The following is a 323,390-nucleotide window of genomic DNA, read 5'->3' as shown; positions in this document are numbered from 1 at the left end:
GGGGGGGGGGGGGGGGGGGGGGGGGGGGGGGGGGGGGGGGGGGGGGGGGGGGGGGGGGGGGGGGGGGGGGGATGCGGGGCCGGGGGCTCGTGCCCCCGCGCTCACGGGTTCCACGGTAGGAAAGCGGCGGCGCCGGAGCCACGGTATTCGCGGAGGCACAGCATTGTGTCCCTGTGTGAGCAAACGTCCGGCTCGCACCCAGGTTGCGCCAAGGCGGGTTCGCGGCCCGGCCCGGTGCCCCGCATCCCCGCCTCCGCGGGCCCGCCCGGGTGCCGCGGGCGGAGCGTCCGATGCCGGGCAGGGGCGGCGGGTCAGGAGGCGAGGAGCGCCCCGTAGAGCTCCTCGAAGCGGGCCCGGACGGCGCGGTAGTGCTCCGCGCGCCCGGGCTCCGGCTCGTGCTCGGGCCCGTAGGGCGGGCGGGCCCGTTCGACGTCCGGGGCCAGCGTCTCGAGGGCGAGCAGGGCCGTGCCGCGCAGCGTCGCGCGCTTGAACTCGGCCCGCGCCACGGGCTTGCCCAGGGTGTCGGCCAGGATCTGCATCAGCCCGGGCACGTCCTGGGAGGCGCTGCCCGAGGCCACCACGCGCTCCACGCCGCCGGCGACGTCCTCGAGCTGGTCGGCCACGCGCGCGTAGGAGGCCGCCACGCCCTCCAGCACGCCCCGCGCCAGGTCCGCCCCGGTGGAGGAGGCGGTCACGTCGGCCAGCACCGCCCGGGCCCCGCCCGCCCACCCGGTCGAGCGCTCACCGGTGAAGAAGGGCAGCACCACGGGGGTGCCCTCGGCGGCCTCGGCCTCGGCGACGTCCTGCAGCGTGGTGCCCTCCGGCAGGGCGACCGTGTCCTCGAGCCAGCTGATCGCCCGTCCCACGTCGTTGAGGGCCCCGCCCAGCAGGCACCGTTGCGCGTCGACGCGGTAGCACCACAGCCCGCTCGGCACCCGCTCCGGGATCTCGTGCAGCAGCACGCGCGCGGCCCCGGAGGTCGCGGCCGAGACCACCAGCGTCGAGGCGTCGGCGCCGCCGGAGCCCAGGTTGGCGCTCAGCCCGTCGGCCACGGGCGCGAACCAGTGCGCCCCCTCGAGGGCGGGCCACCGCTCGGCCACGGAGGCCGCGACGTCCGGGACGGGCTCGTGCGGGTCGAGGACGGGGCTGAGCTGCTCGGCGTCCATGCCGCAGGCGAGTAGCAGCGGCTCGTCCCACCGGCCCGTGCGCCGGTCCAGCATGCCGGTCCACGCGGCCGTGGCGGTCCCGGCGCACGCGGTGCCGAGCAGGCGCAGGTGCACGTACTCGCCCAGGGACATCCACCGCCGGGCCCGCTCCCACGTCTGCGGGTCCGTCTCCCGGATCCAGCGCAGCCGCGGGGCCAGGTACGAGGTGTGCAGGCGGGCTCCGGTGCGCTGGAGGGCGGCGGGCTCGTCGAGCTCGGCGCGCAGCCCGGCCAGCTGCTCGGCGCACCGGGAGTCCGCGTAGGTGAAGCAGGGGGTCACGGCCTCGTCGTCGGCCCCGACGCCCACGAGCGAGGACGCGAAGGTGTCCAGGGCGACGCCCGCCACCCGGCCGGCCAGCGCGGGGTCGGCCAGGACCAGGTCGAGGATCCCGGCCAGCTCCTCGGTGACCTGGTCGGGGTCGATCACGGAGGTGCCGTCGGCCGCCGTGCGGAACTCGTGCTCGATCTTGTGCCGGTAGCCGAGCACCGGGGTCCCCGTGGCGTCGTGCAGCCCGCCGCGGCTGCCCGTCGAGCCGACGTCGAGGGCCATCACCAGCGGGTCGGCGGCGTCCTGCAGGCCCACGCTGAAGTCGGCGCCGTCGTCCGGACGAGGGGGCGTCGAGGGGTGGCTCATGGTCGGCTCCTCCTGAGGGCTGCGCGGCTGACCCCAGTGTAGGAGCCGGTGCGCCTCGCCCGGCCACATCGTGAGACGGGGGTCCGTCCATCAGGACGTTGCGGCCCAGAAGCGTATTCTGGACGGCGGACCGCCGGCGGTTGCCCCGGTGCTCCGCCCCCACGGGCCGCCCGCCCGGCCGCCGGACAACCACCGGACATCCTCGACCAAGGAGACGCAGCTCCGCCATGCCCCACCTCCGCTCCCGCACCTCGACCCACGGCCGCAACATGGCCGGTGCCCGCGCCCTGTGGCGCGCCACCGGCATGGGCGACGACGACTTCGGGAAGCCGATCGTCGCGATCGCGAACTCCTACACGCAGTTCGTGCCCGGCCACGTGCACCTCAAGGACATGGGCGACCTCGTGGCCTCGGCGATCCGGGAGGCCGGTGGAGTGGCGAAGGAGTTCAACACCATCGCGGTCGACGACGGCATCGCGATGGGCCACGACGGCATGCTCTACTCGCTGCCCTCCCGGGACATCATCGCGGACTCCGTGGAGTACATGGTCAACGCCCACCGGGCCGACGCCCTGGTCTGCATCTCCAACTGCGACAAGATCACCCCGGGCATGCTGCTGGCCGCGCTGCGGCTCAACATCCCGGTGGTCTTCGTCTCCGGCGGGCCCATGGAGTCCGGCGAGGCCGTCGAGGGCGTCGTGGAGCACCGCCTGGACCTCGTGGACGCGATGTCCATGGCCGTCGACGAGTCCGTCACCGACGAGCAGCTGGGCCAGATCGAGCGCAACGCCTGCCCCACCTGCGGATCCTGCTCGGGCATGTTCACCGCCAACTCCATGAACTGCCTCACCGAGGCCCTCGGCCTGTCCCTGCCCGGCAACGGCACCACGCTGGCCACCCAGGTGGCCCGCAAGGAGCTCTTCCTCGAGGCCGGCCGCCGGGTGGTGGACCTGTGCTGCCGGTACTACGAGCAGGACGACGAGTCCGTGCTCCCGCGCAACATCGCCACGAAGGCGGCGTTCGAGAACGCCATGGCCCTCGACATCGCCATGGGCGGGTCCACCAACACGATCCTGCACATCCTCGCCGCCGCCCAGGAGGGCGAGGTCGACTTCACCCTCCCGGACATCGACGACCTGTCCCGCCGGGTGCCCTGCCTGTGCAAGGTCGCGCCCAACTCCACGCGGTTCCACATCGAGCACGTGCACCGTGCGGGCGGGATCCCCGCGATCCTCGGCGAGCTGCGCCGGGCCGGGCTGCTCAACGAGGACGTGCACACGGTGCACGCCCCGGACCTGGCCACCTGGCTGGACGAGTGGGACGTCCGCGGCGGCCGGTCCTCGGAGCGCGCCCGGCGGCTCTTCCACGCCGCGCCCGGCGGCGTGCGCACCACGCAGGCGTTCTCCACGGCCAACACGTTCGAGTCCCTCGACCTCGACGGCGAGGACGGCTGCATCCGCTCCGTGGCGCACGCCTACACCCAGGACGGCGGGCTGGCGATCCTCTACGGCAACATCGCCGAGGACGGAGCGGTGATCAAGACCGCCGGCATCGACGAGGAGCTGTTCCACTTCGTCGGCAAGGCCTTCGTGGTCGAGTCCCAGGACGAGGCCGTGTTCGAGATCCTGTCCAAGAACGTGCAGCCCGGCGACATCGTGGTCATCACCCACGAGGGCCCCAAGGGCGGCCCGGGCATGCAGGAGATGCTCTACCCGACCTCCTACCTCAAGGGCCTCGGCCTGGGCCGGGAGTGCGCGCTCATCACCGACGGCCGCTTCTCCGGCGGCACCTCCGGCCTCTCCATCGGGCACATCTCCCCGGAGGCCGCCGCCGGCGGCGCCGTGGGGCTCGTCGAGACCGGCGACGAGATCGAGATCGACGTCGCCCGGCGCGTGCTGCGCGTGAACGTGGACGACGCCACGCTCGCCGCCCGCCGGCAGGCCCGTGGCCCCGCGCCCTGGTACCCCACGAAGCCGCGCGAGCGCCAGGTCTCCAAGGCGCTGCGGGCCTACGCCTCGATGGTCACCTCCGCGGACAAGGGCGCCGTGCGCGTGATCTGATCCCTTCCCCTCCCGCGAGGTCGCGGCTGCCGGCGACCGGGCGCGGTTCGGTCGCCGACAGCCGCGACCTCGGCGCACACCGCGGGGGACGAGACGCCGGTCACGTCCACTAGAGTTCCGTCGGGGCGCGCGACCGCTGCGCCCGGTCGTTCACGCGGACCCCCGCAGACCCCACGCCGGGGGACCGCGTCGTCACAGTTCGGAGCTGCAATGGAACTCGTCACCGATCTCGTCGGCACCCTCGGCGGCTGGGTGTGGAACGTGGTCTTCGCCATCCTCATCGGGGTGGGCCTCTACCTGACCGTCCGCACCGGCGTGGTGCAGCTGCGGCTGGTCCCGGAGATGTTCCGGGTGCTGGGAGACAAGCCCGGCCTGGCCGAGGACGGCAAGAAGGGCATCTCCGCGTTCCGGGCCTTCACCGTCTCCGCCGCGTCCCGCGTGGGCACCGGCAACATCGCCGGCGTCGCGATCGCCATCAGCCTGGGCGGACCGGGCGCCGTGTTCTGGATGTGGGTGATCGCCGGAATCGGCGCCGCGAGCGCGTTCACGGAGTCCCTGCTGGGCCAGCTCTACAAGATCAAGGCGCCCACCGGGTACGTGGGCGGACCCGCCTACTACATGGAGCGCGGCATCGGCGCGCGCTGGATGGGGCTGCTGTTCGCGGTCGTCATCACCCTGACCTACGGCTTCGTCTTCAACTCCGTGCAGTCCAACTCGATCGTGGACGCCCTCGGCGGGTCCTTCGGCGTCGACATGGCCGCGGCCGAGACCCTGTGGTTCCGGATCCTGGTCGGCGCGGTGCTCGTGGGCCTGACCGCCGCGATCATCTTCGGCGGCATCCGCCGCATCTCCGCGGTCTCGGAGATCGTCGTGCCGATCATGGCGGTGCTCTACATCGTCCTCGGGCTGCTCGTGGTCGTGCTGAACATCGGCGAGGTCCCCGCGGTGCTCGGCCAGATCCTGGAGGGGGCCTTCGGCATCCGCGAGTTCGTCACCGGCGGCCTGATCGGGGTCATCATCCAGGGCATGAAGCGCGGCCTGTTCTCCAACGAGGCCGGCATGGGCTCGGCCCCCAACGCCGGCGCCACGGCCTCCGTCTCCCACCCCGCCAAGCAGGGCTTCCTCCAGGCCCTGGGCGTGTACTTCGACACCTGGCTGATCTGCTCGATCACCGCGTTCATCGTGCTGCTGTCGAACCCCGAGCTCGGCGGGCGGGAGGGCGCGTCCCTCACCCAGTCCGCGCTCGCCCTGCAGCTGGGCGAGTGGGCCGTCCACTTCCTGACGGTCGCGATCTTCCTCTTCGCCTTCACCTCGGTGATCGGCAACTACTACTACGGCGAGTCCAACATCCGCTTCCTCACGGGCTCGGCCGCGGCGATGACCGCCTACCGCGTGCTCGTGCTGGTGTTCGTCTTCGCCGGCGCCGTGCTGGCCCTGGACCTCGTCTGGTCCCTGGCCGACCTGTTCATGGCGGTCATGGCCACCATCAACCTGGTGGCCCTGGTCCTGCTCTCCGGCGTGGCCGTCCGGGTGCTCAGGAACTACGAGGCCCAGCGCAAGCAGGGGGTCGAGCCGATCTTCCACAGCGGCGACGTCCCGGGCCTGTCCGGGCTGGGCGCGTGGGACGGCACGGACGTGGTGACCACCCGCGCCTACTGGGAGGACCGCGTGGCCGAGCGCGCCCGCTGAGCGTACCGGTGCGGACGCCCCGCGTGGATCCGTCCGCGCCGGACGCTCTACAGTGACAGCATGGAATCTCGAACCCAGATGACCGCCACGGAGCTCCGACAGCTCCAGGCTCCCCTCAAGGACCGCTACCGGGAGGACCCCGGGGCGGCGCGCACGCCCCTGCACTCCCACGGCGACTTCCGGGACCCCGGACTGACCTGCACGGTCGACACCTGGGCGGGCCCCGTGCGGGGCGGGCCGCACGCCGCCACCGGCGGCGACGGCAGCGACGCCTGCTCCGGGGACATGCTCCTCGACGCCCTCCTGGCCTGCGCCGGGGTGACCCTGCGCAGCGTGGCCACCGCCATGGGCGTGGAGGTGCGCTCGGCCGAGCTCACCGCCGACGGCATGTTCGACGCCCGCGGCACGCTGGGCGTCGACCGGACCGTGCCCGTCGGGGTCCAGGACGTCGTGGTGACCGCCCGGGTGGACGCGGAGCTCGACGACAGCGCCCTGGAGCGCCTCGCGCGGGCCACGGAGCGCTACTGCGTGGTCAGCCAGAGCCTGAAGGCGGACGTGCGGTTCGTCCTCGAGCGCGCGTAGCGGCCTGCCGCTCGCGGCGCGGAACGGTCCCGGAAGCCCCAGGCCTCCGGGACCGTTGCGCGTCTCAGGCCAGGACCTGCCGCCTCGCCGAGATGACCCCGGTGTTGAAGCCGGCCAGGTGGAGCCCGCCGTGGAAGCGGGCGTGCTCGATCTTCACGCAGCGGTCCATGACCACCGTGAGCCCGCCCTCCTCGGCGATCCGCGCGGCCTCCTCGTGCCAGGAGCCCAGCTGCAGCCACAGCGTCCTGGCCCCGACGGCCACCGCGTCGCGGGCCACGTCCGGGAGGTCGTCGTGGCGCCGGAACGCGTCCACCACGTCGGGGACCTCCGGCAGGTCCGCCAGCGACGGGTAGACCGGCCGGCCCATGATCTCCCGCAGCACCGGGTTGACGAAGTACACCCGGTACGGCGAGGAGGACAGCAGGTAGGTCGAGACGAAGTAGGAGGCGCGGGAGGGCTTGTCGGAGGCGCCCACGATGGCGATCGACTCGGTGCCGTGCAGGATGTTCAGCCGCTCGGGCGCGCTCGGCCCCGTCCAGGTGCGGGTCTCGGCGGTCATCGGAGCACTCCTTCGGCGGTCGGGGCGGACTCCCGGGCGAGCCCGGTCGCCGCGGAGAGGGCCTGGTCCAGGTCCCAGAGGATGTCCTCGACGTCCTCGAGGCCCACCGACAGGCGGATGAGGTCCTCCCGCACCCCGGCCCGCAGCAGCTGCTCGGCGCTCAGCTGCTGGTGGGTGGTCGAGGCCGGGTGCAGGACGAGGGTGCGGGCGTCGCCGATGTTGGCGAGGTGGCTGGCCAGCTGCAGGTTCTCGATGAAGCGGGCGCCGACCTCCCGTCCGCCGAGCCGGTCCGTGGGGGAGACCCCGAACGCGAACACGGCGCCCGGGCCGAGGGGCAGGTACTTCTGCGCCCGGTCGTGGTGCGGATGGCTCGGCAGCCCCGCCCAGTTGACGTAGGAGACGCGCGGGTCCTCCTCCAGCCAGCGTGCGACGACGTGCGCGTTGGCCAGGTGCGCGTCCATGCGCTGCGGCAGCGTCTCGACGCCCTGGAGCAGGTTCCACGCGGACTGGGGCGCCAGAGCGGGGCCGATGTCCCGCAGCTGCTCGGTGCGCAGCCTGGTCAGGAACCCGTACTCCCCGAAGTTCCCCCACCAGGTGACGTCGTTGTACGTCGGCACCGGCTCGGTCATGGACGGGAAGTTGCCGTTCGCCCAGTCGAAGCGGCCGGACTCGACGACGACGCCGCCCAGCGTGGTGCCGTGGCCGCCCAGGAACTTGGTCGCCGAGTGGATGACGATGTCCGCCCCGTGCTCGAACGGGCGGATCAGGTAGGGCGGGGTCATCGTCGAGTCGACGACGAGCGGGACGCCGGCCTCGTGCGCGACCGCGGCGAGGCCCTCCAGGTCGGCGATCTCCCCGGACGGGTTGGCCACGACCTCCGTGTAGACGGCCTTCGTCCCCGGGCGCACGGCGGCCCGGTAGTCGGCGGGGTCCGTGCCCGGGACGAACGTGGTCTCGATGCCGAAGCGGCGCAGGGTGACGTCCAGCTGGGTGACCGTCCCCCCGTAGAGCTGGGCGGAGGCCACGATGTGGTCCCCGGCCCGGGCGAGCGCGGCGAACACGAGGAACTCGGCGGACATCCCGGAGGCGGTGGCCACGGCGCCGATGCCGCCCTCGAGGGAGGCGATGCGCTCCTCGAAGGCCGCGACGGTCGGGTTGCCGATGCGGGAGTAGATGTTGCCGTACTTCTGCAGGGCGAACAGGTTGGCGGCGTCGTCGGCGTCCTTGAAGACGAACGAGCTGGTCTGGTAGATCGGGACCGCGCGGGCGCCGTGCTCGGCGTCGGGGGTGCCCCCGGCGTGCAGGGCCCGGGTGCGGAACCCGAACTGGTGGTCGGCCATGGGGAGAACTCCTCGTGCAAGTGGTGCCGCTGGACGGTCCCGGGCGGAGACGGACCCGGGCGAGCGGGCCGGGGGTGCGCTGCTCCATCGGTTCTGGCGGTAGCACCGTGCGGTCTGCGACGTCGACCACGGTTGCTGCGGCGTCGTCGATCCAGGTCTCTCGGCCGCTCGGGATGGCTGCGTCCCATTGTGCTGCCCCGGGCCGCCCCGCGCCAACCGGGCGCACGCTCCGCCGCCGCGGCGTCCGGCCGGCCCCGCGGCGGCGGCCGGCCGGACGTGCACGAGGACCGGTCAGATCACCAGGCCCAGCGCGAACGGGCCGATCAGTACCGTGAAGAGGGTGATCAGGATGACGCCCACGATGTTGAGCACGATGCCGCCGCGGACCATCTCGGTGATCTTGACCTGGCCCGTGGCGTAGACGATGGCGTTGGGCGGGGTGCCCACCGGGAGCATGAACGCACACGTCGCGGCCAGCGCGGCCGGGATCAGCAGGGTCATGGGGTCCACCCCGATGCCCACGGCGACCCCGCCCAGGATCGGGATGAAGGTGGCCGCGGTGGCGGTGTTGGACGTGATCTCGGTCAGCAGCAGCACGATCGTGACCACCGCCGCCAGCAGCAGCACGATCGGCAGCGCGCCCAGCCCGGTGACCTGCGCGCCGAACCAGGCGTCCAGTCCGGTGCCGGCCACGGCCGCGGCCAGCGACAGACCGCCGCCGAAGAGCAGCAGCACGCCCCAGGGCAGGCCTTCCTCGGCGTCCTTCCACTCCAGGGTCATGTTGCCCTGCCGGTCGCCGGGCAGCAGGAAGAGCACCACACCGGCGCCGATGGCCACCACCGTGTCGTCGAACAGGCCCAGCCAGGGCAGCTGCTCGCCGATGTCGCCGATCCCGGAGAGCAGCCCCGGGACGATCCAGAGAAACGCCGCGGCCACGAACACGCCCAGCACGATCTTCTCGCCCTGGCTCATCGGGCCCAGGGCGGCGATCTCCTCGTTGATCAGCTCCTTGCCCCCGGGGACCTCCTCGAGGTGGAAGCGGAACAGGACCCGGGTGAGGAGCAGCCAGGCCAGCCCGATGAACACCACCACGATCGGCACCCCGAGCATCATCCACTGGGCGAAGCCCACCGTCTGGCCCAGCTCCTCGCTGATGTAGCCGGCGACGATCGCGTTGGGCGGGGAGCCCAGCAGCGTGCCCAGGCCGCCGATGGTGGCCGCCCAGGCGATCGACAGGACGAGGGCCACCCCGAAGATCCGCACGTCGCGGTCGTCGATCACGTCGCTGATGGCCCTGCCCGAGCGGATCTGCTCGGTCATGTCCTCGGTCTCGGCACGGGTCCCGGCCTGCTTGCTGTTCTCGACCACCAGGGTCAGCACGGACAGCCCGATGGGCAGCATCATCAGGGTGGTCGCGGTGTTGGACACCCACATCGACAGGAACGCGGTGGCGATCATCATGCCGAGTATGATCTGGCGCGGATGGGTCCCGACCCGGCGCAGGGTCAGCAGCGCGATCCGGCGGTGCAGGTTCCACTTCTGCATCGCGATCGCGATCAGGAACCCGCCGAGGAACAGGAACACGATCGGGTTCGCGTAGGGCGCCGTGACCTCCGAGACCTCCAGGGCCGTGAGCACCGGGAACAGCACGATCGGCAGGAGCGAGGTCACCGACAGCGGCATGGACTCCGTCATCCACCACACCGCCATCAGCGTGGCGACCCCCGCCACCACGCGGGCATCGGCCGAGATGTCCGCTCCGCCCAGCAGGAACCACACGAGCAGGGCCAGCACCAGCCCCAGACCCCGGTAGAGCCACGTCCTGCCGGGGGCACGGGCGGGTTCGCGGTCCTCCGGTTCGTAGTCGAACTCCCCTTGTTCGGGGACGATGTTGCCGGGGCGCTCGCTCATGTGATCCACCTCACGGGTCTCGAAGACGTGCCCGAAAAGTAGCAGTCACCTCCCCGCGCGGCAAGACACGCCGCGCGGGGTCACCGTGGACCCTGCGCGTCCCCGCCCCGGCGCGGGAAGCGGTTGCGCAGGTACTCCTGCGCCACCGCGGAGAGGTTCTCGACCGGCAGCCCGGCCGGGCAGACCTCCACGCAGTCGCCCAGCAGGGAGCAGGGGCCGAACTGCTCCTCCGCCGCGTCGATCACCTTGGCCGAACGCTCCCGGCGCTCGGCGTCGTCCTTGGCCAGCGGCGGCAGCTCCTTGAGCATCGTGCCCACGAAGAGCTGGCCGGAGCCGTTGGGGCAGGACGCCACGCACGCCCCGCAGCTGATGCAGCCGCCGTTGGCCAGTGCCTTCATCGCCACCGGGAACTTCCCGGCCTTCGCCACCAGGCGCAGCGCCTTCTTGTCCACGGAGAGGTCCTGCTTGACCGGGAAGGAGGACGCCCGGAGCGGCTCGAGGCGCACCCGGTCCCCGTCCCGGTAGGCGCCCAGGTGCTGCATGCAGCTCGCGGTGTTGCGCTCGGGCCCGTGCGCCACGCCGTCGACCGTCACCCCGCACTTGCCGCAGATTCCCTCGCGGCAGCCGTCGTCGAAGACCACCGGGTCCTCGCCGGCGGCCTCCAGCTGCGCGTTGATCCGGTCGAGCAGCTCGAGCACGGTCATCTCCGGGCTCGCGTCCGGGACGTCGTAGGCCGTGAAGTCCCCGGGCTCCTCCGGGGAGGGCTGGCGCCACACGTCCACGGTCAGGGAGAAGGTGCTCACTCGCTCGGGTCCTTGTCGTCTCGTCGGAGGTCGTCTCGTGCTCGTTCGCCGGAAGGTGCCCGGTCCCGCGGCGAGTCGTTCCGCAGGAGGTCGACCCGCCGGCGGGGGAGGGCGGCCACGGGGCTCAGCGCACCGCGCGCGTCAGCACGGCCACGGGGATCGTGGTGTTGCCGGCGGCCACCGCGGCGCCGAAGGCGTTGGCGGCGATCCGCAGCCGCCGCTGGAACCGCTGGTCCCCGGTCACGCCGACGTCGTTGGCGATCTCCGGGATGCCGTGCACCAGGTGGGCGGCCAGCGCCGCCATGGACACCGCGTACGCCGCGGCCACAGGCGGGCGGGACAGGCTGGCCACGAGGTTGGCGTAGGCGCTGCCGTGCGCGAAGCCCCGGGCCGCGGCGGGCCGGGCGCCCAGGGTCAGGTCGAGGACGTGGAAGGCCGTGAACAGCCCCAGCACGCCGCCCGTGCTGCGCATCGAGCGCTTCGCCACCGCCCAGGGGGAGCGCCGGCGCCCCCGCGGGCGCCGGCGCGCGCGCGGCAGCAGCGTCCCGTTCGCCGCCCAGGACCGCGCGGTGAGCACCGCGGCGGCGCCGACGTGGACGAGCAGACCGGTGGCCAGCACGCCGCGTGCCGCCCAGAGCACGGTGCCGCGCGGCAGCACGGGGGCGCCGGCCGTGCGGAGGAACGCGGCGTAGGCGTTGAACTTCTCCTCGCCCTGGTAGACCTTCAGGTTCCCGAGCAGGTGCACCAGGACGTAGGCCGAGAACAGGGCGCCGGAGCCGGCCATGGCGAGCTTGAGCTCGGTGTTCGGCAGCCCGGGCAGCAGCCCGGCCGGCGCGGGGCGGCCGGTTCCTGCGGGGCGGGGGGTGTCGTTCACGGCATTCATCCTAGGGGCGGTGCGGACTGGGACGTCACATGTCTCAACGTCCTTGCGGAGCGCGTCACGGGCCGTCACCCGGCGTCGCCGAGGTCCTGCCGCCGTGCGGCCAGGACCTCGGCGATGTGCTCCAGCGCCTCCTCGTTCTGCAGGGAGGACCGGTCGCCCAGCGGCGCCCCCTCCCACAGCTGCGCGAGCAGGCGCCGGGTGATCTTCCCGGAGCGGGTCTTCGGCAGGTCCGGGACGGCCACGACCGCCCTGGGCTTGGCGATGGGGCCGATCTCGTGCGCCACGTGCTCCCGCAGCGCGGCGGTCAGCTCCTCGGCCGGCCGGCCCTGCGCGTCGGGGGTCAGCACCACGTAGGCGAGCACCGCGTGGCCGGTCAGCTCGTCGCGCACCGGCGCGGCACCGGCCTCGACCACCCACGGGTGGGTGACGAGCGCCGACTCGATCTCGATGGTGGACAGCCGGTGCCCGGAGACGTTGATGACGTCGTCGACCCGCCCCAGGATGTAGATGTCCCCCTCCTCGTCGCAGCGGGCGCCGTCCCCGGCCAGGAACCAGCCCTGCTCGGCGTAGGCCCGCCAGTAGGAGGAGAGGTAGCGCTGCGGGTCGCCCCACACGGTGCGGGCCATCGAGGGGCCGGTCCGGTCCACCACCACGAAGCCCTGCACCCCGGGCGGGACCGGCTCCCCGGCCTCGTCCACCACGCGGGTGGAGATCCCCGGGACCGCCCGGGTGGCGCAGCCCGGCTTCAGGGCGGTGTGCGGCGCTCCGTCGTCGAACGTCCCCGGGGGCGCGAACTGCGGGTCGTGCGGGCGGGGGGACATCACGGCGGCACCGGTCTCGGACTGCCACCACGTGTCCACGAACGGCACCTCGTCCCGGCCCAGCTGGGCGCGCAGCCAGCGCCACGCCTCCGGGTTGATCGACTCGCCCACGGAGCCGAGCAGCCGGATCGAGTTCAGGTTGTAGAGCGGCGGCACACCCTTCGGGAACGCCCCCATCAGGGAGCGGATCAGCGTGGGCGCCGTGTAGTAGGCGGTGACCCCGTAGCGCTCGATCACCTCGAAGTGCCGGCCCCAGTGCGGGGTGTTCGGGGTGCCCTCGTAGATCACCTCCGAGACGCCGTTGACCAGGGGCCCGTAGATCTCGTAGGTGTGCGCGGTGACCCAGGCGAGGTCGGCGGTGCACCAGTGGACGGTCGAGTCGACCTTCGCGGGGTCGTTGACGGTGGCCAGCTCGTCCGGGCGCAGCTCGCCGTCCTCGTCCTCGACGTCGGGCAGCAGGTCGAAGAGCAGGGCGTGGGTGTAGGCGGCCTGCACGAGGTAGCCGCCCATCGTGTGCACCAGGCCCTTGGGCCTGCCGGTGGTCCCGGAGGTGTAGATGATGAACAGCGGCGTCTCGGCGTCGAACGCCTGGGGCACGTGCACGTCGGACTGCTCGGCGACCAGCTCGTGCCACCACACGTCCCGTCCGCGCGTCCACGGGACGGCGTCCTCGTCCTTGGAGTGCGTCCCCCGGGTGCCCCGGGGCAGGTCCGTGCGCCCGGGCCGGGAGGTGCGGCGGACGACGACGACGTGCTCGATCGCGTTGTCGCCGCCGCAGGCCTCGTCCGCGACGGCCTTCACGGGCACCACGGCCCCGCGCCGGTGCTGCCCGTCCGTGGTCACGAGGACCTTGGCGCCGGTGTCCTCGACGCGGAACCGCAGCGCCTCGGCGGAGAAGCCGCCGAAGACCAGCGAGTGCACCGCCCCGATGCGGGCGCAGGCCAGCGTGATGATGACGGTCTCCGGGATGACCGGGAGGTAGATCACCACCCGGTCGCCCTGCTCCACGCCGAGGGCGAGCAGGGCGTTGGCGGCGCGTGAGACCTCCCGCTGCAAATCGGCGTAGGTGTAGACCAGCCGGTCCCCGGGCTCGCCCTCGAAGTACAGGGCCACGTGGGCGCCGCGGCCGGCCTCGACGTGGCGGTCCACGCAGTTGTGGGCCACGTTGAGCTTCCCGCCCTCGAACCACGCGATCTCGGGGACCGACCACGTGGGGCTGCCCTGCTCGTCCTCGCCGATCCGCCGCGGCGCCTCGAAACGGTGGGCCGTCCGCCACGGCTCGGCCCAGTCGAGCCGGGAGGCCTGGCCCTCCCAGAAGGCGATCCGGGCCTCGTCGGAGACGAGCGCGGGATTGGGGGTGGGGGAGGAGGGGTTGCTCCAGCTGAAGCTCACGGTGCTGCGGTCCTTTCCTGGCTGCACGGACGACGGTTCCACGGTGCCGGGCGCACGGGTCAGGCCCATCTCCGCACGGCCCACTTCTCGAACACGCCCAGCAGCGCGTCCGAGAGCTTGCCGAGCACCGCGAGCAGGACGATCGCCAGCAGCAGGCGGTCGGTGCGCCCGTTGTTCTGCGAGTCGGTGAGCAGCCAGCCCAGGCCCATGGAGGCGCCCAGCAGCTCGGCGGCCACGAGGAACAGCCAGGCCTGGGCCAGCGCCAGGCGCAGCCCCGAGATGACCGAGGGCATGACGGCCGGCAGCTGCACCGTGGTGAGCAGGCGCAGACCGTGGAGCCCGAAGGCCCGCGCCGCCTCGATGAGGTTGCGGTCAACGTGCTGCAGGGCCGCGGAGACGGTGGTGTAGACGGGGAAGAACGCGCCGATGGCCACCAGCGTGACCTTCGAGTCCTCGCCGAGGCCGATCCACAGCAGCAGCAGCGGCACCCACGCCAGGGACGGCACCGCCCGGAACGCCCCGATGGTGGGACCCACCAGCGTGGAGCCCCACCGGGAGAGGCCGATGAAGGACCCGGCCACGAGGCCGAGCCCGGCCCCGAGCAGGAACCCGATCAGCACCCGCTGGCTCGAGATGCCCACGTGGGTCCAGAGGTCCCCGCCGGCCAGCAGGCCGATCCCGGCCTCGAGCACCGCGAGCGGAGCCGGCAGCTGCACGGCGCTGAACACCCCGGCGGCGGACAGCACGTGCCACAGGACCAGCAGCGCCGCGGGCAGCAGCAGGCCCAGCGCGGCGCGCAGCAGCGGCCGCCGCCGGGTGGCCGTCGCGGCCGCGGGTGCGTCCTCGGGGCGCTCCGTCTCCTGGGCGGGCGTCAGCGGCTGCGTCATTCCTGGCCCTCGATCAGCTCGGCCGCGCGGGAGGCGTCGGCGTCCTCGGCGTAGGAGCTCTCCACGAGGCTCGCGAGCGCCTCGTCGATCTGCTCCTGGTCGGCGACGTCGTCGGAGTCGACGAAGATCGGCCCGACCTTCTCGAGGACCGCCAGCTGCTCGTCGCCGGGCACGTGGTCGATGTCCAGGTTGGTGCGCTCGAGCACCGCCTCCGCCACGGACAGCTCGATCCCGGCCGCCTCGGACAGCAGCTGCGCGGTCTCCGCGGAGTTCTCCTGCGCCCACTCCCGGGCGTAGGCGTAGACGTCCACCACGGTCTGGGCGGCCTCGGGCCGCTCCTCGAGGAAGTTCTCGTGGGCGTTCAGGAAGCCGTAGGTGTTGAAGTCGACGTTGCGGTAGAACAGCTCCGCGCCGTTCTCCTCCGCGGCGGCCATGATCGGGTCGAGCCCCGCCCAGGCGTCCACCTGGCCGGTCTCCAGGGCGGCGCGCCCGTCGGCGTGCTGCAGGTTCTGGACCGTGACGTCCTCGGCGGCCACGCCGGCCTCGTCGAGGGCCTGGAGCAGGAAGAAGTACGGGTCGGTGCCCTTGGTCGCGGCCACGGTGCGGCCCTCGAGGTCCGTGACCTCCTGCACCCCGGTGCCGGGGGCGGTGACCAGGGCGGACCACTCCGGCTGCGAGTAGAGGTCGATCACCTGCATCGGGGTGCCGTTGCTGCGGGCCAGCAGCGCCGCGGAGCCCGCGGTGGAGCCGATGTCCACGGCCTCCGCGCGCAGCGCCTCGTTGGCCTTGTTCGACCCGGCGGACTGCACCCACTCCACCTCGGTGCCCTCCTCGGCGAACGCGGCCTCGAGCCAGCCCTTCTCCTTGATCACCACAGAGAGCGGGTTGTAGGTGGCCCAGTCCACGCGGACGGTGCCGCCCCCGGCGGCCTGCGCAGGGGCCTCGCCGGAGCCCTCGCCCGCCATGCACCCGGTCAGGCCGAGGGCCAGGACGGCGGCGAGCGCGGGGACGGTGCGGACGGAACGGTGGGGGAGGGGCACGGCGGGGCCTTTCGTGGTGGGCGGACCGGGCGGTCGGCGCGGGCGGGCGCCGCCGCCGGTCCTGCGAGCAGAGCAGGAGCAGAGCGAGAGCGGGCCGCGTCAGCGGGCCGCGGGGTGGTGGGCGTCGACGCCCAGGTGGCCGAGGAGCTGCACGCGCAGCCCGGCGAGGACCTCGGAGGCCCGGTCCCGGGGTCGCTCGCCGGGGACCGTGAGGACCGTGCTGATCGAGGCGGGAGCCGTGGGTCCGGTCCGGCCCAGGACCACGATCCGGTCCGCGAGCTGCAGCGCCTCGTCGACGTCGTGGGTGACGAGCAGGACGGTGGTGGGCTGGGCCGCGTGGATCGTGAGCAGCAGGTCCTGCATCTGCAGGCGGGTCAGGGCGTCGAGCGCGCCGAAGGGCTCGTCGAGCAGCAGGACCCCGGGGTTGCGCGCCAGGGCCCGGGCCAGGGACGCGCGCTGGGCCATGCCGCCGGAGATCGCGCGGGGACGGTGGCCCGCGTGCGCGGTGAGCCCGACCAGGCGCAGCAGGTCGTCGATCACGGTGTCCCCCTCGTCCCGGGGGAGCCCGCGGGGCAGGCCCAGGCGGACGTTCTCGCGCACGGAGCGCCACGGCAGCAGGCGGGGCTCCTGGAAGGCGACCGCGCAGCGCGGGTCGATCCCGGACACGGGGGTGCCGTCGATGAGCACCCGGCCCGCCGAGGCGGTGTCGAGGCCCGCGGCGGCCCGCAGCAGGGTGGACTTGCCGCAGCCCGAGGGACCCAGGACCGCCAGGACCTCGCCGGGCCGGACCGTGACGTCGACGTCCTGCAGGACGTGGTGCGTCTCGCGGCCGGCCGGGAACGCCTTGCCGACGTGCTCGAACGCCACGGAGAAGGCGCGCTTCGACGGGTTCGGGGCGGCGGGCGGCGCAGGGCTCAGCAGAGAAGTGCTCATGATCAACTCCATCGGTCCTGGCATTAGCACCTCGCACGGGGGATCAGGCGGATCCGTGCCGGTTGCTGCGACGTCGACGAGCCAGGTCTCTCAGCCGCTCCGGATGGTTACGGGCCCATTGAACGTCCTCGGTGTGTCCCCTGGCAAATCCGTCGCATCCGCGGTCGTCGCGACACATCGCTGGCACGAGGGTCCTCCGTGCCCCACCATGGACCCATGACGAGCCGCAGAACCCCGGTCCGGGCGGATCTGGTGCGCGACGCCTTCGCGGCGTTCGGCGCGGTCCTCGACGGGCTCGGCGACGACGACTCCTGGGCCGCCACGGGGTGCACGGGCTGGTCGGTCCGGGACCTGGTCCAGCACTGCACGACGGACGCGCTGCAGGGGCTGGTCGCCCTGCACACGCCCACGACCGCCCGTCCGGACCGGGACGCCGCGACCTACTGGACGGACTGGGGCGGCGACCCCGCGGCGGCCGCCGAGCAACGGCGCCGCGCCCGCGTGGCCGCGTCCATGGTGCTGGACTGGGACCCGGTGCGGGAGCTCCACCGCGAGACCACCCGGGCGCTCGTGCACGCGGCGGAGCACTGCGGCGGCGGCGCGGTCCGCACGGAGGGCCACGTGCTGCGCGTCGAGGACCTGCTGAGCACCCTCGCGGTGGAGGCCACGGTGCACCACCTGGACCTGATCCGGCACCTGGACGGCTCCCCGGGCCCCGCCGCGGACGGGCTCGCCGAGGTCCGCCGGGTGCTCACCGACCTGTGGGAGCGGGAACCGCTCGAGCACTGGAGCGACGAGCACTTCGCCCGAGTGGGCACCGGCCGGGCCGAGCTGACCGCCCAGGAGCACGCGGAGCTGGGCGCGCACGCGGACCGCCTGCCCCTCTTCTCCTGACCCCTCCCCCTCCCTCCTGCGCGAGGTTGCACCTGTCGGCGACCGACGCGCCGTCGGTCGCCGACAGGTGCACTCTCGCGCGGCGGTCCTGGCTCCACAGCCCGGCGTCCACGTGGTCCGCCGCCCTCGGCGGGCTGTTGAGTCGTGCCATGCCCGCACCGCGACCCGTTCCCGCCCCGCTCCTGCCCGGTCCGTTCACGGCCGCCGAGGCCGACGCCCTGGGCGTCACCGACTCCCAGCGTCGCGGTCTGCGCTACCGCACCCTCTCGCGCGGCGTGCACGAGGTCGTCCGGCACGGACCCGGGGCCGACGACGAGGGCGCGGCGCGCAGCGCGGTTCTCGCCGGGGCCCGCCCCGTGCTCGCGCTGACCCCGGGCGGTGCGCTCAGCCATGCGAGCGCCGGGATCGTCTGGAACCTCCGGCTGCCGCGGCGGCTGCGGGGCGTCACGCCGATCCACGTCACCCGCGCCGACGACGGGGTGCCGCCCAGACGCCGTGGGGTGGCCGGGCACCACGCGGACCTCGCCCCGTGGGAGACCGTGCGCGTGTCAGGCGTCGAGGTGACGGTCCCGGTGCGGACGCTGCTGGACCTGGCCGCGGTGCTGGACCCGGACGAGCTGGTGGTCTGCGTCGACGGCGCCGTCTGCGAGCACCGCCACGGCCTGCGGAGCGGCGTCCCTCCTCTGCTGCCGAGAGCCGAGCTGATGCGGCTGCTCGGCCGGTACGCGGGGCGGCGGGGCGTGCGCAGGCTCCGGGTCGCCGCGGAGCTGTCCGCGCCGGGCGCGGATTCGGCCCCGGAGACCCGGCTCCGCCTGCTGCTGCGGGAGCACGGGATCAGGGAGGTGGAGACCGACCGCCGGATCGTCGCCCCCGACGGCACGGAAGTCCTTCCGGACCTCGCGGTCGAGTCCGCCCGGGTCAGCATCCAGTACGAGGGCGCCCACCACGACCGCGCCGGTCAGCGCGAGATCGACATCCGGCGTCAGCGCCGCACGGAGGCCGCGGGCTGGAGAGAGGTCCGCATCACCCACCGCGACCTCGTGGAGGACGTGGTGACGCCGTGCGGCACCGTGCCGCGCGCGGTGGCTCTCGTGCGGGCGGCGATCCGCGGCCGTCCCGTGCCCTGACACCGCGCGAGCCCCCTGGCAGAGCCCCCCGCTAGAGCACCCCGCTGGAGCACCCCGCTGGAGCACCCCGCGCGAGGTTGCTGGTGTCGGCGACCGGACACGCCGCGGTCGCCGACACCGGCAACCTCGCGGGGCAGTAGGGAAGCGGAAGAGCGGGAGAGCGGGAGAGCGGGGAAGCAGGAGAGCGGGAAGCAGGGCAGCGGGAAGCAGGGCAGCGGGAAGCAGGAGAGCGGGGGAGCGGGGAAGCAGGAGAGCGGGACAGTGAAGCAGCGGGGGGCAGGGGGTCGTGCGGGGGAGGGTGCCGTGCCAGGCTGGTGGCATGACCCGAAACGACCCCGCCGTCATCGACCGCCTCATGACCCGGCCCGGTCGGTGGGCCGTGGTGGGGCTGACCGGCAACACGGCCCGTCCGGCGCACTCGGTCGCGAAGCAGATCCGGGACGACCTCGGCATGACGATCGTCCCGGTGAACCCGAAGGGCGAGCCGGTGCACGGCGAGCCCGGTTTCCGCACCCTCGCCGAGGTCCCGGAGCCGATCGACGTGGTGGACTGCTTCGTCAACTCCCGCCGCGTCGGCGCGGTCGTGGACCAGGCCATCGCCGCGGGCGCCGCGGCGGTGTGGCTGCAGCTCGGCGTCGTCGACGAGGACGCGGCCGCCCGGGCGGAGCAGGCCGGCCTCGACGTGGTCATGGACACCTGCCCCCTGATCGAGCTCCGCGTCCGGCTCCGGCGGGGCTGGACCCTGGACCCGGGCCGGACTCCACCGCTCGCCCCGCCCGCCTGAGCCGTCCGGCTGATCCGTCGGACCGACCCGTCGGACGGATCTGTCGGACCGGCCCGGCCGACCGAACCGTCGGACCGGTCCGGCCGACCGAACCGTCCGGCTGAACCGTCCCCCGGCCTGCGCCGTGGTGCGCGGTCGGGCTTGCGCCGGGTGCCGGGCGACCCGCTAAGCTGTTCCCCGACGACGATGACGAGTCCCGACGCGAAGCTCTGGCTGGTCGGGCGGCAACCCTCTCCCGTAGCGGGGTGCCCCAGATGAACATCGGGCCGTGGTGCACACGCTCCGCGGCAAGTACGGCGCCCAGCAGTGCGTCGGACCCGCGAGCAGGTCTCCACGACGCACGGGCGCGGGTCGGCATCGACCCGGGAGGAACACCCATGAGCAAGCGCATCGCCCTCAACGCCTTCGACATGACCTGCGTGGGCCACCAGGCCCCCGGCCTGTGGAAGCACCCCCGGTCCCGGGCGGACGAGTACAACACGATCGAGTACTGGACGGACGTCGCCCAGCTCCTGGAGAAGGGGCTCTTCGACGCGCTCTTCCTCGCGGACGTCGTCGGGTACTACGACGTCTACCAGAACTCCGCGGCCCCGGTGATCCGGGACGCCACGCAGATCCCCGTCAACGACCCCTTCATGCAGATCTCCGCGATGGCGGCCGTGACGAAACACCTCGGCTTCGGGGTGACCAGCGCGATCACCTACGAGCAGCCGTATCCGCTGGCCCGGAAGTTCGCGACCCTGGACCACCTGACGAAGGGCCGGATGGGCTTCAACGTGGTGACGTCCTACCTGAAGTCCGCCGCGGAGAACCACGGGCTCACGGAGCAGATCTCCCACGACGAGCGCTACGAGATCGCCGAGGAGTTCATGGAGGTCTGCTACAAGCTCTGGGAGGGCTCCTGGGAGGACGGGGCGGTCAAGCGGGACCGGGTCAACGGGGTCTTCGCCGACCCGGCGCTCGTCCACCCCATCCAGCACCACGGCAAGTACTTCGACGTCCCGGGGATCGGGCTGACCGAGCCGTCCCCGCAGCGCACGCCGCTGATCTTCCAGGCCGGAGCCTCGTCCCGCGGGCGCGCGTTCGCCGGCCGGCACGCCGAGGCGGTGTTCGTGGGCGGCATCCGCCCGGACCTGACCCGCGTGGTCACCGACAAGCTGCGCGACGAGGCGGAGGCCAACGGCCGGGACCGGGACGACCTCAAGATCTTCGCCATGCTGCACGTGATCGTCGACGAGACCGACGCGAAGGCCGAGCAGAAGCGCCGCGACTACGAGCGGTACGCGGACACCGACGGCGCGCTGGGCCTCGTGGGCGGCTGGTCCGGGGTGGACCTGGGCCGCTACGACGAGAACGACGTCCTGGAGTACATCAAGACCGAGTCCATCCAGTCCTTCCTCACGCCGTTCACCACCGCGGACCCGCACAAGAAGTGGACGGTCAAGGAGGTCGCCAAGCACATCTCGATGGGCGGCATGGGCGTGCCGATCGTCGGCTCCCCGCAGACCGTGGCCGACGAGCTCGAGCGGTGGATCGACGACGGCGGGCTGGACGGCATCAACCTCGCCTACCACGTGTCCCCGGGCTCGTTCGAGGACTTCGTGGAGTGGGTGGTGCCGGAGCTGCAGAAGCGCGGCCGCTACCGGACCGGGTACGAGGGCACCACGCTGCGCGAGAACCTCTACGGCACCGGGCAGGCCAAGGTGCTCGGCACCCACCCGGCCGCCGCGCACCGCGGCGCCTACGCGGGCAGGCCCTCCGCCGCGGACACTCCCGCCCGCGAGCTGATCTCCTGACCCCGGGGCGCTGACCCCTGCGCCCGGGCCCCGGCCCGGGATTTCCGCCGGGGCCGCGCTCCCCGGCCCGGGGCGCGGAGCGGACGAGGGCCCCCGCACCGAGAACTGCTCCCCGGGAGCCGGCTGAGGAACTCAGGTCCGGCTTCCGGGGAGCAGTGTCGTGGAGGCACGAAGCTCGTCGTCCCAGGATCAGCGCGCCGGTGCGGAGCCCCAGCGCAGCAGGGCCGCCACGTCCGTGCCGTCGGGCAGCGCCCCCGGCGGCACGAAGACGGGGCGGCCGTCGGTCAGCACCGCGGCGCGCACCAGCGCGGCGTCGGCGGAGACCCGGCCGAGCACGCGGGCGCCCACGGCCTCCGACTCCTGGACGGCGATCCACGGCTCGGCGTCCAGGGCGATGAGCTCCTGCTCCGTGTCCAGGTGGGTGTCGTCGATGAGCAGCGTCTCCGCCTGCGCCTGCTGCAGGGCCGAGACGACGGGATCCATCCCCGAGACGGCGGTGGGGTCGGGCCGCCCCTGCTGCTCGGCGAGCCGCTCGAGCAGCTCCTGCTGGCGGTGGGCCACGACCTCCGCCACGCGCTCCTCGACCTGGTGGTCGAAGTCGGCGGACTTGCTGCCCTCCGCGCGGGTGTTGGCGTCGACGACGCTCAGCATCGCCCGGCTCGCCTTGGACAGCTGCTCCTCGACCAGCCCCCGGGCCCGCATGTCCCCCGCCAGGACCACGAGCTGCGCCCCGCTCTCGGCGACGACCTTGTCGATCTGCTCGGCCACCTGCTCGGTGTTGCGCCGCCACACGTCCTCGGTGTGCCGCTGCCAGCGTCCCTGCGACCAGCCGCCCCCGGGGAACTTCTTCAGGTGCTCGGTCTCGCCCTCGATCTGCTGCTCGTCCGTGCTCCGGACGCGGCTCGCGTACTGCAGGCGAATCTCGCCGCCGTCGCGCCCCACCTCGGCGACCACGTAGGGGAAGTCGTCCGGGCGGTGCCGGAACAGGGGAGTGAGGTCGGGCACCTCCTCCACCTGGATGACACCGCGGCCGGCCCGGGGGCCGGGGAGCACCTCGTCGATCTCCACGGTGCCGTCACGCACCAGCAGGTACCGGCAGACCGGGTCCGGCACGCCCTCGGCCGGCCGCACGGCGGCCTCCACGGCGGCGAGATCGGCCTTGCTCGCGCCCTGGCGCTCCAGCTCTCGGCAGATGTTCTCGGGAAGGACGTCGATGGCGTGCAGCGAGTCGACGGTGCCGGTGCTGATGTCCGTGTAGACGGTGCACCAGGGGCCCTTGCTCTTGAACAGTTCGGCGTAGCGGTGGAATCGGCTCGTCATGATGGACAACTCCTGCTGTTGAGCGGTGCTTCCTGTGGTTCAGACCACGTTATCCGACCGTCAGGGGGCTGGGAACAGAGGGCAGGACGAGTATGGTCGGACGCACACGACCGGTCGCGCGACCGGTGGTCCCGTTGGCCCCACGACGCAGGAGGCATCCATGAGCGACGTACCCGAGTACGACGAGGCCGACCGGCTCGAGCAGTCGATCGACGCCGAGCGGCCGGAGCTGGACGACCAGGACGACGAGGCGCCGGCGCACGAGCCCGACCGCTCCGAGGCGTCCTCCCTCGAGGCGAACCCCGACGACCTCGTGGAGCAGGACCAGGAGGTCGAGCTCGAGGAGCCCGAGGAGACCTCCTCGCTCGAGGAGGAGTGAGCCGGGGCCCGCGCGGGGGCGTGCACCCTCGCGCGGGCCTCACACGGCGGACCAGCCGCCGTCCGAGAACATGTCCACGCCGTCGACGTTCGAGGCGCCGTCGCTCGCGAGGAGGACGATCACGGCGGCCACCTGCTCCGCCGCGGCCGTGTAGGGGATGTTCTGCATGAACGCCGCCATCCTGCCGGGGAACAGGTCCGAGCCCATGGGCGCCTCGATCGCCGTGGCCGTGGCCCCGGGGGCGACCGCGTTGGTGCGGATGCCGTCCGCCGCGTGCATCGGGGCCGTGCTCTTCGTCAGCCCGGCCACCGCGTGCTCGGAGGCGGTGTAGGCCGCTCCCGCGGCGGAGCCGCGCAGCGACGCCTCGGACGCCACGTCCACGATCGCTCCTCTGCCGGAGACCCGCAGCAGCGGGACCGCCGCGCGGGTCAGCCGCATCACGGAGCCGAGGTCGACGGCGAGGACCCGCTCCCACGTGGCGTCGTCGACCTCGGCCACGGACTCGAAACGGTCCATGATCCCGGCGTTGTCGACCAGCACGTCGAGCCGGCCCCGGAAGAACTTCCCGAAAAAAATGTGACCTGCTGCATCCGCGGAGGGGTCCACGCCGGTAGTACGGGTGCAAGGTCGATTCCGCTTCCGCCAGGGAGCCCGTTCAAGGAGCAGTTACCATGCGCAAGACCCTTTCCGCCGCAGCAGTCCTCGGCCTCGGTGCCGGTGCCCTCAGCATGAGCCCGGCGTTCGCCGCCGAGCACGCGGAGCTGTCCGTGCTCCACGGCGTCCCCGACACCGTCGTGGACGTGTACGTCAACGGCGAGCTGACCCTCGACGACTTCGAGCCGGGCACCCTGGCCGGTCCGCTGGAGCTGCCCGCCGGCAGCTACGACCTGGCCATCACGGCCCCCGACGCCGCCGACGCCTCGGAGCCGATCATCGGCCCCGTGACCGCGGACCTGCAGACCGGCATGAGCTACACGGCCGCGGCCCACCTGGACGCGGAGGGCAGCCCCACGGCCGCCCTGTTCACCAACGACATGTCCGAGATCGAGGCCGGGAAGTCGCACCTCACCGTGCGGCACGTGGCCGCGGCCCCGGCCGTGGACGTCCTCGCGGGTGGCCAGCCGATCATCACCGGGCTCGAGAACCCGAACGAGGAGACCCTGCCGGTCGACGCGGGCACGGTCTCGGCGTCCGTGGCCGCCGCGGGCACCACCGAGCCGGTCATCGGCCCGGCCGACCTCGAGCTGGCCGAGGGCACCCACAACATCGTGTACGCGTGGGGCTCCCTCGAGGCCGGGAACCTGGACCTCGCCGTCCAGACCCTGGAGGGCATGGAGCAGGCGCCCGAGGCCGTGCCGGGCGGCCAGTCCGGTCTCGCGGCCCAGGAGCAGCGCACGATGCTGACCGCCGGCCTCGCGGCCGCCGGCGCGCTCGGGCTGATCGGCGCGGCGTACGGCGCCCGCCGGGTGCTCGCGGGCAACCGCCGGTAGTGAGCGGTCCCGACAGGCTCGGTCCGGGGGCGCGGCAGGCTGCGGCCCACCGCGCCCCCGGACCGGCAGTTCCCGGCACCCGTCGTCGTCGTCTGGCGGCGGCGGGTGCCGGGGCGGTCGCCTCGGTGTCCCTGCTCGCGGCAGCGGCCGTCACCGCTCTCCCCGAGAACGGGGGGTCGCCGGCCGCGTACTCCCTGGCCGCGGGGCCGTACCCGGGCGAGGACGCGGTGCCGGCGCTCGCCGGCCCCGATCGTCCGGTCCCCGCGGAGGGCGCGGCGCAGTCCACCGCAGCCCCCGCGGAGATCCCCGTGGCCCCCGCCACGCAGGCGCCCGCCGAGAAGATCCCCGCCCCCGTGCGCGTGGTCGTGGACGGGTCGCCGATCGACATGCCGGTGGTCCCGGTGGGGGTCGAGGACAACGGGGCCATGACCATCCCGGACAACCACGTGGAGCTGGGCTGGTACCGGCACGGTCCGTCCCCCGGGGCGGACGAGGGCGCCGCGGTCGTCGCCGGCCACGTCGACACCCTCACCGAGGTCACGCCGATGGCGCAGCTGAAGGACGTGCCGGTCGGGGCGGAGGTCCGGGTGGAGCGCGCGGACGGCAGCGTCCAGCGCTACCGCACCGAGTCCGTCCAGCACGTCCACAAGAAGTCCCTCGCGGACGCGGACCTGTTCCGGCGGACCGGGGAGCCGGTGCTCCACCTCGTGACGTGCGGCGGGGAGTGGCTGGAGGAGATCGGGGACTACGAGGACAACGTGGTGCTGCGGGCGGTCCCGGTGCCCTGAGCGGCGGAGGAGGCGAGAGGCGCATGACCGCATGGCCGGTGTCCACTAGGCTGGGCACGACGCGGACGACCGTACCTCGCCCGACCGCTCGCCACCACGACCTCCGGCCCACGAGGAGCCTCCCCACGATGCCGACGCCGCCCCCGGAATGGGGACCCGAGCTCGACACCGCGTTCGCCGCGGGCGACGAGCAGGCGCTGAGTGCCGCGTACCGGCACTGCGCCGGGGTCATCCGGGGATTCGCCGTCCGGGCCCTGCGCGACGACGCCGGCGCCGACGACGTGGTGCAGGAGGTCTTCATCCGGGCGTGGAAGTACCGCTCCGGCTACCGCCCCGAGCACTCCTCGGCCCCCGCCTGGCTCATCGGCATCGCCCGCAACTGCATCGCCGACGCCGCGAGGACGGCCGGCCGCGACGCGGAGCGGCGCCGGTCGGACGCCGTGCGCACCGACCGGGAGCCGCGGCACGAGGAGTCGGACCTGCTGGTGGACCGGCTCGTGGTGCGTGCGGAGGTCGAGCGGCTGGGGCCTCCCCGGTCGACGATCATGGCGCTGGCCTTCTACGAGGAGCTCACGCACCAGCAGATCGCGCAACACCTGGACCTGCCCCTCGGCACGGTCAAGAGCCACCTGAGGCGCGGCCTCACGAACCTACGAACACGATTGGGAGACGGTCATGGCACACCTGAGTGAGGAGACGCTGACGCTCCTGGCTCTGGGTGAGACCGAGGACGCCCAGGACCAGCAGCATGTCGCCTCCTGCCCGGACTGCGCCGCCGAGCTCGCGTCCCTGGAGCGCGTCGTGCGCGCCGGCCGCGCGGAGCCGCCCGTCCTGACGGATCCCGGGCCCGGGGTCTGGGCCGCCATCCACGCCGAGCTGGGCCTCTCCGCCGAGGTCGCGGCGGATCCGCTCGCCGGCGCCCGGGGCGGCGCCCGCGGGGACGTCCCGGACGACGCCTCCGACGACGCGGCGGACGAGGCCCCCGACGACGCCACGAGCCACCGGACCGGCACGCCCGCCGACGACGGCGCAGGGCACGGCGGGGCGACCGTCGTCGACCTCGACGCCCGCCGGAGCCGGCCCCGGCGCGGAGTGCCGTACCCGCTGGCCGCGGCCGCCGCGGCGGCGGCGCTGTTCGTGGGCGGCATCTCGGTCTGGGGCGCGCAGCGGGTGGGCCTGGAGCCGGATCCCACGGTGCTGGCCACCGCCGAGCTGGAGCCCCTGGCCGGCTACACCGCCCGCGGCTCGGCCGAGGTGGACGAGCGGCCGGACGGGACCCGTCAGCTGGTGGTGCGGACCGATCCCGCCGACGTGGACGGGTTCAAGGAGGTCTGGCTGCTCGCCCCCGATGCGCAGCGGATGGTGAGCCTCGGGGTGATGGCCGGGGACGAGGCCGTGTTCGTGCTGCCCGAGAACCTGGACGTCGGGGAGTTCCCCGTCGTGGACGTCTCGAACGAGCCGATCGACGGCGACCCGACGCACTCGGGGGACTCGATCGTGCGCGGCGTCCTGGACGCCTGAGCACGGGGCGGCCGGATCAGAGCAGGGCCGAGGTCAGCCGGGCCACGTTGTCGGCGTACTTGTGCCACAGCGGCCGCCGATTCCACTCGTCGAAGTCCAGCAGGGTGCTGGCCTGGTGGAACTCGGCGACCACGGCGTCCATCCGCCGCCGGAACTCCCGGTCCGCGATGTACACCGAGACCTCGAGGTCGAGGGCGAACGAGCGCTCGTCCATGTTGGAGGAGCCGATCACGGAGGCGTAGTCGTCCACGAGCACGAACTTGGCGTGCAGGACGGTGGGGGAGCGGTACCGGTAGATCTTCACGCCGGCCTCCACGAGCTCCTGGTAGTAGGAGTTCTGGGCGTGGTAGGCGAGGAAGTGGTCCGAGGTCTCGCCCACGAACAGCTGCACGTCCACCCCGGACTGCGCCTCGGTGGTCAGCGCGTGCATCAGCGACTCGTCCGGGACGAAGTACGGGCTGGCGATGATGATCTGTTCGTTGGCGTTGTAGATCAGGTGGTTGAACAGGCGGAGGTTGTTCTCCGTCTCGAACCCCGGCCCGGAGGGCACGACCTGCGCGAAGACCGGTCCCTGCACGTCCGGGAGGTCGCGGGTGGCCTCGTCGAGCAGGAGGTCGCCCGTCTCGGAGTACCAGTCGCTCGTGAAGAGGGCGTTGAGCTCGGCGACCACCGGGCCGGTGCACTCGAGCATCAGGTCCTTCCACTCGAGCCCCTTCCGGAGGTTCCGGCGCTTGTTGTAGGAGCGGTGGATGATGTTCTGCGAGCCGGTGAAGGCGAGGGTCCCGTCGACCACGAGGATCTTGCGGTGGTTGCGCAGGTCGGGCCGCTGCCACTCGCCCTTCCACGGGCGCACGGGCAGCATGCGCTGCCACGGCAGCCCGGCCTCGTCGAAGCGCTTGATCATCTGCCGGTACCCCGGGTAGCCCACGGAGCCGAGGTGGTCGATGAGCACCCGCACCCGCACGCCCCGCCGGTGGGCCCGCACCAGGGCCTCCAGCAGGGGGCGCGAGGCGTCGTCGATGGCCACGATGTAGAACTCGAAGTGCACGTAGTCCCGGGCCCGGTCCACCGCCTCCGCCATGACCCGCATCGCCTCGTGGTTGTCGGTGAGGATCTCGAAGGAGTTGCCGCCGACCATGGGCAGGGCGCCGAGCTTGTAGTTCAGCGCCGCGGTGGAGCTGACCCACTCGGGCAGCTCCTCGTCCGTGTTGCCCATGATGTGGGAGTCGGGGGTGTTCTCGCGGATCACGTCGTTCATCTTCGCCTGCATGGCCATCCGCTTCTTCGGCAGCTTCGCGGAGCCGATGGCCAGGAACAGCAGGACCCCCACGTACGGCAGCAGGAAGATCGCGAGCAGCCAGGCCAGGGCCACGGAGGGCCGCCGGTTGTGCGGGATCCAGCCCAGGGCCACCACGTTGATGAGCAGGCCGAGCACCAGGACCACGAGCGTCGCGGGCTCCGGGAGGAGGTTCGCGACGCTGTTGAACGGGTACACGGCCGGGGTCACCTCGTCGGTCGGGGGGTCGCCGCCGCGCGCGGCGGCGCGGTCTACGCGGGGCGGGGCAGGAAGTAGTCGGTCTCCGGGCCCGGGGTCTCCCGGTGCACGAAGCCCGCGGCGACGAGCACCTGTTCGGCCGGGGCGTTGTCGCCGGGCACGCTGGCGCGCACCCCCGTGACGGAGGGGTCCCCGAAGGCGACGCCGAGCAGCGCGGTGACGCCCTCCTGCGCGTAGCCGCGGTTGCGGTGGCCGGCGGCGAGGGAGCCCACGATCTCGAGCTCGTCGTCGATCGGAGGGCCGACGAAGCCGGCCGTGCCGATGACCTCCCCGGTCGACTTCTCCACGACGGCCATCCGTGCGTACACGGACTCCGTGAAGAAGTAGCCCCCGGCCATCAGGGACTCGCGGGCGAAGTCCATGTCCTCGGCGGTCGGGAAGCCGTGGGCGAAGTGGGGCGCCTGCTCGCCGGCGGCCACGGCGTCGAGCTCCTCGGCGGTGAAGGGGCGGAGCAGGAGTCGTGCCGTCTCCAAAACGGGTGCGGGGCGCAGGGCCTCGAGGTCCTCAGTCATGCTGGTGCTGCTTTCTGCGTGCGCGGATGGCGCGGGTGCCGGCGGTGGACGGACGGGGTCCGGTGGAGCGGGGTGCCGGGGGCGGCTGCGTGCCGCCCCCGGCGGATCAGCCGAAGTGCTTCGGCAGCGTGCCCTCGTGGGCCGCGCGGAGCTCGTCCAGGCCGATGCCGAACTCGCTCTGCACGTCCAGCGCGCGGTTCTCGGTGTCCACCACGCCGATCCGCGTGTGCGGATAGGCGCGCATGGTGCACATGTCCTTGAACCGTACTTCCTCGCTGCGCGGCACGGCCACCACGGCCCGTCCCTGGGTCTCGGAGAAGAGCATGGTGAACAGGTCCACGCCGTCCCGCTCGCAGACCTCGCCCAGTCCGATGCGCGCACCGGTGTCGAAGCGCAGGGCCATCTCGGCGAGGGTCGCGGCGAGGCCGCCCTCCGCGACGTCGTGCGCGGCGTCGATCATGCCGTCGCGGGACATGTTGATCAGCAGGTCCCCGAGCAGCTTCTCCTGGGCGAGGTCCACGGCCGGGGGGAGCCCGCCGAGGTGCCCGCGCAGGTTCGCCCACTCGGAGCCGTCCAGCTCGTCCCGGGTGGTCCCGAGCAGGTAGATCGCCTGGCCGTCCTCGCGCCAGCCCGACGGCGTGCGGCGCCGGACGTCGTCGAGCACGCCGAGCATCGCCACCACGGGCGTCGGGTGGATGGCCACGCCGCCGGTCTGGTTGTAGAGGGACACGTTCCCGCCCGTCACGGGCACCCCCAGCTCCCGGCAGCCGTCGGCGAGCCCGCGCACGGCCTCGGCGAACTGCCACATGGTCTCCGGGTCCTCGGGGGAGCCGAAGTTCAGGCAGTCGGAGACGGCCGCGGGCCGGGCGCCGGAGGTGGCCACGTTGCGGTAGGCCTCGGCCAGGGCCAGCTGCGCGCCGGCGTACGGGTCGAGGTAGGCGTAGCGGCCGTTGCAGTCGGTGGACAGGGCCACGCCCAGGCCGGTCTCCTCGTCCACGCGGACCACCCCGGCGTCGTCGGGCATGGCCATCGCGGTGTTGCCCTGCACGTAGCGGTCGTACTGGTCGGTCACCCAGTCCTTGGCGCACAGGTTCGGGGAGGCCATGAGCTCGAGCACGGCGTTGCGCAGCTCCGCCCCGGAGGGCCGCCCGGCGTCGGCCGGGGAGCCGGCGAAGCGGTCGGCCTGGAGCCGGTCCTGGTCCGCGGGGCGGTGGTAGGGGCGGTCGTAGACGGGGCCCTCGTGGGCGACGGTGCGGGGGTCGACGTCGACGATGACCTCGTCGTCCCACTCGATCACGAGCCGGCCGGTGCCGGTGACCTCCCCGATCCACGAGAACTCGACGTCCCACTTGTCCATCACGGCCTCGAAGGCGGCGACCTTCTCGGGGGTCACGACCGCCATCATGCGCTCCTGCGACTCCGACATGAGGATCTCGCCCGGGGTCAGGGTCGGGTCCCGCAGGAGCACCTGGGTGAGGTCCACGTGCATGCCGCCCTCGCCGTTGGAGGCCAGCTCCGAGGTGGCGCACGAGATGCCCGCCGCCCCCAGGTCCTGGATGCCCTCCACGAGGGAGCCCTTGAACAGCTCGAGACAGCACTCGATGAGCACCTTCTCCGCGAACGGGTCGCCCACCTGCACGGCCGGCCGCTTGGACGGTTTGGCGTCGTCGAAGGACTCCGAGGCGAGCACGGAGGCGCCGCCGATGCCGTCGCCGCCGGTGCGGGCGCCGAACAGCACCACCTTGTTGCCCACGCCGGAGGCGTTGGCCAGGCGGATGTCCTCGTGGCGCATCACGCCCACGGCGAGCGCGTTGACGAGCGGGTTGCCCTGGTAGCAGGAGTCGAAGACGACCTCCCCGCCCACGTTGGGCAGGCCCAGGGAGTTGCCGTAGCCGCCCACGCCCGCCACCACGCCGTGGACCACGCGGGCGGTGTCCGGGTGGTCGATCGCCCCGAAGCGCAGCGGGTCCATGACGGCCACGGGCCGGGCGCCCATCGAGATGATGTCCCGCACGATCCCGCCCACGCCGGTGGCGGCGCCCTGGTAGGGCTCCACGTAGGACGGGTGGTTGTGGGACTCGATCTTGAAGGTCACGGCCCAGCCGTCCCCGAGGTCGGTGACGCCGGCGTTCTCGCCGATGCCGACCAGCAGGTCCTTCTTCATCTCCTCGGTGACCTTCTCGCCGAACTGGCGCAGGTGGACCTTGGAGGACTTGTAGGAGCAGTGCTCGGACCACATGACCGAGTACATCGCCAGCTCCGCGGCGGTGGGCCGGCGGCCGAGGATCTTCTTGATCTCCTCGAACTCGTTGTCCTTGAGGCCCAGCTCGGCCCAGGGCAGCTCGGTGTCGGGGGTGGCCGTCGCGTGCTCGACGGTGTCCAGGTTGAAGTGCTTCTCGCTCATGAAGTGTCCGGTGTCCCTTACTTGACCAGTGCCTTGAGGGCGGAGACGAACAGGCCCAGCCCGTCCGTGCCGTCGCGCATGCCGACCTCGCCGGAGGTCGAGGAGTCCGCGCCGAAGCCGGGCTCCACCGCGTGCTCCGGGTGCGGCATGAGGCCCACCACGTTGCCGCGCCCGTTGCAGATCCCGGCGATGTCCCGGCGGGAGCCGTTGGGGTTGTCCCCGACGTAGCGGAACACCACGCGGCCCTCGGCCTCGAGCGCGTCGAGGGTCGTCTCGTCCGCCACGTACTGTCCGTCCTGGTTCTTGAGCGGGACCACGATCTCCTGGCCCTGCTCGAACTCGGTGGTCCACACGGTCGCGTTGTTCTCCACGCGCAGGCGCTGGTCCCGGCAGAGGAACTTCAGGCCCTCGTTCTTGATCATCGACCCCGGGAGCAGGTGGGACTCGGTGAGCACCTGGAAGCCGTTGCAGATCCCGAGCACCGGCAGGGGTGCGGACCCGGAGGTGCCCGCGGCGTTCGCGCCCCCGATGATCCGGTCCATGAGCGGGGCGAACCGGGCGATGGCCCCGGCGCGCAGGTAGTCGCCGTAGGAGAAGCCGCCGGGCAGGATCACGGCGTCGACGTCCTGCAGGTCCTCGTCGGCGTACCAGAGGGACACCGGGGTGCCGCCGGCCAGGGTCACGGCGCGCGCCGCGTCGCGGTCGTCGAGGGTGCCGGGGAAGGTCACCACGCCGACGCGGGCGCCGGCGAGCGCGGCGTCCGGCGCGGGGCCGGAGAGGTCCGCGATCAGGGGGGTCTCGAGGTCGGGCATGCTCAGGCCTCCTCGGTCTCGTCCAGGACGGCCACGCGCACGACGTCCTCGATGACGGGGTTGGAGAGCAGCTTCTCGGCGGCCTCGCGGGCCTGGGCCAGTGCGTCCTCGGTGACCTCGCCGTCGACGGTCAGCTCGAAGCGCTTGCCCTGCCGGACACCGGCGAAGCCGTCCAGGCCGATGCGGGGCAGTTCGTTGGCGATCGCCTTGCCCTGCGGGTCAAGGATCTCGGGCTTGGGCATGACGTCGACAACAATGCGGGCCATCGGGGAACTCCTGAGGGTCGAGCAGCGGGCCGGGATCCGGCGAACGTCAGCCATTCTATCGGTTCGGGCACGCCGGTCCCGCCGCACCGGGGCGGGCGGCCCCCGGTGTGGTAGGGGTCACCGCCGCCCGTCCGCGGCGGCCCGGGGCGAGGGCCCGGGCGGCGGTCTCCCGGAGATCTCCAAGGCGGGTCCGGTAGACCCTGGTGCCATGAGCACCGCACCGGAGGCCGCGGCGGCCGGCGCCGACGACGCACGGCTCGTGCCCGTCTACCGCCGGGTCCTGACGCTGCTGGGGATCGGCACGGTCCTCGGCGCGCTGACCGAGCTGGCGATGCTGCGGCACTGGCAGGGGCCCGCGCAGCTGGTCCCGTGGGCGGTCCTGGCCGTGCTGCTGCTCGGGGCCGCGGCGTGGCTGGTGCGGCGCAGCGCCGGGACGGCCCGCACCGTGCGGATCGCCGCGGTCGTCTCCGTGCTCGGCAGCGCCTACGGCGTCTACGAGCACGTCCTGGCGAACCTGCGGGCCGGGCCGGCGGACCCGCGCTACGCCGGGGTCTGGGAGTCGATGTCGGGCGCCGCCCAGCTGTGGGCGGCGACCAGCGGGGCGGTCGGGCCGTCCCCCGTGCTGGTGCCCGGGACGATGGGCCTGGCCGGGGTGCTGCTCTGGCTGGCCGTCCTCCGCTGGCGGGACGGGGCCGGCTGAGCCCGGCCCGCCCCGGCGGTGCCGGCGGCCGGAGGGAGGCGCGACAGAACCGGCGCGGCCGCCTACAGTGAACAGCGTGCTGATCATCGGAGGTGCCCGGTGAGCGGTGCGCGCACCGTCCGGGCGCCCCAGACCACGGAAGGACCACGCCATGAGCCAGCCAGAACAGCAGCAGGAGGTCCCCGGCGTCCAGGCCGCGATGACCCCCGTCCCGGACTGCGGCGAGCACAGCTACCGCGGCTCCGACAAGCTCGAGGGCAGGGCCGCGATCGTCACCGGCGGGGACAGCGGCATCGGCCGCGCCGCCGCGATCGCCTACGCCCGGGAGGGCGCCGACGTCCTGATCGCCTACCTCGAGGAGGACGACGACGCGCAGGACACCGCCCGCTGGATCGAGGAGGCCGGTCGCCGGGCCGTCCTGGTCCGCGGCGACCTCTCGGACCCGGCCCACTGCCGGGCCGTCGTCGAGAAGGCCGTGCAGGAGTTCGGCCGGATCGACGTGCTCGTCTCCAACGCCGCCTACCAGATGAGCCACGACAGCCTCGACGAGATCAGCGACGAGGAGTGGGACTACACGTTCCGGCTCAACGTCGGCGCCATGTTCCACCTCACCAAGGCCGCGGTGCCGCACATGGCCCCGGGGTCGGCGATCATCGGAAGCTCCTCGGTGCAGTCCGACCAGCCGTCCCCGCAGCTGGCGCCCTACGCCGCCACGAAGGCCGCGGTCGCGAACTTCTCCGCCGGGCTCGCGCAGATGCTGGGGGAGAAGGGCATCCGGGTCAACAGCGTGGCGCCGGGACCCATCTGGACGCCGCTGATCCCGGCCACCATGCCCGCGGAGAAGGTGGGGTCCTTCGGCGACGACGTCCCGCTGGGCCGCGCCGGTCAGCCGGCCGAGCTCGCGCCCGTCTACGTGCTGCTGGCCTCCGACGACGGCAGCTACATCTCCGGCTCGCGGGTCGCCGTCACCGGCGGCAAGCCGATCCTGTGACGACCCGTCCACGGCCCGTCGTGCCCCTGGACGCCCTGGCGCCCCGCCAGGACGGCTACGTGGAACTGCGCTCCTACGCGGCCATCGGCGACGGTCGCACGGTGGCGATGGTGGCCCACGACGGGTCCGTGGACTGGTACCCGGTGCCGGACCTCGACTCCGCGCCCACCTTCGCGCGGCTGCTCGACGCCGACGACGGCGGGTGCGTGGAGCTGTCCCCTGCCGTCCCGTTCGAGGTCGGCCGCGGCTACGTGCCGGGGAGCAACATCCTGTGCACGACCTACACGACCGCCGGCGGTGTCGTGCGGGTCACCGACTCCCTGAACGTGGGCTCGACAGGTCAGCTGCCGTGGAACGAGCTGGCCCGCTCGGTCGAGGGCGTCTCCGGGGAGGTGCCGATGACCTGGCGGGTCACCCCGGGGACCATGTTCAACAGGGTCTCGCCCTGGATCCAGGACACCGAGCAGGGACCCGTGCTGCGCGCGGACGACGTCTCGCTCGGTGTGCGCACGGAGGCGCTCGGCGAGTGCCGGTTGAGCACGGACGAGATCTCCGGGCGCTTCAGCACAGCCCCGGGCTCGGAGCACCTGCTCGCGGTCGTCTCGACGCACAGCGAGCCGCTCCGGCTCCCCTCACCGGAGCGGATCCGCCAGAACGTGGAGCTCACGCTGGGCATGTGGCGGCGGTGGATCGACCTGTTGGACTACTCGGGCCCGTACCGCGCCGACGTCGAGCGCAGCGCCCTGACGCTCAAGATGCTCAGCCACGCCCCCTCCGGGTCCATAGCCGCCGCCGCGACCACGTCACTGCCCGAGAACCGGGCGGGCACCAAGAACTACGACTACCGCTTCGCGTGGGTCCGCGACGCCGCCTACACCCTGCGCACGCTCATCCGGCTGGGTGAGCAGGAGGACGTGCACGCGGCCGTGTCCTGGCTGCTGCGCCTGGCCCGTGACCAGTCCCCGGAGCTGCACGTGCTCAACCGCCTCGACGGCGAGGTGCCCGGCGACGCGATGACCGTCTACGAAGCGCCCGGCTGGCGGGGGATCGGCCCGGTGGTCTCGGGGAACGCGGCGGCGGACCAGCTGCAGCTGGGGGTGTTCGGCGACCTGTTCGACATGGTCGACCTCTACGTGGGCGGCGGCAACGTGCTGGACGCGGCGACGGGGCGGATGCTGGCTGACGTCGCCGACGAGATCTGCGACCTGTGGCGCCGTACCGACGCCGGGATGTGGGAGCTGCCCGAGCACCGGCACTACACCAGCTCCAAGATGGGCTGCTGGCACGGACTGGATCGCGCCGTGCACCTGGCCGACGCCGGGCAGATCCCGGGCAGCGCGGACCGGTGGCGCGCCGAGCGGGACCGGATCGCGGAGTGGATCGAGGAGCACTGCTGGAACGCGGAGCGCGGTGCCTACGTCCTGCACCCCGGCACGGACGCACTGGACACGTCGGTGCTGCTGCACGCCATCAGCGGCTTCGACCGAGGCCCCCGGATGCGCTCCACCGTCGACGCGCTGCGCGGGGAACTGGGCCGGGGACCTCTGCTCCACCGCTACAGCGGGATGGAGCACGAGGAAGGCGCGTTCGTCGCGTGCTCCTTCTGGGCGGTGGCGGCCCTCGCGCTCGTGGACCAGCGGGAGGAGGCCGTCGAGCTCATGGAGGAGATGCTCGCACTGGGCAATGACGTGGGTCTCTACACCGAGATGATCGACCCCGAGGACGAATCGTTCCTCGGCAACTTCCCGCAGGCCCTGAGCCATCTCGCGCTGCTGACCGCCGCGCTCGTCCTGGAGGACACGGGTGGGCCGTGACAGGTGGCCGGCCGCGCCCGGCACGGATCTCAGTACTTGTCGAACGAGATGAGCTCCACGAGCTCGCCCACGCGGTCCTCGGGCATGCTCCGGGCGATGTCGGCCTGGCTGACCATCCCGACGAGGTCGTGCCCGTCGATCACGGGCAGGCGGCGCACCTGGTGGTCGGTCATCGTCCGGACGGCCTCCTCCACGCTGTCGTCCGCGCCGACGGTGACGGGCTTGCCCTCGGCGAGCTGGCCCGCCTTGACCTGCCGGGGGTCGGTGCCGATCGCCAGGCATCGCACGACGATGTCGCGGTCGGTGAGCACGCCCATCAGCCGCTCGTGCTCCCCGCAGATCGGCAGGGCGCCCACGTCGAGGTCCTTCATCTTCCGGGCCGCGTCCTCGAGCGTCTCGTTCTCGCCGACGCACTCCGCGCCCGGGGTCATGATCTCTCGCACCGTGGTCATCTCGGTCCTCCTGTCCGCCGGACGTGGTCCGTCAGTTCACTGATCGTTCCGGTCCCTCCAGGGTAGGAGCCGCACCGCCCGTTGTCTGCCCCCCCTGCCCGGGTCCCTCCTGCCCGGCGTCCGTCCGGCGGTGGAGGGGCCTCGATGGCGGAGGAGGGGCCTCGATAGGGTGGCCGGACGGCACGGCAGCGACCGACAGCACGGAGGAGAGCCATGGCCACCATCCCGTTCGACAGCACCGTCGCACTCCTGCGGGAGGGCTACCCGTTCATCTCGTCCCGCTGCGAGGCACTGGGCGCGGACCTCTTCACGAGCCGGCTCGCCCTGCGCCCGGTCACCTTCCTGCGCGGCGCCGATGCCGCCGAGCTCTTCTACGGCGGGGACCGGTTCACGCGGGCGGGCGCCGTGCCGCCGTCCGCGAAGCACCTGCTGCAGGACGAGGGATCCGTCCAGACGCTCGACGGGCCGGTGCACCGGCACCGCAAGCACGCCTTCCTGGAGCTCGTGGGCCCGGACGCGAGACAGCGCCTCGGCGACCTGTTCGAGCGGTCGTGGCAGGAGGCCGCCCGGACCTGGCCCGGCCGGGGGCGCTTCGTCCTGCACGACGAGGTCAGCGGGATCCTCGCCCGGACCGCGTGCGCCTGGGCCGGGGTGCCGCTGCCCGCGCACGAGGCCGCCCGGCGCACCCGCGAGCTGCGGCTGATGATCGACAACGCCGGCCGCTTCGGTCCGCCGAACTGGTACGCCCGGGCCCGCCGCCTGGGCACGGAGCGGTGGGCCGCCGGTCTGGTCGAGCGCGTGCGCGCCGGCGACCTGGCGGCGGCACCGCGCACCGCCCTCAGGGTCTTCGCGGACCTCCGCGGGCCGGACGGAGCCCCGCTGCCGGCGAGCACCGCCGCGGTGGAGCTGATCAACGTGCTGCGGCCCACCGTGGCGGTGGCGAGGTTCGTCGTCTTCGCCGCGACGGCCCTGCACGAGCACCCCGGGTGGCGGGGCGCCCTCGCCGCGGGCGACGAGGCGGCCCTGGAGGCCTTCGCCCAGGAGGTCCGCCGCCACTACCCGTTCTTCCCGGCCGTCCCCGGCCGGGTGCGGGAGCCCTTCGAGTGGCGCGGGCACCGCTTCGCCGCGGGGGACCGGGTGGTGCTCGACCTCTACGGGACCTGCCACGACCCGCGGCTGTGGGAGGACCCGGACAGCTTCCGCCCGGAGCGGTTCCGCGGCAGGCGCTGGGAGGAGTCCCCGCGCGACCTCATCGCCCAGGGGGCCGGCCGTCACGACGAGGGCCACCGCTGTCCCGGCGAGTGGAGCACCGTGGAGCTGCTCAAGCGCGCCGTGCGGCTCCTGGCGGCGTCCGGGCTCGAGGTGCCGCCGCAGGACCTGTCCATCCGGCTGAACCGGTTCCCGGCTCTTCCCCGCAGCGGCTTCGTGGTCGAGGAACGCTGCGCACCGCCGGGTCCCGGCGGTGCTGGGACAATGGGCCCATGACCCAGCACCCTCCGACCACCACCCCCGGGCTCAGCGGCCGGGAGGCCGAGCGCCTGGCGGAAGCCCTCGAGTCCCGGGACGTGACGGTCTTCGTGGACGGCACCTCCCTGCGCCTGCCGGAGGGCGCGCGCGACGCCGTCGTGGATCTCCTGGCCCGGCTGACCCGCGGGGAGGCCGTCACCGTCACGTCCGCCGCGGTGACCTCCGCCGCCGGGCCGCCGAGCGGCGCCGAGGAGCTGCTGACCACCTCGCAGGCGGCCGCGCTCGCCGGGATCTCGGCCACCTACCTGCGCAACCTCACCTCCGAGGGCGTCCTGCCGGTGCAGTACCGGGGCAGCCACCGCCGGATCCGGCGCACGGACGTCCAGGCGTGGCTCGCGCGCCAGGGCGAGGACTCCGCCGGCTCCCCGGAGGACCTGCTGACCACCTCGCAGGCGGCCGCGCTCGCCGGGATCTCGGCCACCCATCTGCGCAACCTCACCTCCGAGGGCGTCCTGCCGGTGCAGTACCGGGGCAGCCACCGCCGGATCCGGCGCGCCGACGTCGAGGCCTGGCGCGCGGGGCGGCGGCGCGACGACGACGGGGCCGCCGCGGCCGGCTGATCGCGGCTCAGTGGAAGCGGGCCACGACCCAGCCGTCGACCACGTCGACCTCCGCCGCCGGGAGGTCCTTGGCGGGATCCGGCGGTGCCTCCCGGCCGGCGGCGAGGGCCAGCCGGGACCCCACGAAGCGCCCGTCCGGGGCGAACACCCAGAAGTGGTTGGGGCACTCGAACGTCCCGGCGCGCCCGGCGGCCTCCCGGCACACGGTGGCCTGCTGGTGCGTGCAGGTGTTGCGCAGCACGTGCAGGACGCCCCCGGCGTCACGGGTGACGAGCACCTGCCCCGTGCTGGAGGGCGCCGTCACGAAGTCGAGCGGCGCCGGCACGGCGGAGGCCGCCACGATCCGCTCCCAGCCCCCGGCGGGCTCCCCGGAGGCGCTCACGCCGCGGCGCCCTCGGTGGCGCGGGCCGGGTCGAGGACCTCGAGCGCCGCGCCGAGCCGCCGGCGCAGCGGCTCCGCGCGGCGGGCGAACTCCCGCTGCCGGCGCACGTACTCGGCCTTGCCCTCCGGGGTCTCGATCCGCACGGGCTCGTAGCCCCAGCCGGCGAGGTCGTAGGGCGCGGCCGCCATGTCCGTGGCCCGCACATCCCAGGCCAGCTCGAAGCAGTCCATCAGCAGCTCGGACGGGATCGCCGGGACCAGCTTGTACGCCCACTTGTAGAGGTCCATGGTGGCGTGCAGGCAGCCCGGCTGCTCCATCCGTCGCTGGGACTCCCGGGTGGGGCGCAGCTCGTTGAGGGGCACGGCCTGGGGCTGGAAGAACCGGAACGCGTCGAAGTGGGTGCACCGGATCCTGGCGGACTCCACCACGGCGTCCGTGCCCGCGGCTCCGAGCCGCAGCTCCAGCTGCTCGTGCCGGATGTCGTTGTCCGCCGAGCGGTACGCCATCGCCCACTCGTGGAGGCCGAAGCAGCCGAAGAAGCCCGCATTGGCCGCGTGCGCGCCCAGCACCGACCGGGCGAAGTCGACCGCGGGGGCCCGCCGGTCGCGGAAGGCGTCGTCGTCGACGGCCACGGCCCCGTCCCCGGGGGAGAGCCCGAGGCCCGCGAGCTCGGGCCCGGTGAGCGGGCGGTAGAACTTCTCCCCGGCCCGCTCGGCGGCGTCCAGCAGCACGGTGCCCGCCCCGGGGTGCCAGCGCTTCAGCTGCGCGGGCTTGAGCGTGTAGTAGGTGAACAGGAAGTCCTCGACCGGGTGCTTCTGCCCGCGGTGGCGGCGGGCCACGAAGGGATCGGCGTAGCGCGCCGCGCGCTGCTCGTGCGCGTGCGCCCGCGGCTCCCACTCCTCGCGGGGCAGGACGACGACGGGGCGGGTCACCGGACCCGCCCCGTCGTCGACGGGCCGGTGGAGCGGGGCACGCGGATCAGCGACCGGTTCCCGCGTAGACCGTGGCCTCCTCGTCGGTGTCCAGGCCGAAGGCGCTGTGCACCACGCGCACGGCCTCGTCGAGCCGGTCGGCGGCCGTGACCACCGAGATCCGCACCTCGGAGGTGGAGATCATGTCGATGTTGATGTCCGCGGCCGCGAGCGCCTCGAAGAACGTGAACGTCACCCCGGGGTTCGACTTCATGCCGGCGCCCACGAGGGACAGCTTGCCGACCTGGTCGTCGTACTCCAGGCCCGCGTAGCCGATCTTCTCCTCGGCGGCGCGCAGCAGGCTCATGGCGAGGTCGCCCTGGGACTCGTCCACCGTGAAGGAGAGGTCCGTCAAAGGGTTGTCGCCGGTGGAGATGTTCTGCACGATCATGTCCACGTTGACCTTGGCCTCGGCGAGCAGCCGGAAGATCCGGGCGGCGATGCCGGGCTTGTCCGGCACTCCGACGACGGTGACCTTCGCCTGGCTGCGGTCGTGGGCGATGCCGGCGATGAGCGGCTGTTCCAACGGGATCTCCTTCGGGGAGGTGGCGGCGTCTTCGGGGCCCGGGATGACCCAGGTGCCCTCGTTCTGGGTGAAGGACGAGCGGACGTGCAGCTTCACGCCGAAGCGGCGGGCGTACTCGACGCAGCGCAGGTGCAGGATCTTCGCGCCGTTGGCGGCGAGCTCGAGCATCTCCTCGCTGCTGACCACGTCCAGCTTGCGCGCCCGGGGCGCGATGCGCGGGTCGGCGGTGAACACGCCGTCGACGTCGGAGTAGATCTCGCAGACGTCGGCGTCGAGGGCGGCGGCCAGCGCCACGGCGGTGGTGTCCGAGCCGCCGCGGCCCAGGGTGGTGATGTCCTTGGTCGAGCGGTGCACGCCCTGGAACCCGGCGATGATCGCGATGTTGCCCTGGTCGAGGGACTCGCGCACGCGCTGCGGGTTCACCTCCACGAGCAGGGCCGCGCCGTGGGCGCCGTCCGTGACCATCCCGGCCTGGGAACCGGTGAAGGACTGGGCGGGAGCGCCCATCCCGGAGACCGCCATGGCCAGCAGCGCCATCGAGATGCGCTCGCCGGCGGTGAGCAGCATGTCGAGCTCACGGGCCGGGGGCTTGCGGGTGACCTCGTGGGCGAGGTCGAGGAGCTCGTCCGTGGTGTCGCCCATCGCGGAGACGACGACGACGACGTCGTGGCCCCGGTTGCGCGTCTCCACGATCCGCCGTGCAACGCGGCGGATGCCGTCGGCGTCCGCGACGGAGGATCCACCGAACTTCTGCACGATCAGGCTCATGGGTTCAACTCCTGTGGTCGAGAGTGGCCGGGCACCGGCGGTCGGCCCCGGTCCGTGCACCCGCTCCCCGCGGCAGGGCACCAGGACATCGTAGCGCGGCGGGTCAGGCGACGACCGTCCGGCCCTCGAACGCCCGGCCCAGGGTCACCTCGTCGGCGTACTCGAGGTCGCCGCCCACGGGCAGCCCGGAGGCCAGGCGGGTCACGCGGATCCCCAGGGTCTTCAGCATGCGGGAGAGGTAGGTGGCGGTCGCCTCGCCCTCCAGGTTCGGGTCGGTCGCGAGCACGACCTCCTGCACGGTGTCGCCGGAGAGCCGGGTCATGAGCTCCCGGATGCGCAGCTGGTCGGGGCCGATGCCCTGGATGGGGCTGATGGCCCCGCCGAGGACGTGGTAGCGCCCGCGGAAGCTGCGGGTGCGCTCGATGGCCATGACGTCCTTGGACTCCTCGACCACGCAGATCACGCTGTCGTCCCGGCGGGCGTCACGGCAGATGGCGCACTCGTCGAGCTCGGAGACGTTGCCGCAGATCCGGCAGAACTTCACCTTGTCCTTGACCGCCGTCATGGCGTCCGCCAGCCGGCGGACCTCCTCCTTGTCGGCGTCGAGGAGGTGGAACGCGATCCGCTGCGCGGACTTCGGTCCGACGCCGGGCAGCCGGCCCAGCTCGTCGATCAGTTCCTGAACGGCGCCTTCGTACACGTTTCCCTCGATTTCCGGGCCGGTGCGCGGCCCTCCTGCTCGTCCTCGGCCACGGCGTCACCGGGGTGCCGGTGCGTGGCCGCCCCGGCTCGCTCCCCAGCTCACTCCCCGGCGTGGAGGTCCCGCTCCTCGATCAGCATGCCCCCGAGGATCCGCTCGATCGCGGCGCGGCCGTAGAGGGTGGAGTCCTCGAGCGCCTCGTCGTCCGAGCTGGGCACGAAGGAGTCGTCCCATTCTACGCCGCCGTCCTGCGGCGCCGCGGCGGTCCCGGGCGCCTGCCGTCCGGCGGCGATGGCGGCGGCGTGGCGCTCCCGGAAGCTCAGCCGCGCGCTCCGGTCGGCGCCGTCCGGAGCGGGCGCCGGAGGAGCCTGCCGCGGGGCGGCGGGAGCGGCGGCCGGGGCCGCACCCGCCGCCGGAACCGAGGGCGCGGCGCCCGGTGCGTTCCGGGGCTCGTCCGGCTGCGCCGGCGGGCGGGCGGCAGGAGCTGTGGCGGTGCTCCCGGACGCGTTGCCGGGCCCGTTCCCGGACCGGCCACCGGGGCCGCGTCCGGCGTCCGGGCTCCGCGGTGCGGGGGCCGCGGGCCGCCACTGCTCGGGGGGCGCCGCGTCCGGGTCGTCGGGATAAGGGGGCTCGTCGGGATAGGGAGGCTCCTCCGGATGGGGTGGCTCCTCCGGCGGCGGGACGTCGTCGTCGGCCGGGGGGACGTCCCGGTCCCGCGCCCCCGGGGTCCCGGTCCGGACCGGAGGGGCCGCACGGGCGGCGGACCGAGCGGGGCTCCCGGCCGACTCGGGGCCGGCAGCCCGGGCCGGCGCCGGCTGCGGCCCGGCCTGCTGCGCCGGTGGGCCGGCCGGCTGCTCCGGTGCCGGCTCCCGGGGCCGGTCGGCGGGCTGCGCCGGCGCGCGGGAGGCGGGGCCGGCAGGGTCCTCGGGCGCGGCACCCCCCTGAGGAATGGCGGCCACGGACCAGCTGTGCACGGGCTCCTGCGCCCAGGCGGGGTCGGTCCACTCCGGGGGAGCATCCGTGGCGGGCACCCCGTGCGCGTCCCACGGGTCCTGCCCGCCGCCGGCCCCGTCCCGGGGCGCTGCGTCCGCTGCCGCTTCCGGCGCGGTCGCGGGCGCGCCGGCCGGTGGCGTGCCCGGAGCCCGGGACGGAACCGGCCGCTCCGCCCGGCCCCGCGGGCTCTCGGACCGGTCCTGGCCGCGTGGGCCCTCGGGCCGGTCCTGGCCGTGCTGGCCCTCGGGCCGCCCCTGGCCGTGCGGACGGCCCGGCCGGTCCTGCCCGGCGGGGCGCCCTTCCGGGCCGCCCGGGGTCCCGGGCCCGGCCGCGCGCTGCGCGGGGTGCGGTCCTCCGGCCCCGGCCCGGGGCTCGTCCCGGTGCCCGGACGGGCGCGTCGACGGCTCGGGGCCGCGCGGGGTCCCCCCGCCGCCGCCCCGGCCGTGCCCGCCGCCGCCCGGGGGAACGGCCTCCGCGCGGCAGTCGATGCCGAGGATCTGCTGCACCGCCTGGCGCAGGTCGTCCTCGAACCGGGGGAAGTTCATGAGGTCGCCCTCGGCGTCGAACATGATGCGCAGCACCTTGCCGTCGAAGGACTGCGGCGTGCCCCGCTGGACCGTGAACCAGGCGACCCGGCGGATGTCCGCGAGCGCGTTGACGATCTCCGGCCAGGAGGCGCGCAGCAGGTCGATCTCGTTGCCGCCGGGCTCGCCCGCCCGGGGCGTGTCCTGGCCGGACGGCTGCTCGGCGGCCGGGGGCTGCTGCCGTTCGGCGGGCCGGTCCCGTCCGGTGGACGGATCCTGCTCCCCGGGCCGGTCCTGCCCGTGGTCCTCCCGGACGGACGGGCGCTCGCCGGGCGCCCGGGCCGGCCCGGTGTCCGGCGCGACCGGCTCCCGCCGGTCCGCCTCCTGCGGGGGCGTCTGCTGCGCTTCCGCGCCGGGCGCCGCCGGACCCGGCCGCTGCGGTGCGGGGGCGGGCCCGGGGCCCGGGGCGGTCCGGTCCTCGGCCGGGGCGGCAGGAGCGGTCGCCGCCGCAGGGGTCTCGGGGGTCCGTGCCGGAGCGGCGGGCTCCTCCTGACCGGTGGCCGGAGCGGCGCCCCGGCCGATGCTCAGGCGCCGCTCCAGCCGGTCCACGCGGGCCGTGACCCCGCGCGTGGTGTCCTCCGAGGAGGGCAGGAGGATGCGCGCGCACAGCAGCTCGAGGTGCAGCTGGGGCGAGGTGGCCCCCGTCATCTCGGTGAGGGCCGTGTTCGTGATGTCCGCGGCGCGGGAGAGCTCCGCCGCTCCGAGCTGGGACGCCTGGTTGCGCAGCCGGGCGATCTGGTCCTGGGGCATGCCGTGCAGGATGTTGCCCGCCGACTCGGGGACCGCGTTGACGATGATCAGGTCCCGGAACCGCTCGAGGAGGTCCTCCACGAAGCGGCGCGGGTCCTGGCCCGTCTGGACCACGCGGTCCACCGCGCGGAAGACCGTGGCGCCGTCCCCGGACGCGAAGGCGTCGACCACGTCGTCGAGCAGGGCGCCGTGCGTGTAGCCCAGCAGGGCCACGGCGAGGTCGTAGCCGATGCCGCGCTCGTCGGAGCCGGCCATCAGCTGGTCGAGCACGGAGAGGGTGTCGCGGACGGAGCCGGCGCCGGCGCGGACCACCAGGGAGAGCACGCCCGGGGCCACCTGCACGTGCTCCTCCGCGCAGAGCTGCTCGAGGTAGTGCATGAGCGGCTCGGTGGGGACCAGGCGGAAGGGGTAGTGGTGGGTGCGGGACCGGATGGTCGTGAGCACCTTGCTCGGCTCGGTGGTCGCGAAGATGAACTTGATGTGCTCCGGCGGCTCCTCGACGATCTTGAGCAGGGCGTTGAAGCCCTCGCGCGTGACCATGTGCGCCTCGTCGATGATGAAGATCTTGTACCGGTCCCGGACGGGGGCGAACGTGGCGCGCTCGCGCAGGTCACGGGCGTGGTCCACGCCGCCGTGGCTGGCCGCGTCCATCTCGATCACGTCGAGGGACCCGGCGCCGTCCCGGGCCAGGTCGCGGCAGCTGTCGCAGCGGCCGCAGGGGGTCGCGGTGGGGCCCTCCGCGCAGTTGAGGCAGCGGGCCAGGATGCGGGCGGAGGTGGTCTTGCCGCAGCCGCGCGGGCCGGAGAAGAGGTAGGCGTGGCTGACCCTGTCCTTGCGCAGCGCCGTCATCAGCGGCTCGGTCACGTGCTCCTGGCCGATGACGTCCTCGAAGGTCTCCGGGCGGTAGCGGCGGTACAGGGCGGTAGTCACAGATGACACCTTAGCGACGGAATCCGACAGGCGGGCCGGGCGGATCGGCGCTGGGGACGCGGGCCGCCGCGGGGACGAGAAGACCCCTCGCGCACCCGCCAGAGCCCATTTACCCTTGCTACCTTCCGGTCCTGGGGGAGTTCAACAGGATGACGCCACGCGAGGGGCTGTCAGAGAGTCTAGCGGATGCGGCGGGGCGGGTCGAAACCCGGCGGGCGGAGCCGTGGATTCGGCATTGCCCCGAGCTTCGGTTATGCTGGACCCCGCATGTTCCGGCGCCGTCAGGCCGCCGCGACGTGCGTGCCTGGAGGATTCGCCTAGCGGCCTATGGCGCACGCCTGGAACGCGTGTTGGGTTCACGCCCTCGGGGGTTCAAATCCCCCATCCTCCGCAGCGACCAGAGCCGCTCCCGCCGGTGCAATCACCGGCGGGAGCGGCTCTTTTCGGTCCTTCCGAAGCCGCCGGCGGCTCCGGCCGGCTCAACAGGCCTTCCGTGCCGGCACGGAGACGCTCCCGACGCCGAACCGCTCGCCCGCCGTGCCTGCTCCGGCCGCTCGGCCACGGCACGGTACATTTTCCGGACCTTCGCCGGCAGCACGTCCTGGTCCACGGGTGCCGGAGATGTGGTGGTCGTGCCGGTCGCCTCCTCAGACGACGTCGAGCGTGGTCTCCACGGGCACGGCGTTGGCCAGGGAATCACGCACGGGCGAGGTGTCCTGGACGTACTGGCAGAGCTCCTCGAGCTGCTGCCGGGTGGCGTTCGGCGAGGAGACCCGCCCGGTGGCGCGGATCCTGGTGAAGCCGGGACGCCCGCCGTCGAGGCCGAGGAAGGCGCGCACGTCGAGGTCTCCCTCGATCTCGTACTCCATGCGCTCGATCTCGATCCCCCGGGCCGCGGCATTGGCCACGAAGCCGACGGCGTAGCAGAACGCGAGGCCCTGCAGGAGCAGCTCCACGGCGTTGGGCCCCTTGTTGCTGCCCAGCAGCACGGGGGGCTCGTCCCCGTGCAGCACGAACGCGGCCGCGCGGCTCTGGTCCTCCTGCCCGGCGTGGGTGAACGTCCCGATCTCGCCCACGTTGCAGGTGCCGTCCTGCCAGGTGCTCCGGGCGCGGAAGATGAAGGTTCCCGCGGCGGGGTCGGCCTGGACAGCGTCGATCGTCTCGGTCAGCGCCCTCACGTCGATCCCATTGGTCCTGGTCGTGCTGGTGTCGGTCACGACAGTCGCCTCCTCCGGTGGTGTGTGCTCGGCGGTCCCGGACGGACCGCCTGCCACCAGCCTAGGAACGCGGTGGGGGCCCCGGATCGGTGTCCTCACCCATCTTTGCGTCGAGCTCCACCCACGTCACGGAGGCGCCGCTGCCCGGGTCCTCGCGAGCCATGAGACGCGCGACCGCCGCGGTGCGCGTGGACACGTCGAGCTTGGTCAGGACATCGGCCACGTGGTGCTCCACCGTGCGTCGCGAGATGTGCAGGGCGGAGGCGATCTCCGGGTTGCTCAGACCCTCCGCGACGAGGCCCAGGACCTCCGCCTGACGGCCCGTGAGCTGGTCGGGATGGGCACGGGTCGAGGCGTGGGGGCCTCGGGGAACCGGCATCCCCAGCGTTCGCATCCGATCGCCGGCCCGCTTCTCCAGCGGTGCGGCGCCCAGGCTCCGGGCGAGGCCGACGGCCTCGGCCAGGGTGCTCTCCTCGCTGGTGAGCGAGAGCAGCAGCGCACGGTCGTAGGACCAGCCCACCGCGCCGAACGCGTCGGCCGCGGCCACCCAGTCGCCGGCCGCCATCGCCGCATGCGGGGCCGAAGCCGGCTCCGGTGCTCGTGGGGACAGCCCGCACACGGTGGCCCAGGCGGCGGCCCGTCCGCGGCCCCAGCCGGTCCCGAGCGGGGTTCGGCCGACGATGCGGGCGACCTCCTCGATCCGCTCCACCGGCAGCGGCTCGCCGTGGAGCAGGGCACGCTCCACCTGGAGCTCGAGCACCGGCTGCATCCGCTTGAGCTCGCCGGTGCGGTCGGCATCCACGGCGAGGGAGGCGAGCAGCTCGTCGGCGTCGGCGTCACCGCGCCGGAGGGCGAGCTCGGTCAGCACGGTGCGGGCCTGGAGCCCCGTCACCGTGCCGGCCGCGGACGGGGCGCTCCGCAGACTGGCACCGGCCAGGTGTGCCGCTCTCGTCCACTCGCCCCGTCGCAGGAGCAGCCATGCCTCGACGGCGTCGAGGTAGGCGGCCATGGCTTCCACCTCGTGGGTCCGCGCGTAGTCCCGGCCTCCTTCGCAGTGGGCCATTGCGTCTTCCGGCCTGACCCACTGGAAGCTGACGTAGGCCAGCGCGGTGTAGGCGAGCATGGCGCTGTGGTGCTGACCCGACCGCTGGGCGAGACGCAGGGCCGCGAGCAGGGGCGCGGTGTCGTCGGCGTCCAGCTGCATGCGCATGGCGCCCATGCTGGTGAGGGCGCGCGTGCGGACCTCGGCGTCCTCACCGGCGAGGTCCGCCGCCTGCTGCCCCCACAGCCGGCTGTCCGCCGCGTGCCCGGCCAGCATGGCCAGCTCGGCGGACTGCACGTAGGCCCGGGCACGGGCAGCCGGGGAGGCGCGGAGGCCGAGCCCTGTGCGCGCTGCCTCCGCGTCCTCCCGGGCGGCCTTCCCGGCACCCCTGAACCAGTGCAGGTGCGCCCGGAAGGTCAGGCAGCGGACCACCGCCTCCTGATGTCCCAGCCCGGTGCGCAGCTCGACGGCACGGGTGACGGCGGTGAGCGCGTCCTCTGTCCGGCCCACCAGGTAGGCGCTGCGCGCCAGCTCCTCCCAGATCTGTGCCCGGTCCTCCGGGGGAGCCGGTCGGCGAAGTCCGAGGCCCGGCGGAAGTGCGAGAAGGCTTCCCGGTGGGACTCGGCCACGCGCGCCAGCCGTGCGGCGACCGGCGACTGCTCCGCGACGACGTCCGTGTCTCCGGCCGCCTCGGCGTGGTGGACGAGTTCAGCAGGGTCCGCCCGCACCTCCTGGAGCGCCTGCAGGATCGTGCCGTGCAGGACCCGGCGTCGTCCCGGCAGCACGCTGGAACGGACGGCGGCCTGGGTCAAGGCGTGCCGGAAGCGCACGTGCCGCGGGTCGCTGGTGAGCAGCTGCCGCCGCTCGAGCTGCTCGACGGCCAGCGACCAACCGGGTTCGGCGATGTCCAGCACGTCCGTGGCCATCCGGCCGGGGACCATGGAGATCAGCTCGAGCAGCTCCCGGGAGGCGTCCTCCAGCTGGGCGACTCGTCCCATGACGGCGTCCGCCAGGGAAGGCGGAGGCGAATCCCCCCGTCCGGCGATCAGCTCGGTGACGAAGAACGGATTGCCGCCGGAGAGGGCGAACACCCGTTCGGCGTCCGGACCGGCCAGCCGGGCCACGGCGGCGGACGAGAGGGGAGCGAGCTCCAGGTGCGCCGAGGTGGTGCCCCGCACGGCGGCGATCGCGGCACGCAGGGGCTGACCCGGGTCCACCTCGCCCGGGCGATAGGTCAGCAGGAGCACGGCGGGCAGGTCTGCCATCCGGCGGCCGAGGACGACGACGGCGTCGACGGTGGCCTGGTCCGCCCAGTGGACGTCCTCGAGCACGAGGACGCTGGGGCCGTCGACGGACCGAAGGTGCTCCAGGAGCATGGAGGGGAACGACGCCGGGACGGACGGTTGCCGGAGCGCGTCGGCGAGCGGCTGCGGAAGCTCCTCCGAGAAGTCGCGGAAGACGCCCAGCGGCCGCGGTGTCGCCAGGTCGTCGCAGAAGCCCCGCAACCAGCGGGCTCGGCCCGCGACCTCGGCACCGAAACGCTCCACGACCGCGGATTTCCCGATGCCCGGCTCGCCGGTCACGAGCACCACGGAGCCGCGGGCATGTGCGGCGTCGCGCAGAGCCGCGTGCAGCGCACGGAACTCCTGATCACGCTCCAGCAGGTCCACCATCGTCACCTCCGCGTGCGGTGTGACCGAGTTGTGCCCTTGCAGTGCAGGTCGAGAATTCTACCACGACACCTTGTCCGAGCCCTCGGACGACGGGAGCGGTCAGCTCTCGCCGGGGTGCCTCACGCTCCGACGGTGGAGGACGGCGGCGGCCGCGGCGCCCACCACCAAGAGCCCCACGACCCACCCGGTGGCGGCGGAGCCGGCGGGCGCGTCCTGGGCGGGGACCCGGGTCACGGTCCCCAGCGAGATGCGCGTGAGCGTCCCGGGGCTCACCTGCTGCTGTCCGGGCAGCATCTGCCCCCGGGCTGCGGGGGCGTGCCGGAGCAGGGCTCCGGAGCCGGGACGGTGGGCCGCGGCGGCACCGGGTCCCACGAGGGAGGCCTGCTCCATGGCGGGGGGATCCACCGCGTGCGCGCTCCGGTCCGCCGGGGTCCCGGCGTCCGCCTCCGCCGTGACCTCCTCGGCGCCGAGCTCCCCGGTGCGGTCCTGGCCGGCCGGACCTTTCCCGGCGGGGTCCGCGCCGTTCCCCGGCGCCGTGGGCCCCTCGGCGGCGGGGGAGGGGCGGTCGTCCGCCGGTGTGCCGCCGGCCTCGGGCGCCGGAGCGTCCTCGGGTGCGGAGGCGGGGGTCTCGGCCGGGCCGGGGTCCGGCAGGGGGTCGGCCGCACCGCCCGGCCCCTCGTCCGGCGCAGGCTCGGGCGCGGGCTCCTCGGCGGGGGACCCGGCGGCCGGTGCGGGAGACGGCGGGGTCTCGACGGCGTGGGCCGCCCCCGGTGCGGGGGCGAAGATCAGGAGGGCGGCCAGCGCCAGGGGGCGAAGGGTCATGGGGGGTCTCTCCGGGGGGGGGTGACGACGGATCAGGACCACATCGTAACGTTGCGTCGCTCCACCACCTGTGTTCGCTAATGCAATACCCTGCTGATGTGACGGAACGGGCTGTTCCGCCGCACCAGCAGCTGCCCCCCCGGCTGTTCTCCCCCCGTCCTCTATCCCCCCAAGAGGTCCTCCTTGAAGCTGCCTTCGTTCCCCATGCCCTCGACCGCCCTGCCCGCCGCTCTCCTGGCCGGCGCGATGCTCGCCGGCACGATGGTCGGGGCGACCGCCCCGGCCCACGCCTCGACGACCAGCACGGTCCACACCGCCGCCGGCGTCTCCTCGCAGTACCACCTCTACGACGCCGGCGTCGACCGGTCCAAGGCCGTCGGCGTGGTCTTCTACTTCGACGGCGACGGGCAGTACTACGCCCAGCGCCCCACCGCCTCGATGCTCAGGACCATGGCCGCCCGGGCCGCTGCCAAGAACATGATCCTCGTGGTGCCGGTCGCCCCCGCCAACCGGTCCTGGACCTCGAACAGCGAGGCGGTCGGTGACTGGTTCCGCGCCCTGGCGGCCAGGGTCGTCTCCGAGCAGCGTGTCGACACGACCCGCATCCACCTGGCCGGGTACTCCGGCGGCGCGGAGTTCATCTCCACCGAGGTGCTCTCCGACCGCGCCGGCTGGATCCGGGGCGGCGGGTCGACCCTGATCGGCGGCGGCGGCGTCTACAACGGCCGGCTCGAGAGCACCCCCGACGCCGCGCTCCGGGCCACGGACCCGACCTGGTACGTCGGCTCCCTCGACAGCTACGGCGCCACCCAGCCGTCCAACTGGTCCGCGCTGGAGGCGGCCGGCAAGGGTGCGGCCGCCTACCGGAACGCCGGCTTCGCGAAGGCCGACCGCGTGGTGATGGCCGGGCTGCACCACACCAACTACGACCTGGCCGACCTGGTCGGCGACGACGTCGACCGTCTCTACTCCGGCACCGGCGCGGCCCCGGCGCCCGGGACCGTCTCGCCCACCGGCAACGACGTCGTCAACGGCTACCAGCTCACCGGGGCGATCGGGCGCACGTGGGCGGCGCTGGGCGGCACCGCGTGGGCCACGCCGGTCAGCGCGGAGTACGCCTCCGGGCACGGCTCCGTCTACCAGCGCTTCGCGGGCGCCGACGGCCGGGACAAGGCCCTCTACTGGTCCAAGGCCACCGGGACCCGGATGGTCGACTACGGCGGGTCGATCGGCCGGAAGTTCGCTGCCGACGGCTACGCGGGCAGCTACGGCCCGCCGCGGACCGACGAGAAGCGGACCGCCGACGGCGGGGCCTACCAGGTCTTCGACGCGTCCGGGAAGCGGACCAAGATCATGTGGTCCTCGCGCACCGGCTCGAACGCGATCAAGGAGTACGGGGCCATCGGCCGGAAGTGGGCGGCTTTGGGCCACGAGCGGGGCCTGGGCTACCCGACCACCGACGAGTTCAGCACCTCGAGCGGCATGGCCCAGAACTACACCGGCGGCCGGATCGAGTGGAACGCCACCACCCGGGCCGTCACCGTGACCCGGAGCTGACTCCGGAGCCGACCCCCGGGGGTGCGCGGCGGTCCCTGCGGATCCCCCGCCGGAACCGCCGGCGCCCCCGGCGGCACGTGCGCCGCCGGGGCCGGGGGTGCACGGGCCACCGGCAGCGCGCCGGGCGGTGGCTCCCCGTGCGCCGCGGGGCCCGCCCCTAGGATGAACGCATGATCTTCAAGGCCGTGGGCGACTCCCGTCCGTACCCGGACCACGGTCTGGTCACGCCGACGGACTGGTCCGGCGTCCCGCCGCGCCGGGTCCGCCTGGACCAGTTGGTCACCACGAAGACCACCCTCGACCTGGCCACCCTGCTGGACGCGGACTCCACGTTCTACGGCGACCTCTTCCCGCACGTGGTGCGGTGGGACGGCCACCTCTACCTGGAGGACGGGCTGCACCGGGCGCTGCGCACCGCGCTGCACCACCGCACGGTGATGCACGCGCGCGTGCTGGAGCTCGGCCCCGCACCGGGTGCGCGTGCGGAGCGGGGCGCGGTCAGGACGCGGCGCTGAGCGGAGGCCGTTCGGGGGCGAGCGGCACGGGGTGGCCCTCGGCGTCGAACTGCGCCCCCAGGCCCTGCTGGATGAAGCGGACGGTGGAGCGGATGTGCTGCTCCCGCGCCGCCCGGTCCTGGTCGGAGTTCTGCCCGCGGTCCGCCGCGGCGGTCAGGGAGCCGTGGACCAGGGCGGCGAGCTCCGAGATGTCGCCCGGCGGCAGATAGGACTGGCCGATCGCGTCCCGCAGGATCGCGGCGAGCAGGCCCTGCAGCTCGCCCACGTGCTCGCCCAGCTTCTGGTAGTCCTCCGGGGAGAGGACGGTGCGCATGGTGGGACCCGGGGGCAGGTGGCGCCGCGTGAGGTCCTCGATCTGGGCACGGATGTAGACGGCGAGCCGGTCGACCGGGTTGGCGACGCCCTCGAGGTCGCGGCGCAGATCGGTCATGAACCGCTCGGTCTCGTCCAGGGCGTAGGCCACGAGCAGCTCGCCCATGTCCGCGAAGTAGTTGTAGACCGCGGTGCGGCCCACGCCGGCGTTCTTGGCCACGTGCGTCATGGTCAGCCCGGTGAGGCCCTGCTGGTAGAGCAGCTGGCCGAAGGAGTCGAGGATCGCTCGTTTGGTGTTCTCCCGCTGCGCGGCATTGGTGGCCGCAGAAATACGAGGCATGATGACACCTTATCTGTGCGTGTCACCAAATTATGCACACTGTGCTGAGCCTTGGTGACGGTATGTCTGACTATGACACCACCGTTTCCGGGAATTCGGCTCCTCCGCACAGAAGGTCTGGGGAAACGTCCAGGAAACCCTCAGCAGAACAGGGCTCCACGGCCTCGCGGGCCGGACGCCCGCCGGACCGGCCGGCGGGCGTCCGGGCCCTCACCCGCTCACCGCTCGGCGGCCGAGCCGCCCTGCCAGAGGGAGTCGAACGGGGCGCGCGAGCTGAGCCGGCGCCGGATGCCCGCGGAGACGAAGGCCTTCGCGGCGCGGGCCGCGTCGAGGGGCTCGGCCCCCTTCGCCAGCTCCGCGGCGACCGCGGCCGCGAGCGTGCAGCCCGCCCCGGCCACGGGGACCTCGCCGACCTTGGGCTCCGAGAGCACCTCGAGGGTGGTCCCGTCGTAGAAGACGTCGACGGCGTCGGGGCCGGCGAGACGGACCCCGCCCTTGGCGAGGACCACGGCACCGGACGTCTCGTGGATCCGCCGCGCGGCCTCCACGAGGTGCTCGACGGTGCTGATCTCGTCCATGCCGGACAGGGAGAGGGACTCGAAGTGGTTCGGGGTCACGAAGGTGGCCAGCGGCAGGACCTTCGCCTTCAGCGCCTCGTCCGTGTCCAGGGCCGCGCCCGGCTCCTGGCCCTTGCAGATGAGCACCGGGTCGAGGACCAGGTGGCGCGGCGCCAGTGCGGTGAGGACCTCGGCCGTGGTGGCGATGGTCTCGGGGCTGCCCAGCATGCCGATCTTGACGGCGTCGAGCTCGTGGGCGGCCGTGATCGCCTCGAGCTGCTCGCGCAGCACGTCCTGCGGCACGGGGAACAGGCGGTGCCCCCAGTCCTCGGCCGGGTCGAAGGAGACGATGCAGGTGAGGGCGAGGGAGCCGAAGACCCCGAGCTCCTGGAAGGTCTTGAGGTCCGCCTGGGCGCCGGCGCCGCCGGTGGCCTCGGAGCCGGCGATCGTCAGGGCCACGGGCGGCTGGGCGGCGCGGTCCGCGGCGGCGGGCGTGGGAACGGTGCTGGTGTCGGTCATGGGAGCCATTGTGCGCCCCCGTCCGGGGCCGGGGCCAACCGCCGGGGCTAGACTGTCGGACGGTCTCCGGCCGGTCCGCGGGTCCCCGCCCGGGACCCGCGGCGGCGGGGAAGGGGCTCCCGGGTGGCAGGCGGGGCCCCGCGTCCGTCCAGCACACCGCACAGATCGAACCACGGCGTCCGCCCGCACGGGCCGGCGCCGCGTCAAGACAGATTGGTGACCGACCGTGTCCTCCTCCTCCGGCCCGGCCCCCGCCGGGTTCGCCCGCCGCCCCCGCACGCACTTCGACCTCGTCGTGGCGGCGTACTGCGTGATCCTGGTGCTCTCCAACGTCGCCGCGACCAAGGGGGTCGCCTTCGGCCCCGTCATCACCGACGGGGGGTTCTTCCTCTTCCCCCTCGCCTACGTCCTCGGCGACGTCGTGGCGGAGGTCTACGGCTTCCGCTCCGCCCGCCGGGCCATCGTCACCTCGTTCGCCGCGGGGCTGTTCTCCTCGGTCGTGTTCTGGCTCGTCATCGCCCTGCCGCCGGCGGAGTTCTACGACGGCCAGGCCGCCTTCGAGGCCGTCCTCGGCCCGGTCCCGCTCATCGTGGCGGGATCCCTGCTGGGCTACCTCGCGGGGCAGCTGCTCAACGCCTTCGTGATGGTCCGGATCAAGGCCCGCACCCGGGAGAAGCACCTGTGGGCGCGGCTCATCGGCTCGACCCTGGTGGGCGAGCTCGTGGACACCGTGGTCTTCTGCACCGTGGCGGCCCCGGTCATCGGCATCACCACGGCGGGGGACTTCCTCAACTACGTGGTGGTGGGCTACGTGTACAAGGTCCTGGTCGAGGTGCTCGTCATGCCGGTGACCTACGCCGTGATCGGCTGGCTCAAGCGCCGGGAGCCGACCTACGGCGAGGCCGGCGCCGCGGGGGAGGCCCTCGCGCCCCTGCGCTGACCGGCCGGGCCGGGGCTGCGGCCCCGCCCGGGTCCGCGGACGAGGATCAGAAGCCGAGGTAGGCCAGCTGCGCGCCCACCGAGCTGCGGGCGGCGGGCAGCACGTGCGCCGGGACGTCGGCGTAGATCCTGGCCGTGATGGCCTCGAGGGTCGCCGCGCGGCCCAGGCTCCGCAGGGCCTCCCGCACCTCCGCGAGACGCTCCATGCGGTGCTCGAGGAGCTCCTCGCACACCGCCTCGACGTCCTCCCGCACGTCCGCGTGCGCCGGCAGCACCAGGGCGTCGCCCAGCACCGCCAGGCGCTGCAGCGAGCGCAGGTAGTCGCCCAGGCTCCCGTCCGGGTGGTCGAGCATCGTGGTCCCCCGGCCCAGGACCGTGTCGCCGGTGAGCACAGAGCCCGTGGCGCGCGCCGCGGCCTCGGCGTCCCCGCCCGGGGCCGGCGTGTCGTCGGGCAGGTGGAAGCTCACGGAGTCGGAGGTGTGCCCAGGGGTGTGCAGCACCCGGATCCGGCACCCGGCGGCCTCGATCGTCTCGTGGTCCGCCAGCGGGGCGGCGTCGCGGCAGAACTCCGGCAGGAAGGCGCGCACGGGCGCGCCGGTGAGCGCGTGGAAGTCGTCGACGGCCTCGGTGTGGTCGACGTGGCGGTGCGTGACCAGCGTCAGCACGGTCCGCCCCGCCGCGGCCAGGGCGGCGAGGTGGCCGCGGTCGGCCGGACCCGGGTCCACGACGACGACGTCCTGCTGCCCCGGCGCCCCGATCAGCCACGAGTTGGTGCCGTCCAGGGTCATGGGCCCCGGGTTGGGCGCGGTCAGCCGCCGGGTCAGTGCAGTGGTGCGGGTCGCGGCGTCCTGGGTCATGCGGGCAGACTATCCGAGCCCGGTGGGGGACCGGCACTCCGGCCCTCGGCGCCGGCGGCGGCGGTCGGTACAGTGGCGCACGTGAGCACCGAACCTGCGCCGGAGCCGGGGGCCCGCGAGCCCGGCGCGCGGCCGGCGTGGATCACCGCGCTCAAGGGCGGGGCGCTCCTGGTGCTGCTGGGCGTGGCCGTCTGGTACCTCATCGGCCACGAGCTGCCGACCGTGGAGCAGGTGCGGACCTTCGTCGAGGGGTTCGGCGCGTGGGGTCCCCTCGTCTTCGCCGGGGTGTTCGTCCTGGTGGCGGCCACGCCGGTCCCGGTGACGATCATGGCCGTGTCCGGAGGGTTCCTCTTCGGCATGGCCCAGGGCAGCGTGGTCGGGGTCGTCGCCACCACCGCCGGAGCCTGGCTGGGGTACTGGCTGGCCCGGTTCCTCGGCCGCGACGCCCTGTACCGGCTCGCGGGAAGCCGCGTCGAGGCGGTGGAGCGCAAGCTCGTCGGGAAGGGCTTCCTCACGGTGCTCGTGCTCCGGCCGGTCGTGCCCAACTGGACCCTCAGCTACGGGGCGGGGCTCGTGCGCATCCCGCAGCGCGACTACCTCGGGGCCACCCTGCTGGGGGGGATGCCGGGCCAGGTGAGCTTCGCCGCGGTGGGGGCCTTCACGTCCCGGCCGTCGTGGCCGGCCCTGGCGGTGGTCGCCGCCTCCTGGGCGGTCGTGGTGGTCGTGGGCGTGCTCGCCTGGCGGAGGTCCCGGAACGAGTCCCAGCGCGCGCCCGGCGCCGACGACGCCGGGACCACCGAGTAGGCGCAGCCGGTCGGGCTCCGGGCACGGCGACGCCCGGCCCTCGGAACGAGGACCGGGCGTCGGCCGTGCGGTGCGGCCGTGTGATGCGATCGTGCGGACGCGCCGTGGGTCAGGCGTCGTTGCGGACCGCGGTGGACCCGTCCGACGGCTCGTTGCCGAGGAGGTGCAGCGTGCCGCTCTTGCGGTCGGCGAGGTACTCCTTCATCTCCTTCTTGATGACGGGCAGCAGCAGGTAGACCCCGAGCAGGTTGACGAAGCCGCAGACGAACAGCGCCGCGTCGGCGAAGGCGATGACCTCGCTGAAGGTCAGGACGGTGCCCGCCACGGTGAAGAACAGGTAGATGCCGCGGAAGATGTTGTCGCTGAGCCGGCTGCGCCCGAACAGGAACTCCCACGCCTTGAGGCCGTAGTAGAACCAGGTGATGAGGGTGGAGAAGGCGAACAGGATCACCGCGATCGCCAGGATGATCGGGAACCAGGGGATGACCGTGGCGAAGGCGTCCGAGGTGAGGATGACGCCGTCGGGAGCGCCCCCACCGGCCTGCACCTGGTCGATGCCGGCCTGCAGGCTGGGGGCGCCGGCGATGATGATGGCGAGGGCGGTCATGGTGCAGATGATCACGGTGTCCACGAAGGGCTCGAACATCGCCACGAACCCCTCGCTCACGGGGCGGCGGGTCTTGACGGCCGAGTGGGCGATCGGGGCGGAGCCGAGGCCCGCCTCGTTGGAGAACGCCGCGCGCTGGAAGCCCACGATCATGACGCCCAGGACGCCGCCGGCCATGCCCTCCGGGGAGAACGCGCCGTCGACGATGGAGGCGAAAGCGGCCGGCACCTGGGGCAGGTTGACGAGGATGACGACCAGGCACGCGGTGACGTAGACGGCGGCCATGGCCGGCACCAGCCGGCTGGTGGTGGCGCCGATGGACTTGATGCCGCCGATGATGACCAGGCCCACGAAGCCCGCGAGGATCAGGCCGAAGATGAGGGCCGCCCCGGCGCTGCCGAGGAAGCCGTCGGGGCCGCCCGTCACGTTGCGCGCCTGGGCGAACGTCTGGTTGGCCTGGAACATGTTGCCGCCGGCGGCGCCGAACAGGAGGATCGCGACGGCGAAGATGCCGGTGAAGATCTTGGCGACGACGCTGCCGAACTTGCCGTAGGCGACGAGCAGGTACCGGAAGGGCCCGCCGCTGACGGTGCCGTCCTCGTGGACCTCGCGGTACTTCACGCCGAGCGTGCACTCCGCGAACTTCGTGGCCATGCCGAGCAGGCCGGCGCAGATCATCCAGAAGGTGGCGCCCGGCCCGCCGAGGGCCATCGCCGCGCCGACACCGGCGATGTTGCCCAGCCCCACGGTGCCGGACAGTGCGGAGGTCAGGGCCTGGAAGTGGGGGACCTCACCGGGGTCGTCCTTGGACGAGAACTTGCCCCGGACCACGTCCCAGGAGACCTTGAGGCCGCGGAACTGGATGAAGCCGAAGTAGACGGTGAAGATCACGCCGGCCGCGATGAGCCAGGCCACGACGAACGGGAAGCTGACGCCCGCGACGGTGATCGGGACGAAGACGATGGTCGAGAAGACCTCGGTGATGGGGGCGAACGCCGAGTTGATGGCGTTGTCGATGGCCGCCAGCCACTCGACGTCCTCGGCCACGGTCGCCATGGGTGCCGCTTGTGTGATCTGCATCTCACCACTACACCCTGCCGGAGGGCCGTTGGCAACAGACACGCCTGTCGTCCGAAGTGCGATCTTGTCACGGCAACAAGAAGTTAACACGCGGCGGCCCGGCCTCTCGTGAGAGGCCGGGCCGCCGGGGGTGCTGCTCCGGTGTCGTCGTCGGCGCCGGAGCGCCCGGGTCAGCGGCCGGCGTGCGACCCGCCGGTCAGGTACTGCGGGGAGGTCATGGCGCACACGCGGAGCCCGCGGGCGAGGTCGCTGCCGGCGCGGCGCAGGGCGCCCCCGGCACGGATGCCGGCGGGGGCCGCGGCCCGGCCGATGGCGGTGAAGAGGAGGGCGGGGAGACCGAAGACGAAGAGCAGAGCCATGGGAACATCGAGCTTTCTGTGCGCGGGGCGAGAAGATCCGTGGGTCCGAGGCTGGGTCGCCGGAGGTCCCGGCGAGGGGCTGTCCCTCGGTTGACATCTAAAGTCTAACGGGCCGATAGTGAATCATTCAATGTGATTGCGCTCACGGAAGGAGCGAATTGTTGCGTGTTGACGATATTGACCGGCAGATCATTGCGTCACTGGTCCAGGACAGCCGGGAGAGCTATGCGGCCATCGGCCAGAAGGTGGGCCTGTCGGCCCCCGCGGTCAAGCGCCGGGTGGACGTGCTGCAGCAGACGGGTGCCATCAAGCGCTTCACCGCGGAGGTCGACCCCCTCGTGCTGGGGTGGCACATCCAGGCCTTCGTGGAGCTGCACTGCGACGGCGGCCTGTCGCCGTCGATGATGCGCACGATGGCCGCGGAGATCGCCGAGGTGACCGCCGCGTACACGGTCACCGGGGAGGCGGACGGCATCTTCCTGATCCGCGCGGAGAACACCACCCACCTCGAGGACGTCATGGTCCGGATCAGGGAGTGGAAGGGCGTCAACCACACGAGGAGCTCGGTCATCCTCTCGCACCTGTGAGCGCGGCGCCGCGGGCTCTGTGATACTGGACACACATCATCGGCGTCAGGACAGCGAGGACGGAACATGGATCAGCAGTCGGATGGAGCGATCGTGGTGGGGGTCGACGGGTCTCCCCAGTCCGTGGCGGCGCTGCGCTGGGCCGCGCGCCTCGCGCCGGCCTACGGTGCGACCCTCACGGTCGTGGGGGCGTGGGAGAACCCGCCCGAGTACGTGAACTTCGTGCACTTCAAGGACGACCACTTCGACGAACTGGCCCGGAAGCGGGTGGACCGGGCGGTCCACGAGGCCTTCGGGGACGACGTCCCGGCCGGACTGCGCACCGTGGTGGAGTTCGGCCACCCCTCCAAGGTGCTGATGCAGCACAGCGAGGGGGCCACGCTGCTCGTGGTCGGGCGCCGGGGCCACGGCGGCTTCAAGGGGCTGCTGATGGGCTCCACGAGCTCGGCCTGCGTCGCCCACGCCCCCTGCCCGGTCCTCGTCCTCCCCGAGGAGTCGGTCGAGGCCGAGCACGCCGAGGCGGCCGCGAGCGCCGGCTGAGGGCGCCGCCGGCCCCCGGGGACGCCGGCGCCCTCAGCCGGGCGTGCGCCGGCCGCGGCGCCCACGGCGTCCCGCGCTCTGTGATACTGATCACGTCAGGGTGATCACACGAGCAGAGGATCGGGCATGAGCAACGGAACCGCAGCAGCGATCGTCGTCGGGGTCGACGGCTCCCCGCAGTCGGTGGAGGCGCTGCGCTGGGCGGCGCGGACGGCGGAGGCCCTCGGTGCGGGCATCAAGGCGGTCGGGGCGTGGGAGTACCCGCCCGAGTACGCCGGGTACGTCCCGCTGGGCAGTGACAACTTCGACGAGATCACCCGGAAGCAGGTCGACAAGGCGGTCCACGAGGCGTTCGGGGACGACGTGCCGGCCGGGCTCAGCACCTCCGTGGTCTTCGGCCACCCGGCCAAGGTCCTGGTGCACGAGAGCGAGGACGCCACGATGCTCGTCGTCGGGCGCCGGGGCCACGGCGGCTTCCGCGGGCTGCTGCTCGGCTCGGTCAGCGCCGCGTGCGTCGCCCACGCCTCGTGCCCGGTGCTCGTGATCCACGAGGACCCCGACGCCGGGCAGGGGGCTCAGGACCGGCGCGCGTAGTAGCGGCCCAGGACCTCGTCCCGGTACTCGACCCAGGTCCCGTCGGCCATGGCCTCCCGGGCCCCGTCCACCATGCGCACGACGAACCGCTCGTTGTGGATCGACGTGAGCGTGGCGGACAGCCGTTCCTTCGCCTTGAACAGGTGGTGCAGGTACGCCCGGGTGTAGTGCGTGCACGTGTAGCAGTCGCAGCCGGCGTCGATCGGGGCGAGGTCCGTGCGGAAGCGGGCGTTGCTGACGGTGAAGCGGCCGTCCGGGACGTACACGGTGCCCGATCGGGCCACCCGGGTGGGGGAGACGCAGTCGAAGGTGTCCACGCCGTTCTCGAGGGCCGTGAAGATGTCGTCCGGCTCCGAGATCCCCAGCAGGTGCCGGGGCCGGTCCTCGGGCAGCTCCTCGCTGCACCAGCGCACGATCGTGCCGAGGTTCTCCTTCTCGAGGGCCCCGCCGATCCCGAAGCCGTCGAAGTCCATCGCCCCGAGGTCCCGGCACGCCTTCCGGCGCAGGTCCTCGTACTGGGCGCCCTGGATCACGCCGAACAGTGCCTGGTACGGCCTGTCGGCGCGCTCCTCGGTGAGCCGCACGTGCTCGGCCACGCACCGCTGCGCCCACCGGCGGGTCCGCTCGAGGGACGTCTCCTGGTAGCCGCGGGAGTTGTGCAGCGTGGTCAGCTCGTCGAACGCGAACATGACGTCCGCGCCCAGCCGGTGCTGCACCTGCATCGAGATCTCCGGGGTGAACCGGTGGACGTCCCCGTTGATGTGGGACGTGAACGTGACCCCGTCGTCGTCGACCCGCGCCATGCGCTCCTTGCCGGTCGCGACGTCGTCGTCCCCCGCCCCCGCGGCCGCGGCCGCGGACATGTCGATGACCTTCCGGAACCCCGACCCCAGGGACATGACCTGGAAGCCCCCGGAGTCCGTGAAGGTGGGGCCGGACCAGTTCATGAACGCCCCGAGCCCGCCCGCGGCGTCCAGGACGTCCGCGCCGGGCTGCAGATAGAGGTGGTAGGCGTTGGCGAGCAGGGCCTGGGCGCCGAGCTCCGCCATGGACTCGGGCAGCACCGCCTTGACGGTGGCGGCGGTGCCGACGGGGACGAAGGCGGGGGTCCGGATCGTCCCGTGCGGCGTGCTGATGGTCCCGGTGCGGCCCAGGAACGGGCCGCCGCCCCCGGCGCGCCCCCGGGGGGCCGGGGCGGTGTCGGCCAGGCGGTGCTCCAGCTCGAAGTCGAAGGCGGCGCGGGCGGCGGTGGGCGGAAGGGTCTTCTCAGGTGCGGGCACCCGTCCATTGTGCGGCACCGGCCGGCGAAGCGCGGTCCGGGCCGGAGCCCCGTGCGCGAGCGGTGCTCCTCAGCGGCCCCAGCCGGCGTGGGCCACGGCCTGGCGCACCAGGTCCCCGCGGCCGCCCGCGAACTCGGCCTGGACCTCGGGGCTGAGCGCCTCCTCGGGGCTCATCCAGGACAGCTGCAGGGCGTCCTGGCGCGGGCTGCACTCGCCGCGCACCGGCACGATGTAGCTCAGCGCCACGGCGTGCTGGCGGTCGTCGGTCAGGCCGGTCTCGGACGGGGAGGGGAAGAACTCGGCGACGGCGAACGGCGTGGTGGACACCGGCAGCTGCGGGAAGGCCATGGCGCCCAGGTCCTTCTCCAGGTGGCGCAGGAGCGCCGCCCGGATGGTCTCCCGGTACAGCACCCGCCCGGAGACGAGCGTGTACATCATCTCGCCCTGGGGGGTGGCCTGCAGCAGCAGCCCGATCTCGGAGAGGTAGCCCAGCGGGTCGAGCCGGACCGGCAGGGCCTGCACGTACACCATCGGCAGGCGGCGGCGGGCCTCCTGCAGGTCGTCCTCGTTGAGCCAACCGGGATTCGGATCGGGGGTGCGGAGGAAACTCATACTGCTGTTCTATCCCAAGACCCCGGGCGGGGCCACGGCCCCCGCCGCCCCGGAGGGCCGGTTCAGCGCACAGCGGAGCCGGGGCGCCCCGGCCCGGTCACGGGCGGGTCAGCCGGGCGGCGGCCTCCAGGACCGTCCACGCCTGCACCTGGGTGGACAGCTCGACGGGCACGCCGGGGCGCTGCGACTCGTCGGCGTGCCGCGCCGGGTCCGGGGAGAAGATCGCGACCGTCTCGCCGGCGGCCGTGCTGTCCGGCGCGCTGAAGTCGACCGCCGGGTCGAACTCCCGCCGTCCCGCCCACAGGGCGTCGGCGGTGCCCGTCACGAGCTCCGCCGCGGTGCCGCGGACCGCGGCGGGCAGGCCCGGGTGCCGGGCGGCGTCGGCGAGGTAGCGGGCCAGGATCCCGCTGAACAGGCCGGCGTCCCCACCCCCGTGGGTGCGCAGGACGGGATGCCCGTCCAGTTCGCGGCCGTACTCCGCCGCGGCGCCCGCCACCACGTCGGCGGCCGCGCCCAGCAGGTCCGCCCGGTCCGGTCCGGCCGTGCCCGGGGCGTCCGCCAGCTCGAGCAGCGCGCCGAGCACGGGCCCGGAGTTGTAGCTGAACAGCCTCTCGTCCAGGCGCGTCACCTCGGCCCCGGACCCGGCGGCGACCAGGCGCAGGCCGTCGTGGAAGACCCTCCGCTCGGGGTTCCACAGGGTGCCCCGCAGCCAGCCGAGCACCGCACGGGCCTCCTCCCGGCGGTGCGTGCGCACGAAGGCCAGGGCCGTGGGCGCGGAGGACGCCGTGTTCTTGACGTCGTGGCGGGTGTTCCAGAAGACCCCGCCGCCGAGGTCCCCGGTGTGGCCCCGCTCCAGCCTGGCGAGCAGGGCGCTGCCGGCGTCGAGGCACGCCACGCCCGGCCGGCCGGTCAGGGCGCGGTCCAGCCCGGCGAGACGGCCCACGGCCAGCAGCAGCCACGCCATGTCGTCGTAGTAGGAGTTGTGGGTCACCCGGCCGCCGCTGCGCAGGGTGATGCCCCGCAGCAGCCGGTGCCCCTCCCGGCGGAACCGCTGCGCCCGCGCGGGCTCGTCCAGGTGCCGGAGCCCGGCGTCCACCAGCGCGTCGAGCAGGTGCGCCTGCCACCAGTAGTGCCACGGGGCCTTCGGGGACGTGGGCCGCGGGTGCGCCGGGGCGCCGAGCAGCGTGCCGGGCACCCCCAGCGCCCGCCCGCCGAACAGCTCCCGGACCGAGTGCGCCGCCCGCTGGGCTCGCTCAGCGTGCTCCGCGGCCGTGGCGGCAGGTCCGGCGGCGGGCTCGGTAGTCTCGGTGCGGTGCGCGGCGCTCGCGCCGGTCGTCGTGGGCATGGGGGCTCCTGTGTCGGCGGGGGAGAAGTGCTGCGACCGAGCCTAGGCGCTCGCCGGGGGCGGCGGGACGCCCCGGTCCCGGGCCCGGCCGAGGAAGAGCCGCCGGTGCAGGGTCTCGGCCGGTCCGGGCCGGCCGTGCCGCTCCAGCACGGCCGCACCGAGGAGCGTGGCCAGCCACACGGCGGAGCCGAGCAGCAGCGCGGCGGTGGGCGTCAGGGAACGGCCCAGGCCCAGCGCGAACGGGGGCAGCAGCACGGTGAACAGCACGGACTGCGCGAGGTAGCCGCTCATCGACCGGCGGCCCAGGGCCTGCAGCGACCACAGCGCGGGGTGCTCCCGCGCCCTGAGGGGCCCCGCCGCGGCGCCCCCGGCGCCGCGCAGCACCCGGTCGCAGACCAGCGCCACCACGAGCGCGTAGCCGATCCCCTGGGCGGCCCCCGTCACCGCGTCCGCCCCGGTGAGCACGGAGCCCGCGACGGCGGAGGGCTCGATCCGGTCCGTGGTCAGGAGCCCGGTGCCGGCGCCCGTGAGCAGCCCGAGGCCGATGCCCGCCAGCGCGGTGGCGAGCAGCCGGCCGCGGCGGGGACCGGGCTCCTCGAGCACCCGGTACCGGCTCAGGGCCAGGCCGAGCAGCAGCATGGGCAGCAGCCCCAGCAATTGGAGCGGGGCGAAGGACACCACCCCGAGTCCTTCGGCGAGCCCGAGCGCCAGCCGCTCCGGGACGGAGTCCGCCACCAGGCTGGGGAACGGCGGCGTGCCCGGCGTCCGCACGGCCCAGCTCGCCGCGCCGTAGAGGACCATGAGGACCGAGCCGAGGGCCGCGAGGACCACGAGGGTGAGCGTGCTCTCGGCGATCAGCACGGCCAGGAAGAGCCCCCCGAACGCGTAGGCGGTGATGATGTCCCCGGGGAAGAGCAGGCACGCGTGCAGGGCCCCGAAGAGCAGCAGCCACCCGTAGCGGCGCAGCAGCAGCCGGCGCGCCAGGGGCAGGGGCGTGCCGCGGGCCGCCTCCCGCGCGGCGATCTGGCCCACGCCGTAGCCCACCAGGAACGAGAACAGGGGGAAGCCGCGGCCGTCCACCAGCATCGACATGGCCATGTTGACGACGTCGTCCGCCGTCCACCCCGCGGTGCCGGCGCCGGTCCCCAGGGTCCGGTCCCGGGGGCCGTCGGTGGGTCCGGCCGCCCAGATCCACACGGTGATGTTGGCGACCGCGATGACCCAGAGCATGAGCCCCCGGGCCACGTCCGGGGCCGGGACGCGTCCGGCCGCCCGGGGGGCGCGCGGAGCGCTCACGCGGCGTCGCCGGTCATGAGGGCGCGCCGGCTCTCGAGCACGAGCGGCACGCCGGTCACCGGGTGGACGAGGGCGATCCGCCGGGCCAGCAGCTGCAGCGGGCGGTCCGGGTCCTCCGCGCCGGCCGGCCGCACCTCCGGGTACAGGGGGTCGTGCCGGACGGGCACGCCCAGTCCGGCCAGGTGCACCCGGATCTGGTGGGTGCGCCCGGTCTCGGGCCGGACGGCGTAGCGGGCCCACGTCCCCTCCGCGTCCGTGAACGGCGGCCCGGCCGCCTCGAGCACGGTGCGCGCGTTGACGGGGCCCGGGACCTCCTGCGCCTGCAGGGACGTGCGGTCCTTGACGATGCGGGACTCGACGAGGCGGGGCAGGCCCAGGCCGGGCCGGTGCCCGGCCACGGCCTCGTACTCCTTGCCCACCGCCCGCGCCTGGAAGAGGCCCTGGAACCGGCCGCGGGTGGCGGGGTCCCGCGAGAGCAGCAGGACCCCGGCGGTGCCGCGGTCGAGCCGGTGCAGCGGGGAGAGCCGGTCCTCGCCGCGGGAGCGGCGCAGCTTCACGAGCGCGCTCTGCGCCACGAACCCGCCGCGCGGTGTGGTGGGCAGCCCGTGCGGCTTGTCGACGGCCAGCAGCCACTCGTCCTCGAACAGCACCGGCAGGTCCCCGGGCAGCTCCGGCTCCTCGGGCAGGGCACGGTGGTACCAGACCGAGGCGCCGGGGCGGAAGGGGGCGCCGGGGGCGAGCGGCCGTCCGGCGTCGTCGACGATCCCGCCGTGCGCGAAGAGCTCCTCGAGCTCCGGGGCGGACGCGGGGAACCGGTTCAGCAGGTAGTCGCGGACGGTCCCGGGGACCTCGGCCTCCCCGGCCGGCAGCCGGACCCGGACCGGGTCCACGCCGTCCCGCAGCGGCAGGGGAGCGGGGGCGGGCCGACGTCGTCGCATGGTTCCCGATCGTGCTCCGCCCGCGCCCCGTTGTCCACTCCGCGGGCCCGCGTTCCGCCGGCCCGCGGTTCCTGCGAGAATGGACGCGCACGTCACCGCCCTCCGACCGGAACGAGGCCCATGGCAGCCGAAGAGGTCGTCCTCCTGGACGACGAGCACCGTCCCATCGGGACCGCGCCCAAGGCCGGGGTGCACACCACAGACACCCCGCTGCACCTCGCGGTCTCGTGCTACGTCCTCGACGACGCCGGACGGCTGCTGCTGACCCGCCGGGCGCTCGCGAAGAAGACCTGGCCCGGGGTGTGGACCAACAGCTTCTGCGGCCACCCGGGCCCGGGCGAGGGGTTCGTCGAGGCCATCGCCCGCCGGGCGGGCCAGGAGCTGGGCTTCGAGGTGACGGGGATGCGGGAGGTGCTGCCCGACTTCCGCTACCGGGCGGTGGACGCCTCCGGGATCGTGGAGAACGAGTTCTGCCCCGTCTACGTGGCGCGGGCCACCGGCCGGCCGCGGCCCCTGCCCGCGGAGGTCGCGGAGGTCGCCTGGATCGCCCCGGAGGAGCTGTTCGCCGCCGCGTCGGCCGCGCCGTTCCTGCTCAGCCCCTGGCTGCTCGAGCAGGTCGCGGACGACCGGCTGCGCGGGGCGCTCACGGAGCGGGCGCCCGTCCGCCCGTAGCGGCCCGCCCCGCGGCTTCCGGCTCACTCCATCCGCCCGGCCAGGTCGGCGGCCACCGTCTCGAGGGCGGCCCGCAGCGCGAGGATCGCCGGGCGGTGCGCGCTCGACCCGCGGATCGAGGTGAACACCGTCCGCCGCGGCCCGGTCGGCAGGTCGACCAGCCGGCAGGGCGAGTCCCCGCCCGCCCACATGAGGTCCGGCATGAGCGCCACGGCGTTGCCGGACTCCACGAGCCGGGTCTGCGCCTGCAGGTCCGCCGTCGAGAACCGGACGTCGGGCTCGAAGCCCGCCCGCCGGCACAGCTGCTCGCCCCAGTGCCGGGAGGCGGCGCCGCGCGGCTCCATGACCCACGGCAGCTCCCGGGCCTCCCGCAGGGACGTGACGGACGCGTGCTCGGGGCCGGGCGGAACGGCCAGGCGGATGGCGTCCGTGATCAGCCGCCGCCGGTCCAGGTCGGGGTGGTGGGCGGCGGCGTGGCTCGGGTACTGCTCGGCCACGACCACGTCGAACTCCCGGGTCCACGTCTCGTAGAGCGCCCGCTCCGGCTCCGCCTGCACCATCTCGACCCGCACCTCCGGGTGCTCGCGGCGCATGGCGCCCAGCACCTCGGGGAGCAGGGCCAGGGCCGCGGACTGGAACACGGCGACCCGCACGGTGCCGGTGACCGTGCTCAGCGACGCCGCCAGGTCCGACTCGGTGCGCTCCAGGACGTCGAGCAGCTCGGTGGTGCGCGCCACCAGGATCTCCGCCTGCGGCGTGAGCTGGACCCGCCGGCCGGCCTTGGACAGCAGCGCCACCCCGGCTTCCTTCTCCAGCGCGGAGAGCTGCTGGGAGACCGCCGAGGGGCTGAAGTTCAGGGCCGTGGCGACCTCTGCGAGGGTGCCCCGCAGCGCGAGCTCCCGGAGCAGCCGCAGCTTGCGCACGTCCAGCACGGCGCCACCTCCAAAAGGTCAGTTCCGCTGATGAATGATCTGCGGAAACATTCACTTTATCCGAATCGTCCCGGGCCGCATAGTGGAAACATCGCAGTGCTTTCGGCCCAACCCAGGGAGTACCACCCATGACCACGATCCCCGTCCCCGCGACCGCTCCCACCCCTGCGGATCCGTCGACCGGTCGCACCCTTCCCCACGCCGCCGTTCCCGCGTCGCTCCCCGAGCAGGCCGTGGCCACGGTGCGCCGCTGGCTCACCGAGGCCGAGGAGTTCCCCAAGGACGCCTCGGGCGAGCAGCTGGCCGGGGTGCTCAAGGATCCCAGCGGCCTGGACTTCACGGTCGGGTTCGTGGACGGCGTCATCCGCCCCGAGGACGTCCGGGTGGCCGCCCGCAACCTGGCCCGGCTGGCGCCGAAGGTCCCCGCCTTCCTGCCCTGGCACCTGCGCACCGCGGTGCGCGCGGGCGGGGCCCTGGCCCCGGTCGCCCCGCAGCTCGTGATCCCGGCGGCCCGCAGGGCGCTGCGCGAGATGGTCGGGCACCTCATCGTGGACGCCAGCGAGGCGAAGCTCGGGAAGTCGATCGCGAAGATCCGCAAGGACGACGTCCGGCTCAACGTCAACCTCCTGGGCGAGGCCGTGCTCGGGGACCGCGAGGCCGCCCGCCGGCTCCAGGGCACCCACGACCTGCTGGCCCGCCCCGACGTCGACTACGTCTCCATCAAGGTCTCCTCCACCGTCGCCCCGCACTCCGCCTGGGCCTTCGACGAGGCCGTCGCCGAGGTCGTCGAGAAGCTCACCCCGCTGTACGCGCAGGCCGCCTCCTTCGCCACGCCGAAGTTCATCAACCTGGACATGGAGGAGTACAAGGACCTCGACATGACCCTCGAGGTCTTCACCCGGATCCTCGATCAGCCCCGGTTCCGGGAGCTCGAGGCCGGCATCGTGCTGCAGACCTACCTGCCCGACTCCCTCGCGGCGATGATCCGCCTGCAGGAGTGGGCCCGGGCGCGCCGCGCCGCCGGCGGCGCCCCCGTGAAGGTGCGCGTGGTCAAGGGCGCGAACCTGCCGATGGAGCAGGTCGAGGCCTCCCTGCACGACTGGCCCCTGGCGACCTGGGGCACCAAGCAGGACTCGGACACCCACTACAAGCGGGTCCTCAACTACGCCCTGCAGCCCGAGCACGCGGACGCCGTGCGCATCGGGGTGGCCGGGCACAACCTCTTCGACATCGCCTTCGCCTGGCTGCTGGCCGCCGACCGCGGCGTGTCCGGGGCCGTCGACTTCGAGATGCTGCTGGGCATGGCGACCGGCCAGGCCGAGGCCGTCAAGCGCGACGTCGGCTCCCTGCTGCTCTACACCCCCGTGGTGCACCCGGCCGAGTTCGACGTGGCGATCGCCTACCTGATCCGCCGCCTCGAGGAGGGGGCGTCCCGGGAGAACTTCATGTCCGCGGTCTTCGAGCTCGCCGAGAACGAGGAGCTCTTCGAGCGCGAGAAGCAGCGCTTCCTGGCCTCCCTGGCCGGGCTCGACGACACCGTGCCCGCCCCCCACCGGGTCCAGGACCGCAGCCTGCCGGAGGCGCCCGCCCCGACCGACGCGTTCGCCAACACGCCGGACACCGATCCCGCCGTGGCCGCCAACCGGGACTGGGGCCGGGCGATCCTCGACCGCGTCCCGGGCTCCCGGGCCGGCACGGACACCGTCACGGCCGCGGCGCTGCGCACGGAGGAGCAGCTCGACCGCGTCATCGACGCGGCCCTCGAGGCCGGCCGCGGCTGGGCCGCGCTGACCGGCGCCCAGCGGGCCGAGGTGCTCCACCGGACCGGCGAGGCCCTGGCCTCCCGCCGCGCCGAGCTGCTCGAGGTCGCGGCCGCGGAGGCCGGCAAGACCCTCGACCAGGCCGACCCGGAGATCAGCGAGGCCATCGACTTCGCCCACTACTACGCCGAGCGCGCCCGGGAGCTGGACGAGGTCGACGGCGCGTCCTTCGTCCCCTCCCGGCTCACCGTGGTGACCCCGCCGTGGAACTTCCCGGTGGCCATCCCGGCCGGGTCCGCGCTGGCCGCCCTCGCCGCCGGCTCGCCGGTCGTGTTCAAGCCGGCCGGTCCGACCAAGCGCTGCGGCGCCGTGGTGGCCGAGGCCGTCTGGGAGGCCCTGGACGCCTCCGGGGTGTCCCGCGACGTGCTCGCCCTCGTGGACCTGGAGGAGCGCGCCCTCGGCCGCCAGCTGATCTCCCACCCCTCGGTGGACCGGCTGATCCTCACCGGCGCCTACGAGACGGCCGAGCTCTTCCGCTCGTTCCGCAGCGACCTGCCCCTGCTGGCGGAGACCTCGGGGAAGAACGCCCTGATCGTCGCCCCCAGCGCGGACTTCGACCTCGCCGCCAAGGACGTCGCCTACTCGGCGTTCGGCCACGCGGGTCAGAAGTGCTCGGCCGCGTCCCTGGTCATCCTCGTCGGCTCCGTGGCGCAGTCCCGCCGCTTCCGCAACCAGCTCGTGGACGCGGTGACCTCCCTGACCGTCGACCACCCCACCAACCCCGCCGCACAGATGGGCCCGCTCACCGAGCCCGCCGAGGGCAAGCTGCTCCAGGCCCTGACCACCCTGGAGGAGGGGCAGTCCTGGCTGATCGAGCCGCAGCAGCTCGACGGGACCGGCCGGCTGTGGAGCCCGGGCGTGCGCACGGGCGTGCAGCGCGGCTCCGAGTTCCACCAGGTCGAGTACTTCGGGCCGGTGCTCGGCGTGATGACCGCCGAGACCCTGGAGGAGGCCGTGGCCATCCAGAACGAGGTGGAGTACGGGCTCACGGCCGGGCTGCACTCCCTGGACCCGGAGGACATCGCCTACTGGCTCGAGCACGTCCAGGCCGGCAACCTCTACGTCAACCGCCACATCACCGGGGCCATCGTCCAGCGCCAGCCCTTCGGCGGCTGGAAGAAGTCGGCGGTCGGCCCCGGCACCAAGGCCGGCGGTCCCAGCTACCTCATGGGCCTGGGGGAGTGGGAGCCGGCGCCGCTGCGCGGGGAGGGGCTGCCCGTGGTCGACGCGGCCGTCGTCGAGCTGCTGCAGGCCGCGCAGTCGGGGACGGCGGAGCTCGAGCCGGCCGAGGCGGAGAGCCTCGAGCAGGCGCTGCGCAGCGACGAGGCCGCCTGGGCCGAGGAGTTCGGCGTGGCCAAGGACGTCACCGGCCTCTACGCCGAGCGCAACGTCTTCCGCTACCTGCCCCTGCCCGTGACGGTGCGCCTGTCCGAGGGCGAGCCGCTGGCCGACCTGCTGCGCGTCGTCGCCGCCGGACTGCGGGCGGGCTCCGACCTGACCGTCTCCTCGGCGCGCGAGCTGCCCGCCCCGGTGCGTGCCGTGCTCACCGACCGCGGCGTGCCCGTGCAGGTGGAGGACGACGCCGCGTGGCTGGCCGGCGCCCCGGCCCTCGGCGGCGGCCGGGTCCGGCTGATCGGCGGGGACCGTGCGGCGTTCATCGCCGCGACGGGCTCGCGCCCGGACCTCGCCGTCTACGCCCACCCCGTCACCGGGGCCGGCCGGGTCGAGATGCTGCCGTTCCTGCACGAGCAGGCGATCAGCATCACCGCCCACCGCTTCGGCACGCCCCACCGGCTCACGGACGAGCTGATCTAGCAGCTCACCCCGCGCAGGGCGACGGCCCCGGACCCCGGTCCGGGGCCGTCGCCCTGCACGGAGGCGCCCGGGCCCTCAGCCGTGGAGCAGGGACGCGTGGACGACCAGGTTCTCCTCGAAGGAACCGGTCGCCGGGTCGTAGCCGTCGCAGGTGATCAGGCGCAGCTCCGGGCCGGCCGTGTTGCCGTAGACGCGCAGCGTGGGGAACTCGTCCTTCTCGTGCCGTTCGACGGCGTCCACGGCGAAGACCACCGCGGAACCGTCCTCGCGGGTCACGGTGATCCGGTCCCCGGGGCCCAGCCGGTGCAGTTCGGCGAAGACGCCCGGACCGCCCCCGGTGGCGTTGACGTGGCCCAGCAGCACGGACGGGCCCGTCTCGCCCGGGACCGGCGAGTGCCGGTACCAGCCCGCCGGTGCGCCGGGGCCCTCCGGCGGGACCTCCAGGCTGCGGTCCGGGCGCAGACCCAGCTCCATGAGCTCGTCGTCCAGGCCGATGCGCTCCACCGAGAGGCGCGTCGGCTCCGGCGCGGCAAGCGCGGCGGCGCCGGCGCTCCCGGACGCCGGCGCGCTGCTGCCGGCGGCCGGCGGCGGTGCCCGCAGGGCGCCCGTGGTGAGGGGCACGACATGGTCCGAGACCGATCCGCGCGCCGCCGGCACCTGCTGCGTCGCCGGGCTGTCCCCGCTGCACCACAGGGCGAGGACCGCGGCGAGACCCGCCATCCCCGTGCCGAGGTGGCGGGTCTCGCGGCGGTGCCGTGCCATCCGGTGGCCGCCGGTCAGCGTCCGCCGGCCGCCCGGCGGCGCAGGCCCGCGGCGGCGGCCCCCAGCACGAGCACGCCGAGCACGGCGGTGCCGACCAGCCCGTTCGTGGCCGAGCCGGTGCCGGCGGTCTCCACCCCCGTGTCCGCAGGACCCTCCGGCACCGCCATCTGGGAGCCGGCGAGGACACCACAGGCGATCGGGACGTCCGAGGCGAGGGGCAGGTCCGGGGCCATCGGGTTGACCTTCGCCTGCGCCGCGGCGGAGAGGGCCGCCGGATCCGCGCCGTGCACGTTCACCACGGCGGTGCCGCTCTGCAGGGCCTCGAGCGTCGCGGCGTCCACCGGGACGGTCCGCTGGTAGGTGTAGGCGGCACCGGCCGGGAACCGGTCGACCGCCACGGCGGACGCCGGCGTCGTGTCGCCCGCGGTGGTCAGCGAGACGCCGATCGCCCCCGTCCAGGGCTCTCCCTCCATGGAGCTGACCGCGCCGTCCCCGTCGGCGTCGGCCGTCGGAGGAGCGCACACCCCCTGGCCCCCGATGTGGATGTGCTGGGCGTGCGGATACGGTGCGCCCTGGAACAGGGCGGGAGCGCCGGCGACCTCGACGGTCACCGTGGCCTCCTGGCCCGTGACGTCGACGACGGCGCTGCCGGCGGCGGTGCTGTTGTTGACGGGCGCGAGCTCGGCCTGGAAGGACCAGCTGTCGGCCGCCGCGGCCGGGGTCGCGGGAAGGGCTGCCACGGCCATGGCCAGGGCGGGTGCTGCGAGCAGAGCGGACTTCTTCACGGGATCGGCCTCTCGACGGGAGTGACGGGCTGGGACGTGACGCAGAACACAGCCTACTTATGGTCAGAGAGGGGGTCGAGATCCCGCAGGGAAGTGCTTCTGCGAATTCCGCGTCCGGGAGGAGTTCTTTTCCGGCGGCCGCCCGGAGTCGTGCCCGGGGTGCGACGGGCGGACGGGGCGCCGCCCCCGGGGAGGTCTCACGGGGGCGGCGCCCGGAGAGTCCGGCCGGCTGTGCTCCGGTGTCCCCCCACGTGCATCGCACATCGGACCCGTGAGCCGGCCGGAACTCGTCACCGCAAGGTTACTGACTCGTAGACCGGTGTTCCGCATTTCGTAAGGCGGCTCACAGTCGGGGCCGGGGCCGTTGCGACGTGGGGCGACGCTCGCCGGGAGAGCGGGTGACGCCGGCGGGTCGGGGAGGGTCCGGCGGGACCCGGCCGCTGTGGCGTCGGGGGACGCCGCCTGCTCCGAGACTCCGGGCCGGCGCTCGTCTCATTCCGTCTCCGACCGTCGATCCGGATGTTCTCCCTTGCCAGCGGCCGAGCGAGGGGAGCACAGTGGGCTTGCGGTGCGGTGCGGGGCGAGGGAGAGGCGGCACCATGGGCGACATCGTCAGTTTTCCCACCGCGGACGGGCGCAGCGTCCTCGTGGAGACCACCGCGCGATCCGGGGAACCGGTCACCCGGGGCGGTCACCGCGGGAGCGTGGTCCAGGAGGCCCAGCGCTCGTTCGAGGAGGCGGTGGGGCACATCCAGCCCGCGGTCCAGGCCCTGATCGACCAGTTGGTCTCCCTGGCGCACCGCCCGTCGGGAGTGTCCGTGGAGTTCGGGGTGGACCTGCATGCGGAGGCCGGTGCCTTCATCGCGAAGACGGGGGGTACCGCGAACTTCACGGTCAAGCTCACCTGGGAGGACGCGCGCACGGAATGAGGGGGACGACCGTCCGACGGTCCGCCGTGCGCCTGGACGAGGGCCGTCGGGCCCGAGACGGTGAGGTGGAGGAACCGTGAGCGTGCTGGAACTGTCCGTCGTCCGCTCCACGCAGCCGGGGCTCTACGACGTCGAGATCGTCCACTCCCCGGTGGGCGAGGCCTCCGCCACCGTGGCGATCGACTGCGAGCGGCTGATGCGCGGGCGGGACCACTGGCAGGATGCGCTCCTCGCGTCGGCAGTCAGCACCCGCCGGCTGATCGCCGGTCCCGAGTCGACGGTCCGGGAGGTGGGGCAGGACCTCTTCGACGTGCTGCTGGGGCATCCCGCGATCGGGGCCCGCTACCGGTCCAGCGTGGACGTCGCGGCCGAGCGCGGCGAACCGCTGCGCCTGGTGCTGCGGCTGGCCGCGCCGGAGCTGACGCCGCTGCCCTGGGAGGCCATGTACGACGCCCAGGCCGGCACCTACGTGGCCCGCATCGAGCCCCTGGTGCGCCACGTGCCCGTCGCGGCCGCCCCGCCGCCGCTGCGGGTCCAGCAGCCCGTGCGGATCCTGGGGATCACGGCCTCTCCCCGGGGGCTCGCGGCCCTCGACGTGGAGGCCGAGGAACGGTATCTCGCCCAGGCGCTCGGCGAGCCCGTCGAGCGGGGGCAGGTCGAACTGGAGTGGGTGCGGGACGCCACCTGGGACGGCGTGCACGACATGCTCCTGGGCCACGAGTGGCACGTCGTGCACTTCATCGGGCACGGGGACTTCGACGCGGAGCTGGACGAGGGCGTGCTGGCGCTCGTGGGCAACGACGGGAGGGCGCACCACGTGGAGGCCAGCCGCTTCGCGGACCTCCTGCACGAGGCGACCCCGATGCCGCGGCTGGTGGTGCTCAACTCGTGCCAGTCGGCTGTCTCCGGGTCGGTGGACCTGTTCTCGGGCACGGCCTCCGCGCTGGTGCGCGGGGGTGTGAGCGCGGTGGTGGCCATGCAGTTCGAGATCACCGACCCTGCGGCCGCGGCCTTCGCCCGGGGCTTCTACTCCGCTGTCGCGGCCGGGAGGTCGGTGGACCAGGCCGTGCGCAGCGGACGCGTCTCCATCCTGGGCATGAACGGCCACACCCTCGAGTGGATCACCCCCGTCCTGTACCTGAGGGGCCGCGAGACCCGCCTGTTCAACATCCGCAGACGCCGGGAGCCGAAGCAGAACGCGAGGCAGGCCCCGGAGCGCCGGCACGGCTCGCCGACCGCGCCCGGCGCGACCGCCGGAGCGGTCCCCGTCGGCACCGCGGAGGAACCGGGCCCTCCTCCGCCCGAGGCGGGACCTGCGTCCCAGGCCGTCGAGCCGGCGGCTGATCCTGCCAAATCGGCGGTGGAGCCGCCCGGTCCGGAGGTGGGACGTCCTGACCCGGCGGTGCAGCCGCCTGTTCCGGTGGCGGAACCGCCTCATCCGGTGGCGGAGCAGTCCACTCCGGCGGCCCGACCCGCGGCTCCGCGCCGGCCCGCTGCTCCGCGCCGGCGGCGGCGCGTGCGGGCGCGGTGGCTGGCTCCGCTGGTGCTCCTCCTGGCCGGCGCGCTCGTGTGGGCGGTCTCCGCCCGGATCGGCACGGTCGAGGTGGAACCTGCCGCCTACCTCGACCGACCGGTGGACGAAGTGGTCCAGGAGCTCGGCGACCTCGGCCTCGGCGTGCGAGTGCTCGGCGAGCCGCACGGGACGGCGGAGGGCACGGTGCTCTCGCTGGATCCCGCCGGCAGGGTGGAGCGGGACTCCGTGATCACGGTGGTCCACTCGACGGGACCGCGCGGCCTGGCAGAGGGGCTCCAGGTTCCCGAGGACGAGGCCCAGACCGGGAGCGCGCCGGGGGATCCCGCGAGCGGTGCGCCCGGATCCGACTCCGATCCCGAAGTGGTGAACCTGCCCCGGAACATGGTGGGACTCCCGGCACAGCCCGTCATCGACCGGATCAGGGCCAGCGGAGTGCAGGTCACGGTCGTCCCCGTGACCGGCACGGACCGGCCGCCGGGCGAGGTCATCCGCACGGACCCGGTCGAGGGGACCCCGGTGCAGCAGAACTCGACCGTCACCCTCTGGGTCGCGCAGTAGACAGCGCCCGGCTCCGGCTCAGTGCGGGCCGGGCAGGGTGAACTCCTTGTAGAACTGGGTGTCGAAGCGCTCGGGATCGGAGAGGAGGTAGCGCCCCTCGACGGCCGCGACCGTGCCGGGAAGCACCGACTCCACGATCGCGCACATCTCCGCCACGGTGTCGGTGGACGTGTTCTGGATCTTCGTGACCAGCATGCCCGGCCTGATGCCCGCCTTGCTGGCCCCCGAGCCGGGGGTGACGGCCTTGACGTACAGGCCGCCCTCGATGCCGCTGCGCGCCATCCTCGCGTCGAGCTCGGGGCCGCCGGCGGGATCCAGGGCGGTGAAGTAGCCGGGGTAGTACTCCTCCACGGCCCATCCCATGTCGTTCTGCGACTGTCCCTTGAGCAGCTTGTCGACGATCTCCGGCCGGGCCGCGTCGATCGAGATGGAGTAGAACTGACCCTCCTCCGCGGAGTCCCGGCTGCCGAACCTGGTCGAGGTGTTGATGCCGACGACCCGGCCGTGGTGGTCCAGCAGGGGCCCGCCGGAGCTGCCGGGATTGATGGTGGCCCCGTGCTGGATCGTGTCCTTGTACTCGGGGGCGCCGTGGGGCCGCGCCGGCACCTTGGTCGCGTTGACGAGCCCCGAGGCGATGAGGAGCTTCTGGCCGGAGGGGTCGTCGGCCGGCGCCGTCGAGTAGCCGAGCGCGGTGACGGTGTCCCCGGGCGTGACGGTGTCCGAGCTGCCGATGACGAGCGGGTGGGTCTGCTCGGGCAGCGGGGAGGAGAAGTGGACCACCGCCAGATCGGTGCACGGATCCACGGCGATGACGTGCAGGGACGCCTTCTGCCCGGTGTTGAACCGCCCCGAGATCGCGGCGAGGCCCTGGACGACGTGCGCGTTGGTCACCGCCATCCCCGCGTCCTTGTCCACGACGAAGCCGGTGCCCATTCCCAGGTACTCGTCGGGCCGGCGTCCTTGGATCGCGAAGACCGAGGTGTCGCCGAGCGCGTGCATCTGCTGTGTGGTGAGATCGGGCGGGTGCTGGTCGCCCTGCGGGAGCTGACCGGACACGGTCAGTCCTCCCTCCTCGTGATGCGGGATGCCGGTGGCTCCGGCGGGGGCACCGGTGCCGGTCGACGCGCCCCCGCCGGCCTGGTCCACCTGCTCCTCCGGAGTCGAGCCTCCCGGCCCGCATCCGCCGGCCAGCAGGGCGGTGACGGCCAGCGCGGCAAGGTTCCTGCGCCGGGCCCGGACGTTCCTGGACGATTCCATGGTGGTTCCCCTCGGACGCCTCTGACCAGACTTGCCCCATTGTGGCTCGAAGGAAGGCCCCGTGGGGGTGCTTGACGAAGTAAGGCAGCTCACCGTCCGTCCGGAACCCGGCCCCGACGTGCAGGGATGAGCACCCGGTCGTGACCTTGCCGTGCTGGGCGGGACCGCTGGGAAGCGCTCCGTCGGCTCAGTAGTCGGTGCGCGCGGCGTTGCGGGCCCATGCCTCGAACGGCGCGGTGCGCTCGTCGAGGGCCACGGGGAGCACCTGCAGGGACCGCTCGTGCTCGGGCTTGGCGAAGTACTCGTAGAACTCGGCGTCGTCGAAGCCGCCGGAGGCCGCGTCGTGCCGGTCCGCGGCGTACCAGACGGCGTCCAGCCGGGCCCACAGGGAGGCCGACAGGCACATGGGGCACGGCTCGCAGCTGGAGTAGAGCGTGGCGCCGGAGAGGTCGAAGGTGCCCAGTTCGCGGCAGGCGGTGCGGATCGCCATGACCTCGGCGTGGGCGGTGGGGTCGTTCTCCGCCGTGACGCGGTTGACCCCGCGGAAGCGGCGGCCGTCGGGGGCGACGACGACGGCGCCGAAGGGGCCGCCGTCGACGGCCGCGTTGCCCACCGCCAGGTCGATGGCCTCGAGCAGCAGCTCCCGGGCGTCGGGAGGCGGCGTGCGGTCTGTGTCCATGCGGATCTCCCGGTGCGGGCGCAGGGGCCGCCGCGGAGCCTCCCGGCCCGGGGCGGGGTGGGGCGCCGACGGCGGCCGCCGCGAGGTCGACGGTGCGGTTCCGCCTGCTGGGCGGTCTCCGGGAATCCGGACCCGCCGCGGGCTTGTCCAGAGGCTACCGAGGAGTCTGCCGGACCACAACGGCCGCGGCGGCGGGGGGAGCGGCTCCCGGGCGGGGTGTCGCCCGCGGGGCTCCGCCCGCCCTCAGGCGGCCCGGCCGGTGTCCACGGGCAGTCCGCCGAGGCGCCACTCGAGCAGACCGTCCTCGAGCCGGCGGGCCCGGCGTCCCCGGGCGCGCAGGAGGTCCACGGCCTCGTGGGCGAGCACGCACCAGGCGCCGCGGCAGTACGCCACGACCTCCTGCCCGTCCGGCAGCTCCGCCAGCCGCGCGGACAGCTCCTCCAGCGGGATGGAGACGGCCCCGGGGATGTGGGCGGCGGCGTACTCCTCGGGCGGCCGGACGTCCAGGACGGTGAGCTCCCCGGCCTCCGCCCGGGCCAGCAGCTCGTCCCGGCGCACCTCCCGCCCGCCCGCGTCCTCCCCGGCGAGGGCGCCGCCGGTGCCGAGGTAGTCCTCGCGGGCGCGTTCCACCTCGGCCAGCCGGTCGCCGGCCACGGTGCGCAGCTGCGCGTAGAGGCGTGCCACGTCCAGCCCCGCCAGGTCGTAGTGGATCCTCGTCCCGTCCCGGCGGGTGGTCACCAGCCCGGCCCGCTTGAGCACTTGCAGGTGCGCCGAGGCGGTGCTCAGGCCCAGGCCTGCGGCCGCGGCGAGGTTCTCCACGCTGCGCTCGCCCTGGGTCAGCAGGTCCAGCAGCTCCAGCCGCTTCCCGTTGCCCAGGGCCTTGCCCACTCGGGCCAGCTGCTCGAAGAGCGCGGCCTTCTTGCCCGGGTCCCCCATGCCGTCCTCCAAAGATCTGTGGAACACTGTTGGAAGCATTGTTCCACGCTCCCCCCTGGAACACCGGCCCGCTCGCCGCCCGGCGGGTCCACGACACGAGAGGGAACGGTCATGAACCGGCGCACGAGCCCCCGCACCACGGCCTCCCGGCCCCTCCGCCTGGGTCTGCGCGCCAACGCCGCCCAGTTCACCCTGCTGGTGGCGGTCAACGCCCTGGTCGGCGGCATGGTCGGCCAGCAGCAGACCGTGCTGCCGCTGCTGGCCGAGGACGAGTTCGGGCTCAGCGGCTACACCTTCATCTTCACCTACGTGGCCGCGTTCGGGATCACCAAGGCGATCGCCAACTGGTTCGCCGGCACCTTCTCCGACCGGTACGGGCGCAAGCCCGTGCTGCTGGTCGGCTGGCTGTTCGCCGTGCCCGTGCCGCTGATGCTGATCTTCGCCCCGGACTGGGGGTGGGTCGTGGCGGCCAACGTGCTGCTGGGCATCAACCAGGGCCTGACCTGGTCCACGACCGTGGTGATGAAGATCGACCTCGTGGGCCCGGCCCAGCGCGGGCTGGCCATGGGGCTCAACGAGGCCGCCGGCTACGGTGCGGTGGCCGTGACCTCCCTGCTGGCCGGGTACCTGGCCGAGCAGTACGGGCTGCGCCCGGCGCCGTTCCTGCTGGGCATCGCCTACACCGCCCTGGCGCTGCTGCTGTCCGGGGTGTTCGTCAAGGAGACCCGGGGTCACGCCCTGCTCGACGCCGGCCGGCACACCCCCCGCGCCGACGGCCTCCACGACCACCTGCACGGGGAGCTCACCGACCGCCAGATCATCGCCCAGACCAGCCTCAAGGAGCCGGCGCTGTCCTCGGCGAGCCAGGCGGGGCTGGTCAACAACCTCAACTTCGGGCTGTCCTGGGGGCTGTTCCCGCTGCTGTTCGCCACCGCCGAGCTGACCGTGGGACAGATCGGGCTGCTCTTCGCCCTCTACCCCGGGGTGTGGGGGATCGGGCAGCTGGTCACCGGCGCCCTGTCGGACCGCGTCGGGCGCAAGCACCTGATCACCGCCGGAATGGCCGTCCAGGCCTCCGCCCTGGTGCTCATCGCCCTGGGGGAGGGCTTCGGCGGCTGGGCCGCCGGCACCGTGCTGCTGGGGGCCGGCACCGCACTGGTCTACCCGACGCTGCTCGCGGTGGTCGGCGACGTGGCGCACCCGATGTGGCGCGGCCGGGCCGTGGGCGTCTATCGCGTCTGGCGCGACCTGGGCTACGCGGTCGGGGCCGTCCTCGGCGGGATCGTGGCCGACCTGCTGGGCCTGCACGCCGCCGTGTGGGCCGCCGCCGGCATCAGCGCCGTCTCGGCGCTCGTCGTGGCGGTGCGGATGTACGAGACCCACCGCCCGATCGCGACCTCGCCGCGCCCCTGAGCCCACACCCGCGAGGACCCTGCCGCGCGCGACCGGGGCCTGCCCGGCAGGGTGCGGGCCCGGGCGTGCTGCGGCCGGTCGCTAGAGTGGAGCTCACCCACCCGCCCCACCGGGACCGCACCCCACCGGGCCCGGCCCGGGCGCCGGTGCCGCACCGGCGACCCGGGCCCCGAACTCCCCAGGAGGGCACTCCTCCCATGGCCGACCTGCTCGACTTCAACCACGGAGGCGCCACGCATCCCGGCGCGCGCGCCGCCGTCCATCCCGGCGCGGACTCGGGCGAGCACGTGGTGCTGTACACCGTGGTCGCCGAGACGGACGAGCACATCGTCCTCGACGACGGCTTCACCTACGACAAGCGCACCGGCGTGGTCCAGGGCCCCGCCGGGCGCCCCACGCTCCAGAACCGCATGACGGCCACCGAGGGCAGCGCGATGTTCGCGTCCTGGTCCCCCATCGCCGATCAGCCCCGCCGCCCGCTCCCGGACGGCGCCCCCGGTCCGCAGGGCGCCCCGGAGCGCCGCCTCAGGACGATGCTCCGCCGCCTCGGCCGCCGGTGACATCGGCAACCCGCGGCGGCGGACGGAGGGGCAGTGCGCTGACGGCGTGCGGCCCCGGCAGGCCATAGGCTGGACGGCGGACCTGTCCACCCGTTCCCCTGAGGAGTGCACCGTGCCCCTGATCCAGCGACACCTGTTCGGCCCCGGCCCGTCCAACCCCTACCCGGAGGCCACCGCGGCGCTGGGCCACCCGCTGCTCGGCCACCTGGATCCCGCCTTCCTCGACATCATGGACAGCGCCTGCGACGGCCTGCGCACGGTCTGGGGCACCGACAACCGGCGCACCCTGCCGCTGAGCGCCACGGGCTCCGCCGGCATGGAGGCGGCGTTCGTCAACACGGTGGCGGAGGGCGACGTCGTCGTCGTCGCCGTCAACGGGCTGTTCGGCGAGCGGATGTGCGACGTCGCGGCCCGCTGCGGCGCCGAGGTGGTGCGCGTGGACTTCCCCTACGGGGAGCCGATCGACCCGCAGCGCGTCGCGGAGGCGCACCCGTCCCCCAAGATCATCGCGGCGGTGCACGCGGAGACCTCCACGGGCGTGCGCTCCGACATCGCCGCGCTGGGCGCGCTTAAGGGCGACGCCCTGCTGCTCGTGGACGCGGTCACGTCGATCGGCGGCATCGAGCTGCGCGCGGACGACTGGGGCGTGGACCTCGGCTACGCGGGCACCCAGAAGTGCCTGGGGGTCGCCCCGGGGCTGGCGCCGTTCACGATCTCGGACGCCGCGTTCGAGCGCCGGGTGCAGCACCCCCGCTCCTGGTACCTCGACCTCGGCATGCTCGGCGGCTACGTGGGCGAGGCCCAGGGCGGCGCCCGCACCTACCACCACACCGCGCCGACGGCGATGATCGCGTCCCTGGACGCCGCGCTGCGCCGGATCGCCGAGGAGGGTCTGGAGAACGTCTGGGCCCGCCACCAGGCCGCCGGGGACGCGCTCCAGGCGGGGCTGCAGGACATGGGTCTGGAGCTGTTCGCCGCCGAGGGGCACCGCCTGCCGGAGCTGACCACGGTCAAGGTTCCCGAGGGCGTCGACTCCGCCTGGGTGCGGTCCTACCTGCTGGAGCACTTCTCCGTGGAGATCGGGGCGGGCGTCAAGGAGTACGCGAACACGGTGTGGCGGATCGGCCTGATGGGCCCCAACGCCCACGCCGGATCGGTGGCCCTCGTCCTGGGCGCCCTGCAGGAGGCGCTGCGGAAGGCCCCCGCACTGGTCTGAGCCGTCCCTCCGCCGTGGTGCGCTGCGCGCACCGGTCCCGCCCGCCCGCACCGTGCGGGCGGGACGGGCGGGCGCGCGGGGCATGCGGGCGCACCGGGCAAGTGCTGCGGGAGTCCTCAGCCGAGGTCGGTCTCGGAGCGCTCGATGCGCTCCCCGGTGCCGGGATCCGCCACGGTGCTGCGGGTGGAGCGGCGCCGGGACGGCACGGCGGCGGCGATCAGGACCAGCGCGAGGTAGGCGACGCCGACCCAGAAGATGATCTGGCCGGCCAGTGCGAGGTTGACCGGGCCCACGACGGACGGCAGCGCCAGCCAGAGGATCAGGCCGACGGCGATGGTGATCAGGGGGCCGGCAGGGTTGAGTCGCATGGCGGGGTCCTCTCGGGAGGGCGGACGGAGCACGAACGCATTAAGTAAAGCAAATCAATGCTCAGTCATGGGGAACGCGCCCAGCCGGGGCGGGGAGCACGTCCGGCGGGACACGGCACTGCCCGCCGTCCCCGACGCGCGAAGTCATGTTCGGTCGCGGCCGCGCTCGTTCCCCGCGGCACCCCGGCGCCCCGCGTGCCTCGTTCCGGCGTCCCGCCCGCGGGACCGCCCCGGCACGGCGCGGGACCGGCCCGGGAGCGTGCCGCCGAAGAGCTCTCTGACCAGGGGCGACTCCCGGGCCGAGCCCGGACGGGCCCGGACCGGGCTCGGCGCGGTCCCTTGGCGGGCACGGGCCCGGCCCGGTGCCCGCGGCGCCGGGAACGCGGCCACGGGGCGGCCCGGCACGCCGCTGCCCGCCGCTGCGCCGGACTGCTGGCCGGACCCGTGCGGCTCTGCTTCTATTGAGGAACGTGGGGGCCTACCGAGGAGGAACATCCGATGGAAACCTGGATCTGGATCGTGCTGGCCGTGGTCGTGCTGGCTGTGGTGCTCCTGGCCGTGCTGGCCGGGAGCCGCAAGAAGAAGGAGCGCGACGCCGCCCAACGGCGGGAGAACCAGGAGCGCGCCGCCGAGCTGCGCTCCCGCAGCGAGGAGGAGGACCTCTCGGCCCGTGAGCGCAAGGCGGACGCCGACGCGGCCCGTGCCGAGGCCGAGCGGGCCCGGATCGAGGCCGACCGCCTCGAGCAGGACGCCCAGCGGCGGGCCGAGGACGCCGAGAAGGTGCGCCAGGAGGCGGAGACCCACCGCCGGGACGCCGCGGCGCTTTCCCCGGACGGGGACGACTCCACGGCCGGTGCCACCCCGCGGGGCCGCCACGAGGACGGCACCGGCCACGAACGGGACACCCGTTCCGACGACGCCCCCTGGCAGGACGGCGACGCCGGACCGGACACGCGCTCCCGGGGCGACGGTGATCTCCGGTCCGACGGCGACGCCGGACCCGACCCGCGGACCCGGGGCGACGGCGAGCCCGGGCCCGGGGACCGGCCGCGCGCCTGAGCCCCGGTGACGCCCGCGGCCGGTGCCGGGATCCCGGCACCGGCCGCGGGGGGCCCGGACGCTCCTGCGGTCACTTCTCCCAGGGAGCCTTGATGGGGTAGTAGCGCTCGAGGAAATCCGTCATCCGCTCGGCGCGCTCGGGTGCGGGCACCTCCGGGAAGCTGCCGTCGTTGAGGCAGAACATGTCCAGGTTGCGCCGGCCGAGCAGCTTCTCCATCTGCTGCAGCCCGGAGCGCGTGGTGGTGTCCACGTACTGGGTGCGGGCCGTCTCCTGGGTCACGGCCCGGCCGGTCAGCAGCGCGTAGTAGTGGTAGAGCGAGTTCGTGACCGAGATGTTGTCCGCCGCCCGGAAGCGGCTGGCCGCGGTGCGGGCGAACTCGGCGGGGAACTCCCGCTCCATCTCGGCCACCACGCTGCGCCGCAGGGGCGCGGCGCAGTGCTGCAGGTGGCGGGTGGTGATCCGGCCGAAGCGCTCCCACAGGAGCCGGCGGTTGACGCGGGCGGCGTTCTCGAAGCCCGAGCGCTCGGCGGAGTTCTCGCCCAGGCCGATGCGGGTCTCGTTCTCCACGAACTTCGTGATCCCCCCGGGCGAGAAGAACAGCGCCGGGCCGATCGGGCGGCCGAAGAACATGTCGTCGTTGGAGTACAGGTAGTGCTCCGAGAGCCCCTCGATGTGGTGCAGCTGCGCCTCCACCGCCTGGGAGTTGTAGATCGGCAGGGCCGAGGTGTCCGCGAAGAACTCCTCGCTGCGCACGACCCGCACGCGCGGGTGCTCGGCCAGCCACGCCGGCGGCCGGGAGTCGGTGGCGATGTAGATGTTGCGCACCCAGGGGGCGAACATGTGCACCGAGCGCAGGGCGTACTTCAGCTCGTCGACCTGCCGGAACCGGGCCTCGTGCGCGTCGCCCTCGCCCACCACGGCGTCGGCCATGTACGAGGCCCGGACCCTGCGGTACTCCTCGTCGGAGCCGTCCACCCACGAGAAGATCATGTCGACCGCGAAGTCGATGTCGATGGCGTGGTCGGCGAACATGTTCTCGATCGTGGGCCAGGTGAGACCGAAGCGCTCCACGGTGCCGCGCACGGCCTCGGCCACCGGGACGGTGCGCCGGGTCAGCGAGTTCTCGATGGGCAGCCGGATCTCGTCCTCCCCGAACTCCCAGAGCTCCACCTGCACGCCCGTGCCCGCGCCGTAGTAGAGCCGGGCCTCCGCGGAGTAGTGGGGCCGGAACAGCCGCAGCACCCGGGCGTTGCGGCGGGAGGACAGCTCGCCGTCGGCCAGCAGCTGCACGGTCTTCTTCTTGGTGTCCATCGGCTTGACGTAGTAGGGCTCGCCCACGGCCGCGTCCACCAGGGCCTGCCGGAGCCGGGGCCGGTCCTTGAGGTCCACCGCGATGACGGGGCGCTCGTCGTTGCCCCGCACCAGCAGGTAGTCGACTCCCGCGGAGTCCAGGACCCCGCGCAGGAAGAGCAGGTTCTGGACCATGACGTCGTGCGGGGTCTGGTCCGTGATCCGCAGGGCGAAGCGGTCCTTGTAGCGGACGACGTCCTCGCGCTGGTCCAGGGCAGCGGCGGAGGCACGGGACGCGGAGCGGAACTCCTCGCCGTCCGCGCCGTCCTCGGGTGCCGCGAAGTACTCTGCGCCGAGCAGGGTCGTGTTGATGGTGCCTCCTCATGGTGTCGGGCCGCTGGGGCGGCGATCTCATGATAAGCCGCGACGGCCGGACTCAGGAGGAGAGGGGCTGGCAGCGCTCGCAGAACCACACCGCCCGGTCCCGCGGCGGCCCGGGGTGCGGCTCGCCGGGCACCAGCTCGGCGTCGTCGATCCGCGCCTCCCGGACCGGGGCCCCGCACCGGCGGCACGGCTGCCGACCGCGGCCGTAGACCCAGAACTGCTCGCCCCGGCGGGCCGGACCCCCCACCGTGGAGCGCTGCGAGCGGTCCCGGTTCACGTGCAGTAGCCGGTGGGCGAGGTCCACGACCGCGCCGAGGTCCGGGACCGCGGCCACCGGGGTGAAGGGGTGCAGCCGCTGGAGGAACAGGATCTCGTTGCGGTAGACGTTGCCGATGCCGGCGAGGTTGCGCTGGTCCATCAGCGCGGCCCCCACGTGCCGCCGCGGGTGCAGGGCCAGCCGGGCCAGGGCCTCGGCCCGGTCCCAGTCGGGACCCAGCAGGTCCGGGCCGAGGTGGCCCACGAGCTCGTCCTCGTCGGCCGTGGCCACGAGGTCCAGCATGCCGAGGTCGAAGCCGACGGCCTGCGCGGCCGCGTTCTCGAGCACCGCCCGGGCCTGGTGGCCGGGGCGCCGCCACCGGGCGCCCCGCGGGTAGACGTGCCACATGCCCTCCATGAGCAGGTGGGAGTGCAGGGTGAGCGGGGGCAGCCCGTCGGGCCCGCCGTCGGTGCGGACCAGCAGGTGCTTGCCCCGCGGCAGCACCTCGGTCACGGTGCGCCCCGAGAGGTCCGCGGTGGCGATCGACGGGAACCGGAGGTCGCTGCGGGTCAGGACCTTCCCGGCCAGGGCGCGGCGCAGCAGGACGGCCTGGCGGTGGACGGTGTCACCCTCGGGCACGGCCGCCCCCGGTGCTCGGGTCCGCGCTCATCGGCGCATCCTCAGTCCGCGCGGCGTCGAGTAGAACCCGCCGGCCAGCAGGGACTCCCGCACCGCGGTCTCGACGGGGCCGTGCCCCAGGACCCCGGCGCCGTTGACCTTCTCGACGGTCAGCTTGTCCACCGCGCCCCGGCGGACGGTCTCGGCCACGGCGGGCCCGGCGGCGGCCAGGGCGGCCGCGTCGTCGGTGAACGCGAGGACGGTCCGCCCGCCGCGCTCCACGTACAGGACGAGGGCGCCGTCCACGAGCACGACGACGGCGCCCGCCTTGCGCCCGGGCCGGTGCCGCCCCGCGGGCGCGTCCCCGCCGTCCGGCGCGGGGACGGACACGGGCTCCGGCCACTCGAGCGCGGCCCCGTAGGGGTTGGCGGGGTCGGTGGCGGCCAGTGCCAGCGCCACGGGCTCCTCGGCGCGGACCTGGTCGTCGGTGCTGAACGTCCGGAGGTGGTCCACCGTGGCGGCCTGCGCGAACTGGGCGGCGCCCAGGCCCTCGATGAAGTAGCCGCGGCGGGCCCGGCCCGTGTCCTCGAGCGTGGAGAGCACCTTGTAGACGGTGGCGAAGCCGCCGGGGAGCTCCTCGACCGCCACGGGGCCCTTGGTCACCACGCCGTAGCGGTCCATGAGCAGCTCCGCGGTGGCCGACGCCCGCAGCGTGGGGTCGAGGGGTTCGGGGCGCAGCATCGACCAGCGCCCGGCCACGAGCGGGGAGTCGTGGCGCTCCAGGGTGGCCGCCCGCGCCGGGGCCCGCAGCGCCCCGCCGATCCCCGGGCGGGAGGCCGCGCCGGGCCGCAGCCGGGCGGCGCCCCGGCGGGACGTGGTGCGTCCCCGCGGGGCCTGGGCCCGGTGCCGGTGGGCGGCCTGCCCGCCGGAGAGCAGGGAGCGCACCGGCAGGAAGGTGTCGTTGGTGATCAGCCCGGACCAGACGAGGTTCCACAGCGCGGTGGTCAGCTCGGCGGCGGGAACGGGCTCCCCGGCGGCGTCGAGCAGGCCCAGCAGCTGCGGGAAGAACCACGCGCCGCCGGGGGCCAGGACGTCGAGGACACGCCGCTCCAGCGTGGAGTCCAGGGCTCCGGCCGCGACCGCGAGGGTCTCGGCCGGGGGCAGGGTGAGCTGGGCGGCCTCGCTCAGGTGCAGCGACACCCACCCGTCGTCGCCCGCCAGGGACCCGGCCCCGGACCAGAGGATCTCCCCGGTGGCGGTCAGCTCGTCCAGCAGCTCGGGGCGGTAGTCGGCCACCCGGGCCGCGAGCACCAGCGGCTCCCAGGCCGAGGCGGGGACGGCGACGCCCGCGAGCTGGTCCACCACCGTCAGCACCCCGTCCTCGCCGCGCAGCTGGTGGCCCCGGCCCACGTGCTGCCAGGCCGGCAGGAACCGGGCGTAGACCTGCCCGGAGACGGGCTCCACGTCCCGGCGCAGCGCGGCCAGCGAGCGGCGCCGGATCCGGCGCAGCACCTCCGCCTCGCACCACTCGGAGGCCGCCGGGCCGGCCCCGCCGCCGTCGGGGCGCACCGGCCGGAACTCGCCCTCGACCACGCGCCGGTCCGCGGCCAGCCGCTCCAGGGTGGTGCGCACCACGGCCGGGCCCAGTCCGAGCCGCGCCGCGGCCTCGTCCACGGTGAAGGGCCCGTGGGTGCGGGCGTAGCGGGAGACGAGGTCGGCCAGCGGGTCCTCGACCGGTTCCACGAAGGCCAGCGGCACCCCCATGGGCAGGGGCACGCCGAGGGCGTCGCGCAGCCGGGAGGCGTCCTCGATCGCGGCCCAGTGCTCGACGCCGCGCAGGTGCACCCGCAGCGCGCGGTTGGCGGCCACGAGCTGGTCGAGCCACGCGGCGGCGACGTCCTCGGGGCACGCGGCCTCCGGGTCCCCGGGGTCCTGGAGCCGGCGGACGGCCTCGGCGGTGGTGAGCGGGCCGAGCAGGCGCAGCAGGTCCGCCGCGCCCTCGAGCCCGCGCAGCCGGCGGTCCGGGGCCAGGCGCTGCAGCTCCGCCTCCGTGCGCTCGATGACGTCCGGGTCCAGCAGCTCCCGCAGCTCGGCGCGGCCCAGGAGCTCGTTGAGCAGGGCGGCGTCGAGGGAGAGCACGGCGGCCTTGCGCTCGGCGAGCGGGGAGTCCCCCTCGTAGAGGAACTGGGCCACGTAGCCGAAGAGCAGGGTGCGGGCGAAGGGCGAGGGCTGCTCCGTGGTGGTCTCGACCACCCGGATCGCGCGCCGCTCGACCGCCCGGTGGAGCTCCTTGAGCGCGGGCAGGTCGTAGACGTCCTGGAGGCACTCGCGGATCGTCTCCAGGATGATCGGGAACTGCGGGTACTTCCGGGCCACGTCCAGCAGCTGCGCCGAGCGCTGGCGCTGCTGCCACAGCGGGGAGCGCCGGCCGGGGTCGCGGCGCGGCAGCAGCAGGGCCCGGGCGGCGCACTCCCGGAACCGGGACGCGAACAGCGCCGAGCCGCCCACCTCCTCGGTGACGATCTGGTCGAGCTCGTCGGCGTCGAAGAGGAACAGCTCGGCTCCGGGGGGCTCGTCCTCCATGGCCGGCACGCGCAGCACGATGCCGTCGTCGGCGGCCTGCGCGGAGCCGTCGAGCCCGTACCGCTCGTGCAGCCGGGCCCCCACGGCCAGCGCCCACGGGGCGTGCACGGGCATCCCGAACGGCGAGTGCAGGACCACGCGCCAGTCCCCGAGCTCGTCGTGGAAGCGCTCGACGACGAACAGCCGGTCCGACGGGACCTGCCCCACGGCCTCCTTCTGCTCGCCCACGTAGGCGAGCAGGTTGTCGGCCGCCCACTCGTCGAGCCCGGCCGCGCGCAGCCGGGCCCGGGCGTCCGGCTCGGCGGCCCCGGCGATCTCACGGTTGAACCGGCCCACCGCGCGGCCCAGCTCCACGGGCCGGCCGGGGCCGTCGCCGTGCCAGAACGGGAGCTTGCCCGGCACGCCCGGGGCGGGGGAGACGATGACGCGGTCGTGGGTGATCTCCTCGATCCGCCAGCTGGAGGCGCCCAGGGCGATCACGTCCCCCACGCGCGACTCGTAGACCATCTCCTCGTCGAGCTCGCCCACCCGCTTGGAGTTCTTCCCGTCCTGCTCGCCCACGAGGTAGACCGCGAACAGCCCGCGGTCCGGGATCGTGCCGCCGGAGGTCACGGCCAGGCGCTGCGCCCCGGGCCGGCCCTCGATGGTGCCGGTCTCCCGGTCCCACACGATCCGCGGGCGCAGCTCGGCGAACTCGTCGGACGGATAGCGGCCCGCGAGCAGGTCCAGGGTGGCGTCGTAGGCGGAGCGGGGCAGGGTCTGGAACGGGCAGGACCGGCGGACGGTGTCGAACCACTCCTCGACGTCGACCGGCCCCAGCGCGGTCGCCGCGACGGTCTGCTGGGCCAGCACGTCCAGAGGGTTGAGCGGCACCGCGAGCGGCTCGATCCGGCCCTGCAGCATCCGCTCCACGGTGACCGCGGCGTCCAGCAGGTCCCCGCGGTGCTTCGGGTAGAACCAGCCGCGGGAGACCTCGCCCACCTGGTGCCCGGCGCGGCCCACGCGCTGCAGGCCCGAGGCCGCCGAGGGCGGTGCCTCGATCTGGACCACCAGGTCCACCGCGCCCATGTCGATGCCCAGCTCGAGGGAGGACGTGGCCACCACGCAGCGCAGCCGTCCCGTCTTGAGGTCGTCCTCGATGACGGCCCGCTGGTCCTTGGAGACCGATCCGTGGTGGGCGCGGGCCAGCACGGGCGCCGCGCCCTCGTAGCGGCCGGTCTGCCGGCGCAGGTCCGCGGGCTCGGGGGCGGCCGCCCCGCCGGCCGCGGCCGCCTCCGGCCCGGCCAGGGCGGAGCGCAGCACGTCCCCGACCTGCCGGGGCCCGGGCGCCCCGCCGTCGTCGTGGGGGCCGGCGCCGTCCCGGCCCGTGCCGCCGCTGTTCGGGGCGGCGCCGTCCCGGGCGCCGCCGTCCGGCTCCGCGTGCGCCACCCGGAACGCGTAGATCTCGTTGAGCCGTGCCGTGAGCTTCTCGGCCAGGCCGCGGGAGTTGGCGAACACGATGGTCGACCGGTTCTCGAGCACGAGGTCCACGACCCGCTCCTCGACGTGGGGCCAGATCGACGCCGTGGTCGTGGGGGCGAGGGCGTCGAGGTCGTCGTCGCCGAAGGCGGAGCCCGCCAGCGACGGGGAGGCGCTGGGCCCGCCGAGCACCGTCATGTCCGGAATGGGCACCGAGACCGTGAGGTCCCACGTCTTCTCCGCCCGGGGCGCGACGACGGTGACCGGTTCCCGCCCGCCCAGGAACCGGGCGACCGTCTCGATCGGCTCGACGGTCGCGGACAGCCCGATGCGCTGCACCGGCTGCGCCAGCAGGGCGTCCAGCCGTTCGAGCGTGAGCGCCAGGTGCGCCCCCCGCTTGGTGCCCGCCACGGCGTGCACCTCGTCCACGATCACCGTCTGCACGTCCGTGAGGGTCTCGCGCGCCTTGGAGGTCAGCATCAGGTACAGCGACTCGGGGGTGGTGATGAGGATGTCCGGGGGGTTCGTGAGCAGGGCCCGGCGGATCGCCTGGGGCGTGTCCCCGGAGCGGACGCCCACGCTGATCTCCGGCGGCTCGACCCCGGCGTGCCGCGCCGTCTGCGAGATGCCGATCAGGGGGGCCCGCAGGTTGCGCTCCACGTCCACGCCCAGGGCCTTGAGCGGGGAGATGTAGAGGACCCGGGTTCCGCGCCGCTCGCCCGCAGCGCCCGCGGACCGGGCCTTGGCCCGCAGGGTCCGGCCGCCGGCCGCCGCGGCATCCGCGGCGCCGCCCGCTGTGCCGGCCGCACTGCCCTCGGCCGTTGTGCGCTCGGCCGTTGTGCGCTCGGCCGTTGCACGGGCGGCTGCTGCACCGGCGGCCGGGGCCGCGGCGCCGGGAGCCGCGGCGGCCTCGGCCACGAACCGGTCCAGCGCCCACAGGAACGCGGCCAGGGTCTTGCCGGAGCCGGTGGGCGCCACGATCAGGGCGTGGTGCCGCGCAGCGATCGCCCGCCACGCGCCCTCCTGGGCGGCGGTGGGCGCGGCGAACGCACCCGAGAACCAGGCCCGGGTGTGCTCGGTGAACAGGCTCAGGGCTGGGTCAGGCGCCAAAGCCCTGGATCTCGAGCTGGTGGATCTGCGGATCGGCGCAGGCCTCCACGGGGAAGGGGATCACGACGGACTCCGTGTTCTCGGGCGGGTAGACGCGCAGCCCGGTGGCGGACCGGGCGTCGCAGGACTGGTGGTTGGCGGCCTGGCCCACGCGCAGGCCGGCGACGGCGGACTCCCCGGGCGCCAGGACCCGGCCGGTGCCGGGAACGGTGGCATCCCGCACCGCGGGGGAGCCGATCATCGTGCCGGCGGCGTCGACGAAGGAGACGCCCGCGTAGCCGGCCAGCGTGCACGGGCCGGCGCCCGCGTTGCTGAGGACGAGGTCCACGTGGACGGAGCCGGCGGCGCCTCCCACCGGGGTGGCCGCGGCCTCGAGCTGGGACGTGGCGCACAGCGGGGCGCCGCCCCCGGTGCGCGCGCCCGCCGCGCGGCCGGCAGCCGGGCCGCCGTCGGCCGTGCCGTTCTCCGCGCCGGCGCCGGCCGGCACGCCACCGTCCGCGCCGGGACCCTGGGCCGGATCGCCCGCCACCGGGGCCTCCGCCGGTCCGGCGGTGGACCGGTCACCGGGCTGCTCGCCGTCCTGCTCGGCCGGCTCGCCCGCCCGTTCCCCTGCCGGCTGCGCGGCGTCCTCCGTGACGTCCCTCGTGCTGTCCCCCGCCCCGGTCGCCGGGGCGGTCCCGGACGGCGCCTCCGCGGAGGGGGCCGCACCGGCCCGGTCCGGTGCCCCGCCCGCGCAGGCGGTCAGGGCCAGGGCGGAGACGAGGGCGAGAGCGCCCAGGACGGGGCGGGGAGCGGGGAAGAGCGAAGACATGGGGGATATCCTCCTCGTGCGGACGTCGTGGCGTGCCACGCCCCGGGAAGCGGTCCCGCCCGGGCCCCTCATTCTAGGCAGGGCCTCCGACACGGCGGCCGGAGGCGGCGCCGCCGGCCACCGGCGCCGGCGGCGGTGCGCGCTACCGCTCGCCGGGCTCCACCGGGGGCAGAGCCGCGCGCATCACCTCGGCGAGGTGGACACCGTCGGCGCCGGTGCCCTGGGCGATCTGGGTGCGGCACGAGAAGCCGTCGGCGAGCACGATCGTCCCGTCCGCGGCGGCCCGGATCGCGGGGAACAGCTCCCGCTCGCCGAGGGTCTGCGAGACCTCGTAGTGTCCGGGCTCGAACCCCCAGTTGCCCGCGAGCCCGCAGCACCCGCCGCCCACCACGGCGGTGTCCACGCCCAGCTTCGCGAGCACCTCGAGCTCCGGGCCGTAGCCGCTCATCGACTGCTGGTGGCAGTGGACCTGGCACACGGCGCCGGCGGGACCCGCCTCGGTGGCCAGCTGCCGGAACGGCCACGCGCCGCCCTCGGCCAGGTGGCGGGCCGCGAACGCACCGATCGTCGTCGTCAGCTCGGCCACGCGCCGGGCCCGGGGGTCGCCGGGGAGCAGCTCCGTGATCTCCTCCTGGAGCATGACCGTGCACGAGGGCTCGAGCCCGATGACCGGGTAGCCGGCCTCCAGCAGCGGCTCCATCACGTCGAGGGTCTCGCGCAGCACCTTCTGCGTCATGTCCAGCTGCCCGGTGGAGTGCCAGGTCAGCCCGCAGCAGACGTTGCCCATGGGCATCAGCACCCGGTAGCCCATGGCCTCGAGCACCTCCACGGCGGCCCGCCCGGGGGCGTCGGCGGAGAAGTTCGTGAACGTGTCGGGCCACAGCACCACGGTGGGCCGGCCGTCGGTGTCGTCACCGGGGCAGTGGGCGGCGGACCGGCGGCGGAACCAGCGGGTGAGCGGCTGCTCGGCGAAGGAGATCATCCGCCGCCTCGGCTCGATCCCGCCGAGCCGCTTGGTCAGCTCCTCGACGGCACGGTGGGACTCGAGGAGGTTGATCGCCCGGAAGGCGAAGGGCACCTTCTCGGCGATCCGCATCAGCAGCGGCATCCAGCCCATCGTGAAGTGGGCCATCGGCCGCCGGTCCCGGCCCAGGAACGAGAGCAGCCCGTGCCGGTAGTGGTGGTGCAGGAACTCCGCCTTGTAGGTCGCCATGTCCACGTTGACCGGGCACTCCGAGGCGCAGGCCTTGCAGGACAGGCACAGGTCGAGCGCCTCGAGGGTCTCCTTCGACTTCCAGCCGTCCGTGATGGACTCCCCGCGCAGCATCTCGGCGAGGGACCGGGCGCGGCCGCGGGTCGAGTGCACCTCGTCCCGGGTCGCCTGGAAGGACGGGCACATGGCCCCGACGTCGGAGCGGCACGCGCCCACGCCCACGCACCGGTTCACCGCGCTGGAGAACGAGCCGCCGTCACCGGAGAACGCGTGCACCGGCGTCAGGTCGAACGTCCGGGCGCCGGGCCCGGGCCGGATGCCCCGGTCGATGGGCTCGGGATCCACCAGCACGCCCGGGTTGAAGACGCCGTCCGGGTCGAAGACGGCCTTGAACTCCGCGAAGGAGGACAGCGCCTCGGGGGAGTAGATCGTGGCCAGCAGCTCGGAGCGGGCACGGCCGTCGCCGTGCTCGCCGGAGACCGAGCCGCCGTAGCGGTGCACCAGCTCCGCGGCGCGCTCGATGAACGTCCGGTAGGCCGCCACCCCGGCGTCGTCGGAGAAGTCGAAGGAGATGCGGATGTGCACGCAGCCCTCCCCGAAGTGCCCGAAGGGGATGCCGGTCAGGCCCAGCTCGTGCAGGAGGTCGTAGAGGTCGCGCAGGTACTCGCCCAGGCGCGCCGGCGGGACCGCGGAGTCCTCCCAGCCGGGCCAGGCCTCCCCGCCCTCGGGCAGGCGGGTCACGATGCCCGCACCGGCCTCGCGGATCCGCCAGAGGGCCCGCGCCTGCCCCGCGTCGGAGACGATCACGGAGTCCACGACGTTCTCCGGGACGAGCCCCGGCAGCGTGCGGGCGGCCGCCTCGGCCTCCTCGAGGGTGTCCGCGCCGACCTCGCAGTAGAGCCAGCCGCCGCCACGGGGCAGCTCCGAACCGGCGCGCTCCTGACCCTGCCGGGTGCGCAGGGCGTCGAGCAGGTCCGAGCCCATGCCCTCGATCGTGTAGACGCCGGGCACCCGCAGCTTCGGCGCCGCCGTGGCGGCCTCGAACGCGTCTTCGAAGCCCAGCACGGCCAGGGCCGTGTGGGCGGGCTTGCGGACCAGGCGGACCGTGAGCTCGGTGATGATCCCGCACGTGCCCTCCGTGCCGGCGAAGGCCTTGGCGGCGTCGAAGCCCTTCTCGCCGAGCAGGTAGTGCAGCCCGTAGCCGGAGACCTGGCGGGGGAACTGGCCGAGCTCGGTGCGCAGCATCGCCAGGTGCCGGTCGCGGATCCCGGTCAGGGCCCGGTCGATCCCCGGCTCGGAGGTGCCGCCCTCGCGCAGCTCGACCACCCGGCCGTCGGCGAGCATGACCTTCAGGGAGACCAGGTTGTCCGCCGAGGTGCCCCACGCCACGGAGTGGGAGCCGCACGCGTTGTTGGCGACCATCCCGCCGATCGTGGCCCGCGAGTGCGTCGAGGGGTCGGGGCCGTAGGTGAGGCCGAACTCGGACGCCGCGGTGCGCAGCTGGTCGCAGATCACGCCGGGCTCGATGGTGGCGGTCAGCGCCTCGGGGTCGATCGACAGGATCCGGTTGAAGTGCCGGGACGTGTCGATGACCAGTCCCTCGCCGATCGCGTTGCCCGCCACGGAGGTGCCCCCGCCGCGGGAGACCACCGGCCAGCCCCGCTCCCTCGCCAGGGCCAGCAGTTCGCGGACCTCCTCGACGCTGCGCGGCTCGGCCACCGCCTCGGGCAGCCGGCGGTAGATCGACGCGTCCGAGACGTAGGCGGCGCGGGTCGTGAGGTCGTCACGGATGTCGGTCATGGTCCACTTCCTGCGCCGCGCCGGCGGCGGTCCGTCCGGGATCTGGTCAGAGCTGGCGGGGTCGTCCCCGCGGGGACGGGCGGCTCACCACTCGGGGGCGATGGTGACCTCGGCGCCGTCGAGCTCCTCCGACCACTCGACCTGGCAGCTGAGCCGCGAGGTGTCGTGCCGGGTGTCGTCGAGCATGTCGAGGAGGTCCTCCTCCTCGTCGTTGATCTCGTTGGCCTTCGAGAAGGAGCCCTGGTCGAGGTAGGAGTGGCACGTGGAGCAGGACGCGTTGCCGCCGCAGGTGGCCAGGATCGGGTACTTGTGGCGGGTGAGGGCCTCCATGAGGCTCTCGTAGTCCTTCCACTCGACACCCTCGGTGCGGTTGCCCTCGCGGTCGATCACGGTGATGTTGATGCTGCTCACTTCGATGGCCTCCTCGGGGCGCGCTCGCCCCTGGTCTCGACGTCGGGAATCCCGCCCCATTGTACGGTCGCACGGCGGACGCCCCGGACGCCCCGGAGCCGGTGCCCGCCGGGACCGGGGCGGCTCAGCCGGAGACCGGCAGCGGCCGGATCGTCAGGGACTGGGCCACCTGGCCCAGGTAGCCGCCCTCGTCGTGCAGCGCGGACTCGGTGAGGCCCACGCCGGTCGCCCCGAAGGTGACGTGCGTGTCGAGGCCCACCCACGGGGAGACCGGTTCCCGGACCAGGTGCACGCTCAGGTCCACGTTGGGGAAGGCCATCTCGTCGGGGCCCACCCGCACGGCGATGCCGTTGGCGGCGTCCACGGCCGCCAGGAACCGTGCCGTGGTGGAGGACTCCTCCCCGGCGACGACGGCGTGCGGCGCGCGCAGCCACATGGCCGCCCGGCCGGGCCGGTGCTCGCGCACGGTGCGGCCCTCGAGGGACGCGATGTACCCGCCCGGCCACCGCCCGGTCATCGTGGTGGGCAGGGCGTCGGTCACCGGCGGCAGGGCCTCCCGGTGCGTGCCGGCGGAGCCCGCGGTCTCGCCCCGGAGCAGCCGCCACACGCTCAGCCGGATGCAGGAGCGGCCGCCGTGGCTCATCGTGGCTTCGACCAGCTCGATGGTCCGGCCCGGGCGGACCACCCGCGTGGTCACCTCGACCTCGCCGCCGGGGATGAAGCCGAGGATGTCGTAGGAGAAGCGCACGGGCAGCAGGTCCTGGCGGGGGTGGTCGGCCTCCACGGCGTGGGCGAGCAGCCCCGAGGCGGCGCCCATGTGCTGCTCGGCCTCGTTCCACGCGCCCTGCGAGTGCAGCGTCGAGCGGAACCGGGTGCCGTCCAGCCGCACGAAGTACGCGTCCGGGTACTCCTCCCCGTCCGTTCCCAGGTGTCCGACTGCCTGTGCCGACGTCGTCATGCTCCGCCTCTTCCGTCCGGGCCCGCCGCTCGGCGGGCGTGCTGATCGCCACCACGGTATCCGCTCCCGGCCCGCGCCCCGGCCTGCGGGGCCGGGTCCGGGGCGTCCGCGTGCTCCCGCGGGCGCACGAGGATCCCGGGGCCCGCGGGCGGCGTGGGCGGGCACGCGGAAGGCCCCGGGTCCCTCAGGACCCGGGGCCTTCCCGACTGGCGGTGACGGAGGGATTTGAACCCTCGTTGGCTCTTACACCAAACATCATTTCGAGTGATGCACCTTCGGCCGCTCGGACACGTCACCAGCTCGCAGTACTGTACCGGCTGGCGTGCTCAACCGCCAAAACCCGCGGAGCCGGCGGGGCCGGGGGCGGCCGGCCCGGCGCCGCCGCCGCGCCGGTGCCCCGCGAAGAAGTCGAGGAGCAGCCGGGAGCACTCGTCCTGCAGGACGCCGCCGGTCACCTCCACCCAGTGGTTGAGCCGCCGCTCCCGGAGCACGTCGAGGACGGAGCCGGCCGCCCCGGCCTTGTCGTCCCACGCGCCCAGCACCACCCGGGGCACCCGCGCCAGGACGATCCCGCCCGCGCACATGGCGCAGGGCTCGAGGGTCACCACGAGCGTGCAGCCGTCCAGCCGCCACGAGCCCAGGGTGCGGGCGGCCTCGCGCAGGGCCAGGATCTCGGCGTGGGCCGTGGGGTCGCCGTCGGCCTCCCGGCGGTTGCGGCCCCGCCCCACCACCGTTCCGTCCGGGCCGACGACGACGGCGCCGATCGGCACGTCCCCCGTCCCGAGCGCGGCCCGGGCCTCGGCGAGGGCCAGCCGCATCCAGGCCTCCGCCCGGGCCTCGGATCGGGTGCGCGGGGGCAGTGCCATGCGGGTCTCCTCCTGGGCGGATCCCCCTGGCGGGGGCGGGCCCGGCGAGGGGGCGGGGCGCCCCGGTGGCCCGGTGGTAATTTTGGTCCATGCGAGTGACCGTTCTCGACCACCCTCTGGTGGCACACAAACTGACCGTGCTCCGGGACAAGAACACCACGTCCCCGGTGTTCCGCCTGCTCGTGGAGGAGCTGGTGACGCTGCTCGCGTACGAGGCCACCCGGGGGGTCCGGGTGGAACCGGTGGAGATCGACACGCCGGTCACGCGCACCACGGGCGTGGGGCTGTCGAAGCCCCGGCCGCTGGTCGTGCCGATCCTCCGCGCCGGCCTGGGCATGCTCGAGGGCATGACCCGGCTGGTCCCCACGGCCGAGGTGGGCTTCCTGGGCATGGCCCGCAACGAGGACACCCTCGACATCATCACCTACGCCGAGCGGCTGCCCGACGACCTCACCGGGCGCCAGGTCTTCGTCCTGGACCCGATGCTGGCCACGGGCGGGACCCTGCGCGAGGCGATCAAGTTCCTCTACCGCCGCGGGGCCGAGCAGATCACGTGCGTGTGCCTCCTGGCCGCGCCCGAGGGCCTGGCCGCCCTCGAGGAGGAGCTCGGGGACTCGGAGGTCAACATCGTCCTGGCCGCGAGGGACGAACGGCTCGACGAGAACGCCTACATCGTCCCGGGCCTCGGGGACGCCGGGGACCGGCTCTACGGCGTGGTCGACTGACCGCCGTCCGCGAGAATCCGCGGACCAGGTGCGAGAAAAGGCCCGCCGGCCGCGTCGGCGGGCCTTTTTCACCCCCGCGACTTCCGTCCACATCGTGAGACAGGAGATCGGCGACCGGAGGCGTCTTGACAAGTGCCGCGCAACCTGCCAGCCGTGCGGAGTGCGGAACGAATCGGCCCAGATGTCTGATATCCCGGGGGAGATGCGCTGACCGGCGCCGCCGCCGCCGGCTGAAGGGGGTTCATTTTGGCGGAGAATCTGGACAGTAGCCGTTCTAATCTCACATCGTGAGATAGCGTCGTGAATGTTTCTTGCGGGATCGGTGAGGCTGGTGGACGATGAGAGCAACGCCACTGTCAGGGATTTTTCAGCTTCGCGGGGACCCTCCCCGGAACCACCACGGAGTGCGGGGATCCGGACGCCGGCAGTGGTGAGGCCGTTCCGAGGGGCGGTTCGACTCAGGCGGACGGAACCTCGTCCGCCGCACGACGGAAAGACGAGGGGCACCAGATGCCAGGCACACCGGGATACGTGCACATCTCCCAGCGCAACCGCGCGAGCGAAGCTCGTGCTGTCCGCGGTCCGGCCGCGGCCCCCGAGCGGGGGCAGACTGCCCCCGCGGACTACCGCAGCCTCCGGAACACGCTCGGCCCCATGCCGGCCGCCCCGGGGGAGGCGCCGCTCCCCACCCGCCTGCAGCGGGACACGGCGCCGCGTCCACAGGCCCAGGAGAACGAGGCGCGCGGCTTCGTGATCTACGTGGGTCTCAACGAGGAGACCGCGGCGGCCAGCGGCACGTCGCTGGTCAAGATGGTCCAGAGCATCCGGGCCTACGCCCAGCAGCTGGTCCCGCAGGCCGACTCCTACGCGGCGGTGGCCCTGGCCCCCGCCGACACCGCCGGCACCGACCTCGAGGTCGTCCGCAACGCCCTGGGGGACCCCACCTCGGGGGCCGTGCGGCCCGCGGCGCCCGCCGCGCCCGCGCCGGCGCCCGAGACGAAGACGAGCCAGTCCACCGGGGTGCTCATCGACCTCTCCCGCCGGGAGGTCTTCCTCGACGGCGGACTCCTGAACCTCACCTTCAAGGAGTTCGAGCTGCTGAACTACCTCGTGGAGAACGGCAGCCGGACCGTCGGGCGCCACGAGCTCCTGCACAGCCTGTGGCGCGACTCCGAGGAGGTGCCCAACGAGCGGACCATCGACGTGCACATCCGGCGCCTGCGCTCCAAGCTCGGCCGGCTCGCGAACACGGTGCGCACCGTCCGCGGCCAGGGCTATCGCTTCTACGAGCACCCCGAGGTCGTCGTGTGGGCGGCCCCCGAGTACTCGATCTGATCCGTCGCCGGTCCCGGCAGGTCCCGGCCCCTCCCGCAGCGCGGAGGCGCCGGGGCAGGTCCGTGCCCGGCGCTCGCGTGGCATCATGAACCGATGACCCGCCACGACCGGAAGAAGCTCGTCCTCATGCGGCACGCGGAGGCCGAGCACCCGTGGGGCGTGGCCGACCACGACCGCCCCCTGCACCGGGACGGGGCGACGGACGCCGCCGCCGCGGGACGCTGGCTGCTGGCCCACGGGCACGTGCCGGACATGATCCTGTGCTCGAGCGCCCTGCGCGCGCGCCAGACCTGCACGTGGGTGTGCAGCGAGCTCGGCGACCTCGCACCGACCGCCCGGCTCGACGAGTCCCTCTACGCGGCCCAGGACAGCCGGATCATCGCGGTGGTCAACCACGTGCCCGAGACCGTGGAGTCCCTGCTGGTCATCGGCCACCTGCCCGGTCTGCGCGACGCCGCCCTGCGCCTGGCCACCCCCGACTCCGACTACGACGCCGTCATGGCGCTCGCCGACGGCTGCCCCACCTCCGGCCTGGCGGTCCTGGAGGTCCCGGGCGCCTGGGCCGGACTGGACGGCGCCGACGCCCGCCTGGTGGACTTCACGGTGCCGCGCCCGTCCGCGGGGGACCGCTGACCGGCGGGCTCCGGCCGCCCGCGCGGCGGCCGGACCGACGAAGGAGCAAGGGATGCGACAGATCGAATTCACCCCGTCCGGGGACCGCGTGGGCGCGATCGGGTTCGGAGCCATGGGCCTGAGCTGGGTCTACGACCGGCACGGGCTGACCGAGCGGCGCAAGCACGAGGTCCTCGGGCTCGCGGTGGACCTCGGCATGAACGTGGTGGACACCGCGGTGCTCTACGGCGGGGGAGCGAACGAGGAGCTCGTCGGCGCCGCCCTCGGCGGGCGCCGCGACGAGGTCTTCCTCTGCTCCAAGACCGGTCTGCGCGCCGCCTCCCTCGACCCGCCCCGGACGGAGCGCTGCGGGCGGCCGGACGAGGTGCGCCGATCGGCCGAGGACAGCCTGCGCCGGCTGCGCACCGACGTGGTGGACCTCTACTACCTGCACCGCGTGGATCCCGACGTCCCCCTCGAGGAGGCGTGGGGCGCGATGGCCGAGCTCGTGACCGCCGGCAAGGTGCGCCACGTGGGGCTCTCCGAGGTCAGCACGGAGCAGGCCGACCGGGCGCACGCGATCCACCCGGTCGCGGCCGTCCAGTCGGAGTACTCCCTGTGGACCCGCAACCCCGACGGCTCGGGGCCCACCGCCGACGGGGACCCCTCCGGGGACGTCATCGGCTGGTGCGCCGAGCACGGGGCGGTGTTCGTGCCCTTCTCCCCGCTGGGCCGCGGCTACCTGGCCGGTGGCCTCGCGGGCCGGGAGTTCTCCGGCGCCGACTTCCGCTCGCGCAACCCCCGGTTCACGGCCGAGGCCATGGCCGCCAACGACGACGCCGTGCTCGCCCCCCTCCGCGAGGTCGCCCGCCGGCACGGGAGCACCTGCGCGGCGGTCGCGATCGCCTGGACCACGGCCCGGGGCGAGCACGTGCTGCCGATCCCCGGCACCACCGACCCCGGCCACCTGCGGGAGGACGCGGCGGCCGCGGAGCTGCGCCTGACGGCCGAGGACCTCGACCTGCTGGCCGGTGTCGTCGCCGTCGGCGACCGGTACTGAGCGGCGCGGGCCGTGCGCGCGGTCGTCTGCGGGGCGGGCATCGCGGGACTGGCCCTGGCCGGGTGCCTGGGCCGGCAGGGCTGGGACGTCGTCGTCCTGGAGCGGGCGCCGCGCCCGCGGGAGCAGGGCTACATGATGGACTTCTTCGGCCCCGGCTGGGACGCAGCCGAGGCGATGGGCGTGCTGCCCGCGGTCCGGGAGCTCGGCTACACGGTGGACCGGCTCAGCTACGTGGACGAGCACGGCCGCGACCGGGCCGGCCTGCCGTTCGCCCGGTTCGCCCGCGCCCTCGACGGGCACCTCGTCAGCGTGATGCGCCCCGACCTCGAACAGGTGCTCCGCGAGCACGCGCGAGGTGTGGCGGAGCTCCGCTTCGGACGGCGCGTCGTCGGCGTGCGGCAGCGTCCCGGCGGGGCCGGCGCGGTGCTCGACGACGGCACCGTGCTCGACGCCGATCTGGTCGTGGGCGCCGACGGGGTGCACTCGGCGGTGCGGCGCTCGGCGTTCGGGCCCGAGCAGCGCTACCGCCGCTGGCTCGGCCTGCACACGGCGGCGTACGTGTTCGAGGACCCGGAGTCGTACCGGCGGATCGGCAGCCGCTTCTGCCTCACGGACAGCATCGACCGGGCCATGGGCTTCTACGGGCTGCGCGACGGGCGCGTGGCCGCCTTCGCCGTGCACCGGACCGCCGCGCCGGCCCTGCCGGCCGCGCCCCGCGAGGCCCTGCGCGCCGTCCACGGCTCGCTCGGCTGGATCGCGCCCCGCGCGCTGGCGGCCTGCCCCGCCGCGGACCGGCTCTACTACGACGCGGTGACGCAGATCGAGGTGCCGCGGTGGAGCAGCGGCCGGGCGGTGCTGCTCGGGGACTCGGGCCAGGCGGTGTCCCTGCTGGGCGGCCAGGGCGCGTCCCTGGGGATCGCCGGGGCGTGGCTGCTCGCCGAACGGCTCGCCCGCGCGGCATCGGTCGACGAGGCGCTGGCGGACTGGGAGCGGGCCTGGCGGCCGGTCGTGGCCGAGAAGCAGCGCGTGGCCCGCGGCGGGGCGCAGTGGTTCCTGCCGTCCTCCCGGGCGCGCCGGCAGGCGCGGCGCCTGGCGCTGCGCCTGGCCGCCCTGCCCGGGCTCGACTCCGTGGTGACCCGCGGTCTCGTGGGGCGTGCCGGGGGCGACATCCACGCCCTCGCCGCGGCCTGAGCCCTCCGTCACCCGAGCTCGCCCGGGCCCGCCCGGCCGGAACCGGGCACGAAAAAGCCCCTCACCGGCGTTTCCGCTGGTGAGGGGCTCCTCGGCTGGAGTGCGCCCGAAGGGATTCGAACCCCCAACCTTCTGATCCGTAGTCAGATGCTCTATCCGTTGAGCTACAGGCGCATCGGCGTCCCGGCGTCACCGCCGTTCAAGCCGGACACAACTCTACATGTGGCCTCCGGCTGCGCAAAATCCACCGGTGCCCGGCCGGACGCCCGGCGCGACGGGCCGCGGCGCGCGTAACCCTGCTGGGGCGAGGCGGGGCCGGGACGATAGGATGGGCCCACATCACAGTAGAGACCGGCCGCCCACCTCCACGCCGCTCACTGTGGGCCCGGTGACACCGGGTCGAGTGTTCGACGACGAGCACCACCACGAGAGCCCCGGGCGGTCGGCGGACGGCCTCAACGAGGAGACATGTCAATGGCTGACAACCCCACTGCAACGACGGAGACCACCGGGCTGAACGAGGCTGTGAAGGGCGCTCTGGACAACGCGCCCACCACCCACGCGCACCTCCTCTCGTGGGTGCGGGAGATGGCGGAGCTGACCCAGCCGGACCGCATCCACTGGGTGGACGGCTCGGAGGCCGAGTGGACGCAGCTCACCGACGAGCTCGTGGACGCCGGCACCTTCGTCCGCCTGGACGAGACCAAGTTCCCCAACTCCTTCGCCGCGTTCTCCGACCCGGACGACGTCGCCCGCGTCGAGGAGCGGACCTTCATCTGCACCAAGACCGAGAAGGGCGCGGGTCCCACCAACAACTGGGAGGACCCGGAGGTGATGAAGGGCACCCTGCGCAAGAAGTTCCGCGGCGCCATGCGCGGGCGAACCATGTACGTCATCCCCTTCGTCATGGGCCACCTGGAGGCCGCGAGGCCGAGCTACGGCGTGGAGATCACCGACTCCGCCTACGTGGTGTGCTCCATGCGGATCATGGCGACCATCGGCACGCCCGTGCTGGAGAAGATGACCGAGCAGAACGGGTTCTTCGTCGAGTGCCTGCACTCCTTGGGCGCCCCGCTGGCCCCGGGCGAGGAGGACGTGCCCTGGCCCTGCAACCCGTCCAAGTACATCGTGCACTTCCCCGAGGACCGGGCCATCTGGTCCTTCGGCTCCGGCTACGGGGGCAACGCGCTGCTCGGCAAGAAGTGCTACGCCCTGCGCATCGCCTCCGCCATCGCCCACGACGAGGGCTGGCTGGCCGAGCACATGCTCATCCTCAAGATCACGAACCCCGAGGGCCGGAGCCGCTTCATCTCGGCGGCCTTCCCCTCGGCCTGCGGCAAGACCAACTTCGCGATGCTCGAGCCCACCCTCGAGGGCTGGAAGGCCGAGATGGTCGGCGACGACATCGCCTGGATCCGCTTCGGCAAGGACGGGCAGGCCCGGGTGACCAACCCGGAGGCCGGCCTGTTCGGCGTGGCCCCGGGCACGGGGTGGCCCACCAACCCCAACGCCATGCGCGCCATCGCCCGGGGCAGCACGATCTTCACCAATGTGGCGCTGACCGACGACGGCGGCGTCTGGTGGGAGGGCATGACGGACGAGACGCCCGAGCACCTGACGGACTGGAAGGGCCGCGACTGGACCCCGGAGAGCGGCCGTCCCGCCGCGCACCCGAACTCGCGCTTCTGCACCCCCATCAAGCAGGCCGACATCCTCGCCCCCGAGTACGACGACCCCGAGGGCGTGCCGCTGTCCGCGATCGTCTTCGGCGGCCGCCGCAAGACCACCGTCCCGCTCGTCTCGCAGTCCTTCGGCTGGGAGCACGGCGTCTTCCAGGGCGCCACGCTCTCCTCGGAGACCACGGCCGCCGCGAAGGGCGCCGTCGGCGTGGTCCGGCGCGACCCCATGGCGATGCTCCCGTTCATCGGCTACAACGCCAACGACTACCTGGAGCACTGGGTCGAGGTCGGCGAGCGCATCGGCGAGGACGAGATGCCCAAGGTCTTCTACGTCAACTGGTTCCGCCGCACCCCGAGCGGGGGCTTCGCCTGGCCGGGCTTCGGCGAGAACTCCCGCGTGGTCAAGTGGATCTTCGACCGGCTCGAGGGCACGGCGGGCGGCCGGGAGACCCCGATCGGCACCGTGCCCACCAAGGACGACCTCGACCTCACGGGCCTGGACGTCTCCGACGACGAGCTCGAGGCCGCCCTCAAGGTCGACGTCGGGGAGTGGAAGGCCGAGCTGCCCAGCATCGACGAGTGGTTCCAGCGGCTCGGCCACGTGCCCGAGCCCATCCTCGAGCAGCGCGCGGGGCTGGAGGACCGCCTGAACCAGGCCTGATCCCGGTCCGGGCCGCAGCGACCCGGACCCGGACGCGGACGAGGGGTCTCCCGGACGGGAGGCCCCTCGTCCGCGTCCGGGGACCGCGTGGGACAATGGAGGCGTTCCCGCGGACGGCCGGGGCGCACCAGGACTGGGAAGGAGCCGCCATGAGCGAGCGGAGGACCCGGACGTGCGGCTGACGGCCTTCTCGGACATCGCCCTGCGCGTCCTGCTGCTGACGGGAGCCGTCCCCGAGGGGGAGAAGCTCACCACGCGCGCCATCGCCGAGGGCGTGGGCGCCCCCTACCACCACGTGACCAAGACCGTGGGCCGGCTCAGCGGGCTCGGCCTGCTCGCCTCGAGCCGCGGCCGCACCGGCGGGGTGTCGATCACCCCCGCCGGCCTGGACGCCTCCGTCGGCTCGCTCCTGCGCGAGCTCGAGGCCGGCTCGGCGATGGTCGAGTGCGAGTCGGCCGGCGGGGACTGCCCCCTGGACCACGGCTGTCGGCTGCGCCGCGCCCTCGCCGACGCCCGGGAGGCCTTCTACGGCGCGCTCGACGACGTGCGCGTGCGGGACCTCGTGAGCGAGCGCCAGGTGGGTCCGGTGCTGGTGTCCATCGGGCTGCGCCCGCCCGAACCGCCGGGCGGCGCGGCGGGCGGAGCGCCGATTCCGTAATCCGGCATTTCAGATGATAGTTTGGGGATGTCACCCACAGGCACCCCAGGAGGCAACCGTGCTGTCCGACCAGTCCCGTCCCGTCATCGAGCAGACCATCGGCGTCGTCGCCGAGCGCATCCCGTTCATCACCCCCGAGTTCTACCGGTCCATGTTCGAGGCGCGCCCCGATCTGCTGGACGGCATGTTCAGCCGCTCCAACCAGAAGAACGGGACCCAGGCCCAGGCCCTCGCGGGCTCCATCGCGATGTTCGCCTCGTGGCTGCTGTCCCACCCCGAGGGCTACCCGGACGAGCTGCTCTCCCGCGTGGCGCACAAGCACGCGTCCCTGGGCGTGCTCCCCGAGCACTACCCGATCGTCCACGAGCACCTGTTCGGCGCGATCGCCCGGGACCTCGGCGACGCCGCGACGCCCGAGGTCGTGGCGGCCTGGGACGAGGTGTACTGGCTGATGGCCGACGCCCTCATCAAGATCGAGGAGGGCCTCTACGCGGGCCGGGCCAACACCGTGGTGTTCGCCCCGTACCGGGTCGCGGCCAAGGAGCGGACCGGGACCACGACCACGGCGATCACTCTCGAGCCCGCCGACGACACCCCGATGACGCCCGCGGAGCCCGGCCAGTACGTGACCGTCGAGGTCCGGATGCCCGACGGCGTGGAGCAGCCGCGGCAGTTCACGCTGGTGCCGGGTCCCGAGGGCACGCGCCGGATCGCGGTCCGCCTCGACGAGCGCGGCGAGGTCACCCCGGTCCTCCACCACGACGTGCAGGTGGGCGACGTCCTGCGGGTCTCCAACCCCTACGGGGACGTGGTGCTCCCGGACGGGGACGGGCCCCTCGTGCTGGCCTCCGCCGGCATCGGCGTCACCCCCATGCTCGCGTTCCTGGACCGGCTGGTCCGCCAGGAGTCGCAGCGCCAGGTCCTCGTGCTGCACGCCGACCGCTCGGCCGCGACCTGGCCGCTGCGCGAGCTGCACGAGATGCTGGTCGCCGAGCTGCCCTCCGCCCGCCTGGAGACCTGGATGGAGACCCCGGGCGAGGGCGACCACGACGGGTTCATGGACCTCGACGCCGTGCCGGTCCCGTCCGACGCCCAGGTGGTGCTCTGCGGCCCGCTGCCCTTCATGAAGGCCGTCCGCTCCGCGGTGATCGCCCAGGGCGTCCCGGGCCGCAACGTGGCCTACGAGATCCTGGGCCCGGACCAGTGGATGCTCCACGACGAGGCGCGCGAGACCGCCGCGGTCTGAGGCGCCCGCAGCGCACGGGGCCCCGCCGGACGAGCTGTCCGGCGGGGCCCCGTGCGTTCTGGAGGCGTCAGGCGCGCACGATCCCCAGCACCCGGTCCCGGACCCGCTCCATGGTCCGCCGGTCCTTCGCCTCGACGTTGAGACGCAGGAACGGCTCGGTGTTGGAGGGGCGCAGGTTGAACCACCAGCCCTCGTCCGGGCGGCTGAGCGTGGTGCCGTCCAGCTCCTCCACGGTCACGTCCCGGCCGGCCAGGGCGTCCACGACCCGCCGGACGGCGCCGGCCTTGTCCTCGACCGTGGAGTTGATCTCCCCCGACGCCGCGTAGGGGTCGTACTGGTGCATCAGCTCGCTCAGCGGCCGGTCCTGCTCGCCCAGGGCGGCCAGGAGGTGCATCGCGGCGAGCATGCCGGTGTCCGCGTTGAAGAAGTCCTTGAAGTAGTAGTGGGCGGAGTGCTCGCCGCCGAACACGGCGCCCTCCTCGGCCATGACGGCCTTGATGAACGAGTGGCCCACCCGGGTGCGCACGGGGCGCCCGCCCCGTGCGGTGACCAGCTCGGGGACGGCGCGCGAGGTGATGAGGTTGTGGATGATCACCGGCTGCTCGACGCCCTCCGCCCGGGCGCGGTCGATCTCGCGCTCGGCGACCAGTGCGGTGACGGCGGACGGCGAGACGGCCCCGCCCTGCTCGTCGACCACGAAGCAGCGGTCGGCGTCGCCGTCGAACGCGACGCCCAGGTCCGCGCCGTGCTCGCGCACGGCGCGCTGGAGGTCCACGAGGTTCTCGGGCTCGAGCGGATTGGCGGGGTGGTTGGGGAACGTGCCGTCCAGCTCGAAGTACAGGGGCACGATCTCCAGCGGCAGCGCCTCCAGCACGGCGTCCCCCAGCACCGCGGGGGTGGTCAGCCCGGCCATCCCGTTTCCGGCGTCGACCACCACCTTGAGCGGCCGGGTCCCGGAGAGGTCCACGAGGGAGCGCAGGTACTCCGCGTAGCCGGCCAGGACGTCCCGCTCGGTGACCGCGCCGGGCGCGGGGGCCTCCGGGACGGCGCCCTCGTCGAGATAGCGCTGGGCGAGGTCGCGGATGTCGTAGAGCCCGGTCTCGGAGGAGACCGGGACGGCGCCGGCCTTCGACATCTTCATGCCGTTGTACTCGGCGGGGTTGTGGCTCGCCGTGAAGGTCACCCCGGCGGCGTCGAAGGTCCCGCACGCGTAGTACAGCTCGTCGGTGGAGATCAGCCCGATCTTCACGACGTCCGCGCCGCGGCGCACGGCGCCCTCCGCGAAGGCGTCCACGAACTCCGGTGAGGAGGGGCGCATGTCCCCGCCCACCAGGACCGTCAGGCCGGCGAGGCCCAGGACGTCCACGAACGCGGCGCCCGTGGCCCGGACCGTCTCCGCGGTGATGGACTCGCCCACGATGCCGCGGACGTCGTAGGCCTTGAAGGAAGCTGAGAGATCGATAGTCACAAGGGGTGATCTTAGGCCACGGCCGCTCCCGGGCGCCGCGGGGCGCGGGCGGTCCTGTGATTGGATGACGAGCATGGTCGAGATCCTCCGCATGCGCAACCCGGTCCAGCACTATGCCTGGGGCTCCCGCGAGGTGCTCGCCCGGCTCCAGGGCAGGCCCGTCCCGAGCGATGAGCCCGAGGCCGAGCTGTGGGTCGGCGGGCACCCCGCCGCGCCCTCGACGGTGGTGCGGGACGGCCGGGACGAGCCGCTGGAGGGCCTGCCGTTCCTGCTCAAGATCCTGGCCATCGACGCCCCGCTGTCCCTCCAGGTCCACCCCTCGCCCGAGCAGGCGGCGGCCGGCTTCGAGCGCGAGCAGCGGGCGGGGATCCCGCTCGACGACCCGCGGCGCAACTACAAGGACCGCTCCGCCAAGCCCGAGACCGTGGTGGCCCTCACCGGTGTGGAGCTGCTCACGGGCGTCCGGTCCGCGGAGCAGCTGCGCGCCACGGCCGAGCGGCTGGGACTGGACTGGCTGCGCGAGGTCGCCGGCGGCGGGCGCCCCGTCCTGCCGTCCGTGCTGACGATGGACGAGGACGCCGCCGCGGCCGCCGTGCGGGCCACCGTCGCCGCGGCCCGCGCCGCGGACCCGGAGGACCCCGTGGCCGCCGTGGTCCGCTACGTGCAGGACCGGCACCCGGACGACCGCGGGCTGCTGGTCGCGGTGTGCATGAACCACGTCCGACTCGCCCCCGGCCAGTCCCTGCACACCCCGGCCGGGCAGCTCCACGCCTACCTGTCCGGAACGGCGATCGAGGTGATGAGCTCGTCGGACAACGTCCTGCGCGCCGGGCTGACGGGCAAGCACGTGGACGTGGCCGAGCTGCTCGCCGTGCTGGCCGACGAGCAGGCGGAACCGGAGGTCGTGGAGCCCGCCGCCGACGAGCACGGCCGCCGCGTCTACCCCCTGTGGGACGAGCGGTTGTCGCTGACCGCCCACGAGCTCGTGCCGGGACGGTCCGTCCCGGTCGAGCTGCGGGGCACCGCGGTCCTGCTGAGCACGGGGGGCCGGGTGCTGGTGCGCGCCGCGGACCGGGAGTGGGAGCTGGGCGGCGGGGAGTCGCTGCTGCACCGGGGCGGCGGCGCCGTGGAGCTGTCCGGCGACGGCCGGGTGTTCACGGTCTCCTGCCGCTGAGCCGCGCCGCCGCACCGCGGGAGCAGTGGGGACCGGGGTCGCGGCCCGCCGGAGTCCGCCGTCCTCCTCAGGGGCGGCGGCCGTGCCGGGGCACGGGGCGCAGCGGCGCCGACGGGTCCGGGGAGACGGACGCCCGCATCGTGTCCACGATCAGCTGCGCGAACCACCGCTGCGCGGGCCGCTGGTGGCCGGGCTCACGGGTGTAGACGGCCAGCTGCAGGACCGGCATCTCGACGGGGTGCGGGAAGACGCGGATCCCGGCCGCCTCCACGAGCGTCTCGGCGAGATACCGCGGCAGCACCGCGAGGCAGTCGGTGCGCTCCACGACGGAGACCAGGCCCGTGAAGTGGGACAGCCGCAGGGCCGTGCTGCCCGGGGCGCCCGCCCGCTCCGCCGCGACCTCGGCGAGCTCGTGGCCCATCGAGGGGGCGAGCCGGATCCGGGGCTCCGCCGCGAACTGCTCCAGCGTGAGCTGCTCCCGGACGCGCGGGTGGCCGCGGGCGGCGATCACCACGTACTCGTCCGTGCCGATGACCGTCCGCACGATGTCGGCGCCGCCGATGTACGGGGCGCAGATCGCGGCGTCCACCCGGTTGCGCAGCAGGTCCTCCGGGACGTGCTCCACGTCCAGGGGCAGCACGGTCAGCTCCACGCCCGGCGCCTGCTCCCGCAGGGCCGTCATCACGGACGGCAGGAACGCCAGCTCCCCCAGGTCGGTCAGGGCCAGGGTGAAGCGCTCGCGGGCGCTCGCCGGATCGAACCGGCCGCCGGAGGAGACGGCCGCCGTCACCTGCGCGATCCCCGCCTTCACCTGGGGGAAGATGCTCCGCGCGAACGGGGTGGGGCTCAGGCCCCGGCCCTCCCGGACGAAGAGCTGGTCGTTGCACTGCCGGCGCAGGTTCTTCAGGGCGTGGCTCACCGTCGGCTGGGTGAGGTGCAGCTCGGCGGCGGCCCGCGTGGCGCTGCCCTGCTCGTAGACCGTGCAGAACACGCGCATCAGGTTCAGGTCCAGCTCCACGGGGACGCTCCTCGGTCGGTGGCTCATAGACGTCATGTATCGGTCCATCGACAAGATGTACTGGTTTGTGAATGCTACGCCACTAGAGTGATCTCTATCACAGCCCGGGTCCGCCGGGTCCCACAGCGCGGTGCGGACGGCGGGCCCGGCACCGACCACGGGCGTCAGCACCGGACCGACGTCAGCACCGACATCACCACAGAGAACACAGGGAGGCATGATGCGGCGTCCGCTCATGAGCTTGGGAGCAGCAGGATCCGTACTGGCGCTGGCCGCGTGCGGCGGCGACGGCGGCGGGGGCGCCGAGGGGGAGATGCAGGACGTCACCGTGGGCGTCATCCCCATCGTCGACACGGCCGCCATCTGGCTGGGCGAGGAGCAGGGCTTCTTCGAGGAGGAGGGCATCAACCTCGACATCCAGACCACCACCGGTGGTGCCGCCGCCGTGCCCGGCGTGGTCAGCGGGGACTTCGACTTCGCCTTCGGCAACACCCTGTCCGTGATGGTCGCCCAGGACGAGGGGCTGGACATCCGCTTCGTCACCAACGGCACGACGACCTCCGGCGACGCCGAGCGCGACTTCAGCGCCGTGGTGGTTCCCGCCGACTCGGACATCCAGGGGCCGGAGGACCTGGCGGGCAAGACCGTGTCGGTGAACAACCTCAACAACATCGGCGACACCACGATCCGCCACGTCGTGGAGCAGGCCGGCGGCGACCCCGACTCCATCGAGTTCGTGGAGGTCGGCTTCCCGGACGCCCCGGCGGCCCTCGACCGCGGCCAGGTGGACGCCGCCTGGATCCTGGACCCGTTCCTCACCCAGGTCCTCGACGAGGGCGCCCGCGCGGTGTCCTACAACTTCGTGGAGTTCGACCCGGAGCTCGACATCGCCGGCTACTTCACGACGGCGCAGCGGATCGAGGAGGACCCGGAGCTCGTCGAGAGCTTCCAGAACGCCATGAACCGGTCCCTCGAGTACGCGAACGAGAACCCGGACGAGGTCCGCGAGATCGTGGGGACCTACACGGAGATCAGCGACGAGCTGCGCGAGAAGATGGCCCTGCCCCGCTACCGGACCGAGTTCGACCGGGAGTCGTTCCAGAAGCTGGGCAGCGCCGCCGTGGAGTACGGCTCGCTGAACAACGAGCCCGACCTGGACAGGCTCCTGCCGTAGCGCAGGAGCACGGACCGACAGGAAGGATGCCATCCATGGCACGGACCCGCGCCGGCCGGTCCTGGGGGCCCGGCGTCCTCGGTGTGCTGGGAATCCTCGGATTCCTGCTCACCTGGGAGCTGCTGCCCCTGACCGGCATCGTCAACCCGCGCTACCTGCCCCCCGCCAGCGAGGTGCTGCTGGAGCTCGGGGAGCAGCTCGGCTCGGCGGGCTTCTGGCTGGCGGTCTGGCAGACCGTCCGGGCCTGGTTCCTCGGGCTGCTCATCGCCGCGGTCGCCGCGATCGTCCTGGGGCTGGTGATCGGCAGCAGCGCGTTCCTGCGCCGGGCCACGCACAGCACCATCGAGTTCCTCCGGCCCATCCCGTCGGTGGCGCTCATCCCGCTGGCCGTGCTGCTGTTCGGGGTGCAGCTCGAGTCCACCCTGCTGCTCGTGGTGTACGCGTCCTTCTGGCAGATCCTCATCCAGGTCCTCTACGGGGTCGGTGACGTGGACACCGTGGCGCAGGACACGGCCAAGAGCTACGGCCTCGGACCGGTGGCCCGCGTCCGGTACGTCACGTGGCCCACGTCCCTGCCCTACGTGATCACCGGGCTGCGGCTCGGGGCGGCCGTGGCCCTGATCCTGGCGGTGACCGCCCAGCTCGTGATCGGCACGCCCGGGCTGGGCCGGGAGATCTCCCTGGCCCAGTCCGGCGGCGCCGTGACCGCCATGTACGCGTTCATCGTCACGGCCGGGCTGCTGGGCGTGCTCATCAACCTGGGGATGCGGGCGCTCGAGCGCCGGGCGCTGTCCTGGCACTCGTCCGTCCGGGGAGAGGTGGCGGTGTGAGACTCGTCAAGACCCTGGGCTACGCCCTCGCGCTGCCCGTCCTGCTGATCCTCGTCTGGTGGGTCTACACCCTGGTGGAGACCAGCTTCTACGTCCCGGAGCCGGGCGAGTTCGCCACCACGTTCGTGGACGTCTGGTTCGGGGACCGGTTCTTCGACGACGTGCTGCCGAGCATCGGCCGGCTCCTGGTGGGACTGGCGCTGTCCATCCTGCTCGGCGTCGTCGCCGGGCTCGTGATCGGCTCGGTGCGCTGGCTGCGGAACCTGCTGGAGCCCGTGCTCGAGTTCTTCCGGGCCATCCCGCCGCCCGTGCTGGTGCCCGTCCTGATGCTGCTCATCGGCGTCAACGACCAGATGAAGGTCGTGGTGATCGTGCTGGGCTCCGTGTGGCCCGTGCTGCTGAACACCATCGAGGGCGTGCGCTCGGTCGACTCCGTCATGAACGAGACGGCGCGCTCCTACGGGATCCACGGGTGGTCGAGGATCGTCCACCTGGTGATCCCCGCCGCCAGCCCGCAGATGATGGCCGGCATCCGCCAGGCCCTGTCCATCGGGCTGATCCTGATGGTGATCTCGGAGATGTTCGCCTCGTCCTCGGGGCTCGGGTTCACCATCGTGCAGTTCCAGCGGTCGTTCGCCATCCCCGAGATGTGGAGCGGCATCGCCGTCCTGGGTCTCATCGGCGTGCTGCTGGCGTTCGTCTTCCAACGTGTTGAGCACAAGGTCCTCGCCTGGTACCGGGGCCTGAAAGAGGTGGAGAATGCAGGCTGAATCAGGAAGCTCGGCAGCGGGCGGCGGCGCGACCGCCGACCGGACCGGCACGGACAGGACCGCCACGGAGGCCTCGGACGGCGGCGCCGGCCGGACCGGGGGCAAGGACGTGCTGCTGTCCGTGCGCGGGCTGCAGAAGATCTACCAGAGCGACCACGGCGACGTGGAGGCCGTCCGCAACCTCACGTTCGACCTCAACCGCGGCGAGCTGGCGTGCCTCGTGGGGCCCTCCGGGTCCGGCAAGACCACGCTGCTCAAGTGCATCTCGGGACTCATGGCCCCGACCTCCGGCGAGGTGCTGCTGGGCGGGGAGCAGGTGACCGGCCCGCCCAAGGACATGGCCGTGGTCTTCCAGGAGTACGGGCGCAGCCTCTTCCCGTGGATGACGGTCCGCGAGAACGTGGAGCTGCCCCTGAAGAACGCCAAGCTGGCCCGGGACGAGCGGAACCGGCTCGTGGAGGAGGCGATCGCCGCCGTCGACCTGCGCGGCGCGGACAAGAAGTACCCGTGGCAGCTCTCGGGCGGCATGCAGCAGCGCGTCGCGATCGCCCGGGCGGTCGCCTACCAGCCGAAGATCCTGCTCATGGACGAGCCCTTCGCCGCGGTGGACGCCCAGACCCGCGCCGACCTCGAGGACCTCATCCGGGACGTGTGGCACCGGATGGGCGTGACCGTGCTGTTCGTGACCCACGACATCGACGAGTCCGTCTACCTCGGCGAGCGCGTCATCATCCTCTCGAGCTCGCCCACGGTGGTCCAGGAGGACCTCGCGATCGACCTGCCCGACGACCGCGACCAGCTCACCACCCGCGGCCTGCCGCGGTTCACCGAGCTGCGCGGCCACGTCTACGAGGAGATCCAGCGCGCCAAGCGCGAGGCCGGCACGAGAGCCTGAGCCCGCCGGCGCCTCCACCGGGCGGAGGCGCCGGCGGGCCCACTACACTGGGCCCACCGGCTCCGGAGCGCCCGGCGCCTGTTCCCACGGGAGGCACGCCATGAGCACCACCCCGTCCGAGGGCCTGCGCGGCACCACCGCGCCGTGCCCGCGCTGCGGCGCCACCGGCTTCGAGCTGGTCTACGTGCAGATCATGCCCGACGACTGGGACCAGGCGCGCGACGTCGAGCTGGCGTCCCCGTCGATGATGCTGCCCGACGGGCGCGCCCCCGAGTTCTCCTGCCAGAACGGGCAGTGCCGCCACCTCTGGTGAGCCCCGGACGCCCCCGGCGGTGACCACCGCCGGTGCCCCGGGCCCGTCCCGGGGCGGGGCCGTCCTCGTGGACGGCGGGCTGATCATCCAGGAGATCCCGGCGGAGGCCGGTCTCGTGATCCCCGAGGGCCACTACGAGACCGTGGGCGGGTTCATGATGGACCGGCCCGGGCGGGTCACCCGCCCGGGCGACGTGGTCGTCGTGGACGACCACCGGCTCGAGGTCCTGGCCGTGGACCGCAGCCGGGTGGAGCGGGTGCGCATCTCCCGTGCCCCGCAGGACGCGGCGGGGGACGAGCGGCCCGGCTCCTGACCGCCGGCGCGCCGGGCAGGAGCGGGGCGCCGGGGGCGGCCCGGGCGCGGCGCGGCGTCAGTGCCCCCGGAAGGCCTCCGCCAGCCACCACGCCCCGCCGTCGGAGGCGATCTTGGCGTCGATCACGAGCGGCCGGTCCAGCGGCCCGGCCAGCCGCTCCCGCACGTCGGCGAGGTCCCCGGCCGAGCGCACGACCAGGCCGTCGGCGCCGAAGCCCCGGCCGATCGCGGCGATGTCGACGTCCGGGAAGACCACCGTGTCCAGCGGCACCGCCGCCCGGTCCGGGCCCGCGAAGTGGTGCACCTCCGCGCCGTAGGCGGCGTCGTCGTAGACGACGCACACCAGCGGCAGCCCCAGCCGCACCGCGGTCTCGAGCTCCGCGATGCCCATGAGGAAGCCGCCGTCCCCCGTGCCGAGCACGGGCAGCCGGTGCGGCTGCGCCAGCGCGGCGCCGATGGCGGTGGCCAGGCCCAGGCCGACGGACTGGAAGGCCTGGGTGAAGCAGAACCCGCGCTCGTCCGGGACGGAGAGGTACTGGCTGGGGTAGCCCATGAAGTTGCCGCTGTCGACGGCCACCACGCGCTCGGCCGGCAGCATCGCGTCCAGCTCGCGGGACAGGACCCGCGGGTCGATCCGCTCGGTCGTGGAGAGGTCCTCGAACGGGACGTCCCGCCACGCGCTCTCCCGGCGGATCCGCGCCGCCAGCTCGGGCGTGCGCCAGGACGACGACGCCGGGGCGGCCGCTCCCGGCGCGGGGCCCCTCCCCGGCGCGCCGCCGTCCGGGGCGGCACCGCTGCCCGGCACGGCGCCGCCGTCCAGCACGGCGAGGACGTCCCGCGCCGTGAGCGCGCAGTCGCCCACGACCCCCAGGTCCAGCGGCCGGTCCGCCGGCCGGTGCGCGCCCAGGACGGACTCCTCGAGGTCCACCTGCACCACCGAGGCCTCCGGGCCGAGGAGGCGACCGTGCCGCGTGGTCCACATGGTCAGGGCGCAGCCCCACGCCACCACGAGGTCGGCCGCCCCGATCAGCTCCGCGCTCACCGGCGAGGAGAAGCCGCCGGAGATGCCGAGGTCGAACTCCTCCCCGGTGAACAGGCCCTTGGCCACGGCCGAGGTCGCCAGCAGCGCGCCCGACCGCTCGGCGAGGGCGGTCAGCTCGGCGCGGGCGCCCCGGGCGCCGCGTCCCGCCACGAACACCGGCCGGCGGGCGGCGGCCAGCATCCCGGCCAGGCGCGCGGCGTCGTCGTCGTTCGGGCGCACGCGGGGTGCGGGCGGAAGCGCCGGCACCACGACGCCCTCGGGGGCGGGCGCCGCCTGGACGTCGAGCGGGACGCTGAGCACCACGGTGCGGCGGTCGTTGCGGGCACGGCGGACGGCCCGGGCGACGTCCGCCGCGGCGCTCGCGGGGGAGTGCACCCGCTCGGCCACCGCGCCCACCGAACGGGCCAGGGCGTCCTGGTCGATCCGGAAGTTGGAGTGCACGGCCGCGGCCTGGGTGTCGGCGGTGAGCACGATCAGCGGGGTGCGGGACTTCGCGGCCTCCCCGATGCCGGTGGCGGCGTTGGTCAGCCCGCAGCCCTGGTGCGTGGTGACCACGGCGACGCGCCCGCTCGTGCGGGCCCAGGCGTCGGCCATGGTCGCGGCGCCGTTCTCGTGCCGGGCGGCCGTGTAGGGGACGCCCGCCGCGACCAGCGCGTTGGTGAGGTGGAAGTTCCCGCTGCCCACCACGCCGAAGACGTGCCCGACCCCCAGCTCCGCGAGGGCGCGGCCCACGAGCTGGGCGACCGTTCCGGTCACGCCGCGGGCCGCTCGACGAGGGCGAGCACCCGGGCGGGGCTGCCCGTACCGCCCACCAGCGGCAGGGGCGCGACCACGAGCTGCGCCCCGAGGACCGGCAGCCGGTCCAGGCGGCGCAGGGAGGTGAGCCCGTACTTGTCGTGCCCCAGCAGGTGGTGGTGGGCGGGGAACGGCGGGTCGAAGCCGCCGGCGACGCCCGCGTCGATGCCGACGGTCTCCACGCCGAAGCCGCTGACGTGCGGATGGGCGGCGAGCCACTCGGCGGCGGCCACCGACGGGCCGGGGGCGTGCAGGCCCTGCGCGTCGGCGTTGAGGAAGCGCTCGGGGTCGTCCCCGCGGGCGGACCAGCCGGTGCGCAGCAGCACCCAGCAGTTCTCGGGGAAGCGCCCGTGCTCGGCCTCCCACCGCTCGAGGTGCTCGGGCTCCAGCAGGGCGTCGGCGTCGGCCTCCGCCTCGGCGGTGAAGTCCACGACGGCCGCCGGTCCCACGAGCCGCGCCGGCTCGATCCGGTCCACCGATCTCCCGTCCCGGCCCGTGATCCAGTGCACGGGCGCGTCCAGGTGCGTGCCGGCGTGCTCGCCCAGCTGCAGGTCGTTCCACGCCCAGCCGGGCCCGGCCTCGTCGAAGGCGCTCACCGGGGTCACGGTCAGGCCCACCGTGTTGGCGAACGGTTCCGGCAGCCGCAGGATCGGGGTGTCCCGGTCCAGGGGAGTGGTGAGGTCCACGACCTCCACGGCCCCGGCGGCCAGCGCCGCCCCCAGTTCGCCCAGCACGCTCATGACATCACCCTCCGCGATCCGTGGGCCCAGTCCGCGGGGCCGGCCTGTGCTCCGCCGCCCATTGTCCCCCGGAACCGGCTCGGCGCCGCGGTGCCGGGCGGGGGCGTCGCCGGCTCGGGGGTCGGGCCGCCCGGGCGGCGCCGCGGGACGTCCCTGCGGCCGGGTGCGCCCGCTGCCACGCCCGCACAGCACTCCCACTCCGTGGCATCTGTGTTCACATAATGAGTGTTCGTCAGGCTCCGGGAGTCGTCCCGGTGTACTGTGATGGGCGTCCCAACGGCTCGCGATGCTCTCCCCGCAACCGGCACCGGCTGCGCACCGGGGGTGGTCGGCGCCGCCGCGTCCTGCCCGCACCCCGCAAGGAGTCCTCCGTGAGCACCACTTCCGAGTCCTACCTGGTGGGCCTGATCGGCGACGGCATCACCCGCAGCCTCACCCCGCCGATGCACGAGGCCGAGGCCCACCACCACGGCCTGCACTACCTGTACCGCCCGGTGGACCTCGAGGTGATCGGCCGCCCGGGCGAGGACGTGGGGGAGCTGCTGCGCGCCGGCCGCGACCTCGGGTTCAACGCCTTCAACATCACGCACCCGTGCAAGCAGCTGGTCCTGGAGCACCTCGACGAGGTCGCCCCGGAGGCGGCGGCGCTGCGCGCCGTCAACACGGTGGTGATCCGCGACGGGCGCTTCGTCGGCCACAACACCGACGTGTCCGGCTTCGCCGCGGGGTTCCGGGCCGTGCTCCCCGGCGCGGCCAAGGACCGCGTGGTCCAGGTCGGCACCGGGGGCGCCGGCTCCGCCGTGGCCTCCGCCCTGCTCAGCGCCGGCGTGCAGACCCTCCACCTGTTCGACGTGGACCCCGCCCGGGCGGCCGAGCGGGCCGCGGCCATGGCCCGGCTGTTCCCCGAGCAGCAGGTCGAGGCGGCCACCGCCGAGGGCCTGCCGGACCTGGTGCGCGCGGCCGACGGGCTGGTCAACGCCACCCCGGTGGGCATGCACCACCACCCCGGCACCCCGGTGGACCCGGACCTGCTGGCGGCCCGGCAGTGGGTCGCGGACGTCGTCTACCTGCCGGTGGAGACCCGGCTCATCGCGGCCGCCCGGGCCGCGGGATGCCAGGTGCTCGACGGCGGCCACATGGCCGTCGGCCAGGCGGTGGACGCGTTCCGGCTCATCACCGGTGTGGAGCCCGACCGCGGCCGGATGCGCGCCCACTTCCTCGACCTCGTCGCCGCGCAGAGCAGCTGAGCACGACCCGTTCCTCCCGTCCCGGGCCGGGACCCGTCCGTCGCCCGGCGCGGGTGGGCGGGGTCACTGCTGCTCCTGCCGGGGGACGGCGGCGAGGTGCTCGGGCTGCACCGGCACGCGCACGGCGGGGTGGTCCTGGTGCGTGCGCAGCCACTTCTTGATGTAGGGGCACACCGGGACCACGGGCAGCCCGGCCGCGGCGGTGTCGTCGAGGGCCTCCCGGGCCAGTCTCGAGCCCAGGCCCTGCCCGCCGTAGGCCTCGTCCACGCTCGTGTGGTGGAAGATCCGCTGCGGGCCGTCCGCGCCCTCGAAGGGGACCCAGTCGGCCGTGCCGATCACGGTCCCCCCGTCGAGGAGCTCGTAGCGGTGCCGGCCGGGGTTGTTCCGGACCGTGACGGCGGAGGTGTCCATGGTGCTCTCCCGGGGGATCGGGCTCAGCCGCGGGGACGCAGCTGGACGGTGGGCAGCGGCGGCGCCGGCAGCGGGGCGGGCTGGTCCGGCGGGTAGGGGCCGAAGCGCGGGTACGGGGCGCCGTCGGCGTAGGTCCCGCCCACCGGGGCGGCGGCGGGCTCGGCCTCGATCTCCGCCTGCCAGGCGGCGCGGTAGGCGACGACCTCCTCGTGGGTGCGGCCCACGAAGTTCCACCACATCACGATCTGCTCGCCCAGCGGCTCTCCGCCGATGAGCAGCAGCCGGACCGGGCCGAGGCCGGCCTCCAGCACCACGGACCGCTGCCCGACCGGGAGGTAGGCGAGGTGGTCGACGGGCACGGGGGCGCCGTCGAGCGTCAGGTCCCCGCTGTCGAGCAGCACGCCGTGCTCGAGGGCCGGGTCGAGCTCGAGCTCCAGGCGGGCCCCGGGCCGCAGGAGGGCCTCGGCGGCGAGCAGCGGCGGCGTGAAGGTCTCCACCGGGGACGTGACCCCGGCCAGGGAGCCCAGGTGGACGCGCAGCTCGGTGCCCTCGCCCCGCACCGGCTCGGGGGCGTGGTGCTCGAAGGCCGGGGCCATGTGACGGGTCGCCTCCGGCAGGGCGTACCACAGCTGCACCCCGTGCAGGAGCGTGGTGCCGGGGGTGGAGAACTCCTGGTGGGAGATGCCCCGCCCGGCGATCATGAGGTTGACCTCCCCCGGCTTCACGATCGCGTCGTGGCCGGCGGAGTCCCGGTGGGCGATCCCCCCGGTGAACAGCAGGCTCACGGTGGCCAGCCCGGTGTGCGGGTGCCTGGCCACGGTCATGCCGCCGGACTCCGAGACCAGGTCGGGGCCGTAGTGGTCCACGAAGCACCACGCCCCGATGAGGCTGCGCCGACGCTGGGGCAGGGTGCGGCGCACGGTCATCGCCCGGGGCCCGCCCAGGGGCACCTCGTGCGGTGCCAGCAGCTGCGCGCCGGCCCCGGCGGCCTCGGTGCACAGGAGCTCCTGCGGGTCCACGTCCAGGTTGGTCACGCCGTGCCTCCCGCGACGGCCGACGGGGTGCGCGACGCGTCCGGCGCCTGCTCCCCGGGCGCCCGGTCCTCGGGCGCCGCCGCCCGGGGGCGGACCCGGTGCCGGGAGAGGACCGAGACCCGGTTGAAGGCGTTGATCGCCACCGCCGTCCACTGCAGGGCGGAGTACTGCTCGTCGGTCAGCTCCGCACGGGCCACGGCCAGCTCCGCCAGCCGGGTCTCCTCGTCGGGCAGCAGGGTCACGGCCTCCCCGATGGCCAGCGCGGCCCGCTCCCGGTCGTCGAACAGCCCCGTCTCGCGCCAGGCGGGGAGCACGGCCAGCTTCTGCGCGCTCACCCCGGCCTCCACGGCGTAGCCGGTGTGCAGGTCCAGGCAGAACGCGCACCCGTTGAGCTGGGAGACCCGGATGTTGAGCAGCTCCACCAGCGCCCGGGACAGCCCGGCGTCCTCGGCCGCGGCGGCGACCTTGCGGGCCAGCCCGTTGAGCGCCCGCCAGCTGCCGGGATCCGCCTTGTCGAGGTAGAAGCGGTCGCTGGCGGTCATGGAGCCTCCTGGTGGTCGTCGCGGCTCCGCTGGGCGGCCCCGCCGTGCCTCCAGCGAATACCTCCGGCGGTGCCCCGTCAAGTGCGGGCCGGGTCCCCGGCCGTTCCGGCGCAGGACGTGCCGCGGGGACCGGGTCGCGGGACAATGGAGGTGACCGAGCAGGAGCACCGGAACGACGAGAGGACGGTACGCCATGGACGAGGAGATCCGGCTCAGCGGGGCCGACCACCCGCACGTGCAGATCCCCCGGCTCAGGGAGCTCGATGCGATCTGGGCCCGGCGGATCGTGCTCGCCCTCGTGGCGAGCCTGGTCGTGGGACTGCTGGGCGGCATCGCCGCCGCACTCCTGCTGGGCGATCGCGGGCTGCTGAGCCCCGCCCAGTGGGGGCTCGTGGTGGGCGGGGCCGCCCTGCTGCTCAGCGGCATCATCCTCTCGCTCACCCGCGCGGACGACGCGCCCCGCAACGACCTCATGGACGCCCGCGCCCGGGCGTCCAAAGGGCTGCGGACCTCGGTGCGCCGCGCCGCCGTCCCGCAGGACCCGGCGCTGCGGGAGATGCAGGACTACATGGCGGTCGAGATGGTGCAGTACGCCTGGCCGATCCTGCTGACCGTGCCCGGCATGGCGCTGGTCGTGTGGGCGGTCTTCGTGCCCGTCCCCGCCGTGCTGGTGGCGCTGCTGCTCGTGCTGGTGTGGGCGGTGATCCGGGTCAACGGGACCGTGGTGGGCCGGCGCTACTACAAGCTGCGGGGCCTGGTCTGAGGGGGCGTCCCGCCGGGACCCGCCGGGACGGACGGGGCGGCGTCAGCGCCGGGGGAGGCGCACCAGCTCCACGTCGGTGAGCCGCCCGCCGGCGGCGACGGCCGTCAGATAGGTGCAGTACGGCTGGCGCCGCCGGTCCGTGGGGGAGCCGGGGTTCAGCAGCCGCATCCCCGCCGGGGTGGTGCTGTCCCACGGGATGTGGCTGTGGCCGAAGACCAGGACGTCGAGGCCGGGGAACGCCCGGTCCGCGCGGACCTCCCGCCCGGCGGCGGCCCCGGTCTCGTGGACCATGCCGAAGCGCACGCCCCCGAGCGTCTCGCGGGCCACCTCGGGCAGCCGCTCGCGCAGCTCCGGCCCGTCGTTGTTGCCCCACACCCCCACCAGGCGGGCGGCGCGCTCCTCGAGCCGGTCGAGGGTCGCGAGGTCGATCCAGTCGCCCGCGTGCAGCACCACGTCGGCGTCGTCGACAGCGTGCCACACCGCGGCGGGGAGGTCGCGGGCGCGCTTGGGGACGTGCGTGTCGGCGAGCAGGAGAAGTCGGACCACGGGCTCAGCCTCGCACGGGGACCGGCCGGCCGTCGCGGCGGAACCGGTCCAGGGCCCGTGAGCCCAGCCAGACGGCGCCGAAGAAGACGATCACGGCCATGCCGAGGAAGTTGAGGTCGACCGCCGCCACGAGCGCGAGCGCACCGCCGCTCGGCTGCACGAGCTCGGCGAGCACGGACAGCAGGCTCGCCCCGCCGATCACGAAGGCGATGACGACCGAGACGGTGGTCACCGTGACGTTGTAGTTCAGCTTGCGGCGGGCGTCGACCGAGGCCCAGCCGTAGACCCGGTGCATCAGGATGCCGTCGGCGCTGTCGAACAGCGTCATGCCGGCGGTGAAGAGCACGGGCAGCACGAGCGCCGCGTACCAGGGCAGCTCGGGGGCGAGCCCGCCGGCCATGACGAACAGCCCGATCGAGGCGGCCGTGTCGAGGCCGAGGCCGAAGAGGAAGCCGACGGGATACATCCGGGCCGGGCGGTCCACCGCCCGCGTCACGGGGTGCAGCACGCGGTGCAGCACCCCGCGGTCGGCGAGGTGGGCCTCCAGCTCGGCGGGGTCCAGGACGCCGGTGCGCGCGGCGCGGCGGGCCCGGCGCAGCCGGAGCAGCACGGCGAGGTTGAGGGCCCCGGCGGTGACGAGGAACAGCCCCGAGACGGTGCCGCCCCAGATCCCGGCGGCCCGGCGCAGCCCGGAGCCCTCGTCCGCGAGGCCGCCGGCGAAGGCCTCCACCCCGAGGGTCAGCAGCAGCACGGAGACCAGGACCACCGAGGAGTGCCCCAGGGCGAACCAGAAGCCGGTGGCCGTGGACTCCCGGCCGCGTGCCGTCAGCGAGCGCGTCGCGTTGTCGATCGCGGCGATGTGGTCGGCGTCGAAGGCGTGCCGGATGCCCAGGGCGTAGGCGCTGAGGGCGAGGCCCACGAACAGGCTCGTGCCGCCCTGGGGGGTGTCGGTGCTCGCGACGAGGGCGAGCAGCGCGCCCCAGCCGGCGAGGTGCAGGAGGACGACCGCGGCACCGATCACGGTGACGCTGCGCTGTCCGGCGGCGGACGGGGGGACGGTGCGGGAGGTGCTCACGGCGGGCCTTTCGCTGGGGTGGGGCGGCTGCGGGAAGGGGCCGCGGGGCCGGGTGCGCGGACCCGGCCCCGCGCCGGCGTCAGCTCTCGAGCGGGACGCCGGCCTCCTCCGCGTCGGCGAACAGGGCGTCGATGTGGACCGCGTCCCTGCCCGCGCGCTCGAGCAGGCTGGCGGCCACGCCCGAGCGGTAGCCGGAGCCGCAGTGCACCCACAGCCGGCCCTCGGGGACCTCGTCCATCCGCGGCAGCAGCTCGTGCAGCGGGATGTTGACCGCACCGGGGATGTGCGACTCCTCGTACTCGTCCACCCGGCGGACGTCCAGTACGGTCTCGTCCTCGGGGCGCTGGTCGAGCATGCCCTTCCAGTCGACGCGCGGATAGGAGGAGACGGCCGCGCCCGGGGCCAGCTGCCGCGGGTCCTCGCCCAGTGCCGCGTCGGGGGAGTCGATGCCGATGCGGGACAGGTCCCGGATCGCGTTCTCGACGTCCTCGCGGGAGCCGACGAGGGTCAGCTGCCGGTCGTAGGGGAAGATCCAGCCCAGGAACGCGGTGAAGCTGGAGCCGTCGCCGTACTCGAAGCTGATGGTGCCCTTGAGGTGGTCGGAGGCGTAGGCCACGCGGTGGCGCAGGTCCACCACCCACTCGCCGGCCTCGAGACGGGACCGCAGCTCCTCCGGCGCGAGCGAGTCGGGCACGGAAAGGTCCGGCTCGGTGGGGCCGGCCGCGTTGGCCGGACCCATGTGCACGTAGTAGTTCGGGTACGCGGTGAGGTTGCTGATCAGCTCCTCGACGAAGTGCTCCTCGTCCGGATCGGTGTAGACGTGGTTCGTCCGGATCTGCTCGCCCAGCGTGGACTCGTCCGCGCCGGTGGCGGGGCCGGAGGAGCAGAAGGAGCCGAACCCGTGGGTCGGGTACAGGGCGGCCTTCTCCTCGGCCTCGGCCGCGAGACGGCGGGCGGAGGCGTACTGGTCGTGGGTCAGCCCCACCATGTGCTCGCGGCCCAGCAGGTCGGTGCGGCCCACGGAGCCGTAGAGGACGCTGCCGCCGGAGAACACGGCCTGCTCGTCGCCGTGCTCCACCACGAAGGAGAGGTGGTTGTGGGTGTGGCCGGGGGTGGCCACGGCCTTCACGGAGAGCTCACCCACGCGGACGGTCTCGCCGTCGGCGATCGGGGTGCGCTCGAAGGAGACCTCGTCGGCGGCGTTGACCAGGTAGGCCGCGCCGTGCTTCCGGGCGTAGAGGCAGCCGCCGGTCAGGTAGTCGTTGTGGATGTGCGTCTCGGCCACGTGGGTGACCTTCACCCCGGCCTGCGCCACGGCGGTCTCGACGCGGTCGATGTCGCGCTGGGCGTCGATGACCAGGGCGGTCTGCCCGTCGTGCACGAGGTAGCTGCGGTCGCCGAGCTGCGGGGTGTCGATGACGGTGACGTCCATGGTGAGTTCCTCCTTGGTGGTGCCCCGCGGCGCGCCGTGGGGCGTGGTGACGGTGTCGAGGGGTGGTGTCGGCAGTGTTGCAGAGGTGCGGGCGGCGGCGGAAGCGGGGTCCCGGGCACGCCCGCCGCGTGTCAGGCCTGCTGCCCGGCCTGCTGCCGGGCGAGCTCGGCGTGGACCTCGGCCATGTCGAGGTCCTCGACCGCGGTGATGACCTGCTCGAGCCCGGCGGCGGGCAGGGCGCCCGGCTGGGAGAACACGAGCACGCCCTCGCGGAAGGCCATCAGGGTGGGGATGGAGCTGATGCCGGCCGCAGCCGACAGCCGCTGCTCGGCCTCGGTGTCGACCTTGGCGAAGACGACGTCCGGGTGCTTCTCGGAGGCGGCCTCGTAGGTCGGGGCGAACATGCGGCAGGGGCCGCACCAGCTCGCCCAGAAGTCCACGAGGACGATGTCGTTGTTCTGGACGGTCTCGGCGAAGGCCTGCTCGGTGAGGTCGACGGTGGCCATGGGGATCTCCTTCTCGGTGCTCGGTCGTGGTGCTCGGTCGTGGTCGTTCTCGGCGGAAGAGGGGGTGGTCAGGCGGTGAGGGGGGCGCGCAGCGGGCACTTCGGGACGGCGAACCAGCAGGCCGCCGCGGCCACGCCGGCGGCCGCGGCGATGCTGCCCACGGCGATCCCGGCCGCGCCGGGCAGCTCCTGGACCAGGACGAACACGCCCATGACCAGGACGAAGATCCCGAAGCCCTTGCGCAGGGCGGCCTCGGGGATGCGTCCGGCCAGCCGCGCCCCGGCGAACGAGCCGGCGACCGCGGCGACGGTCACCGCGCCCACCAGGGCCCAGTCCAGGGAGACCGTGGTGAGGTAGCCGGCGAGCCCGGCGAAGGACTTCATCGCGATGACCACCAGGGAGGTGCCCACGGCCACGGGCATGGACAGCCCGCCGAGCAGGGCCAGGGCGGGGACGACGAGGAACCCGCCGCCGGCGCCCACCAGGCCGGTGACCAGGCCCACGACCAGGCCCTCGGCGACGACCTTGCCGACCGGCAGCTCGCCGTCGTGGGCCTTGGCGGGCCCGTTCTTGCGGCCGCGGATCATGGCCAGGGAGGTGGCGACCATCATCAGGGCGAAGGCGATCATCAGGACGGTGCCCGGGATGTAGCCCCCGGCCAGGCCGCCGAGGAAGGCTCCGGCCATGCCGGCGACGCCGAAGACCAGGCCGGTGCGCCACTTCACGCGCCCGTTGCGGGCGTGGTTGACGGCGCTGACGGCGGAGGTCACCCCGACGACGAACAGGGAGGCGGCGATGGCCTCCTTGGGGTCCAGGCCGGCGACGTAGGTGAGGATCGGGACGGTGAGGATGGACCCGCCCCCGCCGAGCAGGCCGAGCGAGAGCCCGATCAGCACCGACAGCAGGAGGGTCAGCACGAGCGTGACGGTCATGGTGCGTGTCCTTTGCTTCCCCGCAGGGGCGGGGCGGTCGGGTCGTGGAGGGGCGCCGGCCGGTGCGCCGGGCGTTCCCTCCGAGTATGGCAGATACCCCCAGGGGTATTCAACTACCCCCAGGGGTATCGAATCCCGTTCCCGGTATCGCCCAGCGAGAACCCGGCCGCCGGGCCCTTCCCTTTCCGGGCCCCGCGTGCCAACAGTGGAACCGCGAAGCACGAACCCGGACCGAGAAGGAGCGCCAGCATGAGCTACACCAACGCCGTCGTCGTCCCGCTGCCCTACGCCGAGGCGGTCGAGCGGACGCGGGCCGCCCTGTCCGAGCAGGGCTTCGGCATCCTCACCGAGATCGACGTGCGCGGCACGTTCGAGCAGAAGCTCGGCGCCGAGGCCGCCGAGGAGGTGGGCGACTACGTGATCCTGGGCGCCTGCAACCCCGGGCTGGCCAGCAAGGCCCTCGCCGCAGAGCCCCAGCTCGGCGCGCTCCTGCCCTGCAACGTGGTGGTGCGCCGCGGCACGGACCCCGGCAGCTCCACGGTCGAGGCGATCGATCCGCAGACCATGGTCCAGCTCAGCGGCAGCCCCGCCGTGCAGGAGGTCGCCGACGACGCCGGCGTCCGGCTCCGGGCCGCGCTCGACGTCCTCGGCGGCACCGGGGCGCAGTAGCCGCCGCGGCGCGGACCCCGCACTCAGCCGTGTCAGCAGACATCCCAGCACCGATCCACCGATCCAGGAGGCAGTCCATGACCACCGACATCACCGGCAAGAAGATCGCGTTCATCGCCACGAACGGCGTCGAGGAGCCCGAGCTCACCGAGCCCTGGAAGGCCGTCCAGGAGGCCGGCGGCACCCCCGTGCTGCTGTCCGCGGAGCAGGGCAGCATCACCGCGATGCAGGGGGACTGGGACCGTGCCGGCAGCTACGACGTCGACGGCACCCTCGCCGCGGCGAAGGCCGAGGACTTCGACGCGCTGGTCCTGCCCGGAGGCACCCTCAACGCGGACAACGTGCGCGTGGACCAGGACGCCCTGCGCCTGGTCCGGGAGTTCGACGCCGCGGGCAAGCCGATCGCCGCCATCTGCCACGCCCCCTGGATCCTCATCGAGGCCGGGCTCGCGCAGGGCAAGCGGCTCACGTCCTACAACTCGCTGGCCACCGACCTGAAGAACGCCGGGGCGGACTGGGTGGACGTGGAGGTCGTGGTCGACGGCCGGCTCGTCACCTCCCGCAACCCCGGTGACCTCGAGGCGTTCAACCGGGAGGCCCTGAAGCTGTTCGCCGGCTGACGGCGCCCCGGCGCGCGAGAGGACCCCCGTCCGGTGCTCCGGGCGGGGGTCCTCCTGTTCGTGGGCGCGGGGCCGGTCAGCGGCGGCCTTCTCCCCGGACCTCCTCGTCCTCCTCGTAGACGTCCGGGACGCCGTCGTGGTCGGCGTCCACGGACTCGAGCTTCTCGATCATCCGGTAGCGCTTGTTGCGGGCCCGCAGCAGCACCGAGGCCAGTGCCGCAGCCAGCACGGACGCGGTGAGGATGGCCACCTTGGCCTGGTCGCCCGGCAGGCTGCCCGGGGTGAAGCTGAGCTCCGCGATGAGCAGCGAGACGGTGAAGCCGATGCCGGCCAGGAGGGCGACGCCCACGAGGTCGATCCACTGGAAGGTCGGGTCCAGCCGGGCGTGCGTGACCTTGGTGATCAGCCACGTGGCGCCGACGATGCCGATCGGCTTGCCCAGCACCAGGCCGAGGACGATGCCCAGCGTCACCGGGGCGGTGAGCGCGGAGGTCAGGCCTTCCCAGCCGCCCACGGCCACCCCGGCGGAGAAGAACGCGAAGACCGGCACCGCGAAGCCGGCGGAGAGGGGGCGGAAGCGGTGCTCGAAGATCTCGGCGAGACCGGGCCCTGCCTCGGGCCCGCCGCTGGCCTGGCTGCGGATCACGGGCACGGCGAAGCCCAGCAGCACGCCGGCCACGGTCGCGTGGATGCCGGCCTCGTGCACCAGGGCCCAGACCACGATGCCGAGCGGCAGCAGGATCAGCCAGGCGGCCGGGGCCTTGAGGCCGAAGAACCGGCGGTACTTCTGGGCGAGGAAGAGGTAGAGGGCGAAGGGGATCAGCGCCAGCAGCAACGGCTGGAACGAGACGTCCTCCGAGTAGAAGACGGCGATGATCGTGATCGCCAGCAGGTCGTCGACCACGGCGAGGGTCAGCAGGAACAGCCGCAGCGCGGCGGGCAGGTGCGAGCCGATGATGGCGAGCACCGCCACGGCGAAGGCGATGTCGGTGGCGGTGGGGATGGCCCAGCCGCTGGAGGTCTCGGGGTCCGAGAAGTTGATCACGGCGTAGATCGCGGCCGGCACCACGACGCCGCCGATCGCCGCGGTGATCGGCACCACGGACTTGCGGAACTCCCGCAGGTCACCGGCCACGAACTCGCGCTTGAGCTCGAGGCCCACCAGGAAGAAGAAGATCGCGAGCAGGCCGTCGGCGGCCCACTTGCCGAGGCTGAGCTTCAGGTGCCAGGGCTCGTAGCCGACCTCGAGGTCGCGCAGGGCGAAGTAGCTGTCGGCGAAGGGCGAGTTGGCCCAGATGATCGCGATGGCCGCGGCCAGCACGAGCAGCAGGCCGCCGATGGTCTCCTTGCGGAGGATCTCGCCGACGCGCAGCACCTCGCGGTAGCTGCCGCGGCGCAGCGTGTCGTGGCTGTGGTCCTCCGGGGGACGGTTCTCGGGCTGGTCCTCGGGTCGGACCGTGGGATCATGGCTGGACACGTGGTTCCTCCGTTTTCGGGCAGCGGATCTCTCGTGCCGACCAGACTTCCCGGCTCACCTGGTGTGCCAGTCTACGGACAATCGTGGTGCGCGCCACCCGCGGGGTCCTCAGGCGAGCAGGTCCCGGCGGTGGAAGCCGACGGCGGCCGCGGCCAGCAGCGCGGCTCCGAGCGCGGCCAGGCCGAGCAGGGGCGCGGCCGCCCAGTCCTCGGACGGCACGAGCGGTGTGAGCTGGACGGGGGAGAGGTCCATCGCCCATCCGGGCAGGTCCAGGAGCAGGCCGAACCACGCGACGAACACGATGTGCGCGACCACGGCCCAGCTCAGGGCGGCGGCCCGCGGGGCGAGACCCACCAGGGCGGCCGTGAGCCCGGCGGTCACGAGCACGGCCGGGAAGTACGCCAGGGCCGCCAGGGCGAGCTCGCCGGTCCAGCGCAGGTCGCCGGTGGTCGCGGTGACCCCCGCCCCCAGCGCCGCCCCGGCCAGCAGCAGGGCCAGGAGGGCCTGCACGACGACGACGGCGAGCCAGCCGAGGGCCCAGCGCGCCCGGGGCAGGCCCGTCGACAGGATGAGGGCCGTGCGGCCGGACTCCTCCTCCGCACGCAGCCGCAGCACGGCCGAGACGGCGAACGCGACCACCCCGAGCGCGAGGTAGGACAGCATCGCGGCGGCGAAGGACTCGGTGAGGGCGTCGAGGTCCACCACGAGCCACTCGGTGATCGACGGGATGTCCGCGATGCTGTCCTCCAGGGAGTCGGCCAGGGAGCCGAAGGCCAGCCCGAAGAGGACGAGGCCCGCGGCCCACCCGAGGAACGTGCCGCGCAGCAGCCGGCGCGCCAGCCCGGTCGCGGAGAGCAGGGACGCCGCGGCCGTCGCGGGGCCGGGACGTCCCCGCCGCAGCCCGGCGCCCAGGTCCCGCCGCTGGGCCAGGAGCACGGCCGCGCCCAGCAGCACCCCCGTCAGCGCCGCCGACAGCGCCAGCGGCCACCACCGCAGGTCCACGTAGAGCCGGGTCTGCTGGGCCCACGCGACGGGCGAGAACCAGGACAGCCACGAGCCGGTGGGCTCGATGACGTCCCCGATCCCGCGCACCAGGAAGGCCGCGCCGAGCACGGCCATCGCCGCGCCGGAGGCGGCCCGCGCGTGCTCGGTGAGCTGGGCGGTCACGGCGGCCACGGACCCGAAGACCAGGCCCGTGAGCGCGGTGGCCAGTCCCCACGCCACCGCGTCCGCGCCGCCCAGCCCCGCCGCGAAGAGACCCGCCGTGATCCCGGCGCCGACGGCCGCGTCCGCCACGGCGACCGCCCCGAGGGCGGCCGCGGCCGGGGCGAAGCGGCCCACCGGCAGCGCGCGGACGACCTCGAGCCGCCCGGACTCCTCCTCGGCCCGGACGTGCCGGCTCGCGAGCAGGATGCTCATGATCGCCGTGGCCACGAGCACCGACAGGCTCAGCTCGTTGACCGTCATGGCGCCCAGCGTGTAGTCGTCCGCGCCGAAGGCCGGGCCGGTCATCATCACGGCGGAGGGGTTGTCGAGCAGGGCCGCCCGGGCCTGGCGGGTCTCGCCGTCCGGGAACGTCTCCTCGAGGGCGAGCACCGTCGCGTACACGGTCCCGGTGAGCGCGAGCACCCACACGAGGATCCGCACCCGGTCCAGGCGCAGGTAGAGCCGGAAGAGCCGGCCGGTCGCGGCCCACGGCTCGGCGGTCCTCATCGGGGCGCCCCCGCGTCCCGGCCGGCGCCGTGAGGGGTCCCCGCCCGGTCGGCGGACCCGGCCGGGCGGTCGCCGTAGTGGCGCAGGAAGAGCTCCTCGAGCGAGGGGGGAGTGACGGTCAGGTTCTGCACGCCCAGGTCGGCGAGCGCCCGGAGGACCTCGGGGACCCGGGCGTCGTCGACGTCGAAGCCCAGGCGCCCGCTGTCGTGCACGAGGTGGTGCACGCCGGGCAGCCCGGCCAGCGCGCCGGGGTCGGCGGACGTCGTGGCCGTGACGGCGGAGCGGGTGAGGTGGCGCAGCTGGGCGAGGGTGCCGCTCTCCACGTCCCGGCCGGCGCGGATGATGGTCACGGTGTCGCACAGCTTCTCGACCTCCGCCAGGATGTGGCTCGAGAGCAGGACCGTGCTGCCCTGCCCGCTCAGCCGGCGGACCTCGTCCGTGAACACGGCCTCCATCAGCGGGTCCAGCCCGGAGGTCGGTTCGTCCAGGACGTACAGCTCGGCCTCGGCGCTCAGGGCGGCCACCAGCGCCACCTTCTGCCGGTTGCCCTTCGAGTAGCTGCGCGCCTTCTTCGTGGGGTCGAGCTCGAAGCGCTCGACGAGCTCGTCGCGGCGGCGGCGCCGTCGTCGTCCGCCGCGGATGCCGGTGAGCAGGTCCACGATCTCGCCCCCGGTCAGGTTCGGCCACAGGCTCGTGTCCCCGGGGACGTAGGCGGTGCGGCGGTGGATCTCCACGGCGTCCCGCCAGGCGTCGAGGCCCAGGACCGTGGCCGTCCCCGCGTCCGCCCGGAGCAGGCCCAGGAGCACCCGGATCGCCGTGGACTTCCCCGAGCCGTTGGGGCCCAGGAAGCCCGCGACCTGCCCCGGGGCCACGGTGAGGTCGAAGCCGTCCAGGGCCGCGGTGGGTCCGAAGGTCTTGGCGAGCCCGCGGGCCTCGATCACCGGGGTGTCCATGGGTGCTCCTGACGGGTCGGGGCGGCGGCGTCACGGGTGCCTGCCCCTCACGCTAGGCACCGTCCGGGTGCCGGACAAGGCGGCTCGCCCCGGGGTGCGGGCCGTCCGGGCCCCGCGGGCGGTGACGGCGCGGGGGAGCCGTCGGCCCGGCCGGCTCAGTCCGGGCGGTGCGCCGGCACGGCCCGGGGGGACGGGTCCTCCGCGCCGGAGGAGGGGATCCTGCGGTCGGGCCGGTCGCGGGGATCGAGCCACGCCTTGGCCCGCAGGGCGGGCTTCTCGACGAGGGTCCACGACAGCAGCGCCAGGGGCGCCGTCAGCAGGAGGACCAGCAGGGAGTTGACGGCGACGCCCCACGACGCCGTGCCGAGCAGCACGAGGAGCTGCTGCACCGGGTACGCGTAGATGTAGACGCCGTAGGAGAGGTCCGTGCGCGTGGTCCAGTTCTCGGACCGGGCCGCGCCGAGGCCGAGGAGCAGCACGGCCAGCGGCAGCTGCCCGTACAGGTCCGCCCAGCCGAGGTCCGTCAGGACGCCGTAGACGACGCCGGCGCCCGCCACGTGCCCCCAGGTGGGGCGCCACGTCCCCGCCCAGGCCCAGACCGCCGCGCCCGCCAGGAAGTGGCCGACCAGCCGGGCGCCGTGCAGAGCGAGGTGGCTCGTGACCTCGAGCGGGCCCTCGGCCAGGGGGCGGAGGACGAGCACGAGGAGGAACAGCGCCGGGAGCACCCACCGGGCGTGCCGGGCCGCGACCGCGAGGCTCAGGACGAGGCCGATCAGCACGTAGGCCAGCGCCTCGTAGAACAGCGTCCACAGGGAGCCGTTCCAGGAGTCCGGCGACGGGACCCGGGTCAGGGTCCCGTCGATGCCCCACTGCGAGATCCTCAGGTCGGCGTTGTGCAGCACGAAGCCGGCGGCGGAGGCGAGGTCGAAGCGCGTGCCCTCGACCGCGGCCGCGATCGGCGCGAGGACCACGGCCACCACGAGCAGGCTCACCAGGAAGGCCGGGTAGATGCGCAGGAGGCGCCGCCAGAGGTACGGCACCAGTCCGGTCCGGACCCTGCTCTCGGCGATGAGGTAGCCGCTGAGGACGAAGAATCCGTTGACGGCCACGTCGGACAGGACCTCGAGGCTCGGGCCGTCCGCACCGGTCAGCGGCCAGGCGTGCCCGAGGACGACCAGGGACGCCAGGGCCAGGCGCAGGGCGTTGAGGCGGTTGTGGCGGTCGCCCAGTCGTTCTTGCAGAGTCGTGGCCACGGCAGGTGCCTTCCGGACGGGACGGGCAGCGGGGCCGGAGCGGTCTGCTGCAGGACGGGGGTCGATCCCCCGGGGGTCGGACCGGACTCCGGCCGGCTCCTCCGAGCACCAGTTTAGTAATGCAAACGCATGATCTGCCGGCGGTGGTGCACAAGTGGGGACGGACGTCCGGGCCCGTGCGGCGCACCGGCTGTCACAAAATGCCCGGTGGCCGGCGGTGCTAACGCCCTGGTCAGAGGCCGTGCCAGGCTGGACGCAGATCCGCTCGAGGAAAGGGGCTCCCGTGCTGGAGATCCGCAGCGACGCCCAGGACCTGGTCACGGGCCCCGGTCGGCGCGCCTCCGCGCCGACCGCTCCCGGCCGGCGCCCCCGCACGGCACCGGTCGTGCTGCTGGGCCTGGGCGCGGTGCTCGTCGTCGTCGCGCTGGCCGCCGGACGGGCGTGGTCGGGGCCGCTCCTCGACGCCGGGGCCGTCCTGCTCACCGTGGGCGGGGTGGGGCTGCTCCTCGACGCCGCGCTGGCGCGCTGGCGCGGCGCGTGGCCCGTCGAACCGCCACGTCCCCCGGCCCCCGCCCCGGCGGCGCCCCGGGAGGACCGGCTGGGCCTCGTGGGGGTGCGCGAGGAGCTGGACGTGGTCGACGTGCTCCGGGGCGTGGGCCCCGGGCAGGAGCTGTGGTGGCTGGACACCTTCCCGCTGACGCTGGCCGGCGACCTCGATGCCATCCACAAGGCGCTCGGCGCCGGGGTCCGCGTCCGGCTGCTGGTCCTCGACCCGAGGTCGCCGGCGCTCGCGTCCCGGCTCCGGGAGATCCGCCACCACTACGGGCTCTCGCCCATGGACCTGCGGCGCAGCTTCGACACGCTGGTCCACCAGCTCCGGGCGCTGGGGGAGCTGGACCCCGTGGTCGCCGAGCGGCTGGAGGTGCGGGTCCACGACGGTCCGCCCGGCGCCCCGATCTACCTGGTGCTCGGGGATCCCGCCTCGACCGGGGAGCCCGTGACCGACCAGCCCTCGACCGGACAGCCCGTGACCGGGCAGCCCGCGGCGGAGCCGCGCGAGCCGCAGGTGCTCCGGGCCTTCAGCAGCTACTTCCTGCTCGACGCGAGCCAGGACATGCCCTACCTGGAGTGGCGGGACGGGCCCTTCGCCGGCCGGCTGCACGCCTACGCCCGGCACAAGTGGGCCGAGGGGCGCACGGTCTTCCCGACCGAGTCCGCCGACCGCTCGGCCTCCGCCTTCAACGTCCGGCCCGGCGCGGCGCGCCGCACGGCCGGAGGGAGCGGCGGGGGCGCCTGACGCCCGGGCCGCCGCGTCCCCGGTGCCCCGGTGGGGCGCCGCGGCCTGTGGCGGTGGAACCATAGGTCTGCTGAGATGTCAGCATGGACGTTTCGGATTTCAAGACCCTGTTCGGCGACGACATCCGGGCCTGGCTCGACTGGGGCGCGCTGGACGACGAGAACACCCGGGTCGAGGACCTGGTGATCTCCTCCCGGCAGGAGCTCGGCGACCTCTACACGGTCTGGCACGTGGACCCCGAGGGCAACCCCGGGGAGTGGTCCCATCCGCAGCACCGGCCGCAGACCCTGGCCCAGGCGGCGGAGAAGCAGTGGCCCGAGGACCGGCAGGCCAAGATCGAGCACATCCGGCAGGAGCTCGCGGAGGAGTCGGGGCCCGTCCAGCTGACCGTCCCGGCGTACCGGACCGAGGGCTCGCTCGTGGTCCTGGACTCCAACCACCGTCTCGTGGGCGCCTACCTCTCCGGGGCGGACCTGCGCGTGCTGCTGGTCGTGCTGGACGGCCCCTCCTCGTCCCTGGTCCTGCCCGCCACGGCGCAGATCGAGAACGACAAGGCGGACAAGATCTGAGGCCTGCCCGTGACCGTCCGCGTCCACCGCGCCGGTGCGATCCCGCGGCTACCATGACCCCATGAGCGACGACGCCCGTCCCCAGACCCGCTGCCCCGTCCCGCACGGCGACCGGCGCCGGACCGTCCCGCCCGATGAGCGCGGCGGGCCGCGGGTGGAGGTGCTCGACGGGGTGTGGCACGTGCGGTCCCTGCCCCTGGTCCGCCAGGTGCTGCGGGAGGCCGACGCCACGGTCCAGGCCGGCTTCAGCGCGGAGACCGCCCGGCAGGGCCTGACCGGTGACCACCCGCCCGTGCTCTACGCGGACGGTCCCGAGCACCGGCGCCAGCGCACCGCCACCGCGCGGTTCTTCACCCCGGCCGCGGTGAGCCGCCGCTACCGGGACCTGATGGAGGAGCGCACCGACGAGCTGGTCGAGCGGATCCGGCAGGACGGCGGGGCCGAGCTGTCCGCGATCACCCTGCGCTACTCCGTGGAGGTCGCCGCCCAGGTGGTGGGGCTGACGAACTCGGACGTCGACGGCATGTCCCGGCGCCTCGAGCGCTTCTTCAGCGGCCCCGTCACCGGAGCCGCCGGTCCCGGCGGTGCGCCGCGGCGGCTCGCCGGCCGGGTGGGCGCCGTCCTCGGATCCCTGCGGCCGATGTGGGCGATGAACGCGTTCCGGCTCAAGGACGTGCGCCCGGCCATCAGGGCACGACGCGAGCAGCCCCGGGAGGACGTGGTCTCGCACCTGCTCGCGGAGGGATACACCGACCGGGAGATCCTGGTGGAGTGCGTCACCTACGCCGCCGCCGGCATGGCCACCACCCGCGAGTTCATCGCGGTGGCCGCCTGGCACCTGCTGGAGGACGACCGGCTGCGGCAGGAGTACCTCGCGGCCGACGAACCGGCCCGGCACGGCATCCTGCACGAGATCCTGCGCCTGGAGCCGGTGGTGGGCCACCTCTACCGCCGGACCACCCGGGACCTGGTCCTGGAGGACGGCGCCGAGCGCCACGAGGTGCCCGCCGGGGCCCTGCTCGACCTCTACGTCCGTCAGGCGAACACCGACGAGCAGGCGCTCGGGGAGGACGCCCGGCAGCTGTGCCCGGAACGGTCCCGGCCGCGGGGGATCCGGCCCGAGGTGATGTCCTTCGGGGACGGCGCCCACCGCTGCCCGGGCGGGTTCCTCGCGATCCAGGAGACCGACGTCTTCCTGCAGCGCCTGCTGCGGCTGCCCCTGCAGTTCGCGCACCCGCCCCGGGTGTCGTGGGTCGAGCTGATCGCCGCCTACGAGGTGCGCGACGTGGTGCTGCGGGTGCGGGCCGATCAGGGGTGGCGCACGCCCTCCCCGGCGAGCACCGCCCGGTAGCCCTCCCGGTAGGTGGGGTGGCGGAGCTCGAGACCGGACTCCCGCAGCCGCCGGTTGGACAGCCGCTTCGAGCCCCGGGGCGGCGCGTCCGCCTCCGGGACGTCCTCGGGCCGGGGGACGCCGAGCTCCTGCGCCAGGAACTCGAGGACCTCCAGCTCCGGCACGGGCTCGTCGTCCGTGCCGAGGTACAGGGTGAGCGGCTGGGCGTCCATGGTGAGCAGGTGCACGGCGGCGGCCGCGGCGTCGTCCCGGTGGATGCGGTTGGTCCACGCGGCCCCGGCCGCGACGTCCCCGGCGCGCACCTTGTCGATCAGCCGCGTCCGGCCCGGCCCGTAGATCCCGGACAGCCGCAGCACTGTGCCGTGCGGGAACTGCTCGTGGAACAGCTCCTCGGCCTCCAGGAGGATCTGAGCGGTGGGGGTCGCGGGGTCCGGCGGGGTGTCCTCGGTGACCTCCCCACCGCCGGCGTCCCCGCAGACGGCGGTCGAGGAGATCAGGAGGGCGCGCCGGGGGAGGGCCCCGGCGGCGCGCAGCCCGTCGGCCACGTGCCGCAGCCCGTCGAGGTAGGCCGCGCGGTAGGCCTCGGGCGTCCGCCCGTCCGCGGCCGTGGCGACGACCAGGAGCTCGACGTCGCCCGGCAGCTCGGGGACCTCCGTGCTCAGGTCCACCGCCAGCCCGGTCAGGGGCGGCGGCACCAGCTCCGCGCGGCGGCGCAGCCCCAGCACCTCGTGGCCCTGCTCGGCCAGCCGCAGCCCGATCTCCGTGCCCAGGTCTCCGCATCCCGCGATCACCACACTCATGCCCCCGATTCTTCCACGTCCCACTCCGGTTCCCCCGGCGGCGGCGGCCCCGTAGGTTGGAGGTGGCTGCCGGGCACGTCCGGGCGGCCGAGGCGCACGGGAAGGGGACGACGGTGGACTGGTACCGCAAGGACGTGGAGGAGCTCGGGCCCGAGGACTGCTGGGACCGGCTGCGGGCGGACGGCGTCGCCCGGCTGGCCGTCGTGGTGGACGGGGCGCCGGAGATCTTCCCGATCAACTACGTGGTCGACCATGGGACCGTGGTCTTCCGCTCGGGCCTGGGCACGAAGGTGAGCGGTGCGCTCGAGGGCCGCGCCGTGGCCCTCGAGATCGACGGGCACGACCCCGCGACCAGCACGGCGTGGAGCGTGGTCGTCAAGGGCGAGGCCGAGAGCGTCCGGCCCGGCCACGCCCTGATGGAGGCACTGCAGCTGCCGCTGTTCCCGTGGCAGCAGGGGATGAAGGACCGGTTCGTCCGCATCCTCCCGACGACGGTGACGGGCCGCCGCTTCACCATGGCCGACCACGAGGCGTGGAACTCCCCGCTGGGCGGCGACCGGAGGACGCCCACCGGGTCGGCCCGCTGGACCGAGACCGAACCCGGCGGCCCGTGACGCCCCGGGCCCGGCCTCACGGAGGAGGCCGTGTCGGTCCCGGGGAGCTCTCCGGGACCGATCAGTAGGGTGGGGGACATGACAGCGCACACCGTCTACACCGTGGGCCACTCCACGCGCTCCGCCGAGGAGTTCGTGGAGCTGCTGCGGGAGTCCGGGGTGCAGCAGCTCGTCGACATCCGCACGGTGCCGCGCTCCCGGACGAACCCGCAGTTCGACCTCGACGCGCTGCCCGGCACGCTCGCGGAGGCCGGCATCGCGCACAGCTACTGCAAGGGCCTGGGCGGGCTGCGTCCCACCTCGAAGGACTCGGTCAACACCGCGTGGCGCAACGAGTCCTTCCGCGGCTACGCCGACCACATGCAGACCGACGAGTTCCGGGCCGCGCTGGCCGAGCTCGAGCAGCTCGCCGAGGACCGCGTCGTCGCGATCATGTGCGCGGAGGCCGTCTGGTGGCGCTGCCACCGCTCGCTCGTGGCCGAGGCCCTCCTGGTGCGCGGGCACGACGTGCAGCACATCATGGGCCCCGGCAAACGGACCCCCGCGACGCTGCGGGACTTCGCCGTGGTCGACGGAGACCGGATCACCTACCCAGGAGGAGAACCATGCAGCACCTGAACGAGATCGCCCTGCAGCACCTCAACGAGGCCCGCCACGCCCCGCACGGGCGCAGCGCCGAGCAGCTCCTGCACCAGAAGGTGCTGCGCCAGACCCTGCTGGCCCTCAAGGAGGGCGCGGTGCTCGCCGAGCACAGCGCCCCGTACGCCGGGAGCCTGCAGGTGCTGCACGGGCGGATCCGGGTCCGCTCGAGCGAGGACCTGGTGCTCGAGGCCGGGCACCTGCACGTGATCCCCGCGGAGCGGCACTCCGTGGAGGCCCTGGAGGACGCGGTGTTCATCCTCACCGCGGTGACCGGCATCCAGGACGCCGCGGAGTAGACGCGCACCAGGGGTGCTGCAGGGGCGGCGCGGAGCGGCAGGGCTCAGCGGAGGCCCAGGTGCTTCTCCCGGCGGTGGGCGATGAACACGCCGGACAGCGCGACCAGCAGCATCATCGCGGCGATGAGGGCGAGCGTCCACGCGCCGTCGAGCAGCGCGGCGACCAGCAGGACGAGGGCGATCGCGGACAGCAGGAGCTGGAAGATCAGCACGGGGGCAGCCTTCGGTCGGGAACAGGGGCCTCCTCGAGGCTACCCGAGCCCCGGCCGGCCCCGGGCGGTCGCCCGGCGCCGGGCGCATTCCCGGTTTCGCCCTCCGCGTGAGCCGTGTCCCTGCGACCGGCGGGGGGATAGCGTCGAGGACGAGCACCACGTCCCCTCAGCACCCGATCCCCACCCCAAGGAGCACATCCATGTCCCGCACAGCCATCATCGGCGGCCACGGCAAGGTCGCCCTCATCCTCTCGCAGCTGCTCAAGACCGGCGGCAACGACGTCACGAGCATCTTCCGCAACCCCGACCACACGGACGACGTCGAGAACACCGGCGCGACCCCCGTGGTCGCCGACGTGGAGCAGCTGTCGGTCGCGCAGATCGCCGACCTGCTCGAGGGCCACGACGCCGTGGTGTGGAGCGCCGGCGCCGGCGGCGGCAGCCCCGAGCGCACCTATGCCGTGGACCGGGACGCCGCGATCCGCGCCATGGACGCCGCCGTGATGGCCGGGGCCAAGCGCTTCGTCATGGTCTCCTACTTCGGGGCCGGCCAGGACCACGGCGTTCCCGAGGACAACCCCTTCCACGCCTACGCCCAGGCCAAGGCCGACGCCGACGACCACCTGCGCGCGTCCTCGCTGGACTGGACCATCGTGGGTCCCGGCGCCCTCACCGACGACGAGGCGAGCGGCAAGATCGACGCGTCCGGGGGCGAGCGGGAGGGCGAGCACGAGACCTCCCGGGCCAACGTGGCGCTCGTGGTCTCGGCCGTGCTGGACGACCCCTCGACCATCGGGAAGACCATCGAGTTCTCCGACGGCGGCACGCTCATCTCCGAGGCGCTCGAGGTGCAGCCGTGACCGCCTGAGCGCGGACCCGCCGGAGGGGCGGCCGCCGCGGACCCGGTTCCCGGGCGCGGCGGCCGCCCCTCCGCTTTGCCGGGCTCAGGCCAGGAAGTCGGCCGCGCCGAGGGTGCGCGCGGGCTCGGCCTCCCCGGTCACGTCCAGGGCGGCGATCCGGCGCTCGGCGATCCGCCAGCCGCGCGGGGTGCGCACGACCAGGTCCAGCTGGTCCCCGCCCAGCGCGGAGCCGTCCGCGCGCACCACGAGCCACTTGCTCCAGGCCCGCACGCGCTCCGGGGCGAGCCGGCGCAGCACGGTGTCGGTGATCAGGTGCGGGTCCCGGGCCCCGGCCAGGGCCCGCTCGGCGATCTCGGCGTGCCCGCGCGCCGTCCCGCCCGGGGACACGACGACCGCGTCCCCGGTGAACACCCGGTCGAGGTCGTGCCAGGCCCGGGCGTCCACGACCCGGGCGCACCGGCTGAGCACGGTGCCGATCTCGAGGGCGTCGGCGGCGGGCACCCGGTCCCACCTGGTCCCCGGCGCGGAGCTCATCGGCCGGCCCGCCCTGCGGCCGCGAGCACGGCGTCGTCGAACATCGCGTAGGCGTACGGGTCGGGTGCGTATCCGCCCTCGGCGAGCCCCGCGGAGGCGGAGTCGTTGCGGGGCGCCACGGTGCGCTGCTCGATCCGCCACCCGTGCTCGGTGCGGCGGAACGTGTCGATGTAGTCGCCGCATGCCACCCGCCGGTCCCAGGTCAGCAGCAGCATCCTGGACCAGGCCACGGCGGTGTCCGCGTCCACGGCCTCCACGATCGAGTTCAGCGTGTGCGTGGCGGGGAAGCGGGAGAGGTCGACGGTCTCGGCGAAGCGCCGCACGCCCGCCGGGCCGGTGAACTCGCCCTGCGGCGCGCAGAGGCGGACCTCCGGCACGAAGACCTCCCCGAACATGTCCCACCGGCGGTTGTCCAGCAGGTGCGAGGAGAAGCTCAGGATCTCGTTGATCTCGATCCGGTCCTGGGCGCTGAGCGGCCCGGGGACCGACCCGCCGGCCCGGCCCGCGGACTCCCCGGCGGTCTTCCCAGCGGTCTTCTCCGTGCTCGTCTCGATCTTCTCGGTGTTCTCCTCGGCGGTCCGGTCCGGGACCCGTGCGTCGTCCATCGGTCTGCTCTGGTCCTCTCGTGGGCAGCGCGGACCGGTCCGGCCCGCCGGCGGATGACACGTGGTTCCGCCCATGATGAATTTCTCGGCCCGACCGTGCCACGGGGCGCGGTCGTTCCCTAATCTGACCACATGAACACGCACCAGGATGACATCCAGCACATCGTCGAGTTCGTGAACCGCACCCGGGTCGGCATGCTCAGCACCCGGGAGCCCACCGGCAAGCTCGTCAGCCGCCCGATGACCGTGGTCGACGTCGCCCCCGGGGAGGACCTCAACTTCTTCACCAGCCGGGACACCTCCTCGGTCCGGGACGTGGCGGCCAACGACGCCGTCAACGTCGCGTTCGTGGGGGACCACGAGTGGGTCTCGATCTCCGGCGCGGCCGAGGTGGTCGAGGACCGGCAGGTGCTCGAGGGCCTCTGGTCCGACGCGCTGAAGGCGTACTACCCCGACGGGCCCGGCACCCCCGGCCTCGTGGTGCTGCGGGTCCGCACGGAGACCGCCGAGCACTGGCGCAGCCCCGGGACGGTGGCCACCGCGCTGCGCTGGGCGAAGGCCCGGACCACCGGTGAGCAGATCGATCCCGGCGAGTCCACGGTGGTGGACCTGTGAGCCTGCCACCGGTCCACCCGGGCGCCTCCGCCGGCCGGGACCCCGAACGGCTGGACCTCGAGGAGGACCTGCGCCTGACCGCCGTGGTGCACGGCTCCGTGCAGGGCGTCGGCTTCCGCTTCTGGACCGCCCGCCACGCCGAGCGGCTGGGCCTGCGCGGCTCTGCGGTCAACAACGCGGACGGCACCGTGGGGGTGATCGCCGAGGGGCCCCGGCGCGCCGTGCGGGACCTGCTCAAGGCCCTCAACGGCGGCGGCACGCCCGGCGCCGTCATGAAGGTGGACTCGCACTACGGACCCGCCACCGGGGAGTTCAGCGGGTTCGTCACCGCCTGACGCGCTCCGGCCGCCGGGCCGCGCCGGGCGTTCTACGATGAAGTCATGGCTCAGAACCACGCCGGGGACCGCGGGCGCGCGGAGGACGGGCACGACCACGGGCCCGGGCACTCGCACGCCGGTCCCGGGACCGACCGGTGGCGGATCGCCACCGCGTTCGGCATCACCGCGGCGCTGTTCGTCGTCCAGCTGGTGGGCGCCCTGTGGACGGGGTCCCTGGCGCTGCTCCTGGACACCGCCCACGTGCTCACCGACGCGGGCGGGCTGCTGCTCGCGCTGATCGCCGCGCAGCTGACCCTGCGCCCGCCGAGCGCCCGGCGCACCTGGGGCTGGCGGCGCGCGGAGATCGTGGCCGCGGCCCTGCAGGCCGGCGTGCTGCTGGCGGTGGGGCTGTTCGTGCTCGTGGAGGGCGTGCGCCGGTTCCTCGAGCCGCACCCGGTGGCCTCGGCCGAGATGCTGGTCTTCGGCGTCCTGGGGCTGGCCGGCAACCTGGTGGCGATGGCGGTGCTCCTCGGGGGCCGGCGCTCCAACCTGAACCTGCGCGCGGCGACGCTCGAGGTGCTCAACGACGCGCTCGGCTCGGTCGCGGTGATCGTCGCGGCCGTGGTCATCACCCTCACCGGCTGGATGCAGGCCGACGCCCTCGTCGCGCTGCTCATCGGGGCGCTCATCGTGCCCCGCACCATCCGGCTGCTCGTGGAGTCCCTGTCCGTGCTCATGGAGAGCGTGCCCCCCGGGCTCGACGTCGACGAGGTCCGCGGGCACATCCTCGAGCTGCCGCACGTGGTCGAGGTCCACGACCTGCACGCGACCCGGATCTCCTCCGACCTGCCCGTGCTCACCGCGCACGTGGTGCTCGAGGAGGAGTACTTCTACTCCGGCGGCTCGGCCGAGGCGCTGGGCCGGATCCAGCGCTGCGTGGCCGAGCACTTCCCGGTGTCCGTCCAGCACTCCACCATCCAGCTGGAGCCCGCCGACCACGACGAGCCGGAGGTGTGCGCGCCCCATGACTCCTGAGCCCCCGGGCACCGGGACCCACTGCCTGGTCGTCTACGTCCCCGCGACCCACGCCGAGCAGGTCCTCCGGGCCCTCGGCGACGCCGGGGCGGGGCGCGCCGGCCACTACTCCCACACCGCGTTCGTGAGCCGCGGCACCGGACGGTTCACGCCGCTGCCCGGGGCGCACCCCACGATCGGGGAGGTCGGGACGCCGCAGGAGGTCGACGAGGTCCGCATCGAGACGCTGTACCCGGCGGCGGACCGCGAGCGCGTGCTGCGGGCGATGGCCGGGGCCCACCCCTACGAGGTCCCGGCCTTCAGCACGTTCCCGGTCCACGACCGGGGCCCGTCCTTCGACGAGCAGGGCCGGCTCAGGAGCCGTCCGGATCCTGCCTGAGCGCCGAGCGGATCAGGAACCGCTTGCCCTCCGGGGCCTCCACCGAGAAGCCGGACCCGCGTCCCTCCACCACGTCCACCGTGAGCAGGGTGTGCTTCCAGTACTCGAACTGCTCGCGCGAGATCCAGAACTCGAGCTCGGCCGTGGCCGGGTCCCCGGGCAGCGTGAACACGCCCAGCAGCACGTCCGCCGGGCCGGTGAGGAAGTCCCCGGCCGGATAGCACATGGGCGCCGAGCCGTCGCAGCACCCGCCGGACTGGTGGAACATCAGCCGCCCGTGCACGTCCCGCAGCGTGCCGAGCAGCTCCACGGCCGCGGGCGTCAGGGCCACGCGGGAGAACGTCTCGCCCTCGACGGCGGGGGCGGACTCCAGGACGGCGGTGCTCTCGGCGGTGTGCTCGACGGTGTTCTCGGGGGTGCTCACAGCGCGCTCCTCGGCTCGGCGGTGTGACCCACGCTACAGCCGGCCGAGCAGTTCCTCCAGGCCGAGGCCGTCCAGCACGCCCGCCGGGTGCGGCCCGGCCGCGGCGAGGGCGTCCGCCCACTGCCGGGGCAGGGCCCGGCGGCCGCCCACGAGGACGAGGTTTCCCGGATAGCGGCCCGTGAGCAGCCGCTCCTCGGCCAGGCACCACACGTCGGCGAGCGCCTCCCGCACCGCCCGCGCCTGGCCGGCGAAGAACGCCAGGCCGGGGTCGTCGCCCACGTTGACGACCAGCACCCCGCCGGGCGCCAGCAGGCGGGCGGCCTCGGCGTAGAAGGAGGTCTCCGTGAGGTGGGCCGGGGCGTCCCGGCCGGAGAAGACGTCGAGGACCACGAGGTCCGCGGTGCCGGGGGCGACGACGTCGGGCAGGGCCGCCCGGGCGTCGTCGACGACGACCCGGACGTCCGCCCCCGCGGGCAGGGGCAGCGCCTCGAGGACGAAGGCGGGCAGCTCGCGCTCGAGCTCCACGGCCACCTGGACGGACGCGGGCCGGGTCGCGGCCACGTAGCGGGCGAGCGTCAGGGCCCCGGCGCCCAGGTGGACCGCGGTGACCGGCGCGCCGGGCTCGGCGACGACGTCGACGACGTTGCCGATCCGCCGCAGGTACTCGTAGAAGATCTCTCCGGGATGGGCGAGGTTCACGTGGGACTGCTCGGCGCCGCCGATGGACAGCACGAACCCGCCCTCGGTGAAGCCGTCGGGAACGATCTCGGCGTGCACGCCGGCGTCCTTGAGGTATCTGCGCATGCCGACCATTCTCCCCGGGCCTAGGATCTGGGGGTGACGTCCTCCCCACGGTGCGGACGGCACGCTCCCCTCTCACCCGAAGGACCCCGCCCATGTCCCACGACGTCCCCGCGCCCGCCCCGACGGGTGCGCCCGCGCCCCCGGGCGCGCCAGCTCCCGTTCCCGCCCCGCCGGCTGCGCCCGTCCCGCGGCAGCCGCCGACGGCGGACCTCGCGGCCCGCGACCGCCTGGTCATCGGGCTGCTGCTCGCGTCCACCTTCGTGGTGATCCTCAACGAGACGATCATGGGCGTGGCGCTGCCGAGCCTGATGGCGAGCCTGTCGATCACGGCGGTCGCCGGCCAGTGGCTGACCACGGCCTTCATGCTGACGATGGCCGTGGTCATCCCGGTCACCGGGTTCCTGCTCCAGCGGCTGCACACCCGGCCCGTGTTCCTCGCCGCGATGGGCCTGTTCAGCGCCGGCACGCTGATCTGCGCCGCGGCGCCGGGCTTCGGCGTCCTGCTGGCCGGGCGGGTGGTCCAGGCGGGCGGCACGGCGATCATGCTGCCGCTGCTGATGACCACCGTCCTGACGCTCGTGGCGCCCACCCGGCAGGGCCGCGTGATGGGCAACATCTCGATCGTCATCTCGGTGGCCCCCGCCGTGGGCCCGTCGATCTCCGGGATCATCCTCAGCGTGCTCGACTGGCGCTGGATGTTCCTGGCCGTGCTGCCGATCGCCCTGGCGGCCCTGGTGCTCGGGGCGCTGCGGATGCCGAACGTGACCGAGCCCCGGGCGGCGTCCCTCGACGTCCCGTCGGTCGTGCTCTCCGCCCTGGGCTTCGGCGGGCTGGTCTACGGCCTGAGCACGATCGGGGAGGGCGCCGCGGCCGCCGTCCCGGCGTGGGCGCCGCTGGGCGTGGGCGCCACCGCGCTCGCCGTGTTCGTGCGCCGCCAGCTCCGGCTCCAGCGCGCGGACCGGGCCCTGCTGGACCTGCGCACCTTCACGTCGCGGACCTTCACCGCGGCGACCGTGGTGCTGGGGCTCAGCGTGACCGCGCTGTTCGGCACGCTCCTCGTGCTGCCCCTGTACCTCCAGCACGTGCAGGGCCTCGACCCGCTGGCGACCGGGCTGCTGCTGCTGCCGGGCGGGCTGGTCATGGGCCTGCTCGCGCCGGCGGTGGGGCGGGTGTACGACCGCTCCGGGCCGGCCGTGCTGCTCGTGCCCGGCACGCTCGTGGTGAGCGGCGCGCTGTGGAGCCTCACCCTCACCTCGGAGGAGACCCCGGTCCCCGCGGTCCTGCTCGCCCACGTGGTGCTGAGCACGGGCCTCGCCCTCATCTTCACTCCCCTGTTCACGGCCGGCCTCGGCGCGCTGCCGCACGAGCTGCACGCCCACGGGTCAGCTGTGGTCGGCACGGTGCAGCAGGTCGCCGGCGCCGCCGGCGCCGCGCTGTTCATCACCGTCATGACCCTCGGCACGGCCGCCTCCGGCGCGCCCGGGGTCGAGGCCGCCGCCGCCGGGGTCCGGGCGGCCTTCCTCTGCGGCGCGGTCATCTCGCTGCTGGCCGTCGTCGGCTCCTTCTGGGTGCGCCGCCCCGCCGCCCCGGAGCCGGCCGCGGGCGGCTGAAGGCCCCGCCCTCAGCCCCGGACGCGCTCGCGGATCCGCCGCGTGAGCTCCGCGGCGTCCTCGACGGCCTGCTCGCCCTGGGCCAGCCCCGCGCGCAGCTCCTCCCGGGTCGCGGCGTCCCTGAGGGAGCGGACGTTGATCTCGAGCGTGACCATGGCCGTGGCCACGGCGGCCCGGGCCGCCTCGGCGGCCGCCGCCACGTCGCTGAGGACGTTGGGGTTGCACCAGCCGGTCAGCTCGCGGGCGAGCCCCACGACCTCGGCGCCCACCCCGATGAGCGCCCGCGGGGGCTGCGCGGCGCCCGCCGTGGCCTCCTGGACCGCCCGCGAGCGCTCGGTCCGCTCCGCGTCGGTGTCCTTCGGCAGGCCGTAGGCGCCGGAGAGCGCGCCGAAGGCCTCGGCGTCGTCGTCCGCGAGGCCCAGGGCGCGCGGGATCAGCTCCTCGGCGCGGGCCGCCGCGTGCTCGGCCTGCGCCGCGTGCTCGGAGCCCGTGGAGTAGCGGGCGGACATGGCGAGCAGCGCCGCGCCCAGCGCCGCCTGCAGGGCCCCCGCGGCGCCGCCGCCGGGGGCGGGCTCGCCCGAGGCCATGCGCTCCACGTAGGCCCTGACGTTCTCCGAGCTGATCACGGTGTGTCCTTCCGGTGGTGGGACCCGGCGCCCGCCCGGGGGCGGGCGGAGGCGGTGGCGTCCGCACGAGCCTAGCCGCCCGGCGGCGCCCGCGGGGGCGCCGCGGTCCCGGACTCCTCGTGTTCAGCCGCTGTTCGCCCGGGCCGACTACGGTCGTCGCTGACAGGGCAGCGGACGAGGAGGATCATGGGGAGTCAGCGGATCGACGGCGGCCGCGACCGGGCGGACCCCGCCCGCGGCCACGGGGAGGAGCACGGCATGGTCAGCACGAGCACCCGCCAGGAGCGCGCCGCGGAGCTGCTCGACCGCGTCCTCGCCCTGGCCGACGTGGTGGTCCGGGCCCGCCGCGCGGCCGTGCCGCAGCTCGAGCGCGTGAACCCCCGGCACCGCCGCTCCGCGCTGAACCTCGTGGACTACGTGGCCGTGCGCAGCCAGGACGTGCGGGACCTGCAACGGGACCTGAGCGGCCTGGGCGTGTCCTCCCTGGGCCGGATGGAGGCGGGCGTCATGAGCCACCTGGGCGCCGTGCTGGAGACCCTGCGGGTGCTCGCCGGGCGGGCGGAGGAGGACGTCGAGGTGCCCGGGGCCGGCCCGGAGCCCGACGGGCCCGGCCTGCCCGGTGCGGAGATCCTGCGCCGCAACACCGCCGCGCTGCTCGGCCCCGGCCGGGACGGGCGCAGCACCCGGATCATGGTCACCTTCCCGTCGGAGGCCGCCGGGGACCCCCGGCTCGTCGAGGACATGGTCCGCGCCGGGATGGACGTGGCCCGGATCAACTGCGCGCACGACGGCCCGGAGCAGTGGGCGGCCATGCTGGAGCACGTCCGCGCGGCCGAGCAGGCCCTGGGCCGGGAGGTCCGCGTGGCCATGGACCTCGCGGGACCGAAGCTGCGCACCGGGCCGATCGAGCCCGGTCCGCAGGTCGAGAAGATCAAGCCCGTCCGGGACAGCAGCGGCCGGGTGACCACCCCGGCCCGGCTGTGGCTGGGCGAGGCGGACCCCGGGATCGACGACGACGCCCCGGCCGTGCCCGTGGCCGACGCCGCCTGGACCGCGGCCCGCACCCCGGGGGAGCGGCTGCGGCTCAAGGACGCGCGCGGATCCGGGCGGACGCTGCGGGTGCTCGAGGCCACGGGGCCCGGCGTGCTGGTCGAGTGCTCCAAGACCGTGTACTTCGCCACGGGACTGGCTGTCGGCGCCGAGGACGGCACGGAGGGCGTGCTCGGCGAGCTCCCCGCCCTCGAGCAGTCCCTGCGCGTGCGGGCGGGGGACACCGTGGTGCTGACCCGGGACCTCACGCCCGCGCCGGTCCGGGCCGGGGGCCCCTACCGGATCGGCTGCTCCCTGCCCGAGGTGTTCACGGACGCCCGGGAGGGCCAGCCCGCGTGGATCGACGACGGGAAGATCCGCTGCCGGATCACCGCGGTGGGGCCCGGCGAGATCACGCTGGAGGTGCTGCAGGCCGGCCCCGACGGCACCAAGCTCAAGGCGGGGAAGGGCATCAACCTGCCCGAGACGGACCTGCGCGTCTCCGCGCTCACCGACGAGGACCGGTCGCACCTGCCGTTCGTGGCCGAGCACGCCGACATCGTCAACATGTCCTTCGTGCGCTCGCGGGAGGACGTGGCCGACCTGCTGCGGGAGCTCGAGCGGATCGGCAACACCGCCCTGGACGTCACCCTCAAGATCGAGACCGTGGGCGGCTTCGAGTCCCTGCCCCCCATGCTCCTCGAGGCCATGCGGTGGCAGGACGTGGGCGTCATGATCGCCCGCGGGGACCTCGCGGTCGAGACCGGGTTCGAGCGGATGGCCGAGGTGCAGGAGGAGATCCTGTGGCTGTGCGAGGCGGGGCACGTGCCGGTCGTCTGGGCCACCCAGGTCCTCGAGTCCCTGGCCAAGAAGGGCCTGCCCTCCCGGGCCGAGGTCACGGACGCGGCGATGGGCCAGCGCGCGGAGTGCGTCATGCTCAACAAGGGCCCGTTCGTGGTGGACGCCATCGAGGCCCTCGACGACATCCTCGTGCGGATGGAGGGGCACACCCGCAAGAAGTCGGACATGCTCCGCCGGCTCAACGCGTGGGCGCCGCTCGTGGAGTGAGCGCCGCCGTGAGCCGTGCCACACTGGGGGCATGGCCGCACGCGACACCGCCGTTCTCCGCTTCCTCGCCGCCCCGACCGACGCCGGGCGCACCGGCACCGTGGACGGCGGGCGCGTCCTCGAGTGGATCGACAAGGCCGCGTACGCGTGCGCCGTGGGCTGGTCCCGGGCCTACTGCGTCACGGCGTACGTGGGCAACATCCACTTCGACCGCCCGGTGTGCGTGGGGGACATGGTGGAGGTCTCCGCCAAGATCGTGCACACCGGCCGGTCCTCGATGCACATCCGGGTGGAGGTGGCCTCCGCGGACCCCCGCGAGCACGGGGTGACGCTCAAGGACACGTGCTTGATCATCATGGTCGCGGTGGACGGGGAGGGCCGGCCCACCCCTGTCCCGCAGTGGGCCCCCGAGACCGAGTACGAACGGCAGCAGTCGGCGATCACGCAGCGGCGGGTCGAGCTGCGCAACAGCATCGAGGCGCTGATGGCCGAGCAGCGCTACACGGACGAGGGCACGGCCGAGGAGACCGTGCTGCGCTTCCTCGCCGCGCCCACGGACATCAACTGGGGCGGGAAGGTGCACGGCGGCACGGCCATGCGCTGGATCGACGAGGCCGCGTACGTGTGCGGGGCCCGGTGGGCGGGCCGCCCGGTCATCGCCGTCTACGCCGGGGGCGTCCGGTTCTACCGGCCCATGCACATCGGCCACCTCGTGGAGGTCCGGGCCCGGCTCATCCACACCGCGGCCCGCGGCCTGCACATCTCCGTCAACTGCTGGTCCGGGGACCCCGCCACCGGCGAGCTCGTGCTGACGACCAACTGCCTCATGGTCATGGTCGCCCTCGACGAGCAGGGGCACGCCCTGCCGGCCCGGCAGTGGGAGCCGGTCAGCCAGGAGGACCGGGACCTGGACGCGTTCGCGCGAGAGCTGGTGCGGCTGCGCGCCGAGTTCCCGGACTCCTTCCAGAAGGTCGACCCCTCCGTCTCCCGGCTGCCCGGGAGCTGACGGGCCCCGCCCTCCGCCGTCGGCGAATCCCGGGACCCGATCAGCCTGCTGTGCATATAGTGGGCCCAGACCCACCGTCCCGGCACCCCACAAGGAGAGCACGCCATGGACCTGAACCCCCTGAACAACGCGTTCGACGACGAGGGCAAGCCCAAGCCCGCCATGAACAAGCTCCTCGACACCGTGCTGCGCGTGCAGCGGCCCGTGGTCCTGGGCTTCGTCCAGAAGGAGCGTGCCGAGCACCCGGACGAGACGCCCGAGCAGATCGCCGAGCGGCTCGAGAAGTTCTACGTCCGCTCCGTGACGCTGGGCGGCGGGGCCGTCGGCGCCACCGCGGTGGTCCCCGGCATCGGCACCGTCGCCTCCCTGGGGCTGTCCTCCTTCGCGGTGGTCGGCTACCTCGAGGCCACCGCCCTGTACGCCCAGGCGATCGCCGAGCTGCACGGGGTGCACACCGAGGACCCGGAGAAGACCCGCACCATGGTCATGGCCCTCATGCTCGGCGAGGACGGGCGCCAGGTGATGAACCAGATCCTGGCCAGCGGCACCAAGGGCAAGGGCATGATGTCCTCCTGGGGCATCATGATGGGCAAGGACGACGCCAAGACCTTCGACGTCAGCCGGATCATCCGCAACATGTTCGTCAAGCGCTTCCTGCTCAAGCAGACGGGGGCCGTGTTCGGCCGTGCCCTGCCGTTCGGCGTGGGCGCGGTCGTCGGCGGGGGAGCGAACCTGGCGATGTCCAAGCAGGTCATCGCCGCGACCCACGAGGCGTTCGGGCCGCTGCCCACGACGTTCCCCGCCGAGCTCGAGCTCGAGGAGCGGGCCCCCCGGTTCGACGACCGGAAGGGCCGCCGGAGCAAGCGGGACCGGAAGGCGGACACGGTGGCCGCGGCCCACGGCGAGATCACCGGCGAGCAGTAGACCCCGGGCCCTCCCGCCGCACCACGACGCCCCGCCCCGTGCGGGGCGTCGTCGTCGTTCACGACAGCTCCGCCGGGGCGTGGCCCCGCGTTCACCCCGTCTCCCTAGCCTGGTGCGCGAGCGGGGCCCACCGCGCCCCGACCGACAGCCGAGGGAGCGCCGTGCGGCCGATCGTCTACGCCCACCGGGGAGCCAGCGCGGCCTTCCCGGAGCACACGCGGGCCGCCTACGTGCAGGCGCTGCTGGACGGCGCCGACGGCGTGGAGTGCGACGTCCACCTCAGCCGCGACGGCCATCTCGTCCTGCACCACGACGCCCAGCTGGGCCGCACCAGCGACGGCCGGGGCCCGGTGTCCGCGCGCACGCTGGCCGAGCTGCGGCGGCTCGACTGGACCTCGTGGAAGGGCACGCGCATCCCACCGGGCCACGGCGCGCCGGACCGCCAGCTGCTGACCCTGCCCGAGCTCCTGGAGCTGCTGCGGGACGCGGGCCGGCCCGTGGGCCTGGCGGTGGAGACGAAGCACCCCAGCCCGTTCGGGCACCGGCTCGAGGAGGAGGTCCTGGGCCTGCTGATGCGGGAGGGCTGGGACCCCGAGACCGGCCGGCTGGAGAACGTCACGGTCTCGCTCATGAGCTTCCACCCCGACGCCGTCCGGCACTTCCTGGAGACGGTGCCCGCCCGGCACGTGTGCCAGCTGGTGGGGACGACCACCCGCGGCACGGTCCGGGAGAGCCTGCGCGTGGGCCCCGCGGCCGCGGCGGTCCTGCACGCCGGCCTGCGTCTCGTGGTGCCGCCGGCGCTGCCCGTGATCTCGGCGGGCCTCGTGGACCTGGTGGGCCCGGGGCTGGGCTTCGTCCGGGACCGCCCCGAGCTGGTGCGGCAGTGGCGGGCCGAGGACCGCGTGCTGCGCGTCTGGACGGTCGACACCGAGCGGGACGTGGACCTGTGCCGCGCGCTCGGCGTCCAGCAGCTCACCACGAACCGGCCGGCCGACGTGCTGCGCTGGACCGCGGCGCCGGCCGCAGCGCCGGCCGCGGCGCCGGCCGCAGTGCCGGCCGCAGTGCCGGCCGGGGTCGCCCGTGCGGTCCCGGCCGGGAGCCCGGGAGGCCTCCCGCCGGTCCTCCCGCCCAGGCTCCCCATCGGTGGGAGGACCGGCGCGGGAGCCGGTGCGAGGACCGGTGCGCCCGCACCCGTCGCCGCCGCGGGCCGGTCGCGGTCCGCAGCGGCGACGGCCGGATGACGGCGGGATGACGGCCGGGTGACAGTCGGGGCACGGCCGGTCACGTTCCCGCCCGCCGGCACCCCGCGCGCGTATGCTCGTCAGCACCTGCCCGCTGCTCTCCCCACCACCGCGCGTCTCTCTCCCTCCCCCCCCCCACCGCCAGGAGACGGTCATGCCCACCCCGATCCCGCCCCGCGCCCCGGACGCCGGGGCCGTGCGCGCCCCCGCCCCTGACCTCCAGGCCGAGGCCCTCCGGCTGGCCGAGCGCGTGCGCCGCGAGGTCTCCCGGGCCGTGGACCCCGCGCGCATCGACTCGGAGCTGTCCCTGCTCAACCGGTTCGCCGAGCACGGGGACGTCGACGTGGTCGTGGGGCCCGTCCTGGCCGAGATCGTCGCCGCCGCCCTGCTGACCGCCCGCCTCACGAGCGGGCTCGTCGACCCCACCACCGGGGCGGCGGCCTGGCGGGCCCTGGACGGGCTCGCCCCGCGCCCGGCGCCCGGGATCGCGCGCCTCGAGCTGGACGTGCCCACCCGGCGGCTGCGCATGGGCCGCGGCACCGTCCTGGACCTCGCGGCGGTCGCCGCCGCGTGGACGGCGGACCGCACGGTGCACGCCTTCGCGCAGGAGCACCCTGGTCACGCGCTGGTCGCCGAGGTCGGCGGAGCGTGCGCCGTGGGCGGACCGCTCGAAGGCGCCGCCGCCCTGGTCGCGGCGGCGCCGGCGGCCCGCACGGCGCGGCCCGCTGGTCCCGGCCCCGGTGTGGAGCCCGCGGTGCGGGCGGCCCTCGTCCGGAGCGGCCGCCGGGGCCTCGCCGTGGTCGAGCGCTCCGGCGGCGTCCTGGTCGACCCGGTGTCCGGAGCGGCCGCGGAGAGCCCGTGGGACCGGGTCGTCGTCGCCGCGCCGAGCGCCGTGGAGGCCCAGGCCTACGCCCGCGCCGCGCACGTGCTCGGCCGGGACGCCCCCGGCTGGGTCGCGGCGTGCGGCGCCGACGGCGAGTTCACCGGGTCCCGGCCCGGCAGCACCCTCCGGCGCCGGCTCAGGACACCGGGCTGGCCGGGGCGGGGCCGCGCGGCGGCCTGAGCGGCGCCGGTAGCATGAGCCCATGAGAATCGTCATCGTGGGCGGCGTCGCCGGAGGAATGTCCGCGGCCACCCGTCTGCGCCGACTGCTGGAGGACGCCGAGATCACGGTGTACGAGCGCAGCGGCCACGTGTCCTTCGCCAACTGCGGACTGCCCTACCACGTGGGCGGTGTGATCGAGGAGCGCTCCGCGCTGCTCCTGCAGACCCCGCAGTCCCTCGGCGCCCGCTTCGGCCTCGACGTGCGCGTGGGGCACGAGGTCGTCGACGTCGACCGGGACCGGCACGTGCTGCGCGTCCGGGACCTCGCCTCGGGCCGGGAGGAGGAGCGGGGCTACGACGCCCTCGTCCTCTCCCCGGGCGCCGTCCCCGTCCGCCCGCCCGTGCCCGGCATGGAGCGCGCCCTCGTGCTGCGCGACATCGAGGACACCGACGCGGTCGTGGCGGCGGCCGGGGGCGCCCGCTCCGCCGTGGTCGTCGGCGGCGGCTACGTCGGCCTCGAGGTCGCGGAGAACCTCGTCCACCGCGGCCTGCAGGTCGCCCTCGTCGAGGCCGCGCCGCAGGTCATGGCCCCGCTCGACCCCGAGATGGTCGAGCCCGTGCACACGCTGATGCGCGAGCGCGGGCTGGACCTGCGGCTGGGGACCACGGTCACCGAGGTGGGGGAGCGCACCCTGACGCTCGACGACGGCACGGAGCTGTCGGCCGACGTGGTCCTCGCCGCGGTCGGCGTCCGCCCGGACAGCACGCTCGCCCGGGCGGCGGGCCTGGAGGTCGGGGAGCGCGGCGGCATCGTCGTCGACGAGCACATGCGCACCTCCGATCCGGACGTCTACGCCGTGGGGGACGCGGTGGAGAAGCGCGACGCCCTCGACGGCTCCGCCACGCTCGTCGCCCTGGCCAACACGGCCAACCTCCAGGGCCGGCTCGTCGCCGACGTCATCGCCGGCATGGACGTGTCCGACCGGCCGGTGCTGGGCACGTCCGTGGTCGGGGTCTTCGGCCTCACGGTCGCGGCCACGGGCTGGAACGAGAAGCGGCTGCGCGCCGCGGGACGGCCCTACCGGGCCGTCCACACGCACCCGGCGAACCACGCCGGCTACTACCCCGGGGCGGAGGGGATGGCCCTGAAGCTGCTCGTGGACCCGGAGGACGACGCGATCCTCGGCGCCCAGGGCGTGGGCGGGGCGGGCGTGGACAAGCGCATCGACGTCATCGCCACGGCCATCACCGGCGGGATCCCGGCGGCCGGCCTCGCCGAGCTCGAGCTGGCCTACTCCCCGCTCTACGGCTCCGCGAAGGACCCCGTGAACATGCTCGGCTACATCGACCGCAACCACCGGGACGGGCTCGTCGAGACCGTGCAGTGGCACGAGCTGGACGACCGTCTCGCCGCCGGCGCGACCCTGCTGGACGTCCGCACCCCCGGCGAGCACGCGTCGATGCCGATCCCCGGCGGGGTCAACATCGAGCTGGACCGGCTCCGGGACCGTCTCGACGAGCTGCCGGAGGGCGAGATCGTGGTGCACTGCCAGGCCGGCCTGCGCGGCTACCTCGCCGCCCGCGTCCTGGCCCAGCACGGCCGCGACGTCGTGAACCTGGACGGCGGCTACCTCACCTGGGCGTCCCGGCCGGACCGGGCCGCGACGACCCCCTCCGGCGACGACGAGGACCGGGGCTCCCCGGCCGGCTGAGCCGCGCCGCGCACCGCAGCACGAGGCCCCCGGGCGGGGACAGGACCGGACGGTTCCTGTCCCCGCCCGGGGGCCTCGTGCGTGCCGGCGTCCTCCGGCGGGCGTTCACGAAAAGTAACACGGGGAATTCCTCCGTCCCCCGAACCGTGGGCGGGCCGGGGGCGCCGGCGCTCCGCCGGCCCCGAGCGAGGCGCCCCGCCGCCGGACCGGGAACCGCCGGCCCCGCACCGGGAACCCTGTGATTGCAGTCGAAAACGTCTCGTTGAGCGAGACGGGCCCCTGTGATCTTCACCACCGGAAACCGATCGGGCGGTCGGCATCTCCCCTGGCGGCTCGGGCGGCAAACGCATCGATAACGGCGGAATAACGCCGGCGTGACGGATCCGTGAGGAGGTCATAACACCCCCCTCCGTAGAACGGACGTGCCGGTGACACCGGTGTCCGTGCATCGAAAGGAGTTGGACATGACCTCAGTGCCACATCGCTCTTCCCGCCGCGACAAGGCCGCGGCGGCAGAGCGAGTGCTGTGGGACGAGGCCGCTGCGACAGGAGGTCCCGCCGCCGCGCTCCCCTGGACCGAGCCCTCCCGCCGAGGCGCCCGGAGCGCGGAGACGAAGCCCACCCGGTTGCACCACTTCTTCGAGCGCAGCTGCGATCTCACTCCCGACGCGCAGGCGCTGCACGCCGACGGCCGGGCCTACACCTACGCGGAGCTCGACGAGCTCGCCAACCGGCTGGCCCACCTGATCGCCGGCTACGGCCTGAGCGCGGGGGACCGCGTCGGGATCCTGCTGCAGCGCTCCACGATGCTCTACGCGTCCCTCCTGGCGATCCTCAAGACGGGCGCCACCTTCGTCCCGATCGACCCGAACCTGCCCGCGGACCGCGTGCAGTTCATCGCCGAGGACTCGGACCTGTCCCTCATGCTGACCTCCGCCGAGTTCGTGGCCGTGGTCGAGGACGCGCCCGCCGACGTCGTCGACGTCGGCCGGATCGGCGAGCGGCTCGAGGAGGCGCCCGCGCACCGCCCCGCGGTCCGCCACGAGGGCGACCCCACGTGCTACATCATCTACACCTCGGGCTCGACCGGCCGCCCCAAGGGCGTCGAGGTCGCCCACTCGAGCATCTGCAACTTCATCGAGATCGTCCCCGAGGTCTACGACGTCCGGTCCGAGGACCGCGTCTACCAGGGGATGACCATCGCGTTCGACTTCTCCATCGAGGAGATCTGGCCCACCTGGGCCGTGGGCGCCTCCCTGGTGGCCGGCCCCACCGACGACGCCCGCCTGGGAGAGGGGCTCGCCGAGTTCCTGCAGCGCATGGAGATCTCCGTGCTCTACTGCGTGCCCACCGTGCTGGCCACCCTGGAGCACGACCTGCCCCGCATCCGCAGCATCCTGGTCGGCGGTGAGGCCTGCCCCGCCGATCTCGTGGAGCGGTGGTCCACGCCCGAGCGGCGGATGCTCAACACCTACGGCCCCACCGAGGGCACCGTGACGGCCACGTGGGGCGAGCTGGCCCCCGGCCGGCCCGTGACCATCGGCAAGCCCCTGCCCACCTACGAGGTGCGGATCCTCGACGAGGAGATGAACGAGGTCCCCGACGGCGAGCCGGGCGAGATCTGCATCGCCGGACCGGGCGTGGCCCGCGGCTACGTGAACCTGCCGCACGTCACCGAGGAGCGGTTCCGGCCGCACCCGGACGGGCCCCGGGCCGGGCGGATCTACCGCACCGGCGACCTGGGCCGGTTCATGCCCGACGGCGAGATCGAGTACCTCGGCCGCGCCGACAGCGAGGTGAAGATCCGCGGTCACCGCGCGGACCTGCAGGAGATCGAGAACGTGCTGCGCCGGGAGGACGCGGTGGCCGACGCCGCCGTGAAGCTCGTCTCCGGCGGCGACGACGTCGCGGCGTTCCTCACCCTGCGCGCCCCGGTGCGCGACGAGCGCGCCCTCTTCGAGCTGCTGCACGACTCCGTGGTCGCGGCGCTGCCGCCGTACATGGTGCCGTCCTTCTACGAGATCCTGCCCGCGATGCCGATGATGGTCAGCGGCAAGGTGGACCGGAAGAACCTGCCGGACCCCAGCACGCCCCGCTTCGTGACGACGATGGGCCTGGTCCCGCCGGAGACGCAGACCGAGTGGGGGATCACGGAGGTGTGGTCGAAGGTCTTCCGGATCCCCGAGGACCAGCTCTCCGTGGAGGCCGACTTCTTCATGGATCTCGGCGGGCACTCCCTGCTCGCCGCGACCGCCACGTCCGAGCTGCGCCGGGCGCACCCGGACCAGGACATCTCCATCGCGGACGTCTACACCTACCCGACCGTCCGGGACCTGGCGCGGCACCTGGACGCCGCCCCGGCGGCCGTGCCGGCCGTGGCCGCCCCGGACGACCGGCCGGCGCCGCTGCACCACACCAGCGGCCGGGTGGCGCTGTGCGGCATCGCGCAGGTGACGACCCTGGTCCTGGCGGCCATGCTCGTCGGCTCCCCGCTCGCCGCGGTCCTGTACTCCTACGGCGGGCAGTTCAGCTACGCCCTGATGTGGGACATGCTCCTCGTGGGCGTCCTGGTCTCGGTGCTCGCCCGCTTCTTCCTGCCGTTCCTCGGCTCCCGGGTGCTGGGCCGCCTCGTCAGACCCGGCCACCACGCCCTCTGGGGCCGGCAGTACTTCCTGCTGTGGTGCATCGACGGCCTGACCCGGCTCTCGCCGCTCAGCCTCCTGACCGGCACCCCGATGGCCGCCGTGTACCTGCGCCTGCTGGGCGCCAGGGTCGGCCCGGACGCCCACGTGGGCACCGCCGCCATCGGCCTGCCCTCGCTCGTCACGATCGGCTCCCGGGCCAGCATCGGCTACAACTCCTCCGTGCAGACCGCCCAGGTCGAGGAGGGGTGGGTGACCATCGCGCCGGTGCACATCGGCGAGGACGCCTTCGTGGGGGCCAACGCCCTGCTGCAGCCGGGCGCCCGGATCGAGGACGGCGCCCGCCTGGGCGAGCAGTCCCTGGCCTCCCGCAACCAGTCGATCCCCGCAGGCGAGCACTGGCTGGGCTCCCCGGCCCGGCCCGGTGACGGCGACGACGAGCTGCTCGAGCGGATGGAGCGGCGCCCGCTGCCCAGCGGCCGCTGGCCCGCCCCGCTCGCGGCGGGGCTGCTCCTGGGCTGGATGGTCCTCGAGGTCATGCCCTTCGTCCTGGTGCTCCCGTCCTTCCTCATGATCTGGGTCGCGGCCCTGGAGTTCGGCCTGCCGGTGGGGCTCGCCCTCACCCCGGCGGTCGGCATCGTCTACGTGCTCACGGTCTGCGCCGTGGTCGCGATCGGCCGCAAGCTCGTCCTGCGCCGGACGCCCACCGGCATCCACCCCGTGCGCAGCGGGCTGGGCGTGCGCAAGTGGATGGCCGACCAGCTGCTCTCCACCAGCCTGGAGAGCACGAACGCCCTGTACGCCACGATGTACACCGTGCCCTGGCTGCGCGCCCTGGGCGCCAAGGTCGGCCCGCGCTCCGAGGTCTCCACGGTCGGGCACATCGACCCGGACCTCCTCACCCTCGGCGAGGGCAGCTTCGTCGCGGACATGGCCAGCGTCGGCAGCGCCGTCTACCACCACGGCCATCTCTACATGGAGCGCACCGTGGTGGGCGACCGCTCGTTCGTGGGCAACGCGGCGTTCGTGCCCTCGGGCACGCGGATGGGCGAGGGGTCCCTGGTGGGCGTCGCCTCCGTGCCGCCGGCCGACGTGCCGGACGGCACGTCCTGGCTGGGCTCGCCCGCCATGTTCCTGCCGCGGCGGCAGGACAGCGGCAACTACGACGAGAGCCTCACCTTCCGGCCCTCGCGCAGCAAGGTGGCGGCCCGTCTCGTCATCGAGGCGCTGCGCATCACCGTCCCGCCGGCGCTGATCGGCCTGATCGGCTACCTGGGCCTGCTCGCGTCCGTGGCCCTGGTGCCGGAGCTGACGCTGCTCGGCTTCGTCGCCGTGCTGCCGCTCATCGCGCTGGCCACCGGCCTGACCGTGGTCCTCGCCGTGGTCGTCCTGAAGTGGGCGATCGTGGGCCGGTACCGCCAGCGCGTCGAGCCGCTGTGGGACAACTTCGTCCGGCGCAGCGAGTTCGTCACCGGCGTGTACGAGTCCGCGGCGGTCCCCGCCCTCATCGGCGGCCTCGTGGGGACGCCCCTCATCGGGCCGGTCCTGCGACTGTTCGGCGCGCAGATCGGGAAGCGGACCTACATCGGCACCACGTACCTGACCGAGTTCGACCTCGTCCACATCGGCGACGACGCCGCCGTCTCGACGGACGTGTCGCTGCAGACGCACCTCTTCGAGGACCGCGTGATGAAGATGTCCCACGTGGAGATCCTGCCCGGGGCCAGCGTCGGCGCGCGCTCGATCGTGCTGTACGACACGACGGTGGGCGCAGGCGCCTCGGTGGACGCGCTGTCGCTCGTGATGAAGGGCGAGCAGCTGCTGCCCCACACCACCTGGCGCGGCATCCCGGTGCGCTCGGCGGCGCCCGCGGTGACCTCGGGACGATGACCCGGTCATGAACAGCCAGGAGGTGTCCCCGCGGCCCGGTGACGGGCCGCGGGGACACCGTCCCTCCGCCGGCCGGAACTCCGCCGTCGGGCGCGCTCCGGGCCGGACCGCTCCGGGTGCCGGGTCCTCAGGCGCTGCGGATGTGGCCCATCAGCTGGGTGATCTGGGGGGAGGGCGGCGCTCCGAGCTCGTCGGCCATCGTGCTGCAGAAGCTGCGGAAGGTCTGCAGGGCGGGGGCGTTGTTGCCCAGGCCCAGGTCCGCCTCGATCGACACGCGGACCGCGCTCTCCCGGAGGGGATCCATGGCCCGGACGTTGTCGGCGAGCACGTGGGCCCGGTAGAAGTCGCCGTGCTCCAGGGAGAGCCGGGCGAGATGCTCCACGGCGTTGACGTACAGCGTCCGCAGCCGGTCCTGCTCGGCCATCACCCAGGCGTCGTACCAGCCGGGCAGCAGCTGGGCGCCGTCGGGGGACAGGAACCAGGGGTCCTCCACCACGGGCGCCGTGGCGGAGGCCGCCCGGTGCAGGGACTCGCGCAGCTCGTGCAGGTCCACGGTGACCGGCTCCGCGAGCGCGATGTTGTTGCCGCGGGTCCCGACCGCCCCGGGGACCTGGCGCGCGAGGTTGAAGACGGTGGTGCGCAGGCTCCCCATTGCGCGCTCCGCGGTCCGGTCGGGCCACAGCAGCTCGCCGAGGAAGCGGCGCGGCTTGGGACCGAGGACGGCGAGCGCGGCCAGCAGGCGCTGCTGCCGGTGGCCCAGGGCCAGCACGGTCCCGTCGAGCTCCACCTCGACGTTGCCGAGCAGCCGCAGCCTGATCGAGTGTTCCCCATCCATTGTCATGATCCCCCGATGTCATGATCACAGTTCCCCGGTGCGCCCGGGGCCGGCCTTCCCCCGAAGGCCGTGGTCCGAGCACCGCCCTCTCCGGTCCCGCGGACCCGGATCCAGGTCCGCCGCGAGAGAGGGTTCAGGCACCGATGATCCCGGGCGACGGGCTGTGAGTCAAAAGCGAACGCCGGAAGGGCGTCAAAAGCAAACAGAATTCGCGACGGCCGCAACGCGACCCTGTTCGAGGGTGGCGCGCAGGCCCGGACAGTGGTATAAGGCAGTTCCCCGCCGCCGGTGGCGCCGGGCGGGGGCACGAGCTCAGGAGTTCTTCCGATGACCGACCAGCGACCCGTCACGGGCGTCCGCACGGACCCCCTCGGGAACATCGTCGCCCTGTGCAATCCCGCCGAGGTGTGGTCCCCGCGGTCGACCACCCGGATCATCCGGGACATCGAGAGCGGGGTCCACCTCTACTACGTCCCGGGGTCCTCGGGACAGCTGCGGGTCCGCGTGGTCTCCGCCGGGTGCGAGAAGCGGCTGTGGGCCGCCCCGGAGGACACCGTCTGCAACAACCTGCACGACCTCCCGTCCGTCTGAACCGCGGCGGGGCCCGGGCCGTGCGGCACGGACCGCACGGCCCGTCCCCTCGGGGCGCGGGGCAGCGGGCGCGCCCCGGCGCCCCGCGCCCCCGAGGAGCACCGGCTCACAGGAAGCGCACGAGCTCCGCCGCGACGCCCGTGTAGGTGGCCGGGGTCAGTCCGGACAGCCGCCGCTCCGCGGCCGGGGACAGGCCCAGGCCCGCCACGAACTCCTGGAGCCGCTCGGCGTCCACGCGCCGGCCGCGGGTCAGGTCCTTGAGCCGCTCGTAGGGGTTGTCCATGCCCTCGACGCCGGCGATCGCCTCGGCGCGCATGACCATCTGGACCGCCTCCGCGAGGACCTCCCAGTTCGCGTCGAGATCGGCCGCCAGGGCCTCCTCCGCCACGTCCAGGCGGGCCAGTCCCTTGCTCACGTTGGAGACCGCGAGCAGGGAGTGCCCGAAGGCCACCCCGATGTTGCGCTGGGACGAGGAGTCCGTGAGGTCGCGCTGCCACCGGGACGTCACCAGCGTGGCACCGAGGACGTCCAGCAGGGCGTTGGAGAGCTCGAGGTTCGCCTCGGCGTTCTCGAAGCGGATGGGGTTGACCTTGTGGGGCATGGTGGAGGAGCCCGTGGCGCCCTCCACCGGGACCTGCTGGAAGTAGCCGATCGAGATGTAGGACCACACGTCGGTGCAGAAGTTGTGCAGGATCCGGTTGAACCGGGCGAGGTCGGCGTAGAGCTCGGCCTGCCAGTCGTGGGACTCGATCTGGGTGGTCAGCGGGTTCCAGGACAGCCCCAGGCCCTCCACGAAGCTGCGCGAGACCTCCGTCCAGTCCGCGTCCGGGACGGACGCGTAGTGGGCGGCGTAGGTGCCCGTGGCGCCGTTGATCTTCCCCAGGTACTCCGTGCGCTCGATCCGGGTCAGCTGGCGGCCCAGGCGGTGGGCGACCACCGCCATCTCCTTGCCCAGGGTGGTGGGCGTGGCGGGCTGGCCGTGGGTCCGGGAGAGCATGGGCGTCTCCGCCGCGGACTCGGCCAGCGCCGCGACGTCGGCCACGAGCGCCCGGGCGGCGGGCAGCCACACGTCGGTCGTGGCGTCCTTGATGCCCAGGGCCCAGGCCAGGTTGTTGATGTCCTCGGAGGTGCAGCCGAAGTGCACGAGGGGGACGAGGTGCTCCAGCCCCAGGGCGGGCAGCCGGCGGCCGATGTAGTACTCCACGGCCTTGACGTCGTGGACCGTCACGGCCTCGATCTCGGCGAGCTCCGCGATCGAGGCGGTGTCGAAGTCCGTGACGATCCGGCGCAGCCCGGCGGTCTGCTCGGCGGTCAGGGGCGCCAGGCCCGGCAGCACCGAACGCTCGGCGAGGTGGACGAACCACTCCACCTCCACGTGCAGGCGGTTGCGGTTGAGGGCGGCCTCGGAGAGGTGGTCGACCAGCGGGGCGGCCACCGGCTGGTAGCGGCCGTCGAGCGGTCCCAGTGCGACGGGCGGGACGGCGGCGGCGAGCGCCGCGCGCCCTGAGGACAGGATGCGATCGGTGTTGGGCATGGGCATATTCTCCCACGGCCCGCGGGCCCGCCCCGGCGGACGATTTGTCGTCCGCCACCAACTTTCCCGGGACCCGGTTGTAGCTTTCGCGCCGAAAACCACCGGGTCGTCCGGAGGGGCGTCATCCATCCGGGACCCCCGGGGAGCGGGGGATAGCATGACCTCCATGAGTACCAGCGACGCTACCCGCACCCTGGCCGGCTCCGCCCCGGCCTCGGGCCCGACCACCGCCACCACCTCGGCGGTCCGGCCGCGCCCCGCTCTGTCCCGGCTTCCCCGCTACGCCGCCGGCAAGCCCCCGGTCGTGGTGGACGGACTCGTCTCCTACAAGCTGTCCTCCAACGAGAACCCGTTCGGGCCCGTGCCCGCCGTCAAGGAGGTCCTGGCCGACTGGGACGCGGTGCACCGCTATCCCGAGACGACCTCCGCGGAGCTGCGGGAGGTCCTCGGCGAGTTCCTGGGCGTGCCCGCCGAGGACGTCGTCACCGGTGCCGGGAGCCTCGGCGCGCTCAACCAGCTGCTGGGCGCCTTCGTGGGCACCGGCGAGGACGGCACCCCGGACGAGGTGGTGCACGCGTGGCGCTCCTTCGAGGCCTACCCCATCAGCATCGGGCTCTCCGGAGGGCTGGGCGTGCCGGTCCCGAACCGCCGGGACGGCTCCCACGACCTCGAGGCGATGGCCGCCGCGGTCACCGCGCGGACGAAGGTCGTGCTGCTGTGCACGCCGAACAACCCGACGGGTCCCAGCCTCACCACCGCGCAGGTCGAGGAGTTCCTCGCCGCCGTGCCGCGCGACGTGGTCGTGGTGATCGACGAGGCGTACCAGGAGTTCCAGCGCCGCGACGACCTGGTGAACGGCATCGACCTCTACCGGCAGCACCCCAACGTCGTCGTGCTGCGGACGTTCTCCAAGGCCCACGGCCTCGCCGGCCTCCGGATCGGCTACTCGGTCGCGGGCCAGGGCATCACCCAGTACCTGCGCCAGGCGTCCCCGGCGTTCTCCGTGACCGACCTCGCCCAGCGTGCGGCGATCGCCTCCGTGCGCCACTACGACCAGGTGGCCGAGCGCGTCCAGCGGGTCGTCGACGAGCGGGAGCGGGTCCTCGCCGGGCTCGACGAGCTCGGCTGGCCGTACCCCGAGACGCAGGCCAACTTCGTGTGGCTGAACCTGGGGGAGCACAGCGGCGGCTTCGCCGAGCTGTGCGACGCCCACGCGCTGTCCGTGCGCCGCTTCGGCGCCGAGGGCGTGCGCGTGACGATCGGGGAGCCGGAGGCCAACACCCGGTTCCTGGAGCTGTGCGCGCAGTTCCCCCACCCGCCCGTGCTCTGAGCCGCGGCCCCGCCGGCCCGGCTCCCTCCCGAGCAACCCGAAAGGACGTCCTGCCCATGGATGCCGCTCCATCGTCCCCGGCCGCCCAGGCGCCGGCCAGCACCGTGCCGACCCCGGAGGTGCGCACGCGCCTGGTCCGGCTCCTCGACCGGGACGGCCGCCGGAGCGAGGACCCGGTCCTGTCCCCGTACGTGCGGGACGTCGGCGCCGACCAGCTGCGCGAGCTGTACCGCTCGATGGCGCTGGCCCGCCGCTTCGACGAGGAGGCGACCAACCTCCAGCGGCAGGGCCAGCTGGTGCTCTGGGCCCCGATGCGCGGGCAGGAGGCCGCCCAGGTGGGATCCGCCCGCGCGCTGCGCCCGGCCGACCACGTCTTCCCGACGTACCGCGAGCACGCCGTGGCCATCGAGCGGGGCGTCGAGCCCGCCGAGCTGCTCACCGTGTTCCGCGGGCACAGCGCCGGGGGCTGGAAGCCGAGCGAGCACCACATGAACGTCTACTCCATCGTGCTCGGCTGCCAGGTCCCGCACGCCGTGGGCTACGCCATGGGCATCGACCTGGACCGGCGGGCCGCCGAGGCGGAGGGCCGGGAGGCCGAGCCGGCCGCCGCGGTCGTCTACTTCGGGGACGGCACCTCCACCCAGGGCGAGGTCCACGAGGGCATGGTCTTCGCCGCGTCCTACGACGCCCCGGTGGTCTTCTTCGTGCAGAACAACCAGTGGGCCATCTCGGTGCCGTTCAGCACCCAGTCCCGCGTGCCCCTGGCCGAGCGCGCCGCCGGGTACGGCTTCGAGGGGATCCGCGTGGACGGCAACGACGTCCTCGCGGTCCTGGCGGCCTCGCGGTACGCGCTCGAGAAGGCCCGCGCCGGGCAGGGCCCCGTGCTCGTGGAGGCCGAGACCTACCGGCTCGGGGCCCACACCACCGCGGACGACCCCACCAAGTACCGGCTGCGGGAGGACGAGAGCCGCTGGAGCGAGCTCGATCCGCTGCTCCGGCTCGAGGCGCACCTGCGCGAGGCGCACGGCACCGGCGACGGCTTCTTCGCCGAGGTCGCGGCCGACGCCCAGGTGTTCGCCGACCAGGCCCGCGCGCTCGTGCTGGCCATGGACCCGCCCGAGTTCGAGGACTTCTTCGACCGGCCCTACGCCGAGCGCCACTCCCTCGTGGAGGAGGAGCGCGCCTGGTACGCGGCCTACCAGGCCGGCTTCGCCGACGACACGGACGACAACACGGACGACGACACCGACGACACCGCCGCCGACGCCGCCGACGCCGGCACCGGACCGGACCGGGGCACACAGGCCTCTGGGCTGACCGTGGCCGCCGACCCCGTGGCCGGGGTGCCCGACGCACGGACCGCCGGCACCGAGGAGGACCTCGCATGAGCACCGCCCCCGACCTGACGATCGCGAAGGCGGTCAACGCGGGCCTGCGCCGGGCCATGGAGGAGAACCCCCGGGTGCTGCTCATGGGCGAGGACATCGGCTCCCTGGGCGGCGTCTACCGCGTCACCGAGGGGCTCAAGGCGGACTTCGGCGCCCACCGCGTGATGGACACCCCGCTGGGGGAGGCCGGGATCGTGGGCACCGCCATCGGCCTCGCGCTGCGCGGCTACCGGCCCGTGTGCGAGATCCAGTTCGACGGCTTCTCCTTCCCGGCCTTCAACCAGATCACCACGCAGCTGGCCAAGATGCGCAACCGCACCAACGGGGACGTCACCGTCCCCGTGACGATCCGCATCCCGTACGGCGGGGTCATCGGCTCGGTGGAGCACCACTCCGAGTCCCCGGAGGCCCTGTTCGCGCACACCGCGGGGCTGCGCATCCTCACGCCGTCCAACGCCCAGGACGCCTACTGGATGACCCAGCAGGCCATCTCCTGCGAGGACCCCGTCATCGTCTTCGAGCCGAAGCGGCGGTACTGGCTCAAGGGCGCGGTGGACGCCGAGCGCCCGGCCGCCGACCCGTTCTCCGCGCAGGTCGTCCGGCCCGGCGAGGACGCGACCGTGGTCGCCTGGGGGCCCCTCGTGCCCGTCGCGCTCGCCGCGGCGCAGGCCGCGGAGGAGGACGGGCGCAGCGTCGAGGTCATCGACCTGCGCTCGCTGTCGCCGATCGACTTCGACACCCTCGAGGACTCCGTGCGCCGGACCGGCCGCCTCGTCGTCGCGCACGAGGCCCCGACGTTCGGCGGCCTCGGCGGGGAGATCGCCGCCCGCATCACCGAACGGGCGTTCTACTCCCTCGAGGCACCGGTGCTGCGGGTCGGCGCCTTCCACCTGCCGTACCCGGTGGCCGCCGTCGAGGACCGCTACGTGCCGGACCTCGACCGCGTCCTCGAGGCCCTGGACCGGTCCTTCGCCTACTGACCCCGCCGACCCGCCCGCCGGAGCCCGGGCCGGCGGCACCGCAGCCGGCCCGGGTGCCGCGCGAGAGAGGAAGTACTGACATGCCCCAGATCTTCAACCTGCCCGACGTCGGCGAGGGCCTGACCGAGGCGGAGATCCTCGCGTGGAAGGTCGCGCCGGGGGAGACCGTGACGGTCAACCAGGTCCTCGTCGAGATCGAGACCGCGAAGTCGGTGGTCGAGCTGCCGTCCCCGTACGCGGGGACCGTCCTGGACCTGCTGGTCCCCGAGGGCAGCACCGTCGAGGTCGGCAGCCCCATCATCGCCGTGGGCTCACCCGGCGAGGCGGCGGGCCCCGCCCCGGCCGCCGGTGTCCCCGGAGTGCTGGGGGAGGGCGGGGAGCCCGGCGCGGACCGCCCGCTCGTCGGCTCCGGGCCCAAGGCCGATCCCGTGCGCCGGCGCCGCCGGGCGGCCCAGCCGCCGGCGCCCGAGCCCGAGCCCCAGCCGGCCCGTCCCGCCGGGTGGTCGGAGAAGCTGTCCCGGGGCCCGCTGGGGGCCGGGCTCGGCGGCGGGATCGGCACGGCCGCCCAGGGCATCGCCGGGCGCGCCGCCCGCCTGGCCGGGGACAGCGGCGTCTGGCGCCGGCCCGGCCGCGGGGACGGACCCGCGCCCGGGGAGGGCGTTCCGCGCCGCCCCGCGCTCGCGAAGCCCCCCGTGCGGAAGGCCGCCCAGGACCTGGGCGTCGACCTCGCCGACGTCCCCGCGACGGGCGCGGCCGGGCAGGTCACCAAGCAGGACCTGCTGGCCCACGTGGCCCGGCTGGGCCAGGCCGGGGACCGGCGCCGCCCCGCGGCCCCGGAGGAGCGGATCGAGCGGATCCCCGTCAAGGGCGTGCGGAAGGCCACGGCGCAGAACATGGTGCGCAGCGCGTTCAGCGCCCCGCACGCCTCGGTCTTCGTGGAGGTCGACGCCACGCGCACCATGGAGTTCGTCCGGCGGCTCAAGGCCGCCCCGGACTACGAGGGCGTCAAGGTCACGCCTCTGCTGGTGCTCGCGAAGGCCGTGCTGTGGGCCGCGGCCCGCAACCCGATGGTCAACGCGACGTGGACGGACGAGGAGATCCTCGTCAAGCACTTCGTCAACCTCGGCATCGCGGCGGCCACGCCGCGCGGGCTCATGGTCCCGAACGTCAAGGACGCCCAGGACCTCTCGCTGCGGGAGCTGGCCGTGGCCCTCGACGAGCTCTCGCGGACCGCCCGGGCGGGACGGACCCAGCCGGCGGACATGCAGGGCGGCACCCTGACCGTGACCAACATCGGGGCCCTCGGCCTCGACACCGGCACGCCGATCATCAATCCCGGCGAGGTGGCGATCATCGCGTTCGGGAGCATCAAGCAGAAGCCGTGGGTCGTGGACGGCGCCGTGGTGCCCCGCTGGGTGACCACGCTGGGCGGGTCCTTCGACCACCGCGTGGTCGACGGGGACCTCGCGGCCCGCTTCACCGCGGACGTCGCCCGGATCCTCGAGGAGCCGGCGCTGCTGCTGGAGTGAGCCCCCGCCGGCACGGCAACGGCCCCGCACCGATCGGTGCGGGGCCGTGTGCTGCGTCGTCGACGCGCGTGCCGCCACGTCCCGCGGCTCTCCCCGCCGGGCCGAGGCCCGGCGCCGCACCGACGTGGAACAGGGCGGTGGCTTCCCGCGCCCGGCGTCCCATCTCCGGTGGACCCGTGATTGAAATCCCCCCAGACACAATCACACATCTCATTCACGATGGATCACTCGTGCGACGCCGGCCGCGGTGGCAACCTGCCCGTCGGCCTCCGGCACTGCTCCCGGAGACCTGTCCCCCCACGCCCGGAGGACCGCCTCAGCGCGACCTCCTGACGTCCAGGACTGGGACCAGTATTGCGGAGGCCTGGACAAAAGTCTGTCCCCCGATGTGCCCATGACGACGACGGCGAGGCGTGACCGCGCTCCGGCGGGCGACGGCGGCCGTAGGCTGGGCGCATGCCTCCGCACCCGCCGCCCCGCCCCTCCGCCCGCTCGGCGGTGCCGCCGTTCCGGGTGATGGAGATCCTCGCCGACGTCGAGCGCCTGCGGGCCGCCGGCCGGGACGTGGTCTCCCTCTGCGCCGGAGAGCCCTCCGGCGGCGCCCCGGGCGCCGTGGCGCGGGCGGCCGCCCGGGTGCACGCCCGCAACGAGGGGCTGGGCTACACCCCCGCCCTCGGCATCGAGCCGCTGCGCCGGGCGGTGGCCGGCCACTACGCCCGGTGGTACGGCCTCGACGTCCGGCCCGAGGAGGTCGCGATCACCACGGGGGCCTCCGGGGCGCTCGTGCTCTCCTTCCTGGCGGCCTTCGACGCGGGGGACCGGGTGGCGGTGTGCCGGCCGGGCTACCCGGCCTACCGCAACACCCTGGCCGCGCTGGGCGCCGACGTGGTGGAGCTCGACTGCGGCGCGGCGACCCGCTTCCAGCCCACGCCCGGGATGCTCGACGCCGCGGTCGCCGCGCACGGTCCGCTCCAGGGCCTGGTGGTGGCCGGCCCCGCGAACCCGACCGGCACCGTGCTCGAGCCCGCGGAGCTGGCGGCGCTGGCCCGGTGGTGCGCCGAGCACGGGACCCGCCTGATCAGCGACGAGATCTACCACGGGATCGTGCACACCGCCCCGGAGAGCGGCGGCCCGCGCGGCGGCGGGACGTACCGGGGCACCAGCGCGTGGGAGCACGACCGCGAGGCGGTGGTGATCTCCTCGTTCTCCAAGTACTGGGGGATGACCGGGTGGCGGCTGGGCTGGGCCCTGCTGCCCCGGGACCTCGCGGCCGCGGTCGACGCGCTGGCCGGCAACCTCAGCCTCTGCCCGCCCGCCGCCGCGCAGCTCGCCGCCGTGGAGGCCTTCACGCCGGACGCCTACGCCGAGGCGGACCGGGCGGTCGAGCAGTTCGCGCGCTCCCGGAGCCTGCTCCTGGAGGCGCTGCCCGCGCTCCGGTGGGGGGAGGTCGCCCCGGCGGACGGGGCGTTCTACCTCTACGCCGAACTCGGCGAGCAGCTCGAGCGGCACGGGAGCTCCCTGCAGTGGTGCCGCCGGCTGCTCGAGGAGGAGGCGGTCGCGGTCGTGCCGGGACTGGACTTCGACGCCGCGCGCGGCCACCGCACGGTCCGGCTGTCCTTCGCCGCGGGGCCCGACCGGGTGGCGGAGGCCGTCACCCGGATCCTCCGCTTCCAGTCCCGGACCTGAAGCACCCCGCGAGGTGCCCGGGGAGCACCCCGGTGCGGAGCAGGAACCGGTGCGCGGTGGTGCGCCCCACGAACACGAGGCCCTGCTCCTTGAGCCGGGCGGCCAGCCGGTCCCCCTCCGGGGAGCGGCGGGCCTCCGCCAGCACGGTCGGCGGCGGCTCGGCGGCGGCCGGCCGCAGGTCCGCGACGTGCCCCGCCCAGTCCTCGGGCCCCAGCCCGCGGCAGGCGCGGGCGTTGTGCACCACGGCCTCGATCTTGACCCGGTTGCGGATGACGCCGGGATCCAGGAGCAGCTCGTCGACGTCGTCCTCCGTCATCCGGGCGATCTCCGCGGGTTCGAAGTCCCGCAGCGCCCGGCGCAGGCCCTCCCGGCGCTGGGCGATGCTCCACCGGGCCAGGCCCGCCTGGAAGATCTCCAGGCTGAGGGCCTCGAACCAGCCGGCGGCGCCCGTGGGCGGTGCGCCCCAGCGCCGGTCGTGCTCCTCGAGGGCGGCCGGGCCGGTGGGCGCCCACGGGCAGCGGCGCAGGCCGTCCCCGCAGAGCACTGCACGGAAGGCGTCGTCGGGGGAGCGGGTCCCGTCGGTGCGGAGGGTGCCGTCCGGGGGCCGGTGGTCGTCGGTGCGGCCGGTGTCGTCTGGGGAGCGGGTCCCGTCGGCACGGAGGGTGCGGTCCGGTGAGCGGTGGTCGTCGGTGCGGCCGGCGTCGTCGGGGGAGCGGACGTCCTCGGCGCCGGAACGGCCGTGGGGAGCCGTGCGGTCGTCGGCGGGGTGCGGGCCGTGCCCGGCGGAGTCGGTGTCCATGGGGCCACGGTAGGGAGCCCGGACGGCGGGGCGGGGCGGGCGCGGCCCCCTGTGGACGGTGTCGTCCGGGTGCGGGACCCCGCCCCCGCGTGCAGTGCGGGCGCCCGCACCACGGACGGTGGAGCCGATCAGAACCGGGAGACCTCGCCGGTGCCGTCGGCGATCTCGATGGCCACGGGCTCCTCGTCCCCGGCGTTGCCGTCGTGGACGATGAACACCGCGGCCGGCTCTCCCTCCGGGAAGGCGCGGATCGTGACCGACCCGGAGGTCGCGGCGTTGAGCACCTCCATGGCCTGGCGGGTGGCCGCGCGCAGCACCGCCGTGGGCAGGGGCTTGCCGCGCTCGTCCAGGATGTCCACCTGCACGCCCCGGGCGCGCGCCGCCCGCGTGACCTCGAGCAGGTAGGGGGTGGCGATCGAGCGGCCCCGGATCGAGTCCCGCAGCTGCGCCTCGGTGAGCCGGAACTGCTCGATCTCGTACTCGGAGACCGGGGAGGGGTCGTGCGCGATCCGCTCGAGCAGCCCGCCCGCGAGGCGGCGCACCTCGTGCACGCGCTGCACGGAGGCGTTGACCGTGTCCTTCTCGGCCTCGTCGTGGGAGCGCGCGGAGATCACCATGTCCCGGGCCTCGGCGAACGCCGCGGAGGCGCGGTCGTACTCGTGGGCGATGAGCTGGCTCGCGAGCAGCAGGGCCGCCGCCGCCGCGTTCGTCAGCGCGGCGTCCCAGAGGCCGAGCGCGGAGCGGGCGCCCCACGTCATCGACACGGCCACCGCGATGACGAGCGTGGCCCAGCCCCACCCGGCGCGGCGCCGGATGCCCAGGGCCACGAGGAAGCCGTCGAAGCCCAGGGTGAACCACTGGCCCCCGAAGAGCTCCGCCTGGGGGTTCAGCGCGTCGTAGGAGCGCTGGATCGAGACCAGCATGAGGAGCACGCCCAGGGCCGCGGGCAGGTCGGGCAGCCGGCGCTGCCCGTAGGGGTACACGACCAGGGCCACGGCGACCACGTAGGTCACGAGCGCGGCCTGCATGAGGTCCGGCTTCTCCATGCTGGACGTCTGCAGCACCCCGAGCACCACGGGGATCAGGAAGAACACCGCGGCGGCCACCAGGCTCAGGGGGTGGAAGAGGGTGCGGGAGATCACGGCTGGGCGTCCCGGGGCCAGAGGATCGTCACGCGGGTGCCGCGCCCCGGTGCGCTGTCGACGTCCACCGCCCCGCCCACGTGGCGCACGTTGCCCAGGATGGACACGCGCACCCCGAGCCGGCGGGAGTCGATGCTGCGGACCTGGAAGCCGCGGCCGCGGTCCAGCACCTGGAAGCGCAGGAAGAAGCCCTCGGGATTGACAGGGGTGGGCGGGCAGACGTCGCCGTCCATGGTCACGTAGGTGACCTCGGTGCCGGCGTGCCGGGCGCTGTTGGAGACCGCCTCGGTGACCGCCTGCACGAGCGCCTGCGCCGTCTCCACGGGGATGAGGGGCCGCGGCTCGCCCGGCGGCCTGATGTAGGGGGTGATGCTGTTGAAGCGCACCCGGCTGCGCCACGGGGACAGGGCCTCGAGCAGGTCGTCCAGCAGGGTGTGCACCATGGTGGTGCCCTTGCCCTCGGCGCGGCGCTCCTCGATGGCGAGGACCTCGAGGGCCCGCTGCGCCAGTTCCCGGGTGCGCCGCTGGACGGGCCCCGGGGCCCGCCCGGCGTCGAGCAGGGCGGCCATGACGTTGTCGTGGATCAGCCGGTCCAGCCGCTCCTGCTCCTCGGCCTGGGAGCGCGAGCGGTTCAGCTGCAGCTCCTGCGCGATCGCGGCCGCGTAGACCTGGTCCGCGTTCTGCCCACCCCGGTAGACCAGGCTGATCAGCACCACGAGGACCACGCCGAACGCGATCCGGCTCGTGGCGTCGAACAGCACGCCCATCACGTCCGCGGCCTCCGTGATGCGCACCATGACCAGGACGTAGAAGACCGTGACGGACACCAGGTAGGCCACCGCCAGCTCGATGCTCCACGCGACCACGGTGGCGGCGGCCGCGAGCAGGATGAAGGGCTCCACCCACGGGTCCTGCGGCGGGGAGGTTCCGGTCCAGGCGAGCGGGAGGGTCAGGACGGCGAGCGCCACGAGCACCGGCGCCGCGAGCACCGGCCACATCCGCACCTGCCGCCGGGCGCCCTGGAGGAGCATCGCGCAGCCGTTGAGCATGAGCGCCACCAGGAACACCAGGTGCCACCGCGCGAAGGCGGGCAGCTGGTCCCCGACGATGGTGAGGGCCTCCAGGAAGAGCGCGACGACGACCAGCCCGTGGCAGAGGTTCGCGAGCAGGTGGATGCGGTAGGAGTTCATCCCCAGCTCCTGCGGCGAGGTCGGCACCAGGAGACTGCTGCGGCGCCGCCGGGCCGGGACCTTCCGGTAGGCGAGCGGGGGCCGGGGCGCGACGTGGCTCACGGAGCGGTGGTCCTCACCGCGGCGAGGGGCGGCTCACAGATGCTTCTCCGCCGTGGTGATGTCCGCGGTGGGCTCCACGAGCCCGTCCTCGATGGCCCGGATGCGCAGGTCGATCTTGGTGGGCGCCGGGCGCCCGACGCGCGCGTACTTCTCGCGGATGCGGTCGATGTTCGTCTTGACCGCGCTCTGCTTGATCCCCATCCGGCGCGCCACCTGGACCTGGGCGAAGCCGGAGGCGTAGAGCCGCAGGGTCTCCTGCTCCCGGGGGGAGAGGCTGGCGCGGGAGAACTCCACGTCCCCGTCGATCGCGGCGGCGAGCTCCTTGGTGATCACGGGCTTGCCCTCGGCGATGTTGCGGGCTTCCTCGATGGCGTGCTCGAGCGGGTCCGACTTGCGCACCAGGCCCAGCGCCCCGGCGCGCAGGGCCTCGCGGATCAGCGCGGCGTTCTCGCCGATGCTGAAGATCAGCACCTTCATGCCGGCGGCACGCAGCAGCTCCACGTTCGTGGCGGGACGGGACATGTCGTCGAGGGACAGGTCCAGGAGCACGACCTCGCACTCGATCCGCTTGGCGCCCTGGGCGGTGAGCGCGGGGTTCTCGGGGTCCCGGCCCAGCTGGTCGAGGAGGGCGGGGACGCTGGAGGCCGATCCGACGAGCTTCACGTCCGCCTGCGAGGTCATGGAGACGAGGCGGACGCCCTCCCGGACGACCTCGTGGTCATCGACGACGGCGACAAGGGTGGACGGCATGGGCGATTCCTCCGGGTGCTGCTCGGTGGGCCGGTCCGCAGATTTCCGCGTGGGGGTGACGGATCTCACCGAGGTGCTCCGATTGTCCCCCTTCTTGTGGTGGGATGCGAACTCGACACGGTGCCGGGACGCAAAGTTACCGGCCCGGATCCCCCCAGCCCTCCCCCCAGCGGTCCACCCGGCGGTGGTAGCGCACGCCCCACAGCCCGCCGAGCACCGCCGCGAGCAGGTCGACGACGAGCACGGCCACGACCGCGAGCAGGCCGGGCACCAGCAGGTCGCCGATCAGCGCCTGGGCCGAGACGCCGACGGGTGCCAGGCCGACGGTGTCGGCCCACACCAGTCCCGCGACGGTGGCCACGGAGCGGCCGAACAGGGACCACAGCCACACGGACACGCCCTGCCGGGCGCCCGAGAAGCGCGCCATCCGGCCCGCGGCGTATCCGCCGCCCAGGAAGGCGAGGAACTCGACCAGGCCGAGGGCGGCCGCGCCCGTCCAGGCCGTCGCGGAGCCGGCGGCGAGGTCGTCCACCACGCCCCCCACGCCGTCCACGAGCCGCAGCCCGAGCGCCGCGGCGGCGAGCCCCGCCAGCGCCAGCAGCAGCCAGGTCAGGGCCATCGCGCTGAGCCAGCCGAAGAAGCCGGGGATCAGCTGGAGACCCCCGAACTCGTCCCGCTGCCGGGCGTGCCGGGTCGCGGCGTCGACCGGCACCCCGGCGGGGACGCCGGACGGGACGCCGGCCCCGGGGTCGTGCCCTCCGCCGGCGAGCGGCCCGGAGCCGTGCCCGCCGCCCGGTGCGGCGCCGCGGGCCCCGAGCACGGGCGCCGGGTCCGTGCGCGGGCCCGGGTCCTCCTGCACCGGGCGCTGGGCGGTCACCGCCGGCAGCGGCCGGGTGTGCTGGTCGTCCTCGTCGTCGTACCAGGACCAGTCCTCGGCCCCGCCGCTCCCGGGGTCCCGGTCCCCGCCGGCGGCGTCGCGCGGTGCGCCGCCGGCGGGGGCGGCGAACCGGCTGACGGGGGGCAGCGGCCGCGTGGCGTCGGAGGAGTCGTGCGGACCGGTGTCCGACCAGGGCATCGGGTCGTCGGGCGAGGGCGAGCCGGGTGTCGAAGAGGGGGTCATGGCATCGGAGTCTACGGCCGGTCCCCGGGCCGGGCCCGGCGGACGGGCCCGGCCCGCGGGCGGTGTCGCCGAGTAGTGTCGAGGACATGCCTGTCGAAACCGTGCGCGAGTTCCTGCGCGCCCGTCCCTGGACCGCCAGCTACGACCCGGGCGTCCCCGCGGACCTCGACCTGCCGGAGACCTCCCTCGTGCACATGCTCGAACGGTCCGTCGCCCGGCACGGGGCGGGCACCGCGCTCGAGTTCTTCGGGGCCACGACCTCCTACGCCGCCCTGGGCCGGCAGGTGGACCGCGCGGCCGAGGGGCTGCGCCGGCTGGGCGTGCGCCGCGGCGACCGGGTCGCGCTCGTCCTGCCGAACTGCCCGCAGCACGTCGTGGCGTTCTACGCGGTGCTGCGCCTGGGGGCCGTGGTCGTCGAGCACAACCCGCTCTACACCGCCCCGGAGCTGCGCCACCAGTTCGAGGACCACGGCGCGCGCGTGGCGGTGGTCTGGGACCGGGCGGCCGGGCGGGTGCGCTCCCTGCCCGCGGACCTGCGGGTCGAGACGGTCGTGTCCGTGGACGTCACCGCCGCGATGCCGCGCGCGAAGCGGCTGGCGCTGCGGCTGCCGCTGCCGGGCGCCCGGGCCGCCCGCGCCCAGCTCACCGGCCCCGCCCCGGGCACGATCCCCTGGAAGCAGCTGCTCGCCGCGGACCCGATCGCCGCGGAGCACCCGCGGCCCACGGCCCACGACCTCGCGCTGCTGCAGTACACCTCCGGCACCACCGGGCTGCCCAAGGGGGCGATGCTCACGCACCGCAACCTCGAGTCCAACGCCCTCATGGGCCGGCACTGGCTCGGCTCCGGCGCGCACGAGGTGGTGCACGGCGTGCTGCCCCTCTTCCACGCCTTCGGCCTGACCCTCGGGGTGACGTTCGCGATGTCCCTCGGGGCGAGGCTCGTGCTCTTCCCGACCGTGCGCGCGGACCTGGTCCTCGGCGCGATGAAGCGCTCGCGGCCCACGGTGCTGCCCGCCGTGCCGCCGGTGTACCAGAAGCTCCTCGACGCCGCGCAGGAGCGGGGCGCCGGCCTGCAGGGCATCCCGGTGGCCGTCTCGGGGGCGATGAGCCTGCCGGTCCCGCTCGTGGAGCGGTGGGAACGGTCCACCGGGGGCATCCTGATCGAGGGCTACGGCCTCACCGAGTGCTCCCCGCTCGTCGCCTGCAATCCGCTCAACGACGCCCGCCGGGCGGGCTCGATCGGGATCCCGTTCCCCTCCACCGAGATCCGGCTCGTGGACCCGGAGACCCTCGAGGACGTCCCGCGGGACCGGCCGGGGGAGCTGTGGGTCCGGGGCCCCCAGGTCTTCCGGGGGTACTGGAGGCGCCCCGACGAGACCGCCCGGGCGCTGACGGACGACGGGTGGCTGCGCACCGGCGACATCGTCACCGTCGACGAGGACGGGTTCCTGCGGGTGGTCGACCGGCTCAAGGAGGTCGTGATCACCGGGGGGTTCAACGTGGCTCCCAGCGAGGTCGAGACCACGCTGCGGCAGCACGACGCCGTCGAGGACGCCGCGGTGGTGGGGCTCGTGGACCCCGGCGGCCGCGAGGTGGTCGTCGCGGCCGTGACCCTCGTGCCGGGCGCCGCCCTCGACGAGGCGGTCCTGCGCGAGCACTGCCGCGCGGGTCTCGCCCGCTACAAGGTGCCCCGGCGGATCGTGGCCGTGGAGGAGCTCCCGCGCACGATGCTCGGCAAGATCCAGCGCCGGGAGGTCCGCGAGCAGCTCCGGCGCACGGGCGTGCGGCTCTGAGCCCGGGCGCTCAGGGCAGGTCCGCCTCCGGGGCGACGTCCCGGTAGGGGGTCCGCCGGATGGACCGGATCCGTCCCAGCTCGCCCCACTCGTCGCGCCCGAGCCGCGAGATCGGGCGCAGCGTCCGCACGACCGGGCCCCGCTCGTCCATGTCCGCCTCGTCCACGACCACGTGCGTGACCTCGCCGAGGACCAGGAAGCAGTTGCCCACGGGGATGGGGTCCGTGTGCAGCCGGCACTCGATGGCGGCGGGGGACTCGGCCACGCGGGGGACGGCCACGGTGCGCGAGGGCTCACGGGTCAGGCCCACGGCGTCGAACTCGCTGATCTCGGGAGGGTAGTCGGTGCTGGTCGCGTTGATCCGCTCGAACAGCCCCTCGGGCGCGAAGCTGACCACGAACTCCCCGGTCTGCCGGATGTTGCGGAGGCTGTCCTTCTCGCCGACCGAGACGAACTGGACGACGGTGGGGTTCTCCGAGGCGACCGTGAAGAACGAGTGCGGGGCCAGGTTGTCGACCCCCGCGGCCGAGCGGGAGCTGACCCACGCGATGGGGCGGGGGACCACGAGGGACTTGACCGACCGGGCGAAGGAGCCGTGCCGGTCGGCCGTGATGTCGGTGCGCATGGCCCCATTGCACCACTCCGCGGGGCCGTGGTCACGGGCCGCGGCCGTCGGAGACTCCGGGACACCCCCGTTGATTGCAAAGAGGATCTGTCCTAATAGGGTGCTTTCAGTGTAGTCTGTGGATCAATGCGTGAGGTGGTGATCGACGACGGCCCCTCCGACCGAGCGGAAGGACCACTGTCACGATGGAGATCCGGCAGCTCAACTACTTCATCGCCGTGGCCGAGGAGCGCCACTTCGGCCGCGCCGCCAAGCGCCTGCACATGGCCCAGCCGCCGTTGTCCCAGCAGATCCGCCAGCTCGAGGAGCACCTCGGGGTGCGGCTGCTGGACCGGACCACCCGGCGGGTGGACCTCACCGCCGCCGGCCAGGTGCTCCTGGACCGCGGCCGGCGGATCATCAACGAGGTCGAGGCCCTCAAGGCCGACGTCTACCAGGTGGGCCAGGGCGCCACGGGCGTGCTGCGCGTCGGCTTCTCGGGCTCGGCCACCTACGGGGTGATGCCGGGGGTGGTCCGGCGGGCGAAGAGCGCCATGCCCGGGCTGTCGCTGGCGCTGCACGGCGAGATGCTGACCCCCGCCATGGAGGAGGGGCTGCGGGACCACACCCTCGACGCCGCCCTCCTGCGGCCGCCCGTGGCCTCCGCGGACATCGAGTACCGGGTCGTCGCGCGGGAGCCCCTCGTGGTGGCGCTGCCCTCCTTCAGCGCCCTCGCCGTGGACCTGCCCGTGGCCGTGCACGAGCTGCAGGACCAGGAGTTCATCACCTACCCGCCCGACTCCGTGCTCTACCGCACCGCCGCGGACCTCTGCCGCCAGGCCGGCTTCCAGCCCCGGATCGCCCAGGTCGCGGGCGAGACGTCCACGCTGCTGTCCTTCGTGGCGGCCGGCGGCGGGGTGGCCGTGGTGCCCGCCGGGGTGCGCGCCTTCCAGCTCGAGGGCGTGGTCTACCGCGACATCGAGCACTCGCCGCAGATCGAGCTCGCCGTGGCGTGGCGGCGCGAGGACCGCTCCGCCCTGCTGCACAACTTCATCGACCTCGTCGTCGACGTCCAGGGCGCCGCCGGGGCCCCCGGCGGCGAGCCCGTCCCACCCGCCCACGAAAGGCCCGCCCGCCCATGAAGATCGCGACCATCGAGGCGATCCCCTACTCGATCCCCTACGTCCACCCCCTGCACTTCGCCTCGGGCGCCGTCCACGAGGCGGATCACGTGCTGGTGCGGATCACCACCGACGACGGGATCGTGGGCACCGCCGACACCCCGCCCCGGCCCTACACCTACGGCGAGACCCAGAAGTCCATCGTGGCCGTGGTCGAGGACGTCTTCGCCCCGCAGCTGGTCGGCCTGGACGTCCTGGACCGGGAGAAGGTCCAGGCCGTGCTGGCCCGCACGATCCACAACCAGACGGCCAAGGGGGCGGTGGACATCGCCCTGTGGGACGTCATCGGCCAGGGCCTCGGGCAGCCCGTGAGCAGGCTGCTGGGCGGGTTCACCGACTCCATGCGGGTCTCGCACATGCTCGGCTTCAAGCCCGCCGCCGAGCTGCTGGACCTGGCGCTGGAGTTCCGCGAGACCTACGGGATCAGCACGTTCAAGCTCAAGACCGGCCGGCACCCGGTCGGCCTCGACGTCGAGGCCGCCCGGGTGCTGCGCGAGGGCCTGGGCGAGGACGCCGAGCTCTACATGGACGCCAACCGCGGCTGGTCCGCCAACGAGGCGATGGAGGTGCTGCGCCGCACCGAGGACCTGGGCCTGCAGTTCCTCGAGGAGCCCGACGACGCCCGCGAGGTGCTCGGCCGCCGCCGGCTGGTGGAGCGGTCGACGATCCCGATCGCCGCCGACGAGTCCGCCCCGAACCTCGGGGAGGCCGCGAAGGAGATCCTCACCGGCGGGGCGAACCTGCTGGCCGTGAAGACCGCCCGGTCCGGGTTCACCGAGGCCGCCAAGATCGTCGGCATGGCCGAGGGCATGGGCATCGACGTGTACGTGGGCAACCAGATCGACACCCAGGTGGGCACGATCGCCTCCGTGGTCTTCGGCGCCGCGCTGGCCCACACCTCGAAGCGGGCCGGGGAGCTGTCCAACTTCCTGGACATGGCCGACGACCTCCTGGCCGAGCCCGTGGTCATCACCGACGGCAGGATCCGCGTTCCCGAGGTGCCCGGGACGGGCACCGCCGTGGACGAGGACAAGCTCACCCACTACCGCACCGACCGGTAGCGCCGCACCGCGCCGCCCCGCCCGCCGCACCCCGGCCGGGCCGGGCGCCGGCACCCGGCCCGACATCCCGACCGACCGACATCCCGACCCGACATCCCGACCCGACATCCCGACCGACGGAAGGACGCACCGTGAAGTACCTGGTCCACATGGACATCAACCTCCCCACCGACATGCCCGCCGAGGAGGCCGCGGAGATCAAGGCCACCGAGAAGGCCTACTCCCAGGAGCTGCAGCGCTCCGGGAAGTGGCCGGAGATCTGGCGCGTGGTCGGCGAGTACGCCAACTACTCGGTCTTCGACGTCGAGTCCCACGACGAGCTGCACGACATCCTGCAGAACCTGCCGCTGTTCCCCTACATGGACGTCACCGTGGTGCCGCTGGCCAAGCACCCCTCCGACGTGAAGTAGCAGCAGGACGGTCCCGCCCCCGCGAGGCGGCGGCCGACGCCGGCCCGGTCACCGGGAGCCGACGTCGGCCGCCGCCTCGCGGTCATTCCGGCGGACGGTAGCGGGCGGCGAGCTCGCTGCGGGAGCGGATCCCGAGCTTCCCGTAGATGCGGGTCAGGTGGTACTGGACGGTCTTCTCCGCGAGGAACAGGGCCCGCGCGGTCTCCTTGTTGGTGGCCCCGCCCGCGACGAGCTCGGCCACCGCCTGCTCCTGGGCGGTGAGCTGCACGGTGGTCCGGCCCACGGCCGCGAGCACCGGGTCGGAGGGGTCGGGCAGGTTCCCGACGTCGAGACCGGTCGCCTTGAGCTCGCGGTCGCAGCGCTCCACGTAGGTGGCGGCGCCCAGCGAGTCGTAGAGGTCCCGCGCGGTCCGCAGCACGGTGGAGGCCAGGCGCCGCTTGCCGGCGCGGCGCATGCTCTGCCCGTAGGCGAAGCTGATCCGGGCGCGCAGGTACGGTCGGTTGAGCCCGCGCAGCTGACCCAGGGCCGCCTCGAAGTGCTCGCGCGCGGTGTCCGGATCGCCCTGCGCGGCGAGGATCCTGCCCCGGGCCCACGCCGTGCGGGCCTCGTCGGACGGGATCCGCCGCTCGCGGCGCACCCCCTCGAACGCGGTGAGGAAGGCGTCCGCGTCCTCGAGCCGGTCGGTCATGACGAGGGCGTTGACGTAGCTGTCCTGCCACGGCCAGAAGGAGACCCGCTCGTCGGTCCACGGGTCGAGGTCCGTGAGCGGCTGCAGCACCCCCAGGGCGCTCTCGTAGTCGGCGCGGGCCTCGTGGAAGCGGGCCCGCGCGAGGCTGGCCGGGACCTGCATGGCCCGGTAGGTGCCCGGCTGCACGGCGGCCTGGGAGACGTAGTGGCGGGCGCGGTCCCAGTCCCCGCGCATCGACCACAGCTCCGCGGCGGTCCAGTACAGGAGCGGCCGGATCAGCGGCATCCGGGAGGTCTCGAGACGCACCGAGGCGCGGGAGACCGTGGCCGCCGCGGCGTCCCAGTCGCCCAGCACCAGCTGGGTGCGCGCCAGCCACGCGTCCGCCCACAGGGAGATCCGCAGGGACCCGCCCCGGTACTCGGTGGGGGCCGCCGCCTGGAAGTTGACGAGCGCCGACTCCACGTCGTCGGCGCGCAGGGCGAGCCACCCGGCGCCCATCTGTACGCGCTGCTTCTGGGCGTTCTCCGCGGCGTGCTCGAAGGCCCGCTCGTAGGAGTCCTCGGCGTCCCGCAGCCGGCCCTGGGCGAAGAGGCCCAGGCCGTAGATGGCCTCGGACTCGATGTGGGCGGGGGTGCCGGGATCGGTGAGCGACATCGCGGTCTCCGCCCACCGGGTGATGAGGGGCCCGTCCCACGAGGCCACGCCGTGCAGCACGAAGCGCTGGGCGATCTGCGCGGCGGACGCCGGGTCCCGCTGCCGGTTGCTCGTGCGCCACGCCATCTCGAGCTGGGTCTGCGCGCTGCGGTTCTGCCCCGAGACCGTGGAGAGGTAGCCGAGCACCGACGAGCGCAGGGGGGAGGACGGCATGGCGTCCACGGCGGCCGTCCACATGTCGGCCTGGGCGATGTTGCCCGAGCCGACGAGGGCGTCCACGGCCCGCAGGAGACGGTCGTTGCGGGCCCGCGCGTCCGCGGAGAGCCGGGACGCCGAGAAGAGCGCCGTGGCGACCTCCTGCCAGGCCCCCACCATCGCCTGCCGGCCGGCGAAGGCCTCGAGCTCCACGGCCAGCGCCTCGTCGGGGCCCGGGGTGGCGGAGACGCGGTGGCCGAGCTGCTCGCCCTCCTCGTGCACGGCGGCCGAGGCCCGCCGGTGCAGCTCGATCCGCCGGCTCGGCACGATCAGCCCGTAGACGGCCTCCGCGGCGCCCGGCTCGAAGAACTGCACGACCGAGCGGGCCTGGTCCACGGCCAGGTCCAGCAGCCCGGCGCGGTGGCCCTCGTCGAGCGCCTCCATCAGGGCGTCCACCCCGCTCACGTGGCCCACCTCGGACAGGCCCGCGCTGCGGCCCAGCACGGCCACGGCCTCGGCCGTGCGCACCAGGTCGGGGGAGGCACCGGTGAGGACGCTGTGCACGCGGGCGCGCACCCGGGAGCTCGCCGGCAGGTCCGCGAACCAGGAGTGCCAGGTGTCCTCGGGCAGCTCGTGCAGCAGCTCGAGCACCTGCTGGGGCAGCCCGCCGGTGTGCCGGGCGAGCCGGTGCGCGGCGGTCGCGCCGAGGTCGAGGCCGAAGTACCGGCGGGCCGCGGCCCGGACCTCCTCGGCACCGAACGGCTCCAGCGGGATGCGCTGCACCTGGTGGCCGGTGAGGAAGTCGAGCACGCCGGCCGGGACGTGCCGGGACTGCGACGGGTCGAGGGTCAGGACGAACATGACCCGCTTGCCGTGCATCCGGCGCATGACGAACACCAGGATGCGCAGGCTCTGCTCGTCCAGCCGGTGGACGTCGTCGACGGTGACCACCACGGTGCCGCGGGTCTGCAGGCTCTCGAGGTGGGTGCTCAGGGTGGCGGCGTAGTTCACGGCCTGCGCGGGGCTCAGCTCCGCGACCGGGGCCGAGGGCAGCGCGGGCTCGCCGTCGAAGCCCCGGGACGAGCGCAGCGGCGTGGCGAGCATGAGCTGGCTGTACCCCGCCAGGGCGAGCTGCGACTCCCACTCGTCGCCGGTCGCGCTGAGCACCCGGACCCCCCGGGCGGCGGAGCGGCAGTGGTCCAGGAAGAGCTCGAGCAGGGCCGTCTTGCCCGAGCCCAGCGGGCCGTCGAGCACCACGGTGCGGACGTGGCCCTTGCGCACGGTCCGCAGGACGTCGACCAGCTCCTCCAGCGCGCCGGCCCGCCCGACCAGCGGGAACTCGTCCCCGGAGTCGCCGTGGTGCAGGCCCGCCGTCATGGCCGCGAGTCTACCCCGGCGGGGTGCACGGCCGCGCCGGCGGGCCTGCGTCACCGGACGCTCAGCCGAGGTCCCCACCGGCGACCGGCAGGACGCTGCCGGTCACGTAGGAGGCCTCGTCGGAGGCGAGGAACACGATGGGCGCGGCCTGCTCGTCGAGCGTGCCGTAGCGCTTCACGAACGAGGAGTCCACGGTCTGGTCCACGATCGCCTGGTACCAGGCCTTCTCCGTGGCGCTCTCGGCCTCGGGCCCGCGCTTGACCCTGCGGGGCGGGGCCTCCGTGCCGCCGGGGGCGGTGGCGACCACGCGGACGCCGCGGCCGGCGACCTCCATGGCCAGGGACTGGGTCAGGGCGTTCACCCCGCCCTTCGCCGCGGCGTAAGGCACGCGGTGCATGCCCCGGGTGGCCACCGAGGAGACGTTGACGATCGTGCCCGAGCCCTGCTCGAGCATGGCCGGGAGCACCGCGCGGCAGGACCACAGCGTCGGGAAGAGCGAGCGGCGGATCTCCTTCTCGATCTTCTCCTCGTCGTACTCCTCGTAGGGCCGGGCCCAGATGGTGCCGCCCACGTTGTTGACGAGCACGTCCACGCGACCGTGGGCCGTGAGCGCGGCCTCGACGGCCTGCTGGGCCCCGGCCCAGGTCTCGAGGTCGGCGGTCACGGACGTGGCGGAGCCGCCCGAGCCCGAGGCCTCGGCGGCCTCCGTGATGCCCTGCGCGACCTCGTGCACCAGCTCGGAGCGGTCCACGAGCACGACGGCGCCGCCCTCGGCGCCGATCCGCTCGGCCACCTTCTGCCCGATGCCCTGTGCGGAGCCGGTCACGACCGCGACCTTGCCGGCGAAGCGGCCCGGGGTGAGGAACTGTCCCGCGTACGGCGCCCCCATCAGTTGCCGGCCTCCTTGGCGTCGATCGCCGTGGCCATGGTCTCCTTGGCGTCGCGGGCGTGGGCCATGATGACCTCGCGGGCGCGCTCCTTGTCGTTCGCCTCGAAGGCCGCGACGACGTCGACGTGGTCCTGCGCGACCCGGGCGAAGATCTCGGTGCCCTCCTCGAAGGTCGCGGCCATCTGCTCGCGCACGTCGAGCCGGCGGTAGGACTCCAGCAGCGCGGGGTTGTCGCTGACCATGAAGAGGTACTCGTGGAACTCCTCGTTGGTCCGCACGTACTCCTCGGGGTCCGAGACCGTGCCGGCGCCCACGGAGTGGGTGGTGGCCTCGGCGAGCCGGCGGAACTGGTGGAGCTGCTCCTCGGTCAGCCGGCCCATCATGAGCTCGGTGACGGCGAGCTCGAGGCCCATGCGGGCGTCGAGGTGGGCGAAGCTGTCCTCCTTGCGGAACTCCAGGCGGCCGGTCTCCATCGAGGAGACGGCCTCGGTGCGGGTCATGGTGTCGCCCTCGGCGGCCACCTTCTCCGGGGACGGAGGGGCGCCGGTCTCGGCGTCGCCGCCGGTGCTCTCCTTCGGCGCGAAGCGCTCGAAGTAGAAGTTCGCGGGCTCGATCCCCTCGCTGTCCAGCCACTTGGAGACGGCGTTGACCATGGGCGGCGGGCCGCACAGGTAGACGTCGACGTCGCCGTCGTTGAGGTGGGAGGGCTCGATGATCTGCGTGACGTAGCCGGTGTGGGGGGCGGAGGTGCCCTCCTCGGAGGCGATGTAGTCCCAGGTGAAGTTCGGCAGCTTGGACTCGTACGCGCGGATCCAGTCGAGGCCCACGATGTCGGCCTCGCGGGTCACCCCGTAGATCAGGTGCACCGGGGTGCTGGGCGGGTTCTCGGCGAGCTTCTCCAGGATCGACAGGAGCGGGGCCAGGCCGGTGCCCCCGGCGAGCAGCAGCAGCGGGCGCTTGGGCTCGCGCAGGAAGAACGAGCCGTAGGGGCCGCTGAACTCGACGGTGTCGCCGACCTGGGCGCGGTCGCGCAGGTACTCGGACATCGCGCCCTGCGGGGTGATGCGCACCATGAAGGCCGCGCCCTCGACCTCGGGGCCGCTGCTGAAGGAGTAGGAGCGCTCGGCGTCGGTGCCGGGCACCTTGATGTTGACGTACTGGCCGGGCAGGAACGCGAGGTCCTCCCGCTTCTCGACGTCGAGGGTGAAGGAGATCGTGGTCTCGGAGTGCTTGTCCAGCTCCTGGAGCGTGGAGGTGAACGTGGCCGCGGAGGTCTTCGCGGACTCGGCGGTCGCCGGGATCTGGATGGCCATGTCGGACTCGGGGACCGCCTGGCAGGTGAGGAGGTAGCCCTTCTCGAGCTCGTCCTCGGTCATGGCGTCGTCGATGAAGTCCCCGGGGTCGAAGGTGCCGGAGTCGCAGAAGGCCTTGCAGGTGCCGCAGGCGCCGTCCCGGCAGTCCGCGGGAATGTTGATGCGCGCCTTGTAGGCGGCGTCCAGGACGGTCTCGTAGTCGCCGACCTTGACGACCTTCGTGACGCCGTCCTCGAAGCTGAGGGCTACCTGGTGGCCCATGATTTCCTCCTGGGTGGGGGACCGCGTCCGCGCGGCCCGGAAAAGTCTGTGGGGCGTGCTCGGTGAGCACGGGATGTCGACGGTCCGCCGTGGCCGGCCCCGTGCGGGGCCGGCCACGGCAGGCGTCAGATCATGTAGACGTCCACGACGTGGTGGATGTAGTCGTTCTTCAGGACGACCTTCTTCTTCAGGATGACCGGCTGCTCGCCCGAGAGGTCGATCGTGTAGAAGCTGGTGCCGAAGTAGGTGTCCGTCGTGTTGTAGCGGAAGTACAGCGTGAACCAGTTGAAGCGGACCTGCACCTGGTCGCCGTCGTGGGCGAGGATCTCCACGTCGGTGATGTTGTGCCCGGTGCGGGGGTCCGGCAGGGACGTGGCGGAGGAGCGGTCCGTCTTGATGCGGAACACGCGGTCCTCGATGCCGCCGCGGTTGTCGTAGTAGATCAGGGAGATCTCGTTCTGGGGGTCCTCGGTCAGCTGGTCGTCGTCGCCCCAGGAGGGCATCCAGAACTCGGAGTCCGGGTGGTAGCACTCGAGCCACTCGTCGAACTGGCGGTCGTCCAGGAGGCGCGCCTCCTTGTAGAGGAAGGCGCGCACGGTCTCGAGGGTCGCGATCTCCTCGGCGGTCTTCAGCGCCGTCACGGGGTTCAGCAGGTTGGCCATGGTGTTCTGCACTCTTTTCTGTGGTTCGGCGGAGTCCGGGTCAGGCGGTCGCGGGGGCGGGCTGCTCGGCGGCGCGCTCCTCCGCGGCCAGCCCCTTGTCCATGACGTCCTTCCAGAAGCTGTGCTGGATCGGGTACAGGCCCTCGTCCTCGGTGCGCACGCCGGAGGCGATGACCTTGGTCATGCCGAGGGCCTGGGCCTGCTCGTCGGGTCCCTGGATCTCGTGCGCGGCGCCGCGGGACATGTCGTTCCACGGGGCGGAGGTGGCCCAGTAGGTCTTGTTGCAGGAGCGGAACTCCTCGAGGTCGTCCGGGGTCGCCATTCCGGTCGCGTTGAAGAAGTCCTCGTACTGGCGGATCCGCTTGGAGCGGTTCTCCTGCGACTCGCCCTTGGGGGCGATGCAGTAGATGGTGACCTCGGTCTGGTCCGCGGAGATCGGGCGGAAGTGCCGGATCTGCGAGGAGAACTGGTCCATGATGTACACGTTCGGGTACAGGCAGAGGTTGCGCGAGATGTTGATCATGAAGTTCGCCATCTCCTCGCCGTACTTGTCGACGAGCTCCTCGCGGCGGTCCCACAGCGGGCGGTCCTGGGGGTTCGTCCACTCCTGCCACAGCAGCAGGTGGCCGTGCTCGTAGGAGTAGAACCCGCCCTTGACCTTGCCCCACTTGCCGGCGTCCATGGCCTTGGTCTTGTTGGCGGAGTCCCCGGCGGTGCGGCGGGCGGTGGTCGCGGCGTAGTTCCAGTGCACCGAGGTCACGTGGTAGCCGTCGGCGCCGTTCTCCGCCTGGACCTTCCAGTTGCCGTCGTAGGTGTAGGTCGAGGCGCCGCGCAGGACCTCCAGACCATCGGGGGACTGGTCCACGATCGAGTCGATCACCGTGGTGGCGTCGCCCAGGTGCTCCTCGAGGGGCAGCACGTCCGGGTTCAGGGAGCCGAACAGGAAGCCGCGGTAGGACTCGAAGCGGGCGACCTTGGTCAGGTCGTGGGAGCCCTCCTTGTTGAAGTTCTCCGGGTAGCCGCCGTTGCGCCCGTCCTTGACCTTCAGCAGCTCGCCGGAGTTCTTGAACGTCCAGCCGTGGAACGGGCAGGTGAAGGTGGTGCGGTTGTCCGTCTTGCGCCGGCACAGCATCGCACCGCGGTGGGAGCACGCGTTGACGATGCAGTTGAGGTTCTCGTCCTTGTCGCGGGTGATCACCACCGGGGTGCGGCCGATGTAGGTGGTGAAGTAGTCGCCCACGTTGGGGATCTGCGACTCGTGGGCCAGGTACACCCAGTTGCCCTCGAAGATGTACTTCATCTCCAGCTCGAAGATCTCCTCGTCGGTGAAGATCTCCCGCTTGGCCCGGATGACGCCGTTCTCGCGGTCGTCCACCACGGCGTCGGAGAGGACCTCGCGAACGTGGGTCAGGTTCTCGGTCATGACGTGCTCCTTCTGATCGGGATGTCTGGGCGGGACGTCTGCTCGGGACGTGCGGGCCGGGGCCGCTGCTGCGACCGGCTCCTGCCGGACGGTACAGAGCCAGTCTGGTATCCCGTGACTGTGATCACATCAGGCAAACCCCTAGGAGTAACCCAGGGTGGCTTTATGCCGCATTATGCGCATAAAAGCGGCCTAATCAATATTTGTCGCGTCCTGATACCCGGCCTAGGCTGAGGGGGACGTCGACGTGTCCGGTGTCACAACCAGGGCCTCGAGCTGGGGGCCTCGAGCTGCATCGGGTGCGACGGGCACGACGGGCGTCCCTGACTACCGTTCAACGAGGAATGTGGAGAACACCATGACGGAGACCCACGCGGCAACGCGCAAGGAGAACGAGGGCACCGCGGGCGAGGCCGGGTCCAAGGCGACCGAGCGGTTCACCGCCTCGGGCAAGCTGGCGAAGCTGGACGTGCCCAAGGAGCGGGTGTCCCTGCTGGCCGGTGCGGCGATCAAGGCGATCAACGACATCGCGGTCGAGCACGAGGTCACCTACGAGGAGTACAACGCCCTGAAGGCCTGGCTGATCAAGGTCGGCACCGACGGGGAGTGGCCGCTGTTCCTGGACGTGTGGCTGGAGCACACCATCGAGGACGTCAACTCCAAGGAGCGCCCCGGCGCCGTCGGCACCATCGAGGGCCCCTACTACGTGCCGGACTCCCCGGTGCTGCCCACCCCGGCCACGCTGGAGATGCGCGAGGACGAGCCCGGCACCCCGCTGCTGTTCAAGGGCCGGTTCACCGACACCGACGGCAACCCCATCCAGGACGCCCAGGTGGAGATCTGGCACGCCGACGCCAACGGCTTCTACTCCCAGTACGCCCCGGAGCTGCCCGAGTGGCTGTTCCGCGGCACCGTGAAGGCCGACGAGAACGGCTACTTCGAGATCAACACCAAGCGCCCGGCCCCGTACCAGATCCCCACCGACGGGGCCTGCGGGCAGCTGATCGCCGCGGCCGGCTGGCACGCCTGGCGCCCGGCGCACATCCACATCAAGGTCTCGGCACCGGGGTACCAGCTGGTCACCCAGCAGCTGTACTTCCCGGGCGACCCGCACAACGAGGACGACATCGCCTCGGCGGTCAAGCCCGAGCTGATGCTGGACCCGAAGCCGCGCACCGACGGCGGCGAGGGCGAGGAGGTCGTCTACGACTACGTCCTCGCCAAGGAGGGCCAGACCAAGTAGGGCCCCACTCCGCGGCCGCGAGACCCGCGGCGCATCGGGAACGCCCCCGCCGGCTCCAGCCGGCGGGGGCGTTCCCGTGCGCGGAGCCGGTGGGTCCGGGCCGGTGGGTCCGGGCCGGTGGGTCCAGGCGGGCGGGCCCACGGGTGGGGGCCCAGGTCGGCGGGCCCACGGGCGGAGGAGCGGTCACCCGACCAGGGGCGACACGGGTGCGAAACGGGCAGTCGGCTTGCTCATGCAGATCACTGGGTCTAAGGTAAATCTGTCGTCGGCGATGGCCCGGAGGTGATCCCCCCATCTGCCTCCGGATGTTTCCTGCCGGCGACTGGCGTCCCATTCCCCCGATCGGGATGCCCGACAGGCCCTGCCGATCCCCCCATGCGGCAGGGCCTGTCCCCTGTCCGGGGTCGTCCTGGAGCAGGCTCGCCCCGAACTCTGCAGCCAGGGCCCTGAGCGCCGTGCTCCCAACCCTGAATCCAGAGTCCCGAGCCCGGCACCCAGGAGCCCGGGCCCCGGGCGGATCAGGAGGCCCGGGTCAGCACAGCCCCAGTTCCTCGAGCCGGGGGACCACCTTGGCGGAGACGGAGAGCAGCGCGTCCATCTCCTCCTGGGTCAGGTGGTCGATGAGCGCCGCCCGCACCAGTTCGAGGTGGCCCGGGGCGGAGGCCTCGATCGCAGCCCGTCCCTCCGGGGTGATCCGCACGTCGAGGCCGCGCGCGTCGCTGTCGCAGGGCAGGCGCTCGAGCAGTCCGCGCCGGGCCATCCGGGAGAGCAGGTGGGACAGGCGGCTGCGCTCCCAGCCGAGCTCGTGGAGGAGGTCGCGGGAGCGGATCACGCCCGTGTCGCTCTCCGACAGCAGGACGAGGACCTCGTACTCGGAGCCGGACAGTGCGCTGTCCCGGGACAGCTGGCGGTCCACCGCGGTCTGCATGCCGCGGCTCAGGGCCAGGAAGCCGCGCCAGACGCGCTGCTCCTCGTCCGTCAGCCAGTTGACCTCGCCGGTCTCCGGGTGGCTCATGCGGCAGTCCTCTCGTGGGGCGGGAAAAAGCCCAGTATATATTGACATGTCAACAAATGTCAATCACCCGGCAGACCCTCCGGCGGGGTGTCCCGCCCGTCGTCGCCGGCCTCGCGGCCGTACCGGGTCCGGCGGCGGTGGATCCACTCCGAGTCGTAGTGGTCCCCGGGTCCGTGCACGGGCCGCCGGAGGCGCTCGGCGTAGCCGGTGGGACGCAGCGGGGAGTCGTCGTCGTCGACCGGGGTGAAGGAGGCCATGGCCACGAGGCCGAAGCCCAGTCCCGCGGCGACCACCAGGGTCATGCCCGAGACGACCAGGACGCTGACGTACTCCTCGACCAGGTGCGCGCGCGGGGTGCCGCTCAGCAGGGGCTGGGTCCCGAGTGCGCCGGCGAGGAGGAGGGCGCCCAGCAGCAGCAGCGCGGAGGGGACGAGCCACAGCCGTGAGCGGCTCCGCAGCGGGGGCACCGAGGCGTCCCGCAGGGCCGGGTGCAGCTGGGTCTGGACGACCGCGAAGCCCACGAGCCCGGGCAGGAGGAGCAGTGCTCCGGCCGCCCAGCCCCACGCGCCCCCGAGGGCGGTGAGGCCCCCGCCGACCAGCAGGCCCAGCATCACGAGGGTGAAGGAGAGCCCGCGTGCCATCCGCCGGGCAGCCCGCGGCGTGGCCGCGGGCCCGCGGGGCCCCCGGGGCGCGGGTCCGGACGGGGTGTGCTGCGGGGGAAGGCGCTGCCCGTACTCGGGCTCGTTGCCGTGGGTGCTCATGGGCGGGCTGTTCCGTGGTGGAGGGGTGCTGGTCGCCTCTACTGTAGACCTCGGCCCCGACGCCGGCTCCTCTGGCGCCCCTGCTCTGATTGACATATCATCAAAAATCAGGGGCGGGAGGTGCGGCCGCCCCGCCGCCGACCGCCGTCCCGGCCGGTGACGTCCGTCCAGCAGCACCCCGAGGAGCCACCATGTCGCAGCGCAGCGCCCAGCGGTCCGAGCACAGCACCGCCGGTGCCTACGTGCGTCCCGGCGAGGAGTTCACCCGGGACACCGCCTACATCGAGGACCGGATCGTCCGCGACCCGGAGCGCGCCGCAGTGCCCGAGGGCGCCCACGCCTGGCCCGTCGAGGCCGGCCGGTACCGCCTCGTCGCCGCACGGGCCTGTCCCTGGGCCAACCGCACCCTCATCGTCCGACGGCTCCTGGGGCTCGAGGACGTCCTGTCGGTCGGGCTGCCCGGTCCCGTCCACGACGTGCGCTCGTGGACGTTCGACCTCGACGCGGACGGCCGGGACCCGGTGCTGGGCATCGAGCGGCTCCAGGAGGCCTACTTCGCCCGCTACCCCGACTACCCCCGAGGGATCACCGTGCCGGCGGTCGTGGAGATCGCGAGCGGCAAGGTCGTGACCAACGACTTCCCCCGGATCACGGAGGACCTCGCCAAGGAGTGGGGCGCCTTCCACCGCGAGGGCGCGCCCGAGCTCTGGCCGGCGGAGCTCGAGGACGAGATGCGCGAGGTCATGGAGCGCGTCTACACCGAGGTCAACAACGGGGTCTACCGATGCGGCTTCGCCGGTTCCCAGCAGGCCCACGAGAAGGCCTACGAGCGGCTGTGGGCCGCCATGGACTGGCTCGAGGACCGCCTCGCGACCCGCCGCTACCTCATGGGCGAGCACATCACCGAGGCGGACGTGCGGCTGTTCACCACCCTGGTGCGCTTCGACCCGGTCTACCACTCGCACTTCAAGTGCTCGCGCAACAAGCTCACCGAGATGCCGAACCTGTGGGGCTACGCCCGGGACCTCTTCCAGACCCCCGGGTTCGGGGACACCGTGGACTTCGAGCAGATCAAGCAGCACTACTTCGTGGTCCACGAGGACATCAACCCGTCCCAGATCGTGCCCGTGGGCCCCGACCTGGGCAACTGGGTGTCCGCGCACGGCAGGGAGTCCCTCGGCGGCTCGCCCTTCGGGGCGGGGACCGCGCCGGGCCCCGTCCGGCCGGAGGAGCGGGTTGACGGACGTCACACGCCCCTGAGCGCCTGAGCGTTCCGCCGGGTCGGCGCGCCGCCTAGACTGGACAGCTCCTACGGCCCGGGCCCGCCTGCGGGGACGGGCGTCCCAAGGGGTCCTCGCGTCCCCGCCGCTCCCTTCCCGGAAAGGACCCTCCCGTGGCCCCCTACCGCAACCAGCGCGCCGCCGCGCTGCCCGCCCGTCTGTCCCGCTCGTGGCTGCTGACGTCGGCCGCGGACCCCTCCGTCTTCCCGGGGGCGCTCGCGTCCGAGGCGGACTCCGTCGTGTTCGACATCGAGGACGCCATCCCCGCCGAGGGCAAGGACGAGGCGCGCCGCAACGTCGTCGAGGCCTTCGAGGCCGGTGCCAGCGCCTGGGTGCGGATCAACGACATCACGACCCCCTACTGGGAGCAGGACCTCGCCGCCCTCAGCCGGGTCGGCCACCTGCGCGGGATCATGCTGGCCAAGACCGAGCACCCCGACCACATCACCAAGACGGCGATGATGGCCCCGGCCGGCACCCCGGTCGTGGCGCTGATCGAGTCGGCCGTGGGGATCATGAACGCCAACGACATCGCGCGCGCGCCCGGCGTGTTCCGGCTCGCCTTCGGCGTCGGCGACTTCCGCCGGGACACCGGGGTCAGCGCCGATCCCATGGCGCTGGCGTTCGCCCGCTCGAGCCTCGTGGTGGCGTCCCGGGTGGGGGAGCTGCCCGGCCCCATCGACGGGCCGACCCTGGGCGCCTCGGCGGAGGGGCTCGCCGAGGCGTGCGCCGTGACGCAGTCCATGGGCATGACGGGCAAGCTCTGCCTCGACCCGGAGCAGACGGACGGGATCAACCGCAACCTCGCCCCGAGCGAGCAGGAGATCACCTGGGCGCGCGAGCTCATCACCCAGCACGACTCCGGGCACGTGGTGGGCGACGGCAGCTACCTGCCGCGCCTGGCCCGGGCCCGCAAGGTCTCCGAGCTGGCGCAGACCTACGGGCTCTGGAACCGCTGAGCGCCCCGGGCGCCGCCCTCAGCGCAGCCAGCCGGCCATGAGCTCGCGGAAGGCGGGGTCCGTGAGCGCCGACGCCCGGTGGTGCGCGCGCACGGGGTCCCCGTCCGGGACCGACGGCACGGCCACGACCACCAGGCCTGCCGCCACGGCCGAGGCCGCGCCCACCACGGAGTCCTCCACGGCCAGCGCCTCGCCCGGCGCGAAGCCCAGCCTCCGCACGGCCTCGGCGTAGATGTCCGGGGCGGGCTTGCCGCGGGGCACGTCCTCGGAGGAGACCCACGTGCTGAGGTGCGGGGCGAAGCCGGCCTGCTCCAGCTTCACGCCGAGGATGGTGCTCGTGGAGTTGCTGGCCACGGCCACCGGCAGCCGCTCGGCGAACGCGCGCACCGTCTCGAGCGCCCCCGGCAGGGGGACGATGTGGCCGGTCAGCGTCTGCTCCTCGGTGCGCAGCACGTCGGCGTGCACCGACGCCCGGTCGGCCCCGGCGGCATCGGCGATCGAGGCGGCGACGTCCGCCGCGGACCAGCCCATCATCCGCCGCTGCATCGCCTCGGTGAACTCCAGCCCGCAGCGCTCGGCGACGGCGCGCTGGACCCGGGCCCAGTTCGCCTCCGTGTCCATGAGGATGCCGTCGCAGTCGAAGACCACGCACGCCGGGGCCCACCCGGGGGCGGGAGCGGTCAGCTCGCCGGAGGGCGTGGGCAGCGACGGCGTGGGGGCGGGAGAAGACGTCATGCTCCCATGGTGCCCCACCGCGCGGTGCCCGGGGCGGGGGTGTGAGGAGGGCAACGCCCGCGGGGGACGCGGAATAAGGAGCCCGGCCCGGGCCGTTGCCGCCACCGAACCCCTTCGTGCCCTCCGACGGAAGAAGTCCGACCCGTGCCCGCCACGCCCCGCGTCCCCCTGTCCGCGCTCGACCTCGTGCCCCTCTCGGAGGGGCGCTCCACCGCGGACGCCCTCCGCGAGGCGGTGGACCTCGCCCGCCGGCTCGACGCGTCCGGCTACCGGCGCCTGTGGTACGCCGAGCACCACAACACGGAGGCGTTCGCGTCCTCCGCCACGGCGGTGCTCATCGGCCAGGCGCTCGCCGCCACGGACCGCCTCCGCGTGGGCTCCGGCGGGATCATGCTGCCCAACCACGTGCCGCTGACCGTGGCCGAGGCCTTCGGCACCCTCGCCAACCTCTATCCCGGCCGCGTGGACCTGGGCCTGGGCCGGGCCCCGGGGACCGACATGCGCACGGCCCTCGAGCTGCGGCGCGGTCACGCCGGCCACGACACCTTCGAGGCCGACGTGCGCCGCCTGGTGCGCCTGTTCGGCGGCCAGGAGCAGGAGGTCGTCCGGGCGTCCGTGGCCCGGGGCACGGACGTCCCCCTGTGGATCCTCGGCTCCTCGACGGGCGGCGCCGAGGTCGCCGCCCGGCTCGGCCTGCCCTACGCGTTCGCCTCCCACTTCGCCCCGGCCATGATCATGGACGCCATCGCGCTGTACCGGCAGCGCTTCGACGCGAGCGCCCCGACCGCCACGGTCGAGCGCCCGCACGTCATGGTCGCGGCGAACGTCCTCGCCGCCGACACCGACGAGGAGGCGCGGCGCCAGTTCACCACCCACCAGCTGCTGGTGCGCGGGATCGCCCGCAGCGACCGCCGCCCGCTCCAGCCGCCGGTCGAGCGCGTCGAGCTCAGCGCCGCGGAGGCCGGCATGGTGCAGGAGCACCTCGCCGTCTCGGCGGTCGGCACGCCCGAGCGGGTGGTCGCCGACCTCGAGCAGATCGTCGAGCTCACCCGGGCCGACGAGCTGATGCTGAACAGCTACGCCCACGACCCCGAGGTGCGCGCCCGGTCCTACGAGCTCGTCGCCCACGCCTGGTGAGCGCATCCGCCGGGGCCCGGCCGCACGGCCCCCGGCCGGGCGACTCCCGGGCCGCACGACCCCCCCGAACCGAGATTTCCCCACCACGACAGGAGCACCGCATGACCACCGTCCCCGCCCTCGAGGCCGTCTCCGCCGACTCCGGCTTCCAGCGCACCACGATCGAGCGCCGCCCGGTCGGTCCCCAGGACGTCGCGATCGAGATCCACTACGCCGGCATCTGCCACTCCGACATCCACACCGCGCGCGACGAGTGGGGCGGCACGCACTTCCCCGTCACCCCGGGGCACGAGATCGTCGGCCGCGTCAGCGCCGTCGGCGAGGCCGTGACCGGCTTCGCGCCCGGCGACACGGTGGGCGTGGGCTGCTTCGTCGACTCCTGCGGCCGGTGCGAGCAGTGCACCGGGGGCCAGGAGCAGTTCTGCACCGAGGGCGTGACGGCCACCTACAACACGCCGCAGGCCGACGGCACCGCCACCCGGGGCGGCTACAGCGGCGCGATCGTGGTCGACGAGCGCTTCGTGCTGCGCGTCCCCGAGGCCCTCGACCCCGCCAGGGCCGCCCCGCTGCTGTGCGCCGGGATCACCACCTACGCCCCGTTCAAGCGCTGGGGCGCCGGGCCCGGGCAGCGGGTCGCCGTCCTGGGCATGGGCGGGCTGGGCCACGTCGCCGTGAAGATCGCCGCCGCCATGGGCGCCGAGGTCACCGTGCTGAGCCAGAGCCTGTCGAAGCAGGAGGACGGCCTGGCGTTCGGCGCGACCGACTACTGGGCCACGAAGGACCCCGAGACCTTCGAGCGCAACAAGGGCCGCTTCGACCTGATCCTCAACACGGTCTCCGCGGACCTGCCCATCGAGAAGTACCTCTCCCTGCTGCGGGTCGACGGCGTGCTGTGCTCCGTGGGGCTGCCCACCGAGCCGTACAGCGTGCGGGCCATGGCTCTCGCCGCACGCCAGCGCGTGCTCACGGGCTCGATGGTCGGCGGGATCCCGCAGACCCAGGAGATGCTCGACTTCTGCGCGGAGCACGGCGTGGAGTCCGAGATCGAGCTGATCGGCGCCGAGGACGTCGACACCGCCTACGACCGGGTGGTCGCCTCGGACGTGCGGTACCGCTTCGTGATCGACGTCGCCCGCACCCTGGCGTAGCCGCGCGGATCGTCAGCACCCTGCGGCTCGGGCCGCGCGGATGGATAGAGTGGGGGCCATGGCCGACACCACCACCACCGACGGCGCGCTGCGCCGGCTCGCCGAGGCCTACCGGGTCTCCACGACCTACTCCGGGTTCGACGGACAGGAGCGGGAGGTCCCGGAGCCGACGCTGCGCGCCGTGCTCGACGCGCTGGGCGCCGACACCGGCGACGACGCCGCGATCGAGGCGTGCCTCGCCCAGCGGGAGCTGGCGCCCTGGCGGCGGGTGCTGCCGCCCGTGGTCGTCGCCGTCGCGGGGGAGCGCACCCGCTTCGCGGCGCACGTCCCGCACGGCGCCACGGTGCGCGTGACCCTCGTGGCGGAGGACGGCGCACGGACCACGGCCCCGCAGGTCGACAACTGGCGCTCCCCGCGCGACGTGGACGGCGTCCTCACCGGGCAGGCCACCTTCGAGGTGCCCGAGAGCCTCGCCGTGGGCTGGTACGAGGTCCGCGCCGAGTGCCCCGAGGTCGACGGCGGGCGCCCGGTCACGACGCCGCTGGCCGTGACCCCGCGGCACCTGGCCGGCACCGACCGGCTGCACGGGCGGCACCGCTGGGGCTACATGGCGCAGATCTACTCGGTGACCTCCGGGCGGTCGTGGGGCGTGGGCGACGTCTCGGACCTCGCGAGCCTCGCCGCGATCTCGGGGGAGCAGGGGGCGGACTACCTGCTGGTCAACCCGCTGCACGCCGCCGAGCCCGCCCCGCCGGTGGAGCCCTCGCCGTACCTGCCGACCAGCCGCCGCTTCTTCAACCCCCTCTACCTGCGCATCGCGGAGGTCCCCGAGTACGCCTACCTGCGCCCGGCCGACCTCGAGGTGGTCAACACGCTGGCCGCGATCCAGCGCAAGGAGAATCTCGACACCAGCACCATCGACCGGGACAAGGCGTACGCGGCCAAGCTGAAGAGCCTCGAGCTGCTGTTCACCGTCCGCCGCTCCCCGCACCGCCAGCAGCAGCTGCGCCGGTTCGTGGCCGAGGGCGGGCAGGGCCTGCAGGACTTCGGGCTCTGGTGCGCGCTGCGCGAGGAGCTCGGCGAGGACGCCCCCGAGTGGGACGACGTCGCCGCGGGCCCGGACGCCCCGTACGCGGTCGAGGCCCGGACCCGGCTGTCCCGCAGGATCGACTTCCACGTGTGGATGCAGTGGCTGCTGGACGAGCAGCTCGAGGCCGCCCAGCGCGCGGCGCACCTGGCCGGGATGGACATCGGCGTGATCCACGACCTCGCCGTGGGCGTGCACAAGCAGGGCGCCGACGCGTGGACGCTGCAGGACGTGCTGGCCTCCGGCGTCAGCGTGGGCGCGCCCGCGGACATGTACAACCAGAAGGGCCAGAACTGGTCCCAGCCCCCGTGGCACCCCGAGCGCCTGGCCGAGGCCGGCTACCTGCCCTGGCGGGACATGCTGCGCACGATCTTCCGGCACGCCGGCGGCATCCGGGTGGACCACGTCCTGGGCCTGTTCCGGCTGTGGTGGATCCCGGACGGCCAGGAGGCCTCGGAGGGCGCCTACGTCTACTACGACCACGAGGCGATGGTCGGCATCCTCGCCCTCGAGGCGGAGCTCGCCGGGGCCGTGGTGGTCGGGGAGGACCTCGGCACCCTCGAGCCCTGGGTGCGGGAGTACCTCGCGGAGCGCGGCGTGCTGGGGACGTCGATCCTGTGGTTCGAGGTGGACGGCGACGAGCCGCTCCCGCCGGCGCGGTACCGGGAGCTGAGCATGGCCTCGGTCAGCACGCACGACTTCCCGCCCACCGCGGGCTTCCTGCAGGGCGTGCAGGTGGACGTGCGCCAGGAGCTCGGCCTGCTGGCACGGCCCGTCGAGGAGGAGCGGGCGGAGGCCCGCCGTCAGCTGGACACGTTCTTCGCGGCCGTCGCCGCGGACGGACTGCTCCCCGACGGGGACGCCACGGACGAGCAGGGCCGGGTCGAGGCGCTGCACCGCTACCTCGCCCAGTCCCCGGCCCTGCTGTTCAACGTCTCCCTCGTGGACGCCGTCGGGGAGCGCCGGATGCAGAACCAGCCGGGCACGAACGACGAGTACCCCAACTGGCGCGTTCCCCTGGCCGACCACGCGGGCAACCCGGTGCTGATCGAGCAGCTGCCGGACAACGCCCGGGCGAACTCCCTGGTGCGCGCGGTCAACGAGGCGCTCGGCAACCGGTCCCGCTTCCGGTCGGTCGGGGAGCCCGAGCAGCCGCAGCACACCGACCGCACGGCGCCCTGACCGGACCCCGCCCGCACCCCGCCCAGTTCCCCGAACGGAGAGCACCCCGCATGACGGAGCCGACGACGCCCCGCCCGGCCGCCGTGCCGCTCGCCCCGCCCATCCGCTACGTGGCCCTCGGCGACTCCATGACCGAGGGCGTGGGCGACCCCGACCCCGCGCGCCCCAACGGGGTGCGCGGCTGGGCCGACCTCGTGGCCGAGCAGCTGACCGCCGCCCACCCGGACACCCGCTACGCGAACCTCGCGGTCCGGGGGCGGCTGCTGCGCGGGATCGTGGCCGAGCAGCTGGAGCCGTGCCTGGCCCTGGAGCCGACCCTGGTGAGCCTCTACGCCGGGGGCAACGACCTGCTGCGCCCGCGGGCGGACGTGGACGCCCTCATGGAGGTCTACGAGCCGGCGGTCGCCCGGCTGCGGGCCTCCGGCGCCCAGGTGGTGCTGTTCACGGCCTTCGACCCCGGCCGGGACGCCCCCACGTCCTGGACCCGCCCCCGGCAGGCGCTCTACAACGAGCACGTCCGGGAGATCGCGGACCGGCACGGGTGCCTGGTCCTCGACTACTGGCGGATGCGCGTCCTGCAGGACTGGCGCTACTGGGCGGTGGACCGGCTGCACATGTCGACCGCGGGGCACACCCGCGTGGCCGCCGGGGTGCTCGAGCTGCTGGGCGTGGAGCACGCCCTGGAGCTGCCGCCCACGGAGCGGCTGCCCGTCACCGCGAGCCCGGGCGTGCTGAAGGAGGACCTGCACTGGGCCCGCGAGTACCTCCTGCCCTGGCTCGCGCGGCGGGTCCGCGGCACCTCCTCCGGGGACGCGGTCGCCGCACGCCACCCCGGGTACACCACGCTGCACCCGCGTCCGGTGCTCCCCGCCGGTCCCGCGCCCCGCGACGGGGCGTCGGCCCCCGTCCGGCGCGGCTGAGCGGGCCGTCCCCCGGTTTGCGGGGGTCGGGGGAGCCGGTAGACTGACCCGAAGCTGGTCACACCTGACGTCAGGTTGCGGGGAAGTCCGTCCGGGCCTAGACTTCAAGGCTGTCGTGTGGTGGAGTCCACCTTCCGGCACCTTGATCTTCACCGTCTTCATCGTGGCGAGGCCTTCGCCGGTTCCGGCCGCGGGCCTTACGAGAGGGCCCGGTTGGCGAACGGTGGCAATTCTGAAGGTGGCGGGACGCCCGTTGCCGCAGCTGAGTGATCATCTGCGGCACCCACTGCGTGCCGTCATTTCGTCAACATTGGAGGAGAACACTATGGCAGCGCACTGCCAGGTGACCGGAGCTCAGCCGGGCTTTGGGCACAGCATTTCGCACTCGCACCGCCGTACCAAGCGCCGGTTCGACCCGAACATCCAGAAGAAGCGCTACTGGGTGCCGTCGCTGCGCCGCAGCGTGACGCTCAACGTCAGCGCCAAGGGCATCAAGGTCATCGACGCCCGCGGCATCGACGCCGTCGTGACCGACATGATCGCACGTGGGGAGAAGATCTAGCATGGCCAAGGACAAGGACGTTCGTCCCATCATCAAGCTGAAGTCCACCGCCGGCACCGGTTTCACCTACGTGACCCGCAAGAACCGCCGCAACGACCCGGACCGCATGGTGCTCAAGAAGTACGACCCGGTCGTCCGCAAGCACGTCGATTTCCGCGAGGAGCGCTGAATCCATGGCCAAGAAGTCCAAGATCGCCAAGAACGAGCAGCGCAAGGTCGTCGTCGAGCGCTACGCCGCGAAGCGTGCCGAGCTGAAGAAGACCCTCGTCGACGAGAACGCCACCGACGAGGCCCGCGAGGAGGCCCGCCTGGGCCTGCAGAAGCTGCCCCGCGACGCCTCCCCGGTCCGGCTGCGCAACCGCGACCAGATCGACGGCCGCCCCCGCGGCACCCTCCAGAAGTTCGGCATCTCCCGCGTCCGTTTCCGCGACATGGCTCACCGCGGCGAACTGCCCGGCATCTCCAAGTCCAGCTGGTAATTTCTGACGCAGGAGCGCGATCGGTCCCCCGTGCCGCGCTTCCCCACGACCCCAAGTCCAGGAGGACATGAACATGGCTAAGAACCGCAGTGAACTCGTCGCAGAGGTCGCCGAGAAGGCCGGGACCACCAACGCCGCCGTCAACGGCGTCCTGGACGCGATGTTCCAGGTCTTCGAGGAGTCCGTCTCCGCCGGTGAGAAGATCACCATCCCGGGCTGGCTGGCCGTCGAGCGCACCGACCGTGCCGCCCGCACGGGCCGCAACCCGCAGACCGGCGAGACCATCGAGATCCCGGCCGGCCACGGCGTCAAGCTGACCGCTGGTTCCAAGCTCAAGGCGGCCGTGTCCAAGAAGTAAGGACACCCGCGGGTCCGCTCCGGACCTCGTCCCACGGCTTCGTCCGAAGGGGCGGCCCCCGCACGGGGGCCGCCCCTTCGGCGTGTCCGGGCCCTGCGCGGGCCGCGTCGCGCTCCCGGTCCCGCGATTGGTCCGGCGCCGGGGCGGACGCGCATAATGGGGGCACCGGTCCGAGCGGCCGGCGACGAGACGGGAGGTGGAGGCGTGAGCCCACGTGCACGGCGCCTCGCCCGAGGCTGGGCCGGAGCGTCCGTCGCCACCTCCGCCGCCGCGCTCTCCCACGCGGCCGCCGGCGGGCAGGCCCCGCCCGCGGTGCTCGTGCTCCTGTCCCTGGCCCTGTCCGGGCCGCTGTGCATGGCGCTGGCCGGCCGGGTGCTCTCCCGGTCCCTCCTGCTGCTGGGCGTGCTGCTCAGCCAGTCCGTCCTGCACACCCTGTTCGCGGCCTCCGGCGGCGTCAGCACGGTGGCCCACGCCGCCCAGCACTCCGCGCACCACGGGGCCGCCGCCGGCCCGCCCGGGGCAGGTCCCGCCCTCGTGCTGGAGGTCCAGTCCCACGCCGAGCACGGTGGTGCCGTCATGGTCGTCGCCCACGTGCTGGCCGCGCTGGCCGCCTACGTGCTCATGCGCCACGGCGAGGTCGCGGCCGTGGTCATGCTGGAGGCGCTGCGGCTGCGGGTGCGCCGCCTGCGGCAGGCCCTGACGGCTCCCGTGGTCGTCGTCCGGCCGCGTGCCGTGCGGGCGGGGCGCCCGCACGTGCTGACCGACCAGTCGCTGCTGCGCCCGGTGCGCTCCCACCGCGGGCCGCCGCGCGCCCGCCGTCGCCCCCTGCTGCCGGTCCTCCTCCCGGGACCCGCCGCGCTGCCCGCCGGCTGAGCCGGCCGGCCGCGGGGCGCCGCCCGGGCCACGGGCCGCGGCGGGAGGTCCGACGGCTTACGCACGCCGCCCGGCCGTCCCGGTCCGGCGGCCCCGGCCCACCGCCGCCCGGCCCCCGAGGAGACCCCATGCCCACGCCCACCACCCGACGCACCGCGGCCCTGCTGGCCGCAGGCGCCCTCACCGCACTGACCGTCCTGCCCGCCTCCGCGCACGACGAGCTCACCGCCGTCTCGCCCGAGCCCGGCTCCGTGCTCGCCACCGCGCCGGAGGAGCTCGAGCTCACCTTCTCCGGGGAGGTCATGGACATCGGCCACCAGGTCCTGGTCACCGACTCGGAGGGGCGCTCCGTGACGGACGGCCCGCTCGAGCCGGAGGGCAACCGGGTGGTCCAGCCGCTGTCCGGGTCCGGGGCGGAGGACGAGACCTACCGCGTGGTCTGGCGCGTCGTCTCCAGCGACGGGCACCCCATCGAGGGGACCTTCAGCTACGACGTCGGCTCGGGCGACGAGCCCACGGCGGACCCGACCGCCCCGGTGGAGGACCCCGCCCAGCGCGCCGAGGACGCCACGGACCGCGCCACGTCCGGGGACGTCCCGCTGTGGGTCGTCGCCGTCGCCGGCGGGGCCGTGGCCCTCGGCGTGCTCGGCCTCGTGAGCCTCGTCTCCCGCCGGCGCCGCAGGGGCTGAACCGCCCGGGAACCGTCCCGGGTCCCCACCGTCCGATCCGCCGGCCGCCGCCGGGCGTCCGCCGCGCCCCGCGGCCGCCGCGGCACACCCTTCTTCCCGCACTGCCAGGAGCAACCATGCCCATCGCCATGCCCATCTCCGTGCCCGGCACCGTGCCCACCGCACTGCTGCGCACCACCACCGTCCTCGCCCTCGGCGCCGTCGCGCTCACGGGGTGCGCGTCCCCGGCCCCGGAGGCCGCCCCCGCCGCCGCGGCGGCGTCCGCCTCCGGCGCCCCGTCCCCGCAGGACGCCGGGCACACCGCCGCGCGCGGACCGCTCACCGTGGAGCGTGCCTGGGCGAAGGCGAACCCCGCCGGAGCCATGACCGGGGTCTTCGGCACCCTCGTCAACGAGGGCGACTCCCCGGTCGTGCTCACCGGCGCGGCCGCCGAGGGGATCGCCGGGGCTGTCGAGCTGCACGAGACCGTGCTCGACCCCGACACCGGCAGCACCGTCATGCAGCGGATGCAGGACCCGGTCGCCATCGACCCGGGCGCGTCCTACGCCCTGGAGCCCGGGGCGGACCACCTCATGCTCCTGGACCTGCGGTGCGACCTCCGCGCCGGGGACGAGCTCGAGCTCGTCCTGCGCTTCGAGGACGGGACGGAGCAGACGGTCACCGCGGCCGTCCGCGACTACGCCGGCGCCCAGGAGGAGTACGACCCGGGGGCCGGGGGCCGGGAGGGCCAGGACGACGGCCAGGACGACGGCCACGGTGGGGACCACGGCGGGGACCACGCGGCCGGGGAGGGCACGGGGCCGTCCGCCGAGGCCGGGGCGGAACCGGAGGGCTGCCGTGGGTGAGGCCCGTGCCATGAACCGGCGGCGCCTGCTCGTGGCGGGCGGCGCCGCCGGCGTGGGCGCCGCCTCGGCCCTGGGCCTGGAGTCGGCCCGCCGCGCCGGGGCCCTCGCCCCGGCGCCGCAGGAGGCGCCCCGGCAGGCGCAGCGAGGGCACGGGCAGGCCACGGAGCCCTTCCACGGTCCCCGGCAGGCCGGGGTGGCCACCGCGCCGCAGGCCTTCGCCGCGTTCGTGGCGCTGGACCTGCACCGGGACACCTCCCGGGACGCGGTGCGGCGCCTGCTGCGGGTGCTCTCGGAGGACGCCGCCGCCCTGACCCGGGGCCGGGCGCCGGTCGCCGACCAGGAGCCGTGGCTCGCCGCGAACCCGGCGCGGCTCACGGTCACCCTCGGCTTCGGGCCGCGGCTGCTCGGGCTGGTCGCCCCGGACCGCGCGCCGGCCTGGCTGCGGCCCCTGCCGGCGTTCTCGATCGACCGGCTCGAGGAGCGCTGGAGCGACGGCGACCTGCTGCTGCAGATCTGCGCCGACGACAGGCTCACCGTCTCGCACGCCCAGCGGGTGCTCCTCAAGGCCTCCCGCTCCTTCGCCGCCGTGCGCTGGGTGCAGCACGGGTTCCGGCACACCGTGGGCTCGGTCCCCGACGGGCAGAGCATGCGCAACCTCTTCGGCCAGGTGGACGGCACCGTCAACCCCCGGGGCGGCACCGAGGAGTACGAGCGGGTGGTCCACGGCCACGGCGGCTGCACGCCGTGGATCCAGGACGGCACGGCCCTGGTCGTCCGCCGGATCGCCATGGACCTGGACGCCTGGGACGAGGCGGACACCCCGGCCCGGGAGGACGCCGTGGGCCGGCGCCTCGGCGACGGCGCCCCGCTGACCGGCGGCGCCGAGCACGACGAGCCCGACCTCGCCGCACGGGGACCCCTGGGCTTCCCCGTCATCGCGGACTACGCCCACGTGCGCCGCTCGCGCCCGGAGGACCCGCTGGAGCGGATCCACCGGCGGGTCTACAACTACGACCTGCCCGTCGCGGACGCCCCGGGCGCGCGGCCCCGGGGCGCGAGCGCCGGCGGCATCAGCGACGCGGGCATGGTCTTCGCGGCGTACTGCTCGGACGTGGACCGCCAGTTCGTCCCGATCCAGCGCCGGCTCGACGAGCTCGACATGCTCAACGCCTGGACCACGCCGATCGGCTCGGCGGTCTTCGCCGTGCCCCCGGGCTGCGCCGAGGGCGGGTTCGTGGGGGACGTGCTGTTCGAGGGCTGAGGTCCGCCCGTGTGGGCTCCGGCACACGCGCACGGGCCGGCGCGCCCGGAGGGGGACAATGGAGAGGTGCCGCCCCGTCGTCGTGGGGCGGATGAAGGAGACTGACCATGAGTTCGAGGACGGCCGAGCGCGCCGACCACGGCACCGCCGCCCGGCCGGGCGGCCGGGGGATCGACCCCTGGTGGCTCGCGGCCGTGCCCGTCGTGGCCCTCACGGCGCTCGTCCTGGCGATGCTGTGGACCGGGTCGGGCGCGGCCCGGCTCGCGGCCGACCCCGGGGCGCTGGTCCGCTGGGGGCTGCCCGCCGCCGAGCTCGTGCACAACAGTGCGCTCGTGGTGGTCATGGGCGCGCTGCTGTTCGCGGTGGGGATCGTGCCCCCCACCCGGGACGGGCGCCGCCGGGGCGGCCGGGACCGGGCCCCGGCCCCGGAGCACCCGCTCTTCGGCGCCACCCTGCGCCTCGCCGAGGCCGCGGCCGTGGTCTGGACCGTGGCCGCGGTGGCCGTGCTCGTCCTGTCCTACTCCGACGTCGCGGGCGTGCCCGTGGGCGGGGACGGAACCTACACCCAGCAGCTGCTGCACTACGCCACGGACATCCCCACGGGGCAGGCCCAGGCGGCGATCGTCGTGGTCGCCGCCGTCGTGACCACCCTGGTCTTCGGGGTCCGGGCGCTGCTCGGGCTGCTGCTGACCCTCGCCCTGTCCTGCGCCGCCCTCGTGGCGATGGCCCTCAACGGGCACTCTGCCGGCGGCAACGACCACATGGGCGCCGTCAACTCCCTGGGCCTGCACCTGCTGGGCGCGGGGCTGTGGACGGGAGGCCTCGTGGTGCTCGCCTGGCTGTCCCCGCAGCTCAGCGCCCCTGGCGCCGGCACCGGGACGCTGCCCGAGGGCGCCGCCCGCGGCCGCGCGCCGGCCGGGGCGCGGCACCGCGCGCCGATCGCGGCCGTGGTGCTGCGCCGGTTCTCCGCGGTCGCCCTCGGCGCCTTCCTCCTCGTGCTGCTCTCCGGCACGGTCAACGCCGCGGTGCGCATCGGCTCCTGGGACCAGCTCTTCAGCGGCTACGGATGGCTCGTGCTCGTCAAGGCCGTCCTGACGCTGGGGCTGGGCCTCGCCGGCCTCGCCCACCGCCGCTGGCTGGTCCCCGCGCTCGAGGCCGGCCGGCTCACCGCCCGCCGCGCGGTCTGGCAGCTGGTGCTGGGCGAGCTGCTGGTCATGGGCGCCGTCATGGGCGTCGCGGTGGCCCTGTCCCGGACGGCCCCGCCGGTGCCCGAGGAACTGGCCCCGGACGCGTCCCCGGCGCTGATCCTCACCTGGTACGAGCTGCCGCCCGAGCCCACCGCGGCGTCCTGGTTCACCACGTGGCGCATCGACTGGCTGTGGCTCGCGGTCTGCGTGTTCCTCGCGGTCGTCTACCTGTGGGCGTTCGTGCGCGTGCGCCGGCGCCGGGACTCCTGGTCCGTGCTGCGCACCCTCTCGTGGCTCACCGGGCTCGGGGTGCTGTTCTACATCACCTCGGGCGGCTTCGCCGTCTACGGCCGGGTCCTGTTCTCCGCGCACATGGTCGAGCACATGACCCTGACCATGGTGGTGCCGATCTTCCTGGTCCTGGGCTCGCCGGTCACCCTGCTGCTCAAGGCCCTGGAGTCCCGCCCGGACGGCACCCGCGGGCCCCGCGAGTGGATCCTGCGGCTCGTGCACTCCGGGTTCGGCAAGGTCGTGACCCACCCGATCTTCGCCGCCGTGAACTTCGCCGGCTCCATCGTGGTCTTCTACTTCACCCCGCTGTTCCACTTCACGCTGCACTACCACGTGGGGCACGTGTTCATGGTCGTGCACTTCCTGATCACCGGATACCTGTTCATGCTCGTGCTGATCGGCACGGACCCCATCCCGCACCGCCCCGGCCACATGATGCGGCTGGTCCTGCTGCTGGCCACGATGGTCTACCACGCCTTCGTGGGGGTGGCCCTGATGGGCTCCGACACGCTCCTGCAGGCCTCCTGGTTCGGCAACACCGGCCGGGACTGGGGGCGCAGCGCGATCGAGGACCAGCAGCTCGGCGGGGCCCTCATGTGGGGGATCGGCGAGTTCCCCACCGTCGTCGTCGCCGTCGTCGTCGCGATCATGTGGGCGATCGAGGGCACGAAGGAGAACCGCCGTGCGGACCGCAGGGCCGACCGCACGGACGACGCCGAGCTCAAGGCCTACAACGAGATGATGGCCGGGCTCGCGGAGCGGGACGACCACGCCCGGCGCTGAGCCCCGCCCGGCCCGTCCAGCCCCGCCCGTCCCACCCCTGACCCGTCCCCGTCCCGTTCCGTTCCGAAAGGATTCCCACCCGTGCGCCTCACTTCCCGCGTCCGCGCCTCCGAGCTGCAGGGCCGTGCCTGGCTCAACACCGGGGAAAAGGACCTCGACCTGGCCGCGCTGCGCGGCAAGGTCGTGGTCCTGGACTTCTGGTCCTTCTGCTGCATCAACTGCCTGCACGTGCTCGACGAGCTGCGCCCCCTCGAGGAGCGCTTCTCCGACGTCCTCGTCACGGTGGGCGTGCACTCCCCGAAGTTCGAGCACGAGGCCGACCCGGACGCGCTCGCGGCCGCGGTGGACCGCTACGAGGTCCACCACCCCGTGCTCGACGACCCCGAGCTGACCACGTGGGACGCGTACACGGCCCGCGCGTGGCCCACGCTCGTGGTCGTGGACCCGGAGGGCTACATCGTGGCGCACCTCTCGGGGGAGGGCCACGTCCAGGGACTGGTCTCCCTCGTGGAGGAGCTCGTGGCCGAGCACGAGGCCCGGGGCACCCTGCACCGCGGCGACGGGCCGTACGTGCCGCGGCCTGCGCCCGAGGGCGACCTCCGGTTCCCGGGCAAGGTGCTGCCGCTGCCGGACGGCTCGTTCCTCGTCTCCGACACGGGCCACCACCGCCTCGTCCAGCTCGACAACGACCTCGAGACCGTCCGGCGGGTGATCGGCGCGGGGAAGGGCCACGCGGACGGGGACCCGGGGACCGCGCGCTTCACCGAGCCCCAGGGGCTCACGCTGCTGCCCGAGGAGGTGCGCGCGGCGGCCGGCTACGACGTGGTCGTGGCCGACTCGGTCAACCACCGGCTCCGCGGCGTGGACCTCGCCACCGGGCAGGTGCGCACGGTGGCCGGCAGCGGGGTGCAGCGGCTGCTCGACGAGGAGCGCGCCCGCGGGGCGGAGCCGAACCACATCGATCCCGGCGCCGATCCGCTGGACGTGGCGCTCTCCTCCCCGTGGGACGTCGTGTGGTCCGCCCGGGCCGACCTGCTCGTGGTGGCGATGGCCGGAACCCACCAGCTGTTCTCGTTCGACCCGCGGACCGGGCGGCTCGCCGTGCTCGCCGGCACCGGGGACGAGGGACTCAAGGACGGGTCCTCCGCCGAGGCGTGGTTCGCGCAGTCCTCGGGGCTCGCGGAGGACTCCGCGGGCAACGTGTGGGTCGCGGACTCGGAGACCTCGGCCCTGCGCGTCCTCCGGTTCGACGACGACGGGGCCGTCACCGTCGAGACCGCCGTGGGCGAGGGGCTGTTCGACTTCGGCTTCCGCGACGGCGACGCCGGCCAGGCGCGCCTGCAGCACTGCCTCGGCGTGGCCCAGCTGCCCGACGGGTCGGTGGCGGTGGCGGACACCTACAACGGCGCCGTGCGCCACTACGACCCCCGGACCGGTCAGGTGGCCACCCTGGCCCGCGGCCTGGCCGAGCCCTCCGACGTGCTGCTGGACGTCTCGGGGGAGGAGCCGCTGCTCGTCGTCGTCGAGGCCAACGCCCACCGCCTGGTGCGCGTGCCGATCCCGGCGGCCGCCCAGCGCGTCGACGAGGGGGCGTCGCGGACCCAGCGCGCGCGCACGAAGCTCGCCCCGGGAGCGCTCGGGATCGAGGTGCGCTTCGCGGCGCCGTCCGGGCAGAAGCTCGACGACCGGTGGGGGGATCCCACCCAGCTCAAGATCTCGTCCTCGCCCGAGGACGCGCTCGCCGAGGGCGCGGGCACGGCGCAGGGCCTGCGCCGGCAGCTCGTGCTGGCGGAGGGCGTCACCGAGGGCGTCCTGCACATCACCGCGCGCGCCGCGGCGTGCGACGGCGAGCCGGGCGGGGAGATCCCGGACCACGCGGCGTGCCACCTCTACCAGCAGGACTGGGGCATCCCCTTCGTGCTGGACGCCGAGGGGGAGACCGAGCTGGTCCTGGACCTGCGCGGGGTCAACTGAGCGTCAGCGGAGTGGGGACCGGCCGGGGCCGGTCTCGCAGGGGTGGCCCCGACCGGGAGCCGCCCAGGGGCTCCCTCGCGCACCGCGCTCAGCCGCGCGGGGTGACCCGCACCGTCGAGTCGTCGATGGCGAGGTCGGCGGCGACCTCGAAGGGCACGGTCCGCTCGAGCCGTTCGACGTCCCCGGTGAACAGGTCGAGGGAGTCGAAGGCGATCCGCGCGGTGCCCCGCGCGGGCTCCAGGGCCCAGCCCCCGCCGCCCTTCGAGCCCACGACGATCTCCGGGTCCGGATAGGACTCGATCGTCCACTCGACGTCCCCGGCGACCCGGCCGTCGAACTCGAAGGAGAACGGGCAGCCGGACGGGAAGAGGGCGCTCTGCCCGGCGCAGCGGTCGAGGTGCTCCTTCAGCTGCCGGTCCACCTCCTGCTCGAGCGCCTCGGTCGGCCGGGCCTCCAGGGCGATCTCCTCCTGCTGGCCCGGGTCGGTCAGCACGACGCTCTCCGGTTCCGCCGCCACGAGCTCGGACGTGTAGGAGGCCGTGTAGACGCCCGGGAAGAACGCGGCGAACTCCCCGGAGGACTCCGGCAGGGCCACGGACATGCCGTTCACGTCCACCGAGGTCGCCCCCGGCAGGCTGACCGTCACCGTGGGCAGCGGCGTCTCGTCGAAGGCCCACACCGTGAAGAAGCCCCACTGCGTGTCCACGGGGTGCAGGGAGAACTCGGAGCTGTGCTGCTCGCCGCCGAGGGTGTAGTCCGCGCGCACCACGGCCCGCTCGCCGTCGTCCGAGACGGTGGAGACCTCGACGTCCTCGAGCTCCTCGGCCGAGGCCTCCAGCGGGTCACCGTCGAGCATCGCCGCGTTGGCCTCCGGGACGCGGGCGTTGAGCAGGCCCAGGGCCTCGCCGCCGTCCCCGTCCCGCAGGTCCTCGAAGTACGCCCGCACGTCCGTCTCCGGGCCGTACATGTACTTGTTGACCAGGGCGATGGTGACGGCGGCGGCCGCCACCCCGAGCAGCACGAGGAACAGCCAGGCCCCGAGGGCCTTGAGCACGCGGGCGTTGGACTCCATCCGATCACGCTAACCGATCGGCCCCCGGCCTGCGCGTGCACCGGGCCGTCCGGGCCCTCCGGAAGGCGCGGCCCGCCCCGGGCGGGTACGCTACGTGCCGCACCCCTTCTCCGATCCATTCCCGTCCCGGGTCCGAGCCCGGCCCCCGTTCCCCTCTGGAGCTGACTACCCATGGCCGACTCCGTCCGGCAGGTCCCCGAGAAGTACGGCCCCGTCCGCGCCGTGCTGCGCCCACGGCTGGGCTCCTACGGCCGGCGCCTGCTCTCCTGCCTGGGCCCGCTGCTGCTGGGCGCCGTGCTCGTGCTCTTCCTCTGGGCGCGGCGGCCGGCCCCCGGCGTCGCGGTGGTGGTGCTCGCGCTCGTGCTCCTGGCCGGCACCGCGTGCTGGCTCCGGCTGCGCCCAGTGCTGGTCGTCCGCACGGACAGCCACGTCCTGCGCTCCCGCACCGTGGGCTTCGCCGCGACGCCGCTGTCGGACGTCGAGCACGTCGTCACGGTCGGGGCCCTGCACCGGGCGCCCGGCGCCGCGCGCCCGGCCGCCCGCCCCCACCTGTGGGCCGCGGGCCGCTCGGGCCGCCGGGTCCTCCGCCTCGACGGCGCGGTGTGGGACGCCCGCGCGCTCGAGGACGTCGCGGCGGCGCTGGGCGCGCCCCGCACCCACCTGGAGCGCGCGACGGCGCGGGAGGCCGCCGCCCGCTGGCCCCGGCTCGTGCCGTGGGGGCTCCGCCACCCGCGGCTGCGCTCCGCCGCGTCCGCCGCGGGGCTGCTCGCCGGCCTGGCCCTCGTGGGCTGGTTCTCGCTCGGCCTGCCGGGCACCGGCTGAGCCCCGGTCCTGCTGCGGGGCGCGGTCCGCACGCGCGGGAGCCCGCCGCCCCGGACGACGGGCGGCGGGCTCCTCCTGCGTGCGTGGTGGCCCGTGCTCAGCCGGCCGTGGCCAGCTCCTGGCGGGCCCGCTCGATCTCGGCCTTGCGCTCCTCCACGGCCTCGCGGGTCAGCTCGGCCCCGGCCTCGGCGTCCCGGGTCAGGTTCTCCCCGGTCTCGGGGTCGAACACGTGCATCCGGCGGGTGTCGATCCAGATCCGGCCCTGCGCGCCGCCCCGGATGCGGGAAGTGGCGTCCAGCTCCACGACGATCTGCGGGTGCATCTCGTCCCCGTCCAGGTCCTGCGCCAGCTCGTCGAGCTTCGCCTTGACCTCGGGGTCCTGCTCGTAGTCGATGTAGCCGTACTGCTCGTTGCCCATCCACTCCGTGTGGGTGAACTGGGCGTCGAAGGTCGTGCCGCGGGAGACCTTCGCCTCGTCCACGAACTTGGCGTCCTCGAAGTGCTCCGGGCGCAGGCCCAGGAGCACGATCGACCCGTCCGTGGGCAGCTTCCCCTTGGCCTGGTCCGGCACGGGGAACTCGCCCAGCGGGGTGTCGAACACGTCGCCCCGCACGTGCGCCGGGAGGAAGTTCATCGACGGCGAGCCGATGAACCCCGCCACGAACAGGTTGGCCGGCTGCTCGTAGAGCTCCCGGGGCGAGGCGATCTGCTGCAGGATGCCCTTCTTGAGCACGGCCACGCGGTCGCCGAGGGTCATGGCCTCGGTCTGGTCGTGGGTGACGTAGACCGAGGTGATGCCCATCCGCCGCTGGAGCTGGGCGATCTCGGTGCGCATCTGGCCGCGCAGCTTCGCGTCCAGGTTGGACAGGGGCTCGTCGAACAGGAACGCGTCCGCGTCCCGCACGATCGCCCGGCCCATCGCCACGCGCTGGCGCTGACCGCCCGAGAGGTTGGCCGGCTTGCGCTCGAGGTGCTCGTCGAGGTCCAGGGTGGACGCGGCGTGGCGCACCTTCCGGTCGATCTCCTCGTCGGAGAACTTGCCCTTGGACAGCCGCAGCGGGAACGCGATGTTCTCGTACACGGTCAGGTGGGGGTAGAGCGCGTAGTTCTGGAACACCATGGAGAGGTTGCGCTCGCGCGGCTCCTTCTCGTTGACGCGCTCGCCGTTGATCAGCAGGTCCCCGGAGGTGATGTCCTCGAGGCCCACGATCATCCGGAGCAGCGTGGACTTGCCGCAGCCGGAGGGCCCCACGAGGATGAGGAACTCGCCGTCGGCGATGTCGATCGACACGTCGTTGACGGCCGGGAAGCCGTCCCCGTACTTCTTGACGAGATGGTTGAGGGTGATGGATGCCATCTGGGACTCAGTCCTTCGGTCGGTTCGGGAAAGGTGTGGGAGGCGGGCGGGCTCAGCCCTTGACCGCGCCCTGGGTCAGGCCGGAGACGATCTGGCGCTGGAACAGCAGCACCAGCAGCACCACTGGGATGGTGACGACGATGGCCGCCGCGGAGATCGCGCCCGCCGGGTCCTCGAACTGCGAGGCGCCGGTGAAGAACGCCAGCGCCGCCGGGACGGGCCGGGCCGCCTCGGTGGAGGTGAGGCCGATGCCGTAGACGAAGTCGTTCCACGCGATGAAGAACGCGATGATCGCGGTGGTGAACACGCCCGGCAGGGCCAGCGGCACGATCACCTTGCGGAACGCCTGCCACGTGGTGGCGCCGTCCACCTGGGCCGCCCGCTCGAGGTCCCACGGGATCTGCTGGAAGAACGCCGTCAGCGTCCAGATCGAGATCGGCAGGGTCAGCGAGAGGTAGGGGATGATCAGGCCGGGCCAGGTGTCGTACAGCCCGATCTGCCGCCACAGGTTGAACAGCGGGGTCACGATCGAGACGACCGGGAACATGGACACCGCCAGCGCCACCGTGAGGATCATCTTCTTGCCCGGGAAGTCCAGGCGGGCGATCGCATAGGCGCACAGCGTGGCGAGGGCCACGGCGATGGCCGTGGCGATCAGGCAGATGCCGATCGAGTTGATCAGCGAGGGCACGAACAGGTCGCGGGCGGAGCCCACGAAGATCGAGGAGTAGTTCTCCCCGACCCACTGCGTGGGCAGGAACTTCCCGGACGTCAGGTCCGCGGGCGTCTTGAAGGACGTCATGAGGATCGAGGCGACGGGGAACAGGGCGTAGATCAGGACCAGGACCGAGACGACGGCCCAGCCGACCTTCTGCTTGGTGGACATGGGCGGTTACCTTCCCTTCCCGGCGCCGGCGAGGTCGACCTTGAACACCTTGATGGCGAGGAAGGCGATCAGCAGCACACAGACGAACAGGACCACGGAGATCGCGGAGCCGAGCCCGATCTCCAGACGGCCGATGGAGGTGCGGTAGGCCAGCAGGGACAGCGTCTCCGTGTAGTACTGGCCCTGGGTCATGATGAAGATGTTGTCGAAGATGCGGAACGCGTCCAGCGCGCGGAACACCACGGCCACCATGATCGCGGCCTTCATGTTGGGCAGGATCACCCGGGACATCCGCTGCCACCACGTGGCGCCGTCCACCCGGGCGGCCTCGGTGTACTCGCTCGGGACCTGGGCCAGGCCCGAGAGCAGCAGCAGCGAGATGAACGGCGTGGTCTTCCAGATCTCGGAGGCCATGATCACGAACAGCGCCGACCAGGTGTTGGCGAACCAGTTGAAGTCCGGGCCGATGCCCGGCACCCAGGAGAACCAGTTGTTGACGTAGCCGGTCGTGATGTCGAACGCGTAGAACCAGGCGAAGGCCGAGACCACGGTGATGATGCCGTAGGGCACCAGGATCGCGGTGCGCAGCAGCCCGCGGGTGCTGCGGATCGCGTTGTTCATCACGAGCGCCAGGGCGAAGCCCAGGACGAGCTCCACGATCACGGTGACCACCGTGATCAGCACGGTCACGCCCAGGTCCCGCCAGAACACGATGTCGGAGAGGACCGTGGCGTAGTTGCCGAGGAAGACGAACTCCTTGTTCCCCGGGTCGGTGAGCCGGAAGGAGAAGAACGAGTCCCACAGCGCCTGCAGGATCGGGTACATGGTGACCAGGAGCATCACGATGAACGCCGGGCCGGCGAGCATCCAGCCGAGCTTGCGCTCCGACCGGGCGCGGTCGGACATGAGCGGCTTGGCGCTGCGGCGTCCTGTCACGGGCGCGGGTGCGGCCTCCCGGGGACCGGTGCCGGGAGCGTTGGGGTTGACGACGGTGCTCATAGCAGCTTGTCTCCCTTCAGGACGGCCTCGATGAACGCGGCGGTTTCACGGGGCGTGTTCTCGTTCACGGACGACGGCGGCGTCCACTCCTGCTGGATGGCGGTGGAGACCTCGTTGTAGTAGGGGGTCTGCGGACGCGGCGCCGCCTGGTCCAGGGACTCCCGGATGGTCTCGTACATCGGGAAGGCCTCCCGGACCTCCGGGTCCTCGTAGGCGGCCTCGGACGCCGCCGGGTTGCCGTTGCTCACGAAGTAGTACGCCTGGTTCTCCGGCTGGACGACGCACTCCACCGCCTCCCACGCCAGCTCCTGGTGCTCCGAGGTGGAGCCCACGCCCAGGTTGATCCCGCCCAGCGGGGGCGCGGAGGGCTCGTCCGGGTTCACCCGCGGCCACAGGGCCCAGCCGATGTCCTCGAACATGGACTGCTCCACCGTCCCGCCCTCCACGGCCGCGGCGGTGGCGGCGTAGATGAAGGGCCAGTTCACCATGAAGGAGCCGTCGTCGGACTGGAACTGGTTCATCGACGCCGCCTCGTCCGCGGTCGGCAGCCCGGGCCCGCCGAGCCCGTCCCGGCCGATGGTGCCGACGATCTCCGCCGCCTGGCGGCCGGCCTCCGAGTCCATGCCGACCACGACCTCGTCGGCCGGGGCCTCGGGGTTCTCGATGATCTCGCCGCCGGCGGACTTGATCAGGCCGTTGACCCACACCGTCATCGACTCGGCCGACGTGCCCTGCACCCCCAGGTACTTGTCCTGCTCCCGGGCGGCGTCCATGATCTGCTTCCAGGTCACCGGCTCGTCCATGTTCAGGCCGGCGGCCTCCGCCACGGACTCCCGGTACCAGAGCAGCTGCGTGTTGGCCCAGAACGGCACCGAGACCAGCTCGTCCTTCCACATCGCACCCTCGAGCGGACCCGCCAGGACGTCCTGGGTGGTGGCCTCCTCGACGTCCCCCGGCACGGGGGCCAGGAAACCCGGCTCGGCCAGCTCGGGGATGAAGGGCGGGTCCAGGCTCATGATGTCCATCGACGAGTCCCCGGCCGCCAGGCGCCGGGCGAGCTGCTCGCGCTGCGACGCGGCATCGCGCGGGAGCAGCGAGGTCTCGATGTTGTAGCGGCCGCCGGACTCCTCCGAGCACTGCTTGGCCAGTTCCGCCTGCCCGCCGGCGTCCGGATTGATGTACCAGGTCAGGGTCGGGGTGGCGCCGGCGTCGGCGTCACCGCATCCCGTCATGACGAGGGCGCCCACGGCACCCAGGGCGGCGGCAGCGCTGAGCCGTCGCCTCCCGGGGGACCTGTGGGGGTGTGAGGTGGTGGTCAACGGTCTGTTCCTCCCCTTCGGCGATGTGGCGGTCCGCGTGGGACGTCGAGGGGATCCTGTGGGACCCGGTCGGCGGGACGGTCGGCGGCGGGTGCTGCCGGCCGACCTCTCCTCCGCGGAGCCTTCAGTCTATGAGTGGTCTACCTCACAGACCAGTAACCTGACTGTTTGCATCAGTGTGCCCCGCGTGTCCCGTCGGGTCCACCGATTCGGCGCGTCCGTCGGGGCCTGGAACGGCTCGGCCCCGCCGGGGATTCAGGAGAGCAGCAGAGCCACCCCGGCCATGGTGAGCATCGCGACCACCGTGGTGAGCAGCACCGTGTCCCGGCACAGCTGCTCGGCCCGGCCGTAGCGCACGGCCGCGATGTAGATGTTCTGGGCGGTGGGCAGGGCCGCCATCACCACCACGGAGTAGAGCAGGTGCCCCTCCAGGTCCAGGACGAAGCGGGCGAACAGGAACGCCAGCGCCGGGTGCAGCAGCAGCTTCAGCGCCCCGGCCAGGAGCACGTCCCGGCGGGGAGTCCCGCCGCGCCGCAGCGGCGCGGCGCCCACCAGGGAGACCCCGAAGGCCATCAGCATCGCCGGGATGGAGGCCCCGGCCACCAGCTCCACGGGTTCGTGCACCACCTCCGGCAGCCGCCAGCCGGTCACGGCGAACAGGATGCCCAGCCCGGAGCCGACGATCATCGGGTTGGTCACCACGTTGCCCAGAACGCTGCCCGGGCTCGGCCGGCGGCCGTCCGTGAGGGTGTCCATGATCGTCAGGTAGACGGGGGTGTTCAGCGCCAGCTGGAACAGGATGACGGGCACCACCATGGTCGCGTCCCCGAGCACGAAGACCGCGATGGGGATGCCGAGGTTGGCGGAGTTCACCTGGGAGGCGGCCTGGGCGCCCATCACGGTGGTGGCGGCGTCCCGGCGCAGCACCCAGCGGGCGATCGCGGCGTAGACGAGGGTCGTGGCCACCGCCGAGACGGCCGCCACCAGCAGCGGGGCGGAGAGGATCCGGGCGATGTCGGCCTCGGAGATGGTCAGGAACAGCAGCGGCGGGCTGGCCACGTAGAAGGCGAACTTGCTGAGCACCAGCTGCCCGTGGGGCCCCAGCACGCCCCGCCGGCCCACGGCGTAGCCGGTCAGGATGACCGCCCAGACGATGAAGAAGCCCGAGAACACTCCGGCCACGGGACCTCCCTCGAACTGCTGCGGGTCCGCGTCCGCGGGCCCCTACAGTTCTATCCCATGGCCGGCGCTATTCCCCCGCGGGCCCGTCCGCGGCGGGGCGGCTCACGCGGCGGGCAGGTCGGCGCGGGCGTCGGCGAGGGGCCGGGAGTGCGGGGGACGGGCGACGCCGTCGAGCAGGGCCTCGGCGGGATCCGCGCCGAGTTCGACGATCCGGTTGTCCGCGTCCACGTGGACCACGGACGGCACATGGGCACGGGCCTCGGCGTCGTCCATCTGCGCGTAGCTGATCAGGATGACGAGGTCCCCGGGGTGCACGAGGTGGGCGGCGGCACCGTTGATCCCGACGACGCCCGAGCCGCGCTCGCCGGCGATCGTGTAGGTCTCCAGCCGGGCGCCGTTGGTGACGTCCACGATGGAGACGAGCTCGCCGGGGAGGATGTCGGCGGCGTCCAGGAGGTCCTGGTCGACGGTGACCGAGCCGACGTAGTGCAGGTCGGCCTGGGTCACGACGGCACGGTGGATCTTGGCCTTGAACATGGTGCGCAGCATGACGGGAGAAGAGCTCCTCGTGAGCAGGGTGCGGATGATGGCGCAGGACCCAGGTGGTCGTCCGGGTGCTCGCCGCCCCGGGGCGGGCCGGGGAGCGGGGCGCGGGAACATCCTACCGCGCGGTGCCCGGGGACGACGAACGCCCCGGCCGGAGGGGCACGGGGCGTTCGGTGCGAGAGCGGCTGACGGGAATCGAACCCGCGTATCAGGCTTGGGAAGCGTGCGCTCTACCATTGAGCTACAGCCGCGCATCCGTGGTCCGCCCGGCGCGTGCACCGGACGGGGACACCACATACTCTACACCACCGGCGGCGGTGGGTCCGGTCGAGCGGCGCGGTCCGGGCGGCCGGCCGTGCGATACCTTGGGGACCGTGCTGATCTCTGACCGCGACATCCGGCGGGAGCTCGACGGCGGCCGGGTCGTCCTCGAACCCTACGAGCCCGCCCTGATCCAGCCCGCCAGCATCGACGTGCGGCTGGACCGCTGGTTCCGGCTCTTCGACAACCACAAGTACGCGCACATCGACCCGTCCGTGGAGCAGCCCGGGCTCACGCGCCTCGTGGAGGTCGACCCGGACGAGGCCTTCGTGCTCCACCCGGGGGAGTTCGTGCTGGGCTCGACCTACGAGAAGGTGACCCTCCCGGACGACATCGCCGCCCGCCTCGAGGGGAAGTCCTCGCTGGGGCGCCTGGGGCTGCTGACCCACTCCACCGCGGGGTTCATCGACCCGGGCTTCTCGGGCCACGTCACGCTCGAGCTGTCCAACATGGCCACGCTGCCCATCAAGCTGTGGCCGGGCTCCAAGGTGGGGCAGCTGTGCTTCTTCCGGCTCTCCTCGCCCGCGGAGCACCCGTACGGGCACGGCGCCTACGCCAACCGGTACCAGGGGCAGCGCGGTCCCACGGCGTCGCGCAGCCACCTCGGGTTCTCCCGCACCCGGATCTGAGGGCCTGCGTCCGCGGTCCCGCTGTCCGGCGTGCCCTGCTGCCCGGCGCGCTCCGCTGTCCCGCGCGCTCCGCTATCCGGCGCGCTCCGCTGTCCCGCGCGCTCCGCTATCCGGCGCGCCCCGCGGGCGGCGGGGCGGCGGACGGCGCCGCCGCGGTCTTCGGGTCGCGCGCACCCAGCAGCAGGAGCAGGCCGGCGCCGATCACCAGGAGGATCCCCAGGATCCCCCAGCGCTGGGCGCCGAGCACGGAGACGAACACCGCGAACAGGGTGGGCGCCAGGAAGCTCACGGCCCGGCCCGTGGTGGCGTAGAGGCCGAACAGGGCGCCCTCCTCGCCGGTCCGGGTGAGCCGGCCGAGGAACGTGCGGGAGGCCGACTGCGCGGGGCCCACGAACAGGCACAGCAGCAGTCCGCAGACCCAGAACGAGGCCGTGCCCTCCAGGACGAGCAGCGGGGTCCCGGCCAGCAGGATGCCGACCAGGGACAGCACGATGACGCGCTTGGGCCCCACCCGGTCGTCGAGCCGGCCGCCCACCAGCGCGCCCACCCCGGCGGCCACGTTGCCGACGATCGCGAAGACGATGACCTCGCTCAGGGTGAAGCCGAAGGTCCCGGCCGCGATGACGCCGCCGAAGGTGAACACCGCGTTGAGCCCGTCCCGGAACACGGCCGAGGAGAGCAGGAACCACAGCGTCTGCGGGGTGTCCCGGTAGAGCCCCCGCAGGGTCTCCCACAGCTGGCGGTAGGAGCGCGCCACGGACGGGCGCGGGCCCCGGCGGGCCGGGCGGATCTCGGGCACCACCACCAGCACGGGGATCGAGAACAGGGCGATCCACAGTCCGGAGAAGAGGGCCACGGCCCGCACGTTGAGGGCGTCCTCCTCCGGCAGGCCGAGCAGGCCGGGGGTGATGAACCCGAACAGCACGATCGCCAGCGCCACGATCCCGCCGAAGTAGCCCATCGCCCAGCCCTGGCCGCTCACCCGCCCGATGTGCTCGCGGCCCGCGATCCCCGGCAGCATCGCGTTGTAGTTGACCACGGCGAACTCGTCGAAGACGTTGGCCAGCGCCAGCAGGCCCACCCCGAGGTAGAGGTACGGCTGCTGGGGGAGGACCAGGAAGCACAGGGCGGTGAGCAGCGCCGTCAGCATCGTGTTGATCCCGAGCCACAGCTTGCGCCGGCCCGCCCCGTCGCTGCGCTGCCCCACCACCGGGGCCAGCAGGGCCACGACGACGCCGGCGGCGCCGATCCCGTAGCCCAGCACCTCCGAGGCGTGGTCCTCCCCGCCGAAGGGAGCGCTCGTGAGATAGACCGTGAACACGAACGTGGTCATCACGGCGTTGAAGGCGGCGGATCCGGCGTCCCACAGGCTCCACGCCCACACGTGCGAGCGGCGCGGCGCGAACGGCGTCGCGGGAGGAGCGGGGGAGGGGGCCGGGGGGCCGGGGGGAGTGGCGTCCATGGCAGTCATGCTAGGCCGGTGGGGCGCGGCCGGCGCGGCGGCCTCGCCGACGCCGTGCCGTGGACGTCCCCGCCCCGTCCAGAGCACCGCCCGGGAACGCACAGGATCCGCGCAGGTCGGGAGGGGGGCGAGGACACGGGACGGACACGCCCCTTTGATAGGCTGGATCTCCCCGGGTGCGCCCCGGCCACCCCGTGCTCGCACAGGTCCTCCGTGCCCGCGTCCGGGCTCCTCGACGCCCGCCCGCCGATCCCTTCCCCGACCCCCGGAGGCGCCCGATGACCGCTGTGCTCCTGCTCCACGCAGTGGTGGCGGCGGTCGCGCCCCTGCTGTTCGCGCGGATGGGACGCAGCGCCTTCTACGTCCTGGCGGCCGTGCCCCTCGCCGGCTTCCTGTGGCTGCTGGGCTCGGCCCCGCGGGTGTACGGGGCCGAGGGCGGCTGGACGGAGGGCGGTCAGTGGATCCCGTCCCTGGACCTCGACCTGGTCCTGCGGATGGACGCCCTCGCGTGGACGATGTCGCTGCTCGTGCTCGGTGTCGGCTCGCTGGTGCTGTTCTACTGCGCCCGCTACTTCAAGTCGGACGCGAGCGGCATCGGCGGCTTCGGCGCCCAGCTGCTGGCCTTCGCGGGCGCCATGTTCGGTCTGGTGACCGCCGACGACATGCTGGTGCTGTTCGTCTTCTGGGAGATCACCACCGTCCTGTCCTTCCTGCTCATCGGCTACAGCCGGACCCGCCTGTCCGCCCGGCGCGCGGCGCTGCAGGCCCTGGTGCTCACCACGGCCGGCGGGCTGGCCATGCTGGTCGGCATCGTGATGCTGGGCCAGGCGGCGGGGACGTACCGGATCTCCGAGGTGCTCGCGGCGGCCCCGGAGCTGGCCGGGCGCGGGACCGTGGTGGACGTGGCGGTGCTCCTGCTCCTCGTGGGGGCCGTGACCAAGTCCGCCCTGATCCCCCTGCACTTCTGGCTGCCGGCCGCGATGGCCGCGCCCACCCCCGTCTCCGCGTACCTGCACGCCGCCGCGATGGTCAAGGCCGGGATCTACCTGGTGGCCCGCTTCGCGCCCGGTTTCGCCGAGACGGCGCTGTGGCAGCCGACCGTCGCGGTCCTCGGGCTGGGCACCATGCTCTTCGGCGGCTGGGCGGCCCTGAAGCAGTACGACCTGAAGCTGATCCTCGCCTACGGCACCGTCAGCCAGCTCGGCTTCCTCGTGGTGATCGTGGGCCACGGCTCGGCGGACACGGCGCAGGCCGGCATGGCCATGCTCCTCGCGCACGGGCTCTTCAAGGCCGCGCTGTTCCTCGTGGTCGGGATCATCGACCACCGGGCCGGCACCCGGGACATCCGCCGGCTGTCGGGGCTCGCCGGCCGCGTGCCCGTGCTGTTCGCCGTCTCGCTCGTGGCAGCGGCGTCCATGGCCGGCCTGCCGCCCCTGGCCGGGTTCGTGGCCAAGGAGGCGGTGCTGACCGCGTTCGCCCACGACGTGGACTCCGCGGCGGGCGCCGTGGTGCTCGCCGGGCTCGTGGTGGGCTCCGTGCTGACCGTCGCCTACAGCGCCCGCTTCCTGTGGGGCGGTTTCGCGCAGAAGTCCGCCGAGTTCTCCGAGCTCGACGCGGGGGTGGGCGGCAAGGCCGTGATCAGCGACATGCAGCGGGTCGAGCCCGCGTTCCTCGCGGCCCCGCTCGTGCTCTCCGTGCTCACCGTGGTCTTCGGCCTGTGGCCCCAGCCGGTCAACGCCGTGCTGCAGCCGTACGTCGACCGCTTCCCGGCCGAGGAGGGGCACGAGTTCTACCTGGCCCTGTGGCACGGGCTCACCCCCGCCCTCGGACTCTCCGCCCTCGTCATCGCGGGCGGGCTGCTGATGTACCTGGGCCGGCGTCCCGTCGCGGACCTCCAGCGGGCTCTCCCGTCCCTGCCCGCCGGCGAGCTCGTCTACCGCAAGGTCGTCAACGTCCTCGACCTCGCCGCTGTGTGGATCACCGGCCGGACCCAGCGCGGTTCGCTGATGTTCTACCTCTCGGTCATCCTGATCACCGCGATCGTCGTGCCGCTCGTGGCACTGTTCGTCGAGGAGACCCCGCCCCTGGGGTCGCTGCGGGTCTCCGACAGCCCCGCCCAGCTGATCGCCGGCGCGGCCATGGTCGTGGCGGCGCTGCTGGTGCCCCTGGCCAAGAAGCGGTTCCTCGCGGTCCTGCTCGTGTCGGTCACCGGCTACGGCCTGGCCCTCATCTTCGCCCTGCAGGGCGCGCCGGACCTCGCCCTGACGCAGACCCTGGTCGAGACCGTGCTGCTGGTGGCCTTCGTGCTCGCGCTGCGCTCGCTGCCGGCCCCGCTGTGGCACCGCAACCCGGCCGGGCGCCGGCTCCTGCGCGGGACCATCGCGGTGACCTTCGGGCTGTTCATGATGGCGCTCGCGGCGTTCAGCATCTCCTCGCGCACGGCCGATCCCGTCTCCCTGGAGCTGCCGCGGATGGCCTACGAGCTCGGCGACGGGGCGAACGTGGTCAACGTCATCCTCGTGGACATCCGCGCGTGGGACACCTTCGGGGAGATCTCGGTGCTCGTGCTCGCCGCGACCGGTGTGGCCTCGCTGATCTTCGTCACAGGCCGCGGGGACCGCATCGTGCGGTCCGGGGACGACCCCACCACCGACCAGCTGCGGGTGATCCGCCGGCGCAACGCCGCGGCCGTCTCGCCCGGCGGCGAGCCCCTGGAGATCGGCCTCGCCCGCCGCGACGACGACCTGGAGGACCCCTATCTGCTCGCCGGCAGGACACTGGCCCCCGAGCGGCGCTCGATCGTCTTCGAGGTGGTCACCCGGCTGCTCTTCCACACGTTCATGATGGTCTCGCTCTATCTGCTGATCGCCGGGCACAACGACCCCGGCGGGGGTTTCGCGGGCGGGCTCATGGCGGGGCTCGCCCTGACGGTGCGCTATCTCGCGGGCGGGCGCTACGAGCTCGAGCTGGCCACCCCGATCAACGCGGGCACCATGCTCGGGGCCGGACTCGCGCTCGCCGCCCTCTACGCCGTCACCCCGGTGTTCCTGGGCGGGTCGGTGATGCAGAGCTACACCTTCGAGGCCGAGCTGCCGGTCTTCGGGGCCGAGAAGTTCGTGACCGCCCTGATCTTCGACGTCGCGGTCTACCTGATCGTGGTGGGGCTCATCCTCGACATCCTGCGCTCGCTGGGCGGCCGGATCGACCAGCGGATCGAGGAGGACGCCGTCCGGCGGCGGCGGCGCGCACCGGGGCGCGGCACGCGCATCCGCGTCACGCGGCAGCGGAAGGTGCCCGCCGGCGCCCCCGCGGGCACGACCGCGGGCGCGACCGCGGTGTCGTCCGCGACGTCGCCGACCCCGGCCGTCCGGACCGGCCCCGACGGAGGGAACGAGCACCGATGACCGTGAACCTGACCCTGCTGGTCGTGATGGGCGTGCTCTACGCCGTGGGCGTGTACCTGCTGCTCGAGCGCTCGCTCACCCGCGTGCTGCTCGGGCTGATGCTGCTGACCAACGGCACGAACCTGCTGATCCTGCACGCCGGCGGGGAGGCCGGCTTCGCGCCCCTGTACGACGCGTCGATCGCCGCCGAGAACTACAGCGACCCGCTGCCCCAGGCCCTCATCCTCACCGCCATCGTGATCTCCCTGGCCGTCACCGCGTTCCTCCTGGGCATGATCTACCGCTCCTGGGTCCTCGGGCGCCGGGACGAGATCCAGGACGACGTCGAGGACCGGCGCGTGGCCCGGCAGTCCTCCTACGACGTGGAGAGCGACGCCGACATCCCCGCCGACACGACCGAGTTCGACGACGTGCCCCCGCCCCGGGACCCGGAGGAGTCCCTCGAGGCCCCCGGCGTGCTCGGCCCCAGGAGAGGGAGGAACCGGTGACCGTCAACCTCGCCCAGCTGGCGCCGCTGGCCGTCATCATCCCGTTCCTCGGCGCAGCCCTCAGTCTCCTGCTGCTGCGGCGCAACGCCCTCCAGCGCACCGTGGCCATCGGCTCGCTCGTGCTCACCCTCGCGGTCGAGGCCCTCGTGCTCGTGAGCACGTGGGACGTCGGCCCGCAGGCGGTCCACCTCGGCGGGTGGGAGTCGCCCTGGGGCATCGTCATGGTCGTGGATCAGCTCTCGTCCCTGATGCTCGTGGTCTCCACGGTCGTCTCGCTCGCCGTGCTGGTCTACGCGAGCGGGCAGGGGGTGGCCGACGGCGACGAGGAGGGGCCGATCTCGATCTTCCACCCCTCGTTCCTCATCCTCGTGGCGGGAGTGTCGAACGCCTTCCTCGCCGGGGACCTGTTCAACCTCTACGTGGGTTTCGAGATCCTGCTGACCGCCTCCTACGTGCTCATGACGATGGGCGGGACCGTCCAGCGGATCCGCACCGGCGTGACCTACGTGGTGGTCTCGGTGATCTCCTCGGTGCTGTTCCTCATCACCATCGCGATGATCTACGCGGCCACGGGCACCATCAACATGGCCGACCTCTCCGTCAAGCTCGAGGGCCTCCCGGTGGGCACCCAGATGCAGCTGCACCTCATGCTGCTCATCGCGTTCGGCATCAAGGCGGCGGTCTTCCCGCTGTCCTTCTGGCTCCCGGACTCCTACCCCACGGCCTCCGCCCCGGTCACCGCGGTGTTCGCCGGCCTGCTGACCAAGGTGGGCGTGTACTCGATCATCCGCACCGAGACGGTGCTGTTCCCCGGGGACCGGCTCGACGACCTCCTGATGTGGGTCGCGCTGCTCACCATGGTGGTCGGCATCCTCGGCGCGCTCGCGCAGATCGACATCAAGCGCATGCTCTCCTTCACGCTGATCAGCCACATCGGGTACATGATCTTCGGCGTGGCCGTGGGCACCCAGGAGGCCCTCTCCGCCACGGTCTACTACGTGGCCCACCACATCGTGATCCAGACGAGCCTGTTCCTCGTGGCCGGGCTGATCGAGCGCCGCGGCGGATCCACCAACGTGGACCGGCTGGCCGGGCTGGCCCGGATCTCCCCGCTGCTCGGGCTCCTCTACCTCGTGCCCGCGCTCAACCTCGGGGGGATCCCGCCGTTCTCCGGCTTCCTGGGCAAGGCCGGCCTGCTGCAGGCCGGCGTCGACCGGGGCGACCCACTGGCCTACGCCCTGGTCGCAGGGTCCGTGGCGGTGTCCCTGCTGACCCTGCTGGCCCTGATGCGGGTGTGGAACCGCGTGTTCCTGCGCGCTCCCGAGGACGCGGAGTACCCGGACCCGATCCTGCTGGCCCCCGTGCCCGCAGGCTCCCGGTTCCTGCTCACCTCGGGAGCCGTGGACCACCAGGCGGGCCGGTTCGCGGGCAAGGGCGACGTGCGCCTGATGTCCCCCTCGATGCTCGGCGGGGCCTCGGCCCTCGTCACCGTGGGGGTGGCCCTCACGGTGTTCGCCGGTCCGCTGTTCCAGCTCGCGGACAACGCCGCGGAGAACCTCGTCCGCCCCGAGCGCTACGTCGAGGCCGTGCTGGACCCCGAGTCCGCGCCGCGGCCCGTCGTGGAGGAGGCCCCGTGACCCGGCCCAAGAACTCCCTGCTCGTCGAGCTGCCGCTGCTGGTGTGGCTCGTGGCCGTGTGGGGCGCCCTGTGGGGCGACTTCGGTCCCGGCAACCTGCTGATCGGCCTGGTCCTGGCCCTGCTCGTGACGTGGGTGCTCTACCTCCCGTCCGTGCAGCTGTCCGGCCGGTTCAACGTCCTCCAGTTCGCGGTCTTCGCCGTGACCTTCGTGTGGCAGGTCGCCAAGGCGAGCGTCGAGGTGATGCTCATCGCGATCCTCGTGGGGCCGCGCGCGCGCAACGCCGTGGTCGGCGTGCGCCTGCGCACCCGCTCGGACCTGCTCTTGACGGCCACCGGGCACACCATGACCCTGATCCCCGGCTCGCTCGTCGTGGAGGTGGACCGTGCCGCCGGGACGCTGTACTTCCACGCGCTCAACGTCCGCAACGCCGAGGAGGCCGAACGGTTCCGCCGCTCCGCGCTGCGGGTGGAGGCCGCCTGGATCAGGATCATGGGCACGCCGGAGGAGCTCGCCGCGCTGCGGGCCGAGCGCCGCGGGGGAGGACCCGCCGGCACGGACCACAGGGACAGCGCCGCGATCGGCTCCCCGGTCACCGCGAGCCAGCAGATCGTGGGCGGCCGCCGCGACGACACCCCGGCCGATCCCCCGACCGGCGCCCCGACCGACGCCCCCGAGGAGGACCGCCCGTGATGGAGATCGCCGTGGCCGTCGCGGCCGTGCTGCTCAGCGCGGCCGCGGCAGGCACCCTGTACCGCCTCGCCAAGGGTCCCTCCCTGCTGGACCGGGTGGTGGCCACCGACGTGCTGCTGGCCGTCGTCGCGGCCGCCCTCGCCGTGGAGATGGCCTACCACGGGCACCTCAACAACCTGATCCTCATGGTGATCGTCTCCCTGGTCGGCTTCATCGGCTCCGTGACGGTGGCCCGCTTCGCCACCCAGACCGCCGAGCACGGGCGGTGAGCGCCGTGCTGGACACCGTCCTGGACGCCGCCGCGGCCGTGTGCCTCGTGGTCGGCGCGCTGATGTCCCTCGCGGCCGCGATCGGCCTGGTCCGCTTCCCGGACCTGCTGACGCGCATGCACGCCGGCACCAAGCCGCAGGTCTTCGGGCTGCTCCTGATGCTCACGGCGGTCGCCCTGGAGAACCGTGACCCCGTCATGATCCCGCTCATCCTCCTCGGCTGGATCTTCCAGCTGCTCACCGTGCCCGTCTCGGCGCACATGGTGGGACGGTCCACGTACCGCTCCAAGCACCTCAACCGGAACACGCTCACGCAGGACGACCTGCAGGAGGTGCTCAACCGGGCCGGGAAGAGCGCCACGGAGAGCGCGGCGGAGGGCACCGTGGAGAATGCCGCGGGGAGCGCCGCCGGGAGTGCCCCCGGGCGCGCCGCCACGGCGACTCCGGCGCCGAGCGCGGACGGCCGGCGAGCGGACGGACAGCAGACTGACGGATCGACGGGGACGCGTTAGGCTGGTCGGGATCGACAGGGCGCACTCGCGTCCCCCGGACGACAAGGAGCAGCACTCCATGAACGACAAGGTCATCGAACTCCTCGGCACCGGCGCCTCGCTGGGCGGCGTGGTCCTCTCGCACAAGGTGCTCGGCTCGGTCTGGACGCGTGTCACGGGCAACCCGCCGCCGGCCAAGAACCCGGACCCCAGCGAGACCTGGACGGCCATCATCATCTGGTCCGTCATCACCGGCCTGGTGGGCACCGTCATCAAGGTCGCCGTGCACCGGCAGGTCGCGAAGATGGAGAACAAGTCCCAGGAGAGCCCCAAGGCCTCGAGCCAGGCCGAGGTCTGAGCGCAGGGGAGCACCTCGTGAGGGGCTCGTCCGGTCGCACACCGCAGCGGTGTGCGACCGGACGAGCCCCTTCGTCGTGCTGACCCCTTCGCCGTGCGGCCCTCTTCGCCGTGCGGCCCTCTTCGCCGTGCGGCCCCCGCACCGCGGGGGCATCCGGGACCAGCACGGCGGCGTGCGGAAGGAGCACCGCAGCGTCGCGGCGGGATGCTGGTGCCTGCCGACGTGCGCGGGCGGCCGGGCGGCGGGGTAGACTCGGTGGCACTGAACGACAGGGGAGCGCCCCGCCCGGGACACCGGCGTGGCGCTGAGAGTGCGGATCGCCGCAGACCCTCGAACCTGCTCCGGTTAGCACCGGCGAAGGGAGTCGAGCATCTCAGGGGTGTTCCCCGGGAGCGCGCCACCGGCGCGGCCCGGAGGAACCCCGTCCCCTCCTGGCACCGACGGCTCGCTGAGCCCAGGAGGAACCCACCGTGAACACCACCACCCACCGCCCCGCCCGCCGCCCCGGCACGTCCGGCGCCTCGTCCTGGCGCGTCGTCGACATCGTCGTGGCCGCAGTCCTCGCCGCCGTGTGCGCGGTCGTCTTCTGGGCGTGGTCGAACCTGCTCTACCCCGTGGTCGGCACGGCCGCGGTCGCCTATCCGCCCGCCGTGGGCCTGATCGCCGGCGGCTGGCTCGTGGCCGGTGTGCTCGGCGGACTGATCATCCGCAAGCCCGGTGCCGCGCTGTTCTGCGAGCTGCTCGCCGCCGTGATCGAGAGCTTCCTGGGGACCCACTTCGGCCTGCTCGTGGTCCTCTCCGGCCTAGTCCAGGGCGTCGGCGCCGAACTGGCCTTCGCCGCCTTCCGGTACCGCCGCTTCGACGCCCTCGCGGCGGCTGTCGCAGGCGCCGTGAGCGGGATCTTCCTGGGCGTGCACGAGAACATCCTCTACAACTACGAGTGGGCGCTCGGCCACCAGGTGGTCTACGTGCTCCTGGCGGCCGTCTCCGGGGCGGTGCTCGCCGGCCTCCTCATGCACGCCGTGGTGCGGGCGCTCGCGGGCACCGGCGTCCTGCAGGGCCTCGCCTCCGGGCGGGCCGTGCGGCGATGACGGCGCCCACGGCCCAGCGCCGTGCGGTGCCCGCCGCCCGGGGCGCGCGCGTCGAGGCCCGCGGCTTCGGCTGGCACCACCCCGGGCGGGACACGGCGGCGCTGCACGGACTCGACCTCGTGCTGGAGCCGGGGGAGCGGGTGCTCCTGCTGGGTCCCAGCGGGGCGGGCAAGTCCACCTTCCTGCACGCCCTGGCCGGGGTCCTCCACGACGACGACGGGCAGTCCGGGTCCGGCGAGCTGCTGCTCGACGGCATGCCGCCGCACCGGGCGCGGGGCCGCGCCGGGCTCGTGCAGCAGGACCCCGAGTCCCAGGTGGTGCTGTCCCGGATCGGCGACGACACCGCCTTCGGCCTCGAGAACCTCGCGGTGCCCCGGGAACAGATCTGGCCGCGGGTGCGGGCGGCGCTCGACGACGTGGGCCTCGACCTCCCGCTCGGGCACTCCACCGCGGCCCTGTCCGGCGGACAGAAGCAGCGCCTCGCGCTCGCCGGCGCCGTGGCCATGAGCCCCGGGCTGCTGCTGCTCGACGAGCCGACCGCGAACCTGGATCCTGCCGGCGTGCGGCAGGTCCGTGACGCCGTGGTGTCCTGCCTGGACCGCAGCGGTGCCACGCTCGTGGTCGTGGAGCACCGCGTGGCCGTGTGGGCCGAGGTCGTGGACCGCGTCGTGGTGCTCGGCCACGACGGGGGCATCGCCCACGACGGGTCCCCGGAGCAGGTGCTCGGTGCGGCGGCCGACGAGCTCAGCAGGGCCGGGGTGTGGGTCCCCGGCCGGGTGCCGGCCACGCGCGCGCCGGCGCGCCCGCCCGGGCAGGAGCGTCCGGAACGGGAGCGTGCCGGGCACAAGCGCTCTGGACGGGAGCGTGCCGGGCAGGGGCGTTCCGAGCAGTCCTGTCCTGAGCAGGAGCATCCCGAGCGGGAGCGTGCCGGTCAGGAGCGTCCCGCGCAGGACGGTCCGCTGCTGAGCGCCGACGGTCTGTGCGTCTCCCGCAGCCAGCCCTCGGCGCGCCGGCTGCGCGCGCGCCGCCGGGCGCGGCGGCGCGGACGCACCCCGGAGGACGCCGCCGTGGGACGGGACCTGCCCACGGCGGTCGACGACGTCAGCCTGAGCCTGCACCGTGGCCGCGCGCTCGCCCTGACCGGCCCCAACGGCGCCGGGAAGTCCACGCTGGCGCTGACGCTGGCGGGCCTGCTGGCCCCCGTGCGCGGCACCGTCACCGCGCACCCGCGGCTCGACCGCGGGGCAGGTCCCGATCCTCTCGAGTGGAGCGGCCGGGAGCTCGTGGCCCGGGTCGGAACGGTCTTCCAGGAGCCCGAGCACCAGTTCCTGCGCGCCACCGTGCGCGCCGAGCTCGAGCACGGGCCCCGGCTGGCGGGCGCCCCGGCTGCCGAGCGGCAGCGGCGCACGGACGAGCTGCTCCGCCGGCTGCGGCTGTCCCACCTGGCCGACGCCAACCCGTTCACCCTCTCCGGCGGCGAGAAGCGGCGGCTGTCGGTGGCCACGGTGCTCGCCACGGACCCGGACGTGCTGGTCCTCGACGAACCCACGTTCGGCCAGGACGCCCTGACGTGGGCGGAGCTCGTGGACCTGCTCGTGGAGCTGCTCGACGCCGGCACCTCGGTCCTGGCCGTGACGCACGACGAGGACTTCGTGCGGGCGCTCGGCGCCGAGGTGCTCGAGCTCGGGACGCCCGGACCCTGCACTCCCGTGACCCGTCTTCTCGAGGCCTGCGCTCCGGAGCAGCGGGTCCCGGAACCGCACGGGCCGGGGACTCGCCCTCCCGCATCCGGTGCCCTCGAGGCCTCCGCTCCCGAGCCGCACGTCCCCGGCCCCCGCAACCCGCAGGGCGGCCGTCCGGGTCCGCCCCACCGCCCGCCGCCGCGGTCCCGGCCGGCGGGGGAGCCGGTCCGATGAGCGCTCCCGCGATCGCGCCGTCGTCCCGGGCCTCCCTGCTGGGACGGACGAACGCAGTGGTCAAGCTGGCCGGGGCGCTGCTGCTGACCGTGGTGCTCGTGCTCAGCGCGGACCCCGTGACGTCGGGGACCGTGCTGCTGGGCGAGCTGCTCCTCCTGGCACTGGCGGGGCAGCACCCGCTCGCGTTGCTGCGCCGGGCGTGGCCGGTGGTCGTGGCGGCCCTCGTGAGCGGGTGGGGCACGGCGCTGCTCACCGAGGACTCCGGGCCGGTGCTGCTCGACCTGGGGGTCACCGGGATCTCGGCCGGCGCGCTGGCCGCAGGCGCGGCGATCGCCCTCCGCGGGCTGGCACTGGCACTGCCCGGGCTGATGCTGGTGCTCACCACGGACCCCACGGACCTCGCCGACGGCCTCGCGCAGACACTCCGCCTCCCGGCCCGCTTCGTGCTGGCGTCCCTGGCCGCGCTGCGGCTGGTGGGTGTGATGGCCTCCGAGTGGGCCACCCTCGCGATGGCCCGGCGGGCGCGCGGGGCGGGGGCCGGGCACGGGCAGGTGGGCGCGCTGCGGGAGTTCGGCGGTCAGGCGTTCACGCTGCTCGTGCAGTCCCTGCGCCGGGCCACCCGGCTGTCGGTCACCATGGAGGCGCGCGGCTTCGGCGCGGGACCGCGCACGTGGGCCCGCCTCCCGGAGCACTCCTGGCGGGACGCCGTGGTCCTCGCGGGCTGCGCGGCGGCCGCCGCGGCCGGCCCGGCGGTGTCGGTCCTGCTCGGGACGCACCGGTTCATCTGGGCCTGAGCGAAGGATCAGGCCTGCGAGACCCAGCTCGTGACGAGCCGGGTCAGGTCCGGGTCCACCGGCAGCGGCTGGTGGTCGAGCCGGCGCACCGGCACCGCGAGCCGCACGCTGGAGACCAGCCACACGGCGTCGGCCTCCATGAGGTCCGCCGGGTACAGCGGGCCGTAGCCGAGCTCCCAGCCGTCCCGGCGGGCGGCGGCGAAGATCTTGGCCTGCGTGGTGCCCGGCAGGATCCCGTGCGAGGGCTCCGGTGTCAGCAGGGTGCGGCGGTCGCCGCGCACGCGGGCGCAGACCACGGAGGACGTCGCACCCTCCAGGACCCTGCGGCCCTCCGTGGTGAAGACCGCCTCGTCCGCCCCGAGGGAGCGGGCGTGGCGCAGGGCGGCCATGTTGATCGCGTAGGAGAGCGTCTTGGCCCCCGGCAGCAGCCACGGGTACCCGGCGTCCAGGGCGGGGTCGTGGCCGCGCGGCAGCAGCACCGCGGTCACGCCCTCCCGCCGCTGCCGGAACGTGGTCCCGGGAACGGGGCTCACCACGACCCAGGACCACGGGCCGTCCTCCGGCGTGCCGCGGCTGATCACGACCTTGACGCTGTGCTCGGCGCCCAGGCCGCCGTCCCCGCCGGGGGCCGCGTGGGCCAGCGCCAGCTCCACCGCTCCGCGGGTGTCCCGCGCGGACGGCACGGGCAGCTGGGCCAGCCGCGCGGAGGCCGAGAGCCGCTGGTGGTGGGCCTCGAACTTCTGCACGACGCCGTCGACGGCGCGCATGGTCTCGAAGACGCCGTCCCCCCGGGTCAGGCCCTGGTCGTCGATCCGCACGAGCGGGACGGACGGATCGGCGAGGGCGCCCCCGGGGTGGGCGGCGTCGAGGACGACGACGGTGCTGGTCACGGATCCTCCTGTGGGTGCGTCCGAGGGCTCAGCAGACCGGGCCGGGGTGCAGGATGTCCACCTGTTCCCAGACGTGGTCCTCCGCCAGGTAGGCGTCCTCCTGGGCGGCCCAGCGGTCCCAGTGCTCGGCGTAGTACGAGCCGTCACGGCTCAGCGCACGGTCGTAGCGCAGCGCGGTGGGCAGCTCGACCCACACGGAGACGTCCAGCAGCTGCCGGGCCTCGGCGCTGCAGGCGCCGACGCCCTCCAGGACCACGACCTCCGCCACCCGGGTCAGCCGCGGGGTCCCCGGGGAGTCGGTGACCCAGTCCCACGCGCTCCACTCCGCGTCCCGGCCCTGGTCCAGGGGGGTGAGCACCTCGTCCACGTAGGTCCGCCGGCCGGGCCCGAGTCCGTCCCAGCCCGGATAGAGGTCCTCGAGGTGGAAGAGCGTCACGTCCCGCACCGGGCGCAGCACCTCGACGAGCTGCTCGGCGAGGCTGGTCTTGCCGGCGCCCGAGCGCCCGTCGATGCCGATGAGGTACGGGCGGCGGGTGGGGGAGGGGAGCAGCCGCGCCAGGTTGGTGCCGGCGGGGTTGGCCGCGGCGAGCGACGGGTCCAGTTCGAGCTCGATGTCGATCACGCGCGGCCGGCGTCCTGCGCGGAGCCCCGGCCGGCACCGAGCTCCCGGGCGACGGCGCGGACGACGCCCGGCACGGCGGCGGCGATCATGCCGTAGGTGGTCTCGAAGTCCTCCGGGCCCCCGTACCAGGGGTCGTAGATCCCCAGCTCCTCGGGCTCGAGGTCCTCGGCGCCGGGGTCGAACTCGCGGAGCAGGCGCACCTTGGCCGCGGCGGCCTCGTCCGGCGCGAGCTCCCGCAGGCGCCGCCAGTGGACGACGTCCAGGGCGAGCACGAGGTCGCGGTCGTCGAAGCGGACGGGGTCGAAGGCCCGGGCCTCGTGCCGGGAGGCGTCGAGTCCCTCGCGGCGCATGAGCTCACCGGCGCGGGGGTCCACGGGGTTGCCCAGCTCCTCGTCGCTGACGCCCGCCGAGTCGATCCGCACGCGCTCGGCCAGTCCTGCGGCCTCGAAGGCGCGGCGCAGGGCGAGCTCCGCCATGGGCGAGCGGCAGATGTTGCCCGTGCACACGGCCACGATCGAATACATAGCGGGCAGTCTAAGCCGTCCGGTCCCGGCACGAGAAGTGCGGCCGCCGCCCGGGGGCGACGGCCGCACTTCTCGTGCCGGGAGGTCAGGTCCGGTCGCGGTCCTGACGGAGGGGAAGATCCTCGTCCGGGTCCAGGTGAGACGGGTCCGGGTCCTGGCGCGAACCGTCCGGGTTCAGGACCGATCCGTCGGGGGCCGAGCGCGATCCGGTCTCCGCGGCGAGGTCGATCTCCCGGCCGTGCTCGTCGACGCGCCGGTACCAGTCGGTCACGGCAGGGTCGTGCGAGTCGAACGTCTCGCCGGCGGCGCGGGCGCCCGGGGCGTGCTCCACCTGGAGGGCGAAGTCGTCGCCGTGCTCCTCGATGCCGTGGATCACGGCCTTGCGCACGGCCGTGAGGGCGAACGCGTGCCGGATCGTGGCCGGGTCGCTGCGCAGGTCCTTGTAGAAGGAGACCATCAGGAAGGCGACGATGACCGCGAACGGCAGGGCCGAGACGGTGACCAGGTTCTGCATCCCGGTCAGGGCGTCGTCGCCGCCCACGAGCATCATGACCGTCGCGATGCCGCCGAGGCACAGGCCCCAGAACACCACGATGAAGCGGCTGGGCTCCGGCCGCCCGCGCTGGGACAGGGTGCCCATGACGATGGACGCGGAGTCCGCGCTGGTCACGAAGAAGATGCCGATGATGACCATGGCGAGCACCGACGTGAGCGCGCCGAGGGGCAGGGCGTCGAACATCCCGAACAGCACGGCCTCCTGGCCTCCGGCGGCCGCGAGGTCGGTCCCGGTGCGCTGCAGGTACATGGCGGTGCCGCCGATGACCACGAACCAGAGCACGCACATCGAGGAGGGCACGATGAGCACCACGGTCACGAACTGGCGCAGCGTGCGGCCGCGGGAGATCTTGGCGATGAACATCCCGACGAACGGGGACCAGGACAGCCACCACGCCCAGTAGAACACGGTCCAGCCGCCGGCGAAGGCGGTCGAGTCCTCGCCCCAGCCGCCGGTCTGCCCGGTCATCCACAGGTACTCCTGCAGGTACGTGCTGAACACGGCGGGAACGAGGTCCAGGATCAGGACGGTGGGCCCGGCCACGAACACGAACAGGGCCAGCAGGAAGGCCAGCAGCAGGTTCGTGTTGGAGAGGTAGCGGATGCCGCGGGCCACGCCGGAGACGGCGGAGACCACGAAGGCGGCCGTGAGCACGGCGATGACGGCGATGAGGCCCCCGTTGCCGAGCGGGCCCCAGCCGGCCACGATCTCGAGGCCCCGGGAGATCTGCAGCGCGCCGATCCCCAGGGAGGCCGCGGTGCCGAAGAGGGTCGCGAAGATGGCGAACACGTCGATGAGCCGGCCCAGGCCGCCCTCGGCGCGCTGCTGGCCGATCAGCGGCACGAAGATCCGGCTGATCAGCGGGGGGCGCCCGCGGCGGTACGCGCCGTAGGCGACGGCGGAGCCGACCACGGCGTACATGGCCCAGGGGTTGAGGCCCCAGTGGAAGGCCGTCTGGACGAGGGCGTAGACGGTCATCTCCTCGGAACCGGGGTCCGCCCCGAAGCCGGGGACGCCCGCGCCGAAGTGGCTCATGGGCTCGGAGGCGCCGTAGAACATCAGGCCGATGCCCATGCCGGCGGCGAAGAGCATGGCGAGCCACGAGAAGAAGGAGTACTCGGGCTTCTCGTCGTCCATGCCCAGCGGGATGCGGCCGGTGCGGCTGAAGCCGACGACGAGCATGAACAGCACGGCGGCCGTGGACAGCGCGGTGAAGAACCAGCCGGCGTTGCCGGTGACCCAGCCCAGGGCGGCGGTGGAGGCGGCGGTCAGGGACTCGGTGGAGAGCACGCCCCATGCGATGAACGCCACGATCAGCGCGGCGGTGACGAGGAAGACGACCTTGTCCGTGCCGTAGTGCAGCTTCTGGTCCTCCACGGCGATGCCGGGGACCAGGGCGGGGTGGATGCCGTGGGGGTAGTTGATCTCCCGCAGCACCTCGCGCGGCTTCGGCCGGTGCGGGGACCCGTTCGGGCTCGGTGGTTGCGGCGAATGGGGTGGTGTGGTGCTCACGGAGGCTCCTGCGGTGTCGGGTGCGTGCGGTGTCGTGTCGAAGTGCGTGCGTGGGCGTGCGGGGCGGACCCGGTGATGTCGATGGGGCCCGGTGGTCCGGGCGCAACAGTCCATTCTAGCGGAGAGCTCTCACGGCAGCAGAGCGGTGAGCGCGTGCTCACACCTGGCACCGCAGATAGGTTGAGTCGATCTGACTCAAGTTGGCTTGACATCAGCCCCTCACGTGGCAGACTTGAGTCAGGAAAACTCAAGACCTGAGACCTCCGGGACCCAACGGGGCCACGACGGCCCGCCCGGTTCAGCTCGACCCGAAGGAGAACACGTCCATGTCTCGTGCAGTAGGAATCGATCTCGGCACCACCAACTCCGTGGTGTCCGTGCTGGAGGGCGGCGAGCCCACCGTCATCGCCAACGCCGAGGGCAACCGGACCACGCCGTCCGTCGTCGCCTTCTCGAAGGACGGCGAGACCCTGGTCGGCGACATCGCCAAGCGCCAGGCCGTCACCAACGTGGACCGCACCATCGCCTCGGTGAAGCGCCACATGGGCACCGGATGGTCCACGGACATCGACGGCAAGAAGTACACGGCGCAGGAGATCTCTGCGCGCATCCTCATGAAGCTCAAGACCGACGCCGAGTCCTACCTGGGCGACAAGGTCACCGACGCCGTGATCACCGTCCCGGCGTACTTCAACGACGCCGAGCGCCAGGCCACCAAGGAGGCCGGTGAGATCGCCGGCATGAACGTGCTGCGCATCGTCAACGAGCCCACCGCCGCGGCGCTCGCCTACGGCCTGGAGAAGGGCAAGGAGGACGAGCTCATCCTCGTCTTCGACCTCGGCGGCGGCACCTTCGACGTCTCCCTGCTGGAGGTCGGCAAGGACGAGGACGACTTCTCCACCATCCAGGTCCGTGCGACCGCCGGCGACAACCGGCTGGGCGGCGACGACTGGGACCAGCGCGTGGTCGACTGGCTGCTGGCGCAGGTGAAGTCGAAGACCGGCGCGGACCTGTCCAAGGACAAGATCGCCCTGCAGCGCCTGAAGGAGACCGCGGAGCAGGCCAAGAAGGAGCTGTCCTCCGCGACCAGCACCAACATCTCCCTGCAGTACCTGTCCGTGACCCCCGAGGGCCCCGTGCACCTGGACGAGCGCCTCACCCGCGCCAAGTTCGAGGAGCTCACCCGGGACCTGCTCGAGCGCACCGAGAAGCCGTTCAAGGACGTCATCACCGAGGCCGGCATCTCCGTGTCCGACATCGACCACGTGGTGCTGGTGGGCGGCTCGACCCGCATGCCCGCCGTCGCGGAGACCGTCCAGCGCCTGGCCGGCAAGGAGCCCAACAAGGGCGTGAATCCGGACGAGGTCGTCGCCGTCGGTGCCGCCATCCAGGCCGGCGTGCTCAAGGGCGACCGCAAGGACGTGCTGCTGATCGACGTGACCCCGCTGTCGCTGGGCATCGAGACCAAGGGCGGCGTGATGACCAAGCTCATCGAGCGCAACACGGCCATCCCCACCAAGCGGTCCGAGACCTTCACCACCGCCGAGGACAACCAGCCGTCCGTGTCCATCCAGGTCTTCCAGGGCGAGCGCCAGTTCACCCGGGACAACAAGAACCTGGGCACCTTCGAGCTGACCGGCATCGCCCCCGCCCCGCGCGGGATGCCGCAGATCGAGGTGACCTTCGACATCGACGCCAACGGCATCGTGCACGTCTCCGCGAAGGACAAGGGCACCGGCACCGAGCAGTCGATGACCATCACGGGCGGGTCCTCCCTCTCCAAGGAGGACATCGACCGCATGGTCAAGGACGCCGAGGCCAACGCCGAGGCGGACCGGGTGCGCCGCGAGGCGGCCGACCTGCGCAACAACGCGGAGCAGCAGGCCTACTCCGTCGACAAGCTCCTGAAGGACAACGACGAGAAGCTGCCCGCGGACGTCAAGTCCGAGGTGCAGGCGGACGTCGACGCCCTGAAGCAGGCGCTCGAGGGCGAGGACGACGACGCCGTGAAGTCGGCCTACGACAAGCTGCAGCAGTCCCAGACCAAGCTCGGCGAGGCTCTCTACGCGCAGTCGCAGACCGAGGGCGCCGAGGGCGCCCCGGGTGCGGGCGCGGCCGGTGCCACCGGCGACGAGGACATCGTCGACGCCGAGGTCGTCGACGACGAGGACGAGAAGAAGTGAGCATGCCCGACCCCACGCCAGGACCCGACGAGAACGCGGCGGAGAACGGCCCCGGGAACGTCCCCGGGGACCCCGCCGCGCAGCCCGAGGAGCACCGCGCGCAGGACCCCGGGACCCGCCCCCAGGAGGAGGCCGGGCCCGAGGGCCTGACGGTGGACGACATCCTCTCGACGCCCCAGTCGACCGACGCCGAGTCCGGGGACGCCGCGGCGCCGGGCGCCGCGGGAGAGGACTCCCCGTCGGCCGCCCTCGCCGAGGAGCGGCTCGAGGAGCTGCGCCGGCTGCAGGCCGAGTTCGTGAACTTCAAGCACCGCACGGCGCGCGAGAAGGAGCAGCTGCGGACGTTCGTCACGGGCGACCTCCTGCAGACGCTGCTGCCGGTGTTCGACGACATCGACGCGGCCCGGCAGGCGGGGGATCTCACCGACGGCCCGTTCGCGGCGATCGCGAACAAGCTCGAGGAGACCCTCGTGCGGCAGGGGCTCGTGCGGATCGGGGAGGTCGGGGAGAAGTTCGACCCGAACGTCCACGAGGCGGTGCTGCAGCAGCCCACGAGCGAGGTCGAGCCCGACCAGGTCTCGATGGTGCTGCGCTCCGGCTTCCGGATCGGTGAGCGCGTGGTGCGGCCCGCCCAGGTCGCCGTCGCGGTCGCCGAGTGAGGCCGGTCCCGGCCTGATCCGAGCGACGGCAGGGGAGGCCCGCCCCGCGGGCCTCCCCTGACCCGTCCACCCGTCCCCGGTGCCGCGGCACCGGGGACCACCCCAGCACCACCACCGGGCCCTGCTCGACAGGACCCCGACCGGCCCCACAGAAAGGAGGCGTCATGGCCAGCCAGGACTGGATCGACAAGGACTTCTACAGCATTCTCGGCGTCTCCAAGGACGCGTCCGCAGCCGACGTCAAGAAGGCCTACCGCAAGCTCGCCCGCGAGTACCACCCGGACCAGAACCCGGGCGACGCGGAGGCCGAGCAGCGGTTCAAGGACATCACGGAGGCGAACTCCGTGCTCTCCGACCCCGAGGAGCGCAAGCAGTACGACGCGATCCGCGCGATGGGCTCCGGCGCGCGCTTCACCGCGGGCGGCGCCGGCGGCGGGGGCGGCTCGGCGAACTTCGAGGACCTCTTCGGCGACATCTTCGGCGGAGGCGGCGGAGGGCGCCGCCGGCGCACGACCTACTCCACCGGCGGCGCGGGGGGCCCGGGCGGGTTCGAGGACCTGTTCGCTCAGTTCGGCGGCCAGACGGGCTACGGAGCGCCCGGCGGCTACGGCGGGTACCAGGCCCCGCCGGCGCGCGGGGAGGACATCCGGACGGAGACGACCATCCCGTTCCGCTCCTCCGTGCACGGCACCACGATCAAGCTGCGCCGCGGCAACGGTCAGGAGACCACGGTGCGGATCCCCGCCGGCGTGCGGGACGGGCAGAAGCTCAAGCTCGCCGGCAAGGGCCACTCCGGGCCCGGCGGGGCCGGGGACCTCTACGTCACCGTCCACGTGACGCCGCACCCCTTCTTCAAGCGGGTCGAGGGCACGGACGACGTCGAGGTCACCGTGCCGATCTCCTTCCCCGAGGCGGCTCTGGGCGCCACGATCGAGGTGCCCGTGCTGGACGGCGGCACCGTGCGGCTGAAGGTGCCGGCGGGCACGTCCTCGGGCCGGCGCTTCCGCGTCAAGGGGCGCGGGTTCAGCACGGCCAAGGGCTCGGGCAACCTGATCGTGACGGTCGAGGTGCACGTGCCGGCCGAGCTCGACGAGCAGGCGCAGGACGCCGTCCGGGCGTTCGCCGAGGCGACCGCGGCCCAGGACCCCCGGGCCGGCCTGGCCGCGAAGGCGCGGGTGTGAGATGGCACTGGACGCAGACCAGCCGCTGTTCGTGATCTCCGTGGCCGCGGAGATCGCGGAGATGCACCCGCAGACGCTGCGCCAGTACGACCGGCTCGGCCTCGTCAGGCCGTCCCGCGCCCCGGGCCGGGCCCGGCGCTACTCCCAGCGCGACATCGAGAAGCTGCAGCAGATCCAGGTGCTGTCCCAGGAGGGCGTGTCCCTCGAGGGCATCCGGCGCATCCTCCAGCTGGAGAACCAGGTCGCGGCCCTGCGCGCGAGGGTGGCGGAGCTGTCCCAGGAGCTCGAGGACGCCCGGGACCGGGCCGAGGAGTCCTCGCGGATCTTCGCCGCCGGTGTCGGCGGGGACGTGGTGCGCATGGCCCGCGGCGCCCGTCCCCGCGCCCGCAAGATCTCGCAGGCCGTGGTGCTGTACCGGCCCCCGCGCCAGCAGGAACGCTGACCGGCCGGCCTCGCGCCAGCAGGAGCGCTGATCGGCCGGCCTCGCGCCGGCAGGAGCGCTGACCGGCTGGATCCCGGGACGGCCGGACCCGGACCGGTGCGGGTCAGCGCAGGTGCTTCTCGAAGCCCACGTCGTACACGCCACCCGGATAGACCTGCGCGGTCCCGGGCAGCAGGACGTAGCCGCTGCGGCGGTAGAGGGCGAACGCCTCGGGCTGGCGGCTGCCGGTGGTGAGGTAGATGCGCCGATACCCGGCCGCGGCGGCGAGCCGCTCGAGCTCGGCCAGGACCCGCCGGGAGATCCCGCGCCGGCGGTGCGCCGGAGCGGTCCACACCCGCTTGAGCTCGGCGGTGGCGTCGTCGTGCCGGCGGAACGCGCCTCCGGCCACCGTCACGCCGTCCTCGAGGAGGAGCAGGAGCGCCCCGGCGGGGGCGATGAAGTCGTCCACCGGGTGGTGCGCCATCTCCTCCGCCCCGATCTCGGGGCCGTAGCGCTCCACGTACTCGAGGTGCAGGCCCTCGAGGAGCGGCCGCGTGCGGGGATCACCCGGGCGCACCACGACGAAGCCGTCCCGCTCCGGGCCGGAGGCTGCGCTCACTCCGTCCGGCGGTAGACGAGGTCGCGCGGGACGCGGCCCGCCTCCCGCGCCTTGCGCTCGAAGCTCGTGAGGATCCGTCCTTCCCAGCGGGGGGCCCAGCCCGTGTCCGGGTGCTCGTCGTCGGCGAGCGGGCCCGGGTGGACGTTCTCGAAGTGCGGGGACGCGTCGAGGACCTCGCGCATCACCAGCGCGTACTCCTGCCAGTCCGTGGCGAGCCGCCACAGCCCGCCCGGCACGAGCACCCGGGCGGCGAGCTCGGCGAACGCGGGGGAGACCAGGCGCCGCTTGTGGTGGCGGGTCTTGTGCCAGGGGTCCGGGAAGAACACCCACAGCTCGTCGACCGAGGCCGGGGCGAGCAGGTGCTCCAGGACCTCGGGCGCGTTGGCCTGCACCACGCGGACGTTGTCCACGCCGGCCTGGCCCGCCTTGAGCAGGAGGTCCGCGATCCCGGGCTTGTACACCTCGACGGCGAGGAAGTTCCGCGCGGGATCCTGGGCGGCGGCGTGCACGACGGCCTCGCCGAGCCCCGAGCCGACCTCCACGACCAGCGGCGCCTCGCGCCCGAAGGCCGCGGCGGCGTCGAACTCGTGGTCGGGGTGCACGGAGGTGTCCGTGCGCACCCGCGGGACGTCGATCACCCGGGTGGGCGCCCAGTCGTCCCAGGCCTTCTGGCGGCGGGCGGTGAGGCGGTCGCCGCGGCGCACGAAGGAGTACGGCCGGCGGTGGAACTCCTCGGGAACGGGGCCCTGCGCGGGGCCCTCAGCGGGGGAAGGGGTCTGCTCGCTCATCGCCCACCATCCTAGGCGCAGGCCGGGTGGTCGCGGACCCGCCGGCTGTCGGCCGGCCTGCTGCCGACCGGCCGGGTGCAGGCCCGGGGGGCACCGCCCCGCCGCCCACGGCGGGCGGCTCCGACCAGCGGCGGGGCGGCGCCTCCCACGCCGCGAACCGCTCCAGCAGCTCGTCCGCGTCCCGGGCGACCACGGCCGCGTCCCGGTACTCGGGGCGCACGAGGCCGGCCGCGGACATCGAGGCCACCGCGTCCAGCAGGGGCCGCCAGTAGCCGGCCACGTCGAGGAAGCCGACCGGCTTGGCGTGCACCCCCAGCTGCAGCCACGTCCAGGCCTCGAAGATCTCCTCGAGGGTGCCCAGGCCACCGGGCAGGGCCACGAACCCGTCCGCGAGGGCGGCCATCTCGGCCTTGCGCTCGTGCATCGTCCCGACGATGCGCAGCTCGGTCAGCCCCGGGTGGGCGGTCTCGTCGTCGACCAGGGACTGCGGCATGACCCCGACCACCTCGCCCCCGGCGGCCAGCGCGGCGTCGGCGACGACGCCCATCAGCCCCACGTGGCCGCCGCCGTAGACCACGCCCACGCCGCGACGGGCGAGAGCGGTGGCGAAGGCCCGGGCGGCCTCGGGGAACAGGGGGTCGGAACCGAGGGAGGCCCCGGTGTACACGGCGAGTCTCATGAGGGCATTGTCGCCTCTCGTGGCCGCCCTCGGCTCCCCGCGCACGGCGTCGATAGCATGAGTCCCGCCCAGCACCCGTGCCGAAGGACCCGCCGTGAGCTCACCGCCGCCCGACCACCCCGTGCGCTCCCGCCTGCGCCTCTCCGGCGGCAGGGACCGGGTGGTGCTGGTGGCGGCGCTGGGGATCCTCAGCGCGGTGAGCCCGATGGCCACGGACATGTACCTGGCCTCGATGCCGGCCATGGCGGAGCACTTCGGGGCGTCGGCCTCCGCGGTGCAGCTGACGCTGACCACCTACATGGTCGGCATGGCCGTGGGGCAGTTCCTGCTCGGCCCGGTGTCCGACGTGCTCGGGCGGCACCGGCTCATGGTGGCCGGCAACGCGCTGTTCCTGCTCAGCTCCGTCGCCGTGGTCCTGGCCCCGAGCATCGGGGTGGTGCTGGTCCTGCGGGCGGTCCAGGGCCTCGCCGGGGCGGCGGGCGTGGTGATCGCCCGCGCCGTGGTCTCGGACATCGCCTCCGGGCGCGGGGCCGCCAAGCTGTTCTCGATCCTCGCGACCATCACCTCGCTGGCCCCGGTGGTGGCCCCCCTGCTGGGCGGAGTGATCGCCACGGTGGCCCCGTGGCAGACCGTGTTCTGGGTGCTCGCGGTGTTCGGGCTGCTGATGCTGGCGTGCTCCGTGCTCGTGGTCCCCGAGACCCTGCCCCCGCACCGCCGGCACCGCGGCGGGGTCGGCGCGGTCGTGACCGGGTCCTGGCGCGTGCTGCGCACCCCGTCCTTCATGGCCTACGCCCTGGCCTTCGGCCTCGCGTTCGGCGCCCTGTTCTCCTACATCTCCGCGTCCTCCTTCGTGGTGCAGAACGTGCTCGGCTACTCGGCGCTCGGCTACTCCGTGGTCTTCGCCGTCAACGCGGGGGGCTCGATCCTGGGCGCGGTCGTCAACACCCGCCTCGTCGACCGGGTCGAGCCCGGCACCATCCTCCGCACCGCGATCGTGGTCATGGCCACCGTCAACGTGGTGGGACTGGGGCTGATTCTCGCCGGGATCACCGGATGGACCACTCTGGCGCACCTCTTCGTGAGCCAGACCTGCATCGGTTTCGTCATGGGCAACGCCGTGGCTCTCGCCCAGGGCCGGGTGCCCGGCCGGGCCGGTGCCGGGTCGGCCGTGCTCGGGCTGGTCCAGTTCCTCCTGGGCGGGCTCGTGAGCCCGCTGACCGGTCTGGCCGGGCAGCACACCGCCGTGCCCATGGCCGTGTCCATGGCGGTGTGCTCCCTGCTCGCCACCGGGACCGTGCTGCTCGCGCGCCGGCTCTCGCGGCAGGCCCCGGAGGACCCCGGTCTTCCCGGGCCGTAACAGGGCAGAAACGGGCCGGGACGAGACTGTGGCCGGTCCACCGGTCAATGGCGGTCGGACCTCCGGACCTGTGATTAGATGCCTTCGGCCGAGACGGAGGTCACAGCCTCGTCACGGTCCCTTCCCTGACCCACCCGACACCCACGGGAGAACACATGCTCCAAACCATCGAGACCGCCCTCGGCGAGCTGGGCGGCATCATCTGGGGGCCCTACGTCCTCATCCCCCTGCTGCTGCTCACCGGCCTGTACCTGACCGTGCGGCTGGGCGGGCTGCAGTTCCGCAAGCTGGGCTCCGCGCTGCGGCTGGCACTGTTCGAGCGCAAGGACGCCGAGGCCCAGGGCGGCGACGTCTCCCAGTTCCAGGCACTGACCACGGCGCTCGCCGCGACCGTCGGCACCGGCAACATCGTGGGCGTGGCCACCGCGATCTCGATCGGCGGGCCGGGCGCCCTGTTCTGGATGTGGGTCACCGGCCTGCTCGGCATGGCCTCCAAGTACTCGGAGGCGTTCCTGGCGGTGCGGTTCCGCACCACGGACGCCAAGGGCGAGATCTCCGGCGGACCGCAGTACTACCTCGAGCGCGGCATCCGCAACGGGTTCGGGAAGTGCCTGGCGATCTTCTTCGCGATCGCCGCCGCACTGGCCGCGTTCGGCATCGGCAACATGACCCAGGGCAACGCGATCGCCTCGAACGTCGAGGGGTCCTTCGGGGTGCCGACGTGGATCACCGGCATCGTGCTCGCGGTGCTGACGCTCGCCGTGCTCGTCGGCGGCATCCGGGCGATCGGCCGGGTCACGGCGGCGCTCGTGCCGTTCATGATCCTCTTCTACGTCCTGGGCGCGCTGTTCATCCTGCTCGTCAACGTGGCGGCGCTGCCGCAGGCGATCGCCCTCATCTTCACCGACGCCTTCACGGGCACCGCGGCCGTCGGCGGGTTCGCCGGCTCGGCCATCATGCTCGCCGTGCAGATGGGCGTGGCCCGGGGACTGTTCTCCAACGAGTCGGGCATGGGCTCGGCGGCCATCGCGGCCGCGGCCGCCCAGACCACCCACCCGGTCCGGCAGGGGCTGGTCTCCATGACCCAGACCTTCATCGACACGATCATCGTGGTGAGCTTCACAGGCCTCGTCCTCATCACCACCGGCGTCTGGGAGCAGGGCGCCGACTTCGCCGCCACCATGACCGGCGACGCCTTCAGCCAGGGCCTGCCCGGTGAGTGGGGGCACGTCGTGGTGACGGTGGGGCTCGTGCTCTTCGCGTACTCGACGATCCTGGGCTGGGCCTACTACGGGGAGCGCTGCATGGAGCGCCTCTTCGGGCGCCCGGCGGTGATGCCCTACCGGGTGGTCTTCTCCCTCGTGGTGTTCGTGGGCGCCACCGTCCCGCTGGCCGTCGTGTGGAACTTCGCCGACGTGATGAACGGCCTGATGGCGCTGCCCAACCTCCTCGGGCTGCTGATCCTCTCCGGGCTGATCGTCCGGGAGACGAAGCACTATCTGGACCACGACCCCACGCTGCGGGCGGACCGCCGGACGATCGAGGGGTTCATGGAGGGCCGCCCCGGGGCGATCGACTCCTACGAGCGCACCGGCGTCTGACAGCCGAGCGCACCGGCGTCTGACCGACGTCGGCGCACGAGGGCCCGGCCTCCTGACGGGGGCCGGGCCCTCCGTCTAGCCTGAGGGGCATGAGCGAACTCCCAGATCCCCGCCCGTTCTCCTGCGCGGACGCCACTGGTGCCGTCTACGACCAGGGTGCGCACGTGACCGACTGGATCCCCACGGGCCACGCCCCGGTGCTGTGGCTGTCCCCCAGCACGGCGCTCGAGACGGGCAGGCCCGTGCGCGGTGGTGTCCCGATCTGCTTCCCGTGGTTCGCGGACGGTGCGGACGGCGGGCGCGAGCCCAAGCACGGCTTCGCCCGCACGCTCCCGTGGCACGTCGAGTCGCGCGAGTCCTCCGACCACGAGGCGCTGGTCGTCTACCGGCTCTCGGACGCGGACGTCACCGACCCCGCGCACCGGGAGCAGTTCCCGTACCCGTTCGAGGCGTACTTCGTGGTGCGCTTCGGCACCGAGCTGTCCCTCGAGCTGAGCATCACGAACACCGGCGAGCAGCCGTTCGACTTCGAGGAGGCCCTGCACGCGTACCTGGTGGTGGGGGACGTGCGGAAGATCCGCGTCGAGGGCCTGGACGGCGCCTCCTACCGTGACAAGGTCCTGGACCGCGAGGACTGCGTGCAGGAGGGGGACGTCCGGTTCGACGGCGAGACCGACCGGGTGTACCGCTCGAGCGAGGACGTGGCCGTCGTGGACCCCGTGCTCGGACGGGTGCTCCGGATCCGGAAGAAGAACTCCGGCACCACCGTGGTGTGGAACCCGGGGGCGGAGAAGGCGGCCGCGCTGCCCGACGTGGGACCGGACGGCTGGACGGACTTCGTGTGCGTGGAGGGCGCCAACACCCACGCCGCCGCGGTGCACCTGGAACCGGAGGAGACCCACAGCATGGGCTACCGGGTCTCGGTGGAGACGACGGCGGAGGACCCGGGCCGGTCTCCCGCCTGACCGGACCGGCCGGCGGTCAGAACGGGGGAGGGTCCGCGTCCTCGGGCGCGGCACGGCCCGGTGCGACGCCGTCCGGTGCGACGCCGTCCGGTCCGGCACGGTCCGGTACGACCCGGGGCGGTGCGACCCGGTCCGGTACGACCCGGGGCGGTGCGACCCGGTCCGGTACGACCCGGTCCGGTGCGACCCGGTCCGGTGCGGCACGTTCCGGGACAGCTTCATCGGGCACGGCGCCGGGCGGCACGGTCCGAGCGGGCACGGCACGGTCCGGTACGGCCCGGAGCGGGGCGGTTCGTTCCGGTGCAGCTCGATCGGCCACGCCCCCGGGCGGGACGGCGCCGTCCAGCACGTCCCAGACCGACGCCGTCCGGTCCGGTGGCATGCCGGCCGAGGGGTCCGGCTCCGTCCGGTGGGTCAGCCCGGCCGGCGACGTCCACTCGAGCGCTCCGCCGAAGGGGGCCGGGCCGAGCTGCCGGACGGACCAGCGGCCGAGAGCACCCCGGCGGTGCTTGACGAGATGGTGGTGGCGGCACAGGTGGGCCAGGTTGTCCGCGGCGGTGCGGCCGCCGTCCTGCCACGCCACCGTGTGGTCGAGGTCGCAGCGCTCGACCCGCCGGCGGCATCCGGGAAAACGACAGGTTCCGTCCCGGAGCCGCAGCCGGCGCCGCAGATCGGCGGGCACGGCGTAGGTGCTGCGGTCGTGGTCGAGAACGGCGCCGGTGACGGGATGCGTCAGGACGCGCTGCCACGACGGGGCGCCGGCGGCCAGCTCCCGGGCGGCCTCCGCGCTGATCGGACCGTGACCGACGAGCACCGGGGCGTCCGCGGGCACCCCGCCCGCCGGGCCGCCGGGAGGGCACTCCAGCAGCGTGAGCACCGGGACCGTCACGCAGACCTGCCCCCGCACCCCCTGCGGGAACGCGGGGTCGTCGGGGACCTCCCCGGCCAGCAGGAGGTCGGCGAGGACGTCCGCCCGCAGCTGCGCCTCGGTCCGGACGGCCACGGGGCGGCCGTCCGGACCGGGACCGGGCCGCGCGCCGAGGTCCGCGGCTCCTGCCGGATCCCCGTGATCGGACGCGTCCGTCCCGTCACCGGGGCACGCGCGGGCGGCTGCCTCCGCGGGCGCGAGGAGCGCCACGAGCGCGTCGAGCCGGTCCTGCACCGCGAGCGCGGTGGGCGCCTCCAGCAGGGCGTGCACCCACGCCATGCCGTCCTCGCCGTGCTCGACCCACACGCGGCGTCCGGCTCGGGCCACCCGGTGCCTCGCCTCCTGCGTCTCGGCCAGCAGCGCGGCGCGCCGCCGCCGGGCCCACGCGCGCAGCTGCGCCACCGTGCAGTGCGGCGCCCGCTCCGTCAGTTCCGCGGCGAGCTGCTGCACGAGGTCGTGCGGGGCCTCCTGGTCCGCCGGGGCGTCCTCGACGAGCTCGCGCCACTGATCGGCGATCACCGAGGCGTGCCGGGCGCTGAAGCGGCCCGCCTCCAGGGCCTCGAGGGTCTCCGGCAGGTGCAGGCCGAGGACCAGGGCCTCGCGGACGCGCTCCAGGGCCGTGCCGGCGGGCAGGTGCAGCGCCGGGCCGATCTCGTCGGCGAGGTCGCGCACCAGCTGGTCGTCGGTCTCCAGCAGGGAGCACACGAGCTCGTCGGCCTCGTACGGCATCAGCCCGGCGGTGGAGACCCAGTCGATCTCGCGGTCCTCCCAGGCCAGCAGCCACAGCCGGTGGATGCAGCGCAGCTGGCGCCCGGCCTCCTGCGCCTGCGCGGCCGCCGAGTCCACGAGCTCCCCGACGACCGCCCGCACCTCTGCCCGGACACCGGGGTCCAGGACCCGCTCCCCGGCGGGAGCGGCTCGGTGCGGACCCGGAGCCGGACGGGCCCGGCGGTGCGCCGTCGTCGTCATGGGTCCCATTCTCCCCGGCGGCACGGACGTCCTAAGGGGAGCGGGCACCTCTCAGGAGCGCCGTGCGCGGTGCCCGGCCGGGAACGGGAAACGGGGGCCGCCCGTCCGGACGGACGGGCGGCCCCCGCGGGACCCTTCGGAGGCCGTGCCTACTTGGAGACCACCAGGGCCGCGGCGATCGCGGCCAGGAAGGCGTCCTTCGAGAGGCCCGTGCCGGCCTCGGTCGGGCGGACGCCGTCCTCCTGGGTCATCTCGGGGTTGCGGAAGTACATCGAGAGCAGCCCGGCGGAGAACGCGCCGAGGGCCAGGCCGGCGAGGCGCTTGTTGACGAACGGCGTCAGCAGGGCGGCGCCGATGCCCATCTCCGAGTACGCCACGAACTTGCCGAAGGTGTCGGCGTCCCACTCCTTGAACTGGGGGACGCCGGTGGCGGCGAACTGCTGGAGACCCGCGGCGGCCTCGGTGGGAAGGTCCTTCTTGCCGTAGCCGGACTGCAGCAGGTAGGCGCCGGAGACGCCGCGCAGGATCGCGTTGGAGAGGCTCATGGTCGGTCCTTTCAGGAGGGCGAACAGGGTCATTGAATCGTCAATGACCCTATCAGGGGAGCCCCCGCCCGCATCCTGCAGGACGGGCCCGGAGCGAACACCCGTCCCGGTGGCGGCCCCCGGCGCCTAGGCTGGCCACCGGCCCGCGGGACGCGCTCCGCGCCCCGCCACCCGACGGAAGGACAGACATGGACATCGAGACCATGAAGAAGGTTCTGCTCGTTCTCACCAGCCATGACACCCTCGGCGACAGCGGGGAGCCCACCGGGTACTTCGTCGGCGAGGCGGCCTACCCGTGGAAGGTGTTCCGGGACGCCGGGTACTTCGTCGACTTCGCCTCGATCGCCGGCGGGCAGCCGCCGCAGGACGGCAAGGACGAGGAGGACGAGGTGCAGCGGCAGTACCTCGAGGACGAGACCGTGCGGGCCTCCCTGTACAACACCCCGCGGATCAGCGTGGTCGACCCCGGTCAGTACGACGCCGTCTACCTCGTGGGCGGGCACGGCACCATGTGGGACTTCGCCGGCAACGCCGACCTGCAGTCGCTGGTGGCCGCCGTGCACGACGCCGGGGGAGTCGTCGGCGCCGTCTGCCACGGGCCGGCCGGGCTCGTCGACGTCGAGCTCTCCACCGGGCTGCGCATCGTCGAGGGCCGCAAGGTGGCCGCGTTCACGAACGCCGAGGAGAACGAGGTCGGCAAGTCGGACGTCGTCCCCTTCCTGCTCGAGGACAAGCTCGTCGAGCAGGGCGCGGACGTGCGGACGGCGCCGAACTGGACCGAGAACGTCGTCGTCGACGACCGCCTCGTCACCGGCCAGAACCCGCAGTCCGCGGCCGGCGTGGCCAAGGAGATGACGAAGCTCCTGACCGAGGTGGTGCGCGGGCAGAAGGCCGCCCAGGAGGCGGACTCCGCCGCGCTGCGCCGGGCGCACGACGCCGAGAAGTCCGAGGACGACGAGGGCTGAGCCCCGGCCGGCCCGGGCGCGAGGAGCGACGCGGGCGGAAACCCCCGCGCCCTCCTCGCGGGCCCCGGCGTTTCCGGACAGACTGGGAGTGCCGGGCCACCCGGTCCGGCCCAGCGGACACACGGCAGGAGAACCACATGGCTGACCTCAAGGACAAGGTCGCGCTCGTCACCGGCGCCGCCTCCGGCATCGGCGAGGCCTGCGCCAAGGACCTCGCGGCGCAGGGCGCCAAGGTCGTCGTCACGGACATCGACACCCGGCGGATCGACGACGTCGTCCAGGCGATCATGGCCGCCGGCGGCGACGCGGCCGGCTTCCGCCAGGACGTGGCGAAGCCCGAGGACTGCGAGGCCGCGGTCGAGTTCGCCCAGCAGACCTACGGCGGGCTGCACCTCGCGGTGAACAACGCCGGGATCGGGGGCACCGCGGACGCCGTCGGCGAGTCGGACATCGACGCATGGGTGCGGACCGTGCAGATCGACCTGCACGCCGTCATGTTCGGCATGCGCTACCAGCTGCCCGCGATCGAGCAGGCCGGCGGCGGGGCGATCGTCAACATGTCCTCGGTCCACGGCACCGTGGCCACGGCCGCGGGCAACAGCGCCTACACCGCCGCGAAGCACGGCGTGGTCGGCCTCACCAAGCAGGCCGGGGTGGAGTACGGGCAGCGCGGCGTGCGGATCAACGCCGTCGGCCCCGCCTACATCGACACCCCGCTGCTGCGGACCGCTCCCGCGGCCGTCCTCGAGGGGCTCGCCGCCAAGCACCCGCTCGGCCGGCTGGGCCGCGCCGAGGAGGTCGCCGCCCTGACCACGTTCCTGCTCTCGGACAGGGCGTCCTTCATGACGGGCGGGTACTACCTCGTCGACGGCGGCTACACGGCGCTGTAGCCGGCCCCGCCGCCCGGCACGGTGCCGGGCGGCCCCGGCCCGGCCCCGGCCGCGAACTCACCGCGCCGGCGCGGGACGCCCACACAGGAGCCCGCCTCTCGCGCCGGTGCGGTGAGCTCGGCGCCCCGGGCGGGGGAGCGGGCGGAGCAGGGTGGCGGCACGGCCGTGTGCTGCACCACATCCCGGTCGTGCCGGGCGCCCGGTGCTGTAGGGTGAACGGTATTGCACATGGCACTGCTCCCCGTTCCCGGGTGAGCAGGCAGGCGTCGAGCACCCCTTTCTTCTTCCAGCGTGGCACCGTTCCAGACGGTTTCAGCCCGCTCGCAGGGGCTCCAGGAGTCATTCGGCGCAACCCGGCGCGCTACCCCCTTGCCGGGACATCCGATCGAAAGACGTATCCCAGTTTTGGCTACTTTCACCGACCTTGGCGTGCCCAAGGCCCTTTCCGCCGTCCTCGCCCAGCAGGGCATCGAGCAGGCGTTCCCCATCCAGGAGAAGACCCTCCCCGACTCGCTGGCCGGCCGTGACGTGCTCGGCCGCGGCAAGACCGGCTCGGGCAAGACCGTGGCGTTCGCGCTGCCGCTCGTGTCCCGGCTCGCCGGTCTGACCGGCAACGGCGCCCGCGCCGCCCGCCGCGCCAACCGGCCCACCGGCCTGGTGCTGGCACCCACCCGCGAGCTGGCCACCCAGATCGACCGCGCGATCGCCCCGCTGGCCGAGGCCGCCGGGCAGACCACCACCGTCATCTTCGGCGGGGTCTCCCAGCGCAACCAGGAGAAGGCGCTCGCCAAGGGCGCCGACATCGTCATCGCCTGCCCCGGCCGGCTCGAGGACCTGCTGAAGCAGAACGTCCTCACGCTCGACGACGTCCGCGTGACGGTCATCGACGAGGCCGACCACATGGCCGACATGGGCTTCCTGCCCGTGGTCACCCGCATCCTCAAGCGCACCCCCCAGGGCGGCCAGCGGCTGCTGTTCTCCGCGACGCTCGACGGCGGCGTGGACAAGCTCGTCAAGCAGTTCCTGTCCAACCCGGTCAAGCACTCCGTGGACGCCCCGCAGGCGTCCGTGTCCACCATGGACCACCACGTGCTCGTCGTGGACGCGGACGAGAAGCAGGAGCTCATCGAGGCCCTGGCCTCCGGCACGGGCCGCCGCGTGATGTTCACGCGCACCAAGCACCGCGCCAAGAAGATGGCCCGCAAGCTCAGCCAGATGGGCATCCCCGCCGTGGACCTGCACGGCAACCTCTCGCAGAACGCCCGCGACCGCAACCTGGCCCAGTTCTCCGCCGGTGACGTGCGCGTGCTCGTGGCCACCGACGTGGCCGCCCGCGGCGTGCACGTGGACGAGGTCGAGCTGGTCGTGCACATCGACCCGCCCACCGAGCACAAGTCCTACCTGCACCGCTCCGGGCGCACCGCGCGCGCCGGCGCCTCCGGCTCCGTCGTGACGGTCGCCACCAAGGAGGAGCGCCGCGAGGTCACCCAGCTCATGAAGGCCGCCGGCGTCACCGCGAACTTCGACACCGTGACCGTCGGCTCCCCGGCCGTCACGGCGCTCGTGGGCGAGACCGCCGAGAAGGTCGCCTACGTCCCGCAGCCCGTCCAGGACCAGGGACGTCCGGCAAGCGGTCAGCGCTCCGGCGGCGGCCGCTCCGGCGGCCGTTCGGGCGCCCGCTCCGGCGGCAGCCGCGGCCGTGGCGGCCAGGCCCGTTCCGAGCAGCCGCGCAACGCCTCCCGCGACCAGCGCACCGAGACCGGCAACCGTGCCGGCTCCCGCCCCGGCAACGGCTCGGCGTCCCGCTCGGCGGCGCCGGCGCGCTCCGCGGCGCCCACCCGCTCCGCGGCACCCGCGTACTCGACCGAGTCCGCGCCGGACCGCTCCACCCAGGCCGCGGCGCGCCGCCGCACCCGGAGCCCGCGCCGCGCGTCCTCCCCCCAGGGCACCGCGACCCGCTGAGTCAGGCACGACCCACGAGGGCCCGTCCCCGGCCGCACCGCATTCCGCGGAACGGCCGGGGGCGGGCCCTCGTCGTCGTCAGCCGGAGGCCGCCGGCCGGGAGGTGCCCAGCCGCAGGTGCCCAGCCGGAGGGCGTCAGCCGGAGAGCGTCGGCCGGGGTCGCCCGGCCGGGGACTGCCGGCCGGAGGCGCTCAGCCCGCGATCGCGGGCCGGGAGGGTGCGAGCCCGCGCAGGAACTCCAGGGTGACGTCCGTGTGGGCGGCCACGAGCACGAAGCCGGGCGCGGGCTCCACCGGCAGCTCACCGGGGACCACCACCACCGGCATCCCGGCGGCCGCCGCGCTCGCCGCCCCCGTCTGCGAGTCCTCGACCGCCACGCACCGTGCCGGGTCCACGCCCAGCCGCCGCGCCGCGAGCAGATAGGGCTCGGGGTGCGGCTTGGCGTGCTCCACGTCCTCCTGGGAGACCACGACCCGCAGCACCTCGGGCGCCCCGGACGCGGTGCCCTCCGCGACCACGGTCAGGGCGTTCGTCACGACGGCCCCGGGGATGCCGGCCCGCTCCAGCTCGGTCAGCAGGTCGCGCATGCCGGGCAGGAACGGCACCTCGCCCGTGAGCGAGGCCGCGACCTCCCGGCCGAGCTCCGCGGTGATGGCCTCGACGGTTCCCTCGGCGCCGCGCTCGACCATCAGCCGCGCCGACGTGGGCACCGTCCGCCCCAGCGTGGCGAGGTCGTCCTCGGTGCTCCAGCCGACGCCGTAGCGGCCGGCCACCGCCCGCTTGGCCACGGCCCACTGGGGCTCGGAGTTCACGAGGGTGCCGTCGTGGTCGAACAGGACGGCGGCGGGGAAGTCGGGGGAGCTCACGGGCGGGTCTCCTGCACGGTGTGGAAGGGCGACGACGGGGACTGCGGGTCCAGCGAGCGCAGCAGCTCGAGGGTCAGCTCGCGGTGGGATCCCAGGTGCAGCAGCCCGGGGCCGCGCTCGACCTCCATCTCGCCGGGGACGACCACCGTGGGGATGCCGGCCGCGACGCCTGCTGCGGCCCCGGCGGGGGAGTCCTCGACCACGACGCAGCCGGCGGGGTCCACCCCGAGGCGGTGGGCCGCCGTGAGGTAGGCGTCCGGGTCCGGCTTGGGGCGCACCCCCTGCGCGTACTCGTCCGTGCCGATGACCACCCGGAACAGGTCCTGGGGCGCCGTGGACGCGGTGTGCCGGCCCATCGCCGAGCTCGCGTTGGTGACGATCGCCGCCGGGATCCCCGCGGCCGCCAGGTCCTCGAGGAGCTCCTCGATCCCGTCGATGAACGTCAGCTCCGTGCCCTCCAGGACGCGGACACTGTGCTCGAAGACCGCCCGGAACAGCTCGTCCTCGCCGAGCGGCACGCCGACCTGCTGCATGCGGGCGATCGTCGCGGCGACCGGGCGGCCCAGCGTCGCGAGCGAGTCCTCCGGGGTCCAGAGCAGACCGTGCTCGGCGGCGAGGTTCTGCTTGGCCCGGTCCCACAGCGGCTCGGTGTCGACGAGGGTCCCGTCGTGGTCGAAGAGGACGGCGTGCGGGAATCCGGTCGATGGCATGCGCTCCAGCCTACCGGGGCGCCCGGGCGCCGGGAGCCCCTCCGAATAGACTGGCGGGCGTGGAATCAGCCCTCGACCGCGTGCCGCACCACCCCACCCTCCTGCAGCGCGCCGTGCCCGTCCTCGGCCTCCCGGTGGCCCTGCTCCTCGGGACGTGGATCGCGGTGGGCCGCGGTCTCGCCGGAGCCGCCGGGGAGCTGATGCTGCTCTACACCCTGACGCTCGCCCTGCCGCTGACCGGGCTGCTCGTGGTGGCGAGCGCGCTGCTGGCCCGGGACGCCCGGGCCCATGTCCCGCGGGGGGGCGTCCCTGCGCTCCGCGCTGACGATGCCCGCGGCGTGGGCCGTCCTCCTCGGCTTCGGCGCCGTCCTCCCGGACCGCGTGGACGGCGCGGGCGCCTCCGTCCTGACGCGGGCCACCGACCCCGTCCACCTGGGCCTGTCCGCGGGGTTCGCCAACACCCTGGGGATCCTCTCGTTCGTCCTGGCGAGCACCACGGTGGTGCTCGCCGCGTCCGACCTGCGCCGGACCCGCCGGATCCAGCGCGGGGAGCCGCTCAGCGAGGACGAGGTCCTGGACCTGCAGGGGCTGTGACCCGCCCGGCCCGCCACGGGTCTCGCCGCGCCCCGTGGGCCCCGGTAGATTGACCGCATGACCACCGAGCGCGCCGACCTGCCCGACACCTCGCCCGTCCCCCCGGAGACCAAGGACTGGACCGTGGTGCTCGAGCGGGGCTGCCCCGACTGCGGGTTCGATCCGCGCTACGACGTCACGACCACGGGGGATCGCGCGCGGGACACGATCGAGCGCTGGGCGACGGTCCTCGACCGGCTCGGCATGACGGACCGGCCCCGTCCGGGGACGTGGTCCCCGCTGGAGTACGCGTGCCACGTCCGGGACCTCTGCCGGGTCTTCCGCGAGCGCCTGCGGCTCATGCTCGACGAGGAGAACCCCGTCTTCCCGGACTGGGACCAGGACGCCGCCGCGGTGGGGGAGCAGTACAACCGGCAGGACCCCTACGAGGTCTCGGGGGAGCTCGCGCAGGAGGTCCGCGCCACCGCGGACGCCTTCGACGCCGTGAGCGGGGAGCAGTGGGCCCGGCCCGGCCGGCGCGGGGACGGCAAGGACTTCACCGTGGCGAGCTTCGCGGCGTACTTCCTGCACGACGTCGAGCACCACCTGCGCTTCGACGTCCGCGGCTGAGCCGCCGCTGTCGAGCCCGTCCGGCCGAGCCCGTCGTGACCGGGCTCGCCGCGGCCGAGCCGACCGCGTCCGAACCCACCGCAGCCGGGACCGTAGCGTCCGGGCCCGTCCGGCCGGGACCGCGGCGCCCGGCCCGCCCGGCGCCGGCCGGAGCCGATCCGTTCAGCCCAGGTGCACGGTCCCGTCGTCGTCGACCCGCCAGCCCGGGTTGTGCGCGATCTCCCACACCACGCCGTTGGGATCCGCGACGTGGGCGTGGAAGACGCCCCCGAAGGCGCCCGGCCGCGGGCCGGTGAGGACGGTGCCGCCCGCCGCGGCCATGGCCTCGACCACCGCCGTGACGGAGTCCCCGTCCGCCACGTTGTGCGCGAGCGTCAGGCCCTGCGCCGGGGACGCCGCCGGGAGGCCGAGGTCCTCGGCGAACTTCGCGGCGTCGAAGAGCCCCAGCACCGTCCCGGGGGCGATCCGGAAGAAGAGGATCTCGCCCGGGACGTCGAGCAGCGGCTCCCAGCCGAGACCCCGCACGTAGAACTCCCGGGCGGCGTCGAGGTCCGGCGTGGACAGGGTGAAGAAGTGCACGCGAGGGTCCACGGCGGCCTCCTGGAGCTCCCGGGGCGGGGGCGTTCCCGCTCACCTGCCCAGCGTAGGCGTCCGGCCCTCCTCGACGTCAGGGCAGCGTGGCTCCGCGGCCCGGGACGACGTGGTCGAGGTCCCGGTGGACGACGCCCCTGCCGATCACCGACGGCCGCACGTCCGTCGCGCGGAGCGCCGACGGACTACCCTCGGAAGCAGCAGGGGTGGTCCCGGGACCGCCCGCACCGGGCGCCAGGAGAGCGGGAAGGCCAGATGACACAGCACCAGGACGCGGTCGAGCCGGCGGAGTCGCCGTACTACCACCGCGTGCTCACGGTGCCCAACGTCGTCTCGGTGGTGCGCTTCGCGCTCATCGTCCCGGCCGTGCTGGCCGTCCTCGACATCGACGAGCGGCCGGTGCGCGCGCTGGTCCTCGTCGCCCTCTTCTCCCTGACGGACTGGGTCGACGGCACCCTGGCCCGGGCGCTGCAGCAGCGCAGCCGGATCGGCGAGGTCATGGACCCCATCGCCGACCGGCTGGGGACCGTGGCGATCGCCGTGGCCGCGAGCATCGTCGGGCTGTTCCCCTGGTGGGTCCTGATCGTCATCGCGGTCGTCGACGTCGTGGTGGGGATCGCCACCCTCGTCCGGCGCTCCCTCGGCGTGCTGCGGGTCACGGTGGTCGGCAAGGCGAAGACCGCCCTGCTCATGGTGGGGACCGTGCTCGTCCTGGCGGGGCCCGCGTGGTCCAGCCCGGAGGTGACGGACGTCGGCCGGGTGATGGTCCAGGCGGCGGCCGTCCTGCACGTGGTGGCGGGCGTGCAGTACTTCCGCCAGGCCCTCCGGGGTCAGGCCTCCGCGGGGGGCACGGCGAGGTAGGCGTGCCGGGCGGCGCCGATGATGCCCGCCGCGTTGCGCAGCTCGGCGGGGACGACCCTCGTGTCCAGGCGCAGACGGGGCAGGAAGTCCTCGTGCCGGGCGGAGATCCCGCCGCCGACCACGATCAGGTCGGGGGAGAAGAGGAACTCCAGGTGCGCGAAGTACTGCTGGAGGCGCTCGGCGTACTCCGGCCAGTCCAGCCCCTCCCGCTCCCTGGCCACCGCCGAGGCCCGCACCTCGGCGTCGACCCCGCCGAGCTCCAGGTGGCCCAGCTCCAGGTTGGGCACGAGCTTCCCGTCCACGAACAGCGCCGAGCCGATGCCGGTGCCCAGGGTGATGACCAGCACGGTGCCGCTGCTCCCGCGCCCGGCGCCGTAGCGGAGCTCGGCCAGGCCCGCGGCGTCGGCGTCGTTGAGGACGTGGACGATGCGCCCCAGCCGCTGGGTGAGGAAGCGGTGGACGTCCAGACCGATCCAGGCGTCGTCGATGTTGGCGGCGGAGCGCGCCACGCCGTGCCGGATGATCGCCGGGAGCGCGACTCCGACGCTCGCCTCCGGGTGCGGTGCCCCCGGGGCGGCGGAGAGCTCCTGCACGAGGAGCTGGAGCTGCTCCGCGAGGGCCTCCGGAGTGGCGGGCACGGGGGTGGGGCGCTGGAGGACCGGGGTGGTGAGCGTGCCGTCGGCCATGTCCACGGCCGCGTACTTGATGAGCGTCCCGCCGACGTCCACCCCGATGTGGTGGCGGTGCAGGGTCGACCACCCGGTCGGTGCGGGCGGCGGGGCGGTGCGGGGTGAGGGGTGGGCCATCCGACATCCTAGGGTCGAGGTGGGGCACGGGGACGACGACGGGCGCTGCGGCCGGCTCGGCGCGCACGACCGGGTGCGGGCCGGCGTCGGGACCGGCACCCCGGCCCATTCTGCCACCGCGGTCGCCGCAGCCGCGGAGCGGGCGCCGCGGCGCAGGCGCCACGGAGGAACCGGGGCGGGGAGGCGCTCCGGGCGACGGACCGGCTCAGGCGCGCGGCCCGGTGCCCGGCGTGCTGCCGCGGCCCTGCGGCCCGGCGTCGTTCGGGGAGCCCTCGATCTCCCAGGAGAACGGGACGCGGGCGACGGGTGCCCCCCGGACGAGCCCGTTGACCGCGCGCGCGAGCAGGTTGCGGTGCGCGGCGGGCAGCCCCATGCACCCGTGCAGGTACGCGTCGACCTCCAGCACCCCGGCCTCGCCGCCGAGCTGGAAGTACTCCCACCACACCCGGGTCAGCTCCAGCTCGGCGCGCTCGACCGCGTGCCGGGCGAGGCGTGCCTGCACGGCGCCGATCCTGTCGTCGTCCACGGATCCCCCACTGTGGTGCTGCTGTCCGGGGACGGTCCCGGACCGGGCGCGACGCTGCGCAGCGGTCCGGGGCCGTCCGTGGCGGTGCGATCGCACCGCCGCCCCCACCATGGTTCCGGGACGGTCCCGGGGACACCATTCGCGGCTCCGGCCGGTGCGTTTTCCGGACCGTCGGTGCTTCCCCCGGACACCCGCACCGGGGTGGCGCGGCGGCCCGGCCTCGAGGCGGTGTCCGCGGTGCGCGAGGACGCGGTGCGGGAGGGGCCGGGGCCTGACGCTCCGGGCGGCGGGGGCCGGGAGTGCCGGACGTCGTGGACACGCAGAAAAGGAGCGGGGCGGCCCCCCAGCCGGCCCCGCTCCTTGCTGCTCCCACGCCCGGACCGTGTCCGTGCGGCGCTCCGTGACTCCGGAGCCGGCGCACTGCCGGTCGACGGTGCGGGAGCCGGGGGATGGTCCTCATCCGACCACAGAATCCCCTGGTGAGAAGCAAGAATGGTCGATCCCGCGAGGATCGGCAAGACCCCCGGTGTGACCCAGTTCACATGCAGACACAAAGGGTTGTGATCGCAAATGCGACCTCCGCAGGATGCTCCGCGATCAGTGCTCGCCGCTGAGCATCCCGCCCACGCGCACTCGCATCCGGCGGCTCGCCTGGTTGAGGCCGGCGACCCGGACGTCCTTGCCGTAGTGGGCGTACTTGTCGGTGACCGAGTCGAGGGCCGCCACGGTGGAGGCGTCCCACAGGTGCGAGTCGGAGAGGTCGATGACGACCCGCTGGGGGTCCCCGGCGTAGTCGAACATCGTGTAGAGGTCGTTGGAGGAGGCGAAGAACAGCTCCCCGTGCACGGTGTAGACCACCGTCTCCCGGCCGTCGCGCTGCTCGAGCGCGCGGTCGACGGTGACGAAGTGGGCGACCCGGCGGGCGAAGGCGACCATCGCCACGAGCACGCCCACGATCACGCCCAGGGCGAGGTTGTGCGTCCACACGGTCACGGCCACGGTGGAGAGCATCACCAGGGTCTCCGGGACCGGCATCCGCGACAGGGTCGAGGGGCGGACGGAGTGCCAGTCGAAGGTCGCCCAGGACACGAAGATCATGATCGCCACCAGCGCGGCCATCGGGATGACCGCCACGACCTCGCCGAGGGTGACCACGAGGATCAGCAGGAAGACCCCGGCCAGGAAGGTGGAGATGCGGGTGCGGGCTCCGGAGGCGCGCACGTTGATCATGGTCTGGCCGATCATCGCGCAGCCGCCCATCCCGCCGAAGAAGCCGGTCACGATGTTGGCCGCGCCCTGGGCCCAGGACTCGCGGGTCTTGTCGGAGCGCGTGTCGGTGATGTCGTCGACCAGCTTGGCCGTCATCAGCGACTCGAGCAGGCCCACGAGCGCCATGGTCAGCGCGTACGGGGCGATGATCCGGAAGGTCTCCAGGTCGAGCGGGACATCGGGGAAGAACAGCGAGGGCAGGGACTCCGGCAGCTCGCCCTTGTCGCCGACGCTGGGCACGTCCATGCCCATGGGCACCACGATCGCCGTGATCACGACGATGGCCACGAGCGGGGCCGGGACCACACCGGTGAGCCTGGGGAACAGGAACACGATGGCCAGGCCCAGGGCCGTGAGCGGGTAGACGGCCCAGGGCACGCCGATCAGCTCGGGGACCTGGGAGCTGAAGATCAGGATGGCGAGGGCGTTGACGAAGCCCACCATGACCGACCGGGGGATGAAGCGCATCAGCCGTGCCGCCCCGATCAGGGCCAGGACCACCTGGAACACCCCGGCCAGGATCACGGCGGCGATGAAGTGGTCCAGCCCGTGAGAGGCCACCAGCGGGGCGATCACCAGGGCCACCGCACCGGTGGCCGCGGAGACCATCGCCGGCCGGCCGCCCAGGACGGAGGTCGTGACCGCCATGGTGAAGGACGCGAACAGGCCCAGCCGGGGATCCACCCCGGCGATGATCGAGAACGCGATCGCCTCGGGGATGAGCGCCAGGGCGACCACGAGCCCGGCCAGCACCTCGGTCTTGAGGTGGCGGGGGGAGCGGAGGGTCAGGCGCACCGACTGGCGCTGCTCGGGTGTCGGATCGGCTGCGGGGCCGGCTGTCGTGGTGGCCAAGGAGGTTCCGTTCGCAGGAGGGGAGGGCAGGGCGGAAGGGCAGGGGCGCGCGGGGTGGTGTGCTGGCAGGTGGGCGCGGCGTCGCGCGTGAGGTGCGGCGGGCGGGCGCGGGAGCGCGCCGGCGCGGCCGCACAGCAACTCTACCCTGGCGTCAGGGTAGAGTCTGCGGATGCGGCGCGGAGGAGACGCGAATCACGCCCAGCCGAGGGTTTCGGTCATGCGCTGCTCGACGTCCGGGGCGAGGGTCTCGCCGTAGGCGGAGGTGACGTGGTCGAGGTCCATGTAGACCTGGATGTTGCCGATCACCCCGGGGCAGACGTCCTCGGTGCACAGCCGGTCGGTGAGGTCGATGCTGTGCAGCTCCTCGTGCCGGGCGGCGAGGGCCTCCAGGGGGTTGACCGGCAGCAGGGACTCGGACCGGGGCGGGTTGCATCGGTCGTGGTCGGGGCCGTAGGTCTCCACGCAGGCGAACATGCTGAAGGAGAAGCGCGGGTTGTCGCGGAAGCCGAGCACCGGGATCCCGGCGTCCAGGAAGGGCCGGACGCCGTCCTCGTAGCCCTCGACGAGCTGCTCGTGCGGGGCCTCGGGCAGGGACAGGGTGCCGATGGTGACCACCGCGTCCGGGTCGGCCGCCAGGGCCGCGTCCCGGGCGGCGGCGTTGAACTCGCCGCACTCCTCGTCCGGGCTCGCCGAGGCGGCGGTGTAGCGGCAGGCCATCCGCAGGTAGGAGACCACCCGCCAGCCCTGGGCATCGGCGGCGCGGTGGATCGGGGTGAGCAGCTGCTGGGCGTGGGAGTCGCCGAGGACCACCAGGGTCCGGTCCGGGGCGCTGCCGTCCTCGGGGGCGATCACCCAGCAGTTGCCCAGCTCGCCGATCCCGGGCGGGACCTCCCCGGTGTCGCAGCGCGTCCCGGTGTCACCCCACTGCTGCTCGCGCTCGGCGCCGGTGGGGATGATCGGCACGTCCGGGACCTCGGTCACGTCCCCGCGCAGCACGGCGGCCCCGGGATAGTTCGCCGCGGTGCGCTCGACCCCGGCGGCAGGGTCGCGCAGGGTGGTGTAGGAGTGGGCGCCGGTGAGCGGTACCGCCACGATCAGACCGGTCGCGGCCAGGCGCACCCCGTGGCCGGCCCGGATCCCGGGCAGGGCCCGCCAGCCGGCCAGCAGCAGCGCGGTGGCCCGGGTCAGGGCCACCGAGGCGGCCAGGATCCCCAGCCCGTGCGTGACCGGGACGCTGTCGCGGGCCGTGACCAGCAGGTAGGTGATCAGCAGCGGCCAGTGCCACAGGTAGATCCCGTAGGCACGGTCTCCGAACCACTGCAGCGGGGCCAGGGAGAGCACCCGCCCGGCCCCGGCCCGGGCCTCGGGGGCCAGGGCTCCGCCGGCCAGCACGGCCGCGGCTCCGAGGGTGGGAGCCAGGGCCACGGTGCCGGGGAAACGGGCCTCGGGACCGATGAGGAACGGGGTGGCCAGGATCGCGGCCAGTCCGGTCCAGCCCAGGAGCACGCCCAGGCCCACCCGCAGGGCCTCCGGAGCCACCCCGGAAGCCTGCGGGGGCGTCCCCACGACCTGTGGGAGAGTCCTCGGGGCCTGCGGGGGCGCCCCCACGACCTGCGGGAGAGTCCTCGGGGCCTGCGGGGGCGTCCTCAGGCCCCGCTGAGGTGTCCCCGGGGCCGTGCCCGCGGGCGGGGGCGCCGCCGTGCGGGCAGCGGACGGCGGGGCGGCGGGCGCCGTTGAGTCCTGCCGGCGGGCCGGGCGAGTGAGGGCCAGGGCGGTGAGCGAGCCCAGGGCGAACTCCCACAACCGGGTGAGGGTGCTGAAGTAGGCGGCCTCGGGCCCGGACGCGGTGGCGGCCACCGACCAGGCCAGGGAACCGGCGAACACCGCGCCGAACACGGCCCAGGCCACCGGGCGCACGCCCGCACCGGTCCGCCTCCCCGCCCACGCGGCCCCGGCCAGCAGCAGCGGCCACACCAGGAACACCTGGCCCTGCACCGACAGCGACCACATGTGCTGCAGCGGGGTGGTGGCGGCGGTGTTGCCGGCGTAGTAGTCCACGGCCTGGGCCGCCAGCACCCAGTTCACGACGTAGAACAGCGATCCCCAGGCCTGGCTCAGCAGCTCCGCCCACCGGCTGGGCGGGAAGACGGCGAGCATCGCCGCGAGCACGGCCAGCAGCATCACCGCCACCGGCCCCAGCAGCCGGGCGAAGGTCCGGGCCCAGTAGGCCGGCAGTCCCAGCGGGCGGCCGTGCTCGATCCGGCGCAGGAAGGACCCGGTGAGCAGGAACGCAGAGAGCACGAAGAACACGTCCACCCCGCCGGAGACCTTCTCGGTCCACACGTGGAAGACCACCACCAGCAGCACCGCCACGCCCCGCAGACCCTGCAGGTCCGCACGGTGCCGCACCCGCGGCGCCGGAGCGGCCGGCACGGTTCCGGGGGAGGCCGGGGCGGTCGCGGTGGGGAACGTCATGGGAAGCGGTGCCTGTCCGGGTCGGTGGCGGGCGGCGTGGTGGAGTCCTGCGTCCGGCGCGTCGCTGCCGCGGCGGCCGTGCGCGTCACCCACCGGAACGGCGCGGTCCCGGGGGGGGGTGCGTGCCGCGGTGGGGCCCGAGCAGTCGATCACGGCTGCCTGGAGGTCTCCTGCGTGCGCCGGCCGCGGGGTGCCGGCTCGCGCGGCCGGTGCTCTGTGCCGGGCGGCCGGTCAGCGGCCGAGCCGCTGCTCCAGCATCGCGATGAACTCGTCCGCCTGGGCCAGTTTCCTGGCCAGCCGGTCCCGTTCCGGGTGCGCACGCTCGAGGTAGTCGGCCAGCCGCGCCTCGGCGGGGTCGTCGGCGCCGAGCAGGTCGAGCACCTCGGCCATCTCCTCGAGGGAGAAGCCCAGCGGCTTCATCCGCTTGATGTGCGTGAGCCGTTCGACGTCGCGCTCGGTGTACACGCGGAAGCCGCCCTCGGTGCGCGAGGCGGGCAGCAGGCCCACCTCGTCGTAGTGGCGGATGGTGCGCAGGGACAGCTCGGTCCGCTCGGCGAGCTCGCCGATCTGCATGGTGCCTCCACGGACGCGCTGCGGCATCGAACGACCTCCAGAGATCAGGGGACCCCGAGTCTACCAATCGGCCGGTGCCCGCCTCGGGGCGCGGCACCGGCTCCGCACGTCCCGCCCGGCCCCGGGGCGGGTGCCGGGCGGGACGTGCGGGTCAGGCGTCGACGACGACGACCGTCACCAGCGGTGCCCGCCGGTAGGCGCGCTCGAGGTGGCGGGAGACCGTCTCGGCGATGATCGACTCGAGCTTGTCGAGGTCGGTGACCTTGGCGGTGGCCGGGCGCGCCAGGGCGTTGGCCACCTTGTCGGCGGCCCCGTCGAAGATGTGCTCGTCGTGGACGAAGCCCTTGGCGATGAACTCCAGCGGCTCGGCCAGGGCGTTGGTGTCGGCGTCGACGATCGCCACGACGGTGACCACCCCGCCCTCCTGCAGCAGCCGGCGCTCCACCAGGGTCTCCTCGGTGACCTTGCCCACGGTGTGGCCGTCCACGTAGACGAGGCCGGCCTCGACCTGCCCGGAGATCCGCGCCCGGCCGTCCACGAGGTCGATCACGGTGCCGTCCCGGCCGATCAGGACCCGCTCCGGATCGACACCGGTGCGGATGGCGAGCTCGGCGTTGGCGTGCAGGTGCTTGGACTCCCCGTGCACGGGCAGCACGTGGGTGGGCCGGACGATGTTGTAGCAGTAGACCAGCTCCCCGGCCGAGGCATGGCCGGAGACGTGCACCTTGGCGTTGCCCTTGTGCACGACCTTCACCCCGAGGTCGGTGAGCTTGTTGATGATCCCGTAGATCGCGTTCTCGTTGCCCGGGATCAGCGAGCTCGCCATGAGCACCGTGTCCCCGGGGTTGAGCTGGATCTGGTGGGTCTCGTTGGCCATCCGCGAGAGTGCGGCCAGCGGCTCGCCCTGGGAGCCGGTGCACACCAGGGTGACCTTGGCATCGGGCATGGAGGCGAGCTTCTTGAAGTCGACCACCAGCCCGCGCGGGATCTTCAGGTAGCCCAGGTCCCGGGCGATGCCCATGTTCTTGACCATGGACCGGCCCACGAAGGCGACCTTGCGCCCGTGCGCGTGGGCGGCGTCGAGGACCTGCTGGATGCGGTGGACGTGAGAAGCGAAGCTGGAGACGATGATCCGCTTCGGGGCGGTGGCGAAGACGTGGTCGATCGCCGGGGTCAGCTCCTGCTCCGACGTGGTGAACCCGGGGACCTCGGCGTTGGTGGAGTCGGTGAGGAACAGGTCCACCCCCTCCTCGCCCAGGCGCGCGAAGTGGCGCAGATCGGTGATCCGGTCGTCCAGCGGGAACTGGTCCATCCGGAAGTCACCGGTGTGCAGCACCAGCCCGGCGTCGGTACGGATCGCCACGGCCAGGCTGTCCGGGATGGAGTGGTTGACGGCGACGAACTCGCACTCGAACGGGCCCGTTTTGTGGGTGTCGCCGGCCTCGACGTGGACCGTCTTCGGGGTGATCCGGTGCTCCTTGAGCTTGGACGTGATGAACGCCAGGGTCAGCTCCGAGCCGATCACCGGGATGTCCGGGCGCTCCTTGAGCAGGTAGGGCACACCCCCGATGTGGTCCTCGTGGCCGTGCGTGAGCACGATCCCGACGATGTCGCCCAGCCGGTCCCGGATGGAGGTGAAGTCGGGCAGGATCACGTCGATGCCCGGCTGGTGCTCCTCGGGGAACAGCACCCCGCAGTCCACCACCAGCAGCTTGCCGGCGTGCTCGAACACGGTCATGTTGCGCCCGATCTCACCCAGGCCGCCCAGCGGGGTGATCCGCAGGCCCCCGGAGGGCAGTGAGGGCGGGGACTTGAGCTTGCGGGAGGAATTGGTCAAAGGATTCCGCTTTCGTCGTGGGGTCGTGCGAGGTGGCGCGGCCGGCTCTCGTCGAGCTCGGGCCGCGTGCGGGGCCGGATTGCCCCGAGAAGTCTGGGACAACTCTAACGTCGGGTCAGGGTCGACGGAGACCGCCGGGCGGCACGGACGGGCCGAGGACCGCTCCCGGACGCCTCCAGCGGGGTCCCGGCGGAGTGCCCGTGAGGTGCGGCGGGTGAGCTTCGGATATGGCGTCGGCGGGTTCCGGGCCGGGTGTCGGTGGGGCGTGGATGCGCTGCCGGTTCGGCGTCGGCGCGTTCCCGGCCGGGTGCCGATGACGTGCAGGCGAGCTGCCGGCGGGGACGGTGGGACGGGGCGCCCCGTCACCGTCCGCGCGGGAACGGCACCCGGTCCAGGTCCTCCGCGGCCAGCACGGTGGCTCCGCCGGCGCGGTCGCGGGCCTGTGCGGCCAGTGGGGAGACGTCGGTGTACCGGGAGGAGAAGTGGGTGAGGACCAGGGTGCCCACGCCACCACCGCCGGCCAGCGCGCCCGCCTGGCCGGCGGTGAGGTGGCGGTACCGCGCGGCGAGATCGGCGTCGTCGTCGGCGAACGTGGACTCGGCCACGAGCAGGTCGGCGCCATCGGCGAGCTCTTCGGCGCCCGGGCACGGCGCCGTGTCCATGACGAGGGCGAAGCGCCGGCCCGCCCGCGGCCGGCTCACGTCCTCGAGGCGCACCCCGCCCAGCCGCCCCTCCCGCTGCAGCCGGCCGACGTCCGGGCCGGTGATCCCGGCCGCCGCGAGCAGCTCCGGCAGCATCGTGCGGCCGTCCGGCTCCACGAGCCGGTAGCCGTAGGTCTCCACGCGGTGCTCCAGCGGCCGCACCTCCAGGGCCGGCGCCACGGTTCCGCCGCTGCCGTGCGGGTGCAGCCGGAGGTCCGTGCCGGGAGTCGCGAGGGAGACCAGGGCCCGGACCACGTCCTCCCCGGAGGCCGGGTAGTGCAGGTGGACGGGGTGCGGCACGTCGTCGAGGGCCATGCGCGAGAGCACGCCGGGCAGCCCGTAGCAGTGGTCGCCGTGGACGTGGGTGAGGCAGATGCGCGTGATCCGGCGGGAGGGGACGCCCGCGTGCGTCATCTGCCGCTGCGTTCCCTCGCCCGGGTCGAAGAGCAGACCCTCGCCGTCCCACTGCAGCAGGTACCCGTTGTGGTTGCGGGTCCGCGTCGGGACCTGGGAGGCGGTGCCGAGGACGACGAGCTCACGCATGGGACCGAGTGTGCCATCCCCGGCCGGATCCGCTCGGAGCCCCGTGCGGGAGTCGGCCCGGGAGCCCGCGCGCAGGAGACGGTCCAGGACGGGCGCCGGAGCCCGTGCGCCGCTCGGCGGCCGCGGTGCGCGTCAGCCCAGCGGGATGTCGAGGCACTGCTCGTCGTCGCGCCACGCGCACGGCGTGCCCAGCTCGGCGCTGAGCCGCTCCATCCGCCGCGCGATGGGCCGGGCTTCGACCGTGGCCGTTCTCACCCTGAGGTCCTCGATCACCGTGGGGTGCAGGCGCAGGCGGTGCGGCAGGCCGTCCCGGACGTCGAGCAGGAAGACGAACGACTGGTCGTTGCGTGCCACGGGGTGGACGGCGTAGTCGTCGACGAAGTCCCCGGCGCTGTAGACCACCGGCCTGCCGCGGTGCACCTCGACGCCCCGGAAGACGTGGGCGGAGTGGCCGAAGACCAGGTCCGCCCCGGCCTCCACCAGCGCGTGCGCGAACGCGCGGTGGTCCTCCGGCACGTCCTCGCCCCAGTTGGGGCCCCAGTGGGCGGAGACGACGAGGAGGTCGGTGCGCTCCCGGGTCCGGCGGACGAGCTCGAGGAGATCCTGCGCGCGCCCGTCCGCGAGGCGGACGGGCACGTGGTGGACGCCGGGGGACGCGGGGCCTGCCGCCCAGCCCGGCTCGTTGTCCGTGAAGGCCAGGAAGCCCACCGCGGTGCCCGCCCGGGTGCAGACGGCGGGACGCCGGGCCGACTCGGCGTCCGGTCCGGCGCCGGTGTGCAGGATGCCGTGCTCGTCGAGCACCGGGAGCATCTCCCGCAGCGCCTCCGCGCCGTGGTCGAGCACGTGGTTGTTGGCCAGCGAGACGACGTCGACCCGGGCCGCCCCGAGGCTCGCGACGTTCTTGCGGTCCGAGCGGAAGTGGAACCGTTTGCCGGGCCAGGGAGTGCCGTGGTCGGCGAGCACGCACTCGAGGTTCGCGAACCGCAGGTCCGCCTGCCCGAGCAGGGGGAGGACGTCGCCCCACGGGCGGTCCGGACCCTTGCGCCGCAGCCGCTCGTTGACCAGCCGGCCGAGCATGACGTCGCCGACCAGTGCGATTCTCATGGGCCGCCTCCCTGTCCCGACCTATCCATCGTGGCCCACGGTCCGCGGCAGGAACAAGCACAGATCGGTCCGGAGCGACCGCGCCGCCGGTGCCGCCGCCCGCGTCCTGCGCGGGGGCGGCACCGGCGGACCGGGTCACCGGCCCAGGTCGGCCCAGTCGGTCATCCGGGCGCCGCTGGCGAGGACCGGGCGCGGGAGCGCACGCTCCGGCAGCAGCACGTCCAGGTCGGCGACGGCGCGGGCGGCCCAGGAGGACCCGGGGCGGCCGGGGACGGACGCGGGGGCGTCCCCCGCCCGGTGCAGACGGGTCGCGTAGGCCAGGATGAGCAGGCCGGCCACGGCCAGGCCCACGCCCACCCAGGCGGGGGAGCGGTAGCCCCAGCCCGCGGTGATGACGGCGCCGCCGAGGAAGGCGCCCATGGCGTTGGCCAGGTTGAACGCCGCGTGGTTCATGGCGGCGGTCAGGGAGGGGGCGTCCTTCGCCTCGCGCAGCAGGCGCATCTGCAGCGCCGTGCTGAAGAGGGCGCCCATGAGGCCGATCCACAGCACGCCGAGCACGGCCGCGACCGCGGAGTGGGCGAAGAGCCCGAAGAAGGCGAGGGCCACGCCGGACACGGCCCCCGCGCCCAGGGCCGTCCGCTCGATGGAGCGGTCCAGCAGAGGGCCCGCCAGCAGGGAGCCCGCGGTCATGCCCACGCCGTACACGGCCAGCACCCACGGCACCACCGAGATGTCGAGGCCGCTGAGCTCGGTCAGGATCGGGGAGACGAACGTGTAGACCGCGAACATGCCGCCGAATCCGACCGCCCCGGCCAGCAGGGTCAGGGCCACCTGGGGCCGGCCCAGGGCACGGACCTCCTGGGCCACGGAGACGCCGCCGCCGTTGCGGGTGCGGGGGATCCAGAGGGCCAGCGCGGTGACGGTGAGCAGGCCGATGACCACCACGAGCCCGTACCCGGCCCGCCAGCCCAGGGTCCCGCCGAGCACGGCGGCCAGGGGGACGCCCACGATGTTGGCGACCGTGAGCCCGAGGGCCACCCGGGCCACGGCCGTGCCGCGCCGCTCCCGCGGCACCAGCGAGGAGGCCACCACCGCGGCGACCCCGAAGTAGGCGCCGTGCGGCAGGCCGGAGAGGAAGCGCGCCACGTACAGCCACTCGAGGGTCGGCGCGGTCGCCGACAGGACGTTGCCGGCGGTGAACGCGACCATCAGGCCGAGCAGGAGCCGCTTGCGCTCCACCCGGGCGGTCAGGGACGTGATGAGGGGTGCGCCGACGACCACGCCGAGGGCGTAGAGGGAGATGGCGTGCCCGAGGGAGGGGATCGAGGCGTGGAGGTCCTCGGCGATGAAGGGCAGCAGGCCCATCGAGGCGAACTCGGTGGTGCCCACGCCGAAGCCGCCGAGGGCGAGGGCGAAGAGGGCCAATCGGGTGCCGGTGCGGTCCGGTGCGTTGAGCACCTGGAGCACGGCAGTGCGAGGTGCGGACATGGCAGATCCTTCCGTGTGGAACAGGGGGGTGTGGAAGGCGCGTCGTCGGGCCGAACTGGTGGAAACCTCGATGCTACGGGCGATGTCGAGCGCATCCAACGGTTCGGGCGTGTGATCTTGGACAGATCGGGTTCGCGTGTGATATGGATCGCGCTCCGTTCCGGTGGCCCGGCAGGGAGGGCGAGGTCGTGCGAGGTCCTGGCACCGAGCCCCGGACCTGCGGAGCGCGGCCGGTGCCCGCCGGGCCGACTGCTATGTTTCCCAGGAGTCGACAGGCCTCCGCCGGGGGCCGCTCGGGACGCAGGACCGGCCGGGAGGGCAGATGGGGCGAGACCACGCGTGGGACGACGATCTCCGGCCCGCGGAGCTCTCCCGCTCCACCCTCAAGGACTCGACCGAGGCCCTGATCCGCCGCGCCCTGCTCAGCGGGGCGATGAAGCCCGGGGAGATCTACTCCGCCAACGGCCTCGCCGCCCGTCTCGGGGTGTCCAACAGCCCCGCCCGGGAGGCCATGATGTCGCTGGCCAACCGGGGACTGCTCGAGCTCGTGCGCAATCGCGGCTTCCGCGTGGTGGAGCTCACCGACCGCGACAAGCAGGAGGTCTACGACCTCCGCCGCCTCATCGAGGTGGAGGCGGTCCGCCGCGTGGCCGCGGCCGGCGTCCCGGCCGAGCAGGCAGCGCTGCTGCGGACGCTGACCGAACGGACCGTGGAGGCCGCCGCCGCGGACGGCATGCTGGAGTACCTCGAGGCCGACCAGCGCTTCCACGCGGCTCTCGTCGACCTGCTCGGCAACAGCCGGTGGACGGCGATCGTGGAGAACCTGCGGGACCAGTCCCGCATCAACGGGTCCTACCGTCTGCAGGAGCGGGGGCTGGTCCGGAGCAGCGCCGAGGAGCACCGGGGCATCACCGAGGCCGTCGTCGCCGGTGACCCGGAGCTCGCGGCGCAGCGGATGATCCGTCACCTGGACTACGCCCGCCCCTGAGCGCGCCGGACCGTCTCCGGGCGTCGGCGAGCGCTCCGGGCGGACCCGGACGCTCGCCCCGGACCACCTGCGGTGCGGCCCTGCGGCAGGAACCCTGCGGGGCGGGATGGCATCCCTTGACCCGGTGGAACCGCCCGGTCATGCTGGTTATCGATAACCGATGAGCTGGAGTGGTCGGGCCCCGGGGCGCCCTCCGCGCGGAGCAGTGCCGAGGGAGGTCACCGTGCCGGACCAGATCGTCCCGCTGGACCCGGGCTTCGCCACGGTCCAGCCGCCGGCGGCCGACGTCGTCGTCGTCGGCGGCGGGATCATGGGCCTGAGCGCCGCCTGGCACCTCGCGTCCCGGGGCGTGCGCAACATCGTGCTGGTGGAGCGCGCCGAACTGGGCAGCGGGTCCTCCGCCAAGCCCCTGGGCGGTGTCCGGGCCAACTTCTCCGACCCCGGCAACATCGAGCTCGGCCGCCGCTCGCTGGAGGCCTTCCGGCAGTTCCCCCAGCGGTTCGGGACGGACATCGGCTTCCAGCAGGTGGGCTACCTCTTCCTCTGCCGGTCCGGGGCGGAGGCCGCCGACCTGGAGGGGGCCACCGCGGTCCAGAACGCGCTGGGGGTCGACAGCCGCATGGTGTCGCCCGCCGAGGCCGCCGAGATCAACCCGCTGCTGGACCCCGCCGCGCTGGTGGGGGCCTCGTTCTCCCCGGGGGACGGGTTCGCCGCCCCGGGGGCCGTGGTCGCCGGCTACGCCGCCGCCGCCGTCGAGCTCGGGGTGACGGTGCTCGACCGCACCCAGGTGCTGGACATCCAGTGCACCGGGGACGCCGTCGAGTCGGTGACCACCCAGCGGGGCACGATCCGCACGGCTGCGGTGGTGTGCTGCGCGGGGGCGTGGAGCGCCGGGATCGGGGCCATGGCCGGGGTGGACCTGCCCGTGACCCCGGTCCGGCGGCTCATCGGCCTGACCCGCCAGCGGCCCGTCCCGTACCCGCGGGTGCCCTTCACGCTGGACCTCTCGACCACGTTCTACCACCACAACTACCGCAACGGCCTGCTGCTGGGCATCTCCCACGAGCAGGAACCCGGCTTCGCCCGGGAGTTCGACTTCAGCTGGCTGCCCGAGCTCAACGCCGCCGCCGCCGTCTGCGCGCCGCAGCTCGAGCACCCCGACCTGGAGGGCGGCTGGGCGGGTCTCTACGAGAACACCCCGGACCGCAACGCGCTCATCGGCGAGGCGCGGGGGCTGCCCGGCTTCTTCTACGCCACCGGCTTCTCCGGGCACGGCTTCCTGCAGGGGCCGGCGGTGGGCGAACTGGTGGCCGACCTCTACCTGGGCCGCCCGTCCTTCCTGGACCCGCGCCGCTTCTCCGCCGACCGCTTCCGCGCCGCCGAGTCCGTGCTGCGCGAGGTGAACATCATCTGAGCCGTCCCGCACCCGACGAGAGGAACCCCCGCCATGACCTTCCAGCAGCCGTGGCAGCTGCGGGCCGAGTTCGCCCGACGGCTGTCGACGATGTACGGCCGGGAGGTGCCGGCCTACACCACCCTGGTCGACGTCTCGGCGGCCGTGAACGAGGACTTCCTGGCCCGCCGCGGCGCGGAGGCGGAACGGCTGGGCAGCATCGACCGCGTCACGGCCGAGCGCCACGGCGCGATCCGGGTGGGCTCCCCGCGCGAGATGGCACAGGTGGCCCGGGTCTTCGCCGCCTTCGGAATGCACCCGGTGGGCTTCTACGACCTGCGCGACGCCTCGGCCTCCTCCGTGCCGGTGGTCTCCACCGCCTTCCGTCCGACCGATCCCGAGGAGCTGGCGAGGAACCCGTTCCGGGTCTTCACCTCCATGCTGGCCGCCGACGACCCCCGCTTCTTCGGCCGAGAGCTCCGGCAGCGGCTGCAGGAGTTCATCGACCGCCGCACCCTCTTCCCGCCGGAGCTGCTGGCGCTGGCCGACCGGGCCACGGAGCACGGCGGTCTCGAGGAGACCGACGCCGAGCGGCTGCTGGACCAGGCCACCGCCGCGTTCGAGCTCTCCGGCGACCCGGTGGACCACGCCTGGTACCGGGAGCTCGAGAAGGTCTCGGCGGTGGCCGCCGACATCGGCGGGGTGACCACCACCCACATCAACCACCTCACCCCGCGGGTGCTCGACATCGACGACCTCTACGCCCGCATGGAGGCCCTCGGGATCACGATGATCGACGAGATCCAGGGCCCGCCCCGCTGGGACGGCCCCGACGTGCTGCTGCGCCAGACCTCCTTCCGGGCCCTGGCCGAGGAGCGGGTGTTCCGCTTCCCCGACGGCACCGTGGGTCCCGGTGCGCTGCGGGTGCGCTTCGGGGAGGTGGAGCAGCGCGGCATCGCCCTCACGCCCACCGGGCGCGACCTCTACGACCGGATGGTCGCCGAGACCGACCGGCGCCTGGCCGCCGGGGAGGGCGGCGGCATCCGGGTGGACGTGGCCCGCGCCGTGTGGGAGGAGCACCTGCCCCGCACCGAGCAGGAGCTGGCCGTGCAGGGCCTGGCGTACTTCAGCTACACCCTCGACGAGAAGGCCCTGGCCCGCGCCGGGCACGCCGTCCCCGACCCGGACTCCGGCCTGGACAGCCTGGTCGAGGCCGGCATCGCGGTGCCGGAGCCGATCGTCTACGAGGACTTCCTCCCGCGCTCGGCCGCCGGTATCTTCCGGTCCAACCTCACCGACGAGGGCTCCCGCGACGACGCCCAGACCGGCACGGACTACGACCTCACCGTCATGTCCGAGGTCGTCGGGCGGGCGGTGGCCGACCCGCACGACCTCTACCGGCGCCAGCAGGACGGCTCGATCGCCCGGTTGCGCGAGCAGCTCTCCGCCGTCGTCGCGCGCTGACCCCGCAGCGGCGAACCCGGAACCCCGACCCCCGGGTCCCGATCCCGGATCCCAGCCCCACCCCCGACCCCGAACCCCGACCCCCGGGTCCCGCGCCTGCCGCGGAAGCCGGACCCCAGCCCGTTCGAGCACCCGTCAGCACCAGGAGGAGCACCATGTCCCAGACCGTCCAGGAGACCACCCTCGCCGCCGAGGTCCGCCGCGCCCTCCGGGCGTGCGGCGTCGATGCCGACGCCCTCTCCGGCCCGCTCGAGGCCCGCAGCCCGCTGACCGGCGAGGTGCTCGTGACGCTGCCGCAGGCCGGCGAGGAGGACGTCACCGCGGCCGTCGGCGCGGCTCACCAGGCTTTTCCGCACTGGCGGGACGTCCCGGCGCCGGTGCGCGGGAACGTGGTCAAGCGGTGGGGCGAGCTGCTCACCGAGCACAAGGAGGACCTCGCCGTGCTCGTGCAGGCCGAGGCCGGCAAGATCACCTCCGAGGCCCTCGGCGAGGTCCAGGAGATGATCGACATCTGCGACTTCGCCGTCGGGCAGTCCCGCATGCTCTACGGCAGGACCATGCCCTCCGAGCGCCCCGGGCACCGGCTCATGGAGACCTGGCACCCGCTGGGCGTGGTGGGCGTCATCTCCGCCTTCAACTTCCCCGTGGCCGTCCACTCCTGGAACACCGCGCTCGCCCTGGTCTGCGGGGACACCGTGGTGTGGAAGCCCTCCGAGGCGGCCGTGCTCTGCGCCCTCGGCGCCGACGCACTGCTGCGCCGTGCCGCCGAGGACTGCGGGGCGCCGGACGGGATCCACCAGCTCGTGCTCGCCGACCGCGCGGGCGGCGAGCGCCTCGTGGACGACCCCCGCGTCGCGCTGGTCTCGGCGACCGGGTCGGTCCGGATGGGGCGGGAGGTCGCCCCGCGCGTGGCCGCCCGCTTCGGCCGGGCCCTGCTCGAGCTGGGCGGCAACAACGCCGCGATCGTCGCGCCCAGCGCCGATCTCGACCTCGCCCTGCGCGGGATCGTGTTCTCGGCCGTGGGCACCGCCGGGCAGCGCTGCACCACGCTGCGGCGGCTCATCGTGCACGAGTCCGTCGTCGGGACCCTCGTCGAGAAGCTCGTGCAGGCCTACGGAACCCTGAACATCGGGGACCCCCGCGATCCCGCAACGCTCGTGGGCCCGCTGGTCGGCGAAAGCGGCTTCGACGCCATGCAGCAGGCCCTGCGCGACGCCCAGGACCAGGGCGGCACGGTGCTCACCGGCGGGACCCGGGTGCTGGCCGAGGAGCACCCCGGCGCCTTCTACGTCGAGCCGGCCATCGTGCGGATGCCCGCCCAGAGCGCGATCGTGGCGGAGGAGACCTTCGCCCCGATCCTCTACGTGCTCAGCTACAGCGAGTTCGCCGAGGCCATCGAGCTGCAGAACGGGGTGCCGCAGGGGCTGTCCTCGGCGGTCTTCACCAACGACCAGCTCGAGGCCGAGCGGTTCCTCTCCTCGGCCGGCTCCGACTGCGGCATCGCCAACGTCAACATCGGCACCTCGGGCGCGGAGATCGGCGGGGCGTTCGGCGGGGAGAAGGAGACCGGCGGCGGCCGGGAGTCCGGCTCGGACTCGTGGAAGGCCTACATGCGCCAGGCCACCAACACCGTCAACTACTCCGGGCAGCTGCCCCTGGCCCAGGGCGTGCAGTTTCTCTGAGACGCCGTTGCACGCCCGGTCCGGGGCGGCGGCCGACCGCCCCGGGCCGGGCGTCATCCGCCGGCGAGGTCTGGTCCGCGGCCGTCGCCGTGACCTAGGGTCGTAGATGGTCAGCACACTGCTGAACGGCGGCACGGGGCCGTGCGGCGCGCGGGCGCCCGCGCCGCCGGCCGCGGAACCGCGCACCACCACGTCAAGGAGGCACGTCCCATGACCGACACCCACGCTTCGGGAACGGATGTCGTCGACATCCTCACCGCCGACCACCGGGAGATGCTCGAGCTGCTCGGCCAGATCGAGGGCACCGCGGACGCCGGCCGGCGCAGGGACCTGGCCGACACCGTGATCGCGGAGGTCATGCGCCACGCCGTCGCGGAGGAGATGCACGTCTACCCGGCCATGGCGAAGCACCTGCCGGACGGCGCCGAGGAGGTCGAGCACGACAAGCAGGAGCACGACGAGCTCGTGCAGGTCATGAAGCAGGTGGAGGGCGTCGACGCGTCCGAGCCCGCGTTCCTGGAGCTGATCCGGGAGATGCAGTCGCAGCTGCGCCACCACATCGAGGACGAGGAGTCGGACCAGTTCCCGAAGCTGCGGGCGCACATCCCGGCCGGGGATCTGGTGGAGCTGGGCGAGAAGGTGGAGACCGCCAAGAAGGTCGCGCCCACCCGGCCGCACCCCCACGCGCCGCACTCGGAGCTGTTCCACAAGACCATCGGACCCGGCGTCGGCATGGTCGACCGGCTCCGCGACAAGCTGACGGGGCGGAGCACCGGCTAGACCGCCGGGCCGCACCGCCCGTTCGCCGGCGGCCCCTGTCGGACGAGCTCCCCGAGCTCGTCCGACAGGGGCCGTTCGCGTGCTGCAGGCGCCGACTCAGGGGGCAGGAATACGCTCTGTTCCTCCAGGGTTGAGTGGGATAGACTCAGGTTAACTGAACTGCTCGGCCGCACCCGCAGAGGAGCAGCGCCCGGGTCGGTTCGTCCGCGACCGTCCACCCACAAGGAGCCGCAGTGGAGACCAAGTTCACCACCAAGTCCCAGGAGGCGCTCTCCGCCGCCTCCACCAACGCCTCGACCGCGGGCAACCCGCAGGTCGAGCCCGCCCACGTCCTCAAGGCCCTCATGGACCAGCGCGAGGGCGTGGCCGTCGCGGTCCTGAAGGCGACCGGGGCCGACGTCGACGCCGTCTCGGCCCAGGCCAGCGCCGCCATCAAGGCCCTGCCCTCCGCGTCCGGGGCCGCCACGGCCCAGGCCCAGTTCAACCGGGGCGCCCTGCAGGTCATCCAGACCGCGGAGCAGTTCGCCCGGTCCCTCGGTGACGAGTACATCTCCACCGAGCACCTCCTGTACGGCCTCGCCCAGCAGGAGGGGAAGGTCGGCGGCATCCTGCGGGACGCGGGTGCCGGACCCGACCAGCTCAAGACCGCCGTCCCGTCCGTGAGAGGAGACCGCCGCGTGACCACCCCCGACCCCGAGGGCACGTTCCAGGCGCTCGAGAAGTTCGGCACCGACCTGACCGCCATGGCCCGCGAGGGCAAGCTGGACCCCGTCATCGGGCGGGACTCCGAGATCCGGCGCGTGGTGCAGGTGCTCTCGCGCCGCACCAAGAACAACCCCGTCCTGATCGGCGAGCCCGGCGTCGGCAAGACCGCCGTCGTCGAGGGCCTCGCCCAGCGCATGGTCGCCGGGGACGTGCCCGAGTCGCTGCGCGGCAAGACGCTGATCTCCCTGGACCTCGGGTCCATGGTGGCCGGCGCCAAGTACCGAGGTGAGTTCGAGGAGCGGCTCAAGGCCGTGCTCGAGGAGATCAAGCAGTCCGAGGGCCGGATCGTCACCTTCATCGACGAGATCCACACCGTGGTCGGCGCCGGCGCCGCCGAGGGCTCGATGGACGCCGGGAACATGCTCAAGCCCATGCTGGCCCGCGGCGAGCTCCGCCTGATCGGGGCGACCACCCTGGACGAGTACCGCGAGAACATCGAGAAGGACGCCGCCCTGGAGCGCCGCTTCCAGCAGGTCTACGTCGGGGAGCCCTCCGTGGAGGACTCCGTGGCGATCCTGCGCGGGCTCAAGGAGCGCTACGAGGCCCACCACAAGGTGCAGATCGCGGACTCCGCGCTCGTCGCGGCGGCCGCGCTGTCCAACCGGTACATCCCCGGCCGGCAGCTCCCGGACAAGGCCATCGACCTGGTCGACGAGGCCGCCTCGCGGCTGCGCATGGAGATCGACTCCGCGCCGGAGGAGATCGACCAGCTGCGCCGCGCCGTCGACCGCCTGACCATGGAGGAGCTGGCCCTGGAGCGCGAGACCGACCCCGCGTCGGTCGAGCGCCTCGCCGCGCTGCGCCAGGAGCTGGCGGACAAGAGGGCGGACCTCGACGCCCTCAACGCCCGCTGGGAGGAGGAGAAGGCCGGCCTGAACCGAGTCGGCGACCTCAAGGAGCGGATCGACAACCTGCGCTCGCAGGCGGAGATGGCCCAGCGCCACGGCGACCTCGCGGAGGCCTCCCGGCTGCTCTACGGGGAGATCCCCGCGCTGCAGAAGGAGCTCGACGTCGCCCAGGAGCAGGAGGACACCTCCGTCCCGCACGACACCATGGTCTCCGAGGAGGTCACGGCCGACGACGTGGCCGAGGTGATCTCGGCCTGGACCGGGATCCCCGCCGGGCGCATGCTCCAGGGCGAGACCGAGAAGCTGCTGCACATGGAGGAGGTGCTCGGGAAGCGGCTCATCGGCCAGCGCCGTGCGGTGCAGGCCGTCGCGGACGCCGTGCGCCGCTCGCGCGCCGGGATCTCCGACCCGAACCGGCCGATCGGCTCCTTCCTGTTCCTGGGCCCCACCGGTGTGGGCAAGACCGAGCTCGCGAAGTCCCTGGCGGAGTTCCAGTTCGACGACGAGCGCGCGCTGGTGCGGATCGACATGTCCGAGTACGGCGAGAAGCACACGGTCTCCCGGCTGGTCGGCGCCCCTCCGGGGTACGTCGGCTACGAGGAGGGCGGCCAGCTCACCGAGTCCGTGCGGCGCCGGCCGTACTCGGTGGTCCTGCTCGACGAGATCGAGAAGGCCCACCCGGACGTCTTCGACATCCTGCTGCAGGTGCTCGACGACGGGCGGCTGACCGACGGGCAGGGGCGCACGGTGGACTTCCGCAACGTGATCCTCATCCTCACCTCCAACCTGGGCAGCCAGTTCCTGGTGGACCAGACCATCGAGCCCGAGGCGAAGAAGCAGGCGGTGATGAACGTGGTCAACGCCTCGTTCAAGCCCGAGTTCCTCAACCGGCTCGACGACGTGATCCTGTTCGACCCGCTGTCCACGTCCGACCTGTCGAAGATCGTGGACATCCAGGTCGCGCAGCTGGCCGAGCGCCTGGGGCAGCGCCGGCTGTCCCTGGAGGTCACCCCGGCGGCCACCGAGTGGCTGGGGCTCACCGGCTACGACCCGGCCTACGGCGCCCGGCCGCTGCGCCGGCTGGTGCAGCGGGAGATCGGGGACAAGCTCGCCAGGGCGATCCTCTCCGGGGCGGTCGTGGACGGCGACACGGTCCGGGTGGACGTCGACGCCGACGTCGTGGCGGACGGGCTCACCGTCACCGCCGTGGCGGAGGAGGCCCGCGCCGCGCGCTGAGCCGCGGGACCGTGCGCGCCGTGCGCAGCGGCGCGCACGGCCCCGCAGGGCAGGGGCGGAGCTCCGTCCGGGCCCGGCGCCGGTCCGTCACCGCCGCTCCCGGACGGGGTTCCGCCCGCCTCCCGTGAGGTTGCCGACAGTCCACCGCACGGGCCGCCGGGCGGGCGCAACGGACTGACAAACCATGTACCCTGGTCTCACGAACCATTCATACGACATTTCCGGGGCCGTACTCTGTGCCTGAGTGCCGCCGTCCGGACCAAGAGACAGAGGGGGTCACGCCATGGGGCGCGGCCGTCAAAAGGCGAAGGCGACACGGCAGGCGCGGGAGATGAAGTACTTCAGCCCGCAGACCGACCTCACAGCACTCCAGCGGGAACTGCGCGGCAGTGAGCAGATGCCCCCGTTGCGGGAGCCGGTCCAGGAGACCGTCGAGGAGGACGAGGACGAGTACTCGGCCTACGTCGACAAGTACGCCGACGACTACGACGAGGACTACCGCCGGTAAGCGCCGGGAACTCCCCTCGTCTCCACCGAACGACGCAACAAGGTGCCCGTCCAGGACGAGCACCTTCTTCGCGTGTCCGCAGCACAGGAAGAGCCCCGCCGGCCGGCGGGGCTCTTCCTGTGCTGCTTGTTGCTCCGCGGCGCCGGGTCAGCCCGTGTAGGCGTTGACCATGCGCACCGCGCCGCCGTCCACGCCCTTCGCGCCCTGCACCCAGTCGGGCCCGCCGTGGTCGGCGTCGGGGTCGAGCTCGCCCACGGTGCCCATGACCCACGAGGGCAGGCCGCGGGCGGTGAGGTGCGCGACGGCGTCGTCGGCCACCGCCGGGTCGACGATCGCGACCATGCCCACGCCGAGGTTGAGGGTGCGCTCGAGATCGGGCAGCGGGACGTTGCCGAGCTGGCTGATGAGCTGGAAGATCGCGGGCAGCTCCCAGGTGCTGCGGTCCACCGTGGCCTCGAGCCCGCCGGGCAGCACCCGGGCGAGGTTCGCGGCGAGGCCGCCGCCGGTCACGTGGCTGAAGCCGCGGACACCGTGGCCCGTGCTCCGCTCGGGTCCGTTGACGGGGAAGGCGGCGACGAGGTCCAGGACGTCCGCGGCGTAGACGCGCGTGGGCTCCAGCAGCTCCTCGCCCAGGGTGCGGCCGAGCTCGGAGACCTGCCGGTCCAGCGACCACCCGGCCACGTTGATGACCTTGCGCACCAGGGAGTACCCGTTGGAGTGCAGGCCGGAGGAGGCCATGCCGATGACCACGTCGCCGGCGCGCACGCGGTCGGGGCCCAGCAGCTCGTCGGCCTCGACCACGCCGGTGGCGGCTCCCGCGACGTCGTACTCGTCCGGGCGCAGCAGGCCCGGGTGCTCGGCGGTCTCCCCGCCGACCAGGGCGGTGCCGGCCTGCTCGCAGGCCGCGGCGATGCCGCGCACGATGTCCGCGACCCGCTCGGGCACCACGCGGCCGGTGGCGATGTAGTCGGTCATGAACAGGGGCTTGGCGCCCACCACGACGATGTCGTCGACGACCATGCCCACGAGGTCGAAGCCGATCGTGTCGTGCACGTCGAGCGTCTGGGCGATCGCGACCTTCGTGCCCACGCCGTCGGTCGAGGTGGCGAGGTAGGGCTTGCGGTAGGCGAGCAGCTCCGAGACGTCGTAGAGCCCGGCGAACCCGCCGACCCCGCCGATCACGTGGGGGGTGTGCGTGGCCTTGACCGCGCTCTTCATGAGCTCGACGGCGCGGTCTCCCGCCTCGACGTCCACGCCCGCGCTGGCGTAGGTGACGGTGCGGTTCGTGGAGGGGGGCTGGGCCATGTCAGGCGTCCTTCGCGGTCTCGTGCTGGGCGGCGTGCTGGGATCCGGGGGATGCGGCGGGCCCGGGAGCCGGTCCGGCTGCGGGTCCGGCGGGGACGCGGTCCTCGGGCAGGATCAGGTCCTCGAGGTCGGAGTCCGGTCCGGGGTCGCACCCGGTGGAGGTCTCCTGCACGCCCGGGTCCTCGTCGGAGATGCTGGTGCGCTCGGCGGGCCGGGGGGAGCGGCCGTCGGTGGCCGAGGGGCGGGTGTCGATGGACACGGCGGAGGCGTGCTCCGGCCGCCGCGCCACGGACGGCCCGCCCGGAGCACGGCGGGGCGAGGAGTCCACGGGCGTGCCGCGGGTCTCGAACACGTTCTTGCCGAGCTTGTCCGCGTCCGGCAGCCGGGTGGGATAGGTCCCGGAGAAGCACGCGGTGCACAGCTCGGTGCGATCCTGCGCGGTGGCGGCGATCATCCCGTCCTCGGAGATGTAGCCGAGGGAGTCCGCGCCCAGGGACGCTCTGATCTCCTCGACCCCGAGGCCGTTGGCGATCAGCTCGGCGCGGGAGGCGAAGTCGATGCCGTAGAAGCACGGCCACTTGATGGGCGGGGAGGAGATCCGCACGTGGATCTCGGCGGCCCCGGCCTCCCGGAGCATCCGGATGAGGGCGCGCTGGGTGTTGCCGCGCACGATGGAGTCGTCGATGACCACGAGCCGCTTGCCCGCCACCACGGACTTCAGCGGGTTGAGCTTGAGCCGGATGCCGAGCTGGCGGATGGTGTCCGAGGGCTGGATGAACGTCCGCCCCACATAGGCGTTCTTGACCAGGCCGTTGCCGAACGGGATGCCGGACTCCTCGGCGTAGCCGATGGCGGCGGGGGTCCCGGACTCGGGGGTCGGCATGACGAGGTCCGCGTCGATCCCGTGCTCCCGGGCGAGCCGGCGGCCCATCTCCACGCGGGACTCGTACACGGAACGGCCGTTGATGGTGGTGTCCGGGCGGGCCAGATAGACGTACTCGAACACGCACGCGGCGCGGCGGGTCTCGGCGAAGCGCTGGGAGCGCAGGCCGTGCTCGTCGATCACCACGAACTCGCCGGGCTCGATCTCGCGGACCAGTGACGCGCCCACGATGTCCAGGGCGGCGGTCTCCGAGGCCACCACCCAGCCGCGTTCGAGCCGGCCGAGCACCAGCGGGCGGATGCCCTGCGGGTCGCGGGCGGCGTAGAGGGCGTTCTCGTCCATGAAGGCCAGGCAGAAGGAGCCCACGAGCTGGGGGAGCAGGTGCATGGCCGCGTCCTCGAGGGAGCCGTGCGGGTGCTCGGCCAGCAGCGCGGTGACCAGCGCGGTGTCCGTGGTGTTGCCCTGCGCCATCTCGCCCTGGGAGGGGAACCCGGACTTGTCGATCAGCTTCTCGTACAGCTCGGCCGAGTTGGTCAGGTTGCCGTTGTGCGCGAGCGCCACGGTGCCGTGCGGGGTGGCGCCGAGGGTGGGCTGGGCGTTGGCCCAGTGGGACCCGCCCGTGGTCGAGTACCGGCAGTGGCCCACGGCCAGGTGCCCGGTCAGGGTGGTGAGGGTCGCCTCGTCGAAGACCTGCGAGACGAGCCCCATGTCCTTGTACACCGCGATCCGGCTGCCGTCGCTCGCGGCGATGCCGGCGGACTCCTGGCCGCGGTGCTGCAGGGCGTAGAGGCCGTAGTAGGCCAGTTTCGCGACCTCCTCGCCGGGGGCCCAGACCCCGAACACGCCGCACGCGTCCTGGGGACCCTTCTCTCCGGGGAGCAGGTCGTGGCTGAGCTGTCCATCAGGGCGAACCACGTCGATCAGCCTTCTCTCGAGCTTCGGGGGTCGGTGGGCCGGGGATCGTCCGCCGGCGCGCCGGAGGGGGCGCCGCCGTCCCCGTCCACGACCTCGGTGGTGACGGCCCGCGCCCGGGCCACGGAGACCCGGTCCAGCACGAGGGCCAGGACGGCGCCGGCGGCCAGGCCCAGGACCGTGCAGACGGAGGCCATGAACAGGGTCACGGCCCCCTGGGTGAACTCGGCGCTGCCCCCGCCGGCCAGCCCCACGAGCACGCCCACGACGGCGCCGAGGACGCCGCCGAGCAGGACGAACGCCCAGATGTTGGGGGCGCGGCGCAGGGTCATCTGCTGGTTGCCGGAGGCGGCCAGCGGCACGGCGGCCCGTTCCCGGCGGCGCCGGCGCGGGAACCTCCGCGGGGACGGGCGCGCGGAGGGGGATGAGGGAGTGGAGCTCATGTCCTCAAGGCTACCGGGGAAAGAGGGGCAGGGCGTCCGCGAGATCGGTCCGTGTGCCCGAGGCCACAGCCGCGCCGGAGGCGACGGCCTCCGGCCAGGTCACGTCGCCGGTGACCAGGCCGAGCCACGTGCGGGCGTCGGTCTCGACGACGTTGGGCGGGGTCCCGCGGGTGTGCCGGGGCCCGGCCACGCACTGGGTCACGCCGAAGGGCGGGACGCGCACCTCCACGCTGTTGCCGGGCAGCCGCTCGGCGAGCTCCTCGAGCGCGTAGCGCACGGCGGTGGCCACGGTCCGGCGCGGGGCGCCGTCCGGGTCCGCGCGCCAGGCGCTCAGGGCCAGGGTCCCGTCCGCGGGGTCGACGCGCCGGCGGGCCACGGTCTAGTCCTGCCCGAGCGCCCGGACCGCCTCCGGCCCGAGCAGCTCCAGCAGGGGCTCGGCGAGGCGGAGCCGTCCGACGGGGCGGGAGCCGCCCATGACCGGGCGCACCACGCGGCCGATCACCGCGGCGGCCGCCGGGGCGGGCACGGCCCCGGCGTGGGCGAGCAGGCTCAGGCCGACGAGCGCGTTGGCGCGGGAGCCGCCGTCGAGGACCTTGAGCGCCACCGACCACCCGCTGCGGGTGCCGAGCGCGAGCACGCCCTCCGCCCCGAGCTTCGCCACGACGTCCAGCTCCTCCATGACCACGGTGTTGTACTTGCCCGGCCCGTGCACGAGCTCGGGGTAGTCGAGCATGCACTGGGCCACCGTGGCGGCGCGGGCGTCGGCGTCCAGGTTGCCCGCGGCCCGGCCCAGGGTCGAGTAGGCCCGGGCGAGACCGGTCAGCGAGATCGCCGCGAGGGGCGCGCCGCACCCGTCGACGCCCACGTGGGCCACGGGCTCGCCGGAGAACTCCGCGACGGTCTCCAGCACGGTCCGCTGCAGGGGGTGCTCCGGGTCCAGGTAGCTGTCCGTGGGCCACTCGTTCTCCGTGCAGGCCCACAGGAACGCGGCGTGCTTGCCGGAGCAGTTCATGCAGATCCGGGCCCGGCCGCGTCCGGCCCGGACGAGCTCGGTGCGGACCTCCTCGTCCTCGGGCCAGTCCGGCGGGCACTGGAGCGCCTCCTCCGTCAGGCCGGCGGCCGTCAGGATCGAGCTCACGGCGTCGAGCTGCTCGAAGGAGCCGATGTGGGACGCGGAGGCGATGGCCACCTGGGCCCCGCGCAGCGGGACGCCGGCCTGCATGGCGGCGATGGTCTGGAACGGCTTGAGCGTGGAACGGGGGAAGATCGGGGTGCCGATGTCGCCCAGCTCCACCGCCACGGACCCGTCCGGGGCCAGGACCACGGCGGAGCCGCGGTGGCGGGACTCGACGAAGCCGCTGCGCTCGACGACGGCGAGGTCCACGGCGCGGTCCGAGGTGAAGGTCTGCATCGCCCCAGTATGTCAGCCGGGCCGGGCCGGCCCCGGGTCAGTTGTCGGTGCCGGTCTCGGCGTCGGTGTCCGCCCCGGTGCCCGCGCCGCCGGCGTCGCCCGCGTCGCCCTCGGGGACGGTGCCCTCGGCGCCCGTGTCGGTGGTGGCGTCGTCGCCCATCCCGGTCTGCCCCGCGGTGGGGTCGGAGGCCGGCCCGGACTGGTCCAGGATGGTCGCGGGAGCCGTCTCGGCCGGAGCCTCGGGCGGAGCCTCCGTCCCGGAGTTGTCAGTGTTGTCGCAGCCGGCCAGGAAGAGGCCCAGGACCGCTGCGGCGGATGCTGCTGTGAGTCGTCGCTGCCTGTTCATCCCTCCACGGTAGGCCGGTGGCCGGGCTCACCAGCGAAGATGTCCGAGGACGTCGGCGGGGCACGGGAACTGTGAGCACATCATCAGGATGCTTACGTATAATGAAAGGTCGGCCTGCGGCGGGGGCATCGATGTGTCAGAAGCCGCTGCCGCCAACTAGCCTGAGGGCGTGAAGGTTCTGGTACTGGGCCCCGGAGGCCGCGAACACGCAATCATCCGCGCACTGCTGGCGGACCCCGAGGTCGAGCAGGTGCACTGTGCGCCGGGCAACGCCGGGATCGCCCAGCTCGTCCCCGTGCACGCCGTGGACGCCGACGACCCCGCCGCGGCCACCGCGCTCGCGCGCGAGCTCGCGGTGGACCTCGTCGTCGTCGGGCCCGAGGCCCCGCTGGTGGCCGGCGTGGCCGACGCCCTGCGCGAGGCCGGCTTCCTCGTCTTCGGTCCCTCGCGGGCCGCCGCGCGGCTCGAGGGCTCCAAGGCGTTCGCCAAGGAGGTCATGGCCGCGGCCGGGGTGCCCACCGCGATGGCGCGGGTCGCCGGCACGGAGGAGGAGGCCGCCGACGCCCTCGACACCTTCGGCGCCCCGTACGTCGTCAAGGACGACGGGCTCGCCGCCGGCAAGGGCGTGGTCGTCACCTCCGACCGCGCGGCCGCGCTCGAGCACGCCGCCGCGTGCTTCGCCGCGGGCGGGAGCGTGGTGGTCGAGGAGTTCCTCGACGGCCCCGAGGTGTCCCTCTTCGTGCTCACCGACGGCTCCCGCGTGATCCCGCTGAGCCCCGCCCAGGACTTCAAGCGGATCCACGACGACGACGAGGGCCCCAACACCGGCGGGATGGGCGCCTACACGCCGCTGCCGTGGCTGCCGCAGGGCTTCGTGGACGAGGTCGTGGAGCGCGTGGCCCGCCCCACGGTCGACGAGATGCGCCGCCGGGGCACTCCCTTCGTGGGCGTGCTGTACTGCGGGCTGGCCGTGACCACCCGCGGCCTGCGGGTCATCGAGTTCAACGCCCGTTTCGGGGACCCCGAGACCCAGGCCGTGCTGGCCCGGCTCACCACCCCGCTCGGCCGGCTCCTGCGCGACGCCGCCGCCGGGCGCCTCGACGAGGCGGAGCGGCTGCGCTGGCGACCCGAGACGGCCGTCGCCGTGGTCGTCGCCGCGCAGGACTACCCGGACAGCCCCCGGAAGGGCGACCCGATCGGCGGGCTGGCGGAGGCGGAGGCCCTCGAGGGCGTGCACGTGGTCCACGCCGGCACCGCCCTGGCCCGCGAGGGCGAGCACGCCGGGCGGATCGTCTCCGCCGGCGGGCGGGTGCTCGCCGTCGTCGGCCTCGGGGCCGACCTCGACGACGCCCGCGAGCGCGCGTACCGGGGCGTGGGGCTCGTGGCGCTCGAGGGCTCCCAGCACCGCACCGACATCGCGCTGAAGGCCGCGCGGGGCCTCGTCACCGTCCCCGGCGCCTCCGATCCCCGACCCCGTCAGGAGCAGGCATGACCGAGCAGGGCACCGTCAGCACGCCTCCCGAGATCCCCGGGTGGACGCACATCTACTCCGGCAAGGTCCGGGAGCTCTACGTCCCCGACGAGTCGCGGCTGCGGGCCACGGGGGTGGCCATCTACGACGACGCCGAGTACCGGGCCGGCTCGGTCCTGGTGCTGGCCTCCGATCGGATCAGCGCGTTCGACGAGATCCTCCCCACGGAGATCCCGGACAAGGGCAAGATCCTCACGCAGCTGTCCCTGTGGTGGTTCGAGCAGCTCGCGGGCGTGCCCAACCACGTCCTGTCGACCGACGTGCACGAGTCCGTGCGCGGGCGCGCCGTCGTGTGCAAGAACCTGTCGATGTTCCCCGTCGAGTGCATCGCCCGCGGCTACCTGACCGGGTCCGGGCTCAAGGACTACCGGGAGACCGGCGAGGTGTGCGGGATCGCGCTGCCCCCCGGGCTCGTGGACGGCTCCCGGCTGGAGCAGCCGATCTTCACCCCCACCGGCAAGGCGGAGGTGGGGGAGCACGACCTGCCCATCACGTTCCAGGAGATGGCCGACGGGGTCGGCCATGCCGTGGCCGACCGGCTGCGGGAGCTGACCCTGGGGATCTACAGCGCGGCCGAGCGGATCGCCCGCGAGCGGGGGATCATCGTGGCCGACACCAAGGTGGAGTTCGGGCTGGACTCCTACCGCGGCGCGATCACCCTCGGGGACGAGGTCCTCACCCCCGACTCCTCCCGCTTCTGGGACGCCGAGACCTACGAGCCGGGCCAGGCCCAGCCCTCCTTCGACAAGCAGTACGTGCGGGACTGGCTGCGCTCCGACGAGTCCGGCTGGAACGGGACCGGCCCCGTGCCCCCGCTGCCGGAGCAGGTGGTGCAACGGACCCGCGCGCGCTACGTCGAGGCGTTCGAGCGGCTCACCGGCAGGACCTTCGACCCGGACGGCAACTTCTTCGAGGTGGCCGGCCCGCTGGACTTCTGAGCCGGGCGCGCGGTCCAGCGCGCGAGCACCGATTCCTCGGGTGCAGGTCCTGGGCCCCGATCCGGTCCGCGGAGCGACAGCTACGCGCCGGGGGGATCCGGGGTCCACAGCGCGCGGCCCATGTCCACGCGCACGAGGTGCCGGTCGTCCTCGCGCAGGGGCGTGCCCTCCGCCCGGTACCGGTCCCGGGCTTCGGCCTGCAGGTGGTCGGCGAGGGTGCCCTGCACGGTGACCACGCGCCACCACGGGAGCTCCTGGCCGGTCGGGTTGCGCGCCATGACGGTTCCCACGGCCCGCGGGGAGCGGCACTCCGCCAGCTCTGCGACGTCCCGGTAGGACAGCACCCGGCCCGGAGGGATCCCGGCGACGACGTCCGCCACGCGCCGCGCCAGGCCGGGATCCGGCTCGGCCCGCCGGGTCACAGGGCGTCCCGGCCGTCCACGGGCAGGCACACGTCGAGGACCCACTGCCCGTCCTGCTGTCCGCTCTCGGCGCGGCCGCCGAGAAGGGAGACGCGCTCCGCGATGCCCCGCAGGCCGAGCCCCGAGGACAGCTCCGAGGAGTGGTTGCCCGTGCGCTGGTGGCTGCGGGGCATGGGGTTCAGCACGCGCAGGCGCAGCTCGTGCTCGTCCGCCGCCACCTCGATCCGGCAGCCGGACCCGCGTGGGGCGTACTTGATGATGTTGGTGACGGACTCCTGCAGGATGCGGGCGGCCGTGCCGCGCACGGTGGTGGGCATGGCCTCGAGGTCCCCGGTGAGGACGACGTCCGGTTCGAAGCGCAGGTCCCGCAGGCTCGCCGCCAGCGACGTGACCACGTGCTCCAGGCTGCCGATGGACAGGCCGGCGCCCGTGACGTCCCGCGGGTGCTCGCCCTCGTTCTCGTTGCGCAGCAGCCGCAGCATCACCCGCAGCTCGTGCAGGGCCGAGCGCGCGGCATCCTCGACGGTCTCGAGGACCTGGTGCAGCTCGCCGACATTGCCGGAGCGGCGCCGGCTCATGGTCTGCATCGTGATGAGGGTGAGTTCGTGGGCGACGACGTCGTGCAGGTCGCGGGCCAGCGCCTGCCGCTCGTCCTCCCGGAGCCGCTCGTTGAGGGCCTCAAGGTCTCGGACCCGCTGCTCGTCCCGGCGGCGCTGTCCGTGGAAATAGCGCACCGTCGCGCCGATCAGTGCTGACCCCAGAATGACCCCCGCCAGGCCCCAGAAGAGAAAGGAGTCTTCTCCTCGCCGGAGAGTGGCCAATGTGCCCCAGACCGCGTACACGATGAGATAAGTGACGATGAAGGGGCGGGTGGCAGTAGCCAGAACCGCGACCGTGATGACGATGGTGCTCAGAACGGCCGAGCCGTAGTCGTCGATCTGCAACGCGCTGGCCAGAGACAGCAAGGAGGCCACCGCGGCCCAAGTTGATCGGTAGGCAAGCAGGCCGATGGCCAAGTAGGAGAAGATGCTGTCGATCGCCAGGCGGATATTCCGCCTGGCTTCTTCGATCGCCTCGGCCTCCGTCTCCGGCTCGCTCTGGAGCTCCAGGACGATGGAGCGGATGTCGTCTGCGAGGGCAATGATCGCAAAAAGCACGAGCACCGTGCACAACCAGCGCGCGATCGGGGTGGCGTAGAAAAACGATCGCTTCTCGGTTGTGGACGGTGCTCGTTCTGAGACGCCGGTCGGAATAGTCACATAGAGAGACTTAGTCGATCAGCAGAAGAAGGGGAAATAGTGGCACACGGCGTGCCGCGGTCCTTGGGGAGCCATCAGCGAGGGGCCGGCGTTCGCCGGGGCCACCGGGGCGACGATGAAGGACGCGGCGAGGGCGGCAGAGGCGATGGCGGTGGTCAGCTTCTTCTTGGACATGGGGGGCTCCTTGGATCACGAGAGCAGCACCGGATCGGGGGGAATGCGGCCGGTGTGGGGGAGAGATGTCCCGGCTGCGAGGGGGGTGTGCTGCCCTGGTGCCTTCCATTTTGCCAACGTTAACCGAACGAACCTATCGACCTTTGTCCAGACCATTTGTGACTTTTGGCGAATATGACGTGTTGCACTTTGGGGGACACGGAAAAATAGACTGTGCGAGTGACTGATTGCAGAGTGCTTGTCGTGGACGACCAGCCGTTGATGCTGGAGGCCCTGAAGTCCTTCTTCTCGGCCGAGCCCGGGTTCGAGGTCATTGCGACGGCGGCCAACGGCCGCGAGGCCGTCGACCGATGTCTGGCCGCCGACCCGGACGTGGTGCTGATGGACATGAAGATGCCCGTGATGGACGGGATCGAGGCCACCCGGGAGATCACCTCGCGCAGCCCGCGGTCCAAGGTGCTGGCGCTCACGACGTTCTCCACCCTGGAGTTCGTGGTGCCGGCGCTGCGCGCCGGTGCTGCCGGCTACCTCGTCAAGGACGCCCGGCCGGACGAGATCATCGACGCCGTGAACCAGGTGCTCAAGGACGAGCTCGCCCTCTCCCCGGCGATCGCCCGGGCGCTCGCGGACAACGTCATCTCCGTCCCGGACCAGCAACAGGCCCGCTCGGCCGACGACGGCCTGCGCTCCCTGCTGACCGAGCGCGAGATGGAGACCGTGACCCTCCTGGCGCAGGGGCTGAGCAACCGGGAGATCGCCGAGCAGATGCACGTCTCCGAGGGCAGCGTGAAGGCCTATCTCGGGCGGGTCTGCGAGAAGTTCGGCGTCCGCGACCGCGTCCAGGCGCTCATCAAGGCGTACCAGAGCGGGCTCGTGGACCCGCAGCTGCGCGATCTCTGAGTCCTTTTCGACCTCCGTCGCCGGGGACCCGGACGGAAGTCCAGCACACTTGTAGACGAAAGTGCATTCATCTGCATCGGCAAGCCCGGCATGATCAGTAGTGCGAGCAGAGAAGAAAAGTCGGTGGATGAGTGAGAGACATCCCCACGGAGCGTGGCCCAACCCCCCATGAGGCCGAGCCCCGGACCGGATGGTCCACCGACCTGCTCACGGTAGGGGGCCGCCCCGGGACAGTCCCCCCTGGATCGGGATGCGGCCGCGCAAGGCTTGGATCACCTTGCACCCCCCCTCGGCCGATGGCCCCCTACCGTGCAACCTCTGCCCCGCGACTCCACGCACGAGAGCGGCCGCACCGGAACCGGTGCGGCCGCTCTCGTGCGTTCCGCACTCTTCCGGGCGTCCACCGGGTCGTCCCCGCCCGGCCCCGGGGACAAGGCGTGCCCGGGGGCGTTCGTTCAGTGCTGCCGCCCGTGCTCCTCCTGGGCGGCGGGACTGTGGCCGAAGAACCAGGTGATGTGGTGCCGCAGCGCGGCGGCGGCGGCGTCCCCGCGGCGCTCCTGGGTGGCGCACAGGATGGCTCGGTGCTGCTCCTGCAGGGTGCGGCGGACCTGCGGCCAGTCGTCGAGGCCGGCGACCGTCTCCTGGACGTACCCGATGGTGGCCTGGCGCAGCGAGGACATGATCGTCTCGACCACCACGTTGCCGGCCAGGGACGCGAGCAGGATGTGGAACTGTGCGTCGGCGGCGTGGAAGCGCTCGTCCGGCAGGTCGGGATCCTCCATGGCGGCGACGAGCTCCGCCGCGTGCTCGAGCACCGCCGCCCGCTCCGGGGTCTCGGCCGCGGCGGCGGCCTCGTGGGCGGACTGGGTCTCGAGCAGCAGCCGGGTCTGCATCAGGTCCCGCACCGGCAGGGACCGGGTGGCCACGTGCATCCGCAGCGCCCACCCGAGCGCGGCCGAGGGGTCCGAGATCACGATCGCCCCCGCGTTCGGCCCCGACCCGGTCGAGGAGCGGACCAGCCCCATGGCGTCGAGGATCCGGATCGCCTCCCGCACCGAGGCTCGGGAGATGCCGAACTCCTCGGCCAGGTGGCGTTCCCCGGGCAGCTTGTCGCCCACCGAGATCTCGCCCGAGCGCAGGCGCTCCTCGAGCCAGTCGAGGACGACGGTGTACATGCGCGAGGCTGCGGGCACGGGGGGCTCCTCAGGGGATGGGCGGGACGCGGACCAGTCTAGGGAAGTGCGGGGACCCGCCGGGTCGAGGACGACTGCGACCCCTGGCCGAGGGCAGGGGTCGCAGTGCACGGCGGTGCCGCCGCGGCTCGGGTCAGACCCGGAGCTGCGTCTTCGCCGGCGCGTCCTGGCGCCACAGCCGGCGGGCCAGGACGGCGAGGCCTGCGACGAGCAGGACCAGCATGAGGGTGCCCAGGTTGAGGCCCACGCCGTGGATGAAGAGGTAGGCGACCGCGCCGCCGGCGAGGCAGTAGTAGGTGGTCACGATGATGGTCTTGCGCAGCAGGTCTCCCTCGCGCCCGAGCAGGCCCACGGTGGCGGAGGCCGCCACGATGTTGTGGATGGCGATCGGGTTGCCGCCGGCACCGCCGATGGCCTGGGCGGCCACCACGAGCTCGGGCCGGTCGAGACCGATCGCCGCGCCGGTGGAGAACTGGAACTGGGAGAACGTCAGGTTGGACACGGTGTTCGACCCGGCGATGAAGGCGCCCAGCGCGCCGATCCAGGGCGCGATCACGGGCCATGAGCCGCCCGAGATCGCGGCGGCCCCCTCGGCGAGGGTGACCGGCATGCTGGAGAGCCCCGACTCGTTGAGGTCCGGGCCGGACTGGATGAGCACGCGCACCAGGGGCACGGCGAAGAGCAGCGCGGCGGCGGTGCCCGCGAGCTGGCCGGCCGAGATCCTGAGCGTCCGGGTGATCTCCCGGGAGCCCATCCGGTGCAGCAGATAGGCGAAGACCGAGGCGAGGATCAGCACGAAGCCGGGCAGATAGAACGGCTGGACGGTCGTGCTGATCCCGGTGCCCAGGATGTTCTCGAACGGGATCGCCAGGCCGGTCAGCCACTCCTTCAGCGGGGCGATGACGCGGGTGGCCACGAGCAGCCCCGCCATCAGGGCGTAGGGGGCCCAGGCGCGGAGCGTGCTCATGTGCGTGGACACGTCCGTGGCCTCGGCCGGCTCGATGGTGCCCATCCAGCGGGCGGGCCAGGAGTCCCGGGGGCCGAACTGGAAGGTGTCCTTGGGCATGAGGAAACCCTTGCTGGAGGTGAACATCACCAGCACCAGGCCGAGGATCCCGCCGAACATCGAGGGGAACTCGGGGCCGAGGAAGCGGGCCACCAGCACGTAGGGGACGGTCATGGCCAGGGAGGCGTACACGGCGAAGGGCCAGACCGCGAGCCCGTCGCGGAAGCGGCGGTCGGGACCGAAGAACCCGGTGAGCAGGGTCACGAGGATCAGCGGGATCAGGATGCCCACGATGCCGTGCATGGCCGCTGTGTAGAAGCCGATCGAATTGACGAACTCGGGCATGGTCACGCCCAGGACCTCGACGCGCTCGGCGACCGCCGGGTCCCCGCCCAGGCCCCCCGCGACGCCCACCAGGATGGGCGTGCCGACCGCGCCGAAGCTCACGGGAGTGGACTGGACGATCAGCCCCACCATGACCGCGGCCATCGCGGGGAAGCCCATGGCCAGCAGCAGCGGAGCCACCACGGCGGCCGTGGTGCCGAAGCCCGAGACGCCCTCGATGAACGAGCCGAAGAGCCAGCCGATGATGATGGCCTGGATCCGCCGGTCGGCCGAGATGTTGTTGAAGCCGGCGCGGATCGTGGCCATCGCCCCGCCCACGGTGAGGGTGGAGAGCAGCAGCAGGGCACCGAAGACGATGTAGAGCATGGTGATGGCCACGATGAGGCCCTCCACGGTGGCGGCCAGCACACCGGTGAAGCTCATCTGCCACACGGTCAGCGCCACCACGACGGCGGCGAGATAGCCCACCGGCATCGCGAACTTCGCCGGCCATCGGAAACCGGCCAGGAGCACGCCCACCAGGAGCAGGGGCAGCAGAGCCAGCAGGCTCAGCACAGCGAGGTTGTCCACGGAGAGATCCTTTCTGGGCCCGCCTCGTCGAGGACGGGCGGGGAAAGAGGACGGGTGTGCGGTGCAGGTCCGGTCACCGGACGAAGCTATGGTCGGACCACTATGGTCTGACCACAAAGAGTACATGACCCACGTCACAACCCCAACCCCTCCGGCCCCGGAGAAATCGGCCGGCCGCCGGCTCGTTGTGGCGCTCGTCTCACTGGTCTAGCATGGTCAGACCACACACGGCGCCCCGTCGTCGTCGCCCCTTCCGCTCCTCGTTCCGGAGGTCCCATGAGAATCGCCCTGTTCGCCACGTGCATCGTGGACGCGATGTACCCGCGGGTCGCCCTGGCCACGGTGCGGGTGCTCGAGCGGCTCGGCCACGAGGTGGTGTTCCCGCCGGGCCAGGGCTGCTGCTCCCAGATGCACGTCAACAGCGGCTACTTCGACGACGCCCTGCCCGTGGTGCGCAACCACGTCAAGGCCTTCTCCACCGCGGACTACGACGTGGCCGTGGCCCCCTCCGGCTCCTGCGTGGCCTCCCTGGGCCACCAGCAGCCGATGATCGCCCGCGCCGGAGGCGACGAGGACCTCGCCCGGAGCGCCGCGGCCGTCGCCGCGACGACCTACGAGCTCTCCCAGCTGCTGACCGACGTGCTCGGCGTGACGGACGCGGCCGAGCAGCTGGGCTCCTGGTTCCCGCACCGGGTGACCTACCACCCGTCCTGCCACGGGATGCGGCTGCTGCGCCTGGGGGACCGGCAGAAGGACCTGGTGGCCTCGGTCGGCGACATCGACTTCGTCGAGCTGCCCGACGCCGAGGAGTGCTGCGGGTTCGGCGGGACCTTCTCCTTCAAGAACCCGGACGTCTCCGCGGCGATGGCCGAGGAGAAGATCGGCAACATCGTCTCGACCGGCGCCGAGCTGTGCACCGGCGGGGACGCCTCCTGCCTGATGCACCTGGGCGGGGCCATGAACCGCCGGGGCACGGGCGCGGCCACCGTCCACTTCGCCGAGATCCTCGCGTCCACCCGGGGAAACCCGCTCGTGGTCTCCGGGCCGGTCGAGCTGTCCATCCCCGGCCCGGGGGCGCGCCGCTCGGCGTCGTCGTCGGCCCCCCACACCACCGGAGGTGCTCGATGAGCCGCACGGCCCTGGGCATGCCCGCCGTCCGCCCCGTCCACGGGCAGGGGAACCTGCACGCGCGGACCGCGTTCCCCGCCGCGGCGAAGGCCGAGCTGGGCAACACGCAGATGCGCGCCAACATCCGCCACGCCACCCACACGATCCGCGGCAAGCGCGCCGCGGTGGCGGGAGAGCTGCCCGACTGGGAGGAGCTGCGCTCGGCCGGCTCCGCGATCAAGGAGCAGGTCATGGCGAACCTGCCGGAGCTGCTCGAGGAGTTCGAGCGCAACCTCACGGCCCGCGGCGGCACGGTGCACTGGGCGCGCGACGCCGAGGAGGCCAACCGGATCGTCACCGAGCTGGTGCAGGCGACCGGGTCCACCGACGTCATCAAGATCAAGTCCATGGCCACCCAGGAGATCGGCCTCGAGGCCCACCTCGAGGAGCACGGGATCACGGCCACGGAGACGGACCTCGCCGAGCTGATCGTCCAGCTCGGCCACGACAAGCCCTCGCACATCCTGGTCCCGGCGATCCACAAGAACCGGCACGAGATCCGCGACATCTTCCTCCAGGAGATGGCCGAGACCGACGAGACGCTCACGTCCGAGCCGCGCGACCTCGCCGAGGCCGCCCGCACGCACCTGCGGGAGAAGTTCCTCTCCACCTCCGTGGCGGTCTCCGGGGCGAACTTCGGGGTGGCCTCCACCGGGACGCTGACCGTGGTGGAGTCCGAGGGCAACGGCCGGATGTGCCTGACCCTGCCCGAGACCCTGATCACCGTGATGGGCATCGAGAAGATTGTGCCCACCTTCCAGGACCTGGAGGTGTTCCTGCAGCTGCTCCCGCGCTCCTCCACCGGGGAGCGGATGAACCCCTACACCTCCATGTGGACGGGCGTGACCCCGGGGGACGGGCCGCAGAACGTGCACGTGGTGCTGCTGGACAACGGCCGCACCGCGGTGCTCGACGACCCCGCCGGGCGCTCCGCGCTGCACTGCATCCGCTGCTCGGCGTGCCTGAACGTCTGTCCCGTCTACGAGCAGGCCGGCGGCCACGCCTACGGCTCCACCTACCCGGGGCCGATCGGGGCGATCCTCTCCCCGCAGCTGACCGGCATCACCTCCGAGGAGAACGCGTCCCTGCCCTACGCCTCCTCACTGTGCGGGGCTTGCTACGACGTCTGCCCGGTGAAGATCAACATCCCCGAGATCCTCGTGCACCTGCGCGACGAGGACGTGCGCACCCGGCACGGCGAGCGCTCCGACGACGGCGCCGCCGCGGCACCGGCCCGGACCCGGCGCCTGCCGCAGGCCCCGTCCGAGATGGACCTCATGATGAAGGGGGCCTCCTTCGTGATGTCCTCCGGCAGGCGCATGGCGCTCGCCGAGAAGGCGCTGCCGCTGGGCCGGGCCGTCGCCGGCAGGGACCGGGCGATCAGCTGGCTGCCCGGGACCGCCGGGGGGTGGACCGACGAGCGCGACATCCCCGCCCCGCCCAAGGAGTCCTTCCGCAACTGGTGGGCCCAGCACGCCGGCGAGACCGCGCAGCGGGTGGCCGCCGACGGCGGCGCCGTCTCCGACAGCACCCCGTCCGGCGCCGCCGGTGCCCCGGCCGGGCCCACGTCCGACGGCGCCACAGCCGGCACCATGTCCGACGGCGCCCCGGCCGGGACCGCCCGCGGCCCGCAGGACGCGGCCCGGAAGAACACGCAGCACGACGGGGGAGAGCGATGACCGACGCGAAGACCGAGATCCTGAACCGGATCCGCGGGGCCCTGCACGACACCCCGGCGCCCGCGCCCGCGGAGCGCCGCTACCGCCGGGCCTCGGAGCGTCCGCGCGAGGAGGTCGTCGAGATGCTCGAGGACCGGCTGGTCGACTACCGGGCCGCCGTGCACCACGAGACCCCCGAGTCCCTGCCGGGCAGGATCGCCGAGCTGCTGGGCGTCTCGGCCCGCTACGTGGTCCCCGCCGGCCTCGACCGGTCCTGGCTGCCCGAGGACACCGCCGCCCGCCGGGCGCTGGCGGACCCCGGCGACGCCCGAGCCGCGTCCGCGCTGGGGGTGCGGGAGCTCAATGCCGTGGACGCCGTGCTGACCTCCTCGACCGTCTCCTGCGCCGAGACCGGCACGATCTTCCTCACCGGCCGTCCCGACGAGGGCCGCCGGGCGATCAGCCTGGTCCCCGACCACCACATCTGCGTGGTGCCGCTGGACACGGTGGTCGAGCTGATCCCCGAGGCCCTGGCCCGGGTGGAGCCCACGGCCCCGGTCACGATGATCTCCGGGCCCTCCGCGACCTCGGACATCGAGCTCGAGCGCGTGGAGGGCGTGCACGGGCCCCGGAGGCTCGACGTGATCCTGCTCGGCTGAGGTCCGGCCCCCACCCGCGCGGTGGTTCCGGGCCGCGCACCTGTTGCTCCGTACAGTTCCCGCCTCGTACAGTCCCTGCTTAGCGTTGTCCCTGCTCAGTACTGATTTCCGATCAGTGCGGTCCCTGCTCCGTACAGTGGTCGCTGTCGGACGAGAAGCTCCGGCCGGGCGCCGAGGGAGAGCCGGGCGCGGACCCCGCGAGAGGAGCAGCGATGCGACGGATCCTGGGACGTCCGGTGGACGAGCAGACGCGGTGCGTGCACTACCGGACGCCGCTGGATGTGATCGCGATCAAGTTCTGGTGCTGCCGGGAGTACTATCCTTGTCACTTGTGCCACGAGGAGACCGCCGGCCACCCGGCGGCGCAGTGGCCGGCCGAGGACCACGACGCCGAGGCCGTGCTCTGCGGGGTGTGCGGACACGAGCTCTCCGTCCGCGCCTACCTGGCGGCGGACGGGTGCCCACGGTGCGCGGCACGGTTCAACCCCGGGTGCGCCCTGCACGCCGACCTGTACTTCGAGCCGGGACCCCGGGACTGAGACCCATCGGCCCCGCGCCCCTCGGTTCCGGGACGTCCCGGGCCGGTGGGCCGTGCCTCCGGGCGGCACCGGGGCACGGCGACGTCCGCGGGCCGGCGCGCACGACGAGGAGAGGAAGGCGTCCACGGTGTCGATCAAGCACCCGCTCCGCAACCGGCCGCGCCGGGGCGAGCCTGCCGCGCCGCCGGGCACGCAGCGCTCGGGCATCCGGCTGAGCGGGGTCACTGTCACCCGGGAGGGCGTCGACGTCCTGACGGACGTGGACCTGTCCCTGAACGAGCACCGCATCGCGGTGATCGGGCTCAACGGCTCGGGCAAGTCCACCCTGGTGCGCCTGCTCAACGGGCTGCTGCTGCCCACCCGCGGCACGGTCCACGTGGACGGGCTGTCCACCGCGAAGGACGCCAAGCTCATCCGGCGCCAGGTCGGCTTCGTGTTCCAGAACCCGGAGAACCAGATCGTGATGCCCCTCGTCGACGAGGACCTCGCCTTCGGGGCGAAGAACCTCGGCCTGCGCGGGGCCGAGCTCACCGCACGGGTCGACGGAGTCCTGGAGCGGCTGGGCATCGGCCACCTGCGCGAGCGGGAGTCCCACGCCCTGTCCGGGGGCGAGAAGCAGCTGGTGGCCCTGGCCTCGGTGCTGGTCATGGAGCCGTCCACGATCGTCTTCGACGAACCGACCACCATGCTCGACCGGCGCAACCGGCGCCGGCTGCAGGCCACCATCGACGGCCTCGACCAGCGCGCGGTCGTGGTCACCCACGACCTGGACCTGATCGACGACTACCAGCGGGTCCTGGTGGTGCACGAGGGCCGGATCGCCTTCGACGGCGCCCCGGAGCCGGCCGTGGAGTTCTACTGCGGGATCAGCGACCGGTGACCGGTCCGCAGCGCACCGGGCCGCTGACCCGGATCCCGGCCGGGTGGAAGTTCGCGTTCCTGTTCGCCGCCAGCCTCGGCATCTACGCCGTGACGGACCTGGGCGTCCAGGTCGCGGTCTTCGTCCTGGCCGTGTCCGCCGCGGTGCTCACCCGCACCCCGCTCGCCCGCCTGGCCCGGATGCTGGCGGGGCTGGTGCTCATCGTCGGGATCGTCTTCGTCACCCTGGGGGTCAGCACGACCTGGGAGGCCGCGTCCGTGGCGGCCCTGCGGCTGCTGAGCCTGTGCCTGTTCGCCTGGGCCGTGAGCCTGTCGACCACGTTCGGCGAGATGCTGGCCCTGTTCGAGCGGCTGCTGGCCCCGACCCGGCACCTCGGGCTGAACCCGGCCCAGATGAGCCTGGCCCTGTCGATGACGATCCGGTTCATCCCGCAGATCCGTGGCCAGTACCTCGAGGTCCGCGAGGCGCAGTTCGCCCGCGGCCTGCACAACAGCCCGCTCGCCGTGCTGGTGCCGCTGCTGGTGCGCACCCTGGAGTCGGCCCAGCAGATCGCCGCCGCCCTCGACGCGCGCTGCTACGACTCCGCGCCGCCGCCCCGGCGCGCCGCGGCCGCGCCCGACTGACCTGTCCCGTCCGTTTTCGCCCGGTCCGTTTCCACTTCTCGTCCGCTCCGTTCCCACCTCGTGCGGTCCCGCCCGATCCGTTCCCACGTCTCGTCCGCTCCCGCGGAATCCGTTCCCTCTCGTCCGCTTCCTCTCCGTCCGAACTCTCCGCATCCGCTGCCTCCCAGCGGCCGGGCCCACCGGCCCGGTCCCGACCCGAAGGACCCCATGACCACCAGGACCCCGACCACCACGACCTCCCGGACCGCTGACACCGCCACGAGCACCCAGAACACGGTGCTCGTGGCGGTGTTCGCGGCGCTGATCGCCGCGCTGGGCCTCGTGCCGCCGATCACGGTCGGGATCGTCCCGGTGCCCATCACCCTGCAGACCCTCGGGGTGATGCTCGCCGGCGCGCTGCTCGGGCCGGTGCGCGGCATGCTCTCCGTCGTCGTCCTGCACGCCCTGGTGCTGGCCGGACTGCCGCTGCTGGCCGGGGGCCGGGGTGGGCTCGGGGTGTTCCTGGGCCCGACCGGCGGCTACCTGGTCGGCTGGATCCCCGCGGCGCTGGTCGTCGGCCTGCTGGTCAAGTACTGGGCGATCCGGCGCACCGGCCGCACGGCCCGCTTCGCCGCCGTGCTGCTCAGCGTGGTCCTCGGCGGCATCGTGGTCATCTACGCCTTCGGCGTGCCGTGGACGGCCGTGGTCACCGGGCTGCCGCTGGCCACCTCCGCCCTCGGTTCGCTCGTGTTCGTTCCCGGGGACCTCCTCAAGGCGGTCGTGGCGACCCTGGCCGCGATCAACGTCCACCGCAGCTACCGCCGCCTCCTCGGCGGGGTGCCGACCGCCGGCCGCTGACCGCCGGCGGGGGAGCGCCGCCCGCTGCGGCGATCGCGACACCCTGCTCACGGCTCAGCACCGCACCCGCACCGTGGGACCACCGACGAGGACGAGGACATGCCCTTCCTGGACCGCCTGAACCGCTGGGCCGACGAGCGCCCGGACGAGCCCGCCGTCGTCTGTGGGACCGAGCGGCTGAGCTGGAGCGAGCTGCGGGCCCAGGCCTCGGCCCTGGCGGCCTCCGGCGAGGCCACGGGCGTCCTGCGGCAGGGCAACGGCACCGACTTCGCCGTCCGGTGGGCCGCCGGCGTGGCCGAGGAGCGCGAGTGCGCCGTCCTCGACCCGTCCTGGCCGGAGGAGATGGCCGAGCGGGTGCAGGAGCGCTGCGCGGACCGGCTCCCCGAGCACCCGGCCCCGGCGCGGCTGCGCGACGGCGACCCCGCCTCGGCGTTCCTCATCGGCCTGACCTCCGGCACCACGGCCCTGCCCAAGGGCTTCCGCCGCAGCCGCGCCTCCTGGCAGCGCTCCTTCGAGGCCTCCACGGAGCACTTCGGCCTGGCACCGCAGGACCGGGTGCTGGCACCCGGCCCGCTCTCGGCGAGCCTGAACCTCTACGCCCTGTCAGAGTGCCTGCACGCCGGAGCCACGCTCGTCACCCTGCCGCGCTTCGACGTGGCGGCCGCCCGCGCCGCGATCACCGGGCACGGCGTCACCCGTCTGGTGCTCGTGCCCACGATGCTGCGGGTCCTCGCCGAGCGCGGCCCGGCCGGCGGTGCCGACGCGAACGGGGTGAGCACGATCGTGTGCGCCGGGCAGAAGCTGGACCCCGGCACGCTGGCGGCGGCCCGCCGCTGGGCGCCGCGCGCCGCCGTCTGGGAGTACTACGGCGCCGCGGAGCTCGGCTTCGTCGCCGCCCGCTGCCACCCGGCCGGCGGGCCCGTCCCCGAGCCCGCCGGCGACGCCGGCACAGGGGTGGGCACCGCGTTCCCGGGGGTGGAGCTCGCCGTCCTCGACGACGCCGGCGCCCCGGTGCCGGAGGGGACGGCCGGGACCGTCGCCGTCCGCTCGGAGCTGGTCTGCGACGGCTACCTCTGGGGCGACGACGACCGGGCCTTCGGCCGGCTCGGTGGCATGGCCACCGTGCGGGACCGGGGCGTCCTGCGCGACGGCCGGCTGCACGTGCTGGGCAGGGCTGCGGAGATGATCAACAGCGGCGGGCACAACGTCTATCCGCACGAGGTCGAGGCGGCCCTGGCCGGGGTGCCGGGAGTGGCCGGAGTCGTCGTCGTGGGGCTTCCCGACGAAACCCGCGGTCAACGGATCGTGGCCGGGATCCTCCCCGTCCGTCCCGGCGGACCGGACCGGCTCCGGCTCCGCGCCGGGCTGGAGGGGCGCCTGGCGCCGGCCAAGCGCCCGCAGCAGTACCTGGAGCTGCAGGAGCTGCCCCTCACCGCGGCCGGCAAGCTCAGCCGCTCGCTGCTCCGCGACTGGATCCTCGAAGGAGACTCCCGTGCCCGCCCCCTCGGCTGACGCCCCCGTGCTGGTGCTGGGCCGGCGCACGCCCCTGGCCCGGGTCGGGACCCTGCTCGACGGCGTGCCCGTCCACCGGCTGCTGGGCCCGGTGCTCCGGTCCCTGCTGGCGGACTCCGGGCTGGACCCCGCCCGGCTCGCGGACGTGGTGGTCGGCAACGCCGTGGGCGCCGGGGGCAACCTGGCCCGGCTCGCGACGCTGGAGGCCGGTCTGCCCCTGTCCGTGCCGGGCCTCACCGTGGACCGGCAGTGCGGTTCGGGCCTGGACGCCGTGGTACTGGCCTGCCGGCTCGCCCAGGCCGGGGCCGGCCGGGCCTTCCTCGCCGGCGGGGCGGAGAGCATCAGCACCGCACCGCTGCGCGGACGACGACGCCAGGACGGGGGAGTCGAGTTCTACCGCCGCGCCCAGTTCGCCCCGGAGCACCTGGGTGACCCGGACATGGGTGAGGCCGCCGAGACCGTCGCGCGCGAGCACGGGATCGGCCGGGAACGCCAGGACGCCTACGCGCTGCGCAGCCACCGGCGGGCGCTGGCCGCCGCGGAGGCGGGAGCGTTCGAGGACGAGCTCGTGCCGGTGACCGGACCGCGTGGGGAGGTGCAGGCCGACAACGGCCCGCGGCCGGCGCTCACCGCGCGGCTGCTGGCGCGCTTCCCGCCCGTGTTCGAGGCCGATGGGACGGTCACGGCCGGCAACTCCTGCGGCGACGCCGACGGGGCGGCCGCCGTCCTCGTCACCGACCCCGCCACGGCGCAGGGCCTGGGTGTTCCGGCCGGACTGGCCTTCCGCGGCGCGGCCACGGTCGGGGTGGACCCGGCGCGCCTGGGCCTCGGCGCCGCCGTGGCCGCCCGGCAGCTGCTGACGGAGCAGTGCGTGCCCGTGGAGGCGCTGGCGGCGGTCGAGTTCAACGAGGCCTTCGCCGGGCAGGTCCTGGCCTGCACCGACCTGCTCGGCCTCGACGAGCAGGTGCTCAACGCCGAGGGCGGCGCCCTGGCCCTGGGCCACGCCTACGGCGCCTCCGGAGCGGTGTCCGTGGTACGCCTGCTCGCCCGGTCGCGGGCGCTGCCGCCGGGGAGCCTGCTGCTGGCGATGATCAGCTCCGCCGGCGGGATCGGCACGGCCGCTCTGTTCGAGAAGGTCGCGCTCTGACCGGAGCGCCCGCCCCGGTCCGCCGACCCCGTCATGACGTGGGGACCCCGAGCTGCCCGGAGCTGAGAACTGCCGGGGCCTCCGGCCGATCCGGTGTCGCTCAGCGGGTGCGCTGCGCCGCCGGCCGTTCCGTGCTGTCCAGGGCGGGATAGGACGGCCCGTGCTCGCCGAGCACCATCAGCCCGCGCCGCACGTTGTAGTACACGTCCCGGAGCGTCCAGCTGCGCAGGGCCGTGCGCTCCCGCCGCGGGACGGACTGCCGCCCCACGGTGGCGAACACGAAGAGCAGCGCCAGGAGGTAGAGTCCGCCGACCATGATGTTCTCCTTCTCGCGACCATCGTCGCGTAAGGGTCTAAACTGTTGATGACACTCACGCTAGCCGTGGAGAGGATAAGTAGTCAAGTGCATTTTGCCTATGACACTGAAGACGTGCTCGAGTCCGACGTGGCGCTGATGAACACCGCGCCGGGAGCCTCGCGCTCCGGGGAGGACGAGCTGGTGACCACCGCCCAGCTGCGGGTCCTCCTGGAGGAGCACGGCTGGTCGGGACGCTTCGACCGCGACGAGCAGGAGCTGGCCGAGGTGCGCGAGGTGCGCCGCGAGCTGCGGCGGGTCTGGGCCCTGGACCGGGACGCCATGGTGGACGCGGTCAACGCCGTGCTCGACACCACCGAGCTGGCTCCGCACCTCGCCCGGCACGACGGCAAGGACTGGCACCTGCATGCCTCGCCCTCGCACGCCCCCTTGGCCGCCCGCCTGCGCCTGGAGACGGCGTTCGCCCTCGTGGACGTGATCCGTGCCGACGAGACGGACCGGCTGCGCGAGTGCGGGGCCGAGGACTGCGACGGGGTGCTCCTAGACCTCTCCCGCAACCGCTCCAAGCGCTTCTGCAGCCAGCGCTGCGCCAACCGCACCAACATGACCGCCTACCGCCGGCGCCAGGCCGGCGAGACCGACGACCGCCCCGCTCCCGACGACGGGGTCTGAGCCGGCCCGGCTGACCGGCCGGCGCGGCGGGCGGGACGTCGTCGTCGGTCCGCACGGCTGCCGGCGACTCCGGCACCGGTAGTCGGGCGCTTCACCTCCGGAAGGCGCGGGTCCCCGCGGGGGGAGGAGGAGCACACTGTGGGCATGAGGATGATGCTGCTGACCTCCGGCACCCGCGGGGACGTGGAGCCGTTCGCCGCCCTGGCCCGTTTCGCCTCCGAGCGCGGGCACGAGGTCCGGCTGGGCGTGCCCGAGAACTGCGGGGTGGACCTGTCCGGGCTCGACACCGTGAGCCTGGAGGTGGACTTCCATCGGCTGGTCCAGACGCACGGGATCTCGCCGTGGACGGCCGTGCGGCACTTCCGCACCGAGGTGGGCCCCGGCATGGGCCGGATGCTGGCCGCCGCCGTGCGGGAGACCCTCGCCTTCGAGCCGGACGTCGTGGTCCGTCACGCCAAGGTGCTCACGGCGCCGGTGGCGGCGGACGCCCTGGGCGTCCCGCACGTGGTGGTGGAGGCCGTTCCCGTGCTCACCCCCACCCGGCAGTTCCCGGCGCCCGGGGTGGTGAACCGGGACCTCGGCCGGTTCAACCGCGCGACCTATGTGGTGGCCCGCGGTGCCGAACGAATGTTCCGCCGCGACATCGAGCGGGCGTGCGCCCAGCTGCCCGGTGGCGTGCCGGCCTCCGTGTCCGCCGCTGCCGCAATTTTGCTGCCGATCAGTCCGCAGCTGCTGCCGCGCCCGGCCGACTGGCCGGCCTCGGTGCACCTCACCGGGTCCTGGCACTCCGACGGCCCGGTGCCGGAGGTCGATCCGGCCGTGCACGAGTTCCTCCGGGGCGGGCCGTACCTGGTGGCGACGTTCGGTTCCATGGCCTCCGGGGACCCGCAGGCCCGGAGGAGGGCCGTGGTCGAGAGCGCCCGGGCCCAAGGGCTGCGCGTCCTCCTGCTCACCGGATGGGGCGGCCTCGCCCAGCCGGAGGACCTCCGGGACGACGACGTGCTCGCCGTGCCGTCACTGCCGCTCGACGCGGTGCTGCCCGGTGCGGCGCTCGCCGTCCACCACGGCGGGGCCGGGACCGTGCACACGGTGGCCCGCGCCGGCCTCCCGCACGTGGTGGTGCCGTTCCTCGCCGACCAGCCGTTCTGGGGCCGGCAGCTCCACGGGCTCGGCCTCGCGGCCGCTCCGATCCCGCAGAAGAAGCTGACGGTGGAGCGGCTCACCGCGGCGATCGACGACGCCCTGGGGTGCCGTTCCGCCGCGGAACGGGTGGGTCGTGAGGTGCGGACGGAGCACGGACTGCGGACGGCGCTGTCGGTGCTCACGTCCTGGTGATCTCCGGACGGCGGCAACCCCGTGTAGTTTGCGTTTGGAAACAGATTGTCGCCAGGCGTCCGGCCCGGTGCGCCGAGGAGCAGGGACCCCCATGGACGGCGATGAGACGGCAGAGCGCACCACGGTGCTGGAACGGCTGAGGGGCGTGGCCCGCGCTGACGCGCGGGCCGGGGCGGAGGGCGCTCAGGAGCTGGAGCACGCCCTCGCGTTCCTCGGGGAGCTCGACCTCCGCACGCTGCGGGAGATCGAGCGGGAGATCGCCCGCCCCGACAGCATGATCACCCGGCCGGGCGGGGGAGCACACGGTGGCCTCGCGGCCTTTCTCGGCGCGCGCTACGCCGCGGCGTTCCCCGCCTCCCAGTACCGCCCGAGCACGCCGGTCCCACAGATCCGGGCCCGGATGCTGGACACGCTGGTCTTCCGGGAGATCCGGATGGCCCACGGCACCACGATGTTCGACCGGTCCGTGCGCGGGGTCCAGGAGGCCCTCGGACTGCCCCCGCACGACAGCCTCGCGGAGACGGGCTTCGTGGAGTACGGGGCGGCGAGCGTGTTCCTGCTGCTCGACGTCGCGGCGGCCCTCGCCATAGTGCAGCTCAGCAGGACCTCCGCCCACGTCACCGCGTCCATGGGCTACTCGGGAATGGACGCCTACGCGGACGCCCTCGACGCCTGCCACTTCATGACCACCCCCTTCGCCCGGCACCTCCTGCGGTCCCGGCCAGATCCCGACAGGCTGGTGGCCATGGCGGCGCGCGGGCGGCTGGACGCCTACGGGATCTCGCCCATCGATCTCGACGGCGACCGCCTGCGGACCGAGCTCTCGAAGCTCCGGGACCGGCTGCCGGCGCTGAGCAGTGCGTACACCTCCTGGGGACCGACCGGGGACGCCGCCCGGCGGCAGCCCCCGGCCACCGCGGGGCGGACGGACGCGGCGCGGACGTCCTTCGTCGTCTCCGGGCGGCCCGGGCGGCCCCGGACCGCCGGCGAGGCCGAGCAGAACCACCTGTCCCGCAGGGGCTGGACTCTGTGGGCGCGCGAGCACCGGACTCCGCTGTCGACGGCGCTGGCGATCGTGGCCATCCTGGTCTTCTGGTGGTCGGCTCGGGCGGTCTCCCTGGAACTCTCGGGCCGGCTCGTCGTGCTCGCCGGCCTGATGGGAGCCGTCGCCGGCGCTGCCCTGGCCGCCCTGTTCGAATCCCGGGCGCAGGCCTTCTTCCGCGCCGCCGAGGGGCTCAGCAGGTACACCGTGCTGCAGGGGCGGCGGGACGCGCCGTTCCTGCGCGCCCTGCGGTCGCTGCGCCCGGACCTTTTCGCCGGTGCTCGGCACGCCGGCCTGCCCCGGCTCGTCACCGTGGTGGTCGAGCGCAACGGCGTGCTGTTCCTAGGCCGCGGCGTGCGCCCCCGCGTCGTGGCGGCGTTCCACTGGCTGCACGTCCGGCAGATCACGGCACCGGAGGATCTGCCCGGGACGTCCCGCCGGCGGGCGCACCGGGTGGCCTTCGTCGTCCGCAGAGACGGGGCCGAGGTGGCGCTCGGCCTTCCGCTCGAGCGGGCGAAGGTGGCCTGGACCCAGCGCAGCTACCTCGAGAACAAACCGCTGGAGGCGGTGCTCTCACCCCTGCAGAGCCTGCGGCACATCTGGGCGCTGCCCCCGCTCGGCGTACGCGATCAAGGTGACACCTCCGAGCGTCTGCGCCTGCTGAGCGGCGCCGACGAGCTGGCCGGCACCCGGTGGGAGCAGGAGGCCCTCGACTGGGAGTTCGGGCCCCGCCCGCCGCTGGAGCTCGCCGGTGCCGCCGCGGCACGCCGTGAACAGCTGATGTTGGGGATGGTTGTCGTGGCCATGGCCCTCGGGTGCGTGCTCGTCCCGCCGCTGCTGGCCTGGCTCGTCAACTGATGACGGCGGTCCGCCCAGGAAACCCAGCGCCTGAGGAACACCACTGTCGAAGCTCGATCGAGCAGGGCGTCAATCCCGAATTCTCGGGGACAGCAATTTCTGTTGATTTCGAGCCAGAAATGTTTCGACCGGAAAGCCGCAATGTCGGAAAATGCCGACTGACGTGCTCAAACACTGAAAAAGGCATCGGTTCGGTTAGTCTCTGTCCCGTACAGGAACCCCGAATGGGGGACAACCATTCATCCGGGTGTCAGTCGAAGCGCCCACAAGCCGGAGGAACACTCGCGTGGAGCCCATGTTCGGATCAGCGCCTCTTGTCCTGGTGCTGGCCACCGGTCTCGTCGGCGCTGCCGTGGGATGGTTCTTGCCCCGGGTCGTCCTGCGGTACAGCCCTGTCACGGACGAACCCACCTCTGCGCCGTCCCGTCCACTGCTGGCTGTCGCCACGGCGGCGCTCTTCGTCCTGGTAGCCGCGTTCTTCGGGCTCAGCTGGCAGCTCCCGGCGTATCTGTTCTTCGCGACGGTCGCGGTGGTGCTCACGGTGATCGACCTGCGCCACCATCTGCTGCCCAACGCCGTGGTGCTGCCGGCGCTGGGCATCGGCTTCGTGCTGCTCGCGGTCGCCGCCATGGGAGAGGGCGCCGGGGGTGCGCTGTTGCGCGCCGTGCTGGGCGCGCTCGTGCTGTTCGTCCTCTACCTCGTGCTCGCGCTCATCTCGCCGGCAGGGCTCGGCATGGGGGACGTCAAGCTTGCCGCAGTGCTCGGGCTGTTCCTCGGCTTCCAGGGGTGGGGAGCGCTGTTCGTGGGGGCGGTGCTGGCGTCCGTGGTCGGCATGGTGGTGGGGCTCGCCGTGCTGGCGTCCCGCCGCGGCGGCCTGCGCAGCGATGTCCCGTTCGGCCCGTCGATGCTGGCCGGCGCCCTGGTGGCGGTCGTCTGGGGAGAGTCGCTGGCACGGGAGTACCTGCTGCCAGGGCTGTACTGACGCCGTTCGGGGGACAAGCGTGCCGCTGCGCTGGTGCATGTAGATCGATGCAGTGCGCCACTAGGCATTACGTCCGTTTTTGACGTCCCCCAAAGTGCATGTGTATGAATGCTTGTGGCTTTGCTGGAGCAAAGTCTAATCTGTTTACAGGTCAGTAGCCCGGTACGGGGAGAAGCCGCAAGGCAAATACCGACAGAGCTGACGACCCTTTCCTATCACCCCCTTTCACCAAAGGATCCTGCCATGCTGCCTCTGCTCATCACTCTCCAGTCCTTCTTCACCGACACCGCTGACCGCCTCAAGGGCGAGCAGAAGGGTGCCACTGCCGTCGAGTACGGCCTGATCGTCGGCCTCATTGCAGTGGTCATCATCACTGCAGTGGGCCTCATTGGCGACGACCTCGCCGCCATGTTCCAGAACGTCGCAAACGAGCTCACCCCGCCGGTCGCCGGCTGATCTAGGAACTGTAGAGCAGCGCCGTGGCGTCCCGCACCCCGGGCCGTCACGGCGCTTCTCGCTTTTGACTTGGGTCAAAAGCTGACGTTCGATCCACCATTTCGCCAACAAAGGACACCACCATGAGCCTGTGGCGCTCAGAGCGCGGAGCCGCTGCTGTCGAGTTCGCGCTGATCGCGCCAATTCTGCTCGCTCTGATTCTTGGAACCATCGAGTTCGGCCGGGCCTACAACGTGCAGATCAGCCTCACCCACGCAGCCCGAGAGACGGCACGAGACATGGCGATCAACAACGTTTGGACCGATGCGGTGGTCCATGGCATGGGAGCTGCCCCTTCTCTGGACCTCGAGAGCGGGGACTTCACCCCGTCCCTGGCGACCTGCGCGTCGGGACAGCAGATCCAGGTCACCGTGACACAGGACCTTCAGACGCTCACGGGAGTCGCTGACGACATGACACTCACCGGAAAGGCGGCCATGCGATGCGGCGGCTGATCAACCATCTCCAGAATGCTCGCGCCGTGCACCGGGCGAACGGCGAGCGAGGTGCCGTGGCGGTGATCACGGCGGTGTCGCTCGTCGTGCTCCTGGGCTTCACAGCCATCGCCATCGACGTCGGAATGATGTACCAGGAGCGTGCTGAGCTGCAGTCCGGTGCCGATGCCGCCGCTCTGGCCGTGGCGCAGGACTGCAGCAAGGACGTCAACTGCACCGGCCCGCTGGCCCATCCACAGGCACGGGAGATAGCGAACGGCAACGCCACGGACAGTCAGGCCAATGTTGCCGAACCGATCGTCACAGGCAATGCGGTACGGGTGAACGTCTCCACCCGCGAATCGAGCGGTGCGGGTTCTCTCGCGCTCAGTTTCGCTCCCGTGCTGGGGATCGACTCCGCCGAAGTGGGTGCCACGGCCGTGGCCAAGTGGGGTTCACCCAACGCAGGGACAGCGGTCCTGCCCATCGTCATCTCTCCGTGCGACTTCGATCCGGACCTTGTGGATCCCACGCACTTCGACCCGGACCTGGCGAGCCCCGACTTCGTCAGTGGACCCCAGGTGCTCCAGCTGCACAGCATCACCGGAACCCACAAGAACACTGCGACAGGTGGGTGCGAGTACAAGAGCTCGTCCGGGGCGAACATGCCCGGCGGTTTCGGGTTCATCGATCCTCCGGAAGGACAGTGCAGCGCCACCGTCCAGCTCGGTGCCCCCTCGTACTCCGACCCGGGCAACAACCTGCCGGGCGCCTGCATCGACGTGCTGCAGAAGCACCTGGGTCAGACAGTGCTACTGCCCATGTACAACAACCTGGGAGCACAGGGCAACAAGGGCTGGTACACGATCGACGGGTGGGTGGCGTTCAAGCTCCAGGGCTGGAACTTCCCGGGTAGCAGCGCGGCCAACACCGCCGCGACCACGACCACCGGCAAGACCTGCGAGAGCCCTTGCACGGGCCTCATCGGCGAATTCGTCGAGTTCGCCGGCCTCGACGACGCGTTCTTCGACCCCAGCCTTCCTCCGGGACCGGACCACGGCGTCTCCATCATCACTCTTGAGGACTGAACGACCGTGGTTCCACGTGCGCAACCGCACGCACTCCATGCCATCCGCCCAGCACACCGCCTGTGCTGCACCATTCCAGCCTGACGATACGGAAGTACTGCCGTGAAGATCCGCATTCTCGCCGGCGCGGTGATGGCCCTCCTGGCCATCGCCGGCCTGGTCATCATCAGCACCTACGTCGGCACCGCCGACGCCCGGGCCCTGGGCAGCCAGGAGCCACGGGAGGTCTACCTCGTCACCGCCCCGATCCTCGAGGGCACGCCCGTGGAGGAGTTCGGCGAGTCCGTCACGCTGCACACCGTGCCGGCCTCGATCGTTCCCGACGGTGCCGTCACCGAGCTCGCGACGCACTCCGGCACGGTCGCCGCCGTGGACCTGCAGCCGGGCGAGCAGCTGCTCGGCTCGCGACTCGTGGATCCCCAGGCCCTCGAGGAACCGGGCACCGTCCCGGTGCCCGACGGGCTCCAGGAGGTCACCATTCAGCTCGAAGCGCCCCGGGTCATCGGGGGGCAGCTGGCTGCCGGGGACACGGTCGGTTTCTTCGTCTCCTTCGAGGGGGAGGAGGGCCGGGAGTCGAAGACGGCGAAGGACCTGCACAAGGTCCTGGTCACCTCCGTCCAGGGGGCGCCGAGCACCACGGCTCCCGCGGAGGGGGCGGAGGCGACGGGCAACCAAGCCCCTGCCGTGCCCGAGGGGTCGATGCTCGTGACTTTCGCCGTGAACGCCGACACGGCCGAGAAGATCGTCTACGCCTCCGAGTTCGGGCGCATCTGGCTCTCCCTGGAGCCGGAGGACGCCGAGGAGAACGACAACGGCGCCACGCGAGGTGACTTCGAATGAGCCGCGTGCTGCTGTTCACCGCCGACCCCGAGTACGACACGCGGTTCCGCAAGGCCGTGCACGGCCGGCTCCCCGGCGAGGTGCAGACCGTGTTCGAGGCCGCCCTGCCGGCCACACCGGACCAGTTGCTGAGCCGATCCGTGGGCACGATGCCCACCGTGGTCGTGTTCGGTCCGGGTATGGACCCGCACGTGGCGATGCGCCTGGCCGGTGTCTTCGACATCCAGCGGCCTGAGGTCTCCTTGGTGCTGGTCGTGCCGTCCGATATGTCGCTCGCCGTGGCAGCGCTGCGCGCGGGGTTCCGGGACGTCCTCGATCAGGACGCCGACCCCGACGGCATCCTCGGTGTGCTCAGCCGCGTGTGCGACGCGGCCGAGTCCCGCCGCCGGGCCCTGCCGCAAGGGGCCCTCGGGGGAGTTGGATCCTACGGGGTCCCGGCAGAACCGCGTGACGACAGCCGCGTCATCGTCGTCACCTCGCCCAAGGGGGGCGTCGGCAAGACCACCATCGCCACCAACCTTGCTGTGGGTTTGGGCGCCATTGCTCCGATGAACACCGTGATCGTGGATTTGGACGTCCAGTTCGGCGACGTCGCGGCCGCGCTGCGCCTGGCCCCGGACCACTCGCTGACGGATGCCGTCACCGGCCCGGCCGTGGACGACGCCCTGGTCCTCAAGACGTTCCTCACGGTCCACCCCGCCTCGATCTACGCGCTCTGCACCCCCACCAACCCGGCGGAGGGCGACCTTATCGGTGCCGCTCAGATCACCCATCTGCTCGATCAGCTCTCGGGGCAGTTCCAGTACGTCGTCGTCGACACCGCGCCGGGCATGGGCGAGCACGCGCTGGCGGCACTCGAGGCAGCCACCGACACCGTGTTCGTCACCGGCATGGACGTCCCCGGGGTACGGGGTCTGCGCAAGGAGCTCGACCTGCTGGGTGAGCTGGACCTGGTCCCGGAGAACGTGACGGTCGTGGTCAATGCGGCCGACCGCAGCACCGGGCTGTCCGTCCAGGACATCGAGGCCACTCTCAGGGCGCCGGTCGACCACGTGGTGCCGCGCACCCGGATGGCCGCCTACGCCACCAACCGGGGTGAACCGCTGCTGCAACACGCTCCGAAGGACAAGGCGGCCCGACAGCTGCGCGCCCTTGTCACCTCGTTCGCGCCCGACCGCCCCATAGTCAGACGAGGCATCCACCGGAAGGCACTGGTCCGATCATGAACCTCGCAGAACGCCTGGCCGCCGCTCGCGGTGAGACCCTCCCCGCGACCACCGAGCACACCGACATGGTCGATCCCGCACTGACGCTGCTCGACGACCTCGGCTCCATCGGACCCCTCGGAACGGCGCCTGTCGGTGACCACGACGGGTTCTCGGCGAGCGACGCAGCCGCCCCTTCCGACCTCGACCCGGACGCCTTCGGTGCGCCCGAGCCTGCGGCGCCGGCCGACCTTCCACCACGTGTCCAGGCCGGGAAGATCGATGCACTCGCCGGACTCAAACAGCGCGTGAAGCAGGAGCTGCTCGACCGGATCGGCTCGCGCCAGTCCGACTCGAGCCTCTCCGACGTCCAGATCAAAGACTTCGCCACCAAGGAGCTCACCCGCATTGTCGCTGAGGAGAAGGTGCCGATGTCCTCCGAGGAGCGGATTCGGCTGATCCGCTCCGTCAGCGACGACGTGCTCGGCTACGGCCCGCTCCAGGTGCTGCTGGACGACGACACGGTCACCGAGATCATGGTCAACGGACCGGACCAGATCTTCGTGGAGCAGAAGGGCAAGGTGACGCTCGCGGACGCGACCTTCGCCTCCGAGCAGGACCTGCGTCACGTCATCGAGAAGATCGTCACCCAGGTGGGCCGGCGCATCGACGAGTCCTCTCCGCTGGTCGACGCCCGCCTGCCAGACGGCTCGCGCGTCAACGCGGTGATCCCGCCGCTCGCGGTGAAGGGGTCCTCATTGACCATCCGCAAGTTCGCCAAGGACCCGCTGACCATCGAGGACCTCATCCGCTTCGGCTCGGTCTCCCCGCAGATGGCCGACCTGTTGCGTGCCTGTGTCGAGGCGCATCTGAACATCCTCGTGGCCGGGGGCACGGGCACGGGCAAGACGACGATGCTCAACGTCGTCTCCTCCTTCATTCCGCACGGCGAACGCATCGTGACCATCGAGGACGCCGTGGAGCTCCAGTTGCAGCAAGAGCACGTGGTCCAGCTCGAGTCGCGGCCGGCCAACATCGAGGGCAAAGGAGAGATCAGCATCCGGGACCTGCTGAAGAACTCCCTCCGCATGCGTCCTGACCGCATCGTGGTGGGGGAGTGCCGGGGCGGCGAAGCCTTGGACATGCTCCAGGCGATGAACACCGGCCACGACGGGTCGCTGTCCACCATCCACGCCAATTCCCCACGCGACACCATCTCGCGTCTTGAGACCCTCGTCATGATGGCCGGGATGGACCTGCCGCAGCGGGCGATTCGGGAGCAGATCGCCTCCGCCATCCACGTGGTGGTCCAGCTGTCCCGGCTCCGGGATGGCACCCGCCGGGTCACGCACATCACCGAAATTCAGGGCATGGAGGGCGAGACGGTGACCCTGCAGGACGCCTTCCTGTTCGACTGGGACGCGGGGGTGGATCCCCGCACCGGGCGGTTCCGCGGCACGACGCGTTCCACCGGGGTACGCCCACGGTTCGTGGACAAGTTCGAGGACTACGGCATCAAACTCCACCCGTCCGTCTTCGATCCGGGACGGCGCTGATGTCCTCGCTGCTGATCGGAATCGGACTGCTCGTCCTAGCCGGCCTGCTGGCGCTGTTCGTCGTCTTCCGCTCCCGCACACCCCGCCTGCCGATGGACCGCCGACGGCTCCCACGTACGGCGCAGGAACAAAGCCCGTCGCAGCTGTCACGACTCAGCGGCGTGACCACCGACGCGATCAGCGAGTTCCTGGAGCAGCGCGGGTGGACTCGGCGCGTTGCCGCCGCTCTCGAAATTGCCGGGATCAAGGCCTCACCGGCGGACTTCCTCGTGCTCGTGGCCGTGGGCGCTGTCGTGGCATCTGCCGTAGGGACCATCGCGGGCGGAGTCCTCGTGGGACTTCTGTTCCTTCTCGCCGCACCCCTCGTGGCCAAGGTCGCCGTCGGCTTCCTCACCGGCCGGCGCAAGCGAATCTTTGCCGACCAGCTGGACAACACCCTCCAGCTGTTCTCCGGGTCGTTGCGGGCCGGGCACTCTCTGTTGCGGGCGGTCGACGCGGTGGCGAAGGAGTCACCAGCACCGACTTCCGAGGAGCTTGCCAGGGTGGTCAACGAGACCCGACTCGGCATGAACCTCGACGACTCCTTGAGCCAGTCCGCAAAGCGGATGGAGTCCGAGGACTTCTCCTGGGTCGCCCAGGCCATCGGAATCCACCGCGAGGTTGGCGGGGACCTCGCCGAGGTGCTCGACCGCGTCGCCGGCACGATCCGCGAGCGCAACCAGATCCGGCGACAGGTCAAGACCTTGGCGGCCGAGGGGAAGATGTCCGCCTACATCCTGATGGCGCTGCCGGTGCTGATCGCTGCAGTTCTCGCAGTGATTTCCCCCGAATACATCTCCCAGTTCGTCACGAGCGGCCTCTTCGGGTACGCGATGATCGCTGTCGCCCTGCTGATGTTCACCATCGGTGGGTTCTGGATGTCCCGCATCGTCAAAATCCGGTTCTGAGCTCCACCACCCCGCGTTCCGAAGGACCTCCCATGTCGTCAATATTTCCCTATTTCGGTGTTCTGCTCCTGGCTGGTGCCGCGGTGATGGCCATCTGGCTCGCCGTGGGTGTCCGCTGGGGCGGCGACCGGCTGGTGCGTCAGAACCTGCGGATCGGTTTCGGCGCCACTGAGGCCGAGACCGTCCGGGACGCCCCGGACTTCGGCTGGGCCCGCCGGTTCACCACCGGGAGTGGCCGGGACCGGCTCGAAATCCTGTACTCGAAAGCAGGCCGTCCCGCCGAATGGCCGGTCGCCCGGCTCATGGCTTACAAGGTCTATGCGCTGGCCGGCGCCGTGCTCTTCAGTATGCTGCTCCTGCTGCTGACCAACGGCAACGGCATGATCGTCCTCATCGCGGCCGTGCTGATGCCGGTGTCCTACTTCCTTCCGGAGCTGCTGTTGTACTCCCGCGGCATCGAACGGCAGAAGGCGATCGGACTGGAGCTCGCCGACACCCTGGACCAGATGATGATCGCGGTGGAGGCTGGCTTGGGCTTCGAGTCGGCCATGGCCCGCGCGGGGCACAACGGCAAGGGTCCCCTGGCCGAGGAACTGGTGCGGACCCTGCAGGAGATGCGCGTGGGCATTCCGCGGCGCGACGCTTATCTGGCGCTCGAGCAGCGCACCGACGTCCCCGACCTGCGGACGTTCACGCGGGCGGTCATCCAGGCCGATGCCTACGGCATCTCAATCTCCACGGTGCTGCGGACCCAGGCCAACGAGATGCGCGTGAAGCGGCGCCAGCGGGCGGAGGAAGCTGCGCAGAAAATACCTGTGAAAATTCTCTTGCCGCTGATGCTGTTCGTGCTTCCGGTGCTGTTCCTCACTGTGCTCGGGCCCACGGTCCTCAACGTTCTCAAGATGTAGTCGAACGATGCTCGAAAACTCCAAAAAGCCATGGACCGCGACCGGTACCGGGCGCACCGTACTATCAGTTCTCCTCGCCCTCGTCTCGCTGACCGCAGCCGGCCTGCTCGTGCACCAGTGGTTGACCGATGACGTGGCCGTCGGCTTCGGAGGGGACGTCCAGCACAGCGATCCTGCAGGGGTAAGCGCCCCCGGTCCGGTGGACACCTCCTCGCTCACCGCGGCAGAAGCCTGGGACGCCGGTGACCCGGGGGCGAACCCCGCGGTACGGGGTCCGGAGACCTGCGGGAACCTGTCCGCGCGTTCCCGGGTCTGCTCCCCGTCCATCGGCATCGACGCGGCGCTCGAATCCATGGGAACGGACGGGGCCTGGAACATGGCGGTGCCCACGCACGAGGACAGTGCGGCGATCGGCTGGTACTCGGCCTCCGCCCCGATCGGTGGCGAGCAGGGCAATGCGGTGCTGGCCGGCCACGTGGACTACCCCTACGACGCACCTGTCCTGGCCACGCTCTACACGGCGCAACCCGGGCAGAAGCTGTGGGTCTCGGACGGGACCGGGGGAGTGTTCTCCTACACCGTGACCACGGTGCGGGAGCCTACCCCGCGGGACGCCCCGCCGCGGGACATCTTCGAGCTGACCGGGGATCCCGGGCTGTCCCTGGTCACGTGCTCCGGCGACTACGTCCAGCCGGACGGCTCCCCGTCCTGGTCGTACACGAACAACCTCATCGTGGACCTGGTCCTCGATCCCGAGACCGCTCCCGTCCCATGACGCCGTCAGGGAGCGGCCCGTCCCCTCTTGTGCGCACATCGGGCGTCGCACGGCGTCTTCTCCGGACAGCGACCATCCCATGCAATTACATTAGTAAAGATCGGTCCGTCGCCCACCGACCGGCCGATCCCCACACGATCCCTCCAGGAGTCCTCATGCCCTGCTCCACTCCCGCCCGACGCTCGCGTCTCCTCGCGGTCGCGGCTCTCGCCGGCACCACGGCGGTGACCGGAACGCTGATCGGCGCGACACCGGCCACTGCCGCGCCCGTGGCGATCGAGGAGTACCTCGTCGAGGTTCCGGAGGGCGCCCCGAGCACCGGTGCGGAGTCGTGTCCCGTCCCGGTGCAGCTGACCAACGGCGACACGGCCTACGGCATCCACGAGGACCAGCCCTTAGCCCCGCTCGGGGAACTCGTGCTCGACGACGACGGCTACACGGTGGCCGAGCCCTTCGACGACCCCGTGACCGGGTGGGAGAACGTGGTGGGGGAGAAGGTCGGCGAGACCCCGGTCTACTGGGAGCCAGAGAACGCCGCCCTGGCCGGCTACATCCTCTCGGTCTTCGGGCCCACCGAGAACCCGGACGAGGCGCTCGCCGTGCACTGGGCCGTGCGCTCCCTCTCGACCGTGGGGCTTCCGGAGCAGGAGCCGGCCAGGATCGAACTGTCGCACCTCGAGCGCGCCGAGATCCTGATCGAGGACGCCCGCCAGAACGTCCCGGCCTTACTCCCGCAGGACAGCTACCGGATCTCCGTGTCCTTCGAGCCGGACGGCCGGCCCGACACGCTGCTCGTCACGATGCCGGAGGCCTACTACGCCACCACCGTGACCCTCTCGGGGCCCGTCACCTTCGCGGACGGGACGACGACGCAGACCTTCACCGGAGGGGAGCGGGACAAGTACCTGGAGCTGGCCGTGCCCGCGGGGGTCACCGACGGTGAACTCACCGCCGAGCTGACGGCGACCATGCCCTCGACCGAGCTCACCGTCCTCGCCGACGAGCAGTACCGCGACCTGCTCATCGCCGGGCAGGAACGCACGGTCGACTGGGGCGCGAGCGCCGCTTTCGAGATCGACGCACCGGCCGTGCCGGACGAGGAGGTTCCCGACGAGGAGACCCCCGCCCCGATTGGCGAAGACGACGACGGGGTCGACGACACACCGGTCGACCAGGACACCTCCACTGACGATGACACCGCCACTGACGCCGATCAGAACGGTGACCACGGCACGGGCGCTGGCTCCGGCGACGGCGCGACTGGACCGGACACCGAGCAGGTGGTCCGGGACCGAGGCCCCGGTGTCCTCGAGATCGTGACCGACGACGTCGCCGAGCAGAAGCTCACAGCGACCCTCGAGGCCTTCGTCCTGTTCGAGGAGCAGACCACCACCTCCACGGAGGTCGTCACCGAATCCACCATGACGGGCGGGGGAGCCGCGTACGCGGATGCGGCCATGGCGAACACCGGCATGGGGGCGGCCCCCGCTGCCGGTGGGCGCAGTGCGATCACCTCGGTGGTCCTCGCCGTCGTGGCCTTTGGCACCGGCATCGGTGCCTGGCTGCTGCGCCGCCGCCCGTCCGTCACTCGGGACCGGTCCGCCTGATGCACACCTCCGTTTCAGTTCTCCGGGAGATCTCGATGATCCGCACTGCACGTACCGTCGCCGTCGCGTCCCTCGCGCTCGCCGCCCTCACCGGCTGTGGCGGTGCCGCCGCCGAGGCGCGGGGGGCGCACACCTACGAGCCCCTGCCGCCGCTCAGCACGGCGACGCCGACCCAGAGCCCGGCGCCGCAGCCCACTTCGCCGGCGGCGCCCAAGTCCTCGCCCACGCCGTCGGCCGAGGCGCCCGCCGACCCGACTACCGCCGGCTCGACTGCCGCCGGCTCGACTGCCGCCGGCGCGGCTGCGGGAGCCGGTCAGCCGGCCCAGATCTCAGCGCCGGTCGGTGGCACCGCAGGCACGAGCGTGCCCGGACAAGCGCCCGCCGTCGGGCAGGCGCCGGCCGCCGCCCTCGCGGGACCGGGCCGCGGTGGTGCCCCGGTCCAGGCCACGGAACGGATCTCGACCAGCACGACGACAACCACGTCGACGACGCTCGAAGCCGGTCTCAAGCTCGTGGTCACCTGCGAGGGGATGTGCATGCTGGAGGACCTGGCCGCGCCGGAACTGGCCGGACAGGACGGACCGTTCTCCGAGGATCTCCTGCGCCAGGCGCTCGAGCAGGAGCTGGGCGGGCAGGGCGGCGATCAGCAGCGACTCACCGACGAGCTGGTCGAGCAGCTCATGCAGGGGCAGTGGGACCTGGCCGAGCGGGACCTCGAGGGCGGGGACGAAAAGCTGGTCTTCTCCTCGGCCCGGAAGTAGCTCCTCGCGGTCCGCAGGGTGATCACCCTGCGGACGGCGCGACCCGGGCGGCACCCGGCGAAACCGGGCCGACGCAGCACACGACGACGCACCCGGCCGGTCACTTCGGCCGGGTGCGTCGTTCTTCGCGTCAGGCCGGCACGGCCGCCCAGTGCACGGCGAAGCAGGCCGTGGCGGCCATCGAGTACAGCCACACGGAAGCCTCGCGGGTCCACGGGATCTTCTTGGTCATGGCGGAACTGACCACCGCGGCGAGGACCAAGCCGATGCCCAGCCACAGGGACCACTCCGTGAACAGCTGGAGGGTGGCGCCCAGTACGCCGGTGCCGGCGTCGTCGAGGACGCGGCCGATGTCGAGATTCATGAGAGAACTCCCCCTGGAGCGGACGAACGAGACCGGGCACCCCTCGCGCCCGTCCGAAGGGCGGCGCGATGCCGGTGCGGGGGGAGCGGAGGATCGACCGGGCCCCGTGCCGGGCGCTGACGCCCTTCACGTCCGAGCCTAGTTCAGGTATTTGCAAATGCATCAGGATGGGGCGTCGCTTCTTGCGGGGACAACGATGGTCCACCGGGGGCCGGTGTCACGCCAGAGCATTCCGGACCCTGGGCTAGAGGTGTTTCCGATGCTCTGAGACATCACCTTTTTCACAGCATGTCCGCGCACGACAAAGGCCCGAACCCACATCCGTGGGTTCGGGCCTTGCCGATGTCCTGAGACATCACATGGTCGGGATGACAGGATTTGAACCTGCGACCTCGTCGTCCCGAACGACGCGCGCTACCAAGCTGCGCCACATCCCGTGAAGCATCCGGCCTCGGCCGGAAACAACTGCTTCATCATAGCCATCCCGTCCCGCGCGTGGGAAATCGAGTCCTCGCGGCCGAGTTGCACCGGAGCACGAGATCCTTCCGCGGAGCGTTGACCGGATGGCCGGCCCGTGCTTGCCTGAGCACAGAGCACCGTCGGTCCACGGGGGCGTCAGGGGACGTCCGGTACGGGCAGGCACGGCGCCGTGTCCCGGGGGAGGGGCTGTGGATTGACGAGCGTCCAGCACAGGGCTCGTCCTGGCCGCGCTGGCGGTGATCCTCTCGCTGACCGCCAGTGGCCCCGCCACGGCTCTTCCGGCAGGGCGCGACGGCGCCGCCACGACGGAGGAGATCACCCGGGCCGTCACCGCCGAGCAGCTGGAGGGCCACCTGCGGGCCTTCCAGGACGCCGCGGACGCCCACGGCGGCAACCGCGCCGTCGGCACCGCCGGCTACCGGGCGAGTGTCGACCACGTCGTCGAGCGGCTGCGGGCCGCCGGCTACCACCCCCGGGTGCAGATCTTCACGGTCCCGTACGACGAGGAGCACGACGACGAGTATGACCACGGGTACGGCGAGGACGCGGCCACGGGCCCTCGTGTCACGTACAACGTCCTGGCGGACACGGCCACGGGGGACCCGGCCGGCACCGTGGTGCTCGGTGCACACCTGGACAGCGTGCCGGAGGGCCCTGGTCTCAACGACAACGGCTCCGGCGCCGCGGGCGTCCTCGCCGTCGCCGAGGCCCTGGCCGGCACCGACACGCGGAACAGGGTGCGCTTCGCCTGGTGGGGTGCGGAGGAGGTCAACTACAACGGTGCCGACCACTACGTCTCCGACCTCCGGGCCAACGACCCCGGGGCGTTCGACGACATCGCGCTGTACCTGAACCTCGACATGATCGGCTCCCCGAACTACGGGCGCTTCGTCTACGACGGCGACGCATCCGGGGGCGGCCGGCACGACGACTCCGTCGAGGCCCCGGCCGGGTCGGAGGCCATCGAGGTGGCGTTCAAGGGCTACTTCGAGTCCGTGGCGATGGCCGCGGAGGAGGTGCCGTTCGACGACGGGAGCGACCACCTCGTGTTCGCCGAGGCCGGGATCCCCGCGGGCGGGCTATTCACCGGCGACACGGGCGAGAAGACGCGGCAGCAGGCGGAGCGGTACGGCGGCGAGGCCGGCACGGACTACGACCCCTGCTACCACTCCGCCTGCGACGACATGGACAACGTCGACCTCCAGGTCCTCGAGGAGATGAGCGACGCCACAGCCGCGGTCGTCCTGGGCTTCGCATCGTCCACGATCGACGGCGGGGCGCCGCTGCGTCCCCCGGACGGGTGGCCTCGCCGCAGCGCGTTCGAGGAACTCCGGCCGGTGCTCACGACCCTCGTGGCCTTGAGCGTGGCCGCCGCGGTGGCCGTCGGGGTGGCCGTCGCCGTGCGGCGCCGCGCCCGCGTGCGCCGGTGAACCCGGTCGGCCGGAGCTGTGGGCCGAGCAGTGGACAAAAGTCATTGACTGACCAGTAACTCATTTGTGAGCATGTGCAAATCCGAGTCATCCCTCGATGACTGTGAACCGCGTCACGGCCGGGTCACCTCCCGGCCGCCGCTCACCTGGAGGTTCCATGCCCGTCCGCACGCCCAGTCACTGGATCACCTCGGCCGCCCTGGCCGGCGCCCTGACCCTCACGGCGACCAGTGCCGTCGCGGCCCCCACCCGCGACAACAGCAACAACAACACCACCCACAAGATCACCCAGGCCGTCTCCCAGCAGAAGCTCGCGCAGCACCTGAGCGCCTTCCAAGCAATCGCGGAGGCCAACGACGGCAACCGCGCCTCGGGCACCTCCGGCTACCAGGCCAGCGTCGACTACGTCGTCCAGAAGCTGCAGGCGGCCGGCTACACCCCGGAGGTCCAGGAGTTCACCTTCCCGTACTTCCAGGAGGTCAGCCCGGCCACGGTCAGCGCGGACGGCACGCAGATCGCCGCCGAGGACGTCGCCGTGATGACCTACTCCGGTACCGGATCGGTCACCGCCCCGGTCCAGGCCGTGGACACCGACGGCACCGCCGGCGCCTCGACCAGCGGCTGCGAGGCCGCGGACTTCGCGGACTTCGTGCCGGGCCACGTCGCCCTGATCCAGCGGGGCGCCTGCTCCTTCGCGGTCAAGGCCGCCAACGCGGAGGCCGCCGGCGCGAGCGCCGTGCTGATCTTCAACAGCGGGGCGCCCGGCAGCGAGGGACTCCTCAACGGCACCCTCGGCTCCCCGGAGGCGACCACCCTGCCGACGGTGGGGCTCAGCCACCAGGCCGGCGTGGACCTGCTGGGCGCCACGGAGGTCACGGTCGCCACGGACACCGTCTCGGCGACCCGGACCACCTACAACGTCCTCGCCGAGAGCGGCACGGGCGACCCCGAGAACACGGTGGTGGTCGGCGCGCACCTGGACGGCGTGCTCGAGGGCGCCGGCATCAGCGACAACGGCACCGGGTCGGCGGGCATCCTCGCCATCGCGGAGGCCATGGCCAAGACGAAGACCGAGAACAACGTCCGCTTCGCCTGGTGGGGCGCGGAGGAGCTCGGTCTGCTGGGCGCCGAGCACTACGTGGCCGATCTGCAGGCGAACGACCCCGGCGCGCTCGAGGACATCGCGCTGTACCTGAACTTCGACATGATCGGGTCCCCGAACTACGGGCGCTTCGTCTACGACGGCGACGCCTCCACCTTCGACCCCGGTGACACGAACGTTCCCGCGGGCTCCGGTGCGATCGAGGCGGCGTTCCACGAGCACTTCGCCTCCGTGGGGCTGGCCTCGGGCGACACCGAGTTCAGCGGCCGCAGCGACTACGGGCCCTTCATCGAGGTCGGCGTGCCCTCCGGCGGTCTGTTCACGGGCGCCGAGGGCGTGAAGACCGAGGAGCAGGCCGCGCTGTTCGGCGGCCAGGCGGGCGTCGCCTACGACTCCTGCTACCACTCGGCCTGCGACGACATCACGAACGTCGACCTCCAGGGCATGGAGGAGATGTCCGACGCGGCCGCCGCCGTCGTCCTCCGGTACGCGATGTCCACGCACGACGTCAACGGCGAGGGCGAGCCCTACAAGCAGAAGGGCCAGGGCGCCGTCGGCCACCCCAAGGGCCACGACCGCGGCCACGGCCCACACTCCGAGCACGGTCGCGGCCACGGCCACGGCCACGGCCACGACAAGGCGGCCGCCTGACGGCCTCCGCGCACGGATGCTCCACGGCCCCGCCCCCGGCAGTTCGCGCCGGGGGCGGGGCCGCTCCGTTCGCCACAATCCGTCCGGTCGTTGTGCCGCCGACCGGCAGCTGGGATTCTGTGCACATCGCTCCATCAGCTCGATGAAGCCGCCGTCCGGGTCGAGCCCCCGATCGGCCCCTGCCGAGGGAGATCCCATGCGCCACCGCACCCATCACCACCGGAGCGTGGCCGCCGCAGCGGCCCGCACGCCGTTCAGCACCGGCGCCGAGCGCGCCGGACTCCCGATCGCCGGCGCCCCGACGAACGACGACGTGGCCGCCGCCGCAGAACCGACCGCCGCGGAGTGGTCCCGGTGACCGCGGCAGAGGTGCCCTCCGACAAGGTGCTGGAGCACCTCGAGGTGTTCCAGGCCATCGCCAACGCCAACAACGGCAACCGGGCCTCGGGCACGCCCGGCTACCGGGGCAGCGTGGACTACGTGGTCGGCCGGCTGCGGGCCGCCGGCTACGCCCCGCGGGTGCAGAGCTTCGACTTCCCCTTCTTCCAGGCGACCGGCCCGGCCACGGTCAGCGCGGGCGGCCGGCAGCTGCCTGCGGAGGACGTCGCGGTCATGACCTACTCCGGCTCCGGCACCGTGACCGCCACGGTGCAGGCCGTGGGGACCGCCGGAGAGCCTGCCGCGAGCACCAGCGGGTGTGAGGCCGGGGACTTCGCCGACTTCGTGCCGGGGAACATCGCGCTGCTCCAGCGGGGCACGTGCGCCTTCGGGACGAAGGCTGCCCACGCGGCGGCCGCCGGTGCTTCCGCGGTGCTGATCTTCAACACGGGTCTGCCCGGGGAGGAGGGCGTGGTCACCGGGACCCTCGGCGCACCGGGGGCGGCGACGATCCCCGTGGTCGGCCTCAGCCACGCCGCCGGCAGGGCGCTGCTCGGCGGGGTCGAGGTGACGGTGAGCACCCAGACCGTCTCCGAGAGCCGGGAGACCTTCAACGTCCTCGCCGAGACGAGCGCGGGGAACCCGGAGCGCACGGTCATGGTGGGCGCCCACCTGGACAGCGTCCCGGAGGGACCGGGGATCAACGACAACGCCTCCGGGTCCGCGGGGATCCTGGCCGTCGCCGAGGCGCTCGCGGGCACGGAGACCGCCAACGCCGTGCGCTTCGCCTGGTGGGGTGCCGAAGAGCTCGGCCTGCTCGGCTCCCGGCACTACGTCACGGACCTCAAGGCCAACGACGCCGCGACGCTGGAGAAGGTGGCCCTGTACCTGAACTTCGACATGATCGGCTCCCCGAACCACGGCCGCTTCGTCTACGACGGCGACGCCTCGGCGTTCGGCCCGGAGGACGGCTCGGTGCCCGCCCCGGCGGGATCCGCCGCGATCGAGGCGGCCTTCCACGAGCACTTCGGCTCCGTGGGGCTCGCCTCGGGCGAGACCGAGTTCAGCGGCCGCAGCGACTACGGGCCCTTCATCGAGGTCGGCGTGCCCTCCGGCGGGCTCTTCACCGGCGCCGAGGGGATCAAGACCGTGGAGCAGGCCGCCCTGTTCGGCGGCCGGGCCGGCATCGGCTACGACTTCTGCTACCACGCGGCGTGCGACGACCTCAGCAACATCGACCTCCGGACGCTGGACGAGATGACCGCGGCCGCCTCCGCCGTGGTCCGGCGCTTCGCCGACTCCGCCCTGGACCTCGAGGAGGAGGGGCAGCGGCTGCGCACCGCCGTGGGACCGATCCCGGCCGCCACGGTGGACCAGGGCCACGGCCCGAGCAACGCCGCCGAGGAGCGGCAGGCGCAGTGAGGAGATCGCAGCGAAGAAACCTCCGTGCGGCAGGCCCGCTCCGGGTCCCCGGCTGCGACGAGGCCACCGCCTGACGGCCCCGCCCCGGTGCTCCAGGACCGGGGCGGGGCCGTTCCCTTTCCCAAAAGCGGTCCGGCCATTGTGCCTCTGACCTGGAGCTGAGATCCTGTGCGCAACGCTCCACCCGTCCGGCGGAGCCGATGACGGACACGGTCGAGCCCCCGATCGGCCCCCGGCCCCGGGAGGACCCATGCCGCACCGCACACCCCGCCGTTGGACCGTGGCCGCTGCCCTGGCCGGCACCCTGGCCTTCGCGGTGCCGAGCGCCGTCGCGGCGCCCCCGGCACCGGACGACGACGCCGGCACGGCCGCCGGGACCGCCGTGGACGTGCCGCCGGAGCAGGTGCTGGAGCACCTCGAGGTGCTCCAGGCCGTCGCTTACGCCAACAGCGGCAACCGGGCCTCGGGCACGCCCGGCTACCGGGGCAGCGTGGACTACGTGGTCGGCCGGCTGCGGGCCGCCGGCTACGCGCCGCGGGTGCAGGGCTTCGACTTCCCCTTCTTCCAGGAGGTCGTCCCGACGACCGTCGCCGTGCCCGGGCCGGGCGGTGTCCCGCGGACCCTGACCGCCGAGGAGGCGGCCGTGATGGTCTACTCCGGCTCCGGCACGGTGACCGCCCCGGTGCAGGCCGTGGACACCACCGGCGCCCGGGAGGCGAGCACCAGCGGCTGCGAGGCCGAGGACTTCGCCGGCTTCACCGCGGGGAGCATCGCGCTGCTCCAGCGCGGCACGTGCACCTTCGGCGTGAAGGCCGCCAACGCGCAGGCGGCCGGGGCCTCCGCGGTGCTGATCTTCAACACGGGCCTGCCCGGGGAGGAGGGCGTGGTCGCTGGCACGCTGGGCGAGCCCGGCGCCGCGACCCTGCCGGTGGTCGGGCTCAGCCATGCCGCCGGGACCGCCCTGCTGGGCGGGGCCGAGGTGACCGTGACGGCGCAGACGGTCTCCGAGAACCGCCGGACCTTCAACGTCCTCGCCGAGACGAGCACTGGCGACCCCGGGAACACGGTGATGGTCGGCGCCCACCTGGACAGCGTGCCCGAGGGCGCGGGGATCAACGACAACGGCTCGGGCTCCGCGGGGATCCTGGCCGTCGCGGAGGCGCTCGCGGACACGGCGACCGCGAACCGCGTGCGCTTCGCCTGGTGGGGCGCGGAGGAGTTCGGCCTGCGCGGCTCCGAGCACTACGTCGCGGACCTCAAGGCGAACGATCCCGCCGCGCTGGAGAGCATCGCGCTGTACCTGAACTTCGACATGATCGGCTCCCCGAACTACGGGCGCTTCGTCTACGACGGCGACCACTCCGCGTTCCCGCCCGTGCAGGGCCCCGAGGGGCCGGTGACGGCCCCGGAGGGCTCGGCCGCGATCGAGGCGGCCTTCCACGAGCACTTCGGCTCCGTGGGCCTGGCCTCGGGCGAGACCGAGTTCAGCGGCCGCAGCGACTACGGGCCGTTCATCGCCGAGGGCGTTCCCTCCGGCGGGCTCTTCACCGGCGCCGAGGGGATCAAGACCGCGGAGCAGGCCGCCCTGTTCGGCGGCCGGGCCGGGGTCGCCTACGACTTCTGCTACCACGGCGCGTGCGACGACCTGGCCAACGTCGACGTCCGGGGACTCGACGAGATGACCGACGCGGCGGCCGCCGTGATCACGCGCTTCGCCGCCTCCACCGGAGACCTCACCGGCGCGGACGGGACCGAGCGGGAGGCCCAGCTCCCGCTCGGTCCCGCGACCGTGGACCAGGGCGACGGCCCGCACAGCGCCGCCACGGTGCCGGACGAGCAGTGAGACCGGCCCGCGCCGTGGTTTTCCTCCGCAACTTCGCTGTCGTCGAGGGAGGCCGGCGTTCCACACTGGAGGGATGACTCCCCTCCGGAACACCTGTGCCGTGCTGACCTGCGCCCTCCTGCTGGGCACCGGCCCCGCCGCTGCGGCCGAGACCCCGGTGGACTCCCCGCAGGAGTGGACGCAGTACCGGCTCACCCCCGAGAAGAACCCCGTGATCGAGACCGACGGCTCGGCGGTCCCCGCCGAGGACGGCTTCGAGCTGCCCGACGAGGTCCGTGCCACGCCCGTGGTCGTGGGGGACCGGCTCTACGTGGGCACCCACGGCAGCGGCACCCTGCACGCCTTCGACCTCGCGACCGGTGACCAGCTCTGGCAGGCCCAGGCCCCGAACTGGATCCACTCCGAGATGCTCGTCTCCGAGGGCACCGTCTACGTCGGCTACGGGGACCGCGGCCAGGAGCGCGGGGACGGGCTGCGCGGGGACGGTCCCGGTGGGGTGCTCGCGCTGGACGCCGGGACGGGCGAGCAGAAGTGGGCGTATCCCGTGGACGGCCACGTCATGCCGACCCCCGTGCTGCACGACGGCCGGATCCACGCCGCGACCGGGGACCGGCACCTGCACGTGCTCGACGCCGCGACGGGGGAGGGGCTCGAGCGGGTGGACGTCGGGGCGGTCATGAGCATGTCCGCCCCGGCCGCCGCCGAGGGCATGCTCTACGCCGGGGCGTTCGACGGCGGGCCGAAGGTGATCGGCTACGACATGGACGCCCGGGAGCTGACCTGGGCCACCGCGATGCCGGACGTGCAGTCGGGCCTCGACGACGTCCCGCCCGCGGTCTCCGAGGGCGTCGTGGTCACGACCTCCCACCGGGACATCGTGCCGGCGCAGCAGCTCGAGCACTGGGCCCACGGGCTCTCCGCCGACACCGGCGAGGTGCTCTGGGAGGTGCACCTGGGCGACGGCCCGTTCGTGCCGAACAACAAGTCCGGGGCTCCGGTGGTCGCGGACGGCGTGGTGTACGTGGGCAGCCCCACCACCCAGAAGCTCTACGCCCTGGACCTCGAGACGGGCGAGGAGCGGTGGTCCCACGACTCCGGGCCCGTCAAGGCGCCGCCCGTGGTGGTCGACGGGCACGTGGTGTACACGACCACCCAGGGGGAGATCGGCGCCGTCGACACCGGCACGGGGGCGCTCGCGGGCAGCCGGCAGCTCTCCGACGAGCCGCTGGCCCCCGCCGGGCCCATCGTCGTCGACGACGTGCTCCTGGTGCCCGGCCAGGACGGCATGGTCCACACCCTGGGTCTCGCCGAGCTGACCGGGGACACCGGCGCGGAGGAGACCCCGGCCGCCGGCGCGGACAGCACGGAGGAGGCGGGCGACGGGGCCGCGGCCGGCACCGGGGACGACGCGGCGGACACCGACGCGCTGGGCGGGGGAGCGCTCGGCCCGGCGGTCGCCGGCCTGCTCGCCGTCGGACTGCTCGGTGCGCTGGCGGTCCTCCTCGTGCGCCGCCGCCGGGGCCTCGCGACCGATTGATCACCCGCCCGGCGGGTGGAAGGGTGGGGCCATGACTGCTCCCCGGACCCCCGACCCCTCCGCGCCGGCACGGCGCGGCGTCCTGTTCGACGTCGACGGCACCCTCATCGACTCGAGCTACCTGCACACCGTCGCCTGGTGGCACGCCTTCAACCAGGCCGGCCACGACGTCCCCATGCACCGCATCCACCGGCTCATCGGCATGGGCTCGGAGCAGCTGATCGACGAGCTGCTGCCCGCGGACCGGGACCGGGACGAGGACGACGCCATCGGCGCCGCCCACGGGGCCCTGTTCTCCGTGCACTGGCCGGGGCTCAAGCCCACCCGGGGCGCCGCGGAGCTGCTGCGCCGCTGCGCCGACGCCGGCCTCGTGGTGGTGCTGGCGTCGTCGTCGAACGTCACCGAGGTCGCCGCCATGCGGGAGGCCCTCGGCTCCGACGACCTGCTCGCGGCGGTCACCACCGCCACCGATGCCGAGCACAGCAAGCCCGCCCCCGACATCTTCGCCGCGGCGCTGGAGGCGGGGGACCTGCGCCCCGAGGACGCGATCGTGGTGGGGGACGCCCGCTGGGACGTCGAGTCCGCGTGGCAGCTCGGCCTCGACGCCGTGTGCCTGACGAGCGGCGGGATCAGCGAGACGGAGCTGCGCGAGGCCGGGGCCGTGGCCGTCTACGCGGACCCGCAGGCCCTGCTGGACGACTTCGAGAACAGCCCCCTGGGCCGGCTCGTCCGGAACGGCTGAGCCGGCGCCGGCCTCAGAGCCGGACCACCATCTTCCCGGTGTTGGCGCCGGCGAGCAGGTCGATGAACGCCTGCGGGGCGTCGTCGAGGCCCTCGCGGACGGTCTCGTCCCAGACGATCTCGCCGGCGGCCAGCCAGCCGGTCATCCTCTCGCGGAACTCCGGGCCCAGGTCCTGGTGACCGCTCACCAGGAAGCCCTGCAGGCTCAGCTGCTTGCCGATCGCCAGCGCCAGGTTGCGCGGCGCGGCCGGGGGCTCGGTCGCGTTGTACTGCGAGATCGCCCCGCACAGGCACACCCGGCCGTGGGTGTTCAGGGCGGAGATCGCGGCCTCCAGGTGCTCGCCGCCCACGTTGTCGAAGTACACGTCGATGCCCTCCGGCGCCGCGCGCCGCAGCTGGGGGAGGACCGGGCCGTCGTGGTAGTCGAAGGCGGCGTCGAAGCCGAGCTCCAGCAGGCGGGCGACCTTCTCCGGGGAGCCGGCGCTGCCCACCACGCGCTCGGCCCCGCTGAGCCGTGCGATCTGGCCGACCAGCGAGCCGACGGCCCCGGCGGCGCCGGAGACGAACACCGTGTCCCCGGGCCGGAAC

298 protein-coding genes, 5 tRNA genes, 1 other RNA gene and 4 riboswitches (1 of these 308 cut by a window edge) are annotated in these 323,390 nt (G+C 73.5%); of the genes, 164 read left to right on the top strand and 140 right to left on the bottom strand.

What is annotated here, in order from left to right; genetic code table 11:
- Positions 1-311: 311 nt before the first annotated feature.
- The gene (locus RCG67_RS05105) at positions 312-1,838 is read right to left on the bottom strand and encodes a gluconokinase (protein ID WP_368825121.1); all 1,527 of its coding nucleotides are present in this window, start codon (positions 1,836-1,838) and stop codon (positions 312-314) included.
- A gap of 227 nt (positions 1,839-2,065) precedes the next feature.
- Between RCG67_RS05105 and ilvD the strand changes: the two genes are divergently transcribed.
- The 3 genes from ilvD to RCG67_RS05090 all read left to right on the top strand — a co-directional run bounded on the left by ilvD (position 2,066) and on the right by RCG67_RS05090 (position 6,169).
- Positions 2,066-3,898: a dihydroxy-acid dehydratase gene (gene ilvD, locus RCG67_RS05100; RefSeq protein WP_368825120.1), complete on the top strand. Its 1,833-nt coding sequence runs from the start codon at positions 2,066-2,068 to the stop codon at positions 3,896-3,898.
- Between the two features lie 210 nt (positions 3,899-4,108).
- Positions 4,109-5,587, top strand: a complete 1,479-nt coding sequence (locus RCG67_RS05095) for an alanine/glycine:cation symporter family protein (RefSeq protein ID WP_368825119.1) — start codon at positions 4,109-4,111, stop codon at positions 5,585-5,587.
- 60 nt (positions 5,588-5,647) lie between these two features.
- Entirely contained in the window at positions 5,648-6,169 is a 522-nt protein-coding gene (locus RCG67_RS05090) for an OsmC family protein (protein ID WP_197412668.1), read from the top strand.
- 64 nt (positions 6,170-6,233) lie between these two features.
- On the opposite strand, the gene RCG67_RS05085 is transcribed toward RCG67_RS05090, so the two are convergent.
- The 9 genes from RCG67_RS05085 to RCG67_RS05045 form a co-directional block, all read right to left on the bottom strand.
- A complete protein-coding gene (locus RCG67_RS05085) occupies positions 6,234-6,728 on the bottom strand; it encodes a CoA-binding protein (RefSeq protein WP_368825118.1) in 495 nt (164 codons plus the stop codon).
- Positions 6,725-8,068 (bottom strand): O-acetylhomoserine aminocarboxypropyltransferase/cysteine synthase family protein, encoded by a 1,344-nt coding sequence (locus tag RCG67_RS05080; RefSeq protein ID WP_368825117.1) that lies wholly within the window; start codon positions 8,066-8,068, stop codon positions 6,725-6,727. The genes RCG67_RS05085 and RCG67_RS05080 overlap by 4 nt, the downstream gene beginning before the upstream one ends.
- Before the next feature lie 81 nt (positions 8,069-8,149).
- A riboswitch (SAM riboswitch) is annotated at positions 8,150-8,248 on the bottom strand.
- A 111-nt stretch (positions 8,249-8,359) separates the two neighbouring features.
- Positions 8,360-9,979 (bottom strand): SLC13 family permease, encoded by a 1,620-nt coding sequence (locus tag RCG67_RS05075; RefSeq protein ID WP_368825116.1) that lies wholly within the window; start codon positions 9,977-9,979, stop codon positions 8,360-8,362.
- A gap of 80 nt (positions 9,980-10,059) precedes the next feature.
- Positions 10,060-10,782, bottom strand: a complete 723-nt coding sequence (locus tag RCG67_RS05070; RefSeq protein ID WP_368825115.1) for a succinate dehydrogenase/fumarate reductase iron-sulfur subunit — start codon at positions 10,780-10,782, stop codon at positions 10,060-10,062.
- A 124-nt stretch (positions 10,783-10,906) separates the two neighbouring features.
- Positions 10,907-11,665, bottom strand: a complete 759-nt coding sequence (locus tag RCG67_RS05065; protein WP_368825114.1) for a succinate dehydrogenase/fumarate reductase transmembrane subunit — start codon at positions 11,663-11,665, stop codon at positions 10,907-10,909.
- 65 nt (positions 11,666-11,730) lie between these two features.
- Positions 11,731-13,878, bottom strand: a complete 2,148-nt coding sequence (locus RCG67_RS05060; protein WP_368825113.1) for an AMP-binding protein — start codon at positions 13,876-13,878, stop codon at positions 11,731-11,733.
- A gap of 59 nt (positions 13,879-13,937) precedes the next feature.
- Positions 13,938-14,765, bottom strand: coding sequence for an ABC transporter permease (locus tag RCG67_RS05055; protein ID WP_368825112.1), 828 nt, complete (start codon positions 14,763-14,765; stop codon positions 13,938-13,940).
- Entirely contained in the window at positions 14,762-15,805 is a 1,044-nt protein-coding gene (locus RCG67_RS05050; protein WP_368825111.1) for an aliphatic sulfonate ABC transporter substrate-binding protein, read from the bottom strand. The genes RCG67_RS05055 and RCG67_RS05050 overlap by 4 nt, the downstream gene beginning before the upstream one ends.
- Positions 15,806-15,904: 99 nt before the next feature.
- A complete protein-coding gene (locus RCG67_RS05045) occupies positions 15,905-16,738 on the bottom strand; it encodes an ABC transporter ATP-binding protein (protein WP_368825110.1) in 834 nt (277 codons plus the stop codon).
- A gap of 5 nt (positions 16,739-16,743) precedes the next feature.
- Positions 16,744-16,848, bottom strand: a riboswitch (SAM riboswitch).
- Positions 16,849-16,954: 106 nt separating this feature from the next.
- Here RCG67_RS05045 and RCG67_RS05040 point away from each other — a divergent pair.
- The 4 genes from RCG67_RS05040 (at position 16,955) to RCG67_RS05025 (ending at position 21,339) form a co-directional block, all read left to right on the top strand.
- The gene (locus tag RCG67_RS05040) at positions 16,955-17,632 is read left to right on the top strand and encodes a maleylpyruvate isomerase N-terminal domain-containing protein (RefSeq protein ID WP_368825109.1); all 678 of its coding nucleotides are present in this window, start codon (positions 16,955-16,957) and stop codon (positions 17,630-17,632) included.
- A 149-nt stretch (positions 17,633-17,781) separates the two neighbouring features.
- Positions 17,782-18,759 (top strand): endonuclease domain-containing protein, encoded by a 978-nt coding sequence (locus RCG67_RS05035; RefSeq protein ID WP_368825108.1) that lies wholly within the window; start codon positions 17,782-17,784, stop codon positions 18,757-18,759.
- Positions 18,760-19,078: 319 nt separating this feature from the next.
- Positions 19,079-19,543, top strand: a complete 465-nt coding sequence (locus tag RCG67_RS05030; protein WP_368825107.1) for a CoA-binding protein — start codon at positions 19,079-19,081, stop codon at positions 19,541-19,543.
- A 185-nt stretch (positions 19,544-19,728) separates the two neighbouring features.
- Positions 19,729-19,843, top strand: a riboswitch (SAM riboswitch).
- A 77-nt stretch (positions 19,844-19,920) separates the two neighbouring features.
- Positions 19,921-21,339 carry an LLM class flavin-dependent oxidoreductase gene (locus tag RCG67_RS05025; protein WP_368825106.1) on the top strand — a complete coding sequence of 473 codons (1,419 nt, stop codon included), beginning with the start codon at positions 19,921-19,923 and terminating at the stop codon, positions 21,337-21,339.
- Between the two features lie 189 nt (positions 21,340-21,528).
- On the opposite strand, the gene RCG67_RS05020 is transcribed toward RCG67_RS05025, so the two are convergent.
- Positions 21,529-22,659 (bottom strand): baeRF2 domain-containing protein, encoded by a 1,131-nt coding sequence (locus RCG67_RS05020; protein ID WP_368825105.1) that lies wholly within the window; start codon positions 22,657-22,659, stop codon positions 21,529-21,531.
- Positions 22,660-22,819: 160 nt separating this feature from the next.
- Between RCG67_RS05020 and RCG67_RS05015 the strand changes: the two genes are divergently transcribed.
- Entirely contained in the window at positions 22,820-23,038 is a 219-nt protein-coding gene (locus tag RCG67_RS05015) for a hypothetical protein (RefSeq protein WP_368825104.1), read from the top strand.
- Positions 23,039-23,077: 39 nt separating this feature from the next.
- Here the strand turns inward: RCG67_RS05015 and RCG67_RS05010 are convergent, their stop codons facing one another.
- Positions 23,078-23,644 (bottom strand): SDR family oxidoreductase, encoded by a 567-nt coding sequence (locus RCG67_RS05010; protein ID WP_368825103.1) that lies wholly within the window; start codon positions 23,642-23,644, stop codon positions 23,078-23,080.
- A gap of 65 nt (positions 23,645-23,709) precedes the next feature.
- Here RCG67_RS05010 and RCG67_RS05005 point away from each other — a divergent pair, with 65 nt between their 5' ends.
- The 4 genes from RCG67_RS05005 to RCG67_RS04990 all read left to right on the top strand — a co-directional run bounded on the left by RCG67_RS05005 (position 23,710) and on the right by RCG67_RS04990 (position 26,837).
- Positions 23,710-24,528 carry a DUF4397 domain-containing protein gene (locus tag RCG67_RS05005; protein WP_368825102.1) on the top strand — a complete coding sequence of 273 codons (819 nt, stop codon included), beginning with the start codon at positions 23,710-23,712 and terminating at the stop codon, positions 24,526-24,528.
- On the top strand, positions 24,528-25,316 hold the full coding sequence (locus tag RCG67_RS05000; RefSeq protein WP_368825101.1) for a class F sortase: 789 nt from the start codon (positions 24,528-24,530) through the stop codon (positions 25,314-25,316). The genes RCG67_RS05005 and RCG67_RS05000 overlap by 1 nt, the downstream gene beginning before the upstream one ends.
- A 128-nt stretch (positions 25,317-25,444) precedes the next feature.
- Positions 25,445-26,008, top strand: coding sequence for an RNA polymerase sigma factor (locus RCG67_RS04995; RefSeq protein ID WP_368825100.1), 564 nt, complete (start codon positions 25,445-25,447; stop codon positions 26,006-26,008).
- Positions 25,992-26,837, top strand: coding sequence for an anti-sigma factor (locus RCG67_RS04990; RefSeq protein ID WP_368825099.1), 846 nt, complete (start codon positions 25,992-25,994; stop codon positions 26,835-26,837). The genes RCG67_RS04995 and RCG67_RS04990 overlap by 17 nt, the downstream gene beginning before the upstream one ends.
- Before the next feature lie 16 nt (positions 26,838-26,853).
- Here the strand turns inward: RCG67_RS04990 and cls are convergent, their stop codons facing one another.
- The 5 genes from cls to purS form a co-directional block, all read right to left on the bottom strand.
- Entirely contained in the window at positions 26,854-28,344 is a 1,491-nt protein-coding gene (gene cls / locus RCG67_RS04985) for a cardiolipin synthase (protein WP_368825098.1), read from the bottom strand.
- 41 nt (positions 28,345-28,385) lie between these two features.
- Positions 28,386-28,904 (bottom strand): GNAT family N-acetyltransferase, encoded by a 519-nt coding sequence (locus RCG67_RS04980; protein WP_368825097.1) that lies wholly within the window; start codon positions 28,902-28,904, stop codon positions 28,386-28,388.
- Positions 28,905-29,010: 106 nt separating this feature from the next.
- Positions 29,011-31,308 carry a phosphoribosylformylglycinamidine synthase subunit PurL gene (gene purL / locus RCG67_RS04975; RefSeq protein ID WP_368825096.1) on the bottom strand — a complete coding sequence of 766 codons (2,298 nt, stop codon included), beginning with the start codon at positions 31,306-31,308 and terminating at the stop codon, positions 29,011-29,013.
- Positions 31,309-31,325: 17 nt separating this feature from the next.
- Complete coding sequence (gene purQ, locus RCG67_RS04970; protein ID WP_368825095.1) at positions 31,326-32,120, bottom strand: phosphoribosylformylglycinamidine synthase subunit PurQ; 795 nt, start codon at positions 32,118-32,120, stop codon at positions 31,326-31,328.
- A 2-nt stretch (positions 32,121-32,122) separates the two neighbouring features.
- Complete coding sequence (purS, locus tag RCG67_RS04965; RefSeq protein WP_058873867.1) at positions 32,123-32,386, bottom strand: phosphoribosylformylglycinamidine synthase subunit PurS; 264 nt, start codon at positions 32,384-32,386, stop codon at positions 32,123-32,125.
- 208 nt (positions 32,387-32,594) lie between these two features.
- Between purS and RCG67_RS04960 the strand changes: the two genes are divergently transcribed.
- From RCG67_RS04960 to RCG67_RS04950, 3 genes are all read left to right on the top strand, one after another.
- Complete coding sequence (locus RCG67_RS04960; RefSeq protein WP_368825094.1) at positions 32,595-33,086, top strand: hypothetical protein; 492 nt, start codon at positions 32,595-32,597, stop codon at positions 33,084-33,086.
- A 151-nt stretch (positions 33,087-33,237) separates the two neighbouring features.
- A complete protein-coding gene (locus RCG67_RS04955) occupies positions 33,238-34,077 on the top strand; it encodes an SDR family oxidoreductase (RefSeq protein WP_368825093.1) in 840 nt (279 codons plus the stop codon).
- Complete coding sequence (locus RCG67_RS04950) at positions 34,074-35,891, top strand: glycoside hydrolase family 15 protein (protein ID WP_368825092.1); 1,818 nt, start codon at positions 34,074-34,076, stop codon at positions 35,889-35,891. The genes RCG67_RS04955 and RCG67_RS04950 overlap by 4 nt, the downstream gene beginning before the upstream one ends.
- Positions 35,892-35,920: 29 nt before the next feature.
- Here the strand turns inward: RCG67_RS04950 and RCG67_RS04945 are convergent, their stop codons facing one another.
- Positions 35,921-36,343 carry a CBS domain-containing protein gene (locus RCG67_RS04945; protein WP_368825091.1) on the bottom strand — a complete coding sequence of 141 codons (423 nt, stop codon included), beginning with the start codon at positions 36,341-36,343 and terminating at the stop codon, positions 35,921-35,923.
- Positions 36,344-36,556: 213 nt separating this feature from the next.
- Between RCG67_RS04945 and RCG67_RS04940 the strand changes: the two genes are divergently transcribed.
- Together RCG67_RS04940 and RCG67_RS04935 are read left to right on the top strand one after the other, a co-directional pair.
- Positions 36,557-37,828 carry a cytochrome P450 gene (locus tag RCG67_RS04940; protein WP_368825090.1) on the top strand — a complete coding sequence of 424 codons (1,272 nt, stop codon included), beginning with the start codon at positions 36,557-36,559 and terminating at the stop codon, positions 37,826-37,828.
- A complete protein-coding gene (locus tag RCG67_RS04935) occupies positions 37,825-38,430 on the top strand; it encodes a helix-turn-helix domain-containing protein (protein WP_368825089.1) in 606 nt (201 codons plus the stop codon). The genes RCG67_RS04940 and RCG67_RS04935 overlap by 4 nt, the downstream gene beginning before the upstream one ends.
- A 7-nt stretch (positions 38,431-38,437) precedes the next feature.
- Here the strand turns inward: RCG67_RS04935 and RCG67_RS04930 are convergent, their stop codons facing one another.
- The 6 genes from RCG67_RS04930 to ffs all read right to left on the bottom strand — a co-directional run bounded on the left by RCG67_RS04930 (position 38,438) and on the right by ffs (position 45,206).
- Complete coding sequence (locus RCG67_RS04930) at positions 38,438-38,812, bottom strand: Rieske 2Fe-2S domain-containing protein (protein WP_368825088.1); 375 nt, start codon at positions 38,810-38,812, stop codon at positions 38,438-38,440.
- A complete protein-coding gene (locus RCG67_RS04925) occupies positions 38,809-39,744 on the bottom strand; it encodes a 3-methyladenine DNA glycosylase (RefSeq protein WP_368825087.1) in 936 nt (311 codons plus the stop codon). The genes RCG67_RS04930 and RCG67_RS04925 overlap by 4 nt, the downstream gene beginning before the upstream one ends.
- Positions 39,745-39,790: 46 nt before the next feature.
- Positions 39,791-41,077 (bottom strand): aspartate kinase, encoded by a 1,287-nt coding sequence (locus RCG67_RS04920; protein ID WP_368825086.1) that lies wholly within the window; start codon positions 41,075-41,077, stop codon positions 39,791-39,793.
- Between the two features lie 103 nt (positions 41,078-41,180).
- Positions 41,181-41,777, bottom strand: coding sequence for a recombination mediator RecR (recR, locus tag RCG67_RS04915; protein WP_058873874.1), 597 nt, complete (start codon positions 41,775-41,777; stop codon positions 41,181-41,183).
- 101 nt (positions 41,778-41,878) lie between these two features.
- Positions 41,879-45,034: a DNA polymerase III subunit gamma and tau gene (locus tag RCG67_RS04910; RefSeq protein ID WP_368825085.1), complete on the bottom strand. Its 3,156-nt coding sequence runs from the start codon at positions 45,032-45,034 to the stop codon at positions 41,879-41,881.
- A 75-nt stretch (positions 45,035-45,109) separates the two neighbouring features.
- Positions 45,110-45,206, bottom strand: an RNA gene (gene ffs, locus RCG67_RS04905) — signal recognition particle sRNA small type.
- Between the two features lie 134 nt (positions 45,207-45,340).
- Between ffs and RCG67_RS04900 the strand changes: the two genes are divergently transcribed.
- Positions 45,341-45,425: transfer RNA gene (locus RCG67_RS04900), tRNA-Ser, on the top strand.
- 256 nt (positions 45,426-45,681) lie between these two features.
- Here the strand turns inward: RCG67_RS04900 and RCG67_RS04895 are convergent.
- From RCG67_RS04895 to RCG67_RS04880, 4 genes are all read right to left on the bottom strand, one after another.
- A complete protein-coding gene (locus tag RCG67_RS04895) occupies positions 45,682-46,251 on the bottom strand; it encodes an OsmC family protein (protein WP_368825084.1) in 570 nt (189 codons plus the stop codon).
- A gap of 61 nt (positions 46,252-46,312) precedes the next feature.
- A complete protein-coding gene (locus RCG67_RS04890; protein WP_368825083.1) occupies positions 46,313-47,803 on the bottom strand; it encodes a helix-turn-helix transcriptional regulator in 1,491 nt (496 codons plus the stop codon).
- Positions 47,710-48,966 carry an ATP-binding protein gene (locus RCG67_RS04885; RefSeq protein WP_368825082.1) on the bottom strand — a complete coding sequence of 419 codons (1,257 nt, stop codon included), beginning with the start codon at positions 48,964-48,966 and terminating at the stop codon, positions 47,710-47,712. The genes RCG67_RS04890 and RCG67_RS04885 overlap by 94 nt, the downstream gene beginning before the upstream one ends.
- A gap of 99 nt (positions 48,967-49,065) precedes the next feature.
- A complete protein-coding gene (locus RCG67_RS04880) occupies positions 49,066-49,788 on the bottom strand; it encodes a hypothetical protein (protein ID WP_368825081.1) in 723 nt (240 codons plus the stop codon).
- 183 nt (positions 49,789-49,971) lie between these two features.
- On the opposite strand from RCG67_RS04880, the gene RCG67_RS04875 reads away from it, so the two are divergent.
- Positions 49,972-51,345 (top strand): hypothetical protein, encoded by a 1,374-nt coding sequence (locus tag RCG67_RS04875; protein ID WP_368825080.1) that lies wholly within the window; start codon positions 49,972-49,974, stop codon positions 51,343-51,345.
- Between the two features lie 170 nt (positions 51,346-51,515).
- On the top strand, positions 51,516-51,860 hold the full coding sequence (locus tag RCG67_RS04870; RefSeq protein WP_368825079.1) for a type II toxin-antitoxin system VapB family antitoxin: 345 nt from the start codon (positions 51,516-51,518) through the stop codon (positions 51,858-51,860).
- Here the strand turns inward: RCG67_RS04870 and RCG67_RS04865 are convergent.
- Complete coding sequence (locus tag RCG67_RS04865) at positions 51,844-52,512, bottom strand: TetR/AcrR family transcriptional regulator (RefSeq protein WP_368825078.1); 669 nt, start codon at positions 52,510-52,512, stop codon at positions 51,844-51,846. The two genes, RCG67_RS04870 and RCG67_RS04865, sit on opposite strands and share 17 nt — an antisense overlap.
- 218 nt (positions 52,513-52,730) lie before the next feature.
- Positions 52,731-53,588: a hydroxymethylpyrimidine/phosphomethylpyrimidine kinase gene (locus RCG67_RS04860; RefSeq protein WP_058873880.1), complete on the bottom strand. Its 858-nt coding sequence runs from the start codon at positions 53,586-53,588 to the stop codon at positions 52,731-52,733.
- A gap of 226 nt (positions 53,589-53,814) precedes the next feature.
- On the opposite strand from RCG67_RS04860, the gene RCG67_RS04855 reads away from it, so the two are divergent.
- Complete coding sequence (locus RCG67_RS04855; RefSeq protein WP_368825077.1) at positions 53,815-54,528, top strand: queuosine precursor transporter; 714 nt, start codon at positions 53,815-53,817, stop codon at positions 54,526-54,528.
- A gap of 46 nt (positions 54,529-54,574) precedes the next feature.
- Here the strand turns inward: RCG67_RS04855 and RCG67_RS04850 are convergent, their stop codons facing one another.
- Positions 54,575-55,384, bottom strand: a complete 810-nt coding sequence (locus RCG67_RS04850; RefSeq protein WP_368825076.1) for an MBL fold metallo-hydrolase — start codon at positions 55,382-55,384, stop codon at positions 54,575-54,577.
- An 81-nt stretch (positions 55,385-55,465) separates the two neighbouring features.
- Here RCG67_RS04850 and RCG67_RS04845 point away from each other — a divergent pair, with 81 nt between their 5' ends.
- The gene (locus tag RCG67_RS04845; protein WP_368825075.1) at positions 55,466-56,188 is read left to right on the top strand and encodes a TVP38/TMEM64 family protein; all 723 of its coding nucleotides are present in this window, start codon (positions 55,466-55,468) and stop codon (positions 56,186-56,188) included.
- A gap of 109 nt (positions 56,189-56,297) precedes the next feature.
- On the opposite strand, the gene RCG67_RS04840 is transcribed toward RCG67_RS04845, so the two are convergent.
- Positions 56,298-57,875, bottom strand: coding sequence for an alanine/glycine:cation symporter family protein (locus RCG67_RS04840; protein ID WP_368825074.1), 1,578 nt, complete (start codon positions 57,873-57,875; stop codon positions 56,298-56,300).
- 170 nt (positions 57,876-58,045) lie between these two features.
- Complete coding sequence (locus tag RCG67_RS04835; RefSeq protein ID WP_368825073.1) at positions 58,046-58,234, bottom strand: hypothetical protein; 189 nt, start codon at positions 58,232-58,234, stop codon at positions 58,046-58,048.
- Positions 58,235-58,395: 161 nt separating this feature from the next.
- Between RCG67_RS04835 and RCG67_RS04830 the strand changes: the two genes are divergently transcribed.
- The 3 genes from RCG67_RS04830 to RCG67_RS04820 all read left to right on the top strand — a co-directional run bounded on the left by RCG67_RS04830 (position 58,396) and on the right by RCG67_RS04820 (position 59,955).
- Complete coding sequence (locus RCG67_RS04830; RefSeq protein WP_368825072.1) at positions 58,396-58,821, top strand: Lrp/AsnC family transcriptional regulator; 426 nt, start codon at positions 58,396-58,398, stop codon at positions 58,819-58,821.
- A gap of 66 nt (positions 58,822-58,887) precedes the next feature.
- Positions 58,888-59,361 carry a universal stress protein gene (locus RCG67_RS04825; RefSeq protein WP_368825071.1) on the top strand — a complete coding sequence of 158 codons (474 nt, stop codon included), beginning with the start codon at positions 58,888-58,890 and terminating at the stop codon, positions 59,359-59,361.
- 126 nt (positions 59,362-59,487) lie between these two features.
- Entirely contained in the window at positions 59,488-59,955 is a 468-nt protein-coding gene (locus tag RCG67_RS04820; RefSeq protein WP_368825070.1) for a universal stress protein, read from the top strand.
- Here the strand turns inward: RCG67_RS04820 and tgt are convergent.
- The 5 genes from tgt to RCG67_RS04795 form a co-directional block, all read right to left on the bottom strand.
- Positions 59,937-61,175, bottom strand: a complete 1,239-nt coding sequence (gene tgt / locus RCG67_RS04815) for a tRNA guanosine(34) transglycosylase Tgt (protein WP_368825130.1) — start codon at positions 61,173-61,175, stop codon at positions 59,937-59,939. The two genes, RCG67_RS04820 and tgt, sit on opposite strands and share 19 nt — an antisense overlap.
- Before the next feature lie 129 nt (positions 61,176-61,304).
- On the bottom strand, positions 61,305-61,847 hold the full coding sequence (locus RCG67_RS04810) for an NUDIX hydrolase family protein (protein ID WP_368825069.1): 543 nt from the start codon (positions 61,845-61,847) through the stop codon (positions 61,305-61,307).
- A gap of 97 nt (positions 61,848-61,944) precedes the next feature.
- Complete coding sequence (locus RCG67_RS04805; RefSeq protein ID WP_368825068.1) at positions 61,945-63,192, bottom strand: glycoside hydrolase family 76 protein; 1,248 nt, start codon at positions 63,190-63,192, stop codon at positions 61,945-61,947.
- Between the two features lie 42 nt (positions 63,193-63,234).
- Positions 63,235-64,488, bottom strand: coding sequence for a DUF418 domain-containing protein (locus tag RCG67_RS04800; protein ID WP_368825067.1), 1,254 nt, complete (start codon positions 64,486-64,488; stop codon positions 63,235-63,237).
- Positions 64,485-65,426, bottom strand: a complete 942-nt coding sequence (locus RCG67_RS04795) for a pseudouridine synthase (RefSeq protein ID WP_368825066.1) — start codon at positions 65,424-65,426, stop codon at positions 64,485-64,487. Before RCG67_RS04795 ends, RCG67_RS04800 begins: the two co-directional genes overlap by 4 nt.
- Positions 65,427-65,546: 120 nt before the next feature.
- Here RCG67_RS04795 and idi point away from each other — a divergent pair, with 120 nt between their 5' ends.
- Entirely contained in the window at positions 65,547-66,098 is a 552-nt protein-coding gene (idi, locus tag RCG67_RS04790) for an isopentenyl-diphosphate Delta-isomerase (RefSeq protein ID WP_368825065.1), read from the top strand.
- Positions 66,099-66,121: 23 nt separating this feature from the next.
- Here idi and RCG67_RS04785 read toward each other — a convergent pair whose 3' ends face one another.
- Positions 66,122-67,030 (bottom strand): LysR substrate-binding domain-containing protein, encoded by a 909-nt coding sequence (locus RCG67_RS04785; protein ID WP_368825064.1) that lies wholly within the window; start codon positions 67,028-67,030, stop codon positions 66,122-66,124.
- A gap of 128 nt (positions 67,031-67,158) precedes the next feature.
- Here RCG67_RS04785 and RCG67_RS04780 point away from each other — a divergent pair, with 128 nt between their 5' ends.
- The gene (locus RCG67_RS04780) at positions 67,159-70,665 is read left to right on the top strand and encodes a proline dehydrogenase family protein (protein WP_368825063.1); all 3,507 of its coding nucleotides are present in this window, start codon (positions 67,159-67,161) and stop codon (positions 70,663-70,665) included.
- A 75-nt stretch (positions 70,666-70,740) separates the two neighbouring features.
- Here RCG67_RS04780 and RCG67_RS04775 read toward each other — a convergent pair whose 3' ends face one another.
- Positions 70,741-71,427, bottom strand: a complete 687-nt coding sequence (locus RCG67_RS04775) for a class F sortase (protein WP_368825062.1) — start codon at positions 71,425-71,427, stop codon at positions 70,741-70,743.
- Positions 71,428-71,441: 14 nt separating this feature from the next.
- A complete protein-coding gene (locus RCG67_RS04770) occupies positions 71,442-72,212 on the bottom strand; it encodes a hypothetical protein (RefSeq protein ID WP_368825061.1) in 771 nt (256 codons plus the stop codon).
- Between the two features lie 599 nt (positions 72,213-72,811).
- On the opposite strand from RCG67_RS04770, the gene RCG67_RS04765 reads away from it, so the two are divergent.
- Together RCG67_RS04765 and RCG67_RS04760 are read left to right on the top strand one after the other, a co-directional pair.
- Positions 72,812-73,141, top strand: coding sequence for a CU044_2847 family protein (locus RCG67_RS04765; protein ID WP_368825060.1), 330 nt, complete (start codon positions 72,812-72,814; stop codon positions 73,139-73,141).
- A 76-nt stretch (positions 73,142-73,217) separates the two neighbouring features.
- A complete protein-coding gene (locus tag RCG67_RS04760; protein ID WP_368825059.1) occupies positions 73,218-75,233 on the top strand; it encodes a CHAT domain-containing protein in 2,016 nt (671 codons plus the stop codon).
- 18 nt (positions 75,234-75,251) lie between these two features.
- On the opposite strand, the gene RCG67_RS04755 is transcribed toward RCG67_RS04760, so the two are convergent.
- The 3 genes from RCG67_RS04755 to RCG67_RS17610 form a co-directional block, all read right to left on the bottom strand.
- Entirely contained in the window at positions 75,252-76,490 is a 1,239-nt protein-coding gene (locus RCG67_RS04755; protein ID WP_368825058.1) for a S1C family serine protease, read from the bottom strand.
- 187 nt (positions 76,491-76,677) lie between these two features.
- Positions 76,678-77,169, bottom strand: coding sequence for a nucleoside deaminase (locus tag RCG67_RS04750; RefSeq protein ID WP_368825057.1), 492 nt, complete (start codon positions 77,167-77,169; stop codon positions 76,678-76,680).
- Between the two features lie 243 nt (positions 77,170-77,412).
- Positions 77,413-78,144, bottom strand: a complete 732-nt coding sequence (locus RCG67_RS17610) for an ArsR/SmtB family transcription factor (RefSeq protein ID WP_438612635.1) — start codon at positions 78,142-78,144, stop codon at positions 77,413-77,415.
- A 72-nt stretch (positions 78,145-78,216) separates the two neighbouring features.
- Between RCG67_RS17610 and RCG67_RS04735 the strand changes: the two genes are divergently transcribed.
- The 3 genes from RCG67_RS04735 (at position 78,217) to RCG67_RS04725 (ending at position 81,294) form a co-directional block, all read left to right on the top strand.
- Complete coding sequence (locus RCG67_RS04735; protein WP_368825056.1) at positions 78,217-79,518, top strand: MFS transporter; 1,302 nt, start codon at positions 78,217-78,219, stop codon at positions 79,516-79,518.
- A 197-nt stretch (positions 79,519-79,715) separates the two neighbouring features.
- The gene (locus RCG67_RS04730; RefSeq protein WP_368825055.1) at positions 79,716-80,078 is read left to right on the top strand and encodes a hypothetical protein; all 363 of its coding nucleotides are present in this window, start codon (positions 79,716-79,718) and stop codon (positions 80,076-80,078) included.
- A gap of 112 nt (positions 80,079-80,190) precedes the next feature.
- A complete protein-coding gene (locus RCG67_RS04725) occupies positions 80,191-81,294 on the top strand; it encodes a pyridoxal-phosphate-dependent aminotransferase family protein (protein WP_368825054.1) in 1,104 nt (367 codons plus the stop codon).
- 116 nt (positions 81,295-81,410) lie between these two features.
- On the opposite strand, the gene RCG67_RS04720 is transcribed toward RCG67_RS04725, so the two are convergent.
- Positions 81,411-81,662 (bottom strand): DUF6458 family protein, encoded by a 252-nt coding sequence (locus tag RCG67_RS04720; RefSeq protein WP_368825053.1) that lies wholly within the window; start codon positions 81,660-81,662, stop codon positions 81,411-81,413.
- A 498-nt stretch (positions 81,663-82,160) separates the two neighbouring features.
- Between RCG67_RS04720 and RCG67_RS04715 the strand changes: the two genes are divergently transcribed.
- Positions 82,161-82,721 carry a hypothetical protein gene (locus tag RCG67_RS04715; RefSeq protein ID WP_368825052.1) on the top strand — a complete coding sequence of 187 codons (561 nt, stop codon included), beginning with the start codon at positions 82,161-82,163 and terminating at the stop codon, positions 82,719-82,721.
- A 70-nt stretch (positions 82,722-82,791) separates the two neighbouring features.
- Here the strand turns inward: RCG67_RS04715 and RCG67_RS04710 are convergent, their stop codons facing one another.
- From RCG67_RS04710 to tadA, 9 genes are all read right to left on the bottom strand, one after another.
- Positions 82,792-84,372 (bottom strand): stealth family protein, encoded by a 1,581-nt coding sequence (locus tag RCG67_RS04710; RefSeq protein WP_438612638.1) that lies wholly within the window; start codon positions 84,370-84,372, stop codon positions 82,792-82,794.
- 76 nt (positions 84,373-84,448) lie between these two features.
- Positions 84,449-85,291, bottom strand: a complete 843-nt coding sequence (locus RCG67_RS04705) for a DNA-formamidopyrimidine glycosylase family protein (RefSeq protein ID WP_368825051.1) — start codon at positions 85,289-85,291, stop codon at positions 84,449-84,451.
- Between the two features lie 27 nt (positions 85,292-85,318).
- Positions 85,319-90,421: an Lhr family ATP-dependent helicase gene (locus tag RCG67_RS04700; RefSeq protein WP_368825050.1), complete on the bottom strand. Its 5,103-nt coding sequence runs from the start codon at positions 90,419-90,421 to the stop codon at positions 85,319-85,321.
- Entirely contained in the window at positions 90,411-91,232 is an 822-nt protein-coding gene (locus RCG67_RS04695; protein WP_368825049.1) for a DUF4232 domain-containing protein, read from the bottom strand. Before RCG67_RS04695 ends, RCG67_RS04700 begins: the two co-directional genes overlap by 11 nt.
- Positions 91,233-91,374: 142 nt before the next feature.
- Positions 91,375-94,245 carry an FAD-binding and (Fe-S)-binding domain-containing protein gene (locus RCG67_RS04690; RefSeq protein ID WP_368825048.1) on the bottom strand — a complete coding sequence of 957 codons (2,871 nt, stop codon included), beginning with the start codon at positions 94,243-94,245 and terminating at the stop codon, positions 91,375-91,377.
- 84 nt (positions 94,246-94,329) lie between these two features.
- On the bottom strand, positions 94,330-94,656 hold the full coding sequence (locus RCG67_RS04685) for a 2Fe-2S iron-sulfur cluster-binding protein (protein ID WP_058873908.1): 327 nt from the start codon (positions 94,654-94,656) through the stop codon (positions 94,330-94,332).
- Positions 94,657-94,780: 124 nt separating this feature from the next.
- A complete protein-coding gene (locus RCG67_RS04680) occupies positions 94,781-95,614 on the bottom strand; it encodes a thioesterase family protein (RefSeq protein WP_368825047.1) in 834 nt (277 codons plus the stop codon).
- 207 nt (positions 95,615-95,821) lie between these two features.
- Positions 95,822-95,911: transfer RNA gene (locus RCG67_RS04675), tRNA-Ser, on the bottom strand.
- Between the two features lie 29 nt (positions 95,912-95,940).
- Positions 95,941-96,480, bottom strand: coding sequence for a tRNA adenosine(34) deaminase TadA (tadA, locus tag RCG67_RS04670; protein WP_058873910.1), 540 nt, complete (start codon positions 96,478-96,480; stop codon positions 95,941-95,943).
- 89 nt (positions 96,481-96,569) lie between these two features.
- Between tadA and upp the strand changes: the two genes are divergently transcribed.
- The 5 genes from upp (at position 96,570) to RCG67_RS04645 (ending at position 101,403) form a co-directional block, all read left to right on the top strand.
- Positions 96,570-97,205 carry a uracil phosphoribosyltransferase gene (gene upp, locus RCG67_RS04665; RefSeq protein ID WP_058873911.1) on the top strand — a complete coding sequence of 212 codons (636 nt, stop codon included), beginning with the start codon at positions 96,570-96,572 and terminating at the stop codon, positions 97,203-97,205.
- A gap of 510 nt (positions 97,206-97,715) precedes the next feature.
- Positions 97,716-98,540, top strand: coding sequence for a winged helix-turn-helix domain-containing protein (locus tag RCG67_RS04660; protein ID WP_058873912.1), 825 nt, complete (start codon positions 97,716-97,718; stop codon positions 98,538-98,540).
- Between the two features lie 93 nt (positions 98,541-98,633).
- Positions 98,634-99,173: a SixA phosphatase family protein gene (locus RCG67_RS04655; RefSeq protein WP_058873913.1), complete on the top strand. Its 540-nt coding sequence runs from the start codon at positions 98,634-98,636 to the stop codon at positions 99,171-99,173.
- Positions 99,174-99,225: 52 nt separating this feature from the next.
- Positions 99,226-100,212 carry an aldo/keto reductase gene (locus RCG67_RS04650; protein WP_368825046.1) on the top strand — a complete coding sequence of 329 codons (987 nt, stop codon included), beginning with the start codon at positions 99,226-99,228 and terminating at the stop codon, positions 100,210-100,212.
- Between the two features lie 12 nt (positions 100,213-100,224).
- Complete coding sequence (locus tag RCG67_RS04645; protein ID WP_058873915.1) at positions 100,225-101,403, top strand: FAD-dependent monooxygenase; 1,179 nt, start codon at positions 100,225-100,227, stop codon at positions 101,401-101,403.
- Between the two features lie 101 nt (positions 101,404-101,504).
- Here the strand turns inward: RCG67_RS04645 and RCG67_RS04640 are convergent.
- Positions 101,505-101,577, bottom strand: a tRNA-Arg gene (locus RCG67_RS04640).
- 300 nt (positions 101,578-101,877) lie between these two features.
- On the opposite strand from RCG67_RS04640, the gene RCG67_RS04635 reads away from it, so the two are divergent.
- From RCG67_RS04635 to RCG67_RS04625, 3 genes are all read left to right on the top strand, one after another.
- Positions 101,878-103,743, top strand: coding sequence for a phosphoenolpyruvate carboxykinase (GTP) (locus RCG67_RS04635; protein ID WP_368825045.1), 1,866 nt, complete (start codon positions 101,878-101,880; stop codon positions 103,741-103,743).
- Positions 103,744-103,915: 172 nt separating this feature from the next.
- Positions 103,916-104,401: an RrF2 family transcriptional regulator gene (locus RCG67_RS04630; protein ID WP_368825044.1), complete on the top strand. Its 486-nt coding sequence runs from the start codon at positions 103,916-103,918 to the stop codon at positions 104,399-104,401.
- A 58-nt stretch (positions 104,402-104,459) separates the two neighbouring features.
- Positions 104,460-105,647, top strand: a complete 1,188-nt coding sequence (locus RCG67_RS04625) for a globin domain-containing protein (RefSeq protein ID WP_368825043.1) — start codon at positions 104,460-104,462, stop codon at positions 105,645-105,647.
- Between the two features lie 67 nt (positions 105,648-105,714).
- Here the strand turns inward: RCG67_RS04625 and RCG67_RS04620 are convergent, their stop codons facing one another.
- Complete coding sequence (locus tag RCG67_RS04620; protein WP_368825042.1) at positions 105,715-107,115, bottom strand: phosphomannomutase/phosphoglucomutase; 1,401 nt, start codon at positions 107,113-107,115, stop codon at positions 105,715-105,717.
- Between the two features lie 73 nt (positions 107,116-107,188).
- Here RCG67_RS04620 and manA point away from each other — a divergent pair, with 73 nt between their 5' ends.
- Positions 107,189-108,289 carry a mannose-6-phosphate isomerase, class I gene (manA, locus tag RCG67_RS04615; RefSeq protein WP_368825041.1) on the top strand — a complete coding sequence of 367 codons (1,101 nt, stop codon included), beginning with the start codon at positions 107,189-107,191 and terminating at the stop codon, positions 108,287-108,289.
- A 67-nt stretch (positions 108,290-108,356) separates the two neighbouring features.
- Here manA and RCG67_RS04610 read toward each other — a convergent pair whose 3' ends face one another.
- Positions 108,357-109,307: a LysR family transcriptional regulator gene (locus RCG67_RS04610; protein WP_368825040.1), complete on the bottom strand. Its 951-nt coding sequence runs from the start codon at positions 109,305-109,307 to the stop codon at positions 108,357-108,359.
- Positions 109,308-109,527: 220 nt separating this feature from the next.
- Between RCG67_RS04610 and RCG67_RS04605 the strand changes: the two genes are divergently transcribed.
- The 6 genes from RCG67_RS04605 (at position 109,528) to RCG67_RS04580 (ending at position 113,602) form a co-directional block, all read left to right on the top strand.
- Positions 109,528-110,481, top strand: coding sequence for an ABC transporter substrate-binding protein (locus RCG67_RS04605; protein WP_438612637.1), 954 nt, complete (start codon positions 109,528-109,530; stop codon positions 110,479-110,481).
- Positions 110,482-110,516: 35 nt separating this feature from the next.
- Positions 110,517-111,311, top strand: a complete 795-nt coding sequence (locus RCG67_RS04600; protein ID WP_058873922.1) for an ABC transporter permease — start codon at positions 110,517-110,519, stop codon at positions 111,309-111,311.
- Positions 111,308-112,081, top strand: coding sequence for an ABC transporter permease (locus RCG67_RS04595; RefSeq protein ID WP_368825038.1), 774 nt, complete (start codon positions 111,308-111,310; stop codon positions 112,079-112,081). Before RCG67_RS04600 ends, RCG67_RS04595 begins: the two co-directional genes overlap by 4 nt.
- Positions 112,071-112,976, top strand: coding sequence for an ABC transporter ATP-binding protein (locus tag RCG67_RS04590; protein WP_368825037.1), 906 nt, complete (start codon positions 112,071-112,073; stop codon positions 112,974-112,976). The genes RCG67_RS04595 and RCG67_RS04590 overlap by 11 nt, the downstream gene beginning before the upstream one ends.
- A 100-nt stretch (positions 112,977-113,076) precedes the next feature.
- A complete protein-coding gene (locus tag RCG67_RS04585; protein WP_058873924.1) occupies positions 113,077-113,289 on the top strand; it encodes a hypothetical protein in 213 nt (70 codons plus the stop codon).
- A gap of 19 nt (positions 113,290-113,308) precedes the next feature.
- Complete coding sequence (locus RCG67_RS04580) at positions 113,309-113,602, top strand: transporter associated domain-containing protein (RefSeq protein ID WP_368825036.1); 294 nt, start codon at positions 113,309-113,311, stop codon at positions 113,600-113,602.
- A 57-nt stretch (positions 113,603-113,659) separates the two neighbouring features.
- On the opposite strand, the gene RCG67_RS04575 is transcribed toward RCG67_RS04580, so the two are convergent.
- The gene (locus tag RCG67_RS04575; protein WP_368825035.1) at positions 113,660-115,399 is read right to left on the bottom strand and encodes a thiamine pyrophosphate-binding protein; all 1,740 of its coding nucleotides are present in this window, start codon (positions 115,397-115,399) and stop codon (positions 113,660-113,662) included.
- Entirely contained in the window at positions 115,396-116,178 is a 783-nt protein-coding gene (locus RCG67_RS04570; protein ID WP_368825034.1) for a cyclase family protein, read from the bottom strand. The genes RCG67_RS04575 and RCG67_RS04570 overlap by 4 nt, the downstream gene beginning before the upstream one ends.
- A 371-nt stretch (positions 116,179-116,549) precedes the next feature.
- Between RCG67_RS04570 and RCG67_RS04565 the strand changes: the two genes are divergently transcribed.
- Entirely contained in the window at positions 116,550-117,425 is an 876-nt protein-coding gene (locus tag RCG67_RS04565; RefSeq protein ID WP_368825033.1) for a shikimate dehydrogenase, read from the top strand.
- Positions 117,426-117,488: 63 nt separating this feature from the next.
- Here the strand turns inward: RCG67_RS04565 and RCG67_RS04560 are convergent, their stop codons facing one another.
- The 3 genes from RCG67_RS04560 to RCG67_RS04550 are packed head-to-tail and all read right to left on the bottom strand — an operon-like array spanning position 117,489 to position 119,412.
- Positions 117,489-117,836, bottom strand: a complete 348-nt coding sequence (locus RCG67_RS04560; protein WP_368825032.1) for a GNAT family N-acetyltransferase — start codon at positions 117,834-117,836, stop codon at positions 117,489-117,491.
- A 23-nt stretch (positions 117,837-117,859) separates the two neighbouring features.
- Complete coding sequence (locus tag RCG67_RS04555; RefSeq protein WP_368825031.1) at positions 117,860-118,870, bottom strand: pirin family protein; 1,011 nt, start codon at positions 118,868-118,870, stop codon at positions 117,860-117,862.
- On the bottom strand, positions 118,867-119,412 hold the full coding sequence (locus RCG67_RS04550; RefSeq protein WP_368825030.1) for a carboxymuconolactone decarboxylase family protein: 546 nt from the start codon (positions 119,410-119,412) through the stop codon (positions 118,867-118,869). The genes RCG67_RS04555 and RCG67_RS04550 overlap by 4 nt, the downstream gene beginning before the upstream one ends.
- Positions 119,413-119,605: 193 nt before the next feature.
- Between RCG67_RS04550 and RCG67_RS04545 the strand changes: the two genes are divergently transcribed.
- Positions 119,606-120,175, top strand: a complete 570-nt coding sequence (locus RCG67_RS04545; RefSeq protein ID WP_368825029.1) for a hypothetical protein — start codon at positions 119,606-119,608, stop codon at positions 120,173-120,175.
- Positions 120,176-120,217: 42 nt separating this feature from the next.
- Here the strand turns inward: RCG67_RS04545 and RCG67_RS04540 are convergent, their stop codons facing one another.
- The 5 genes from RCG67_RS04540 to RCG67_RS04520 form a co-directional block, all read right to left on the bottom strand.
- Positions 120,218-120,721 carry a metallophosphoesterase family protein gene (locus RCG67_RS04540; protein ID WP_368825028.1) on the bottom strand — a complete coding sequence of 168 codons (504 nt, stop codon included), beginning with the start codon at positions 120,719-120,721 and terminating at the stop codon, positions 120,218-120,220.
- Between the two features lie 4 nt (positions 120,722-120,725).
- Positions 120,726-121,796, bottom strand: a complete 1,071-nt coding sequence (locus RCG67_RS04535; protein ID WP_368825027.1) for a HoxN/HupN/NixA family nickel/cobalt transporter — start codon at positions 121,794-121,796, stop codon at positions 120,726-120,728.
- Between the two features lie 79 nt (positions 121,797-121,875).
- Entirely contained in the window at positions 121,876-123,228 is a 1,353-nt protein-coding gene (locus tag RCG67_RS04530) for an MBL fold metallo-hydrolase (RefSeq protein ID WP_368825026.1), read from the bottom strand.
- 131 nt (positions 123,229-123,359) lie between these two features.
- Positions 123,360-123,734, bottom strand: coding sequence for a thioredoxin (gene trxA / locus RCG67_RS04525; protein ID WP_368825025.1), 375 nt, complete (start codon positions 123,732-123,734; stop codon positions 123,360-123,362).
- Between the two features lie 68 nt (positions 123,735-123,802).
- Complete coding sequence (locus RCG67_RS04520) at positions 123,803-124,666, bottom strand: sulfite exporter TauE/SafE family protein (protein ID WP_368825024.1); 864 nt, start codon at positions 124,664-124,666, stop codon at positions 123,803-123,805.
- Positions 124,667-124,915: 249 nt separating this feature from the next.
- On the opposite strand from RCG67_RS04520, the gene RCG67_RS04515 reads away from it, so the two are divergent.
- Together RCG67_RS04515 and RCG67_RS04510 are read left to right on the top strand one after the other, a co-directional pair.
- A complete protein-coding gene (locus tag RCG67_RS04515; RefSeq protein ID WP_368825023.1) occupies positions 124,916-125,335 on the top strand; it encodes a DUF302 domain-containing protein in 420 nt (139 codons plus the stop codon).
- 77 nt (positions 125,336-125,412) lie between these two features.
- Positions 125,413-125,955: a type 1 glutamine amidotransferase domain-containing protein gene (locus RCG67_RS04510; protein WP_368825022.1), complete on the top strand. Its 543-nt coding sequence runs from the start codon at positions 125,413-125,415 to the stop codon at positions 125,953-125,955.
- 76 nt (positions 125,956-126,031) lie between these two features.
- Here the strand turns inward: RCG67_RS04510 and nhaA are convergent, their stop codons facing one another.
- The 4 genes from nhaA to RCG67_RS04490 form a co-directional block, all read right to left on the bottom strand.
- Positions 126,032-127,354, bottom strand: a complete 1,323-nt coding sequence (nhaA, locus tag RCG67_RS04505) for a Na+/H+ antiporter NhaA (RefSeq protein WP_368825128.1) — start codon at positions 127,352-127,354, stop codon at positions 126,032-126,034.
- A 186-nt stretch (positions 127,355-127,540) separates the two neighbouring features.
- The gene (locus RCG67_RS04500) at positions 127,541-129,145 is read right to left on the bottom strand and encodes an ABC transporter permease (RefSeq protein WP_368825021.1); all 1,605 of its coding nucleotides are present in this window, start codon (positions 129,143-129,145) and stop codon (positions 127,541-127,543) included.
- Positions 129,142-130,098, bottom strand: a complete 957-nt coding sequence (locus tag RCG67_RS04495) for an ABC transporter ATP-binding protein (protein WP_368825020.1) — start codon at positions 130,096-130,098, stop codon at positions 129,142-129,144. Before RCG67_RS04495 ends, RCG67_RS04500 begins: the two co-directional genes overlap by 4 nt.
- A gap of 155 nt (positions 130,099-130,253) precedes the next feature.
- A complete protein-coding gene (locus RCG67_RS04490) occupies positions 130,254-131,351 on the bottom strand; it encodes an acyltransferase family protein (RefSeq protein WP_368825019.1) in 1,098 nt (365 codons plus the stop codon).
- Positions 131,352-131,634: 283 nt separating this feature from the next.
- Between RCG67_RS04490 and RCG67_RS04485 the strand changes: the two genes are divergently transcribed.
- The 3 genes from RCG67_RS04485 (at position 131,635) to RCG67_RS04475 (ending at position 134,568) form a co-directional block, all read left to right on the top strand.
- Positions 131,635-132,648, top strand: coding sequence for a hypothetical protein (locus RCG67_RS04485; protein WP_368825018.1), 1,014 nt, complete (start codon positions 131,635-131,637; stop codon positions 132,646-132,648).
- 83 nt (positions 132,649-132,731) lie between these two features.
- Entirely contained in the window at positions 132,732-133,217 is a 486-nt protein-coding gene (locus RCG67_RS04480) for a hypothetical protein (protein ID WP_368825017.1), read from the top strand.
- Between the two features lie 61 nt (positions 133,218-133,278).
- The gene (locus tag RCG67_RS04475) at positions 133,279-134,568 is read left to right on the top strand and encodes a cytochrome P450 (protein WP_368825016.1); all 1,290 of its coding nucleotides are present in this window, start codon (positions 133,279-133,281) and stop codon (positions 134,566-134,568) included.
- Here RCG67_RS04475 and RCG67_RS04470 read toward each other — a convergent pair.
- On the bottom strand, positions 134,526-135,368 hold the full coding sequence (locus tag RCG67_RS04470) for an SDR family oxidoreductase (protein ID WP_368825015.1): 843 nt from the start codon (positions 135,366-135,368) through the stop codon (positions 134,526-134,528). The genes RCG67_RS04475 and RCG67_RS04470 overlap by 43 nt on opposite strands.
- A gap of 62 nt (positions 135,369-135,430) precedes the next feature.
- Between RCG67_RS04470 and RCG67_RS04465 the strand changes: the two genes are divergently transcribed.
- The 3 genes from RCG67_RS04465 (at position 135,431) to RCG67_RS04455 (ending at position 136,920) form a co-directional block, all read left to right on the top strand.
- A complete protein-coding gene (locus RCG67_RS04465; RefSeq protein ID WP_368825014.1) occupies positions 135,431-135,982 on the top strand; it encodes a pyridoxamine 5'-phosphate oxidase family protein in 552 nt (183 codons plus the stop codon).
- A gap of 78 nt (positions 135,983-136,060) precedes the next feature.
- Positions 136,061-136,600, top strand: coding sequence for a DUF488 domain-containing protein (locus RCG67_RS04460; protein WP_368825013.1), 540 nt, complete (start codon positions 136,061-136,063; stop codon positions 136,598-136,600).
- The gene (locus tag RCG67_RS04455; protein WP_368825012.1) at positions 136,588-136,920 is read left to right on the top strand and encodes a cupin domain-containing protein; all 333 of its coding nucleotides are present in this window, start codon (positions 136,588-136,590) and stop codon (positions 136,918-136,920) included. The genes RCG67_RS04460 and RCG67_RS04455 overlap by 13 nt, the downstream gene beginning before the upstream one ends.
- Positions 136,921-136,964: 44 nt before the next feature.
- On the opposite strand, the gene RCG67_RS04450 is transcribed toward RCG67_RS04455, so the two are convergent.
- Positions 136,965-137,132 carry a hypothetical protein gene (locus RCG67_RS04450; RefSeq protein ID WP_157571350.1) on the bottom strand — a complete coding sequence of 56 codons (168 nt, stop codon included), beginning with the start codon at positions 137,130-137,132 and terminating at the stop codon, positions 136,965-136,967.
- A gap of 200 nt (positions 137,133-137,332) precedes the next feature.
- Between RCG67_RS04450 and RCG67_RS04445 the strand changes: the two genes are divergently transcribed.
- The gene (locus RCG67_RS04445; protein ID WP_368825011.1) at positions 137,333-137,992 is read left to right on the top strand and encodes an SDR family oxidoreductase; all 660 of its coding nucleotides are present in this window, start codon (positions 137,333-137,335) and stop codon (positions 137,990-137,992) included.
- An 84-nt stretch (positions 137,993-138,076) separates the two neighbouring features.
- Here the strand turns inward: RCG67_RS04445 and RCG67_RS04440 are convergent, their stop codons facing one another.
- Positions 138,077-138,493 carry a nuclear transport factor 2 family protein gene (locus RCG67_RS04440; protein WP_368825010.1) on the bottom strand — a complete coding sequence of 139 codons (417 nt, stop codon included), beginning with the start codon at positions 138,491-138,493 and terminating at the stop codon, positions 138,077-138,079.
- A 29-nt stretch (positions 138,494-138,522) separates the two neighbouring features.
- On the bottom strand, positions 138,523-139,131 hold the full coding sequence (locus RCG67_RS04435) for a nuclear transport factor 2 family protein (protein ID WP_368825009.1): 609 nt from the start codon (positions 139,129-139,131) through the stop codon (positions 138,523-138,525).
- Between the two features lie 132 nt (positions 139,132-139,263).
- Here RCG67_RS04435 and RCG67_RS04430 point away from each other — a divergent pair, with 132 nt between their 5' ends.
- Genes RCG67_RS04430 through RCG67_RS04415 form a run of 4 tightly spaced genes read left to right on the top strand, consistent with a single transcriptional unit; the run spans position 139,264 to position 141,477 of the window.
- The gene (locus RCG67_RS04430; RefSeq protein WP_368825008.1) at positions 139,264-139,746 is read left to right on the top strand and encodes a pyridoxamine 5'-phosphate oxidase family protein; all 483 of its coding nucleotides are present in this window, start codon (positions 139,264-139,266) and stop codon (positions 139,744-139,746) included.
- The gene (locus RCG67_RS04425; protein ID WP_368825007.1) at positions 139,743-140,081 is read left to right on the top strand and encodes an acylphosphatase; all 339 of its coding nucleotides are present in this window, start codon (positions 139,743-139,745) and stop codon (positions 140,079-140,081) included. Before RCG67_RS04430 ends, RCG67_RS04425 begins: the two co-directional genes overlap by 4 nt.
- Before the next feature lie 45 nt (positions 140,082-140,126).
- Positions 140,127-141,098, top strand: a complete 972-nt coding sequence (locus RCG67_RS04420; RefSeq protein ID WP_368825006.1) for a cation diffusion facilitator family transporter — start codon at positions 140,127-140,129, stop codon at positions 141,096-141,098.
- Positions 141,088-141,477, top strand: coding sequence for a YqfO family protein (locus tag RCG67_RS04415; RefSeq protein WP_368825005.1), 390 nt, complete (start codon positions 141,088-141,090; stop codon positions 141,475-141,477). The genes RCG67_RS04420 and RCG67_RS04415 overlap by 11 nt, the downstream gene beginning before the upstream one ends.
- Here RCG67_RS04415 and RCG67_RS04410 read toward each other — a convergent pair.
- Both RCG67_RS04410 and RCG67_RS04405 read right to left on the bottom strand, forming a co-directional pair.
- Entirely contained in the window at positions 141,452-141,901 is a 450-nt protein-coding gene (locus RCG67_RS04410) for a DUF779 domain-containing protein (protein ID WP_368825004.1), read from the bottom strand. The genes RCG67_RS04415 and RCG67_RS04410 overlap by 26 nt on opposite strands.
- Positions 141,902-141,934: 33 nt before the next feature.
- The gene (locus RCG67_RS04405; protein ID WP_368825003.1) at positions 141,935-142,705 is read right to left on the bottom strand and encodes a spermidine synthase; all 771 of its coding nucleotides are present in this window, start codon (positions 142,703-142,705) and stop codon (positions 141,935-141,937) included.
- Between the two features lie 92 nt (positions 142,706-142,797).
- Here RCG67_RS04405 and RCG67_RS04400 point away from each other — a divergent pair, with 92 nt between their 5' ends.
- Entirely contained in the window at positions 142,798-144,315 is a 1,518-nt protein-coding gene (locus RCG67_RS04400; protein WP_368825002.1) for a DHA2 family efflux MFS transporter permease subunit, read from the top strand.
- 11 nt (positions 144,316-144,326) lie between these two features.
- Here RCG67_RS04400 and RCG67_RS04395 read toward each other — a convergent pair whose 3' ends face one another.
- Complete coding sequence (locus RCG67_RS04395; protein ID WP_368825001.1) at positions 144,327-144,941, bottom strand: cyclodeaminase/cyclohydrolase family protein; 615 nt, start codon at positions 144,939-144,941, stop codon at positions 144,327-144,329.
- 186 nt (positions 144,942-145,127) lie between these two features.
- On the opposite strand from RCG67_RS04395, the gene RCG67_RS04390 reads away from it, so the two are divergent.
- From RCG67_RS04390 to RCG67_RS04360, 7 genes are all read left to right on the top strand, one after another.
- Positions 145,128-147,038 carry a pyruvate kinase gene (locus RCG67_RS04390; RefSeq protein ID WP_368825000.1) on the top strand — a complete coding sequence of 637 codons (1,911 nt, stop codon included), beginning with the start codon at positions 145,128-145,130 and terminating at the stop codon, positions 147,036-147,038.
- 31 nt (positions 147,039-147,069) lie between these two features.
- Positions 147,070-148,044, top strand: a complete 975-nt coding sequence (locus RCG67_RS04385; RefSeq protein WP_368824999.1) for an acyl-CoA thioesterase — start codon at positions 147,070-147,072, stop codon at positions 148,042-148,044.
- Between the two features lie 105 nt (positions 148,045-148,149).
- Positions 148,150-148,968 carry a di- and tripeptidase gene (locus RCG67_RS04380; protein WP_368824998.1) on the top strand — a complete coding sequence of 273 codons (819 nt, stop codon included), beginning with the start codon at positions 148,150-148,152 and terminating at the stop codon, positions 148,966-148,968.
- A gap of 161 nt (positions 148,969-149,129) precedes the next feature.
- Positions 149,130-150,209: a glycerophosphodiester phosphodiesterase gene (locus RCG67_RS04375; RefSeq protein ID WP_368824997.1), complete on the top strand. Its 1,080-nt coding sequence runs from the start codon at positions 149,130-149,132 to the stop codon at positions 150,207-150,209.
- Positions 150,210-150,363: 154 nt separating this feature from the next.
- Entirely contained in the window at positions 150,364-151,272 is a 909-nt protein-coding gene (locus RCG67_RS04370; protein ID WP_368824996.1) for an FAD:protein FMN transferase, read from the top strand.
- Positions 151,273-151,294: 22 nt separating this feature from the next.
- Positions 151,295-152,965 carry an FAD-dependent oxidoreductase gene (locus RCG67_RS04365; protein WP_368824995.1) on the top strand — a complete coding sequence of 557 codons (1,671 nt, stop codon included), beginning with the start codon at positions 151,295-151,297 and terminating at the stop codon, positions 152,963-152,965.
- Between the two features lie 464 nt (positions 152,966-153,429).
- Positions 153,430-157,497 (top strand): Pls/PosA family non-ribosomal peptide synthetase, encoded by a 4,068-nt coding sequence (locus tag RCG67_RS04360; protein WP_368824994.1) that lies wholly within the window; start codon positions 153,430-153,432, stop codon positions 157,495-157,497.
- Between the two features lie 127 nt (positions 157,498-157,624).
- Here the strand turns inward: RCG67_RS04360 and RCG67_RS04355 are convergent, their stop codons facing one another.
- Positions 157,625-158,332, bottom strand: a complete 708-nt coding sequence (locus RCG67_RS04355) for an AfsR/SARP family transcriptional regulator (protein WP_368824993.1) — start codon at positions 158,330-158,332, stop codon at positions 157,625-157,627.
- Between the two features lie 327 nt (positions 158,333-158,659).
- Here RCG67_RS04355 and RCG67_RS04350 point away from each other — a divergent pair, with 327 nt between their 5' ends.
- Entirely contained in the window at positions 158,660-158,923 is a 264-nt protein-coding gene (locus tag RCG67_RS04350) for a hypothetical protein (protein ID WP_058873962.1), read from the top strand.
- A gap of 106 nt (positions 158,924-159,029) precedes the next feature.
- Here the strand turns inward: RCG67_RS04350 and purB are convergent, their stop codons facing one another.
- Positions 159,030-160,457: an adenylosuccinate lyase gene (gene purB / locus RCG67_RS04345; RefSeq protein WP_368824992.1), complete on the bottom strand. Its 1,428-nt coding sequence runs from the start codon at positions 160,455-160,457 to the stop codon at positions 159,030-159,032.
- A gap of 166 nt (positions 160,458-160,623) precedes the next feature.
- Here purB and RCG67_RS04340 point away from each other — a divergent pair, with 166 nt between their 5' ends.
- The 5 genes from RCG67_RS04340 to RCG67_RS04320 all read left to right on the top strand — a co-directional run bounded on the left by RCG67_RS04340 (position 160,624) and on the right by RCG67_RS04320 (position 167,370).
- Complete coding sequence (locus RCG67_RS04340) at positions 160,624-161,787, top strand: histidinol-phosphate transaminase (RefSeq protein ID WP_368824991.1); 1,164 nt, start codon at positions 160,624-160,626, stop codon at positions 161,785-161,787.
- Between the two features lie 56 nt (positions 161,788-161,843).
- Positions 161,844-163,175 (top strand): thiamine pyrophosphate-dependent enzyme, encoded by a 1,332-nt coding sequence (locus tag RCG67_RS04335; RefSeq protein WP_368824990.1) that lies wholly within the window; start codon positions 161,844-161,846, stop codon positions 163,173-163,175.
- Complete coding sequence (locus RCG67_RS04330; RefSeq protein ID WP_368824989.1) at positions 163,172-164,155, top strand: alpha-ketoacid dehydrogenase subunit beta; 984 nt, start codon at positions 163,172-163,174, stop codon at positions 164,153-164,155. Before RCG67_RS04335 ends, RCG67_RS04330 begins: the two co-directional genes overlap by 4 nt.
- A gap of 80 nt (positions 164,156-164,235) precedes the next feature.
- The gene (locus RCG67_RS04325; protein WP_368824988.1) at positions 164,236-165,684 is read left to right on the top strand and encodes a dihydrolipoamide acetyltransferase family protein; all 1,449 of its coding nucleotides are present in this window, start codon (positions 164,236-164,238) and stop codon (positions 165,682-165,684) included.
- Positions 165,685-166,140: 456 nt separating this feature from the next.
- Positions 166,141-167,370: an aminotransferase class I/II-fold pyridoxal phosphate-dependent enzyme gene (locus RCG67_RS04320; protein ID WP_368824987.1), complete on the top strand. Its 1,230-nt coding sequence runs from the start codon at positions 166,141-166,143 to the stop codon at positions 167,368-167,370.
- On the opposite strand, the gene RCG67_RS04315 is transcribed toward RCG67_RS04320, so the two are convergent.
- From RCG67_RS04315 to RCG67_RS04295, 5 genes are all read right to left on the bottom strand, one after another.
- The gene (locus RCG67_RS04315; protein ID WP_368824986.1) at positions 167,336-168,169 is read right to left on the bottom strand and encodes a DNA-3-methyladenine glycosylase I; all 834 of its coding nucleotides are present in this window, start codon (positions 168,167-168,169) and stop codon (positions 167,336-167,338) included. The genes RCG67_RS04320 and RCG67_RS04315 overlap by 35 nt on opposite strands.
- A 128-nt stretch (positions 168,170-168,297) precedes the next feature.
- Positions 168,298-169,311 carry a DUF8320 family protein gene (locus tag RCG67_RS04310; protein ID WP_368824985.1) on the bottom strand — a complete coding sequence of 338 codons (1,014 nt, stop codon included), beginning with the start codon at positions 169,309-169,311 and terminating at the stop codon, positions 168,298-168,300.
- Positions 169,308-170,603 (bottom strand): sensor histidine kinase, encoded by a 1,296-nt coding sequence (locus tag RCG67_RS04305; RefSeq protein ID WP_368824984.1) that lies wholly within the window; start codon positions 170,601-170,603, stop codon positions 169,308-169,310. Before RCG67_RS04305 ends, RCG67_RS04310 begins: the two co-directional genes overlap by 4 nt.
- Positions 170,604-170,636: 33 nt before the next feature.
- Entirely contained in the window at positions 170,637-171,353 is a 717-nt protein-coding gene (locus RCG67_RS04300; RefSeq protein ID WP_058873970.1) for a LuxR C-terminal-related transcriptional regulator, read from the bottom strand.
- Positions 171,354-171,489: 136 nt separating this feature from the next.
- Positions 171,490-172,473 carry a hypothetical protein gene (locus RCG67_RS04295; protein ID WP_368824983.1) on the bottom strand — a complete coding sequence of 328 codons (984 nt, stop codon included), beginning with the start codon at positions 172,471-172,473 and terminating at the stop codon, positions 171,490-171,492.
- Positions 172,474-172,559: 86 nt separating this feature from the next.
- On the opposite strand from RCG67_RS04295, the gene RCG67_RS04290 reads away from it, so the two are divergent.
- Positions 172,560-174,266, top strand: coding sequence for a long-chain-fatty-acid--CoA ligase (locus RCG67_RS04290; RefSeq protein ID WP_368824982.1), 1,707 nt, complete (start codon positions 172,560-172,562; stop codon positions 174,264-174,266).
- Positions 174,267-174,276: 10 nt separating this feature from the next.
- On the opposite strand, the gene RCG67_RS04285 is transcribed toward RCG67_RS04290, so the two are convergent.
- Entirely contained in the window at positions 174,277-174,891 is a 615-nt protein-coding gene (locus tag RCG67_RS04285) for a flavin reductase family protein (RefSeq protein ID WP_368824981.1), read from the bottom strand.
- A 185-nt stretch (positions 174,892-175,076) separates the two neighbouring features.
- Between RCG67_RS04285 and RCG67_RS04280 the strand changes: the two genes are divergently transcribed.
- From RCG67_RS04280 to catC, 3 genes are all read left to right on the top strand, one after another.
- The gene (locus RCG67_RS04280; protein WP_368824980.1) at positions 175,077-176,012 is read left to right on the top strand and encodes a LysR substrate-binding domain-containing protein; all 936 of its coding nucleotides are present in this window, start codon (positions 175,077-175,079) and stop codon (positions 176,010-176,012) included.
- Positions 176,009-177,112 (top strand): mandelate racemase/muconate lactonizing enzyme family protein, encoded by a 1,104-nt coding sequence (locus RCG67_RS04275; protein WP_368824979.1) that lies wholly within the window; start codon positions 176,009-176,011, stop codon positions 177,110-177,112. Before RCG67_RS04280 ends, RCG67_RS04275 begins: the two co-directional genes overlap by 4 nt.
- A gap of 131 nt (positions 177,113-177,243) precedes the next feature.
- Complete coding sequence (gene catC / locus RCG67_RS04270) at positions 177,244-177,522, top strand: muconolactone Delta-isomerase (protein ID WP_058873976.1); 279 nt, start codon at positions 177,244-177,246, stop codon at positions 177,520-177,522.
- Between the two features lie 82 nt (positions 177,523-177,604).
- Here the strand turns inward: catC and RCG67_RS04265 are convergent, their stop codons facing one another.
- The 5 genes from RCG67_RS04265 to benA form a co-directional block, all read right to left on the bottom strand.
- Positions 177,605-180,436, bottom strand: coding sequence for an AAA family ATPase (locus tag RCG67_RS04265; RefSeq protein WP_368824978.1), 2,832 nt, complete (start codon positions 180,434-180,436; stop codon positions 177,605-177,607).
- Between the two features lie 61 nt (positions 180,437-180,497).
- Complete coding sequence (locus RCG67_RS04260) at positions 180,498-181,325, bottom strand: 1,6-dihydroxycyclohexa-2,4-diene-1-carboxylate dehydrogenase (protein WP_368824977.1); 828 nt, start codon at positions 181,323-181,325, stop codon at positions 180,498-180,500.
- Entirely contained in the window at positions 181,325-182,899 is a 1,575-nt protein-coding gene (benC, locus tag RCG67_RS04255) for a benzoate 1,2-dioxygenase electron transfer component BenC (RefSeq protein ID WP_368824976.1), read from the bottom strand. Before benC ends, RCG67_RS04260 begins: the two co-directional genes overlap by 1 nt.
- 125 nt (positions 182,900-183,024) lie before the next feature.
- Entirely contained in the window at positions 183,025-183,561 is a 537-nt protein-coding gene (gene benB, locus RCG67_RS04250) for a benzoate 1,2-dioxygenase small subunit (RefSeq protein WP_058873998.1), read from the bottom strand.
- Between the two features lie 40 nt (positions 183,562-183,601).
- On the bottom strand, positions 183,602-184,984 hold the full coding sequence (gene benA / locus RCG67_RS04245) for a benzoate 1,2-dioxygenase large subunit (protein WP_368824975.1): 1,383 nt from the start codon (positions 184,982-184,984) through the stop codon (positions 183,602-183,604).
- Between the two features lie 358 nt (positions 184,985-185,342).
- Here benA and catA point away from each other — a divergent pair, with 358 nt between their 5' ends.
- A complete protein-coding gene (gene catA, locus RCG67_RS04240; protein WP_368824974.1) occupies positions 185,343-186,227 on the top strand; it encodes a catechol 1,2-dioxygenase in 885 nt (294 codons plus the stop codon).
- A 532-nt stretch (positions 186,228-186,759) separates the two neighbouring features.
- On the opposite strand, the gene RCG67_RS04235 is transcribed toward catA, so the two are convergent.
- Together RCG67_RS04235 and RCG67_RS04230 are read right to left on the bottom strand one after the other, a co-directional pair.
- A complete protein-coding gene (locus RCG67_RS04235) occupies positions 186,760-187,242 on the bottom strand; it encodes a MarR family winged helix-turn-helix transcriptional regulator (protein WP_368824973.1) in 483 nt (160 codons plus the stop codon).
- Positions 187,243-187,301: 59 nt separating this feature from the next.
- The gene (locus RCG67_RS04230; RefSeq protein WP_368824972.1) at positions 187,302-188,003 is read right to left on the bottom strand and encodes a hypothetical protein; all 702 of its coding nucleotides are present in this window, start codon (positions 188,001-188,003) and stop codon (positions 187,302-187,304) included.
- A gap of 191 nt (positions 188,004-188,194) precedes the next feature.
- Between RCG67_RS04230 and RCG67_RS04225 the strand changes: the two genes are divergently transcribed.
- Positions 188,195-189,271 (top strand): glutathione S-transferase family protein, encoded by a 1,077-nt coding sequence (locus RCG67_RS04225; RefSeq protein WP_368824971.1) that lies wholly within the window; start codon positions 188,195-188,197, stop codon positions 189,269-189,271.
- 125 nt (positions 189,272-189,396) lie between these two features.
- On the top strand, positions 189,397-190,242 hold the full coding sequence (locus RCG67_RS04220) for an HpcH/HpaI aldolase/citrate lyase family protein (RefSeq protein ID WP_368824970.1): 846 nt from the start codon (positions 189,397-189,399) through the stop codon (positions 190,240-190,242).
- Between the two features lie 18 nt (positions 190,243-190,260).
- Here RCG67_RS04220 and RCG67_RS04215 read toward each other — a convergent pair whose 3' ends face one another.
- Positions 190,261-190,977: an HAD family hydrolase gene (locus RCG67_RS04215; protein WP_368824969.1), complete on the bottom strand. Its 717-nt coding sequence runs from the start codon at positions 190,975-190,977 to the stop codon at positions 190,261-190,263.
- Positions 190,978-191,121: 144 nt separating this feature from the next.
- Here RCG67_RS04215 and RCG67_RS04210 point away from each other — a divergent pair, with 144 nt between their 5' ends.
- The 14 genes from RCG67_RS04210 to RCG67_RS04145 all read left to right on the top strand — a co-directional run bounded on the left by RCG67_RS04210 (position 191,122) and on the right by RCG67_RS04145 (position 205,753).
- Complete coding sequence (locus RCG67_RS04210; protein ID WP_368824968.1) at positions 191,122-192,114, top strand: LLM class flavin-dependent oxidoreductase; 993 nt, start codon at positions 191,122-191,124, stop codon at positions 192,112-192,114.
- Positions 192,115-192,215: 101 nt separating this feature from the next.
- A complete protein-coding gene (locus RCG67_RS04205) occupies positions 192,216-193,262 on the top strand; it encodes an NAD(P)-dependent alcohol dehydrogenase (protein ID WP_368824967.1) in 1,047 nt (348 codons plus the stop codon).
- A gap of 58 nt (positions 193,263-193,320) precedes the next feature.
- The gene (malQ, locus tag RCG67_RS04200) at positions 193,321-195,531 is read left to right on the top strand and encodes a 4-alpha-glucanotransferase (RefSeq protein ID WP_368824966.1); all 2,211 of its coding nucleotides are present in this window, start codon (positions 193,321-193,323) and stop codon (positions 195,529-195,531) included.
- A gap of 50 nt (positions 195,532-195,581) precedes the next feature.
- On the top strand, positions 195,582-196,451 hold the full coding sequence (locus RCG67_RS04195; RefSeq protein ID WP_368824965.1) for an SGNH/GDSL hydrolase family protein: 870 nt from the start codon (positions 195,582-195,584) through the stop codon (positions 196,449-196,451).
- A gap of 325 nt (positions 196,452-196,776) precedes the next feature.
- Positions 196,777-197,013 (top strand): 50S ribosomal protein L28, encoded by a 237-nt coding sequence (gene rpmB / locus RCG67_RS04190; RefSeq protein ID WP_047804470.1) that lies wholly within the window; start codon positions 196,777-196,779, stop codon positions 197,011-197,013.
- 1 nt (position 197,014) lies between these two features.
- On the top strand, positions 197,015-197,182 hold the full coding sequence (gene rpmG, locus RCG67_RS04185) for a 50S ribosomal protein L33 (protein WP_017832642.1): 168 nt from the start codon (positions 197,015-197,017) through the stop codon (positions 197,180-197,182).
- Positions 197,183-197,186: 4 nt separating this feature from the next.
- Positions 197,187-197,492 carry a 30S ribosomal protein S14 gene (gene rpsN / locus RCG67_RS04180; protein ID WP_058873832.1) on the top strand — a complete coding sequence of 102 codons (306 nt, stop codon included), beginning with the start codon at positions 197,187-197,189 and terminating at the stop codon, positions 197,490-197,492.
- Between the two features lie 73 nt (positions 197,493-197,565).
- The gene (locus RCG67_RS04175; protein WP_031282576.1) at positions 197,566-197,850 is read left to right on the top strand and encodes an HU family DNA-binding protein; all 285 of its coding nucleotides are present in this window, start codon (positions 197,566-197,568) and stop codon (positions 197,848-197,850) included.
- A 204-nt stretch (positions 197,851-198,054) separates the two neighbouring features.
- A complete protein-coding gene (locus tag RCG67_RS04170) occupies positions 198,055-198,723 on the top strand; it encodes a hypothetical protein (RefSeq protein ID WP_368824964.1) in 669 nt (222 codons plus the stop codon).
- A 128-nt stretch (positions 198,724-198,851) separates the two neighbouring features.
- Positions 198,852-199,412: a copper resistance CopC family protein gene (locus RCG67_RS04165; protein ID WP_368824963.1), complete on the top strand. Its 561-nt coding sequence runs from the start codon at positions 198,852-198,854 to the stop codon at positions 199,410-199,412.
- Between the two features lie 116 nt (positions 199,413-199,528).
- Positions 199,529-200,257, top strand: a complete 729-nt coding sequence (locus tag RCG67_RS04160) for a copper chaperone PCu(A)C (protein WP_368824962.1) — start codon at positions 199,529-199,531, stop codon at positions 200,255-200,257.
- Entirely contained in the window at positions 200,250-201,518 is a 1,269-nt protein-coding gene (locus tag RCG67_RS04155; RefSeq protein ID WP_368824961.1) for a Dyp-type peroxidase, read from the top strand. Before RCG67_RS04160 ends, RCG67_RS04155 begins: the two co-directional genes overlap by 8 nt.
- Before the next feature lie 107 nt (positions 201,519-201,625).
- Positions 201,626-203,779 (top strand): bifunctional copper resistance protein CopD/cytochrome c oxidase assembly protein, encoded by a 2,154-nt coding sequence (locus tag RCG67_RS04150; RefSeq protein WP_368824960.1) that lies wholly within the window; start codon positions 201,626-201,628, stop codon positions 203,777-203,779.
- A gap of 81 nt (positions 203,780-203,860) precedes the next feature.
- Positions 203,861-205,753 (top strand): NHL domain-containing thioredoxin family protein, encoded by a 1,893-nt coding sequence (locus RCG67_RS04145; protein WP_368824959.1) that lies wholly within the window; start codon positions 203,861-203,863, stop codon positions 205,751-205,753.
- 88 nt (positions 205,754-205,841) lie between these two features.
- On the opposite strand, the gene RCG67_RS04140 is transcribed toward RCG67_RS04145, so the two are convergent.
- Complete coding sequence (locus RCG67_RS04140; protein WP_368824958.1) at positions 205,842-206,825, bottom strand: zinc ribbon domain-containing protein; 984 nt, start codon at positions 206,823-206,825, stop codon at positions 205,842-205,844.
- Between the two features lie 171 nt (positions 206,826-206,996).
- Here RCG67_RS04140 and RCG67_RS04135 point away from each other — a divergent pair, with 171 nt between their 5' ends.
- Complete coding sequence (locus RCG67_RS04135) at positions 206,997-207,647, top strand: hypothetical protein (protein ID WP_368824957.1); 651 nt, start codon at positions 206,997-206,999, stop codon at positions 207,645-207,647.
- 97 nt (positions 207,648-207,744) lie between these two features.
- Here RCG67_RS04135 and RCG67_RS04130 read toward each other — a convergent pair whose 3' ends face one another.
- From RCG67_RS04130 to RCG67_RS04100, 7 genes are all read right to left on the bottom strand, one after another.
- Entirely contained in the window at positions 207,745-209,004 is a 1,260-nt protein-coding gene (locus RCG67_RS04130) for an ABC transporter ATP-binding protein (protein WP_368824956.1), read from the bottom strand.
- A 52-nt stretch (positions 209,005-209,056) separates the two neighbouring features.
- Positions 209,057-209,890: a carbohydrate ABC transporter permease gene (locus RCG67_RS04125; RefSeq protein ID WP_368824955.1), complete on the bottom strand. Its 834-nt coding sequence runs from the start codon at positions 209,888-209,890 to the stop codon at positions 209,057-209,059.
- A 6-nt stretch (positions 209,891-209,896) separates the two neighbouring features.
- Complete coding sequence (locus tag RCG67_RS04120) at positions 209,897-210,889, bottom strand: carbohydrate ABC transporter permease (RefSeq protein ID WP_368824954.1); 993 nt, start codon at positions 210,887-210,889, stop codon at positions 209,897-209,899.
- Positions 210,886-212,208: an extracellular solute-binding protein gene (locus tag RCG67_RS04115; RefSeq protein WP_368824953.1), complete on the bottom strand. Its 1,323-nt coding sequence runs from the start codon at positions 212,206-212,208 to the stop codon at positions 210,886-210,888. The genes RCG67_RS04120 and RCG67_RS04115 overlap by 4 nt, the downstream gene beginning before the upstream one ends.
- A 255-nt stretch (positions 212,209-212,463) precedes the next feature.
- Positions 212,464-213,390 (bottom strand): AEC family transporter, encoded by a 927-nt coding sequence (locus RCG67_RS04110; RefSeq protein WP_368824952.1) that lies wholly within the window; start codon positions 213,388-213,390, stop codon positions 212,464-212,466.
- Positions 213,391-213,492: 102 nt separating this feature from the next.
- Positions 213,493-213,939 carry an aspartate 1-decarboxylase gene (gene panD / locus RCG67_RS04105; protein ID WP_368824951.1) on the bottom strand — a complete coding sequence of 149 codons (447 nt, stop codon included), beginning with the start codon at positions 213,937-213,939 and terminating at the stop codon, positions 213,493-213,495.
- Between the two features lie 177 nt (positions 213,940-214,116).
- Positions 214,117-214,187 (bottom strand) — tRNA-Gly (locus RCG67_RS04100).
- A gap of 123 nt (positions 214,188-214,310) precedes the next feature.
- Between RCG67_RS04100 and dcd the strand changes: the two genes are divergently transcribed.
- Complete coding sequence (dcd, locus tag RCG67_RS04095; RefSeq protein WP_058873818.1) at positions 214,311-214,886, top strand: dCTP deaminase; 576 nt, start codon at positions 214,311-214,313, stop codon at positions 214,884-214,886.
- 106 nt (positions 214,887-214,992) lie between these two features.
- Here the strand turns inward: dcd and RCG67_RS04090 are convergent, their stop codons facing one another.
- Positions 214,993-216,348 (bottom strand): MFS transporter, encoded by a 1,356-nt coding sequence (locus tag RCG67_RS04090; RefSeq protein ID WP_368824950.1) that lies wholly within the window; start codon positions 216,346-216,348, stop codon positions 214,993-214,995.
- A gap of 278 nt (positions 216,349-216,626) precedes the next feature.
- Between RCG67_RS04090 and RCG67_RS04085 the strand changes: the two genes are divergently transcribed.
- The 10 genes from RCG67_RS04085 (at position 216,627) to RCG67_RS04040 (ending at position 227,488) form a co-directional block, all read left to right on the top strand.
- Positions 216,627-219,752, top strand: a complete 3,126-nt coding sequence (locus tag RCG67_RS04085) for a Na+/H+ antiporter subunit A (RefSeq protein WP_368824949.1) — start codon at positions 216,627-216,629, stop codon at positions 219,750-219,752.
- Entirely contained in the window at positions 219,749-220,240 is a 492-nt protein-coding gene (locus RCG67_RS04080; protein ID WP_368824948.1) for a Na(+)/H(+) antiporter subunit C, read from the top strand. The genes RCG67_RS04085 and RCG67_RS04080 overlap by 4 nt, the downstream gene beginning before the upstream one ends.
- Positions 220,237-221,877: a Na+/H+ antiporter subunit D gene (locus RCG67_RS04075; RefSeq protein WP_368824947.1), complete on the top strand. Its 1,641-nt coding sequence runs from the start codon at positions 220,237-220,239 to the stop codon at positions 221,875-221,877. Before RCG67_RS04080 ends, RCG67_RS04075 begins: the two co-directional genes overlap by 4 nt.
- Positions 221,874-222,569 (top strand): Na+/H+ antiporter subunit E, encoded by a 696-nt coding sequence (locus RCG67_RS04070; RefSeq protein WP_368824946.1) that lies wholly within the window; start codon positions 221,874-221,876, stop codon positions 222,567-222,569. The genes RCG67_RS04075 and RCG67_RS04070 overlap by 4 nt, the downstream gene beginning before the upstream one ends.
- Positions 222,566-222,838: an MrpF/PhaF family protein gene (locus RCG67_RS04065; protein WP_058873812.1), complete on the top strand. Its 273-nt coding sequence runs from the start codon at positions 222,566-222,568 to the stop codon at positions 222,836-222,838. Before RCG67_RS04070 ends, RCG67_RS04065 begins: the two co-directional genes overlap by 4 nt.
- Positions 222,835-223,350 carry a monovalent cation/H(+) antiporter subunit G gene (gene mnhG, locus RCG67_RS04060; RefSeq protein ID WP_368824945.1) on the top strand — a complete coding sequence of 172 codons (516 nt, stop codon included), beginning with the start codon at positions 222,835-222,837 and terminating at the stop codon, positions 223,348-223,350. Before RCG67_RS04065 ends, mnhG begins: the two co-directional genes overlap by 4 nt.
- A gap of 58 nt (positions 223,351-223,408) precedes the next feature.
- Positions 223,409-223,687: a DUF4235 domain-containing protein gene (locus tag RCG67_RS04055; RefSeq protein ID WP_368824944.1), complete on the top strand. Its 279-nt coding sequence runs from the start codon at positions 223,409-223,411 to the stop codon at positions 223,685-223,687.
- A gap of 260 nt (positions 223,688-223,947) precedes the next feature.
- A riboswitch (TPP riboswitch) is annotated at positions 223,948-224,067 on the top strand.
- A gap of 90 nt (positions 224,068-224,157) precedes the next feature.
- Positions 224,158-224,778, top strand: coding sequence for an ECF transporter S component (locus tag RCG67_RS04050; RefSeq protein ID WP_368824943.1), 621 nt, complete (start codon positions 224,158-224,160; stop codon positions 224,776-224,778).
- Positions 224,775-226,694: an ABC transporter ATP-binding protein gene (locus RCG67_RS04045; protein ID WP_368824942.1), complete on the top strand. Its 1,920-nt coding sequence runs from the start codon at positions 224,775-224,777 to the stop codon at positions 226,692-226,694. The genes RCG67_RS04050 and RCG67_RS04045 overlap by 4 nt, the downstream gene beginning before the upstream one ends.
- The gene (locus RCG67_RS04040) at positions 226,691-227,488 is read left to right on the top strand and encodes an energy-coupling factor transporter transmembrane component T family protein (RefSeq protein ID WP_368824941.1); all 798 of its coding nucleotides are present in this window, start codon (positions 226,691-226,693) and stop codon (positions 227,486-227,488) included. The genes RCG67_RS04045 and RCG67_RS04040 overlap by 4 nt, the downstream gene beginning before the upstream one ends.
- A gap of 8 nt (positions 227,489-227,496) precedes the next feature.
- Here the strand turns inward: RCG67_RS04040 and RCG67_RS04035 are convergent, their stop codons facing one another.
- The 4 genes from RCG67_RS04035 to RCG67_RS04020 form a co-directional block, all read right to left on the bottom strand.
- The gene (locus RCG67_RS04035; protein WP_368824940.1) at positions 227,497-228,378 is read right to left on the bottom strand and encodes an aminotransferase class IV; all 882 of its coding nucleotides are present in this window, start codon (positions 228,376-228,378) and stop codon (positions 227,497-227,499) included.
- A gap of 28 nt (positions 228,379-228,406) precedes the next feature.
- The gene (locus RCG67_RS04030; protein ID WP_368824939.1) at positions 228,407-229,000 is read right to left on the bottom strand and encodes a uridine kinase family protein; all 594 of its coding nucleotides are present in this window, start codon (positions 228,998-229,000) and stop codon (positions 228,407-228,409) included.
- Positions 228,997-229,524 (bottom strand): low molecular weight protein-tyrosine-phosphatase, encoded by a 528-nt coding sequence (locus RCG67_RS04025; RefSeq protein WP_368824938.1) that lies wholly within the window; start codon positions 229,522-229,524, stop codon positions 228,997-228,999. Before RCG67_RS04025 ends, RCG67_RS04030 begins: the two co-directional genes overlap by 4 nt.
- A gap of 85 nt (positions 229,525-229,609) precedes the next feature.
- Positions 229,610-231,592, bottom strand: a complete 1,983-nt coding sequence (locus RCG67_RS04020; protein ID WP_368824937.1) for a BCCT family transporter — start codon at positions 231,590-231,592, stop codon at positions 229,610-229,612.
- A gap of 326 nt (positions 231,593-231,918) precedes the next feature.
- On the opposite strand from RCG67_RS04020, the gene dnaK reads away from it, so the two are divergent.
- The 4 genes from dnaK (at position 231,919) to RCG67_RS04000 (ending at position 236,057) form a co-directional block, all read left to right on the top strand.
- Positions 231,919-233,775, top strand: coding sequence for a molecular chaperone DnaK (gene dnaK / locus RCG67_RS04015; RefSeq protein ID WP_368824936.1), 1,857 nt, complete (start codon positions 231,919-231,921; stop codon positions 233,773-233,775).
- A gap of 2 nt (positions 233,776-233,777) precedes the next feature.
- On the top strand, positions 233,778-234,434 hold the full coding sequence (locus RCG67_RS04010) for a nucleotide exchange factor GrpE (protein WP_424346605.1): 657 nt from the start codon (positions 233,778-233,780) through the stop codon (positions 234,432-234,434).
- Between the two features lie 164 nt (positions 234,435-234,598).
- Positions 234,599-235,615, top strand: coding sequence for a DnaJ C-terminal domain-containing protein (locus RCG67_RS04005; RefSeq protein WP_368824934.1), 1,017 nt, complete (start codon positions 234,599-234,601; stop codon positions 235,613-235,615).
- 1 nt (position 235,616) lies between these two features.
- The gene (locus tag RCG67_RS04000; RefSeq protein WP_368824933.1) at positions 235,617-236,057 is read left to right on the top strand and encodes a heat shock protein transcriptional repressor HspR; all 441 of its coding nucleotides are present in this window, start codon (positions 235,617-235,619) and stop codon (positions 236,055-236,057) included.
- 103 nt (positions 236,058-236,160) lie between these two features.
- Here RCG67_RS04000 and RCG67_RS03995 read toward each other — a convergent pair whose 3' ends face one another.
- The 3 genes from RCG67_RS03995 to RCG67_RS03985 are packed head-to-tail and all read right to left on the bottom strand — an operon-like array spanning position 236,161 to position 238,122.
- On the bottom strand, positions 236,161-236,655 hold the full coding sequence (locus tag RCG67_RS03995; RefSeq protein WP_368824932.1) for a GNAT family N-acetyltransferase: 495 nt from the start codon (positions 236,653-236,655) through the stop codon (positions 236,161-236,163).
- Positions 236,652-237,443, bottom strand: coding sequence for a tRNA (guanosine(46)-N7)-methyltransferase TrmB (gene trmB / locus RCG67_RS03990; protein WP_368824931.1), 792 nt, complete (start codon positions 237,441-237,443; stop codon positions 236,652-236,654). Before trmB ends, RCG67_RS03995 begins: the two co-directional genes overlap by 4 nt.
- Positions 237,415-238,122 (bottom strand): LOG family protein, encoded by a 708-nt coding sequence (locus RCG67_RS03985; protein WP_368824930.1) that lies wholly within the window; start codon positions 238,120-238,122, stop codon positions 237,415-237,417. The genes trmB and RCG67_RS03985 overlap by 29 nt, the downstream gene beginning before the upstream one ends.
- Positions 238,123-238,216: 94 nt before the next feature.
- On the opposite strand from RCG67_RS03985, the gene RCG67_RS03980 reads away from it, so the two are divergent.
- The 3 genes from RCG67_RS03980 to RCG67_RS03970 all read left to right on the top strand — a co-directional run bounded on the left by RCG67_RS03980 (position 238,217) and on the right by RCG67_RS03970 (position 242,045).
- On the top strand, positions 238,217-239,479 hold the full coding sequence (locus RCG67_RS03980; protein ID WP_368824929.1) for a multidrug effflux MFS transporter: 1,263 nt from the start codon (positions 238,217-238,219) through the stop codon (positions 239,477-239,479).
- 155 nt (positions 239,480-239,634) lie between these two features.
- Entirely contained in the window at positions 239,635-241,080 is a 1,446-nt protein-coding gene (locus tag RCG67_RS03975; protein WP_368824928.1) for an alanine/glycine:cation symporter family protein, read from the top strand.
- Between the two features lie 89 nt (positions 241,081-241,169).
- Positions 241,170-242,045 carry a D-hexose-6-phosphate mutarotase gene (locus RCG67_RS03970; RefSeq protein WP_368824927.1) on the top strand — a complete coding sequence of 292 codons (876 nt, stop codon included), beginning with the start codon at positions 241,170-241,172 and terminating at the stop codon, positions 242,043-242,045.
- A gap of 16 nt (positions 242,046-242,061) precedes the next feature.
- Here the strand turns inward: RCG67_RS03970 and RCG67_RS03965 are convergent, their stop codons facing one another.
- Together RCG67_RS03965 and RCG67_RS03960 are read right to left on the bottom strand one after the other, a co-directional pair.
- Positions 242,062-243,942 carry a DUF222 domain-containing protein gene (locus RCG67_RS03965; RefSeq protein WP_368824926.1) on the bottom strand — a complete coding sequence of 627 codons (1,881 nt, stop codon included), beginning with the start codon at positions 243,940-243,942 and terminating at the stop codon, positions 242,062-242,064.
- A 149-nt stretch (positions 243,943-244,091) separates the two neighbouring features.
- The gene (locus RCG67_RS03960) at positions 244,092-244,487 is read right to left on the bottom strand and encodes a hypothetical protein (protein ID WP_058873841.1); all 396 of its coding nucleotides are present in this window, start codon (positions 244,485-244,487) and stop codon (positions 244,092-244,094) included.
- A gap of 188 nt (positions 244,488-244,675) precedes the next feature.
- Between RCG67_RS03960 and RCG67_RS03955 the strand changes: the two genes are divergently transcribed.
- The 3 genes from RCG67_RS03955 (at position 244,676) to RCG67_RS03945 (ending at position 248,304) form a co-directional block, all read left to right on the top strand.
- On the top strand, positions 244,676-245,452 hold the full coding sequence (locus RCG67_RS03955; protein WP_368824925.1) for a type 1 glutamine amidotransferase domain-containing protein: 777 nt from the start codon (positions 244,676-244,678) through the stop codon (positions 245,450-245,452).
- A gap of 137 nt (positions 245,453-245,589) precedes the next feature.
- Positions 245,590-246,342: an SDR family NAD(P)-dependent oxidoreductase gene (locus RCG67_RS03950; RefSeq protein ID WP_368824924.1), complete on the top strand. Its 753-nt coding sequence runs from the start codon at positions 245,590-245,592 to the stop codon at positions 246,340-246,342.
- Between the two features lie 429 nt (positions 246,343-246,771).
- Complete coding sequence (locus RCG67_RS03945; protein ID WP_058873791.1) at positions 246,772-248,304, top strand: DEAD/DEAH box helicase; 1,533 nt, start codon at positions 246,772-246,774, stop codon at positions 248,302-248,304.
- A 191-nt stretch (positions 248,305-248,495) separates the two neighbouring features.
- On the opposite strand, the gene RCG67_RS03940 is transcribed toward RCG67_RS03945, so the two are convergent.
- The 3 genes from RCG67_RS03940 to RCG67_RS03930 form a co-directional block, all read right to left on the bottom strand.
- A complete protein-coding gene (locus RCG67_RS03940; protein ID WP_368824923.1) occupies positions 248,496-249,170 on the bottom strand; it encodes an HAD family hydrolase in 675 nt (224 codons plus the stop codon).
- A complete protein-coding gene (locus RCG67_RS03935; RefSeq protein WP_368824922.1) occupies positions 249,167-249,880 on the bottom strand; it encodes an HAD family hydrolase in 714 nt (237 codons plus the stop codon). The genes RCG67_RS03940 and RCG67_RS03935 overlap by 4 nt, the downstream gene beginning before the upstream one ends.
- Positions 249,881-249,945: 65 nt before the next feature.
- Positions 249,946-250,170 carry a hypothetical protein gene (locus RCG67_RS03930; protein WP_368824921.1) on the bottom strand — a complete coding sequence of 75 codons (225 nt, stop codon included), beginning with the start codon at positions 250,168-250,170 and terminating at the stop codon, positions 249,946-249,948.
- On the opposite strand from RCG67_RS03930, the gene RCG67_RS03925 reads away from it, so the two are divergent.
- Entirely contained in the window at positions 250,169-250,474 is a 306-nt protein-coding gene (locus RCG67_RS03925; RefSeq protein ID WP_368824920.1) for a hypothetical protein, read from the top strand. The genes RCG67_RS03930 and RCG67_RS03925 overlap by 2 nt on opposite strands.
- Before the next feature lie 57 nt (positions 250,475-250,531).
- Positions 250,532-251,083 carry a DinB family protein gene (locus RCG67_RS03920; RefSeq protein ID WP_368824919.1) on the top strand — a complete coding sequence of 184 codons (552 nt, stop codon included), beginning with the start codon at positions 250,532-250,534 and terminating at the stop codon, positions 251,081-251,083.
- 162 nt (positions 251,084-251,245) lie between these two features.
- On the opposite strand, the gene RCG67_RS03915 is transcribed toward RCG67_RS03920, so the two are convergent.
- Positions 251,246-251,674: a VOC family protein gene (locus RCG67_RS03915; RefSeq protein ID WP_368824918.1), complete on the bottom strand. Its 429-nt coding sequence runs from the start codon at positions 251,672-251,674 to the stop codon at positions 251,246-251,248.
- A 255-nt stretch (positions 251,675-251,929) separates the two neighbouring features.
- Here RCG67_RS03915 and RCG67_RS03910 point away from each other — a divergent pair, with 255 nt between their 5' ends.
- Positions 251,930-252,535 carry a CDP-alcohol phosphatidyltransferase family protein gene (locus tag RCG67_RS03910; protein ID WP_058873785.1) on the top strand — a complete coding sequence of 202 codons (606 nt, stop codon included), beginning with the start codon at positions 251,930-251,932 and terminating at the stop codon, positions 252,533-252,535.
- On the opposite strand, the gene ppgK is transcribed toward RCG67_RS03910, so the two are convergent.
- The 9 genes from ppgK to RCG67_RS03865 form a co-directional block, all read right to left on the bottom strand.
- Positions 252,505-253,341 carry a polyphosphate--glucose phosphotransferase gene (gene ppgK / locus RCG67_RS03905; protein ID WP_368824917.1) on the bottom strand — a complete coding sequence of 279 codons (837 nt, stop codon included), beginning with the start codon at positions 253,339-253,341 and terminating at the stop codon, positions 252,505-252,507. The genes RCG67_RS03910 and ppgK overlap by 31 nt on opposite strands.
- Before the next feature lie 205 nt (positions 253,342-253,546).
- Positions 253,547-253,867: a hypothetical protein gene (locus RCG67_RS03900; RefSeq protein ID WP_368824916.1), complete on the bottom strand. Its 321-nt coding sequence runs from the start codon at positions 253,865-253,867 to the stop codon at positions 253,547-253,549.
- Positions 253,868-254,464: 597 nt separating this feature from the next.
- Positions 254,465-255,988, bottom strand: coding sequence for a SulP family inorganic anion transporter (locus RCG67_RS03895; RefSeq protein ID WP_368824915.1), 1,524 nt, complete (start codon positions 255,986-255,988; stop codon positions 254,465-254,467).
- A 192-nt stretch (positions 255,989-256,180) separates the two neighbouring features.
- Positions 256,181-258,463, bottom strand: coding sequence for an acyltransferase family protein (locus tag RCG67_RS03890; RefSeq protein ID WP_368824914.1), 2,283 nt, complete (start codon positions 258,461-258,463; stop codon positions 256,181-256,183).
- 231 nt (positions 258,464-258,694) lie between these two features.
- A complete protein-coding gene (locus RCG67_RS03885; protein ID WP_368824913.1) occupies positions 258,695-259,063 on the bottom strand; it encodes a MerR family transcriptional regulator in 369 nt (122 codons plus the stop codon).
- Positions 259,064-259,187: 124 nt separating this feature from the next.
- Positions 259,188-260,873, bottom strand: a complete 1,686-nt coding sequence (locus tag RCG67_RS03880; protein WP_368824912.1) for a ribonuclease J — start codon at positions 260,871-260,873, stop codon at positions 259,188-259,190.
- Positions 260,874-261,235: 362 nt separating this feature from the next.
- Complete coding sequence (locus RCG67_RS03875; RefSeq protein ID WP_368824911.1) at positions 261,236-262,117, bottom strand: ribonuclease Z; 882 nt, start codon at positions 262,115-262,117, stop codon at positions 261,236-261,238.
- Positions 262,118-262,249: 132 nt separating this feature from the next.
- Positions 262,250-263,221 carry a CapA family protein gene (locus tag RCG67_RS03870; RefSeq protein WP_368824910.1) on the bottom strand — a complete coding sequence of 324 codons (972 nt, stop codon included), beginning with the start codon at positions 263,219-263,221 and terminating at the stop codon, positions 262,250-262,252.
- Between the two features lie 135 nt (positions 263,222-263,356).
- Entirely contained in the window at positions 263,357-264,709 is a 1,353-nt protein-coding gene (locus tag RCG67_RS03865) for an MFS transporter (RefSeq protein WP_368824909.1), read from the bottom strand.
- A gap of 322 nt (positions 264,710-265,031) precedes the next feature.
- On the opposite strand from RCG67_RS03865, the gene RCG67_RS03860 reads away from it, so the two are divergent.
- The 7 genes from RCG67_RS03860 to RCG67_RS03830 all read left to right on the top strand — a co-directional run bounded on the left by RCG67_RS03860 (position 265,032) and on the right by RCG67_RS03830 (position 274,373).
- Positions 265,032-265,697: a GntR family transcriptional regulator gene (locus RCG67_RS03860; protein WP_368824908.1), complete on the top strand. Its 666-nt coding sequence runs from the start codon at positions 265,032-265,034 to the stop codon at positions 265,695-265,697.
- A gap of 223 nt (positions 265,698-265,920) precedes the next feature.
- Entirely contained in the window at positions 265,921-267,111 is a 1,191-nt protein-coding gene (locus tag RCG67_RS03855) for an NAD(P)/FAD-dependent oxidoreductase (RefSeq protein ID WP_368824907.1), read from the top strand.
- A 33-nt stretch (positions 267,112-267,144) separates the two neighbouring features.
- Complete coding sequence (hglS, locus tag RCG67_RS03850; protein WP_368824906.1) at positions 267,145-268,554, top strand: 2-oxoadipate dioxygenase/decarboxylase; 1,410 nt, start codon at positions 267,145-267,147, stop codon at positions 268,552-268,554.
- A gap of 155 nt (positions 268,555-268,709) precedes the next feature.
- The gene (gene amaB, locus RCG67_RS03845) at positions 268,710-270,236 is read left to right on the top strand and encodes an L-piperidine-6-carboxylate dehydrogenase (protein ID WP_368824905.1); all 1,527 of its coding nucleotides are present in this window, start codon (positions 268,710-268,712) and stop codon (positions 270,234-270,236) included.
- A gap of 210 nt (positions 270,237-270,446) precedes the next feature.
- Positions 270,447-271,016 (top strand): hemerythrin domain-containing protein, encoded by a 570-nt coding sequence (locus RCG67_RS03840; RefSeq protein WP_368824904.1) that lies wholly within the window; start codon positions 270,447-270,449, stop codon positions 271,014-271,016.
- A 233-nt stretch (positions 271,017-271,249) separates the two neighbouring features.
- Positions 271,250-273,865, top strand: a complete 2,616-nt coding sequence (clpB, locus tag RCG67_RS03835; RefSeq protein WP_368824903.1) for an ATP-dependent chaperone ClpB — start codon at positions 271,250-271,252, stop codon at positions 273,863-273,865.
- Between the two features lie 283 nt (positions 273,866-274,148).
- Positions 274,149-274,373: a DUF3073 domain-containing protein gene (locus RCG67_RS03830; protein ID WP_058873771.1), complete on the top strand. Its 225-nt coding sequence runs from the start codon at positions 274,149-274,151 to the stop codon at positions 274,371-274,373.
- A 147-nt stretch (positions 274,374-274,520) separates the two neighbouring features.
- On the opposite strand, the gene purM is transcribed toward RCG67_RS03830, so the two are convergent.
- The 6 genes from purM to RCG67_RS03800 are packed head-to-tail and all read right to left on the bottom strand — an operon-like array spanning position 274,521 to position 279,673.
- On the bottom strand, positions 274,521-275,678 hold the full coding sequence (gene purM, locus RCG67_RS03825) for a phosphoribosylformylglycinamidine cyclo-ligase (RefSeq protein WP_368824902.1): 1,158 nt from the start codon (positions 275,676-275,678) through the stop codon (positions 274,521-274,523).
- A 1-nt stretch (position 275,679) separates the two neighbouring features.
- Positions 275,680-277,476, bottom strand: coding sequence for an amidophosphoribosyltransferase (gene purF, locus RCG67_RS03820; protein WP_368824901.1), 1,797 nt, complete (start codon positions 277,474-277,476; stop codon positions 275,680-275,682).
- 5 nt (positions 277,477-277,481) lie between these two features.
- A complete protein-coding gene (locus RCG67_RS03815; protein WP_368824900.1) occupies positions 277,482-277,916 on the bottom strand; it encodes a hypothetical protein in 435 nt (144 codons plus the stop codon).
- Between the two features lie 10 nt (positions 277,917-277,926).
- On the bottom strand, positions 277,927-278,292 hold the full coding sequence (locus RCG67_RS03810; protein WP_368824899.1) for a sterol carrier family protein: 366 nt from the start codon (positions 278,290-278,292) through the stop codon (positions 277,927-277,929).
- A gap of 3 nt (positions 278,293-278,295) precedes the next feature.
- A complete protein-coding gene (locus tag RCG67_RS03805) occupies positions 278,296-279,327 on the bottom strand; it encodes an asparaginase (protein WP_368824898.1) in 1,032 nt (343 codons plus the stop codon).
- Positions 279,328-279,364: 37 nt separating this feature from the next.
- Positions 279,365-279,673 (bottom strand): hypothetical protein, encoded by a 309-nt coding sequence (locus RCG67_RS03800; RefSeq protein WP_368824897.1) that lies wholly within the window; start codon positions 279,671-279,673, stop codon positions 279,365-279,367.
- 169 nt (positions 279,674-279,842) lie between these two features.
- On the opposite strand from RCG67_RS03800, the gene purD reads away from it, so the two are divergent.
- Both purD and RCG67_RS03790 read left to right on the top strand, forming a co-directional pair.
- The gene (gene purD, locus RCG67_RS03795; protein WP_368824896.1) at positions 279,843-281,165 is read left to right on the top strand and encodes a phosphoribosylamine--glycine ligase; all 1,323 of its coding nucleotides are present in this window, start codon (positions 279,843-279,845) and stop codon (positions 281,163-281,165) included.
- Entirely contained in the window at positions 281,162-282,142 is a 981-nt protein-coding gene (locus RCG67_RS03790) for a phosphoribosylaminoimidazolesuccinocarboxamide synthase (RefSeq protein WP_368824895.1), read from the top strand. Before purD ends, RCG67_RS03790 begins: the two co-directional genes overlap by 4 nt.
- An 80-nt stretch (positions 282,143-282,222) precedes the next feature.
- Here RCG67_RS03790 and RCG67_RS03785 read toward each other — a convergent pair whose 3' ends face one another.
- From RCG67_RS03785 to RCG67_RS03775, 3 genes are read right to left on the bottom strand one after another with little or no spacing between them, the layout of a single operon-like run.
- Complete coding sequence (locus RCG67_RS03785; protein WP_368824894.1) at positions 282,223-282,564, bottom strand: MGMT family protein; 342 nt, start codon at positions 282,562-282,564, stop codon at positions 282,223-282,225.
- Positions 282,561-283,823, bottom strand: a complete 1,263-nt coding sequence (locus RCG67_RS03780; RefSeq protein WP_368824893.1) for a sensor histidine kinase — start codon at positions 283,821-283,823, stop codon at positions 282,561-282,563. The genes RCG67_RS03785 and RCG67_RS03780 overlap by 4 nt, the downstream gene beginning before the upstream one ends.
- Before the next feature lie 18 nt (positions 283,824-283,841).
- Positions 283,842-283,997, bottom strand: coding sequence for a hypothetical protein (locus RCG67_RS03775; RefSeq protein ID WP_368824892.1), 156 nt, complete (start codon positions 283,995-283,997; stop codon positions 283,842-283,844).
- A gap of 219 nt (positions 283,998-284,216) precedes the next feature.
- Here RCG67_RS03775 and RCG67_RS03770 point away from each other — a divergent pair, with 219 nt between their 5' ends.
- The gene (locus RCG67_RS03770; protein WP_368824891.1) at positions 284,217-284,897 is read left to right on the top strand and encodes a response regulator transcription factor; all 681 of its coding nucleotides are present in this window, start codon (positions 284,217-284,219) and stop codon (positions 284,895-284,897) included.
- Positions 284,898-285,352: 455 nt separating this feature from the next.
- On the opposite strand, the gene RCG67_RS03765 is transcribed toward RCG67_RS03770, so the two are convergent.
- Together RCG67_RS03765 and RCG67_RS03760 are read right to left on the bottom strand one after the other, a co-directional pair.
- Entirely contained in the window at positions 285,353-286,072 is a 720-nt protein-coding gene (locus tag RCG67_RS03765; protein ID WP_368825127.1) for a FadR/GntR family transcriptional regulator, read from the bottom strand.
- A gap of 151 nt (positions 286,073-286,223) precedes the next feature.
- Complete coding sequence (locus tag RCG67_RS03760; RefSeq protein ID WP_368824890.1) at positions 286,224-288,011, bottom strand: L-lactate permease; 1,788 nt, start codon at positions 288,009-288,011, stop codon at positions 286,224-286,226.
- Between the two features lie 276 nt (positions 288,012-288,287).
- On the opposite strand from RCG67_RS03760, the gene RCG67_RS03755 reads away from it, so the two are divergent.
- From RCG67_RS03755 to RCG67_RS03715, 9 genes are all read left to right on the top strand, one after another.
- Entirely contained in the window at positions 288,288-289,139 is an 852-nt protein-coding gene (locus RCG67_RS03755; protein WP_368824889.1) for a (Fe-S)-binding protein, read from the top strand.
- The gene (locus RCG67_RS03750; RefSeq protein WP_368824888.1) at positions 289,136-290,857 is read left to right on the top strand and encodes a LutB/LldF family L-lactate oxidation iron-sulfur protein; all 1,722 of its coding nucleotides are present in this window, start codon (positions 289,136-289,138) and stop codon (positions 290,855-290,857) included. Before RCG67_RS03755 ends, RCG67_RS03750 begins: the two co-directional genes overlap by 4 nt.
- Positions 290,854-291,495 carry a LutC/YkgG family protein gene (locus RCG67_RS03745; protein ID WP_368824887.1) on the top strand — a complete coding sequence of 214 codons (642 nt, stop codon included), beginning with the start codon at positions 290,854-290,856 and terminating at the stop codon, positions 291,493-291,495. Before RCG67_RS03750 ends, RCG67_RS03745 begins: the two co-directional genes overlap by 4 nt.
- A 212-nt stretch (positions 291,496-291,707) precedes the next feature.
- Entirely contained in the window at positions 291,708-292,034 is a 327-nt protein-coding gene (locus RCG67_RS03740; RefSeq protein ID WP_058872364.1) for a CHY zinc finger protein, read from the top strand.
- A 127-nt stretch (positions 292,035-292,161) separates the two neighbouring features.
- Positions 292,162-292,914: an energy-coupling factor ABC transporter ATP-binding protein gene (locus tag RCG67_RS03735; protein WP_368824886.1), complete on the top strand. Its 753-nt coding sequence runs from the start codon at positions 292,162-292,164 to the stop codon at positions 292,912-292,914.
- Entirely contained in the window at positions 292,911-293,537 is a 627-nt protein-coding gene (locus tag RCG67_RS03730; RefSeq protein WP_368824885.1) for an energy-coupling factor transporter transmembrane component T family protein, read from the top strand. The genes RCG67_RS03735 and RCG67_RS03730 overlap by 4 nt, the downstream gene beginning before the upstream one ends.
- A gap of 207 nt (positions 293,538-293,744) precedes the next feature.
- The gene (locus RCG67_RS03725) at positions 293,745-294,374 is read left to right on the top strand and encodes a biotin transporter BioY (protein ID WP_368824884.1); all 630 of its coding nucleotides are present in this window, start codon (positions 293,745-293,747) and stop codon (positions 294,372-294,374) included.
- A 99-nt stretch (positions 294,375-294,473) separates the two neighbouring features.
- Positions 294,474-295,886 carry a class I adenylate-forming enzyme family protein gene (locus tag RCG67_RS03720; RefSeq protein WP_368824883.1) on the top strand — a complete coding sequence of 471 codons (1,413 nt, stop codon included), beginning with the start codon at positions 294,474-294,476 and terminating at the stop codon, positions 295,884-295,886.
- Positions 295,867-297,033 (top strand): thiolase family protein, encoded by a 1,167-nt coding sequence (locus tag RCG67_RS03715; RefSeq protein ID WP_368824882.1) that lies wholly within the window; start codon positions 295,867-295,869, stop codon positions 297,031-297,033. The genes RCG67_RS03720 and RCG67_RS03715 overlap by 20 nt, the downstream gene beginning before the upstream one ends.
- A gap of 100 nt (positions 297,034-297,133) precedes the next feature.
- Here RCG67_RS03715 and RCG67_RS03710 read toward each other — a convergent pair whose 3' ends face one another.
- Positions 297,134-297,349 (bottom strand): hypothetical protein, encoded by a 216-nt coding sequence (locus tag RCG67_RS03710; protein WP_058872368.1) that lies wholly within the window; start codon positions 297,347-297,349, stop codon positions 297,134-297,136.
- Positions 297,350-297,463: 114 nt separating this feature from the next.
- Between RCG67_RS03710 and RCG67_RS03705 the strand changes: the two genes are divergently transcribed.
- From RCG67_RS03705 to RCG67_RS03635, 15 genes are all read left to right on the top strand, one after another.
- Positions 297,464-298,021 carry a CGNR zinc finger domain-containing protein gene (locus RCG67_RS03705; protein ID WP_368824881.1) on the top strand — a complete coding sequence of 186 codons (558 nt, stop codon included), beginning with the start codon at positions 297,464-297,466 and terminating at the stop codon, positions 298,019-298,021.
- Positions 298,022-298,165: 144 nt separating this feature from the next.
- A complete protein-coding gene (locus RCG67_RS03700) occupies positions 298,166-299,356 on the top strand; it encodes a glycosyltransferase (protein WP_368824880.1) in 1,191 nt (396 codons plus the stop codon).
- 91 nt (positions 299,357-299,447) lie between these two features.
- Positions 299,448-301,256 carry a hypothetical protein gene (locus RCG67_RS03695; protein ID WP_368824879.1) on the top strand — a complete coding sequence of 603 codons (1,809 nt, stop codon included), beginning with the start codon at positions 299,448-299,450 and terminating at the stop codon, positions 301,254-301,256.
- A 295-nt stretch (positions 301,257-301,551) separates the two neighbouring features.
- Positions 301,552-302,238, top strand: coding sequence for a prepilin peptidase (locus RCG67_RS03690; protein WP_368824878.1), 687 nt, complete (start codon positions 301,552-301,554; stop codon positions 302,236-302,238).
- A 243-nt stretch (positions 302,239-302,481) separates the two neighbouring features.
- A complete protein-coding gene (locus RCG67_RS03685; protein WP_368824877.1) occupies positions 302,482-302,694 on the top strand; it encodes a Flp family type IVb pilin in 213 nt (70 codons plus the stop codon).
- 122 nt (positions 302,695-302,816) lie between these two features.
- Positions 302,817-303,188, top strand: coding sequence for a TadE/TadG family type IV pilus assembly protein (locus RCG67_RS03680; RefSeq protein WP_368824876.1), 372 nt, complete (start codon positions 302,817-302,819; stop codon positions 303,186-303,188).
- Positions 303,176-304,255 carry a pilus assembly protein TadG-related protein gene (locus RCG67_RS03675; RefSeq protein WP_368824875.1) on the top strand — a complete coding sequence of 360 codons (1,080 nt, stop codon included), beginning with the start codon at positions 303,176-303,178 and terminating at the stop codon, positions 304,253-304,255. Before RCG67_RS03680 ends, RCG67_RS03675 begins: the two co-directional genes overlap by 13 nt.
- Before the next feature lie 102 nt (positions 304,256-304,357).
- On the top strand, positions 304,358-305,095 hold the full coding sequence (cpaB, locus tag RCG67_RS03670; RefSeq protein WP_368824874.1) for a Flp pilus assembly protein CpaB: 738 nt from the start codon (positions 304,358-304,360) through the stop codon (positions 305,093-305,095).
- On the top strand, positions 305,092-306,321 hold the full coding sequence (locus tag RCG67_RS03665) for a CpaE/TadZ family protein (RefSeq protein WP_368824873.1): 1,230 nt from the start codon (positions 305,092-305,094) through the stop codon (positions 306,319-306,321). The genes cpaB and RCG67_RS03665 overlap by 4 nt, the downstream gene beginning before the upstream one ends.
- On the top strand, positions 306,318-307,856 hold the full coding sequence (locus tag RCG67_RS03660) for a TadA family conjugal transfer-associated ATPase (RefSeq protein ID WP_438612634.1): 1,539 nt from the start codon (positions 306,318-306,320) through the stop codon (positions 307,854-307,856). The genes RCG67_RS03665 and RCG67_RS03660 overlap by 4 nt, the downstream gene beginning before the upstream one ends.
- Positions 307,856-308,803, top strand: coding sequence for a type II secretion system F family protein (locus RCG67_RS03655; RefSeq protein WP_368824871.1), 948 nt, complete (start codon positions 307,856-307,858; stop codon positions 308,801-308,803). The genes RCG67_RS03660 and RCG67_RS03655 overlap by 1 nt, the downstream gene beginning before the upstream one ends.
- A gap of 32 nt (positions 308,804-308,835) precedes the next feature.
- Positions 308,836-309,711 carry a type II secretion system F family protein gene (locus tag RCG67_RS03650; RefSeq protein WP_368824870.1) on the top strand — a complete coding sequence of 292 codons (876 nt, stop codon included), beginning with the start codon at positions 308,836-308,838 and terminating at the stop codon, positions 309,709-309,711.
- Between the two features lie 7 nt (positions 309,712-309,718).
- Positions 309,719-310,486 (top strand): class F sortase, encoded by a 768-nt coding sequence (locus RCG67_RS03645; protein WP_368824869.1) that lies wholly within the window; start codon positions 309,719-309,721, stop codon positions 310,484-310,486.
- A gap of 155 nt (positions 310,487-310,641) precedes the next feature.
- Entirely contained in the window at positions 310,642-312,093 is a 1,452-nt protein-coding gene (locus RCG67_RS03640; protein ID WP_368824868.1) for a hypothetical protein, read from the top strand.
- A 35-nt stretch (positions 312,094-312,128) separates the two neighbouring features.
- Positions 312,129-312,854: a hypothetical protein gene (locus tag RCG67_RS03635; protein ID WP_368824867.1), complete on the top strand. Its 726-nt coding sequence runs from the start codon at positions 312,129-312,131 to the stop codon at positions 312,852-312,854.
- 130 nt (positions 312,855-312,984) lie between these two features.
- Here the strand turns inward: RCG67_RS03635 and RCG67_RS03630 are convergent, their stop codons facing one another.
- Entirely contained in the window at positions 312,985-313,218 is a 234-nt protein-coding gene (locus RCG67_RS03630; protein WP_368824866.1) for a hypothetical protein, read from the bottom strand.
- A gap of 360 nt (positions 313,219-313,578) precedes the next feature.
- A tRNA-Pro gene (locus RCG67_RS03625) sits at positions 313,579-313,655 on the bottom strand.
- Positions 313,656-313,934: 279 nt separating this feature from the next.
- On the opposite strand from RCG67_RS03625, the gene RCG67_RS03620 reads away from it, so the two are divergent.
- From RCG67_RS03620 to RCG67_RS03590, 7 genes are all read left to right on the top strand, one after another.
- Positions 313,935-315,128, top strand: coding sequence for a M28 family peptidase (locus RCG67_RS03620; RefSeq protein WP_368824865.1), 1,194 nt, complete (start codon positions 313,935-313,937; stop codon positions 315,126-315,128).
- Between the two features lie 157 nt (positions 315,129-315,285).
- On the top strand, positions 315,286-316,881 hold the full coding sequence (locus tag RCG67_RS03615; RefSeq protein WP_368824864.1) for a M20/M25/M40 family metallo-hydrolase: 1,596 nt from the start codon (positions 315,286-315,288) through the stop codon (positions 316,879-316,881).
- Positions 316,882-317,077: 196 nt separating this feature from the next.
- Positions 317,078-317,239: a hypothetical protein gene (locus RCG67_RS03610; RefSeq protein WP_368824863.1), complete on the top strand. Its 162-nt coding sequence runs from the start codon at positions 317,078-317,080 to the stop codon at positions 317,237-317,239.
- On the top strand, positions 317,236-318,681 hold the full coding sequence (locus RCG67_RS03605) for a M28 family peptidase (protein ID WP_368824862.1): 1,446 nt from the start codon (positions 317,236-317,238) through the stop codon (positions 318,679-318,681). Before RCG67_RS03610 ends, RCG67_RS03605 begins: the two co-directional genes overlap by 4 nt.
- Before the next feature lie 250 nt (positions 318,682-318,931).
- Complete coding sequence (locus RCG67_RS03600; protein ID WP_368824861.1) at positions 318,932-320,524, top strand: M28 family peptidase; 1,593 nt, start codon at positions 318,932-318,934, stop codon at positions 320,522-320,524.
- Between the two features lie 73 nt (positions 320,525-320,597).
- A complete protein-coding gene (locus RCG67_RS03595; RefSeq protein ID WP_368824860.1) occupies positions 320,598-322,061 on the top strand; it encodes an outer membrane protein assembly factor BamB family protein in 1,464 nt (487 codons plus the stop codon).
- A gap of 31 nt (positions 322,062-322,092) precedes the next feature.
- Entirely contained in the window at positions 322,093-322,803 is a 711-nt protein-coding gene (locus tag RCG67_RS03590; protein WP_368824859.1) for an HAD family hydrolase, read from the top strand.
- A 13-nt stretch (positions 322,804-322,816) separates the two neighbouring features.
- On the opposite strand, the gene RCG67_RS03585 is transcribed toward RCG67_RS03590, so the two are convergent.
- On the bottom strand, positions 322,817-323,390 hold the 3' portion of the coding sequence (locus RCG67_RS03585) for an NADP-dependent oxidoreductase (RefSeq protein ID WP_368824858.1). 434 nt of this gene lie beyond the right edge of the window; the window shows 574 of its 1,008 coding nt (coding positions 435-1,008); the start codon falls outside the window, past its right edge; it ends in the stop codon at positions 322,817-322,819.

The organism is Kocuria cellulosilytica, assembly GCF_040981245.1.
Lineage (GTDB): Bacteria > Actinomycetota > Actinomycetes > Actinomycetales > Micrococcaceae > Kocuria > Kocuria cellulosilytica.
Note: the sequence above shows the minus strand (reverse complement) of the source record. Positions and strands in the feature narration are given on the sequence as shown.

Bases quoted from the DNA above. Each gene is read 5' to 3' on its own strand.
- RCG67_RS04420 (WP_368825006.1), top strand. From the start codon at position 140,127: ATGGCTCAGAACCACGCCGGGGACCGCGGGCGCGCGGAGGACGGGCAC.
- RCG67_RS04445 (WP_368825011.1), top strand. From the start codon at position 137,333: ATGTCCCGCACAGCCATCATCGGCGGCCACGGCAAGGTCGCCCTCATC.
- RCG67_RS03975 (WP_368824928.1), top strand. From the start codon at position 239,635: ATGCTCCAAACCATCGAGACCGCCCTCGGCGAGCTGGGCGGCATCATC.
- RCG67_RS03865 (WP_368824909.1), bottom strand. From the start codon at position 264,709: ATGTCCGCACCTCGCACTGCCGTGCTCCAGGTGCTCAACGCACCGGAC.
- RCG67_RS04150 (WP_368824960.1), top strand. From the start codon at position 201,626: ATGAGTTCGAGGACGGCCGAGCGCGCCGACCACGGCACCGCCGCCCGG.
- RCG67_RS04755 (WP_368825058.1), bottom strand. From the start codon at position 76,490: ATGGAATCGTCCAGGAACGTCCGGGCCCGGCGCAGGAACCTTGCCGCG.
- RCG67_RS04805 (WP_368825068.1), bottom strand. From the start codon at position 63,192: ATGCCCACGACGACCGGCGCGAGCGCCGCGCACCGCACCGAGACTACC.
- trxA (WP_368825025.1), bottom strand. From the start codon at position 123,734: ATGGCCACCGTCGACCTCACCGAGCAGGCCTTCGCCGAGACCGTCCAG.
- RCG67_RS03745 (WP_368824887.1), top strand. From the start codon at position 290,854: ATGACCGACGCGAAGACCGAGATCCTGAACCGGATCCGCGGGGCCCTG.
- RCG67_RS04825 (WP_368825071.1), top strand. From the start codon at position 58,888: ATGGATCAGCAGTCGGATGGAGCGATCGTGGTGGGGGTCGACGGGTCT.
- RCG67_RS03815 (WP_368824900.1), bottom strand. From the start codon at position 277,916: ATGAGCTCCACTCCCTCATCCCCCTCCGCGCGCCCGTCCCCGCGGAGG.
- RCG67_RS04515 (WP_368825023.1), top strand. From the start codon at position 124,916: ATGAGCTACACCAACGCCGTCGTCGTCCCGCTGCCCTACGCCGAGGCG.
- RCG67_RS03630 (WP_368824866.1), bottom strand. From the start codon at position 313,218: ATGAATCTCGACATCGGCCGCGTCCTCGACGACGCCGGCACCGGCGTA.
- RCG67_RS04590 (WP_368825037.1), top strand. From the start codon at position 112,071: ATGCAGGCTGAATCAGGAAGCTCGGCAGCGGGCGGCGGCGCGACCGCC.
- RCG67_RS04125 (WP_368824955.1), bottom strand. From the start codon at position 209,890: ATGTCCACCAAGCAGAAGGTCGGCTGGGCCGTCGTCTCGGTCCTGGTC.
- RCG67_RS04360 (WP_368824994.1), top strand. From the start codon at position 153,430: ATGACCTCAGTGCCACATCGCTCTTCCCGCCGCGACAAGGCCGCGGCG.
- RCG67_RS03885 (WP_368824913.1), bottom strand. From the start codon at position 259,063: ATGCCGCAGCGCGTCCGTGGAGGCACCATGCAGATCGGCGAGCTCGCC.
- RCG67_RS04400 (WP_368825002.1), top strand. From the start codon at position 142,798: ATGTCCCACGACGTCCCCGCGCCCGCCCCGACGGGTGCGCCCGCGCCC.
- RCG67_RS04320 (WP_368824987.1), top strand. From the start codon at position 166,141: ATGCCTCCGCACCCGCCGCCCCGCCCCTCCGCCCGCTCGGCGGTGCCG.
- RCG67_RS04600 (WP_058873922.1), top strand. From the start codon at position 110,517: ATGGCACGGACCCGCGCCGGCCGGTCCTGGGGGCCCGGCGTCCTCGGT.
- RCG67_RS04750 (WP_368825057.1), bottom strand. From the start codon at position 77,169: ATGGACACAGACCGCACGCCGCCTCCCGACGCCCGGGAGCTGCTGCTC.
- rpmG (WP_017832642.1), top strand. From the start codon at position 197,015: ATGGCCAAGGACAAGGACGTTCGTCCCATCATCAAGCTGAAGTCCACC.
- RCG67_RS04390 (WP_368825000.1), top strand. From the start codon at position 145,128: ATGGGGAGTCAGCGGATCGACGGCGGCCGCGACCGGGCGGACCCCGCC.
- RCG67_RS04735 (WP_368825056.1), top strand. From the start codon at position 78,217: ATGAACCGGCGCACGAGCCCCCGCACCACGGCCTCCCGGCCCCTCCGC.
- RCG67_RS03935 (WP_368824922.1), bottom strand. From the start codon at position 249,880: ATGCCATCGACCGGATTCCCGCACGCCGTCCTCTTCGACCACGACGGG.
- RCG67_RS05080 (WP_368825117.1), bottom strand. From the start codon at position 8,068: ATGGCCGACCACCAGTTCGGGTTCCGCACCCGGGCCCTGCACGCCGGG.
- RCG67_RS04275 (WP_368824979.1), top strand. From the start codon at position 176,009: ATGAAGATCGCGACCATCGAGGCGATCCCCTACTCGATCCCCTACGTC.
- RCG67_RS17610 (WP_438612635.1), bottom strand. From the start codon at position 78,144: ATGCTTCCAACAGTGTTCCACAGATCTTTGGAGGACGGCATGGGGGAC.
- RCG67_RS04340 (WP_368824991.1), top strand. From the start codon at position 160,624: ATGAGTACCAGCGACGCTACCCGCACCCTGGCCGGCTCCGCCCCGGCC.
- RCG67_RS05085 (WP_368825118.1), bottom strand. From the start codon at position 6,728: ATGACCGCCGAGACCCGCACCTGGACGGGGCCGAGCGCGCCCGAGCGG.
- RCG67_RS04460 (WP_368825013.1), top strand. From the start codon at position 136,061: ATGACAGCGCACACCGTCTACACCGTGGGCCACTCCACGCGCTCCGCC.
- RCG67_RS04265 (WP_368824978.1), bottom strand. From the start codon at position 180,436: ATGACGGCGGGCCTGCACCACGGCGACTCCGGGGACGAGTTCCCGCTG.
- RCG67_RS04810 (WP_368825069.1), bottom strand. From the start codon at position 61,847: ATGAGTTTCCTCCGCACCCCCGATCCGAATCCCGGTTGGCTCAACGAG.
- RCG67_RS04285 (WP_368824981.1), bottom strand. From the start codon at position 174,891: ATGCGCACCGACATCACGGCCGACCGGCACGGCTCCTTCGCCCGGTCG.
- rpmB (WP_047804470.1), top strand. From the start codon at position 196,777: ATGGCAGCGCACTGCCAGGTGACCGGAGCTCAGCCGGGCTTTGGGCAC.
- upp (WP_058873911.1), top strand. From the start codon at position 96,570: ATGCGAGTGACCGTTCTCGACCACCCTCTGGTGGCACACAAACTGACC.
- RCG67_RS03650 (WP_368824870.1), top strand. From the start codon at position 308,836: ATGTCGTCAATATTTCCCTATTTCGGTGTTCTGCTCCTGGCTGGTGCC.
- catA (WP_368824974.1), top strand. From the start codon at position 185,343: ATGACGGAGACCCACGCGGCAACGCGCAAGGAGAACGAGGGCACCGCG.
- RCG67_RS04635 (WP_368825045.1), top strand. From the start codon at position 101,878: ATGGCTGACAACCCCACTGCAACGACGGAGACCACCGGGCTGAACGAG.
- RCG67_RS04520 (WP_368825024.1), bottom strand. From the start codon at position 124,666: ATGACCGTCACGCTCGTGCTGACCCTCCTGCTGTCGGTGCTGATCGGG.
- RCG67_RS03925 (WP_368824920.1), top strand. From the start codon at position 250,169: ATGTCCCGCGGGGGGGCGTCCCTGCGCTCCGCGCTGACGATGCCCGCG.
- RCG67_RS03755 (WP_368824889.1), top strand. From the start codon at position 288,288: ATGAGAATCGCCCTGTTCGCCACGTGCATCGTGGACGCGATGTACCCG.
- rpsN (WP_058873832.1), top strand. From the start codon at position 197,187: ATGGCCAAGAAGTCCAAGATCGCCAAGAACGAGCAGCGCAAGGTCGTC.
- RCG67_RS03970 (WP_368824927.1), top strand. From the start codon at position 241,170: ATGAGCGAACTCCCAGATCCCCGCCCGTTCTCCTGCGCGGACGCCACT.
- RCG67_RS03950 (WP_368824924.1), top strand. From the start codon at position 245,590: ATGGCTGACCTCAAGGACAAGGTCGCGCTCGTCACCGGCGCCGCCTCC.
- RCG67_RS04365 (WP_368824995.1), top strand. From the start codon at position 151,295: ATGAGAATCGTCATCGTGGGCGGCGTCGCCGGAGGAATGTCCGCGGCC.
- RCG67_RS04940 (WP_368825090.1), top strand. From the start codon at position 36,557: ATGGCCACCATCCCGTTCGACAGCACCGTCGCACTCCTGCGGGAGGGC.
- RCG67_RS03680 (WP_368824876.1), top strand. From the start codon at position 302,817: ATGAGCCTGTGGCGCTCAGAGCGCGGAGCCGCTGCTGTCGAGTTCGCG.
- hglS (WP_368824906.1), top strand. From the start codon at position 267,145: ATGACCTTCCAGCAGCCGTGGCAGCTGCGGGCCGAGTTCGCCCGACGG.
- RCG67_RS04325 (WP_368824988.1), top strand. From the start codon at position 164,236: ATGCCCCAGATCTTCAACCTGCCCGACGTCGGCGAGGGCCTGACCGAG.
- RCG67_RS05065 (WP_368825114.1), bottom strand. From the start codon at position 11,665: ATGAATGCCGTGAACGACACCCCCCGCCCCGCAGGAACCGGCCGCCCC.
- RCG67_RS05005 (WP_368825102.1), top strand. From the start codon at position 23,710: ATGCGCAAGACCCTTTCCGCCGCAGCAGTCCTCGGCCTCGGTGCCGGT.
- RCG67_RS03660 (WP_438612634.1), top strand. From the start codon at position 306,318: ATGAACCTCGCAGAACGCCTGGCCGCCGCTCGCGGTGAGACCCTCCCC.
- RCG67_RS03700 (WP_368824880.1), top strand. From the start codon at position 298,166: ATGAGGATGATGCTGCTGACCTCCGGCACCCGCGGGGACGTGGAGCCG.
- RCG67_RS04715 (WP_368825052.1), top strand. From the start codon at position 82,161: ATGGAAACCTGGATCTGGATCGTGCTGGCCGTGGTCGTGCTGGCTGTG.
- RCG67_RS04765 (WP_368825060.1), top strand. From the start codon at position 72,812: ATGGGCGACATCGTCAGTTTTCCCACCGCGGACGGGCGCAGCGTCCTC.
- RCG67_RS03965 (WP_368824926.1), bottom strand. From the start codon at position 243,942: ATGACGACGACGGCGCACCGCCGGGCCCGTCCGGCTCCGGGTCCGCAC.
- RCG67_RS04995 (WP_368825100.1), top strand. From the start codon at position 25,445: ATGCCGACGCCGCCCCCGGAATGGGGACCCGAGCTCGACACCGCGTTC.
- RCG67_RS04260 (WP_368824977.1), bottom strand. From the start codon at position 181,325: ATGGGGGCGCCGTACGCGGGACAGTTCCTCACCCCGGGCCGCTTCGCC.
- RCG67_RS03910 (WP_058873785.1), top strand. From the start codon at position 251,930: ATGACACAGCACCAGGACGCGGTCGAGCCGGCGGAGTCGCCGTACTAC.
- RCG67_RS05045 (WP_368825110.1), bottom strand. From the start codon at position 16,738: ATGAGCACTTCTCTGCTGAGCCCTGCGCCGCCCGCCGCCCCGAACCCG.
- RCG67_RS04780 (WP_368825063.1), top strand. From the start codon at position 67,159: ATGACCACGATCCCCGTCCCCGCGACCGCTCCCACCCCTGCGGATCCG.
- RCG67_RS04860 (WP_058873880.1), bottom strand. From the start codon at position 53,588: ATGACCGACACCAGCACCGTTCCCACGCCCGCCGCCGCGGACCGCGCC.
- purS (WP_058873867.1), bottom strand. From the start codon at position 32,386: ATGGCCCGCATTGTTGTCGACGTCATGCCCAAGCCCGAGATCCTTGAC.
- RCG67_RS04085 (WP_368824949.1), top strand. From the start codon at position 216,627: ATGACCGCTGTGCTCCTGCTCCACGCAGTGGTGGCGGCGGTCGCGCCC.
- RCG67_RS04090 (WP_368824950.1), bottom strand. From the start codon at position 216,348: ATGGACGCCACTCCCCCCGGCCCCCCGGCCCCCTCCCCCGCTCCTCCC.
- RCG67_RS04290 (WP_368824982.1), top strand. From the start codon at position 172,560: ATGCCTGTCGAAACCGTGCGCGAGTTCCTGCGCGCCCGTCCCTGGACC.
- RCG67_RS05020 (WP_368825105.1), bottom strand. From the start codon at position 22,659: ATGACGAGCCGATTCCACCGCTACGCCGAACTGTTCAAGAGCAAGGGC.
- RCG67_RS04315 (WP_368824986.1), bottom strand. From the start codon at position 168,169: ATGGACACCGACTCCGCCGGGCACGGCCCGCACCCCGCCGACGACCGC.
- RCG67_RS03830 (WP_058873771.1), top strand. From the start codon at position 274,149: ATGGGGCGCGGCCGTCAAAAGGCGAAGGCGACACGGCAGGCGCGGGAG.
- RCG67_RS05105 (WP_368825121.1), bottom strand. From the start codon at position 1,838: ATGAGCCACCCCTCGACGCCCCCTCGTCCGGACGACGGCGCCGACTTC.
- RCG67_RS04005 (WP_368824934.1), top strand. From the start codon at position 234,599: ATGGCCAGCCAGGACTGGATCGACAAGGACTTCTACAGCATTCTCGGC.
- RCG67_RS03955 (WP_368824925.1), top strand. From the start codon at position 244,676: ATGGACATCGAGACCATGAAGAAGGTTCTGCTCGTTCTCACCAGCCAT.
- RCG67_RS03645 (WP_368824869.1), top strand. From the start codon at position 309,719: ATGCTCGAAAACTCCAAAAAGCCATGGACCGCGACCGGTACCGGGCGC.
- RCG67_RS04880 (WP_368825081.1), bottom strand. From the start codon at position 49,788: ATGACCCTTCGCCCCCTGGCGCTGGCCGCCCTCCTGATCTTCGCCCCC.
- RCG67_RS04055 (WP_368824944.1), top strand. From the start codon at position 223,409: ATGAACGACAAGGTCATCGAACTCCTCGGCACCGGCGCCTCGCTGGGC.
- RCG67_RS04835 (WP_368825073.1), bottom strand. From the start codon at position 58,234: ATGGCTCTGCTCTTCGTCTTCGGTCTCCCCGCCCTCCTCTTCACCGCC.
- RCG67_RS04405 (WP_368825003.1), bottom strand. From the start codon at position 142,705: ATGCGCAGATACCTCAAGGACGCCGGCGTGCACGCCGAGATCGTTCCC.
- RCG67_RS03595 (WP_368824860.1), top strand. From the start codon at position 320,598: ATGACTCCCCTCCGGAACACCTGTGCCGTGCTGACCTGCGCCCTCCTG.
- RCG67_RS05075 (WP_368825116.1), bottom strand. From the start codon at position 9,979: ATGAGCGAGCGCCCCGGCAACATCGTCCCCGAACAAGGGGAGTTCGAC.
- RCG67_RS04935 (WP_368825089.1), top strand. From the start codon at position 37,825: ATGACCCAGCACCCTCCGACCACCACCCCCGGGCTCAGCGGCCGGGAG.
- RCG67_RS04655 (WP_058873913.1), top strand. From the start codon at position 98,634: ATGACCCGCCACGACCGGAAGAAGCTCGTCCTCATGCGGCACGCGGAG.
- RCG67_RS04920 (WP_368825086.1), bottom strand. From the start codon at position 41,077: ATGAGCCTGATCGTGCAGAAGTTCGGTGGATCCTCCGTCGCGGACGCC.
- idi (WP_368825065.1), top strand. From the start codon at position 65,547: ATGGCAGCCGAAGAGGTCGTCCTCCTGGACGACGAGCACCGTCCCATC.
- RCG67_RS05090 (WP_197412668.1), top strand. From the start codon at position 5,648: ATGGAATCTCGAACCCAGATGACCGCCACGGAGCTCCGACAGCTCCAG.
- RCG67_RS04550 (WP_368825030.1), bottom strand. From the start codon at position 119,412: ATGACCGCCAGCGACCGCTTCTACCTCGACAAGGCGGATCCCGGCAGC.
- RCG67_RS03790 (WP_368824895.1), top strand. From the start codon at position 281,162: ATGACCGAGCAGGGCACCGTCAGCACGCCTCCCGAGATCCCCGGGTGG.
- RCG67_RS03750 (WP_368824888.1), top strand. From the start codon at position 289,136: ATGAGCCGCACGGCCCTGGGCATGCCCGCCGTCCGCCCCGTCCACGGG.
- RCG67_RS04130 (WP_368824956.1), bottom strand. From the start codon at position 209,004: ATGGCATCCATCACCCTCAACCATCTCGTCAAGAAGTACGGGGACGGC.
- RCG67_RS03860 (WP_368824908.1), top strand. From the start codon at position 265,032: ATGGGGCGAGACCACGCGTGGGACGACGATCTCCGGCCCGCGGAGCTC.
- amaB (WP_368824905.1), top strand. From the start codon at position 268,710: ATGTCCCAGACCGTCCAGGAGACCACCCTCGCCGCCGAGGTCCGCCGC.
- RCG67_RS03710 (WP_058872368.1), bottom strand. From the start codon at position 297,349: ATGGTCGGCGGACTCTACCTCCTGGCGCTGCTCTTCGTGTTCGCCACC.
- RCG67_RS04435 (WP_368825009.1), bottom strand. From the start codon at position 139,131: ATGGACGACGCACGGGTCCCGGACCGGACCGCCGAGGAGAACACCGAG.
- RCG67_RS04695 (WP_368825049.1), bottom strand. From the start codon at position 91,232: ATGTCTTCGCTCTTCCCCGCTCCCCGCCCCGTCCTGGGCGCTCTCGCC.
- RCG67_RS05035 (WP_368825108.1), top strand. From the start codon at position 17,782: ATGCCCGCACCGCGACCCGTTCCCGCCCCGCTCCTGCCCGGTCCGTTC.
- RCG67_RS03725 (WP_368824884.1), top strand. From the start codon at position 293,745: ATGACCACCAGGACCCCGACCACCACGACCTCCCGGACCGCTGACACC.
- RCG67_RS04775 (WP_368825062.1), bottom strand. From the start codon at position 71,427: ATGGCACGGCACCGCCGCGAGACCCGCCACCTCGGCACGGGGATGGCG.
- RCG67_RS03690 (WP_368824878.1), top strand. From the start codon at position 301,552: ATGTTCGGATCAGCGCCTCTTGTCCTGGTGCTGGCCACCGGTCTCGTC.
- RCG67_RS03985 (WP_368824930.1), bottom strand. From the start codon at position 238,122: ATGAGACTCGCCGTGTACACCGGGGCCTCCCTCGGTTCCGACCCCCTG.
- RCG67_RS05030 (WP_368825107.1), top strand. From the start codon at position 19,079: ATGACCCGAAACGACCCCGCCGTCATCGACCGCCTCATGACCCGGCCC.
- RCG67_RS03870 (WP_368824910.1), bottom strand. From the start codon at position 263,221: ATGAGAATCGCACTGGTCGGCGACGTCATGCTCGGCCGGCTGGTCAAC.
- manA (WP_368825041.1), top strand. From the start codon at position 107,189: ATGGTCGAGATCCTCCGCATGCGCAACCCGGTCCAGCACTATGCCTGG.
- RCG67_RS03590 (WP_368824859.1), top strand. From the start codon at position 322,093: ATGACTGCTCCCCGGACCCCCGACCCCTCCGCGCCGGCACGGCGCGGC.
- RCG67_RS04300 (WP_058873970.1), bottom strand. From the start codon at position 171,353: ATGCCGTCCACCCTTGTCGCCGTCGTCGATGACCACGAGGTCGTCCGG.
- RCG67_RS03615 (WP_368824864.1), top strand. From the start codon at position 315,286: ATGCCCGTCCGCACGCCCAGTCACTGGATCACCTCGGCCGCCCTGGCC.
- RCG67_RS04040 (WP_368824941.1), top strand. From the start codon at position 226,691: ATGAGCGCTCCCGCGATCGCGCCGTCGTCCCGGGCCTCCCTGCTGGGA.
- RCG67_RS03805 (WP_368824898.1), bottom strand. From the start codon at position 279,327: ATGCAGACCTTCACCTCGGACCGCGCCGTGGACCTCGCCGTCGTCGAG.
- benB (WP_058873998.1), bottom strand. From the start codon at position 183,561: ATGGCCAACCTGCTGAACCCCGTGACGGCGCTGAAGACCGCCGAGGAG.
- RCG67_RS04010 (WP_424346605.1), top strand. From the start codon at position 233,778: ATGCCCGACCCCACGCCAGGACCCGACGAGAACGCGGCGGAGAACGGC.
- RCG67_RS03655 (WP_368824871.1), top strand. From the start codon at position 307,856: ATGTCCTCGCTGCTGATCGGAATCGGACTGCTCGTCCTAGCCGGCCTG.
- RCG67_RS03920 (WP_368824919.1), top strand. From the start codon at position 250,532: ATGACCACCGAGCGCGCCGACCTGCCCGACACCTCGCCCGTCCCCCCG.
- RCG67_RS05015 (WP_368825104.1), top strand. From the start codon at position 22,820: ATGAGCGACGTACCCGAGTACGACGAGGCCGACCGGCTCGAGCAGTCG.
- RCG67_RS04960 (WP_368825094.1), top strand. From the start codon at position 32,595: ATGAGCACCGCACCGGAGGCCGCGGCGGCCGGCGCCGACGACGCACGG.
- ppgK (WP_368824917.1), bottom strand. From the start codon at position 253,341: ATGGCCCACCCCTCACCCCGCACCGCCCCGCCGCCCGCACCGACCGGG.
- RCG67_RS04215 (WP_368824969.1), bottom strand. From the start codon at position 190,977: ATGACGTCTTCTCCCGCCCCCACGCCGTCGCTGCCCACGCCCTCCGGC.
- RCG67_RS04980 (WP_368825097.1), bottom strand. From the start codon at position 28,904: ATGACTGAGGACCTCGAGGCCCTGCGCCCCGCACCCGTTTTGGAGACG.
- RCG67_RS03840 (WP_368824904.1), top strand. From the start codon at position 270,447: ATGACCGACACCCACGCTTCGGGAACGGATGTCGTCGACATCCTCACC.
- RCG67_RS04795 (WP_368825066.1), bottom strand. From the start codon at position 65,426: ATGCGACGACGTCGGCCCGCCCCCGCTCCCCTGCCGCTGCGGGACGGC.
- RCG67_RS03695 (WP_368824879.1), top strand. From the start codon at position 299,448: ATGGACGGCGATGAGACGGCAGAGCGCACCACGGTGCTGGAACGGCTG.
- RCG67_RS04510 (WP_368825022.1), top strand. From the start codon at position 125,413: ATGACCACCGACATCACCGGCAAGAAGATCGCGTTCATCGCCACGAAC.
- RCG67_RS04840 (WP_368825074.1), bottom strand. From the start codon at position 57,875: ATGCAGATCACACAAGCGGCACCCATGGCGACCGTGGCCGAGGACGTC.
- dnaK (WP_368824936.1), top strand. From the start codon at position 231,919: ATGTCTCGTGCAGTAGGAATCGATCTCGGCACCACCAACTCCGTGGTG.
- tadA (WP_058873910.1), bottom strand. From the start codon at position 96,480: ATGGCACTGCCCCCGCGCACCCGATCCGAGGCCCGGGCGGAGGCCTGG.
- RCG67_RS04230 (WP_368824972.1), bottom strand. From the start codon at position 188,003: ATGAGCACCCACGGCAACGAGCCCGAGTACGGGCAGCGCCTTCCCCCG.
- RCG67_RS03775 (WP_368824892.1), bottom strand. From the start codon at position 283,997: ATGTCCAAGAAGAAGCTGACCACCGCCATCGCCTCTGCCGCCCTCGCC.
- RCG67_RS04730 (WP_368825055.1), top strand. From the start codon at position 79,716: ATGGCCGACCTGCTCGACTTCAACCACGGAGGCGCCACGCATCCCGGC.
- RCG67_RS05095 (WP_368825119.1), top strand. From the start codon at position 4,109: ATGGAACTCGTCACCGATCTCGTCGGCACCCTCGGCGGCTGGGTGTGG.
- purL (WP_368825096.1), bottom strand. From the start codon at position 31,308: ATGAGCGAGAAGCACTTCAACCTGGACACCGTCGAGCACGCGACGGCC.
- RCG67_RS04545 (WP_368825029.1), top strand. From the start codon at position 119,606: ATGGACGAGGAGATCCGGCTCAGCGGGGCCGACCACCCGCACGTGCAG.
- RCG67_RS04475 (WP_368825016.1), top strand. From the start codon at position 133,279: ATGAGCGACGACGCCCGTCCCCAGACCCGCTGCCCCGTCCCGCACGGC.
- RCG67_RS04000 (WP_368824933.1), top strand. From the start codon at position 235,617: ATGGCACTGGACGCAGACCAGCCGCTGTTCGTGATCTCCGTGGCCGCG.
- benA (WP_368824975.1), bottom strand. From the start codon at position 184,984: ATGACCGAGAACCTGACCCACGTTCGCGAGGTCCTCTCCGACGCCGTG.
- RCG67_RS04235 (WP_368824973.1), bottom strand. From the start codon at position 187,242: ATGAGCCACCCGGAGACCGGCGAGGTCAACTGGCTGACGGACGAGGAG.
- panD (WP_368824951.1), bottom strand. From the start codon at position 213,939: ATGCTGCGCACCATGTTCAAGGCCAAGATCCACCGTGCCGTCGTGACC.
- RCG67_RS04025 (WP_368824938.1), bottom strand. From the start codon at position 229,524: ATGTATTCGATCGTGGCCGTGTGCACGGGCAACATCTGCCGCTCGCCC.
- RCG67_RS04355 (WP_368824993.1), bottom strand. From the start codon at position 158,332: ATGGATGGGGAACACTCGATCAGGCTGCGGCTGCTCGGCAACGTCGAG.
- RCG67_RS03875 (WP_368824911.1), bottom strand. From the start codon at position 262,117: ATGCGTGAGCTCGTCGTCCTCGGCACCGCCTCCCAGGTCCCGACGCGG.
- benC (WP_368824976.1), bottom strand. From the start codon at position 182,899: ATGGGCCACCAGGTAGCCCTCAGCTTCGAGGACGGCGTCACGAAGGTC.
- RCG67_RS04165 (WP_368824963.1), top strand. From the start codon at position 198,852: ATGCCCACGCCCACCACCCGACGCACCGCGGCCCTGCTGGCCGCAGGC.
- purB (WP_368824992.1), bottom strand. From the start codon at position 160,457: ATGCCCAACACCGATCGCATCCTGTCCTCAGGGCGCGCGGCGCTCGCC.
- RCG67_RS04480 (WP_368825017.1), top strand. From the start codon at position 132,732: ATGGACGTTTCGGATTTCAAGACCCTGTTCGGCGACGACATCCGGGCC.
- RCG67_RS04690 (WP_368825048.1), bottom strand. From the start codon at position 94,245: ATGACCGACATCCGTGACGACCTCACGACCCGCGCCGCCTACGTCTCG.
- RCG67_RS04415 (WP_368825005.1), top strand. From the start codon at position 141,088: ATGACTCCTGAGCCCCCGGGCACCGGGACCCACTGCCTGGTCGTCTAC.
- RCG67_RS04820 (WP_368825070.1), top strand. From the start codon at position 59,488: ATGAGCAACGGAACCGCAGCAGCGATCGTCGTCGGGGTCGACGGCTCC.
- RCG67_RS04140 (WP_368824958.1), bottom strand. From the start codon at position 206,825: ATGGAGTCCAACGCCCGCGTGCTCAAGGCCCTCGGGGCCTGGCTGTTC.
- RCG67_RS04500 (WP_368825021.1), bottom strand. From the start codon at position 129,145: ATGAGGACCGCCGAGCCGTGGGCCGCGACCGGCCGGCTCTTCCGGCTC.
- RCG67_RS04380 (WP_368824998.1), top strand. From the start codon at position 148,150: ATGGACCTGAACCCCCTGAACAACGCGTTCGACGACGAGGGCAAGCCC.
- RCG67_RS04990 (WP_368825099.1), top strand. From the start codon at position 25,992: ATGGCACACCTGAGTGAGGAGACGCTGACGCTCCTGGCTCTGGGTGAG.
- RCG67_RS04385 (WP_368824999.1), top strand. From the start codon at position 147,070: ATGGCCGCACGCGACACCGCCGTTCTCCGCTTCCTCGCCGCCCCGACC.
- RCG67_RS04195 (WP_368824965.1), top strand. From the start codon at position 195,582: ATGACGGAGCCGACGACGCCCCGCCCGGCCGCCGTGCCGCTCGCCCCG.
- RCG67_RS04560 (WP_368825032.1), bottom strand. From the start codon at position 117,836: ATGGACACCTCCGCCGTCACGGTCCGGAACAACCCCGGCCGGCACCGC.
- RCG67_RS04335 (WP_368824990.1), top strand. From the start codon at position 161,844: ATGGATGCCGCTCCATCGTCCCCGGCCGCCCAGGCGCCGGCCAGCACC.
- RCG67_RS05040 (WP_368825109.1), top strand. From the start codon at position 16,955: ATGACGAGCCGCAGAACCCCGGTCCGGGCGGATCTGGTGCGCGACGCC.
- RCG67_RS04495 (WP_368825020.1), bottom strand. From the start codon at position 130,098: ATGGACACCCCGGTGATCGAGGCCCGCGGGCTCGCCAAGACCTTCGGA.
- RCG67_RS03720 (WP_368824883.1), top strand. From the start codon at position 294,474: ATGCCCTTCCTGGACCGCCTGAACCGCTGGGCCGACGAGCGCCCGGAC.
- RCG67_RS04650 (WP_368825046.1), top strand. From the start codon at position 99,226: ATGCGACAGATCGAATTCACCCCGTCCGGGGACCGCGTGGGCGCGATC.
- RCG67_RS03665 (WP_368824873.1), top strand. From the start codon at position 305,092: ATGAGCCGCGTGCTGCTGTTCACCGCCGACCCCGAGTACGACACGCGG.
- RCG67_RS03960 (WP_058873841.1), bottom strand. From the start codon at position 244,487: ATGAGCCTCTCCAACGCGATCCTGCGCGGCGTCTCCGGCGCCTACCTG.
- RCG67_RS03800 (WP_368824897.1), bottom strand. From the start codon at position 279,673: ATGAACAGGCAGCGACGACTCACAGCAGCATCCGCCGCAGCGGTCCTG.
- RCG67_RS04680 (WP_368825047.1), bottom strand. From the start codon at position 95,614: ATGACGACGTCGGCACAGGCAGTCGGACACCTGGGAACGGACGGGGAG.
- RCG67_RS04955 (WP_368825093.1), top strand. From the start codon at position 33,238: ATGAGCCAGCCAGAACAGCAGCAGGAGGTCCCCGGCGTCCAGGCCGCG.
- RCG67_RS03635 (WP_368824867.1), top strand. From the start codon at position 312,129: ATGATCCGCACTGCACGTACCGTCGCCGTCGCGTCCCTCGCGCTCGCC.
- RCG67_RS04160 (WP_368824962.1), top strand. From the start codon at position 199,529: ATGCCCATCGCCATGCCCATCTCCGTGCCCGGCACCGTGCCCACCGCA.
- RCG67_RS04225 (WP_368824971.1), top strand. From the start codon at position 188,195: ATGTCGCAGCGCAGCGCCCAGCGGTCCGAGCACAGCACCGCCGGTGCC.
- RCG67_RS04850 (WP_368825076.1), bottom strand. From the start codon at position 55,384: ATGACCCAGGACGCCGCGACCCGCACCACTGCACTGACCCGGCGGCTG.
- RCG67_RS04350 (WP_058873962.1), top strand. From the start codon at position 158,660: ATGACCGACCAGCGACCCGTCACGGGCGTCCGCACGGACCCCCTCGGG.
- RCG67_RS04175 (WP_031282576.1), top strand. From the start codon at position 197,566: ATGGCTAAGAACCGCAGTGAACTCGTCGCAGAGGTCGCCGAGAAGGCC.
- RCG67_RS03610 (WP_368824863.1), top strand. From the start codon at position 317,078: ATGCGCCACCGCACCCATCACCACCGGAGCGTGGCCGCCGCAGCGGCC.
- RCG67_RS04945 (WP_368825091.1), bottom strand. From the start codon at position 36,343: ATGACCACGGTGCGAGAGATCATGACCCCGGGCGCGGAGTGCGTCGGC.
- trmB (WP_368824931.1), bottom strand. From the start codon at position 237,443: ATGAGCGAGCAGACCCCTTCCCCCGCTGAGGGCCCCGCGCAGGGCCCC.
- RCG67_RS04045 (WP_368824942.1), top strand. From the start codon at position 224,775: ATGACGGCGCCCACGGCCCAGCGCCGTGCGGTGCCCGCCGCCCGGGGC.
- RCG67_RS04570 (WP_368825034.1), bottom strand. From the start codon at position 116,178: ATGAGCGTGCTGGGCGAACTGGGGGCGGCGCTGGCCGCCGGGGCCGTG.
- RCG67_RS03890 (WP_368824914.1), bottom strand. From the start codon at position 258,463: ATGACGTTCCCCACCGCGACCGCCCCGGCCTCCCCCGGAACCGTGCCG.
- RCG67_RS04455 (WP_368825012.1), top strand. From the start codon at position 136,588: ATGCAGCACCTGAACGAGATCGCCCTGCAGCACCTCAACGAGGCCCGC.
- RCG67_RS04135 (WP_368824957.1), top strand. From the start codon at position 206,997: ATGGCCGACTCCGTCCGGCAGGTCCCCGAGAAGTACGGCCCCGTCCGC.
- RCG67_RS03685 (WP_368824877.1), top strand. From the start codon at position 302,482: ATGCTGCCTCTGCTCATCACTCTCCAGTCCTTCTTCACCGACACCGCT.
- RCG67_RS04660 (WP_058873912.1), top strand. From the start codon at position 97,716: ATGCCAGGCACACCGGGATACGTGCACATCTCCCAGCGCAACCGCGCG.
- RCG67_RS04870 (WP_368825079.1), top strand. From the start codon at position 51,516: ATGATCTTCAAGGCCGTGGGCGACTCCCGTCCGTACCCGGACCACGGT.
- RCG67_RS03675 (WP_368824875.1), top strand. From the start codon at position 303,176: ATGCGGCGGCTGATCAACCATCTCCAGAATGCTCGCGCCGTGCACCGG.
- RCG67_RS04205 (WP_368824967.1), top strand. From the start codon at position 192,216: ATGACCACCGTCCCCGCCCTCGAGGCCGTCTCCGCCGACTCCGGCTTC.
- RCG67_RS04330 (WP_368824989.1), top strand. From the start codon at position 163,172: ATGAGCACCGCCCCCGACCTGACGATCGCGAAGGCGGTCAACGCGGGC.
- RCG67_RS04280 (WP_368824980.1), top strand. From the start codon at position 175,077: ATGGAGATCCGGCAGCTCAACTACTTCATCGCCGTGGCCGAGGAGCGC.
- ilvD (WP_368825120.1), top strand. From the start codon at position 2,066: ATGCCCCACCTCCGCTCCCGCACCTCGACCCACGGCCGCAACATGGCC.
- RCG67_RS03765 (WP_368825127.1), bottom strand. From the start codon at position 286,072: ATGTACACCGTCGTCCTCGACTGGCTCGAGGAGCGCCTGCGCTCGGGC.
- RCG67_RS03740 (WP_058872364.1), top strand. From the start codon at position 291,708: ATGCGACGGATCCTGGGACGTCCGGTGGACGAGCAGACGCGGTGCGTG.
- RCG67_RS04430 (WP_368825008.1), top strand. From the start codon at position 139,264: ATGAACACGCACCAGGATGACATCCAGCACATCGTCGAGTTCGTGAAC.
- RCG67_RS04865 (WP_368825078.1), bottom strand. From the start codon at position 52,512: ATGCCTCGTATTTCTGCGGCCACCAATGCCGCGCAGCGGGAGAACACC.
- RCG67_RS03930 (WP_368824921.1), bottom strand. From the start codon at position 250,170: ATGGGCCCGGGCGTCCCGGGCCAGCAGCGCGCTCGCCACCACGAGCAG.
- purM (WP_368824902.1), bottom strand. From the start codon at position 275,678: ATGGCCCAGCCCCCCTCCACGAACCGCACCGTCACCTACGCCAGCGCG.
- RCG67_RS05025 (WP_368825106.1), top strand. From the start codon at position 19,921: ATGAGCAAGCGCATCGCCCTCAACGCCTTCGACATGACCTGCGTGGGC.
- RCG67_RS04370 (WP_368824996.1), top strand. From the start codon at position 150,364: ATGCCCACCCCGATCCCGCCCCGCGCCCCGGACGCCGGGGCCGTGCGC.
- RCG67_RS04720 (WP_368825053.1), bottom strand. From the start codon at position 81,662: ATGCGACTCAACCCTGCCGGCCCCCTGATCACCATCGCCGTCGGCCTG.
- RCG67_RS04120 (WP_368824954.1), bottom strand. From the start codon at position 210,889: ATGAGCACCGTCGTCAACCCCAACGCTCCCGGCACCGGTCCCCGGGAG.
- malQ (WP_368824966.1), top strand. From the start codon at position 193,321: ATGGCCGACACCACCACCACCGACGGCGCGCTGCGCCGGCTCGCCGAG.
- RCG67_RS03600 (WP_368824861.1), top strand. From the start codon at position 318,932: ATGCCGCACCGCACACCCCGCCGTTGGACCGTGGCCGCTGCCCTGGCC.
- RCG67_RS04470 (WP_368825015.1), bottom strand. From the start codon at position 135,368: ATGAGTGTGGTGATCGCGGGATGCGGAGACCTGGGCACGGAGATCGGG.
- RCG67_RS04295 (WP_368824983.1), bottom strand. From the start codon at position 172,473: ATGACCCCCTCTTCGACACCCGGCTCGCCCTCGCCCGACGACCCGATG.
- RCG67_RS04605 (WP_438612637.1), top strand. From the start codon at position 109,528: ATGCGGCGTCCGCTCATGAGCTTGGGAGCAGCAGGATCCGTACTGGCG.
- RCG67_RS04080 (WP_368824948.1), top strand. From the start codon at position 219,749: ATGACCGTGAACCTGACCCTGCTGGTCGTGATGGGCGTGCTCTACGCC.
- RCG67_RS04585 (WP_058873924.1), top strand. From the start codon at position 113,077: ATGAGCACCACCCCGTCCGAGGGCCTGCGCGGCACCACCGCGCCGTGC.
- RCG67_RS05055 (WP_368825112.1), bottom strand. From the start codon at position 14,765: ATGACGCAGCCGCTGACGCCCGCCCAGGAGACGGAGCGCCCCGAGGAC.
- RCG67_RS04885 (WP_368825082.1), bottom strand. From the start codon at position 48,966: ATGGTGGACCTGCTGGAGCGTGATCAGGAGTTCCGTGCGCTGCACGCG.
- purQ (WP_368825095.1), bottom strand. From the start codon at position 32,120: ATGCCCGACCTCGAGACCCCCCTGATCGCGGACCTCTCCGGCCCCGCG.
- RCG67_RS04530 (WP_368825026.1), bottom strand. From the start codon at position 123,228: ATGGACGTCACCGTCATCGACACCCCGCAGCTCGGCGACCGCAGCTAC.
- RCG67_RS03640 (WP_368824868.1), top strand. From the start codon at position 310,642: ATGCCCTGCTCCACTCCCGCCCGACGCTCGCGTCTCCTCGCGGTCGCG.